Raw genomic sequence first — 459,692 nt, 5'->3', positions numbered from 1 at the left:
GGCCCGCACGGCGGCGAGAAGGCCGCCATCGCCATCAAGACCACCGACACCGTGCACAAGACGTCGGTCGTGACGCGGGGAGGCTGGACCGTCGGCGGCATGGCCAAGGGCGCCGGCATGCTCGCCCCCGGCCTCGCCACCATGCTCGTCGTGCTCACCACCGACGCGGACGTGGACAGCGAGAACCTCGACCGGGCGCTGCGCGACGCCACCCGCACCACTTTCGACCGGGTCGACTCCGACGGCTGCATGTCCACCAACGACACCGTGCTGCTGCTCGCCTCCGGAGCCAGTGAAGTCACCCCGGAGTACGCGGAGTTCGCCGAGGCCGTACGCACGGTCTGCGACGACCTCGGTCAGCAGCTGATCCGCGACGCCGAGGGCGCCAGCAAGGACATCAAGGTCGAGGTGATCAACGCCGCGACCGAGGACGACGCCGTCGAGGTGGGCCGCTCCATCGCCCGGAACAACCTCCTCAAGTGCGCCATCCACGGCGAGGACCCCAACTGGGGCCGTGTGCTGTCCGCGATCGGCACCACCGCGGCCGCCTTCGAGCCGGACCGCCTCAACGTCGCCATCAACGGCGTCTGGGTCTGCAAGAACGGCGGAGTCGGCGAGGACCGCGAACTCGTCGACATGCGCTACCGCGAGGTCCACGTCGTCGCGGACCTCGCCGCGGGCGACGCGACCGCCACCATCTGGACCAACGACCTCACCGCCGACTACGTCCACGAGAACAGCGCGTACTCCTCATGAGCAATGTGACCCGCAAGCACACCGCTCTGCCCAAGGCGCAGATCCTCATCGAGGCGCTGCCCTGGCTGACCCGGCACCGCGGCAAGACCGTCGTCGTCAAGTTCGGCGGCAACGCCATGATCGACGGCGAGCTGAAGGCCGCGTTCGCCCAGGACATCGTGTTCCTGCATCACGCCGGCCTCAAGCCGGTCGTCGTGCACGGCGGCGGACCGCAGATCAGCGCCGCCCTCGACCGGCACGGCATCGTCAGCGAGTTCAAGGCGGGCCTGCGCGTCACCACCGATGACGCGATGGACGTCGTCCGCATGGTGCTGGCCGGACAGGTCCAGCGCGAGCTGGTCGGGCTCCTCAACGAGCACGGACCGCTCGCCGTCGGCCTCACCGGCGAGGACGCGCACACCATCACCGCGACCAAGCACCGGCCCACGATCGACGGCGAGTCGATCGACATCGGGCGGGTGGGCGAGATCACCGCGATCGACACGGGCGCGATCGAGGCTCTGCTCGCCGACGGCCGGATCCCGGTCGTCTCCTCGATCGCCCGGAGCCAGGACGACGGACATGTCTACAACGTCAATGCTGATACGGCGGCTGCGGCACTCGCTGCCGCGCTGGGCGCCGAAACGCTCATGGTCCTCACGGATGTCGAGGGTCTCTACGAGGACTGGCCGAACAGCGACGAGGTGATCAGCCGCCTCACCGCCTCCCAGCTGGAGAAGCTCCTTCCCGAGCTGGCCAGCGGCATGGTGCCGAAGATGGAGGGCTGTCTGCACGCCGTGCGCAACGGGGTCACCACCGCCCGTGTCATCGACGGCCGGGTCCAGCACTCGATCCTGCTGGAGATCTTCACCGACGAAGGCATCGGCACGATGGTCGTGCCGGACGACGAGGAAGCGGGGGACGCCGAATGACCGGCAGCGCGAGCAACGCGGAGCTCACCGAGCGGTGGCAGGGCGCGCTCATGGACAACTACGGCACCCCGCGACTGCCGCTCGTCCGCGGTGCCGGAACCAGGCTGTGGGACGCCGACGGCAAGGAATACCTCGACTTCGTCGGCGGCATCGCGGTCAATGCGCTCGGACACGGCCACCCCGCGATCGTCGAGGCCGTGACCCGGCAGATCGGCTCCCTCGGCCATGTCTCGAACCTCTTCGTCGCCGAACCGCCCGTCGCGCTCGCCGAACGGCTGCTCCAGCTCTTCGGACGCGAGGGCCGGGTGTACTTCTGCAACTCGGGTGCCGAGGCCAACGAAGGCGCCTTCAAGATCGGCCGGCTGACCGGCCGGACCCATATGGTCGCCACCACCGGCGCCTTCCACGGCCGGACCATGGGCGCCCTCGCGCTCACCGGCCAGCCCGGCAAGCAGGAACCCTTCCTGCCGCTGCCCGGCGATGTCACGCATGTCCCCTACGGCGACGCGCAAGCCCTCGCCGAGGCGGTCACCCAGGACACCGCGCTGGTGATCATCGAGCCCATCCAGGGTGAGAACGGCGTGGTCGTGCCGCCCCCCGGCTACCTCAAGGCGGCCCGCGCGATCACCGCGGCCAACGGCGCCCTGCTCGTGCTGGACGAGGTGCAGACCGGGATCGGCCGTACCGGCCACTGGTTCGAGTACCAGGCCCACGAGGGCGTCCTGCCCGACGTCGTCACGCTCGCCAAGGGCCTCGGCGGCGGACTGCCGCTCGGTGCCACCGTCGCCTTCGGCCGCGCCGCCGGGCTGCTGAAGCCCGGTCACCACGGCACGACCTTCGGCGGCAACCCGGTCGTCTGCGCCGCGGGACTCGCCGTGCTCGACACGATCGAGTCCGAGGGACTCCTGGAGAACGTGAAGCGCGCGAGCGAGAGGCTGCGGGACGGAATCGAGGCCGCCGGCGGCGGTTCCGGCCATCCGTTGATCGACCATGTCCGGGGTGCCGGACTGCTCCTGGGTATCGTGCTCACCGAGCCGCTCGCGCCTCAGGTGCAGCAGGCGGCTCAGGATGCCGGTTTCCTGGTGAACGCGCCCGCCCCCGATGTCGTGCGGCTGATGCCGCCGCTGAATCTCGGCGATGACGAAGTGGACGCGTTCCTCCGGGCCCTGCCCGGCATCCTCGACGCAGCCAACGGGGACGGATGATCACGGGAAATGGGATGACGACGATGAGCCAGGCGCAGGACCACGAGCACGCAGGGCCTGCCGTGCCGCAGACCCGCACCGCACGCCACCGCCGGATCGTGGACATCCTCAACCGGCAACCGGTGCGCTCACAGAGCCAGTTGGCGAAGCTCCTCGCCGACGACGGGCTGAACGTCACCCAGGCGACGCTCTCCCGGGACCTCGACGAGCTGAACGCGGTGAAGATCCGCAACAACGACGGCGACCTCATCTACGCGGTGCCGAGCGAGGGCGGGTTCCGCACGCCGCGCGCGCCGCTGGGGGAGTCGGCGAAGGAGGAGCGGATGCGCAGGCTCTCCTCCGAGCTGCTGATCTCCGCGGAGGCCTCGGCGAATCTCGTGGTCCTGCGCACCCCGCCGGGGGCCGCTCAATTCCTCGCGTCGGCGATCGACCAGGCGGAGCTGCACGACGTCCTGGGCACGATCGCGGGGGACGACACCCTGATGCTGATCAGCCGCGAGGCGACGGGAGGCCAGGCGCTGGCCGACCATCTGCTGCGGCTGGCGCAGAACGATCACTGACAGGTACGACGGCGAGGCGCGCCCCCGGAGTGGGGTGCGCCTCGGCTCGTGTGTGCCTCTGTCTCGAGGGCGGGCACGGCCGGCCGTACGGGCGCCCGCGCTCCTGGCCCTGAGGGGACCACCTCGGTCACCCCAGGCGCTGGGCGAGCCCTCCCGTGCATCTGACCTCGTCGCCCGCCGTGATGAGCAGCGCCTCCACGTCCGGGAGCGATTCCAGCCAGTCGAGGCCCGCCCGCGAGCCCATCGCGAAGGCCGCGGTCGCCCAGGCGTCCACCCAGGTCAGGCGGGGACCCACCACGGTCACGGCCAGCAGGTCGGTGACCGCGGACTTGCCGGTGCGCGGGTCGACGATGTGGGCGCCGCGTTCGGCGGTGCCGGAGGTCGCCACGGCCAGCTCGTCGACGCCTGCCGCGGAGACCACGGCGGCGAGCGAGCCCGGGCGGAGCGGATCCGACACGCCCACCCTCCAGGGGCGGTGCGGCCCGGGGACGCCGCACAGCTGCACGTCGCCGCCGCCGTTGACGCTCACTCCGCTCGCCCCGGCCGCGACGAGGTGCAGGGCCGCGCGTTCGGCCGCCCAGCCCTTGACGATCCCCGTCGGATCGAGCTGCCCCTCGTACCGCGTGCTGAACCAGCCGTCGCTGGCCCGTTCCGCCTCGGCGCCCAGCTCGAGCACTTCGGCGACCTCCGGGTCGCACTCCTCGACGGTGAGCTCTCCGCGGACCAGCCGCGAGATCTGGCTGTCCTCGCGGTAGGTGCTGAACACCTCGTCCACGCGGTGGAGTCGGGCGATCGCCTCCTCCAACGCCGTCCGGACGGCGGCCGGTTCCCCGCCGCGCACGTCGAAGGAGAAGACGGTGCCCATCACTTCCTCGGCATGGCGCAGCGCCGGCGGTGCCTCCTCCGCGGGTTCAGCCACCGGCCTTGTCCAGGGCCGACTGAAGGGACTTCTTGTATCCGCCGCTGGTGTAGGTGGCGCCGGAGACGGCGTCGATGTCGGCGCTGCCGCCGGCCGCGACGGCCTCCTGGTTGAGCTTCGGGACCGCGTTGTCGCTGACTTCCGTGCTGCGCCCGCCGCTCGGCGCCTGGACGGCCTCGGCCTTGGTGACCTTGGTGCCGGTGAACGTGAGACGGACCTGGACAGGGCCGTACTGGGTCTGGGCGAGCTTGCCGGTGATGATGCGGGTCTCCGCGGCCGGGGCCTTCGGCGACGGGGACGCCGCCCCGGCCGCTCCCGAGGACTCCGACGAGCCGCCGGCGGTCTTCGCCTTGTCCAGGGCCGACTGAAGGGACTTCTTGTATCCGCCGCTGGTGTAGGTGGCGCCGGAGACGGCGTCGATGTCGGCGCTCTGCGCGGTGAGCGTCGCCTTGTTGAGTTCGGGTATCGCGAGAGCGGTCTTCTGGTCGCTGGTGCCGCCCGCCGGGGCCTGGACCGCGTCGGCCTTGGTGATCTTGCCGCCGCTCATGGTCAGCCGCACCTGGACCGGACCGTACTGGGTCTTCACCACGTCACCGGTGACGGTCTGGGTACCCGACTGCTGGGCGCTGCCGCCCTGCGGCGACTCCTGCCCGGCCGCGGTCTGCTGGGGCGCCGCTCCGCCCTGCGCCGACGCGGCGGCCGGATCGGACGCCGGTTTGAGCGCGAGCAGCAGCACGATTCCGGACACGGTGGCGGCCGTCGCGAGCATGAACCGCCGTATGGGGTGACTCTTCTTCATCGCTCCTGACTCCCGTCGCTCACATCTCGAACGACTCGTGATGGATGCGGCGGGCGGGGACCCCCGCGCCGCGCAGTGCGTCGTACACCTGCTGCGCGAAGCCGGGCGGCCCGCACATGAAGACGTCGTGGCTGTCGATGTCGGGCAGCTTGCGGCGCAGGGACTCCGCCGAGATGTCCGGGCGTTCGCCGTCGGGGCTGTTCACCGCGTACATCAGACGCGCCCCGCGCTCCTGGGAGATGGCGGCGAGCTCGTCCCACAGGGCCAGGTCCTGGGTGGTGTTGGCACGGTAGAGCAGCGTCAGGTCGCCGGACGCGCCGGGGAGGGTCTCGAACAGGGCCCGCATCGGGGTGATGCCGACACCGCCCGCCACCAGGAGCACCTTGCCGCGACTGCGCTTGCCGGCCGTCAGGGCGCCGTACGGGCCCTCGGCCCACACCCGGGTCCCCGGCTCCAGATCGCGCAGGGCGGCGCTGTGGTCACCGATCGCCTTCACGGTGATCCGGAGCATGTTGGGGCGGGGCGCCGCCGAGAGCGAGTACGGATGGGAGCTGAAACGCATCCCGGGTGCCAGGAAGCGCCAGCGGAAGAACTGCCCCGCCTCCGCGCCCATCCGGTGCAGCTTGCGCCCGCTGATCAGGACCGACACGATGCCGGGCGTCTCCTCGATGACCGCCTCGACCCGCATCCGGTGCTTCACGTTCAGCCGGACAGGAGAAAGGATTCGGTACCAGAGGACCAGCGCCGTCACCGACCCGTACAGCCCGTACCAGACGGTCTTGGCTACGGGTTCGACCGCGAAGTCGTTGCCGGTGGACAGCTGGTGCCAGAACGTCAGGAACACCGCGGCGTAGGTCAGCAGGTGGACGTGGTACCAGGTGTCGTACGGGATCAGCCGGCGCAGCCAGCCGATCGAGATGAACCCGATCAGCACGAGCAGGCCCGTCCCGATCGCGGCCTTGCCCATGTCGGGCAGCTGGTTGACCGAGTCGACGGTCTGCTGCACGATCCCGCCGAGCCCTTTCCCTGACTGCAGGGCATAGCCCCACATGGTCAGGAAGAGGTGGGCGAGGACCAGGCAGATCGTGTAGCGGCCGGTCATCGCGTGCCAGCGCGCCACCCTGTCGGATCCCACCCTGCGTTCCAGGGCGGGCACGCGGGCCATCTGCAGCACCACGAGTGCCATCAGGTATCCGGCGAGCAGCCCGGTGATGCGGCCCGCGTTGAGGATCCTGCCGTTGTTGTCCGCGATGGACGGGGTGTTGTTCCACCACAGCCAGATGACTCCCGCCGCGCCCGCCCAGACGGCGATCAGCAGCGGGACGGCGGGCGAGCGGCGAGGGCGGATTCGGCGCATGGTCTGGCGCCGCGCGGCGCGACCACCGGCGATCGTGGACACGGTTCCTCCGTGTTCGTCCTGGAGACGGGGCGAGGGGAGTGGCCCCCTGGCCCAGAGATACGGTCCACGACGCCCGTGCGTTCAGAGGCCGGCGGAGTCGAGTGCCGACTGGAGGGACTGCTTGTATCCGTCGCTGGTGTACGTGGCCCCGGAGACCGAGTCGATCTCCGCGCTCTGCGCGGCCAGCGCCTCACGCCTGAGCTGGGGAATCGCGTAGCTGTTGATCTCCTGGTCCCTGGGATTCTCCGAGGGGTAGGCGACCGCGGTCACCTCGGTGATCCTGCCGTTCTTCAGCGTGATCCGCACCTGGACCGGGCCCCAACGGGTCTGCACCGTGTCGCCGGTGACGGTCCTGGTGCCCGTGCTCTTCGTGCTTCCGGACGATCCGGAGGAGCCACCCGAGGCTCTTCCCGAGGAGTCACCGGACGAGCCTCCCGAGGAGGAGGACGAGGAATGACCCACGGACGACGCCTCGGCCGGTGTCGGTGGTGTGTGCGGCTTCAGCGAGAGGAGCAGGACGACACCGGTGACCGTGGTGGCGGCCGCCAGCGTCACCCGGCGCAGCGGACGGTTCTTCTTCAGCGCGTGCACGGCGGCCTCACAGCTCGAACGACTCGTGGTGGATGCGACGGTCGGGGACACCCGCTGTGCGCAGCGCCCCGTAGAGATCCCGCGCCATCGCGGGAGGCCCGCAGAGATAGACGTCGTGCTCGGCGATGTCCGGCACGCTCTCGCGGAGCGAGTCGGCGGTGAGCCGCGGGCGCGTGCCGTCGGCGGCGTTCACCGCGTACAGGACGTGGGCCCCGCGCCACCGCGCGATGGCCTCCAGCTCGCCGCCCAGCGCCAGGTCCTCGGCCGTGCGCGCCCGGTAGAGCAGCGTGACCCGGCCCGGCAGCGTCTCGAACAGGGCGCGCAGCGGTGTGATGCCGACGCCGCCCGCGATCAGCAGGGCCTTCGACGAGGTGCTCCGGTCGGCGGTGAGCGAGCCGTACGGGCCCTCGGCCCACACCCGGGTGCCGGGCCGCAGCAGTCCCACGGCCGCGCTGTGGTCGCCGAGCGCCTTCACGGTGATCCGCATCCGGTCCGGCCGGGGCGGCGCCGACAGCGAGTACGGCGTCGACGTCCACCGCATCCCGTCCGCGAGGAACCGCCAGCGGAAGAACTGGCCCGGCCGGGCGTCCAGTTCGTCCAGTCGCTCACCGCGGACCACGACGGAGAAGACGCCGGGGGACTCCCGGTGCACGGCGTCCACGCGCAGCCGGTGGCGCAGATTGAGCCGTACCGGGGCGAGCAGCCGGAACCATACGACGAGCGCGGCCGTACCGAGGTAGAGCACGTACCAGGCGGCCCGCGCGGCCTGGTTGCCGACGAAGTCGGAGCCGAGCGCGAGCTGGTGGAAGAAGGCCAGGAAGACGGCCGCGTAGGTCAGCAGGTGCACGTAGTACCAGAACTCGTGGCTGATCCGGCGGCGGGCCAGGCGCGCCGAGGTGATTCCGACGGCGAAGAGGATCACCGTGCCGATCGTCGCCTTGAGCATGTCCGGGTAGTCGAACACCACGCTCAGCGTCTCGTGCACGATGCCCGCCCCGTCCTGGGCGGCGTAGCCGAAGAGGATCAGCGTGACGTGCGCGACCAGCAGGCAGATCGTGTAGCGGCCGGCCATGGCGTGCCAGCGGGCGACCCGGTCGGAGCTGATACGCCGCTCCAGGAGAGGCACCCTGGCCATCAGCGCCACCAGGACGGCGCAGCCGTAGCCGCACAGCAGCCCGGCGATCCGCCCCGCGTCCGTCAGCCATCCGGCCATGCCCACCACCGACCCGGTGTCGGTCCACCACAGGGCGAGGACCGCGGCCGCCCCGGCCCACAACAGGGCCAGCAGGGGCCCCGCGGGCGAGGGCCGCGGTCGCCTGCGTCCTCGTGTCGGGCGCGGGTCCGCCGCCCGCTCGTGCACCGTGGTCATGTTTCCGTCCTTCGTCCGGCAGTCCGGGAGGAAACTGTGCGTCCGGAACCTCTGAGGAGGCTCTGAACGGGCGGGTTCTGCGCGGACTCACAGCAAACTGAGAGCGGGGGAGGCGGAGAACCGGGGAAACGGCGGACTGGAACGCGCGGTGACTCAGAGGAAACTCAGAGGCCACGTGGCAGGGCGCGGCCATCGGGAGGAGCGATGCTGGAAGGCGACATGAACACTCCCACCCCAGACCCCGAGGCTCCCCGCGTCCCGGACACCGGCGCCGTCCGCTCCCGGGTGGCCGCCAGGCCGCCCTCGCTGACGCGGCCCGACGGCACGCCCGTACGCGTTCTCGTCGTCGACGACGATCCGGACCTGGCCGAGGTCCTCTCCGGCGCCCTGCGCTACGAGGGCTGGGAGGTCCGTACCGCGGGCGACGGTGCCGCGGCGGCCGCCGAGGCACGTGAACTGCTGCCCGACGCCGTCGTCCTCGACGTGATGCTCCCGGACACCGACGGCTTCACCGTGCTGCGCGACCTCCACACCGTGCTGCCGGGTGTCTGCGTCCTCTTCCTCACCGCCCGGGACGCCGTGGAGGACCGCATCGCCGGTATCACGGCGGGCGGCGACGACTACGTCACCAAGCCGTTCAGCCTGGAGGAGGTCGTCGCCCGGCTGCGCGGACTGCTGCGCCGCGCGGGCATGGCCCGCCGGGTCGACGAGGGTCCACGGCTCGTGGTGGGGGACCTGGCGATGGACGAGGAGGCCCGCGAGGTCACCCGGGGCGGCGACCTGATCGAGCTGTCGCCGACCGAGTTCGAGCTGTTGCGCTTCCTGATGCGCAACCCGCGCCGCGTACTCAGCAAGGCGCAGATCCTCGACCGCGTCTGGTCCTACGACTTCGGGGGACAGGCCCATGTCGTCGAGCTCTACATCTCCTACCTGCGCAAGAAGATCGACGCGGGCCGCGAGCCCATGATCCACACGGTCCGGGGCGCCGGGTACGTCATCAAAACCGCGGCGGGCCGGTGAGAGCGAGCGTGCGGGCCCGGGTCGGGCGATGGCGGCTCCGGCTGACGGCGGCCCTGCGCGCCCTGCCGCGGCCACGCACGATGCGCGCCCGCCTCACCGCCGGGCTCGTGGTGCTGCTCGCCGTCAGCTGCGCCGCCGTCGGCGTGGCGGCGGTGTACGAACTGAACGGCTTCCTCACCGGTCGCCTCGACCAGCAGCTCCAGGAAGCCGGCGTACGGTTCCCGGCGAGTCTGGAGCACAACGCGGGGAAGCCGTCCGACCACGACGGCGACGAACACGGCGACACCCGCCGGCAGAGCGCCGGCACCTTCGGAGCGCGCCTGGTGGGCGACGACGTCACCAACGCCGCGGTCGTGCCGTCCGGCACCACCACGGCCGTCCGGAACGTGGATCCGACCGCCCACGACGAGGCGGTGCTGGCCGCGGTACCGGTGGACGGCCGTGCCCATACCGTCTGCCTCTCGGGGCTGGGGGACTACCGCGTGCTGGCGACGTCCGGCCAGGACGGCGACGTGCTGATCACCGGGTTGCCCACGGAGCCGGTCGAAGCGGCCGTCCACCGCCTGGAACTCGTCGCCTCCCTGGTCCTCGGCGTGGCCCTCGTCGTCGCCGGAGTCGCCGGGGCGCTGTGGGTGCGCTGGTCGCTCCGCCCGCTGAACCGCGTCGCCGCGACCGCCACCCGGGTCAGTGAGCTCCCGCTCGCCAGCGGAGAGGTGGCTCTGCCCCCACGTGCGCCCGAGTCCGACCCGCGCAGTGAGGTGGGCCGCGTCGCCGGTGCCTTCAACCGCATGCTCGGCCATGTCGAGGACGCGCTCACCAAGCGGCACGCGAGCGAGGAACGGCTGCGCACTTTCGCCGCCGACGCCAGCCACGAGCTGCGCACCCCGGTCGCCTCGGTGCGCGGCCACGCCGAACTCGCGCTGCTGCACCCCGGCCCGGTGCCCCCGAAGGTGACCCGCGCCCTCGAGCGGATCGCCGCCGAGTCGGCGCGCATGGGGGAGATGGTCGACGACCTGCTGCTGCTCGCCCGTCTCGACGCCGGCCGCCCCCTGGAACGGCTTCCCGTCGACCTCACCCACCTCGTTCTCGACGCGGTCACCGATGCCCGCGCCACGGGTCCCGGTCATCGCTGGGTGCTGGAACTGGCGGAGGAGCCGGTGACCGTGACGGGCGACGCCCATCGGCTCCACCAGGTGCTGGCCAACCTGTTGGCCAACGCCCGTGTGCATACGCCTGTCGGTACCCGGGTGACGGTGTCCTTGGAGGGTGCCGGCACGGAGGCCGTACTGAGGGTCCACGACGACGGACCCGGGGTTCCCGAGGACGTCCGCCCCGGTGTCTTCGAACGGTTCACCCGGGCGGACCGCCGCCGCGTCGACGGCGCCGGTACGGGCGCGGGGCTCGGTCTGTCGATCGTGGCGGCCGTGGTCGAGGCACACGGCGGCACGGTCGGCCTGGAGAGCCGCCCTGGAGCCACGACGTTCACGGTACGACTCCCCGCGGCGTGAACCTCGCGTGCGGCCGACAGGAGTGGTCCGCCCGTCGGCCGTGGCCCGAGGCGCGGTCCGGCGTTCCGTCAGTACCGGGTGAGCGCCGTCGTCCCGCTCTCCGTGCCGATGGCGATGTGAGGCTCGCGCGCGGGGTCGGCCCACGCGAGGATCCGCCGCATCGCGCCCGCCGGAACGGACACGCAGCCGGCCGTGGCCCCGCTCCCGTCGACGTGCAGGAAGATCCCCGCGCCGCGGCCGCGTACCGGCCGCTCGTAGTTGAAGCCGATGACGACGGCGTGCGCGTACTGCTTCCGGTAGGTGATCAGATGCTCGGACTCGCCGGCCCGGCAGTCCGCGGGGCGCGGCTCGGTCCACCGGTTGTACGAGCGGGACGAGTTGTCCTGGCACCACCAGGAGCCCTTACGCACCCGGCGGTACGGCATCGAGGTTCCCGACGGCGCCGCCTCGATCCCGAAGGCGTACGGCAGCTCGTACAACCCCGTGGGCGTGGTGTTCGTGCCCTGGCGCCGCGACCGGCCCTCGACCAGTCCGCCCGACCCGAACCGCGCGCGGGCGGATCCGGCCCGCACCCAGCGCCCACCGCGCCGGTCCCACCACGTCAGGGTCCCCGACGTGGCCTTCCCGCGCGGTGCCTGAGCGGTGATCAGCTGGGTCCCGCCGCCGGTGTCGGCCATCCGCGCGGGCAGGTCGCGCAGCGGCGGCGGCCCGTCCGGGGCCAGGGTGAGCAGGGACGCGGACGCGAGGGCGGCGGCTCCGAGGCGCATGGCTCAGACGGTACTGGGGGGCAACGGGAGCGGCAGCCCGGGCAGTCCGTCCAGGCTCGTCGCGATGTGCTCCTTCTTGGTGAAGTACTCGTTCAGCGAGGCGTCGTCCTCGCGCGCGAAGCGCCTGCCGTGCAGATCGCGGTCCTCGTCGTAGGACATGTACGGCACGGCGTAGCCGCAGGTGTCGCGGACCAGCTCGGCGGTCACGACGATGATCGCGCGCAGTCCGTGCGGGGTCGGGTCGACGGCGGGGAAGTGGCTGAGGAGTTCCTTGAAGCGCGGGTCGTCGCGGAAGACCGGCTCGCCGTGGCCGTGCACCCGGACGATGTTGGGCGGGCCCTGGAAGGCGCACCACATCAGGGTGATCCGGCCGTTCTCGCGCAGATGCGCGATCGTCTCGGCGTTGCTCCCGGCGAAGTCCAGATAGGCCACGGTCCGCTCGTCGAGCACGGCGAAGGAGCCGGTGAGCCCTTTGGGGGAGAGGTTGACCGTGCCGTCCCCGGACAGCGGTGCGGTCGCGGTGAAGAAGAGGGGCTGCGCCTCGATGAAGGTGCGGAGGCGGCCGTCGATGCGCTCATAGGTCTTTCCCATGTCTAACGATTATTCGGGAAAGCCTTTCGCCTGTCTAACGAATTGCGGGTTCCGGCGACGCCGTTCAGGGGCATCGCCGGAACCCCGTGGCCGCCCCGGCCCGACGCCGGCGGGGCGGCCACATGCCGTGTCACATCACTGGGCGACCGTGCAGGCGGCGAGGGAGTCCAGCCCGGTCGGCTTGGCGGCGGTGCGGCCGATGGAGATCGCTATGCGGTCGATCGTGGAGGTCCGCTTGTCCTTGAGGGGGCCGAGGATCGCGTTCTGGACGAAGTTCGGGCCGCCCTGCCCGGCGGTGTCGGCCAGTCGCTTGTTCGCCTCGGCGATCTGGGTGTTCAGCAGCGTCAGGTTGCGGTCGACCTCGGCCTTCGCGGAGGCCGGGACGGCGGGCAGCTGCGACGCGACGTCCGGGCAGGTGATGGCGCCCGCGGCGGTGGCGGCACCCGTGTCACCGGCGGCCCCGCCCGCCTGCGCTGTGGCCGGCGCGCTCGGCGCGGCGCTGCCGGTGGCGGCGCCCCCCGCACCGTTGAGCGTGCACGGCGCCAGCGCGTCCAGACCCTGCGGCTTGGCGGCCGTGCGTCCGATGGCCGTCGCGATGCGGTTGACGGTGGCGACGCGCTTGTCCTTGAGGGGGCCGAGGATCGCGTTCTGGACGAAGTTCGGGCCGCCCTGCCCGGCGGTGTCCACCAGCCGCTTGTTCGCCTCGGCGATCTGGGTGTTCAGCAGGGCGAGATTCCGGTCGACCTCGGCCTTCGCGGACGCGGGCACCGCGGGCAGGCTCGGCGCGACGGCCGGGCAGTTCACCGTGCCCGCGGCGGCGGCCTTCGTCGTGGCGTTGGTGGCGCCGTTCCCGGGGGTCTCGCCCGCCAGGGCGCTGCCGGCGATCACCGCGGCGGACAGCACGACGGCGGACGCTCCGCCGATCATCGCGACGCGCCGCTTGTTGTACTTCGGAAGAGCCCTGGACATGCGGAAGCCTCATTCGGGTCGGGGGTCGGGGACCGCCCGGTGGTCGTCCGGGCGGTCTGTTGTCCGTGGTGCTGCCGTACGCGAACGCGGCGCCTGCGTTCAGCGGGAGATACGCGAAAGCGGTTTCCCGCGTTCAAGCGCTCCGAAGATTCCGTCGCCGGGCGGGGCGAGATTGACGAACCATGCAGAGTCCTGCATACTCATGCATGTCAGCGAATGCACTGTGAGGAGAATCCCGTGACCGAGCGCGTCGTACTCGCCTATTCAGGCGGTCTGGACACCTCCGTCGCCATCGGTTGGATCGCCGAGGAGACGGGCGCCGAGGTCATCGCCGTAGCGGTCGACGTCGGCCAGGGCGGCGAGGACCTGGATGTCATCCGCAAGCGAGCCATCGCCTGCGGTGCCGTCGAGGCCGAGGTCGCGGATGCCAAGGACGAGTTCGCCGACGAGTACTGCCTCCCGGCGATCAAGGCCAACGCCCTCTACATGGACCGCTACCCGCTGGTCTCCGCCCTCTCCCGGCCGACGATCGTCAAGCACCTCGTCGCCGCCGCCCAGAAGCACGGCGCCACCACGGTCGCCCACGGCTGCACGGGCAAGGGCAACGACCAGGTGCGGTTCGAGGCCGGCATCGTCGCCCTCGCCCCCGACCTCAAGTGCATCGCGCCGGTCCGTGACTACGCGATGACCCGGGACAAGGCGATCGCGTTCTGCGAGGAGAAGCAGCTCCCGATCGCCACCACCAAGAAGTCCCCGTACTCCATCGACCAGAACGTCTTCGGACGCGCGGTCGAGACGGGCTTCCTGGAGGACATCTGGAACGCGCCGATCGAGGACATCTACGAGTACACCTCGAACCCGGCCGAGCACCGCGAGGCCGACGAGGTGATCATCACCTTCAAGCAGGGCGTCCCGGTCGCCATCGACGGCAAGCCCGTCAGCGTGCTCCAGGCCATCCAGCAGCTCAACGAGCGTGCGGGCGCCCAGGGCATCGGCCGGATCGACATGGTCGAGGACCGGCTCGTGGGCATCAAGTCCCGTGAGGTGTACGAGGCTCCGGGCGCGATCGCGCTGATCACCGCGCACCAGGAGCTGGAGAACGTCACGGTCGAGCGTGAACTCGCCCGCTACAAGCGGCAGGTCGAGCAGCGCTGGGGCGAACTGGTCTACGACGGCCAGTGGTTCTCCCCGCTCAAGCGCGCCCTGGACGGCTTCATCGACGAGGCCAGCCAGCACGTCAACGGCGACATCCGGATGACCCTGCACGGCGGCCGCGCGGTCGTCACGGGCCGGCGCTCCGACACCTCGCTCTACGACTTCGACCTCGCCACGTACGACACGGGCGACACCTTCGACCAGGCCGCGGCCAAGGGCTTCATCGACATCTACAGCCTGTCGTCGAAGATCGCCGCCAAGCGGGATCTGGGTTAAGCCGTACGGGACTTGGCGCGGCCGTGTCGTGTCCGCCGCCTCGAAGCCTCCCGAGCACTAGCCTTGCAGCCGCCTCCTCACGCACGCGTGGGGAGGCGGTGGCACATCCACACCTTCCGAGGAGTAACGCAAGTGAGCAGCAACAGCGGTGACGTCCGGCTCTGGGGCGGACGGTTCGCCGACGGTCCCGCCGAGGCCCTGGCCAAGCTGTCCGCCTCGGTCCACTTCGACTGGCGCCTCGCGCCGTACGACATCGCCGGTTCGCGTGCCCACGCGCGCGTGCTGCACAAGGCGGGCCTGCTCACCGAGGACGAGCTCACGCGCATGACCGAGGGCCTCGACCGGCTGGAGTCGGACGTCGCCGACGGCTCCTTCGTGGGCACGATCGCCGACGAGGACGTCCACACCGCCCTGGAACGCGGCCTCCTTGAGCGCCTCGGCCCCGACCTCGGCGGCAAGCTCCGCGCCGGCCGCTCCCGCAACGACCAGGTGGCCACGCTCTTCCGGATGTACCTGCGCGACCACGCGCGGATCATCGGCGGTCTGATCGCCGACCTCCAGGAGGCGCTGATCGGGCTCGCGGAGGCCCACCCGGACGTGGCGATGCCGGGGCGCACCCACCTCCAGCACGCCCAGCCCGTGCTGTTCGCGCATCACGTCCTGGCCCACGTCCAGTCCCTGTCCCGGGACGCGGAACGGCTGCGGCAGTGGGACGAGCGGACCGCCGTCTCGCCGTACGGCTCCGGCGCCCTGGCCGGCTCCTCCCTCGGCCTCGACCCGGAGGCGGTGGCGAAGGACCTCGGATTCGAGCACGGCAGCGTCGCCAACTCCATCGACGGCACGGCCTCCCGCGACTTCGTGGCGGAGTTCGCCTTCATCACCGCGATGATCGGCGTGAACCTCTCCCGGATCGCCGAGGAGGTCATCATCTGGAACACGAAGGAGTTCTCCTTCGTCACCCTCCACGACGCGTTCTCCACCGGCTCGTCGATCATGCCGCAGAAGAAGAACCCGGACATCGCCGAACTCGCGCGCGGCAAGTCGGGCCGCCTGATCGGCAATCTGACCGGGCTGATGGCCACGCTCAAGGCCCTGCCCCTCGCGTACAACCGCGACCTCCAGGAGGACAAGGAGCCGGTCTTCGACTCCTGCGACCAGCTCGAGGTCCTGCTCCCCGCCTTCACCGGCATGATGGCCACGCTGACCGTCCACCGCGAGCGCATGGAGGAGCTGGCCCCGGCCGGCTTCTCGCTCGCCACCGACATCGCCGAGTGGCTGGTCAAGCAGGGCGTGCCGTTCCGCGTCGCGCACGAGGTCGCCGGTGAGTGCGTGAAGGTCGCCGAGGCGGACGGCAAGGAACTGGACGAGCTGACCGACGAGCAGTTCGCGAAGATCTCGGCGCATCTGACGCCCGAGGTGCGGTCCGTCCTCAACGTCCCCGGCGCCCTCGCCTCCCGCGACGGCCGCGGCGGCACGGCGCCCAGTGCGGTCGCCGTCCAGCTCGCCGAGATCAAGACGGACGTCGCCGCCCAGCAGGCGTGGGCGGTGGCGAAGCACAAGAAGTAGCCTCCGCGCGGACGCCCGGGGGAAGCGGAAGCGGAAGCCGGGCCGGTCCCGGAACGTACGTGCCGTCGGACCGGATCGATGCCGAGGGGTGGCGCCTCTCCAGGGCGCGGAAGAGCGGACGCGGTTCGCGTACGGGGGCGGGTGCCGTTCGGCGGAGGGTGTCGCGGGTTACGTTGGTCGGGTGCCGTAAAGGAGCCGACCGAACGGAGCCGCGATGCCCTTCGCACGCCTCGCCTCAGCCACGACTCCCACCGCCCACATCGGACTGGGGCTCGCCGCCGTCGGCCGCCCCGGCTACATCAACCTCGGCCGCGAGGAGGACCTCCCGGCCGACCGCAGCGTCGACGCCCTGCGCGAGCGCACCCACGAACTCCTCGAAGCCGCCTACGCCCAGGGCGTGCGCTACTTCGACGTGGCCCGCTCCTACGGCCGCTCCGAGGAGTTCCTCGCCGACTGGCTGCGCGGCCGCCCGGACATCGACGACATCGTCGTCGGCAGCAAGTGGGGCTACGCGTACACCGCGGACTGGCGCACCGACGCCGAGGCGCACGAGGTCAAGGACCACGGCCTCGCCATGTACGCGCGGCAGCGCGCCGAGACCGCGGAGCTGCTCGGCGACCGGCTCGACCTCTACCAGATCCACTCGGTGACCCCGGAGAGCCCGGCCCTCACCGACAAGGAACTGCACGCGGCACTCGCCGAAGCGGCCGCTGGAGGCCTGTCGATCGGGTTCTCCACCAGCGGGCCCGCCCAGGCGGAGGCGATCCGTGCCGCGCTCGCCGTGACGGTCGACGGCGAACCGCTCTTCCGTACCGTCCAGTCCACGTACAACGTCCTGGAGACCTCGGCCGCACCGGCGCTCGCCGAGGCCCACGACGCCGGACTCACGGTGATCGTCAAGGAGGGCATGGCCAACGGCCGGCTCGCGCGGCCCCACGCGCCGGACGCGCTGCGGGCCGTCGCCGCGGAGACCTCTCTCGACTGCGACGCGGTCGCTCTCGCGCTGATCCTGCGGCAGCCCTGGGCGGGCGTCGTGCTCTCGGGGGCGGCCACCGCCAACCAGCTCGCCTCGAACCTCCACGCCGCGGTCGTCGACCTCGACGACGACCAGCTCTCCCGGCTCGCCGCCCTCGTGGAGGAGCCGGGGGCGTACTGGGAGCGGCGCGGGCAGCTGCCCTGGCACTGAGCACCGCGCGCCCCGGTCGCATCGTCCGCGGGCCACTCGGACACTCCGAGCAGCCAACCCCGGGTGAAGCGTCCGCGGCTCACGCGAGCCGTTCGAGCACCGGTAGTTGACCGGAACTGTTCGAGCACGGCTCGTTCACCCGAGCCCTTCGCGCAGGGCTCGTCGTGCCGCCTGCCACGCGAATGAGACACGCATGCCCCCAATGAGACATGACTGTCTCACATGCGGTACCGTTGTCTCATGGCTGTCGACCGTGACCACGTGCTGCGCAGCGCAGCCGCCCTGCTCACCCGGAAATCCACCGCGACCATGGACGAGGTCGCGAAGGCCGCCGGGATCAGCCGGGCCACGCTGCACCGCCAGTTCGCCGGCCGCGACGCGCTCGTACGGGCCCTGGAGTCGCTCGGCATCGAGGAGTGCGAGGCCGCGCTGGACGCGGCCCGCCTCGACGACGGCTCCGCGCAGGAGGCCGTGCGCCGCTTGGTGCGGGAGCTGGAGAAGGTGGCCGGACTGCTCGCCTTCCTCTACACGGAGAACCAGCTGTTCGAGGGCGACGGGCAGCACGAGGGCTGGGCCCGGCTCGACGCCCGGATAGCGGCGCTGTTTTGGCGCGGTCAGCAGAGCGGCGAGTTCCGCATCGACCTCAGCCCGGCCTGGCTCACCGAGGCGCTCTACGGGCTGATGGCCTCGGCGGCCTGGGCCGTGACCGAGGGCCGGGTCGCCGCCAACGACTTCCACCACATGATCGTCGAGCTGCTGCTCGGCGGCGCGCTAAGGAGAGAGGAATCATGACCAGCACCCTGCAGCCGGCGCTCGCGACGGAGGTGCAGAAGCGCCCCGGTCGTTGGCTCGCGCTCTGCGTCCTCGTCCTCGCCGTGCTGCTGGTGGCCGTGGACGCCACCGTCCTCGGCCTCGCGACCCCGTACATCAGTGAGGACCTGGGGCCGTCCGGCACCCAGCTCCTGTGGATCGGTGACGTCTACTCCTTCGTCATCGCCGGTCTGCTCGTCTCCATGGGCAGTCTCGGCGACCGCATCGGACGCAAGAAGCTGCTGCTCGTCGGCGCGACGGCGTTCGGCCTGATATCCGTGCTCAACGCCTATGCCACGACACCCGAGATGATGATCCTGGCGCGGGCGCTGCTCGGTGTCGCGGGCGCGACCCTGATGCCGGCCACCCTCGCCCTGATCCGCAACATCTTCCACGACCCGCGCGAGCGCAGCCTCGCCATCGGCATCTGGGGTGCGACGGCCTCCGCGGGCACGGCGGTCGGTCCCGTCGTCGGCGGCTTCCTGCTCGAACACTTCTGGTGGGGTTCGGTCTTCCTCATCAACCTTCCGGTGATGGTGGTGCTCGTCCTCGTCGGCAGCAGGCTGCTGCCCGAGTCGAAGAGCCCGACCCATGGACCCTGGGACCTGATCAGCGTCACGCTCTCGCTCGTCGGTGTGATCGCCGCGGTGTACGCGGTCAAGGAGGTCGCCGCGCATGGGGCGAGCGGCGAGGCACTCGCCGCGGGCCTGCTGGGCGCCGGTGCGCTCTTCTGGTTCGTGCGCCGCCAACTGACCCTTCCTACACCCCTGTTGGACGTCCGTCTGTTCCGTAACCGGGGATTCTCCGGTGCCGTGCTCGCCGACCTGTTCACCGTGCTCGGCCTGTCCGGACTCGTGTTCTTCCTCTCCCAGTACCTGCAACTCGTGCAGGGCCGGGGGCCGTTCGAGGCCGGGCTCGCCGAAGTGCCCGCCGCTGTGGGCGCGGTGGCGGCCGGTCTGGTCGCGGGAAGGTTCGCGCGGCGGTTCTCCGTGCGCACCGTCGTCTCCGCCGGGCTCGCCGCGGTGGGTCTCGCGCTCGGCACGCTCACCCTGCTCGACCGGTCCACCGGCTATCCGCTGCTCGGTGCCGCGCTGCTGGTCGTCGGCATCGGCGCGGGCTTCTCGTTCACCGTCACCGCCGACGTCATCCTCTCCGCCGTCCCCAAGGACCAGGCGGGGGCCGCGTCCGCTGTGTCCGAGACGGCGTACGAACTCGGCGCGGCCCTCGGTATCGCCCTGCTCGGCTCGATCGTGACCGGCGTCTACGCGGGCTTCGCCGGGCCCGCGGGCACGCCGGCCGAGGCGCACGACTCGCTCGGCGGAGCGGTGGAGGCGGCCGGGAGCCTGCCCGCGCACACCTCCGAGGCGCTGCTGAGCGCGGCCAGGGAGTCCTTCGTGGACGGTCTGGCACTCGCGTCCGGCGCGGGCGCGGCGGTCCTGCTCGCCACCGCGGTGGCGGCGTGGTACCTCCTGCGCGGCCAGAAGCTGGAGGTGTAGGGGGCGTCAGGGGCACCCGGGGTTCGGGCCACCCGGGGTTGGGTCTACCCGGGGTTGGGTCTACCCGGGGTTGGGGTCTCCCCGGGTTCGGGTCTACCGGGTTCGGGCCACCCGGGCCCCTGTCGCCGGGCCCCTGTCACCCGGGCCCCTGTCACCCGGGTCCGGGCCGCCAGAGTCCGGGCCACCAGGGTCCGGCCACCCGAAGTCCGGCCCCGGGGCGGGGTGCCAGGCGCGGCCCGGTCCGGTCCGGGGCCGGGGCGGCGCCGATCGGCATCCGCCGGAACCGTACAAAACGGGTGGGCCCCGACCGGCAACTGCCGGTCGGGGCCCACCCCTGTGCGATGTAGCGGGGCCCGGTGAAGGGCTAGGCGGCCTTCGCCTTGGTGGCGTACATGTCGACGTACTCCTGGCCGGACAGCCGCATGACCTCGGTCATCACGGAGTCGGTCACGGCGCGCAGCACATAACGGTCGCGGTCCATGCCCTCGTACCGCGAGAACTCCATGGCCGCGCCGAAGCGGACCGTGACCCGGCCCGGCCGCGGGATCCCCGCGCCGCCCGGCTGGAGCTTGTCCGTGCCGATCATCGCGAACGGGACGACCGGGGCGCCGGTCATCAGGGTGAGCCGGGCCATGCCGGTGCGGCCGCGGTACAGGCGGCCGTCGGGGGAGCGGGTGCCCTCGGGGTAGATCCCGAAGACCTTGCCCTCCTCCAGGATGCGGCGGCCGGTCATCAGCGCCGCCACGCCACCGTTGGCGCCGTCCCGGTCCACCGGGATCATGCCGACGCCGGTGAAGAACCACGCCATCAGGCGGCCCTTGAGGCCCTTGCCCGTGACGTACTCGTCCTTGCCGATGAAGAGCACCTGCCGGTCGCAGACCAGCGGAAGGATCATCGAGTCGATGAAGGTGAGGTGGTTGCCGGCCAGGATCACCGGGCCGTCGCCCGGGATGTGCTCCACGCCCTCCACCCGTGGGCGGAACATCAGGCGCATGATCGGTCCGAGCACTGCCTTGATGAGCGCGAAGCGGGACAACGGGCCCTCCGGTGTCAAGGGATCGGTATGGAGTCTGTGCAGGTGAGGACGATACTCGCGGTTCCCGGGTGATTGCACATCGGGTTCATCGACCGGATACGCACTGTTGACCTACGTTTACCTGCGGTGGCGCGCCTGTGGGCGCCCGACATCGGGCCGACACGATGTGACGGACATCGCGCGTCGCACCGGCGAACGGGTGACCCCGTCATGGTTCGCCGCTCGTTCGCCGCACTCCGACGCGTACCCCCGACCGCCGGACCGAAGCCGACGGACCGTCAGGTTCCGTATCCCGTACGACATCCAGGGTCACCCACGTGTTCGGTCGCAGGCCTCCCTCCCGTCACACCTGGGCACCTACGATCGTCCCGCTTCGACAGGCAGGGCACCTACGGCGGGAGGAGCGCTCATGGGAGCGCAGGAGTCGAACGGTCAGGAGCGGGGCACGGCGCGGCGGGCGCTGCTGGGAGCCGCGGTGCTCGGGGCGGGCGGAGCCGTCCTCGGCCTGCCCGGCGCGGCGGGAGCGGACGAACGGCACGGGGGCGGTGGCTACCGGAGCCTGCCCAGACCGACGGTCATCGGTCACCGCGGGGCCAGCGGCTACCGGCCGGAGCACACCTTCGGCTCGTACCAGCTGGCCCTCGACCTCGGCGCCGACGTCGTCGAGGCCGGCGACCTGGTGCCCACCAAGGACGGCCACCTCGTATGCCGTCACGAGCCGGAAATCGGCGGGACGACGGACGTCTCGGCGCACCCGGAGTTCGCCGACCGCAAGACCACCAAGACGCTCGACGGGGTCGCCACCACCGGCTGGTTCACCGAGGACTTCACCCTCGCCGAGCTGAAGACCCTGCGGGCCGTCGAGCGCATCCCCGCCAACCGCCCGCACAACACCCTCTACAACGGCCGCTGGGAGATCCCCACCTTCGAAGAGGTGCTCCGCTGGCAGGACGAGCAGACCCGCAAGCGCGGCAAGCAGGTCTGGATCTATCCCGAGACCAAGCACCCCACCTACTTCCGGAAGCTCGGCCTCGGCCTGGAGGAGCGGGTCGCCAGGCTGCTGCGCAAGTACGGCAAGGACAAGAAGGACTCGCCGGTCATCCTCCAGTCCTTCGAGCCGAGCAGCATCGAGCGGCTCGACAAGCTCGTCGGCAACCCGCTCGCCGTCCTGCTGTCGGCCGCGAACACCCGCCCCTGGGACTTCGTCGAGGCGGGAGACCCCCGCACGGTCGCCGACCTCGTCAGGCCGGAGGGCCTGAAGTGGATTGCCTCGTTCGCGCAGGGCATCGGCCCCACGCTCGACCTGATCATCCCGAAGGACGCGGCCGGCAACCTCACCCAGCCGACCACCCTCGTCGCCGACGCGCACCGGGCGGGCCTGATCCTGCACCCGTACACGATGCGCAACGAGAACCCCTTCCTGCCCGCGAGCTTCCGCAGGGGCACCGCCGCGGACGCCTACGGGGACGCCTTCGGCGCCTTCAAGGTGTACTTCGAGACGGGCATCGACGGCGTCTTCTCCGACAACGCGGACACCGCCCTGCTGGCCCGCGCGGACTTCCTCAAGGGGTGAGTCCGGCCCCCCGGGCAGTCGAGGACGCGTCCGGGCGACGAGACCGGCGCCCGGCCGTCAACGGATGACCCGGTCACCCCGGATGGGGTGACAACCGGCCGCTCCGGCAACCTCCTGCCGGGGCGGCCGCGTCGTGCCGCACATGACCCACGAGCTGGTTTCCGCCCTGCGACCGCTCCTCGCCGCCGAGGCGTCGGCGGAGGCCCACGCGACCGGCGCGGAGAGCGGCGATCTGGAACAGGCCGTCTGGCTGCGCCTCCTGGAGCGCCTGGACGCGACGGGACCGCCCGTCGACCCGCAGCGCTGGGTGCGCCGAGCCGTGCGCTCCGAGGCGCGCCTGAGCCGTCGCAGGGCCCACGCCGAGCAGCCGTACGCCGTCGAGCCCGCGGACGACAGCGACTCCGGGCCCGAGGAGCGGGCGATGACCGCCGAGCGCCGTCGCGAGCTCCACGACGCCGTGCGCCGGCTGCCCGGCCGCTGCCCCGGCCTGATGGCCGCCCTGCTCTCCCCGGACGACCTCACCTACCGGGAGATCGCAGGTGAGTTGGGTATCTCACAGGGGAGTCTTGGTCCGGAACGTTCCAGATGCCTGGGATGTCTGCGTCGTTTGCTGACGGTGGAGGTTGCGGCCCGCTGACGACGGGGATAGGAGTGAGGGACGACCGGTGGAACAGGTGAGCGGGAGGCATGCACACATGGGCATGAGCGTGACCATCTCGGCGGCGACCGAGCAGGACGCAGAACAGATCCTGAAGCTGCAGTACCTCTGCTACCAGAGCGAGGCCGAGCTGTACGGCGACTACGGCATCGAGCCGCTCACGCAGCCGCTCGACTCGCTCAGGGCGGAACTGGCGGGCGGCACCGTACTGGTGGCCCGGCTCGGCGACGAGGTGGTGGCCTCGGTACGCGGCGCCGTCGACGCCGACGGCACGGCCCGCATCAACAAACTCATCGTGCATCCGCGCATGCAGCGGCACGGCCTCGGCGGGCGCCTGCTCGCCGCGATCGAGACGCGGCTAGGCGCCGATGGGGCGGCCAAGTCCTTCCAGCTCTTCACCGGCCACCGCAGCGAGCGCAACCTGCGTCTGTACCGCAAGCACGGCTACGCGCCCGTCTCCCAGGAGCGGGTGGGCGAGCGTATGACGCTGGTGACCCTGGCCAAGGGCGCCGACACCGGCGCGTACGCCACCAGCGCCTAGCGGTCGCCGAACGCCACACCCTGCTGGTCGGCGGTCGTACGCGCCTTGCGCAGCCAGTACATCGCCGACAGCGGCAGCAGCACCGGGATGAAGAGATAGCCCATGCCGTAGTCCGACCACACCGTGGCGTCGGGGAAGGCGGACGGCTCGACCAGCGTCCAGGTCCCGACGATCAGCACGCCCGCGAGCTCGGCGGCGCAGCACACCAGCGCCGCCCTCCGCGCCGTCTCGCCGCCGCGCACGAGCGAGTACGTGATGAATCCGTAGACGAGACCGGCGACCGCGGAGAGCGAGTAGGCGAGCGGCGCCTTGTCGAACTCCGTGGAGATCTGCACGGCGGACCGCGAGACGGCGCCGACCACCATCACGCCGTACAGCCACAGCAGCAGCATGCCGGGGCCGGTGATGAGCCGCGTGCGCTTCTTCTCCGCCGGCCGCGCGGCCGGATCCCCGTTCCGTTCGTCCCGTTCGTCCCGCTCGTCCCGAGGCACGGTCGTGTTCTCCTCCGTGGCCGTCATCTCAGCCTCCCCAGATGTCGTAGAGCCGTACTTCGAGCACGGCGAGAACGACGCCGCCGGCCGCCACCGTGACCGAACCCCAGCGGGTGCGCTCCGCCAGCGACATGAACCCCGCGGCGGGAACGCACGCGAAGGCGCCGAGCAGATACGCCACGAAGATCGTCGTGCCCTGCTCCGGCTTCTCGCCGCGCGCCAGCTGGACCACGCCGATCACCAGCTGGATCACGGCGAGCAGCGACACCACGGCCATGCCGATGAAGTGCCAGTCCTTGGTCGGCTGATCACGGTAGGCGGCCCAGCCGCACCAGGCGGCGAGCGCGAGCGCGGCGACGGCCGTCGCGACCGTCAGGGCATCAAACATGCCGCGACCCTATTACGGGCCAAAAGACCCGATGCGCTCGCCCCCGGGGTGCCCCTTAGGGTCGAAGGCATGAAGATCCACGCTGAAGCCCTCCTGTTCGACAACGACGGAACCCTCGTCTCGTCCATCGAGTCGGTGAACCGCTGCTGGACGCGGTGGGCACAGGAGTACGGGATCACCCCCGAGGACTTCGCCAGGATCGGACTGCACGGCCGCCCCGCCGCCGAGATAGCCGCCGACCTGCTGCCCGCCGGCCTCGTCCCCGAGGCACTCGCCCGTATCGAGCGGCTGGAGGTCGAGGACGTGCCGGGCGGGGTCGTGCCGCTGCCCGGCACCCTCGCGCTGCTCGCCGCGCTGCCCGCCGAGCGCTGGGCCGTCGTCACCTCGGCCACCCGGCGGCTGGCCGAGGCCCGGCTCGACGAGGTCGGGATCCGCCCCAAGACGATGATCACCGCCGACGACATCACCCGGGGCAAGCCCGACCCCGAGCCCTATCTGCTCGCCGCCCGCGAACTGGGCGTCGACCCTGCCCGCTGCGTCGTCTTCGAGGACGCCCCCGCCGGGCTCCGGGCGGGCCGGGCGGCCGGCATGACCACCGTGGCGTTGGCCACAACGCACCAGGCCCACGAGCTGGACGCCGACCTCGTCGTCCAGGACCTCTCCGCCCTGTCCGTACTGGTCACGGATGCCGGTGTGGAGATCTCCGTCCGGGACTGAACCGCGTCCACCGCTGTCCGCTATTCGGACAGCGGTGGCGGGCCCCGGCCCCCGATCTGCTTTACTTCCTTCCATGACCACGACGAGCTGCCGCATCCTTGCGACCGAGGCGACCATGACGCCCGGTGCTCGTTGTATGTGTCGAATGTGCGCCTGCTAGAGGGCCCTCGCACCACCGCCTGATCCCGCGCCCCGAAGCGGGATAGCCGCGCCCTGTGTCCGTACCGCGTACGTGACCGGGCTGCCCCGCGCACACGTTCTCCTTCCGGTTCCATCGCCATCGCGAGAACCGTGCCGCGTTCCCGACCGAATGCACCCGTGCCCGGCGCACACCCACGCCCTGCACTCGACAGTGACGGAAACCCCAGTGATCACGACAACGGGCCTCACCAAGGTCTACCGCTCGCGCGGCCGTGAAGTGACCGCCCTCGACGGCGTCGATCTGCATGTCCGCGAAGGCGAGGTGTACGGCGTCATCGGCCAGTCCGGCGCCGGCAAGTCCTCGCTCATCCGCTGCGTCAACCTCCTGGAGCGTCCCACCTCCGGCACGGTCACCGTCGCCGGCCAGGACCTCACCGCCCTCGTCGGCCGCGGTCCGCGTGCGGGCCGGGAACTGCGCCGGGCGCGCAGCCGGATCGGCATGGTCTTCCAGCACTTCAACCTGCTGTCCTCGCGGACCGTCCAGGACAACGTCGAGCTGCCGCTCGAGATCCTCGGCTTCTCCGGGAAGGAGCGCAGCCGCAAGGCGCTCGAACTGCTCGACCTGGTAGGCCTGTCCGACAAGGCCCGGTCCTACCCGGCCCAGCTCTCCGGCGGTCAGAAGCAGCGCGTCGGCATCGCCCGGGCGCTCGCCGGCGACCCGAAGGTGCTGCTCTCCGACGAGGCGACCAGCGCCCTCGACCCGGAGACCACCCGCTCCATCCTCCAGCTGCTGCGCGACCTGAACCGCCAGCTGGGCCTCACCGTCCTGCTCATCACCCACGAGATGGACGTCGTCAAGACGATCTGCGACTCGGCCGCGCTGATGGAACAGGGCCGCATCGTCGAGTCCGGCACCGTCAGCGAGCTCCTCGCGACGCCCGGCTCCGAGCTGGCCTCCGCGCTCTTCCCGGTCAGCGGCGACGCCTCCGGCGACGACCGCACCGTCATCGACGTCACCTTCCACGGAGAGGCGGCGACCCAGCCCGTCATCTCGCAGCTCTCGCGCACCTACAACATCGACATCTCGATCCTCGGCGCCGCGATGGACACCGTCGCGGGCAAGCAGGTCGGCCGGATGCGCATCGAACTGCCCGGCCGCTACGAGGACAACGTCGTGCCGATCGGCTTCCTCCGCGAGCAGGGCCTGCAGATCGACATCCAGGGCCAGGAGCCCGTTCTGGTGAAGGAAGGTGCCCTGTGACCTGGTCGGAGATGCAGCCGCTGCTGTCCCAGGCGTGTTGGGACACGCTCTACATGGTCGGCTGGTCCACGCTGATCGCGATCGTCGGCGGTCTGCCGCTCGGCATCCTGCTGGTCCTCACCGACCGCGGCGGACTCCTGCAGAACGTGGTCGTGAACAAGGTCGTCGGGCAGGTCGTGAACGTCGCCCGCTCGCTGCCCTTCATCATCCTGATGGTCGCGCTGATGAGCTTCACGCGGACGATCACGGGAACGACCATCGGGCGGGACGCGGCGATCGTGCCGCTCGCCGTCGGCGCGATCCCGTTCTTCGCGCGGCTGGTCGAGACGTCGGTCCGCGAAGTGGACGGCGGACTCGTCGAGGCCGTGCAGTCGATGGGCGGCAACACCTGGACCGTCGTCCGCAGGGTCCTCGTACCCGAGTCGCTGCCGTCGCTGATCTCCTCCGCGACCACCACGATCGTCGCTCTCATCGGCTACTCGGCGATGGCCGGCACGGTCGGCGCCGGCGGTCTCGGCGACATCGCGATCCGCTACGGCTACCAGCGCTTCGAGACCGGAATGATGTGGATCACGGTCGCCATCCTGGCGGTCGTCATCTCGCTCATCCAGTTCGCCGGCGACTACGCGGCCCGCGGGCTGCACCGGCGCGGCGGGCACTCCGGCGCCGCCCCGAAGCTGCGGTTCCTGAAGTCCAGGGAGCCCGCCGCCGCGGACGTCGGCAAGGTCGCCTGAACCCTCCCGGGAGCCTGCCGCAGGCCCCGTGCTTCCCCCGCAGACTTCCCCGTTCACCCCATGACGGGGCAGCTTCACCCATAAGGAAAGGCACTTTTCGTGCGTAACACCGCCAAGATCACCACCGCCGTCCTCGCCGCCGGAGCCCTCACCCTGGGGCTCTCCGCCTGCGGCTCGGACAAGGACTCGTCCTCCTCCTCGGCCGACACGAGCGGGCCGCTCGTCGTCGCCGCCAGCCCGGTCCCGCACGCCGAGATCCTCAACTACATCAAGGACCACCTGGCGAAGAAGGCCGGCCTCGACCTTGAGGTCAAGGAGTTCCAGGACTACATCGTGCCGAACACGGCGACCGAGGACGGCTCGGTGGACGCCAACTACTTCCAGAACCAGCCGTACCTGGACGACTTCAACCAGAAGCGCGGCACGCACATAGTGCCCGTCGTCACGGTGCACCTGGAGCCGCTCGGCCTCTACTCCCACAAGGTGAAGAGCACCGACGCCCTGAAGAGCGGTGCGACCGTCGCGGTCCCGAACGACGCGGTCAACGAAGCGCGTGCCCTGAAGCTGCTCGCGTCCAAGGGGCTGATCACCCTCAAGGACGACGCCGGTAACGCGGCGACCCCGCAGGACATCTCGAAGAACCCGAAGAACCTCAAGTTCAAGGAGGTCGAGGCGGCTCAGACCCCGCGCTCCCTGGACGACGTGGACGCGGCGGTCATCAACGGCAACTACGCCATCGCCGCCGACCTCAAGCCCGCCGAGGACGCCCTCGTCCTGGAGTCGGCGACGAACAACCCGTACGGCAACTTCCTCGCCGTCAAGAAGGGCAACGAGGACGACCCGCGCGTGAAGAAGCTCGCGAAGCTCCTCACGTCGCCCGAGGTCAAGAAGTTCATCGAGGACAAGTACGCCGGCTCCGTCATCCCGTCCTTCAAGTAGGCGCGGACCGGGGGAAGAAGAGCGAGGAGGGCGGCGGCGAGGGCTCGGCCCCGGAGGCCGGCCACGGCCGGCGGCCCCCCTCGTCACCGCACGGGGTCCACTCCATTACCCGGAGTGGACCCCGTTGTGCCGTTCAGTGGTTTCATGCTGCATGCTGGGCAGTTCAGCGGACCCGACGGTATATCAGGTCCGAAGTCCCCGACGGTTACGGAGCGTCGCATGACGAGCACCTTCCCCGACATCTCCATCAGCACGGAGCGGTTGGTCCTGCGTGCGCTCCACCAGGACGACGTGCCCGCGCTGGCCGAGATGATGAACGACGAGATGGTCGCGGCCTGGACGTCGATCCCGCAGCCGTTCACGGAGGACGGTGCCCGCGGCTGGGTCGACGACTACGCGCCCACGGAGCGCGCGGAGGGCCGCGGACTCGACCTCGCCGTCACGGAGTTCCTCACCCAGCGCCTGGTCGGCGTCATCCAACTCGGCAAGACGAACTGGCGCGTTCGCTCCACGGAACTCTCCTACATCATCGCCCCCTGGGCGCGCGGCGAGGGCTACGCGTCCGAAGCCGCGCTCGCCACCGCCCGGTGGCTCTTCCGCGAGCAGAAGTTCGAGCGCATCGAGCTGCGCACGGCCGCCGACAACACCGCCTCGCAGCAGGTCGCCCAGAAGATCGGCTGCATCAGTGAGGGTGTGCTGCGCAACGCCTGCATAGCGCGCACCCGGACCGAGGACGGCACCTGGGTCGAAGTGCGCACCGACTTCATCGTGTGGAGCCTGCTGCCGGAGGACCTCGACGGCGTGGGCGAGCGCCTCGCCGACAGCGGCGGATACACATCGTTCAACGACTGGGCCTGACCCGGCCCGGCAGCCGTACGGCACTCCGCGCGCCGGTCCGTCACCGGCGTACCGGAGCGGTCGCGACGAGTCATGTGGATGGACGGGCGTTCCCCCACCGGACCCCGGGGCACGGACCGGGACCACGGTCCGGGAAGGGCGGGACCGCTCCCGCGCCACACCGCCCGGCCCGGCATCGGCCTTGCCGCACCAGGTACCCTCACGGAGCCCGCCCGGGCTGCACCTGACGACCTGCGAAGACCCTCTGGAGACTGACGACGATGGCCGACCGGGTCACGGTGATCGGCTGGGACGGCTCGCCGCTGACCGCCGCGGCGCGCTCGGCTCTCGCTGCCGCCACGCTGGTGGCCGGCGCGGCCCACCATCTCGCACTCCCCGAAGTGCCGGAGAGCGCCGAACGCATCCGTCTCGGCAGCGTCGGCCTCGCCGCCCGCCGGATCGCGGGCCACCGTGGCACCGCCGTCGTCCTGGCCGACGGGGACCCGGGATTCTTCGGCGTCGTACGCGCCCTGCGCGCACCCGAGTTCGGCCTGGAGGTCGAAGTCGTGCCCGCCGTCTCCTCGGTGGCCTCCGCCTTCGCCCGCGCCGGAATGCCCTGGGACGACGCACAAGTGGTCGTCGCACATAGCCGCACCCTGCGACGCGCGGTGAATGTATGCCGAGCCCACACCAAGGTCGCTGTCCTCACCTCACCCGGCGCCGGACCCGCCGAACTCGGGCTGCTGCTCGAAGGAGTGCACCGCACCTTCGTCATCTGCGAGGAGCTCGGCACCGCCCGCGAACAGGTCACGATCCTGACCTCGGACAAGGCGGCCGACCACACCTGGCGCGACCCGAACGTCGTGATCGTGATCGGCGGCTTCGTGGCCGCGGCCGAAGGGGGCGGCTGGATCGCCGGCCGGGAGCCCGGCGGCGGACCGCGCGGCTGGGCGCTGCCCGCCGGGGCGTACGGCGGCGCACTCGGCGAGGGCGAGACGGATCTGCTCCGGGCCGCCCAACTCGCCCGCCTGGGGCCCCGCGTCGGCGACCTCGTCTGGGACATCGGCTCCGGCAGCGGCGCGTTCGCCACCGAGGCCGCCCGCACCGGTGCCGCCGTCATCGCCGTCGACCGCAGTCCGGGCGCCTGCACCCGCACGGAACACTCCGCCCGCCGCTTCGGCGTCCAGATGCAGATCGTGCACGGCAGCGCCCCGCACGTCCTGGAAGACCTGCCCGAACCCGATGTCGTCCGCGTCGGCGGCGGGGGAGCGGCGGTCGTCTCCGCCGTCGCCGACCGCCGGCCCCAGCGCATCGTCACGCACGCCGCCACCCGAGACGCCGCCGAACTCATCGGCCGCGATCTGACCGAGCACGGCTATGAGGTCGAGTGCGCCCTCATTCAGTCCGTCGAACTCGATACAAGGGCCTGGACGGAGAAGGAGCGGAGCGTCGCGTTCCTGCTCAGCGGCCGTTTGCCGGATCGCGCCCCGTGATCCTGTTGTCGTACCGCGCGCGGTAGGCTGGCCGATCGTTGTACCGCTCCCGGGGGGTCGGCCTTTCGTGGGCCAATGTCCGGAAAACCCGCCCGTTTTGAGGCGTGTGTGGTACGGCAGAACCGGAGGACGCGCAACGTGGCGCAGTCCACAGCGGGCGCTCGCGGATCAACCTGTCGCGAGGGCGGTACGACCGGGACAATGCCAGTTAATGGCTTTGTCGTCTTTGTTGGCCGGTCGTTCGTGCCGCTGGGCACGCACGCTCGTTCTTCACTGTGGGGCGGTCGGTGCGCCGTTCCGGGCGAGCTGGACTTGGAAGCACTAACCGATGGGCGAGGGGTACGCATGACCGACACCGGCCAGGTCCCGGGCGAGGGATTGCCGGAGAACGCAGGCATGGTGGAGCAGCCGGGCGTCACCACGCCGGGCGCGTACACCTACCTCGACCCCTCCGATAGCCCCGCCGAGGACGACGACCTGCTTCTGATGCCCGGAGCGCCCGGTGCCCAGGGCGCCTGGGGCAACGAGGTGCCGCCGCCGGCCCCGATGCCCTTCACCGACGAGCCCGGCCCGCACGAGACGGCCGGACGGGACAGCGGCGCGGTCGACCTCGGCGCCGTCCGCGCGCCGAATCCCGTGCCCGTACCGCAGCCCGTGGCGCCCCGTCGCCCGCTGCACCTCGGCCCGCCCACGCCGGACGGCTCCTCCAGCCCCGTGCGCTCCCTGGCCGACCGCGGACCCGCGGGCGCGCGCCCGGGCCCCATGGCCGCCCCCGTCTCTCCCGTACGGCACGCCGGTCCGCCTACGGCCGGTCCCGAGTACCTGGACGTGGCCCAGCTCGGCGAGGCCGCTCCCCAGGGCGCTGTGCCGTGGGGGACTCCGCCGGTCGGGTTCGAGGCGACGGCTGCAGAAACGGTCGTCCCGGAGGCGGGACCGCTGCCCGCGTCCGCCCTGGACGTGGAGGCCGGACCGGTTCCCGAACCGCAGGCGGCGGAGGCCGAGCAGGTGCCGGGGTTCGTCGCGGCGCCCTTCGTCCATGACCAGGCCCTGACGCCGGACACGGCGCTGACGCCGGACGCGGCCCTGACGCCGGACGGCGCCCAGGCGCCGATGCCGCAGACCCACGAAGCGCCGCTCGACCTCCAGGACCCCGCGGACGAACAGGCTCCCGAACCCGTGCCCGCGACGGACGGCTCGCCGGCCGCCCCGCTCCCCGACGCCCCGCAGTTCGCGGACGTCGCGCAGATCCCGGACGCCCCGCACACCCTCGGCGCGCCGGCCACCACCGAAGCTGCCGAGCCGGCCGGATCCGCCGAGCCCACGGGTGGCGACGCGCAGGTGTCGGCGCACGACGCCACGCCGGTGCAGATCCCCGCGGACGTCGAGCAGGTCGCGCCCGCGCAGGACCTCGCTCCGGCCGAGGACGTCGCCGCCGCGCAGGCCCCTCAGGCGGTCCCGCCGCAGATCGCCGACCAGGAGACGCACGCAGCGGACCCGGCCGAGCCCGTGGCCGCGGACGCGGAGTTCGCCGAACCCGCTGTCCACATGCCGGAACCGGCAGTCCGATTCGCGGACGCGGTGCCTCAGCCGGAGACCGAGCAGCCCCCCGCCGCCCCGCACGTCTTCGAGGCCCCGGAGTCCGCGCTGTCGGCACTCTCCGCGCGGGCGGCGGAAGCCTCGCACGGCGGGCCGGGCATCGGCCTCGAAGGCTTCCAGGCCCAGCAGTTCACGGACCGGGCCGCGTTCGCCGAGAACGGATCCGCTCTCTCCGGGGACGCCACCGCGCTCTCGGAGAACGGCGCCTTCGCCCACAACGGCGTCGTCTTCCCCGAGCCCAGCGGCAACGAGGCCCTGCACGGCGTACCGGTGGGCGTGACCGCGCACGCGGAGGTCTCCCACGGAGAGCAGCACCACCCGGGCGCCCTGGACGCGGCGGCCGCTCCCGGACACCCCGGTGCGCCCTTCGTGCCCCAGGGTGACCAGGGCGTCGGCCGGTTCGTGCCCGTGGACGGCACCGTGCCGACCACGCCGCACCTGGCCCCGACCCCGCCGCACGCCATGACCGTGCCGCCCCTCCCCTTCGAGGAGGAGCAGCCGCCGGCCCAGGAGCCCGCGGAGGCGTCGATCGTCGTGGCGCCCGCCCCGGTCGAGGAGACCACCGAAGGGACCGAGGAGACCGTCGAAGGGATCGAGGAGACCGCCGAAGGGATCCTGGAGACCTCCGTCACGGAGGCGGAGCCGATCGCTCCGGCGCCCGTGCCCGCACCGCGGGAAGCGGAGGCCCTGCCCGAGGTCACCCCCGAGCCCGCCCCTGTACCGGAACTCGCGGTCGAGCCGGAACCCGTAGTCGCACAGCAAGCGGAGGACCTGCGCACCCAGGTCGCCGACCAGGAAGAGAGCACGGCCGTAGTGGAAGACGTACGAGAGTCCACCGGTCCGGCGGCCCCCGGCTACGACGACGCCGAGCGCGAGGCCGTGTTGCGGGTGATGCGCGAACGTCGTGACATCCGCAACGGCTTCCGCAGCGACCCGATCCCGCACGACGTGCTGCTGCGCGTCCTGGAGGCCGCGCACACCGCGCCGTCCGTCGGCCACTCCCAGCCCTGGGACTTCGTCGTCATCCGCTCCGCCGACACCCGGCGCGGCATGCACGAACTCGCCCAGCGCCAGCGCGAGGCCTACGCCAAGTCCCTGCCCAAGGGCCGCGCCAAGCAGTTCAAGGAACTGAAGATCGAGGCCATCCTCGACACCCCGGTCAACATCGTCGTCACCGCCGACCCGACCCGGGGCGGCCGCCACACCCTCGGCCGCCACACCCAGCCGCAGATGGCCCCGTACTCCTCCGCGCTCGCGGTCGAGAACCTGTGGCTCGCGGCCCGTGCCGAGGGCCTCGGCGTCGGCTGGGTCAGCTTCTTCGACGAGCGGGAGATGGTCCGCGCGCTGGGCCTGCCCGAGCACCTCGACGTGGTCGCCTACCTCTGCGTCGGATACGTCGACGAGTTCCCCGACGAGCCCGAGCTCATGCAGGCCGGCTGGTCCAAGCGCCGCCCCCTGTCGTGGGTCGTGCACGAGGAGACGTACGGCCGCCGCGCCCTGCCCGGCGAGGAGCCGCACGACCTGCTCGCCGAGACGGTCTCCAACATCCGCCCCCTGGACGCCAAGGCGCTGGGCGAGGCGTGGGAGCGCCAGAAGCGGATGACCAAGCCCGCGGGCGCCCTCGGCATGCTGGAGATCATCTCCGCGCAGCTGTCGGGCCTGTCCCGGATGTGCCCGCCGCCGATCCCGGAGCCTGCCGCCGTCGCGATCTTCGCGGGCGACCACGGCGTGCACGCCCAGGGCGTCACCCCGTGGCCGCAGGAGGTCACCGGGCAGATGGTGGCCAACTTCCTGGGCGGCGGCGCGGTCTGCAACGCGTTCGCCAACCAGGTGGGCGCCGAGGTCTGCGTCATCGACGTGGGCGTCGCCTCCGACCTGCCGGCCACACCGGGCCTGCTGCCCCGCAAGGTCCGCGCGGGCACCGCCGACATGACGACGGGTCCCGCCATGACCCGCGAAGAGGCGATCGCGGCGCTCGAGGTGGGCATCGAGACGGCCCGCGACCTGGTCGCCGCGGGCAACAAGGCGCTGCTGACCGGTGAGATGGGTATCGCCAACACGACCGCCTCGGCGGCCCTGATCTCGGTCTTCACCGGCGCCGACCCCGCCGAGGTGACGGGCCGTGGTACGGGCATCAACGACGAGACCCTGGCCCGCAAGACCGAGGTCGTCCGCCGTGCCATCGACTTCCACCAGCCGGACCCGGCCGACCCGATCGGTGTCCTCGCGGCGATCGGCGGCCTCGAGCACGCCGCCATGGTCGGCCTCCTCCTCGGCGGCGCCTCCCTGCGCACGCCGGTGATCCTGGACGGCGTCAGCGCCGGCGCCGCCGCACTGGTGGCCCGCGCCATCGCCCCCGAGGTCCTGGCCGCCTGCATCGCGGGCCACCGCAGCGCGGAGCCCGGTCACGTGGCCGCCCTGAACAAGCTGGGCCTGCGCCCCCTGATCGACCTGGACCTGCGCCTGGGCGAGGGCACCGGCGCCCTCCTGGCCCTGCCCATCGTCCAGAGCGCGGCACGGGCGATGCACGAGGTCGCGACGTTCGACTCGGCCGGGGTGACCGAGAAGTAGGCCGACGGCGCCGGGTGGGCCGGGCGAGCGTTCCGCGCTGCCCGCTCGGCCCCGCCGTAGTCTGGACCCCTACCGAAAAACCCCACGTCAGGGCCGCTCCAAAGCCGCAGCGCGCCCGCCCGCACCGCCTGCCCGTACGAGGAGCCGCACCTCCATGGCCGAACACCCCGCCTACCCCGTAGGCCTCCGCCTCGCCGGCCGTCGCGTCGTCGTCCTCGGCGGTGGCCAGGTGGCCCAGCGCCGGCTGCCCGCGCTCATCGCGGCGGGCGCGGACATCCACCTCGTGTCACCGCAGGCGACCCCGTCCGTCGAGGCGATGGCGGACGCGGGCGAGATCACCTGGACGCGGCGCCCGTACGAGGAGGGCGACCTCGCCGACGCCTGGTACGCGCTGATCGCCACGAGCGACTCCCGGGCCAATGCCGACGCCTCGGCGGAGGCCGAGCGCCACCGCGTCTGGTGCGTCCGCTCGGACGACGCCGACGCCGCGACGGCCTGGACCCCGGCCACCGGTCACAGCGAGGGCGTGACCGTCGCCGTCCTCACCACGAACTCCAAGGGCCGCGACCCCCGCCACACCGCCGCGATCCGCGACGCCGTGGTCGAGGGGCTGCGCGACGGCACCCTCGTCGCACCGCACCACCGCACCCGTACCCCCGGCGTCGCCCTGGTCGGCGGAGGTCCGGGCGACCCCGACCTGATCACGGTCCGCGGCCGCCGGCTGCTCGCCGAGGCCGACGTGGTCATCGCCGACCGCCTCGGTCCCCGAGACCTGCTCGCCGAACTCCCGCCGCACGTCGAGGTGATCGACGCGGCGAAGATCCCGTACGGCCGGTTCATGGCCCAGGAGGCCATCAACAACGCGCTCATCGAGCACGCCAGGCAGGGCAAGTCCGTCGTCCGGCTGAAGGGCGGCGACCCGTTCGTCTTCGGCCGCGGCATGGAGGAGGCCCAGGCGCTCGCCGAGGCAGGCATCGCCTGCACGATCGTGCCCGGCATCTCCAGCTCGATCTCGGTGCCGGGCGCCGCGGGCATCCCGGTCACCCACCGGGGTGTCGCACACGAGTTCACCGTGGTCAGCGGCCATGTCGCGCCCGACGACGAGCGCTCCCTCGTCGACTGGCCCGCGCTCGCCAAGCTGCGCGGCACCCTCGTCGTCCTCATGGGCGTCGACAAGATCGGCAGGATCGCCGACACGCTCGTCGCGCACGGCAAGCCGGCCGACACCCCCGTCGCCCTCGTCCAGGAGGGCACGACCGCGGCGCAGCGCCGTGTCGACGCCACCCTGGCCACCGTCGCCGAGACCGTCCGAGCCGAGGATGTGAGGCCGCCCGCGGTCATCGTCATCGGCGAGGTCGTGAACGCAGGCTCCGGACTTCCCGAGTAACCACGGGTAACCCAACCCGTTCCCAGCCGTTGGCACCGCACCCAGGACAAGGCAGTATCACCCTGTGGCCGATCTCATCACCGTCGAGAACCCCGACGACCCGCGTCTGCGCGACTACACGGGCCTGACCGACGTGGAACTGCGCCGCAAGCGCGAACCCGCCGAGGGCCTGTTCATCGCCGAGGGCGAGAAGGTCATCAGACGGGCCAAGGACGCAGGGTACGAGATGCGTTCGATGCTGCTGTCCGCCAAGTGGGTCGACGTCATGCGCGACGTCATCGACGAACTCCCGGCCCCCGTCTACGCGGTCAGCCCGGAGCTCGCCGAGCAGGTCACCGGCTATCACGTGCACCGGGGAGCGCTCGCCTCCATGCAGCGCAAGCCGCTGCCGACGGCGGACGAGCTGCTGCGGTCCGCGCGCCGGGTCGTCGTCATGGAGTCGGTCAACGACCACACCAACATCGGCGCCATCTTCCGCTCCGCCGCCGCCCTCGGCATGGACGCGGTGCTGCTCTCCCCGGACTGCGCGGACCCCCTCTACCGCCGTTCCGTGAAGGTCTCGATGGGTGCGGTCTTCTCGGTCCCCTACGCCCGTCTCGACGCCTGGCCCAAGAGCCTGGAATCGGTGCGCGACGCCGGGTTCAACCTGCTCGCCCTCACCCCGGACGAGAAGGCCAGGTCTCTCGACGAGGCCGCCCCGCACCGGATGGACCGCGTCGCCCTGATGCTCGGCGCGGAGGGCGACGGCCTGTCCACCCGGGCCCTGATGGCGGCCGACGAGTGGGTCCGCATCCCGATGGCCCACGGCGTCGACTCCCTGAACGTCGGAGCGGCGGCCGCGGTCGCCTTCTACGCGGTGGCGACGGGCCGCCCGGAGAGCTGACGTCCGCGCGGGGGCTCGGCCGCCCTCGCCACCGACGTGCGTGACCGGTCCCGCGTCCGCGGTGTGACCGACCGGACCGGGTCCTAGGCGTCCCGGTGGACCTGGCTCCGGTCCGTCCCGGCCGTCGACGCGCCGGTGGGCCGCGGCTCGTAGGACGACTGCTCCTGGCGTACGTCCTTGCGCGGGACCCCGTCGTCGAGCCCGCGGGCCGGTCCCTGGCACCCCTGGGCCGCGGCGATACCGAGCGCGACCAGCAGCGTCACCACCACGAACACGAAGAGCCGCTGGCGCAACAGCCGCGGATTGGCGGGCCGCCTGCCCGTTCCGGTGGTCCGCGGCCCGGGCCGTCCGGCGCCGCTGCGGGGCGCGGGCCTGCTCCCGGAACGGCCGGTGTTGCGGGCGGGCGCCGGCCGCGATCCCGAGCGTGATCCGCCGTTCGTCCCGCCGGTGCGCGGCGGGGGAGTGGCCCCCGGACGCCGCTGGGTGCGCTGCTCGACGTACTGCTCGGCCAGGCGTCCCGTCGGCCGGTCCGGATCCGTGCGCGGCGCGGGCGGCCGCACGTCCGCCATGCCCTGGGCCTCGCGGGCCGCGATCTCCTTGAGCCGCAACGACAGTTGGAGCGTGCTCGGCCGTTCCTCGGGGTCCTTCGCCAGACAGGCCCGGACGAGCGGGGCGAGGGCGTCCGGAACCCCCTGCAGGTGCGGCTCCTCGTGCACCACCCGGTAGAGCATCACTTCGGAACTGCCCTGTCCGAAGGGCGAGTCCTGGGTCGCCGCGTAGGCGAGCGTGGCCCCGAGCGCGAAGACGTCCGTGGCCGGGGTGACGGCGGCGCCGCGCACCTGCTCGGGCGCCAGGAATCCGGGGGACCCGACCGCCGTGCCGACGTGGGTGAGCGTGCTGGCCCCGGTCGCCCACGCGATGCCGAAGTCGATGATCCGCGGCCCCTTCGGGGACAGCAGGATGTTGGACGGCTTCAGGTCCCGGTGGACCACCCCGGCCTCGTGCACCGCGACCAGACCCTCGGAGAGGGCGGCACCGACGGCGGCCACGTCGGCGGCCGACAGCGGCCCCTCCTCGGCGACCTTGTCGTGCAGGGAGGGGCCGGGCACGTACTGCGTGGCGAACCACGGACGGTCCGCCTCCAGGTCGGCGGCGACGAGCCGGGCCGTGCAGCCGCCCCTGATCCGTCGTGCCGCCGAGACCTCGCGCGCGAACCGCGAACGGAACTCCTGATCCTCCGCCAGGTCCGGCCGGATCACCTTCAGGGCGACCCGCTGGCCGCGCCGGTCGGAGCCCAGGTAGACAACACCCATCCCGCCCGCGCCGAGCCGTCGGTGAAGCCTGAACGAGCCGACGACACGCGGGTCCTCGCGCCTCAGGCGCATCATCGCCATGTCCATCCCCGCTGCCCGGTCCGTTTGACGAGCCACAGCTTACGTTTCCGCGGCCGGGTGCGCGCAGAGGCCGCGCCCTCTCGTCCCGATCGATTGTCAGTGCCGGGTGGGAAACTTGAAAGGTGGTCAGGGAGCGTGCGAACAGGGCCTCTTTGGACTGCCTGTGATCCCAACCATCCATCGCAGAAGGGGGATTGAACCCGTGAAGGGTGACCGCGTGGAGATAGTCGTGGACGCAGGGGACACGACGCGTACGTACGAGGTGGTAGCCAGCAGGGCGGGTCGCCGGGTGGAGACGGCGGTGCGCCGAGGTGTCGTAGAAGTGAGCGAAGTCACCCGAAGCGGATCAGTGGTACGGACCGCCCGCTTCATGGCGACTCGGGTGCTGGCGCTCGTCGAGCAGCCGGTCCCCCGGGAGGACAGTTCGGAACAGTAGGGGCACATCGGGCGCCCCCTCCGGGAAGACCCTGAGACCTAGGTCCCCGTCTCCACCCAGGGGAGTACTCCGCAGGTCATCGCTCATCCTCCGGGAGGCCCGGCAATCGGTACGAGGGCATGACGACCCGCGCCCGCCGCGCCCCTAGATTTGAGGTCAAGCGGCGGGTGCAGCACTCGTCCCCCGAGGTCAGACACCCGCCGCTGCCAGACACCACAGAAGCTCGGTCAGGAGAGGGACCATGGCCCACACGGCACCGCGGACAGCGCTCCGCACGCAGGGACGCAGGGCGTACAGCGCCGCGTTCGGCACCCGCCAGGGCCGGCGCCACCCCTTGGTGGCGACAGCGATGGTCCTTCCTCTGGCGGCCCTGCTCGTAGTCGTCTTCGGCGGCTGGGAAGCGGTGGTCACACAGGCGTCGTCCGTGGGCGTGATGCTGGGGCGCTGAGCGGCGCCCCAGGCCCGGAAGAGCGGTCCGGGCGGGGACATCCGGCCATGAAACCCCGTGGGGACGGGGGTGCGGCGGACGGCACGAAGAATGCCCGCACAGCTGGGGAGCTGCGCGGGCATTCTTCATGCCTGGTGCCGGGCCTGGGGCCCGGGGGAGCCGGATTGTCGGAGTGGTGCTGTGCCGGGGTGCCGGAGGCTGTGGTGCCGGTGCCGGTGCCGGTGGGCCGGGGTGCTCTGGTGCGGAGAGCCGGTGGGCGGGGTGCTCTGGTGCCGAGAGCCGGAGAGCTGTGGTGCCGGTGCTGCGGCAGGGGATGCGGCAGGGGATGCGGGCCGAGGTGTCGGAGGTAGTGGTGCCGACGCCGACGCCGACGCCGACGCCGACGCCGACGCCGACGCCGGCGTGCCGGGGGTGCTCCGGTGCCGAGAGCCGGAGAGCGGTGGTGCCGGTGCTGCGGCAGGGGATGCGGGCCGGGGTGCCGGAGAGGTGCGGGCCCGGTCGGCGGGGGTGCGTCCCTGGCTGCGTACCCTCACCGGCAGATGTCGTACAGCCCCAGGGGGAACCGTGACCGCAGACACCCTGCTGCCCGCACTCACCGCCGCGGCGCGCCACGCGGCCCACCCGGCGACGGCCGCACCCTGCCTCTGTGACGCCGGGGACGCACTGCTCGCGGACCGCGACGACGGCACCGTCGTGCGCCACGGCGACATCGTCGCCAAGGCCCACGCCCCGGACACGGACCCCGCCGCGCTCGCCCTCCGCCTCTCCGTGGCCACGGGCCTCCCCGGCGTCCTCCTGTCGCCGCTGACTCCCGCTTCCGCCGGTCTCCTCGGACGCCGGGTGACCCTCTGGCCGTACGGCGGCCCCGTCGACCCCGACACCCCCGACGCGGCCCCCTGGGAGGCGGCCGCGACCCTCCTGGCCCGCCTGCACCGGGCCCCCGCCCCGGACGGCCTGCCGCCCATGCGGGGGCCCGCCAAGGCCGCCCGCGCGATCGCCCGCCTGCGCGCCGCCGGCCCGCACCCGGCCGCCGCCCCGGTCCTGCGTGCCTGGGGGGCGCTGCCGGGCTGGGCACGGGCAGAGGCCCCGATGCCGGACGTGACGACCCTGTGCCACGGCGACCTGCACCTCGGCCAGCTCGTTCGCCATCCCGCGCCGGACGGTCCCTGGCTCCTGATCGACGTCGACGACCTGGGCGTCGGCGACCCCACCTGGGACCTGGCCCGCCCGGCCGCCTGGTACGCCTGCGGGCTCCTCCCGACCGACGAGTGGCTCCGCTTCCTGACCGCCTACCGGGCCGCGGGCGGCCCGGCCGTTCCCGCCGACGGCGATCCCTGGTCCGCCCTGGACGTCGCGGCCCGCGCCCTCACCGTGCAGACCGCGGCCCTGGCCGTCGCCAAGTCCGCCGCCGCGGACCGCCCGTTGGACGAGGTGCAGCTGGCGGTCGTCGACGCCTGCGACCGAATGAGTTCCGCCCCGCCCGAGTTGACGCAAGGTTTCGCGACGTAGGGTGCAACCGACCGAAGCCGGGCAGAGTCTGTCCTGGCGGAAGCAGTACCTTCTGGCGAGGAGTTGAGCCGAGCATGCAGTGTCCGAAATGCCATGCGCCGATGCACACGTACAACCGCAATGGCGTCCAGATCGAGCAGTGCAGCGGCTGCCGCGGGATATTTCTCGACTACGGCGAGCTGGAGTCGCTGACCCGCGTGGAGTCGCAGTGGTCGCAGCCCGCGCCGCCGCCCCAGGGCGCTCCGCAGGCCTACCCGTCCGCACCGGCTCCGGCCTGGGGCGCCCCGCAGCACGGCGGTGGTCACTACGGCGGCCACGGCGGCCACCACCGGCACAAGAGCTTCGGCCACATGCTCTTCTCGTCCTGAACGACCGAAGGGGCCTCCTCCCGGGCGGAGGGGGCCCTTCGTCGTGCCCGGCACCCGGCCCGCCGCGGCCGGAGCACGACGAAGCCCCCGACCGTACGAGACGGCCGGGGGCTTTGCTGGTGCGCGATACTGGGATTGAACCAGTGACCTCTTCCGTGTCAGGGAAGCGCTCTCCCGCTGAGCTAATCGCGCAGGTCACGCGGCCGGAGCCACGCTTGCTGCTGGACTTGCGTGCGCGATACTGGGATTGAACCAGTGACCTCTTCCGTGTCAGGGAAGCGCTCTCCCGCTGAGCTAATCGCGCGGGGATCCTTGCGGACCAGTGGACGATACTGGGATTGAACCAGTGACCTCTTCCGTGTCAGGGAAGCGCTCTCCCGCTGAGCTAATCGTCCTTGGAGGTGGAGACGGGATTTGAACCCGTGTAGACGGCTTTGCAGGCCGTTGCCTCGCCTCTCGGCCACTCCACCAGGAGTGCGGGGGTTCGGGAAGATCCCCCTCATCCTGCGAGCGGACGACCAGGTTCGAACTGGCGACCTCAACCTTGGCAAGGTTGCGCTCTACCAACTGAGCTACGTCCGCTTGTCGTTTCCGTTGCGCTTGCGCGTCCCGGCGACGAGTTGAACTCTAGCGGATTCCCGGGCCAGCACAAAAACGCGTTTGTGCAGCGTGCTGCGGTCTGTCCCCCCGAGGACATGGTCAGGGCACCTGCCGCACACCCGCCCTAGACTCGTCTGCGTGCTCGACCTCCCTCCTCTCGCCCGTTTCGGCGGCCTCGTCGCGACCGGCCTCCTCGACGTCACCAGCGATCCCGCGGCCCTGGACTCGACCGGCTTCTGGGCCGTCTCGGCCGACTTCGAGGGGCGTCTGACCTGCGCCCGCTTCCGGGACGTACGGGAGGAGCCGGTGCCCGCGCCGGTGCCCGGACGGTGGCACGGCCCGGCGGCCGGTGACTGGAACTCGTCCCTCGACCGCGCCGCCTACACGGCCGGCGTGCGACGCATCCGCGAGCACATCGCGGCCGGCGAGGTCTACCAGGCGAACCTCTGCCGCGTGCTCAGCGCACCCGTCCCGCCCGACGCGGACGTGGACGCGCTGACCGCTCTGCTGGCCCGCGGCAACCCGGCACCGTACGCGGGAACGATCCGGCTGCCGGCCCACGGCGTCGAGATAGCCACCGCCTCCCCGGAACTCTTCCTGCGCCGCACGGGCCGCTCCGTCGAGTCGGGCCCGATCAAGGGCACCGGACGCACCGAGGCGGACCTCCTGGACAAGGACTACGCCGAGAACGTGATGATCGTGGACCTCGTCCGCAACGACATCGGCCAGGTCTGCGCCACCGGCACCGTGACCGTGCCCGACCTGTGCGTCGTCGAGAAGCACCCGGGACTCGTGCACCTCGTCTCCACCGTCCACGGTGAGCTCCGCGAGGACGTCGGCTGGCCCGGACTCCTCGCCGCCGCCTTCCCGCCCGGCTCCGTCACCGGCGCCCCGAAGTCCAGTGCCCTGCGGATCATCGACGCCCTGGAGACCGCGCCGCGCGGCCCGTACTGCGGAGGCATCGGCTGGGTCGACGCCGACCGTGGCACCGGCGAGCTGGCCGTCGGCATCCGCACCTTCTGGATCGACCGCGCCGACGGCGCCCTGCGCTTCGGCACGGGAGCGGGCATCACCTGGGGATCCGACCCCGAGGGGGAGTGGCGGGAGACCGAGCTGAAGGCGTCCCGGCTGCTCGCGGTAGCGTCGGGAGAGTACGAGGCGGGTGACGGGACTCTCCCGTCCTGAGCCGGTCCCCGGGACCACGCCCGGGACCGGGCCGAAACGTCACGCCGGACGGCTCGTCCGGCTCCGGCAGATTCATGCGAGGTAGGGACAGTGAAGCTTTGGCTCGACGGCGGGCTGCAGGACATCGAGGCCGCCCGCGTCTCCGTCTTCGACCACGGGCTGACCGTGGGTGACGGCATCTTCGAGACCGTGAAGGCGGTCGAGGGCCGGCCCTTCGCGATGACCCGCCACCTCGACCGGCTGGCCCGCTCGGCGCGCGGCCTCGGTCTGCCCGAGCCCGACGCCGACGAGGTGCGCCGCGCCTGCGCCGCCGTCCTCGACGCCAACCCGATGCCGCTCGGCCGGCTCCGCATCACCTACACCGGCGGCCACGGGCCGCTCGGCTCCGACCGTGGCGAGCACGGTCCGACCCTCGTCGTCGCGCTCGGCGCCTCCGGCCGGCGTCCCGACTCCACCGCGGTCGTCACCGTCCCCTGGACCCGCAACGAGCGCGGCGCGCTGACCGGCCTCAAGACCACCTCGTACGCCGAGAACGTCGTCGCCCTGGCCCGCGCGCGTGAACACGGCGCGTCCGAGGCGCTGTTCGCCAACACCGTGGGCCAACTCTGCGAGGGCACCGGGTCCAACGTCTTCGTCGTCCTCGACGGCGAGATCCACACCCCGCCGGTCGCCTCCGGCTGCCTCGCCGGCATCACCCGCGCCCTCACCGTCGAATGGACGGGCGCCAAGGAGACCGACCTGCCGCTGGACGTCCTCGAGCACGCCGACGAGATCTTCCTGACGTCCACACTGCGCGATGTGCAGGCCGTGCACCGGGTCGACGCCCGTGAACTGCCGGGCGCACCGGGCCCGGTGACCGCCAAGGCGATGCGCGTCTTCGACGAGCGGGCCGCGGACGACCTCGATCCCTGACCGGCGCTCGGGGCCGACGGTCCCTGATCGCACGGTAATTCAGCTGACCCCGGACGCATCAGGGGGTACAACACCCCTGATGACCACGACACTGCGGCCGACCGAGCCGCTTCAGCACGCCGCCGACGGAACGCGGTCACGCCGCTACCACGTGTGCGTGAACAGCCGTCCCGTCGGCGCCGTACACCTGGCGACGGACACCTCCTTCGGACCGTCCGTCGCCAAGATCCACGAGCTGCGCATCGAGGTGCCGGACCGCGGTCGCGGTCGCGGCACCGTGGCCGCGCTGGCCGCCGAGGAGGTGGCGCGCGGCTGGGGCTGCCGGCAGATCGAGGTGACCGTCCCCGGCGCCGCCGCCGGGGCGCTGGAGCTCACCAGGGCACTCGGTTACGTCCTGCGCAACCGCGGGATGGAGAAGGTGCTCGAAGGTTCCCCGCCCGTGCTGCCCCCGGGCAGCGCCGACCGGCCCATGACCCGGGACGAGTACGAGATCTGGGACCGGACGGGCCGGCAGGCGTACGCCGAGGACTGGATCCGGCACGGGGTGCCGGAGGCCGAGGCGCTCGCCAAGGCGAAGCGGGACTTCGGCGGTGCGCTGCCCCAGGGCCCGGACACCGCGAACATGCGGCTGAGCGTCCTGGAGCACGAGGGCGTCCCCGTGGGCGAGCTCTGGCTGGGGGACCGGGACGGGCGCACCTTCGTCTACGACGTGGGGGTCCGCGCGGACCGGCGCGGACGCGGCCACGGGCGGACGCTCATGCGGCTCGCCGAGGTACGGGCGACGGCCGTCGGGTCGAGCCGTGTCGGCCTCAACGTCTTCGCGGGGAACACCCCGGCCGAGCGGCTCTACGAGTCGCTCGGCTACGAGACGACGACGTACCACCTGTACAAGAGGCTGCTCTAGCCGGGACATGTCACCCGACCAGCTCCGCAGGTGGGTCGCGGGGCTCGGCGCGGGGCTCAGGCCTGCTCGGCCAGCAGCCGGTCTGCGATCTCCTCGATCCGCTCGCGCAGTCCGTCCTGGCTCTTGCCGCCGTCCAGACGCTCACCGCCGATGACGTACGTCGGCGTGCCGGTGACGCCGATCGCCTTGCCCTCGGCCTGGTCGGCGTCGACGATCAGGATGTGCCGGCCGTCGATCAGGGCCGTGTCGAACTCCTCGGCGTCCAGGCCGAGTTCCCCCGCGATCTCGACCAGGAAAGCCTCACCCCCGCGGTCCAGCTCCTCCACACGGCCGAGCACGGCCTCGATGTACGGCCAGGCGCTGCCCTGCTCGGCGGCCTCCTCGGCGGCCTGCGCCGCGGCGAAGGCGTGCTTGTGCTTCTCCAGGGGGAAGTGCCGCAGCCGCAGCTCGAGACGGTCGCCGTAGCGGGCACGCAGCGCGCGCAGGTCGGCGAGGGCGCCACGGCAGTCGGGGCACTGGAGTTCACACCAGACGTCCAGGACGACGGGGGCCGGACGCGCGGGGGAGGAGTCGTTCATGGGATCCAGTCTCCCAGTCCCGGCACGGGGCGGCCGAACCGGGACCTGGGGAGGACGGTGACCCGGAGATGTCCCTGAGGTCTCCCCGGACCATGGCATACCGGGCATGGGGCGGTGCAGGATGGAAGGGACGAACCACCCAGCCCCACCGAGCCCTGCCTGGAGGACCGGAATGATCGCAGAGACCGTCTGTTCCGCCGTCTCCGTCGCCGGCCTGGGCATCGCCGCGGTGACGGCCTACCGCAAGCGTTTCCTGGCGGCCGCCCGGATCGCCGCCTACTCCCTGGTGCCGATCGGCCTGGTCATGACCGGAGTGGTCGGCTGGCTGGCCGACACCGCGTTCAGTCCGACCGCGTGGGCCGGCTTCGTGGTGCTCGGCGGCGCGTGGGCGCTGTTCATGATCACCCGTGTCGTGGAGCGTCGGAGCGGGGGGACACGGAAGGAGCGCAAGGCCGCGAAGGCCGCCGCGCAGCGGGACGCGATGGCTCCCGCCGCCTCGGCCCCCTCGCTGGGCCAGGGCGCCGGCACCGTCGCCCGGCCCGCCGCGACACCGCGGGCCAAGGGTTCCGGGGACGACTTCAGCGACATCGAGGCGATCCTGAAGAAGCACGGCATCTGACCGGCTGAGCCGACCCAAGATCGCACGCGCGTCGGACGGTGAACGCGCGGAACCGTTCACGTTCGAGCGCGCCCGTCACATGATCCAGCGAACTCCCGTATATTCCGGGCGTGTTGATCGCGGAGGGGGTGCTCCCTACGTCATCATCGCCCGCGAGATGCTGGACACAACACCGAGCGACACCGCTGCCCCGCCCGAGGAGCGGCGTGGTTGTCTCTTCGCGCTCTCCCAGCCGCCGCTGATGATCTTCCTTGCGGTGATCGGCTGTCTGCTGCTCATGGCTTCGCTGCATGACCTGCTGCTGCTCTGAGCTGTACACGGAGCCCCTGGCGTCACCCGCCGAGGGCTCCGTCAGCCCGGCCCTTCCAGAGCGTCGCCCGGCCGTCCCGTCACGCGACCCGCACGGCACCGGCCTGTGAGCCTGCCAATGCGTGAGCCTGCCGCGCTCTCGGCCGTCCGTCCGTCCGTGAGCCAAGCCTGTCGGTCTCTCGGCCGTCCGTCCGTGAGCCTGCCGGTCCCTCGATCGTCCGTCCGTGGGCCTGCCGGTCTCTCGATCGTCCGTCCGTGGGCCTGCCGGTCTCTCGATCGTCCGCCTCTGAGCCTGCGGCCCTCAGCCTGCGGCTTCCTTCCGGCGCGCCCGGTAGGCGGCCACGTGGAGCCGGTTCCCGCAGGTGCGGCTGTCGCAGTAGCGGCGGGAACGGTTGCGGGAGAGATCGACGAACGCCCGTCGGCAGTCAGGGGCCTCGCAGCGGCGCAGCCGCTCCTGCTCTCCGGCGACCACGAAGAACGCCAGCGCCATCCCGCAGTCGGCCGCGAGATGATCGGCGACCGAGGCGCCCGGCGCGAAGTAGTGGACATGCCAGTCGTAGCCGTCATGGTCCGTCAGCCGAGGCGTGGTGCCGGCGGCGGCGACCAGCTCGTTGATGAGCGAGGCGGCGACACGCGGATCCTCGGCGGCGAAGATCCCCGCGAACCGGCCGCGAACGTTGCGCACGGCCGCGAGATCGTGCTCCGACAGCACGCCGACATCACTGATGTCGTTCCTTCGTACGAAATCGGCGAGGGACGGGACATCGGCGAGCCCGTCCGCCGTCTCGTCCTCCGGCGCGGTGTTCACCAGATCCACCACGGCGTCGAGCGCGCACCGGGTGTCGTGGGTGATCAGCACGATTCGCTCCCTGGCCTGGGGGTCGGGCGAGGGTGCCCGCCCCGATGCTGGCCGATGGTAGTGGCTTCCCGGCGTGGTGGAGACGGGCGGGCCGTCCGCGGGAGAGGGGATCCCGTCGCGGGAGGCGCCTGCGGGCGCGGAGCGGCCGAGCCTCCGGGGGTGCCCGGAAGGTGGCTCCCGGCAGGGAACGGTGTCCGAGGTGCGCCCGAGGCGGAGTGACAGGTGGTGACCGCGGAGCACGGAAGGAGCGTGCCCGGGGTGGGGAGGCCGGGTGGGTGCCGGCCCATGGAGCCGGCCGTGCGGGCCGGGGCGGCGGACGCGCACCGGCGCCGCCGCCGCGGACTGTCCGCGGCGCCGGCGCCGGTGTGATCCTTATGCGGTTGTCTAGGCCCGAGCCGTCTCCCCGAGTGGACGGCGCCGGGCGGCTCTGGTGACGCGTCAGCTCTCGGCCAGGATGTGTGAGAGCTCCGTGTCGAGATCGAAGTGCCGGTGTTCCGTGCCGGGAGGCACGGCTGCGTCCGTTCGCTTCAGGAATGATTCCAGGGCCCTCGCAGGGGCTTCGAGCAGGGCTTCACCCTCCGGAGAGCTCAGGGCGATGCATACGACGCCCTGGCCGTGGCTTCGGGACGGCCAGACTCGGACGTCGCCGGTACCGGTGGGCCGGTGCAGGCCCTCGGCGAGGAGGTCGCGGGCGAACACCCACTCGACGGTTTCCTCGGCTCCGGTGTGGAAGGTGGCGTGCACGGCGTAGGGATCGGCCGTGTCATACCGCAGTCCTGCGGGTACAGGCAGTGAGGACTCGCTCGACACAACGAGGCGCAGGTGCAGCTCGCAGCTGACCGTGGTGTTCATAAGCGCCAGGGCCTTTCGCTCAGTGTGCGCTCGGGGATTCGCACGTCGGCGAAATCGACATGCCACCTACGGTGCCGTTGTAAACCCCTCTGAGTGTTTTGCGTGTCTTTATGTAACTCATCCGGCCGAGGGCACCTTCGCCGGATAGGGCCATTCCGGTGACCGGTTTCTCTCGGGTAGGGTTTGGTCGTATGAATACGGGGAGTGACGAGCCGGGCGAGGTCGCCATGGCGGACGACGAGGCGAAGAATGAGCGAGCGCTCGGTTCTCGGGCGCCGGAATTCATCAAGGCGCGCCGCGCGCTGCACGTGAGCTGGCAGGTGGGTGTTTTCATCGTCGGGCTCGCGGTCGTCGGCGCGGGCGTGGTCATGCTGCCGCTGCCGGGTCCCGGCTGGCTGGTGATCTTCGGCGGCATGGCGATCTGGGCCACCGAGTTCGTCTGGGCCCAGCTGGTGCTCCGCTGGACGAAGCGCAAGGTCACGGAGGCGACGCAGCGGGCGCTCGACCCCAAGGTGCGGCGCCGCAACATCATCCTCACCACGGTCGGCCTCGTGATCGTGGCCGTCCTCGTCGGCGTGTACCTCTGGAAGTTCGGCTTCGAGATGCCGTGGAACATCAAGGAATGACGAGGCCGGCTCGGGTCGCTTCCGAGCCGACTCCGCTGGTCGAAGCCACCCCCTGACATGGGGTAATGTTCTCCCTGCGCCCGGGCGATTAGCTCAGCGGGAGAGCGCTTCGTTCACACCGAAGAGGTCACTGGTTCGAACCCAGTATCGCCCACACATCCGACAGACGGCTCCGCTCCACGGCATCGTGGACCGGGGCCGTTTTCGTCGTCGCGCGGGCGGCCAGGCCGGCCAGGAGGTCGGGGCATCCGGCATCGGGGGTACGGGCACCGCCTCGCCGTCGGTGCCGCGCGTGCCCTCGCTCAATCGCGGCCCCCGCTCGACTCATACGTGGTCCTGATGTCCGGGCTGACCGTGGCGGCCCTCCCGGTTCCGGTGTCCGCTGGAGTACGACCTCCTCCACTGCCGCCGTGTCGGTTGTCGGGGCGGGTGCCTGCGTCGATCTGCACGAGTGGGCGGGGGCCGCTGGGGCGGAGGGTGCCGTCTGGGGCGCCGAGTCGGACGCCGTGTCGTTCGGGGCCGGTTGCCGAGCCGCCTCACGGCGCACAGGTGTTGGTGTGGGGCGCAGGCGCCTCGGTACGTCACGCCGTGCCGTTGCGGGTGCGGGTGCGGGTGCGGGTGCGGGTGCGGGTGCGGGTGCGGGGCGCGGGCGCCTCCGTACGACCTGCGGGCCTCGCGATACGGCGGCCGGGCCCTCCCGCACGGAGCGGGATTCGTGATCCGGTCGGAGGTGCCTGTCCGCCGCCTGACCTGTGTCGATCCAAGAGTTCGGATGCTCGGCCGGCCCTGCTCGGCATGTACGCACTCTCGCCGATCAGCGCCGGCCGGATGGCACTTCGACGAGCGGCTCACCATCGCAAAACGGCAGCTCGGTGCCCGTCCCTTGAGGCATGTCCCGTCGGCCTGTGGCCCGCATCGGCTTCGACGGCCCTGGCGTCGGAGGACGCTGCACGGAAGGCGTCCGCGTCGAGACGCGTCGCCCGGGTGACATCCAGTCAGGCATCCTGGCGCCGAGCCGGCAGCACGGCGAACATCCCTCCAGCCCGTGCCTCTTGAGCCGGAGCGGACGGTGCCGCCGGGGGCGTACGGCAGGGCTGTGGGCGGGACGGGCTGCGTGCCGCGGGGGTGTATGGCAGGGCTGTGGGCGGGACGGACTGTGCCGTCGGCGGCGTACGGCAGGGCTGTGGGCAGGACGGACTGCCTGTCGCCAGGGGGTCTACCGCACCGCTGTGCCGACGGAACGGACTGGGCCGGCGACGGCGTACGCAGGGCTGTGTCGACCGGGCGCGGAAGGTCCGCGCCCCCTCCCGGCATCAACGCCCCGGCTTCAACGCCCCCGACATCAACCCCCCACCCATCACGCTCCGTTCCCGTGCCCGCCGCCAACACCCGCGACAGCAGTACCTTTTCGGCCGCGTGCGCGGCCCGCCTCGTCGTCGGAGAATCGTTCGACCGGTCGACCGTGCGCGTCCGACCTGCGTAGTCCTGTTCGCCTGCGCCGATGCCGCCGCGCGGCCCGGCGCGACGGGATCGAAGCGCCGCACATCAATTCCTGTCCGAATCATTGACGCGCCCGAAAGCCCTCCGTACCTTGTGCCAGCAAGCGCTTACTTGAAACGATTCATGCAGGCGGCGACGACGTTGCGGGGAGGCCCGACAGTGGGAAACAACGGGAGTGTCGAGAGGCGGACGGTCCTCAAGGCCGCCGGAGCTTCGCTGGCCACGCTGGGGCTGGCCGCGACGACCGGGTGCGGTGGGGACGGTGGTGGCGCCGGGGACGGGACGGTGACGATCCGTTATGCCTGGTGGGGTGCGGACGAGCGGGCGAAGAGGATCAACCAGTCCATCGCGCTCTTCGAGAAGAAGTACCCGAAGATCAAGGTGAAGACGGACTTCCAGGATTATGTGGCCTTCTGGGAGAAGTTCCAGACGCAGGCGGCCGGGGGAAATCCGCCGGACGTATTCCAGAACGCCGTCGGATTTCTGCGGAAGTACGACAAGCGAGGGATCCTGCTCGACCTCAAGTCCCAGATAGACGCGGGAAATCTCAGCCTGGAAAACTTCCGCGCCGGAGTCGAGAAGGTCGGTCAGGTCGACGGAAAGCAGCTCGGTATTCCCGTCGGATCCAACACCATGTCACTTGTCATCGACGAGAAGGTGTTCGAGAAGGCCGGCATCGAGCCGAAGCAGGGCTGGACCTGGGACGAGTACTTCGCCGCGCTCAAGAAGATTCACGACAGCGAGAAGACGGCGGGCGACACCGGCTACTTCAGCATCATGTACCTGTACGACCTCTATCTCCGGCAGAACGGCAAGGCGTTCTTCACGAAGGACGGACTCGGTTTCGACGAGGCCGATCTGACGGAGTGGTGGACCGACGGCTACAACCGCGTCAAGGCCGGCATCATCACCGATCCCAAGCGGGTCGAGCAGGACAAGCCCAAGTCCTCGCTCTCGGCGGGCCACGCCGCCTCCGAGTTCACCTGGGACAACTTCACCGTCCGCTACACGGCGGAGGGCGACAGCAGTTACGGACTGGCGCCGATCCCGACAACCGACGGCAAGCAGACCGGCCAGTACCTCGCCTCCCTGATGCTCAGCGCCTCCGCGCGCACGAAGCACCCCAAGGAGGTCGCCCAGTTCATCAACTTCATGGTCCACGACCCCGGGGTCGGCAAGATCATGGGTTACGACCGCGGCATCCTGGCGACCACCGAGCAGTACGACGCGTTCAAGCCGGCCGACGCTCCCAGCAAGGCCATCGCGCAGTACGAGCAGGATGTCGCCGCGGCCGGCGTGCTCGGCACGATCACTCCGCATCCGGCCGGTGCCGACACCGTCGAATCCGCCTTCCTGCGCATCGGCGGTGACATGTCGCAGGGCACCACCAAGGTCTCCGACGCGGTGAAGCAGTTCTTCTCCGAGGCGAAGACCGCCCTCGCCGTCTGATGGGAACCGCCGTGACGCTCGTCAAGGACTCTCCGCCCGACGCACCGGAGATGAGCCCCGCGGCCCCCGCCGCCGAAAGGCGGCGGGGGCGCCGGGAGAATCTCGTCGGCTATCTCTTCATGTCCCCCTGGATCGCGGGCTTCCTGCTCCTGACCGCGGGCCCGATGGCCGCCTCCCTCTACTTCGCCTTCACCGACTACAACCTCTTCAGTTCGCCGAAATGGATCGGCTTCGACAACTTCACGACGATGTTCGACGATCCCCGGTGGCAGAAGTCGGTCGAGGTGACGGCCAAGTACGTCGTCATCGGCACGCCGCTCAAGCTGTTGCTGGCGCTCGGGGTGGCCCTGCTCCTCGCGCAGAGCCGCCGTGGCCAGGGCTTCTACCGGGCGGCGTTCTACGCCCCGTCGCTGATCGGCGCGAGCGTCTCGGTCGGCTTCGTGTGGCGCGCGCTGTTCTCCGACGACGCCGCCGTGGACCGTGTCCAGTCGTTCCTCGGTCTGCACACCGGGGGCTGGGTCGGCGACCCGAACTGGGTGCTCTACAGCCTGGTCGCGCTCACCGTCTGGCAGTTCGGCGCGCCCATGGTGATCTTCCTGGCCGGGCTCAAGCAGGTGCCGAAGGAGCTGTACGAGGCGGCCGAGGTGGACGGCGCGGGACCGCTGCGGAGGTTCTGGAGCATCACGCTGCCGATGATCTCGCCGGTGCTGTTCTTCAACGTGCTCCTGGAGACCATCCACTCGTTCCAGATCTTCGGATCGGCGTACGTGGTGTCCAACACCACCTGCGGTCCGGCCGACGCCACGCTCGTCTACACCTGCTACCTCTACCAGAAGGGCTTCAAGGAGTCCCAGATGGGTTTCGCCTCCGCCATGGCCTGGATGCTGCTGCTCGCCGTCGCGCTGGTGACGGCCGTTCTCTTCTGGTCGCAGAAGCGCTGGGTGCACTACGAGGAGGACGCCCGATGAGCGGCATCACCGGCAAGGCATTCGGCTCCGGCGCCACGACCGCCCCGGGACGCCCCGGGAGGTCCGGACGCAAGCGCACCGGCTCGCTCGCCTGGCACCTCGGGGCGCTGCTGGTCCTCGCGGTCGTCCTCTACCCCGTGCTCTGGGTGCTCGGTGCCTCGTTCAAGCCGAGCCGCGAGATCATCGGGAGCCTGGACCTCTTCCCGACCAGCCCGATCCTCGCCAACTTCAAGGGGCTGGCGGACGGCATCGCCGACATCTCGATCGCCACCTTCTTCCAGAACTCGCTCTTCTACGCCCTCGGTTCCGTCGTCGGCATCCTGATCTCGTGCTCGTTGACCGCGTACGCCTTCGCCAAGATCCGGTTCGCGGGGCGGAACCTGCTCTTCTCGCTGATGATCGGCACACTCCTGCTGCCGTATCACGTGCTGCTCATCCCGCAGTACGTGATGTTCCAGAAGGTGGAGCTGGTCAACACCTACGTGCCGCTGCTGATCGGCAAGTACCTGGCCACCGAGGCGTTCTTCGTCTTCCTCATGGTGCAGTTCATGCGGAACCTGCCGCGCGAACTGGACGAGGCGGCGCGGCTCGACGGCTGCGGGCATCTGCGGATCTACTGGTCGATCGTGCTGCCGCTGTGCCGCCCGGCCCTCATCACGAGCGCGATCTTCACCTTCATCAACGCCTGGAACGACTTCATGGGCCCGCTGATCTACCTCAACGAGCCCGGCAAGTACACGGTCTCGCTCGGCATGATGATGTTCCGCGACCAGGAGGGGGTCGCCAACTACGGCGGCATGATCGCGATGTCGCTGGTGGCGCTGCTGCCGGTGCTCCTCTTCTTCCTCGCCTTCCAGCGGTACCTGATCGACGGTATGGCGACGTCGGGATTGAAGGGCTGAGATGGCCGTCACCCAGCCGAGATCGCGGGCCGGAGCCGGGGCGACCGCACGGGGCCGTGTGACGCGGAGGAACGCTGCGGCGCGGCGCGGCAGGGCGGCCGAGGCCCGCCGGGCGCCTCGGGAATCCGTCTTCGCCGAGAGGTTCGCCGTCTTCGCGGAGTGTCTGCTCACCGGAGTGTGGATCACGATGGCGGCGCTGCCCCTCGTCACACTTCCCGCCGCGTTCGCGGCCGGCGCGCGGCATCTGCGGCGGCGTACGGCTCACGAGGGCGGCGGATGGCGGGAGTTCGTGGCGGACTTCCGCGCGGCCGCCCGGGGCGGCTGGCTCGTCGGAGCCGGCGGATGGGCCCTCGCGGCGGCGGTCTGGGTGGACGTCCAGGCCGTGCGCGCCGGAATCCCCGGTGGTCCGCTCGTCGGCGCCGTCGGGCTGTTCGCCCTGCTCGGGGGAGCCGTCGCCGGACTGCGCGCGGCCGCGGTCTGGGAGCCGGGTGAGGCATGGCGCGACCTGCTCGCGGATGCCGCACGGCGTACCGTCCTCGATCCCGCCGGGTCCTTCCTGCTCGTCGGCGGGCTGGTCGTGGTGGCCTGCTCCGCCCTGCTCGTCGCGCCGTTGGCGGTCCCCGTCCTGGGGGCCGTCGCGGCGGCGGCCGTCGCCGTCGAGGAGCGCCGGCGACGCCGTTGAGTCCCCTCCCGCGGGCCGGAGCCCTGAGCTGCAGGCCTCTCTCTGTCATGCCCCTGACCATCCGTACGGAAAGGAAAGGCCATGTCCCCCATCCCCCGCAGGTCCCTTCTCAAGGCGGCCGCCGTCGCCGGAGCCGCCGCCCAGTTCAGCTGGGCCCTGGGCAGCGCGAACGCGCAGGCCGCCCCCCGATCCGAGGCCGCGGACGCGGACCCGGTGACTCTGGACTGGCTGGAGGACGGCGGCCTCGGCGCCGCACCCGGTTCCACCGTCGGCGTCCCCTGGCCGAAGGGCACCTACCAGCGGGACCAGACGTTCGCGCTCACGGACGCCGACGGCAAGGCGGTCCCCGGACAGTCCTGGCCGCTCGCCTACTGGCCGGACGGCTCTCTCAAGTGGACCGCGCACGCGGTGAGTTCGGATGCGGGAAAGCTCACCCTGACCGCGGGGGAGCCCACCGCGCCGGAGCGGAAGGTCACCGTCGACAAGAGCGGCGGCACCATCACCGTCTCGACCGGGGTCATCACCGCGAAGATCGGCAAGAGCGGCTCCACGCTGGTCAAGTCCGTGACACGCGGCTCGACCGAGATCGCCAGGAACGGCCGCCTCGTCCTCATCCGTCAGCCGGAGATCGAGGACGAGGACCAGGGCGCCGAGAAGTTCGAGCGGTTCGAGAGCGCGATATCCGCGGTCGAGGTCGAACAGGACGGCCCGGTGCGGGCCGTCGTCCGCATCGACGGCAAGCACCGCAAGGGCGAACGGAGTTGGCTGCCCTTCTCGGTCCGTCTGTACTTCTACGCCGGCGCCGACTCCTTCCGCATGGTGCACACGATCACCTTCGACGGGAAGCAGGAACCCGGGAAGAACAGCGGCGACTTCGTGCGCGGGCTCGGCGTCCGCTTCACCGTGCCGATGCGGGACGCCGCCTACGACCGGCACATCCGGATCGGCGGCGACGGCACAGGCCTGCTCCGCGAGGCCGTCAAGGGCGTCACCGGGCTGCGCCGCGACCCCGGAGCCTCCGTCCAGGCCGCCCAGTTCGCGGGGGAGACGCTGCCCGACCCGTCCACCTGGGACCAGCGGGTCACCACCCGGCTCCAGTACATCCCCGAGTGGGGTGACTACACCCTCTCCCAGCTCTCCGCCGACGGCTTCACCCTGCGCAAGCGCACCAAGAAGGGGTACGGCTGGATCGGTGCCGGCGGTGGCCGGCGCGCCTCCGGCTTCGGTTACGTCGGCGGGCCGAGCGGCGGATTCTCCTTCGGGCTGCGGGACTTCTGGGAGAAGTTCCCCGCCCAGCTCGACATCCGGGACGCCCACACCGACGAGGCCGAGGTCACCCTCTGGCTCTGGTCGCCCGAGGCGCAGCCCATGGACCTGCGCTTCTACCACGACGGCATGGGCCAGGACACGTACGCCGAACAGCTCGAAGGCCTCAACATCACCTACGAGGACTACGAGCCGGGCTTCGGCACCCCCTACGGCATCGCCCGCACCTCGGAACTCCTCTTCTGGGCCAACGAGTCGACCCCCACGCCCGAGAAGCTCGCCGAACAGGTCGACGCCGTACGCGTGTTGCCGCAGCTCGCCGCCCCGCCCAAGCAGCTGATCAAGGCGAAGGTCTTCGGTCCGGGCCTCTACTCCGAGCCCGACCGGTCCACGCCGGCCAAGGCGAAGATCGAGGACCACCTCGACTTCCTCTTCACCTATTACAAGGACCAGGTGGAGATGCGCCGTTGGTACGGCTTCTGGGACTACGGCGACATCATGCACTCGTACGACCCGGTCAGGCACCAGTGGCGCTACGACGTCGGCGGCTACGCCTGGGACAACTCCGAGCTGTCGCCCGACCTCTGGCTGTGGTTCGCGTATCTCCGCAGTGGGCGTGCGGACATCTTCCGCTTCGCCGAGGCGATGACCCGGCACACCGGCGAGGTCGACGTCTACCACCTCGGCCAGTGGGCGGGCCTCGGCACCCGGCACGGTGTCCAGCACTACGCGGACAGCGCCAAACAGCAGCGCATCGCCAACACCACCTACCGGCGCTACTACTACTTCCTCACCGCCGACGAGCGGGTCGGCGACCTCATGCACGCCAACGTCGACTCCGACGAGACCTTCCTGGTCCTCGACCCGATCCGCAAGATCCGCACCGAGCCCTACACGCCGGACCGGCACGCGCTGTCGATCGGCTTCGGCACGGACTGGAGCGGGCTCGTCTCGGCGTGGCTGACCGAGTGGGAGCGCAAGGGCCCCAAGTGGGAGAAGGCCAAGGCGCGCGTGCTGTCGACGATGGAGACCATCGCCGCGCAGCCCAACGGATTCGTCCAGGGCACCGGCCTGTACGACCTCGACACCGGCCGGTTCGCCGTCGCCGCGGAGCCCGTGGTCGGCGTCTCGCACCTCTCCGCGGTCTTCGGCCTGAACGAACTGTGCGCCGAGCTCATCGATCTCGTCGACATGCCCGCCTTCAAGGAGGCGTACCTCGACTACTGCCGCTACTTCAACGCCACCAAGACCGAGCAGGCCGCCCGCTACGGAACGAACTTCGGCACCCTGCTGCTCTTCCAGGGCCACTCACGCCTCGACGCGTACGCCGCCGTGCAGACGGGCGACGCCCAACTCGCCACGCGTGCCTGGACGAAGTTCTACAGCTCCGACGGCTACACCGAGTCCTCGCCCTGGAAGACGGAGAAGCTGAGCGGCCCGGTCACGCTGGTGCCGGGCAGCGAGGCCAACTGGGTCTACACGAACGACACAGCGCTCTACGGCCTCGCCGCCATCGAGAACCTGGCACTCCTCGGCGACAAGATGCCCTCGTGACCGCTGCCTAGTTCATCCTCCCCAGCACCTCCCGCACGCGCCGCGCGTCGCGGATCCGCTGCTCGTACGTGGCACCCAGCGCGAGCAGCACCAGACCGGCGAGTGCGGGAGGCGTCCACCGGGGGAGCGCGTCCACCACCTGCACGATGTACGGGGCGAGTTCGTGCAGGGCGTCCAGCGCGAGCACAGTGCCGCCGAGCACCAGCGGAGCCTGCAGGCGGTGCCGGGCGCCCAGCAGGGTGACGGCGAGCGCCGCCGCGCCCAGCAGCAGCGGGCGCGGCCAGTGCGCGTCGCCCCACGCCGCGAGGAGACTCGGCACGAGCGTCACGGACAGCCCCGGAGCGTACGCCGTCCACGACGACACCGCCGTGTCCCGGCGGCGCCTGAACGCGCCCACGAGCAGCGCCGGAACGGTCACCGGCAGTGTGTACGCCTCCGGGTCGCCGACCCCCCAGGCCGCCAGCCGCACCCAGGCGGCCATCACGAACAGAGCGGTGGCCGCGTAGCCGACAGGACGCCGGTCCTCCCGTACGGCCGTGCCCGCGGCGATCACCCCGCACAGGGCCAGGACCGTGGCGAGCATGGCCGGATCGGCGACCGTGAGCGCGACGGCGACCAGGCCCGCGCCGGCACCGGTGACCTCGACCGACACCCTCGTCGTCACGTCGTCGACGCGCGCCGCCGACAGAGCCGCGACGACGGGCACCACCAGCACGAGCAGCGCGATGTGCTCGGGCCGCAGGCCGAGGGAGGCACCCGCCGCGCAGGCGAGGGCCGTGGCGTACCCGAGCGAGGCGGGCGCCGCGACCGGGCCGAGGCCGGTCCGCGGGGCGGCGGCCGCGAACAGGGCGGCCAGGGCGGCGAGCACCGTCAGGGTCGCGGGCTCAGAGGCCAGCGCGAGGAACGCGAGGCTGAGTGAGGTGAGGAGCGCGAGCACCAGGGCTGTCGGCCGGGGCGGCGTCCGGCCGGCGTACACGAGCAGGGCCACCGTCGTGAGTCCGTACGCGGACAGCCCTGCCACGTAAGGGAGTTCGAAGGTGGCCGGGAGGACGAGCACCGTCGCCCACGTCAGCGTCAGCGCGCCGATCAGGGCCTGGGGACGCCACTGGGCGGCGCGGACGGCCACGATCAGGACCGCGGCGACGAGCGCCAGAACGAGCGGTGCCGTGACCGCGTCCGAGGGCCAGGGCAGATCGCCGGTCACCGCGTCGCGCGCGGTCGCCGGGGCACCCGACCAGACCGAGCCCACCAGGCCGACCGGTCCCAGCAGGGTGATCACGACCACGGGCAGCGCCCACGCCACGGCGAGGGCCTGAACACCGCCGGAGGCCAGGGCGAACCCACGGCGTACGGGCTCGGGAAGTCCCGTCCGTACGACGGCCAACAGGGCGATCCCGCACGCGAGATGACCGGGAACCGTCCACTCTCCGGGCAGGCACGTGCGCAGCACACCGCCGAACGCGACGACGGTGATCAGGCCCCCGGCCGTCGCGGTGCCCGTCGCGACGCCCGGCTTCGGGGTGCCCCACGCCGCTGTCAGGGCGATCGACGCGGCAAGGAGGAGGAGCGCCGCCGCACGGGCGGCGGCGCTCGGGCCGGCGGCCGTCCAGGACAGCCAGCCGGCGGCGAAGGTGCCCCAGCCGCCCAGGCCGTACGCCCCGACGGCGGCGACGACGCGGACGGACCTCTGGGGCATGCGCAGCGCGAGCACCGCGTCGAACGCCGCCGTGACCAGCAGGGCGGCCGTGATGGCGTGGGCACCCGCGGCGGCGGCCACGGCCCACAGGAGCAGCGGGGACTGCGCGGCGACCACGGCGGCCGGCAGGGGCAGTCGCAGCGGGACCCGCACTCCGGTGCCCGCGGCGGACGGTTCCGGGGTGCCGGTGGCGGCCGTCCGCACGTCCGTCGTCCGGTGCACGGCGCCCACCGCGAGTCCGTACGCCGCCCATACGGCGGCCAGCGCCGCCGACGCGGTCGCCGTGTAGCCGAGGCCGTCCGTGTCGGGGAGCGCGACCGCGTACAGCGCGTACGCGTCCAGGACCGTGAGCGCGAGGCCGAGCCCCGCCAGCGACTCGGCGGTCGAGCGCAGCCCGCGCCGCAACAGGAGCACGGGCGCGCCGAGCGCGGCCAGCGTCACCGCGCCGAGCACCAGCGACCGGCCCGTGATCCCCAAGTGGCCCCATCCGACCAGCGTGAACGCGACGGCGGCGATGGTCAGCAGGATGCCGCCGAGGAGCAGCAGCACGTTCTGCACACCGGGTGCCGTGGCCTCCGGCCGACGGGTCGCGGGTGCCGGGGGCGGGGTCGGTACCGGCGGCCGGAGCATGTGCACCAGCCAGGCGCGGCGGGTCAGCAACACGGTGCGGCGCGCGTCGAGTTGCCGGAGCTCGGCGTCGAGCAGCCGCAACTCCTCGGCCGGGGACGGGATCTGGGTCATACTCCGGAGTGTGGTACCGGTCACGTCGCCGGACATGAGTGCGCGTACTCACCCCGTACTCAGATCGGCGGAGGGTGCCGTCGGTACATCCGTGCGCCGCTGGGAAGGCTCGTTCCATGGACTGGACCCACTACCGTTTTCACAGCGTCTGGGACCTGCCCGCGCCTCCCGCGGACGTGTACACGGTCCTGGAGCGGGCCGAGAACTACCCGCGCTGGTGGCCCCAGGTGCGGGAGGTGACCCGCGTCGACGACGACACCGGCGTCATCCGGGTCCGCTCGGTCCTGCCGTACGACATCACCTTCACCGCCGGCACGGTCCGCCGGGACCCGGTGGCCGGCGTCCTGGAGATCGCCATGTCGGGCGACCTAGACGGCTGGGCGCGCTGGACCTTCGACGCGACCGGTTCGGGCACCCGTGCCCGGTACGACCAGGAAGTGCGCGTGACCAAGCCGCTGCTGCGGCGGCTCGCCGTGCCGGGACGCCCGTTCTTCCGCGCCAACCACGCCTTGATGATGCGCGCGGGACGGCGCGGACTCAGGGCCCGTCTCGAAGCGGTTTGAACCCCACCCGCCGGGACCTGTATTGTTCAGTCCGTTCCCGGGCGATTAGCTCAGTGGGAGAGCGCTTCGTTCACACCGAAGAGGTCACTGGTTCGAACCCAGTATCGCCCACCCGGAGAAGACCGGTCCGTCACCGACGGACCGGTTTTTCGTTTGCTCGCGGGCATCGCGCCTGGTCAGGCCGCCGCTGGCAGATCCGGGCGCAGAGGCCACGCCGGATCCACCGCCTCAGGCGCACCACTGCGCGCGAACCAGGCCTGCAGCCCGCGCGCCTGTGCCGCGTGCCACACCGCCTGGAGGGTGTGCAGCTCGGCCGGAGACAGCCGTTCCAGCCGGGCCGCGAAACGGCGCCCCACCGCGCGGACGACCTCCAGCGAGGCCAGCGCGTCGGCCGCCGCGTCGTGCGCGCCCTCCAGCGCCACGTCGTACTGCGCGCACAGATCGGTCAGGGTGCGGCGGCCCTTGCGATAGCGGTCCAGATGTTTGTCGAGGACGCGGGGATCGAGCACGCGCAGCGACGCCGACTCGAACCAGTGGTCGAGGGACGAGGCGCGATGCCTGCGCAACTCCCGGTCCAGCAGCGTCAGATCGAACGGGGCGTTCATCACCACGAGCGGGCGCCCCGCCGCGGCCTGTTCGCCCAGTTCCCGGGCTATCTCCTCCATCACGGGCGACGGCCAGCGGCCGTTGCGCTGCAGATGTTCGTCCGTGAGCCCGTGCACCGCCGTCGCACCCGCGGGCACCGGCACTCCCGGGTTCACCAGCCATCGGGTCACCCTCGGACGGGCACCCGCGGCGTCCTGGACGACGACGGCGGCCGACACGATCCTGTCGGTCTCGACGTCCACGCCCGTGGTCTCCGTGTCGAACGCGGCCAGAGGGCCTTCGTACCAGCACGTCATACGCACACAACTCCTTGTTCACCCACGGCAGCTGACGCACCGTCTTCTGCCCGTTTGGTGATACCCGGGCTGTTTGCGCCGTACGCCGGAAGGAGACAACAGAGGTACGGGTCTTTGCAGTTCAGCGGCCCGTCGCGGGGATTCACCAAGCCTGGAAGGCTGTTGGACTCATGGCACTCGCGCAGCCCGAACGGGGCGGGCTGCTGCCCCAGCGGACGGCACCTCATCGCGGATCGCTCGCCACCACCGCCTGCATGGAGACCTTGCAGGTGGGCTACTTGCACGCCGTCGCGGCGGCCGCGGGCTGTTCGCTGTCCCAGCCGTTTCCGGACAACGGCATCGACTGGCACGTCAGCCACAGCGCCCCCGGGCACACGGTCGACGACGAGGTCACCATCAAGGTGCAGCTCAAGTGCACGTACCAGATACCGCCCGACCCTCCGGGGCCCGCCTTCTCCTTCACGCTCGACAACGAGCACCTGGCGAAGCTCGCGCGCACCCCGGTATCGGTGCACAAGATCCTCGTCGTGATGCTCGTGCCCAGGTCCCAGGACGACTGGCTGCGCGCCAGCCACGACCGGCTCGACCTGCGGCACTGCTGCTACTGGATCAATCTCGCCGGGCACGCCATCACGGGCCGGCGCCGGACCACCGTCCGCATCCCGACGGCCCGGATCTTCGACGACCGGGCCCTCTGCGAGATCATGACGAGGGTCGGGACGGGAGGCAGACCATGACACACCGACCGATCGACGAGGTGCTCCGGCCGGTGAGGCCGCACCCCGCCGAGGCCTTCTGGAACGATCCGCCGAACCCCGACCAGGTCGACCCGGCCGTCCTCGGCGCGCTGCTCCGCCGGCACGGCTGGCAGCGCCGCGGGGGAGCGGCCGGACGGTACGGCCGATGGACCCCACCCGGGCCCGGGGGCGGCGGCACCAGCCTGCTGGTGCCGGAGAACCGGGCCTTCCCCGACAGTGACGACCTCCTCGGCGAGGCCCTCGTCGCGCTCGCCCGCAGCGCCTCCCCGTCCGCCCGTGACGTGCTCGTCGCCCTCGCCGTGCCCAGCGACGAGATCCGCTGGTGGCGGGATGTGCCGACCGGTCCCGTGGGCGCCGCTCCCTGGACCGTCGAGGAGCAGCTGCGCGGCGCCGCCCGCCAGATGCTGCTCGCGGGCGCCCTCGCCACGCGTGCGCGTGCCGGCTACTACGGCGCCCGCCACCGCAGATCGGCCGCGGCCTCCCTGGAGAACGTCCTGGTCGGTGCCGAACCGAGCGGCCGCCGCCTCACCGCCTTCGTGCCCGTGGCCACCGGCCGGCCGCTCGCCGTGCGCCTGCACGAGGCACTGTGCGCCGCCCGCGAGGCCATCGACTACCAGCGGGCCACCGGTGGCATGGAGGCCTTCGACGCGGCCGTCGAGGCGGGCGTCAGTCATGAGCTGATGGAAGCCCTGGTGGCCCTCGTCCGCGGCACCGAGGGCGCCCGGATCGCCGTCGAGTGGTCGCCCGCCGCGGGCGTCCCCGAGGGCGGCGCGAACCCCGCCGAGCCCGTCGAGTTCTCGCCCGGCGACCTGCCCGTGCTGCGCGAGGCGGGGGCCCGCTATCTGCTCGAGGAGCCGTCCGTGCCGGTGCGCGTCACCGGCGCCGTGGTCCGGATGCGCAGGTCGGGCCCACGGGGGGCGGGCACGGTACGGCTGCGGGTCATCGCGGGCGCCGAGGTACCGCACGTCCGGATGACCCTGGACGAGGAGGCGTACCGGATAGCGGGCCAGGCCCACCTGGTCGGACTGCCGGTGCGGGTGCACGGGCGGCTGGAGAGCCGAGGCGGCTTCCGCAGGCTCACGGACGCCTCCGGCGTCGTCCCCGTACAGGTCGACGAGGCCGAGCGGGACCGGCTGATGAAGTCGCTCCAGGAGAATCTGGACTTCTTCGAGGAGGCGTGCAGCGAGGACTGAGGGCGCACTGTCCACAACCGTTTCGCGGAGGGCACCCCGGGCTCGGTAGGATTCGGGGCATTGCCATGCCATGCCGTATGTGGTGTGGAGTCGCCTTCAGTCAGGAGAGTCCGGTGTCAGACGTCCGTGTGATCATCCAACGCGATTCCGAGCGGGAAGAGCGCGTGGTGACGACGGGCACTACGGCCGCCGACCTCTTCACCGGCGAGCGCACCATCGTCGCGGCCCGCGTCGCCGGCGAGCTGAGGGACCTCGCGTACGAGGTGCAGGACGGCGAGGAGGTCGAGCCGGTCGAGATCTCCTCCGAGGACGGCCTGAACATCCTGCGCCACTCCACCGCGCACGTCATGGCCCAGGCCGTGCAGGAGCTCTTCCCCGACGCCAAGCTGGGCATCGGCCCGCCGGTCAAGGACGGCTTCTACTACGACTTCGACGTCGAGAAGCCCTTCACGCCCGAGGACCTCAAGGCCGTCGAGAAGAAGATGCAGGAGATCCAGAAGCGCGGGCAGCGCTTCTCCCGCCGCGTCGTCACCGACGAGGGCGCCCGCGAGGAGCTCGCCGCGGAGCCGTACAAGCTGGAACTCATCGGCATCAAGGGCCCCGCTTCCTCGGACGACGGCGCGAACGTCGAGGTGGGCGGCGGCGAGCTGACCATCTACGACAACCTCGACGCCAAGACCGGCGAGCTGTGCTGGAAGGACCTGTGCCGCGGTCCCCACCTGCCGACCACCCGCAACATCCCGGCGTTCAAGCTGATGCGCAACGCCGCCGCGTACTGGCGCGGCAGCGAGAAGAACCCCATGCTCCAGCGCATCTACGGCACCGCCTGGCCCTCCAAGGAAGAGCTCAAGGCGCACCTCGAATTCCTCGCCGAGGCCGAGAAGCGCGACCACCGCAAGCTGGGCAACGAGCTGGACCTGTTCTCCATCCCGGACCAGATCGGCTCCGGCCTCGCCGTCTTCCACCCCAAGGGCGGCATCATCCGCCGGGTCATGGAGGACTACTCGCGCCGCCGGCACGAGGAGGAGGGCTACGAGTTCGTCTACACCCCGCACGCCACCAAGGGGAAGCTCTTCGAGACCTCGGGCCACCTGGACTGGTACGCCGACGGCATGTACCCGCCCATGCAGCTCGACGAGGGCGTGGACTACTACCTCAAGCCCATGAACTGCCCGATGCACAACCTGATCTTCGACGCGCGCGGCCGCTCGTACCGCGAACTGCCGCTGCGCCTCTTCGAGTTCGGCACCGTGTACCGGTACGAGAAGTCGGGCGTCGTGCACGGCCTGACCCGCGCCCGGGGCTTCACGCAGGACGACGCGCACATCTACTGCACCAAGGAGCAGATGGCGGACGAGCTCGACAAGACGCTCACCTTCGTCCTGAACCTGCTGCGCGACTACGGCCTGACCGACTTCTACCTGGAGCTGTCCACCAAGGACCCGGAGAAGTTCGTCGGCTCGGACGAGATCTGGGAAGAGGCCACCGAGACGCTGCGCCAGGTCGCCGAGAAGCAGGGCCTCCCGCTGGTCCCGGACCCGGGCGGCGCCGCCTTCTACGGCCCGAAGATCTCCGTGCAGGCCAAGGACGCCATCGGCCGCACCTGGCAGATGTCGACCGTGCAGCTCGACTTCAACCTGCCCGAGCGCTTCGACCTGGAGTACACCGGCCCCGACGGCTCCAAGCAGCGCCCGGTCATGATCCACCGCGCGCTCTTCGGCTCCATCGAGCGCTTCTTCGCCGTGCTCCTCGAGCACTACGCGGGCGCGTTCCCGGCATGGCTGGCGCCCGTCCAGGCGATCGGCATCCCGATCGGCGACGCGCACGTGGAGTACCTCCAGAAGTTCGCCGCCGAGGCCAGGAAGAAGGGCCTGCGGGTCGAGGTCGACGCGTCCTCGGACCGTATGCAGAAGAAGATCCGCAACGCGCAGAAGCAGAAGGTGCCCTTCATGGTCATCGCGGGCGACGAGGACATGACGGCCGGCGCCGTCTCCTTCCGCTACCGCGACGGCTCCCAGGAGAACGGCATCCCGCTCGACGAGGCCATCGCCAAGATCGCGAAGGTCGTCGAGGAGCGCGCGCAGGTCTGATCGGCGCCGGTCCGAACCTCCGCGTTCCGTCGTGACGAAAGGCCCCCGGGGAGCTCAGATCCCCGGGGGCCTTTCGTCGCCCTCGCGCGCGAACACCTGCAACAGCCACGACGAGAACGATCCCGTCACCGCGCCGAGCAGCGCCAGACCGCACACCATCATGGCGACCGCGATCGTGCGACCCTTCGGCGTCACCGGCGCCACGTCCCCGTACCCGACCGTCGAGAGCGTGGAGGCGGCCCACCACACCGAGTCACCAAAGGTGACGATCGTCGCGTGCGGTGCCTGGTACTCGGCCTGGTAGACGGCGAGGGAACCCGCGAAACCGAGCAGCAGGACCGCGATGCTCGCGTAGAACATCACCCGCGCGTACAGCGGGAGGCGAGGTTCTCCGCGGCGCCGCAGCACGGCGTCGTAGAGCTTGACCATGCGCAGTGGCCGCAGCAGCGGCAGGACGAGCACCACGGTGTCCAGCCCGTGGCTCGGGACGAACCGGAGGCGCTGGCCGCTCAGGCGCCAGAGCACCAGGTAGTCGACGAGGAACGCCGCCCACGTGACCGCGATCACCGCGAGGCAGGCATCCCGCCCCTCCTGGGACAGACCGTGCGCCAGCACAAGCACCGCGTAGGCGGAGAGGAACAACAGCGACGCGACCGCCAGTGGTACCTCGGTGCGCTGCTCCCAGCGGGTCATCGGCCTGTCGTCGTCCATGGCCCCAGCTTCGCCGCATGCCCCTTTGCGTGACACCCGCCGACACGCCGCGAACGGGCGAAGCAATATGCTGCAACACATGACGAGTGAGCCGGAGCAGCAGATCGGAGTGGGAACGCAGGACGCGTTCCAGCGCCTTTGGACGCCCCACCGGATGGCTTACATCCAGGGCGAGAACAAGCCCACCGGCCCGGGGGCCGACGACGGTTGTCCCTTCTGCTCGATTCCGGCCAAGTCCGACGAGGACGGGCTGATCGTCAGGCGCGGGGAGCAGGTGTACGCGGTGCTCAACCTCTACCCGTACAACGGTGGGCACCTGATGGTCGTGCCCTACCGTCACGTCGCCGACTACACGGACCTCACCGCGCCGGAGACAGCCGAACTCGGTGAGCTGACCAAGCAGGCCATGACCGCCCTGCGCACCGCCTCCGGCGCCCACGGATTCAACATCGGCATGAACCAGGGCACCGTCGCGGGCGCGGGCATCGCCGCCCATCTTCACCAGCACATCGTTCCCCGCTGGGGCGGCGACACCAACTTCATGCCGGTCGTCGGCCACACCAAGGTCCTGCCGCAACTCCTCGCGGACACCCGCGAGATGCTGGCGGAGGCCTGGCCCACCGCGTAGTCCGGCACGGGGCGCCTTCTCCGGGCGCCCCGTCCCTCGCGGGCCGCCGGAGCGCGGTCGACCCTCGGGCCCCACCGTCTCCGGTGCCGCGCGTCCACGCGTCGCCCTACGCGTCGTACAGGCGTCGCCCCACGCGTCGTACCGGCGTCGCCCCACGCGTCGTACAGGCCGGCTCCATTATTCGTACAGGCCGGCTCTACGCGTCGTACAGGTCCGCCTTGCGCGGCGAGACGTCCTGCACCGCCGTGCTGAGGAAGGCCGAGCGGTTGCCGAACTTCTCCGTGTCGACGCCGTTCTCCTCGAGGACCTTGATCGCCGCCGAGTGCACCACGCGCAGCACGGGCGTCGCGGCCCGCAGCGCGTCGTCCGCCATGAAACGGTGCCGCCACGGCTGATCGGCCCAGGCGTGCCGCAGTCCGAACGGCTCGGGCAGTTCCAGACTCCCGCCGAGCCAGTTCAGAAGGGGCGGATACCAGGTCAAGGGCGCCCGCGCCGCCAGCCTCACGACCTCGTCCGCGGTGACCAGCGGCAGGCTCACCTTGCGGGTCTCCCAGAACTTGACGGCCTTCGCGACCTCCTTGGTCGGGGCCTCCGGCTTGGTGGTGAACAGCGAGTTCACCGGTCCCAGCGCATGTCCGGTCACCTCGATGCGCAGCGTCTGGTGCAGCACGGTCACCGTGATCATCATGGTGATGATCAACTGGCCGTCCCACAGCGTCCACTGGACCCCGAGATAGTGCCGGTCGCCGCTGCCGAACTGCTGCTTGTTGCAGATGTCCTGCACGGCGTGCGTCTTGATCGTGTAGGCGTCCACGTCCGTGCCGCCCGGCCGGGACACCGCCTTCGCGTTCTCGCCGATCGGCGTGACGACCCAGTGCTTGATCGAAGGCGCCGGGAAACCACCGGTGTTGAGCGGACCGCGCTCCAGCATGCGCAACTGGTCGTGGATGTTGCGGATGACGTCCCAGCTGCGGAACGGGTGGATCTCCTTGCCCGCGTCCCGCGCCACCAGGTCCTCGGCGAGCTGCCAGCTGCCCCAGCGGGTGCCCATGCCGAGTATGCCCTTGGGGCCCGCGTAGAAGACCGAGTTGGACTGCTGCTCCGCGGTGAGCCGGGCGAGCGCCTGACGCAGGCGCTCAGCCGCCGTCTCCCCGGGGCTGCCGGGGACCGCCTCGGGGATCTTGGCGCCGATGCCGCCGCCCGACAGCAGGCTGTCCCAGCGCGCCCGCAGATCCTTGGCCGTGCGCTCGCAGATCTGCTTCGCCCACAGCCAGCCGACGACCGGGAGGACCACCGCGGCGCGCGCGTACCAGGCCCAGAAGCCCGTGAACGGCATGCGGAGGAGGAAGAGGACGGCCAGGGCGCCGACGGCGACGAGGAGCGTGGTGCCGAGCGCGGAGGCACGCTTGTCCTCGCGCTTGGCGATCTGCGTACGGATCTGGAAGACCAGCAGCCACACCAGCAGTCCGGGCAGGAACAGCAGCCCGCAGAGCACCATGACGGCGGACAGCCAGTTGTCGCGGTCCCGGCGGATGTTGGTGGACGCCAGGCAGTGCTCCACGACGACCTGCGGCTCGGTGCCGAAGGACTGGATCAGCGGTTTGCGGCCCGTGCCCAGCATGCGGGCCGCGACGGCCCCCGCGAAGGCCTCGCCGAGATTCGGTGCGAACAGCTTGATCCGGCCGGCCTTGACCGTGGACTTGTGCCATTCGTTGTCGGCCTTGAGGATCTCCTCCACCGGATTGTCGCGGTACGCCGCGGAGGCCAGGGCGAAGCTCGCCGCCGTCTGTCCCGCGGAGCCCGTGAGCGGCACTTGCGCCCCGGGAGTGAAATCGAAACCGTCGAACGCCACTTCCGCCCCCATCGCCGCCGCACCCGCTCCTGCGGCTTTCCCGACTTCGGTGTCCCGCACACCTGTTGATCAGGTCATCGTCTTGATCAGGTTCTCAGGGTAACGGCCGCGGCCGACATCCGTCGGCGGACGGCAGAAGCCGCCCGCCGACGGGCGAACCTCCCCAACCCTCAGGTACCCGGCACCTGTTCGCGCAGCCGATCGGCGATCTGCTGCGGCATGGGCTCGTGCCGCGCGTAACGCCGGTCGAACCGCGCGGTGCCGTGCGAGACGGACCGCAGATCCACGGCGTACCGCCCGATCTCGATCTCCGGCACCTCGGCCCGTACGAGCGTGCGCCCGCCGCCCGCCTGCTCGGTGCCGACGACCCGGCCGCGGCGCCCCGACAGGTCGCTCATCACCGCCCCCACGTAGTCGTCGCCGACCAGGACGCTCACCTCGGCCACCGGCTCCAGGAGATGGATCTTGGCGTCGCGGGCCGCTTCGCGCAGCGCGAGCGCGCCCGCCGTCTGGAAGGCGGCGTCGGAGGAGTCCACCGAGTGCGCCTTGCCGTCGGTCAGCGTGACCCGTACGTCGATGAGCGGATAGCCCGCGGCCACGCCCTTGGCGGCCTGGGCGCGCACGCCCTTCTCGACGGACGGGATGAACTGCCGCGGCACGGCGCCGCCGACGACCTTGTCCACGAACTCGATGCCCGAGCCGCCGGGCAGCGGTTCGACCTCGATCTCGCAGATCGCGAACTGGCCGTGCCCGCCGGACTGTTTCACATGGCGTCCGCGCCCGGCCGACGAGCCGGCGAACGTCTCCCGCAGGGAGACCTTGTGCGGGACCACGTCGACCTGCACGCCGTACCGGTTGCGCAGCCGTTCCAGGGCGACGTCGGCGTGCGCCTCGCCCAGGCACCACAGGACGACCTGGTGGGTGTTCGGGTTCTGCTCCAGCCGCATCGTGGGGTCCTCGGCGACCAGCCGCCCGAGCCCCTGGGAGAGCTTGTCCTCGTCCGCCTTGCTGTGCGCCTCGATGGCGAGCGGGAGCAGCGGGTCGGGCATCCGCCACGGCTCCATGAGCAGCGGGTCGTCCTTGGCCGACAGCGTGTCGCCCGTCTCGGCGCGGTTCAGCTTGGCCACACAGGCGAGGTCGCCCGCGATGCAGTGGGTGAGGGCGCGCTGCTGCTTGCCGAACGGCGCGGACAGGGCGCCGATCCGCTCGTCGACGTCGTGGTCCTCGTGTCCGCGGTCGGTCAGCCCGTGCCCGGAGACGTGCACCGTCGCGTCGGGGCGCAGGGTTCCGGAGAAGACCCGGATCAGGGAGACCCGTCCCACGTACGGGTCGGACGCGGTCTTCACGACCTCCGCGACCAGCGGCCCGTCCGGGTCGCAGGCCTTCACCTCGCGCGCGGCGCCGTCCGGCGTGGTCACCGTCGGCGCCGGGCGCTCCAGCGGGGTGGGGAAACCGCCCGTGACCAGTTCGAGGAGCTCGACCGTGCCGAGCCCCTGACGGGCGCCCTCGGCGGCCGGAGCGGCGGCCAGCACCGGGAAGAAGCTCCCGCGTGCGACGGCCCGTTCCAGGTCCTGCACGAGCGTCTTGAGGTCGATCTCCTCGCCGCCGAGATAGCGGTCCATGAGCGTCTCGTCCTCGCTCTCGGCGATGATCCCCTCGATCAGCCGGTTGCGGGCCTCGTCGATGAGCGGTTGCTGGTCGGGCCCCGGCTCCGCCTCCTTGCGCTCCCCCGAGGAGTAGTCGAACAGCCGCTGGGTGAGGAGCCCGATCAGGCCGGTCACTGGCGCGTGCCCGTCCGGCGCCTCGGCGCCGTGCAGCGGCAGATACAGCGGCAGTACGGCGTCGGGGTCGTCCCCGCCGAACGCCTCAGCGCAGATCCGGGTCATCTCCTCGAAGTCCGCCCGGGCCGATTCGAGGTGGGTGACCACGATGGCCCGTGGCATGCCGACGGCCGCGCACTCCTCCCACACCATCCGGGTCGAGCCGTCCACGCCGTCCGACGCCGAGACGACGAAAAGGGCCGCGTCCGCCGCTCGCAGACCGGCCCTCAACTCCCCGACGAAGTCGGCGTACCCGGGAGTGTCCAGAATGTTGATCTTGTATCCGTCCCAGTCGACGGGTACCAGGGAGAGCTGCACCGAGCGTTGCTGCCGGTGCTCGATCTCGTCGTAGTCGGAGATGGTGCCGCCGTCCTCCACGCGGCCCGCCCGGTTCACCGCTCCCGCCGTCAGCGCGAGAGCCTCCACCAATGTCGTCTTGCCCGATCCGCTGTGGCCGACCAGCACCACATTCCGTACGGACGCGGGGTGGTCGGCCGCCGTAGCCCTGCCGGCGGCTCCGGGGTGTGCATTCGACTTGTCGCCCATGGCCTTGCCTCCCGTGCACGGTGAGGTCACTGTGGGCGCGGGACATGCCGAAGCCTCCCCCCGGTAACGGGGGCACCCCCAGCGGTGGCGGCTCCGGTGACGCCCCGCGGTGTCTTCGAGCTTTGCACTCGCGTCACGGTGCGTCCATACAGGGGACGCGATCCCGCCGTGACACCGATGGCATCCCGTCGTGACACGGGGTGCGGGTGCCCGACCATCGCACAAGCGCACGCGTGACTACGATGGGCCAGCCGACGGCCAGCAGGGGCCGCCCGGCGACACCGACCCTCGGGAAGGCCATGCTGAACAAGTACGCGCGTGCATTCTTCACGCGTGTCCTCACACCGTTCGCCGCGTTTCTCATCCGCCGGGGGGTAAGCCCCGACACGGTCACCCTCCTGGGCACGGCCGGAGTCATGGCGGGCGCGCTGGTCTTCTACCCCCGGGGAGAGTTCTTCTGGGGCACGATCGTCATCACGCTCTTCGTGTTCTCCGACCTGGTCGACGGGAACATGGCGCGCCAGCTCGGCCGCTCCAGCCGCTGGGGCGCCTTCCTGGACTCCACGCTCGACCGGGTCGCCGACGGAGCGATCTTCGGCGGCTTCGCGCTCTGGTACGCGGGCAACGGCGACGACAACGCCCTGTGCGCCGTCTCGATCTTCTGTCTGGCCAGTGGCCAGGTGGTGTCCTACACCAAGGCCCGCGGTGAGTCCATCGGTCTGCCGGTCGCGGTCAACGGTCTCGTCGAGCGTGCCGAGCGACTGGTGATCTCGCTGGTCGCGGCCGGTCTGGCCGGCCTGCACACGTTCGGTGTGCCCGGCATCCAGGTGCTGCTGCCCATCGCGCTGTGGATCGTCGCCGTCGGCAGCCTCGTCACGCTGATCCAGCGCGTCGTCACCGTCCGCCGGGAGTCCGCCGAGGCGGACGCCGCGGACGCCGCCCAGAGCACTGAGGCCACCTCGTGACCAGCCTCCAGGACAGGCTGGTGGACGGTGCCTACGCCCTGGGCTGGAGCACCGTCAAGAAGCTTCCCGAGCCGGTCGCCGTGCGCCTCGGCCGCACCATCGCCGACCTCGCCTGGAAGAAGCGCGGCAAGGGCGTACAGCGTCTGGAGAGCAATTACGCGCGCGTGGTGCCGGACGCGACGCCGCAGCGGCTGGCCGAGCTCTCCAAGGCCGGCATGCGCTCGTACCTGCGCTACTGGATGGAGTCGTTCCGGCTTCCCGCGTGGAGCGAGGAGCGGGTGCGGAACGGGTTCGAGGCGAAGGACCTGCATCACCTCACCGACGCGCTCGCCTCCGACCGGGGCGTCATCCTGGCGCTCCCGCACATGGCGAACTGGGATCTCGCGGGCGCCTGGGTCACCACCAGGCTGGAGACGCCGTTCACGACCGTCGCCGAGCGCCTCAAGCCCGAGTCCCTGTACGACCGTTTCGTCGCCTATCGCGAGGGCCTCGGCATGGAGGTCCTGCCGCACAGCGGCGGTACCGCGTTCGGCACGCTGGCCCGTCGGCTGCGCGACGGCGGTCTGGTCTGCCTGGTCGCGGAACGGGACCTGTCGGCCTCGGGCGTCGAGGTGGAGTTCTTCGGCGAGGCGACGCGGATGCCCGCGGGACCGGCCCTCCTCGCCCAGCAGACCGACGCCATCCTCCTTCCCGTGACGCTCTGGTACGACGAATCGCCCGTGATGCAGGGCCGGCTGCATCCGCCCGTCGAGGTCCCCGAGTCAGGTACCCGGGCCGAGAAGACGTCTGTCATGACGCAGGCGCTGGCCGACGCCTTCGCCACAGGCATCGCCGACCACCCGGAGGACTGGCACATGTTGCAGCGTTTGTGGCTCAAGGACCTCGACCCGGGGAAGGCTCCCCAGGAGTCCACCGCGCAGGATCCCGAGAAGAGGACCCCGTGAGGATCGGCATCGTCTGCCCGTACTCCTGGGACGTTCCGGGCGGCGTCCAGTTCCACATCCGCGACCTGGCCCAGCACCTCATCGGCCTGGGGCACGAGGTCTCCGTCCTCGCCCCCGCGGACGACGACACACCCCTGCCCCCGTACGTCGTCTCGGCGGGCCGCGCGGTCCCGGTGCCGTACAACGGCTCGGTGGCGCGGCTGAACTTCGGCTTCCTGTCGGCGGCCCGGGTCCGGCGCTGGCTGCACGACGGCACCTTCGACGTGGTGCACATCCACGAGCCGTCCTCGCCGTCGCTCGGCCTGCTGACGTGCTGGGCCGCGCAGGGCCCCATCGTCGCGACCTTCCACACCTCGAACCCGCGCTCCCGGGCGATGGTCGCCGCGTACTCGATCCTCCAGGCCGCCCTGGAGAAGATCAGCGCGCGGATCGCCGTGAGCGAGTACGCCCGGCGCACCCTGGTCGAGCACCTCGGCGGTGACGCCGTCGTCATCCCGAACGGCGTCGACGTCGACTTCTTCGCACGTGCCAAGCCCAAGCCCGAGTGGCAGGGCGACACCATCGGCTTCATCGGCCGCATCGACGAGCCCCGCAAGGGTCTGCCGGTGCTCATGAAGGCTCTGCCGAAGATCCTGGCCGAGCGCCCGCAGACGCGGCTGCTGGTCGCCGGACGCGGCGACGAGAAGGAGGCCGTGGAGTCGCTGCCCGCCGAGATGCGCTCGCGCGTGGAGTTCCTCGGCATGATCAGCGACGAGGACAAGGCCCGTTTCCTGCGCAGCGTCGACCTCTACGTCGCGCCCAACACGGGCGGCGAGAGCTTCGGGATCATCCTGGTCGAGGCGATGTCCGCCGGAGCGCCCGTGCTCGCCGCGGACCTCGACGCGTTCGCGCAGGTCCTCGACCAGGGCGCGGCGGGTGAGCTGTTCGCCAACGAGGACGCGGACGCCCTGGCCACGGCCGCGGTGCGGCTGCTCGGCGACCCGGAGCGCCGGGCCCGACTGCGCGAGCGGGGGAGTGCCCACGTACGGCGCTTCGACTGGTCGACGGTGGGCGCGGACATCCTGTCCGTGTACGAGACGGTCACGGACGGCGCGGCCGCGGTCGCCACGGACGAACGCACGGGTCTGCGGGCCCGCTTCGGCCTGGCCCGGGACTGACCGCACCGGACACGCGCCGCGAACGGACCCGGCCCCGCGCCGCGAACGGACCCGGCCCCGCGCCGCGAACGGACCCGGCCCCGCGCTCGCGTGCGGGCCGACCGTCCCACCCCGGCGCCGCCCTGCCCCGCGGATTCGGCGCGGCTCGCCGTGGGGGTGTGCGCGGTGGCCGCTCCGGCCGGGGCTTCCCGCTCTCACATGCGGGTGGCCGCTCCGCCCCTGACTTCGCGCTCCCGCGCGGGCCGACCGGTCCGCCCCGGTTTCATGGCGCCGTCGTGTCGGCGGCTCGACTCCGCTTCGCGTTCGGCGTGTGTGCGGTGGCCCGGTCAGGCCGGCCCCCCCCCCGCGCTCGCGTGCGGGGCGGGGGCGGGGGAGCCGGGCCACCCGGGCTTCTGGTCGCTCCTGCGCTGGTGGCTCGTTCGCGCTCTGCCGTGCGGGGGAGCGGACGGGCCGTACAGGGAACCTCCCGTGGCCCCTGGGGTCTGAGGGAGTCGTGCTCACGCACCGGTAGCCTTGCCGCCCGTGACCGCAACCCTCATCTGGATCCTCGTCGGACTCGTCGCGATCGGCCTCTATCTGAGCTGGACCGCCGGGCGGCTCGACCGGCTGCACGCCCGCATCGACGCCACCCGCGCCGCCCTCGACGCGCAGCTGCTGCGCCGGGCCTCCGTGACCCAGGAGCTGGCCACATCCGGGGTGCTCGACCCGGCCGCCTCGATCGTGCTCTACGAAGCGGCGCACGCGGCCCGGCAGGCCGAGGAGGAGCAGCGCGAGGTGGCAGAGAGCGAGCTGAGCCAGGCCCTGCGGGCGGTGTTCGGGGAGGCGCAGCAGGTCGAGGCGGTACGCGAGGTTCCCGGAGGCGAGGAGGCGGCCGGCGAGCTGGCCCAGGCCGTACGCCGGGTGCCGATGGCACGGCGCTTCCACAACGACGCGGTACGCGCCGCCCGCGCCCTGCGCCGCCACCGCAAGGTCCGCTGGTTCCGCCTCGCGGGCCACGCCCCGTTCCCGATGGCCTTCGAGATGGACGACGAGCCCCCGACGGCCCTGGCGGACCGCCCGACGAACTGAGGCGCGGGCTGGGTGCAGGGGAAAACGATCCACCGCCTCCTCATTGGCCCTTGCAGTGGCCTGGTCGCGTCGCGTTTCCTCGAAGAGCTCAACTCCTCTTTCCCCATGTGAGGTCAACCCGTGTCCAGCACGCTCTCCAACTCCGCCCAGCCCGCTGAGAACTCCGCGATCGGCACCGCCCGCGTCAAGCGCGGCATGGCCGAGCAGCTCAAGGGCGGCGTGATCATGGACGTGGTCAACGCCGAGCAGGCGAAGATCGCCGAGGACGCCGGCGCCGTGGCCGTCATGGCCCTGGAGCGGGTGCCCGCCGACATCCGCAAGGACGGCGGCGTGGCCCGGATGTCGGACCCGAACATGATCGAGGAGATCATCGAGGCGGTCTCCATTCCGGTGATGGCCAAGTCCCGCATCGGCCACTTCGTCGAGGCCCAGGTCCTGCAGTCCCTCGGCGTCGACTACATCGACGAGTCCGAGGTCCTCACCCCGGCCGACGAGGTCAACCACTCCGACAAGTGGGCGTTCACCACCCCCTTCGTCTGCGGCGCCACCAACCTGGGCGAGGCCCTGCGCCGCATCGCCGAGGGCGCGGCCATGATCCGCTCCAAGGGCGAGGCCGGCACCGGCAACGTCGTCGAGGCCGTCCGTCACCTGCGCCAGATCAAGAACGAGATCGCCAAGCTGCGCGGCTTCGACAACAACGAGCTGTACGCCGCCGCCAAGGAGCTGCGCGCCCCGTACGAGATCGTCAAGGAGGTCGCCGAGCTCGGCAAGCTCCCGGTCGTGCTGTTCTCCGCCGGTGGTGTCGCCACCCCCGCCGACGCCGCGCTCATGCGCCAGCTCGGCGCCGAGGGCGTCTTCGTCGGCTCCGGCATCTTCAAGTCCGGCGACCCGGCCAAGCGCGCCGCCGCCATCGTGAAGGCCACCACCTTCTACGACGACCCGAAGATCATCGCGGACGCGTCCCGCAACCTCGGCGAGGCCATGGTCGGCATCAACTGCGACACCCTCCCCGAGACCGAGCGCTACGCCAACCGCGGCTGGTAGTCACCCATGAACACTCCTGTCATCGGTGTCCTGGCTCTCCAGGGCGACGTACGGGAACACCTCATCGCCCTGGCCGCGGCGGACGCCGTGGCCAGGCCGGTGCGGCGCCCCGAGGAGCTCGCCGAGATCGACGGACTGGTCATCCCCGGCGGCGAGTCCACCACCATCTCCAAGCTGGCCGTCCTCTTCGGAGTGATGGAGCCCCTCCGCGCGCGCGTGCGGGACGGCCTGCCCGTCTACGGCACCTGTGCCGGCATGATCATGCTCGCGGACAAGATCCTCGACCCGCGCTCGGGCCAGGAGACCATCGGCGGTATCGACATGATCGTGCGCCGCAACGCCTTCGGACGTCAGAACGAGTCCTTCGAGGCGGCGGTCGACGTCCAGGGTGTCGAAGGCGGTCCTGTGGAGGGCGTCTTCATCCGTGCTCCCTGGGTCGAGTCCGTGGGCGCCGAGGCCGAGGTGCTCGCCGAGCACGGCGGCCACATCGTCGCGGTACGCCAGGGCAACGCGCTCGCCACGTCGTTCCACCCGGAGCTGACCGGCGACCATCGCGTGCACGGCCTGTTCGTCGACATGGTCCGCGCGAACCGGACAGCCACCTCCTTGTAGGATCTGGGGGTCCCCCCAGGCTCGCAACGTCCGGGGGAGTTCGTACCGGTTGGGTAACGCGAAGGAGACAGGCAGATGTCCGGCCACTCTAAATGGGCTACGACGAAGCACAAGAAGGCCGTGATCGACGCCAAGCGCGGCAAGCTCTTCGCGAAGATGATCAAGAACATCGAGGTCGCGGCCCGCACTGGTGGCGCTGACCCGGCCGGAAACCCGACGCTGTTCGACGCCATCCAGAAGGCCAAGAAGAGCTCGGTCCCCAACAAGAACATCGACTCCGCGGTCAAGCGCGGCGCCGGCCTCGAGGCCGGCGGCGCGGACTACGAGACGATCATGTACGAGGGCTACGGCCCGAACGGTGTGGCCGTGCTCATCGAGTGCCTCACCGACAACCGCAACCGCGCGGCCTCGGACGTCCGCGTCGCCATGACCCGCAACGGCGGGAACATGGCCGACCCCGGCTCCGTGTCGTACCTCTTCAACCGCAAGGGCGTCGTCATCGTCCCCAAGGGCGAGCTGGCCGAGGACGACGTCCTCGGTGCCGTGCTCGACGCGGGCGCCGAAGAGGTCAACGACCTCGGAGAGTCCTTCGAGGTCCTCTCCGAGGCCACCGACCTGGTCGCGGTGCGCACCGCGCTCCAGGAGGCGGGCATCGACTACGACTCCGCCGACGCCAACTTCGTCCCGACCATGCAGGTCGAACTCGACGAGGAGGGCGCCCGGAAGATCTTCAAGCTGATCGACGCCCTGGAGGACAGCGACGACGTGCAGAACGTCTTCGCCAACTTCGACGTCAGCGACGAGGTCATGGAGAAGGTCGACGCCTGAGGGCTTGCGCAGCGCGACGGGCCGACGGGACACACCCGTCGGCCCGTCGCTTTGTCAGTGGCACCCGATAGCCTGCACGAACTGGGGAATCTCCCGGTGGTGGCCGGGGGACGTCGAAGGAGGGGCTCGGGTGCGGGTGCTGGGTGTTGACCCCGGGTTGACCCGGTGCGGTGTCGGGGTGGTCGAAGGAGTCGCCGGCCGGCCCCTGACCATGCGCGGCGTCGGCGTCGTACGCACCCCGGCGGACGCCGAGTTGGGCCTGCGGCTGGTCGCCATCGAGCAGGGCATCGAGCAGTGGCTCGACGAGTACGAGCCCGAATTCGTCGCCGTGGAGCGCGTGTTCAGCCAGCACAACGTCCGCACGGTGATGGGCACCGCCCAGGCCAGCGCTGTCGCCATGCTCTGCGCGGCCCGCCGCGGCATCCCCGTGGCCCTGCACACCCCGAGCGAGGTCAAGGCCGCGGTCACCGGCAGCGGCCGCGCGGACAAGGCCCAGGTCGGCGCCATGGTCACCCGCCTGCTCCGGCTCGCCGCGCCCCCCAAGCCCGCCGACGCGGCGGACGCCCTCGCTCTCGCCATCTGTCACATCTGGCGCGCCCCCGCCCAGAACAGACTCCAGCAGGCAGCCGCGCAGAACCGGCCCCAGCAGGCCGTCGCGCAGAACAGACTCCAGCAGGCCGCAGCCGCGCACGCCTCGCACCAAGCATCGAAAGGCCGTACCGCATGATCGCCTTCGTCAGCGGCCCGGTCGCCGCCCTCGCCCCCGACTCCGCGGTCGTCGAGGTCGGCGGTATCGGGATCGCCGTCCAGTGCTCGCCCAATACGCTCGCGGGGCTCCGCGCGGGACAGCAGGCCAAGCTCGCCACCTCCCTCGTCGTCCGCGAGGACTCGCTCACCCTCTACGGCTTCGCCGACGACGACGAACGCCAGGTCTTCGAGCTGCTCCAGACCGCGAGCGGAGTCGGCCCGCGCCTGGCCCAGGCGATGCTCGCCGTGCACAGTCCCGACGCCCTGCGCCGTGCCGTGTCCACCGGCGACGAGAAAGCGCTCATCGCCGTCCCCGGCATCGGCAAGAAGGGCGCCCAGAAGCTGCTGCTGGACCTCAAGGACCGGCTCGGCGAGCCCCTCGGCCCCGGTGGCCCGGCCATCGGCACGGCGGTCACCGCCGGCTGGCGCGACCAGCTGCACGCCGCGCTCATCGGCCTCGGGTACGCGACCCGTGAGGCCGACGAGGCGGTCTCCGCCGTCGCCCCCCAGGCCGAGGCCGCCGAGGGAACGCCGCAGATCGGCCAGCTCCTCAGGGCCGCCCTGCAGACCCTGAACCGAGCCCGCTGAACGGCCCCGGCCCCCGGGGCGGCCGCGCGCCCCGGTGCGGTCCGCGCCCGCCCACCCGCCGACCGCCCCACCACCACGAGACCGCGAGGCACCACCGATGAACTGGGACGACACGACCGACGAATCCGCCGCCGAGGGGCTCGTCGGCCCCGCCGCGGAGCGGTTGGTGGGATCGGTCGCCGACCGTGAGGACCAGGCCGTCGAGGCCGCGCTGCGCCCCAAGGACCTGGACGAGTTCATCGGCCAGGAGAAGGTCCGCGAGCAGCTCGACCTGGTCCTGCGGGCCGCTCGGGCGCGCGGAGCCACCGCCGACCACGTGCTCCTCTCCGGAGCTCCCGGCCTCGGCAAGACGACCCTCTCCATGATCATCGCGGCCGAGATGGGCGCCCCCATCCGCATCACCAGCGGCCCCGCCATCCAGCACGCCGGAGACCTCGCCGCGATCCTCTCCTCCCTCCAGGAGGGCGAGGTCCTGTTCCTCGACGAGATCCACCGCATGTCCCGGCCCGCCGAGGAGATGCTCTACATGGCGATGGAGGACTTCCGCGTCGACGTCATCGTCGGCAAGGGCCCCGGCGCCACCGCCATCCCGCTGGAGCTGCCCCCGTTCACCCTGGTCGGCGCCACCACGCGCGCGGGACTGCTGCCGCCGCCGCTGCGCGACCGCTTCGGCTTCACCGCGCACATGGAGTTCTACGAGCCCGCCGAGCTGGACCGTGTCATCCACCGCTCCGCCGGCCTCCTCGACGTCGAGATCGACGCCGAGGGCGCCGCGGAGATCGCCGGACGCTCCCGCGGCACGCCCCGTATCGCCAACCGCCTGCTGCGCCGTGTGCGCGACTACGCGCAGGTCAGAGCGGACGGGGTCATCACCCGGGAGATCGCCGGGGCGGCACTGAAGGTCTACGAGGTCGACGCGCGGGGCCTGGACCGTCTCGACCGCGGTGTCCTCGATGCCCTGATCAAGCTTTTCGGCGGCGGTCCTGTCGGATTGTCCACACTTGCTGTCGCTGTGGGGGAGGAGCGTGAGACGGTGGAAGAGGTCGCCGAGCCCTTCCTCGTACGAGAGGGACTCCTCGCCCGTACTCCCCGTGGCCGGGTGGCGACACCCGCGGCATGGACACATCTCGGCCTCACGCCGCCGAGCCGCTCAGCAGGCGGAAACGGACAACAGGACCTGTTCGGGGCGTGACGGCGCGCGTAGGTACCGGGGCAGGAACCCCGGTGCCATGCTGAGCGTTGTTCCCTGAGTGCGGACTCGCTTAGACTCCGCCGATGCCGCCCATGTCGACGGCATACATACCCCCATCCAGCAGGCCGCTCACCTTTGCGGTCGAAGAAGGAAGTTCCGACCCGTGAGTCTCGTGACCCTCCTCCCGTTCATCGTGCTCATCGGGGCCATGTTCCTGATGACCCGGTCGGCCAAGAAGAAGCAGCAGCAGGCGGCTTCCATGCGCAACGAGCTGCAGCCCGGCTCCGGCGTGCGCACGATCGGCGGTATGTACGCCACCGTCAAGGAGGTCAATGAGGACACGGTTCTCCTTGACGCCGCCCCGGGCGTGGACCTGCTCTTCGCGAAGAACGCGATCGGTGCCGTCCTCACGGACGACGAGTACAACCGCATCGTCCACGGCGTCGAGCACGACCTGAAGGCCGACGGCTCCGTCGTGCCGGACGACGCCTCCTCCCTCACCGAGACCGACGAGCCCGCCGCCGACGCCTCTTCCGACGCCTCCGACGACAAGCCCCTCGACCTCGGCAAGAAGGACGCGGCGGACAAGCCGGCCGACGAGGTCGCCGAGGCGAAGGCCGAGAAGGCCTCCGACCTCGACGCGGCAGAGGCGAAGAAGACCGACGGCGAGGCCGACGCGAAGTAGTCACGACCCGGGAGCACGGCGCGACCGACCGCGCCGGCACCTCCCGGGACGTGCTGTTCTCGCACGGAGTCCCGACACCATGGCATGGCCGTCCCGCGCTCACCCGGCGCAGGGCGGCCCGAGAGGGAGTACGAGAAGGTGGCAGCACCGAAGAAGGGCCGGAGCGCGAGCGCCCAGAGCAGGCCGGGGCGCTCGCTGGCCCTGATCCTGATCGCCATCGCGGCGCTCACCGGGGGGATGTTCGCCTCCGGGCACACCACTCCGCGTCTCGGCATCGATCTCGCCGGCGGCACGAGCATCACGCTCACGGCGACGAACGAGCCGGGCCAGCCCAACGCGATCAACAAGACCAACATGGACACCGCGGTCGACATCATGAACCGCCGTGTCAACGGTCTCGGTGTCTCCGAGGCCGAGGTTCAGACCCAGGGCCGCGACAACATCATTGTCAACATCCCCAAGGGCACGAACTCCAAGCAGGCCCGTGAGCAGGTCGGCACCACCGCCAAGCTCTACTTCCGTCCCGTGCTGACCACCGAGGTCTCCGGGGCCGACGCGTCGGCCACCCCGTCGCCGAGCGCCTCCAGCTCCAGCAAGGCCACGGACAAGGCGACCTCGTCCTCCTCGGCCTCCGCGACGCCCTCGGCCAGCGCCACCTCCCAGGGCCGTGCGGTCACCGACGCCCTGAAGGCCGACTCCACGCCGTCGGCGAGCGGCTCCCCGAGCTCCTCGGCCTCCTCCAGCGCCTCGCCCTCCGCGAGCGCCAGCGTGGACCCCGCGACCGCGAAGCTGCAGGCCGCGTACGCCGCGCTCGACTGCTCGAAGGCGGACGTCCGCGCCAAGGCCGGTGACGGCGCCAAGCCGTCCGAGCCGACCGTTGCCTGTGGCCAGAACTCCTCCGGCCAGTGGCAGAAGTACGTCCTCGGCCCGGCCGAGGTCGCCGGCACGGACATCAAGAAGGCCGGCGCCGTCTTCGACACCCAGAGCGCCGCGGGCTGGAAGGTCACCATGGACTTCACGTCCGGTGGCTCCAAGAAGTTCGCCGCCATCACCGGCAAGCTCGCCCAGCAGCAGCCCCCGCAGAACCAGTTCGCCATCGTCCTCGACGGCGAGGTCGTCTCCGACCCGTCCGTCAGCCAGTCGCTGAGCGGAAGCGCGGAGATCTCCGGCAGCTTCACCCAGACCGAGGCGCAGGACCTGGCCAACATGCTGAAGTACGGCGCGCTGCCGCTCAGCTTCAAGGAGTCCAGCGTCACCACGGTGACAGCCGCGCTCGGCGGCGAGCAGCTGCACGCCGGTCTGATCGCGGGCGCCATCGGCCTCGCCCTGGTCGTCATCTACCTGGTGATCTACTACCGGGGCCTGTCGGTCATCGCCATCGCCTCGCTGCTGGTCTCCGCCATCCTCACGTACGTGCTCATGGCACTGCTCGGCCCGGCCATCGGCTTCGCGCTGAACCTTCCGGCCGTCTGTGGAGCGATCGTCGCGATCGGAATCACAGCGGACTCGTTCATCGTGTTCTTCGAACGCATCCGGGACGAGATCCGCGAGGGACGCTCCCTGCGGCCCGCCGTCGAGCGCGCCTGGCCGCGTGCCCGGCGCACCATCCTGGTCTCCGACTTCGTGTCGTTCCTCGCCGCCGCGGTGCTCTTCATCGTCACCGTCGGCAAGGTCCAGGGCTTCGCGTTCACCCTCGGTCTGACCACGGTCCTCGACGTCGTCGTCGTGTTCTTCTTCACCAAGCCGCTGATGACGATCCTCGCCCGCAAGAAGTTCTTCGCGGAGGGTCACAGCTGGTCCGGCCTCGACCCGAAGCGACTGGGCGCCAAGCCGCCGCTGCGCCGCACCCGTCGCGCGTCCGCCCCCGTCGACACGAAGGAGGCGTGAGATGTCGAAACTCGGCACCCTCGGCGCCCGGCTCCACCGCGGCGAGATCGGCTACGACTTCGTCGGCAAGCGCAAGATCTGGTACGGCATCTCGATCCTGATCACCATCACGGCCATCCTCGGCCTGACGGTGCGCGGCCTGAACATGGGCATCGAGTTCCAGGGCGGCGCCGTCTTCACCACCGGCAAGACCGGTGTCTCGGTGAGCCAGGCGGAGACGTACGCGGAAGACGCCTCCGGCCACGACGCGGTCGTCCAGAAGCTCGGCAACGGCGGACTGCGCGTCCAGATCGCCGGCATCGACACCGACAAGTCGGACACGATCAAGGACCAGCTCGCCAAGGACCTGAAGGTCGACTCCGAGTCGATCAACGCCGACCTGGTCGGTCCCAGCTGGGGTGACCAGATCGCCAACAAGGCCTGGCAGGGTCTGGCGATCTTCATGGTCCTCGTCGTGATCTACCTGGCCATCGCCTTCGAGTGGCGCATGGCCATCGCGGCGCTGGTCGCGCTGATCCACGACATCACCATCACGGTCGGCATCTACGCCCTGGTCGGCTTCGAGGTCACCCCGGGCACCGTGATCGGTCTGCTCACGATCCTCGGCTACTCGCTCTACGACACGGTCGTCGTCTTCGACAGCCTCAAGGAGCAGACGAAGGACATCACCAAGCAGACCCGCTGGACCTACAGCGACGTCGCCGACCGCTCGATCAACAGCACCCTGGTGCGTTCCATCAACACCACCGTGGTCGCGCTGCTGCCGGTCGCGGGCCTGCTGTTCATCGGTGGCGGCGTGCTCGGGGCGGGCATGCTCAACGACATCTCGCTGTCGCTGTTCGTCGGCCTCGCGGCCGGCGCGTACTCCTCGATCTTCATCGCCACGCCGCTCGTCGCCGACCTCAAGGAGCGCGAGCCGCAGATGAAGGCCCTGCGCAAGCGGGTCCTCGCCAAGCGGGCCCAGGCCGCCGCCAAGGGCGAGTCACTGGAGCCGCAGGTCGCGGGCGCCTCGTACGAGGACGACGAGCCGGAGGAGGCCGCCCCGGCGGTCGTCGGCCCGCGCAACCAGCCCGCGTCCCGCGCCCGCGGCCGCGGCCGGCCCTCGGGGAAGCGCCGATGACCGGCATCGAAGAGCTGCTGTCCAGCCGTATCCGTGACGTGGCCGACTACCCGGAGCCGGGCGTGATGTTCAAGGACATCACCCCGCTCCTGGCCGACCCGGCCGCGTTCGGTGCGCTGACCGACGCCCTCGCGGACATCGCCGTGACCACCGAGGCCACCAAGATCGTCGGTCTCGAGGCCCGTGGCTTCATCCTCGGCGCACCGGTCGCCGTCCGTGCCGGGCTCGGTTTCATCCCCGTGCGCAAGGCGGGCAAGCTCCCCGGAGCGACCCTGTCGCAGGCCTACGACCTGGAGTACGGCTCCGCCGAGATCGAGGTGCACGCCGAGGACCTGAGCGCGGGCGACCGGGTGCTGGTCGTCGACGACGTCCTCGCCACCGGCGGCACCGCCGAGGCCTCGCTCCAGCTCATCCGCCGGGCGGGCGCCGAGGTCGCGGGCGTCGCCGTGCTGATGGAGCTCGGCTTCCTCGGCGGCCGCGGCCGTCTGGAGCCGGCCCTGGCCGGAGCTCCCCTGCGGGCGCTCCTCACGATCTGAGGACCGTCGGCGCACCACCCGGGGGACAACCCCGGGAGAGGCCCCCGAAAGGCCTGAGGCACCCGTAGGACACCGTGGAGGCGGGCCCGGAGGAATCCGGTGCCCGCCTCTGGCGTTCCCCTGGTACGAAGCGGCCCCCGGCGGCCGACAGCGAGTCCGGCGCCCGGGATCGCTACCATGGGGTTTCCGGAGCCTGACCGGGGGACCCGGATCGCGCACGAGGAGCCCTCTTGCCAGACGAGGCCCAGCCACTCGCCCCCAGTGCTGAACGCCTGGGGGGAACCGCCTCCACCAAGCCCGAGCCCGCCTCGGGCCCCGCGGAGACGCCCGCAAGGAACGCCGCGAGCGGGCCGGTGGAGCACGCCCAGTCCGCGCCCGACGACTCGGCGGCCGAGCAGCCACGTCCCAAGCCGGCCCCTCCCGAGCGCCCCGCGGCCACCCCGGCGGTCCGTCCCGCGGCGGGTCAGCCCGCGCGCTCCGGCGGCTCGTCCAACCGGGTCCGCGCCCGCCTCGCCCGTCTCGGCGTCCAGCGCTCGAACCCGTACAACCCGGTTCTGGAGCCGCTGCTGCGGATAGTGCGCAGCAACGACCCCAAGATCGAGACGGCGACGCTCCGGCAGATCGAGAAGGCGTACCAGGTCGCCGAGCGCTGGCACCGAGGCCAGAAGCGCAAGAGCGGCGACCCGTACATCACGCACCCGCTCGCCGTCACCACCATCCTCGCCGAGCTGGGTATGGATCCGGCGACGCTGATGGCCGGTCTCCTGCACGACACGGTCGAGGACACCGAGTACGGCCTCGACACCCTGCGCCGCGACTTCGGCGACCAGGTCGGACTGCTCGTCGACGGCGTCACCAAGCTGGACAAGGTCAAGTTCGGCGAGGCCGCCCAGGCCGAGACCGTGCGCAAGATGGTCGTCGCCATGGCCAAGGACCCCCGCGTCCTGGTCATCAAGCTCGCCGACCGCCTGCACAACATGCGCACCATGCGGTATCTCAAGCGCGAGAAGCAGGAGAAGAAGGCGCGCGAGACCCTGGAGATCTACGCGCCGCTCGCCCACCGCCTGGGCATGAACACCATCAAGTGGGAGCTCGAGGACCTCGCCTTCGCGATCCTCTACCCCAAGATGTACGACGAGATCGTGCGCCTGGTCGCCGAGCGCGCCCCCAAGCGCGACGAGTACCTCGCCATAGTGACCGACGAGGTCCAGTCCGACCTGCGCGCGGCCCGCATCAAGGCGACCGTCACCGGCCGCCCGAAGCACTACTACAGCGTCTACCAGAAGATGATCGTCCGCGGTCGTGACTTCGCGGAGATCTACGACCTGGTGGGCATCCGCGTCCTCGTGGACACCGTCCGCGACTGCTACGCGGCGCTCGGCACCGTCCACGCGCGATGGAACCCGGTCCCCGGCCGGTTCAAGGACTACATCGCGATGCCGAAGTTCAACATGTACCAGTCGCTGCACACGACGGTCATCGGCCCCAACGGCAAGCCCGTCGAACTCCAGATCCGTACGTTCGACATGCACCGCCGCGCCGAGTACGGCATCGCCGCGCACTGGAAGTACAAGCAGGAGACCGTCGCCGGGTCCTCCAAGATCCGCACGGACGTGCCCCGGGCGGCCAAGGGCAGCGCCGGCCAGGACACCGTCAACGACATGGCGTGGCTGCGCCAGTTGCTCGACTGGCAGAAGGAGACCGAGGACCCCAGCGAGTTCCTCGAGTCCCTGCGCTTCGACCTGTCGCGCAACGAGGTCTTCGTCTTCACGCCGAAGGGTGACGTCATAGCGCTTCCGGCCGGTGCGACGCCGGTGGACTTCGCGTACGCGGTCCACACGGAGGTCGGCCACCGGACCATAGGAGCACGGGTCAACGGCCGGCTCGTACCGCTCGAATCCACCCTGGACAACGGCGACTTGGTGGAGGTCTTCACCTCCAAGGCGGCCGGCGCGGGCCCCTCCCGCGACTGGCTCGGCTTCGTGAAGTCGCCGCGCGCCCGCAACAAGATCCGCGCCTGGTTCTCCAAGGAACGCCGCGACGAGGCCATCGAGCACGGCAAGGACGCCATCGCCCGCGCGATGCGCAAGCAGAACCTGCCGATCCAGCGCATCCTCACCGGCGACTCCCTGGTCACCCTCGCGCACGAGATGCGCTACCCCGACATCTCGTCCCTGTACGCGGCGATCGGCGAGGGCCATGTCACCGCCCAGAGCGTCGTCCAGAAGCTCGTCCAGGCGCTCGGCGGCGAGGAGGCGGCCTCCGAGGAGATCGACGAGTCGGTACCGCCCGCGCGGGGCCGCGGCCGCAAGCGGCGCAGCAACAACGACCCCGGTGTGGTCGTCAAGGGCGTCGACGACGTCTGGGTCAAGCTCGCCCGGTGCTGTACGCCGGTGCCGGGTGACCCGATCATCGGTTTCGTCACCCGCGGCAGCGGTGTGTCGGTCCACCGCAGCGACTGCGTCAACGTCGACTCGCTGTCGCGTGAACCCGAACGCATCCTCGAGGTCGAATGGGCGCCCACCCAGTCCTCGGTCTTCCTGGTCGCCATACAGGTGGAGGCCCTGGACCGGTCCCGGCTCCTGTCGGACGTCACGCGCGTCCTGTCCGACCAGCACGTCAACATCCTGTCCGCGGCCGTCCAGACCTCCCGCGACCGTGTCGCCACCTCCCGCTTCACCTTCGAGATGGGCGACCCCAAGCACCTGGGACACGTCCTGAAGGCGGTACGGGGCGTGGAGGGCGTGTACGACGTGTACCGCGTGACGTCGGCCCGCCGGCCCTCCGAGGCCTGACGCCCGCCGGTGCCCGGCCCGGTGGCCGGGCACCACGCGAAGGGGCTCCCGTACGGTCCGTACGGGAGCCCCCTTCGCGTGTCTGCGACGTGTCAGCCGCCGAACTCCTGAAGACCCTTCAGGGCCTGGTCCAGCAGCGCCTGACGGCCGTCCAGCTCCCTCTGGAGCTTGTCGGCCTTCGCGGTGTTGCCCGCGGAGCGCGCCGTCTCGATCTGGCCCTGGAGCTTGTCCACGGCGGCCTGCAGCTGACCGGTGAGACCCTCGGCACGCGCGCGTGCCTCCGGGTTCGTCCGGCGCCACTCGGTCTCCTCGGACTCCTGGAGGGCCCGCTCGACCGCGTGCATCCGGCCCTCGACCTTCGGGCGGGCGTCGCGCGGCACGTGGCCGATGGCCTCCCAGCGCTCGTTGATGGAACGGAAGGCCGCACGGGAGGCCTTCAGGTCCTGCACCGGGACGAGCTTCTCGGCCTCCTCGGCCAGCTCCTCCTTGAGCTTCAGGTTCTCCGTCTGCTCCGCGTCACGCTCGGCGAAGACCGAGCTGCGCGCCGCGAAGAACACGTCCTGGGCGCCGCGGAAGCGGTTCCACAGGTCGTCCTCGTGCTCGCGCTGGGCGCGGCCCGCGGCCTTCCAGTCCGCCATCAGCTCGCGGTAGCGGGCCGCCGTCGGACCCCAGTCCGTCGAGCCGGACAGCGACTCGGCCTCGGCGACCAGCTTCTCCTTGGTCTTGCGGGCCTCCTCGCGCTGCGCGTCCAGCGAGGCGAAGTGCGCCTTGCGCCGCTTGGAGAACGCGGAGCGGGCATGCGAGAAACGGTGCCACAGCTCGTCGTCCGACTTGCGGTCGAGTCGCGGCAGCCCCTTCCACGTGTCCACCAGGGCGCGCAGCCGCTCACCGGCCGCCCGCCACTGGTCGCTCTGCGCCAGCTCCTCGGCCTCGACGACCAGCGCCTCCTTGGCGTGCCGCGCCTCGTCGGACTGCTTGGCCCGCTGGACCTTGCGTTCCTCACGGCGTGCGTCGACCGTCTCCACGAGCTTGTCCAGCCGCACCTTCAGCGCCGCCAGATCACCGACCGCGTGGTGGGCGTCCACCTGCTCACGGATGTGATCGATCGCGGTCTGGGCGTCCTTCGCCGACAGGTCGGTGGTCTTCACTCGCTTTTCGAGGAGGCCGATCTCGACAACCAGGCCCTCGTACTTGCGCTCGAAGTAGGCCAGCGCCTCATCAGGGGTGCCGGCCTGCCAGGAACCGACGACCTGCTCGCCGTCGGCCGTACGCACGTACACGGTCCCCGTCTCGTCGACGCGGCCCCACGGGTCGCTGCTCACAGCGCCTCCTCCACATGATGCCTGTGAGGGGCGTCACGCCCCCTGGCATCGTCCACAGTTTCGTCACGGCCAACATAGGCGACCGGCGGGGCGGCTGTCCGCATCCCGCGCGACCGAAATTAAGCAGCCGGCGGTCAGGATTTCGTCACGGTCATCTTGTTGATGACGACGGTCGCGTTGGGTGCGCCGTCGCCCTGGCCCGTACTCTCGCCGGCGGCCGCGACCTTCTTGAGGACCGTCATGCCGGACTTGGAAATAGTTCCGAACGGTGTGTAGCTGGGCGGGAGCTTACTGTCCTGGTAGACGAGGAAGTACTGGCTGCCGCCCGTGTGCGCCTGGCCGGTGTTGGCCATCGCGATCGTGCCCGCCGGGTACACCCCGTCCTTCAGCGTTTTGTCCTTCAGGTTCTCGTCCGGGATCGTGTAGCCGGGACCGCCGGAGCCCTGGGCCGTCGGGTCACCGCACTGCAGCACGTAGATGCCGTTCGTGGTGAGCCGGTGGCACTTCGTGTGGTCGAAGTAGCCCTTGCCCGCGAGGAAGGCGAACGAGTTCACCGTGTGCGGGGCGGCGGACGCCTTCAGCGCGATGTCTATGTCGCCGCAGGTCGTCGCCATCTTCATCGTGTAGCCCGCGGACTTGTCGATGGTGACCGCCGGCTCCTTCTTCCAGCTCAGCGACTTCACCTTGCCCTCGGCGGGCTTCTCGCACGGGTCGGGTGCCTTGCTCGGCGTGGCGCTCGGCGTCACCTCGGCGCCCGCGTTGGTCTTCTTGTCGTCGTTCTTGAAGACCCCGGTCACGTACGACAGCGCACCGCCCGCGACGAGCACGCCGACGACCGACGCGATCACCGCGTTGCGTGTATGGGTCTTGCGTCGCGCGGCCGTGCGGCGCTGCTGCTGTCGCAAGAACTTCTCCCGGGCGAGCTGACGCCGCCGCTGTTCCTGGCTGACCACCGGGTTTCTCCTCGTGCGTCTCGTACGTCGTGTGGGACGCGTGCGTCTTGTGAGCCGACCGCCTGCGTGTGCCCCGTACCGTATATGGGTTCGCTGAGGAATCGGCAGCGCCGGTAGGCTCTGATCCACAGCCACCCGCCCCGTACGACACCAGCGCGTACGCCACCACGAAGGACGATCGTGCTCATTGCCGGGTTCCCCGCCGGGGCCTGGGGGACCAACTGTTACCTGGTCGCCCCCGCCGCGGGTGAGGAGTGCGTGATCATCGACCCGGGCCATCAGGCCGCCCAGGGAGTCGAGGAAGCACTCGCCAAGCATCGGCTCAAGCCCGTCGCGGTCATCCTCACCCATGGCCACATCGACCACGTCGCCTCGGTCGTTCCCGTATGCGGGGCGCACGACGTGCCCGCCTGGATCCACCCCGAGGACCGGTACATGATGAGCGACCCCGAGCGGGCCCTCGGCCGGTCCATCGGAATGCCGCTGATGGGTGAACTGACCGTGGGGGAGCCGGACGACGTGCGGACGCTGACCGACGGCGCGGAGCTGAAGCTGGCGGGCCTCGACCTGTCCGTCGCGCACGCGCCCGGCCATACGAAGGGGTCGGTGACCTTCCGGATGCCCGAGAGCGCGGACATCCCGTCCGTGTTCTTCTCCGGGGATCTGCTCTTCGCCGGCTCCATCGGACGCACCGACCTGCCGGGCGGCGACATGGACGAGATGCTCGGCTCGCTGGGCCGTGTGTGCCTGCCGCTCGACGACTCGACCGTGGTGCTGTCCGGCCACGGTCCCCAGACGACCATCGGCCAGGAGCGCGCCACCAACCCGTATCTGCGACAAGTGGCGGCGGGCCGCAAAGAACGCGGAGCGGACCCGACCTCCGCTCCTCGACGAGGAATGTGACGAGAGACTTCGTGAGCACCTTCAAGGCCCCCAAGGGCACGTACGACCTGATCCCGCCGGACAGCGCCAAGTACCTCGCGGTCCGCGAGGCGATCGCCGCGCCGCTGCGCAACTCCGGCTACGGCTACGTCGAGACGCCCGGCTTCGAGAGCGTCGAACTGTTCGCGCGCGGTGTCGGTGAGTCCACCGACATCGTGACCAAGGAGATGTACGCCTTCGAGACCAAGGGCGGCGACAGGCTGGCCCTGCGCCCCGAGGGCACCGCCTCCGTGCTGCGCGCGGCCCTCGAGGCCAACCTGCACAAGCTGGGCAACCTCCCCGTCAAGCTCTGGTACTCGGGCTCGTACTACCGCTACGAGCGCCCCCAGAAGGGCCGTTACCGCCACTTCTCCCAGGTGGGCGCCGAGGCGATCGGAGCCGAGGACCCGGCGCTCGACGCCGAGCTGATCATTCTGGCGGACCAGGCGTACCGCTCGCTCGGCCTGCGCGACTTCCGGATTCTGCTCAACAGCCTGGGCGACAAGGAGTGCCGTCCCGTCTACCGGGCCGCGCTGCAGGACTTCCTGCGCGGCCTGGACCTGGACGAGGACACCCTCCGCCGTGCGGAGATCAACCCGCTGCGCGTCCTCGACGACAAGCGCGAGGACGTCCAGAAGCAGCTGGGCGGGGCGCCGTTGCTGCGGGACTACCTCTGTGACGCCTGCAAGGCGTACCACGAGGAGGTGCGCGACCTGATCACGGCCGCGGGCGTCTCCTTCGAGGACGACCCGAAGCTGGTCCGCGGGCTCGACTACTACACACGGACCACGTTCGAGTTCGTGCACGACGGTCTCGGTTCGCAGTCCGCGGTGGGCGGCGGTGGCCGTTACGACGGGCTGTCCGAGATGATCGGCGGCCCCGCGCTGCCGTCCGTCGGCTGGGCGCTGGGCGTCGACCGTACGGTGCTGGCGCTGGAGGCGGAGGGTGTGGAGCTCGAACTCCCGTCGGCCACCAGTGTGTTCGCGGTGCCGCTCGGGGAGGAGGCCCGCCGGGTGCTCTTCGGTGTCGTCACGGAGCTGCGCAGGCTCGGTGTCGCCGCCGACTTCTCGTACGGCGCGAAGGGGCTCAAGGGCGCGATGAAGAACGCGAACCGCAGCGGGGCCCGCTACACGGTCGTCGCCGGCGAGCGTGATCTCGCCGAGGGTGTCGTGCAGCTCAAGGACATGGAGTCCGGGGAGCAGACGGCGGTCGCGGTCGACGCGATCGTGGCCGAACTGCGGTCGCGCCTGGGCTGAGGCGGGCCCTCCGCCTCGGCGGGCGCCCCGCCGGGGCCGGTCTCCCGGCCGACCCGGTCAGGTGTCGGGCCGCCTCTTGCGACGGGTCCTCCCGGGGAGGTGGCGGCCCCGGCCTCGGTGATGCCGACCCGCCGGTGTCGGGCGGACGCTTTCCGCTGTCCGTCCGGCCCCGGGGGCTCGACCCCGGACCCTCTCCGCGAACGCCGGTGGGGCCGGCGGATTCAGCCCCACCGGCTTACGGGGAAACGGCAGGACAGGGCGGGGAGCCTCACTCCAGCAACCCGAAGCGCATCGCGCTCGTCACCGCGGCCGTCCGGTCGTCCACTTCCAGCTTCTGGAAGATGCGCAGCAGATGGGTCTTCACGGTGGACTCGCCGATGAAGAGCCGGCGTCCGATCTCCGCGTTGGTGCAGCCCTCGGCGACCAGCCGCAGCACCGCGGTCTCCCGCTCGGAGAGGCGGGGCCGCTCCGGTCTGGTGCGGAGCTGGTCGACCAGCCGGGCGGCGACGGAGGGGGCCAGCACGGTCTCGCCCCGCGCGGCGGCCCGTACGGCGTCCGCCAGTTCGGCACGCGGCAGATCCTTCAGCAGATACCCGGCGGCCCCGGCCTCCACCGCCCGCAGGATGTCCCGGTCCGTCTCGTACGTCGTCAGCACGATGACCCGGCAGGGCAGCCCGGCCCGCGTCATCCGCACGATCGCGTCGACGCCCCCGCCCTCGGGCATCCGCAGGTCCATGAGCACGATGTCGGGCCGGAGTTCGGCGGCCAGCGCCTCCGCGCGGGGCCCGCTGGACGCGTCGGCGATCACCTCGAGATCGGGTTCGGCGCTGAGCATCGCGCGCAGCCCTTCGCGTACGACGGGATGGTCGTCGGCGAGGATGATCCGGATCACTCGTCACTCCCGGGGACGGGCAGGCACACGGTGACGGTCGTGCCGTCGCCGGGCGCGCTGCGGATCAGAGCCGTACCGCCCACCTCGGCGGCCCGCGCGCGCAGCCCGGCCAGCCCGTACCCGCCGACCGGCACGGCGGGGTCGAACCCCCGGCCGTCGTCGCGTACGGAGAGGGCCAGCGAGTCGGCGGTGTAGGCGAGGGTGACGGCGATCGCGGAGGAACTCCCGGCGTGCTTCCGGGTGTTGGCAAGGGCCTCCTGGCACGAGCGCAGGATCACCACCTCGGGGCCCGCGGGCAGCGGGCGTACCGGGCCGGTCACTTCGAGGCTCGCGGTGTGACGGGCGGCCAGCCGGCGCAACGCGTCGGGCAGCGTGGCGCCCTCCAGGTCGGCGGGCGTACCCCCGGTGACCAGGGCCCGCGCCTCGGCGAGGTTCTGCCGGGCGGTCTCGTTCATGAGGGCCAGATGGCGGCGGGCCTGCGGCAGATCGTGGTCGAGCTCGGCCTCGACGGCCTGGACCAGCATCAACAGGCTGGTGAATCCCTGCGCGAGCGTGTCGTGGATCTCCCGGGAGAACCGTTCGCGCTCGGCCAGTGCCCCGTGCGCGGCCGAGAGCCGGGCGATCTCGTGGCGGCCGGCGTCCAACTCTGTGATCAGCTCGGCCCGTTCGCGGCTCTGCTCCATGATGCGGATGATCCAGCTGCCCAGGGCCGTCGAGAACACGAGGGTGACCACGGCGAAGACCGTGTTGAAGAAGAGATCCTGCCCGTCGGGCCGCCACAGCAGGGCCCAGCCCGCCACCGGCGCGATGTTGATGAGGGTCGTGGCGGCGAACGCCCGGCGCAGCCGCAGGGCGATGAAGCACTGGGGGATGAGCGCGAAGGTCATCAGACGGGTCTCGCCCACCAGCACCCCGGGCGGCAGGAACAGCAGGAACGCGCCCGCGATGTAGCCGAGAGCGCGGCGCTCGCCGGGCTCGTCGGCCGTGAGGACGGGGCGCCCGACCAGCAGGTACCACGGGATCAGCAGCAGAAGCAGCCCGCCGGCCGCGAGACGGACGCGCAGCCCCGGGTGCGCCGTGCCGAGCACGAACACCAGGGTGGCCACCCACACGATCGCGAAGTACGAGTCCCAGAGCCGGAACGAGAGCTCCCAGGTGTTCGAAGCGCGGGCCGCGCCCGGCACCGGACCTGCCGGGGTCCCGCCCGGCACCGTACCTGCCGGGGTCCCGCCAGGTACCGGCACGGGCTGCTCCTGGCCCGGCACCGGCACGGGCTGCTCCCGGCCCGGCACCGGCCGGGCCCCGCCCGACGTGGCGCGCGCGGGAGCCCCGCTCGGCTCCGGTGCCGAACGCACCGCGTCCGGCACCGACTCGGGGCGCGCGGCCGGAGTCCTCATCCGTCGCGCCGGTTCTTCCACCGGAAGGTCAGCAGGCACAGCAGCAATCCTCCGACGCACCATGCCCCGAGCACCAGGGCGATCCGCCCGAACTCCCAGCCGCCCGCCTGTTCGAGGACCTGGGCGGACTCGGGCAGGAACACCCCGCGCAGCCCCTGGCACATCCACTTGAGGGGGAACAACGCGCCGATGTTCAGCATCCAGTCCGGGATGGTGTCGATGGCGATGTAGACGCCGGAGATGAACTGGAGGACCAGGAAGGGCAGGACGACCACCGACGTGGCGCTCTTGCCCGACTTCGGGACCGAACTGATCGCGATGCCGAGCAGGGCGCAGGCCGTGAGCCCCAGGACGAAGATCCAGGCGAAGTCCGCCCACTTGCCGGGGTCCGAGGGCAGGTCGACGTCGTAGAGCGTGGTGCCGACGACGAGCAGGATCGCCGTCTCCAGGGCGCCCGTGGCGAGAACCAGCCAGATCTTGCCGAGGAAGTACGCGGCGGGCGGCATCGGCGTCCCGCGCAGCCGGCGCAGCACCTTCTCGTCCCGCTCGATCGCGATCGAGATGCCGAGGGACTGGAAGCTGGTCGACATGATGCCCGCGGCCATCATCGCCGGGACGTACAGCTGGGAGGCGGTGATGCCCGCGCCCGCCACGTCGTCGCTGAAGATCGACGCGAACAGGAACAGGAAGACGACCGGGAAGGCGAAGGTGAACATCACCTGGTCGCGCTGCCGGAAGAACTGTCTGATCTCCAGAGCGCCGCGCCGCAGCCCCAGCCCCCAGGCGCCGGGCAGCCTGCCCGCCGTGGTCTTCGTGCGCACGCGTACGTCGGTGGTGGTCATCGCGCGTCCTCCAGGCCGGTCAGTCGCAGATAGACGTCCTCAAGGGTGGGGCGGCTCACCCGGAGCCCGGGGATCTCCCCGTCGAAGCGGTGCGTGAGGGTGGCGACGGTCCTGGTGGGGGTGTCCGTGCGTTCGCTGCGCGGGCTGCCGTCGGCCTCCGTCCACTCGACCGTGGCCCCGGTGCCGAAGCGCTCGCGGAGCGCGGCCGGTTCGCCCTCGGCGACGACGCGGCCCCGCGCGACGACCGCCAGCCGGTCCGCGAGGGCCTCCGCCTCCTCCAGGTAGTGCGTGGTCAGGAGGATCGTCGTGCCCTCGTCGGCCAGCTTGCGGATCAGGTCCCAGAACTGCCGTCGCGCCGCGGGGTCGAAGCCCGTCGTCGGCTCGTCCAGGAGGAGGAGTTCGGGGCCTCCGATCACGCCGAGGGCCACATCGAGCCGTCGCCGCTGACCGCCCGAGAGCGACTTGATCCTGCTGCCCGCCTTCTCCTCCAGACCGACCAGGCCGATGACGTCCTCCGGATCACGAGGATTCGGGTAATAGCGGGAGAAATGCCGCACCGTCTCGCCCACCGTCAACTCGGCGGGCGCGGATTCGTCCTGCCAGACGATTCCGACACGAGACCGCCACGCGCGCGTGGCGGTCGCCGGGTCCGAGCCGAGCACGGTGACCTCGCCCGCGTCCCGCCGGCGGTTGCCCTGGAGGATCTCCACGGTGGTGCTCTTGCCCGCCCCGTTCGGTCCGAGCAGGCCGAACACCTCGCCCCGCCGGATGCCGAGATCGATGCCGTCGACGGCGGTCACGTCCCCGTACTGCTTGCGCAGCCCCCGTACGTCCACCGCGAGCCGGTCCGCGTCTGTTGTCATGACGGCGAGCCTCCCGCCGAACCGAACGCTCCGGGACGACCGTACGTACCTTCTTATGTCCACCGAACGGTGGACAAGCGGGCGCGTGCGGCACAATGAGCCTGCCCCGCAGGCCCCTTCGAAGCTACGGAAACGGCGTGATGAGCAAGACGACAGTCAAGGACGCCCCGACCGACCAGGAACGCCCCGCCGCCGCGCGGACGGCCGGCGGCAGCCGTGCCCTCGCCCTGCTGCTGGTGATCACGGGCGCGGCCGGTCTCCTGGCCGCGTGGGTCATCACGATCGACAAGTTCAAGCTGCTGGAGAACCCGAACTTCGTCCCGGGATGCAGCCTGAACCCGGTCGTCTCCTGCGGCAACATCATGAAGAGCGACCAGGCCTCGGCCTTCGGGTTCCCCAACCCCATGCTGGGTCTCGTCGCCTACGGCATCGTCATCTGCGTCGGTGTGAGCCTGCTCGCCCGGGCCACCTTCCCGCGCTGGTACTGGCTGACCTTCAACGCGGGCACGCTCTTCGGCGTCGGATTCTGCACCTGGCTCCAGTTCCAGTCGCTGTACCGGATCAACTCCCTGTGCCTGTGGTGCAGCCTCGCCTGGGTCGCCACGATCATCATGTTCTGGTACGTGACCTCCTTCAACGTCCGTAACGGCTTCCTGCCCGCCCCGCGCTGGGCCAAGAGCTTCTTCGGCGAGTTCACCTGGGTCCTGCCGACGCTGCACATCGGCATCATCGGGGTGCTGATCCTGACCCGCTGGTGGGACTTCTGGACCAGCTGACGGCCCCGCGGGGATTGTCAGTCCCGTGACATAGGGTTTCGGACGTGGAGCCCGACCTGTTCACCGCCGCAGCAGAAGAACGCCAGGAGAAGGACCCGTCCAGCAGTCCCCTGGCGGTGCGGATGCGCCCGCGCACCCTCGACGAAGTCGTGGGGCAGCAGCATCTGCTGAAGCCGGGCTCGCCCCTGCGCAGACTCGTCGCCGAGGGCAGCGGCGGCCCCGCCGGACCGTCCTCGGTGATCCTCTGGGGCCCGCCGGGCACCGGCAAGACGACCCTCGCGTATGTCGTCTCCAAGGCCACCGACAAACGCTTCGTGGAGCTCTCCGCGATCACCGCGGGTGTCAAGGAAGTGCGCGCGGTGATCGACGGCGCCCGCCGCGCCACCGGCGGTTACGGCAAGGAGACCGTCCTCTTCCTGGACGAGATCCACCGCTTCAGCAAGGCCCAGCAGGACTCCCTGCTCCCGGCCGTGGAGAACCGCTGGGTGACGCTGATCGCCGCGACCACCGAGAACCCGTACTTCTCGGTGATCTCGCCGTTGCTCTCCCGCTCCCTGCTCCTCACCCTCGAACCCCTCACCGACGACGACCTGCGCGGCCTGCTGCGCCGGGCGCTCGCCGACGAGCGCGGTCTCAAGGACGCCGTCGCCCTCCCCGGGGACGCCGAGGAACACCTGCTGCGGATCGCCGGCGGCGACGCCCGCCGCGCCCTGACCGCCCTGGAGGCCGCGGCCGGCGCGGCACTCGACAAGGGCGAGCCGGAGATCACCCTCCAGACGCTGGAGGAGACGGTCGACCGCGCCGCCGTGAAGTACGACCGCGACGGCGACCAGCACTACGACGTGGCCAGCGCGCTCATCAAGTCCATCCGCGGCTCCGACGTGGACGCCGCCCTGCACTACCTGGCCCGGATGATCGAGGCGGGCGAGGACCCCCGCTTCATCGCCCGCCGCCTGATGATCTCCGCCAGCGAGGACATCGGCCTGGCCGACCCGAACGCCCTGCCCATAGCCGTCGCCGCCGCCCAGGCCGTCGCGATGATCGGCTTCCCCGAGGCGGCGCTCACCCTCAGCCACGCCACGATCGCCCTCGCCCTGGCCCCGAAGTCCAACGCGGCGACCATGGCGATCGGCGCCGCGATGGAGGACGTGCGCAAGGGCCACGCCGGTCCGGTGCCCACGCATCTGCGCGACGGGCACTACAAAGGCGCGGCCAAGCTCGGGCACGCCCAGGGGTACGTGTATCCGCACGACCTGCCGGAAGGCATCGCCGCCCAGCAGTACGCGCCGGAAGAGCTCAAGGACCGGGAGTACTACACACCGACCCGGCACGGCTCCGAGGCGCGCTACGCCGACGCGGTGGAGTGGACCAGGAAGCGCCTCGGTAGAGGACGCTCCTGAGCACCCTGTACGATGTCTCGAAGCGCTGAGTCCCGTGTCCGGCTCCGGTCGGCACCACCAGAACGGGACATCCAGCCGGAGCCCCCGCCTCCACGGGGGGATTCCAGGAGCGTCGCGCACCGTCGAAGGTGTCGCGGGCAGCCCATCACCACCCGGGTTTCCGGGACCGGTCGGTGGGCCACTCGCGTGCTGCACTTATGTGCCCAGACCCAGGAGCGGCTGCCCGCCCCGTCCACGTGGTTCTCCACGGCGGCGAGGAGGGTTTCCCGGGCTGCGGATTGCGACCTCCCCTAACCCTGGTGAAGCCGTATTCGCATCAGAAACATGAGGTGTTTGGTTCATGGCGAACCAGTCCCGCCCCAAGGTCAAGAAGTCGCGTGCGCTCGGTATCGCGCTGACCCCGAAGGCCGTCAAGTACTTCGAGGCCCGCCCCTACCCGCCGGGCGAGCACGGCCGCGGCCGCAAGCAGAACTCGGACTACAAGGTCCGTCTGCTGGAGAAGCAGCGTCTGCGCGCGCAGTACGACGTGTCCGAGCGCCAGCTCGTCCGCGCCTACGAGCGTGCCGCCAAGACGCAGGGCAAGACCGGTGAGGCTCTGGTCATCGAGCTGGAGCGTCGTCTCGACGCGCTGGTCCTTCGTTCGGGCATCGCCCGCACGATCTACCAGGCCCGCCAGATGGTCGTCCACGGCCACATCGAGGTCAACGGCGGCAAGGTCGACAAGCCGTCGTTCCGTGTCCGTCCCGACGACGTCGTGATGGTCCGCGAGCGCAGCCGCAGCAAGACGCTGTTCGAGGTTTCCCGCGCGGGCGGCTTCGCCCCCGACGGCGAGACCCCGCGCTACCTCCAGGTGAACCTCCCGGCCCTGGCGTTCCGCCTGGACCGTGAGCCGAACCGCAAGGAGATCCCGGTGATCTGCGACGAGCAGCTCGTCGTCGAGTACTACGCCCGCTGATCTTCTTCCGGCGGACGTAGCACCACCTGCGCGTCAGCGTCAGCCCGTCGTCTCCCCGCCCTTCGAGGTGGGCGAGACGGCGGGCTTTCGCATGTCCGGCGGCAGCCTGCGCGGCGATGGCACCGCCCCGAGCGGCAGAGCCCCGGCCCCGCCGAGCGCGCGGGCGACCGCAGCGTCCTGCCCGAGCAGCTCTCCCGCCCGCACGCACTCCGCGTACCGCTCGTCGCCGAGCCGCTCCCGGGCCAGCGCCGCGCAGCGGTCGTGCGGCGCGTTGTAGTACGCCGAGCCGAACAGCGGCAGGCCCACCGACGGCCACATCCGCGATGCCGCCCCCTGGAGGAGCGCGGCCTCCGCGGGATCGCCGTCCACCGCCGTGACCAGGGCGAGCAGTTCCACCGCGAGGACGGCACCGAGCAGATCGTGGAAGGTGTGCGCGATCCCGAGGCTCTGCCGCAGGAGATCGCGGGCACGGACCTGATCGCCACCGACCTGCGCCTCGTACGCCAGGACGTACAGCGCGTACGCCAGCGCCCAGCGTTCCCCGTGGTCCTCGCAGACCCGGCGGACGTCCTCGCACAGCTTCACCGCGCCCGGCAGATCGCCCTGGAAGGCGAGCGCCATCGCCAGCTCGACCTGGCCCATCAGCACATTGCTGTTGAGCTCGCCGATCTCGTGATAGCGGTCCAGCGCCGAACGCAGCAGCGTCTCGGCGCGCGTCATGTCGTCCGTGACCAGGGCCAGGCAGCCGGTGCGATGCTCGGCGTAGGCGACCGCGACGGCGTTCTCGGAGCGTTCCGCCTCCTCGCGGCACTCCTGGAGCGCGGACAGCGCGGGCACCGCGTCGCCCTGAAGGACCGCCACATAGCCGAGCACCCACAGGGCCTTCAGCCGCGACTGATCACGGTCGCCGTCGAGTTCGACACTGCGCTCCAGCCAGTGCCGGCCCTCCGAGAGCCGGCCGCAGCCGACCCAGTAGAACCACAGGGCGCCCGCCAGGTACTGGCCCAGATGCGCCTCGTCCGGCTCCGTGAGCGAGTACTCCAGCGCGCAGCGCAGATTGGGCAGCTCCGTCTCGACGCGGACCGCCACCTCGCGCTGCCGCGGCGAGAACCAGTCGAGCTCGCACCAGGTGGCCAGGCCCATGTACCAGTCGCGGTGGCGGCGGCTCAGCCGCTCGGCGTCGCCCGTCGCCGCCAGCCAGTCCGCGCCGTAGGCGCGGACCGTGTCCAGCATCCGGTAGCGCACGCCCGCCGCCGTCTCCTCGCGCGACAGCACCGACTGGGCGAGCAGGGCGCCGAGCACGTCGAGAACGTCGTCGGCGGGCAGTCCGTCCCCGCTGCACACGTACTCGGCGGCCTCCAGGTCGAACTGCCCGGCGAACACCGAGAGCCGTGACCACAGCAGCCGTTCCTCCGGCGTGCACAGTTCATGGCTCCAGCCGATCGCCGTCCGCAGCGTCTGGTGCCGGGGCGGCGTGTCACGCCCCCCACCGGTGAGCAGCCGGAACCGGTCCTCCAGCCGGGCGAGCAGCTGAGCGGGGGAGAGGGCGCTGAGACGTCCGGCCGCCAGTTCCAGTGCCAGCGGGATTCCGTCCAGGCGCCGGCACAGTTCCCGCACGTCGGACCGGTTCCCCTCGTCCAGCGTGAACCCGGGCACCCGCGCCGCCGCCCGGTCCGCGAACAGCTCCGCCGCCTCCGCCGCGGCCAGCGGAGCCAGCGGGAACACCCGTTCACCCGCGATGTCCAGCGGTCTGCGGCCGACCGCCAGCACCCGCAGTCCGGGCGACCGCCGCAGCAGCTCGCCCACCAGCGAGGCGCTCACCTCCACCAGGTGCTCGAAACCGTCCAGGACGAGGAGGAGCCGCCGTCCGGCGAGATGGTCGAGCAGCACCTGCCGCGGGGACTTCGCCGTGTGGTCCGTCAGTCCGAGCGCCTCGACCACCGCGTACTCGACGAGTTCCTGGTCGTGCACCGCGGAGAGGTCCACGCGCCACACACCGTCGCGTCCGTCCGTCCGCGCCGCCGCGTGCGCCGCGAACCGTGACTTGCCGACGCCTCCCATACCGGTCACGGTGACCAGGCGGACCGTCTTCAGCACCTCGGCCAGCCGCGCGAGTTCCGTGGAGCGCCCTACGAACGCGTCGAGTTCCAGGGGCAGATTGCCGGGTTCCGCAGGACCGGAGGACCGGGCGCGGTGAGAACGCGTCATGAAATACGGAGCGTACTGGCCTGCTAGCACTCCGTACAATCGCTTCGGGCAAGTCCACGCCCCGGCGCCGTTAATGCGGTACGGAGCGGCGGCCCCGGCGCGATAGGGTCGGGGGACGACTTTTCGATGTTCAGGCACGCAGGGAGCGGGTGCAACAGTGTCCGGTGGTGAGGTGGCCGGGATTCTGGTGGCCGTCTTCTGGGCGATCCTGGTCTCCTTCCTCGCCGTCGCGCTGGCGAGGCTGGCCCAGACGCTCAGGGCGACCACCAAGCTCGTGGCGGACGTGACCGACCAGGCCGTCCCGCTCCTGGCGGACGCCTCGGCGGCGGTGCGCTCCGCGCAGACGCAGATCGAGCGCGTCGACGCCATCGCGTCGGACGTCCAGGAGGTCACGTCGAACGCGTCCGCGCTGTCGACGACCGTCGCCTCCACGTTCGGCGGCCCGCTGGTCAAGGTCGCGGCGTTCGGCTACGGCGTGCGCCGGGCCATCGGAGGCCGTCGTGAGAATGTGCCCGACAAAGCGTCCCGGCGTACCGTGATCGTGGGCCGCACCGTCCCGTCCGCGCGGCGGGGAAAGCGGAAGAAGGACTGACGCAGCGATGTTCCGCCGTACGTTCTGGTTCACCGCAGGCGCAGCCGCGGGTGTATGGGCCACCACCAAGGTCAACCGCAAGCTCAAGAAGCTGACCCCCGAGAGCCTCGCGGCGCAGGCCGCCAACAAGGCGATCGACGCGGGCCATCGGCTCAAGGAGTTCGCGCTCGACGTCCGCGACGGGATGGCCCAGCGAGAGGCCGAACTCGGCGAGGTGCTCGGTCTGAACGAGCGCCCGGACCCCGAACTGCCGGCGCAGCGCCGTGTCGCCGTGATCGGCGACGGCAAGCAGCTCGGCAACGACAAGCAGATCAAGTACATCGAGAACACGACGTACACGTACAACCGGAATGAGGACCACTGATGGAGTCGGCTGAAATCCGCCGCCGCTGGTTGAGCTTCTACGAGGAGCGCGGTCACACCGTCGTCCCTTCGGCGTCGCTCATCGCGGACGACCCGACTCTGCTCCTGGTCCCCGCCGGCATGGTCCCCTTCAAGCCGTACTTCCTCGGTGAGGTCAAGGCTCCCTGGGCGCGCGCCACCAGCGTGCAGAAGTGTGTGCGCACGCCCGACATCGAAGAGGTCGGCAAGACCACGCGCCACGGCACGTTCTTCCAGATGTGCGGCAACTTCTCCTTCGGCGACTACTTCAAGGAAGGCGCCATCACCTACGCCTGGGAGCTGCTCACCTCGCCCCAGGACAAGGGTGGTTACGGCCTCGACCCCGAGCGCCTGTGGATCACGGTCTACCTCGACGACGACGAGGCCGAGACCATCTGGCGCGACAAGATCGGCGTCCCGGCCGAGCGCATCCAGCGCCTGGGCAAGAAGGACAACTACTGGTCCATGGGCGTCCCCGGCCCCTGCGGCCCGTGTTCCGAGATCAACTACGACCGCGGCCCCGAGTTCGGCGTCGAGGGCGGCCCGGCCGTCAACGACGAGCGGTACGTGGAGATCTGGAACCTGGTCTTCATGCAGTACGAGCGCGGCGAGGGCACCTCGAAGGACGACTTCGAGATCCTCGGCGACCTGCCCAGCAAGAACATCGACACCGGCCTCGGCATGGAACGCCTCGCCATGATTCTGCAGGGTGTGCAGAACATGTACGAGATCGACACCTCCATGGCCGTCATCAACAAGGCCACCGAGCTGACGGGCGTCGAGTACGGCGCCGCCCACGACTCCGACGTCTCGCTGCGCGTGGTCACCGACCACATGCGCACCTCCGTGATGCTCATCGGCGACGGCGTGAGCCCCGGCAACGAGGGTCGCGGCTATGTGCTGCGCCGCATCATGCGCCGCGCCATCCGCAACATGCGCCTGCTCGGCGCCACCGGTCCCGTCGTCAAGGACCTCATCGACGTCGTGATCGCGATGATGGGCCAGCAGTACCCGGAGCTCGTCAGCGACCGGCAGCGGATCGAGACCGTGGCCCTCGCCGAGGAGGCCGCCTTCCTCAAGACGCTGAAGGCCGGCACGAACATCCTCGACACGGCCATCACCGACACCAAGGAGTCCGGCGGCACGGTCCTCGCCGGCGACAAGGCCTTCCTGCTCCACGACACGTGGGGCTTCCCGATCGACCTCACCCTCGAAATGGCCGCCGAACAGGGCCTGTCGGTGGACGAGGACGGCTTCCGCCGCCTGATGAAGGAGCAGCGGGACAAGGCCAAGGCCGACGCCCGCGCCAAGAAGACCGGCCACGCCGATCTCGGCGCCTACCGTCAGATCGCCGACGCCGCCGGCGAGACCGACTTCATCGGCTACGACCGCACCGAGGCCGAGTCCACGGTCGTCGGCATCCTCGTCGACGGCGTCTCCTCCCCGGCCGCCACCGAGGGCGACGAGGTCGAGATCGTCCTCGACCGCACCCCGTTCTACGCCGAGGGCGGTGGCCAGATCGGTGACACGGGCCGCCTCCGCGTCGACACCGGTGCCGTCATCGAGATCCGCGACTGCCAGAAGCCCGTCCCGGGCGTGTACGTCCACAAGGGCGTCGTCCAGGTCGGCGAGGTCACCGTCGGCGCCAAGGCCCAGGCCACCATCGACGTACGCCGTCGTACGGCCATCGCCCGCGCCCACTCGGCCACGCACCTCACGCACCAGGCGCTGCGCGACGCTCTCGGCCCGACGGCCGCCCAGGCCGGTTCCGAGAACCAGCCCGGCCGCTTCCGCTTCGACTTCGGCTCCCCGTCCGCCGTCCCGACGGCCGTGATGACCGATGTCGAGCAGCAGATCAACGAGGTGCTCGCCCGCGACCTGGACGTGCACGCCGAGATCCTGAGCCTGGACGAGGCCAAGAAGCAGGGCGCCATCGCCGAGTTCGGCGAGAAGTACGGCGAGCGCGTCCGCGTCGTGACCATCGGCGACTTCTCCAAGGAGCTGTGCGGCGGCACCCACGTGCACAACACCTCCCAGCTCGGCCTGGTCAAGCTGCTCGGCGAATCGTCCATCGGTTCCGGGGTGCGGCGCATCGAGGCCCTGGTCGGCGTCGACGCCTACAACTTCCTCGCCCGTGAGCACACGGTCGTCGCCCAGCTCCAGGAACTGGTCAAGGGCCGCCCCGAGGAGCTTCCGGAGAAGGTCTCCGCCATGCTCGGCAAGCTGAAGGACGCCGAGAAGGAGATCGAGAAGTTCCGCGCGGAGAAGGTCCTCCAGGCCGCCGCCGGCCTCGTCGAGTCCGCCAAGGACGTCAACGGCGTCGCCCTGGTCACCGGCCAGGTCCCGGACGGCACGGGCGCCGACGACCTGCGCAAGCTGGTCCTCGACGTACGCGGCCGCATCCAGGGCGGACGTGCCGCCGTGGTGGCCCTGTTCACGGTCGCGGGCGGCAAGCCGCTGACGGTCATCGCCACCAACGAGGGCGCCCGTGAGCGCGGTCTGAAGGCCGGCGAGCTGGTCCGCGCCGCCGCCAAGACCCTCGGCGGCGGCGGTGGCGGCAAGCCGGACGTCGCCCAGGGCGGCGGCCAGAACCCCGCCGCCGTCGGCGAGGCCATCGACGCGGTCCAGCGCCTCGTCGCCGAGACGGCCAAGTAGAGGCCGCGGACATGCGCAGAGGACGTCGGCTCGCGATCGACGTCGGGGACGCCCGGATCGGGGTCGCCTCGTGCGACCCCGACGGGATCCTCGCGACACCGGTGGAGACGGTCCCGGGACGTGACATCCCGGCCGCCCACCGCCGGTTGAGGCAGCTCGTCGAGGAGTACGAGCCGATCGAGGTCGTCGTCGGGCTCCCTCGCTCCCTCAAGGGCGGCGAGGGTCCTGCCGCGGTCAAGGTCCGCGCCTTCGCCCAGGAGTTCGCGGCCGGGATCGCTCCCGTGCCGGTGCGGCTCGTGGACGAGCGGATGACCACGGTCACGGCCAGTCAGGGCCTGCGTGCCTCCGGCGTGAAATCGAAGAAGGGCCGGTCGGTGATCGACCAGGCCGCTGCTGTCATCATTCTCCAGCAGGCCCTGGAATCCGAACGGATGTCAGGCAAGTCTCCCGGCGAGGGCGTCGAAGTGGTCATGTGATCGCGATACGGTAACGTTCCGCCCGATGCGGTGGCGTTCGAACAGCCCTCGCACAGTAAAGAGGCGGACGGGAGCCGGGCCATAGGAGCCGGCCGCTGCCGGCTCGCGGCTCGTAGGGGATCGATGACTGAGTATGGCCGGGGCCCAGGCTCCGAACCGTGGCATCCGGAGGACCCGTTGTACGGGGACGTCGGATGGGGCGGACAGGCCGCCGACGGCCAGTCCGCCTACGACGGCGGCCAGCCGCAGCACTATCCGCAGCAGCAGGCGCAGCAGGGCGAATGGGGCACGGGTCAGCAGCAGCAGTACCCCGGTCAGGGCCAGCAGCAGTACAACGGTCAAGGTCAGCAGCAGTACCCCGGTCAAGGTCAGCAGCAGTACCCCGGTCAAGGTCAGCAGCAGTACCCCGGTCAAGGTCAGCAGCAGTACCCCGGTCAGGGGCAGCAGCAGTACCAGGGTCAGCAGCAGTACCCCGGCCAGGGCCGGCAGGGGTATCCGGACCAGGGCCGGCAGCAGTACCCCGGTCAAGGTCAGCAGCAGTACCCCGGTCAGGGCCAGCAGCAGTACCCGTCCCAGGGTGGGCAGCAGCAGTACGCCGACAGCGGCTGGAACACCGGGGCACAGCCTCAGGTGCCGTACGCCGCCGACCCGGCCGACCCCTACGCGGGCCAGTACGCCGGTGAGCAGCCCGACTACTACGGCACCCCCGACGCCTACCCGCCGCCCGAGCCGCCCGCCCGGCGCCGCGCCGAGCCGGAGCCGGAGCGTGAGCCCGAACCCGAGCCCAAGACGGACTGGGACCCGGGACCGGACCAGGGCGAGCACGCGTTCTTCGCCGGTGGCGACGACGATGACGACTTCGACGACGACGATGACGACCCGAAGGGCCGCCGGGGCCGCGGTGACCGCAAGGGCCGGGGCGGCGGCACGGGCAAGAAGAAACGCCGCAGCGGCTGCGCCTGCCTGGTGGTCGTCATGGTCTTCGGAGGCGGCCTCGCCGGAGCCGGCTATTTCGGATATCAGTATTACCAAAATCGTTTCGGCTCCGCTCCCGACTACTCGGGCGAGGGCACGGGGCAGGTCGCCGTCGAGATTCCCAAGGGCGCCGGCGGCTACGTGATCGGCCAGAAGCTCAAGGAACTCGGTGTCGTCAAGAGCGTGGACGCCTTCGTCTCCGCACAGGCGGAGAACCCCAAGGGCAAGTCCATTCAAGCGGGTGCCTATCTCCTCCGGAAGGAGATGTCGGCCGCGAGCGCCGTCGCGTTGATGCTCGACCCCAAGAGCCAGAACAACGTGGTCGTGCCTCCTGGTTTCCGCAATGCCCAGGTGTACGAACGGATCGACACCAAGCTCGGCCTTGCCGCCGGCACCACCGCCAAGGTGGCGAAGAAGGAATACAAGAGCCTGGGGCTCCCGAAGTGGGCGAACACCGACAAGGACATAAAGGATCCGCTGGAAGGATTCCTCTACCCGCTGACGTATCCCGCGGCCAAGGGCATGAAGCCCGAGGCCGTGCTGAAGAGCATGGTCGCGCAGGCCAACAAGAAGTACGCGGCGATGGAACTCGAGGCCAAGGCGAAGGCCCTCAAACTCGATGATCCGCTGCAGGTGGTCACGGTCGCGAGCCTTGTCCAGGCCGAAGGCAAGACGCCCGACGACTACCGGAAGATGGCCGAGGTCGTCTACAACCGGCTGAAGTCCACCAACACCGAGACCAACCAGAAGCTGCAGTTCGACTCGACCTTCAACTACCTGAACAACCAGAGCAAGATCCACATCGGCGAGTCCGAGATCAACAGCAACCCGGACCCGTACAACACGTACTTCCACAGGGGTCTGCCGCCGGGTCCGATCGGCAACCCGGGTGACGACGCGTTCCGGGCGGTGTTCAACCCGACGAAGGACGGCTGGATGTACTTCGTGGCGACCGACGGTAAGAGCAATACCGAATTCGCCAAGACGAACGCCGAATTCGAGAGGCTCAAGGAAAAGTTCAATGACAGCTCGGGCGACTGATGCCCGCCGGGCCGCCGTGCTCGGTTCCCCGATCGCTCACTCCCTCTCTCCGGTGCTGCACCGGACCGCGTACCGGGAGCTGGGCCTCGGGGACTGGACGTACGACCGCTTCGACGTCGACGAGAAGGCGCTGCCCGGGTTCTTCGAGGGCCTCGGACCGGAGTGGGCCGGGCTGTCGCTGACCATGCCGCTGAAGCGGGCCGTGATGCCGCTGGTCGACGAGATCAGCGAGACGGCCGCCTCCGTCGAGGCGGTCAACACCGTCGTGTTCACCGAGGACGGGCGGCGCGTCGGCGACAACACCGACATCCCCGGGATGGTCGCCGCGCTGCGCGAGCGCGGCATCGAGCAGGTCGACTCGGCAGCCGTACTCGGTGCCGGCGCCACCGCCTCCTCCGCGCTGGCCGCTCTCGCGCGCATCTGTACCGGCGAGGTCGTCGCGTACGTCCGCAGCAAGGAGCGGGCCGCCGAGATGCGGCAGTGGGGCGAGCGGCTCGACATCGAGGTGCGCACCGAGGACTGGGCGGACGCGGAGCGGGCCCTGCGGGCACCGCTGGTGATCGCCACGACTCCGGCGGGGACCACGGACGCCCTGGCCGCCGCCGTCCCGGAGCGCCCCGCGACCCTCTTCGACGTGCTGTACGACCCCTGGCCGACCGCTCTGGCGGCGCGCTGGTCGGCGTACGGCGGAGCCGTGGTCGGCGGACTCGACCTGCTTGTGCACCAGGCGGTGCTCCAGGTCGAGCAGATGACCGGGCGGACGCCCGCGCCGCTCGGTGCCATGCGCAAGGCGGGCGAACACGCGCTGGCGGCCCGGTAGGCGACCCCGGTCCGGCGCGGCGGCACGGGGTGACACTTCTCGTGACGACCCGGACACCTCCGCGGAGCCGGGCGCCGAGACCCCCGGACGGGCCCGGCCAGGCGTCCCTGGGGGCCTACGCGGGACGACGCGACCCGGCCCGGTGCGTCCGCCTGATGGACCTGCGGCCGGTTCCCGCCCCCGAACGTGGGAGGATCGGAGGCGGCGGGCCAGGGCCGCGCACCCGGTCGCGCCGTCGCCGTGCACGAGGACGCGTGTACGCAGCAGCAGTACCAGGGCGCGAGCATGAGGAGCACCGTTGAGCAGGTTGCGCTGGTTGACCGCGGGGGAGTCCCACGGTCCCGCACTTGTCGCGACGCTGGAGGGCCTTCCCGCCGGCGTCCCGATCACCACGGAGATGGTGGCGGACCACCTCGCCCGGCGGCGCCTGGGTTATGGACGCGGTGCCCGGATGAAGTTCGAGCGTGACGAGGTCACCTTCCTCGGCGGCGTCCGGCACGGTCTGACCCTCGGCTCCCCGGTCGCCGTCATGGTCGGCAACACCGAGTGGCCCAAGTGGGAGCAGGTCATGGCGGCCGACCCGGTCGCCCCGGAGATCCTCGCCGACCTCGCCCGCAACGCCCCGCTGACCCGCCCCCGGCCCGGCCACGCCGACCTCGCCGGCATGCAGAAGTACGGCTTCGACGAGGCCCGGCCGATCCTGGAGCGCGCCTCAGCCCGCGAGACCGCGGCCCGCGTCGCGCTCGGCGCCGTCGCCCGCTCGTACCTGAAGGAGACGGCCGGGATCGAGATCGTCTCCCACGTCGTCGAACTGGCCGCGGCCAAGGCGCCGTACGGCGTCTACCCGAAGCCTTCCGACGTGGAGAGGCTGGACGCCGACCCCGTGCGCTGCCTCGACGCCGACACCTCGAAGGCGATGGTCGCCGAGATCGACCAGGCCCACAAGGACGGCGACACGCTCGGCGGCGTCGTCGAGGTGCTCGCGTACGGCGTACCGGTGGGCCTCGGCTCGCACGTGCACTGGGACCGTCGTCTCGACGCCCGGCTCGCGGCCGCGCTCATGGGCATCCAGGCCATCAAGGGCGTCGAGGTCGGCGACGGCTTCGACCTGGCCCGGGTGCCCGGTTCCCAGGCCCACGACGAGATCGTCCACACCGAGGACGGCATCCGCCGCTCCACCGGCCGCTCCGGTGGCACCGAGGGCGGTCTGACCACCGGTGAGCTGCTGCGCGTCCGCGCCGCGATGAAGCCGATCGCCACCGTGCCGCGCGCGCTGGCCACCATCGACGTCGCCACCGGCGAGGCCGCCAAGGCCCACCACCAGCGCTCCGACGTCTGCGCGGTCCCGGCCGCGGGCATCGTCGCCGAAGCCATGGTCGCCCTCGTCCTGGCCGACGCCGTGGGCGAGAAGTTCGGTGGCGACAGCGTCCCGGAGACCCGCCGGAACGTGCAGAGCTACCTCGAGAACCTGGCCATCCGGTGACCGCGCCACGGCTGGTCCTGGTCGGCCCGATGGGGGTCGGCAAGTCCACGGTGGGCGCGCTCGTCGCCGAGCGGCTCGGCTGCGCCTACCGGGACACGGACGACGACATCGTGGCCGCGCAGGGCCGCACCATCGCCGACATCTTCGTCGACGAGGGCGAGGCCGCCTTCCGCGCCATCGAGAAGCGGGCGGTGCGCGAGGCGCTCGCCGGGCACGACGGAGTGCTGGCGCTGGGCGGCGGTTCGATCCTCGACGCGGACACCCGCGCGCTGCTCGCCGGCCACCAGGTCGTCTATCTCTCCATGGACGTGGAGGAGGCGGTCCAGCGCACCGGCCTGAACGCGGCCCGTCCGCTGCTCGCCGTCAACCCCCGTCGGCAGTGGCGCGAGTTGATGGAAGCGCGCCGCCCGCTGTACACCGAAGTCGCCCGCGCGGTCGTGGCGACCGACGGCCGTACCCCCGATGAGGTCGCCCGAGCGGTCCTCGACGCAGTGGAGTTGAAGGAAGCATGAGCGAGGCAGTGACCCGCGTCCAGGTCGGCGGCACAGCGGGCACCGACCCCTACGAGGTCCTGATCGGCCGTCAACTCCTCGGTGAACTCCGCGGGTTGATCGGCGACAAGGCACAGCGTGTCGCCATCGTCCACCCCGAGGCGCTCGCCGAGACCGGCGAGGCGCTCCGCGCCGACCTGGCGGAGCAGGGCTTCGAGGTCGTCGCCATCCAGGTGCCGAACGCCGAGGAGGCCAAGACCGCGGAGGTCGCGGCCTACTGCTGGAAGGCGCTGGGCCAGTCCGGTTTCACCCGCACCGACGTCATCGTCGGCGTCGGCGGCGGAGCCACCACCGACCTGGCCGGTTTCGTGGCGGCGACCTGGCTGCGCGGGGTGCGCTGGATCGCCGTCCCCACCACCGTGCTCGGCATGGTCGACGCGGCGGTCGGCGGCAAGACCGGCATCAACACCGCCGAGGGGAAGAACCTCGTCGGCGCCTTCCACCCGCCCGCGGGCGTGCTCTGCGACCTGGCGGCGCTCGACTCGCTCCCGGTCAACGACTTCGTCTCCGGGCTCGCGGAGATCATCAAGGCCGGATTCATCGCCGACCCGGTGATCCTGGAGCTCATCGAGTCCGACCCTCAGGCCGCCCGGACGCCCGCCGGCCCGCACACCGCCGAGCTGATCGAGCGCTCCATCAAGGTCAAGGCAGAGGTCGTCTCCGGCGACCTCAAGGAGTCGGGGCTGCGCGAGATCCTCAACTACGGCCACACGCTCGCGCACGCCATCGAGAAGAACGAGCGCTACAAGTGGCGGCACGGCGCGGCCGTCTCCGTCGGCATGCACTTCGCCGCCGAACTCGGCCGCCTCGCGGGCCGGCTGGACGACGCGACCGCCGACCGGCACCGCACGATCCTGGAGTCCGTCGGTCTCCCGCTGAGCTACCGCTACGACCAGTGGCCGAAGCTCGTGGAGAACATGAAGGTCGACAAGAAGTCCCGTGGCGACCTGCTGCGCTTCATCGTCCTCGACGGGCTGGCCAGGCCGACCGTCCTGGAGGGCCCGGACCCGGCCGTCCTGCTCGCGGCGTACGGCGAGGTCGGGGAGTAGCGGGCGGCACCCTCCGCGGACGTATCTTCCGAAGGACCCCTGCTCAACCCGTTTTGCCCCTCCGTTCCGGGCACTTCGCACCTACCCCGGCCGTTCACACAACGGCGGCCGGGGAAGGTACCGTTCGGTAGCGACGGGACCTGCGTCCCGTCCGCCAGCGCCCATTGCCTGTACGAGACGGAGTGGCACCGGATGCAGCACGCAGTGGGGGCTCCGCTGCCGCCGCCCCACCAGCCGGGGCAAGGACCGGCCGCCAGCTGGTCGCCGGCCGGACAGTATCCGGGGCAGCAGGGTCCCGCACCCGCTCCGGGGTTCGCCGGAGCGCCGGTGCCGCCCGGGGCGCCTCCCGCCCAGGCCCCGCAGCATCATCTGCCGCCGCACCAGGTGCCCCCGCAGCCTCCCCAGCACCAGCCCGTCCCGCCCGCGCCGGACACCACCGGGCATGTGCAACTGCCTCCGGGCGCCCCGGTGGCCGTGCCGAGCCCGCCGCACGCCGCGGGGGCGCCCGATCCGGCGGCCACCACGCTCGCGGTCCTGCTCATCGGCCCCGCCGGCGCCGGGAAGACCAGTGTCGCCAAGTACTGGGCGGACCACCGCCGGGTGCCCACGGCCCACATCAGCCTGGACGACGTCCGCGAATGGGTGCGCTCGGGCTTCGCCGACCCGCAATCGGGATGGAACGACCATTCCGAGGCGCAGTATCGTCTCGCCCGCCGCACCTGCGGCTTCGCGGCCCGCAACTTCCTGGCCAACGGCATCTCCTGCATCCTCGACGACGCCGTCTTCCCCGACCGTCCGGTCGTCGGACTCGGCGGCTGGAAGCGGCACGTCGGTCCCGGGCTGCTGCCGGTCGTGCTCCTGCCGGGCCTGGAGGTGGTCCTGGAGCGCAACGCCGAGCGCTCCGGGAACCGCCGGCTCAGCGACGAGGAGGTCGCGCGCATCCACGGCCGGATGGCCGGCTGGTACGGCTCCGGGCTCCCGATCATCGACAACTCGCAGCTCGACGTGGCGGCCACGGCCCGTGTCCTGGACGACGTCCTAGCCCGGTCGATCGCCAGCCCGCCGCAGTGGTGAACGGGCCCCGGGTCCGACCGTTCGGGTTCCGGCCCACCCGTCCGGCTCTCTGAACCGGCGACATCCGGCCACCGCTCGTACGCTCGGTTCATGTCAGAGGTGTACGCGACCCGCAGAGAGCGGCTCCGGGAGCGCAGTTCGGCGGGCGGCAGCGCGACCGCGCTCGTCACCCGTCCCGCCAACGTGAGGTACCTCGCCGGCGCGGCGCCGCACGGCTCCGTGCTTCTGCTCGGCGTCGGCGAGGACATACTGCTGTGCGGCGGCCCGCCGAGCGGCGAGGCCGTGGAAGGACGCCCGGACGAGGCGCTGAACGTGCGGGTGCTGCCGCGCGCCGGTGGTGATCCGGCCGTCGCGGCCGCCGGATTCGCGGCAGGACAGGGCGCCGAGTCCCTCGCGGTCGAGGAGCACCACCTGACCGTGACGCGGCACCGCGCCCTCGGCTCGGTCGCGCCGCGGCTGCGCCTGGCCGACCTGGGCGGCGCGGTGGAACAGCTGCGCGTGATCAAGGACGAGGAGGAGATCTCCTGTCTGCGGATCGGTGCCGAGATCGCCGACCAGGCGCTGGGTGAACTCCTCGAATCCATTCTGGTCGGCCGGACGGAACGCCATCTGGCCCTGGAACTGGAGCGTCGGCTCGTCGACCACGGAGCGGACGGACCGGCCTTCGCGACCTCGGTCGGTACCGGCCCGAACTCGGGACGACGGGGCCACCGGCCCACCGACCGGCGGGTCGAGGAGGGCGACTTCCTCTCCGTCTGCCTCGGCGCGACCTACCGCGGCTATCGGTGTGAGATCGGTCGTACGTTCGTGATCGGGACCTCGCCCGCCGACTGGCAGATCGAGCTGTACGACCTCGTCTTCGCCGCCCAGCGCGCCGGACGGGAGGCGCTGGCACCCGGCGCCGCCTACCGGGACGTGGACCGCGCGGCGCGTCAGGTACTGGACTCCGCGGGCCATTCCGAAGGGCTTCCGCCGCTGACGGGGCACGGTGTCGGGCTCGAAATCGACGAGGACCCGCAGCTTGCCCCCGCGGCCATGGGTAAACTGGACGCTTGCGTGCCGGTCACCGTCGAACCGGGGGTCCACATCCCGGGCCGGGGCGGTGTCAGGATCGATGACACGCTCGTCGTACGCCCTGAGGCGGACGGCGGACCCGAGCTACTCACCATCACGACCAAGGAGCTGCTCGCGCTCTAGCTTTTCGAGCTGTGCGCGTGCGCCGGGGTCGTCCACGTCAGTCCAGGAGATTCCGCAACCGTGGCTTCCACGAACGACCTCAAGAACGGCCTGGTGCTCAAGCTCGACGGAGGCCAGCTCTGGTCCGTCGTCGAGTTCCAGCACGTCAAGCCCGGCAAGGGCCCGGCCTTCGTGCGCACCAAGCTGAAGAACGTGCTCTCCGGCAAGGTCGTCGACAAGACGTTCAACGCCGGCGTCAAGGTCGAGACGGCCACGATCGACAAGCGCGACATGCAGTTCTCGTACATGGACGGCGAGTACTTCGTCTTCATGGACATGGACACGTACGACCAGCTCATGGTCGACCGCAAGTCCGTCGGCGATGCCGCCAACTTCCTGATCGAGGGCTTCACGGCCACCGTCGCCCAGCACGAGGGCGAGGTGCTCTTCGTCGAGCTGCCCGCCGCCGTCGAGCTGGTCATCCAGGAGACCGAGCCCGGCGTCCAGGGCGACCGCTCCACCGGTGGCACCAAGCCCGCCATCCTGGAGACCGGTCACCAGATCCAGGTCCCGCTCTTCATCACCACCGGTGAGAAGATCAAGGTCGACACGCGCAGCAGTGACTACCTCGGCCGGGTGAACAGCTAACCGTGGCTGCCCGCAACACGGCCCGCAAGCGCGCCTTCCAGATCCTCTTCGAGGGCGACCAGCGCGGCGTGGACGTCCTGACGGTCCTCGCGGACTGGATCCGGCACTCCCGGTCCGACACCCGGCAGCCGCCGGTGAGCGAGTACACGATGCAGCTGGTCGAGGGCTACGCCACCAAGGTGCGGCGGATCGACGACCTCATCGCGCAGTACGCCGTCGGCTGGACGCTGGACAGGATGCCGGTCGTCGACCGCAACATCCTGCGCCTCGGTGCCTACGAGCTGATCTGGGTCGACGAGACCCCGGACGCCGTGGTGCTCGACGAGGCGGTGCAGTTGGCGAAGGAGTTCTCCACGGACGAGTCGCCCTCGTTCGTGAACGGCCTGCTGGGCCGTCTGAAGGACCTGAAGCCGTCGCTCCGCCGCGACGACGCCTAGGCGGCAGGCAGAGACAGGCGTACGGCCCCGAGGGGGCGTACGGAACGCCGGAGGGCCCGCAGCGCGATCGCTGCGGGCCCTCCGGCGTTCCCGTACCTCTGAGGCCTCCGAGGCCCGCAGAAAGCCGCCGGGGTGGCCGGAACCATCAGGTTCCGGCCACCCCGGCGGCACGTTTCTGCTGAGCTGTCCTAAGGGATCAGCCCTCGTCGTGGGCGACCGCGCGGCGCGCGTCCGCGTCCAGCACGCCCCAGCTGATGAGCTGCTCGGTCAGGACCGAGGGGGACTGGTCGTAGATGACGGCGAGGGTGCGCAGGTCGTCCTGGCGGATCGACAGCACCTTGCCGTTGTAGTCGCCGCGCTGCGACTGGATCGTCGCCGCGTAGCGCTGGAGCGGGCCTGCCTTCTCGGCCGGCACGTGGGCCAGCCGCTCCAGGTCGAGGACCAGCTTCGGCGGCGGCTCGGCGGCTCCGCCCGGAGTGGTGCCGGGCAGCAGCTCCTGAACCGGAACCCCGTAGAAGTCCGCCAGCTCGGCGAGGCGCTGCACGGTGACGGCGCGGTCGCCGCGCTCGTACGAACCGACCACGACCGCCTTCCAGCGGCCCTGGGACTTCTCCTCGACGCCGTGGAGGGAAAGGCCCTGCTGGGTGCGGATCGCGCGGAGCTTGGCCCCGAGCTGTTTGGCGTATTCGCTGGACATATAGCTCCCCGGACGCTGTATCAACGTGCGGCTCCGCCGCGCGGCTGGTGACTCACTGTGAGGTTACGCAGCGTTACTCTCCCCCGTCAAGCCGAAGGATTTTCGACCGGCCCCCGCGCGGGTGTCACCGGGGGTGGCTCAAAGGTGGGTGATCAGGTCCGTTGCCGGGCTGGTAGCGTTGATGGCGCAAATCCGACGTCCTTTAATGATCCGTCCCGTGAGGCGGAGAAGGAGGTCCGTTTCTTATGGACACCGAGCACGACAAGCAGCAGTACGAAGCCGATGCGCGGCCCGTTCTGGAGGCGCCCGACATCGCGCGGGTGCTGACCCGCATCGCCCACGAGATCGTCGAACGCGCCAAGGGCGCCGACGACGTGGTGCTCCTCGGCATCCCGACCCGGGGTGTCTTCCTGGCCCGCAGGCTGGCCGACAAGCTCGAAGAGATCACCGACCGCAAGATCCCGGTCGGCTCCCTCGACATCACCATGTACCGCGACGACCTGCGCATGCACCCGCCCCGTGCGCTGGCCCGCACCGAGATCCCCGGTGACGGCATCGACGGCCGCCTCGTCGTCCTCGTCGACGACGTGCTCTTCTCCGGCCGCACCATCCGCGCCGCGCTCGACGCGCTGAACGACATCGGCCGGCCGCGCGCCGTGCAGCTCGCGGTCCTCGTCGACCGGGGTCACCGCGAACTGCCCATCCGCGCCGACTACGTCGGCAAGAACCTCCCCACGTCGTTGCGGGAGACGGTCAAGGTCCAGCTCGCCGAGGAGGACGGTCGCGACACCGTGCTGCTCGGTGCCAAGCGGACCTCCCCGGGCGAGCAGCAGTAGCACTCCGGCCCACGCCGCCGAGTGCGCTCCCGCGCGCCCGCATGCCCGAATCCTCCCTGAACTTCCTTACGGAGCCTGACAGATGCAGCGTCATCTCATCTCGGCCGCCGACCTCACCCGCGACGACGCCGTCCTGATCCTCGACACCGCCGAGGAGATGGCCCGGGTCGCCGACCGGCCGATCAAGAAACTGCCGACCCTGCGCGGCCGCACCGTCGTCAACCTCTTCTTCGAGGACTCGACCCGCACCCGGATCTCCTTCGAGGCCGCCGAGAAGCGCCTCTCCGCGGACGTCATCAACTTCACCGCCAAGGGGTCGAGCGTCTCCAAGGGCGAGTCCCTCAAGGACACCGCCCAGACCCTGGAGGCCATGGGGGTCGACGCCGTCGTCATCCGGCACGGCGCCTCCGGAGCCCCGTACCGGCTCGCCACCTCCGGCTGGATCGACGCCGTCGTCATCAACGCGGGCGACGGCACCCACCAGCACCCCACCCAGGCCCTGCTCGACGCCTTCACCATGCGCCGCCGCCTCGTCGGCCGGGACGCCGGGATCGGCCAGGACCTGTCCGGCAAGCGCATCACGCTCGTCGGCGACGTCCTGCACTCCCGCGTCGCGCGCTCCAACGTCGACCTGCTGCACACCCTCGGCGCCGAGGTCACCCTCGTCGCGCCGCCCACGCTGGTGCCGGTCGGCGTGGAGACCTGGCCCTGCGAGATCTCGTACGACCTCGACAGCACGCTCTCCAAGTCCGACGCGGTGATGATGCTGCGCGTGCAGCGCGAGCGGATGAACGCGGCGTTCTTCCCGACCGAGCGCGAGTACTCGCGTCGCTACGGGCTCGACGGCGACCGCATGGCGAAGATGCCCGAGCACGCCATCGTGATGCACCCCGGTCCGATGGTCCGCGGCATGGAGATCACCGCCGAGGTCGCCGACTCCGACCGTTGCACGGTCGTCGAGCAGGTGGCCAACGGTGTCTCCATCCGCATGGCCGTCCTGTACCTGCTCCTGGGCGGCAACGAGCCCGCCGTCACCCACACCCGTACCGAGGAGAAGTAAGACGATGAGCAAGATTCTGATCCGTGGTGCGAAGGTGCTCGGCGGCGAGCCGCAGGACGTCCTGATCGACGGCGAGGTCATCGAGGCCGTCGGCACCGGGCTGTCCGCCGAGGGCGCGGAGGTCGTCGAGGCCGACGGCAAGGTGCTGCTGCCGGGCCTGGTCGACCTGCACACCCATCTGCGCGAGCCCGGCCGCGAGGACTCCGAGACCGTGCTGACCGGCACGCGCGCCGCGGCGAGCGGCGGCTTCACGGCCGTGTTCGCCATGGCCAACACCTTCCCGGTCGCCGACACCGCCGGTGTGGTCGAGCAGGTCTACCGGCTCGGCCAGGAGCACGGCTACTGCGACGTGCAGCCGATCGGCGCCGTCACCGTCGGCCTGGAGGGCAAGAAGCTCGCCGAGCTCGGCGCCATGCACGAGTCCGCCGCCGGCGTCACGGTCTTCTCCGACGACGGCAAGTGCGTCGACGACGCGGTGATCATGCGCCGCGCGCTGGAGTACGTGAAGGCCTTCGGCGGCGTCGTCGCCCAGCACGCGCAGGAGCCCCGCCTCACCGAGGGCGCCCAGATGAACGAGGGCGTCGTCTCCGCCGAGCTCGGTCTCGGCGGCTGGCCCGCGGTGGCCGAGGAATCGATCATCGCCCGCGACGTCCTGCTCGCCGAGCACGTCGGCTCGCGCGTGCACATCTGCCACCTGTCGACCGCCGGCTCCGTCGAGATCGTCCGCTGGGCCAAGTCCCGCGGCATCGACGTGACCGCCGAGGTCACCCCGCACCACCTGCTCCTCACGGACGAGCTGGTGCGCTCCTACAACCCGGTCTACAAGGTCAACCCGCCGCTGCGCACCGAGCGGGACGTCATGGCGCTGCGCGAGGCGCTCGCCGACGGCACGATCGACATCGTCGCGACCGACCACGCGCCGCACCCGCACGAGGACAAGGACTGCGAGTGGGCCGCCGCCGCCATGGGCATGGTCGGCCTGGAGACCGCGCTGTCCGTCGTCCAGCAGACGATGGTCGAGACCGGGCTGCTCGACTGGGCCGGCGTCGCCGACCGCATGTCCGTCAAGCCCGCCGCGATCGGCCGGGCCGCGGGCCACGGACGTCCCGTCTCGGCAGGTGAGCCCGCCAACCTCACGCTGGTCGACACGGCATACCGTGGGACGGTGGACCCCGCTGGCTTCGCCTCGCGCAGCCGCAACACCCCCTACGAGGGACGTGAGCTGCCGGGCCGGGTCACCCACACCTGGCTGCGGGGCAAGGCCACCCTCGTCGACGGGAAGCTCGCGTGACACCTCTCATCTCCATGGCCGCCGAACAGAAGTCGGCGGAAGTGACCGACTGGGCCGCCCGGATCGGCTGGCTCGTCGGCCTCGCCCTCTTCATCGCGCTCGTCTACTGGCTGATGCGCGAGGGCTGGAAGTGGCGCGGCACCCTCCAGGGCGACCTGCCCGAGCTTCCCACCGCGCCGGAAGACCCGGGCCCGGTGAAACTGAGCATGAGCGGCCGCTACCACGGCTCCACCACCGCCGGACAGTGGCTCGACCGCATCGTGGCGCACGGCCTGGGCACCCGCAGCCGGGCCGAGCTCACCCTGACGGACGCGGGACTGGACGTCGTACGCCCCGGCGCGAACGACTTCTTCGTCCCGGCCGCGCAGCTGCGCGAGGCCCGGCTCGACAAGGGCATCGCGGGCAAGGTCCTCACCGAGGGCGGACTCCTCGTCGTCACCTGGGCGCACGGCGCCAGGCTCCTCGACTCCGGCTTCCGCTCGGACCGGGCGGCCGAGCACAACGAATGGGTCGACACCCTGAACGGCATGATCAACAAGACGGAAACGGAAGGCGCACGATGACGACCTCCACTCAGGGGAACGCCTCGCAGAGGGAGAAGGCGCTTCCCGCCGTACTCGTCCTGGAGGACGGCCGGGTCTTCCGCGGCCGCGCCTACGGGGCCGTGGGGGAGACCTTCGGCGAAGCGGTGTTCTCCACCGGCATGACCGGCTACCAGGAGACCCTCACCGACCCGTCGTACCACCGGCAGGTCGTCGTGATGACGGCCCCGCACGTCGGCAACACCGGCGTCAACGACGAGGACCCCGAGTCGAAGCGGATCTGGGTCGCCGGGTACGTCGTCCGCGACCCCGCGCGCGTGCCCTCCAACTGGCGCTCCCGGCGCTCGCTGGACGAGGAACTGCAGAGCCAGGGTGTCGTCGGCATCAGCGGCATCGACACCCGCGCCCTCACCCGCCACCTGCGTGAGCGCGGCGCCATGCGCGTCGGCATCTTCTCCGGCAACGCGCTGCCCGACGCGGGCACCATGCTCGCCGAGGTGCGCCAGGCGCCCGAGATGAAGGGCGCGAACCTCGCCGCCGAGGTCGCCACCAAGGAGACGTACGTCGTCCCCGCGATCGGCGAGAAGAAGTTCACGGTCGCCGCCGTCGACCTGGGTATCAAGGGCATGACCCCGCACCGGATGGCCGAACGCGGCATCGAGGTGCACGTGCTGCCCGCGACGGCCACCGCCGAGGACGTCTACGCCGTGAACCCCGACGGCGTGTTCTTCTCCAACGGCCCCGGCGACCCGGCCACGGCCGACGGGCCGGTCGCGGTGATGCAGGAAGTGCTCGCCCGCAAGACCCCGCTCTTCGGCATCTGCTTCGGCAACCAGATCCTCGGCCGCGCCCTCGGCTTCGGCACCTACAAGCTGAAGTACGGCCACCGCGGCATCAACCAGCCCGTGCAGGACCGTACGACCGGCAAGGTCGAGGTCACCGCGCACAACCACGGCTTCGCCGTCGACGCCCCGCTCGACAAGGTCTCCGAGACCCCCTACGGCCGCGCCGAGGTCTCCCACGTCTGCCTCAACGACAACGTGGTGGAGGGCCTCCAGCTGCTCGACCAGCCGGCCTTCAGCGTCCAGTACCACCCCGAAGCGGCGGCAGGACCACACGACGCCGCCTACCTGTTCGACCGCTTCACGTCTTTGATGGAAACAGTCCTGATGGAGGGCCAGCGTGCCTAAGCGCACCGATATCCAGTCCGTCCTGGTCATCGGCTCCGGCCCGATCGTCATCGGCCAGGCCGCCGAGTTCGACTACTCCGGCACCCAGGCGTGCCGCGTCCTGCGCGCCGAGGGGCTGCGGGTCATCCTCGTCAACTCCAACCCGGCGACGATCATGACCGACCCGGAGATCGCCGACGCCACGTACGTCGAGCCGATCACCCCCGAGTTCGTCGAGAAGATCATCGCCAAGGAGCGCCCCGACGTCCTGCTGCCGACGCTCGGCGGCCAGACGGCCCTCAACACCGCAATCTCCATGCACGAGCAGGGTGTGCTGGAGAAGTACGGCGTCGAGCTGATCGGCGCCAACGTCGAGGCGATCAACAAGGGCGAGGACCGCGACCTCTTCAAGGGCGTCGTCGAGGCCGTGCGCGAGAAGATCGGCCACGGCGAGTCCGCCCGGTCCGTGATCTGCCACTCCATGGACGACGTGATCGCGGGCGTCGACACGCTCGGCGGCTACCCCGTCGTCGTCCGGCCCTCCTTCACCATGGGCGGCGCCGGTTCCGGCTTCGCCCACGACGAGGAGGAGCTGCGCCGCATCGCCGGTCAGGGCCTCACGCTCTCCCCGACCACCGAGGTGCTCCTGGAGGAGTCCATCCTCGGCTGGAAGGAGTACGAGCTGGAGCTGATGCGCGACAAGAACGACAACGTCGTGGTCGTCTGCTCCATCGAGAACTTCGACCCGATGGGCGTCCACACCGGTGACTCCATCACCGTCGCCCCGGCGATGACGCTGACCGACCGCGAGTACCAGCGGCTGCGCGACATCGGCATCGCGATCATCCGCGAGGTCGGCGTCGACACCGGCGGCTGCAACATCCAGTTCGCGGTCAACCCCGTCGACGGCCGCATCATCGTCATCGAGATGAACCCGCGGGTGTCGCGCTCCTCCGCGCTCGCGTCGAAGGCCACCGGCTTCCCGATCGCCAAGATCGCCGCCAAGCTCGCCGTCGGCTACACGCTCGACGAGATCCCGAACGACATCACCGAGAAGACCCCGGCGTCCTTCGAGCCGACCCTCGACTACGTCGTCGTCAAGGCCCCGCGCTTCGCCTTCGAGAAGTTCCCGTCCGCCGACTCCACCCTCACGACCACCATGAAGTCGGTCGGCGAGGCCATGGCGATCGGCCGCAACTTCACCGAGGCGCTGCAGAAGGCGCTGCGCTCGCTGGAGAAGAAGGGCAGCCAGTTCACCTTCGTCGGCGAGCCCGGCGACAAGGCCGAGCTGCTGCGCGAGGCCGTCCGGCCCACCGACGGCCGCATCAACACCGTCATGCAGGCCATCCGCGCGGGCGCCACGCAGGAGGAGGTCTTCGAGTTCACGAAGATCGACCCGTGGTTCGTCGACCAGCTGTTCCTGATCAAGGAGATCGCGGACGAGCTGGCCGCCGCCGACAAGCTCGGCCCCGAGCTGCTCGCCGAAGCCAAGCGCCACGGCTTCTCCGACGCCCAGATCGCCGAGATCCGGGGGCTGCGCGAGGACGTCGTGCGCGAGGTGCGGCACGCGCTGGGTGTGCGCCCGGTGTACAAGACGGTCGACACCTGCGCCGCCGAGTTCGCCGCGAAGACGCCGTACTTCTACTCCTCCTACGACGAGGAGACCGAGGTCGCGCCGCGCGAGAAGCCCGCCGTGATCATCCTGGGCTCCGGCCCGAACCGCATCGGCCAGGGCATCGAGTTCGACTACTCGTGCGTCCACGCCTCCTTCGCGCTCAGCGACGCGGGCTACGAGACCGTGATGGTCAACTGCAACCCGGAGACCGTCTCCACGGACTACGACACCTCCGACCGCCTGTACTTCGAGCCGCTGACGCTGGAAGACGTGCTGGAGATCGTGCACGCGGAGTCGCTGGCCGGTCCCCTCGCCGGGGTGATCGTGCAGCTCGGCGGCCAGACCCCGCTCGGTCTGTCGCAGGCGCTCAAGGACAACGGCGTGCCGGTCGTCGGCACCCCGCCCGAGGCGATCCACGCCGCCGAGGACCGCGGAGCCTTCGGGCGGGTCCTCGCCGAGGCGGGCCTGCCGGCCCCCAAGCACGGCACCGCCACCACCTTCGCCGAGGCCAAGGCCATCGCGGACGAGATCGGCTACCCCGTCCTCGTCCGGCCCTCGTACGTCCTCGGCGGGCGCGGCATGGAGATCGTGTACGACGAGACGCGGCTGTCCTCGTACATCGCCGAGTCGACCGAGATCAGCCCCACCCGGCCGGTGCTGGTCGACCGGTTCCTCGACGACGCGATCGAGATCGACGTCGACGCGCTGTACGACGGCGAGGAGCTCTACCTCGGCGGCGTCATGGAGCACATCGAGGAGGCCGGCATCCACTCCGGCGACTCGGCGTGCGCGCTGCCGCCGATCACCCTCGGCGGGTTCGACATCAAGCGGCTGCGCGCCTCGACGGAGGCCATCGCCAAGGGCGTCGGCGTCCGCGGCCTGATCAACATCCAGTTCGCGATGGCCGGCGACATCCTCTACGTCCTGGAGGCCAACCCGCGGGCCTCGCGCACCGTCCCCTTCACCTCGAAGGCGACCGCGGTGCCGCTGGCGAAGGCCGCCGCCCGTATCTCGCTGGGCGCGACCGTCGCCGAGCTGCGCGCAGAGGGCCTGCTCCCGGCGAACGGCGACGGCGGCACCCTGCCGCTCGACGCGCCGATCTCCGTCAAGGAGGCGGTCATGCCGTGGTCGCGCTTCCGCGACATCCACGGCCGTGGCGTCGACACGGTGCTCGGCCCGGAGATGCGCTCCACCGGCGAGGTCATGGGCATCGACTCCGTGTTCGGGACGGCGTACGCCAAGTCGCAGGCGGGCGCCTACGGTCCGCTGCCCACCAAGGGCCGCGCCTTCATCTCGGTCGCCAACCGCGACAAGCGCTCGATGATCTTCCCGGCGCGGGAACTCGTCGCCCACGGCTTCGAGCTGATGGCCACCTCCGGCACGGCCGAGGTGCTCAAGCGCAACGGCATCAACGCCACGGTCGTGCGCAAGCAGAGCGAGGGCGAGGGCCCGAACGGCGAGAAGACCATCGTCCAGCTCATCCACGACGGTGAGGTCGACCTCATCGTCAACACGCCGTACGGCACCGGTGGCCGTCTCGACGGCTACGAGATCCGCACGGCGGCCGTGGCCCGGTCGGTCCCGTGTCTGACGACGGTGCAGGCGCTCGCCGCCGCCGTCCAGGGCATCGACGCGCTCAACCACGGCGACGTGGGCGTGCGGTCGCTCCAGGAACACGCCGAGCATCTGATCGCCTCGCGCGACTAGCGGCCCTGAGGGGGACACCGGAGAACGGTGTCCCCCTCTTCATGAGGCCCCCGCCCCCTGATGAGGCCCCACCGGGCTCTTTCGAGGACATGATCATGTACAAGCTCTTCTTCAACCTCGTCTTCAAGCGGATGGACCCCGAGCAGGCCCACCATCTGGCCTTCCGCTGGATCCGGCTCGTCGCCCGCGTCCCCGTCCTGCGCACCTTCGTCGCCGCCGCGCTCGCGCCCCGCTTCAAGGAGCTGCGCACCGAGGCGTTCGGGCTGCGCATGCACGGCCCCTTCGGACTCGCGGCGGGATTCGACAAGAACGCCGTCGCCATCGACGGGATGTCGATGCTCGGCTTCGACCACATCGAGATCGGCACGGTCACCGGGGAGCCACAGCCCGGCAACCCCAGGAAGCGGCTGTTCCGCCTCGTGCCGGACCGCGCGCTGATCAACCGCATGGGATTCAACAACGACGGCTCCGCGGCCGTCTCCGAGCGCCTGGCGGCCCGTACGCCCGTCTTCAGGACCGTCGTGGGCGTCAACATCGGCAAGACCAAGGTCGTCCCCGAGGCGGAGGCCGTCGGCGACTACGTGAAGTCGACCGAGCGCCTCGCCCGGCACGCCGACTACCTCGTCGTGAACGTGTCGTCCCCGAACACCCCCGGCCTGCGCAACCTCCAGGCCACCGAGGCGCTGCGCCCGCTGCTCAGCGCCGTCCGCGAGGCCGCCGACCGCGCCGTCACCGACCGGCGCGTCCCGCTCCTGGTCAAGATCGCGCCCGACCTCGCCGACGAGGACGTCGACGCGGTCGCCGACCTCGCTGTCGAACTCGGCCTGGACGGGATCATCGCCACCAACACGACCATCGCGCGCGAGGGACTCGGTCTGGCATCCGAACCCTCGCTGGTGAAGGAGACCGGCGGACTCTCGGGCGCGCCGCTCAAGGCACGCTCCCTGGAGGTGCTGCGCCGCCTCTACGCGCGCGTGGGCGACCGCATCACCCTGGTGGGCGTAGGCGGCGTCGAGAACGCCGAGGACGCCTGGCAGCGCATCCTGGCCGGCGCCACGCTGGTCCAGGGCTACAGCGCCTTCATCTACGAGGGGCCCTTCTGGGGCCGCGCCATCCACAAGGGACTCGCCGCCCGCCTGCGGACGAGCCCGTACGCCACCCTCGCCGACGCGGTCGGCGCCGACGTGAGGAAGTCCGTATGAGCCTGGAACCCTTCGGCGCACGCCTTCGCCGTGCCATGGACGAGCGCGGCCCCCTGTGCGTCGGCATCGACCCGCACGCGTCCCTGCTCGCCGACTGGGGGCTCGGCGACGACATCGCCGGTCTGGAGCGCTTCAGCCGCACGGTCGTCGAGGCGCTCGCCGAGCGGGTCGCCGTCCTGAAGCCGCAGAGCGCCTTCTTCGAGCGGTTCGGGTCGCGCGGGATCGCGGTCCTGGAGAAGTCGGTCGAGGAGGCGCGGGCGGCCGGGGCGCTGGTCGTGATGGACGCCAAGCGCGGCGACATCGGCTCGACCATGGCCGCGTACGCCGAGACCTTCCTGCGCAAGGACGCGCCGCTCTTCTCGGACGCGCTGACCGTGTCGCCGTACCTGGGCTACGGCTCCCTGAGGCCCGCGGTCGAGCTGGCCCGCGAGAGCGGGGCCGGGCTCTTCGTCCTCGCGCTCACCTCCAACCCGGAGGGCGGCGAGGTGCAGCACGCCGTACGGGCGGACGGGCGCAGCGTAGGAGCGACGATGCTCGGGCACCTGGCCGCCGAGAACGCGGACGAGACGCCGCTCGGCTCCTTCGGGGCGGTGGTCGGCGCCACCCTGGGCGATCTCTCCGCGTACGACCTGGAGATCAACGGTCCGCTCCTGGCGCCCGGAATCGGTGCCCAGGGAGCGACGGCGGCCGACCTGGCGGGTGTCTTCGGGTCCGCCGTGCGCAATGTCGTCCCGAACGTGAGCCGGGGTGTTCTGCGTCACGGCCCCGACATCGTGGCGCTGCGCGAGTCGGCGGAGGGGTTCGCGGAGGAGATCAGGGCGGCCGTGGCGGCCGCTTGAGCCCTCCGACAGCCGTTCGAGAGCCCTCCGGCGAGTGCCTTGCGGGCGCCCCGAGTCTGAATACATTCTCAAATCCGGGGAGGTATGTCGGAAATGTCGGGCTCCAGGGAGGCTGACCAGGACTTTTCCGCTGTTCTCGCTGACTCCGGCGCACTTGCCCGCTAGTCTCCGTCGAGTGGTGGCACCTCCCACGCCCTCAAGGCGTCGGGGGAGAACGGGCAGGCGTGTTGCTCGTAGCCACCCAGGTGAGGGGCGACTAGGTTCCTCACCGGTCCGTATCCGACAGTTCGACATCCGAGGTGACGTAGGCGTGGCTCTTCCGCCCCTTACCCCTGAACAGCGCGCAGCCGCGCTCGAAAAGGCCGCCGCGGCTCGCCGGGAGCGGGCCGAGGTCAAGAATCGACTCAAGCACTCCGGCGCCTCCCTCCACGAGGTCATCAAGCAGGGTCAGGAGAACGACGTCATCGGCAAGATGAAGGTCTCCGCTCTCCTGGAGTCCCTGCCGGGCGTGGGCAAGGTCCGCGCCAAGCAGATCATGGAGCGACTCGGGATCTCCGAGAGCCGCCGCGTACGCGGTCTCGGCTCGAATCAGATCGCCTCTTTGGAGCGCGAGTTCGGCGGTTCCGGCGCCTGAGTCCTGGGCACCCCAGGATTGCTGGAATAATCGCTGCATGAGTGAACGTCCGCGGCTGACCGTGCTCTCCGGCCCCTCAGGGGTCGGCAAGAGCACGGTCGTCGCTCATATGCGCAAGGAACACCCCGAGGTCTGGCTCTCGGTGTCGGCGACGACCCGCAAGCCGCGCCCCGGTGAGAAGCATGGAGTCCACTACTTCTTCGTCTCCGACGACGAGATGGACAAGCTGATCGCCAACGGCGAGCTCCTGGAGTGGGCCGAATTCGCCGGCAACCGCTACGGAACCCCGCGGGCCGCCGTCCTGGAGCACCTGGAATCGGGTGTGCCGCTCCTCCTGGAGATCGACCTCCAGGGTGCCCGGCAGGTCCGCGAGTCCATGCCCGAGGCGTTGCTCGTGTTCCTGGCTCCGCCTTCCTGGGAGGAGCTGGTGCGCAGGCTCACCGGGCGGGGCACCGAACCGCCGGAGGTGATCGAGCGCCGCCTGGCGGCGGCCAAGGTCGAACTCGCGGCCGAGCCGGAGTTCGATGTCACCCTGGTCAACACCTCCGTCGAGGACGTGGCGCGCGAGCTGCTAGCCTTGGTGGCAGTTGTTTGATCTTTCAGGTCAATTTTCCACCTTTCGGAAGGCAGAGCGTGTCCTCTTCCATCACTGCTCCCGAGGGCATCATCAACCCTCCGATCGACGAGCTCCTCGAGGCCACCGACTCGAAGTACAGCCTGGTGATCTACGCGGCCAAGCGTGCCCGCCAGATCAACGCGTACTACTCGCAGCTCGGCGAGGGCCTCCTCGAGTACGTCGGTCCGCTCGTCGACACCCACGTCCACGAGAAGCCGCTCTCGATCGCCCTGCGCGAGATCAACGCGGGTCTGCTGACGTCCGAGGCCGTCGAGGGCCCCGCTCAGTAGTCGTTCATCTGCTCATCCCAGGCCCGGCGGCGCGACTGCCGGGCCTGTGGTGTGTCATGGAGTCGTACGTTTCCGAGCTCGGGGAGAGACGGTGGACAAGCCGAAGGTCGTTCTGGGCGTCAGCGGTGGCATCGCCGCGTACAAGGCCTGTGAGCTGCTGCGACGACTGACCGAGTCGGGGCATGACGTACGTGTCGTGCCCACCGCCTCCGCGCTGAACTTCGTCGGCGCCGCCACCTGGTCGGCCCTCTCGGGCCACCCCGTGTCCACCGAGGTCTGGTCGGACGTCCACGAGGTCCCGCACGTCCGCATCGGGCAGCACGCCGACCTCGTGGTGGTGGCCCCCGCGACGGCCGACCTGCTCGCCAAGGCGGCCCACGGACTGGCCGACGACCTCCTCACCAACACCCTGCTCACCGCCCGCTGCCCGGTCGTCTTCGCGCCCGCCATGCACACCGAGATGTGGGAGCACCCGGCGACCCAGGAGAACGTGGCGACCCTGCGGCGCCGCGGTGCCGTGGTCGTCGAGCCCGCCGTGGGACGCCTCACCGGCGTCGACACCGGCAAGGGCCGACTTCCCGACCCGGGGGAGATCTTCGAGGTCTGCCGCCGCGTCCTCGCCCGGGGAGCCGCCGAGCCCGATCTCGCCGGCCGCCATGTCGTCGTCAGCGCGGGCGGCACCCGTGAGCCCCTCGACCCCGTCCGCTTCCTCGGCAACCGCTCCTCCGGCAAACAGGGCTACGCGCTCGCCCGCACCGCCGCCGCGCGCGGTGCCCGGGTCACGCTGATCGCGGCGAACACGGGCCTCGCGGACCCGGCCGGGGTCGACGTGGTCCAGGTCGGCACTGCCGTGCAGATGCGGGAAGCCGTACTGAAGGCGGCTCCGGACGCCGACGCGATCGTGATGGCGGCCGCGGTGGCGGACTTCCGCCCGGAGTCGTACGCGGCCGGGAAGATCAAGAAGAAGGACGGCAAGGAGCCGGAGCCGATCGTCCTGGTCCGCAATCCGGACATCCTCGCGGAGATCTCCGGGGACCGTCCGCGCCCCGGCCAGGTGGTCGTCGGGTTCGCCGCCGAGACGGACGACGTCCTGGCCAACGGACGGACGAAACTGGAGCGCAAGGGCTGCGATCTCCTGGTGGTGAACGAGGTGGGGGAGCGCAAGACCTTCGGTTCCGAGGAGAACGAGGCGGTGGTGCTCGGGGCCGACGGCAGCGAGACCCCGGTGCCCCACGGACCCAAGGAAGCACTGGCCGAGACGGTGTGGGACCTCGTGACACGCCGACTGGTGTGAAGTCTCATCCATCGCACCAGTCACCGCAAAGCTCGCAAAATCGGGCGTGGCGACCCTGGCGGAGAGCGACGGCCATGGCGCAGAATGCCCGTGCCGCAGGTCACAGCCCTTCCGAGAGGCGAGACAGGGGTCCCGCGGCTGAGTGCGACCGATAAACTGTTCTCGGACGACGCCGGGCGCAGCCCCCGTCCCGTCCACCAATGATCAGCCAGCAGCCGCTGCAACCACAGGGAGCGTTGTGTCCCGTCGCCTGTTCACCTCGGAGTCCGTGACCGAGGGTCACCCCGACAAGATCGCTGACCAGATCAGCGACACCATTCTCGATGCGCTCCTGCGCGAGGACCCGACATCCCGGGTCGCCGTGGAGACGCTCATCACGACCGGCCTGGTGCATGTGGCCGGAGAGGTCACGACCAAGGCGTACGCGCCGATCGCCCAGCTGGTCCGCGACAAGATCCTGGAGATCGGCTACGACTCGTCGAAGAAGGGCTTCGACGGAGCGTCCTGTGGCGTGTCGGTGTCGATCGGTTCCCAGTCCCCGGACATCGCGCAGGGCGTCGACACGGCGTACGAGTCGCGCGTCGAGGGCGACGAGGACGAGCTGGACAGGCAGGGCGCCGGCGACCAGGGTCTGATGTTCGGGTACGCGACCGACGAGACCCCGAACCTGATGCCGCTCCCGATCCACCTCGCGCACCGGCTCTCGCGCCGTCTGTCCGAGGTCCGCAAGAACGGGACCATCCCGTACCTGCGCCCCGACGGCAAGACCCAGGTCACCATCGAGTACGACGGCGACAAGGCGGTCCGTCTGGACACCGTCGTCGTCTCCTCGCAGCACGCGTCGGACATCGACCTGGACTCGCTGCTCGCTCCCGACATCCGCGAGTTCGTCGTGGAGCCGGAGCTGAAGGCCCTCCTCGACGACGGCATCAAGCTGGAGACCGAGGGCTACCGCCTGCTGGTGAACCCGACCGGCCGCTTCGAGATCGGCGGCCCGATGGGCGACGCCGGCCTCACCGGCCGCAAGATCATCATCGACACGTACGGCGGCATGGCCCGCCACGGCGGCGGCGCCTTCTCCGGCAAGGACCCGTCCAAGGTCGACCGCTCCGCCGCGTACGCCATGCGCTGGGTCGCCAAGAACGTCGTCGCCGCGGGCCTCGCCTCGCGCTGCGAGGTCCAGGTCGCCTACGCCATCGGCAAGGCCGAGCCGGTCGGCCTGTTCGTCGAGACCTTCGGCACCGCCAAGGTCGACGCCGAGAAGATCGAGACCGCCATCACGGACGTCTTCGACCTCCGCCCGGCGGCCATCATCCGCGACCTCGACCTGCTCCGCCCGATCTACGCCCAGACCGCCGCCTACGGCCACTTCGGCCGCGAGCTGCCCGACTTCACGTGGGAGCGGACGGACCGGGTGGACGCGCTGCGCAAGGCCGCGGGCCTGTAGTCCCCGGATCCTCGTCACAGCCGTGAGGCCCGGCACCCCCAGGGGTGCCGGGCCTCACGGCCGCCGTGCGGAAATCGGTGGCCCCGGAGGGCCGGAATTCGTACGCTGGCGACCTCCCGGTGCGATGGCCGCGGTTACTTCGGTGGAGTACGCCCATGGCGTGCGGTGAATCTGGAACACGTTCCGCTGCCGCTACTGATCTCGGGAGAACCGGCACCGCCCAGCCCGGTGCGATGGCCGCGGGTACTTCCGGGGGATGTCCCCTCGCGGGTTCGAATCCCGCTGCCGGTCCTGGACCGGCATGGCCGAGCGGCCCATGGCAGAAGCGCCCGCAGGGCGTTCACGATCCGCGGCCGGCCTGATCTCGGGCGCGCGGCGCTGTCAGTGCGGTCTGGTAGGAATACTGCTGTGAGCAGCGCGAACGGGCGACCCGCGGACGGTGCGGACGGTGCGGACGGTGCGCCGCCCGAGCAGCTTGCGCTGATCCGGGAGGCCGTGCGCCAGGCCAAGGCGCCGAAGGCGAAGCCGCGGACCTGGCGGGGGGCCGCGCTCGCCAAGGAGCTGCCCGTCGCGCGGGTGCTCGTCGACAAAGGCGTGCTCCACCTCGACCGCTACTTCGACTACGCCGTGCCCGAGGACCTCGACGAGGCCGCGCAGCCGGGCGTACGCGTGCGGGTGCGATTCGGCGCCGGGGGACGCACCGTGCGCGAGGGGCGACGCGAGGGCGGCGGTCTGATCGACGGCTACCTCGTCGAGCGGGTCGCCGAGTCCGACTACTCCGGGCCGCTGGCCGCCCTCGCGCAGGTCGTCTCGCCCGAGCCCGTCCTCGGGCCCGAACTGCTGGGACTCGCCCGCGCTGTCGCCGACCGGTACGCGGGATCGCTCGCCGACGTGCTGCAACTGGCCGTTCCGCCCCGGCACGCCCGCGCCGAGGCACGGGAGTCGCCGGCGCCCCCGCCTCCTCCCGCCGCACCCGACCCCGGGACCTGGCGGAGGTACGGGAGAGGGGCGGACTTCCTCGCCTCGCTGGCCTCCGGCGGGGCCCCGCGCGCCGTGTGGACCGCGCTGCCCGGTCCCGAGTGGGCCGAGGAGATCGCCCGGGCCGTGCAGGCGACGCTCGCCTCCGGGCGCGGCGCGCTCGTCGTCGTACCGGCCGGACGGCCCGCCGCCCGAGTGGACAGTGCGCTCAAGGCCCTGTTGGGGGAGGGGCAGCACGCCGTGCTGACCGCCGACGCCGGACCGGAGCGGCGCTACCGGGAGTGGCTGGCGGTACGGCGCGGGGCCGTGCGGGCCGTCGTCGGCACGCGGGCCGCCATGTTCGCGCCCGTACGGAATCTGGGACTTGTCGTCGTCTGGGACGACGGGGACGCCGGGCACAGCGATGACAACGCTCCCTTCCCGCATGTCCGGGAAGTGCTGGAGCTGCGCGCGTCACGCGACAAGTGCGGCTTCCTGCTGGGGAGTTGGACGTGCACGGTGGAGGCGGCACAGCTGGTCGAGAGCGGCTGGGCACTGCCGCTGGCCGCGGACCGGGAGCGGGTGCGCGGCGCGGCGCCGCTGGTGCGGACCGTGGGGGACGGAGATCTCGCGCGCGACGAGGCAGCCCGTGCCGCTCGGCTTCCCACGCTCGCCTGGCAGATCGTCAGGGAGGGGCTGCGGCAGGGGCCTGTCCTGGTCCAGGTGCCCCGGCGGGGATATGTGCCCAGGATGGCGTGCGCGCAGTGCCGGACGCCCGCGCGGTGCCGGCACTGCGCGGGGCCCTTGGAGGCGCAGGACGCCCAGGCACTGCACTGTGCGTGGTGCGGGCGGGACGAGAGTGCCTGGCACTGCCAGGAGTGCGGAGGCTTCCGGCTGCGGGCCCAGGTCGTCGGTGCCCGCCGGACCGCCGAGGAACTGGGGCGGGCGTTCCCTGCCGTACCGGTGCGCACATCTGGGCGGGAGCAGGTGCTGGACACGGTGTCCGAGGCGCCCGCGCTGGTGGTGAGCACCCCGGGCGCCGAACCTGTCGCCGAGGGCGGATACGCGGCCGCCTTGCTGCTCGACGGCTGGGCGATGCTCGGACGGCCCGATCTGCGGGCCGGCGAGGACGCGCTGCGCCGGTGGATAGGGGCCGCCGCGCTGGTCCGTCCGCAGGGGGAGGGCGGCACGGTCGTGGTCGTGGCCGAACCCACCCTGCGGCCCGTGCAGGCGCTCGTACGGTGGGATCCCGTCGGGCACGCGGTGCGGGAGCTCGCCGAGCGGGCCGAGCTGGGCTTTCCGCCCGTCTCCCGGATGGCGGCGGTGTCCGGGACGCCGGAGGCGCTCGCCGGGTTCCTCGCCGCCGCCGAACTGCCGCGCGACGCCGAGGTGCTGGGGCCCGTACCGCTGCCGGTCACCGAGGCCGGCCGGCCCCGGCGGGCCGGCGGGCCGCCTCCTGGTGAGGCCGGGGAACGGGTGCTCATCCGGGTGCCCCCGGGCAGCGGCGCCGCGCTGGCGACCGCTCTGAAGAGCGCGCAGGCGGCGCGCATGGCACGTGGGGGGAGCGAGCCCGTACGGATCCGGATCGATCCGCTCGACATCGGGTGAGCTGCCGACGTGGACATAGGACTGCCTCCCGGGGGCCTTGGCGCCGGGAGGCAGTTGTCGTCAGGAGGGACGGGTCAGCCGTTGCGTGGGCCCGGGAAGGCCGTGGGCCGCACCTCGTCGCGCAGCGTGGGGCTGCCGGCCGTCGGCTGGGTCGGCATGGAGCGGGCGGCGGGGACGGTCGGCACTGCGGGGAGAACGGTGTCGACGGCGACCGTGCGGGTGCTCGCCGTCTCCGTGGCGCGCTCCGCCTCCGCGGCGGCCTGGGCGGTCGCGCGGCGGGCGCCGTAACGACGGTGCACCGCCTGCTTGGTGACCCCGAGGGCCGAGCCCACCGCGTCCCACGAGAATCCGAGTGAGCGGTCGAAGTCCACGGCGGCCGTGACCAGGGTCTCGACGCTGTCCCGCAGCTCCTGGGCGAGACGGACGGTCGGGGCGGGAGCGCGTCCGTAGACGACGAAGCCCGTGGAGGGTCCGGAGCGGCGCGGACGGTAGACGTTGCCCAACTGGGCGGTCAGCGTGCGCAGTGCGTCCACCTGTCGGCGGACCCGCTCGATGTCCCGCACCAGCAAGTGCAGGCTGGCCCGAGCCTGGGCGTCGTGGGTTGCGTGGTCGGCCATGAACAAGCCTCTCGAACAGGCGTTGAAAAGGATCGGGCCGCGAATTTGCAGCCCGCTGTGGTCAACTCTTTCTTGACCAACGCGTGGACGGGTGAGTGGTCACGCTGCGGGGGCGCAAGGGCATATGCACGGGGCGCGTCCCAGGATGTACGCCCCCCGGCGTATGGTGCGCGCGCCCCACGTGCCGTGCCGGTGACCGGGCCGCACCACCCGTACCTGCCGCAGGACATGGCACCCCGGAAGAACCCCCGAGCCCCGGGGCCCGGCGCGGCATAGACTGGTGCGCTGCCCCGCGCTTCGCCTCCACCGGCACGCGCGCGGGGGATGGAAGAGCTCCCGCCCGAGAGGCCAACCGCCACCCATGAAGCTCGTCTTCGCAGGTACCCCCGAGGTCGCCGTTCCCGCCCTGGACGCCCTGATCGCCTCCGGGCGGCACGAGGTGGCCGCTGTCGTGACCCGGCCGGACGCCCCCGCCGGGCGGGGACGGCGGCTCGTCGCGAGTCCGGTCGCCGAGCGCGCGGAAGAGGCCGGGATCGAGGTGCTCAAGCCCGTGAAGCCCCGGGACGAGGAGTTCCTGGCCCGGCTGCGGGAGATCGGCCCGGACTGCTGTCCCGTCGTCGCGTACGGGGCCCTGCTGCCCCGGGTCGCCCTCGACATCCCCGCCCAGGGCTGGGTCAACCTGCACTTCTCGCTGCTGCCCGCCTGGCGTGGCGCCGCCCCCGTACAGCACGCGATCATGGCCGGCGACGAGATCACCGGCGCCTCCACCTTCCTGATCGAGGAGGGCCTCGACTCCGGGCCGGTGTACGGGACCGTCACCGAGGAGATCCGGCCCACCGACACCAGCGGGGACCTGCTGACGCGGCTCGCCTTCGCCGGGTCGGGACTGCTCGCCGCGACGATGGACGGGATCGAGGACGGCACGCTCAAGGCCGTCCCGCAGCCCGCCGACGGCATCAGCACCGCGCCGAAGATCACCGTGGAGAGCGCCCACGTCGACTGGGCCGCCCCGGCGCTGCGCGTCGACCGCGTGGTGCGCGGGTGCACGCCCGCGCCCGGCTCCTGGACCGTCTTCCGCGACGAGCGCCTCAAACTCATCCAGGTCGCGATGGTGCCCGACCGCACGGATCTCGCCCCGGGCGAGCTGTCGGTCGCCAAGAACAATGTGTACGTGGGCACCGGGTCCTTCGCCGTGGAACTGCTCTGGGTGCAGGCCCAGGGCAAGAAGCCGATGCGCGCGGCGGACTGGGCCCGCGGGGTGCGGATCGCGTCCGGGGAGCGGCTCGGAGTCTGACGCCGGACCTGCGGCGTACGCTGATAAGCGCATCTTTTTTCCTGGATCCGGAGCACCTTTTTCGTGAGTGAGCAGCCCCGTCGGCCGCAGAAGCCCGGCAAGCCCTACCGCCGCCCCCAGAAGGACCCGGTCCGCATGCTCGCCTTCGAGGCGCTGCGGGCCGTGGACGAGCGGGACGCCTACGCGAACCTCGTCCTGCCGCCCCTGCTGCGCAAGGCGAGGGAGAAGAGCGACTTCGACGCACGGGACGCCGCGCTCGCCACCGAGCTGGTGTACGGCACGCTGCGCCGGCAGGGAACGTACGACGCCGTGATCTCCGCCTGTGTCGACCGGCCGCTGCGCGAGGTCGACCCGCCGGTCCTCGACGTGCTCAGCCTCGGGGTCCACCAGCTGCTCGGCACGCGCATCCCGACGCACGCCGCCGTCTCCGCCTCCGTCGAGCTGGCCCGGGTGGTGCTCGGCGACGGGCGGGCCAAGTTCGTGAACGCCGTGCTGCGCAAGGTCGCGCGGCAGGACCTCGACGCCTGGCTGGAACAGGTCGCGCCACCCTACGACGAGGACCCCGAGGACCACCTCTCGGTCGTGCACTCGCACCCGCGCTGGGTCGTCTCCGCGCTGTGGGACTCGCTGGGCGGTGGCCGGGCCGGCATCGAGGACCTGCTGGAGGCCGACAACGAACGGCCCGAGGTGACTCTCGTCGCCCGGCCGGGACGCTCCACCTCCGAAGAACTCCTCGACGCCCTGGACGAGGACTCGGCGCTTCCCGGGCGCTGGTCGCCGTACGCCGTGCGGCTCACCGAGGGCGGCGAGCCGGGCGCCATCGACGCCGTACGGGAGGGCCGTGCGGGCGTCCAGGACGAGGGCAGTCAGCTGGTCGCGCTCGCCCTGGCCAACGCGCCGATCGACGGGCCCGACCGGGCCTGGCTGGACGGCTGCGCCGGACCCGGCGGCAAGGCCGCGATGCTGGCCGGCCTCGCCGCCCAGCGGGGCGCGACACTGCTCGCCTCCGAGAAGCTGCCGCACCGGGCCGGGCTCGTCGCCAAGGCGCTCGCCGGGAACCCCGGCCCCTACCAGGTCATCGCCGCCGACGGCACCCGCCCGCCGTGGCGGCCCGGCACCTTCGACCGGGTGCTCATGGACGTGCCCTGCACGGGCCTGGGCGCGCTGCGCCGCCGTCCCGAGGCGCGCTGGCGGCGTCGCCCCGAGGACCTCGACGGCTTCGGCCCGCTCCAGCGGGGGCTGCTGCGCACGGCGCTCGACTCGGTGCGGGTCGGCGGCGTCGTCGGGTACGCGACCTGTTCGCCGCACCTCGCCGAGACCCGCGCGGTCGTCGACGACGTCCTGAAGCACTTCGAGGGCGGCTCCGCCGAACTGCTCGACGCCCGTCCGCTGCTGCCCGGCGTCCCGGCTCTGGGGGACGGCCCAGACGTACAGCTGTGGCCGCATCTGCACGGGACGGACGCGATGTATCTGGCGCTCATCCGCAGGACCGGCTGACCGCTCCGCCCTGTCGGGCCGGACGGCGAGTCCGTCGGACCTCCGGCTGAGAACCGGTCAGCCGGGCGGCGGGGACGGTTTCGCCGGTCCTCCGGTCTCGGTGGAAGCCTCGGGTTCCTCGGACGTCCCTGGCTCGCCCGGCGCTCCGGGGGCTCCGGGCCCGCCGGGCGTTCCGGACGCCTCCGGTCGCCCCGCGTCGGCGGGTCGCGCCGTGCCGTCCTCGCGTGCGAGCCGGTTCGGCCACCACACCTTCGGGCCCACGTCGAGGAAGAGCGAGGTGACCAGCACCGAGCGCACCACGAAGGTGTCCAGGAGCACGCCGAGAGCGACCGCGAAGCCGATCTCCGCGAAGCCCACGATCGGCAGGGTGCCGAGTGCCGCGAACGTGCCCGCGAGGACGAGACCGGCCGAGGTGATCACCGCCCCGGTGGTGGCGAGACCTGTCACCACACCGGCGCGGGTGCCGTGGCGGCCCGCCTCCTCGCGGATGCGGGTGGTCAGGAAGATGTTGTAGTCGATACCCAGGGCCACCAGGAACACGAAGACGAACAGCGGGAAGGCCACGTCCTCGCCCGCGTAGTCGAAGACGTGCCGGAAGGCCAGCGCGCTCACGCCGAGGGCGGTGGCCAGCGACAGCACCACGGTCCCGATCAGCAGGAGCGGAGCGACCAGAGCGCGCAGCAGGACGCTCAGGACCAGCAGGACCACCAGCAGGACGAGCGGGATGACCAGATAGTTGTCATGCGTCTGGGCGTCCTCCATGTCCAGCAGGGCCGCCGTGCCGCCGCCCACCTTCGCGTCGGCGTCGGGTACCGCGTGCACCGCGTCGCGCACCCGGTCGACGGTCGCCTTCGCCGCCTCGCTGTCGGCCGGGGCGCGCATGGTCGCCTCGAACAGCACCCGGCCGTCGCGCTCGGGCGCGGTGCCCGGTGGCACACCGATGCTCGTCGGGACCACGCCCGGATCCGCCGCGACGGCACGGCCGACCTGCTCGGCCTGGGCGGTGTCGGAGACGATCACCAGGGGATCGCCGGCGCCCGCGGGGAAGTAGCGCGCCGACACCTCCTGGCCGACGATCGAGTCCGGTTTCCCGGTGAACGCGTCGGCGTTGGAGATACCCGCGGCCCGCAGCTGGATCAGGCCGAGGGACAGCACCGCCAGCGCCAGTGCCGTGGCGACCCAGGTCGTCCGGGGGCGGCGGGCGATCCGGTGGCCCATACGCGCCCAGACGCCGCTCCTGGTCGGATCGGGCGAGCCGAGGTGCGGAACGGAGGGCCAGAAGATCCAGCGCCCGAAGACCAGCAGCAGGGCCGGGAAGAGCGTGAGCATCGCGAGCAGGCCGACTCCCACGCCGATCGCGGCGACCGGCCCGAGGCCCCGCGTCGAGTTCATCTCGGCGACCAGCAGGACCAGCATGCTCAGCACGACCGTCGCGCCCGAGGCGAGGATCGCCGGACCCGCCCGGTTCATGGCGAGCTTCATCGCCTCGTGGCGGTCCTCGTGGCGGCGCAGCTCCTCGCGGTAGCGGGCGACAAGCAGCAGAGCGTAGTCGGTGCCCGCCCCGAACACGAGCACGGTGAGAATGCCCGCGCTCTGGCCGTTGACCGTCAGACCGGCGTGTTTCGCCAGCAGGTAGATCAGCGCCTGGGCCGTGAACAGGGCGACGACCACGCCGAGCAGCGGGACGAACAGCAGGATCGGGCTGCGGAAGGTGATCAGCAGCATCACGATGACGACGGCCATCGCGGCGAAGAGCAGCGTCGAGTCGATGCCCTCGAAGGCCTTGGAGGAGTCGGCGGCGGTACCGCCGGGCCCGGTGATGTGCACGGACAGGCCGTCGTCGCCCCTGCCCACCTGGTCACGGATGGAGTCGACGGCGGGGGCGATCCGCTGCCAGCCCGACGCGTCCATCGTGATGGGGATGTAGATCTGTGCCGCGCGCGGATCCGGCTGCCGGTCGAAGACCGGCCCACGGGTCTCCGCGCCGCGGATGCCGTGCTCCCGCAGCGTCTTCACCTGCTGGACGTCCTCGGCGATCTGCCGTCGGTCCTGCGCGGTCAGGCCGTCCGCGCGCGTGTAGACGACCACCGCGGGAATCTGCTCGGGCCGGAACTCGTTCGAGATGTCCAGGACTTGGGTGGATTCGGCCGAGCCCGGCAGCCAGGACTGCGCGTCGTTGTCCTGGGCGTCGCTGAGCTTCATGCCGAGGGGCGCCACGAAGACGAGCACCAGCAGCCACAGGGCCAGGACCAGCCACTTGGACCGCCGTCCGCACACCACCCCGATGGTCGCCCGCTTCCAGGCGTCGAGCCGCTTCATGCCCACCCCCGGGGTCGGACGCAGAGCCGCTGGGCCGCCCAGCATGGCATGCCGGACCGTCGTACGACATCCGCGGAACAACCCAGGTCCGGACCGAGGAGAGCAACCGGCCCGGGGCATGGCAGTCTTGGGGCATGGCCGTGCAGATCAACCCCAGCATCCTGTCCGCCGACTTCGCCCGTCTTGCCGAGGAGGCACAGGCGGTGCGGGGCGCGGACTGGCTCCATGTCGACGTCATGGACAACCATTTCGTACCGAACCTCACCCTCGGGGTGCCGGTCGTAGAGTCTTTGGCCCGTGCGACGGACACACCGCTGGACTGCCATCTGATGATCGAGGACGCCGATCGGTGGGCGCCCCAGTACGTGGAAGCGGGTGCCGGCTCCGTCACCTTCCACGTGGAGGCGGCTGCCGCGCCCGTCCGGCTGGCCCGGGAGATCCGGGCCAAGGGCGCCCGCGCCTCCATGGCGCTCAAGCCCGCGACCCCCATCGAGCCGTACGAGGACCTGCTGCCCGAGCTCGACATGCTGCTGATCATGACGGTCGAACCCGGATTCGGGGGTCAGGCCTTTCTTGACATCATGCTCCCGAAGATCCGCCGCACGCGCGAGTTGATCAGCAAGCACGGACTGGAACTGTGGCTCCAGGTCGACGGCGGTGTCTCGGCGTCGACCATCGAGCGGTGTGCGGAGGCGGGTGCCGACGTCTTCGTCGCCGGTTCGGCGGTCTACGGGGCGGCGGACCCGGCCCAGGCGGTACGTGCATTGCGCACCCAGGCTCAGGAGGCGACGGCCCATGCATCGTGGGCGTGCGACCACTGAGCCAAGGGAACGTGAACGCCGCCCATCAGGGCGAACCGAGTACGCCGGATCTGCAAGGATGAACGGCGAATCCAGAGTGTGAACAGAAGTGAAGGAGATCGCCGTGTCGGGTATGTCGGCGGGCCGGTCAGCCATGCGGATGGGACCCGCTGAGCTGGTGCAGGCGGCGGCCATGGCCCGCCGCTTCTACCTCGAGGGCAAATCCAAGATCCAGATCGCCGAGGAGTTCGGCGTCAGCCGCTTCAAGGTGGCCCGGGTCCTGGAGACCGCTCTCGAACGGGATCTCGTGAGGATCGAGATCCGCGTCCCCGCCGAGCTGGACGCGGAGCGCTCGGACGCGCTGCGCGCCCGCTACGGCCTGCGGCATGCCGTGGTCGTCGAGTCCCCGGCCGATGCCGAGGAGTCGCCCGACCCGGAGAACCTCGGTGAGGTGGCCGCCGACCTGCTCGGCGAACTCGTCAACGAGGGTGATGTGCTCGGACTCGCCTGGGGCCGTTCCACGATCCACATGGCGGCGGCCCTGGACCGGCTCCCGCCGTGCACCGTGGTGCAGCTGACGGGCGTGTACGACGCCGGGACCGCCGAGCGCGGCTCCGTCGAGGCAGTCCGGCGCGCCGCGCAGGTGTCGGGCGGCGACGCCCACCCCATCTACGCGCCGATGCTGCTGCCCGACGCGGCCACCGCGGCGGCGCTGCGCAACCAGACGGGGATCGCCCGCGCCTTCGAGTACTTCGACAAGGTCACGGTCGCCTGCGTCTCCATCGGCTCCTGGGAGCCGGGCATCTCCACGGTGCACGACATGCTCAGCGACGAGGAGCGCTCGCACTACGCGTCCCTCGGTGTCGCCGCCGAGATGTCCGCGCACCTCTTCGACGCCGAGGGCCGGCGGGTCGGGCGTGACCTCGGCGAACGCTGCATCACGGTCGAGGCCGACCGGCTGCGCCGTATCCCCGAGGTCGTCGCGATCGCGGGCGGGCAGCGCAAGGCGGCCGCCATCGACGCGGTCCTGCGGTCCGGGCTGGTCACCAGCCTGGTGACCGACACCTCGGCCGCGGACAGCCTGATGACGGCGGGCCCGCCCCCGCGTCCGGCGCTGAACCGGGCGGACCCGGACGGCCCCTGAGGGTTTTCCACCGCGCGCCGCGAGGGGACGGCCGTGGCAGCATCGACGTCATGCTGCCGCGGCCGTCCCCTCGCGCGTACGCGGGCCGGCTGTTCGCCGGCCTGCTGGTCTGTCTGACAGTCCTGATGGCGGGCTGCTCGTCGACAGGGACGGCCGTGCCGGAGGACTCCGCGGCCACGGCCGCGAGCCCCGCCACGGCGAGCCCGTCCTGGGCCGGCGGCCTGCCGGCCGTCGCCGCGGCCGCGCTCCCCGCACAAGCCCGGGAGACCCTCGCCCTCATCGACCGGGGCGGCCCCTACCCGTACGCCAAGGACGGCACCGTCTTCGGCAACCTCGAGCGTGAGCTGCCGAGGCACGCCAGGGGGTACTACCACGAGTACACGGTCCGGACTCCGGGCGAGAGCGACCGCGGGGCGCGGCGCATCGTCACCGGGCGCGGCGGGGAGATCTACTACACCGACGATCACTACGACTCGTTCAAGGCGGTGCTGAGATGACCCACGGTCCTCTCTCGGAGGTGTGCCGCTCCGCCGGGTGGCAGGTCACCGAGCTCGACCTCACCGGGGTTCTCGACAAGGCCGGCTTCATGGCGCGCTGTGTCCGCGCCCTCGACCTGCCGGAGTGGTTCGGGCGCAACTGGGACGCGCTGGCCGACGTCCTGGGTGATCCCGACTGGGGACCGGCCAGTCCGGGCAGGCTCCTGGTGGTGACCGGCTGGCGCCCCTACGCGAGGGCGCGTCCCGGCGAGTGGGAGACGGCTCAGGAGGTCCTGGAGTCGGCCTCCGGCCACTACCAGCAGTTCGACGCCACGCTCTGGGTCGTCCTCGTCCTTGGAGGATCCGACCAATTGCCCCCTGACCAGCCTGGATGATCTGTCCGGGGACCGCGTACCGGTTGCCATGGGACAATGAAGTACGTGCTCTTCCCCCTGGCTGACCTGTCCGGGGGCCACCTCTGATCGACTGGGATGTGCAGCACGTGCGTTTCCTCAACGACATCCAGCCCCCGTACGACCTGACGTACGACGACGTCTTCATGGTGCCCAGCCGTTCCGCGGTCGGCTCGCGTCAGGGCGTGGACCTCAGCTCTCCGGACGGGACGGGCACCACCATCCCGCTCGTCGTCGCCAACATGACGGCGATCGCGGGCCGCCGGATGGCCGAGACCGTCGCCCGCCGCGGTGGCCTTGTCGTCATTCCGCAGGACATCCCGATCGAGGTCATCACCGAGGTCGTCTCCTGGGTCAAGGGACGCCATCTGGTGCTCGACACCCCGATCGTCCTCGCGCCCCACCAGACCGTCGCCGACGCGCTGGCCCTGCTGCCCAAGCGCGCCCACAACGCCGGCGTCGTCGTGGACGAGAACGACCGTCCCGTCGGTGTGGTCACCGACGCCGACCTGACCGGCGTGGACCGCTTCACCCAGCTGTCCGAGGTCATGTCGAAGGACCTGCTGCTCCTCGACGCCGACATCGAACCCCGCGAGGCGTTCAACACGCTCGACGGCGCCAACCGCCGCTACGCCCCCGCCGTGGACGCGGACGGCAAGCTGGCCGGCATCCTCACCCGCAAGGGCGCCCTGCGCGCCACGCTGTACACCCCGGCCACCGACGCCGACGGCAGGCTGCGCATCGCCGCCGCCGTCGGCATCAACGGCGATGTGGCGGGCAAGGCCAAGCAGCTTCTCGACGCGGGCGTCGACACGCTCGTCATCGACACGGCGCACGGCCATCAGGAGTCGATGATCAGCGCCGTCAGGACGGTGCGCGCGCTCGACCCGCAGGTGCCGATCGTCGCGGGCAACATCGTCGCCGCCGAGGGCGTCAAGGACCTGATCGACGCGGGCGCCGACATCATCAAGGTCGGCGTCGGCCCCGGCGCCATGTGCACCACCCGCATGATGACCGGCGTCGGCCGGCCGCAGTTCTCGGCCGTCACGGAGTGCGCGGCCGAGGCCAAGAAGTACGGCAAGCACGTGTGGGCCGACGGCGGTGTCCGCCACCCCCGTGACGTCGCGATGGCGCTGGCCGCCGGTGCGTCCAACGTCATGATCGGCTCCTGGTTCGCCGGCACGTACGAGTCCCCGGGCGACCTCCAGCAGGACGCCAACGGACGCCTGTACAAGGAGTCGTTCGGCATGGCCTCGGCGCGAGCCGTCAAGAACCGCACCAGCGAGGAGTCGGCGTACGACCGGGCCCGCAAGGCGCTGTTCGAGGAGGGCATCTCCACCTCGCGCATGTTCCTCGACCCGACCCGTCCGGGCGTGGAGGACCTGATCGACTCGATCATCGCGGGCGTCCGTTCCTCCTGCACCTACGCGGGCGCCAACTCCCTGGACGAGTTCGCCCGGAACGCGATCGTCGGCATCCAGAGCGCGGCAGGCTACGCCGAGGGCAAGCCCCTGCACGCCAGCTGGAGCTGACCCGCCCCTGTGCCTCCCTGCGGCCCCTGTTCCCCTCGTCGGGAGCGGGGGCCGTACGCGTGTCCCGAGGGCGTGGCGGGGTGGACGGGCGCCCCCGCGAAGGGAACTGACGCCGTGTCGGACCGGTGCTCGCAGGGCTGTTCCAGCAGCGAAAAGACGCCTCGCGCAACCATCGAAAGGCCCCACGCAACGAACATGCGCCGGGATGCGATGAACGCAACGATCTTGCGGAGATGCGCAAGGTTGCTGCATTACGCCCGTGAAGCCCGGACTCATAGGGTCAAGCGCTGTACACAGGCGTGGCGGGGACCCCGCTCGGTGGGTCCCTCCTGTCAGGGGTGCCGCCGGTCCCCGCCCTTTTCGACCGGCAGCGATGAAGGAGCCAGCGCGTGCTCGACCAAGGCGCACCCCCGCAGTCCCCACCCACGTCCGCCCCACCGTCCCCGGGTGTCGGCGCGCGTCTCATGCGCCGCAAGCCCGTGGAACGCCTGGTCGCGGAGGGCGGTCAGGGCGAGGGAGGCTCCCTGCGGCGCTCCCTCGGCCTGTGGCAGCTCACCATGATCAGCATCGGTGCCACGCTCGGCACCGGCATCTTCGTGGTCCTCGGCGAGGCCGTCCCCAAGGCCGGGCCCGCGGTCACCCTGTCCTTCGTGATCGCCGGCCTCACGGCGCTCTTCTCCGCCCTCTCCTACGCCGAGCTGGCCGGCACCATCCCGGTCGCCGGATCCTCGTACTCGTACGCGTACGCAACGATGGGCGAGCTCATCGCCTGGATCTGCGGCTGGTGCCTGGTCCTGGAGTACGGCGTCTCGGTCGCGGCCGTCGCGGTCGGCTGGGGCGAGTACCTGAACGAACTGCTCGACGGCACCATCGGCGTCACCATTCCGGACGCGTTGTCCGCGCCGCCCGGTGACGGAGGCATCTTCAACCTGCCGGCGCTCATCGTCGTGCTGCTCGCGATGGCGTTCCTGCTCGGCGGAGCGAGGGAGTCGGCGCGCGCCAACACCATCATGGTGGCTGTGAAGATCGCCGCGCTGGTGCTGTTCTGCGCGATCGGCGTCCAGGGCTTCCGCTCCGGCAACTACGAGCACTTCATGCCGCTCGGCATGGCGGGCGTCAGCGCCGCCGGCGCCACCCTGTTCTTCTCCTACATCGGCTTCGACGCCGCCTCCACCGCCGGTGAGGAGGCCAAGGACCCGCAGCGCGACCTGCCGCGCGCGATCATGCTCTCGCTGGTGATCGTGACCGCCCTGTACGTCCTCGTCGCCGCCGTCGCCGTCGGCGCGAGGCCCTGGCGGGGGTTCAACGACTCGGAGGCCGCGCTCTCCGGGATCATGAAGGACGTCACCGGGCAGACCTTCTGGGGCACGCTGCTGGCGGCCTGTGCGGTCATCGCCATCGCGAGTGTCGTGCTGACCGTGCTCTACGGCCAGACCCGCATCCTGTTCGCGATGGGCCGGGACGGCCTGGTGCCCAAGGTGTTCGCCCGGGTCCACCCGAAGACCGGCACGCCCCGCGCCAACACCGTGATCGTGTCCCTGTTCTGCGGTGTCCTCGCCGCCGCGATCCCGCTCGGCCAGCTCGCCGACGCCACCAGCATCGGCACGCTCTTCGCCTTCGCGCTGGTCAATGTCGCCGTCGTCGTACTGCGCCGGACGCGCCCGGCCATGCGCCGTACTTTCCGGGTTCCGCTCGCGCCGGTGCTGCCCGCGATCGGCTTCCTGCTGTGCGTGTGGATGATGGCCAGTCTCTCCACCGTCACCTGGGTCGTCTTCGGCGTCTGGATGGCCGTCGGGCTCGTGTTCTACTTCAGTTACGGCTACCGCAGGTCCCGGATGGCGACCGCGGAACCCGTCGCCGAGCAACCGTAGAACCCCTCGCAGAAAAGTGAACCACCCGCAGTGCTGAACGATCTCGACGAACGCATCGTGCACGCCCTCGCCGAGGACGCCCGTCGCTCCTACGCGGACATCGGGCAACTGGTCGGCCTGTCCGCGCCCGCCGTGAAGCGACGGGTCGACCGGCTGCGGGCCACCGGGGCCATCACCGGGTTCACCGTACGGGTGGACCCGGCGGCGCTCGGCTGGGAGACCGAGGGCTTCGTCGAGATCTACTGCCGGCGGAACACCTCGCCGGAGACCATCCAGCGCGGTCTCGAGCGCTATCAGGAAGTCGTGGCCGCCTCCACCGTCACCGGGGAGGCGGACGCGGTGGTGCAGGTCTTCGCCTCGGACATGCGGCACTTCGAGCGGGTCCTCGAGCGGATCGCGGGGGAGCCGTTCGTGGAGCGGACGAAGTCCGTGCTGGTGCTTTCGCCGCTGTTGCGGAGGTTTTCCTCGGGGTCGCCGACATAGTCGGTGCCCCCATGAACGCTGGTGCGCCCCGGGGGGTGGGGGTCCTGCCTCTTGGCGGCTGCGGGCCTGTTGTGGCTGGGCGCGCAGTTCCCCGCGCCCCTGGCGGGCCCTCCAGAGCCCGGCGTTCTGAGGGGCCCGCCGCTCGGAGGGAGCCGGCGCTCTGCGGGAGGCGGCGCTCAGCGGGCGGCCGGTGGGCGGAGGGAGTGACTACTCCGCCGTTTTTCTCGCCAGGGCGTTGTTGTCCATCGAGTTGTGCACGCTGAAGCTCACGGCGTCCGAGCGGTAGCGGTCGTCGGACCATTCCACCGGGCGCCCCTCGCGTGTGGTGGTGACGCGGCGGACGCGCAGCAAGGGGCTGGTGCGGCGGACTCCGAGAAGGTCGGCGTCCTGCGCGCCCGCCGCGACGGCGTCGATGACGTGCTCGCCGTAGGCGAAGACCACGCCGGTGTCCTCGTAGAGCCGCTGGGTCACGGAGGGGCACTCGGGCTCGATCGCCGCCACGGCGGGGGAGATCCAGTCCGCGTACACGGTGCGCTCCAGCAGGACCGGTTCCCCGTCCAGACCGCGGACCCGCAGCACGTGCAACACGGGTGTCCTCTCCCGTAGTTGGAGACGGACGGCGTCCTCGGCCGTCGCCGGGCGGAACTCCTGCGCCACCACGTGTCCCGTCGCCTCGCGCCCCATCGCCCGCGCCCACTGGGCGAAGCTGCGCAGTTCGGCGAAACTCTGGCTGCGGCGGCCCGCGAGAACCACGCGGCGGGCGCCCTGGCGTGAACCGATGAGACCCTCGGCGGTCAGGGCCGCGACCGCTTGACGGACCGTGCCGCGCGAGACGCCGTAGTGGGCCGCGAGGTCGGTCTCCGCCGGCAGCAGACTGCCCACGGTGTACTCCTCGCGGTCGATCGCCCTCCGCAGCTCCTCGGCGATCTCCTCGTGTCGCGCCGCCATTCTTCCCCTCTGAGTCGACCACTGTGCACAGGCTGATCAGCCTAATCGACATCGGACGGTGATCCGCGGCAGCCGGGATTGTGCAGGGAACAAGGGGTCACGGTTTCGCCAAAGTTTACGAACAAGACACCATCGGCGGGCCTACTGGGGCCAACTTGTTCAGACAAGTTCTCCGTCCCACCCCACCCTCGTGCGTCACCCTGGAGAAACCGTGACCGTGTTCCTGCCGAGGACCGCCCTCCTCACCGGCGGCCTCGCCGTCGCCGCAGCACTCGCCCTGAGCGCCTGTGGCGCCGCCCCCGACGACAAGGCGACCACCGCCGACGGCAAGAGCGCGGCCACCGCGACCTCCGCCGCGGACTTCGGCGGCCTCGACGCCCTCGTCAAGGCGGCCAAGAAGGAGGGCACGCTGCACGCGATCGCCCTTCCCCGCGACTGGGCCAACTACGGCGCCCTCATCGACGGCTTCACCAAGAAGTACGGCATCAAGATCGAGGTCGAGAGCCCCGACGGTTCCAGCCAGGACGAGATCAACGCCGTCACCTCGCGCAAGGGCCAGGACCGTGCCCCCGACGTCCTCGACCTCGGCAGCTCCTTCGCGCTGAGCGCGGCCCAGCAGGGGCTGCTCGCCCCGTACAAGGTGACCGCCTTCGGTGATCTCCCCGAGGGGCAGAAGGACGCCGCGGGCCGCTGGTTCAACGACTACGGCGGCTACATATCCATCGGCTGCGACGCCAAGCGGGTCAAGGAGTGCCCGAAGACCTTCAAGGACCTGCTCAAGCCGCGGTACAAGGGCCAGGTCGCGCTCAACGGCAACCCCACCAAGTCCGGTTCGGCCTTCGGCGGTGTGTACGCGGCCTCCCTGGCGAGCGGCGGTTCCTTCGACGACATCCAGCCCGGACTCGACTTCTTCGCCAAGCTGAAGAAGAACGGCAACTACACGCCGGTGGAGTCGACCCCGGCCACGGTCGAGAAGGGCGAGACGCCCATCAGCATCGACTGGGACTACCTGAACGCCGGGTACGCTGACGAGTTCAAGTCCAAGGGCGTCGACTGGAAGGTCGCCATCCCCTCCGACGGCCAGTACGCCATGTTCTACTCCCAGGCCATCAACAAGGACGCCCCGCACCCGGCGGCCGCCCGCCTGTGGCAGGAGTACCTCTACAGCGCCGAGGGCCAGAACCTCTGGCTGAAGGGGTACGCCCGTCCGGCTCTGATGACCGCGCTGGACAAGGCCGGCACGCTCGACAAGACGGCCGCCGCGAAGCTCCCCGCGGTCTCCGGCACCCCGAGCTTCCCGACCGAGGACCAGCAGAGCAAGGCGAAGACCGTGCTCGCCGACGGCTGGGGCAAGGCCGTCTCCGGATGACCACCGCTCTCACCGAGGCCCCGGCCGACGTGGCGCCCGCCGCTGCCGACCAGCAGCGGCGGCGCCGCCGCGCTCCCGACTGGCTCGCCGTCGTCCCGCTGCTCGCCTTCGTGGCGATCGCCTTCGGCATCCCCGCCCTCGCCATGCTCAACGGTGCCTTCACCGTCAAGGACCAGGCCACCGGGGCGAGTTCGTACACCACGGCCAACCTGACCGGCTCGTTCCGGGGTGCTTATCTGACCGCCCTGATCGGCAGCGTCAAACTGTCCGCCGTCTCCGCCGGCCTCGCGACCCTCCTCGGACTGCCGCTCGCCCAGGCCGTGGTGACCTCCCGCTTCCGCGCCCTGCGCGAGGCCGTGCTCACCGCGTCCGGGGTCCTCGCCAACTTCGGCGGCGTCCCGCTGGCCTTCGCCTTCGTCGCCACCCTCGGCAACTCGGGTGTACTGACGCGGCACTTGAGCCTCACCGACAAGGGCTGGAACCTCTACAGCTTCTGGGGCCTGGTCATCGTCTACCTGTACTTCCTGATCCCGCTCATGGTGCTCACCATCACACCCGCCCTCGACGGCCTGCGCTCCCAGTGGCGCGAGGCGGCGCAGAACAACGGCGCGACCTCCGTCCAGTACTGGCGGTATGTGGCGCTGCCCGTCCTCGCGCCCTCGCTGCTCGGTGGATTCGTGCTTCTCTTCGGCAGTGCCTTCGCCGCGTACGCCACCGCCGCCGCGATGGTGGGCAGCGCGGTCCCGCTGGTCACCCTGCAGATCGCCGACGCCATCTCCGGCAACGTGCTGGTCGGCCAGGAGAACGTGGCGCTCGCCCTCAGCCTCGACATGGTCCTCATCGCGGGCCTGGTCATGGCCGTCTACCTGCCCCTGCAACGACGGAGCGCGCGATGGCTCGCCTGAACCTGTGGCGCTGGGTGGTCCTCGCCCTCGCCGCGCTGTACTTCCTGGTGCCCATGGCCGCGTCCGTGATCTTCACGGTCGATGTGCCGGGGCAGGGCGTCACCTTCGACGCCTACAGCGAGATCGTGTCCAGTGACGGGTTCGTCTCCAGCCTGGTGCTCTCACTGGAACTCGCCGCCGCCACCATCGCCGTGGTGCTGCTCCTGATGGTGCCCGCCACGGTCGCCCTGCGGCTCGGCGCGCCCCGGCTGCGACCGGTCGTCGAGGTGGTGTGCTCACTGCCTCTGGTCGTCCCGCCGATCGCGTTCGTCGCCGGGATCGCCACCGTCCTGAAGTGGGGGCCCGAACATCTCTCGCGGACCCCGCTGTTCCAGACGTTCGTCGCGATCCAGGACCCGGGATTCCCGGTCGTGCTCGTCCTCGCGTACGTCGTGATGGCGCTGCCGTTCGTGTACCGGGCCCTGGACGCGGGACTGCGCGCCGTCGACGTGCGCACCCTCGTCGAAGCCGCCCGCAGCTGCGGCGCGAGCCCCGCGCGGGCGCTCGTGCACGCGGTGCTGCCCAATCTGCGCGGCGCGCTGCTCAACGCCTCCTTCCTCACCCTGGCCCTGGTGCTCGGCGAGTTCACGGTCGCGCGGCTGCTCGGCTACCAGCCGTTCGCCGTGTGGATCTACAACGTCGGCGGCTCGCAGGCCCAGATGTCCGTCGCCGTCTCCGTGCTCAGCCTGTTCGTCACCTGGGCACTGCTTCTCGCGCTCGCCGTCTTCGGCGGCCGCTCCCGTACCGCTTCCGCCTCCCGAGGACGACCATGACCCTCGCCACGCTCGAAAAGGCCGCCACCGTCGAATTCCGGGGACTCCGGCGGGAGTTCGGCCCGACCGTCGCCCTCGACGGACTGAACCTCACCGTCCGGCCCGGTGAACTCCTCGCCCTGCTCGGCCCCTCCGGCTGCGGCAAGACCACCGCGCTGCGCATGCTCGCCGGGTTCGAGCAGCCCGATTCCGGCGAGGTGCTGGTCGACGGCGAGGACATCACCCGGGTTCCGGCGCACCGCCGCGACGCCGGGATGGTCTTCCAGTCGTACAGCCTCTTCCCGCATCTCAGCGCCCTGGACAACGTGGCCTTCGGACTGCGGATGCGCAAGGTACGTACGGCCGAACGGCGTTCCCGTGCCGCCGAGTTGCTCGATCTCGTGGGCCTCGGGGACAAGAGCGAGCGGTTCCCGCACCAGCTCTCCGGCGGTCAGCAGCAGCGCGTCGCGCTGGCCCGCGCGCTGGCCCTGCGGCCCCGCGTCCTGCTGCTCGACGAGCCGCTCTCCGCGCTGGACGCCAAGGTGAGGCTCTCGCTGCGTGAGGAGATCCGCCGGCTCCAGCTGGAACTCGGCATCACCACCCTGTTCGTGACGCACGACCAGGAAGAGGCGCTGTCCATGGCGGACCGGGTCGCGGTGATGCGGGCCGGACAGCTCGAACAGTGCGCGTCGCCCGCCGAGTTGTACGGGCGTCCCGCCACCGCGTTCGTGGCCGAGTTCGTGGGCACGATGAGCCGGATTCCGGGGAGCCTCGACGGCGACACGGTCGAGGTGCTCGGCCGGCGGCTGCCGGTGGACGGGAACGTGCCCGCCGCGGGGGAGGTGGATGTGCTGGTCCGGCCCGAGGCGGTCCGGGTGAGCGCCGACGACGCGGGTGACGCGCGGGTCGTGGCCACCGCCTTCCTCGGCGCCGCCACCCGGGTCACCGTGCGGCTCGCGGACGGCACCGAGGTCAAGGCCGACCTGCCCACGCACGAGGCCGCGACCCTCGCGTCGGGTGCCGCGGTGACGGTCGCCCTGCCGGACCGTCCGGTCCTGGTCGCCGAGCGCACGACCTGAGCCACGCCCGGTCCCACCGGTCCGAGGCCGAGCGGTTCCGAACCGTCCGGCCCGCACGGTTCGGCCCGGTCCCACCGGTCCGAGCCCGCGCGGTCCCACCGGCCCGAGGCCGAGCGGTTCCGAACCGTCCGGCCCGCACGGTTCGGCCCGGTCTCACCGGCCCGAGCCCGCCCGGTCTCACCGGTCCGAGCCCGCCCGGTCTCACCGGTCCGAGCCCGCACGGTCCCACCGGTCCGAGCCCGCACGGCTCCGAACCGGTCCGAGCCCGAGCGGTTCCGAACCGGTCCCGCATCCGGTTTCGGACCGGTCCCGCAGCCGGTACCGAATCGGTCCCGCATCCGGTACCGAAGCAGGCCGGGAATCCGGCACCGCGTCGGCCGACGTACCCGGCAGGGCGTCGGGCCGCGCTTCCGGTGCCGCGCCGTGCCGTGCCGTGCGGGGCGGGGCCGGGACGGTCGCCGAAGGTCGCCCCCCGCCGAGCGAGGCGGAGGGGCCCCGCTCGGCCTCGGACACCGGCCGCCGGCCTCCCGTCCGAGCCCCCACCCGATTCCCACACCGAGGAAAGAGAACCCCGTGACCCACCGCACCACCTCCCGACTTCCCCTCCAGGCCGTCCTGTTCGACATGGACGGGACGCTCGTGGACACCGAGCGGCTGTGGTGGGAGGCGGTGGAGCAGGTGGCCGACGGGCTCGGGCGCGTGCTGACGGGGGCCGACCAGCCGCACGTGCTCGGACGGCCCGTCGAGCACACCGCGGGCTGGCTGGCCGGAGTCACCGGCGCGTCGGCGGAGGCGGTCGCCGCCGAGCTGCACCAGCAGTTCGCGGACCGTGTCCGCACGGGCATCGTGCCCCGCCCCGGAGCGACGGAACTGCTCGACGCGCTCGCCCGTGAGGGCGTGCCCACCGCGCTGGTGACCGCGTCGCCGCGCGCGGTCGCCGACACCGTCCTGGAGGCGCTCGGCGCCGAGCGCTTCGCCGTGTCCGTCACCGCCGACGACACCGAGCGCACCAAGCCCGCACCCGACCCCTACCTCGCGGCCTGCCGCGCTCTCGGCGTCGACCCCGCCGCCTGCGTCGCCGTCGAGGACACCCAGACCGGCGTCACCTCCGCCGAGTCGGCCGGCTGCGTCGTCCTCGCGGTGCCCTCGCTGGCCCCGATCGCCCCCGCGGCCGGCCGTACCGTGCTCGGCAGCCTGGAGGAGGTGTCCCCGGCCCGGCTGCGCGCGATGGTCGCCCCGGGTGAACTGCGGGTGATGAGCTGGAACCTCTGGTACGGCGGCACCAAGGTCGACGGGTACCGCGAGAAGCAGCTCGAGATCATCGCCCGGACGGGCGCGGACGTGGTCGGCCTCCAGGAGACGTACGGGAACGCGGCGGAGGAACTCGCCGAGGCTCTCGGCTGGCACCACCACCGGGCGGGCGACAACCTCGGCGTCATCAGCCGCTACCCGATCGTCGAGCGGCTGGGCGACCCGGACGTCGGTTTCTACGGGGGGACCGGTGTCCGGATCGGACTGGACGGCGGCCGGCTGGTCGACGTCTGGAGCGTCCACCTCGACTGCGCGCCGTACGGCCCGTACGAGGCACGCTTCGACGGACTTCCGGCGGCCGGACTGATCGCGCACGAGGACGGGCGGCTCGGCCGGATGAGGGAGATCCTGCGGCGGGTCGCCGACTCCGCCGACGGGTCCGTTCCGGTCGTCCTGGTCGGGGACTTCAACGCGCCCTCGCACCTGGACTGGCCGGACGTCGCCTGGCCGGTGACGAAGGCCGCCGAGGCCGCGGGCCTGCGCGACTCCTATCGCGAGGCCCGTCCCGACCCGCTGCGGGACCCCGGGCACACCTGGTCGCCCGTCCACACCGAGCACGAGGACGGCAGCGGCCGCCCGGAACCGCAGGACCGGATCGACTTCGTCCTGCACCGGGGCCTGACGGTCCTCGACTCCCGCACCCTCGTCAGCGGCACCCCGCGCGCCTGGCCCGACGTCGCGGACAACGACTGGCCCTCGGACCACGCGGCGGTCGTCACCGTCTTCGAGGTGCCTCGCGGAGACCGAAAGGGGCAGGCCGGGCCACCTGCCGTGGGCATTGAACGGTGAGTCAGTCCCGGCCATTGCGGTCCGGGTATGTCATCCACTAGTTTGAGCCGACTCGCTACCCGCGAGTAACACCGATGGGTTACCACACGTCACCCGGCCACCCGATTCGTCCTGTCGTCCTGGGGAGTCCATGCGCTGGCCCTTCGGCCGTCCGACCACGGTCCGTACGCGGATCGTGGCCCTGGCACTCGCTCCGGTAGTCGCCCTCATGACGCTGTGGAGCTTCGCCATGGTGTCCGTCACCGGCGAACTGCGGGCGCTCGTCCGCCTGGAGGGCGTGTACAACGCCTTCGGCACGCCCGTCGACACGGCGATCGGCCAGATCCAGATCGAACGGCGGCTCGCCGCCGCCTACTTGGGCGGGGGGCGCGGGACGACGGCGGCCCTCGACCTGCTGGCGCAGGAGCGGCGCACCGACCGCGCGGTGACCGCGATGCGCACGGCGATCCGGGACGGGGACCGCGGCCGGCTCTCCGGTGGTCAGCGGCAGGTGCTCGACGCCGTGCTCGACTCCGTCGACGGGCTGGAGGGGCTGCGCGGCCGGGTGCTGTCCCACGACGTCACCTGGGACCGGGCCGTGGCCGAATACAGCGCCCTGGTGGAACCGGGTTTCGACGCCCAGTCCGCGCTCACCGCGCTCCAGGCGGGACAACTGGCACGCGAGGCACAGGTCGTCGTCGAGCTGGTGCGGGTGCGGGAGTTCGTCTCCCGTGAGGACGCGCTCGTCGCCGGGGCACGGGCCGCCGGAACGCTCACCGACCGCCAGTACGACACCCTCACCGCGACGATCGAGGACCGCCGGGTCTTCGAGCGGACCTATGTGCCCGACCTGCCGGCCGACTCGCGCGGCCTCTTCGAGGAGTTCCAGCGCGGGGACCTCCACCGGGAACTGACCCGGGGCGAGGACGCCCTGCTGCGGGCGGGTGCGGAGGGCGCGGGCGAGGCCGTCGCGGCCGGTACCTGGCGCACCACCACGGACCGTGCCGTCAAGCAGTACATGCGGCTGTGCACCCGGTCCGCGATCAACTCCGCCGAGCGCGGGCGGGCGTTCGCCTACCGCGAGATGGCCAAGGCCGCGATCGTCGGTGTGCTGGGACTGGCCGCCGTGGGGCTCTCCCTCTGGTTCGCGGTGCGCGGCGCACGGCGCATCTCGCGCCGCCTCGAGTCGCTGCGGGACGCTGCCGACCTTCTGACCAACCGTCAGCTCCCGCACGTCATGGAGCGGTTGAGCGCCGGTGAGGAGATCGACGCCGCGGCCGAGGCGCCGCCCCTGGTCGACGCGGAGGCGGTGGCCGACGAGATCGGCCAGGTCGGCCGGTCCTTCAACACCGCCCGGCTCGCGGCCGTCGAGGCCGCCGTCAAACAGGCCACCCTGCGCCGCGGGCTGTTCGCGGTGCTCCTGAACATCGCCCGCCGCAACCAGGCGCTCGTGCACCGCCAGCTCAAGCTGGTCGACACGCTGGAGCGGCGCACCGACGACCCGGACGTCCTGGACGACCTGTTCCGGATCGATCACCTGACCACACGCATGCGGCGCCACGCGGAGAGTCTGATCATCCTCTCCGGCTCGGCCCCGGGCCGCCGTTGGCGGCGGCCGGTGCCCGTCGGCGAGGTGGTTTCCTCCGCGGTGAGCGAGATCGAGCAGTACGCGCGGGTCGTGGTCCCCCCGATGCCGGATGTGGGCATCACGGCGGACGCCGTCGCCGACGTCGTCCATCTGATCGCCGAACTCGTCGAGAACGCCACGGTGTTCTCACCGCCCCACACCCAGGTCACCCTGCGTACCGGGCGGGCCGGGAGCGGGTTCGTCCTGGAGATCGACGACCGGGGCCTCGGTCTGGCGCCCGAACAGATCGAGGAGGCCCACCGCACCATCACCACGCCGGACGACTTCGACCCGACCCGGCACGACCGGCTCGGGCTGTATGTGGTGGGGCGGCTCGCCGCACGGCACGGCATCACGGTCACCCTGTGCCGTTCGCCGTACGGCGGCACGACGGCGGTGGTGCTGCTGCCGGAGGCGGTTCTCGCGCCGGTGGAACCCGCGCGCCCGGCGACGGGGACGGACCCGGACCCGCGGGCGCTGCCCTCGCGGACGGGCACCGTGGTCCTCGCGGAGCGGCGGACGGCGCGGCGCGAGCAGGAGCTCGACCCTGTACCGCGGGAAGCCCCGGTCCCGGGCGCACCCGTGCTGCCCACCCGGGTCCGCCAGAAGGCCCTCGCCCCCGAGCTGCGTACCGCGGGACCGATGGCCGACGAGACGCCGGAGCGCGAGGTCACTCCCGAGGAGATGCGCGCGGTCTTCGGATCCTTCCAGCGCGGCCTCGACCGCGGCCGCAAGGGTCTGCCCACGCAGCCGGGCGACAGGCAGTCCGGCCCCGCGCAGCGAACCGACACCGAGGAAGGGACGGACGCCGACGATGCGCCCTGACCAGCTCCCAGAGCACTCTGCCCGGACCCTCGAGGCCCGTGTCCCCGACGCCCGGACCCCGGAGCCGGCGGACGGCGCCTCCGGGTCCGGGGGTGACACAGGCCGGCCCGGTACCGATCTCGGGTGGCTGCTCGACGATCTCGTGGCCAGAACCGACCACGTCCGCCAGGCCGTGCTCCTCACCGCCGACGGCCTCCCGCTGAGCTGCTCGGACGGCATGCGCCGACGGGACATCGAGCACCTCGCCGCAGTCTGTGCCGGCTTCCACAGCCTCGCCCGTTCGGTCGGTGAACGCTTCGCCGCGGGCGGGGTGCGCCAGACCATGGTGATGCTCGACGACGCCTACCTCTTCATCACCCCGGCGGGCGACGGAAGCAGGCTGGCCGTGCTCAGCGAGGTGCAGACGGACGTCGGACAGCTCGCCCACGAGATGGAACTGCTCGTCCGCCGCGTCGGCCGCCACATGGCCGCCGCCGTACGTTCGGCGGCCGACCCCGCGGGCCCCTGATCCGCCCGTGACCGACGACCACTGGTACGAGGACGAGACCGGGCCGATGGTGCGGCCCTACACCGTCACCGGCGGCCGGACCCGGCCCTCGGACGGGCAGGTCATCGATCTGATGTCGCAGGTCACGGCCCTGGAGGCGGGCACCGGGCTGCCCGGTGTCGATCATGCGGCGGCCGCCCTGCTCGACCTGGCGCGCCTCGGCCCCCGGCCGGTCGTCGAGCTCGCCGCGGATGTCGACCTGCCGCTGACCGTCGTCCGCGTGCTCCTCGGCGACCTGGCGGAGGCCGGTCTGGTGCGCATCGACGAGCCGCGCCGTTCGCCGGACGGCGGTCCGGTGGCCGACCCGGAGCTGCTGCGCGAGATCGTGGAGCGGCTGCGCGAGCTGTGAGCGCCCGGAGGGCCGGACCCGGGCCTGAGGCGCCGCTGCCACGAGGCGTCTCCGTGCCCCCGTCCTGGTGCGGGAAACCCGCCTGTGACCTGCGTCTCCCCGGGAATCGGGGCCGCGACCGGGATGCGTGAGGGGGTGCGCAACGAATCGCCGCCGGAGGCCGGGCGCACGCAATGAATCGTTCGGTGGCGCGCAACGGGTCCTTCTTGTCCCCCCGAGCCGGCCGACCGTACCGTCTATCTGGCCCCCCGAATCACCTTCCGCACCGGTGGAGAACACGCATGCGCACAGCCCTGCTCCAGAGCTCCGGCCGCCCCGGCTCGATCGTCGAGAACCTCAAGGTGCTCGACGAGGCCGCGGGCCGTGCCGCCGCAGCGGGAGCCGGTCTGATCGTGACCTCGGAGATGTTCCTGACCGGCTACGCCATCGGTGACGACATCGCGCGCCTCGCCGAGCCCGCCGACGGCGAGTCCGCCGACGCGATCGCCGAGATCGCCACCCGGCACGGCGTGGCCGTCGCCTACGGCTACCCCGAGCGCGAAGCCGGACGTCAGGAGGGCGAGGGCTCCCCGGCCGACGGAGGGGCGCGGGTCTTCAACTCGGCGCAGCTGATCTCCGCCGACGGCACCCGGCTCGCGAACTACCGCAAGACCCACCTCTTCGGCTGCTTCGAGCACGACCACTTCACGCCCGGCGACCAGCCTGTCGTGCAGGCCGAACTGAACGGCCTCCGGGTCGGCCTCATGATCTGCTACGACGTCGAGTTCCCGGAGAACGTCCGCGCGCACGCCCTCGCCGGTACCGACCTGCTGCTCGTGCCGACCGCGCAGATGCACCCGTTCCAGTTCGTCGCCGAGTCCGTCGTCCCGGTGCGCGCCTTCGAGAACCAGATGTACATCGCCTACGTCAACCGCACCGGTCCGGAAGGGGAGTTCGAGTTCGTCGGGCTGTCCACGCTGGCCGGGCCCGACGGAGTCGCCCGTACCCGGGCCGGCCGCGGCGAGGAACTGGTCCTGGCGGACGCCGACCCCGTCCGTCTCGCGGCCTCGCGCGAGGCGAACCCGTATCTGAAGGACCGCCGCCCCGGTCTCTACGGGTCCCTCGTCTGACATCCCGCCCGGTCGAACAAGCCTCCCCCTCACCAGCATTCGCGCAAGGAGTCCGTACCCCATGACGTCCACCGTGCCCAACGCCGTCCAGCACGCCGACGTGCAGCAGCCGCCGATCACCATGTTCGGCCCGGACTTCCCCTACGCCTACGACGATTTCCTCGCGCACCCCGCGGGCCTCGGGCAGATACCCGCGACCGAGCTCGGCACCGAAGTCGCGGTCATCGGCGGCGGACTGTCCGGCATCGTGGCCGCGTACGAGCTGATGAAGATGGGCCTCAAGCCCGTCGTGTACGAGGCCGACGAGATCGGCGGCCGGCTGCGCACGGTCGGTTTCGAGGGCTGTGACCCCTCGCTCACCGCCGAGATGGGCGCGATGCGCTTCCCGCCGTCCTCCACCGCCCTCCAGCACTACATCGACCTGGTGGGTCTCGAGACCCGGCCGTTCCCCAACCCCCTCGCCGAGTCCACGCCGTCGACGGTCGTGGACCTCAAGGGCGAGTCGCACTACGCGACCTCCGTCGACGACCTGCCGCAGGTCTACCGCGACGTGATGAACGCCTGGAACGCCTGTCTCGAGGACGGCGCCGACTTCTCCGACATGAACCAGGCCATGCGGGAGCGCGATGTGCCGCGCATCCGGGAGATCTGGTCGAAGCTCGTCGAGAAGCTCGACAACCAGACCTTCTACGGCTTCCTCTGCGAGTCGGAGTCCTTCAAGTCCTTCCGGCACCGCGAGATCTTCGGCCAGGTCGGGTTCGGCACCGGCGGCTGGGACACCGACTTCCCGAACTCCATCCTGGAGATCCTGCGCGTCGTCTACACCGAGGCGGACGACCACCACCGCGGCATCGTCGGCGGCTCCCAGCAGCTCCCGATGCGCCTGTGGGAGCGCGAGCCGGAGAAGATCGTCCACTGGGCGTACGGCACCTCGCTGTCGACGCTGCACGACGGCACCCCGCGTCCGGCCGTGACCCGGCTGAACCGCACCGCGGGCAACGGCATCACGGTGACGGACGCGAACGGCGACATCCGTACGTACAAGGCGGCGATCTTCACCGCCCAGTCCTGGATGCTGCTCTCCAAGGTCGCCTGCGACGACTCGCTCTTCCCGATCGACCACTGGACGGCGATCGAGCGCACCCACTACATGGAGAGTTCGAAGCTCTTCGTCCCCGTCGACCGGCCGTTCTGGCTGGACAAGGACGAGGAGACCGGCCGTGACGTCATGTCGATGACGCTCACCGACCGGATGACGCGCGGGACCTACCTCCTCGACGACGGCCCGGACAAGCCCGCCGTCATCTGCCTCTCGTACACGTGGTGCGACGACAGCCTGAAGTGGCTGCCGCTGTCCGCGAGCGAGCGGATGGAGGTCATGCTGAAGTCGCTCGGCGAGATCTACCCGAAGGTCGACATCAGGAAGCACATCATCGGCAACCCGGTGACCGTGTCCTGGGAGAACGAGCCCTACTTCATGGGCGCGTTCAAGGCCAACCTGCCGGGCCACTACCGCTACCAGCGCCGCCTGTTCACGCACTTCATGCAGGAAGCGCTGCCAGAGGACAAGCGGGGCATCTTCCTCGCCGGCGACGACATCTCCTGGACGGCCGGCTGGGCCGAGGGTGCCGTCCAGACCGCGCTGAACGCGGTCTGGGGCGTCATGCACCAGCTCGGCGGGACGACCGACCCGACCAACCCCGGGCCCGGCGACGTCTACGACGAGATCGCGCCGGTGGAACTCCCCGAGGACTGAGTCCTCCTCGAGGCGAGCCGAGGCGAGGCGCGGCGGGTCAGACCCCGGCGGCCCGCGCCGCCTCGTACACCTCGGCGGCCACGTCCTTCAGTTCCTGGGCGTCCCGCACCGAGCTCTGGAGGTCGAGGAAGATCTCGTCGAGGCCGACCTCGGCGTGGGCCACCAGGTCGGCCACGATCTGCTCGACACCGCCCTGGAAGGGCTGGCGGTCCGCGCCCTCGTACCCCTTCGCCGTGTACCGCGGGTTGGTCCGCAGCACCGTGCGCAGCGGCTCGGTGCGGCCCCGCTCGGCGGCCAGATCCTGCAACTGACGCCACTGCGCCGCCAGTTGCTCGACCCCCATGCCGATCGGCATCCATCCGTCGGCGTGGTCGACGAGCCGGCGCCGTGCCTTTCCGGTGTTGGCGGCCAGCAGGATCGGGATCGGCCGGGCGGGCTTGGGGCCGACCACGGCCGACGCGATCTTGGTGAGCGTGCCGTCGTAGACCACCGGGTCGGGGCCCCACACCGCGCGGCACACCGCGATCACCTCGTCGAGGACCTGGCCGCGCTCCTCGAAGGGCCGGGCGGAGGCCGCCGCGTACTCGTCGAGGGACCAGCCCGTGCCGAGGCCCGCGACGACCCGGCCGCCGCTCGCCGCGTCGAGCGAGGCGAGGGCCTTGGCGAGCTGGAAGGGGCCGTGCAGCGGGGCGACGAGGACGCTGGTGCCGAGCGCCGCGCGCTCGGTGACCGCGGCCGCGAGGGTCAGGGTGACCAGGGGGTCGGCGACGCCGCGGTACCCGTCCGGCCAGGCCAGTCCCTCGATGCCGTACAGCCCCTGCGTCGGGGGATCCGGGAACAGCGCCCGCTCGAAGACCCACAGGCTGTCGTACCCGATCGCCTCCGCGGCGCGTGCCACGTCGGGCACGTCCCGTCCGAGGTCGTACTGCTTCATCTGGGGGAGGGTGAGGCCGAGTCGCGTCGCCATACCTGGGTGCTCCTTCGCATCAGGGTGTGCCGATCGTTCAACGTACAGTGATCCGAACCGAGTTCCGGCGAGGACCGCGCCGCGTGGCCGGATCAGGTCGGCAGCGGAGTGAGCAGCATCCGGCCTGCCAGGCCCACCGCGGCGTCGAGGCGTTCGGCGAACTCCTCGGCCAGGTCCGGGAGTCCGCGCAGGGCCCACAGCGCCCGCGCCGCCGCCCAGGTGGCCTGACGCGCACGCTCGAGGCTCCATGAGCCGAGCAGATGGGTGAGCGGATCGGCGATCTGGAGCAGGTCGGGGCCCGGCATCAGATCTTCGCGGATGTGTTCCTCCAGCGAGACGAGGAGATCGCCCACGCGGTCGAACTCGTCCTCCAGGTCAGCCGGTTCGCAGTCGAGCGTACGACAGGTGTCCACCAGGGCGAGCGCCAGATCGTGCCCGATGTGCGCGTTGATGCCCGCGAGCGCGAACTGCAGCGGACGTACCCCCGGATGGCGGCGGAACTGCAGCACCGGCCGCCAGCAGGCCGGTGCGCGGCCTTCTTCGGCGACCGCCAGATAGCGCTCCGCGAACCGCACGTCCAGCGTGATCGCGGCCCGGCGGTCCGGGAAGACCCCCGTGTCCAGGTGCCGGTCGAACTCCTCGGTGACGGTGAGGTAGACGCGGTTGAAGACCGCGAGACCGTCCCGCTCGGGGAGCTCCGCGTCCAGGGTGCGCATACGGGAGACGACCGCGTCTACGGGAGTGGTGAACTGTGCCGACTGCGCCATGAGGGCAGCGTCCCAGTCCTAGGGTGGCCGGAGTGCCGCCGGGCCGGAGGCTTCCCCAGAACGGGGGAACGCGGCCGGGGCGGGAGTGGGGGAGCAGTACGTGTCAGGCTTACGTGCCCATCGGTCGGCCGAGCGCAGGGCCGAGCGCAGGCGGTCCGCCGGGCGCGCCGCGATGGTCGCCGTCGCCTCGGTCGTCGTGGCGGTCGGTACCGTGACGGGGATGGTGTCCGCGCTCGACGGCGGGCGCCCGTCGGAGGAAGCGAGACCGCTGGTGACCCGTGCGCCGAGCCTCGGCCCGCTGCCGGGTGTGCCGTTGCCCTCGCGCACCTCGCCGGCGCCTTCCCCGTCGAGGCCTGCCTCCTCCGGGCCGGCTCCCGAGCCCTCGCCGGCCAGGAAGAAGCCGCGGACCGTGGCCGCCCCCGGCCTTCTCTACCGCCACACGGACTCCCAGGTCCGTGACTGGGTCGACGCCCACCCCGGCGACGCCCGGCGTGCGGTCATCGCGTCCCGGATCGCCGACCGCCCGGCCGCGGTGTGGTTCGCGGACTTCACGCCGTCCACCATCACCGGGCGGGTCAGGGCCGTGACGTCGGCCGCCGCCGCGCAGGGCCGGGTGCCCGTCGTCGTGCCGTACGCCATCCCGCAGCGCGACTGCGGCGGCGCCTCGGACGGCGGGGCGCCCGACCTCGCCGCGTACGACGGCTGGATCGACGGCTTCGCGGCCGGGCTCGGCTCGGGCGAGGTCGTCGTCGTCCTGGAGCCCGACTCGATCGCCCAGTCCGACTGCCTCGGCGAGGGTGAACGGGCCGACCGCTTCGCCTCCCTGGCCCGCGCCGGCCGCGTCCTGAAGGCGGCGAACCCCAGGGCCAGGGTCTACTTCGACGCCGGTCACTCCGACTGGAACCCGGCCGCCGAACAGGCCGCGCTGCTCGGCCGGGCGGGCGCGGCCTCGGCCGCCTCCTCGGACGGCATCTTCACCAATGTGTCCAACTTCCACCGGACGAGCGACGAGATCGCCTACGCCCGGCGGGTGCTGTCCGCGCTCGGAGGGCCCGCGCACCTCGGCGCCGTGATCGACACCAGCCGCAACGGCAACGGCGCCCCTCCCGACGGCGAGTGGTGCGATCCGGCGGGGCGCAGGATCGGCCGGGCCCCGACCTTGAACACCGCGGAGGCCGGGATCGACGCCTATCTGTGGGTGAAGCTGCCGGGTGAGTCGGACGGCTGCCGGGGCACGCCGGGGGCCTTCTCGGCCGAGTACGCCTATGAGCTGGCGCGCTGATCCCCGGGCTCGTCGTACGTCGACGTCCCCGCGTCGAGCAGGGGCTCCTGCCGCTTGAGGTGGGCCGGGGCCATCGCCCGCAGCGCGTGGTAGCCGGTGATCACGACGATGGTGCCCAGCGCGATGCCGTTCAGCGAGAAGTTGTCGGTGAACTTCAGGGTGACGCCGCCGATGCCGATGATGATGCCCGCGGCGGCCGGCACCAGGTTCAGCGGATTGCGCAGGTCCACCCGGGCGTTGAGCCAGATCTGGGCGCCGAGCAGCCCGATCATGCCGTACAGGATGACGGTGATGCCGCCGAGGACACCGCCCGGGATCGCCGCGACCACCGCGCCGAACTTGGGGCACAGGCCGAAGAGCAGGGCGAAGCAGGCGGCGGCCCAGTAGGCGGCCGTGGAGTAGACCCGGGTCGCGGCCATCACGCCGATGTTCTCGGAGTAGGTGGTGTTGGGCGGGCCGCCGACCGCCGTGGAGAGCATCGAGGCGGCGCCGTCGGCGGAGATCGCGGTGCCGAGCCTGTCGTCCAGCGAGTCGCCGGTCATCTCGCCGACCGCCTTGACGTGACCGGCGTTCTCGGCGACCAGCGCGATCACGACCGGCAGCGCGACGAGGATCGCCGACCACTGGAACGAGGGTCCGTGGAAGGACGGCAGCCCGATCCAGTCGGCTTGGCCGACACCGGAGAGGTCCAGGCGCCAGTGATCGGTCACCTTGCCGCTCGCGTCCACCGAGCGGATCCGGCCGAAGATCCGGTCGAAGGCCCAGGAGATGACGTAGCCGAAGAGAAGCCCGAGGAAGATCGCGATGCGTGACCAGAAGCCGCGCAGACACACCACGGCCGCTCCGGTGACGAGCATCGTGAGGAGCGCCGTCCACTGGTCCTGCGGCCAGTAGGTGGACGCGGTCACCGGCGCCAGGTTGAAGCCGATCAGCATGACGACCGCGCCGGTCACGATCGGCGGCATCGCGGCGTGGATGATCCTCGCCCCGAACCGCTGCACGGCGAGACCCGCCAGGAACAGCGCGACCCCGACCACGAAGCACGCGCCCGTCACCGTCGCGCTGGTGCCGCCCTGCGCGCGGATCACGGCGGCGACGCCCACGAAGGAGAGCGAACAGCCCAGGTAGCTGGGCACCCGGCCGCGGGTGGCGAGCAGGAAGATGACCGTCGCCACGCCGGACATCATGATCGCGAGGTTCGGGTCGAGTCCCATCAGGACGGGTGCCACGAAGGACGCCCCGAACATGGCCACCACATGCTGGGCGCCGAGCCCGAACGTCCGGGGCCAGGAGAGGCGTTCGTCGGGGCGGACGACCGCTCCCGGGGCGGGGGTCCGCCCGTCGCCGTGCAGTTTCCAGCGCACGCCGAGGTCCATGGTGAGGATTCGCTTTCTCTGTACGTGAATCGGTCCGGACCATTGTCAGGGTCGACCAGCCGCCCTACGCTCACACGGTCCTTACTCATGAACGTCGTTCATATGTCTGATCGGAGTGTTCTGTGAGTGCACGATCCCGACTGGGCGCGGTCGCGGCGGCCGTCGCGCTGGTGTCCGTCGTCGTTCCCGCGGCGTCCGCTCGTACCGCGGCCGTCGTCGCCCCCGCGGCGCCCGCTCACGCGGTGCCGGGCATCCCCAGGACCGTGGTCCTCGACGGCGGACGGCTCCAGCGGACCCGGGTCCGGCTGGACCACGGCGACCGCCGACTCGCCCGACCGCTGCGGGACTTGACGGCCCGCGCCGACAACTGGATGGACCAGGGCCCCTGGACGGTCGTCGACAAGCCGAGACCCGCCCCCGGCGGCGACTCTCACGACTACCTCAGCCAGGCCCCCTACTGGTGGCCCTCGCGGCCCGCCACCGCCGACAACCCCTGGGGCTGCCCCTACGTCCAGCGTGACGGGCAGCGCAACCCCGAGGTGGACACCGGCACCGACCGCCAGGACGTCGAGAAGGTCTTCGACTCGACGTACGACCTCGCGCTCGCCTGGTACTACACCGGCAGGAAGCAGTACGCCGAGAAGGCCGCCCAGGTTCTGCGCACCTGGTTCCTGGACCCGGCGACGCGGATGAACCCGAACCTGGACCACGGCCAGTTCATCCCGTGCAAGTACGACGGCCGGGCCATCGGCATCATCGACTTCTCGCAGTCCTACACGAGCGTCCTCGACGCGATCGCCCTCCTGGACACCGGCGCCCCCGGCTGGTCCCGGCACGACCGGGCCGCGATGCTCGACTGGAACACGGGCTTCCGCGACTGGCTGACGGACAGCGCCTTCGGCAAGGAGGAGGGCGCCGCCCAGAACAATCACGGCACCTTCCACGACATGCAGCTCGCCGCACTTGCGTACGCGACCGGCGACAAGGCCCTCGCCCGGAGGACCGTGCTCGCCGCGCGTGCCCTGCGCATCGACCCGCAGATCGCGGCCGACGGCAGCCAGCCCCAGGAACTGGCCCGCACCCGCAGCTGGCACTACTCGACCTTCGACCTGGTCGCCTACACCCGGCTCGCGGCCATCGGCCGGCACGTCGGCGTGGACCTCTGGTCCTACCGTGGGCCGGACGGCCAGAGCCTGTTCAAGGCGGTCGACTACCTGCTGCCCGCGGCGACCGGCGCCGAGCCGTGGACCCGTCCCGAGCTGGAGTTCCACCGGTTCGCGGCGAGCGATGTGGTGCACGCGGCGGCCGACGCCGGGGACCGGGCCGCACGGGCCGCCGTGCCGAAGCTCGAAGCGCCGCCCGGCGGCGATCTGTGGGACCTGCGGCCGGCCGCCGAACAGCTCGACTCGATCACCGGCTGATCCCGCCCGGACGGAGTTCCTGAGCGGTTGCTTAGGATGGGGGGTGTCGTTTCAGCCACGCCTGTCCGATCCGCACCCGCCCAGGAGTCCCGCCCGTGACCGCCGAAGCACCCGTCGCCCCCGCCCTCCCGTACGGACGGCTCCTGCCCGTCACCGTCCACTTCGACGACCTCGACGCGCTGGGACTGCTGCACAACGCCCGCTACCCGGTCATGGTCGAGCGCGCCTGGGCCGCGCTCTGGTACGAGCGCGGCTTGAGCTTCGAGGGCGACTGGGAGGCGGCGGGCGACTTCTGCAACGCCGTCAAGGAACTGCGCATCACGTACGAGGCCCCGGTCAGCCGCCCCGGCGCGTACGCCGTCCACCTCTGGCTGGAACGGCTCGGGAACACCGGACTGACGTACGGCTTCCGCTTCTGCTCGCTCGACGGCGCGGTGACCTACGCGCAGGGCACCCGCGTCCTCGTCCGGCTCGACCCCGGGACGCTGCGTCCGACGCCGTGGAGCGACCGCTTCAGGACCTTGGGCCGGGAACTGCTGCGCTCGGAGGGCTGACCTTCGGGCGGTCGCGGTCCCCGGCGCGCAGCACACCCGCGAGCACGGTGAGCCCGAACGCGAGGATCGTGACCAGCCCGAACGACACGACCAGACTCGTCGCCTGCGCCACCGACCCGATCAGGCTCGGCGCGATCAGCCCCGAGGTGTACGTGATGGTCGCGACGCCCGCGATCGCCTGACTGGGGTTGGGGCCGCTGCGCCCGGCCGCCGCGAAGCAGAGCGGGACGACGACCGCGATACCGAGGCCGAGCAGCGCGAAGCCGCCCATCGCCACCGCCGGATGCTCCGCCACGACGATCAGCAGCCCGCCGATCACGGCCAGCACGCCGCCTGCCCGCACGGTGCGCACGGCGCCGAATCGGTTCACCACCGTGTCGCCCACCAGTCGGGCCACCGCCATGGTCAGCATGAAACCGGTGGTCGACGCCGCGGCGAGACCCGCCGAACTGTCCAGCTGGTCGCGCAGATACACCGCCGACCAGTCCAGGCTCGCGCCCTCCGCGAAGACCGCGCAGAAGCCGACGGCGCCGATGAGCAGCGCCGACCGGGGCGGCAGCGCGAACCGTGGTGGCGGCTCCTCGTCCTCGGTGGGCTGCAGATCGAGCACCCAGCGGCAGGCGGCAAGACCCAGGAGCGTGAGGATCACCGCCGCCAGGGCGTGGTGCAGGCGCGCGTCCGAGCCCAGATGGGCGGCGAGCGTGCCGGCCGCGGCGCCGATCAGGGCGCCGGCGCTCCACATGCCGTGCAGCCCGGACATGATCGACTTGTCGAGCCGGTTCTCGACCTCGACACCCAGCGCGTTCATGGCGACGTCCGCCATGCCCGCCGTGGCGCCGTAGACGAACATGGCGAGGCAGAGGGTGAGCAGGTTCGGAGCCAGGGACGGGAGGATCAGGGCCAGCGTCCACAGGGCCATGAGCCCGCGCAGTGCCGTACGGCTCCCGAAGCGGTGGGTGATCCGGCCGGCCAGCGGCATCGAGCAGGACGCGCCGAGAGCGGTGAACGCGAGGGCGAACCCCAGTTGCCCCGCGCTGACCGACGCATGGTCCTGGATCCACGGCACCCGGGTCGCGAACGAGCCGGTGACGGCTCCGTGTACGGCGAACACCGCCGCCACGGCGTACCGGGCGCGCCTCACCTCGCGCTGGTCGTAGACCACTTCACTCATGCTCCGGCCCCTCCCCGGGTGATGGTTCCACGTTCCGCGGCCGTAAACTATCAGGAACCCTGCCTGATAGATAGGGAACTATCGGCCGCCCGCCCTCCGGACGGCCCCGCCGATCTGGGAGGATTCCCGGCATGCCCGCATCCCCGAGCACCGCCCGGGCCATCAACGACCGGCTGGCCCTGCGGCTGTTGCAGCAGGAAGGCCCTTTGACGGCAGGGCGGCTGAAGCAGCTCACCGGACTCTCCCGGCCGACGGTCGCCGACCTCGTCGAGCGCCTCACGGCCTCCGGCCTCATCACGGTCGTCGGGGAATCGGGGGAGCAGCGGCGCGGCCCGAACGCCCGGGTCTACGGGATCGTCGCGGATCGCGCCCACCTGGCGGCGCTGGACGTCCGTACGGAGGGAGTCTCCGTGGTCGTCTCCGACCTGGTCGGTGAGGTCCTGGCCGAGGCCTCCGTGCCGATCGGCGGCGACACCGGGACCGGAACGGCGGTGGAGCAGGCGGTCGCGCTGGTCGAGCGGGTGGCGAAGGAGGCGGGGGCCCTGGGGGCGGCGCCCCCGCGCGACCTCGTCCGGGGGTGGGGCAGGCTGCACACCGTCGGCATCGGCGCGCCCGGTCTGATCGACCCCGCCACCGGCGAACTGCGCGACTCCTCGGGCCTGCCCGCGTGGCACCGGCGTCTGGTCGCCGCCCTCCAGGAACGGCTGCCCGAGGCCCGCGTCCTCGTCGAGAACGAGACCAACCTCGCCGCCCTTGCCGAGCAGCGCGACGGCGTCGCCCGCGACCGTGACACGTTCGTCCTGCTGTGGCTCGGCCACGGTACCGGCGCCGCCGTCGTCCTCGACGGTGCCCTGCGCCGCGGAGCCTCGGGAGGCACCGGGGAGATCGGCTTCCTGCCCGTGCCCGGCACCGCGACCCTCCCCTCGGCGACCGACTGCGAGGGCGGCTTCCACTCGCTGGCCGGGGCCGCGGCGGTCTCGGCGCTCGCGGCGCGGCACGGCGTCTCGGCGGAGCCGGACGGCCACGAGCCGCACGCCGCGGCGCTGGTGAGACATGCGGTGGCCGCCCCCGACAGCCCGGGCGCCACCGGCTTCCTCGACGCCCTGGCCGACCGCCTCGCCATCGGGGCGGCCTCCGTCACCGCCGTGCTGGACCCCGGCTGCGTGGTTCTCGGCGGTGAGGTCGGCCGGGCGGGCGGCGCCGTGCTCGCCGCCCGGGTCGAGCGGCGGCTCGCCCGCATGTCGCCGCTCCCGACCGAGGTGCGCGCGAGCACGCTGGGCGGCGGCGCGGTGCTGCGCGGCGCCCTGCTGACCGCCCGCGACGGCGCGCAGGACGAGCTGTTCGCTCCGGCGTCCTCGCGGTAGTCCGGGGCTCGGGGAACCCCCGGGTGGTGCGCGGGCCGATCGGGTTCCAGCGGCCCCCGAGACCACCGGCGCGTCAGCGTGCGTTGCCGGAGCGGGCCTTCAGGAAGTCCTCGTACGTGCCCTTCCCCGTGGCGTGGCCCGGTGTGAGGTGGTGCCCCGCACGGAACGCCCGGTAGGTCTTGCCCGGCAGGCGCACGTCGAGCAGTGGGCGTCGCTTCCCGGTGGCGCGGAGGTGGGCGGCGGCCAGCGAGCGGAACGAGCGCACCTCGGGCCCGCCCATGTCCGTGACCCTCCCCGCGGGCGGCCCGGCCGCCAGTTCGGCCAGCCGCGCGGCGACCTCGGCCGTCTCGACCGGCTGGTCGGAGACCCCGGCCGGGAGGAGCAGCACCGGCAGCTTGGCGAGCCCGCCGAGAAACTGGGCGACGAGGTCGTGGAACTGGGTGGTGCGCAGGATCGTCCAGCCGAGCCCGGACTCCTCGATCAGCTTCTCCACGGCCAGCTTGGTCTTGTAGTAGCCCATCGGCACCGTGTCGACGCCGACGATCGAGATGTAGATCAGGTGCGGGACGGCCGCCCGGCGCGCGGCCGCGACGACCTGTGCGGCGGCCCGTTCGTCGCCTCCACGCGGTGTGGTCGCGCAGTGCACGATCGCGTCCACCCCCTCGACGGCCGCGTCCAGGCCGCTGCCGCCCTCGCGGAGATCGACGGCGTACGGCTGCGCGTGGCGGCTGAGCACCCGCACCTCGTGGCCGTCCGCCCGCAGCCGCTCGGTGACGAGCCGGCCGAGAGTGCCGGTTCCGCCGGTCACCAGGATGGTGGTCATGCTGTTCAGCCTTTCAGTGCCGGACGTTCCCGGGTGGAACGCCCCTCGTCAGCTGAGACCGGACAGCCCGCGCGGATGTGACAACGGCCCGCACGGGACGACGACCGCACCCGGCGCCGGCGGGCGTGACCCCGTCCGTCTACCCGCGAGGATCGGGCGGGGGCGGAACCTCACGAGGCCGGGACCCGGAAGAGGGGAGCCGGTCGGAGCCTTCGGGGCGGACCCGAGCCAGCTGGCGCGCCACGAACTCCAGTTTGTCGGGGTTCAGCACGACCCGCACCTCCGTGAACACCCCGTCGTGCGCCTCGAACGCGGCGACGCCGATGACCGCGGCGACCCCGTCGGCGTCCTCGGGCCCGCGGGCGATCAGCCCGGCGCTGCCGTTGACCTCGGTCACCGACAGCTCGACACCGTCCGCCAGCGCCCGGCCGAGGACGCCGGCCAGGAAGCGCAGCACCTTCTCGCGCCCCTCGACGGGCCGCCGCGCCGCGGAGACCTTGCCGCCGCCGTCGGACCACCAGGTGACCTCCGCGGCGAACAGCCGCTCCAGGCCGGCCAGATCACCGTCACGGGCGGCGGAGAGGAACGAGGCGACGAGCCGGTTCCGCTCCTCGGCGGGAGCCTCGAAGCGGGCCTCCGGCGCGGCGATCCGCCGCACCGCCCGCCGGTACAGCTGACGGCAGTTGGTCTCGCTCAGCTCCAGCACCTCGGCGATCTCCCGGTGGCTGTACGCGAAGGCCTCCCGCAGGACGTAGACCGCCCGCTCGGTCGGGGTGAGCCGCTCCAGGAGGACGAGCAGGGCGAGCGACACGGCGTCGCGCTGCTCCGCCGACTCCAGGGGGCCGAGGGCGCCGTCCGCCGTGACGAGCGGTTCGGGCAGCCAGGGCCCCACATACCGCTCGCGTCGTGCGCGGGCCGAGGTCAGCCGGTTCAGGCAGAGGTTGGTGACGACCTTGGCGAGCCAGGCGCCGGGCCGCTCGACCTCCGCGCGGTCGGTGCCGCTGAAGCGGAGATAGGCGTCCTGCACCGTGTCCTCCGCGTCGGCGGCCGAACCGAGCATGCGGTAGGCGAGCCCGAACAGGCGCGGGCGATACGTCTCGAACTCGTCGGCGAGGCTCGTCGTCACGCCTCCAGCCTCGCAGAGACGGGGTCCGGCGGACCGTACGGGTACCGGCGGCCGGGGCGGCTTTGGTGGGGGACCCGGCGGCGGGGCAAGGGCCTTCGTCACCGCCGCCGGGTCGATCGTGGGGGGACCGGCGATGAACGATCACGCAGTCTTGATCGAGGACACTAAGAGGACTAGACCATAGCGTCAATAGGTATGGACCAATATTGCGACGGCGTGGTACGGCCCAAGGCCGCGCGGCGCGAGGGGAGTTGCCTTGAGAGGCCGTCTCGCGAATGTCCATGCCGAGTCTCTGTGAGCCACCCCACAGAGGTGCGGCCGCATGGGTGTCGATCGGGCGTGGCACACTGGCCGTGTACCAGAAGCAGCGCACTCCGGGGTCGGTGTAATTCCGAACCGGCGGTTACAGTCCGCGACCCGGCCGCTTCCAGCGGCCGGTTGACCAGGTGAAATTCCTGGACCGACGGTTAAAGTCCGGATGGGAGGCAGTGCGCGGCGGGCGGGCATGTGTGCGCGCTGCCGTTTGTTGCTCCTCGTCCTGCGGGACGAGTGACCTTTCGGCTTCGCTGCCTGTATGCCGCGGTCCGCTCATTCTGTCGTCATCGACAGGCCCCGGAGTCCGTGCCCTATGAGGCAGGAGGACCCGGGAAGTGTTCACCGGAATCGTCGAAGAGCTGGGTGAGGTCACCGCCGTCGAGATGCTCGACGACGCCTCGCGTTTCCGCCTGCGTGGCCCCGTTGTCACGCAGGGCGCGCAGCACGGCGACTCCATCGCCGTCAACGGAGTCTGTCTCACCGTGGTCGAGCACGAAGGCGACGAGTTCACCGCCGACGTCATGGCGGAAACCCTGAACCGCTCCAGCCTCGGCGCCCTCACTGTCGGCTCCCGCGTCAACCTGGAACGCCCGATGGCCGTGGGGGAGCGCCTCGGCGGCCACATCGTGCAGGGGCACGTCGACGGCACCGGCGCGGTCATCGAGCGCAAGCCGTCCGACAACTGGGAGATCGTCAAGATCTCTCTCCCGGCCGACCTCTCGCGCTATGTGGTCGAGAAGGGCTCCATCACGGTCGACGGCATCAGCCTGACCGTCGTCGACGCCGGCCCCGACTACTTCACCGTGAGCCTCATCCCGACCACCCTCGACCTGACCACACTGGGCCACAAGCAGCCCGGCAACCCGGTCAACCTCGAGGTCGACGTCATCGCCAAGTACGTCGAGCGGCTGCTCGGCGCCCGCGGCGAGCGGCCCGCCGGTCTGCCCGGTGTCCAGGAGGCCGGGCAGTGAACCGGCTCAACTCCGAGGCCTTCGTCCTCCTCGACCAGCACATCATGTGGTCGGACATGATCGGCAACGTCATCGGCCTGATCGCCCTCGCGCTCGGCTGGCGGCGCTCCATCTGGAGCTGGCCGGTCCAGTTCCTTTCCGGCGTCATCCTCTTCGCGGCCTTCTTCGGCCACCTCACCGGCAGCGCCGGCAAGCAGGTCGTGGTCATGGCCGTCGCCCTGTGGGGCTGGTGGCAGTGGAACCGTGGCGAGGGCAAGGACGGGCGCGTCTCCGTACGGTTCGCCACCTGGCGCGAGCGCGCGTACATGGTGGGCGCCGCGGCCGTGGGCACCCTCGCGGTCGGCGCCCTGTTCCACGCGTACCCGACGCTGTCCTGGGACCCCTGGCCGGACGCCTACATCTTCGTCGGCACGATCGTCGCCATGTACGCGCAGGCCCGCGGCATGGTCGAGTTCTGGTTCGCCTGGCTGCTGGTCGACCTGGTGGGAGTCCCCCTCAACTTCGCCAACGGCTACGCCTTCTCCGGTTTCGTCTACGTCCTGTACGGCGCGCTCGTCCTGTGGGGACTGCGCGACTGGTGGCTGCGCTCCCGCGAGGCCGGGCAGCCCGTCCTGGAAGGAGCTCCGGCATGACAACGGCGCCGGTTTGGTACAGCACCGGGCACGATCAAGACGCCTCGGACTTCGCGCTCGATCCCGTCGAGCAGGCCATCGCCGACATCGCGGCCGGCCGCCCCATCGTGGTCGTCGACGACGAGGACCGGGAGAACGAGGGCGACCTCGTCGTCGCCGCCGAGAAGGCGACCCCCGAGATCGTCGCCTTCATGATGAGCGAGTGCCGTGGGCTGATCTGTGCCCCCATGGAGGGCGACGAACTCGACCGGCTGCGCCTTCCGCAGATGGTCGACGACAACACCGAGTCGATGAAGACGGCGTTCACGGTGTCGGTGGACGCGTCCGCCGCGCACGGTGTGACCACCGGCATCTCGGCGTCCGACCGCGCCACCACCCTGCGGCTCCTCGCGGACGGCGTGGCCGGGGCCGACGACTTCGTGCGCCCGGGCCACATCTTCCCGCTCCGTGCCCGGCCCGGCGGTGTCCTGGCGCGCAACGGCCACACCGAGGCCGCCGTCGACCTGGCCCGGCTGGCCGGCCTGCGCCCGGCCGGAGCGATCGTCGAGATCGCGGGCGAGGACGGCCGGATGCTCCGGCTGCCCGAGCTGATCCCCTTCGCCCGCAAGCACGGCCTGACGATCATCTCCATCGAGGACCTGATCGCCTACCGCCGGTCCGTCGAGCTCTCGACGACGTCCGGGGAGGGAGCGCCGCTCGCCGGACCCACCGTCCGCCGCGAGGCCGAGGTCCATCTGCCCACCGCCTTCGGTGAGTTCACGGCGTACGGCTACCGCTCCACCGCCGACGGCGTCGAGCACGTCGCCCTCGTCCACGGCGAGATCGGCGACGGCGAGGACGTCCTCGTCCGCGTGCACTCCGAGTGCCTCACCGGTGACGTGTTCCACTCGCAGCGCTGCGACTGCGGCCCCCAGCTGCAGACGTCCATGGAACGCATCCAGACCGAGGGCCGCGGCATCGTGGTCTATCTGCGCGGCCACGAGGGGCGCGGCATCGGCCTGCTCTCCAAACTCCGCGCGTACGAGCTCCAGGAGCGCGGCCGCGACACCCTCGACGCCAACCTGGAACTCGGCCTGCCCGCCGACGCCCGGGACTACGGCGCGAGCGCGCAGATCCTGGAGGACCTCGGGGTCCGGAGCCTGCGCCTGATGACCAACAACCCCGACAAGACCGACGCGCTCGTCCGGTACGGCCTGCGGGTCTCCGGACGGGAGCCCATGCCCGTGCAGGCGGGCGAGCACAATCTGACCTACCTGCGCACCAAGCGGGACCGGATGGGCCACGACCTGCCCTGGCTGGACACGACCACCGTGTCGGCCTGCGGGAGCCAGTGACACCGCACGACCGGTGGCACCGTCAAGACACAGCACTATCGGCAATACAGCACAGCGGGACTTGAGGAGAGACGTGAGCGGCAAGGGTGCACCTGAACTGTCCGTACGCAACTGCGGCGACCTGCGGGTCGCGGTCATCGCGGCACAGTGGCACGACAAGGTGATGGACGGTCTCGTCGACGGCGCACTGCGCGCCCTGCACGAGCTGGGGATCGACGAGCCGACCCTGCTGCGGGTCCCCGGGAGCTTCGAGCTGCCGGTCGTCGCCAAGGTCCTGGCGGGCCGCGGCTACGACGCGATCGTCGCGCTCGGCGTCGTCATCCGCGGCGGGACACCCCACTTCGAGTACGTGTGCCAGGGCGTCACCCAGGGCCTCACCCAGGTCTCCATCGACACCGGCGTCCCCATCGGCTTCGGCGTGCTGACCTGTGACACCGAGGAGCAGGCCCTGGACCGTGCGGGCCTCGAGGGCTCCAACGAGGACAAGGGACACGAGGCGGTGACGGCCGCCGTGGCGACGGCGGCCACCCTCCGCTCAGTATCCGAACCCTGGCACTGAGGTACGGCACCGAGCGCGTAGGGTGAGGACCACCATGTCCAATAAGACGTTCGAGGAGCTCTTCACCGAGCTCCAGCAGAAGGCCGCCACGGGCGATCCCGCCACTTCGCGCACCGCCGAGCTGGTCGGCAAGGGTGTTCATGCCATCGGCAAGAAGGTCGTCGAAGAGGCCGCAGAGGTCTGGATGGCCGCCGAGTACGAGGGCAAGGACGCCGCCGCCGAGGAGATCTCGCAGCTGCTGTACCACGTCCAGGTGATGATGGTCGCTCGCGGGATCTCCCTCGACGACGTGTACGCGCATCTGTAGGGGCCCGTCTCAGCAGCGCCCCCCACCGAGCACGTCCACCTGTCCCACCCACTCCTGAACAACCTCACGCAAAGGAAGCCGACCTCATGCTGCGCATCGCCGTCCCCAACAAGGGTTCCCTCTCAGGCCCTGCGGCGGAGATGCTGCATGAGGCCGGCTACCAGCAGCGCCGGGAGTCCAAGGAGCTCAGGATCGTCGACCCGGAGAACGAGGTCGAGTTCTTCTACCTCCGCCCCCGTGACATCGCGATCTACGTCTCCTCGGGCCGGCTCGACATCGGCATCACCGGCCGCGACCTCCTGATCGACTCCGGGGCCAACGCGGAGGAGATCCTCCCGCTCGGCTTCGCCCGCTCCACCTTCCGCTTCGCCACCAAGCCGGGCACCGCGAACGGCGTCGCGGACCTGAACGGCATGACGGTCGCCACCTCCTACGAGGGCATCGTCGCCAAGCACCTCGCCGACCACGGCATCGATGCCTCCGTCGTGCACCTCGACGGCGCCGTCGAGACCGCCATCGAACTCGGTGTCGCCGAGGTCATCGCGGATGTCGTCGAGACGGGCACCTCGCTGCGCAACGCCGGACTGGAGGTCTTCGGCGACCCGATCATGAAGTCCGAGGCCGTCGTCATCCGCCGCGTCGGAGCCGACCTCACCGAGGACGCCGAGCCCAAGGTGCAGCAGTTCCTGCGCCGTCTCCAGGGCGTCCTGGTCGCCAGGACCTACGTGATGATGGACTACGACTGCCGCGCCGAGCACCTGGAGAAGGCCGTCGCGCTCACTCCCGGCCTGGAGTCGCCGACCATCTCGCCGCTGCACAACGAGGGCTGGGTCGCCGTCCGCGCCATGGTCCCCTCCAAGGAGGCCCAGCGGATCATGGACGACCTGTACGCGCTCGGCGCGCGGGCCATCCTGACCACGGCCATCCACGCCTGCCGGCTCTGACAGGGACCTCGAACATGTCGGACCTTCCCGCCCTTCCCGTGACGTTCCGCCCGTCCCGCACCCGGGCCGTGCTGCTCACCGCGGGCGCCACGATCCTTGTGGTCATCACCACAGTCGCCATGCTTCTGGAGCAACTCGGCCCGGGGGAGCGGCTCAGCTTCATCTTCACCGCGGCCCTCCTCTTCGGAGTGCTCCTGCTGCTCGCGCGGCCCAAGGTCGTCGCCGACGAGACCGGGATCACCGTCGTGAACATCGCGAGCCGGCGGCACCTGGACTGGGCGGAGATCCTGAAGGTCAACCTGCGCCCCGGCGACCCCTGGGTGTTCCTCGACCTCAGCGACGGCACCAGCCTGCCGGCGCTCGGCATCCAGCCGGGCATCGCGAAACAGCGCGCCATCGAGGACGCCAGGACGCTGCGCGCGCTCGCCGAAGCCCACGCCATTCGCGAGCCCGGCGGGCACCGCGACGAACATCAAGGCTGACTCTCGGCCTTCCACCCTGCCCTGAGGGCCCATGTCTTGATTAATCTGTTGGCGGAGGCGTTTTCATCGCGCCTCCGCCTCCGATGTGCCCCCAGCTCTCAGAGGCTCCCTGCTACCCGAGGAGTGACTCCCTCCAGCGATGGACGGATCGTCCTGTAGTACCTGCGCCGCCCCCTTCCGACATATCGAGGCGGCGGCATGACCATCCCCCTGTTGCTCCTTGGCGCGGCGTTCCTGCTGATTCTCGCCAACGGCTTCTTCGTGGCGGCGGAGTTCGGCCTCATCACGGTCGAGCGCCCGGACGCCGAGCAGGCCGCGGCCGCCGGTGACAAGCGCGCCGGCACGGTCGTCGAGTCGCTCAAGGAACTGTCCTTCCAGCTCTCCGGCACCCAGCTCGGCATCACCATCACCTCGCTCGTCGTCGGCATGCTCGCCGAACCGGCGCTCGCCCAGCTGCTGGACGGCCCGTTCACCGCGATCGGGCTGCCCGAGGCAGCGGTGCCCGGCATCGCCGTGGTGGTCGGCATGCTGCTCGCCTCCGCCGTACAGATGGTGGTCGGTGAACTCGTGCCCAAGAACTGGGCGGTGTCCAGGCCGCTCCAGGTCGCCCGTTTCGTCGCCGGCCCGCAGCACGTCTTCTCCCGCCTCTTCCGGCCGGTGATCGCCGCGCTCAACACGGTCGCCAACCGGCTCGTCCGTGCCCTGGGCGTGGAACCCGCCGAGGAACTGGCCTCCGCCCGCACCCCCGGCGAACTCGTCTCCCTGGCCCGCCACTCGGCCCGGGCGGGCGCGCTGGAGCAGGACACCGCGGACCTCTTCGTCCGCACCATGTCGCTCGCCGACCTCACGGCCCAGCACGTCATGACGCCGCGCGTGAAGGTCAGCGCCCTCCAGTCGTCGGCGACCGCCGAGGACGTGGTCAACCTCACCCGTGCCACCGGCCTCTCCCGCTTCCCGGTCTACCGGGAGCGGATCGACGAGATCGTCGGCATGGTGCACCTCAAGGACGCCCTCGCGATCCCCTCGCACGACCGGCTGCGCACGCCCGTCGTCCGGATCGCCCAGGCCCCGTTGCTCGTCCCGGAGACGCTGCCCGTGCAGCCGCTCCTCGAACAGCTGCGCAACGAACAGCCGATCGCCGTCGTCGTCGACGAGTACGGCGGCACGGCCGGCGTGGTCACCCTGGAGGACATCGTCGAGGAACTCGTCGGTGAGGTCCGCGACGAGCACGACGACGTCCTGGGCGAACCGCCCGAGCTCGCGGCCGCTCCGCCCGAGGACGGCAGGCCCGCCTGGGACGCCGACGGCAGCTGCCGGGTGGACATCCTGCAGCGCATAGGCCTCGACGTTCCCGAGGGACCGTACGAGACCGTGGCGGGCCTCGTCGCCGACCTGCTCGGCAGGATCCCGGCCCCGGGCGACAAGGCCGAGCTCCCCGGCTGGCGCCTTTCGGTGCGCCAGGTCGGGCACTACCGTGCCGAACGTGTCCGCCTGGTGCGGACCGCGCTCGCTCCGGAGGCCGTCCGATGAGCGTGCTCCAACTCCTCTTCGCCGGCCTGCTGGTCCTCGCCAACGGTTTCTTCGTCGGCGCCGAGTTCGCCCTGGTGTCCGTGCGGCGCAGCCAGATCGAACCGCTCGGCACCGCGCGCTCCCGGCAGGTCCTGTACGGCCTGGAGCGGCTCCCGCAGATGATGGCGGCGGCCCAGTTCGGCATCACCATGTGCTCGTTGACGCTCGGCGCGGTCGCCGAGCCCACGGTCGCCCATCTCCTGGAGCCGGTCTTCGAGGCGGTCCGTCTGCCGGACGGGGTGATCCACCCCCTCGGCTATGTGATCGCGCTCGCCCTCGTCGTCTTCTTCCACCTCGTCATCGGCGAGATGGTCCCGAAGAACCTGGCGATGGCCGCGCCGGAGAAGACGGCCCTGTGGCTCAGCCCCGGACTGGTCGCCTTCGCGCGGCTCTGCCGGCCGGTCACGGTGGGTCTCGGCGCCTGCGCGCGTCTGATCCTCAAGCTGTTCCGGGTCGAGCCCAGGGACGAGGTCGAAGCGGTCTTCACCAGCGAGCAGCTCAACCGGCTCGTCGAGGACTCCGGACAGGCCGGCCTCCTCGACCCCGAGGAGCAGGAGCGCCTCGAGGACGCCCTGGAGCTCGGCTCCCGTCCGGTCACCGACGTCCTGCTCGACGGCGGCTCGCTGGTCACCGTGGACTCCTCGGTCACCCCGGGCCAGGTCGTCGCGCTCACCGCGCGTACCGGGTACTCCCGTTTCCCGGTCGTCGCCGAGAACGGCGCCTTCATGGGCTGCTATCTGCATGTGAAGGACGTCCTCGACCTGGAGGAGTCCGACCGTGCGGTCCCGCAGCAGATGTGGCGCCCCATGACCACCCTGCGGTCCGAACTCCCCCTGGACGACGCCCTCACCGTGATGCGCCGCGCCGCCACCCACCTGGCCCAGGTCGCCGACGCCTCCGGCAAGGTCCTCGGCCTCGTGGCCCTGGAGGACGTACTGGAGCTGCTGGTCGGCGAGGTGCGGGACCCGGCGCACCGGGTCGTCGCACCGGTGCGCGTCGCCGAGCCGCGCCCGAGCCCGGCCCCGGAGGAGGCGCTGGCGAGCTGATCGTGAGCGTGGGCCCCGGTTCCCCCGGCGGCCGTGCGACCGGGCCTTCCGGTCGTACGGCTCCGGCGGCGCCGGGGCCTTCTCACATGGCCGACGGATCCTGCGGGCCCCGTCCGGACAGGACCTCTCCGTAGGCCTGCATGAGGTCGGGCAGGCGCAGTGTCGACAGGTCGTCGCGCGAGGGTGTGCCGGGGTAACCCGACAGCCGCAGATCGCGATAGGCGCAGCTCTTCTCGTACAGGGTGCGCAGGAAGCGGCCGTTGCCGAGTTCGTCGATCCAGCCCTGGTCGACGACGTGGCCGGCGATCGACCGCAGCTCGTCCAGTGCCTCCTCGTCCCAGATGTCACCGTTCTCGGCGGCCAGCACCTCGCCGATGGAGGTCAGTTCGAGGGGGCGGTAGGAGGGGAAGTCCACGCGGGTGGTGAAGCGGGAGGAGAGGCCCGGGTTGGCGGCGAGAAGCCGGTCCATGCCCTCGGGGTATCCGGCGAGGATGACGACCAGGTGGTCGCGGTTGTCCTCGGCCCGCTTCAGCAGGACCTGGAGGGCTTCGTCGCCGTACGCGTCGCCCTTGCCGTAGCCGGAGTTGGACAGGGAGTACGCCTCGTCCACGAACAGAACGCCGCCGATCGCCGAGTCGATCAGCTCGTTGGCCTTCACGGCGGTCTGGCCGAGGTACTCGCCGACCAGGTCGGCTCGCTGGGCCTCGACCAGATGGTCGCCGCCGAGGAGTCCGAGCGCGTAGAAGACCCGGCCGAGGATGCGCGCCACCGTGGTCTTGCCGGTGCCGGAGGGGCCGGAGAAGACGAAGTGCCGTTTGGGCGGCTGCACCGGGAGGCCCTGCCCGGTGCGCAGCCTTGCCATGTTCAACTGCGCCGACAGCGCCTTGACCTGTCGTTTCACGGGCTCCAGGCCCACCATGCGCTCCAACTCGTCGAGCGCTTCCTCGAGTAAGGCCGGGTCCGTCGGTCCCGCGGGCAGCGGCTGCACCGGCACCAGGGCCTTCTCCCGGAAGGCGTCGGTCTGGGGCGGCAGCCCGCCGGGCGGCGAGGGATCGGGCTCCGAGAGTTTCAGGTCCCGCCCTTCGGAGCCGAACAGTGGATCCACGCCGTCCGGGCCCTCCAGCACGTCCTGCCCGATCCCGGCGAGCGTGATCGCCGCCAGATCGGCCGCGGCGTCGTCGTACCCGTCCCCCTCGGAGATGGCCGCGAGCCGCGCCGAGGTGTCCATGAAGGAGGGGTCGACCCGGTGCACCGCCCGGTACAGGGGGAGTGCCGCGGCGGACCGTCCGGTGCCCTCGTGGGCGCGGGCCAGCCAGTACCGCAGCTCCTTGCGCTGCGGCTGCTCGCTGCGGCAGCGCATCAGCGCGGACGACAGCAGGGGCTCCGCCTGGCCGAACATCTCCAGCCGTACGCGCGCCATGCCGCCGAACAGGCCGGCCTCTATGCCGAGCATCGGATCGTTGATCAGCGGATCGGTGTGCCGCACCAACTGGTCCCAGTCCTTGACCAGATAGGCGCGGCACGCGTGCAGGAACCGCACCTGGTGGTCCGCGTCGACCGGTGGCAGGCCGGCCAACGCCCGGTCCAGTTCCGGGACATGACGTCCGTCGAGCCAGTGCGAGGCGTGCGCGAGCAGCAGGTCGCGCGGGCTCTCCAGGACCGGCTGGACCCACCAGCCCAGCCAGTACCAGGAGTTGAGGGTGCGCCGGTGGCGGCCGCGCTGTTCGCCGAAGCGGTCCCGGTGCCGGAACATCCGCAGCAGCGCGGTCGTCGTGTCCACCCGTAGCGCGTGCAGTCCGAGCCAGCCGTCCGCCATACCGGGGTCCATCCGGACCGCGGCGCGGAACTCCTCCTCCGCCTGCGGGTAGGCGCCCATCGTGTAGGCGTCCACACCCCGCAGCCAGGCGAGGTCGGCCGGGGCCTCGGGGCCCTGCGTGCCGAAGTCCATCACGTCCCCCACAAACCGTGCCCCCGATGGTCGGGGAGTGTCTCGTGGATCAGGACACCCCCCTTGCCGCCGGGCCGGTGCCCGTCGGCAGCTCTGGTCGAACGACTGTGCCGCGGACGGGAGTTGCAGCGGTGCGCAGAGCAGCCGTCCGAAGGTCGCACCGAGAGGCATCGTACCTGCGGTTCATGGGCCTGCCGAAGGGTGCCGCACACCCCGTTCCACGAGGTGGGAGCAGATGGGGCGCACTTCGGACGGTGACCCAGGGTGAGCGAATCATGCCGCGCAGCGTCCGGAAAGAGAGGGTGTGGGCAGAACGAAGCCCCCGATCACGGGGGAACAACCGGGGGCTTCGCGACTGCGGGGCGGCTCCCGAAGGCCGCTCATTGAGAACGTAAGACCTGTACGGCCCCCTGGTCAAGCAGAGTTGAGGCACTGAGGAAACTTCCCGGGCGCCGCTCTTCACAAGTTCAGCACACTGCGGGTGGTCCATCACGGTGAGTGATGAACTGGTCCGGTCCAGACGTCTCAACAGGCCCCGGCAGCACCTCATATCCCTCCGGACACTGCCGCACCACATGGTCCGCGAAGGGCCGCGTGGGGTCCTCGGCGAAGTGCCGCCGCTCCGCGTGGACCCATCCGGCCCAGAAATCGCTCTGCGCCTCCCCGTCCCGCCGCCGCCCCCGCGCCCAGGCCTCCTCGTGCGGCAACTCCATCCACAGGAGCAGCGCGAGCCACGGGCGCAGCAGCCGGCGTCCCGCGCCGACGCCCTCCAGAAGCACCACGGGCGCGGCCGGCAGCTCGCGGGCCGGTCCGAACTCCCGGGCGGTCCAGTCGTAGGGGTGGTAGCGCGCCGCCTCGCCGCGCCCGAGCGGCTCGATCACCTCGCGCAGCAGGCGCAGGGTCCAGTCGAACAGCTCCTCGTGGGTGGCGATGTCGTCGAGGTGCAGTACGGGTGCGCCGCCCAGGGCGGCCGCCAACTCCCCGGCGAACGTGGTCTTTCCGGAGCCCGCGTGGCCGTCGACGCCGATCAGGCGGACGGGCCCGCAGGAGGGCGGCAGCCGGCGCAGACGCGAGGCGAGCTCGTGAATGAGGTTTCCCGGGGTGAGATGTGAGGTGGGCATAGTCCTGTGGAACATTCTATCGATGCGCCGATCATGGGGGATCCACGGGTTCGGGGTAGTGGCGTATTGAACCATTCATTGAACAATCCTCAGGAACTTCCCCCGTCGGCTCCAAAGGTTCCCGGCCCGGCGGAACCAGGTATTTCAGATATGCCGTTCCGGTACTCCGTGATGCTGAGTAGGGTTCCTGTTGCGCAAGGGCGAAGTGTCGTACGGGGATGGACAGGGGAAGATGGCCGCGGGCTTATTCGAGGGGCAGTATGTGTGGCATCCGGCGGCCGACGACCGCAGACTCGCGAGCGTCTGCGTGGATGTCCGGGCCGGCCGCTATCTGAGTGCCCACGAAGCTCTGGCGGAGACTCGCGCCGACTTCGCATTACGGGCCCACCGCTCCCTGGTCCTCGCCTCCGAGGCCGCCGACTCCGACCTCGCCGAACGCTGGCTGGGCGAGGAGCAGACCCCCGAGGCCGCGCTGATGTGGGCCCGCGTCGCCGTGCTGCGGGCGCTGCGCGCGGCGGACGCCAAGGACGACCGGGCCGAGGCCCTGGAACGCATAGCGCTGACCGCCTGCGACCGGGCCGCGACGATGGACCGGGCGGATCCCACGCCCTGGGTCGCCCGGCTCTCGATGGCCCGGCTGCACGATCTGCGCGACCCCGCACCGCAAGGGCTGCTGACCCAGCCGCCCGGTCCCTGGCGCCTGTTCTCGCACATCGTCCGCCTCGATCCCTGGAACCGGGAGGGTCATCACCGGTTCCTGGCGTTCTTCTTCACGCGGTACGGCGGTTCCGTGAACGCCGCCTGGGACGTCGCCGCCTTCCTCGGCCAGCGCGCCCCCGCCACCTCGCCGCTGCGGATGCTGCCGCTGGTGGCCCTGGTGGAGAGCTACAACCCCTCCCAGTTGCTGGTCGACCGCACCTGGGAGCAGCCGCAGTGGCGCTCCACGGCGCTCGCGATCTACCAGAACTGGCTTCCGGAGGTGTCCGGATACCGCTTCACGCCGGTGCTCGACCTGGCGTATCTGGCGCACGCCCTGTTCATGGCGCAGCGCGAGTTCGAGGCGCGCGCGGTCCTGATGGCCATGGGGCCGTACGCGTGCCGCATGCCGTGGAGCGTGTTCGGCGAACCCGAGGAGCAGCTCTCCCGCGCCCGTCGAGCCTGCGGCCTGCCCGTGCCGGGAGCCGCCTGACCGGCCACCGCCCTCCCTGACGACCTGCACCCCCCACCCAGAGAAAGGTCAGCTGTGTCAGAACGCATATCGGCCCCACGCCGGAGAGCCCGCGCCGGAGAGGATTCCGTCGCCCTCGACGACGACGCGACACTTCACGCGATGGGATATCCGCGAAAACTCACCCGCCGATTCCAGGCGTTCGACAATTTCGCGATCTCCTTCACCATCATCAACATTATCTCCGGTATTTTCTCGTCCTTCGGATTCGGAATGAACGCGGGCGGTCCGCGCATTCTCGTGTTCGGCTGGATCGGCGTCTCCGTGATGGTGCTCTTCATCGGTGCGGCGATGGCGGAGGTCGCCTCCGCCTATCCGACCAGCGGGGCGCTCTACTTCTCCGCCGGGAAGCTCGCCAAGCGGCACAAGGGTGCCTGGTCCTGGTACACCGGGTGGCTGAATTTCGTGGGCCAGGTGGGCGGCACCGCCGCCACCGGATACGCGGCCGCCACCTTCATCCAGGCGTTCATCGCCCTGCAGTGGCACTCGTACGAGCCGACCGCCCAGCAGACGGTCCTGATCACGGGTCTGATCATCGTGCTCCAGGGTTTGGCCAATACCTACACCGTCCAGCTGGTCGCCCTGCTCAACCGGATCTCCGTGTGGTGGCTGCTGATCGGGCTCGTAGTGATCGTGAGCACACTCATCGTGATGCCCGACGACCACCAGTCGGCCTCGTTCGTCACGCATTTCGCGAACAACACCGGTTTCACGAACGGGATTTACGGCGGCATGCTCGGTCTGCTGGTCACCAGCTGGACCTTCACCGGCTTCGACGGCAGCTTCCACATGTCCGAGGAAACGGTGCGTGCCACGGTCAACGCGCCGAAGGGGATCACCCGTGCGATCGGCTATTCGGCGATCACCGGACTCATCCTGATGCTCGCCCTTGTGTACAGCATCCACGATTATGACCAGGTGGCCGGTTCGTCGGCGCCGCCCGTGCAGATCCTCATCGATGGGCTTGGCATGGGCATGGCAAAGTTCATCCTGCTGATCGTGATCGGGTCCATGCTCTTCTGCGGTCTGGCCAACCTGACCAGCAACACCCGGCAGATCTTCGCCTTCTCCCGGGACGGCGCGATGCCCGGCTCCCGCTGGTGGCACTCCGTCTCGCCCCGCACCCGTACCCCCGTCAAGGCCGTCTGGCTGGCCGTCGCCTGCTCGCTGGCGCTCGTCCTGCCCGGCTGGTGGTCGCACACCGCCTTCACCGCCATCGTCAGCGTCAACGTCGTCGGACTCTTCCTGGCCTACGCCGTGCCGATCTTCCTGCGGCTGCGGCTCGGCGACGAGTTCCAGCCCGGCCCCTGGCACCTGGGCCGCTGGAGCAAGCCCGTCGGCTGGGTGGCCGTGACCTGGATCCTCGCCAGCAGCGTGCTCTTCATGCTGCCGCAGGTCTCGCCGATCACCGGGGACACCTTCAACTACGCCTCGATCGCCCTGGCCGTCGTGCTGATCATCGCCACGGTGTGGTGGTTCGCCACGGCGCGCCGCCGTTTCCAGGGCCCCGTCAGCTACGGCCGCCCCGACGAGGTCGCCGCCATGGACCTCGTCTGATCGACCGTCATCCTCGGCCCCGGCACCCGCCGGGGCCGAGGCGTCGCAGGTCATGCCAGTGGTCCCGACCAATATTGGTAGGCGCGGCACGGGCCGAAGTGCTGGCAGAAGTCGGCCTCCGGCGTCCATAGTTGGCGCACAACCGAGCATTGGGCCCGCCCGTTCCGGACACCTGGGGGTTCTCCACCCATGAGCAGAGCCGAACAGCCGTCCCGCAGAACCGTCCTGGCCGCCGCGGTCGCCGCGGCGGCGGTGGGGGCCGCCGGCCCGTCGGCCGCCGCCGCCCCGGCCCGCCGGGCCAAGGCGTCCGGCGGTCTCGTCGACAACCGCGCCTGGACCTCCTACAGCGACTGGCGCGGTGGCACCGCGCGGGGCACGCGGGCCGTGCCGGGCGCGCGTCCGGGCCTGGTGATCGTCTCCCCGGCCGGCACCACGGACTACACCGACCCGCACACCGGCAAGACCGCCACCTGGGAGTACGCGACCTGGACCACACCGGTCCACCGGCTCGCCGTCCCGTCCACGGGGGCCATCGCCTCCTGGAACGCGCACACCCCGGCCGGCACCTGGCTCCAGGTGGAGCTGACCGGGACGTACTCGGACGGCACGGACACCCCCTGGTACGTGATGGGCCGCTGGGCCGCCGGCGAACAGGACATCCGGCGCACCTCCGTGGACGATCAGACCGACGGCCGCAGCAGCATCTGGACGGACACCTTCTCCATCGACGACGCGGCCTCCGGCCTGCGTCTCGTCTCGTACCGGCTGCGCCTGACCCTCTACCGCACCCCGGGCTCCAGGATCACGCCGACCGTGTGGCGGCTCGGCGCGATGGGCTCCGACATCCCGGACCGGTTCACGGTCCCCGCCTCCACGCCGGGGCTCGCCCAGGAGCTGAAGGTCCCGCGCTACTCGCAGGAGATCCACGCCGGCCAGTACCCCGAGTACGACAACGGCGGCGAGGCCTGGTGCAGCCCCACCTCCTCGCAGATGATCATCGAGTACTGGGGGCGCAGGCCCACCGCCGAGCAACTCGCCTGGGTCGACCCGACGTACGCCGACCCGCAGGTGTGCCACGCGGCCCGCTACACCTACGACCACCAGTACGCCGGCTGCGGCAACTGGCCCTTCAACGCCGCCTACGCGGCGACGTACAAGGACCTCCAGGGCGTGGTGACCCGGCTTGCCTCGCTCACCGACCTGGAGACGCTGATCGCCGCCGGAATTCCGGCCATAACGTCCCAGTCGTTCCTCAAGTCCGAGCTGACGGGGGCGGGTTACGGCACCTCGGGCCACCTCATGACCGTCATAGGGTTCACCGCGGACGGCGATGTGATCGCCAACGATCCGGCGTCACCCGGCGACGACGCGGTGCGCAGGGTCTACAAGCGCTCCGAGTGGGAGAACATCTGGCTCCGGACCAAGCGCTACAACGCCTCCGGGAAGGTCGTCTCCGGAACCGGCGGGGTCTGCTACCTGTACTTCCCAGCGCATCCCTCGTCGCGGCAGCGCAAGGCGCTCGCGGCGGTCGGCGTCCGGTGATCCGAGGGGCGGCCCCCGGCAGTGGGGGCCGCCCGTCCGGGCTCAGCCCTGGACCGGATCCACCACCCAGTCCGGGTGGTTCGGCATCGGCGGTGTCGTCGCGCCGAACAGCCACGGCCGCAGGAAGCCGTCGAGGTCCTGGCCGGCGACCTTCGAGGCCAGGCCGATGTAGTCCTCGGTACTCGCGGTCCTGCCGCGGTACTTGGTGACCCAGGCCCGCTCGATCCTCCCGAACGTCTCCTGGCCGACCTTCTCGCGCAGCGCGTACAGCACCAGCGCCGAGCCGTCGTAGCGCATGCGCTTGAAGAGGTTCGGCTCGGTGGGCTCGGCCGGGGCGCCGTAGTCGTGGCGCCACTGGTCGTGGCTCGCGTACGCCGTCCTCATGGTGTCCTCGAAGCTCACTCCGCCGTGCGCCTCCGAGTACAGCCGCTCGTAGAAGCGGGCGTGACCCTCGCTCAGCCACAGGTCGGACCAGGTCTTGATGCCGACGCTGTCGCCGGTCCACTGGTGGGCCAGCTCGTGCACCAGATTGCGCTCGGCGCTGACCCGGTCCCCGAGCAGGTCGGCCTTGGGGACCAGGGAGAGCGTCTGCGTCTCCAGGGCGACACCCAGATCGGTGTCGCCGACGAGAACGCCGTACCGGTCGAAGGGGTACGGGCCGAGCCGCTCCTCCAGCCACGCGATGTGTTCGGTGGTCAGCTTGCGGTACTGCTCGGTCGGCGCGACCAGGTCGTCCGGGACCACGTCACGGACCGGCAGTCCGTGCGGCCCGGTGTTGTCGACGAAGGTGAACCGGCCGATCGCCAGCTGGGCGAGCTGGGTGGCGACCGGCTGCTCGGAGTCGTACGTCCACCGCACGCGCCCGTCGGCCCGCTCGGTGCGGTCGGTGAGCCTGCCGTTGGCCACGGCCGTCAGCCCGGCCGGGGTGGTGACGCGGAAGGTGATCGGGGCCCGCCGACTGGGGTGGTCGTTCGACGGGAAGATCATCTTGGCGCCGTTCGGCTGGGGATAGAGCACCGTGCCGTCCGGCGTCGGGATCCAGCCGTAGTCCTCGATCGCGTCGTCACGGTGGCGTATCCGAGTGGGATCGGCGGTGTAGGTGACCTTGACGGTGAAGGCCCTGCCCCGGGCGAGGGGCGTCTTCGGGGTGACCACCAGTTCGTCGCCGTCCCGCTCGGCGGCGGCCGTCCTGCCGTTCACGGTCACGGTGTGCAGGGTGTTGCCGGCGAAGTCCAGATCGAAGCGGGACAGGGCCTGGGTCGCGGTCGCCCTGACCGTCGTGGACGCCTCGAAGGGCGTCTTCGGTGCCTGCCAGTCGAAGTCGAGGGTGTAGCGGCTCACCTCGTAGCCGCCGTTGCCGTCCAGCGGGAAGACCGGGTCGCCGAGCCCCGGCGCGCCGGGGGACGGGACGTCGGAGGGCGAGGAGGCTGCCTGCGAGACCGGGCCCGTGAAGGCGGCCGCCACGGTGATCGCCGCCGCCAGGGCGAGGCGAGCTCTGCGGCGAGGCGTCCGGAACGTGCTCATCGGGGACCTTTCGGTTGGCTGACCGGGATCGTGTGATGAGACGCACACGCGGAGCGCACCGTTGTGGAATCCTGCGGGATTCGAAGGTGGTCGAAGCGTGGACGTGACCCAGGTCTCTACCGGTGGGAGCGGCTCCGGTGGCAAGGTGGTCGGGTCGGTGGGGAGCCGACGGGAGGCGGGGGGTTCCACCGCACCACTACGTCAGCGAGATGCCATGACCGCGAGCTCCGCCACCGCCCCTCGTCTCCGCGCGCGCACGGGCGGCCCCAAGGACGACGGCCCGAAGATCGTCGAGCACGCCGTGGGCTGGATCCTCGTGGTGGTCGTGGCGATGCTGGTGACGCAGCTCGGTCTGCTCTGAGCCGTCACACCCCCAAGAGCTCGCGGCGAGGCCCGCGGCGGTCCGCAAGCAGCGGCAGGCCCCCGCCCTGCGGCCGGGCTGCCGCTCCCGCCTCGCGGTGACCGGTTGCCGACCGCACCCGAATGAGCGGTCGGCATGGTTCTGCCATACTGCGCATGTTCCGTCGGCAGTTGGAGACCAGGGCCGAAATTGAATAATAGTCAACAGCGCGGCGTCGACCGTCCCCGGGTGCGGGGCACCGACCGCTCATTGGCGCGCCGCGCCGAACTCATCGCCATCGGACGGAAGTTGTTCGCCGACACGTCGTACGACGCGTTGTCGATGGATGACATCGCACGTCAGGCGCATGTCGCCAAGGGATTGATCTACTACTACTTCAAGTCCAAGCGCGGCTACTACCTCGCCATCGTCGAGGACTCGGTCGCGGACCTGGTCTCGCGGGCCGCCGACGGTGCGGAGCTGCCTCCGGTGGAGCGGGTGCACCGCACGATCGACGGCTATCTCCGCTATGCCGAGCACAATCAGGCCGCCTATCGCACGATCATCACCGGCGGCGTCGGCTTCGACACCGAGGTGCAGGCGATACGCGAGGGCGTGCGCGAGGTCATCGTCGAGACGATCGCCGAAGGGGCGTACGGCAGGGGCCGGACAGGGCCGCTGCCCCGGATCGCCCTGCTGGGCTGGCTGCACAGTGTGGAGGGAGCCACCCTCGACTGGATCGGCCACCAGACGCTGCCGCGCGAGACGATGCGCGAGCTGCTCGTGAAGATGCTGGGCGGCACGATGCGCGCCGTCGAGGAACTCGACCCCTCGTACGTGGCCCCACCCGGCGCCCGCAGGGACGGCTGACCGAACGGCGGACCCTCTGCGGGGGCGGGCCGGCGAAGGCGCGCCCGTCGTGGACGGTGTCCTGCCCGGCCGGCCGGCCGGCGAAGGGGCGGACACCGTGGCCGGTGCCCGCCCCGAGTCGCTTTCGCCGAAGGCTAGTTGATCGACCTGATCAGCTCGCCGTTCGAGGTGTCGCCGCTCAGCTCCCAGAAGAAGGTGCCGCCCAGGCCCTGCGCGTTCTTGTAGCTCATCTTGCCCGCGATGGTCGACGGGGTGTCGTAGCTCCACCAGTTGGTGCCGCACTTGGCGTACGCGGTGCCGGCGACCGTGCCGGTCGCGGGGCACTTCGTCTTGAGCACCTTGTAGTCGTCGATGCCCTGCTCGTACGTGCCCGCCGCCGGGCCGGTCGCCGTGCCGCCCGGCGCCGCCTGGGTCACACCGGTCCACCCGCGCCCGTAGAAGCCGATGCCGAGCAGCAGCTTCGAGGCGGGAATGCCCAGCCCCTTGAGCTTCGCGATGGTCGCCGAGGTGTAGTAACCCGCCTTCGGAATACCGGTGTAGGAGTTGAGCGGCGAGTGCGGGGCGGTCGGGCCCGCCGCGTCCCAGGCGCCGAAGAAGTCGTACGTCATCGGGTTGTACCAGTCGACGTACTGTGCCGCGCCCGCGTAGTCCGCCGCCTCGATCTTGCCGCCCGCGGTGGCGTCGGCCGTGATCGCCGCGGTGACCAGGTTGCCGCTGCCGAACTTCGCCCGCAGCGCCGACATCACGTTCTTGAACGCCGCCCTGCCGCTGGTGTCGCAGGACAGGCCGCAGGAGTTGGGGTACTCCCAGTCGATGTCGATGCCGTCGAAGACGTCCGCCCACTTGGAGTTCTCGACCAGGTCGTAGCAGGACTGGGCGAACGCGGCCGGGTTCCTGGCGGCCTCGGTGAAGCCGCCCGACCAGGTCCAACCACCGAAGGACCAGAGGACCTTGAGGTTCGGGTGCTTCTTCTTCAGCTTGCGCAGCTGATTGAAATTGCCGCGCAGGGGCTGGTCCCAGGTGTCGGCGGTGCCGTCCACGGACTGGTCGGCGGTGTACGCCTTGTCCGTGGCCGCGTAGGCGTCGCCCATGGCGCACTTGCCACCGGTGACGTTGCCGAAGGCGTAGTTGATGTGGGTCAGCTTGGCGGCGGAGCCGGACGTCTCGACGTTCTTGACGTGGTAGTTCCGGTCGTAGACGCCCCACTCGGTGAAGTAGCCGACGACCTTGGAGCCGGCCGCGGCCGCGCTCTGTGCGCCGACGGTGCTCGTGGTTCTCGCGGTTCCGGTCTCGGTGGCCGTAGCCGTTCCGGCGCCGGCCAGCAGTCCGGCTCCGAGGACGGCGCAACATGCGGCGGACACCAGTGCCCGGAGTGAAGTGCCCTTGGGGCGAACGGAGTCGAGGAGCTGAGGGAGGGCGCGGGGTCGGTGTGGTCTGAGCATCGGTTCTCCTCGTGGGGGAGGGGAGTGTGGGGGATGGTGCTGTGACCTTCCGGCGGCCGCGCGGCGGCCTGCCGATCGCCAATTGGCATGAACGCGGTGAGGCGTTGAGGGAACAGTAGGAGGACTAGACCATTGCGTCAATGGTTCGGACCAATTCGCCACCGCGTCGGCGGACGGCCGTCATCCGGTGAAGGGGTGCCTCCGTTCGGGCATACTCACCGCGCCACAGCCGCTGATCGGCGGGTTCCGCGATCCGGACCGGGAGCATCGGCTGGGCCGGGTGAGACCCGGCGGCACCGCCCCACCCGGGTGCGTGTTCGCCTTTGTGCCCGAACAGGGAGGAGCGTCACCATGCCCGACCGCGTCCCGGCGCCGGTGGACCGTCAACTGCCCACGGACGAGGCCCGGGAGCTGCTCTCGCTCGTCCGTGACATCGCGCGGCGCGAGATCGCTCCGAAGGCGGCCGAGGAGGAGGACGCCGGGCGCTTCCCGCGCGAGGTCTTCCGGCTGCTCTCGGATTCCGGACTGCTCGGACTGCCGTACGACTCCGACCACGGTGGCGGGTCCCAGCCGTACGAGGTCTACCTCCAGGTCCTCGAGGAGCTCGCCGCGGCCCGCCTCACCGTCGGCCTCGGCGTGAGCGTCCATACCCTCGCCTGCCACGCCCTCGCGAACTACGGCACCCCGGAGCAGCGGGCCGGGCATCTGCCCGCGATGCTCGGCGGCGGCCTCCTGGGGGCGTACTGCCTCTCCGAGCCGGCCTCGGGCTCGGACGCCGCCTCCCTGCGGACGAAGGCGGAGCGCCGGGGGGACGACTGGGTGATCACCGGGACCAAGGCGTGGACCACGCACGGCGGGGTGGCCGACTTCTACACCGTGTTCGCGCGCACCGGCGGCGAGGGCCCGAGCGGCATCACGGCCTTCCTGGTGCCCGGCGACGCCGAGGGGCTCAGCGCCGCACCGCCCGAGAGGAAGATGGGCATGAAGGGTTCACCGACCGCACAGGTGCACTTCGACGGCGTGCGGGTCGCCGACAGCCGACGCCTCGGCGACGAGGGGCAGGGCTTCGCGATCGCCCTGTCGGCGCTCGACTCCGGGCGGCTCGGCATCGCGGCCTGCGCGGTCGGCGTGGCCCGGGCCGCGCTGGAGGAGGCCGTCGCGTACGCCACCGGCCGGCGCCAGTTCGGGCGGAGGATCTCGGACTTCCAGGGGATCCGCTTCATGCTCGCGGACATGGCCACCCAGGTCGAGGCCGGCCGTGCGCTCTGCCTGGCCGCGGCACGGCTGCGTGACGCCGGCCGGCCCTTCTCCAAGCAGGCCGCCATGGCGAAGCTGCTGTGCACGGACGCCGCGATGAAGGTCACCACGGACGCCGTCCAGGTGCTCGGCGGGTACGGCTACACGGCCGACTTCCCCGCGGAGCGCTACATGCGCGAGGCGAAGGTCCTCCAGATCGTGGAGGGCACCAATCAGATCCAGCGCATGGTCATCGCGCGTCACCTCGTGGGTCCCGGTCCGCGCTGAGGTCACCTCGTGGGTCCTGTTGCGCGCCGAACTCCGCGCGCGGGTCCTGGCTCACGCCGAACTCGTTCCGAGGGTCGCGGGACGCGTTGAACCGTCCCTCGCCCCGCAGGTCCCGGACCGGGACGAAGCGTGCCTCGGCCCGTGGCTCCCGCACCGGTACGAAGCGCGCCTCGGCCCGCGGTTCCGCGACCGCGCCGAACTGCCCGTACCCGTACATCACGGACGGCGCCGCCAGTCGAGCCCACTCGGGGTCGTGGCGGCCCGGCAGCGTGCGGCCGCGATCGGCCCAGGCGCGCATCAGGGCACGGTAGATGGGCGGATCCTGGGCCGGCGGGGGCGGCGGCGGGAAGGGTGCCCGGTGAACCGATTCTGCCGGAGCCGGGACGAGGATCCGGCGTCGACGCCCGGTCGCGGAGGGTGTGGGGCTCATACCGGGGCAACGCCTGGGCGGGCGGACAGGTCACCGCCCACGGAATCGGGCGTGCGTTCGCGGGCGGACCCCCAGGGGGCCGCCCGCGGAGCGCGCTGTCTGGCCGGGGACCTGTATCTGACGTACCGTCAACTCTGCCGCCGGGGGCCGTACCCTCCGGGCGACGTCGACTGCCGCGCTCCCTGGGAGGCCTGACGTGACCGACGACCGCCCCGTCCCCCTCGACGAGTACCCCGTGCACCAGGTCCCGCTGTCCATGAAGCATGTCGCGAGCGGTGACCGGAACGCGTACGACCGCTGCATCTTCCACGTTCTCGACCACCGGGGCCGGGCCCTGCTGATCCTCGGCCTCGGCGTCTATCCGAACGTCGGCGTGATCGACGCGTACGCCACGCTGCGCCTCGGCGACGCACTGCACGCGGTCCGGGCGTCCGACGCGCTCGGCGACGACCGGATGAACCTGGCCGTGGGACCCCTGCGGATCACCGTCGAGGAGCCGCTGCGCCGGCTGCGGCTCCGCTCGGACGACGACACCCTCTCCTACGACATCACCTGGACCGCCGGCTTCCCCGCCCTCTGGGAGCCGCACCACGTTCAGCGCCGCGGTGGCAGGCTCACCCTGGAGGGCCGCCGATTCGTGCAGGCGGGCGGTGTCGAGGGCGTCATACGCGTCGGCGGCGAGGAGATACCCGTCGGCCCGGGGGAGTGGACCGGCACCCGGGACCGCAGCTGGGGGGTGCGCCCGATCCCGGGGGAGGAGGGCGGCCGGCTCGCCGCCGAGAACCCGACCGAGGGATTCCACTGGATCTGGTGCCCGGTGCGCTTCGAGGACCGCTTCCTGATGGTCGTCGTCCAGGAGGACGCCGACGGGTACCGCTCGCTCAACGACGCGACCCTCGTGCGCGACGGCGCGCGGGACCTCCAACTCGGCTGGCCCCAGGCCGACATCACCTACCGCTCCGGCACCCGGCAGCCCACCTCGGCCGTCCTCCACCTCACCCGCCCCCCGGACCGCAAGCCGCTCGAGCTGGGGGTGGAGGTGCTGGCCTCGTCCCCGCTCGCGGTCGGCGCGGGATATCCGCCGGCCGACGACTGGCAGCACGGCACCTGGCGAGGCCGTGCCTGGACCGACCGTCGCGTCTACGACCTCTCCGATCCGGCCGCCCAGCCCCTCGCCGGTTACGGGGTGACCGACCACGCCGCCCGCTTCACCCTCGACGGGCAGGTCGGGTACGGGATCTTCGAGCACGGCTCGTTCGGCCGCCACGACCCGAGCGGCTTCACCGGGTTCGACTCGGTCGCGCCCTGAGAGGAGTGGAGAGATGTCCACTGCGCCCCGCCCGCGCACGACCACCCGTGACCCCGAGGAGCTCGCGCGTCGGCTCACCGCCTGGCTGGGCACCCGCCTCCCGGGCGCCGAGGTGGTCGACGTGACCGTCCCGGAGTCCAACGGCATGTCCAGCGAGACCCTGCTCTTCGCCGTCGAACACCCCGAACCGCCGCTGCGGGACTGTGCGTTGAGACTCGCCGCGGACCCGGCCGCGTACAGCGTGTTCCCCGTGTACGACATGGTGCGGCAGTACCGCACGATGCGCCTCGTCGGTGAACGCAGCGATCTGCCGGTGCCGCGGGTGCTGTGGCTGGAGGAGGACCCCGGGCCGCTCGGGGCGCCGTTCTTCGTCATGGAACGCGTCGCCGGTCGCGTGCCTCCGGACGTCATGCCCTATACGTACGAGGGCAATTGGCTGCACGCGGCGAGCGACCGCGAACGCGAGCACCTGGAGGCGGCCTCGATCGGGCTCCTAGCCCGGCTGCACGACCAAGTCCCCCTGAAGGAGGCCCACTTCCTCACCCTGCCCGGAGAGGGCAGCCCGCTGCGCCGACATGTGACGGCGCAACGCGCCTACTACGCATGGGTGATCGACGGGCAGTCGCGTTCGCCTCTCATCGAGAGCGCCTTCGACCGGCTGGAGGCGCTCTGGCCGCGCGACGAGGGCGAGGCGGTGCTCAACTGGGGCGACGCGCGCATCGGGAACGTCATCTACGACGGCTTCGACCCCGTCGCGGTGCTCGACTGGGAGATGGCGGCCCCGGCCCCGCGCGAGGTCGACCTCGGCTGGACCGTCTATCTGCACCGCTTCTTCCAGGACCTGACCGTGGGCTTCGGGCAGCCGGGGCTGCCCGGCTTCCTGCGCCGCGACCGCGTCGAGGCACGCTACGCCCGCCTCACCGGCCACACCCCGCGCGACATGGACTTCTACACGCTGTACGCCGCCCTGCGGCACGCGATCGTCATGCTGCGCATCGCCTACCGCCAGGCGCACTTCGGCGAAGTGACCGTCCCCCCGGACCCGGACACACTGATCCTGCACCACGACAGCCTGCGGGCCATGGTGCAGGGCAGCTACGGCAGCTACTGGGATGAACCGGGCGTCGCCCGCTGAGCGCGCGGACCGCTCAGGCGGCCTGGCGCCGCATATCGGGAACACGCATCGGGCGCGAGCCCGGGCCGCCCACGTGGGAGAACGGCTGCGTCCGCCAGTCGAGGCCCTGAGGGAGCGTCAACAGGAGGGCCGTGTCCTGCTCCTGGAGTTCCGCGGACTCGTCCGCGGGCCGCGCCTCGGTGGCCGTGCGGCCCGTGCCCGAGCAGACCGTGAGCCCGAACGGGTTCCACGGTGAGGCGCACAGCGCGTGCTCCGGAAGGACCTCCTCGTCCGCCAGCAGCGCGATCGGCTGCGCGCAGTCCGGGCAGATCACCCGGTACATCTCGAAGGTGTCGTACGCGTCGAACTCATCGCCGTCCAGGGCGTCGGATTCGACACCCTCCGGCTCGGGCTCGAGAACGGACTGCTGCCGCTTGGGCGCGGTACGACCAGGGCGCTTAAGATTCTGCATGGGATTCTCCCCCTCGGGTGGGCCGACAAGGCGCTGCGACCTCGACCACAGCAAGCACTTCCCGTCCCGTCTCTGCGGTAATCACGTGAACATCACGGACCCGGTTGCATCCATGTGTCGTTCGTCACATGCCGACCGCAGGTGCCTGGCCCGGCGGAATTTCTCCGCCGGGTGGCGCACGACTGACTCTAGGCCACATCACAAAGCGGGTATGACCTGCGCCGCTGAGGTATCCGGGGGGATCAACGGCCCTGTAGGTTCTTGCGTCATGGAGGAGCTGGACCGACAGATTGTGCAGCTGCTCGTCGCAGACGGGCGGATGAGTTACACCGACCTGGGCAAGGCCACGGGCCTGTCCACGTCCGCCGTGCACCAGCGGGTGCGCCGGCTCGAGCAGCGCGGCGTCATCCGCGGCTACGCCGCGCAGGTGGACCCGGAGGCCGTCGGGCTGCCCCTGACCGCCTTCATCTCGGTGAAACCCTTCGACCCCAGCGCCCCCGACGACATCGCCGAACGCCTCGCCGGCGTCCCGGAGATCGAGGCCTGCCACAGTGTCGCGGGCGACGAGAACTACATCCTCAAGGTGCGAGTCTCGACCCCGCACGAACTCGAGGAGCTCCTCGGGCGGTTGCGGGCCCTCGCGGGGGTGTCGACGCGGACGACGGTCGTCCTGTCGACGCCGTACGAGGCCCGACCACCCCGCATCTGACGGATCCGCCCGTCCCGCATCCGACGGACCCGCCTGTCCCGCCTCTGACGGACTCACCCGGCCCGGTTCCGACCGGCCCGCGGGCGTTCGGGCGGATCTCCGGGCACGATCACGGGGGCCCGCACGGACGGCCCCGGGCACCGGCCGTGGGCGATCACGCGGGCCCGCCCGGACGGAGACGCCGACCGACCCAGGGCGTGGCCGCGCAGGCTCGCGAGGGGGATCGCAGGGTGATCGCCGGAACCCGCGCGGCGCACCGCGCGGACCCGTCCGTGTGACCGCGCCGACCCGCGTGGACGGCCTCGCGCACCCGTACACGCGACCGCGTCGGCCCGCCGGGACAGCCGTGCGGACCGGCCCCCGTGGCCGCGCCGGCCCGTCCGGGCGGCCGTGCCGGGACCGACCCCGGGGGCGACCCGGCGCCGGCAGGCGCGAGACTGTCCTCCATGAGTGAGAGCACCGCCCCGTCGGACACCGTGCTGCTGCGCGGTGGAGAAGTCCACAGCCCCGCCGATCCCTTCGCCACCGCCATGGTCGTGGAACGGGGACAAGTCGCCTGGGTCGGCTCGGAAGGAGCAGCCGACGCGTTCGCCGACGGGGTCGACGAGGTCGTGGACCTCGAAGGCGCCCTGGTCACCCCGGCGTTCACCGACGCCCATGTGCACACCACCGCCACCGGACTCGCGCTCACCGGCCTCGACCTGTCCGACGCGCCGTCCCTGGAGGCCGCGCTCGCCCTCGTACGCGACTTCGCGGCCGCCCGTCCGGCCGACCGGGTGCTGCTCGGGCACGGCTGGGACGCGGCCCGCTGGCCCGGCGGACGCCCCCCGGCCCGCGCCGAACTCGACGAGGCGACGGGCGGGCGCCCGCTCTACCTCTCCCGCATCGACGTGCACTCCGCGGTGGCCACCAGCGCGCTCCTGGACCTGGTCCCCGGCGTCACGGCACGCGCCGGCTACGCGCCCGACGGGCCGCTGACCCGTGACGCCCACCACGCGGTGCGCGCCGCGGCCCTCGGCGCGATCGGCGGCGGGCAGCGCACCGAGGCCCAGCGCGCCGCGCTCGCCCACGCCGCCTCGCTCGGCATCGGCTCCGTGCACGAGTGCGCGGGCCCCGAGATCTCCTCCGAGGACGACTTCACCGGCCTGCTGCGGCTCGCCGCCGAGGAGCCCGGACCGCGGGTCGTCGGCTACTGGGCCGAGCGCGACGCCGACCGGGCACGGGCCCTCGGTGCCGTCGGCGCGGCCGGTGACCTCTTCGTCGACGGCTCGCTCGGTTCGCACACCGCCTGCCTGCACCAGCCCTACCTCGACGCCGGCCACACGGGCGTCGTCCACCTCGACGCCGACGCCGTCGCCGCGCATGTGGTGGCCTGCACCGAGGCGGGCCTCCAGGCGGGCTTCCACGCCATCGGGGACGCCGCGGTGACCTCCGTGGTCGAAGGCGTCCGCGCCGCCGCCGAGAAGGTGGGCCTGGCCCGCGTGCGCGCCGCCCGGCACCGCGTCGAGCACGCCGAGATGCTCACCCCGGAGACCGTCGCTGGCTTCGCCGAATTCGGCCTCACCGCCTCGGTGCAGCCCGCCTTCGACGCGCTGTGGGGCGGCGAGGACGGTATGTACGCCCAGCGCCTGGGCGCCGAACGGGCCCGCACGCTCAACCCCTTCGCGGCCCTGCTGCGCGCCGGTGTGCCGCTGGCCTTCGGGTCCGACAGCCCGGTCACCCCGCTCGATCCCTGGGGCACCGTCCGGGCCGCCGCCTTCCACCGGACGCCCGAGCACCGGGTGTCCGTGCGCGCCGCCTTCACCGCCCATACGCGGGGCGGCTGGCGGGCCGTGGGACGGGACGACGCGGGCATCCTGGTGCCGGGCGCGCCCGCGGACTACGCCGTGTGGCGCACCGACGAGCTGGTCGTGCAGGCCCCCGACGACCGGGTCGCGCGCTGGTCCACCGACCCCCGCTCCGGCACCCCCGGACTCCCCGATCTGACCCCCGGGAACGACCTGCCCGTCTGCCTGCGCACCGTGGTCGGCGGACGGACGGTATTCGTACGGCCTAACGAGTGATGTCCCGGGGTTCCGGTGTCACGATCATGGCCCGGCACCCTGTCGCGCGACCTGCGCATCCTCCGGGCTGACCAGGGCTTTGAGGGAAAAGGTGCAGATCAAGCCAGTGTTGACAGCCGACGGCAGGTGGCCGGTAGGTTCGGCCGGGTCCACCACCGGACGGCCGACCGGGGAACTTCCGCGCGGCCTCGCAGCGCCGCTGGGTCAGGGGTGGTGTGCCGCACCGGCGCATCGCCACTGGCAGCCAGGCCCAGCGCTCGCGCCACGAGGCGAGGGAACGTTCCGACAAGTCGGCAGGTGCGACCCGGGTGGGGCCCGGACGTTCAGTAGACAACGGCTTTCGGTCGACCCGCAGCCAGCGGGTCCCTGGTCGGCCCGAAGGGCGCCGGGCCCCGATCCGCAGCACACGGTTTCCGCCCCGGAACACAGGTTGCTACCCGGCTCTCGAGGATCCGACACCCCCGTAGGGACGCCGCGACGCAGCAGCGCAGGTTGGGCGCACTATGGTGGACCCCTGCGTACGGATACGAAGGGGCAGCAGTGAACGACGGCGACGGGACCCTCGCGGCGGAAGCCCAGGGGAGGCAGTTCGGCCCGCTCGGCACGGCCTTGGTGATCATTCCGACCTACAACGAGGCGGAGAACATCAAGAAGATCGTCCGCCGGGTGCGATCCGCCGTGCCCGAGGCGCACGTTCTGGTGGCGGACGACAACAGCCCCGACGGCACGGGCAAGCTCGCCGACGAGCTGGCGGCCGATGACGAGAACGTCCAGGTGCTGCACCGCAAGGGCAAGGAAGGGCTCGGCGCCGCCTATCTCGCGGGGTTCCGCTGGGGCATGGAGCACGGCTACGGCGTGCTCATCGAGATGGACGCCGACGGCTCCCACCAGCCGGAGGAACTTCCCCGCCTGCTGACCGCCCTCAAGGGCGCCGACCTGGTGCTCGGTTCGCGCTGGGTTCCCGGCGGCCGGGTGGTGAACTGGCCCAAGTCCCGCGAGTTCATCTCGCGAGGCGGCAGCCTCTACTCCCGTGTGCTGCTCGACGTACCGATCCGGGACGTGACCGGCGGCTACCGTGCCTTCCGGGCCGAGACCCTCAAGGGCCTCGGCCTCGGTGAGGTCGCCTCCCAGGGCTACTGCTTCCAGGTGGACCTGGCCCGCCGGGCGGTGAAGGCCGGGTTCCACGTCGTCGAGGTCCCCATCACCTTCGTCGAGCGCGAGCTGGGCGACTCCAAGATGAGCCGCGACATCCTCGTGGAAGCGCTGTGGCGCGTCACCACGTGGGGTGTGGGGGAGCGGGTCGGGCGCATCACGGGCCGCAAGCGGTCCTGACCCGCGGGAGCGGCCCACGGGCCGCTCTGACGCCCGGGACGGGCCCGGTTCGCTGCGGTTCCCCGGCGGGGACTGATCATCAGCTTATCCCGTACTGAGGCGGGCCCAGGCACACTGGGAGCATGACGACAGGCGCTCCGACCCCCACCCACCCCGCCCGCCCGCGGCGCTCGCGGCTGCGTACCTTCCTGCCGCTCGGTGTCGCGGTGTGGCTGGTGCTGGAGATCTGGCTGCTGACGATGGTCGCGCGCGCCACGAGCGGCTTCACGGTGTTCCTGCTGCTGGTCGCCGGGTTCGTGCTGGGCGCCGTGGTCATCAAGCGGGCCGGCCGCCGCGCCTACAGGAACCTCAGCCAGACGCTGCAACAGGCGCAGAGCGGTGTCACGCCCACGAGCGAGGGCGGCCGGGGCAACGGCCTGATGATGCTAGGCGGTGTGCTCCTGATGATCCCGGGCCTGATCTCCGACGCGGTCGGCCTGCTCCTGCTGGTTCCGCCCGTTCAGAAGGGCCTCAGCCGCTACGCGGAGCGGACCTTCGACCGCAGGATGCGTGTGGCCGCCCCCGGAACCGTCGGCGACGCCTTCCAGCAGGCCCGTATCCACCGCCCCGACGGCAAGGTGGTCCAGGGCGAGGTCATCAGGAACGACGACCCGCGCGAGCCCGACGGCCACTATCCGCCGCTGAACGGCTAGCCCCGCCGGCGCCGGCGGGGGAAGCCCGCCGGCCGCGGGGCCCGGTCGAGCCGAGTCGCTTGACGCGGCGTGCGTCAGGCGGACGCTGCCCGGCGCGCGTCCGGCCGGCGCTGCCGCCGAAGTGCCCGACGCTGCCGCCGAAGTACGGCGAACGGCGCCCCGGAATTCACCGGAACGCACGAGACCGCGGGCCCCGTACGTGATGTACGGTGCCCGCGGTCTCGGCGTGCGTTGTGTATGCCGCTCAACCCTCGGAGGGGTTACGCGGACTTGCGGCTGTCCCGCGGATGCACCGCGATGTTCATCGCGCCGGAGCGAAGAACGGCCAGACGCTCCTCGAGGACCTCTTCGAGCTCCTCGCGAGTGCGCCGCTCCATCAGCATGTCCCAGTGCGTGCGCGCGGGCTTCGCCTTCTTCTCCTCAGGGCCGTCGCCGTCGACGAGAAGTGCCTGGGCCCCGCAGACCTTGCACTCCCACTCCGGCGGAATTTCGGCCTCCACCGAGAAGGGCATCTCAAAGCGGTGCCCCTTCTCGCATGCGTACTCCACGGCCTGGCGCGGGGCCAGGTCGATGCCGCGGTCCGTCTCATAGCTGGTCACTACGAGGCGTGTGCCGCGAAGAGCTCGCTCACTCATGAATCGTGCCTCCCGGGCTTGTCGCCCACAGGACAGGTGTCGCTGTCGTCGTCATCCGGTCAACGTCCGGTCGGCGGTAAAGATTCCCGTTACGGGTCATGCGTCGCCGTCGTAGCCGCCCCTTGTTGTACCCACCGTCGCCCGGTTTGTCACATCTGGCATCAGATGTCACCCAACGCTTCAGTATCATTGACGCGCAGTAACGGTACGCCAGGCAGGCCAAACGCGTACACTACCGCTCTTTGGCCCCGGACGCTAAATCCTCTCGGGTACGGGATTGCCCGCGTCGCGGATCGCCTCCCGGATCGGGACCCGCGCGAGCAGGACGAATCCGAGGGCGAAGAAGACCACGAGCGAGATGATGGCGTCCCGATAGCTTCCCGTCAGCTGGTAGGTCAACCCGAACAGCAGAGGGCCGAGCCAGCTCATTCCGCGGTCGCTCATCTCGTACGCCGAGAAGTACTCGGCCTCCTTGCCGCTCGGTACGAGATGCGAGAACAGGGAGCGCGACAGCGCCTGGCTGCCGCCCAGGACCAGTCCGATGCCGGCGGCGAGGACGAAGAACCACACGGGCGCGCCCGCGGGCAGGAAGTACCCGGCGCCGAGGGTGAGCGTCCAGGCGACGAGCGAACCGAGGATGGTGCGTTTCGCGCCGTACGTGCGGGCCAGCCGGCCCATGCCGAGCGCACCCCCGACCGCGAGCACCTGGACCAGGAGTACGGCCACGATCAGGGTCGACTGGCTGAGGCCCAGCTCCTCGGAGCCGTAGACCGAGGCCTGCGAGATGACCGTCTGGATGCCGTCGTTGTAGATGAGGTAGGCGAGCAGGAAGGAGAGCGTGAGCGGTTTGCCGCGCATGTCGCGCAGCGTGGCGGCCAGCTGCCGCCATCCGTGCGCGGACGCCTGTCCGGTGGAGGCCGTACGGCGGTCGCGCAGCCGCCTCAGCGGTACGAGGGTGAAGGCGCCCCACCAGACACCCGCGGAGGCGAGACAGATCCGCACGGCCGTCGCCTCGGAGACGCCGAAGCTGTCGTGGGCCGTGAACAGGATCAGGTTCGCGACCAGGACCAGCGCGCCCGCCGCGTATCCGAAGGCCCAGCCCCGGGAGGAGACGGCGTCGCGCTCGTCGGGCGGGGCGATCTGCGGCAGGTAGGAGTTGTAGAGGACCATCGAGACGGCCAGCGAGGCGTTCGCGACGATCAGCAGCAGCCCGCCCAGCAGATAGCGGTCGCCGTCCAGGAAGAACATGCCCGCCGTGGCTCCGGCGCCCAGATAGGCCGCCGCGGCGAGCAGTGGTTTCTTGCGGCCCGTGCGGTCGGCGGCCGCGCCCGCGATCGGCATCACGAAGATCGACAGGATGACGGAGGCGGAGACCGCGTACGCGAAGAAGGAACCGGCGCGGACCGGGACCCCCAGGGGATGGACGAACCCGTCCGCGTCCGCCGCGTGCTTGGCGACCGCTGTCAGATAGGGGCCGAGGAACACGGTGAGCACGCTCGTCGAATAGACGGAGCAGGCCCAGTCGTAGAAGTACCAGCCGCGTTGTTCTCGCCGGCGTTCGGCGGCATCCTCCGCCGCCCCCGCCCGCACGGTGTCCGTGCTCACCCGTGCCCTCGCTTCTCCGTGAACGGACCGCGCGAGGAGGCTCAGAACCAGGTGCCCCGGTCTTCCAGGACCTTGCGCAGCGTGTCGATGTGATCGGTCATGATGCCATCGACTCCCAGGTCCAGGAGCCGGTGCATGCGTTCCGGTTCGTTCACGGTCCACACATGCACCTGAACCCCGCGCGCGTGGGCGGCCCGTACGAAGCTGCGGTCCACCACCGGCACACCCGACTGGGTCTCGGGCACCTGGGCCGCGACGGCGGAGCGGCGGACCGCGGCCGGTACGCCCCACGAGCGCAGCCGCAGGTTGAGCACTCCGCGGGTGCCGAAGGACGTGGCCAGGCGCGGCCCGGCCCGATGCTGGGCGCGGACCACGCGCGCCTCCGAGAACGAACCGACGCAGACCCGGTCCCACGCGTCGCTGCGGCCGATCAGATCGAGCAGCGGGAGGAGGGCGGGTTCGGCCTTGACGTCGACGTTCCAGCGCACCTCGGGGAGCTCTTCGAGCAGTTCCTCGAAGAGGGGGACCGGCTCCTCGCCCGCCACGCGCGCCTGGCATACGTCGTCCCAGGGGAGGTCCGCGATCCGGCCCGCGCCGTCCGTGACCCGGTCCAGGGTCGTGTCGTGGAAGGCGACCAGCCTGCCGTCGGCCGTGGCGTGCACATCGGTCTCGACGTAGCGGTATCCGGCGTTCACCGCCCGCCGGAACTGGGTCAGTGTGTTCTCCAGACCGTCCGCCGACCCGCCGCGGTGCGCGAAGGGGATCGGGCCGGGATGGTCGAGGTACGGGTGAAGGGTGCGGGTGCTCACCCGGGCAGTATGGCGCGCTCCGGGTGACCGGTGGCAACGACCGCGCTGCCGACCGGTGCCGGACGGGCGGCGAACACGCGCAGGAAGAGCTGGGCGAGGGGTCCGATGGCGACGGCGTAGAGCACCGTGCCGACGCCGACCGTGCCGCCGAGCGCGAAGCCGCTCGCGACGACGGTCACTTCGAGGACCGTGCGCACCAGGCGGACCGAGCGGCCCGTACGCCGGTGCAGTCCCGTCATCAGGCCGTCGCGGGGACCCGGGCCGAAGCTGGCGGAGATGTAGAGGCCCGTCGCCACACCGTTCAGCACGATGCCCGCCACCAGCAGCGGAATCCGTACGGCCAGGGCGTGCGCGTCCGGGACCAGCGCGAGGGTGCCGTCCATGGCGATGCCGACCACGAAGACGTTGGAGACGGTGCCGAGGCCGGGGCGCTGACGCAGCGGGATCCACAGGAGCAGCACCGCGGCGCCGACGATGATCGACACCACGCCGATCGTCAGACCGGTCAGCTCGGCGAGACCCTGGTGCAGCACGTTCCACGGCTCCAGCCCGAGACCCGCTTCCACGAGGAGCGCCGAGCTCGCGCCGTACAGGGCGAGGCCGGCGTAGAGCTGGACGAGGCGGCGGGGGAGCCGTCCTGGTCCGGGAGCCTCGGCAGGTGCGGACTCGGAACGTGTGGACACGGGATGCCCCCCAGTGGTGGTAGTGGCCTGGCGCATGACACTCTGTGGCTTGAGAAGTGGTCGCATCCATGGCCAATTCGGGGAAGGTGGACTGGAATCATGGCGCAGTGGACTTCGGCGGTGGGGGCCGCACAGCTCGCCCGGCTCCTCAACTCCCAGCAGGAGCGCCCCGCGGGCCCGGGCACCCGTCGTCCGCCCGCGTATCGCGCGCTCGCCGACGGCGTCCGGCTGCTCGTGCTCGAAGGGCGGGTCCCGGTCGCCGCGCGGCTGCCCGCCGAGCGGGAGCTGGCGCTGGCCCTGTCCGTCAGCCGTACGACCGTCGCCGCGGCCTATGAGGCGCTGCGCGCCGAGGGCTTCCTGGAGTCCCGCCGCGGAGCAGGCAGCTGGACCGCTGTCCCCGCCGGGAATCCGCTGCCCGCGCGCGGTCTGGAGCCGCTGCCTCCCGAGACCCTCGGGTCGATGATCGATCTCGGCTGCGCGGCGCTCCCCGCGCCCGAGCCGTGGCTGACCCGCAGCGTGCGGGGTGCCCTGGAGGAGCTGCCGCCGTACGCGCACACGCACGGCGACTACCCCGCCGGACTGCCCGCGCTGCGCGCCATGCTCGCCGAGCGGTACACGGCGCGCGGGATTCCGACCATGCCCGAGCAGATCATGGTGACCACCGGAGCGATGGGCGCGATCGACGCGATCTGTCATCTCTTCGCCGGCCGTGGCGAGCGCATCGCCGTCGAGTCGCCCTCGTACGCCAACATCCTCCAGCTGATGCGTGAGGCCGGTGCCCGGCTGGTGCCCGTCGCCATGGCCGAGGGACTGGCCGGCTGGGACATGGACCGCTGGCGCCAGGTTCTGCGTGACGCGGCCCCCCGGCTCGCCTATGTCGTCGCCGACTTCCACAACCCGACCGGGGCGCTCGCCGGCGAGGACCAGCGGCGCGGCCTGGTGGACGCGGCGCGCTCGGCGGGCACCGTCCTGGTCGTCGACGAGACGATGAGCGAACTGCATCTGGACGAGGGACTGGAGATGCCGCGGCCCGTGTGCGGCTTCGACCCGTCGGGCTCGACCGTGATCACCGTGGGCTCGGCGAGCAAGGCCTTCTGGGCGGGTATGCGGATCGGCTGGGTGCGGGCCGCCCCCGACGTCATCCGCAGCCTGGTCGCCGCGCGCGCGTACGCCGACCTGGGCACGCCCGTGCTGGAGCAGCTCGCCGTGAACTGGTTGCTCAGCACGGGGGGCTGGGAGCAGGCGGTCGACATCCGGCGCGGCCAGGCCCGCGAGAACCGCGACGCCCTCGTCGCGGCCGTCCGCAGGGAGCTGCCCCGGTGGGAGTTCTCGGTGCCGCACGGAGGCCTCACCCTGTGGGTGCGCACGGGCGGTCTGTCCGGGTCGCGGCTGGCCGAGGTCGGTGAGCGCGTGGGCGTGCGTGTTCCCTCGGGGCCCCGGTTCGGGGTGGACGGCGCCTTCGAGGGGTATGTGCGGCTGCCGTTCACCGTGGGCGGGGCGGTCGCGGAGGAGGCGGCGACGCGGCTGGCCGCGGCTGCCCGGCTGGTGGAGACCGGCGCGAACGGAGGGGACGAAGGGCCGCGCACGTTCGTGGCGTAGTGGCTCGGAGGCGGGAGCGGCACGCGTGACGGACGGGCCGGAGACTCTCCAGGAGTCTCCGGCCCGTCCGTCACGCACGCGACAAGACCTCGGGGGAACCGGCCCTACCCTTCCGCCACCGCGACTTCGGCGACCCCGGCGACCTCCGAGGGGACCTGTGCCGTGTCTCCCGGAGTGGTCCGCTCCGGGAGGAGGTCGAGCACCGCACGCCGGTGCGTCTCGCTCGTCGCGTCGTCGTACGGGTCGGGGGTGGCCGGGACCTGGAGGCGCAGGACGGGCCCCGTGCCCAGGCGGGCGTAGCCGCGGCCGGGCGGGACGTCCCGGGTCGGCGTGGTGTGCGGGGGCGCTCCCAGGACCGATTCCAGCTGGGCGGCCGAGGCCGGCCCGAGCACCACGCGCGCGCGGGTGTGCTGGCGTACCGCGTCGCTGAGGAATTCGAGGTGCTCGAAGTGCTCGGCGACCACCACCGTGACGCCCGCCGCGCGGCCGTGCCGCAGCGGAATCTGGAGCAGGGCCTGCGGGTCCTCCCGTCCGTCGGCGGCGGCCAGGTGGCCGAGCGCGCTCGGCCGGTCCAGCAGGATCCACAGCGGGTTCTTGATGTCGTCGGGGGCGGGATGCCCCGCCTGACGGGCGCGGTTCGCGGCGATCAGCCGCCGCTCCGTCTCGTGCGCCGCCCATTCCAGACTGGCGAGCGCCCCGGTCGCCGAGCACTCGACGGCCAGCACGCCGTCGCGCCCGGTCAGGCACGCGTACTCGCCCGTGCCTCCGCCGTCGACGATGACGACATCGCCGTACTGGAGGGACTGCAGGGCGATGGAGCGCAGGAGGGTGGACGTGCCGGTGCCCGGTTCGCCCGCGATCAGCAGGTGCGGTTCGGTGGAACGGGCGCCCGTGCGCCAGACGACCGGAGGGACGTCGCGCTGTTCCTCGCCGTGGGTGAGGGGGAGCGTGCGCTGCACGTCGGCCGGATCGGTGAAGCCGAGGACCGTCTCGCCGGGCGCGGTCACGAAGCGCTGGGCGGCGATGTCGGTGGGGAGGGGCGGCAGGACCGTGACGGTGAGTTCGTTGCCCTCCTCGTCCCAGTCGAAGTGGTACTCACGGCCGCGGCCCGACTTGGCGTGCAGAAGCTGCTCGATACGGGCGCGGGAGTCCGGTTCGCCGTCCGTGAAGTACGCCGGGTAGCGGATGAGGAGACGGGAGACGCGGCCGTCGTCGTCGAAGTCGTACGCGTCGAAGGCCTTCTCCCAGTCGCCGCCGTGGGCGTAGAGGGGATCGGGGTCCTCGGCGGCGGAGAAGTACGGGACGAGGGCCTCGTAGAGGGACTGGAGGCGACCCGTCTGTGCCTCGTCGGGACCGGTCGGGGGCGGTGGGGTGCGGTCCCGGCCGGTCCAGGCTGCCGCCGCCATCAGGCTGATGACGGCGAGCAGCGGTCCGTACGGCACCAGGGCCACGACCAGGATCACCGAGGCCACCAGGAACAGCAGCGGACCTCGCCGGTCCTTGGGGGTGGCGGCCCACTTGCGCCGTCCGGCGGCTGCCAGCCGGCGCAGTCCACGGGTGACCGTGATCAGTGGATGGAGGACATCGGTGGCGCTGTCGGCTGCCGTCCGGGCCAGCTCCCGGCTCTTGGCGATCTGTGCGTTGCCGTTGCTGAGGATGCGGGGGAGAGGGCGCCGAGCCACTGCTGTCTCCTGAAGGTGCGTACGAGGTGGGGGACGTCGTCAGAACTTGATCCCGCCGAGGAGGCCCGCCAGGCTCTCCCCGCCGGCCTTGATGCTCGGCGCGATGGCCGTGCTCGCGAGGTAGAAGCCGAAGAGTGCGGCCACCAGGGCGTGCGACGCCTTCAGTCCGTCCTTCTTGAAGAAGAGGAAGACGATGATGCCGAGAAGGACGACGCCTGACATGGACAGAATCATTTGAGCTCTCCTGGTTCGTGGGGACAGTCACCATGAGTTGTTCCAGGATCACAGCATGTATCCATACGATAAAAGGTGCAAGTGGGTGAATTTCAGCAGATTTCACTCACGTGGTGGAGCCCACTTGGGCCGCCTGAGCTGGTCTGTTGCTCCCGATGCACCCTTTGTGATCTTTTCCGCGGGCGGTGCCTGTCATGTGCCGTCGGAGCCAGTACCCTGTCGATTCACCCGAACGGTTGCAGTGAGAGGCGGTCCGGCCGATGAGTGGAGCCCCCGACCCCGAGGTCGTGGAGCTGGCGACCAAGATCTTCGATCTGGCGCGACGCGGCGAGACGGAGACGCTCGTGGCGTATGTCGACGCGGGCGTACCGGCCAACCTCACCAACGACCGCGGCGACTCGCTCGTGATGCTCGCCGCCTACCACGGTCACGCGGAGGCGGTCGGCGCCCTGCTGGAGCGCGGGGCCGAGGCCGACCGCGTCAACGACCGGGGCCAGACCCCGCTCGCCGGAGCCGTCTTCAAGGGTGAGGAAGCCGTCATCAGGGTCCTCCTGGCGGCCGGCGCCGATCCGGCCGCGGGCACCCCCTCGGCCGTCGACACGGCGCGTATGTTCGCCAAGACGGACCTGCTCGAACTGTTCGGAGCACGCTGAACCCAACGCCTTGACCAGGCGAAACGCAGGAAAACAGGGAGGCGGAACGGGGCCGCCGGAAATACGGTCGCGGCGGGAAGAACCGCCGGGTCATCATGACGACGTGATTCACGGACGTGATGGCTGGGCAGAAGTTGCCGCACCGCGCGGGCCGTGACGCGGCCCGCATGGGCCACCGACGAGAGGCAGAGGAAGATGGTCTACAGCAAGCAAGAGACGGCGGGCGCTCCGACGTGTTGTCACGCGGCCAGGTAATGCAGGATCCCGGTTGCGTCGACGCTTGATGTGAGGCTGTTTCCCATGTTCGATCCGGTCATAGCGCCCAGCGGAACCCTGCTCGGCCTGCTCCAGAGGGGCCGCGGCGACGGCACGCTGCACGCGCTCACCGCACCGCGAGCCGAAGCGCTCGCGGCACTGAACCACTGTGTTCTGAGGGACCCCCGCCATGACTGGCAGGTGGAGAACCGCTCCCTGTACTACGCCCGTCTCTACCTCGATCTGAGCGGTGAGCTCGACGAGATCGAGCGGCACCTCTTCGATGCCGAGGACGTGCTCGACGACTGCGAGTCACGCACGGGACTCGCCCTCGCGGTCCTCGGGCACCTCGCCTCCTACGGCAGGCCGGACGCGCTCGCGCTGCTGCGCAGGTACGCCGCCGCCGGCACCAACTGGGCCTGGGCCCTCGACGAACTGGCCCTGCGCGACGACGACGCGGGCCTGCGCGCCCTCGCCGTCCCCGTGCTCGCCCGCTTCCCGGCCGACGCGGAGGGCGAGGCCGCCCTCGCCGCCGCCGTACGCGACTCCTTCGAGCCGCGGCCCTGGCGGCTGTGGGCCGACGACCCCCGCGCATCCATCGCGGCACGCGTGCGTGCCGCCCAGGAAGCCGGGTCCTTCGACCGCTGGCAGCGCCAGATGCGGCCGACAGGACCCCGCCCGGGGTGGAGTGTCCGCGCCGTCTTCGAGTGGGCCCAGCAGGGCATCGACCGCGGAGCCGCGCTGCACGTCCCGGCCGCCCGCTGTCTGACCGCCGTCGCCGGACCGGAGGACCGTCCCGAGATCGTCGAGGCCGCGCGCCAGGGCTCCGAGGGGGCCCGCTGCACGGCCCTGCGCTATCTCGCCGACGGCAATGACCCAGACGCCCTCGACCTGATCGAGGAGGCGGTCGCGGCCGGTCCGACGGCCGTCGCCGAGGCCGCCGTCGACGCCTTCGAACGGATGCGGAGCGTCGCCGCGGTCGACCGCGCGCGGGGCTGGGCGCACCGGCCCGACGCCCTCGGCGCGGCCGCCGGCCGCATGCTCGCCTGCCGGGGCGGGGCGCAGGACCGGGACCTCGTGCTGGCCGCCCTGCGCGAGGCGGTACGGGGCGAGGGCCCCGACGCGCCGACCCTGTGGACCCTCGTCGACGGCACCGGACGGCTCGGCATCGCGTGCGCCGCCCCCGTGCTGCGGCACATCTACCGGGAGACCGCGTCGTCGCATCTGCGCCAGCGCGCCGCCCGTGCCCTGGCCGTCACCGATCCCTCCTTCCCCGCCGGCTTCGCCGTCGAGTGCCTGTGGGACTGCGAGGAGACCACCCGGGAGACCGCCGCCCGGCACGCCGAGACGGGTGACGCCCGTGTGGTGGATCAGCTGCGACGACTGGCCGCTGATCCGGCCGAGGAGGCCGAGGTCCAGACAGCGGTACGGAGCCGGATCGGGCCCGACATGCCGGCCGTATGAACGTTCGGTGACCCGGGAGTCAGGGGTGCGTGGACGGCGGCTGACCTGGACGGGGGCGGAGTGCAACGCTCACGGGACGTTCATCGTTCGCAAAGATCCACGTTGACGCGGCCACGTCCGGTGCGGCGAGAACACCCGTATGCGTGTCGTCATCGTGACCGAATCCTTTCCCCCCGATGTGAACGGCGTGGCCCACTGCGCGCTCCAGACCGCCCGGCACCTCGTCGATCGCGGTCACGCTCCCCTGGTCGTCGCCCCGGCCACCTCCCCCAGGTTCTCGGCTTCCTCTGAACCGGGAGGGACCCCCGCCGGGACCGGGCCCGAAGCCCTGGCGCCGTGCCCGGTCGTCCGAGTCCCCTCCCTTCCGCTCCCGGGCTACCCCCAGGTCCGCGTCGCCCTCCCCAGCCGACGCGTCGCCGCGGCCATCACCGAACACCGCGCCGACATCGTCCACCTGGCCAGCCCCTTCATCCTCGGCGTCCGCGGCATGGCGGCCGCCTCCCGGCTCGGCATCCCCGCCGTGGCCGTCTACCAGACCGACCTCGCCGGATACGCCCGTACGTACATCAGCGCGGGCGAGGCCACCGCGTGGCGGCGCATCCGCTCCGTGCACGCGGCGGCCGACCGGACCCTCGCGCCGTCCAGCGCGGCCCTGCGCGACCTGGAGTCACACGGCGTGCCCCGGGTGCGGCTGTGGGCGCGTGGCGTCGACACGGTCCGCTTCCGCCCCGAGCACCGGGACGAGGCGCTCCGCCGCGAACTGGCGCCGAACGGCGAACTGATCGTCGGCTACGTCGGCCGGCTCGCCCCCGAGAAGCAGGTCGAACTGCTCTCCGGGGTCTGTGGACTGGACGGCGTCCGGGTCGTCGTGGTCGGCGACGGACCCAGCGAAGCCACCCTGCGGGGCGCGCTCCCCGGAGCCGTCTTCCTCGGCCGGCGCACGGGTGACGAACTCGCGCGGATCTTCGCGTCACTGGACGTCTTCGCGCACACCGGCCCCTTCGAGACCTTCTGCCAGACGGTGCAGGAGGCCATGGCCAGCGGGGTGCCCGTCGTCGCGCCCGCCGCCGGCGGACCGCTCGACCTGGTCGCCCACGGGCGCACCGGGCTGCTGGTCCCGCCGCGCGACAGCGCCGCCGTACGCGACGCGGTGCGCACACTGGCCGCCGATCCCGCGCTGCGGGCGGCCTGCGGCGCCGCCGGACATGCCATGGTCGAGGGCCGCACCTGGGCCGCGGTGGGCGACCAGCTCATCGGCCACTACGAGGACGTGCTGTCCGCGCGGAAGCTGGTGGCGGCATGAGTCTGCGCATCGTACGGCTCGCCAACTTCGTCGCCCCCGCCTCAGGAGGCCTGCGCACCGCGCTGCGGGAGCTGGGAGCCGGTTATCGGGCGGCCGGCCATGAACCGGTGCTGGTCATACCCGGTGAGCGCGCGAGCGACCGTGACACGGAGCAGGGGCGGGTGATCACGCTGCCCGGGCCACTGCTGCCCGGGACCGGCGGCTACCGCGTCCTCACGGACAAGCGGCGTGTGGCCCGCCTCCTGGAGTCGCTCGCCCCCGACCGCCTCGAGGTCTCCGACCGCACCACCCTGCGCTGGACCGGAGTCTGGGCGCGGCGGGCCCGGGTGCCCGCGGTGATGGTCTCCCACGAGACCGCCGACGGTGTGCTGCGCACCTGGGGGCTGTCCGAGGGGATGGCCCGGCGGACCGCCGACGCCCTCAACGTCCGTACCGCGCACACCTACGCGCGGGTGGTGTGCACCACGGAGTTCGCCGAGCGCGAGTTCGTGCGCATCGGCGCCCGCAACGTCGTACGCGCGCCCCTGGGCGTCGATCTGGTGAACCGGCACCCGGAACTGCGGGACCCGGCGGTGCGTGGCCGCTACGCGCGCTCCGACCAGGCCCTGCTCGTGCTGTGCTCGCGGCTCTCGGTCGAGAAGCGTCCCGGTACGGCGCTCGACGCCCTGGAGGCGCTGCTGCGGTGCGGAGAGCGCGCCGTCCTCGTCGTCGCCGGGGACGGACCGCTCAGGGCCCGGCTCGAACAACGGGCGAGGGACCGGCGGCTGCCCGTCACCTTCCTCGGGCACGTGGCCGACCGCACCCTGCTCGGTTCGCTCCAGGCCTCGGCCGACGTGTGCCTGGCACCGGGGCCCGCGGAGACCTTCGGGCTCGCCGCCCTGGAGGCGATGGCCTGCGGCACCCCCGTGGTCGCCAGCTCGCTCTCCGCCCTGCCGGAGATCGTCGGCTCCGCCGGAGCCACCGCCTCCGACGGCGGGGACTCCTTCGCGGACGCGGTACGGCTGCTCCTCGGCCGCACCGAGAGCGAGCGCAGGCAGGCCGCACGCGCGCGTGCCGAGTGCTTCGGCTGGGACGCGGCCGTGGCGGGCTTCCTCGCCGCGCACGACGCGGTGGTCCCGAACCGGCCGCGCCTCCAGGAGGGCGTGGCATGAGACCGGTGCGGTTCGTCGCCCTCGGGGACTCGCTCACGGAAGGGGTGGGCGACCCCGTCGGGGACCGGTGGCGGGGGTGGGCCGAGCTGCTCGCCCCCGGGCTCGCCCCGGCGGACGCCCCCGTGCGGTTCACCAATCTCGCGGTCAGCGGAGCACAGACACGGGACGTCCTCGAGCGGCAGGCCCCGGCGGCGCTCGCTCTGGAGCCCGACCTCGTCTCCGTCGTGATCGGCGTCAACGACACCCTGCGGTGCACGTTCGACATCCATGCCGTGGCCGAACGGCTCGACAAGGTGTATGCGGCGTTCCGCGCGCGGGACACGGTCGTGATGACGGCCTGCCTCCCGGACCCCGGCTCGATGCTCGGGCTGCCGGGAGCCCTGGCCCGCCCGCTGGCCCGGCGGCAGCGCGCGGTCAACGCGGTCGTGCACGCCCTCTCCGAGCGGCACGGGGCGCTGCATCTGCACGCGGCGGAGGAGGAATGGCTGAGAGAGCGCGCCGTGTGGAGCGCGGACCGGCTGCACCCGGGGGAGCTCGGGCACCGCCGGCTCGCCCTGCACTTCCACGCCCTCCTCGCCGAGGAGGGCGTCGCCACCGGGATCACGCCCTCGGCCGAGCCCGAGTTCCCCGCGCCGACCCGCTCCGCGAGCCTCCTGTGGCTGGCCACCGCGGGGACGGGATGGGTGGCCCGGCGCTGCACGGACCTGCTGCCCCAACTGCTCACCCTGGCGGCGTCCGAAGTGCGCCACCGGGCCCGGGGCACCAGCGCCCGCCTCGACCTGAGCGCCTCGCACGCCGTCGCGTCCGCCCTGGCCGCCCTGTCGGTGGCCGAACAGCCGGACGTGGCATGACGGGTGGGCGGAAGGGCGCGGGACGTGCGGGGCGCGCGTGACCCCGGCGCCCCGGACACCGGCGTACGGGCCCCTGACGGCCTCAGCGGCGGCGCACGGCCACGAAGCGCACCGGGGTTCCCGGGACCGCCTGAGCGGCGGCGGGGAGGTCGGTGCCGCGGACGACCGCGATCACCGGATATCCCCCGGTGGTCGGATGGTCGGCGAGGAACACGACCGGGCAGCCGTCGGGAGGCACCTGGACGGCACCCAGCACCATGCCCTCGCTGGGGAGTTCGCCGGAGACGGCTCTCTCCAGCGAGGGCCCTTCCGTCCGCAGGCCGATACGGTTGCTCGCCGACGACACCCGGTAGGCGCGGGTCGTGAGCGTCCGTACGGCCGGCTCCGTGAACCAGTCGTCACGCGGGCCGAGCGTCACGCGCAGGACCAGCTCGGCGGGCGGGGCGCTGTGGGGAACGACGTCCACGCGCGCGTGAACGGCGCCCGGACGCCCCAGGGGAAGCACCGCGCCGTCCGTGAGGGGCGCGGGGCCGAGCCCCGAGAGAAGGTCGGTCGAGCGGCTGCCGAGCACCGGCTCGACCGCCACACCGCCGGACACCGCGACATAGCTCCGCAGCCCCGCGCGCGCGGAACCCACGTCCAGGAGCGCACCGGCGAGCACCCGGACGGGAGCGCCCCACGGGGCCGGGCGGCCGTCCACCGTGACCGGGCAGGGCGCTCCGGTCACCGCCACGGTGACCGTCGAACGGGGGCGCAGGGCGCAGCCGTTGAGCGTCGTCTCCAGCACGGCCGCTTCGGGGGGATTGGCGACGAGCCGGTTGGCCAGCGCCGCCGCGGGCGCGTCCAGCGCTCCGGAGCGCGGCACGCCGAGGTGAGCGTGGCCCGGTCGCCCCTGGTCCTGGACGGTGGTCAGCGCTCCGGCCCGCACCACCGCGAGGGCCCGGTCGCTCATGGACGACCCGCAGGTACGAAGCGGACGCGCGCGCCGGGGGCCAGCAGCGCGGCCGGTATGCGCGCGTGGTCCCACAGCACCGCGTCCGTCGTGCCGATCAGCTGCCAGCCGCCCGGCGAACTGCGCGGGTACACCCCCGTGTACGGGCCCGCGAGCGCCACGGAGCCCGCGGGAACCGACGTCCGAGGGGTCGCCCGGCGCGGCACGTCGTAGCGCGCCGGCAGTCCCGTGAGGTAGCCGAAGCCGGGCGCGAACCCGCAGAAGGCGACGCGGAATTCGGCCGCCGCGTGGATCTCCGGCACGTCGCGCACCGCCACCCCCCAAAGGACCGCCACATCCGCCAGGTCGGGACCGTCGTAGCGTACGGGGATCTCGACGGCGTCGTCCGCGCGCGCGTTCAGCGGGGGGATCTCCCAGCCGGGCAGCCGCTCCGCGAGACGCGCGGGATCGTCCAGCCCGTCCAGGAGCACCGTGCGGGCGGCCGGGACGATCTCCCGTACGGAGAGCGAGCCCTCCGCGCGGCGCCGCAGCAGTTCGGCGTGCAGGGCCTGGGCGGCCTCCCCCGAGGAGACCTCGACGAGCAGCGCCCGGTCCCCGACGGGCAGGGCCTTCATGCCGGCGTCGGCGGACACCGTGTCCGCGCGGCCCCCACCGGCGCCCTCGTCGCCGTCGCCGGCCGGCCGAGCGCTCACGCGAACGCCTCCACGCGCACGCCCGAGGACTCCAGCCGGGCACGCACCCGGCGGGCCAGGTCGACCGCGCCCGGAGTGTCCCCGTGCAGGCACAGTGAGCGGGCGCGGACCGGAACGCGCTCCCCGGAGTGGGACGTGACCACCCCGAACCGGGCCAGGCCCAGGGAGCGTTCCACGACCGTCCCGGCGTCCGTGATCACCGCGCCCTCCTGGGTCCGCGGCACCAGAGTGCCCTCCTCGGTGTACGCGCGGTCCGCGAACGCCTCGGTGACGACGGGCAGTCCGGCCCGCTCGGCCACCTTCAGGAAGCGCGAGGACGGCAGCCCGAGGACCGGCAGGCGCCCCGCCCCGCTCCCGGCCCCCGCGAGCACCACGCCGTCGACGACCGCCGCCGCCTGCTCCTCGTCGTGCACGACGCGGTTGTAGAGCGCGCCGTGCGGCTTCACGTACGCCACGCGCGAGCCGGCCGCGCGCGCGAAGACCTCCAGGGCGCCGATCTGGTAGGCCACTTCGGCTGCCAGCTCGTCGGGCGGCACGTCCATCGCGCGCCGCCCGAACCCCGCCAGGTCGCGGTAGGAGACCTGGGCGCCGATCCGTACACCGCGCTCCGCCGCCAGCTCGCACACCCGCCGCATGGTGGCCGCGTCCCCGGCGTGGAAACCACAGGCCACATTGGCGCTGGTGACGACGGACAGCAGCTGCTCGTCGTCGGTCAGCCGCCAGCGGCCGAAGCCCTCGCCGAGATCCGCGTTGAGATCGATGGGGGTCATGAGCTGCCGTGTCTCCTCTTCCGGCCCGTTCAGGCCACTCGGTACTGCTCGTCGCGGGTGTCCGTGAGGAACATCTGTCCGGGCGCGTGGGTGATCGCGAACGGTGGCCGGGACGCCATCACGGCCGCCTGGGGCGTCACTCCGCACGCCCAGAACACCGGGATGTCGTCCGGGGCCGCCGTCACCGGATCACCGAAGTCGGGGCGCGAGAGATCCTCGATGCCCAGCACCGACGGTTCCCCGCAGTGCACCGGACTGCCGTGCACGGCGGGCAGCATGCTGCTCTCCCGGATCGCCGCGGCCAGGTGCTCGGGCGGCACGGGGCGCATCGACACGACCATCGGCCCGTGCAGCCGCCCCGCGGGGCGGCATTGACGCGCCGTCACGTACATGGAGACGTTGCGGCCCTGCTCGATGTGGCGCATGGGGACGCCCGCCGAGCTCAGCGCCCACTCGAAGGTGAAGCTGCACCCGATCAGGAAGGACACCAGGTCGGACCGCCAGTACGCGACGACATCCGTGGGCTCGGCCACCAACGTGCCGTGCTCCCACACCCGGTAGCGCGGCAGGTCGGTGCGCAGGTCCGCCCCCGTCGCGAGCGGAGTGGTCCAGGAACCGGCGTCGGTGACGTCGAGGACGGGGCACGGCTTCGGGTTGCGCTGGCAGAACAGCAGTGTCTCGTACGCCCAGTCGGCGGGCACGGAGATGAGGTTCGCCTGGGTGTGGCCCGCGGCGATTCCGGCCGTGGGGACCGACAGCCCCGAACGGAACCGCCGGCGCGCCTCTCCGGGGGTCCACGCGCGCGCGTGGCCGTCGATCGCCGACAGGCTCTGCGAGGGGTTCCCGGCGAGGGCGGGAGGCCGTACCTGGACGGTGTCGTTCACAGCAGCTCCTTGCCACGCGTCTCGGGGAGTCCGATCAGGGCGACCGCGGCCAGGGCGTAACCGATCGCGCCGAACACCAGCGCGCCGCCCACGCCCCAGCTGTCGGCCAGGAAGCCGACCGTGGTGGGGAAGGCGGCGCCGACGGCCCGCCCGGTGTTGTACGTGAAGCCCTGTCCCGTGCCCCGTACCGCCGCCGGGTACAGCTCGCTGAGGAACGAGCCGAAGCCGCTGAAGATCGCGGACATGCAGAAGCCGAGCGGGAAACCGAGCACGAGGAGAAGGGTGTTGGAGCCTGCGGGGATGTTCGCGTAGGCGAGGATGCACGCCGCGGAGAGGATCGCGAAGAGCAGGATGTTGCGCTTGCGGCCCAGTCTGTCGGTGAGGACACCGCCCGTGAGGTAGCCGAGGAAGGCTCCGGAGATCAGGAGCGTCAGGTAGCCGCCGGTGCCGACGACGGACAGTCCGCGCTCCGTCTTCAGATAGGTGGGCACCCAGGTGGCCAGCGTGTAGTAGCCGCCCTGGACGCCGGTCGAGAGCAGGACCGCGAAGAACGTGGTGCGCAGCAGGCCCGGGTCCTTCGCCGTACCGGGCTTGAAGATCGCGGTGAACGACCCCTTGTCCGCGCTCTGTTCGCGGACCGCGGCCGCCCCGGGGGCGTCCTGCACCCGGTGCCGGACCCAGACCACGAGCAGCGCGGGCAGCGCGCCGGTCCAGAACATCACCCGCCAGGCGATGTCGTCGTCGAGGAACTGGAAGACCAGCGTGTAGACGACCACCGCCAGGCCCCAGCCGACGGCCCAGGCGCTCTGGACCGCGCCGAGTGTGCGGCCCCGGTGCCGGGGGCTCGCGTACTCGGCGACCAGGATCGCGCCGACCGCCCACTCGCCGCCGAAACCGAGGCCCTGGAGGGCGCGGAACACCAGCAGCGTCTCGTAGTTGGGCGCGAAACCGCAGGCCACCGTGAACACGGCATAGGTGATCACGGTGATCATCAGCGCCTTGACGCGTCCGATCCGGTCCGCGACCACACCGGCGACGGCGCCGCCGACCGCGGAGACGACCAGCGTGACCGTGGTGAACAGACCGGTCTGGCCGCTGTCGAGGCCGAAGTAGGCCGCGAGGGCGACCATGCTCAGCGGCAGGGTGAAGTAGTCGTACGAGTCGAGGCCGTAGCCGCCGAACGCGCCGCCGAAGGCGCGCCGGCCCCGCGGGCCGAGTGCGCGCAGCCAGCCGAACGGGCCTTCCTGAGCGGTGGGTTCACCCGCGACGGGTGGGGTGCCGGCGGTCAGGGCCTGGGATGGAGGGGTCGTGCTCATGGGCACCTCGCAGTGAGGGACGGAGAGTGCTTGGACTGAGCCGTGCCGTGCTGTGCCGTGCGGAAGCCGTGGGCGCTTTCCTTCGGGGAGCGCCTGCCCGACAAGGTAGAGGATCGTTGAACGATCCCTCAATACCCATGTTGTTTCGTTCTTGTATCTGCGATTGAATTCCGGGCATGGCAGAGCTGACGGAACTGGCCGACGATCGCGCCCTGTTGGGGCGCACCAGCACCGCCGAGCGGGTCTCGGACATCCTCAGGAGCCGGATCGCCGAGGGCTTCTTCCCGCCCGGGACACGGCTGTCCGAGGACAGCATCGGCGGTGCGCTCGGCGTCTCTCGGAACACGCTGCGGGAGGCGTTCCGGCTGCTCACGCACGAGCGGCTGCTGGTGCACGAGCTCAACCGCGGCGTGTTCGTACGAGTGCTCACCGTCGAGGACGTCGAGGACATCTACCGCACCCGTGCCCTCGTCGAGTGCGCCGTGGTCCGGGGCCTCGGCAGGTCGCCGTACGCCGTGGACGGGCTCGCCAGGGCCGTCTCCGAAGGGCAGCGGGCGGCCCGTGAAGGTGACTGGAAAGGGGTGTCGACCGCCAACATCCACTTCCACCGCGAGCTGGTCGCCCTCGCCGGCAGCGCCCGCACCGACGAGGTGATGCGCAGCGTCTTCGCCGAGCTGCGTCTCGCCTTCCACGTGGTGGACGACCCCCAGCGGCTCCACGAGCCCTACCTCGCGCGCAACCACGAGATCCTGCGGACCCTCCAGGCGGGCGACGGGGACGGCGCGGAGCGCCTTCTCGCCGGCTACCTCGACGACTCCCTCAAGGGCCTCGTCGAGGTCTACGCACGCAGGGTGGCCGACGGGGGGCAGGGCACCGCCGACTGAGGCGGTGGGCTTCCGGTGGGGGCACCGGAGGCCGCGGCGCCGCGCCCGGTGGGTGCCGCCGCCCGTCCGGGCCGCGGCCGACGCGGGCGGGCGTCCGTCGGCCGGTGGTCCAGGTCCCGCGGTGCGAGCCCGGCGGTGCGGGCCCCGCGATGCTCCGGTCCGGGTGGTGCGGGGTCCACGGTGCTCCGGTCCGGGTGGTGCGGGGTCCACGGTGCTCCGGTCCGGGTGGTGCGGGGTCCACGGTGCTCCGGTCCCGGCGGGGCGGGGTCCACGGTGCGGGCCCCGGTGGTCCAGGTCCGGGGAGCGGGGCGGGTGGTGCGGGCGGCGCCGGGTCCGGCCTGGCGCTGCCGGCCTGGCCTGGCGCCGCGGGTCCAGCGGTGGCTGCCCGGTGGGGCGGGGCTGGTGGTGCGCGCGGCGGGCCTGGCCAGGCGCTAGGCCTGGCGGTGGCTGCCCGGCGGTGCGGGACTGGCGCTACGGGCCCTGCGGTGCAACCAGGAGGCGCGAGACCGCCGTGCAGCCCGCGGTGCAGCCCCGTGGGGCGGGCTGGGGTGCGGGTCCTGCGGTGGCTGCCCGGTGGGGCGGGGCTGGTGGTGTCGGCGGCGGCGGGCCTGGCCAGGCGCTCCCTGCCTGGTGGTGCGGGGCATGCGGGCCTTGCGGTGCAGCCGGAGGCGTGAGACCGCCGTGCAGCCGGGGTGGGGGCCCGGCCATGCGGCCAATGTGCGGTGGTGGGGCGGGTGTGGGGTGCCGGGAGTGGTGGTCTCGGGTAGGGGCCGGGGGCGGCGGTCGCTTCTGCGCCGTTTCGACCGTTGTCGGACCGAGGACCTAGTCTGTGCACCGTGACTTCGCCTGCATCGACGGACAGCGCTCCGCCCCAGCTCAGCGCGGGGCCGCGCCCGGCGCCGGGCCCGGCCGCCGACGAGGGCCTGGCGCGGCGGCTGCGCGCGCTCGCCTGCACGGCGCCGCTGCACGACCTGGACGTGCGCAAGGCGAACCTCGCGGGCGAGTACACGGTGTACGGCATGGCCGAGGTCGCCCTCGCCGCCATCGATCTCGTCACACTGAACATGGACTTCGACACGGGCGCCGACCACGACCAGATAGTGGCCAGGCTCATCCCGCGGATCGCCGCCCAGGCCCCGCGCCGCCCGGTCGTCGAGCACGAGCGCGTGGCCCGCTGGGTCCTCGAGAACCTGATCAACGTCGGCAGCGTCGACCGGGGCTTCCGCGCCGTGTACGGCACCTTCGCGCCCGACGGCACCTATGTGCGCCGCGACTACGACTTCAAGCTGATCGAGGAAGTACCGGGCTACGGGGGGAGTGTCTACCTCCGTACGACCGACGAAGCGGTCAACGTCCTCGTCGGCGCTCTCGACACCGACGTCACCAGCGCGCAGATCGCCGCCGAGGTCAAGCTGGAGGTCCTGATCAGCCGCGGGCGGCTGGCCGACGCCCAGCTCGCCGCCGAGCAGGCCCGCTACCGGACCGTGCAGTACGCGGAAACGCTGCGCAAGGCCCTCGACGCCACCCGGCGCAACGTCCGGGCCGTCGACTGGCTCCAGGCCGTGCCCGACATGATCGCCGAGGCCCTGGACCACGTGGCCGACCGGTACCGCCACGAGAACGCGATCCTCACCAACATCCGCAAGGCCCGTGACGAGTCCGAGGACCCCGAGCAGAAGCGGCGCGCGGCCGAGCTCGTCGACATAGTCAAGGACTGCATCCGCCGGCACACCCAGCTCCAGTCCCGCCTGCTCGAAGCCGGCCCGCTGTTCCGCGCCGAGCAGGACCGGCAGGCCTTCGGCACCCCCATGACCACCTCGGGGATCGACCTCTACGGCCATCTCGTCGCGCCGGTGCTGCCCCTGCCGGTGGAGCGGGCGCTGCGTGTCACCGACGCGTTCTTCGCGCGCGGGACGGGTCTGCGCACACCTGTCGCCGTACGCGTCGGGGACCTCGTCGACATCCTGCTGACGCCGCCGCTGGAGCGGGAGCACCTCGGGGCCGCGATGCCCGAGCCCGATCTGATCGCGACACCGGACGACAGCCGGTTCAGCGAGGAGCAGCTCGCCTCCGCCATGGAACTGCTGAATCTGTCCCCGGACGCGCCGCGCAGGCTGTCCGGGCTGCTCGCGGAGGCCCGCCGCCGCGATCCCGAGCTGCCGTATCTCGTGGCACTCCTGGCCGTGCACGCCGCGAGTCCGCCGGTCGGCACCGCCTACCGGCAGGGCGAGGGGCGCCTGCTCTTCTCCGTGGACGACGGGACCGAGCTGGACGATCCGGAATTCGGCGGGGCCGACCTGATCGTGGGCATGGCCCTGCTCGACGCGGCCGGGATGAAGGCGGACCGGGCATGAACGGTCTGCCGCACGAGCTCGGGGACAGCGGGGCGCTCCTGGTCCTCCCGTCCGACCCCGTCCCCGCCCCGGCGACCAGCCGGATCCCCGCGACCAGCGGGATCCTCGGGTACGGCCGGATCCTCGGGTCCGGCGTCGTCGGCCGTGCCCGCCCGACGAAGCCCCAGCCGTCCGGCCGGCCCGCCCCGCACGGGGCACCGGCCCGCACCCTCGTACGCAACTCCGTACTTCCGAACAAGGAGCCCCAGCCGTGACCGAGCACGTCGAGTGGAGTGAACCGGAGGCCACCGCCGCGCCGGCGAACGCCCCCGTCACACCGGCCGACGCCGCCGACGCGGCGCGGCTCGTGGCCTTCGGGCTGCAGCCGAAGCTGCAGCCCGCGCGCGACCAGGAGTATGCCGAGCTGCTGCGCCGCTATCGCGAGGACCCGCCCTTCGCGCGGCTCGCCGACGCGGTCGCCGCCGGTCTCGGGCTGATCGTCCTGGAGGTGTCCCCGCGCGCGGGGATGGCCGTGACCGCCGCCGAGGACTCGGTCTTCGCCGTCCGCATGGGCGACTACGCGCGTCGCGCCTCGGCCGACTCGGGGGACCGCTTCCTGCACGGACTCGCCCACCTCGCCGTGGCCGCCCTGGCTTTCCCCCGCCCCGAGGACCTCGCGGACGACGGCTACATCGGGCGCGTCTCGGTCAACGGCGTCGACGCTTTCGTACGGCAGGCCTGCCGACGCCTGGAGGAGCGGGCCGAGGAGACCGGTGAGAACACCGACCCGGCGACCGACGCGCCGGGCCTGGAGGCGGCCTGGCGGATCTGGGCGCGGCGCAGCTCCACCGGAGCGACCAAGGACGCGCGAAGACTGGCCGGCTCGACGACGGGCATCATCGCCAAGGCCGTCGCCTTCCTCACCGACTCCGGGTTCCTCCAGCGCACCGGCGACGATTCCGGCGGGACGTACCGGACGACCGCCCGGTACCAGCTCCAGGTCCGCGACATGGCGGGCAGCGCGGCCATGGCCGAACTGCTGGAGCTGGGCGTCGTCCCGGTGACCGACGGCACGGCGACGCTGGTGCCCGCGGAGGACTCCGACGACCTGGAGCTGGCGGCCGGAGCGGGACTGCCCTTCCACTCCTGACTGCCCTTCCGCTCCTGACGTCCGCCGGCCGCCCCCGGCTTCCTCCCACGACCTCACCTCCCTTTACGACTACGAGAGTCCGCCGCCATGTACGAGCTGTCCCGGGTCCGCCTCTACTCCATCGGGCCCGCCGGTGCGCGCTATGCCGACACCGTGCTGGATCTGCGCGGTGTCGGCGAGCCCGTGCCCGACCCCGCGCCCACCCAGGCGGAGTTCTTCGAGGAGGAGCCGGTCGGCCCGCCGCGCCGGCCCGCGCCCGCCGGCGTGCTCTTCCTGGAGAACGGCGGCGGCAAGTCGGTCCTGCTCAAGCTGATCTTCTCGGTGATGCTCCCGGGACACCGCAACACCCTGGGCGGCGCCAGCTCCGGCGTGCTGCGCAAGTTCCTGCTCGCCGACGACTGCGGACACGTCGCCCTGGAGTGGCAGCACACGCTGACCGGCGAGTGCGTGGTGGTCGGCAAGGCCAGCGAGTGGCGAGGGCGGCAGGTCTCCAACGACCCGCGGAAGTTCGCCGAAGCCTGGTACTCGTTCCGGCCGGGACCGGGGCTCAGCCTGGACAACCTGCCCGTCGCCGAAGCCACTTCGGTACGACCGCCCGTCGAGGGCGCCTCCGGAGCGCAGGGGCGTCGGCGCACCATGAAGGGCTTCCGCGACGCGATCACCGAGGCCGGCAAGGCCTACCCGCACCTGGAGGTGCACTGGGAGGAGATCCACGACCGCTGGAACGAACACCTCGGCGACCTGGGTCTGGACCCCGAACTCTTCCGCTACCAGCGGGAGATGAACGCCGACGAGGGCGAGGCCGCCGGCCTCTTCGCGGTCAAGAAGGACTCCGACTTCACCGATCTCCTGCTGCGCGCGGTCACCGACACCCGCGACACCGACGGGCTCGCCGACCTGGTCGGCGGCTTCGGCAACAAGCTGGGGCGCCGCGCCGAACTCATCGCCGAACGCGACTTCACCGCCGGTTCCGTGGATCTGCTCGGCCGGATCGTCGACGCCGCCGAGGCACGAGCCCGCGCGCGTGACATCCACACCGGCGCCGAGCGGCGGACCCGGACGCTGGCACGCCGGCTGTCCGCGCGGGCCGTGCGGGAGCGCGTGCGCGCCGGTGAGCTCGCCCAGCGCGTGACCGCCGCCGCGTACTCCGTCACCCATGCCGAGGGCGCCCGTGAGCGCAGCGCGCTGATCGCCGCCGAACTCGCCTACCGGCACGCCTCGCTGGCGCTCGCCGGCGCGGAGAAGTCCGCTGCCGCGCAGAAGCGCGAGCTCGCCGACGCGCGCACGCTGCACTCGGCCTGGCAGGCCGCCGAGCTCGTCCTGCGGCACCGCGCCGCCGCAGACCGCTCGACCCGCGTGGCCGACGCGATCCGCGAGGCCGAACGGGACGCCGCTCCCGCGCTCGCCGCCCGCGCCCGGGCCGCCGTCGACCTCGTCCGCGCCCTGCACCGGGCCGCCGAGGGCGCCGAATCCCTCGCCAACGAGGAGGAGGAGCGGTCCGCGGGCCTCCAGGAGGTGGGCGAGACGGCGCACGCCGACTCGACGTCCGCCGCCACCGCCGCCCAGCGCGCCCGCAGCGAGGTCGGTCATCTGCGGCAGCGCCTGTCCGAGGTCGAGCAGGAGACCGCCGAGGCGGTCCGGGCCGGCTGGCTCGACGACACTGCCCCCGACGCCGACCCCGCCCGGGCCGCCCTCGCCGCGAGCGACGCGGAGAAGTCGGCCGTCGCCGCCTGGGACACCGCCCGAGAGGCGTCGCGGCGCGCCGCGGACCACGCACGGGAGGCGGCGTCCGCCGAGTCCCGCGCCGAGCTGACGGCGGCCCGCGCGGCCGACGCGGCGACAGCCGCGGAACGGTCGTACGAAGCGGAACGGCGCACGGCGAAGGCGCTGGCGGAGGAGGAGCGGCTCGCGGAGCTGCTCAGTCTGCCGGGTGCCGGCGCCCGCGCCGGCGTTCCGCAGCCCCGCCGCGACGAGGAGTCCGACGGACCCGCCGGTTCGTCCGGGGGCGCGCCGCTGACGCCTGAAGAGCTCGACCGGTACGCCGACGAACTCCGCGAACTCCTCGACGAAGGAGTCGCCTCCGCGGAGCGGCAGCTGTTCGAACTGCGCACCGCCGCGGCCGACGACGCCCGGATTCTCGGGGCGCTCGGCGACGGCGGGCTGCTGCCGCCCGGCCCGGACGTCCTGGCCACCGTCGAATACCTGGGTGAGCACGGCATCCCCGCGCTGCCCGGCTGGCGTTACCTCGCGCAGGCCGTCGACCCCGTCGACCACGCGCGCGTGCTGGCCGCCCGGCCTGAACTCGTCGACGGCGTGATCATCACCGACCCCGACACCCACGCGCGGGCCCGCGAGGCCCTCAGCGACGCGGCGCTGCTGCCGCGCTCGGCGGTGGCCGTCGGTACGGCCGCCGCCCTGCTCGCCCCGACTCCGGCCTCCGACGCGGGAGACGGCGGCGTCTTCCTCGTACCGCCGAACCCGGCCATGCACGACGAGCACGCGGCCGACGAGGAACGCCAGACACTCCGGGCCCGCACCGGCCTGCGCGACGAGGAGATCCGTACCCTCGCCGCCCGGCTCGGCAAGGACCGGGAGCTGGCCGCGCGGCTCGCGTCCTGGCGCACCGGCTGCCCGGCCGGGCGGCTCATCGAGCTCGCCGCGACCGCCCGGGACGCGCGCGCGTTCGCGGAGGAGGCCGAGGCCGAGCTGGCCGAGGCCCGTACCGTCCGGGCGGAAGCCGACGAGACGGCGGCCGACGCCGCCCATGTACGTGACGAGCGGCAGGAGGCCGCACAGAAGGCCCGGCGCGCGGCCGACGCCCTCGCCGGACTCGCCTTCCGGCTCCGCGAGCGCGCCGGATGGCAGGTCAAGGTGCGCGAACTCGCCGACGAGGCCGCGGAGTCGGAGGCTCGGGCCCAGGTGTGCCTGGAGCGTGCCCGCGCCGCCGACGAGGACCGTCGCGCCGCCCAACGCGCCGCCGACGACGCCCGCCGCACGGCCCGCGCGCTGCGCGCCGAGCGCGCGGAGATCGCGGGCGCCCCCGACGATGTGACGCAGGACGGGACGGCGACGCCCAAGGCCTCGCTGCCCGCTCTGCGCGAGGCGTACCGAGCCGCGTCGCAGCTGTACGAGCAGGTCGGCGTCGGCGCCGATCTGCGGGCCGAACAGGCCCGGGCCGAGAGCGACGAGAGCGCGGCGCTCGCGGAACTGGACCGCCTCAGCAACAAGGTACGCACGCGCGCCGCGCAGCTCCTGGAGTCGCCGGACGGTTCCGACAGCCCCTCACGGCAGGCCGCCGCGGCGCGGGCCGACGAACTGGTGCAGCTCCTGGAGACCCGGATGTCGACCGCGAGCGAACAGCTCGGGCGGCTGCGCGGCGAGGCCGAGCGGCACGCGCCCGAGGACGGCGAGGCGCACACCGAGCTGGCCGATGACCTGGTCCCGAGCGACGCCGAGCACGCGCAGGCCCTGCTGCGCACCGCCACGACCGAACTCGCCGCCCGTACCGAGGCGTTGAACCAGGCACGCGAGTCGCACGCCGAGTTCCTCGGTGCCCACCGGTCCGCCGAGGACGCGGCCGGCGGCTTCGACGAGACGTCCGCCCTGCTCAGGGACCTGATCCGGGAGCACTCCGACGAGGAGCAGGACGAGCCCGAGCCCTACCCCGGCACCCTCGAGGAGGCGCGGAACTCCGCCGCCGAGAGCCGCCGTTCGCTGCGCGGCTGCGCCGCCGACCTCTCCGCGGCCGAGGCCGCCGTCCGCGAGGCGAGCGACATCCTCGTACGGCATGCCAACTCCACGCGCTACGAGCAGGTGCGCACGCCCGCCCGGCAGCAGATCCGCGAGCTGCCCGCCTCCTCGCTGCCCGAGCACGCGCAGAAGTGGGCGGACGCGTTCGCGCCCCGGCTGCGGGTGCTGACCGACGAACTGGAGCAGCTGGAGCGCAACCGGGACTCGATCGTGGACCGGCTGCGCGGGCTCGTGGAGTCCGCCCTCGCCACCCTGCGGTCCGCGCAGCGGCTGTCCAGGCTGCCGGAAGGGCTCGGGGAGTGGTCCGGGCAGGAGTTCCTGCGCATCCGCTTCGAGGAACCCGACCAGGCCACCCTCACCGAGCGGCTCGGCGAGGTGGTGGACGAGGCCACCCGCGCGGCGGTCAAGAAGAACTCCGACATGCGGCGCGACGGCATGTCGCTGCTGCTGCGCGGGGTCGGCGCCGCGCTCCAGCCCAAGGGCATTGCCGTGGAGATCCTCAAGCCGGACGCCGTCCTGCGCGCCGAACGGGTCCCCGTCGGCCAGATGGGCGATGTGTTCTCCGGCGGTCAGCTGCTCACCGCGGCCATCGCGCTCTACTGCACGATGGCCGCGCTGCGCAGCAACGACCGAGGCCGTGACAAGCACCGGCACGCGGGCACCCTGTTCCTCGACAACCCCATCGGGCGCGCCAACGCGACGTATCTGCTGGAGCTCCAGCGGGCCGTCTCGGACGCGCTCGGCGTCCAGCTCCTCTACACCACGGGTCTGTTCGACACGACCGCGCTCGCCGAGTTCCCCCTCGTCATCCGGTTGCGCAACGACGCCGACCTGCGTGCCGGGCTGAAGTACATCAGCGTCGAGGAGCATCTGCGACCGGGACTGCCGCGTGAGGCGCCCGCCGGGGAGACCGTGCACACCGAGATCACCGCGACGCGGATGTACAAGCGCCCGGCGCCGATCGCCCCGTAGGGACACGGCGGAGGGGCGACTGCGGGCCGTCCGTGGCCGGTCGGCCGACGCGACGGCGCCGCATGTCGCTACTGCCCCTCGCCCTCGCGGCGGCGCTCGTCTACGCGTCCTCCTTCAGCATGTCGGCGCACTTCTCGCCGATCATCATCGTGGTGATGCACGGGTTCACGGAGATCAGATCCGGCATCGCCGAACCGTCCGCGACCCGCAGACCCTCGACCCCCTTGACCCGCAGCCGTGCGTCGAGCGGGGCCGAGGTGTCGTCGTCCGCGCCCATCTTCACGGTGCAGGACGGGTGATAGACGGTGTTGTGGGTCTTGTGGATGTAGTCCAGCAGCTCCTCGTCGGAGCGGATGTCCGGCCCGGGGGCCAGTTCCGCGCCCGCCCAGCCGCTCAGCGCGGGCTGCGAGGCGATCCGCCGTGCCAGCTTCAGCCCGTACGTCATCACCCGCACGTCGTGTTCGTGGGTGAAGTACCGCGGGTCGACCATCGGTTTGTCCCGGTAGTCGCGGGTGCGCAGCCGCACGGTGCCGCGGGACTTCGCGCGCGTGACGTTCGGGGTGAGGCAGAACGCGTTCTCCGACGTGGGGAATCCGTGCCGCGCGGTGTTCATGTCGAACGGCACCGAGCCGTAGTGGAACATCAGGTCGGGCCGGTCCAGGCCCGGTTCGGTGTCGTAGAAGATGCCCGCCTCCCACCACTGGCTGGACGTGGTGGGCATGGGCCGCTTCGCCTCCCACATGATGACGCCCTCGGGGTGGTCCTGGAGGTTCTCGCCGACGCCCGCCGCGTCCACGACCACGTCGATGCCGACCTCGCGCAGGTGCCCGGCGGGCCCGATGCCGGACAGCATCAGGAGCTTCGGCGTGTCGATGGAACCGCAGGACACGATCACCTCGCGGCGGGCGCGGACCGTCCGGGTGTGGATCAGATCCGGGTCGAGGTACTCGGCGCCGACACACCTGCGGCCTTCCAGGACCAGCTTCTTCGCCCGCACCCCCGTCCGCACCGAGAGGTTCGGCCGCTTGCCCATGACCGGGTGGAGGTACGCGACCGACGAGGACTGCCGGATGTTGTTCTCGTCGGAGTTGATCTGGAACCAGTTGGCGCCCCGGACCACCGTCGTGCCGCTGTTGAACGCCGTGGTCGGGATGCCCGCCTGCGCGCACGCCTCCAGCAGGGCGGCGCCGCACGGGTCTTCGCCCTTCAGCGTGCGCAGCTTCACCGGGCCGGTGCGGCCGTGGTGGTCTCCCGGAGCGTCGTTCGACTCCAGCCGCCGGTAGAGCGGGAAGAGTTCGGCCGAACTCCAGCCCGTACAGCCCGCGGCGGCCCAGTCGTCGAGGTCCTCCGCGGGAGCCCAGAAGGCGATGCACGAGTTGTGCGAGGAGCAGCCGCCGAGCACCTTGGCGCGGGCGTGCCGCATGAAGCTGTTGCCGGTGGCCTGCGGCTCGACCGGGTAGTCCCAGTCGTAGCCGGATTCCAGCAGGCCCATCCAGCGGTCCAGTCTGAGGATGTCGTCGTCGCCGACGTCGCTGGGTCCGGCCTCCAGGACGCACACGGTGACGGACGGGTCCTCGGAGAGGCGGGCCGCGACCACATTCCCCGCGGTACCGCCGCCCACCACGACATAGTCGAACTCATCGTTGCTCATCAGCTGTTGACCCTCCTTCAGTCGGCCGCCGGAGCGGTGATCGGAGCCGTGACGGCGGGCTGCAGCCGGTGCTCGTCGAGGACGCCGGTGCGGTGGCGCTGGACGAACCAGTAGTAGGCGAAGCCGCCGCCGGCGATGACGGCGACGAACAGCACCGCGCCCCAGCGCAGATACCAGTGGAACGGCGCGGCGGCGTTGTAGACCTCGGCGCGCGGCCAGATCAGGTTGATCGTCATGACCGCGCCCCAGACGACGGCGAGGACATTGACGAGCAGACCCCAGCGGCCCAGCGAGAACTTCCCCTCGCCCGCGGGCTGCCACGTGCCGCGCAGCCGGGCCACCAGCATCGGGGCGGTCACACCGAGGTAGGCGAGATAGATCATGATGATGCCGATGCTGGTGACCACGGTGAAGATCTGCGGCTGGCGGATGTTCACGACGAGGATCGCCACGGCCAGAATGCCGATGATCACGGCGGGCAGGACCGGCGTCTTGAAGCGCGGGCTGACCCGGGCCATCAGGGCGGACGCGGGCAGGTTGTTGTCCCGGGACATCGCGAAGGCCAGCCGGATCGCCGCCGTGTGCACCGCGAGCGCGCACACCGTGACCGCGATCAGCACGCACCACAGCATCGCCTTGCCCGCCGTCGGGCCGAGCACGTCGAGCACGATGTACTGCAGGCCGTCCGTGGACAGCTTCTCCCCCTTCAGGCTGGAGACGCTCATGAGCGCGAGCAGCAGCACCAGGCCGCCCAGGACGAACGAGGCGACGATCGCGCGGATGATGGCCCGCGGGGCGTTGCGGGAGGGGTCCAGGGACTCCTCACCGAGCGAGGCCGCCGTGTCGAAGCCGTACATCACGTACGCCGACGCGAGCGAGGCGACCAGGAACGCGCCCAGATAGCCGGACGAGTGCCCGGCGCCCGTGCCCGCCGTCTCCGTCACCACCTGCGGTCCCCGGGTGATGTGGACGGCGAACAGCACGATGAGGACGACGGTGGCGATCAGCTCGATGAACACGCCCGCGCTGTTGATGGTGGCCATCAGCTTCACGCCGAAGGCGTTCACCAGGGTTGTGAAGAGGATGAGCACCGTGGCCAGGACGACCGCGTTGGTCGCGACGTCGTACTTCCCGGTCCCGTCCCCGACGAACTGGAAGGTGTCGGAGATCTGCGGGAGCGTCAGCTGATAGGCGAGTGCCACCGCCGAGATCGACACGATGGAGGCGATCAGCATCATCCAGCCGGCCAGCCAGCCGAGATGCGGATTGCCTATCTTCTTCGACCAGTTGTAGACGGAGCCCGCTACGGGATAGCGCGCGGCCAGTTCCGCGAAGCAGAGGGCGACCATGAACTGCCCGCCGAAGACCATCGGCCAGGACCACCAGTAGGCGGGACCGCCGCTGCCGTAGCCGAAGTAGAAGAGCTGGAAGGTGCCGGTGAGGATGGAGATGTAGCTGATGCCGGCGGCGAAGGTGTGGAAGTTGCCGAGGGTGCGCTTGAGTTCGGGTTTGTAGCCGAACTCGGCGAGTTCGGCGTCGTCGTGGTGCTGTGGGCCGGACGGTTGCTCGGTGGTCGTCATGAGCGGACTCCAGGTGGGCCTGGGGGCGGGGTGAGGGAGCGGCTCGTGCGGGTGCCGGGTTCCATGAGGGTGCTACGCGGGCGCCATGTCCGCGTCGGTGCGCCGGGGCGGCAGGGGTGAGCCGCCCCGGACGATCAGGATCAGGCGAACCAGCCCTGCGGGGACGGGTCGGTGTTGCGCCAGATGTGTTTGGCCTCGCGGTACTCGGCCAGTCCCGACGGCCCGAGTTCGCGCCCGAAGCCGGACTGCTTGAAGCCTCCCCACTCGGCCTGCGGGACGTAGGGGTGGTAGTCGTTGATCCATACCGTGCCGATCCGCAGACGGGCCGCGACACGCTGGGCCTTGGCCTCGTCGGTGCTGAAGACGGCGCCCGCCAGTCCGTAGATGGTGTCGTTGGCGAGGCGCACGGCCTCCGCCTCGCCGCTGAAGCGCTCCACGGTGAGCACGGGCCCGAACGACTCGTCCTGGACCACGGACATGTCGCCGCTGCACTCGTCGAGGACGGTCGGCGGATAGTAGAAGCCCGCGTCGAAGCCGGGGCCCGTCGGCCGGGTGCCACCGCAGCGCAGCACCGCTCCTTCCGCCAGGCCCTTGGCGACGTACGCCTCGACCTTGGCGCGGTGCGCCGCGGAGATGAGCGGCCCGGTCTGCGCCCGCTCGTCGAACGGTCCGCCCAGTCGGATCTCCGAGGCCCTCCGTACGACCTCGTCGACGAACCGGTCGTGCAGCGAGTCCTCGACCAGAAGTCGCGCGCCCGCCGAGCAGACCTGCCCGGAGTGCAGGAAGACCGCGGTCAGCGCCATGTCGACGGCCGTCTCGAAGTCGGCGTCGGCGAAGACGATGTTGGGGTTCTTGCCGCCGAGTTCGAGGGCGACCTTCTTCACCGTCCCGGCCGCGGCGGCCATCAGCCGGCGCCCGGTCGCCAGGCCCCCGGTGAAGGAGACCAGGTCCACGTCCGGATGGTCGGCGAGCGGGGCGCCCGCCTCGGGGCCCGCGCCCAGCACCAGGTTGGCAACGCCCGGCGGCACTCCCGCCTCTTCCAGGAGCCGCATCAGATGGATCGCCGTGTGCGGAGTCAGCTCGCTCGGCTTGAGGACGAAGGTGTTGCCCGCGGCCAGCGCCGGCGCCACCTTCCAGGCCGTCTGCAGGAGCGGGTAGTTCCACGGAGTGATCAGCGCGCAGACCCCGACGGGTTCGTACACGACGCGGCTGTCGACGCTCTCCGTGCCCGTCTCGACGACCCGGCCGGTCTCGGCGGCGGCCAGCCGGCCGAAGTAGCGGAAGCAGTTCGCGATGTCGTCGATGTCGTACTCGCTCTCGACGAGCCGCTTGCCGGTGTCGAGCGACTCGGCGCGGGCGAGGGCGTGCTTGTCGCGGACGAGGAGATCGGCGACGCGCAGCAGCAGGTCACCGCGGTCGGCCGACGGGACCGAGGGCCAGGGGCCCTCGTCGAAGGCGCGGCGCGCGGCGGCGATCGCCTCCACGGTGTCCTTGCCGCCGGCCTCGTCGACGACTCCGACCAGCGAGCCGTCGGCGGGGCAGCGGATCTCGCGGGTCCGCGCGTCGAGCGCGCCCCGCCACGATCCGTCGATGTACAGGTCAGGCACGTGGGCCTCCCAGTCGCTCGATCAACCACGCATGGAAGACCCCGATGTGATGCTCTGTCGGAACCAGCACACCACCGTTGCGATACGCACGTGACGCCATCGCCGGCTGTGTCCTTTCGCAGGCTTCGAAGTCCTGTTCGTTCACCCGGTGGAAAAGCTCCACCGACTTGGACACGTCGGCGTCCGACTCGACGACCTCCGGGGCGTAGAGCCAGTCGCACTCGACGACCGTGCGGTCCTCGGCGAGCGGGAACATGCGGTGCAGGATGACATGGTCCGGGACCAGATTGACGAAGACCGTCGGTTTCACGGTGATCGCGTAGTAGCGGCGGTCCTGGTCGTCCGCGACCTCGGGCAGCTTGGCGAAGCCCTCGCTGCCGTCGACCGTGAAGCCCTTGATCTCCTCCCCGAACTCGGCCCCGTGGCCCACGTAGTACTGGGCCGCGTACCCGTCCGCGAACTCCGGGAGCACCTCGGTCAGTTCGGGGTGGATGGTGGCGCAGTGGTAGCACTCCATGAAGTTCTCGACGATCAGCTTCCAGTTCGCCCGTACGTCGTAGGTGACGCGCCGGCCGAGCGCGAGGTTCTCGGCGCCGTAGTGCTCGATGGCCGCCGTGGTGCCGAGCCGCTCCACGGCCGCGCCCGTCACCGTCTCCTCGAAGGAGGGCGGCTCGTCGGCCAGGCACACCCAGGCGTAGCCGAGCCACTCGCGCAGGGCGACCTTGACCAGGCCGTACTCGACGCGGTCGATGTCCGGCATCTTCACCAGGTTCGGCGCCGCGACCAGCTTGCCGTCGAGGTCGTACGTCCAGGCGTGGTACGGGCATTGGAGGTTGCGCCGCACCTCGCCCGACTCCTCGGTGCACAGCCGGGCACCCCGGTGCCGGCAGATGTTGAGGAAGGCACGCAGCTCACCCGTGCGGGAACGGGTGATCAGGACGCTCTCCCGGCCGACCTGGACGGTGCGGAAGGCTCCGGGCCTCGCGAGATCCGCGGAGCGCACCGCGCAGAACCACATCGACTCGAAGAGCCGCTCCTGCTCCTGCCGGAAGATCTCCGGGTCGGTGTAGTAGTGCCCGGGGAGCGTGGCGATCAGGCTGGGGGACAGCGGGGACGGGGAGACGGGGATCGTCGTCACGTGCGGACTCCTCAGGCGGGCGCGGCGGCGAGGCGGTGGGGGTCGAACAGGCCGATGGGGTGCTCGGTGGAGCCGTCCAGGGCGAGGTCGGCGAGGATCTCACCGACGACCGGTACGAATTTGAAGCCGTGTCCGGAGAACCCGCAGGCCACGGTGACGGACTCCGGGTGCGCGGGATGTCGGGCGATGACGAAGTGCTCGTCGGGCGTGTTGGAGTACATGCAGGTGGCGGCCTTGAGGAAGGCGCCGGGCAGATCGGGGATGCGGTGGGACATGTGTTCCGCCATGGCCCGGATCTCGTCCTCGTGCACGGTCCGGTCGATGTCCTCCGGGGTGCACTCGACGCCCTTGCGGAAGAAGGCGACCTTCGCGCCCAGTTCGGGTCCGTCGATGGAGGGGAAGCCGTAGACCTGGACTCCGGCCGGGTCCTCCCAGATGTAGATCGGATGCCTCTCGGGCACGAACGGCCCGACCCCGCCGGTCGGCTGGAACCAGTACATGACCTGCCGCTCGATCCGGAAGGGCACCCCCAGATCGGTGAGCAGCTGCGGCGCCCAGGCCCCCGGGCAGATCACCAGCTGAGCGGCGGTATAGGTGTTCTCGGCCGTGTGCACCCGCACGCCGTCCCGGTAGGGCTCCCAGCGGGTCATCGGCTCGTCGAACTGCAGGTCGGCGCCCTGCCGGGTGGCGAGCTGGAGGTGCGCGGCGACGGTGTTCTCGGGGCGGAGCAGCCCCGCCCGCGCCTCGAACAGTGCGACCTCGTCGTCGTGCGGATTCAAGGTCGGGAAGCGGCGCCGGATCTCCGTCGCGTCCAGCATCTCGTGGGGCAGGTCCCACCGCTGCGCCGAGAGCAGCGAACCGGAGACGGTCCGCGAGTCCGGGTGCCCGACCATCACGCCGCCGCACAGGGTGGCGATGTCACGGCCCGTCGCCCGCTCCAGCTCGTCGTACAGCTCGTAGGCGCGCAGCAGCAGCGGGACGTACGCCGGGTCCTCGAAGTAGGACTGCCGTGTGATGCGCGAGCCGCCGTGGCTGGAGCCGCGGTTGTGCACCGGGCCGAACTTCTCCAGCCCGAGCACACGGGCGCCTCGGGCGGACAGATGGTGGGCGGCGGCGCTGCCCATGCCGCCGAGACCGATCACGATGACGTCATACGTGGGGGACACAGGGCCTCCTCCAGCCTTTTTGTCCGGCTCTTGCCTCTTCATCGGATTCAACGGCGGATTCGGTTCATCTTCGGATCGAAGAGTGGTTCCTCGGAGACGGTCGCGGGGATCCTCTCGCCGAAGTAGTCGATGTGCACGCCCGTGCCGGTGGCGAGCGCCGGCAGCCAGGCGTAGGCGACGCAGCGCCCGAGCGTGTAGCCGTACGAGGCGCTGGTGACGTAGCCCGCGGGTGCGCCGTCGACGTGGACGGGCTCCTTGCCGAGGACGACGGCGGAGGGATCGTCGAGGAGGAGCGGGGTGAGCCTGCGCGCGGGCTCCCGCGCCGCGCGGCCCTGCAGGGCCTCCTGGCCGACGAAGCCGTCCTTGTCCATGCGGACGGCGAAGCCGACACCGGCCTCGTACGGATCGTGCTCGTCGGTCATGTCGGTGCCCCAGGCCCGGTACCCCTTCTCCAGGCGGAGGGAATTGAAGGCCGAGCGCCCGGCCGCGATCACCCCGTGCCGGCGGCCCGCCTCCCAGAGCGTGTCCCAGAGCCTGAGTCCCAGGTCGGCCGTGGTGTACAGCTCCCAGCCGAGCTCCCCGACGTAGCTCAACCGCATGGCGGTGACGGGGACATGCCCGAGGTATGTCTCCTTCGCGCGGAAGTAGCCGAAGCCCTCGTGCGAGAAGTCGTCGCGGGTCAGCGGCTGGACGAGGTCCCTGGCGAGCGGACCCCACACGCCGATGCAGCAGGTGCCGGAGGTGACGTCCCTGAGGTGCACGTCCTGTGGTGCGTGCCGCAGGAGCCAGTCCAGGTCGGCGGGGGAGTTGGCGCCGACCTGGAAGCGGTCGGGGGCCAGCCGGGCGACGGTGAGGTCGGAGCGTACGCCGCCGGTCTCGTCGAGGAGCAGCGTGTAGGTGACCGCGCCGGGCTTCTTGCGGAGGTTGTTGGTCGTCATGCGCTGGAGGAAGGCGAGGGCGCCGGGGCCGGTGACCTCGAGCCGGCGCAGCGGGGTCATGTCGTAGAGGGCGACCTTCTCGCGGGTCGCCCGCGCCTCGGCCGCGGCGATGGGGGACCAGTAGCGGGCCGACCAGGCGTCGCGTTCGGGGAGGGGACCGAGTGTGTCGACGAGCGGGGCGTTCGCCTCGTACCAGTGCGGCCGCTCCCAGCCGCCGCCCTCCAGGAAGCGCGCGCCGAGTTGCTCCTGCCGGACATGGAAGGGGCTGACGCGCAGGGGGCGCGGCTGTTCCATCGGCTGGAGGGGGTGCAGGATGTCGTAGACCTCGACGAACTGCTGTGAGCCGCGCTCGCGGATGTACGACGGTGAGCACTGTGCGTCCTCGAAGCGGGCGAGGTCGCATTCGTGCAGGTCGATGGAGGCACGCCCGTCGACCATCCACTCGGCGACCGCCTTCGCCACACCGGCGGAGTGGGTGACCCAGACGGCCTCGGCCAGCCAGAAGCCGCGGAGCTGCCGGGACTCCCCGAGCAGCGGCATGCCGTCCGGGGTGAAGGAGAAGACGCCGTTGAAGCCCTCCTCGATCTCCGTGTCACGCAGGGCGGGAAGCAGTCGGCGGCAGTCGTCCCAGCTCGGCGCCCAGTCCTCTTCGGTGAACGGATACGACGACGGCATCTCCATGTCGTTCGCGCGTGCCTCGTCGTAGGGGAGGATCCCGAACGGGTCGACCGGCAGGGGCCGGTGGGCGTAGCTGCCGATGCCGATGCGGTCGTGGTGCTCACGGAAGTAGAGGTCGCGGTCCTGGAAGCGGAGGATGGGCTTCGAGGCTTCGGACGCCGCTCCGGCGAGTTCGGGGAGCGGCTGTGTCCTCGCGTACTGATGTGCGAGCGGTTGCAGGGGTACGTCGACTCCGGCCATGCGCCCGATGACGGGACCCCAGAAGCCGGCGGCGGAGACCACGTGATCGGCGGGGAACGTGCCCCGGTCGGTGACGACGCCGGTGACCCTGCCGTCCGCCTTCTCGATGCCGGTGACCGTGTGGCGGTCGAGGAAACGGGCGCCCCGCTCGGTCGCGCGCTCCATCTGGGCCCGGGCCGCGAGCAGGGCGCGGGCCAGGCCGTCGTCCGGGGTGTGGAAGCCGCCGAGGACGGCCGAACGGTCGAGGAGCGGCCAGAGCTCCTTGCACCGGTCGGTGCTGACGATCTCGCCGCGGACCCCCCAGGCGGCCGCGTATCCGGCCCTGCGGTGCAGGTCGGCGAGGCGTTCGGGGGTGGTCGCGAGCTCCAGCCCGCCGACCTGGTCGAAGCAGGAGACGCCGTCCACCGTGAGGGAGGAGAACTTCTCGACCGTGTAGCGAGCGAACGCGGTCAGTGTCCTGGAGGGACTCGTCTGGAAGACCAGGCCCGGTGCGTGCGAGGTGGAGCCGCCCGGGGCGGGCAGCGGACCCTGTTCGAGAACGGTGACGTCGGTCCAGCCGCGGGCGGTCAGCTCGTCGGCGAGGGAACAGCCGACGATGCCGGCGCCGATGACGACCACGCGGGGACGGGTTGCGGGCGTGCTGGACATGCCCCTCCTTGCCGGGGTGGGGGAGTGAACGCGCTCAGGTGGCCGGGACGCGGGGCCGCTGGGCGGCGACCGTGCGGTCCGAGCCGTGTCCGCTGGGGACGACCGTGTTGCCGGGAAGGAGGAGCGGGTCGCGGACGGCGGTCTCGCCGGCCGGCCGGTCCGCGTGTGTACGGCCGAACGTGCCGGCTGAGACGACGCGTCCGGCCCGTAAGGTGCCCGAGGCGCTCACAGGACCACGACCGACCGGAGCACCTCGCCCCGGTGCATCTTCGTGAACGCCTCCTCGACCTGATCGAGGGAGATCGTCTCGCTGACGAAGGCGTTGAGGTCCAGCAGCCCGTACAGGTACTGGTCGATGAGGAACGGGAAGTCGCGGCTCGGCAGACAGTCGCCGTACCAGGAGGACTTCAGGGCGCCGCCGTGCGAGAACAGGTCGATCAGCGGGAGGTCGATCCTCATCTCGGGGTCGGGCACTCCGACCTGGACGAGCACACCCGCGTGGTCGCGCATGTAGAAGGCCTGCTTGTACGTCTCGGGCCGGCCCACCGCGTCGATGGCGATGTCGACTCCGAAGCCGTCGGTCAGCGCGCGGACTGCTTCGACCGGGTCCGTTCCCCGCGAGTTGACGGTGTGCGTGGCGCCGAACCTCTCCGCCAGGTCGAGCTTCTTGTCGTCGATGTCGACGGCGATGACCTTCATCGCGCCGTTCAGACAGGCGCCCGCGATGGCGGCGTTGCCCACGCCGCCGCAGCCGATGACGGCGACGGTGTCGCCGCGTCCGACGTTGCCGGTGTTGACCGCGGCGCCGTATCCGGCCATCACGCCGCAGCCGATCAGCCCCGCGGCCTCCGGCCGCGCCGCCGGGTCGATCTTCACCGCCTGCCCGGCCGCGACCAGGGTCTTCTCGGCGAAGGCGCCGATTCCGAGGGCGTTGCTCAGGGGGGTGCCGTCGAGGAGCGTCATCGGCTGTGTGGCGTTGCGCGAGTCGAAGCAGTACCAGGGCCGGCCGCGGCGACAGGAGCGGCAGGTGCCGCAGGGGGCGCGCCAGGCGAGGACCACGTAGTCGCCGGGGACCAGGTCCGTGACGCCGTCGCCGACCGCCGCGACGGTACCGGCCGCCTCATGACCCAGCAGGAAGGGGAATTCGTCGTTGATCGCGCCTTCCCGGTAGTGCAGATCCGTGTGGCAGACCCCGCAGGCCTGGACGTCGACGAGCACCTCACCGGGGCCCGGGTCGGGAACGAGGATCGTCTGCACCTCGACGGGTGCGCCCTTTTTGACGGCGACTACGGCACGGACCTCGTGGGGCACGACAAGCTCCTCTGCTGTTGCGCAATGCACGATGGGTTGCGTGATGAGGAACATATTGAGAACGCCGTCAGGCGGCCGTCAAGGGGTGGGAGTTAACCCTTGGCAAAAGGAACGGGAGGCCCGAAACGTGGCCGACACACGACGGCGCGGGGCCGGTGGAATCCCGGCCCTGCGCCGTGGAGCGGGTGTGCGCCCGAGGGGGCGCCGATGCCGGCGAACAAGCGCCGTCTCAGAAGCCGTAGCCCATCCGGCGGGACAACTCGGCCCCCGCCGCCACCGTCCGCTTGGCCAGCTCAGGCAAGCGGTCCGCGTTCAGTCGGTACACCGGCCCCGACACGCTGATCGCGGCGATCACCTTGCCGTCGTGCGCCCGCACCGGAGCGGCCACGGCGGCGAGCCCCAGCTCCAACTCCTCGAGGGTGATGCCGTACCCCTGCTCGATCACGGCCTCCAGCTCGCCGCGCAGCGTGGACGGCCCGGTGATCGTGCGCTCCGTGAAACGCGGCAGAGGGCGTGCCAGCAGACCCTCCCGCAGCGTGGGCGGCATGTGCGCGAGCAGCACTTTCCCGCTGGACGTGGCATGCAGCGGCGTGCGTCTGCCCAGCCAGTTCTGCGCCGTGACCGACGCCGTGCCGCGGGCCTGCATGATGTTGACCGCGGCGTCGTCGTCCAGGACCGCGATGTTGACGGTCTCGCCCAGCTCGTCGGCGAGTTCGCGGCAGACCGGGACGCCCTCCTGGGAGATGTCGAGGCGTACCGCCGCCGCCCCGGCGAGGCGCAGCATGGCTGCTCCCAGGTAGTACTTGCCGCGGTCCTTGGCCTGGGCGACCAGGCCACGGTTCTCCAGGACGCCGAGCAGCCGGAACGCGGTGGACTTGTGCACGTCCAGTTCCTCGGCGATCTCGGTGACGCCCGCCTCGCCGAGCCGGGCGAGGATCTCCAGCACGCTCACGGCGCGGTCCACCGACTGGACGGCGCTGCCCGTGCCTCTGCCGCTCTGCTTCTCGAGGGTCTCCTCGGTGCGCTCAGCCTGCTTCTGCGTGCGGGTCATAGGTCAACTCTCACCACCTGACGGCCGTGTTCGGGCCGCATCTGCGGGAAGCCCTTGACGTGACGGGATCCCCGCGCGGATTCTGTTGCGCATAGCGCTCCCTCGTGCGCCATGCGAAACATCATGTTACCGAAGCGTCCGGAACCCGGAAGGTTCCCGACGACCTGGACCTGAGGTCGCGGACGAGACGTCCGGACCGAGAGGGGGGCCCATGATTCCCGTCTGCCGCCTTGAAGACCTCCCCGAGGGCGAATCCGTCCGTGTGGAGACCACGCCACCGGTCGCCGTGTTCAACGCCGACGGTGAGCTGTACGCCATCGACGACACCTGCACCCACCAGGACGCCTCCCTCTCGGAGGGCTGGCTGGAGGGCTGCCTGATCGAATGCCCGCTGCACGCGGCCTCATTCGATCTCCGCACCGGCCGGCCGACGTGCCTGCCCGCGCGCCGTCCCGTCCGTACCCACCGCGTCACCGTCGACGACGGAATCATCCACGTCCACCTCGCCGTGGAGGAGGGCACCGCCGCATGACCGCTGTGACCCTCGCACCCGGAGGCCGCGTCACCGCTCTCGCCGCCGACGAAGGGCGGGCCGTATGAGGACCGTGACCGTCGTCGGTGCCTCACTCTCCGGTCTGTACGCGGCCCGAGAACTGCGCACCCAGGGCTTCGACGGACGCCTGGTGATCGTCGGTGACGAACCCCACCGCCCGTACGACCGGCCTCCTCTCTCCAAGGACTTCCTCACCGGTCGCGCCGGCGAGGACCAACTCGCCCTGACCGACACCGAGGAGAGCGAGGAACTCGACGCCGAGTGGCTCCTCGGTGTACGCGCCCGCGGTCTCGACGCCCGGGGCCGCACCGTCCTCCTGGACGACGGCCGCACCGTCTCCACGGACGGAGTGGTCATCGCCACCGGCGCCTCCGCTCGCCGTCTGCCCGGCGACGAGCTCGTCGGCGTGCACACGCTGCGCACCCTCGACGACGCCCGTGCCCTGCGCGCGGAACTCACCGCGGGACAGCGCCGCGTGGTCGTGATCGGCGGAGGCTTCATCGGCGCCGAGACCGCGTCCTCGTGCGCCGCCCTCGGCCATGACGTCACCGTCGTCGAGGCTGCCCCGCTGCCCCTCCTTCCTCAACTCGGCCCGGACATGGCCGCCGTGTGCGCCGCACTGCACCGGCGCGCAGGCACCGTCCTCGTCACCGGAACCGGCGTCGCCGGGATCCGGGGGAGTGGTGGCGCGTCGCCCGGCGCGGTCATCGGAGTGGAACTGTCCGACGGGCGCTTCCTGCCCGCTGATGTCGTGATAATGGGGATCGGTGCGTCCCCGAACACCGGCTGGCTCGCGGGATCGACGCTCGCCCTGAACGACGGTGTGCTGTGCGACGACGGCTGTGCGACCGGACTCGCGCAGGTGGTCGCCGTCGGTGACGTCGCCCGGGTCGGCGGCACCCGCGCCGAACACTGGACCTCCGCCACCGAGCAACCCCGCGTCGCGGTGGGCAACTTGCTCGCCGGGCGCACCGTGACGGCCTTTCGGTCCCTGCCCTACTTCTGGTCCGACCAGTACGGTGCGCGGCTCCAGTTCGCGGGGCGGAGGCGGGATTCGGACACGGTCCGGATCGTCGAGGGAGCCCTTGATGAGGGCGGACCGGCCGAGGGCGGCTTCCTCGCCCTCTACGAGCGCGCCGACCGCACGACGGCGGTGCTCGGCATCGACCGCCCCCGCCCCTTCATGCGCGTCCGCCGTGAACTGGCGCGCAACGAGGACCCGGTGGAGCCGGCCGCCCTGTGAGGATGCGCCCTGGGATCACGCCGGAGGCGGCCGACGCGAGGCCAGGAGATCCGTTCCGTTCCTCCTGGGTCGGCCCGGCCGCGTGAGCAGCGATCCACCTCAGGCTCCGTCGCAACGCGTCGGAACGCGTCGCTCCGCGCACTCGGGGCCCGAGGTGGACGCGGCTGCCGCTCCGCTACGAGTGCGACAACTGCCCGGCCCCGCCCCGCCTGCGTATCCGCTCCTGGGCCCGCGCCGCGATCCGTGCCTGACGCCGGGCCTTGCGGCGCTCGCGCCGCAGTGCCCTCGCGGTGCTGCTCGGTACCGACACCACGCCGTTCCGCTGGTTCCACACCTGCCGTGTCACCCAGACGTCCAGGGCACCCCACGTGGCCACAACCGTGCTGGCCACGCTGCTCAGGACCATCGGGAAGGCCAGCCAGGACCCCGCCATCGTGCAGAGGAAGGCCACCACGGCCTGCGTCAGCGTCACCGCGATGATGAGCACCGCGCGCACGGCCGACGTGCGCACCGGATCGGGCAGCCGGCGCCTGCGCGCGGGCTCCTCGATCCACAGCGGCCGGTAGTACGCCTGCTCGTCGTGGCTCTCGTGTCCGTCCGTGGCGGCGCCCATCTCATCGGCTCGGCCGCGTATGTCCGTGGCAGTGTCCCCGACGTCCGCGACGACGCGCCCGTTTGTCGCGGTCCGCCGCCTGTCCGGCTGACCCTGCTCGGTCGCCGGAATGTCGTGATCCCGGGCCTGAGTGGCCAGTTCTGCCGCCTCGCGTGTCGCATCCCGTGTCCCGGGTGCCCCGCTCCGCTCCGCCGTGCCCATCAACTCGTCACTCCCCACCGCCCAGCAACCCTCTCGCACGGGTGTCTCGCGACTCCCGCTCCCCAGTGGCTGCCCGGCTTGCGCTCTTTTACGCCGCCTGAGCGCGGCATGCGGCACCTGTGGCCGATTCCGCCCTCAATTCCCGTACAGAAAGACGAACGACCTGCCCCGAAGATTCCCAACGAGCGAAGAATTTCGGCCAACTGACGAAGTTCCCCGCTCCGATGTGATCCGGCACCAAGTGCCGGATTCAGGGAGGCAATCTCACCCAATGAACGGACAACTCCCCATGTCCCGTTCCCCGTCGAGCGGCTGCGCGACCGGACGGGTCTTCGAGTTACCTATGAGTCAGTAGTAGGCTCACGCCGTTTGTTGACGCACCTGTGTACCCCCGGACGGAGGGGGTCGAGCTGGGGGAGGCCATGCGCTTTCGCGGGAAGTCCATCCGCCGGAAGATTGTGGCGCTGCTCCTCGTGCCCCTTGTGTCCCTGACCGCGATCTGGGCGTTTGCGACCGTACTCACGGGGCGTGAGGCCAGTCAGCTCTTCAGCGTGTCGGACATCGTGGAGAAGATCGCCTATCCGACCGAGGACACCGTCAGGGTCCTCCAGCGGGAACGCCGCCAGACGCTCGTCTATCTGGCCGATCCCCGCGCCTCCGACGGACTCGCGGCCCTCCAGCGCAGCCGGAGCGCCACGGACCGGATCGTCGCGAAGGTCCGCAGGAACGCCAAGGACACGGACGTACGCAAGGAGCTGAGCGGGGGCACCTCGGAGCGCCTCACCTCCCTCCTCGAAGCGATCGACGGGATCGACTCGCTGCGCGCCGGTGTCGAGGAGGGCACCGTCGACCGGGCCGGGGCCCTCGGCCTCTACAACCGTCTGATCGACCCCTGCTACGTCCTGCTGGCCAACCTGCACGTGGTCGACAACGTGGAGCTGGACAAGCAGGGCCGTGCTCTCGTGAACGTGTCCCGTGCCCGCGAACTGCTCTCCCGCGAGGACGCCCTGCTCGGCTCCGCGCTGGTAACCGGTCGCATCACGCGCGACGAACTCCGTGACATCTCCGACCTCGTGGCCCAGCGCGCACTCCTGTACGACGTGAGCCTGCCGTTGCTGCCCGCCTCGGAACGCGAACGCTTCGAGCGCTACGAGAAGAACGCCGCCATGGTGTCCCTGCACGTGGCGGAGCAGGCCGTCGCCGATTCCACCACCGGCTCGCCACGCGGCGTCACCGCGAAGAGCTGGGACGCCGCGGCCGGACCGGTGCTCGACGAACTCGGCACCCTCGAGGACCGGGCCGGCGACCACTACCAGGACAGGGTCAGGCCCGTGGCCATGGCCGTCATCCTCAAGGCCGTCGTCGCCGGAGTGATCGGCCTGATCGCCCTGTTGATCTCGCTCGTCATGTCCGTGCGCATCGGCCGGAGCCTCATCCGCGACCTGCGACGGCTGCGCCTGGAGGCCCATGAGGCGTCCGGTGTACGGCTGCCCAGCGTCATGCGCCGTCTCTCCGCCGGCGAGCAGGTCGACGTCGAGACCGAAGTGCCGCGCCTGGAGTACGACAGAAACGAGATAGGCGACGTCGGCCAGGCCCTCAACACCCTTCAGCGCGCCGCCGTCGAGGCGGCCGTCAAGCAGTCCGAACTGCGCGAGGGAGTCTCCGAGGTCTTCGTCAACCTCGCGCGCCGCAGCCAGGTACTGCTCCACAAGCAGCTCACCCTGCTCGACACCATGGAGCGCAGGACCGAGGACACCGACGAACTGGCCGACCTGTTCCGCCTCGACCACCTGACCACCCGTATGCGCCGCCATGCCGAGGGCCTGGTCATCCTGTCCGGCGCCGCGCCGTCCCGGCAGTGGCGCAAGCCGGTCCAGCTCATGGACATCGTCCGCGCCGCCGTCGCCGAGGTCGAGGACTACGAGCGCATCGAGGTACGCCGCCTGCCGCGAGTGGCCGTCACCGGTCCCGCCGTCGCCGACCTGACGCATCTCGTGGCCGAACTCCTGGAGAACGCCACGGTGTTCTCGCCCCCGCACACGGCAGTTCACGTGGTCGGCGAACGAGTCGCCAACGGCTTCACCCTGGAGATCCACGACCGCGGCCTCGGTATGGCGGCCGAGGCGCTGCTCGACGCCAACCTGCGGCTCGCCGAGACTCCCGAGTTCGAACTCTCCGACACCGACCGGCTCGGTCTCTTCGTGGTCAGCCGGCTCGCCCAGCGGCAGAACGTCCGCGTCTCGCTCCAGCCGTCCCCGTACGGCGGCACCACCGCGGTCGTCTTCATGCCGGACTCCCTGCTCACCGACGACGTGCCGGACACCAACGGCATCGGATTCCGCCTCGACCGCACCCTGCCGGCCAAGGAGGCCGAGTCGGAGGAGGGCCGCAGGGCGGCACTCACCCAGGCGCCGGTGCGTCTGCCGGGACTGCCCGCCTCGATCCTGGACGGCCCCGTCGAGCTGGACGCGCCCGTCGACCTGGACACGCTCACCGGATTCCCCGGCGCCCTCGGCGACGACGACAGCGAACGCGGAGGACTGTTCCGTCCGCGGCGCTCCATAGCCGGCGTCCCCGCGAGGCAGCACCAGCAGACCGATGAGAGCGGCGACGAGCCCGCCCGCTCCGGTGACGACGACCGCTCGGGCACCGCTCCTGTCGGGCTGCCGCGACGCCGGACACCGAAGCTCGTCAGCTCCCACGGCCGTCCTGTCGGCCAGGCCAGGTCGCGGCGCGACCACGCGGACGGCGACCCGGGGCAGGACCTGGAGCCGGTGCAGAGCCTCGGCACCCCGTCCGACCCGGAGCCGATGAAGGAAGCGGACCGCCCGGAACGTCGTGGGGCGGAGCTCGAAGGCATGAAGCCACTGCCCCAGCGGCGCGGCGAGCGGTCCACGCCGTCGGGCCGGCGCGGCGGCGAGCGTCCCGGTGTCCCCGGTCCGCGCGGACCTTCCGGCACACCCGAGAGGTCCGGCCTCCATGAGGCACCCGAGCTCCGCCCGGCGCCCGGCCTCCACGACGCCCCGGCCCTGCCCCGCCGCACCCGCGGTACCGCCGCTGACGCGGGCCCGGACGACACCGCCCCCCGCCGTGACACCGCGGCGGGCCCGGCGGAATCGGAGACGAACCCGCTGCCACGGCGCGTCCGGCAGGCCAGTCTGGCCCCGCAGTTGAAGGACGGACCGGCGCGGCTCGCCGAGCGTGACAAGGCCCGCGGCGGCACGGGGGCGGACCCCGCCGAGCGGGACGCCGGCGAAGTACGCAGCCGGATGGCCTCGCTCCAGCGGGGCTGGCAGCGCGGCCGCGACGAGAACGCCGTGGGCGACCAGGCCCAGGACGGCTCAGCACGACGAACGACAAAGGGGGACGGTCGATGACCGCACCGAAGGCCGCAGGGCCCGCGACCAGCAACGTGTCCGGCGAGCTGAACTGGCTCCTCGACGAACTGGTGGACCGCGTCGCCAGCATCCGCAAGGCGATCGTGCTCTCCGGCGACGGCCTTCCGACCGGGGCCTCGAAGGACCTCAGCCGGGAGGACAGCGAGCACCTGGCCGCCGTCGCCTCCGGTTTCCACAGCCTCGCCAAGGGCGTCGGCCGGCACTTCGAGGCGGGCAGCGTCCGGCAGACCGTCGTCGAACTCGACGAGGCCTTCCTGTTCGTCACGGCCGCCGGTGACGGCAGTTGCCTCGCGGTGCTGTCGGACGCCGACTCGGACGTGGGTCAGGTCGCGTACGAGATGACGCTCCTCGTCAAGCGGGTCGGCGTACATCTGGCCGCCAGTCCGCGCACCGATCTGCCTTCGGGCGGGTAGTGGGATGACATGAGCGGAGACGGTCAGGGAACACGCCACTGGTTCGACGACGAGGCCGGACCGGTGGTCCGTCCGTACGCCATGACACGCGGCCGCACCACCAGCGCGGCCCAGCACCGCCTCGATCTGATCGCGGTAGTGGTCACGGAACAGCACGCCGAGGACCCCGAGGCCGACCACACACTGTCCCCGGAACACGTGGACATCGTCGAACTCTGCCGTGACGCTCCCCAGTCGGTCGCCGAACTCGCGGCGGAACTCGATCTGCCCATCGGAGTGGTGCGGGTCCTCATCGGGGACCTGGTGGACGACGAAATGGTCCATGTGACACGTCCCGTACCCCCTGCCGAGCTGCCGGACGAGAGTATTCTGCGCGACGTGATCAGTGGCCTCCGGGCACTCTGAGCTGGGCGGAAACGGGGAACAGACGTGACAGGCTGGCAGTTCTGGGTCGACCGCGGCGGTACTTTCACGGACATCGTCGCGCGGCGCCCCGACGGTCGCCTGCTCACGCACAAACTTCTGTCCGACAATCCGGCCCGCTACGCCGACGCCGCCGTCGCGGGCGTCCGTGAACTCCTCGGTGACGCGGGGGACGCCGCGGGCGCCCCGGTCGACGTCGTCCGGATGGGCACCACCGTCGCCACCAACGCCCTGCTGGAACGCAAGGGCGAGCGCACGCTCCTGGTGACCACCCGGGGCTTCCGCGACGCCCTGCGCATCGCCTACCAGAACCGCCCCCGCATCTTCGCCCGCGCGATCGAGCTCCCCGAGCTGCTCCACGAGCGGGTCGTCGAGGTCGACGAACGGATCGCCGCCGACGGCACCGTCCTGCGCGCCCCCGACCTGGACGCCCTCGCCGTACTTCTCCAGGAGGCGTACGACGACGGGATCCGCGCGGTCGCCGTGGTCTGTATGCACAGCCACCTCCACCCCGCCCACGAACAAGCCGTGGGTGAGCTGGCGGCCCGCGTCGGCTTCCCGCAGATCTCCCTCTCCAGCGAGGTCAGCCCGCTGATGAAGCTGGTGCCCCGCGGTGACACGGCCGTCGTCGACGCCTACCTGTCGCCCGTGCTGCGCCGCTACGTCCGACGCGTCGCCGATGAACTCCGGGGCGTACGGCTGATGTTCATGCAGTCCAACGGAGGCCTCGCCGAGGCCGGCCAGTTCCGCGGCAAGGACGCCATCCTGTCCGGACCCGCGGGTGGCATCGTCGGCATGGCCCGGATGTCGCAGCTCGCCGGTTTCGACCGCGTCATCGGCTTCGACATGGGAGGCACGTCCACGGACGTCTCCCACTTCGCCGGAGAGTACGAGCGGGTCTTCACCACGCAGATCGCCGGGGTCCGGCTGCGCGCCCCCATGCTGGACATCCACACCGTCGCCGCGGGCGGCGGATCGGTGCTCCACTTCGACGGCTCCCGCTACCGCGTCGGCCCCGACTCGGCCGGCGCCGACCCCGGACCCGCCTGCTACCGGAACGGCGGCCCACTGACGGTCACCGACGCCAATGTGGCACTCGGCCGCATCCAGCCCGGCCACTTCCCGAAGGTGTTCGGCCCAGGCGGGGACCAGCCTCTCGACGGCGCCCTGGTCCGCGACCGGTTCACCGCCCTCGCGCGTGAGATCCGCGAGAGGACCGGCGACGACCGCACCCCGGAACAGGTCGCCGAGGGCTACCTCCAGATCGCCGTGGCCAACATCGCCAACGCCGTCAAGCGCATCTCCGTACAGAAGGGCCACGACGTCACCCGCTACGCGCTGACCACCTTCGGCGGCGCCGGTGGACAGCACGCGTGCATGGTCGCCGACTCGCTCGGCATCCGCACCGTCCTCGTCCCGCCGATGGCAGGCGTCCTGTCCGCCCTCGGCATCGGACTCGCCGACACGACAGCCATGCGCGAACAGTCCGTCGAGGCGCCTCTGGAACCGTCCTCGATGCCGGGCATCCTCAAGACGGCCGACGACCTGGAAGGCGCCACCCGCGCCGAACTCCTCGCCGAGGACGTCCCCGAGCACCGCATCCGGATCACCCGCCGGGCCCAGCTCCGCTATGACGGCACGGACACGGCGCTGACCGTCGAGCTCACCGAGCCCGACACCATGACCCACGCCTTCGAAGAACGCCATCGCTCCACCTACTCCTTCACCCTCGACCGCCCGGTCGTCGTCGAAGCCCTCTCCGTGGAAGCCACCGGTCTCACCGAACCCCCCGATCTGTCCGCCCTCGCCCCCCACGGGGCCGCACCCGCGTCCGCCTCGGCCACCCGGGAGACGGTCAGGCTCCACACGGGCGGCACCTGGCGCGACGTGCCCCTGCACCGCCGTGAGGAACTCCCGCCCGGCGAGAGGGTGACCGGACCCGCGATCATCGCCGAATCGGGCTCGACGACCGTCGTCGACGACGGCTGGCGGGCCGCGACGACGGACGACGGGCATCTGGTCATGGAACGCGCGGCGATCACGGAGAGTTCCGATCTCGCTACGGAAACGGATCCGGTTCTGCTCGAGGTCTTCAACAACCTCTTCATGTCCATCGCGGAACAGATGGGCGCCCGCCTGGAGTCGACCGCCCAGTCCGTCAACATCAAGGAACGCCTGGACTTCTCCTGCGCCCTCTTCGACCCCGACGGCAACCTGGTCGCCAACGCCCCGCACATCCCGGTCCACCTGGGCTCGATGGGGACGAGCGTCCAGGAGGTCGTCCGGCGGCGCGGCGGCAGCATGCGGCCGGGCGACACGTACGCCGTCAACGATCCCTACCACGGCGGCACCCACCTCCCCGATGTCACCGTGATCACCCCGGTCTTCGACACGGAGGGTGACCGGATCCTGTTCTACGTCGCCTCGCGCGGCCACCACGCCGAGATCGGCGGCATCGCCCCGGGCTCGATGCCCGCGAACAGCCGCACCATCGACGAGGAGGGCATCCTCTTCGACAACTGGCTGCTCGCCGAGAACGGCCGCTTCCGCGAGGCGGAGACACTGGCCCTGCTCACCGAGCCGCCCCACCCCTCGCGCAACCCGAGGACGAACCTCGCCGACCTGCGTGCCCAGATCGCCGCCAACCGGAAGGGCGTCGACGAAGTCGGACGCATGATCGAGGACTTCGGGCTCGATGTCGTGCAGGCGTACATGAAGCACGTCCAGGACAACGCGGAGGAAGCGGTACGCCGCGTAATCGACACGCTCGAAGGCGGCGAGTGCGCCTACGAGACCGACTCGGGGGCGGTCATCCGCGTCCGTGTCACCGTGGACCGTGAAGCACGCGCCGCCACTGTCGACTTCACGGGTACATCCGCGCAGCTCACCACCAACTTCAACGCACCCTTCGCCGTTGTCAACGCCGCCGTCCTGTACGTCTTCCGCACCCTGGTGGACGACGACATCCCGCTCAACGACGGCTGTCTGCGCCCCCTGCGCATCGTGGTGCCGCCGGGATCGATGCTCGCCCCCGAGCCCCCGGCCGCCGTCGTCGCCGGCAACGTGGAGACGTCCCAGGCCATCACCGGCGCCCTCTACGCGGCCCTGGCCGTGCAGGCCGAGGGCTCCGGCACCATGAACAACGTCACCTTCGGCAACGAGCGCCACCAGTACTACGAGACCGTGGCCTCCGGATCGGGTGCGGGCGACGGGTTCCCCGGCGCCCCCGTCGTCCAGACCCACATGACCAACTCGCGGCTCACCGACCCCGAGGTCCTCGAGTGGCGACTGCCCGTCCGACTCGACGAGTTCGCGATCAGACACGGCAGCGGCGGCCCCGGACACTGGCGTGGCGGCGACGGCGCCGTGCGCCGCATCACGTTCCACGAACCGATGACCGTCTCGACGCTCTCCCAGCACCGCAGAGTGCCGCCGTACGGCATGGCGGGCGGCGAGCCCGGTGCCCTCGGCTCCAACCGGGTGGAGCACGCCGACGGCACCGTCACGGAACTCGGCGGAAGCGGCGCGGCGGACGTCGGCCCCGGCGACGTACTCGTCATCGAAACCCCCGGCGGCGGAGGCTACGGCCCACCGCCGCGCGACCCCCATCAAGCAGGAGAAGAGATCGATGATCTTCGGGCGTTCTGAGCGCGGCAAGCCTCCGGTCGAGCCCGTCACGCTCAAGATCCTGGTGGCCGGAGGCTTCGGCGTGGGCAAGACGACCCTCGTCGGCGCGGTCAGCGAGATCAAGCCGCTGCGCACGGAGGAACTCCTCACCGAGGCGGGCCGGCCCATCGACGACACCAGCGGCGTGGAGGGTAAGCACACCACCACCGTCGCCATGGACTTCGGCCGGATCACCCTCCGCGAGGACCTGGTGCTCTACCTGTTCGGCACCCCCGGCCAGGACCGCTTCTGGTTCCTCTGGGACGAGCTCGCCACCGGCGCCCTGGGCGCCGTCGTACTGGCGGACACCCGCCGCCTGGAGGACTGCTTCGCCGCGGTCGACTACTTCGAACGGCGGTCCATACCCTTCGTCGTCGGGGTCAACTGTTTCGAGGAATCCGCCCGTTACCCCGCGGAATCCGTGCGCCAGGCCCTCGACCTCGACCCGGGTGTGCCCGTCGTCCTCTGCGACGCGCGGGACCGGGAGTCCGTCAAGGAGGTCCTCATCCGCGTCGTCCAGCACGCGATGGCCTACGCCGCCGCCCTCCGGGAGACCGTCGCCACCTGACGCGCGACCCGACGCCCCCGCGGCCCCGAGGCCGTCACGCGGACGCCCCCGCGGCCCCGAGGCCGTCATGCGGGACAGGTGCGGCCCGTACCCCCGCCGACCGGGGTACGGGCCGCGGTCGCGCACGCGCGCGTGGATCACGCGGGACGCACGCGCGCGTGGACACCCGTTCCGCGCCGACGCTCCGTCGGCGCGGACGCGGGAGTCAGCCGATGGCGTCGTCGTGCCAGCCGAAGCTCTTCTCCACCGCCTTGCGCCAGTTCTGGTACTCGCGGTCGCGCACCGAGCTCTCCATGGACGGTGTCCATTCGACGTCCTTCTGCCAGTGCGTCTTCAGCTCGTCGAGGTCGTTCCACACGCCGGTCGCGAGCCCCGCCGCGTACGCGGCGCCCAGACAGGTCGTCTCGGAGACCTTCGGACGGATCACCGGCACTCCGAGGACATCCGCCTGGTGCTGCATCAGCAGATTGTTCTTGGTCATGCCGCCGTCCACCTTCAGGGTGGTGATCTGCACCCCGGAGTCCTGGTACATGGCGTCGACGACCTCGCGCGTCTGCCAGCTCGTCGCCTCCAGGACCGCGCGCGCGAGGTGCGCCTTCGTGACGTACCGCGTGAGACCGGTGACCACTCCGCGGGCGTCCGAGCGCCAGTAGGGGGCGAACAGACCAGAGAAGGCGGGCACGATGTAGGCGCCGCCGTTGTCCTCGACGCTCGCCGCGAGCGTTTCGATCTCGTCGGCGGAACGGATGATGCCCAGCTGGTCGCGGAACCACTGCACCAGCGCGCCCGTGATCGCGATCGACCCCTCCAGGCAATAGACCGGCGCTTCCGTGCCGATCTTGTACCCCATGGTCGTCAGCAGTCCGTTCTTCGAGGGAACGGGGCGGTTACCGGTGTTCAGCAGCAGGAAGCTGCCCGTGCCGTAGGTGTTCTTGGCCGTGCCGACGTCGTAGCAGGCCTGTCCGAAGATCGCCGCCTGCTGGTCGCCGAGCGCCGACGCCACCGGGACACCACCGAGTTGGCCCACGGCGGTGCCGTACACCTCGGCGGAGGACCTGATCTCGGGGAGCACCGCTTCGGGGATGTTCATCGCGGAGAGGATGGACGGGTCCCACTGGAGGGTTTCCAGGTTCATCAGCATGGTGCGGCCGGCGTTGGTCACGTCGGTGACGTGCCGCCCGCCGTCCGTGCCGCCGGTCAGGTTCCAGATGAGCCACGAGTCGATGGTGCCGAAGGCGATCTCACCGCGTTCGGCGCGCGTGCGCAGGCCCGGGACGTTGTCGAGCAGCCAGGCCGCCTTGGGCCCGGAGAAGTAGCTGGCCAGGGGCAGTCCGGTCTGCTCGCGGAAGCGGTCCTGGCCGTCCGAGCCGCCCAGTTCGTTGCAGAGCGCCGACGTACGGGTGTCCTGCCAGACGATCGCGTTGTGGACGGGCTTGCCGGTGGCGCGGTCCCACAGGACCGTCGTCTCGCGCTGGTTGGTGATGCCGAGCGCGCTCAGCTGGTCGGCGCGCAGCCCGGCCTTGGCGATCGCTCCCGCGACCACGGCCTGCACCTTGGACCAGATCTCGGTGGCGTCGTGCTCCACCCAGCCGGGCTTGGGGAAGATCTGGCGGTGTTCGCGCTGGTCGACGGCGACGATCGCGCCGTCCTGGTCGAAGATGATGCAGCGGCTGGAAGTGGTGCCCTGGTCGATTGCGGCGACGTATTTCTCGGCGTTGTCCGTCATGACGTCCCCTTACGTGTTCTTCGTCAGGAGGCTGCGTTCTCGTCAGGAGCGTGCGTTCTTGTCAGGAGGCTGCGTTTTCGGGGGAGGCGGCGATCGGTCAGAAGGCCACGTTGTAGATCCCGGCGCCGATGGCGGCGCCCACGATCGGGCCGACCACCGGAATCCAGGAGTAGCTCCACTCCGAGGTGCCCTTGTTGGGAATGGGCAGCAGCGCGTGGGTGAGGCGCGGTCCGAGGTCGCGGGCCGGGTTGATCGCGTATCCCGTGGGACCGCCCAGCGAGAGGCCGATGCCCACGACGAGGAAGGAGATCAGCAGGACCGGCAGGCCCGCGTTGCCGATGCCCGCGACGTGTTTGCTACCACCGACCAGCCCGAGGATGGGCAGCATCAGGGCGGCGGTGGCGATGATCTCGGTGATCAGGTTCTGCACCGGGTTGTCGATCTCTGGGCGCGTCGAGAAGATCCCCAGCGTCTCGATGGCCTTGTCCTCCTCGGCGTTGAGGTTGAACTGGCCGAGGTAGAGCAGCCAGCACAGGGCGGCCCCGATGATGGCTCCGGCGAACTGTCCGAGGATGTAGAAGGGCACGTCCTCCCACTTCGTGGAGCCCTCGATCGCGAATCCGATCGTGACCGCCGGGTTGATCTGCCCTCCCGACAGCGGTGCCGAGGTGTAGGCGCCGGCGAGGACGCCGAAGCCCCACCCGAAGGCGATGACGACCCAGCCGGCCCCCTGGGCCTTCGACTTGTTCAGGGTCACGGCGGCGCACACACCCGCGCCGAAAAGAATCAGAATCGCGGTGCCGATCAACTCGCCGACAAAGATGTCTCCGTTGCTCATGGCGGCTCCTAGGCCTTCGCCCGGGGCGATCCGCTCCGGGCCACCGTGCAGGGTGCGTTTCCCATGGCTACTTCAGCCGAAGGCAGGGAGATCCCGCGCCCCGCCCGGCGTCCGTGACGAGCGTGCCGTCGCAGCGGAATCGCCCGTGGGGACGGCCCTGGGTACAGGTCGGAGACTCGAGCGGTGCGGTGCATGAGGACGCTCGAATGCGGCGATGCCGACTGACACCCGGAAGTGTTCACCGGCACCCAGGGGGCGTCAAGGTCGCGGACCGCAACGGTTCGAAGGGCACAAAGAGGTCGGCGACCGGCCGCGAGCCGCCTGCGGTCGGCGGTCAGATGCGAGCGAATCGGTGAGCGAGTGAGTCGGCCGGTCAGCCGGTCAGTGTCTGCCCGTACGGCTCCATCGGCGCGGCCCCCGTGCCGCGGCGGACCTCGTGCCCGGGAAGCCCCGCTCGTCCCAGCACCCAACTCGCCCCGTTCAGGGCCTTGGCCGCCTGCTTGAGGGGTGCCAGACAGGCGGCCGCCTGCCGGTGATCGCTCACGCTGCCGGGGGCGCACACCACCGTGGCCAGCGACATCGTGACGGCGCGCCCGCCCGCCGTCCAGGGCGCGTCGAGCACCGAGGCCGCCAGCGGAACGAGGTTGTCCGGGTCGGCGAGGACCAGGAAGTCGTCGCCGCCGATGTGACCGACGCGCGTCGCCTCGGACGCCGAGACCTGCAACACCCGCCCCACCGCCCGGATCAGCTCGTCGCCGGCCGCGAACCCCGCGCCGTCGTTGACCTGCTTGAAGTGGTCGACGTCCAGCCAGCTCAGCGCGAACATCCTGCGGTCCGCGATCCGCCGGTCCACCTCCCCGGTGATCGCGTCCGAACCGGGCAGCCGGGTCAGCGGGTTGAGCCCCGCCGCCTCTTCGACCCGGCTCTCGGACAGCGCCCGTACGAGGTCCGCGAGGCGTACGACGCCCACGCACCGCCCGTACCGGTCGACGACCGCGACGTCGTCGGACGTACGGTCCCGATCCCCGTCCGCGACGACGTCGAGAACCTCCCAGGCCGTGGCGTCGACGCCGACCGTACGCGGAGGATCGCCCAGTCTGGCGGCTGGCCGATCGGCGTACAGCGCGTGCCCGTAGCGCCCGGACATCGACAACAGGAACCGTGACCGGTGCACCGACCGGACCGGAATCCCGGAAGGGTTCACGAGCACCACGCCGGACACGTCGGGCGACCCGGTGAGCAGCGCCCTGACCTGCCCTGCCGATGCGGTGGTGGGCAGCAGCGCGGCCGGGCGTACGAACTGTCGTACGGACGGCCCGGACCGGGGCGTGGTGACGGCGCCGGGCGACAGCGCCGGAACGTATACGTCTGCCGAGGGCAGCCGGGCGGGCGGTGCGAACAGCTCGCCCTGCGCCAGTTGCGCGCCCGCCGACACCGCGGCGGCGCACTGCAGTTCCGTCTCGACGCCTTCGACGGAGAGCAGTGCGCCCAGCTGTTCGCACAGGGTCCGCATGGCACGCACGGCGGCGGGGCGCGACAGCAGGGACACGTCGAGCTTCATCAACTCCGGCGCGAGGTCCGTCAGCAGTCGTAGTGGTACGTCGCCGTCGCCGATCCCGTCCGCGCAGATCCGGAAGCCCTCTTCGCGCACCACGGCCACCGCCTCCAGCAGGGCGTGCTGCGGCACGTGCGTGTACGGCGGGCCGATGTCGACGGTGACCTCCCAGGGCAGCCGCTCGGCCTCCCGCACCGCGTTCCGCAGCGCCGAGAGCCTGCCGAGGTCGGCCAGGGTTCCGGCGAACACGTTGACGTGCAGCGGCAGCAGCGTCTCCTTGCGGGCGGCGGCCCGGATGGCCAACGCGGCCAGCCGCCCGTCGAGTTCGGGATCGCGGCGGGCCTGCGCCAGGATGTCGCCGGACTCCGGACGGGCGAGTATCTCCAGCGCCGCGACCCCTCCGGTGGTCAGATTGACGACCGGCTGGAAGGCGAAGCGGACAGTATCCGTCCTGGAGGGCACGGCAGCAGCATGCCGCCGCCGATGTGCGCCGGTGCCCGATTCATAAGGTGTTCACGCAGGATTCCGAAGTCGTCACAATGCGTGCGTACGGGCATCCGGACGCGCCGCTCAGACCTTCTGCGGAGACTGGTTCGAGCGCGGGCCGGTCCAGGTCGGGAACCCCCGGTCACGGGTGCTTGTCGCGGCCCGGCGGGGTCCAGGCCGGTCGCCCCCTGACCGTGCCCCCGGCCGGGCCACGCGGGGCTACCGCAGCGCCACGACCGAGGAGCCGTGGCCGAACAGACCCTGATTCGCGGTGATCCCGACGCGGGCCCCGGCGACCTGTCGGTCACCCGCGCCGTCCCGCAACTGCCAGGTCAGCTCGCACACTTGGGCGATGGCCTGTGCCGGGACGGCCTCTCCGAAGGAAGCGAGCCCGCCGCTGACGTTCACCGGTACGCGTCCACCGAGCGCCGTCTCGCCCTCGCGCAGCAGCTTCGCGGCCTCGCCCTCCCCGCAGAGCCCGAGATCCTCGTACCACTGCAGCTCCAGGGCGGTCGACAGGTCGTACACCTCGGCGAACGAGAGGTCCTCGGGCCCGATACCCGCCTCCTCGTATGCCGCTCGGGCGATCGACGCCCGGAAGGTGCCGCCCGCGGCCTCCACCGCGACCGCGGAGTCCGTGGCGATGTCCGGCAGGTCCAGCACGGTGTTGGGATAGCGCGGCGTCACCGTCGACACAGCGCGGATCCGCACCGGCTCCGACGCCCCGTGCCGGCGCGCGAACTCCATGCTGGCCAGCACCACGGCCGCACCGCCGTCGGAGGTCGCGCAGATGTCGAGCAGCCGCAGCGGGTCGGCGACCACGGCCGACCCGGCGACCTCCTCCGCGGTGACCCTCTTGCGGTAGCGCGCGTTCGGGTTGAGTGCGCCCAGCGCCGCGTTCTTCACCTTGACCTGGGCGAAGTCCTCCGGGGTGTCGCCGTACAGAGCCATCCGGCGGCGCGCGTACAACCCGAAGTACGTCGGATTCGTCGCCCCGAGGACACGGAAGCGCAGCCAGTCCGGATCGTCCTGCCGGTCCCCGCCCGCGGGACGGAAGAAGCCCTTGGGCGCCGCGTCCGCGCCCACCACGAGGACCACGTCCGCGAGTCCCGAAAGGATCTGCGCGCGCGCCGTGCCGAGGGCCTGGGCCCCGGACGCGCACGCCGCGTACACGCTCGCGACGCGCGCCCCCTGCCATCCGAGCGCCTTCGCGAACGTCGCCCCCGCCACATATCCCGGATAGCCTCCGCGCACGGTGTCGGCGCCCACGATCGAGCCGACGTCCCGCCAGTCGATCCCCGCGTCCGTCAGTGCCGTGCGCGCCGCCACGACGCCGTACTCGACGAAACGCCGCCCCCACTTGCCCCATGGGTGCATCCCCACCCCGAGCACCGCCACGTCGCCGGTCATCCCGCCACCCCCGTCCGCCGTGCGCCCTTCATGCCGTCACCCCTGTCGGCCGCCAGTGCCAGGTCGTCCAGGTCGTCTCCGTGTCCTCGTGCAGCACACCGGGGACGACCTCCACCTCCATGCCCACGGCCAGATCGGCGACGGTGATCCCGGGAGCCGCCTGGCCGAGGACCACGAGGCGCTCGGATTCCAGCTCCACAGCGATCAACGCGTAGGGCTCCCAGGAGAGTTCCGGATCGGTCACATAGGGTGACGGAGGTCGGTAGCGGCTGTCGGTGTACGACCAGACGCGGCCCCGGGGCGACAGCGGCACCTCGGTCAGCTCGCCGCCCCCACACCCCGGATTGCGGCAGAAGGCGTCCTCGCGGGGGAAGAAGACCGACGTGCACGCCGAGCAACGGGTGCCCAGCAGGCGGAAGTCGTTCCCGTCCCCGGTGAACCACCCGGCGACGACAGGTGTGCGTGAGCGCGACAAGATCCCTCCACGACGCTGGATCTGACGGAACGTCAGAAGTCTGCCACGGGCAACGGGAATTGGGCAGGGCACGGGCGAACCACTGGTGCCGCTCGGGCGTCGAAGTACCTGTGGGGGTGGCCGGGGCCCACGGGGGTGGTTCCGGCCACCCGATCCTGACCGCCCTGAAGACGCCCGATCCGTGATCGGCTACAGTCCGCGGCGTGTCAGCATCCCCGCACCCACCCGCCGACTTCGCGCCCGATTCGCACTGTTCCAGCTGCGGCGCCCCCTACGGAGAGGGCATCTCCGGCTGGCCCCGCACCTGCGCCGCCTGCGGCACGGTGGCCTACCGCAATCCCCTGCCGGTCGCGGTGGCCCTGCAGCCCGTCTACGACGACAGGGGGTCCTGCTTGGTCGTCATCACCCGGACCATCTCTCCCGCGCGCGGGGGCGTCGCCCTGCCCGGGGGATTCATCGACCACCGCGAGGACTGGCGCCACGCCGTCGTGCGTGAACTCAAGGAGGAGACGGGCATCGACGCGGCGAGCAGGGATGTGCGGCTCGCCGACGCGATGAGCTCTCCCGCGGGCCATCTGCTGCTCTTCGGGCTCCTCCCGGAACGTCCGGCCGCCGAACTGCCGCAGTCCGCGGCCACGGACGAGACGGAAGGCTGGCATCTGCTCCGCAGGCCGGCCGAACTCGCCTTCCCGCTCCACACCCTGGCGGCCCGGGCCTGGTTCGACGGACGATACATCTGAGGGTCAGCGTGCCCCCAGCACCCGCACGGGATACGGCGGCTCGCCGGGACCCTCCCCGGCCCGCCGTACCACCACCTCGTCACCTTCCCAGCGGGTCACGTAACGCTCGATCTCCGGCTCCTCCCAGCCGTCACCCGCGTCCGGCACGACGAGCCCGCCTCCGGTGCGCCCTCGGGCGGGCGCCCACGCCTCCAGCTCCAGACCGCCGTCGGCTCCGCGGACGGGCACGACGGCACCGGCCCGCGCAAGCACCGGAATCCGCGACAAGGGGGCGTCGACCAGCACCTGCGCCGGTCCCTCGTACGCCGCCCCGGTGACCGTGTCGTACCAGCGTCCCCGGGGCAGTTGCACCGCCCGCCGCTCCGTCCCGTGATCCAGTACGGGGGCCACGAGGAGGCTGTCGCCGAGCAGGAAGGCGTCCTCGCAGTCGCGCAACGCCCGGTCCTCCGGCGCGCCCCACCACAGAGGCCGGACGTACGGGGCACCCGTGCGGCGCGCCAGGTGCGCCAACGTCATGAAGTACGGGAGCAGCCGCCGTCGTTCGACGAGAGCCACGCGCGCGTGCTTCAGAACCTCGTCACCGAACTCCCAGGGCTCCCTTCGCCCGGCTCGCAGGCTCGCGTGCGTACGGAACAACGGCAGATACGCGCCGAGCTGGAACCACCGCAGATAGAGCTCGGGCGACGGGCTGCCGTCGAAGCCGCCCACGTCGGGTCCCGAGTAGGGCACCCCGCACAGCCCGAGCCCCATCACCAGGGACAACGACGCCCGCAACCCCGGCCAGCCCGTCGCCACATCGCCGGACCAGGTCCCTCCGTAGCGCTGCAGGCCCGCCCACCCCGAGCGCGAGAAGAGGAACGGCCGCTCCTGGGGCGCGAGTTCCCGCAGCCCCTCATAGGCGGCCCGGGCCATGCCGAGCGCGTACACGTTGTGCGCCTCGCGGTGGTCACCGCCGCGGCCCTCCAGGGAGTGCCGGGCCGAGCGCGGCAGCGTCGGCTCCCCGAAGGCCGTGAACGACGTCGGCTCGTTCATGTCGTGCCAGAACCCCGCGAACCCCTGCGCGAGGCGCTCCTTGTAGAGCCCGCCCCACCACGCACGCGCCCGCGCGTGCGTGAAGTCCGGATAGACGGACTCCCCGGGCCACACGACCCCCTTCACGAGCTGTCCCGAGACATCCCGCACGAAGGCGTCCTCCGCGAGACCGCTGTCGTACACGGCGTTGCCCGGCTCGGCCTTGACCGCCGGGTCGACGATCGACACCAGACGGATTCCGTCGCGCCGCAGCTCGTCGGCGAGAACGGGAAGTTTCGGGAAGTTGTCGCGATCGACCGTGAACACCTGATGGGCGTCGTAGTGGTCGATGTCCAGGTGCACGGCGTCCAGTGGCAGGCCGCGCTCCTGATAGCCCGCGACGATCCGCCGCACCTCCTGCTCGCTGCCGAAGCCCCAGCGCGCGTGCTGATGCCCCAGGGCCCAGGCGGGTGGCAGCGCGGCCGCGCCGGTCAGCGACGCCCAGGCGTGCAGCACGCGCGCGGGAGTCCCCACCATCACCCAGCAGCGCAGCGGGCCGCCGTCCATGCGCAGCTCGCACGATCCGGCGCGGTCGTGCCCGGAGCCGGCGCCCTCCTCACCCTCGCGCAGGGTCACGGTGCCGTCCCACGACGTGTCGTGGAACACGAGGTGCGTGGCCGCGTCGGCGACCACCATCTGCACGGGCATCGTGAGGTACAGCGGATCGTCGCCCGGCCCGAAAGCCTGCCCGGGGTCCGTGTTCCACAGCCGGTACGTCCCGTCGCGCAGCCGGGAACCCGAGGCCCTCCCACCCAGACCGAAGAAACGGGCGTCTGCCGCGACTTCGGAACGCTGCATCCAGCGGGCCGCGCCGCCCGCGACGGGTTCCCACCACCGGGGCGGAAGGTCGCGGCGCAGGATCACCCCACCGGGGGTGAGCACCTCGACCGCGCCGTGCCGGGAGATCACGACCGTGACCCGCTCGGCCACGACCCGCCAGCCGCCGTCCTTGTCCGGCTCCAGGACGGCTCGCGGGTCCGGCTCCGGGCAGCGGCCGGCGAGCGCGTACGACGGCTCCGGCGCGACCGCGTCCCAGCCCCAGAACACCGCTCCGTTCACCGCGACCGTGATCCGCAGCTCCGACCGGGTGAACCGGACGACCCCGCCGCCGGGGCCCGGCTCCACACCGAGCACCGGCCCGGGCACCCGGGCCCGCTCGGCGCCCCGCCGCGGCAACCCGGCGGCGTCGGCACGCCTCCTGCGCCATGCGGCACGCACCGTCAGCAGCCCTTGAGCAGCACCCCCCGAGCCGACCGCTTTCACCGAACGCACCAGGTCACGACCGTCCATGGTGCTCACCCTGCCACTACCGGAACCCTACGAGTGAGCCGTTCAGCTGCCGTTCACCTGTAGCGACACCACATCTTCATGTCGCCGACTATGTGTGGCGTGCCCTGGTGCTGAAGTCGATCACATGGCATCGTCCGTGTCAGCCGCGTGACGCGCACACCCCCGCTCGTGCGCGACCGACGCACACGACGCGCACAGTCCGGGAGCCGCTCCATGTCCACTCCGAACCCCTCACCGCTCTGGCAGCCCACCGACGAGGTCATCGCCCAGGCACAGATCACGAAGTTCCAGGCTTGGGCGGCCGAACGGCACGGAGCCCCGTCCGACGGCGGCTACCCGGCCTTGCACCGCTGGTCGGTGGATGAGCTGGACACCTTCTGGAAAGCCGTCACCGAGTGGTTCGACGTACGGTTCTCGACCCCCTACGCGCGCGTGCTCGGCGACCGGTCCATGCCCGGCGCCGCGTGGTTCCCCGGAGCGTCCCTCAACTACGCGGAGCACGCCCTGCGCGCCGCGGAGACCCGCGCGGACGAACCGGCCCTCCTGTATGTCGACGAGACCCATGAGTCCGTGCCCGTGACGTGGTCCGACCTGCGCCGCCAGGTGGGCTCCCTCGCCGCCGAGCTGCGCGCCCTCGGCGTACGTCCCGGAGACCGTGTCAGTGGTTATCTCCCGAACATTCCCCAGGCCGTGGTCGCCCTGCTCGCCACAGCCGCCGTGGGCGGCGTCTGGACGTCCTGTGCCCCCGATTTCGGTGCCCGCAGCGTCCTCGACCGCTTCCAGCAGGTCGAGCCCGTGGTCCTCTTCAGCGTCGACGGCTACCGCTACGGCGGCAAGGAGCACGACCGCCGCGACGAGGTCGCCGAACTGCGCCGTGAACTGCCCACCCTGCGTGCCGTCGTGCACATCCCGCTGCTGGGCACCGAGGCACCCGAGGGCGCCCTGGACTGGGCGGCCCTGACCTCCGCCGACGTGGAGCCCGTCTTCGAGCAGGTCCCCTTCGACCACCCGCTGTGGGTGCTCTACTCCTCCGGCACGACAGGCCTCCCCAAGGCCATCGTCCAGTCCCAGGGCGGCATCCTCGTCGAGCACCTCAAGCAGCTCGGCCTGCACTGCGACCTGGGCCCCGAGGACCGCTTCTTCTGGTACACGTCCACCGGCTGGATGATGTGGAACTTCCTCGTCTCCGGTCTGCTCACGGGCACCACGATCGTCCTGTACGACGGCAGCCCCGGGTACCCGGACACGGGCGCCCAGTGGCGCATCGCCGAACGCACGGGAGCGACCCTCTACGGCACGTCCGCCGCGTACGTCATGGCCTGTCGCAAGGCCGGCGTCCACCCCTCGCGCGACTTCGACCTCACGCGCGTGCGGTGCGTCGCCACCACCGGCTCGCCCCTGCCGCCCGACGGATTCCGCTGGCTGCACGACGAGGTCCGCGACGACCTGTGGATCGCCTCCGTCAGCGGCGGCACCGACGTGTGCTCCTGCTTCGCGGGAGCGGTACCGACGCTCCCGGTGCACATCGGCGAACTCCAGGCCGCCGGCCTGGGCACCGATCTCCAGTCCTGGGACCCCAGCGGAAAGCCCCTGACCGACGAGGTCGGCGAGCTCGTCGTCACCAACCCGATGCCGTCGATGCCCATCCGCTTCTGGAACGACCCCGACGGCAGCCGCTACCACGACAGTTACTTCGACACGTATCCCGGAGTGTGGCGCCACGGCGACTGGATCACCGTCACCTCACGAGGCTCCGTCGTCATCCACGGCCGCTCCGACTCGACGCTCAACCGGCAGGGCGTGCGCATGGGCTCGGCCGACATCTACGAAGCCGTCGAGCGACTCCCCGAGATCAGGGAATCGCTCGTCATCGGCATCGAAGAACCCGACGGCGGCTACTGGATGCCGCTGTTCGTCCACCTCGCCCCGGGAGCCGTGCTGGACGAGGACCTGCTGAACCGCATCAAGCGGACCATCCGAGAGCAGCTCTCGCCCCGCCACGTCCCCGACGAGGTCATCGAAGTACCCGGAGTGCCCCACACCCTGACCGGCAAGCGCATCGAGGTGCCCGTCAAGCGTCTCCTCCAGGGCGCCCCCATGGAGAAGGCGGTCAACATCGGCTCCGTGGACAACGTCGAGCTCCTGCGCTTCTACGAAGAGCTGGCCCGCAAGCGCGGCTGATCAGCCTCCGTACGTGGCCTCGGACTCGCCGAGCACAGCGGCGAAGTCCGAGGCCAGGCGCACGGCGTCGGCGGGTGCGAGTTCCGCGACCGAGATGCGTACGCCGGGTGCGGCGGAGGTGCGGAAGCGCGCACCCGCCGCGACCCACCATCCGTACGAGCGCAGCCCGTTCACGACGGCCGACTCGTCCCGCACCGGTACCCAGACGTTCAGCCCGCTCACGCCGTGGGCCGCCATGCCCCGGTCGGCGAGCTCACGGACGAGTGCGTTCCGACGCAGCGCGTACGTCTCCTGAGCGCGCGCCACCAACGCGCGCGTGCTCTCGTCCGTCATCAGTCCGTGCACCGTCTCCTGCAACAGATGGCTGACCCAGCCCGACGTCAGCAGCAGGCGGCCGTCGTGCCGGGCCAAGGTCGTCGGATCGCACGCCGCGGCCGCCCATCGGAGATCGGTCCCCAGGAACTTGCTCACCGTCCGCACATGGACCCAGCGGGACAGGCCGCCCGTGGTCAGGGTGTGCAGCGGCGCGTCGGCGACCGACGACGCGTGGTCGTTCTCCACGACCAGCACATCGGGCTCCGCCTGAAGGACGTCGACCAGTGCGTCCCGCCGTGCCTCCGAGAAGCCGCCGCCGTAGGGGTTCTGCGCCCGCGGACTGCACACCACCGCGCGTACCCCCGCCCGTAGTGCCGCACGCAGGGCCTCGGGACGGATGCCCTGGTCGTCCACCGCGACCGGAACCGTGCGCAGTCCCAGCGCCGTGACCAGATCCAGCAGATGGTGATAGCCGGGATCCTCCATCGCGACAGCGTCCCCGGGACGCAACTCCACCGACAGCAGTCGCCCGATCAGATCCAGCGCGCCATGAGCGAACGTCACGTGTTCCGTCGGTACTCCGTCGGGCCCCAGCCAGTCGCGCACCACGTCCTCCAGCCGTGCCAGACGCGGCGTACTCCGATGCGATCGCGCACCGGGGGAGAGCCGCGACGGCGGCACCAGATGGGGGAGGAGTTCGGGGTCCGGATGCCCGCCGGCCACGTCGCGCAGCCCGTCAGGCACACGCGGCGGCCGCCGTGACGCCACGGCGGGCGCGGCGGCGACCACGGTTCCGCCGCGCCCACGAGTCACCACGATCGCGCGCCGCCGCAACTCCTTGTACGCCGTCGCGACCGTCCCCGGGCTCACGCCGAGCCGATCGGCCAGGGCGCGCACCGGAGGCAGTGCGGTGCCCGGCTCCAAAGAGCCTTCGGCCACGCCCCGTTCGACGGACGCGGCAATTCCCTTGGCCGTCGTACCACTGATCCCATATTGTGTTGCCACGTTATTGAGTATGTATCAATACATAATCCATGGCAAGGGGGAACAGTGAGTCCGATGCGCCGCGCAGCCGCATGGTCGACCCGCATTCCAGGAGGCCCCGACGGCCGCAGAATGCTCTGGATCGCCCTGATGGACCGCATCGGCAGCGGACTGTGGGCATCCGTCTCCGTCCTGTACTTCACCTACGTCACCGGTCTCTCGGTCGCGCAGATCGGCACCCTCGTGGCCGCGGCCGGAGCCGTCGGCATCGCGGGCGCGCCCCTGGGCTGCCGGATCGCCGACCGACTGCCGCTCACCCGCGTCCTGATCGCGCTCCAGCTCCTGCGCGCCCTCGCCTCCTTCGCGCTGCTGACCACCGACAACTACGCCCTCCTCCTGGCGTTCTCCGCCGCGGGCAGCTTCGGCGACCGCGCCGCGAACGTCCTCACCAAGCTCTACGCCACCCGCGTCGCGGGACCCGACCGTGTCCGCTACCAAGCGGTCAACCGGACCGTCGCCAACGCCGGTTGGGCCCTGGGAGGCCTCGTCGCGGCGGCGGCGCTCACCATCGGCACCACCGCCGCGTACCAATGGCTGCTCGCGGGTGACGCCGTCTCGTTCGTGGCCGTCGCCCTCGCGACCGCCCGCTGCGGCGAATCGCCCTCGGCCACCCGCACGATCGCCACATCGAAGGACCCCGTCCCCGCGACGCGGCCGGTCAGTCCGTGGCGCGACCGCACCTACCTCGCCTACGTGGCCACCGAGACCGTCCTCTTCCTCGACGACGCCGTGTTCAAGGTCGGGCTGCCCCTGTGGATCGCCCACTCCGACCACGCACCGCACGGGCTCGCACCACTGCTGATGGTCCTCAACAACGTGATGGTCGTGACCCTCCAGGTCCCCCTGGCCCGCTTCGGCGCCACGACGGCCGCGGCCCGGGCCCTGCTCATGCCGCTCTCCGCCGTCTTCGCCCTCGGCGGTGCCGCCATGGCGCTCTCCGCAACCGGCGGAGTCGTGGCCGTGACCCTCTTCCTGACCGTCGCGGCCGCCGCCTTCACCGTGGCCGAGATGCTGCACGCCACCGTCTCCTGGGAACTCTCGGTGGCCCTCGCCCCCGAAACCGCGCAGGGCACCTATCTCGGTGTCCACGGACTGGCCCAGGCCGCACAGCGCAGCGTCGGGCCACTCGCCGTCACCGCGGCCATCGCCGCAGGCCCACCCGGCTGGACCCTCTTCGGTACAGTCATAGCCCTGACCTGCATGTTTCAGCATCGCATCGTGCGTGACCGGCTCACCCGCCCGGCATTGTCAGTGCCGCCCGTTACCGTGAGTGAGCATTGATCGACTGCGCACAGGGGGAAAAAATGGCGCACACCCAGCACCTCACCATGCGACGCGTCCTGCGCCGCGAAATCGCCGGCACCATCGGCCTGCTGACCGACGAACAGGACTTCCGGGCGATGCGGCGCTACCGCACCTTCGCCTTCGACGACCACACGACCTATCTCCAACAGGTCGAAGCCCTGCTCAGGACCCTCGCCGCCCAGGGCAGCCACACCACGGTGGTGCTCTTCGACCCCGACGAGTACGCCGAATACTGCGCGGAAAGCGGCCTGGAACCCGACGCCCCGACCAGCCGCACCCGCTTCACCGCGCAACTCGCGGCGACCGGCCCCACCGTTCCCTACGACGGACAACCCCTCGACCAGCTGGTCCCGGACCTCGTCGACGAAGCGGTCCGCCGGGCCACCTGGGAATACGCGACCACACTCCTGGCCCGCATCGGCACCTGCGCGACCTGCGGAGAGGACATCGGCCGCACCTCCTTCGTCCGCGCCGCTCACCTGCTCACCCGAGTCGTCGACACCGCGAGCCCAGGAGACCTCCACCTCGTGTGCAGCGTCTCGGCGGCACCGGACACACTCGTCGCCGTGCTCCGAGCGGAGGAACGCACCGAAGGCGCAACGCGCCTCGACGAAGCCGAGGCCCTCGAATTCACCACCGTCCTGGCTCTCGGCATCGCCACGGCAAGCGCCGGCGGACTCGTCATGCGCACCACCGCACCCGACACCACCGACCGCGTCTACGGATGGCGTCTGCGCGGAGACACCCTCGAGCCCCTCACCGCCGCGGAGGTCTTCGACGCCTACTGCACCGACATCGAATCCGGCGACCTGGTCTCCCCGGAATCGGGCGTCGACTACTGCGTACCGCCCGACCTCGGTGACGAGGTGAAGGGGACGGGCCACACGCACTGAACGCGAAAGGGTCGCCCCATCCGCAGATGGAGCGACCCTCCGTACCCACCGCATGTCGCTCGTCGACGACGCGGCCCGGCTACTCGCCGGACAGCACCGCCTGCGCCGCGGTGCGCGCCTCTTCCGCCGTGTCCGCGGCACGTGCGGCCGAGGCGGCGCGCTCGCACTGGGCCAGCGTGTACTTGGCCAGCGTGGCCCGCACATAGGGAATCGACGCGGCACCCATCGAAAGGGAGGTGACGCCCAGACCGGTCAGCACACAGGCGAGCAGCGGGTCCGACGCGGCCTCACCGCAGACACCGCAGCTCTTGCCCTCGGCCTTCGCCGCCTCGGCGGACATTGCGACCAGGTCGAGCAGCGCCGGCTGCCACGGGTCCTGCAGACGGGACACCGCACCCACCTGCCGGTCGGCGGCGAACGTGTACTGCGCGAGGTCGTTCGTCCCCAAAGAGAGGAACTCGACCTCCTGCAGGATCGACCGCGCCCGCAGCGCGGCCGACGGGATCTCCACCATCGCGCCGAACTTCGCCTGCAGCCCGGCCGCACGGCACGCGTCCGCGAATGCCTTGGCATCCGTACGGTCCGCGACCATCGGAGCCATGACCTCGAGATAGACGGGCAGCCCCTCCGAAGCCTTCGCGAGGGCGGTGAGCTGCGTACGCAGCACATCGGGGTGGTCCAGCAGCGATCGCAGCCCCCGCACACCGAGCGCGGGGTTCGGCTCGTCGGCCGGAGTCAGGAAGTCCAGCGGCTTGTCCGCGCCCGCGTCCAGCACGCGCACCACGACACGGCCCTCCGGGAAGGCCTCGAGCACCTGGCGGTAAGCCTCGACCTGCTTCTCCTCCGACGGCGCCTGCTTGCTGTCGTCGAGGAAGAGGAACTCGGTACGGAACAGACCGACGCCCTCGGCACCCGCCTCGACAGCCGCCGGTACGTCGGCAGGGCCGCCGACGTTGGCCAGCAGCGGCACCTTGTGCCCGTCAGAGGTGGCACCGGGACCCGTCGATGCGGAGAGTGCCGCCTTGCGCTGGGCCGCCGCGGACTCCAGCTGCGCCTTCTTGTCCGCGCTCGGCTCCACGAAGATCTCACCCGTGCTGCCGTCGACGGCGATCACGGTGCCTTCTGCGATCTCACCGGCGCCGGGGAGCGCCACGACCGCCGGTACACCGAGCGCACGCGCCAGGATCGCGCTGTGGCTGGTCGGCCCGCCCTCCTCGGTGACGAAGCCGAGAACCAGCGTCGGGTCGAGCAGCGCCGTGTCGGCGGGAGCCAGGTCACGTGCAATAAGGACGTAGGGCTCGTCACTGTCCGGGACTCCCGGCATGGGCACGCCGAGCAGCCGCGCGACGATACGGTTCCGCACGTCGTCGAGGTCGGCCACGCGTCCGGCGAGGTACTCACCGGCGCCGGCCAGCAGCGCCCGGTAGGCGGCGAGCGCGTCGTAGACCGCACGCTCGGCCGTGCTGCCGACGGCGATCCGCCGGTTCACGTCAGCCGTCAGCTCCGGGTCCTGGGCCATCATGGCCTGGGCTTCGAGCACCGCCTGGGCTTCGCCCCCCGCCAGATTGCCGCGCGCAATCAGGTCGGCTGCCACAGCTTCCACGGCCTTGCGGGCACGCCCCTGTTCGCGCTCCGCGTCCTCCGCGGGAATCTGCTTGGCCGGCGGTTCGAGAACCGCCGTTCCCATGTGCCGAACCTCGCCGATCGCCACACCGTGGCTCACGCCGACGCCTCGCAGCGTTGTCTCCATCTCACCCGTCTCCGATAGTGCGGCAGGTCTCGCCGCCGTGATGGTTGTCGAACGCGCCGTCTGAGACAGCGTTGATGTCACTGCCAGCCGAAGAGCTCGTCGCCGGCCTTCACATCGCCGTCCTCGCGGACGTCGGAGAGGGAGTCCGCCGTGGCTTCGAGAGCCACGACCGGGCACACCGGGGACTTACCGGCGGCCTCGACCGAAGCCGGGTTCCACCGCACGATGCTCTGACCGCGCGTCACGGTGTCCCCCTTGTTGACGAGCAGCTCGAAGCCCTCGCCATTGAGCTGCACGGTGTCGATGCCCAGGTGCGTGAGGAGACCGTGGCCCTCGCTGTCGACGACGACGAACGCGTGCGGGTGAAGAGAGACGATCACTCCGTCCACGGGGGCGACAGCCTCCGAGGGTTCACGCACCGGGTCGATCGCCGTGCCGGGACCGACCATGGCCCCGGAGAACACGGGGTCCGGTACCGCGGCAAGGCCGATGGCGCGTCCTGCAAGAGGGGACGTCACTGTGGTCATGGGAAGCCTCCCAGGGGTGGAGATCTATATGGGCCGTCACTGCCTGTCCCGGACGGCACACTGCTGAGCAGGGTATGTCATATGAAGTGCCGGTTCCGTGCGAGAGGTCCCGGTTGGCGCCGTAGAGCACAGGGCAAACGATTTGCGCCCGCTCCCGGCCCCGATGTAGAGTCGTACTCCTGCTTGAGGATGAGCGGCGTGACCAAGCGTCGTTGCCCGGCAGCACCCAACTTGTCAGATCCTATCTCGGGGTCCCCTTCCGTATGTCTACGGGACGGTGGTCAGAGAGACGGAAAACCACTGATAGAGTCGGACTCGCCGGAAAGGGAAACGCGAAAGCGAGAACCTGGAAAGCACCGAGGAAATCGGATACGGAAACGGTCTGATAGAGTCGAAAACGCAAGACCGAAGGGAAGCGCCCGGAGGAAAGCCCGAGAGGGTGAGTACAAAGGAAGCGTCCGTTCCTTGAGAACTCAACAGCGTGCCAAAAATCAACGCCAGATATGTTGATACCCCGTCTCCGGCCGATCGGTCGGGACGAGGTTCCTTTGAAAAAGTCCTGCCGGGCACTGCCTGGTAGGCGCATCAGCGAGGACGCTGTGAACGCCGGTCCTATTCCGACCGGTTGTTCCGCTCTCATGATGTTTCACCGGATTACCGGTAAACATTCACGGAGAGTTTGATCCTGGCTCAGGACGAACGCTGGCGGCGTGCTTAACACATGCAAGTCGAACGATGAAGCCCTTCGGGGTGGATTAGTGGCGAACGGGTGAGTAACACGTGGGCAATCTGCCCTTCACTCTGGGACAAGCCCTGGAAACGGGGTCTAATACCGGATAACACTCCTGCCTGCATGGGTGGGGGTTAAAAGCTCCGGCGGTGAAGGATGAGCCCGCGGCCTATCAGCTTGTTGGTGAGGTAGTGGCTCACCAAGGCGACGACGGGTAGCCGGCCTGAGAGGGCGACCGGCCACACTGGGACTGAGACACGGCCCAGACTCCTACGGGAGGCAGCAGTGGGGAATATTGCACAATGGGCGAAAGCCTGATGCAGCGACGCCGCGTGAGGGATGACGGCCTTCGGGTTGTAAACCTCTTTCAGCAGGGAAGAAGCGAAAGTGACGGTACCTGCAGAAGAAGCGCCGGCTAACTACGTGCCAGCAGCCGCGGTAATACGTAGGGCGCAAGCGTTGTCCGGAATTATTGGGCGTAAAGAGCTCGTAGGCGGCTTGTCACGTCGGTTGTGAAAGCCCGGGGCTTAACCCCGGGTCTGCAGTCGATACGGGCAGGCTAGAGTGTGGTAGGGGAGATCGGAATTCCTGGTGTAGCGGTGAAATGCGCAGATATCAGGAGGAACACCGGTGGCGAAGGCGGATCTCTGGGCCATTACTGACGCTGAGGAGCGAAAGCGTGGGGAGCGAACAGGATTAGATACCCTGGTAGTCCACGCCGTAAACGGTGGGAACTAGGTGTTGGCGACATTCCACGTCGTCGGTGCCGCAGCTAACGCATTAAGTTCCCCGCCTGGGGAGTACGGCCGCAAGGCTAAAACTCAAAGGAATTGACGGGGGCCCGCACAAGCAGCGGAGCATGTGGCTTAATTCGACGCAACGCGAAGAACCTTACCAAGGCTTGACATACACCGGAAAGCATTAGAGATAGTGCCCCCCTTGTGGTCGGTGTACAGGTGGTGCATGGCTGTCGTCAGCTCGTGTCGTGAGATGTTGGGTTAAGTCCCGCAACGAGCGCAACCCTTGTTCTGTGTTGCCAGCATGCCCTTCGGGGTGATGGGGACTCACAGGAGACTGCCGGGGTCAACTCGGAGGAAGGTGGGGACGACGTCAAGTCATCATGCCCCTTATGTCTTGGGCTGCACACGTGCTACAATGGCAGGTACAAAGAGCTGCGAAGCCGCGAGGCGGAGCGAATCTCAAAAAGCCTGTCTCAGTTCGGATTGGGGTCTGCAACTCGACCCCATGAAGTCGGAGTTGCTAGTAATCGCAGATCAGCATTGCTGCGGTGAATACGTTCCCGGGCCTTGTACACACCGCCCGTCACGTCACGAAAGTCGGTAACACCCGAAGCCGGTGGCCCAACCCCTTGTGGGAGGGAGCTGTCGAAGGTGGGACTGGCGATTGGGACGAAGTCGTAACAAGGTAGCCGTACCGGAAGGTGCGGCTGGATCACCTCCTTTCTAAGGAGCATCTAGGCCGCCGAGTTCGCTTGGTGGTCCAGGGCCATTACGTCGGCACACGTTCGACGGTGGTTGCTCATGGGTGGAACGTTGATTATTCGGCACTCTCAGTCGTCTCGGGCTGCAAGTACTGTTCTTCGGAGCGTGGAAAGCTGATCATGAGTGGCGAGGGTGTCGGGCACGCTGTTGGGTGTCTGAAGGTACGGCCGAATGTTGGCTGCCTTCAGTGCCGGCCCCAGTGCACTCCGGTGGAAACCGGGGGTGATGGGTGGTTGGTCGTTGTTTGAGAACTGCACAGTGGACGCGAGCATCTGTGGCCAAGTTTTTAAGGGCGCACGGTGGATGCCTTGGCACCAGGAACCGATGAAGGACGTGGGAGGCCACGATAGTCCCCGGGGAGCCGTCAACCAGGCTTTGATCCGGGGGTTTCCGAATGGGGAAACCCGGCAGTCGTCATGGGCTGTCACCCACTGCTGAACACATAGGCAGTGTGGAGGGAACGCGGGGAAGTGAAACATCTCAGTACCCGCAGGAAGAGAAAACAACCGTGATTCCGGGAGTAGTGGCGAGCGAAACCGGATGAGGCCAAACCTTGTATGTGTGAGACCCGGCAGGGGTTGCATGCAAGGGGTTGTGGGATCTCTCTTTCACAGTCTGCCGGCTGTGAGGCGAGTCAGAAACCGTTGATGTAGGCGAAGGACATGCGAAAGGTCCGGCGTAGAGGGTAAGACCCCCGTAGTCGAAACATCAACGGCTCGTTTGAGAGACACCCAAGTAGCACGGGGCCCGAGAAATCCCGTGTGAATCTGGCGGGACCACCCGCTAAGCCTAAATATTCCCTGGTGACCGATAGCGGATAGTACCGTGAGGGAATGGTGAAAAGTACCGCGGGAGCGGAGTGAAATAGTACCTGAAACCGTGTGCCTACAAGCCGTGGGAGCGTCGCGCATTGAGTTTACTCAATGCGTCGTGACTGCGTGCCTTTTGAAGAATGAGCCTGCGAGTTTGCGGTGCGTTGCGAGGTTAACCCGTGTGGGGAAGCCGTAGCGAAAGCGAGTCCGAATAGGGCGATTCAGTAGCGCGCTCAAGACCCGAAGCGGAGTGATCTAGCCATGGGCAGGTTGAAGCGGCTGTAAGAGGTCGTGGAGGACCGAACCCACCAGGGTTGAAAACCTGGGGGATGACCTGTGGTTAGGGGTGAAAGGCCAATCAAACTCCGTGATAGCTGGTTCTCCCCGAAATGCATTTAGGTGCAGCGTCGTGTGTTTCTTGCCGGAGGTAGAGCACTGGATAGGCGATGGGCCCTACCGGGTTACTGACCTTAGCCAAACTCCGAATGCCGGTAAGTGAGAGCGCGGCAGTGAGACTGTGGGGGATAAGCTCCATGGTCGAGAGGGAAACAGCCCAGAGCATCGACTAAGGCCCCTAAGCGTACGCTAAGTGGGAAAGGATGTGGAGTCGCACAGACAACCAGGAGGTTGGCTTAGAAGCAGCCACCCTTGAAAGAGTGCGTAATAGCTCACTGGTCTAGTGATTCCGCGCCGACAATGTAGCGGGGCTCAAGCGTACCGCCGAAGTCGTGTCATTGCAGCAATAGGGCCAACGCCCGCTGTGATGGGTAGGGGAGCGTCGTGTGCCGGGTGAAGCCGCGCCGGAAGGCAGTGGTGGACGGTTCACGAGTGAGAATGCAGGCATGAGTAGCGATACACACGTGAGAAACGTGTGCGCCGATTGACTAAGGGTTCCTGGGTCAAGCTGATCTGCCCAGGGTAAGTCGGGACCTAAGGCGAGGCCGACAGGCGTAGTCGATGGATAACCGGTTGATATTCCGGTACCCGCTGTGAAGCGTCAAACATTGAACCAGGCGATGCTAAGTCCGTGAAGCCGCCCCGGAGCCTTCGGGCAAAGGGGAGTGGTGGAGCCGACGGACCAGACCTGCAGTAGGTGAGTGATGGGGTGACGCAGGAAGGTAGTCCATCCCGGGCGGTGGTTGTCCCGGGGTAAGGGTGTAGGCCGTGTGATAGGCAAATCCGTCATACATTAAGGCTGAGACCTGATGCCGAGCCGATTGTGGTGAAGTGGATGATCCTATGCTGTCGAGAAAAGCCTCTAGCGAGTTTCATGGCGGCCCGTACCCTAAACCGACTCAGGTGGTCAGGTAGAGAATACCGAGGCGTTCGGGTGAACTATGGTTAAGGAACTCGGCAAAATGCCCCCGTAACTTCGGGAGAAGGGGGGCCATCACTGGTGATCCGATTTACTCGGTGAGCTGGGGGTGGCCGCAGAGACCAGCGAGAAGCGACTGTTTACTAAAAACACAGGTCCGTGCGAAGCCGTAAGGCGATGTATACGGACTGACGCCTGCCCGGTGCTGGAACGTTAAGGGGACCGGTTAGTCACTCTTCGGGGTGGCGAAGCTGAGAACTTAAGCGCCAGTAAACGGCGGTGGTAACTATAACCATCCTAAGGTAGCGAAATTCCTTGTCGGGTAAGTTCCGACCTGCACGAATGGCGTAACGACTTCTCGACTGTCTCAACCATAGGCCCGGTGAAATTGCACTACGAGTAAAGATGCTCGTTTCGCGCAGCAGGACGGAAAGACCCCGGGACCTTTACTACAGTTTGATATTGGTGTTCGGTTCGGCTTGTGTAGGATAGGTGGGAGACTGTGAAGTCATGGCGCCAGCCATGGTGGAGTCGCCGTTGAAATACCACTCTGGTCGTGCTGGATGTCTAACCTGGGTCCGTGATCCGGATCAGGGACAGTGTCTGATGGGTAGTTTAACTGGGGCGGTTGCCTCCTAAAGAGTAACGGAGGCGCCCAAAGGTTCCCTCAGCCTGGTTGGTAATCAGGTGTTGAGTGTAAGTGCACAAGGGAGCTTGACTGTGAGACCGACGGGTCGAGCAGGGACGAAAGTCGGGACTAGTGATCCGGCGGTGGCTTGTGGAAGCGCCGTCGCTCAACGGATAAAAGGTACCCCGGGGATAACAGGCTGATCTTCCCCAAGAGTCCATATCGACGGGATGGTTTGGCACCTCGATGTCGGCTCGTCGCATCCTGGGGCTGGAGTCGGTCCCAAGGGTTGGGCTGTTCGCCCATTAAAGCGGTACGCGAGCTGGGTTTAGAACGTCGTGAGACAGTTCGGTCCCTATCCGCTGTGCGCGTAGGAATATTGAGAAGGGCTGTCCCTAGTACGAGAGGACCGGGACGGACGAACCTCTGGTGTGCCAGTTGTCCTGCCAAGGGCATGGCTGGTTGGCTACGTTCGGGAGGGATAACCGCTGAAAGCATCTAAGCGGGAAGCCTGCTTCGAGATGAGTATTCCCACCCCCTTGAGGGGTTAAGGCTCCCAGTAGACGACTGGGTTGATAGGCCAGATCTGGAAGGCGGGCAACCGCTGGAGGTGACTGGTACTAATAGGCCGAGGGCTTGTCCTCAGTTGCTCGCGTCCACTGTGTTGGTTCTGAAACCACGAACAACCGTCGTAGCTATGCCACGGCTCCGGTTGACAGTTTCATAGTGTTTCGGTGGTCATAGCGTGAGGGAAACGCCCGGTTACATTCCGAACCCGGAAGCTAAGCCTCACAGCGCCGATGGTACTGCAGGGGGGACCCTGTGGGAGAGTAGGACGCCGCCGAACTAAAATTAGAGCTCCGGCTCTCGGGATTCATCCCGAGAGCCGGAGCTTTTTTGTTTTCCGGCAGGTTTTCCCCGTGACGTTTTACCGTGACGCCTCCCCCTCTGCGCTGCGGCGTCGGGGCTGCGGGTAAGGTCAGGGGGCATCGTTGGCTCATTTCCCACAGGAGGCCCCCGGGTGGAGGTCCAGGAGACCCGCGTTCAGACGGACCGGGTCCTCACCATCCCGAACATCCTCAGCATGGCGCGCCTCGTCGGCGTACCCGTCTTCCTGTGGTTGATCCTCAGGCCGGAGTTCGGCGGCCCCAACAGCGACGGCTGGGCGCTGCTCATCCTCATGCTGAGCGGTATCACCGACTATCTGGACGGGAAGCTCGCCCGGCGCTGGAACCAGATCAGCAGCCTCGGCCGGCTGCTGGATCCCGCGGCGGACCGGCTCTACATTCTGTCGACGCTCGTCGGCCTCACCTGGCGCGAGATTCTTCCGATCTGGCTGACGGCCGCGCTTCTGGCACGCGAGCTGGTTCTGCTGGTGATGGTGTGGATCCTCCGGCGTCACGGCTATCCGCCCCCGCAGGTGAACTTCCTCGGGAAGGCGGCCACCTTCAACCTGATGTACGCCTTCCCGTTGCTGCTGCTCAGTGACGCGAACGGTTGGATCGCGTCAGTCGGCGCTATTTTCGGATGGGCGTTCGCAGGATGGGGTACAACCCTCTACTGGTGGGCAGGAGTCCTCTACGTGGTGCAGGTCCGCCGGTTGGTCCGGGCGGACACCATGGCCGATTGAGCTCGGCCCGATTGGGCGGCTGTAGTGCCCCGATGGCCCGCGCTCGAAAACTGCGGGACAATCAGGACGGGTGAAGTCGGCTGTACCGTCGTCTCTTCAAGGAGGACGCTTCCGACATGAAGGCCGTCGTGATGGCCGGAGGCGAAGGCACACGCCTTCGCCCTATGACCTCAAGCATGCCCAAGCCGCTCCTGCCGGTGGTGAACCGGCCGATCATGGAGCATGTGCTCAGGCTGCTCAAAAGGCATGGGCTCAACGAGACCGTCGTTACTGTTCAGTTCCTGGCCTCGCTGGTCAAGAACTACTTCGGTGACGGTGAAGAGCTCGGCATGGAGCTCACTTATGCCAATGAGGAGAAGCCCCTCGGCACTGCCGGGAGCGTCAAGAACGCCGAGGACGCGTTGAAGGACGACGCGTTTCTCGTCATCTCCGGTGATGCGCTCACCGACTTCGATCTCACCGAACTCATCAATTTCCACAAGGAGAAGGGCGCGCTCGTCACCGTCTGTCTGACGCGCGTCCCCAACCCGTTGGAATTCGGTATCACCATCGTGGACGAGGAAGGCAAGGTCGAACGCTTCCTGGAGAAGCCGACCTGGGGCCAGGTCTTCTCGGACACCGTGAACACCGGCATCTATGTCATGGAGCCCGAGGTCTTCGACTACGTCGAGGCCGACGTATCCGTCGACTGGTCCGGAGACGTTTTTCCCCAGCTCATGAAGGAAGGCAAGCCGATCTACGGCTATATCGCCGAGGGCTACTGGGAGGACGTCGGTACTCACGAGAGCTACGTGAAGGCGCAGGCCGACGTCCTGGAGGGCAAGGTCGACGTCGAGCTCGACGGGTTCGAGATCTCTCCGGGCGTATGGGTCGCCGAGGGTGCCGAGGTGCATCCGGACGCGGTGCTGCGTGGGCCCCTGTACATCGGTGACTACGCCAAGGTCGAGGCGAACGCCGAAATCCGCGAGCACACCGTCATCGGTTCCAACGTCGTCGTCAAGACCGGTGCCTTCCTGCACAGAGCTGTCGTGCACGACAACGTGTACGTCGGTCAGCACTGCAATCTGCGCGGCTGCGTGATCGGAAAGAACACCGACATCATGCGAGCCGCGCGGATCGAGGACGGCGCTGTCATCGGCGACGAGTGCCTCGTCGGTGAAGAATCGATCATTCAGGGCAACGTCCGCGTCTACCCGTTCAAGACCATCGAGGCCGGCGCCTTCGTCAACACCTCGGTGATCTGGGAGTCGCGGGGGCAGGCACAGCTCTTCGGTGCCCGCGGTGTGTCCGGGATCCTGAACGTGGAGATCACCCCGGAACTCGCCGTGCGCCTCGCGGGGGCTTACGCGACGACCCTCAAGAAGGGCTCCACCGTCACCACGGCCCGTGACCACTCCCGAGGTGCTCGCGCGCTGAAACGGGCCGTGATCTCGGCGTTGCAGGCCAGCGCCATCGACGTACGCGACCTGGAGAACGTACCGCTGCCGGTGGCCCGGCAGCAGACGGCCCGGGGCAGTGCGGGCGGAATCATGATCCGGACGACACCCGGAGTGCCGGACTCCGTCGACATCATGTTCTTCGACGGGCAGGGTGCCGACCTGTCGCAGGGCGGGCAGCGGAAGCTCGACCGGGTGTTCGCGCGGCAGGAGTACCGGCGCGCGTTCCCCGGCGAGATCGGGGATCTGCACTTCCCGGCCAGTGTCTTCGACTCCTACACGGGATCGCTCCTGCGGAACGTCGACACCACCGGTATCGCGGATTCCGGGCTGAAGGTGGTCGTCGACGCCTCCAACGGGAGCGCCGGACTGGTGCTGCCCAGTCTGCTGGGCAAGCTCGGCGTCGACTCCCTGACGATCAATCCCGGTCTCGACGAGTCCAGGCCGACCGAGACGGCGGACACACGGCGGGCCGGCCTGGTGCGGCTGGGCGAGATCGTCGCGTCGGCGCGAGCCGCGTTCGGAGTGCGCTTCGACCCGGTGGGCGAGCGGCTGTCGCTCGTCGACGAGAAGGGACGGATCGTCGAGGACGACCGGGCCCTGCTCGTCATGCTCGACCTGGTGGCCGCGGAGCGGCGCAGTGGGCGGGTGGCGCTGCCGGTCACCACCACACGGATCGCCGAGCAGGTGGCGGCCTACCACGGCACGCAGGTGGAGTGGACGACCACGTCGCCGGACGACCTGACGCGGGTGGGCCGCGAGGAGACGACGATCTTCGGGGGCGACGGCCGCGGCGGCTTCATCATTCCCGAGTTCAGCGGCGTCTTCGACGGCGCGGCCGCGTTCGTCCGGCTCATCGGTCTTGTGGCGCGGACACAGCTCACGCTCAGCCAGATCGACGCACGGATTCCGCGGGCGCATGTCCTCAAGCGGGACCTCGCGACGCCGTGGGCCGTGAAGGGGCTGGTGATGCGCCGGGTCGTGGAGGAGGCGGGAGACCGCTTCGTGGACACGACGGACGGCGTGCGGGTCGTGGAGACCGACGGGCGCTGGGTGATGGTGCTGCCCGACCCGGCCGAGGCGGTCACCCACCTGTGGGCGGAGGGTCCGGACGACGCTTCCGCGGAGGCTCTGCTCGACGAGTGGTCGGCTGTTGTGGACAGCGCCGGCCGCTGAAACGATCTTCACTCGTGCGTGTCGGACAAGTGTCCCCAAGGGGGCCTGTCCGGCACGCTGGTGGGGCCATTCGGAGGTAGCACCCGCGACGTGCGACGATGTGCGGCATGCCGCAGCAGCCCCCCGTTCGGAGCAGCGCTCCGCGCCCCCCGCGCCCGGACGCCTCCATGTCGCTGCTCACCAACGTCATGGATCACAGCCTCGACGACGGGTACGCCGAGGCGGCCGCCCGCAGGGAGGCCGAGGGCGCCGGCGGCATGCCGAAGACGCTCCGGTCCAAGCTGGGTCTTGCCGCAGGTCTGGTGCTCGCGGCGCTCGTGGTCACCGTGGGGGCGGCGAACGCGCGGATCGCGGCTCCTGTCGTCGCCAAGGAGCGCCAGGAGCTGATCGACCGCATCGAGCGGGAGACGTCGGCCGCGGACAAGCTGGAGAACAACGTCGACACCTTGCGTGCCGATGTGAGTGCCCGCCAGCGCGAGGCGCTCAAGAAGGACGGCGGCGGTGAGCAGGCCGACCTCGTGAGCATCCTGTCGGGTGCCACCGATGTGCACGGCCCGGGTGTGAAGCTCGTCGTGAACGACGCCAAGGAAGCCAGCACGGGCGGTGACGGCAGCAATCCGAGGGAGACCTCGGGGTTCTCGGACACCGGACGCGTGCGGGACCGTGACATGCAGCGCGTGGTCAACGGTCTGTGGGAGTCGGGCGCCGAGGCCATCGCGATCAACGGACAGCGGCTGACCGCCCTCTCGGCGATCAGGGCCGCGGGTGACGCGATACTGGTCGACAACAAGCCGCTCGTGCCGCCGTACACGGTGCTCGCGGTGGGGGACGGCCAGCGGCTCAGCACCAGGTTCCAGAACAGCGCCGACGGGCTGTATCTGCATGCCCTGCAGGAGAACTACGGCATCCGGACCAGCATTTCCACCGAGGGCGACGTCCGGTTGTCCGCCGCACCGAGTGTGATCGTACGTACAGCAGAGCCGAGCACAGAGAAGGGCACATCGTGATCGCCGTACTGGGCCTCGTCGTGGGAGTCGTGGCTGGATTGTTGGTCCGGCCCGAGGTTCCGGCGGTTGTCGAGCCTTACCTTCCGATCGCCGTCGTGGCGGCGCTCGACGCCGTGTTCGGCGGTCTGCGCGCGATGCTCGACGGCATCTTCGACGACAAGGTCTTCGTGGTCTCGTTCCTGTCGAACGTGGTCGTCGCCGCGCTGATCGTCTTCCTGGGCGACAAGTTGGGTGTGGGTGCCCAGCTCTCCACCGGTGTCGTGGTCGTCCTCGGCATCCGTATCTTCTCCAACGCCGCGGCGATCCGTCGCCACGTGTTCCGGGCGTGAGGGCGATGAGCAAGAGCAACGAGGACGAAGCCCCCGAGAACCCGCTGCGCAGAGAGCTGCCTGAAGAGGTCTCCGCGGCCGCGGAGGAGCCCGAGCCGGATACGGCAGAGGAGAGCGGCGAGCCGTCGCTCTCCGGCCGTCAGAGGCTGGGCAAGGGGTTGTGGCCGCCGCGTGTGTCGCGCGCCCAACTCATCGTCGCGGTGCTGCTGTTCGGCCTCGGTTTCGGCCTGGCCGTCCAGGTGGCGTCCAACAGCGACGGGGACAGCGCCCTGCGCGGAGCGCGCCAAGAGGATCTCGTGCGCATTCTCGATGAACTCGACAACCGAACTCAGCGTCTTGAGGACGAGAAGCAGGGTCTCGAGGATCAGCGCACCGAGCTGGAGAACAGCTCGGACCAGGCCGAGGAGGCCCGCAAGCAGACGGTCGAGAAGGAGAAGCAACTCGGCATTCTGGCGGGCACCGTAGCCGCTCAGGGACCCGGCATCACCCTGACGATCGACGACACGAAGGGGACGGTCAAGGCGGACATGCTGCTCGACGCGATCCAGGAACTGCGCGCGGCCGGCGCGGAGGCGATCCAGGTGAACGGTGTACGCGTGGTCGCCGGTACCTATCTCGCCGATTCCGGCAGCGGAGTGAAGGTCGACGGGAACAAGATCACCCAGCCCTATCGTTTCAAGGTCATCGGCAAGCCTCAGGACCTTGAGCCGGCGCTGAACATCCCGGGAGGCGTGGTGCAGACACTGGAGAAGGAGCAGGCCACCGTCACGGTGGACCGCTCGACGAAGATCGTCGTGGACGCCTTGCGACCGGCGGAGCGGCCTGACTACGCTCGGTCGTCCTCCCGGTGAACCGGGGTCGCATGGGGACCGCCGGGCGAGGGCATGAGGTTGCGGGGGGTCGGCGCACCGAATGGGTGGTGCGTGGTGGAAACTGTCTGGTGGATACGGACGTTGTGAGGATGTCCGGGTCGACCGGTGTGTTCAATCAGGGTTCGTCCTGCCCCACGGGCGGGTCTGTTTCGGTCAAGGGGAATCGCCCGTGAAGTTGTTTGCGAAGTTGTTCGGCAAGAGCGCGCGAGAGGGCAGCGGTGACAACGCGACTGCCCGGCACCGCGCACCGCGCCAGGGAGACGCGGAGGCCCAGGGCGGCGACCGCCCGCTGTTCCGGGACCAGGTCACCGGTCCCGGTGGTCAGGGCGCGTCGTCTGTTGACCCTGCCCAGCCTGGCCGCATAGGTTTCGGGGACCCGTCAGCCTCAAGCACGGGTGGAGGGTTCGCCCCCGATCCGTATGCGTCCCATGCCCCTGGTGGGCAGCCGCGGCAGGAGGATCCGTCCATGTCGGCCCAGGTGTGTACGAGGTGCGGTAACCGCAACGCGGAGAACAGCCGGTTCTGCTCCAACTGCGGTGCGCCGCTGCGGGGCGCCGCGGAGCGTCCGTCGGAGACGACGTCCACGATCTCCATCTCCGGCATCGAAGCCTACGACGCCGAGGTGACGGGCCAGACGCCGTCGCCGATGCTCTCCCCGGAGGCCCAGGCGGCGGTCGACGCGCTGCCGGTCGGCTCGGCGCTGCTGGTCGTGCGGCGTGGCCCGAACTCGGGCAGCCGCTTCCTGCTGGACGGTGAGCTGACCACGGCCGGGCGCCATCCGCAGAGCGACATCTTCCTCGACGACGTGACGGTGTCGCGCCGGCATGTGGAGTTCCGTCGCGTGGCGGACGGTTCGTTCACGGTCGCCGACGTCGGCAGCCTGAACGGCACCTACGTCAACCGGGAGCGGATCGACCAGGTCCCGCTGTCGAACGGTGACGAGGTGCAGATCGGCAAGTACCGGCTGGTGTTCTACGCGAGCCAGCGGGGCATCTGACCCTCCCCCAACTCCGTCCGGGGGGACACCGAGGGAATGTCCATGCTTCAAACACCGAGCGGCGGTGCCGGCAGCGGTACCGCCGCGGCGGACAATGGGCTGATGAGCATCGGCGCGGTGCTGAACGTGCTGCGCGACGAGTTCCCCGAAGTCACCATCTCCAAGATCAGGTTCCTGGAGTCGGAGGGGCTCGTCGAGCCGCGGCGTACCCCTTCGGGGTACCGCAAGTTCAGCCCGAACGATGTCGAGCGCCTCGGCCACGTCCTGAGGATGCAGCGTGACCACTACCTGCCGTTGAAGGTGATCCGCGAGCACCTGGACGCCCTGGAGCGCGGTGAGCAGGTGCGTCTGCCCTCCGTGGGGCGCCAGCGCGACTCGGCCGAGGGAGAAGCCCCGGGAGGGCTCTACGGCGAGCCCGAGGGGCCCACGGCGGCCCGGGTGGGCCGTGAGGAGCTGCTGGCCGCCGCGGAGATCGGCGAGCAGGAGCTCCAGGAGTGGGAGTCGTACGGGCTGATCGGCCCGTTGCCCGACGGTGTCTACGACGCCGAGGCGGTGACCGTCGCAGCGCTCGTCGTCGAGCTGGGACGCTTCGGGATCGAGCCGCGCCATCTGCGGGCGATGAAGGCGGCGGCGGAGCGCGACGCGGGCCTCGTGGATCAGGTGGTCGCGCCCCTGCGGCGGCACCGCAATCCGCAGACCCGGGCGCATGCGGAGGCCCGTACGAAGGAGCTCGCGGGCCTCACGGTGAAGCTGCACGCGGCGCTCGTGCAGACCGCGCTGGGCGTGCGACTGCGCTGATCCGGGGCACCGGCGCAGGCGGTGGATCGTCCACCCGTTCTGTGCCCGACTACCCAAACGTCCCGGGCACGGCCTAGGGTTGCTGTGTGAACGAGCTCGATGTCGTAGGTGTCCGGGTCGAAATGCCCTCCAACCAACCGATCGTGCTTCTGCGTGAAGTGGGAGGCGACCGCTACCTCCCCATCTGGATCGGACCGGGGGAGGCGACGGCGATCGCCTTCGCTCAGCAGGGCATGGCCCCGGCCCGACCGCTGACCCACGACCTGTTCAAGGACGTGCTGGAGGCCGTCGGCCAGGAGCTCACCGAAGTACGCATCACGGACCTGCGCGAGGGCGTCTTCTACGCCGAGCTCGTGTTCGCCAGCGGGGTCGAGGTGAGCGCCCGTCCGTCCGACGCCATAGCGCTTGCCCTGCGCACGGGGACGCCGATCTACGGCAGCGACGGCGTGCTCGACGACGCGGGCATCGCGATCCCGGACGAGCAGGAGGACGAGGTGGAGAAGTTCCGCGAGTTCCTCGACCAGATCTCGCCCGAGGACTTCGGCACCAACAGTCAGTGACGCCGGGGAACGGAGGGAAGCTCCGGGCGGCATTTGCCCGCGGCGAGTGTGGTGTGCCGCGGCCCGTGCCGGGAGCATTCGGCTAGCCTTTCCCCGCGGTAGGGCACGGGAAACCACTCTTAGGGTGATTATCACTCGGCGTGCCGAGTGTGGCGATCGTTGACGCGCCCCTGGTGACTGCCTACCGTCGAGAAGGCAGGTCAAGGACGGAGGTCGGCGTGAGAAGCAGCGGCGACGGTACGGCTGGGGGTGCCCCCGGACGCGGTCTGGGGGAGAGCGGCCCGTACCCTCCCCCAAGCTCTCGGCTCGACTCGAGCAGGGGGCACCCTCATCATGGCGGCGCGGCCGATCAGGTTCCGCGGCGGCCGACGGCAGTGCCCGGCGAGGGAGAGGTTGTTCCCGAGGAGGTCGGCTACCGGGGACCCACGGCGTGCGCAGCCGCGGGCATCACCTACCGGCAGCTGGACTACTGGGCGCGGACCGGGCTGGTCGAGCCGAGTGTGCGTCCCGCCTACGGGTCGGGGACGCAGCGTCTCTACAGCTTCCGGGACGTGGTGGTCCTGAAGATCGTCAAGCGGTTCCTCGACACCGGGGTGTCGCTGCAGAACATCCGCACCACGGTCCAGCACCTGAGGGAGCGCGGCTTCCAGGACCTGGAGCGCATGACGTTGATGAGCGACGGCGCGACGGTCTACGAGTGCACCTCGCCCGACGAGGTCCACGCGTTGTTGCAGGGCGGCCAGGGGGTCTTCGGGATTGCCGTGGGCGTCGTGTGGCGGGACGTCGAGAGTGCCCTGTCGCAGCTGCACGGAGAGCGCGTGGACACCGGTGAGACGCTCCTCGGGCACAATCCCGCCGACGAGCTGGCGCGCAGACGCAACCGCGCGGTGTGACGCGTGGGACCTTCGATGACGTGATGCCCCGGCGTGCCGGGGCATTGTCAGTGGCGTAGGGCAGCATCGGACATGTGAGAACCGCGCCCACGATCCTGCATCTCGACATGGATGCCTTCTTCGCCTCGGCGGAGCAGGCGTCCAAGCCGAGCCTGCGCGGGAAAGCCGTCGTCGTGGGCGGACTCGGACCCCGTGGAGTCGTCGCCACGGCCTCGTACGAGGCACGCGTCTTCGGGGTGAATTCGGCGATGCCCATGGCCCAGGCACGCCGGCGCGCTCCGAACGCCGCCTATCTCGTGCCGCGCTTCGGCCTCTACCGGGAGATCAGCGAGCAGGTGATGGGGCTGCTGCGGGCCCTGTCGCCGCTGGTGGAGCCGCTGAGTCTGGACGAGGCGTTCGTGGATCTGGAGGCGGGCGGGACGGCCTGGGACGACGCCTCGGCGCGGCTGGCCGGTGCGAAGCTGCGCGCGGACATCCGGGCGGTCACGGGGCTCACGGGGTCGGTGGGGCTGGCCGCCTCCAAGATGCTGGCGAAGATCGCCTCGGAGCAGGCCAAGCCCGACGGTCTCGTGCTGATCGAGCCGGGCACCGAGCGGGCGCTGCTCGGGCCGATGCCGGTGCGGACGCTGCCGGGTGTCGGGCCGGCGACCGGCGACCATCTGCGGCGGGCGGGCATCGCCACCGTCGAGGAACTCGCCGAGGCGGGCGAGGACGAGCTCGTGCGCCTGCTGGGGAAGGCTCACGGGCACGCGCTGTTCGCGATGGCGCTGGCCCACGACGACCGGCCGGTGGTGGCCGAGCGGGAGACCAAGTCGGTGTCGGTCGAGGACACGTACGACGTGGACATCCACGACCGGGTCCGGGTGGGCCTGGAGGTGGCGCGGCTCGCGGACCGGTGTGTGCGGCGGCTGCGCGGGGCCGGACTGTCGGGGCGGACGATCGTGCTGAAGGTGCGCAGGTACGACTTCTCGACGCTGACCCGGTCCGAGACGCTGCGGGGGCCCACGGACGACACCGGAGTCGTGCGGGAGGCCGCCGCGCGGCTGCTGGAGGGCGTGGACACCACCGGAGGCGTACGCCTGCTGGGGGTCGGCGTCTCCGGGCTCGCCGACTACACGCAGGAGGACCTGTTCGCGCAGGCCCAGGCCTCCGTCGAGCCGACGGCCGAGGATCATCCGGCGGACGAGCCCGCGGAAGGGGCCGTCGCGGAGGAGGAGGCGCCGGCCGAGCGGCGGTGGCCCTCGGGGCACGACGTGCGGCACGCCGAGCACGGGCATGGATGGGTGCAGGGGAGCGGCCTGGGGCGGGTCACGGTCCGGTTCGAGACGCCCTACTCCGGGCCCGGGCGGGTGCGGACGTTCCGGACGGACGATCCGCAGCTGGAACCGGCGGATCCGCTGCCCCTGGTGGAGCGAAGACCCGAGACGACCCCCGAGACGGCCGATGGGCTGCCGGCGGGTTCCGGGCCGTGGGCGGAGGAAGCCGGGACGCAGGATCCGGACCCGGGGTCTCAGGCGTCCTCCGTGCCCGCGAGCCGGCCGAAGTCCCGGTCCGGCGGCGGAGGAGGGGCCGCCACGTCGAGACCGTAGTGGTGGTAGAGCTGGAGTTCCTGTTCGGGGGAGAGGTGACGTCCGACACCGAAGTCGGGGGCGTCCTTGATCAGGGCTCGTTCGAAGGGAATGCGCAGGGTCCCCTCGACGACTTCGCTCGGCTCCAGGGGAACGAAGGCGTCTCTGCTGAACAGGCCGGTGCGTATGGCCGCCCACTCAGGGACACCGGTCGCGTCGTCGAGGTAGACCTCGTCGATCGTGCCGATCTTGGTGCCATTGCTGTCGAACGCCTTGCGGCCGATCAGGTTGCGCGGATCGATGTCGGTCTGCACGGTCCCTCCACGTGGTCGCAAACTCATCCGTAAGTACTACAAAAGAGCAGATTCGGGAAGGCGGCCACTCGAAGGCTGGCGGCTTGTCCCCGCTGGTAGGCTGGCAGCTGGCTGCTGATCCCGTGCGGGAGAGTCCTCCAGACTTCACCGGAGGCGCCGAAGGAGCAACTCCTCCCCGGAATCTCTCAGGCTCACGTACCGCACGGACGAGGTCACTCTGGAAAGCAGGGCGGGTGTCGATGGCCTCCGCTCTCACCGACGGTGAAAGCCGGGTCGCCCACGGGCGGTCCGGTGAAACTCTCAGGTTGAGATGACAGAGGGGGAGGCCGTCGGGGTACCCGTGCCGGGGTGCCCCTCGAAGGTCGCGTCAGACCAGGAGGCCTCCGCCATGACCGCCCCTCGCATTTCGCTCTCCGAGCTCGAACAGGGAATCCCCTTCGAGCAGCGCCACATCGGACCCGACTCCGAAGCGCGCGCCAAGATGCTCGCGCACGTCGGATACGGCTCGCTCGACGAGCTGACGGCCGCCGCGGTGCCGGACGTGATCAAGAACGTCGAGGCCCTGAAGCTGCCGGCCGCGCGCACCGAGGCCGAGGTACTGGCCGAGCTCCGCTCCCTCGCGGACCGCAACCAGGTGCTCGGCTCCATGATCGGCCTCGGTTACTACGGCACGTTCACCCCGCCGGTGATCCTGCGCAACGTCATGGAGAACCCGGCCTGGTACACCGCGTACACGCCCTACCAGCCGGAGATCTCGCAGGGCCGTCTCGAGGCGCTGCTGAACTTCCAGACCGTCGTCGCCGAGCTGACCGGACTGCCGACGTCCGGTGCCTCGCTGCTCGACGAGGGCACCGCCGCCGCCGAGGCGATGGCGCTGTCCCGCCGTATGGGCAAGAACAAGAAGGGCCTCTTCCTGGTCGACGCGGACGCTCTGCCGCAGACCATCGCCGTCATCGAGACGCGTGCCGAGCCGACCGGTGTCGAGGTCGTCGTCGCCGACCTCGGCGAGGGCATCCCGGCCGACCTGGCCGGGCGTGAGATCAACGGCGTGCTGATCCAGTACCCGGGCGCCTCCGGTGTCGTACGCGACATCAAGCCGATCATCGGGCAGGCGCACGAGCTGGGCGCGGTCGTCACCGTCGCCGCCGATCTGCTCGCCCTGACCCTGCTGACCTCGCCCGGCGAGCTCGACGCGGACATCGCGGTCGGCACGACGCAGCGCTTCGGTGTGCCGATGGGCTTCGGCGGCCCGCACGCCGGTTACATGGCGGTGCGCGAGAAGTTCGCGCGCAGCCTCCCCGGCCGGCTGGTCGGTGTCTCCGTGGACGCCGACGGGCACAAGGCGTACCGCCTCGCCCTGCAGACGCGTGAGCAGCACATCCGCCGTGAGAAGGCGACCAGCAACATCTGTACGGCTCAGGTGCTGCTCGCCGTGATGGCCGGCATGTATGCCGTCTACCACGGTCCCGACGGTCTGCGGACCATCGCGCGGCGTACCCACCGCTACGCCACCCTCCTGGCCGCGGGTCTCACCGCCGGCGGCGTCGAGGTCGTGCACGGCGCGTACTTCGACACGATCACCGTGCGGGTCCCGGGCCGCGCCGCCGGCATAGTGGCCGCCGCCCGCGACAACGGCGTCAACCTCCACCCCGTCGACGCCGACCACGTGTCGATCTCGTGCGACGAGACGACCACGCGCGCCCAGCTGGCCGCCGTGTGGACCGCCTTCGGCGTCGACGCCGACGTCGAGGCTCTGGACGCGAGCGCGGAGGACACCCTGCCGGCCGCGCTGCTTCGCACCGACGAGTACCTCACGCACCCCGTCTTCCACGAGCACCGCTCCGAGACCGCGATGCTGCGCTACCTGCGCAGGCTCTCCGACCGCGACTACGCGCTGGACCGCGGCATGATCCCGCTGGGCTCCTGCACGATGAAGCTCAACGCGACCACCGAGATGGAGCCGGTCACCTGGCCCGAGTTCGGGCAGCTGCACCCCTTCGTGCCCGCCGAGCAGGCGCGCGGTTACCTGACGCTCATCCACGAGCTGGAGGACCAGCTCGCCGAGGTCACCGGCTACGACAAGGTGTCGCTCCAGCCCAACGCCGGATCGCAGGGCGAGCTGGCCGGTCTGCTGGCCGTCCGCGGCTACCACCGCGCCAACGGTGACGACCAGCGCACCGTCTGCCTCATCCCGTCCTCCGCGCACGGCACCAACGCCGCCAGCGCCGTGATGGCCGGCATGAAGGTCGTCGTCGTGAAGACCGCGGACGACGGTGAGATCGACGTCGAGGACCTGCGCGCCAAGATCGAGCAGTACCGCGACGAGCTGTCGGTCCTGATGATCACGTACCCCTCGACGCACGGGGTGTTCGAGGAGCACGTCGCCGACATCTGCGCCCAGGTGCACGAGGCCGGCGGCCAGGTCTACGTCGACGGCGCCAACCTCAACGCCCTGGTGGGCCTCGCCAAGCCGGGTCACTTCGGCGGCGACGTCTCGCACCTGAACCTGCACAAGACCTTCTGCATCCCGCACGGCGGCGGCGGTCCGGGCGTCGGCCCGGTCGGTGTGCGCGCGCACCTCGCGCCGTACCTGCCGAACCACCCGCTCCAGCCGGAGGCCGGTCCGGAGACCGGTGTCGGCCCGATCTCGGCCGCTCCCTGGGGCTCCGCGGGCATCCTGCCCATCTCCTGGTCGTACGTCCGGCTGATGGGCGGCGAGGGCCTCAAGCGTGCCACGCAGGTGGCCGTGCTCTCCGCCAACTACATCGCCAAGCGCCTGGAGCCGCACTACCCGGTGCTGTACACCGGTCCCGGCGGTCTGGTCGCGCACGAGTGCATCATCGACCTGCGTCCGCTCACCAAGGCGACCGGTGTGAGCGTCGACGACATCGCCAAGCGTCTGATCGACTACGGCTTCCACGCGCCGACGATGTCGTTCCCGGTGGCCGGCACGCTGATGATCGAGCCGACCGAGTCCGAGGACCTGGGCGAGCTCGACCGGTTCTGCGAGGCGATGATCGCGATCCGCGCGGAGATCGAGAAGGTCGGCTCCGGCGAGTGGACCGTGGACGACAACCCGCTGCGTGGGGCCCCGCACACCGCCGCCGCGCTCGGCGGCGACTGGGAGCGCCCCTACAGCCGCGAGGAGGCCGTCTTCCCGGCCGGTGTCTCGGCCGCCGACAAGTACTGGCCGCCGGTGCGCCGCATCGACCAGGCGTACGGCGACCGGAACCTCGTCTGCTCCTGCCCGCCGCTGGACGCCTACGAGGACTGATCAGCGCTCGGCACGTGGACGCCTACGGGGAGTGATCACCCTCGGACATGCGTCGGGGCCGGTTCGGAGAGTACGTCTCCGGGCCGGCCCCTCGTGTGTCTGGGCGGCCTGTCACGGCCGCCCGGGTCGTGCGGCTCAGGCGGCCGTCATCACCGGTGCGCCGCCCAGCGGGCGGTGCGGGGCGATGATCTGGCCGTCCGGCAGGAGCTCACCGGTGTCCTCGAAGAGCAGAACGCCGTTGCACAGCAGGCTCCATCCCTGCTCCGGGTGGTGCGCCGCAAGGCGGGCGGACTCCCGGTCGGCTGATTCGGCTGAGGGACACGGCGGCTGGTGCTGGCACATGGATGGGATCTTTCGCTGGGTCGAGTCGTGAGTGATGGCAGTGGTGTCTGTCGCGCGGCTTGAAGTGCTCATGGCCGCCCCCCGTTGGTTGTGGTCCGGAACCCAGTGTTGCCCCACGGGCGTGAATCCGCAGGGATTTGCGGGCACCGCTTCTCACAGGTTCATGACGCGTCACCCGTGCGGAGGGTTCACCTCAACTGCATTGCCTTTTTGGGTGGTTCGAGATGGCCGAATAGGGCTAGTCAGGTCGGACCCGGGGCGCGTTCTCCCTCGTACGAGCGCTGTGGAGCCCTAACGAGCGAGCGGCATTCCTGGTCGGAGACAGCGACGTGCCCCGCGACCGGGTGACGGCGGCGGGGCACGGACGTCGGGGCTCAGGCGGGTGAGCTGAGCAGGGGTGCGGGGGTGACCCGATGGGTGAGGACCGGCAGCAGTTCGGCGACGCGGTGCGGACGGTGTGCGGCGATGCCGGGCGGGGCGGGTGCGAGCGGGACCAGGAGGTCGGTGGCGGCCGGATGGCCGGTGGCGCCGTCCGCCGTGCAGTCGCCGTGCAGCCACAGGGTGAGCATGTACAGCTCGGGTACGGACAACAGGCGTGCCTGGTAGGGCTGTTGCATGGTCTCGGCCTGCCGCACGGCGTGTTCCGTCGCGGCGATGTAGGGGCCCTCGAAGAAGCGTGAGAACGCCCAGCCGTCCGGAGTGAGCATGGTGTCGGCCGCGGCCACCGCGCGCTCGCCGCAGCGGATGAGGAAGCGCCACCCGGCGAGCCGGGTGGTGGAGGCGCCCTCGGGAGTGATGCGGTCCAGGACGTGGACGGGCAGCGGGAGTTCGGGAGTGGCGGGTCCCTGTGCCAGGCGCAGGGACGGGGTACGGGCTTCGCGGACAGCGGTGGGGGAACCGAGTGCCGTGAGAACGGTGCGCAGGGCGGGCGCGGGAGCCGGGGGTACGTGCAGCGGCATGGTGGGTCGCCTCTCATTCGACAGGCACAGTGGCGCGAGGGCGGGGGCGGACGGCGCTGTCAGCTCTCGGGTCAGAGGGGCGAGGGGTCTGGATCTGCCGACAGGTTGTCGCCTGTCGCCGTCACCGAGACGACAGGACCTAGGACCGCGAGCGCCAACTCTCTGCCTCGGTAGCGGAGTTTATACGACGCGTGTTCAGGCGATGTTTCGTCTAGTCGTCCCGAATATGAAGAACAAGTCGCTATTCGGTCGATGAAATGAGGAGTTCATCCCGATTCTGCGCGCTCGAACCGCGATGACCTCGGAATACCTCGCCGGAGCGGTCGGCCGATTCTCGTCGGCGTTTTTCACGAGATCATGTCGGGCGGTAAACTTGCGTATTGCTTCATGCCTGGTGAATGTGCCCGGGGGAACGGAGCCCAGCCTAGCGGTCGAAGAGCGAGCGCGGGACGTTATGGATCGCGTTGCCTGGGCATCATCCCCCGTGACCCGGGACGCCAGGGCCGGAGCGTCGGCCTGCCCATCCGAGGAGGGACACTTCGATGGGGGAGAAGGTCGTGGCAGGGACGTTCGGCCTGTCCGATCGGCAGCGCTACCGCGACAAGCTCCGACAGTGTCTGACGGGGCTGGAGCGACTGCTGGAGGAGAAGCGGTTCGATCGCCCGAAGAATCTGATGGGGCTGGAGATCGAATTGAATCTCGCAGGCCCGGACGGCATGCCGAGGATGATGAATGCGCAAGTACTCGAAAGGATTGCGAGCCGCGACTTCCAAACAGAACTCGCCATGTTCAACCTGGAAGTCAACATAGCCCCACACCGTCTGGGCGGCCGGGTTTTCGACCGGCTCGCCGAGGAGATCCGCACTTCGCTCGCGTATGCCCATCGGAAAGCCAGCGAGGTCGACGCCGGAATCGTGATGATCGGCATCCTGCCGACGCTCGGCCGGGAAGACCTGGTGTCCTCGAACCTCTCGGACGTCGACCGTTACACGCTGCTCAACGACCAGATCGTGGCCGCGCGCGGAGAGGACTTCGAGCTCGACATCGACGGTGTCGAGCGCCTGGTCTGCAGGTCGGCATCCATCGCGCCCGAGGCCGCCTGCACCTCGGTGCAGTTGCATCTCCAGGTCACACCGGGCCGTTTCGCGGATGTGTGGAACGCCGCGCAGGCGGTCGCCGCCCCGCAGGTCGCGGTCGGAGCCAACTCGCCGTTCCTGTTCGGGCACGAGCTGTGGCGGGAGTCGAGGCCCCCGCTCTTCCAGCAGTCCACCGACACCCGGCCGCCCGAGCTGCAGGCGCAGGGCGTCAGACCGCGCACCTGGTTCGGCGAGCGGTGGGTCACCTCGGCGTACGACCTCTTCGAGGAGAATCTGCGGTTCTTCCCGCCACTGCTGCCCATCTGCGACGAGGAGGATCCGCTCGGTGTCCTCGACGCCGGGGGTGTACCCAAGCTCGCCGAGCTGGTGCTGCACAACGGCACGGTGTACCGCTGGAACAGGCCCGTGTACGGCATCGCCGACGGCGTCCCGCATCTGCGCGTCGAGAACCGGGTGCTGCCCGCCGGCCCGACCGTCACCGACGTCATCGCCAACGCGGCGTTCTACTACGGGCTGGTGCGCGCGCTCGCCGAGGAGCCGCGACCGGTGTGGACACGACTGTCCTTCGAGGCGGCCGCCGCGAACTTCGACGCGGCCTGCCGGCACGGCATCGACGCGCGCCTGGAGTGGCCGCGGCGCGGCCGTTACGGCGGAACCACGCAGGTGGACGCCGCGAACCTGATCCGCGACGAGCTGCTGCCGCTGGCGGCAGCCGGGCTCGACGCCTGGGGTGTCGAACCCGCCGACCGGGACTTCTACCTGGGCGTGATCGAGGGCCGGTGCCGGCTGCGCGTCAACGGCGCGACCTGGCAGGCGGCCACCTTCCACCGGGCCCTCGAGAAGGGGCTCGGGCGGGATGCCGCACTGGCCGCCACGACGCGGCGGTACGGCGAGCTGATGCACCTCGGGGAGCCGGTGCACACCTGGCCGGTGGGCCTGCCGGAGCCGGTTCCGCTGGGGTGACGCGGGGCGGGGCGACGGTGCCCTCCGGCTGACGCGGGGACGCCGGAGCCGGTACCGAGGGCGGACCGGGCCCGGCGCCCTGGGCGGCCGTCGCGTGCCGGCGACTCTGCCGACGGGGCCGGGTGGAGGCCGAGGGGGGGCGTCAGGTCGCGTTGTTCGCGCCTGCCGCCACGATCGCCTTGAGCATCGCCGAGTGGATCTGCGAGGGCTCGTTGACCCGCTGGCCGGAGCCGCCGGTCGCCTTGGCGATCTGATCGACCTCCCGCTTGTCGGTGTCGGGGCCCACCGCGATCGCGATCAGCGCCACCGGGCGTTCCGGGTCGGCCAGTTTCTGCAGCTCGGAGACGAGCTCGGACCGCGAGATGCTGCCGGGGTCCTTGTTGACCCCGTCCGTGAGGATGACCAGCGCGTTGAACCGGCCCTCGGCGTAGGAGGCGACGGCCGCCTTGTACGCGGCGAGTGTGGTGTCGTACAGACCGGTGTCCCCCTCCGGGACCGGCTTGAGGGACCTGAAGGCCGCCGACAGCTTCGCGTGCTGGGTGCCGGCGCCCTTGCCGTCGCCGAGCCGCTCGGTCGGCACGAGCACGCGGTAGTCCTTGTCGCCGTCGAGCTTCGTGGAGAACTTCCACAGCCCGATCTCGTCCTCGGGGGTGAATGTGGCGAGCGCCTGGAGCAGGGCCGTCCTGGTGACCTCCATGCGGGACCGGTCGCTGCCCGGTACCAGCTCGGACATGGAGGCGGAGGCGTCGACGACCGTGGTCATCCGGGCGTTCTCCACCGTTATCGTCCACATGCCGAGGGCCTCCTGCACGGCCTCCGCCGACGACGGTCCGGTCAGGACGCGCGCGTACGGCTGCGGAGACCTCCCGCCCGCCTCGGTGACCAGGGTGTCCGACGGATTCTCCGCGTCCGTGCGGAAACCGAACATCCGCAGGAACTGCCGAGGTGCCGGCTCCTCGAGCAGCGTCATGAACCGCAGGGCCGCACGGCTCTCGTCCGTGCTCAGCCGTGGGTTGTCGACCAGCGTGTACGGGTAGTCGAGCAGCGGCGCGCCGTCCTCGGGGTAGAAGAGGTCGAGGCCGGCGCCGGCGTTCTGCGAGGTGTTGTGGGTGAACGCCGCCTGCTCGGAGAGGATCAGCGCCTGATTGCGCCCGGCATCGCTCCGACCGGTGCCGGAGGAGTCGTGGAGCAGGGTGTCCAGGACCTGGGTATCGCTGTCGGACGTGCGCCGCGAGAGCGTCTTCGCCGTGGCGGCAGCCTGGGTGTCCCCGCCCTTGCCCCGGGCGGCGGCCGCGCTGAGACGGGTGAGCGCGAGCAGTCCCGTCGAGCTGTGGGCGGGATCGGCCGTGCCCAGCCTGAGTCCCTCGCCCGCCGTAGTCGCCCCGGCCAGCTCGGTCCAGGTGTACGTCTTCCTCGGCCAGCCCAGCGTCTTGGCGGCCGAGGGGACCATGGCGACGCCGATCGGTGAGGAGGCGACGTTGCCCGCGCCGGTGACCTGCGTCGCGGTGCTGGTCTCGGCGACGCGCTGCACCCACACGTCGGAGTCCGGGACCCAGACCTGGGCGTCGGTCTTCTTGCCCGACCGGAGTTCGTCGGCGACCTTGTAGGACTCGCGCGCCTTCACCCTGACGTCGAGGCAGCGGCCGTCGGAGGTGATGTTCTTCTCGCGGGCGTCCTCGGCGGTGGCCCTGAGCGCCGGCGCGATGTCCGGCGAGGCGACCACCTCGATGTGCACGGCGTCGTCCTGGCAGGAGCTCTCGAAGGAGAGCAGGCCCCCACGGACAGCGGCGGCCGTGCCTCCGGCGACGGTGAGGACGAGCGCCGTCGCGACGGCCACATTGCGGCGGCGGGCGCGGGTCCGGGGGTCGGCGGTGCCCGCCCGGTACGCGTCGGGCAAGCTGTGTCGTCCCATGACGGTGATGTTCCTCCCAGGTGAGGCCTGAGCCGTGAGAGAGCCGTAGAACAGGCAGGGGGGAAGTGTGCCCCGTACGGCGCCCGCCCCCCAACGGCCTGTCGCGCACGATCTTCGCAACTTCTTTCGAGACCCTAGCGGGGCGAAGATGGGGATGAGGCGGGATTACCCAACTGGAGGCGGGAGTGCAGGTGGAGGCTGGGGCGGTGGGGGATTCCATTCCGGGGACGGAGGGGCTGACACGACGGATTCTCCGGGACGAGACGCTGCTCGTCCTGGCGTTGTCGCTCGGCGCGAGCGGAGTGTCCGCGCTGATCAGTTTCGTCGGATCGGTCACCAAACCGGGGGGCCTCAAGGACCAGGCGGCCACCCTCAACGCCTCGGCGGCGCCGGGCCGTCCCTGGCTCGATCTGGCCTGGCAGCTCTTCGGCATCGCTTCGGCTCTGGTGCCGGTCGCGCTCGTCGCGCACCTGCTGATGCGCGAGGGCAAGGGGATGCGGGTGATCGGCTTCGACCGGACGCGTCCCTGGCCGGACCTCGGTCGCGGTGCCGTGGTCGCGGCCGTGATCGGCAGTACGGGGATCGCCTTCTATCTGGCGGCACGCGGGTTCGGCGCCAACCTCACGGTGGTGCCCGAGGCGTTGCCGGACGTGTGGTGGAAGTTCCCGGTGCTGATCCTCTCGGCGGTGCAGAACGCCGTGCTGGAGGAGGTCATCGTCGTCGGGTATCTGCTGCGCCGGCTAGGGCAGTTGGGCTGGACGCCGGGGACCGCGCTGATGGCGAGCGCGGTGCTGCGCGGCTCGTACCACCTCTACCAGGGCATCGGCGGTTTCGTCGGCAACATGGCGATGGGCGTGGTCTTCGTCTGGCTGTACCGGCGTTGGGGCCGGGTCGGGCCGCTGGTGGTCGCACACTCGCTGCTCGACATCGGGGCCTTCGTGGGCTACGCGCTGCTCGCGGGCAAGGTGGGGTGGCTCCCGACGGCGTGAGCCGAGCGGCGGGACCTGATCTCGACGGATCTCTAAGGGGCGTACGACCATCTCGTACGCCCCTTTCGTGTGCTGTCGCGCGAGGCCCGGGGGTTGCTACGCGAGCAGCTCACCCTCGATGACGGTGACCGCGTGCCCGGTCAGGAGGGTGCGGTCGCCACGCACTTCGGTGCGGACCAGGCCGGAGCGCGGGGAGGCCTGCAGGCCGGTGAGACCGGGGCGGCCGAGACGCTCGGACCAGAACGGGGCGAGCGCCGTGTGGGCGCTGCCGGTGACCGGGTCCTCGTCGATGCCGACGTTCGGGAAGAAGCAGCGGGAGACGAAGTCGTAGCCCCGGGAGGGGTCTTCGGCGCGGGCGGTCGCGATGATGCCACGCTCGGAGTAGCGGGCGAGCGCCTTGTGGTCCGGGGCGAGACCGAGGACCGTCTTCTCGTCGGCGACCTCGACCAGCAGGTCACCGGTGTTCGGGCCGGTGTCGAGGGTGGCGAGCGGCTCGGCGCCCAGTGCCTCGGCCACGCCTTCGGGGATCTCGACCGGGGTGAGCGGGGCGGTCGGGAAGTCCAGGGTGATCGAGCCGTCGGCGTCGGGCGTGGCGATGAGAACACCGCTGCGCGTGGCGAAACGCACGGGACCTTCGTGGGCGCCCGTGCTGGACAGGACGTGCGCCGCCGCCAGGGTCGCGTGCCCGCACAGGGCGACCTCGGTGGTGGGGGTGAACCAGCGCAGCGCCCAGTCGGCCTCGCCGCCGTCGGGAAGACGGTGCGCGAACGCCGTCTCCGCGTGGTTGACCTCCTTGGCCACGTTCTGGAGCCAGGCGTCGTCCGGGAAGGAGTCGAGGAGGAGGACCCCGGCCGGGTTGCCGGCGAAGGGACGGTCGGTGAAGGCGTCGACGATACGAATGCGCATGTCCCGAAGCTAGCGCTCGCGGGAAGCCGCGGGCCAAGGCCAATCCGGGGGATCTGGACTCATGTCGGCCCGGGCGGGCGGTGAGGGCGGAGGGGGAGGCACGGAGGGCGAGGGCGGGATGGTGGCACGGGTGGCACGGGTGACCGGGGCACCGTGGCGAGGCCGGGACCGCGGGACGGCGGAACAGCCGGACGGCGGAAACGGCCGGACGGCGGGACGACCGGCACCCGTGGCACGGGTGTCGGACGTGGTGGTGAGGGCGGGTGTCACATCCGTTGGCCCGGTGGTGTCTTCATGCCGAGGAAGCAGACGTCCGAGGAGGACACCATGGTGATACGCGTTCCGAAGGCCGAACTCCCCACCGAACTCCGCGCAGACATGATCGCGCGGCTCGGTGCGGTGCCCGAGCCGGTGGAGGTGGTGTGGCACAGCCCGAAGGTCGCCACATCCAACTTGGAGTTCTCGGCCAGGCTGGCCGAGTGGGACGAGGCCGACGCGAGCCTCAAGTCGTTCGCGCACATCGCGGTCGCGGCGCAGGTGGGCTGCGACTGGTGCCTCGATGTGGGCTATTTCCAGGCTCAGAACCAGAACCTGGACCTGGCCAGGGCGAGCCAGGTGCCGCGCTGGCGGGAGTCGGAGGTGTTCACCCCGCTGGAGCGGGACGTACTGGAATACGCCGAGGCCATGACGAACACGCCGCCGACCGTCACCGACGAACTGCATGCGGGCCTGCTCGGCCGGCTCGGCCCGGCGGCGATGGTCGAACTCACGGCGTACATCGCCTTCGTCAACATGGCGACCAGGAACAACAACGCGAACGGGATCTCCTCGCAGGGCTTCTCCGACGCCTGCGAGATTCCACCGGCCGCGCGTCCCGGGACGTCGTCCGCCGTGGTGTCGCCGACGTGACGGAGAACCCGTTCGTGACGCATCGCAGCCTGCTGTTCACCGTCGCCTACGAGATGCTCGGCTCGGCGGCCGACGCCGAGGACGTGGTGCAGGAGTCCTGGCTGAGGTGGGCCGACGTGGACCCCGCACGGGTGCGTGACCCGCGGGCGTACCTCGTCCGGATCGTCACCCGGCAAGCGCTCAACCGGCTGCGGTCGTTGTCCCGCAGCCGCGAGGACTACGTCGGCGAATGGCTGCCGGAACCGCTCTTGACCAGCCCCGATGTCGCCGAGGACGTCGAACTCGCGGAGAGCGTCTCGATCGCGGTGCTGACCGTGCTGGAAACCCTCGGTCCGACGGAGCGGGCGGTCTTCGTGCTCCGCGAGGTCTTCGACATGCCGTACGGGGAGATCGCCGAAGCCGTCGGGAAGTCCGCGGCCGCGGTGCGGCAGATCGCGCGGCGGGCGCGCGAGCACGTCGCGGCCCGGCGGCCTCGGACGCGGGTGAGCAGGTCGGAGCAGCAGGCCGTGGTGGAGCGGTTCCTGGCGGCGTTGCGCACCGGGAGGTTGCAGGAGCTGGTGGACGTCATGTCGCCCGACGTGGTCCTGATCGCCGACGGTGGCGGGCTCGCGGCCGCCGCCCTCGCTCCGATCCACGGGGCCGGGCCGGTGGCGACGGTGCTCACGCGCGCGAGCCGGGCGGGAGCGACCGCGATCGAGACGACGCTCGTGTGGCTCAACGGCGCGCCCGCGGGCCGGATCGAGATCGACGGCGAACTGGCCACGGCGCTCAGTGTCCTGGTGGAGAACGGGCAGGTCACCCGGGTCTACCTGGTGAGGAACCCACGGAAACTGACGAGCCTCGACGAGCCGGCGGGACTCGCCAGGTAGGCCGCGGCCGATCCGGGCGTCGTGCGTGTGTCCCGGGCGAGGGCGGTCGGATCCGCCCGGGACACACGCACGCGCGCGTCGGCCGGGTCGAGGACCCGAGGAGTGCCCGCGCCTCTGCCCTGTCGCTCGCAGGGGGTTGTCATAAGAACAGTCCCGATATATCGTTGACGCATCGCGACCGATCAACGATGGAATGGAGTGATTGCGATGCGTTCCCGTGGAGAAGACTTCGGATACGAACAAGGACACGGACACCACGGTGGACCCGGCCATCGAGGCCGGGGCGGCTTCGATGGCCGGCGGGGGGCTTTCGGGCCCTTCGGACCGGGTGGTCCCGGTGGCGGCCCCGGCTTCGGTGGACCCGGCTTCGGCCCCGGTCCCTGGGGCGGGCGCGGCGGCCGGGGCGGACTGCGGGGGAGGGCACGGCGCGGTGACGTACGAGCGTCGATCCTCGCCCTGCTCAAGGACCGGCCCATGCATGGTTACGAGATGATCCAGGAGATCGCCGAGCGCAGCGGCGGGGCATGGAAGCCCAGCCCGGGTTCGGTGTACCCGACCCTTCAGTTGCTCGAGGACGAGGGCCTCATCGTCAGTGAGGCCGAGGGCGGCAAGAAGCTGTTCGCCCTCACCGAGTCCGGCCGCAGCGCGGCCGACGAGGGTCCCGACGCGCCTTGGGAAGAAGCCGGGCGCGGGGTCGACTGGGAGACGCTGCACGAGATCCGGCAGGCCGGGTTCGGCCTCATGGAGGCCTTCGGCCAGGTCTGGAAGACCGGCAGCAAGGGCCAGCGCGACAAGGCGCTGGCGGTCATCAACGACGCCCGCAAGAAGCTGTACCTGATCCTCGCCGACGAGGACTGACGGCGTGCTGTGGTACCTGCCGGCGCCCCGTGGAAGTGTTTCCGCGGGGCGCCTTTCCGCGTATGGAGAGCCCGGCGCCGCTTCGAGCGACGCGCGGCCGAGCGAGGCTCAGGCCACCAGCCCGGCCAGTTTGCGCAGCGACTCGTCGAGGGCGGCCGTCGCCGAGTCCTTGAGCTTGCCGGCCATCAGCGAGACGGCCGCACCCGTGAACTCCCCGTCTATGCGCACGGACGTGGCGTCGCCGTCGGGGGTGAGCGTGTAGCGCGTGGTGACGTTCACCGACATCGGGCCCTTGCCGCGGATGGCCAGCGTGCGGCCGGGCTCCAGTTCGTCGATGGTCCAGGTGACCTCGGCCGGGAAGCCCATGAGCTTCATGTTCTCCGTGAAGGTGCCGCCCACTTCGAGCTTTTCCGGGCCGCCCTTCGGGAAGTTGGTGTGCGTCGCGTTCCACTCGCCGTACGCGGACCAGTCCGTGAGCTGGGCCCAGATCTTCTCGGCGGGCGCCTCGATACGTGCTTCCGCGCTGACTTCGGCCATGCGACCACCCCTTCGTGTCGGGCGCTGCGCCCGGCGCAGCTACGGTGTCGCGGAACGTAGTCGCAGGTCGTGGAACATTCAATACTGATGAACCGTCAGAAATTGTGGAGGGCCCCGGAGGACGAGCCTCGGTGCGGCCCGGTTGTCTGTGGGGCGCGGGGCAAGGCGGCGCGCGCCCTTGAGGGGAAATCGGCGCGAAGTCATCCGTAGGGAGGAGAACCCGCACAGGGTTGCCCAACCTGCGTGGGACGTGAAGATGCTGCCCGCCGCGGATGACCCGGCTCCCCGGGACTGATGAGGTGGGGGTTGTGTCGTCCCGTATCCCCCGGCAGTCCGCCCGCGAGAGCGGCCGGAACCACCCCGGCATCGAGGCCGGACTCAGCGCGGAGCTGGCCTCGGTGGTCTCCGGCGCGCGCAGAAGAGCGCTGCGGGACGGGGACCGGCAGATCGACACGGCCCACCTGCTGCACTCGCTGCTGGAGTCCGACGCCGAGGTGCGCGCCGTCTTCGACGGCGGGGCGCAGGTCGCCCGGCTGCTCGGCTACCTGGTGCAGCGCAGCATCGGTTACGGACTGCGCTGGCAGAGCACCGTCGAGGACTTCGGCGCCGGGCCTGTGGTGGTCGATGCGGGCTGGTCCCCGGTGGCGGCGGGGGCCATGGAGGAGGCGTACGCGCGCGCTGTTCTGCGGGGCGACGAGCGGGCCCGCGGTCTCGACCTGCTCGCGGCACTCGTCGCCGACCGCCGGTCGCGGGCCGCCGAGGTCCTCGGGCGTGCGGGGGTCGATCTCCCGCCGCTGCTGGAGCGGATCGAGAGCGGCTGCGAGGAGCGTGTGAGCCGGGGAGAAGGGGGCTGGTGAGTCCCGGCGGGCGCGGAGCAAGCGGAGGCGGGCGCGGAGGCAAGCGGAGAGGTGGGTGCGGAGCAGGCATGGAGGCGGGCGGTGCGGCGGGCCGGCGCCCGGTCGCCGCGTCCGCGCGTGCGGTCCGGATGGTCCGGGCGGTGGTCGGCGGGAGCGGCGCCGGAGTCCAGTCATCGAGACAGGTGTCATCCGGGGTGACGGTCATGTCGTCGCCTGTCATCATGTGGTTGTGCATACGTCTCAGGGGAGTCAGGGGAACCGCGGGAGGGGCGTCGGCCTGAGCCTGGCGCTCGTGTCGGCGGTCGCTTTCGGTGGTTCGGGTGTCGCGGCGAAGCCGCTGATCGAGGCCGGGCTCGACCCGCTCCACGTGGTGTGGCTGCGGGTCGCGGGCGCCGCCCTCGTCATGCTGCCGCTGGCCGTGCGGCACCGGGCCCTGGTCAAGCGGCGCCCCGCGCTGCTCGCCGGGTTCGGACTGCTCGGCGTGGCCGGAGTCCAGGCCTTCTACTTCGCCGCGATCTCCCGCATCCCCGTCGGTGTCGCCCTGCTCGTGGAGTACCTCGCCCCCGCGCTGGTGCTCGGCTGGGTGCGCTTCGTGCAGCGCCGGCCGGTGACGCGTGCCGCGGCCCTCGGCGTCGTCCTCGCCGTCGGCGGACTCGCCTGCGTGGTGGAGGTGTGGTCGGGCCTGAGTTTCGACCTCGTCGGACTCCTGCTCGCGCTGGGCGCCGCCTGCTGCCAGGTCGGCTACTTCGTCCTGTCCGACCAGGGCAGCGACGCGGGGGACGAGGCACCCGACCCGCTCGGCGTGATCGCGTACGGGCTGCTCGTCGGCACCCTCGTGCTGACCGCGGTCGCGCGCCCCTGGAGCATGGACTGGTCCGTCCTCGGCGGCAGCGCGGACATGAACGGGACATCCGTGCTCGCCTCGCTGCTCCTCGGCTGGATCGTGCTCATCGCGACCGTCGTCGCGTACGTCACCGGAGTCCTCTCCGTGCGCAGGCTCTCCCCGCAGGTCGCGGGCGTCGTGGCCTGTCTCGAAGCGGTGATCGCCACCGTTCTGGCCTGGGTGCTGCTGGGCGAGCACCTCTCGGCGCCGCAGATCGTGGGTGGCGGAGTGGTCCTGCTCGGCGCGTTCATCGCGCAGTCGTCGGCCCCGGCGAAGCCCTCGCAGGAGCCGGTCGCGAGTGGGCCGGGCGACGCCGAAAGGGAGTTGGCGGCCCACGGAACGGCCGTCTAAGGTGCTGATCATGCCGACGACGCTCGTTCTTCCGCCTCCGGCCGCCTGAGGCGGGCACACCGGAATCCCGGCCCGGCCCCGTGCCGGGCGGAACGGCGCTGCCCGCAGAAGAAGTCCGAGGACCTTCCCGTACGTTCCTGCCCTCGCGGCACGGGCTGCGACGTGGTCCCTTCCTGAACTTCTGCGGATCTGCGGAGAGAACACGTGTCGAACCATGCTGTCGGCCTGCCCGTCGGGCGAGGCCTGCTCTATCTGATCGTCGCCGGTGCCGCCTGGGGCACCGCGGGCGCCGCCGCGTCACTGGTCTACCGGGCCAGTGACATGGGGCCGATCGCCCTGTCCTTCTGGCGCTGCGCGGGCGGACTCGCCCTGCTGCTCGCCGTACGCCTGCGCCCGGGCCGGACCGCCGTCCGCCCCGCTGTGCGGGAGCCGATCCGCCGCAAGGCGCTGCGGATCGGTCTGACCGGCCTCGGGCTGGCTGTCTTCCAGACCGCCTACTTCGCCGCCGTCGAGGCGACCGGCCTGGCGGTGGCGACCGTCGTGACGCTGGGCGCCGGGCCCGTGCTCATCGCGCTGGGCGCCCGGCTGGCCCTGGCGGAACGCCTCGGCCGCGGCGGGAGCATCGCCGTCGTCGGAGCGCTGACCGGGCTCGGCGTGCTGGTCCTGGGCGGCGAGGGTGCCACGGTGCGCCCCTGGGGTGTCGCGCTCGCGGTCCTCTCCGCGGCCGGATACTCCGCGATGACGCTGCTCACCCGCTGGTGGGGGCGCGACGGTCGCGTCGACGAATCCGGTACGACGGTGTGGACCTTCGCCGTCACCACCGTCTGCCTGCTGCCGCTCGGGCTCGCCGAGGGGCTGGTCCCGCATGCCGCGCAGCCTGCGGAGGTGCTGGCCCTGCTGGCGTACATCGCGGCCGTCCCCACGGCGCTGGCCTACGCCCTCTTCTTCGCCGGCGCCGCCGTCGTCCGCTCCGCGACCGTGTCCGTGATCATGCTCCTGGAGCCGGTCAGCGCGGCCGCGCTCGCCGTCGGTCTGCTCGGTGAGCGGCTCACCCTGCCGACACTCGCCGGCACCCTGCTGATGCTCGGCTCGGTCGCGGGACTCGCGGTGGCCGAGACGCGCGCCGCGGGGGCCGATCGGCGCACGGCACCCGAGAAGGAGGCGGCGCTCGTGTGAGGACGGACGGGCACCGGTCCGGGCGGGGCGGCCCGGCGCCCGTTCGGGGCCCGGTGCCGTCCGGAGTGTGGGGCGCGGTCCCGGGAGAGCCGGTGTCCCTGCGAGGCTCCGGGCACACGCAGCGGCCGTTGCCCTCCTAGGTGTCGGCCGGGGCAAGCGCCGGTGTGCTCTCGTGAGGGGCGGGTGCGGGACCGTGCGGTCCCGCACCCGCCCCTCACAGGTTCATGTCGCGGACGGCTCGCATGCTCACAGGGCGGTCAGGTAGCCGGGCACTTCGATGCCCGGCGCCAGGTCGTCCGCCGGGACCGGGGCGCCGTACCCCTTCGTCAGCGGGAGCACGCCGGTCCAGTGGGGGAGGGAGAGGTCCTCGGGCTCGTCGTTCGGGCCGCCGCTGCGCAGCTTGGCGGAGACCTCGTCCAGATCCAGGCGGATCACGGCGGTGGCCGCGAGTTCCTTGGCGTTGGCGGGACGGGAGTCGCCCGAGCGGCCGGGGACGACGTGATCGACCAGCGCGTCCAGCGCCACGCGCCGCTCGTCGGGGTCCGTCACCTGGTGGGCGATGCCGTGCACCACCACGGAGCGGTAGTTGATCGAGTGGTGGAAGGCCGAGCGGGCCAGCACCAGCCCGTCGACGTGGGTCACGGTCAGGCACACGGCCAGCCCGGGATCGGCCTGGCCGGTCATCCTCAGCGGGCGCGAACCCGTCGAGCCGTGCACGTAGAGCCGCTCGCCGACCCGTGCGTACAGCGTGGGCAGGACGACCGGCGCGCCGTCGCGGACGAAGCCGAGGTGGCAGACGTACCCCTCGTCGAGTATCGCGTGCACCAGCTCGTGGTCGTACGCGGCGCGCTCCTTGGAACGGGTGGGGACGGTGCGGTCGGTCGGGGTGTAGGCAGCGGACTGCGTCGTCCTCGGCTGGGTGCTCGTCTCCGGCATTGCCTTCTCCATTGCGCTAGTGCATAATCTTGTTTGTGCTAGGAGAGTATCGGATCGAAGGCCGTCGCGCAGCCGACATCGCCGCCAGCGTCGAGCGGGCGGTGGGGTCGGGTGAGCTGGAGCCGGGGCAAACGCTGCCGCCGATGCGGGAGTTGGCCGAAGAGCTCGGGGTCAACGCGAATACGGTCGCGGCCGCCTATCGCACGCTGCGCGAGCGCGGGGTCATCGAGACCGCCGGCCGGCGGGGCAGCAGGGTGCGCCCGAAGCCGGCCACCACGGGGCGCGAGTACCTTCGCGTCGACGTCCCCGAGGGTGTGCGGGACGTGGCCGACGGCAATCCCGACCCCGCCCTGCTGCCCACCCTCGCCGAGGCGTTCGCGGCGGCGGCCCGGCAGTCCGACCGCCATCCCGTGCAGTACGGGGAGGACGCCGTCGAACCGGAGCTGGGGCGACTCGCGCGCTCCGGTCTCGACGCCGACGGCGTGCCCGCGGGGCCCGTGGTCGTCACCTCCGGATCGCTCGACGCCATCGAGCGCGTGCTGATGGCGCACCTCAAACCCGGCGACGCGGTGGCCGTCGAGGATCCCGGGTGGGGCAGCCTGCTCGACCTCGCCCCGGCGCTCGGGCTGCGCACGGTCGGTGTCGGCGTCGACGACGAGGGTCCGCTTCCCGACGACGTACGACGTGCGCTGACCGCCGGGGCACGGGCCCTGATCGTCACGGACCGGGCGCAGAATCCCACCGGGGCCGCGATCACCGCCCCGCGTGCGCGTGCCCTGCGTTCCGTGCTCGGGGAGCACCCGGAGACGCTGCTCATCGAGGACGACCACGGCCACCGGATCGTCGACCTGCCCCTGCACTCCCTCGCCGGGGTCACGCACAGCTGGGCCTTCGTGCGCTCCGTCGCCAAGGCGTACGGGCCCGACCTGCGGCTCGCCGTGCTCACCGGCGACCCCGTCACCGTCGACCGCGTGCACGGGCGGCAGCGGCTCGGGCCCGGCTGGGTGAGCCGCCTGCTGCAGAAGGCCGTGGTCCATCTGTGGACGTCCGGCACGGTCGACGCCGGGGCCGTGGCGGCCTCGTACGGGCGGCGACGCGACGATCTGATCGGCTCCCTGAAGGCGCGTGGCGTTAAGGCGCACGGGCGCAGCGGGATGAACGTCTGGATCCCCGTCCCGGACGAGACCGGGGCGGTCGCCCGCCTGTTGCACGCGGGCTGGGCGGTCGCGCCCGGGGCCCGCTTCCGGATGGGCTCGCCGCCGGGCATCCGGATCACCGTCTCGACGCTCCGGTCCGAGGACATCGAGCCGCTCGCGTCCGCCGTCGCGTCCGCCGTGGGACCGGCACCCGCACGCCGGTACGTCTGAGGTGCCGGTGCCGCAGGGGCCGGGACGGGACGGCGGGTGCCCGGGGAGCGCGGACGGCCCCTGTCGTGAAGCCCGTACAGCCCGTACGGCCGGTGTCGTAAGACCCGTGCGCACGGGTGCCGTGGAGGCGCCGACGGCCGGCCCCGCGGGCGTCAGCGGCGCGGCTTCGCCTGGGTGAGGGCCGCGCCCGCGAGGACGATCACCGCGCCGACCGGTGTCGACCAGGCCAGCGACTCGCCGAGGATCGCGACACCGGCCGCGGTGGCGATCACCGGGATGAAGTACGTGACCATCTGGGCCGTCGTCGGGCCGACCTCGGCGACGATGCCGTACTGGAGGAGCATGGCCAGACCGGTGCCGAGGGCTCCCAGGGCCACGACCGCGAGCAGCGGCACCACCGCGAAGTGGCGGGGCAGGGTGGTGAACAGCGGGGTGACGAGGGCCAGTTGGGCGGTGGCCAGGAGCAGCTGGGCGCCGGTCATGGACAGGTGCGAGTTGCCGGTGCCGGCCAGTGTCCGGCGGACGTAGATCCACCCGATCGGATAGCTGAGCGAGGCGAGCAGGGCCATCGCCGTGCCCGTGGCGTCCAGGCCGTGGAAGCCCTGCCAGACTCCGAGGACCGTCAGTACGCCGAGGAAGCCGATGCCGAGACCGGCGACTCTGCGCCGGGTCGGCCGGTCCTCGGAGAGGGCGACCAGGGAGAGGGCCATTCCCCACAGGGGCGACGTCGCGTTGCAGATGCCCGCGAGCGTGGAGGGGATGGTCAGCTCGGAGTAGGCGAAGAGGGAGAACGGCAGCGCGTTCAGCAGGAGGGCCGCGACCGTGAGGTGTCCCCACGTCCGCGCCCCGCGCGGCAGCCGCTCCCGCTTCACCGCCATCGCCGCCGCGAGCACCGCGGTCCCGAACAGCAGCCGCCCGAAGGTGACCTGGAACGGCGCGTAGCCCTCCGTGCCGACCTTGATGAGCAGAAAACTGAAGCCCCAGATCAGCGAGAGGACGCCGAAGCGGATACGCCAGTCGAGGGCGGTGCGGCGGCGGGGTGCGACGCCGGTCGGTGTGACGGGTCGAGGAGTGGCGACGGTGCTCATGGGGCCAACAATGAAGCAGAACAATCTCGTAGCACAAGCGAGAATTACCAAGCGTTATCTCGTAGCATTGCTTATATGTTGAACCTGGAGCGCCTGCGCACTCTCGACGCCCTCGCCCGGCACGGCTCGGTGAGCGGCGCGGCCGAGGGGCTGCACGTGACCACCTCGGCCGTCTCCCAGCAGATGGCGAAGCTGGAGCGCGAGGTGGGGCAGCAGTTGCTCGCCAAGAACGGCCGGGGGGTGCGCCTGACCGACGCCGGGCGGCTGCTCGCCGAGCACGCGGCGCGCATCCTGTCCCAGGTCGAGCTCGCGCAGTCCGACCTGGAGGCGCAGCGCGGTCAGGTGGTCGGCGAGCTGCGGCTCTCCGCGTTCCCGACCGCGGCGCGCGGACTGTTCCCGGCGGCGCTCGCCGAGCTGCGCGCCGACCACCCGGGACTGCGGGTGCGCTCCAGCGAGCTGGAACCGGAGGCCGGGGTCGCGGGGGTGGTGCGCGGGGACCTGGACCTGGCGGTCGTGCTCGACTGGCACAACAAGCCGATGCCGCTGCCCGACGGCCTGGTGAAGGCGTCGATCCTCGACGACCCGGCCGATGTGGCCATGCCCGTCGGCCATCGGCTCGCGGGCCGCGACGAGGTGGACCTCGGGGACTTCGCCGACGACGAGTGGATCACCTGGGCCGAGGGCGAGTTCTGCCACGAGTGGCTGATGTTCACGCTGCGCTCCAAGGGCGTCGAACCGCGCATCGCGCACCGCGCCGCGGAGACACACACCCAGCTCGGACTGGTCGCCGCCGGCCTCGGCGTGTGCGTGGCCCCGCTCCTCGGGCGCCATCCGATGCCCGAGGGGGTCGTCACGGTGCCGGTGCGTCAGCGCGTGCGCCGCCATGTGTACGTCGTGTGGCGGGCCGACGCCGACCGCCGACCCTCGATCAGGGCGGCGGTGGACGCCTTGCGCAGAGCCGGTGAGGCCGTCAAGTAGAGCCCGTCGAAGGGTGGTTCGGCTACATCGGAGGGAGCTTGCGGAAGTCCCACGAGGCGATCGCGTCCGGTGTCAGTCGCATCCAGGCGTGCCGGCCGTCGTGCGGCATCTCCTCCAGGCCGAAGTTCTTGCGGGCGAACAGCGTCTCCGGTACGTCGAGTTCGGCGCACAGTTCGCCCGTGCGCGGGAACTCGCCCACGAACTCCACGGTGCCGGACAGCTCGACGCCCCGCAGCTCCCCGTACTCCTCGCCGGAGTCGATCACCACCGCGACCCGCGGATCGTTGCGCAGCTGCACCCAGCGCTTGCTGCGCACCACGGAGTACAGCCACAGCGAGGTGCCGTCCCAGGTGAACCAGAGGGCACTCACATGCGGGACTCCGTCCTTCGACACGGAGGCGACACGGCAGGTGCGCTGAGTGGTGAGGAACTCGTCCAGTTCACCGGGAGTCATCATGATCTTCCGGCCTCTGCGCTGAGTGACGGCCATACGGTCCCCTCTTCTTCTGTGTGTCGGCCCTGTCCGTGCCGAGCTCTGCCGGCGGGCCGCCCGGGCCCACCGAAGTATTCTGACGTTCCGTCAGAAAAGCATGAGGCGTCTTCCGTCCTCACGCAATGGTCGTTACGCTCGCCCGCCCCGACCCGCGACGACAAGGAGAGTCATGCCGTCGTTCGAACAACTCAGTGAACTCCTCGACCCCGTCGGCACGGTGCTGCTCACCGTGGAATGCCAACAGGGTGTCGTGGGCCTGGACAGTGCGCTACCGGAACTGGCCAAGGAGGCACGGTCGTCCGGAGCGCTCACCCGTGTCGCCCGGCTGGTCGACGCCGCGCACGAGAGCGGGGTGCAGGTGATCCACGCGGTCGCCGAGCGCCGCCCCGACGGTCGCGGCGCGAACCGCAACGCCCGGCTGTTCCGGGCCGCCGAGCGGTTGCCCGTGCAGCAGTTGACCGGCTCGACAGCGGTCCGGATCGCGCCGCCCGTCGAGGTCGCCGAGGAGGACTTCGTCGTACGCCGGCTGCACGGTCTGTCGCCGATCGCGGGCACCGACGTCGACCCGCTGCTGCGCAACCTGGGCTGTCGCACCCTCGTCGTGACCGGAGTCTCGGCCAACATCGCCATCCCCAACGCCGTGTTCGACGCCGTGAACCGTGGTTACACCGTCGTCGTGCCCGCGGACGCCATCGCGGGGGTCCCTTCCGAGTACACGCCCGCCATGATCAGGAACACGCTCGCGCTGGTCGCCACGATCACGACCACCGACGACGTGCTCGCCTGCTTCAAGCGCCGCCGCCCCTGACCTCGCGGGCGGTCAGGCGAGCATGATCGAGTCACCTTCGACGGTGATGGTCTTCGCGGCCAGCGCGCTCGTCGCCGGCCCCTTCTTCACACTGCCGTCGGTGGCGGAGAACTCGCTGTGGTGGCAAGGGCAGTTGATGACACCGTTCGCGATGCCCTTGACCGCACAGCCCATATGGGTGCACTTGGACGAGAAGGCCTTGAAGGTGCCCGCCGTCGGCTGGGTCACCACGACACCCTGGTCGGAGAAGACCTTGCCGCCGCCCTCCGGGATGTCGGAGGTCTTGGCGAGTTCGGTGCCGGCCGCGTTCCCGGCCGCGCCGTTGTCGGAGCCCACGGTGTCGGAGGCATTGTCGTCCGCCCCGCACGCGCTCAGCGCGACGGCGAGCCCCGCCGCGCCGACCGCCGCCACGACGGTGCGCCGGGCCGGTGCCGGTGCGGGGTGAAGCGATTCGCTGGTCATGCTGGCTTTCCCTTCAACGGACGTGATGTGGATCTGCTCAGAAGTACGGTCCCGCTCCGCGCGCTGTTCAGGGGATGGAGACTTCTTGACCGGATCGACAGCGTCTCGACAGGAGAGCCGCCGCCCTCCGCGGTCCGCCCCCGGCCGCCGCTCCCCGGCAGAGTCCACCGGGCGGGACGCCGCCGCTCCCCGGCAGCGTCCACCGGGCGGGACCACCCCAGTAACCTGGGGCGATGCTCAAGGAAGTGAACGCCACCCGCTACATCACGCCGCTGCGTGAGGGCGGCTCGCTGCCGGGACTCGTCGAGGCCGACGACCTCGGGACGTATGTCATGAAGTTCACCGGCGCGGGACAGGGGCGCAAGACGCTCGTCGCGGAGGTCGTCTGCGGCGAACTCGCCCGGCGGCTCGGTCTGCGGGTGCCCGGCCTGGTGACGATCGGCCTCGACCCGGTCCTCGGGCTCGCCGAACCGGACCAGGAGGTCCAGGGGCTGCTGAAATCGAGTGGTGGCCCCAACCTCGGGATGGACTTCCTCTCCCGCGCCATCGGCTTCGACCCGCTCGCCTTCGAGGTGAGCGCCGAGGAAGCCGGCCGGATCGTCTGGTTCGACGCCCTGGTGAACAATGTCGACCGGTCCTGGCGCAACCCCAACCTGCTGATGTGGCACGGCGACCTGTGGCTCATCGACCACGGCGCCACGATGATCTGGCATCACCACTGGCCCGGCGCCGAAGCCTCCGCGGCCAAGCCGTACGACGTCTCCGACCACGCGCTCACGCCCTTCGGCCCGGACATCGCCTCGGCCGCCGCCGAGCTGGCCCCGCGGGTCACCGAGGACCTGCTCGCCGAGGTCACCGCCGAGATCCCCGAGGCATGGCTGGCGGACGAGCCCGGCTTCGACTCGCCGGAATCGCTGCGGCGCGCCTACGCACGGCCGCTCCTGGCACGCGCCGGCGTCGTCCACGAGCGGATCAAGGGCCTCGACGGCATCGACGGCAGCAAGGGGGACAAGTGAGCGAGCGGGACGTCTTCGAGTACGCGCTGCTGCGCGTGGTGCCGCGGGTCGAGCGCGGCGAGTGCTTCAACGCGGGAGTGCTGGTGTACTGCCGGGCCCATTCCTTCGTCGCGGCGCGCACCCATCTGGACGAGAACAAGCTGTTCGCGCTCGACCCGGACGCGGACGTGGTGGGCGTACGGGCCGCGCTGCGCGCGGTCGAAGGTGTCTGCGGCGGAGGAAAAGCCGCTGGTCAAGCGGCAGGCGACGACGCCGGACGGCGATTTCGCTGGCTGATCGCGCCGCGTTCGACCGTGGTTCAGCCGGGTCCCGTGCACACCGGCCTGACCGCCGATCCGCGCGCCGAGGCCGACCGGTTGCTCCAATTGCTGGTCAGGTAATGGATCACACCAGCGCGGTGTGCCGTTGACACCGAGTGCCAGGGCTTCTAGCGTCACGTCTGCTGAAGGTACTAAGCGGTCGCTCACTCGATGGGCGTACCGTATGAGCCGCAGGTCTTTCGGGACCACCGAAGGCGCCGCAAGGTTGTCGAGACAGCTTGGCCGGGCTTGGGCCGGCTTTTCCAAGGGCGAGGAGAACCAGCAATGTCCACCACTGAGCAGCGCGTCGCCGTAGTCACCGGTGCCGCGCGCGGCATCGGCGCCGCGACCGCCGTACGTCTGGCCGCGGAGGGCCGCGCCGTCGCGGTGATCGACCTCGACGAGGCCGCGTGCAAGGACACCGTGGAGAAGATCACCTCCGCCGGTGGCAAGGCCATCGCCGTCGGCTGCGACGTCTCCGACGAGGCCCAGGTGGAGGCCGCCGTCGCGCGGATCGCCGAGGAGCTCGGCGCGCCAACCATCCTGGTGAACAACGCGGGCGTCCTGCGCGACAACCTCCTGTTCAAGATGAGCGCGTCCGACTGGGACACCGTCATGAACGTGCACCTGCGCGGTGCCTTCCTGATGGCGAAGGCCTGCCAGAAGCACATGGTCGACGCCAAGTTCGGCCGCATCGTCAACCTGTCCTCCTCCTCGGCGCTGGGCAACCGCGGCCAGGCCAACTACTCCACCGCCAAGGCCGGTCTCCAGGGACTCACCAAGACCCTCGCCATCGAGCTCGGCAAGTTCGGCGTCACCGCGAACGCCGTCGCGCCCGGCTTCATCGTCACCGACATGACCGCCGCCACCGCCGCCCGCGTCGGTATGGACTTCCAGGACTTCCAGGCCGCGGCGGCCACCCAGATCCCCGTGCAGCGCGTCGGCAACCCCGACGACATCGCCAACGCCATCGCCTTCTTCACCGGCGAGGCCGCCGGATTCGTCTCCGGCCAGGTGCTGTACGTCGCCGGCGGACCGCTCAACTAGGGCCGGGGGAAAGACACATGACCACACTCCCCGAACTCTCGGGCAAGGTCGCGCTCATCACGGGCGCGAGTCGCGGCATCGGCTACGGCGTCGCGGAGGCCCTGGTCGCCCGCGGCGACCGGGTCTGCATCACCGGCCGCAACGAGGACGCGCTCAAGGAGGCCGTCGAGACGCTCGGCGCCGACCGCGTCATCGGCGTCGCGGGCAAGGCCCACGACGAGGCCCACCAGGCCGTCGCCGTGGAGCGCACCATGGAGGCCTTCGGGCGCGTCGACTTCCTGGTCAACAACGCCGGTACGAACCCGGTGTTCGGGCCGATGGCCGAGCTGGACCTCAACGTGGCGCGCAAGGTCTTCGAGACCAACGTCATCTCCGCGCTCGGCTTCGCCCAGCAGACCTGGAAGGCCTGGCAGAGCGAGAACGGCGGCGCGATCGTCAACATCGCCTCCGTCGCCGGCCTCGCCCCCTCGCCGTTCATCGGCGCGTACGGCGTCAGCAAGGCCGCGATGATCAACCTGACCGTGCAGCTGGCGCACGAGTTCGCGCCCAAGGTGCGGGTCAACGCGATCGCGCCCGCCGTGGTGAAGACGAAGTTCGCGGCCGCACTGTACGAGGGCCGTGAGGCGGAGGCCGCCGCGGCCTACCCGCTCGGCCGGCTCGGCGTGCCCTCCGACATCGGCGGCGCCGCCGCGTTCCTCACCTCGCAGCAGTCGGACTGGGTCACCGGTCAGACGCTCGTGGTCGACGGCGGGATCTTCCTCAACGCCGGAGTCGAGTGACACGACGTCCGTGCGGATGCCGTCCGCGCGCCGGGGCCCCGCGCCCCGCGCGCGCGGACGACCGACCGGCATCTTGTCGGGAGTTGACGGAGCCGGTGTCCGTTTCGAGCCACCAGGAGTCCGATATCCGGTGCGTCGGCGGGTGCACAGAGCCCTGACAACGTAGTCACAAATGTGCTGATCAAGTGCCCTGCCGGGAACACGGTTCCCCCGGCGGGGCACTGCGGTATGGTCTGCCGACCCTTGGTACGGCAGATCGAGGAGCGTGCGCGTGTTCAACCGGAACCGATGTCTTCGACAGCTTGCGGCGATCACGTCCATAACCTTGGTGGCCGGGTGCGGCGTTCTCTCCTCGGGGTCGTCCGACGACGAGGGACCGATCGTGGTGGGCACCACCAGTGCCCCCAGCACGCTGGACCCGGCCGCCTCGTGGGACGGCTCGTGGGAACTGTTCCGCAACATCTACCAGACGCTGCTCGGCTATCCCACCGGCTCGGTCACCCCGAAGCCGGACGCCGCCAAGAGCTGCGCGTTCACGGACGGTTCCAATCGCACCTACCGCTGTGTGCTGCGTCCGAACATGAAGTTCTCCGACGGCGACCCGCTCGACGCCCGGGCGGTCAAGTACTCCATCGACCGGATCAGGAAGATCGGTGTACGCGGAGGCCCAGCCGGCCTGCTCGGCAGCCTCGACCGGGTCCAGGCGCTGAGCGAGCGCGAAGTCGTCTTCCACCTCAACAAGCCGGACGCCACCTTCCCGTTCGTCCTGGCCACGCCGGCGATGTCGATCGTCGACCCCGACGACTACCCCGCCGACGCCCTGCGCAAGGACAACAAGGTCTTCGGCTCCGGGCCCTACAGTCTGCGGTCCTACAAGGAGGGCCAGCAGGCCGAACTCGTCAGGAACGATCACTACGACGGCTTCGCCGAACGCAAGAACAACGCGGTCACGATCCGTTACTTCCCGAGTTCGGCCCAGATGGTCAAGGCCCTGAGGGACAAGAAGATCGACGTCACCTACCGCGGCCTCGCCGCCGCGGACATCGTCGCGCTCCGGGGGCGGGACTCCAAGTCGGACATCCAGCTCATCGACGGCACGGGCACCGAGATCAGCTATCTGGTCTTCAACCCGAAGGACCCGTGGGCCGGGAAGCTCGCGGTCCGCCAGGCGATCGCCCAGGTCGTCGACCGGCCGGCCATCACGCACAAGGTCTACAAGGGCACCGTCGACCCGCTCTACTCGATGGTCCCCGCCGGCCTGATCGGGCACACCACCGTCTACTTCGACGACTACGGCAGCCCGAGCGTGCCCAAGGCCCGCAAGATCCTGCGGGACGCGGGCATCGACGAGCGTGTCCCGCTCACCCTCTGGTACACCACGGACCGCTACGGCTCCGAGACGGCCCCGGAGTTCCGCGAACTCAAGAGCCAGCTCGAAGGCTCCGGCCTGTTCACCGTCACGCTCAAGAGCCGCCCCTGGAAGACCTACGAAGCGGGCTACCGCGACGGCGAGTACCCGGTGTTCGGCCGGGGCTGGTTCCCCGACTTCCCGGACGCCGAGAACTTCATCGCGCCCTTCGTCGGCCGGCAGAACGCGCTCGGTACTCCCTATCCGGCCCCGCGGATCACCGACGACCTGCTGCCCGAGTCGCGCAGCGTCAGCGACCGGGCGGCGGTGGTCAAGGAGTTCGAGCAGGCCCAGCAGATCCTCGTGGACGACGCCCGGCTGCTGCCCCTGTGGCAGGGCAGGCAGTACGTGGCCGCGAACGAGGAGATCTCGGGTGCCGAGAAGGCGCTCGATCCGTCGACGATCATGACGGTGTGGGAGCTGGACCGTAAGACCAGCTGGTAGCGGACCCGGGGACCGGTTGCCCGGAGAACAGGGCAACCGGTCGGTGACGCGGGGGACGGGAACCGATTGTCAGTGGGCGACGGTAGGTTCTGTGGTCTGGAAGTCACCGCACATCGAAGGAAGTTGACGTGACCGATATCGCCATGCTGCCCGAGTCCTGGCGCGGCGTCCTGGGTGAGGAACTGCAGCAGCCCTACTTCAAGGAACTCACCGAGTTCGTCGAGGAGGAGCGAGCGAAGGGTCCCGTCTATCCGCCGCGGGAGGAGGTCTTCGCCGCGCTCGACGCCACCCCGTACGAGCGGGTGAAGGTGCTCGTCCTCGGTCAGGACCCGTACCACGGCGAGGGCCAGGGACACGGCCTGTGCTTCTCGGTCCGCCCGGGCGTGAAGACCCCGCCGTCGCTGCGGAACATCTACAAGGAGATGAAGGAGGAGCTGGGCACCCCGATCCCGGACAACGGCTATCTGATGCCGTGGGCCGAGCAGGGCGTGCTGCTGCTCAACGCGGTGCTGACCGTCCGCTCCGGCGAGGCGAACTCGCACAAGGGCAAGGGCTGGGAGAAGTTCACGGACGCGGTCATCCGCGCGGTGGCCGACCGCCCCGACCCCGCGGTCTTCGTGCTCTGGGGCAACTACGCGCAGAAGAAGCTCCCGCTGATCGACGAGGAGCGGCATGTGGTGGTGAAGGGGGCACACCCCTCACCGCTGTCCGCGAAGAAGTTCTTCGGCTCGCGTCCCTTCACGCAGATCGATGAGGCCGTGGCCGCCCAGGGCCATGAGCCGATCGACTGGCGCATCCCGGACCTGGGCTGACCGCCGAGCCGCTGGCCAGGACCGTCACCGGCCTGGCCCAGCGGCGTACGGGGGCGCCTGAGCGGGATTGTCAGCGGCTCCGGCTAGCGTCGTGAGGGACAGTGACGAGCCTGGAGGACGCGGTGGCGGAGCAGCAGGAGCAGGCGGCGCCGGACGCCATGATGACCCGGATCGGACAGGCCGTCATGCTGCACCACGCCGGTGACCGCGAGGAGGCCCGCGGCCGTTTCCTGGACCTGTGGGGCGAGATCGGCGAAGGCGGCGACGCCCTCCACCGCTGCACGCTGGCGCACTACATGGCCGACACCCAGGACGACCCCGCGGACGAACTCGCCTGGGATCTGCGGGCCCTGTCGGCGGCCGAGGAGCTCACCGACGACCGGATCGCCGCACGCCACCAGTCCCTCGCCGTCCGCGCGATCTACCCCTCACTTCATCTGAACCTCGCCGCCGACTATGTGAAGCTCGGCCGGGGGGAGGCCGCCCGTACGCATCTGCGCCGGGCCCGTGGCGCGGTCGGCGTCCTCGGGGACGACCGGTACGGGGACGGCGTCCGCGCGGCGATCGGCCGCCTGGAGCTTCGGCTCAAGGACACCGGCACCCCGGCGGAGACCGCCGGACCCGACCGCTTCGGCGGCCCCGGCGGCGAGACGCTGGGGCCACCCAGACAGCGGCCCTGAACCCGGTCCCGCCCTGGCCCGTGGCCTCGAACGCCGCCTTTCCGGGGTGGATGACCGACCGGCTGGCTTGGCTGGCCCGCGGCCCGGTCCGGGTGCAGCGGGCTGCCTCAGTGTCCGTACGTCTTCGCGCAGATGACCGCCTCCGGGCTGTCCGCCGTCCAGCCTCCGTACTTCCTGCCGAGGGCGCAGAGGTCGGACCTCTTCGGCAGGTCGGAGGTACCGGGCGGGCGGGCGACGCGGGGTTTCGGATGCCGTGGCTCGGCATGCGGGGCCGGGCGGGAGCGCTGCGGAGGGGGTACGGGTGCCACGGCCTGCGGTCCCTGGGGCGGGGGAGTCGACCGGTGCCGGGCCGCCTCGTCGGGTGAAGGCTTCCGTGGAGGGCCGACGCGCTCCAGTGCCTCCCGGGCCGGCGCCTGCACGATCTGAGGCTTCGCCTTGCTGTCCGGGTGGGGCACGCCGGCCCCGGACGGGGCGGAAGGGGAGCCGGAGGCGGGCACCGGCTGGACGGTCATACAGCCGGAGAGGGCGGTGACTGCCACGGTGACCAGGAGCGTTGCGGTCGTCGTCGTTCGATACACCCCCACAACTCTGCTGGTTCCGGGCCGCTTTGGGGAGCGGAGAGGCCCAGGATGCCCCGCACGAGTGATCCTTCCGCTCCTCCGGCGGGCACGGAGACCGGCAAACTGACCGCTTCCGGGGTACACGCCCTTCGGTTGGGGCGGGGCCGGAGACTCCGGACAGCTCGGCGACGCCGCGCACGTCGGGGCGCCGGCCCTCGGGAGGGCGGGAAGCAGGCCGCCGATCGTGCAGGCCCACCACGCCGAAGCGGCGCGGGGCGCCGACCTGGCCGTCACCTCGGCGGACAGGGCCCCGCACGGCCGCCGTCGCCCGAAAGGCCCTCCAGGTGGCCCGGACGAACACGATGGACAACCGCGCCGGAATCGCCCCGCGCAACACGGCGATCACGGCCTTGTCCACGGCGGGGCCGGCGCTGTTCCTGCGGGGCTTCGACGGAATCGCCGACCGGCGCCCGCCGCAGCGGCCGTATGCTTCCGACGGGACCCGCGTCGGCAACTGAAGGAGATCTCCGTGAAGGTCGGCTGCATCGGACTCGGCGACATCGCGCAGAAGGCGTATCTGCCGGTGCTCGGCGTGCAGCCCGGGGTCGAACTGCATCTGCAGACCCGGACGCCCGCCACGCTCGACCGGGTCGCCGACAGCCTTCATCTGCCGCCGACGCAGCGCCACACCGACCTGGCGGACCTGCTGGCACAGGACCTCGACGCGGCGTTCGTGCACGCGGCCACCGTCGCCCACCCCGAGATCGTCACCCGCCTGCTCGAGGCGGGCGTACCGACGTACGTAGACAAGCCGCTCGCGTACGAGCTGGCCGAATCGGAGCGGCTGGTACGCCTGGCGGAGGAGCGGAACGTCAGTCTCGCGGTCGGATTCAACCGGCGTCACGCGCCCGGATACGCGCAGTGCGTCGAACACCCGCGCGAGCTGATCCTGATGCAGAAGAACCGCATAGGGCTGCCCGAGGAACCCCGCACGATGGTCCTCGACGACTTCATCCACGTCGTCGACACCCTGCGCTTCCTGGTGCCCGGTCCGGTCGACGACGTGACGGTGCGCGCCCGTACCGAGGACGGGCTGCTGCACCATGTCGTGCTCCAGCTCGCCGGAGAGGGTTTCACGGCACTCGGTGTGATGAACCGGCTGAGCGGGTCGAACGAGGAGATCCTCGAGGTCTCGGGCCAGGACACCAAGCGGCAGGTGGTCAACCTCGCCGAGGTGATCGACCACAAGGGGCAGCCGACCGTGCGACGGCGCGGGGACTGGGTGCCGGTGGCCAGACAACGCGGCATCGAGCAGGTGGTCCTCGCGTTCCTCGACGCCGTGCGCGCGGGAAAGGTGCTCAGCGCCCGGGACGCGCTGGCGACTCATGAGCTGTGCGAGCGGGTGGTACGAGCGGTTCAGGAGCAGTCCGCCGCAGCCTGAACGCCCGCGCGCCCTCCGTCACGCACAGCGCCGCGAGCACCAGCAGGGCCGCGTGCACCGGCCAGTCGCCGAACCGGACGTACGGCGTGACGCCCCGGGCCACCGGCACCTCGTACACCGTCGCTCTGCTCGCACCGGTGCCGAGCCAGGAGCCGATGCGCTCACCGCTCGGGCCGTAGACGGCGGAGACGCCGGTGAGCGTCGCGTGCACCATGGGGCGGCCGGTCTCGGCGGCGCGCAGCGCGGCGAGCGAGGCATGCTGCTCGGGCGCCCAGCTGTGCTGGAAACTCGAGGTCGAGGACTGGGCCAGCAGCACCTCGGCGCCGTCCTGGGCGAGGTGGCGGCTCATGTCGGGGAACGCCGTCTCGAAGCAGACCATCGGCCCGACGCGCAGCCCGTGGCCGACGTTCATCACCACCTGCTCGGTGCCCCGCATACGGTCCTCGCCGGCCGCCTTGCCCACGGAGGTGGCCCAGCCCAGCAGGGAACGCGCGGGAACGTACTCGCCGAACGGGACCAGCCGCATCTTGTCGTAGCGGTCGCCGGTCGGACCCTGCGGACCCACCAGGACCGAGCTCTTGTAGATGCCGGGCCGGTCGGAGCGGCGCGCGTCGACGTTCACCAGGATGTCGGCGCCGACATCCTGTGACAACGCCGCGACGCGGTGCGCCAGATCGGGCCGGTCGGCCAGGTCGAATCCGACGCTGCTCTCTCCCCAGACGACCAGGTCGGCACCCCGGCCCGCGAGTTCTCGGGTGAGCGCCTCCTCGCGCGCGAACCGCCTGTCGCCACTCGTGCTGCCGTCCACGACACCGGGCTGCACGACGGCGATCCGTACCCGGCCGTCGACATCCGGGCGCGGCGACCACACCCAGGCCGCCGAGGTCGCGGCGGCCGTCGCGACCAGTCCGGCCACGGCGGGCATACGGGACTCACGCACGGAGACCAGCACGGCGACCGCGACGTTGACCGCCACCACCAGGAAGCTGAGCAGCCACACCCCGCCGACCGAGGCCAGCCGCAGCGCGGGCTCCACCTGCCACTGGCTCGATCCCAGCAGACCCCACGGACCGCCCAGGCCCTGCCAGGACCGGGCGAGTTCCACCATCAGCCACCCCGACGGCAGGACGAGGAGGGCGGCGCCGACCTGGCCCGGTGACGGCACGCCCGCCAGGAACCGCCGGACGAGCCAGCCCCAGGGGGCCCACAGAGCGCCGAGCAGCGCCGCTATGACCACCGTGAAGACATGCAGGCTCGGCAGCAGCCAATGGTGCACGGCCAGCATGAAACCGAGTCCGCCGAGCCAGCCGTCGTACGCGGCACGCCGGCTCGTGGGAGCCGAGCGGGCCAGCAGGATCCAGGGCACGAGCGCGACGTACGCGAACCACCACCAGGACGGCGCGGGGAAGGCGAGCATGGGCAGCGCACCCGCCAGCGCGGCGACGACACCGCGCCGCCAAGGGGAGACCAGCCATCGGCCGAATCCAGCGTCGGGCCTCTTCATCCTTCGCCTCCCTCCCCGGTGGTCCCTCCAGTGTGCGCGTCGGCGGCGATCTCCGACAGGGGGCAAGAAGACCGGGAGGGGGCGCGTCGACGGGGGAGCGCCCCAGGTCGCGAAGGCGGGGCGAGCACGCGTCGACGCGAGGCCGCCGCGTGGTGAGGGAGCCGGACGGTGACTCAGGCGCTCGCGGGTGCGTGCCGGGGCTGTGGCATCCGGCGCCACTTCTCCTGGACGACCACCTGGCGCAGCCGCCAGCCGTCGTCGGTGCGCAGCAGACCGAAGACGTACCGCCCGCCGCACACGAAGTCGGGCGCGGTGGATTCGCCGTCCTGGCCCGCGAACCTCATCGGATTGATGTAGTCCGCCTGGACCCGGGCCGTGTCGCCGGTGTCCTGATCCAGCACGCCGAATCGCAGGCGCCGGTTGACGATCAGATGCTGGCGCATCGCGAACAGGTCCATGCTCCGCGACAGCCACCCGGTGACCTCGGTGGCGTCGCCCTCGATGCCGCCGGCCGAACGGTAGTCGGCGCGTCCGTCCGGCGTGAACAGCCCTCGGTACGCCTCCCAGTCGCCGTCGTCCACTGCCACCGCGTAGGCGGTGACGATCTCGTCCACGGCGAACCGGTCCAGCACGGTCGCGAGCTCCACACGCTGCGTCATCGGCTCAGTGTTGGCCACCGGGCCTGCCACGCCAAGAGGCTGGGCGGGGATATTCGATGTCCGGTGGATTCGGTTCCGCATCCGCCACCCCCGTCCGGCTGGGGTACGGGGGTGCCGTGGCGCCCGTACACCCGCTTGCCGATCCTGAACCGCGAGACGGCACGCCGAGGGCGGCGCGGATCTGCGATCGTTGGTGATCCACTGTCCACGGTCCACGGTCGGCGATCCGGCCAGGGCGATCCGGTCCGGGGTGCCTCCCACTCCGTCGACCACCCCTGCCGATTCACCGGTGACTTCTGTTCTGCCGCACCAGGAGGCTCTTATGGCACGTCCGGTCACGATCGTCACGGGTGGTAGCCGGGGGATCGGAGCCGCGGCCTGTGTCCGGCTCGCGGCTGACGGGCATGACGTGGTGGTCGGCTATGTGAGCGACGCCGAGGCCGCTGCCCGGACCGCGACCGCCGTCCGCGCGGCAGGGGCGCGCTGTGTCACGGTGCGGGTGGACACCTCCGACGAGGCCGACGTCGAGCGGCTCTTCGACACGGCCGCTGACCGGGTGGGTCAGGTGACCGGACTGGTGAACAACGCCGGGGTGACCGGACCGCTCGGACGGCTCGCGGACGCGGACCCCGCCGACCTGCGGCGCGTGATCGAGGTCAACCTGCTGGGCACGCTGCTGTGTTCGCGTCGCGCGGCCCGGTCCATGGCCGCCCTCGGAGGCGGCGCCATCGTGAATGTGTCCTCGGCGGCCGCCACGCTCGGCAGTCCCGGCGAGTTCGTGCACTACGCGGCGAGCAAGGCCGCCGTCGACGCGCTGACCACGGGACTCGCCAAGGAACTCGGTCCCGACGGGATCCGTGTCAACGCGGTCGCTCCCGGCATGATCGACACCGAGATGCACGCGACCATGGGCGACCCGGGTCGCGCCGAGCGGGCCGCCTCGTCGATTCCGCTGCGCCGCGTCGGCCGGGCCGAGGAAATCGCCGCCGCCGTCGCGTGGTTGATGTCGCCCGACGCGTCGTACACGACGGGGGCGGTGTTGCGGGTGTCCGGCGGGCGGTGAGCCCGGCTGCTCTCCCGGCGTCCGAGCCGACGTATCGGCCGTGCGGTCGCACCGGCATGCGGGGACGGTCCTACGCCGCCTCGATGATCTCGCCGCGGATCGCCTCGGCCCACTTCACGACCAACAGCTCGTACTCCGCTCGCTCCTGTGCGGACAGGGAGCCGCCCGCTCGCGTCCACAGGGCGCGGATCTGTTCGTTTAACGCGGCGGCAGAGCGCATGGAACCAGACGGAGTGAAATCGGGGGACATGCGCACCAGCCTAGGGGCAAGGACTGACACTGCGCTACCGGACGGCTACGCAAGCCGTATGCCCTTCGTCACGGCGCACGCGAGCGACACCGCGTCGTTCGTCCGGCTCCGCGTACAGAGGCCTCGGTTCGTCGTGCGGCGGCCGGGGGGCGCTCGACGAACCGACGGGGGATCGACGGTCGAGTTCTCGCCGCCCGGGCGACGCGCTCACGTTCTACGAGTTCGTCGCCGGGCGTGCGCGCCCGCCGCCATCGTCCGGGCAGGCGGCGCGTGGACGCTCGTATGCCGGCGTCGGGATCGGATGCCGCCGTCCGGAGCGATCCGGGGCTCCCGCTGCGGGCTCAGCCCTTCGGCAGGCCCGCTTCCGGCCGTTCCGCCCACACCTGCGCGGCGAGCGCATCCGCCTCGTCCTGAGGGATCCCGGCCTTCACGAGGATGATCCCGCGGCTGCCGTCCGGAAACTTCACACTGCGCGCTTCCATGCCCAACCGGCCCAGCGTTGGTTCCTTCGGCATGCTCCACCTCCAGTCGTGGAGACCACGCTAAGGCGGCTCCACCGCAGTCGGCAGAAAATGTACGGCCAGACGGCCTATTGCCCCCCTCACCTGGTACATCGCCCGTGGCATGCCGGGCGGAACCGGGCTCGGGGCCCGGGCATCGCCCGCCCGGCCAGGGCCGGCCCAGCGGCACGGAAAGGAGCGGACTGCCGCCCTGGCGCCGCACCGTCCGGGGCGGAACCGGGAGCGGTGGCCGAGCGTTTCGGGAGCCCACGTCCACGGAAGCCGTGCCGTTGTGCGCGGTCCTGGGCGGCCGCCGACGACGGTGGCGAGCGAAGCCGTCCTTCCGCGACGGCCAGCGCCTAACGTTCCTTGTGCGGGACTTCGGCCGAGGTCGCGATGGTGCGTGACGAGGAATCATTGGGGGGCGAGTGATCACTCCAGCACCGCCGAGGCGGGCCTGTGTCCGCTACGGCGCAGATGGGGGCAAGTGCGGCAACGCCACGAACAGGGCCGACGGCTGGTGCGGACAGTGCGAGGGGTACACGACACCCGAGCCGCCGGGCACCGACGCCGAGGCCAAGCCGCGCCGCTCCGCCTGGCGTTGGGGACCCGGGGACTGGAAGCCCGCCCCCTTGGGGATGGACTCCGACGAGGCGTACGAGATCGACGTCACGCCACGGGCCGTGGCCACCTACGCCAGGGTCCACGCGGTCGAGCCGCGGAACGCGGAGACAGAGATCAGATCGCTGTTCGAGGACCTCATAGCCGACCACGCGGCCACGGAGCGGAACGAGACCGGCGCCTGGCGCGTCTTTTTCCCGAAGCACGGCTACGGCCTGCTCATCAGCGAGGACCGCAGCCACATCCTCCGGTACTGCACCCGGCACATGGAACGGACCTGGGCCCAGTACCGGACCGGCGTCGCCTCCCGCATCGCCGGACCGAACCGCATGCCCGCCTGGAAGCGCGAGGGAGTGGCGAGGCACATCGGCCTCCCGGTCGGGGGGAAGGTCGTGGACCTCTACGCCCGGCACAAGCTGGGCCTCAAGGTCACGTCGGAGAACATCGACGAAGTGGCGCGGAGGCTCGCCGCCCATGTGAACGAGAACGTCCTGCCTCAGTGGCGACGCGGTGACGACGAGTCGATCGACGACGGAGGCGGCAACACCTGGCGCCTCGTCCGCGACGAAGAGCACCCCGGCGGACTGATCCTGGCCACCTACGCGACCGGCGACACCTCCCCGCGGGACCGCGGTCAGAAGCCATGAGCACGGTCTCCGTTCCGGACGAGCCGGCGGACACCGCACCGGCGGAGGACGACGAGGTCCGGCAGTAGACGACGTCGGGCCCCGCCATCAGGCCCTGGCCGGTTCGTCCGTGCCCCGGGGCCCGCTCGGCGCGTGGCTCATCGGGCCTGCTCGTGTCCGGTGAACATGTCGATCAGGCCTTGGGGCGCGCTGTCGCCGAAGAGGAGCTCGTGGAGGTCGGCACCGTCGGTGGCGGCCGCGGCGCTGCGGGGGAACAGGGCCTGCTCGTACGCGGTGAGCGCGGCCTCGAGGTCGTCGGGGTGCGCGGCGATGGCCTCGCCGAGTTCGGCACCGTCGAACATGGCCAGGTTGGCGCCTTCGCCGTTCGGGGCCGAGAGGTGGGCGGCATCGCCGAGCAGGGTCACCCCCGGCACGCGGTCCCACCGGTGCTCGTCGGGCAGGGCGTTGAGAGTGCGCAGGACCGGCGGGGTCTCACCGTCGGTGATCAGCGCGGTGAGCTCCGGGGCCCAGCCGTCGAACTCCTGCGCGATCCGCGCGGCGGCCGCGGCGGAATCGGTGAAATCGATGCCGGCGAACCAGTCCTGCGGCTCGGAGAGCGCCACATAGGTGTGGAGGGTCCCGCCGCTCTCCCGGTGGGCCTGGATCCCCTTCCCGGGCGCGAGCGCGAACAGTGCTCCGCCGCCGACCGCCTTCGCGCTTGCGGGGTGCCGGGTGTCGGCGTCGAACAGGTAGGTCTCGACGAACGACCGGCCGATGTACTCGGGTGCCGCGTCGGAAAGCAGCGGCCGGACCCGTGACCACGCCCCGTCCGCGCCGACCAGCAGGTCCGTGGCGGTGGTGCCGCCGTCGGCGAAGGTCACCTCGTGGCGCCCCTGGCCGAGGGCGCGAACGCCGCTGACCTTGTGGCCCCACCGGACGGTGCCGGCCGGGAGTGAGTCGAGCAGGATCCGCCGCAGCTCGCCGCGCAGCACCTCGGGGCGCCCACGCGTGCTGTCGTCGTCGTACAGGACCGTTCCGTCCGAGGCGAGAACCCGTGTCGCCTCGCGGCCCTCCAGGATGATGCCGCGGAACTCGTCCATCAGATCCGCCGCCTGGAGAGCCGGTTGGCCGGTGTCGTCGTGGATGTCGAGCATGCCGCCCTGTGACCGCTGGTCCGGAGAGGTCTCCGCCTCGTAGACCGTGGCCGGGATTCCGTGGACATGCAGGACGCGGGCGAGCGTGAGGCCGCCGAGTCCGGCGCCGATGATCGTGACGGGAGTGGTCATGGTGCTTCCTTCCTGATCGCGGACCGACGGGCGAACATCTCCACCCGGCGGTCACCCGCTGGAACACCGTTCCAGCACCGCCAGGATGGAACGGTGTTCCATTCCCTGTCAAGCTGGAACGGTGTTCCACGGTGTCTAGGATGGAGGCATGGCAACACGAACGCGCCGGTCACAGCGGCGCACGGAGGCGCTCTCGCGGGCGGGCATCGTCGAGGCCGCCGTCGAGCTGCTCGACGGCGCGGGTGAGGGCGGGCTGACGTTCCGGGCGCTGGCCGAGCGCCTCGCCACCGGGCCCGGGGCGATCTATTGGCATGTGGCGAACAAGGGTGAGCTGCTCGACGCCGCGACCGACGCGGTCGTCGCCGCCGCTCTGGCCGGCGAGCCCGCCGAGTCTCCGGGCTCGCCGCGGGACGAGATCCGCGTCGTCGCGCTCGGCCTGTTCGACGCCATCGAGGAACACCCGTGGCTGGCCGCACAGCTCTCGACGCATCTCTCCCGCAGCCCCTGGGGCTCGGTCACGCCGCGGATCTTCGAAAGCGTCGGTCGGCAGGTTCCCGCGCTGGGTGTGCCCCAGGACGGCTGGTTCACGGCGACCTCGGCGTTGGTGCACTACATCCTCGGCGCCGCCGGCCAGAACGCCGCGAACTCCGCGAGTGCCCGCGCTCTCGGGGCCGGGGTGGGCCGCAGCGAGTTCCTCGACTCCGTATCGAAGGCGTGGGAAGCATTCGACCCCGACGACTACCCGTTCACCCGGGCCGTCGCGGACCAGCTGCGCGACCACGACGACCGCGAGCAGTTCCTCGCCGGCATCGACCTCGTCCTCGCCGGCGTCACCGCTCACCCGCCGTCCGGTGACTAGGCGTGCCCCAGCCGCCGTCCGGGCCGGGGCGATGTCGGAAGGCGGCGGCCCGTGACGACCTCGCTGTCAGTGGCGGCTCGTAGGCTGGTGCCAACATCCCAGCGATCCAGTCGGGTTGTTGCTGCTGGGGCCCCGCCGGAGTGATGCCCGCGCGGGGCACTCGACCTGCCCGCCCGGCCGTCGACCGCTGGGATCGAGTCCGACGGCGGAGCGGCCGGCGGTTGCCCTATCCGTTCTCGGCGAGGTGGTCCGCCGCATCCTCGCTCTCGCTGAGCCATGGCTCGCAGACCCGGTGGCGCTGAACGGCACCCGTGGTCCGAAGCTCGGCGACGGCGACGGCGACGGCGACGGCGACGGCGACGACGACGGTGACGACTTCGCGGTCGCATGCGGCGCGGCCGTGCGGCGTGCGGATCCGGTCACCGGCCTGCGGTACGGGCCGGTCGAGCCGGACGAGGCTGATGATCCGCGACTTCCTGCGGGCCATGGGTAGAGGCCGGCCCAGCCGGCCCTTGGGGCAGTTGCCGTCTCCGGCTTGGCTGCCTGCTGGTGCGTCGTCCCCGCTCGGCACGGAGCATGCTCCGCTCGGCGGCCGACACGGTCGTCGTGGCGAGTGGGAGACGGCTGGGAGACAGGCCCCCAAGTCGTTCCATCCCTCTCCCTGAGGGTGCGACCGGCGCGAGTTCAGGCGCGTGACGCGGTCCTGGAGGGGAGGCGCTGCCTCAGCCGGCGGATTCGGCGGCGTGAGGGCTGAGAACATCCGTGCTGACCAGCGCGATGATGACGACGCCGAGCGCGATCCGGTACCAGACGAACGGCATGAAGCTCTTGTGCGAGATGAACTTCATGAACCAGGCGATCACCGCGTAACCGACGGCGAACGCGATGATCGTCGCGAAGATGGTGGGGCCCCAGGACACGTGGCCCTCCTCGGCCGCGTCCTTGAGCTCGAAGGTGCCGGAGGCGAGGACGGCCGGCATGGCCAGGAGGAAGGAGTAACGGGCGGCCGCCGCGCGGCTGTAGCCCATGAAGAGGCCGCCGCTGATGGTCGCGCCGGACCGGGAGACGCCGGGGATCAGGGCCATCGCCTGGCAGACGCCGTACAGCAGGCCGTCCCGGGTGTTCAGGTCCTCAAGTACCTTGCGCTGCTTGGCTGCCCGGTGCTTTCCGCCCGACTCGTCGCGTGCCGCGAGCCGGTCGGCGATGCCTATGACGATGCCCATCACGATCAACATCGTGGCGGTGACCCGCAGATCGCGGAACGGTCCCTCGATCTGGTCCTTGAGCGTGATCCCGAGCACGCCGATCGGAATCGAGCCGACGATCACCAGCCAGCCCATCTGGGCGTCGTGGTTGCCGCGCATCGCCTTGTTCGTGAGCGAGCGGAACCACGCCGACAGGATCCTTCCCACGTCCTTGCGGAAGTAGATCAGCACCGCGGCCTCCGTGCCGAGCTGCGTGATGGCGGTGAAGGCGGCACCGGGATCCTCCCAGCCCGCGAACGCCGCGGTCAGCCGCAGATGCGCGCTGGAGGAGACGGGAAGAAATTCGGTCAGCCCCTGGACGAGTCCGAGGATGAGGGATTCAAACCAAGACATGAAGTTACGTGGTCCAAGTGCTGGTCGTGGAAGGGGCGACGGGCACGCCGTATCGCGGTGCGGGGTGATCACGGGTGTAGGGGGCAGCGTAGCGTCCGCGTGCGACAGCCCGGTCAGAGGGGTTTCGCTGCCGGACGGCCGCCCGCCGCCGTCCAGGTGCAGGGCGTCGTCGTCCCTGGTGGCGGGCCCTGGGTGGTCCGTCGCCAGGCAGGTCCGGTTCGGGTCCCGCCGAGGTCGGGCCCAGGTCCCGGCCCGGGCCGGTTCAGCTCCGGCCCAGGTCCGAGCTGGGGCCGGGTGGGGTCCGGGCCCGCGGTGTGATGGGGAGTGACCGTGCGGTGGCCGGGGGTGTTGACCGGCCGCCGGGCCGCCGCTTACGTTGCTGCGGCAGGGAAAGCGCTTGCTGTCGCCGGGGGCCATGCGTTCGGTGGCTCCACGCGTTGGCCCACGTCTGATATCACGTCCGCCGATGGAGCGCTGATCAGGTAGATGACCTCATCCCGTACCGCAATCGATCCCCAGGCCCCTCCGAGCCGCACCGCGGACACCGTGAACACCCCGAGCAGCGCGGGCACCCCGCTCGACGGCCGCCGTATCAGGGCCGCGGTCGTCGGCGCGGGAGCCATCGCGCGCGGGAGCCACCACCCCGCACTCGCCCGGCTCGCCGAGGAGGGCGAGACGGAGATCGTCGCGGCGGTGGACATCGCCGAAGGCGCGGTCCGGGCGTTCTGCGCCGAGGCGGGCATCCCGCACGCGTACACCGATCTGGACCGGATGATCGAGGAACAGCGGCCCGATCTCGTCGCCGTCTGCACCCCGCCGACCCTGCACCGCGAGCAGACCGTCGCCGCGCTGCGGGCGGGCGCGTGGGTGTGGTGCGAGAAACCGCCCGTGCCGACGCTCGCCGACTTCGACGCCGTCGAGGCGGCGGAGGGCGCGGACGGCGGGCCGTACGCCGCGATCGTCTTCCAGCACCGCTTCGGCTCGGGTGCCCGGCACGTACGGCGCCTGATCGCGGAGCGGGCCATGGGCCGGCCGCTCGTCGCGCACTGCCAGACCACCTGGTACCGCGACGCCGACTACTACGCCGTCCCCTGGCGCGGCCGCTGGGCGACGGAGGGCGGCGGGCCCGCGATGGGGCACGGTATCCATCAGATGGATCTGCTCCTCGATCTGCTGGGGCCGTGGACCGAGGTGCGCGCGATGACCGGTCGTCTGGTGCACGACGTGGAGACGGAGGACGTCTCGACCGCCCTGGTCCGCTTCGCGAACGGCGCCATGGCGACCGTCGTCAACAGCGTCCTGAGCCCCGACGAGGTCAGCCGTATCCGCGTCGACTGCGAGCGCGCGACCGTCGAGCTCACCCACCTCTACGGTCACAGCAACGACAACTGGCGGATCACTCCGGCCCCTGACGTGCCGGAGGCGGACGTCGCGGCCTGGCGGGATTTCGGCGAGGACGTGCCCAGTTCGCACCTCGCGCAGCTGCGGGACCTCGTCGCGAGCATGCGGGCGGGCGAACGGCCGCGCAGCAGTGGTGCCGACGGGCGCAACAGCCTGGAGCTGATCACCGCGCTCTACAAGTCGGCGTTCACGGACACGACCGTCCGTGCGGGGGAGATCGGTCCGGGAGACCCGTACTACACGGCGCTGCACGGCGGCGCCCCCGGCTGGGCGCCCACCGCGACCGAGGCGCCGGACGGGACGGGGCCGTCGGAGGCGGCGGACGCCGGCGGCCGGCCGGCCGCGCCGGGCGGGGCCGGACCGTCCGGGGTCGAGGCGTCCGGGGTCGAGGCGTCCGGGGTCGAGGCGTCCGGGGCGGTCGGCGCGGAGGTCCGGGCATGAGCGGGCCGTCCGAGCGGGGGCTGCGGCTCGTCCACGCGCACGGGGAGCGCATCGCGATCAGCGAGGTCTCCACCGGCGTCGAGCTGTTGAACTATGTCTACCGGCCCGAGGCGGCCTGGGAGTCCCCGAAGCCCTATCTCCATCCCCTGCGGACGCTGGCCGGCAACGTCGTCACGGACTACCGCCCGAACGACCACCGCTGGCACAAGGGCCTCCAGATGACGGCCTCGCACCTCTCCGGTCAGAACCTGTGGGGCGGCAACACATACGTCCACGGAAAGGGGTATCTCGAACTCCCGGAGCGTGTCGGGTCGATGGCGCATGTGGCCTTCGACGAGGTCACCGCGGAGGGCGGTGGCGCGGTCATCGCCGAGCGGCTCACCTGGCATCCGTACGACGGTGAGCTGTGGGCCGAGGAGGAGCGCCGCGTCGAGGTGCACGACGTCGACGCGGGGGCGGGTTCCTGGGCGCTGACCTGGAGCTCCGCGGTCACCAACCGCCGCGAGGTGCCGCTGCGCTTCGGCAGTCCGACCACCGCGGGGCGTGAGATGGCCGGCTACACGGGCCTGTTCTGGCGCGGACCGCGCTCCTTCCGGGACGGGCGGGTCATCGGTCCGGAATCCGAAGGGCCCGACCTGATGGGGCGGCAGGCGCCCTGGCTCGCGTACTCGGCCGAGCACGACGGCACCGACGGTCACGCGACCCTCGTCTTCGCGCACGCCCCCGAGAACGACCACTCCGGGTCGCGGGGCACCCACCCGGCCCACTGGTTCGTGCGCAACGAACCCTTCGCGGCGGTCGCCCCGTCCCCGGCCTTCTTCGAAGAACTGGAACTCGCCCCTGGTGACACCCTCGCCCGCCGCTACCGGGTGGTCGTCGCCGAGGGTGCCTGGGAGCGCGAGGACATCGTCAAGTACCTGGCGGAGCATCCCTGGTGAGCGCCGTGACGCGCGGCTTCCCTGGGCTCCCGGGGGCCGTCGCCGTGTCGCACCTGCGGGTGTACGACTGGCCCGCGGCCGACGGCGTGTGCGGTGGAACCCCCCCATCTCCACCTGACCTGTTCGGAGGCGTACGTCGTCACCGGCGGGCGGGGTTCGGTCCAGACGCTGACGACATCGGCGTACGAGGTGACACCGCTCGTGCCCGGCACGGTCGCCTGGTTCACCCCGGGCACGATCCACCGGCTCGTCAACGAGGACGACCTGCGCATCACCGTGCTCATGCAGAACAACGGGCTGCCAGAAGCGGGCGACGCGGTCATGACCCTGCCCCCGGAGTACCTCGCCGATCCCGGGACCTACGCGGCGGCGACCGTCATTCCGGCGGACGCCCCGGAGGGGGAGCAGGCGCGTTTCGCCCGCGCCCGGCGTGATCTCGCCCTGGAGGGCTATCGCGCGTTGCGCGACGCGGACGGACCCGCGCCGCTCGCGGCGTTCCACCGGGCCGCCGCGGCCCTGGTGCGCCCACGCCTGGCGGAGTGGCGGGCGCGGTGGCGACGAGGCGCCGAGGCCGCCGCCACGGCCACGAAGGACCAGCTCGACCGGCTGGAGCGGGGCGACGCCTCGCATCTCGCCGGTGCCGTCGTGCGGGCCGAACGGCCTTCCGCGCGAGGCCGGTTCGGCATGTGCGGGCGGCTCGACGTCTACGAGGGGGCCGAGTAGGGAGTACGGCCACGCACGGCCCCACCCCCGGGACAGGGTCGCATCGCTCACTGCCCCTCTCCGCGTCCCCGGTGCCGGGCCGGCGGTCACGCCACCGCGGGCCCCGTCACCGTCCAGCCCGGGGCCTGGGGGTGGGCCGTGAGGGCGTCGTGTTCGACCTGCTCCCCGCACTCCCGGCAGACCAGCTGGGGGACCAGCTCGTGGCCGCAGGTGTGCTCCAGCACCATGGGACGGAAGCCGCCCTCCTGGAGGTGCCGGTCGCCCCATGCCATGAGGGTGAGCAGGACGGGTTCCAGTTCGAGCCCCGCCCGGGTGGGCCGGTACTCGTAGCGCCTGGGGCGGTCGCTGTACTCCGCCTTCTCCAGCAGCCCGGCGTCGACGAGGCGCTTCAGCCGGGTCGTCAGCACGTCTCGAGGGGCGCCGGTGTTGCGCACCAGCTGGTCGAAGCGCGTGGCGCCGAGCGACACCTCGCGCAGGACCAGCAAGGAGTACTTCTCGCCGACGAGGGCGAGCGTCGCGGCGATCGAGCAGGGGCGGGCGTCCTTCATGCCATCAGTCTACCGAGTGGGTTGGAACTTCCAACCCGCTCGGTTACTCTTGGGTCACTTGGAGAGTTGGAAAATCAAACTCACCGAGTTCGAAGACCGGACCCGCCCGGTCGCCGGTTCCCGACCTCAGAGACCTGAGAGGCATCCCATGCGCGACGCCGTGATCGTCGAAGCCGTACGCACCCCGGTGGGCAAGGGCAAGCCGAACGGCTCCCTCGCCCACGTCCACCCCGTGGAACTCCTCGCCCACACCCTCCGTACGCTCGTCGAGCGCTCGCGGATCGACCCGGCGCTGATCGACGACGTCATCGGTGGCACCGTCGACCAGGTCGGCGAGCAGGCCATGAACACCACCCGGTACGCCGTGCTCTCCGCGGGATTCCCCGAGTCGGTGCCCGCGACCACGGTGGACCGTCAGTGCGGCTCGTCGCAGCAGGCCGTGCACTTCGCCGCGCAGGGCGTCATGTCGGGGGCGTACGACATGGTCGTGGCCTGCGGTGTGGAATCGATGAGCCGTGTGCCGATGTGGTCCAACGTGCCGGCCGGCGCGGACCCCTTCGGGCCCGGAGTCGCCGAGCGCTACCCCGAGGGGCTGGTGCCGCAGGGGATCAGCGCCGAACTCATCGCCGCCAAGTGGGGCATCACCCGCGAGCGGATGGACGCCTTCGCCGTGGACTCGCACCGGAAGGCCGCCGAGGCCTGGAGCGCCGGTCTGTTCGACGCCGAGGTCGCGCCCCTGGAAGGTGTCACCCGGGACGAGAGCGTCCGGCCCGGCAGCACCCCGGACATACTCGCCGGGCTGAAGCCCGCCTACTACGACCCCGCCTTCGGCGAGCGCTTCCCGCAGATCGACTGGTCGGTCACGGCCGGGAACGCGAGCCCGGTCAACGACGGCGCGTCCGCCGTGCTCATCACGTCGAGCGAGACCGCGGCTCGCCTCGGCCTGCGGCCCCTTGCCCGTCTGCACAGCTTCGCCGTCACCGGTTCGGACCCGCTCCTGATGCTCACCGGCGTCGTCCCGGCCACCGAGAAGGTGCTGCGCAAGGCCGGGCTGGACCTCGGCGACATCGACCTCTTCGAGGTGAACGAGGCCTTCGCCGCCGTCGTCCTCGCCTGGCAGCAGGAGACCGGCGCGGACCTGTCCAAGGTCAACGTGCACGGCGGGGCGATCGCGATCGGCCACCCGCTCGGCGCGAGCGGCACCCGCCTCACCACGACCCTCGTCCACGCGATGCGCGCCCGCGGCGCCCGCTACGCGCTCCAGACGATGTGCGAGGCGGGCGGACTGGCCAACGCGATGATCCTGGAAGCCGTGCGCCCGTAGGGCCGTCGTGTCTCAGTGACCGCGCAGGTGGTGGCGCTTGCGCCAGGCCACCACCGCTCCGGCCAGGGCCGGGAGCGCGATGAAGGCCATCGCGATCAGGAAGGCCGGGGAGGTCGGTGCCGACGCGCGGGCGCCGGCGACGGCGTAAGCGGCGGTGTTGGGGATGGAGCCGAGCGCCGTCGCGAGCAGGAAGGGCAGCCAGCCCATGCGGGAGACGGCCGCGCAGTAGTTGGCGGCCCAGAACGGCACACCCGGGAACAGCCGGGCCGCCATCATCGAGCGGAAGCCGTGCCGGCTGAGCTGACCGTCCGCCGCCTTCAGCAAGCGGGCCCGCAGCAGCGGCCGCAGCGCGTCCTGTCCGAGGATCCGGCCCAGCCCGAAGGCGACACCGGCGCCGAGCACCGTGCCCACCAGGGCTGTGCCCAGGCCCAGTTGCGAGCCGAACACAGCGCCGGCCGCCAGATTGAGCAGAGGGCGGGGCACGAACGCGACCGTGCACAGCCCGTACGCCACCGCGAACGCGACGGCCGCCGCGGCGCCGCCGAGCTGGGGCGGCCAGCCGTCGGCGAGCAGCCGCTGCGGTTCGAAGAGCAGCACGCTCGACGCGGCCGCCGCGAGCAGCACGACCAGCAGGGAGAGCCGAGACCACGGCGAGAGCAGCGCTCTCAGGCAGCGTCCGGCCGGGCCGGTGCGTGCGGCGGTCGGGTCTACGGGGGCGGCGACGGCGATCTCCGAGGCGACGACCAGGTCGGCGACGACGGTGAGCTCCGTGGCGGCGGCCTGGGGAGTGGCCGTGGCGGTGCCCCCAGAGCGGGTGGTGGCATCGAGCATCCGGTGACACTAACCGACACACGTGTGTGATCGCCGTATGGTTCGTCTCATGGGCGTCACAGCTTCCGGAACGTCAGGTGCCCGGTTCGAGGTGCCGGACAGCCCCCTCGCGGACACCGTGCTGGACCGGCTCACGGCTGTCTACGCGGCCGCCGCAGACCCCCGTCGGGCCGCGTCGATGCGCGCGTACATGAAGGACATCGCCCCCTTCCTCGGGCTGACGACGCCCGAGCGCCGCGCCCTGTCCCGCACCGTGCTCGTGGACACCGCCCGCCCCGGCGAGGCGGACTGCACGGCGATCGCGCTGCGCTGCTGGGAGCTGCCGGAACGCGAGTACCAGTACTTCGCCGTCGACTATCTGCGCCGCCATGTGGCGCGCCTGTCGCCGGGCTTCCTGCCGGTGGCCCGGCACCTCGTCACCACCGTCTCCTGGTGGGACACGGTCGACGCGCTCGCCGCGCACGTGGTGGGAGGCCTGGTGGCAGCCGACCCGGAACTGCGGACCGACATGGACGCCTGGATCGAGGACGACGATCTATGGACCGCCCGTACCGCGCTGCTCCATCAGCTCCGCTACAAGGAGGCCACCGACACCGGGCGCCTCTTCGCGTACTGCGTCCGCCGGTCCGGCCATCCCGATTTCTTCATCCGTAAAGCGATCGGCTGGTGTCTGCGCGAGTACGCCAAGACCGACCCGCGGGCGGTACGGGACTTCGTCGCCGCGGAGCGGGACAGACTCGCGCCGCTGTCCGTGCGCGAGGCGCTCAAGAACATCGGTCCCTGAGACCGCCGACGCCCTGCCTGGGGACCCCTCGGCCCCCTGAGACACCGTCCGCACCACGCCGGCCGCAGGGGCCCGGAAAACCATTCGACGTGGGCAGACGCGTCGGCAATGATCTCCTCATGTTCCGGTACGCCTTCCTCCTCGCAGCATCCGCAGTCGCGGACGCGCCGAAGGCTGCCGTCCAGATCATCACGGCAGCCGTCGACGGCGCCCGAAGCTGACCCTTCCCGGATTGTCCGGCGGACCCCGCAGGGGGAGGGTCGGGAAGTCCTCGGGGTCCCCGTCCCGGCCCTTACGCGCCGGGGCCATCACTCAGCTCAGCTGACACCGAAGAGGCTTCGAGGTACAGCCATGCCCAAGACGGCTTACGTGCGCACCAAGCCGCACCTGAACATCGGCACCATGGGTCACGTCGACCACGGCAAGACCACCCTGACCGCCGCCATCACCAAGGTTCTCGCCGAGCGCGGCTCCGGCGGCTCCACCCGCTACGTCCCGTTCGACCGGATCGACCGGGCGCCGGAGGAGGCCGCGCGCGGCATCACCATCAACATCGCGCACGTCGAGTACGAGACCGACACCCGGCACTACGCGCACGTGGACATGCCGGGCCACGCCGACTACGTCAAGAACATGGTCACGGGCGCGGCCCAGCTGGACGGGGCGATCCTCGTCGTGTCCGCGCTGGACGGGATCATGCCCCAGACCGCCGAGCACGTGCTGCTCGCCCGGCAGGTGGGTGTCGACCACATCGTCGTCGCCCTCAACAAGGCCGACGCGGGTGACGAGGAGCTCACCGACCTCGTGGAGCTGGAGGTCCGCGAACTGCTCTCCTCGCAGGGCTACGGGGGCGACTCGGTACCCGTCGTACGCGTGTCCGGCCTCAAGGCCCTCGAGGGGGACCCGCGATGGACGGCGGCGATCGACGCGCTGCTCGACGCGGTGGACACCTATGTGCCGATGCCCGAGCGCTATCTCGACGCGCCGTTCCTGATGCCGGTCGAGAACGTGCTCACCATCACCGGACGCGGAACGGTCGTCACCGGTGCCGTGGAGCGCGGCACGATCCACGTCGGCGACCGCGTCGAGGTGCTCGGCGCCGAGGTCGACACCGTGGTCACCGGCCTGGAGACGTTCGGCAGGCCCATGGAGGAGGCGCAGGCCGGCGACAACGTGGCGCTGCTGCTGCGCGGTGTGCCCCGCGACGCGGTCCGCCGCGGGCACATCGTCGCCGCGCCCGGCAGCGTCGTACCCAGCAGCCGCTTCACGGCGCAGGTGTACGTCCTGTCGACGCGCGAGGGCGGCCGTACGACAGCCGTCTCCACCGGGTACCGGCCGCAGTTCTACATCCGCACCGCGGACGTGGTCGGCGACGTCGACCTCGGCGAGCGGGCCGTCGCCCGGCCCGGCGACACCGTCACCATGACGGTCGAGCTCGGGCGCGAGGTGCCGCTCGAGCCGGGCCTCGGCTTCGCGATCCGCGAGGGCGGCCGGACGGTCGGCGCGGGGACGGTGACGTCGGTCGGCTGACGCCCGCCCCGGTACGGCGATGCGGGTGCCCGCCCCGAGAGGGCGGGCACCCGTTCGAGCCGTCGTCGGTGCCGCACAGGCGTGCCGTTGTCCGTGCCGCACAATGGACCCGTGGACGAGCCGATACCCGTGATGCGGGCCGTGGATCACGGGACCGCCAAGCTGATGCCCGACGTGGACCGCGGGCGGGCGTGGCTGCTGACGGTGGACGGCGCACCCCAGTCGTACGTCGATCTGGACGAGCCGACGCATCTCGAGTTCGAGTACACGCGGCGTCTCGGGCACGTGCTGGACACGGTGGCGGAACCGGGACGCGCCCTGGACGTGCTCCATCTCGGCGGCGGGGCGCTCACCCTGCCCCGCTATGTCGCGGCCACCCGGCCCGGTTCGCGCCAGCACGTGGTGGAGGCGGACGAGGGCCTGCTGGCCCTGATCGGCGAGTATCTGCCGGTGCCCGGCGGGACGGGTATCGAGGTGCACGGCGCCGACGCCCGCAGCTGGATCGAAGCCGCCGCCCCCGCCTCCGCCGACATCCTGATCGCGGACGTCTTCGGCGGCTCGCGCGTACCGGCGCACCTGACGTCCACCACCTACGCGAGCGCCGCCGAACGGGTGCTGCGCCCCGACGGGGTCTACCTCGCCAATCTCGCGGACGCGGCGCCGTTCGCGTTCCTCCGCTCCCAACTCGCCACGTTCTCGACCGTGTTCGAGGAGATCGCCCTCATCGCCGAACCCGGCGTGCTGCGCGGACGGCGGTTCGGGAACGCGGTGCTCGTGGCCTCCCACCGCCCGCTCGACACGGCCGCCCTGGCCCGCCGTACCGCGGCCGACGCCTTTCCCGCACGCGTCGAACACGGACCCGGGCTGCGGGACTTCATCGGCGGTGCCGCTCCGGTGCGCGACGAGAACGCCGTTGCGTCACCCGAGCCGCCCGACGGAGCCTTCGGCATCGGCTGACGCGGGCTCCGCATCGGCCGATGCCGGGATGCCCTGCGCCACCGGACGGGTCCGACGCGTCAGATTCCGGACGTCCGGGACGCACAGCACCGCCGCCGTGACCACCACGACCAGCGTCGCGCAGCCCCACAGCGCGGGCGTACGGCCGAAGGCCTGCTCCGCGGGGCCCGCCAGCGCCGTGGCCAGCGGGACCATGGCGATCGAGCCGAACCAGTCGTACGCCGACACCCGCGAGAGCTTGTCCTCGGGGATCTCCTGGTGGAGCGCCGTCATCCAGGACACGCCGAACACCTCGATCGCCAGACCGCTGACGAACATCACGGCGTACAACGGCCCCACCGGCACGGGGACCGCGAGTGCCGCGGCCGGCGCCGCGAGCGGGAAGACGCACAGGGTGCCCGCGAACAGCAGGCGACGGGGCTTCCAGCGGGTCATGAGCAGCGCGCCGCCGACGGTCCCGGCGCCGAACGCGCCGAGTGCCAGCCCCCAGGGTCCCGCACCGCCGAGACTGTCCCGGGCGACCAGCGGACCGTAGACCGCGTCGGCGGCTCCGACGACCGCGACCACCACGGAGAACTGCGCGACGATCGTCCACAGCCAGGGCCGCCCGACGAACTCGCGCCAGCCGTCGCGCAGATCGGCGAACAGACCGCCGCCGGGCTCACGCGGCGGTATGTGGCTGACGTCGAGGAACGAACGCAGCGCCCCGGCGACCGCGAACGCCACCGCGTCCACGGCGAGCACCCAGCCCGGCCCGATCACGGCCACCATCACGCCGCCGAGGGCCGCGCCGCCGAGGCCCGCGCCCTGCATCGCCATCCGGAACATCGCGAACGCGCGGCTCGCCTGCTCACCGCGGACCGAGGACATCAGCATGCCCTCGGCGGCCGGGTTGAAGAACGCCTGCCCGGTGCCGCCGAGCGCGGACAGCAGCATCATCTGCCACAGTCGTGCGTCCCCGGAGATGACCAGGACGGCGAACACCGCCTGCGACACACAGTTGAGGGCGTTCGCCGCGACCATCACCCGATGGCGCGGCAGCCGGTCCGCGACCGCCCCGCCGATCAGCAGGAACAGCACCAGCGGCAGGGTGCGCGCCGCGGCCACCAGGCCGACGTCGCCGCCGTCGCCGCCCGTCTCGAGAACCGCGAACGCCGCCGCGATGAGGGCGCCCTGGCTGCCCAGGTTGGTGACGACCGCGGCGGCGGTCAGCAGGGTGTAGTTCCGGCCCGCCCAGGAAGGACGGCGGGAGGGTCGGCGCAGGTCGGCGGCTGAGGTCACCGGGAGACTATCGCCGCCCGGTGCTCGACTTGCCAAACCGATTGCGCACGCACCGGGCCCGAACTCCGCCCGGCCGGGGCTCCGCGCCCCTTCTCACCGGGCCGGGGAGGCTCGGCGGGAGGCCGGGAAGCCCGGGCGTCCACGCGTGCGCCCAGGTCCCGGCACGATCAGGAACCCGTCGGCTCGCCGTGCAGCCGTACGGTGCTGAGGATCTTCTGGACGGTCGCGTCCGAGACCTCCTCCGACACGCCCTTGGCGCCGTAGAACGACCAGGACACGAAGTCGCCCGAGGAGTTCTTGAAGGCGAACGTGGTCGCCTTGCCGTCGGAGTCGCACTTGCCCTTCTTGACGACACCCGAGGAGTACGTCGTCGCGACACTGCCCTTGATGCCCGAGGCCGTGGTGTACGCCTTGGGCTTGCCGATCTTCAGCAGCTTCTTCGAGGCGTTCTTCTGGTCGGTGTAGCCGCCGAAGACCCACCAGGCGGAGTCGTTGCGTGCCACGTCGTCGGTGTTCTTCGCACCGCTCTGGCCCTTGGTGCCCGCGGCGGCCAGCGACGAGTCGCTCGAGTAGCCGTCCTTGTCGTCGTCGGACGTGCACCACTTCTCCTTGAGGAACGCGGGCGCGGACATGCCGATGAGCACGGAGCCGTCACCCTTCTTGTCGTCCTCGAAGCCGATGAAGGTGCCGGGCGTCTCGACCTTCCAGTCCGCCGGTACGTCGAAGGCGGTGCCCCACTTCGGGTTCACCACGACCTTCCAGCCGGCGATCGTCGCCTTCTCCTCGTCGCCGCCGCGCGGGTTGTCGTCGCTCCCGTTCGCGCTCGGCGACGTCGAGGCCGACGCCTTCGGGGACTTGGACGTGTCACCGCCCGCGTTGTCGTCCTTGCCGCCACCGCCCAGGACGATCGCTCCGGTCACCCCGGCGGCGATCACGACGGCCGAGGCCGCGATGATCGCGGTGATCTTGGTCTTGTTGCCGCCGCCACCGCCACCGCCACCGCCTCCGGGCGCCTGGGGCGCGCCGAGGGGATCCGACGGTGCACCCCACTGCTGCTGCCCCGGCTGCGGTCCGTACGGATTCGGCTGCTGGTACCCCGGCTGCTGGTATCCCGGCTGCTGGTACGGATTCGGCTGCTGGTACCCCGGCTGCTGGTACGGGTTCTGGTCCTGCGGGTTCTGCTCGCCCCCGGGCGGCTGCTGTCCTGGCCACATGGCCGGTAACGATAGAGGGGCGCGGGACCCGAGTGCCACGGCGGTACCCGAAAGGGCCGGGCCGCCAGGGCACTTGTCCGTTTGATCCCGGCTCAGGACTCCGTCGGATCGCCGTGCAGGCGTACGGTGCTCAGGATCTTCAGGATCGTGGCGTCGGGGATCTCGTTCTTCACGCCGGTGGCTCCGTAGAGGTTCCACGCCACATAGTCGCCCGCGGAGTTCTTGAACCCGAACGTGACGGCTTTGCCGTCGCTCGCGCACTTCCCCTTCTGGGGCGTGTTCTTCGACCTGGCCCACGCGACGCTGCCCGTGACGCCCGATTCCGTGGTGTAGGGCTTGGCCTTCTTGTCGAAGGTGATGCTCTTCTTGTCCGGCTGGGTGTAGCCGCCGAACACCCACCAGGGCACCTGGTTCACGGCGACCTCATCGGTGTTCTTCGCGCCGCTCGCGCCCTTGGTGCCCACGGCGCCCAGCGCGGTGTCCTCCGTACGGCCGTCCTTGTCGTCGTCGTACGAGCACCACTTGGACTTGAAGTAGGCGGGCGCCGACATCACGATGATGGGCTTGTCGCCGGCCTTCGCGTTGTCCTTCTCGAAACCGATCGAGGTGCCCGGCGACTCGACCTCCCAGTCCGCGGGGACGTCGAAGGCCGTGCCCCACTTGGGATTGACGACGACCTTCCAGCCGGCGACCGTCGGCTGCTCGCCCTCACCGCCGCGCGGGTCGTCGTCGGAGGGCGACGCGCTCGGGTCCTTCGGAGCGCTCGTGGTGGGCTTCCTGTCCTTGTCCGTGTCGCCGCCGACGGCCTTGTCGTCCTTGTCGCCGCCGAGCACGAGCACGCCGGTCACTCCGGCGGCCACGACCACGGCGGTGGCCGCCACGATCGCGATCACCTTCGTCCGGTTCCCGTTCCCGCGCGGCGGCTCGGGCGCGCCCCCGGGAGAGGGCGTACCCCACTGCTGCTGTCCGGGCTGCGGTCCGTACGGGCCCGGCTGCTGGTGCCCGGTCTGCTGGTATCCGGGCTGCTGATACGGGTTGGGCTGCTGGTACCCCGGCTGCTGGTACGGGTTCTGGTCCTGCGGGTTCTGCTCGCCCCCGGGCGGCTGCTGTCCTGGCCACATGGCCGTCACCTTAGGGGCGCCTGTGAAACATTTCGGTCACCGCGTCTCGTCAGGCGTGTACCGGAGTGCCGCCCCGTCCGCGCCCTTGATCGACTTCGGCGCCGGGCCGTGGGGCTGGCCAAGGGTTGCTACTCATGGGTAACATCGCGGCATGAGCGCAGACCAGATGACGATCGGCGAGATGCTCGCCGCGACCGTGCCGATGGCCCGGACCCTGAACCTCGAGTTCGTGGAGACCACTCCGGAGAAGGCCGTCGTGGCGCTCCCGGACCAGGGTGACTTCCACAACCACGTCGGCGGACCGCACGCCGGAGCCATGTTCACCCTGGGGGAGTCGGCGAGCGGAGCGATCGTCCTCGCCGCCTTCGGGGACCAGCTCTCCCGGGCCGTGCCGCTCGCGGTCAGCGCCGAGATCGCCTACAAGAAGCTCGCGATGGGTCCCGTGACGGCCACCGCGACGCTCGGCCGCCCCGCTGCCGACGTCGTCGCCGAACTCGACGCCGGCCTGCGACCCGAGTTCCCCGTCGCCATCGCCATCCAGCGCGCCGACGGCGCTGTCACCGGCGAGATGACGGTCGTGTGGACGCTCCGCCCGAACGGCTGAGCCCCACCTCCCACGAAGGGCCCTGATCGGGGAGTGCGACCTGATCGGGGCCCTCGGCCGTTGCGCCGGGGCCCGCCCCGGGGGCCGCGGCCGGTCAGCCGCGCGGCGCTCGTACGGTGACCGTCTGCGTGACGCGGGTGCAGAGCTGTCGCCGGTCGTCCTCGATGTCGCACTCGACGACCGCCGTGTCGCGTCCCACCCGCAGCACGCGAGCCTTCGCGTACGCGGCCCCCTCGCGCACGGGCCGCAGGAAGTGGGTGGTGGAGGTGGTGGTCGCGGGAACGGCGCCCGCGGGGCCGTTCAGCGCCGCGCACACCGCCGAGGCGACATCGGCGAGGCCCATCAGCGCACCCCCGTGCAACCCGCCGCCCGCGGTGGACAGTTCGCGCACGAAGTCGAGTTCGGCGTCGACGCCCTCGGCCGACAGGGCGGTGAAGCGCACGCCGAGGGTCCTGGCATAGGGGGCCATGGCGTAGATGTCTTCGGCGGTGACGGTCACAGCAAGCTCCTTGTGGGAGGGGGCGGGACGGAAGTCGGTGATCCTTTCTATCAACTCCCTTGCGGGCTGGGAGAGTTCCAGGACGGCTTCTCCGTCTGGATCGGCGACACGCGGGTCGTCGACCGCGCCCTTCCCGCGCGGACGTCCTCGCGCCCTTCGCCCGGACGACAGCGGCTGATCAGCGCCCTTCGTCAAGGGGCCCGGCCGGTCCGGCGGTTCGGGCCGACCGGGCGGGCGCCCGGGGGAGTGCTCGGCCGGCAGGAGGAACGCCTCGCCCTTGGCGAGTGCCGGGCCCGGCGGTCAGTACTTGAGCTTGAGGAGGATGCGGGCCAGCTCTTCCAGCTCGGCCGGCTCCAGTTTCTCCGTCAGGGCGGGGGCCAGGGCCTCGCGGCGGGCGCGGTCCGCGCGCTCGAAGAGGTCGCGGCCCTCCTCGGTGATGGTCACCTCGACGGACCGGGCGTCGGCGGCCGAGGGGGCGCGGGTGACCAGGCCCCGGGACTGAAGCGCGTCGATGACCCGGGAGACCTGGCTGCGGCTGATCAGCGCGCAGGAACCCAGATCGGTCGCCGACAGGGGGCCGCCCTGGTGGTAGAGCCAGAGGAGCACCTCGAACCAGGACGCGGGCAGCCGGAAATCGTGCTCCAGGCGGGCGTTCGCCCGCGCCGTGAGGGCGGCACCCACGCCGACGATGCGGTAGTACGCCTGGTCCTCGACCGTCAGCTCCGCCTGCTTCAGCTTGATCTCCGTCACGACACGAGTCTACCCAGTTGCGTGCGTGTGCACGCAACTCTAATATGTGTGTGTACACGCAACCATGGAGGACCGTCATGAAGATCGCCCTTGTCACCGGTACGTCCACCGGCATCGGTCTGGAGGCCGCCGTCCTCGCCGGGGAAGCGGGCTACAAGGTCGTCGCGACCATGCGGGACACCGGCAAGGCCGGGCCCCTGCGCGAGCGGCTGCCCGGCGTCGACGTCCGGCAGCTCGACGTCACGGACCCCGGCTCGGTCGCCGCCTGCGTCGAGTCGGTGATCGCGGACCACGGGCGGCTGGACGCCCTGATCAACAACGCGGGCGCCGGGCACCTCGGCACCATCGAGCTGGAGAGCGTCGACGACGTCCGCGAGGTGATGGAGGTCAACTTCTTCGGTGTCGTCCAGGTGACCAAGGCGGCGCTCCCGCATCTGCGCGCTTCCAAGGGGCGTCTGATCACGGTCACGAGCGTCGGCGGTGTGGTCGGCCAGCCGTTCAACGAGGCCTACTGCGCCGCCAAGTTCGCCGTCGAGGGCTGGATGGAGAGCCTCGCCCCGGTCGTGGGCAGGCTCGGCGTCGCGGTCAGTGTCATCGAGCCCGGCGCGGTGGCCACCGAGTTCGTCGCCAACGTCCGCGCCGACCGTGACATCGAGGCCCTCGTCGCCGGGGCGGGTGTCTACCGACCGGTGATCGGTGCCTATCTCGACCGCACCACGAAGTCGTTCTCCACGGCGCAGAGCGCACGCGAGTGCGCGGAGGTCGTCGTCGGCGCGCTGACGGCCGACGAACCCCGGTTCCGCTACCAGAGCTCCGATTGGGCGGCCGGCTTCACGGGGGTCAAGCTCGCCGACGCCGACGGCTCGGCCGTGCAGGACCTGACCGCGTCCTGGCTGGCGGAGTGAGCCCGGGGGAGTGAACGGGGAGTGAGCCCGGGGAGCGGGCGGTGCCCCTCCGGTCGCGTTCTGCCGCGGCCGGAGCGCACGGCTCGTACGGGCGCGAGACGGCGTCCTGGACCGGCCGGCTCACGTGCCTCCTTCGGTTCTTGTCGGGCGACAGGCTGTTTCCGTTCATTTCATTGACACGAGTCACCTGCGGTCGTAGCTTTCGCGCCGTACCCGTGGTTCCTGACAGTCGGTCAAGTCGCCTCCGGCGCCCAGCGAGTTCAAGGGCCGAACGCGACGGCCGCCGACAGGTGTCCACGCGGTACACGACGGCGTGCCCGCGCACCGAAGGAGTGACGGCCCATGTCCCCGACCTTTTCCCGGCGATCGGCTCTGCGCCTCGTGGGGGGTGCCATCGCGGTCGCCGCGGCGGCCACCTCCGCGGGCCCCGCCCCGCTCGCCCACGCGGAGTCAGGGTCCGGCGCGGGCCCTCGCGTGGAAGGGCTGATCGGCAGACTCACGCTCGACGAGAAGATCTCGCTCCTGCACGGCGCGACCGACCCGGACTCGCTCGGCCAGGCCGGCTACGTCCCCGGTGTCCCACGCCTCGGCATCCCCGCCCTGCGCCTCGCCGACGGCCCCGCCGGCGTCCGCGTCACCCGGCACGCGACCGCCCTGCCCGCCCCCGTCCTGCTGGCCTCCGCCTTCGACCCGGCCCTGGCCCGCCGCTACGGCCAGGTCATCGGACGTGAGGGCCGCGCCCTCGGCCAGGACGTCCTGCTCTCCCCGATGGTCAACCTCATCCGCACCCCGTACGCGGGCCGCAACTTCGAGACCTTCAGCGAGGACCCGCTGCTCGCGGGCGACCTGGTCGCCGCCGAGATCCGCGGCATCCAGGGCGAGGGTCTCATCGCCACCGTCAAGCACTTCGCGCTGAACAACCAGGAGAAGGACCGCCAGTCCGTCGACGTGGTCGTGGACGAGCAGACCCTGCACGAGGTCGAACTGCGCGGCTTCGAGGCGGCGGTCGAGGCCGGTACCGGCGCGGTCATGGGCGCCTACAACAAGGTCGGCGGCACCTACGCCTGCGAGAACCCGATGCTGCTGACCGACATCCTGCGCGAGCGGTGGGGCTTCGGCGGCTGGGTCATGACGGACTGGTTCGCCGCCCACAGCACCGCCGCCGCGATCGCCGCGGGTCTCGACATGGAGATGCCCGACGGCACCTACTTCGGCGCCGCCCTGAAGTCCGCGGTCCGGAGCGGAAGCGTGCCCGAGGCGTATGTGGACCGGGCCGTGCGCCGCGTCCTCGCGGTGATGGACCGCTTCGGCCTGCTCGACGGGAGTGTCCCGGCCCGTCCCGCCCGCGACGCGAAGGCAGGCGCCGCCGTGGCCCTGGAGGTGGCCAAGGCGGGGGCCACCCTGCTCCGCAACGAGCACCGGGCGCTGCCCCTGACCGGCGCGGCGGCCCGCAGCATCGCCGTCGTCGGGCCCACCGGGTCACTCCCCTTCGTCAGCGGCGGAGGCAGCGCGCATGTCGTCCCCGACCGCGCCGACAGCCCTCTCGACGCCATCGGATCCCGCGCGGGCAGGGGCGCACACGTCTCCTACTCCCTGGGCGAGGACCTGTTCGGCAAGCCCGTCCCCGCGAGCGCGCTGAGCCCGGCCCTCTCCACCGAGGGCCAGGGCATCGCCGCGGGGCAGACCTGGACGTACGAAGGGACCCTCACCGTCGCCGACGCCGACGAGTGGACCCTGGTCATCCACTACTCGGGCGAACGCCCCAAGGTCCTCCTCGACGGTGAGGACCTCTTCCCCGTGGCGCCCGGCTACGGCGAGTACTTCTCCGGCGGACTCGTCTCCGCCGCACCCGACGGCCTGTCGGTGCGGCGCAGGACACTGGACCTCGCCAAGGGCGCGCACAAGGTGGAGATCACCGCGAAGGGCGGCACCGGGGGACAGCTGTTCCGGCTGCGGCGCATCACCGGCGCCACCCGCGCCCAGGACGTCGCCGAGGCGGTCGCGGCGGCGCGGGCCGCGCACAGCGTCGTCCTGTTCGCCTTCGAGGACGCCACCGAGGGACTGGACCGCACGACCATCGCGCTCCCCGGCCATCAGGAGCGGCTCATCGAGGCGGTGTCGGCGGCGAACCCCCGGACCACCGTCGTCCTCAACACCTCCTCGTCGACCTCCATGCCGTGGCTGCGGAGGACGGCCGCCGTGCTCCAGATGTACTACCCGGGCCAGGAGGGCGCGTCCGCCACCGCCGCCGTCCTGTTCGGCGACTGCGACCCCGGCGGACGGCTCACCCAGTCCTTCGCCGTCGACGACGCCCATCACCCGGTCGCCGGGGACCCGCGGCGCTACCCGGGCCTCGACGGCACCGAGGAGTACTCCGAGGGCATCCACGCCGGCTACCGCTGGTACGACGCCGGAGGCGTGCGGCCCCTGTTCCCCTTCGGCCACGGACTCTCGTACACCTCCTTCGTGTACGACGGCCTGCGGGTCCGCCGGGACCACCACGGGCTGCGGGCGAGTTTCACCGTGCGCAACACCGGGCGCCGGGCCGGGATCGAGGTCGCGCAGGTCTACGTCGGTCCGTCGCCCGATCTCGGACTCGACCAGGCGGTGAGGGTGCTCGGCGGCTACGAGCGGCTCGCGCTGCGGGCGGGGGAGCGGCGGCGGGTCACCGTCCGCGTCGCGTCGCGCACGCTCTCCTCCTGGGACGCGAGGAAGCACGCCTGGGTGCTCGGCACCGGGCGCCGAACCCTGTGGGTGGGGGCCTCCTCGGGTGACCTGCGGCTCAGTACGGCGGCGGAGGTACGGGCCTGACACCGATGGCGAGGGAGGCGGCCTGACACCGACGGCGAAGGAGGCGTCCGCGAGGACAGTGACCCGGCTGCTCATGCATCCGCGGCGCCCCGCCTCGACGGTGGTCCGCCGGTGACGACCGGGACCGCCCGAGGCGAGAGCGCGAGGGTCCGAGAGCGCGAGGGCCGGTGCGCCGCAGTCGCCCGGGACGCACGCCTGTTCCCTTCCGGCCGTCCATGCCCGACGCTGGCCCGTGGGCGGTGCGTGCGCACTCGCCCGTGGGCCGGGGCGCCGGTCCCCGGACCGGCGAGGAGTGCGGGCGTGGGCGTACGCGGGCGGACGGCCGTCCTGGTGACCGGTGGCAGCGGATTCGTCGGGAGCCATCTGGTCCGGCGGCTGCTGGAGCGGGGCTACACGGTCCGCACCACCGTGCGCGGGACCGCGAGCGCGGCGAAGACACGGCCGCTGAGGGAGATGCAGGAGGCCTTTCCCGGCCGGCTGGCGCTGTTCGAGGCGGACCTGCTGGCCGAGGGGTCCTTCGACGCGGCGATGAGCGGCTGCGGCGTGGTCTTCCATGTGGCGTCGCCGTTCCTGATGCCGGAGAGGATCAAGGACGGCCGCAGGGACATGGTCGACCCGGCCCTGCTCGGCACGCGCAACGTGCTGGCGGGTGTGGAACGGACGGCGACGGTCGAGAAGGTCGTCCTCACCTCCACCGTCGGCGCGGTCTTCGGCGACTACATCGACGTCCGGAGCATGGACGGCGGAGTCCTGTCGGAGCGGTACTTCAACACCACGAGCACGGTCGAGAACAACCCGTACCACTACGCGAAGACGCTCGCGGAGCGTGCGGCGTGGACGGCGGAGGCGGCCCAGGACCGCTGGCGCCTGGTGTCCGTCAACCCGGGCCTGATCCTCGGCCCGTCCCTCACCCCCACATCGGAATCCGGCAGCCTGTTCCTCCTGGAGGAACTGTTCAAGGGCTACTTCTTCTACGGCGCACCCGATTTCAGCTTCACCACGGCGGACGTCCGTGAGGTCGCCGACGCGCACATCGCGGCGGCGGAGCGCCCGGACGCCAGGGGCCGCTACATCGTCGCGGCCGAGACCATGACGTCCTTCCACGACATGGCGCGCATCGTCCGGAGCCGGTATCCCCGCGGTCTCCGGCTGCCCCGCACCGCGCTCCCGCACTGGCCGGTCCGCATCCTGGGTCCGGCCTTCGGACTGACGCAGGACTACATCCGCAAACACCTCGGTATCCGGTTCCGCGTGGACAACAGCCGGAGCGTGCGGGAACTGGGGATCACCTACCGCCCGGTCGAGGAGACGCTCCTCGACCACTACGAGTCCTGGCGGCGGCAGCGCGAGGCCGCCGACGGAGAGGAACGCACGCGTGCCGACCGAGTCGGCGCGTCCTGATCGAGGACACCCGGAGCGCGGACGCCGTACCGGCTCCGACCGGCAGGGCGAGTCCCGCGTCCGGAGGGCCGTTCAGAGCGACCAGGTAGGCTTCCCGGCGGGCGCTCCGGGGAAGCGCACCCCGGGTGATCACGCGAAACGCGGTCGCCCGGGTCACGTACAGCCAAACGGGAGGAACCGGCGTTGCACGTCCAGGACTGGCTCGAGACGGTGCCCGCGGTCAGTATCTACGCGCTCGTGGGCCTGGTCATCGGCCTGGAGAGCCTGGGCATTCCGTTGCCCGGAGAGATCGTCCTGGTCTCGGCGGCGCTGCTCTCCTCACAGCACGAGGGCATCAACCCGTTCATCCTCGGCGCGTGTGCCAGCGTCGGGGCGATCGTCGGCGACTCCATCGGCTACGCCATCGGCCGCAAGGGCGGACGCCCGCTGCTGGCCTGGCTCGGCGCGAAGTTCCCCAGACACTTCAGCGAAGGCCATGTCGCCACGGCCGAGCGTTCCTTCCAGAAGTGGGGCATGTGGGCCGTCTTCTTCGGCCGCTTCATCGCGCTGCTGCGGATCTTCGCGGGCCCGCTCGCCGGTGTGCTGCGGATGCCCTACTGGAAGTTCCTGATCGCCAACGTCCTCGGCGGCATCATCTGGGCCGGCGGCACCACCGCGGTCATCTACTACGTCGGTGTCGTCGCCGAGTCCTGGCTGAAGCGCTTCTCGTGGCTCGGCCTGGTCGCCGCGGTGCTCATCGGACTCGCCTCGATGCTGATCGTCCGCCGCAAGGCGAAGAAGGCGGCGACGGACCACGCCGCGGCGGAGCCGGAGCCGGTCCCCGCCGCCGAGTAGAGCGGCTACTCGTGGATCTCGCGGTGCGCCTTCGCCAGTTCCACGTAGAAGGTGCCGTTAAGCGAGAGGCCCTCGCGCTCCTCGTCGGTCAGCGGGCGCCTGACCTTCGCGGGGACACCCGCGACGAGTGAGCCCGGCGGGACCCGCATCCCCTGGGGCACCAGCGCCTGGGCCGCCACGAGCGAGCCGGTCCCGATCACGGCCCCGTTGAGCACCGTGGCGCCCATGCCGATCAGGCAGTCGTCCTCGACGGTGGCACCGTGCACCACGGCGTTGTGCCCGATCGAGACCCGCTCCCCGATGCTGATGGGGAAACCGGGGTCCACGTGCAGACTGCAGTTGTCCTGCACGTTGCTGTCGGCGCCGATGACGATCGGGCCGCAGTCGGCGCGCAGCACCGCGCCGTACCAGACACTCGCGCCCGCGTGCAGCGTGACGTCTCCGATGACCACGGAGGTGGGCGCCACGAACGCCTCCTCGTCCACCTGCGGCTCCTTGCCGCCGATCCCCTTGATCAGCGCCTGCTGCGTCGTCACCGTGTCACCGTCTCGTCGTCTCGTTGTCCGGTCCCGCTGGGTACACCGGCACCGTATGTCATCACCCCCACCCCCGGTGGGGCGAAGATCACAGCCGTGCGGCCTCATCGGCACGGCCGCTCTGAGTACCGTGAGCGGGTGTCCAGGAGCAAGAACACGTTCTCATCATGGCGGCGACGCCTCGCGCAGCGCGCCGTCCACGCGGGCTGGGCCTGGGCGCAGCGCAAGGGCGCGGTCACGGCCGAGCACCCGGGGCGGTTCCGCTTCGGTGCCATGGGAGCCAACACCCGACTGGCCTTCCCGCTCGGCACGGTCTTCGGTGAACCCTGGATCCACGTCGGCTCGTACTGCATCGTCGCCGAACAGGTCACGCTGACCGCGGGCCTGATGCCCGATCTCGACCTCGGTCCCGAGCCGATCCTGCGCATCGGGAACGGCGTCGTGCTCGGCCGCGGCAGCCACGTCATCGCCGACACGACGGTCACGATCGGCGACGACTGCTACTTCGGGCCCTACGTGTACGTGACGTCCACGAACCACTCGTACGACGATCCGCACGAGCCCATCGGCAAGCAGTGGCCGCGCATGGAGCCCGTGGAGATCGGGCCGGGCTGCTGGATCGGGACCAACGCGGTGATCCTGCCGGGTGCGCGGATCGGGCGGAACGTCGTGGTCGCGGCCGGTGCGGTGGTGCGGGGCGTGGTGCCGGACCACTCCGTGGTCGCCGGAGCCCCCGCACGTGTCGTCCGGCGCTGGGACCCCGTGGCCGGATGGCAGCCGCCGCTGCGCACACCGCCGCCGGTGCCGATTCCCGACGGGGTGACCCCGGACCAGTTGCTGGCGCTCTCGGAACTGGACGAGGAGACGGTCGCGCGACTCGCGGAACTGGACCTCGACGCCCGGGACGCCTCAGGTGACGTCCACGCGCCGCCCGCGGACATCCGCGCCGAGTCCTGATCCGACGGCCGGTCCGCGCCGAGTCCTGAACCGATCGCCGGTCCGCGCCGAGTCCTGAACCGATCGCCGGTCCGCGCCGAGTTCTGGACCGATCGCCGGTCCGCGCCGAGTTCTGGACGGGCAGCCGGTGGACGCCGAGTCCTTGATCCGCGGCTGGTCGAGGCGAGGGCGGGCCGATGTGCCGAGCCGCCCCCTGAGCCGCGGCCGGTGCGAGCCGAGACCTCGACCCGCGGCCACTCGATGTCGACCGCCCGGACCGGGGTGGATCCGAGTCGGCTCCTGGATCTGAGCTCCGGGCTCAGCCTGTCGCCAGCAGCACCGTGCCGACCAGCGCCAGCCCCGCTCCGGCGGCCTGCACCGCGCGCAGCCGCTCCCTCAGGACGCCACGTGCGGCCAGGGCCGTGACCACCGGGTAGAGCGAGGCGAGGACGGCGGCGACGGTGACCGGGCCGTGCTGGGCGGCGATCGAGTACGTGCCGTTGGCCGCGACATCGGCGAGGCCGACGAAGGCGAGCGCGGGCAGCGACGCCCAGGGGAAACCGCCCTCGGGGAGGGCGGGCGCGCCGCGCCGGACGGAGACGGCCAGGGCCGCGCCACCGGTGACGACGTTGGTCACGCGCTGGACGAACAGCGCCAGGAAGAGCCCGGTGACCGAGGACGACGCCTCCGCGATCAGCGCGAACACGGTGCCGAAGCCGGCCGCCGCGATCAGCGTGAGGAGGATCGCCTGCCGCTGCACGGGCGCGCCCCGCAGCTGAGGCCCGCCCGCGAGGACGACTCCCCCCACGGCGACCGCGATGCCCGCGATCTGCAGCAGCCCGGGGCGCTCCCCGAGGAACAGGCCAACGCCGATGGGGACGGCCACGGCCAGCGATCCGAGCGGCGAGACCACGCCCATCGGTCCGAGCGCGAGCGCCTTGTAGAACGAGAGCAGCGCGATCGGACCCACCAGTCCCGCGGCGACCGCGAACCACAGCTGCGGCCCCGCCGCGTTCCAGCCGCCGGTGGCCACCACGATCGCGCCGAGGACCACCGCCGCGATCGACTGGGAGGCGACGACCACCGTGAGGGCGGGCGTGCGCCGGGTCAGCAGACCTCCGCCGAAGTCGGCCAGGCCCCACAGGAGGCTGGTGGCCAGGGCGAAGAGTGCTGTCACGGGGTGCCTCGCAGTACAGTTCGGTGAACGATCAGGTGCACCACACGATAGTTCATCTGATTGAACTCTGTCATTCAAAATATTGGACGGAATGTGTCGGATCTCGACCTGCTGACTCAGTCCCTGGCGCGCAACGTGAAGCGCTGGCGCACCGAGCGCGGCTTCACCCTGGAAGCGCTCGCCGCCCGCGCCGGAGTCAGCCGCGGCATGCTCATCCAGATCGAGCAGGCCAGGACCAACCCCAGCCTGGGTACCGTCGTCAAGATCGGCGACGCCCTCGGCGTCAGCATCACCACCCTCCTCGACTACGAGCAGGGGCCCAAGGTCCGGATCGTCCCCGCCGAACAGGCCGTACGTCTGTGGCACACCGACGCGGGCAGCTACAACCGGCTGCTGGCCGGCACCGAGGCGCCCGGCCCGCTGGAGATGTGGGACTGGCGGCTGATGCCCGGCGAGGGCAGCCCGTCCGACCCGCACCCCTCCGGCACCGTCGAACTCGTGCACGTCATCGCGGGCGACATGACGCTCACCGTCGACGGCGTCGAGCACCACGTCCCCGAGGGGGCGAGCGTGTCCTTCGAGGCCAACACCCCCCACACGTACGCCAACAAGGGCGAGGTCCCGGTCGAGATGGTCATGGCCGTGTCCGTCCCGCTCGTGCACTGACGGCCTCCGGCCGGCCCGGTCCGCGCGGCTGTTAGCGTGCCGTCATGCGCGCTCCCATCGGACACTTCGACCACGCCGTCCCCGCCCCCGACTGCCTGGACGAGCTCGTCCGCCCCGTCGCCGACGCAGTGCGGGACTGGCGCGGCACCACCCCCGCCGAGCGGATCGTCTACGTCGACACCGACCCCGAGTGGGCCGACACCGCCACCTTCGTCGAGCACTACGGCAAGGAGCTGCTCGACCTGTCCGCCAACTGTGTGGTCGTCGCGGGCAGGCGTGGTGGCGAGACCACGCTCGCCGCGTGCCTCGTCCTGTCCACCGCCCGTGTCGACGTCAACGGCGCCGTACGGCGTCAACTGGGTGCCCGTAAGGCCTCGTTCGCTCCGATGGACACCGCGACCGGTGAGACCGGCATGGAGTACGGCGGCATCACGCCCGTCGGACTCCCGGGCGACTGGCCGGTGTTGGTGGACTCCGCCGTGGTCGACCTGCCGTACGTGCTCGTGGGCAGCGGCCGCCGGCGCGGCAAACTCCTGGTACCGGGCAAGGCGTTCGCGGAGCTGCCGAACGCGGTCGTGCTGGAGGGGCTGGGGATCGCCTGATCCCGCACGCAGGGGCGTGATGGGTCGGTGCGGGACGGGGCTTCGCCCCCCCCGCCAGGCGTGGGCGCACTGGGTCGCGCTGAAGCGTGACGGATCGACGTCCTCTGAAGTTCCGTGCTCGCCGTGCTCGCCGTGCTCGCCGTGCTCGCCGTGCTCGCCGTGCTCGCCGTGCTCGCCGTGCTCGCCGTGCTCGCCGTGCTCGCCGTGCTCGGCGCCAGGTGCGGGCTTGCCAGCGGCTCCCCGATGACCGACGGCGGTTTCACGCCGGGGTGTGATGTGCCAGCGTCCGATGCGGATCGGCCTCCCCGGGCACCGGTGCCGGATCGGCGTGGACCAGCGCTGCGGTCAGCTTCGGGACGGCGTGCAGCAGGGCGTGTTCGGCCTCGACGGCGATGTCGTGGGCCCGGCGCACGGTCGCCTCGCCGTCCACCACGACCGCCACCTCGGCGCGCAGCCGGTGCCCGATCCAGCGCAGCCGCAGTTCGCCCACGTCACGCACCCCCGCGACCTCCCGCAGCGCCCGCTCGGCGCGGTCCACCAACTCCGGTTCCACGGCGTCCATCACGCGCCGGAAGACCTCCCGGGCGGCGTCGCGCAGCACCAGGAGGATCGCGGCGGTGATCGCCAACCCCACCAGTGGGTCGGCGAGTTGCCATCCCAGTGCCGCGCCGCCCGCGCCCACCAGCACCGCGAGCGACGTGAATCCGTCGGTACGGGCGTGGAGTCCGTCCGCGACCAGTGCGGCGGAGCCGATCTCGCGACCGACCCGGATGCGGTGCCGGGCCACCCACTCGTTTCCGGCGAAGCCGATGAGCGCGGCGACCGCGACCACGGGGATGTGCCGCACGGGGTGCGGGTCGAGCAGCCGGCCCACCGCCGCGAAGGCCGCGAAGGCGGCGGACGCGGCGATCGTCAGCACGATCACGATGCCCGCCAGGTCCTCCGCCCGCCCGTAGCCGTAGGTGAAGCGCCGCGTCGCGGCGCGGCGGCCCAGCACGAAGGCGACCCCGAGCGGCAGCGCCGTCAGCGCGTCGGCCGCGTTGTGCACGGTGTCGCCGAGCAGCGCGACCGACCCCGACATCACGACAACGACCCCCTGTGCCAGGGCCGTTGCGCCGAGGACGGCCAAGGAGACCCACAGGGCCCGCATGCCCCGGGCCGACGACTCCAGTGCCGAGTCGAGTTTGTCGGCGGTTTCGTGGGAGTGAGGGGTGAGGAGGTGGCGCAGCCGGCTCGTGAGCCCGCGCGGATGGCCTTGCCCTCGGGGCATCGTGTGGGCGTGGCCGTGGCCGTGACCGTGGGCGTGGCCGTGACCGTGGCCGTGTTTGTGTTCGTGGCCGTGTTCGTGATGGTGCGGGTCGTTCACGTCCGTCCCCTTCCGGTGCGCGGGAGTGGACGTACGGGCGCCCACGACGCCATTATGTGCGTATGAGCGCACGCATGCACCTATCACCTGCGAACGATGCGCACCCGCGCACCCCCGGCGAGGAACAGTTCGCGCTCGCCGCCGAGCTTCTCGCCCTCCTCGGTGATCGCACCCGCCTCGCGCTGCTGCACGCCCTGACCGGCGGCGAGGCCGATGTCTCGACGCTGACCGAGACATGCGGGGCGGCCCGTCCGGCCGTGAGCCAGCACCTGGCCCGGCTCCGTCTCGCCGGGCTGGTGAACACGAGGAAGGAGGGGCGCCGGGTGATCTACTCGCTCGGGGACGGGCATCTGCGCCGGGTGGTCGACGAGGCGTTGAGCCTCGCCGACCACCGGCTCTCCGACCGGCCGGCACACGACTGAGAGCACGTGCGGAGACTCGGGCCCGCGCCGGAGCCGGCCTGGGGGTGAGGCCGCGGCGAGTCCGCCCACGGCCGGGCTGACGTGCGGGCCGGTCCGTGTGCGGAGGCGGCTGATGTGAGGGTGAGTCCGGGTGCGGAGGCTGATGTCAGGGTGGCGCCGCGTGACCGCCCGGGGGCGCCACGTGGTCCTCGCCCTCCTCGCCCTCCTCCAGCAGGTTCGCCGCCGCGCCCACGATGCTCGGGTCGGGGCTGCCGACGACCTCCTCGTCCTTGTTGTCGTAGGCGAAGCGGGCCAGGACGCTGCGCATGGCCTCGACGCGGGCCCGCTTCTTGTCGTTGCTCTTCACCACCGTCCAGGGCGCCTGCTCGGTGTCCGTCTCGCGGAACATGGCGACCTTGGCCGCCGTGTAGTCGTCCCAGCGGTCCAGCGAGGCCAGATCCATGGGGCTCAGCTTCCACTGCCGTACCGGGTCGACGTGGCGGATCGTGAAGCGGGTGCGCTGCTCACTCTGGGAGACCGAGAACCAGAACTTGATCAGGTCCACACCGTCGTCGACGAGCATCCGCTCGAAGGCGGGCGCCTGCCGCATGAAGCGCCGGTACTCGTCCTCGGTGCAGAAACCCATCACGCGCTCCACACCCGACCGGTTGTACCAGGACCGGTCGAACATCACGATCTCGCCCTCGGTCGGCAGATGCTCCACGTACCGCTGGAAGTACCACTGCCCGCGCTCCCGCTCGGTCGGCTTCACCAGCGCGACCACGCGCGCCCCGCGCGGGTTGAGGTGCTCGGTGAAGCGCTTGATGGTGCCGCCCTTGCCGGCCGCGTCGCGCCCTTCGAAGACGATGACGAGCCGCCGGCCGGTCTCCTTGATCCAGCTCTGCAGCTTCAGCAGCTCGATCTGCTGGAGCCGCTTGTGCCACTCGTACTCCTTGCGCTCCATACGCTGCTCGTACGGGTAGTTCTCCCGCCAGGTGTCCACCGGACTGCCGTCCGGCCGGATCAGTACGGGGTCGTCGTGGTCGGTGTAGTCGACCCGCATGTCTGCCAGCAGTTCCGTCATCCGGCCCTCCTCGTCCCCTGCTCCGATTGTCCGCCGATCGGCTCCTTCCCGCCGTGTCGGTGGACCTGCGGCACGATCAGGTAGATGCCGCACGCCACCACTGCCGCGCACCCCGGTCGGTCGCCTGCCCGGCCCGGCGCCGGGGATGCCGCCGGAGCAGACCTGCGGGGTGGGAGAGGGTCAACCCCAGGTGGGCGGAGGTACGGATCACGGCCGTGGAGGCCGCCTCGACCGCGAAACCCTGCGGGAGCTGGATGCCGGGGAGCCCCTTGCCCGTCGTCCGGACGATCCGTGAGCCGCCGTGTTGTGGTCCATCCCCCAAGGGAAGCAATCGGAGGCGTACGTAAGGAGAACCCGAGGCAAACCCTCGCACGGGCGAGGCGTGGTGAACGTGTGGTTGCGGGCTCAGCGGGCAACTCGGCTTCAGCCCACCGTCACTGATGTCTCATCAAAATGCTTGCCCGCAAGGCGAAGTGCTGAAGATGATGACGGCCATGCCGCTCTTCACCGCCCCCGACGGAACCCGACTCGCCCATCACGCAAGGGGCGAGGGACCACCGCTGCTCTGTCTGCCCGGCGGACCGATGCGCGCCTCCGTCTACCTCGGTGACCTCGGCGGACTGACGCTGCACCGTCGGCTGCATGTGCTCGATCTGCGAGGCACCGGCGGCTCCGCGCTTCCGGACGACCCGGCGACGTACCGCTGCGACCGGCAGGTCGACGACGTCGAGGCGTTCCGCGCGCACCTCGGGCTCGACCGGGTCGATCTGCTCGCCCACTCGGCGGGCGGCGACCTCGCGCTCCTCTACGCCCTTCGTCACCCGGGGCGGGTGCGCTCCCTCACCCTGGTCACCGCACGGGCGCGGGCCCTCGGCGTCGACTTCACCGCGGAGCACCGCGCGGAGGGCGCGGCGCGGCGCGCGGAGGAGCCGTGGTTCGCGAGCGCGCACGAGGCGTACGGGCGGATCTGGGCGGGCACCGCGACCGATGCCGACTGGGACGCGGCCACCCCGTTCTCCTACGGTCGGTGGGACGCGGCGGCGCGGGCGCATGCCGCGACCGAGGTCGACGAGACCAACGAGGAGGCCGCCGATCGCTACGCGGCTCCCGGTGCCTTTCGGCCCGCCGACGCGCGCGAGGCCGTGGCCACCTGGGACGCGCGCGTACTGATCGTCGCGGGCGCGCTGGACAGCGGTCCGCTGCCGCGCGTCGCCGCCGCCGTCGCGGATCTCTTCCCCCGCGCCGAACTGACCGTTCTGCCGGGCGCCGGCCACTTCCCGTGGCTCGACGACCCGCGGGGCTTCCGTGAGGCGGTCGCGGGGTTCCTCGACCGGGAGGCCAACGGGAGAGACAGCCGGTAGGGCAGCCGGACGGGACGGCCGGTGGGGCAGTCGGACGGGAGGGCCGGTGGGACTGACGGGCGGGGGTGTCTCGTAGGTGTGCGCCGGCCACCGGACCGGCGGCGGGAACGGCCCGCCCGGGCCTGCCGCCAGTGCCTCCGCCGCCTCAGGCCAGCCGCAGGTCGATCCATTCGGCGGTCTCGCCCGGCAGGACATAGCGCTCGATCTCGACGAAGCCGTGTCGCTCCGCGAAGCGCAGCCCGTCCTCGTTGGCCGCGAGGACGACCGTCTCGATCTTCTCCGCGCCCAACGCCCGCGCCTGCTCCAGACCGCGTGCGTACAACTCCTCGCCGAAGCCCCGCCCGCGGTACTCGGCGAGCACGCGGGCGATCACGGTCGCCGTCGCGCTGTCGTCGGTGGGCGGACGCACCGTCGTGCAGCCCACCAGGGCGTCGCCGAGGTACGCGACCTCCAGACGGTTGCGCCTGACCCGCTCCCGCACGTCGTCGAGCGACATGGCGGCGGGCGGGACGATCACGTTGTGGACGTGCTGCCAGTCCGCGAGACGGGCTTCGTCGTCCGGCTGTTCGATGCGAAGGATGGGCACCGCAGCAGGAAACCGGTGCGGGCCGCGCGGCGTCAACAGCATTTGCGCACGGGAGCGACGGGAGCGACAGGTGCGATGGAGGCGGCGCTGCCCGGCGGGGGGTCAGCCGAGGCGCGGGATCTCGATGGCCGGGCAGCGGTCCATCACCATGTCGAGCCCGGCGGCACGCGCCCGGTCGTACGCGGCCTCGTCGATCACGTCGAGCTGGAACCAGACGGCCTTGGCGCCGATGGCGACGGCCTCGTCCGCGACCGGCCCGGCGAGGTCGCTGTTCACGAAGACGTCGACGACGTCGACATCGAAGGGGATGTCCGCGAGGGACGCGTACCCCTTCTGCCCGTGCACGGTCTCGGCCTTGGGGTGCACGGGCACGATCCGCTTGCCGTACCGCTGGAGGACGTCGGCGACGCCGTGGGCCGCGCGGCGCTGGTTCGACGAGAGTCCGACGATGGCCCAGGTGTCGCCGAGCTCGGTGAGGATCTTGCGGATCGTTGCCTGGTCGCCGTACACGGTCGGCCTCCCTGTGGTTCCCGTCATGGCTGCTCAGCGGGGAGAACAGCGCGCGTCACGCGGTGATTCCCGGCAACGCGGGTCGCGGTCGCCCGGGCCCGCCGCCCACTCCTCCTGGACGCCGGACCGCATGCCCTCGGCGAGCCCGGGCGCGTGGTGGGCCGGCTCCCGGAACAGGGAGGCGAGGCCGGTCGTGGACGGGTCGGAGAGGTCGGCGCCTGTCCGGAACGGCCCGCTCCTCCCTACGTCCGACCGCTCGCCCGCCTAGGCTCACCTCGTGCTCCGTATCCTCGACGCCCGCACGGGCGAACCCATCGACGCAGCCCGCGCCCGCCGAGGCCTGGTCCGTGTCCACGCGCACCTGCCCGGGTTCGGCGCGACAGGTCTGCGCGTGCTCCTCTTCGCCGATGTCCTGGTGCGGGCCCTGGAGATCGGGGGCAGTCCTGTCTGGGCGACCCTGACGTCGACGGCTGACCCGGCCGATCCCGCGCATGCCGCGCGCCTCCGGGCGAGCGCGGCGGACCTCGGTATCCGGCCCTTCGAGGACCACCACGACGCCGGACCCGGACCGGCCGCGACACAGACCATCGACGTCCTCGTCCCCGAGGGCACCGCGACGGGCGGCGTACGGTTCGAGGTGGCGCCCGTCGACTCCGACGGCTCTCCAGGAACGGACATCGGCGCCGGTCCCGCTCCGGCGGATCCCACCGTGCTGCGTCTGGCGCTGCTCGCCCGCAGAGACCTGCCCCTGCACCTCGACGCGGGCGCCCTGTCGGAGGCCGAGGGCACGCTCAGGCGCTGGCGCGCCGCCGTCGCCGGATGGGCCACCCGGCCGTCCAAGCCCGTCCCCGACGACGTACGCGCACGGTTGCGCGCCGCCTGGGAGGACGACCTGGACGTGCCCGGCGTACTGGATGTACTGCGGTGGGTGGAGACGTCGGACCTCGCGGAGGGCGCCCGCTTCGAGACGTACGCCTACGCCGACCGGCTGCTCGGCCTCGAACTCACCCGCGAGATCGGGGCGTCGCTGTGAACGCGCGCGTCGCGTCGGGTCCGAGGCGAAGGCTGGTCGTGCTGCGGCACGCCAAGTCCGCCTGGCCCGACGGAGTGCCGGACCACGAGCGGCCGCTCGCGACGCGGGGCCGCCGCGACGCCCCCGCCGTCGGACGCGCCGTGGCGGACGCCGACCTGCTGCCGGACCTCGCGTTGTGCTCGACCGCCGTACGGGCCAGGGAGACCTGGGAGTTGGCCGCCGAACAGTGGGGCACTCCGCCGCCCGTACGCCACGATGGACGGCTGTACGGCGCGGACGTACCGGAGTTGCTGGAAGCCGTGCGCGAAGTCCCGGAACACGTCCACACCTTGCTGCTGGTGGGGCACAACCCGGGACTTGAGGAGCTGGTCCTCGAACTGGCCGTGGACGGCCTCGACGACACGCTGGCCCTGGTCCGGACGAAGTTCCCGACCTCGGCCGTCGCCGTCCTCGTCTGGCACGGCAGCTCCTGGCACGAACTCGGCCCCGGTGCGGCGCTGTTGACGGATGTGGTCGTCCCGAGGGGCAAGAAGGAGTGATTCCCGGCCGACGTGCACCCGCCGACCTCGGTCCGGGCCGGACGCGGCGTGGCGGAGCACCTCGCGGGTGACAGGCTCGGTCGCCGTCGCCGTCGCCGTCGCCGTCGCCGTCGCCGTCGTCGCCTCGTCGTCGCCGCCGTCGAGGACGGGGACGCGCGCCGGGCTGCCGGGCCGGAGGTCACGGTGGTCCGGCGGGGACCGGGGTCGCGTCCGGGTCGTGACCGAGCGTGGAGCGGGTGTGACCGGCCCCGCGGGGCGGGGGGCGAGACCTGCCGTCGGCCATGCGCGCGTGCAGCGCATACGCTGGCGTGATGCAGGACGAGTACCGCACAGTGGCCCGCCCGGGCGTGCACGAGACCGAGGTCAACCGCTCCCGTTTCCTGTGCGCCCTCGCCCCGGCCGCCACCGAGCGGGAGGCCCAGGACTTCATCGCCGCCGTCCGCAAGGACCACGCGGACGCCACGCACAACTGCTTCGCGTACGTCATCGGAGCCGACGCCGCCGTGCAGAAGGCGAGCGACGACGGCGAACCGGGCGGCACCGCGGGCGTCCCCATGCTCCAGATGCTGCTGCGCCGCGACATGCGGTACGTCGTCGCCGTCGTCACCCGCTACTACGGCGGGGTCAAGCTGGGGGCCGGCGGACTGATCAGGGCGTACGGCGGCTCGGTGGGCGAGGCGCTCGACGCGCTGGGCTCCATCACCCGGCGCCGGTTCCGGCTGGCCACGGTGACGGTCGACCACCAGCGGGCCGGCAAGGTGCAGAACGATCTTCGGTCCACCGGGCGCGAGGTACGTGATGTGCGTTACGGCGAGGCCGTCACCATCGAGATCGGGCTGCCGGACGCCGATGTGGAGGCCTTCCGGGCGTGGTTGGCCGACGCGACGGCGGGGACGGCCGGGCTGGAGCTGGGCGGCGAGGCCTACGGAGACGCATGACAGTCCGGGCAATAAGGGTGAATCGGTCAACTCCCGTGTCGGTCATGACGGGCCGATACGGGAGTAACCGCCCGTGATGTCAGACCCGGCCGTTACCCTTCGGGGATCATGAGGCTCCTGCACACTTCCGACTGGCATCTGGGCCGGGCGTTCCACCGGGTGAACATGCTCGGCGCCCAGTCCGACTTCATCGGCCATCTCGTCACGACCGCGCGCGAGCGCGAGGTGGACGCGGTGGTCGTCTCGGGAGACGTGTACGACCGTGCCGTCCCGCCGCTGGCCGCCGTCCAGCTCTTCGACGAGGCCCTGCACCGGCTCGCCGACCTCGGCGTGCCCACCGTGATGATCTCCGGTAACCACGACTCGGCCCGAAGGCTCGGCGTCGGAGCCGGGCTCATCGGGCGCGCGGGCATCCATCTGCGGACCGACCCCGCGGGGTGCGGCACACCCGTGGTCCTGGCCGACGCCCACGGCGACGTCGCCTTCTACGGCCTGCCCTATCTCGAACCCGCCCTGGTGAAGGATGAGTTCGGGGTGGAGAAGACGGGCCACGAAGCCGTGCTGGCCGCCGCCATGGAGCGGGTCCGCGCCGACCTCGCCACCCGTGCGACGGGAACCCGCTCCGTCGTCCTCGCCCACGCCTTCGTCACCGGCGGCGAGGTGAGCGACAGCGAGCGGGACATCACCGTCGGCGGCGTCGCCTCCGTGCCCGCCGGAGTCTTCGACGGCGTCGACTACACCGCCCTCGGCCACCTGCACGGCAGCCAGATCATCGGCGAGCGCGTGCGCTACTCGGGCTCCCCGCTGCCGTACTCGTTCTCGGAGGCCGGCCACCGCAAGACCATGTGGCTCGTGGACCTCGGCCCCGACGGCTCCCTGGCCACGGAGCGGATCGACTGCCCCGTGCCCCGCCCGCTCGCCCGCGTCCGCGGACACCTGGACGACCTGCTCGCCGACCCGGAGCTGGAGCGCCACACCGGCGCCTGGGTCGAGGCGACCCTCACCGACCCCGTGCGGCCCGCCGACCCCATGGCGCGGCTCGCCGAGCGCTTCCCGCACACGCTCAGCCTCGTCTTCGACCCCGAGCGCTCCCCGCAGGCCCCGGACATCTCCTACGCCCGCAGGCTGGCCGGCCGCAGCGAGCAGCAGATCGCCGAGGACTTCGTGGCCCATGTGCGCGGCGCGGGCCCCGACACCCACGAACAGGCCGTGCTCCGGGACGCGTTCGACGCCGTCCGCGCCGACGAGACCGTACGGGAGGTGGCCCGGTGACCCCACGTCCGCCGTACACCCAGGGGGCCACCCGCCCGGAGAGCGAGAGGACCCGATGAGGCTGCACCGCCTGGACATCACCGCCTTCGGCCCCTTCGGCGGCGCCCAGCGGGTCGACTTCGACGAACTGTCCACCGCCGGGCTCTTCCTGCTGCACGGACCGACCGGCGCGGGCAAGACATCCGTCCTCGACGCCGTCTGCTACGCGCTGTACGGAGCCGTCCCCGGCGCCCGGCAGAGCGGTCAGGGCCTCGGCCTGCGCAGTGACCACGCGGAACCCGCCACCCGTACCGAGATCCGCCTCGAACTCACCGTCGCCGGCCGCCGGCTGGAAGTCACCCGGCAGCCGCCCTGGGAGCGCCCCAAGAAGGGCAACCGGCCCGGTACGACCGTCGACAAGGCCCAGACCTGGTTGCGCGAGTACGACGCGACCGCCGCCTCCTGGAAGGACCTCAGCCGCTCCCACCAGGAGATCGGCGAAGAGATCACCCAGCTGCTCGGTATGAGCCGCGAGCAGTTCTGCCAGGTCGTGCTGCTGCCCCAGGGCGACTTCGCGCGCTTCCTGCGGGCCGACGCCGAAGCCCGCGGCAAGCTGCTCGGCCGGCTCTTCGACACCCACCGCTTCGCCGAGGTCGAGAAGCGCCTCGCCGAGCGGCGTCGCGCGGCCGAGGCCGAGGTGCGCGCCGGTGACGCCGCGTTGCTGGCCGACGCGCACCGGATGCACCAGGAGGCCGGGCCCACCACCGAGGAACCGCTGCCCGACCTCGCGCCCGGCGATCCGGGCCTCGCCGAGTCCGTGCTCTCCTGGGCCGCGATGGCCCGCAGCACCGCTCGCGAAGAGCTGACCATCGCCCGTTGCGCCCGCGCGGCTGCCGAATCGGCGCAGGCCGCGGCGGACCGCGAGCTCGACGACGTACGCGAAGTGGACCGGTTGCAGCGCCGGTTCACCGAGGCACGGGAGCGCGCCGCGCGTCTCGAAGGACGCGCCGACGCCCACCGGGACACCCAGGCGCGGATGGAGCGCGGGCGCAAGGCCGAGGCAGTGGCCCCCGCACTCGACCTGCGGGAATCCGCCGAAGCGGAGCACCGGCGGGCGGCCGCCGCGGAGACCCGTGCGCGCGCCGCCCTGCCGGAGACGTTCGCAGGCGCCGGAGCACCCGGGCTCACGGCAGCCGCACGCAAGGCCACCGAGGAACTGGGCGGCCTGGAGTCGGCACGGCGCGCGGAGCTGCGCCTCTCCGAACTGGGCACGGAGCGTGCCTCCTTGGACCGCCAGGAGCGCGCCGACGAGGATGTCCTCCAGGACGCCGAGAGCTGGCTGGCAGGCTGGGAGGACACCCGCGCGGGCGTCGAGGCGCGGATCGAGTCCGCCCAGGAGGGTGCCGCCCGCGCCGAACAGCTCGCCGTCCAGCGCGAACCGGCCCTGAAGCGGCTCGACGCGGCCCGCCTGCGTGACGCGTTGGCCAAGGACACCGAAGGCGCCCACGCGCGCAGCCTCACCGCACGCGAGCACGCGACAGCGGCCCACGCCCACTGGCTGGAACTGAAGGAACAGCGGCTCCAGGGCATCGCCGCAGAACTCGCCGCCGGTCTTGTCGACGGCGTGCCCTGCGCCGTGTGCGGCGCCACCGAACACCCCGCGCCCGCCCGGAAGATCGCCGGTCATGTCGACCGCGAGACGGAGGAGAAGGCCCTCGCCGCCTACCGGCGCGCCGACGAGGAGCGCACCGAGGCCGAGCGCCGGCTCGGCGTCGTCCGCGAGGCGCTGGCCGCCGCGACCGCCGAGGCGGGGGACACCCCGACCGGGCAACTCGCTGAACAGGCAGAGGTGTTGGAGCGACTGCACGGCGAGGCCCGCGCGGCGGCCTCCGGGCTGCACGCCGCGCGCGAGGGCCGCGAACAGGCCGAGCGGGAACACGAGCGGCGGCTGACCGCCCAGCACGAGGCCGCCCGCCGGGTCGCCTCACGGGCCTCGCTCAGGGATGCCCTCGACCGCGAAAAGACCTCGCTGGCAGGAGAGTTGGAGCAGGCTCGGGGCGCCGCCGGGAGCGTGTCCGAGCGGGCCGAGCAGCTGGAGCGCCGGGTCGCGCTGCTCACCGAGGCCGCGGACCGCGTTCGCGCGGCCGAGGACACCGCGCAGCGCCTCAAGGAAGCCGACGCCCGCCTCGCCGACGCGGCCTTCCGCGCCGGGTTCGAGACCCCGCAGGCCGCGGCCGCCGCGCTGCTCGGTGACGCGGCCCACCGTGATCTGCAACGACAGCTCGACGCCTGGCAGTTGGAGGAGTCCGCGATTCGGGCCGTACTCGCCGAGGCCGACACCACGGCCGCGGCGCGGCGCCCGCCCGCCGACCTGCGGGCCGCCGAGCTCACGGCGGAGTCCGCCGCCCGCCGCCTGCGGGACGCCGCCTCGGCGCAGGACGCGGCTGTGCGGCGCTGTGCGGAGCTGGACGCGCTCTCCACCCGTGCGACCCGGGGAGTCCACCGGCTCGCCCCGCTGCGCGAGGAGTACGACCGTGTGGCCCGGCTGGCCGGTCTGGCCGCCGGCACGTCGGCGGACAACGAACGCAAGATGCGCCTCGAGTCGTACGTCCTCGCCGCACGTCTGGAGCAGGTGGCCGCCGCCGCGACGGTCCGTCTCCAGCGGATGTCCTCGGGGCGCTACACCCTCGTGCACTCCGACGACCGGGCGGGCCGCGGTCGCAGCGGGCTCGGGCTGCACGTCGTGGACGCCTGGACCGGCCGGGAGCGCGACACGGCGACGCTCTCCGGAGGCGAGACCTTCTTCGCCTCCCTCGCCCTGGCCCTCGGACTCGCCGACGTGGTCACCGACGAGGCCGGCGGGGTCCGCCTCGACACGCTCTTCATCGACGAGGGCTTCGGCAGCCTCGACGACCAGACCCTGGACGAGGTGCTCGACGTCCTCGACTCGCTGCGGGAACGCGACCGCAGCGTCGGCATCGTCAGCCATGTCGCCGACCTGCGGCGCCGCATCCACGCCCAGCTGGAAGTGGTGAAGGGGAGAACGGGGTCGGTCGTACGGCAGCGGGGTGCGGAGGCGTGAGGTGTGAGGCGAGCGGCCGGGGCCGGACCGAAGCGGTCTCAGTGGCCCAGCGGGCGGCGCGGCAGCGGTGAGGAGTAGACGACGCTCGTCGTCACCGAGCCCAGTGTGCCGATCTTGCCGGAGACCGTCTCCAGGTGACTCATCGAGCGCGCCGCGACCTTGATGACGAAGCAGTCGTCGCCCGTGACGTGGTGCGCCTCCAGGATCTCGGGCGTCGCCTCGATGAGGTCGTGGAACGGCTTGTAGTTGCCGTTCGGATACCGGAGCCGTACGAACGCCAGGATCGGCAGGCCGAGGCTCTCGGGGGCGACGACAGCGGCGTATCCCTGTATGACGCCCGCTTCCTCCAGGCGGCGCACGCGTTCGGTGACCGCGCTCGCGGACATGGAGACGGCACGGGCCAGCTCGGCGAAGCTGGACCGGCCCTCGCGCTGGAGGACATCGAGGATGCGCCAGTCGGTGGCGTCCGGGGAATACGCGGTCATCCGTGATGGATACCAGGTGAATCACCGGCCGATCAAGAGTGATGCCGTGGATCGTCACTTCAGCACGGAGATCGGCCGACGTAGATTTCTGGTCAGGAAGTCCCGCGAGATCGGTGCGGACCAGGCACCGGGGTGGCGAAGGCGGCACCGGTTCGGCGGGGCTCGGGAGAAAGGCCAGATCATGACTGCGACTGCCGACGCCACCGGGAACGGCACGGTGACCGTTTCCGCGCCGACCACCACCACGGAGAGCAAGGTGACCGGTTCCGTGGCACGATCCGTGACGGTGGTGAACCCCGTTCTGCGGGTGGCGCCCGCCTCGCCGGCCGCCGCGGCCGCCCACTTCGGGGCGAGCCTCGCGTTCCACGCGGACGTGTCCGACGTGGCCTCCGTCCTCGCCGCCGGTGGCGACCCAGGATTCGTCGTCCTCGACTCCCGCTCCACCGAGTCGTGGGACCAGGGACACATTCCCGGCGCGGTCCACCTGCCCACCGCACTCATCGCCGAGCAGGCGGAGCAGCTCCTGGACAAGTCGGTGCCGGTCGTGACCTATTGCTGGGGCCCCGGCTGCAACGGCGCGACCCGAGCGGCTCTCGCCCTCGCCGAACTCGGCTTCCAGGTCAAGGAGATGCTCGGCGGCTTCGAGTACTGGGCGCGCGAGGGCTTCGAGTTCGAGACGTGGGAGGGGCGTGAGCGCCGTACCGCGGACTCGCTGACGGCGCCCGTGGACGCGGAGGACTGCGGCTGCTGACTCCGAGAGGGGTCCTGCTCCGTCGGCCTCGACACACGCGCCCCCGCCGATGTCCGACTCCGGCCTTCCGCGGACGCCTGCGCTACCGGGGTGAATCCCAGCCGTGTAACTTCTGCGCATGGCCAGATACGCGGACCCCGGTGCGGTCCAGTGGGTGGAGTCGGGCGGCGGGCCGCTGATAGCGATCCCGGAAGTGGTGCTCCCGTTCTGGTCGGGGGCCGACGGCGACGACATGTCCTGCGACTACGACCGGGCTTGTGACGTCGACGGGTTCGTCGGGCTCCTGCCCGTCGGCGACACCAGGGCTCTGGTCCTCGGCGACGAACCCGCCTCGACCGCCTACCTTCCCGAGCACGGCACCTTCGTCCGCTGGTGCGCCGCCGAGTCCGAGGACGAACTGCTCGCCGTCGTCCCGGCGGCGCTGGCGGCGGCCGTGTGGGAACCCGAGGTGCAGTGGAACGTGCCCGGCCCCGTCGTCCTGTTCGACGCGGCCTGGCCGGGAACCGCCTCGGAGCGCACGGACCACGTGAAGGTGGCCCTCGAACCGGGACGGTACGGGGTGCGCGCGGCCCGTGTGGCGCCGGGACCCGAGACATGGGTGGGCCTCGTACAGCTGCGTCGGCTGACGTACTGACCCCGCACCGAACCAGGGCGCGACGGCCGGAACTCCACCCGGAGTGCGACGGCCGGCTCTCCTCGGCGTGCGACGGCCGGACTCCCCGGACTGCGGCCGTCGGCGCCCGTTCCCCGTGTCGGCCGGGGAGCCCTAGGCGCCGTACCGGGCCGTGCCGTCGGGTGCCCGTGCCGTGGGACACCGGCACCCGACGGTCCGAAGCCGGCCGCCGCGCGCGGCCGTCAGAGCCGGGACAGCTCGTCCACCAGGTCGTCCAGGCCCAGGGAGCCCTGGGACAGAGCCGCCATGTGCCAGGCCTTGGCGTCGAAGGCGTCACCGTGACGCTTCTTCGCGTTCTCGCGGCCCAGCAGCCAGGCACGCTCGCCGAGCTTGTACCCGATGGCCTGGCCGGGCATCGTGAGATAGCGGGTCAGCTCGCTCTCCACGAAATCGGCCGGGCGGCTGCTGTGCGCGCCGAAGAATTCCTGCGCCAGCTCGGGGGTCCAGCGCTCGCCCGGGTGGAACGGCGAGTCGGCCGGGATCTCCAGCTCCAGATGCATGCCGATGTCGACGATGACCCGGGCGGCCCGCATCATCTGCGCGTCGAGGTAGCCGAGCCGCTGCTCCGCGTCCGCGAGGAAACCCAGCTCGTCCATCAGCCGCTCCGCGTACAGCGCCCAGCCCTCGCAGTTGGCGCTGACCTGGCCGACGGTGGCCTGGTAGCGGGACAGGTCGTCGACGACGTACACCCACTGCGCGAGCTGGAGGTGATGGCCGGGCACACCCTCGTGATACCAGGTAGAGACGAGGTCGTAGACGGGGAAGCGGGTCTGTCCCATGGTGGGCAGCCAGGTACGGCCCGGACGGGAGAAGTCCTGCGAGGGGGCGGTGTAATAGGGGGCCGCGGCGCCGCCGGGCGGGGCGATGCGCGACTCGACCTTCCGTACCGGCTCGGCGAGTTCGAAGTGCGTGCCGTCCAGGGCCGCGATCGCCTCGTCCATCAGCTCCTGGAGCCACGTCCGGACTTCCTCGACGCCCTCGATGTGGCGGCCGTGCTCATCGAGATGGGCGAGCGCGACCCAGGGAGTCGCGGCGCCGGGCAGGATCTTCTCGGCCTCGGTCCTCATCTCGGCGAGGAGACGGTGGTACTCGGCCCAGCCGTACGCGTACGCCTCGCCGAGATCGAGATCCGTGCCGTTGAAGTAGCGCGCCAAGCGGGCGTACCGCTCATGGCCCACCGTGTTCGGCGCGCCCTCGATCGTGGGCGCGTACACCTCGCGCATCCAGTCCCGGAGGGAGACCACGGCCTCCGTGGCGGCACGCGCCGCCGCGTCCAGCTCCGCTCGCGCGGAGTCGGGGCCCGCCGAGACGAAGTCCTCGAACCAGCCACGGCCCTGCCCGTCCGTGTCCGACCACTGCGCGAGCTGCTCGATGAACGTCGCGGTCGGGCGCGGGCCCGCGTACAGCTTGCGGTCCAGGCCCAGCGCCAGGGATTCCCGGTAGCCCGCGAGCGCGGCCGGTACCGCGCGCAGCCGCTCGGCGACGGTGGCCCAGTCCTCGTCGGTCTCCGTCGGCGTCAGGGTGAAGACCTCCCGCACACTGTGCGCCGCCGTGTGCAGGTTGCCGACCGACCGCAGGCCCTCGCCCGCGTCGTGGACCGCGAGGGCGGCGGTGAGCCGCTCACGCAGCAGCCGGCCGCAACGGCGCTCGATGTCACGGTCCGCGCCGGGCCGGCGCTCCGCCTCGTCCAGCCGCGCGAGCGTCACCCGCGCCAGCTCGGCGACGGCCTCCTGGCCGGCGGGCGAGGTGTCGGGGAGCCTGCCGTGACTCTCCTGCACACCGAGGTAGGTACCGAGAACCGGGTCGAGGGCGATGAGCTCGTCGACATAGGCGTCGGCGACCTCGCGGGGCAACGGGCTCTTCGTCTGTGACATGCGCACATCCTCATACGGGGACGGGCGCCACGTCAGCCCGGTCAGCCGGGCTCTTCACCGCATCAGCCGGATTTCGCCGGAGACGAAGCGCCCGGCGCGACGGGCGGCAGCAGGGGGCCGCAGTCCCACTGCTGGAAGATCAACCGCGTCTCGACCCGCGCCACTTCACGCTGCGAGGTGAACTCGTCGAGCACCAGCCGCTGCAGATCCGCCATGTCCGCGACGGCGACATGGACGAGGTAGTCGTCGGGACCGGTGAGGTGGAAGACCGTCCGGGACTCCGGCAGCACCCTGATCCGGTCCACGAAGGGCCCCACCAGTTCCCGGCGGTGCGGCCGGACCTGTACGGACAACAGTGCCTCGAGACCCCGGCCCAGCTTCGAGGGGTCCAGCCGCAGCTGATGGCCGAGAATCACCCCTGCGCGCCGGAGTCTGGTCACCCGGTCCAGGCAGGTCGAGGGCGCGACCCCGACCTGGGCCGCGAGATCGCGGTACGTCGTCCGTGCGTCGTTCTGCAAGAGCCGCAACAGATGAAGATCCACCGGATCGAGTACGACAGAATCGGCCATGGCGCGAACGTAACACGGGATGTGGCGCCCGAACCCCGCCCAGTGTTCAGGCTTCGGCCCATGGACTCCGTTGTGTACGACACCCACGGCGCGTACGACGCGCAGGACGACCTGAACGGCAACGGCCAGGTCTTCGCCGCTCCCACGGCCCGGGCACTCGCCACCGAAGCCGTGCACGCCGGCCGGGAGGACCTGGCGGCTCTGGGACTGCACGCGGCCCCGATCGACCTGTCGACCACGTACCCCTCGTACGACAGCCGCGGGGAGGCCGCCCGGATCGACGCCTTCGCGGCCGACGGTGCCGAGCCCGAGGGCCCGCCTGTCTACGCCCGCCTCGGGAATCCGACCGTCGCCCGCTTCGAGACCGCCCTCGCGCGCCTCGAAGGCACCGAGAGCGCGGTCGCCTTCGCGAGCGGCATGGCCGCGCTGAGCGCCGTCCTCCTCGTACGGAACGCGATGGGACTGCGGCACGTCGTCGCCGTACGTCCCCTGTACGGCTGCAGCGACCACCTCCTCACGGCCGGGCTGCTCGGCAGCGAGGTCACCTGGGTCGACCCGGCCGGCATCGCCGACGCGCTGCGTCCGGACACGGGCCTGGTGATGGTCGAGTCCCCGGCCAACCCGACGCTCGCCGAGCTCGACCTCCGGGCCGTGGCGCACGCCTGCGGTTCCGTGCCCCTCCTCGCCGACAACACCTTCGCCACGCCCGTGCTGCAACGCCCCGCCGAACACGGCGCTCGCCTGATCCTGCACAGCGCCACCAAGTACCTGGGCGGACACGGGGACGTGATGGCCGGAGTGGTCGCGTGCGACGAGGCGTTCGCCCGGAAGCTGCGCCAGGTGCGGTTCGCGACGGGAGGTGTCCTGCATCCGCTGGCCGGCTATCTGCTGCTGCGCGGCCTCTCGACCCTGCCCGTCCGGGTGCGGGCCGCGTCCGCGAACGCCGCGGAACTCGTCCGCCGGCTCGCCGCCGATCCGCGCGTCGCCCGCGTCCACTATCCGCGCATCGGTGGCGCCATGATCGCCTTCGAGGTCCACGGCGATCCGCACGACGTCATCGCCGGAGTCCGGCTGATCACCCCCGCCGTGAGCCTCGGCAGCGTCGACAGCCTCATCCAGCACCCGGCCTCCATAAGCCACCGCATAGTCCCCACGGAGGACCGCCACGACGCGGGCGTCAGCGACCGCCTGCTGCGCCTCTCGGTCGGCCTGGAAGACGTGGACGACCTGTGGTCCGACCTGGACGGCGCACTGGGGTTCACCAGCGGGCGCTGAGGATCCAGGCGAGGAGCTGGGGCACGGGGCGCCGGGCCGGGGGCCGGGGGAGAGGGCTGGGCGGAGTCTGCCGCCCGGTGACCTTCCGGATGCCGGGTTCGGGGCGGCCGACACCGGCCAGCAGCGCCGCGGCCGCGGACCGCCCTGCGCCGGGCGACGGAGGGCACCGGCCACGCCCCGGCCCGGCGAGCCACCGGATGCCCCGTTGCGGATACCGCCCCGGAGGACCGTCGCCCGCCGCCCGGAGCAGCGCCGCCCGCCGGGCGACGGGTCGGTGGCGGCCGGGCCCGGTGGGCCGGTGGCGGATGGAGCGGCCGACCGTCGCCGCAGCACCGGCATCCGGTGTTCCCGCGTCGGGCGGAGCGGCTGGCGGCCGGTCCCTGCCGGGCGTTTTCAGGTGGGCCGATGGACCTGTGGCCTGTGGGGCGAGGGGTCCATCGGCCCGGCCGGGCCCGGCGGGCCGGTGGCGGATGGAGCGGCCGACCGTCGCCGCATCACCGGCACCCGGTGTTCCCGTATCGGGCGGAGCGGCTGGCGGCCGGCTCCTGCCCGGCTTCCTCCGGCGGGTCGATGGACCGGTTGCGTCCAGGGCGACGGGTCGGCGGCGGCCGGGCCCGGCCGGTCGGCCGCGGCTGGAGTGGGCGGGTCGGGGCCGGAGCCTCGGGCTAGTCTCGCCCGGCCCGCGTGCCGGCTCCCGGCTGCACATGTGCCTGGACCTGGTCGTACGGCAGCCTTGAGGTCACCGGTGTCGCCTCCAGGCGGGCGGTGATGACCAGGGTGCCTTCCTCGATCTGGTAGTCGAGCGGGAGGCCGAGGCTGCGCATGGCGGACACCATGCCGGTGTTGGACGCCTGCGTCACGGCGTACACGCTCTCGCACCCGGCCTCGACGGCCATCGCCACCAGTCGGCCGATCAGTTCGCCGCCGATTCCGCGCCGCTGCCAGTCGTCCTCGACGAGCAGCGCCACCTCCGTCTCGTCGCCGTCCCAGAGGAGATGACCGAGCCCGACGATCCTGCCGGATGCGGTCTGCACGGCCAGGGTGCGCCCGAAACTGGGGCTGAGCAGGTGGTTGAGGTAGCGGTCCGCGTCCCCGACGGGACCGTGGTACCGCATGCTCAGCGTGCGCGGCGAGCAGCGCTCGTGCATCGCCTTGGCGGCCTCGAGGTCGGAGACGTCGGCACGCCGTACGGTGATCGCGTTGCCCTCGGGCAGCGTCAGCAGGTCCTGTCCGCGCGGAATGCGCGGACCGAGCCGCGCGTCCAGCTCGACCAGGGCCCGGGCCCGCGCGAACTCGGTCGGCGTGAACGGCAGATACGGCCGCTCCACCGTGATCACCCCGCCCTCGGGCGCCCGCAGCCGCATCACCGTGTCCTCGAGTGCCCCCTCCACGGGAGCCCCCTCCGCCGCCCGGCCGGAGCCGGGAGACTTGGCGGGCAGCGAGCGGATCGTGCACCGGCCGAGCAACTGCCTCAGTGCGAGCGGCAGTTCGGACGCGTCGAGGGCCGTACGGGTGGCCAGGCCCAGCACCCGGGTCGGCGCGTCCACCAGATCGTGGGCGTCGGCCCGCTCGATCCAGGTCTCGGTGCCGCCCGCCTGAGCCACGTTCCGGGTGATCTCGGTGGTGGCCAGCTCCGCGGGGGCGCGCAGCAGGAACTCGTCGACGGTCCCCTCGGCCAGCGGGTGCGTCTGGAGGCTCAGGATGTCGACCTGGTGCCGCGCGAGCGCCATGCACAGTGCGGCCAGCGAACCCGGGGCGTCCTTGACCGTCGTACGCATCCGCCACAGCACGGTCGTCTCCGCGACGGTCACCGGTGCGGAGGCGCCTCCCTCTTCGCCGGACGGCCCGGCCGCTCGCTCGTCCGCGAGGGGCGGGGCGCCGGTATCGCTCGTCGGCGGCGCGTGACCGTGGCGCCGTGCCCACCATGTGTGGAACCCGGCCGTGGCGGCCAGGATCACGGCGGACGTCACCAGCAGCGCGGGACCGTCCGGCCCGTGCCCGATCAGGTTGGCCACTCCGTCCGCGACCGCCACAGCCGTGAACAGCGCGGCGAGTTCGACGACATCGCGCCGCCAGTGGTGTACGGGGCGGCCGTGCTTCGCACGCGTCACATCAGACATGTCTGGAGTCATACAGCCACTGTGAAGGAATGGTGTTGCGTGATCACGAACGGCTTGTGACTGATCGGTTAAGTGTCGTTCTGCACCTTTTGCAGTTCTTTTTACGGGTCTTTTGCCTCGAACGCGCGATCGGTCCACCCGCCCTGGTCAGGGCCGCGCGGCTCGGGTCGCCAGACCGCCGGCGTGGAGGCCCTTACGTCAGGCGGCGGCCTCCTGCGTCAGCGCCGTCCGTAGCCGGCGGGCCTGCACCGCCACCTTGGACGAGCCGCGCCGTCCGGCGGCCCCGGCGAGATGCGTGAGATCACCGCGCGCCCCGGACCGCTCGGCGCAGTCGGCGGCGACGGTCAGCAACTCGCCCAGCCCCCGTACGGGACTGCCGCTCGCCCCGTCCGCCGCGAGATCGGCGAGCAGGGCCGGCAACAGATCGCGCAGGACCGACCAGACAGTGGCGTACGCACCCGTGGCCGCCGCCGTGCGGATCGACTCCGCCAGCCTGGACGGCTTCACCGCTCCCCGGCGCACCAACTCCCCGACGTCCGCGCCGAGCAGCCCGGCGTCGAGCTGACCTCGCGCGGCAAGGATCAACAGGGCGTCCACCGCGGCGAGTCGATCCTCGGGATGCCGGGCTCCCAGTCCGTACGCCAGGCACAGGTGCAGTGCTTCGCCCGCCGTGCCGTCGGCCTCCGCGAGGAGCGGCAGAATTGCTGCGTCGGCGCGGCTGTCGTCCACCGCGACCATGCTGATGTCGCGCAGCAGACGTGCCGCCACCAGCTCCCGTCGGCCCGGTACGACCGCCTGCCAGTGCTGCCTCTCGGCAACGGCCCAGTGGCGGCAGTACTGGCGGTCCTTGAACACGGTGAAGGGGCGTCCCAGCTGCCGGAACTCCGGGGGGAACGAGCCTTGTATCTCTTCGAGTTCACCGAGTTCCAGCAGGATGCGGACGCCCGCCGTCCGCCGGCGGCTCGCGGGCAGTGCCGGTGCGTCGGCGGTGAGCCACTGGGCCAGCCGGTACCCCTCGGGACTGCCCAGGGCCCGGGCCCGCGCCGCCGCCGGCTCCGCCGTAGCACGGTCGTCGCGCCGTACCCGCAGGAGTGCCTGGGCGAAGTCGGCGGCTCCCGGACGGGCGTCGAGCCGCCGGTACTCGGTCAGGCGTGCCACCAGCTCGTCCGGCTCCAGCGATCCGGTGGCCCAGGTGGGAGTGGCCAGCAGGAACGGCATCGGCTCGGCGCGGAGCCGGTACGCCACCTCCCACAGGCGCGCGTCCACAGCGCGCGACAGGGCGCTGTGCCGGCAGTTCCCGTTCGTCGTGCCCTGCTGCACCGCCGCATGCAGCGTGTCCATGCTGACCTGCTCGAACAGGGCCGCCAGGACCACTTCGAGACCGTGCGGCGCCTCTCGGAAGCGCACGCTCGTGGTCGAGTGCCGCGGATCGAGATCCTTCCACCAGCAGCGCGCGACCACGGGCCCGAGGGCCTCCACCAGAGCGGCCCGATCGCGGTGGGCGTGGCGGACCAGGCCGTCCAAGGTGCGCTCGAACGCGGCAACCCCACCGTCGGAGGCCAGCAACGCGCTGACTTCCTCGGCCAGTTCGGCCGCCGAATCCGGTGGGGCCGCCAGTCGTGCCCGCTCCGGCACGAGTGGCAGCACCTCCTCGTGGGCGGCCGAATCGGAGTCGAGGGCCTCGATGCCGAGGCTTCGCCGAGCCCGGATCCGCAGCCCCGGGCTCAACTCGGCCGCGCATCCGCCGAGTCGATCGCGCGTGTCTCCAGAGTCGTCCAGTGCGCTGACATGGCGCTCCACCAGCTTCAGCGCGCGCTCCTGCACCTCCGTGTCCTCATGTCCGAAGGCCTGCGCCACCGCGGGCAGCAGCACATCGGCCGTGGACGGATCGCGTTTGAGGACCTTGCCGAGCAGGATGAGCTGAGCCCGTACCAGCTTCTTCTCCGTACGGAAGAGCACGCCCGAGGACATCTCGGCCAGCTGTCGGGGCGTCAATTCACCGTCCAGTGCGAGAGAGCCGAGCACCGACTGCGCGTGCCAGGCGACGGGCGCCACGGCCTCGCAGGCGAGCGCCGTCCAGTCGGCCGAGCGCTCGCGTTCCTCGTCACGTGTCGGGGCGAGGCACGACAACAGACGCAGGAACAAACGCTGGTCGGCGGGGGCACCGCCGCGCAGCAGCCGGGCCACGCAGGCGTCCACCAGGACCTTGCGGTCCAGAGTGCCTTCCTCGGCCAGTTCGGCGAGGGCGTTGTACCAGCTGCCCGGCCCGTCGCCGAAGAGCCAGGCGATGCGCCCCGTGACGTCCAGTGACTCGAAGAGCGCGGCGATCATCCGGGGCAGGTGCGGCTCCTGGCGCAGTCGCTGCGCCACGGTGCCCCCGCTGTGCCACGAAGCACCGATGTGCTCGAACCAGCCCTGCACATAGGCATCGGTCGTCGGCACCTCGCAGCCGGACAGCCCCACCAGTCCCGACAGCAGGGCGAACGGGATCCGGGAAGTGTCCGGCCGAGCGGCCAGCCGATGCGTCAGGTCGGCCAGCCAGTCGGTCTCGCGGTCGCCCAGCACATGGAGGAGGACTCCGGGGGAGGCCTGGGACCAGCGCATGTCGGCCGCGGCGATCCAGGTCGCCGCACCGGCGGCGCCGGTGTGGCAGGCGGCGCCCGCCGCGTGCAGCGCGGGATGGGCCACCCGGGATGCCGCGTTCCACGGCGCGGCCCGCAGTTCCTTGCGCAGTTCCTTCAAGTCGGGCAGACAGGAACGGCGTTCGCCGTCCGTCATCCCGTCCAGGAGGCCGGCGGCCTCGACCGTGTGCCCCGCCCGTACCGCCTTCAACAGCGCTTCGCCGCTCATCACACATCGCCCCCGTCGACCGGAACTTCCACATCTGCGCGTCGTCCGCCGGCCGGAGCCGGAGCCGGAGCCGGAGCCGGAGCCGGAGCCGGAGCCGGACCGACCCCGTGCCCGGGCCGCGCGTCCCGCCGGACCATCCGCACCGCGAGGGCGTGCTTGCAGGGCCCGCGTCCGCCCCGGTACTTCGCCCACCACAGGCAGGAGCAGCTCAGCGTTCCCCCGTCGTCGCGGACCCGGTGCACATGACCGTCGTCGGCGGTCACCGTGCCGATGGCACCGTCCAGGGCGACCGCCCCCGCCGCGACCAGGGCACGGGCCGATCGAAGCCGCGGATTGTGCCGCTCGACCCGGCCCGCGTCATAGGGCAGTTCGCGGTGGAAGTACGCGGCCTCCGCGGTGTCGTACCCCACGCGCCCCGACGTGCCGAGCCGGACCAGGGCCGCCCTCACCCGCTCGGCCGGAAGACCCGAGGCGGCGGCCAGGTCAGCCACGTCGACGCGCGGCTCCCAGGCCAGGAGGACCGCGATCAGCTCCGCGTCCTCGGCGGCCTCGTCGGTGGAGAGGGCGTCCAGTACCCCGCCCTCCCCGGAGAAGCCACGGGAGGCGTCCGGCGACAGGGTGAGGGTGAGCCGCATGCCGGGCAGGACGGCCTCCCAGGCGCCGGCCGCGACGGCGTCGCCGGTGACCGGTGGGCCGTACACCCGAAGGGCCGTCGCATGGCGCAGCACCCGCTGGAGCGCGATCAGCCGCTCAGGGCCCGGCAGGCACACGGCCCCCGGGACCGGTCGGGTCGTCGGACGCAGCCCGCGGCCCGCGGGCACCACCCATCGCGCACCGCCCGACGCCCCCCGTGTGGTGCCCCGCGGGAGCGAGCGCAGGAACCGCACGGCCTCCGCCGCGGGCAGCTCGGCCCGCAGATCGAACCCGGCCGCTATGACCTGCGCGTCGGCGAATCCCCGCAGCCAGCGATCGGGCAGCGGCACCTTCTTCTCCACCACCGGCCCGTCCAGCGTCGTCACGGCCATCTCGTCGGGGCCTACCCGAAGGTGCAGCGGGTCGTCCGTGCCGATGCGTGAAAGGGCTTCGCGGAGCGGGTTGTTGACGTCGACATTGGTCGTCCCGTGACCGATCTCGCCGCTGTCGAGGCCCGCTGTCAGCACGTCCAGGCGCGCGTACACCCCGCCGCAGCCGGAGAAGGACTCGAACCGCAGCCGGTCGCCGTTGCCCGTGACCACCGGGTCCAGGGAGGCGCGCAGCTGCCGCTGGTAGTAGCGTGCCGCCGCGACGTCGGCCACCGCCAGAAGCCCGGCGGCCGCCACCTGAGGTGACCTCAGAAAGCCCGCGAAGAACCGCGGATGGTCCTCGATCCCGCTGGGCGTCGCGCCCCGCGAGGTCTCAAGTCCCAGGCGCCGTCCGCCCGGCGCGGACTCCAGCGCGGAGGGTCGGGTGTAGGCCACGGCCTGCAAAGATCGCGTCATGGAAAAACCGTAGAGGCAGCCACTGACAAGCGGCCCTGACCTGCGACGACTTGCCCTTCGGTCGGCTCCTGCGGTGGGCACGCGATGCCGCGCACCGGGGGATGACTCCGGTGCGCGGCGCATGGTTCGAGGGTACGGGAGCCGGACGTGCCGCACAGCCGACCGGGTGCGTGCGACGACCGTCCGCCCTCCGCTCACGAGTCAGTCGCCTCGGCCGGCTCCGGAGTGGCGGCGTCGGCCGCCCGCCTGCCACGCCGACGCCGTCGGCAAGTCCCGTCTACTGCCCGACGCGCCCCGGCTGGAGCACCTGGGTGAACAGCACGGACCCGTCCTGTTCCCGGAGCCGTACCGTCAACTCGCCGCTGTCGCCGTCGATGTCGACCTCGCCGAAGAACTGGTAGCCGCCGGCGGGTGAGACGTTCGAGGCGACGGGCGCCTTCACGAACACCCGCTCCGGACCGAACGTGTTGTCCAGCGCGCTCGCCGGGAAGGCGCCGGCGTTGAGCGGCCCGGACACGAACTCCCAGAACGGCTCGAAGTCGGTGAACGCGGCCCGCGACGGCTGATAGTGCTGTGCCGAGGTGTGGTGCACATCGGCGGTGAGCCACACGGTGCCGGTGATCCTCCGGTGCTTGATGAACCGCAGCAGCTCGGCGATCTGCAGCTCACGTCCGAGCGGCACGCCCGGGTCCCCCTGCGCCACGGCCTCGATGTTGCGCTTCCCTTCGGTCGTGTCCGGCACGACGAGGCCGATAGGCATGTCCGCGGCGATCACCTTCCACACGGCACGCGAACGCGACAGCTCGCGCTTCAGCCACTCCAGCTGTTCGGCGCCGAGGATGCCCTGCGGATCCGTGGTCTGGTCGCCCGGCGAGTTGGCGTTGCGGTAGGTGCGCATGTCGAGGACGAAAACGTCCAGGAGCGGACCGTGGCGCACGACGCGGTGCACACGCCCGTCCCGGTCGCCGGACCGCAGGGTCGAGATGGGGAAGTACTCGCCGAACGCGCGCCGGGCGCGGGCGGCCAGTACGTCGACGCTCTTCTCGGTGTACCGCGTGTCCGTGGCCGCGATCACCTCGCCCGGGTACCAGTTGTTGCGCACCTCGTGGTCGTCCCACTGGACGATGGAGGGCACCTGGGCGTTGAACCGCTTGAGGTTCTCGTCGAGCAGGTTGTAGCGGAAGTTTCCGCGGAACTCCGCCAGCGACTCGGCGACCTTGGACTTCTCCTCGGTCGTGACGTTCCGCCATGTGCTGCCGTCGGGGAGCGCGGCGGTCGCGGCGATCGGGCCGTCCGCGTAGATGTTGTCGCCGCTGCACAGGAAGAAGTCCGGGTCGAGCCGGCCCATCGCGTCGTAGATGCGGTAGCCGCCGATGTCCGGGTTGATGCCCCAGCCCTGCCCCGCCAGGTCACCCGACCACAGGAAGCGCACGCCGCCGCGCCGCCCGTGCGGGGTCGTGCGGAACGTTCCGGTCACCGGCTCTCCGGTGCGCCGAGGGTCGTCGGGGTCGGCGAGCAGGACGCGGTAGTGGATCTGTTCGCCGGAGGGCAGTCCGCGCAGCCGGGTGGTCCCCGTGAAATCCGTGTCCGTGCCGAGCAACGGGCCGTGCCATCTGCGCGGGTTGCGGAACGACTCGGTCGCCGAGGTCTCGACGATCATCCGGGCCCGGCGGTCGGACCGGACCCAGACCAGACCGGAATCGGCGGTCACGTCGCCGGCCTGGACGCCCCAGCCCGCCTTCGGCCGGCCGGACAGGGCGAACGCGGGTGCCGAGCCGAGCGCGGCGGGCAGAGCCAGTGCCCCCGACGCGGCGAGGGAGCCGCGCAGCACGCTGCGGCGGCCTGGGAGGGAGCTGGGCGGACGGTGCGACATGAATGCGCCTCCGGGGACGGATTCGGCCAGTGTGCAGTGCCACAACTACTGGTGCGCCGCAGCGCACACGGAAACCGTAGGTGAACAACTGACCCTGGAAGACGGGGAATTGCCGACAAACGCGAGATCTGGCGGGTGGATGCGGAAGACCGGCCCGCGGTTTTGCCCCGCGGCGGACCGGGTGCGAGGTGCCGGTGGCGGCCGGCGCGGGCGCTGACGGAGTCCGGGGGGTCCGCCTCCGGTGCTCCTCAGGCGGCAGGAACCGACAGGGGCCGCCTCACGGGGCACTCCTGCCGGCTCGATGTCGCCCGGTGCCCGGCGCCGGGCCTGAGAAGCCGTCATTGGGCCCCCTCAGGTAGGCCGGGGCCCCTCATCGACCCCCCTCGCCCCGCACAGCGTCCGCCATCAGCCGTACACCGTCGCGTATCCGCGCGGGCGACAGATGCGCGTACCCCAGCACCAGTCGTACGCCGTCCACGGCCGTCTCTCCGTAGTGTGCCGTGAGCCGGACCACCGCTCCGGCCGCCGCGGCCCGTTCCCGGAACCGGTCCTGCGGGCCGTACCGGGCCGGCAAGGTGACGACGACGTGCAGGCCCGCCGCGATCCCGGACACCTCCGCGCCGGGAAAGTGCTCCTCCAGGGCCGCCACCAAGGAATCACGCCGCTCCCGGTAGGCACGCTGGCAGCGGCGCAACTGCCGGTCGTAGTCGCCCCGCTCCACGAAGCGGGCCAGGAGCGCCTGGTCGAGGACGGGGTTGCCGAGGTCCATGGTGCGTTTGCGCTCGACGACCTCCTCGACATGGGCCGCGGGGACGAGCAGCCAGCCGAGCCGCAGCCCCGGGGCGAGCGATTTGCTGACCGAGCCCGTGTACGCGACATGCTCGGGGTCGAGCCCCTGCAGGGCGCCCACCGGGGCACGGTCGTAGCGGAAATCGCCGTCGTAGTCGTCCTCGACGACCAGCCCGTCCACGGATCGGGCCCAGTCGAGGAGTTCCGTTCGTCGCCGCGCCGAGTACGCGATGCCCGTGGGGAACTGGTGGGCGGGCGTCGTCACCACGGCGCGTACGCCGGAGGCCCTGAGCGGAGCGATGGCGAGGCCTTCGCCGTCCAGGGGCAGCGGTACGGTGCCGACGCCGGCCGAGGCGAACAGGGAAACGTGTTCCGGACTGCCCGGATTCTCGACACCCACGCCGGTCGCCCCGCGCGCGTGGAGCACGAATCCGAGCAGCGTCATCGCCTGCGCGACCCCGGAGACCACGATGACGCGTTCCGGGTCCGCGACCACGCCCCGGCGGCGAACGAGCAGTTCCGCCAGGGCGGTCCGCAGCCTCGGCAGGCCCCGTGGATCCGGGTAGCCCAGTGCCTGGTGGGGCAGTTCGGCCAGCACTCCGCGGTGCGCCGCGGCCCACGCGGCGCGCGGGAAGAGGGACAGGTCGGGGGTTCCCGCGACGAAATCGGCCCGCACCCCGGCCGGCCGCGGCGCGTGGTCACGCGCGCGTGGACCCACCGCACGGACCGCGCCGCCGACCCAGGTACCGGCACCGCGGTCGCTGCGCAGATACCCCTCCGCCGTCAACTGCTCGTACGCCTCCGTGACCAGTCCCCGCGACACGCCGAGATCACCGGCCAGCTCACGGCTGGACGGCAGCCGGGTGCCGGGTGCGAGCCGCCCGGAACGGACCGCCTCGCGCAGCGCGGCCTGCAGTGTGCGGCCACGCGCGCGTGCCGGAGCGGCCGCGGCCGGCAGGAGCAGCTCCCAGGCGGCCGACCAGGGTGCCGCGCCGGGGAGAGCGTGGTGAGGCGGCCCGTCGCGATTGGTCCCCGATGACTTCATGGAAGTGGACCTTAAACCGGACCACGTCCCTTCATAGCGTCACGGTCATGAACGCCACCACCATTCGGGGCGCCCTGCTCGCCGCCCTCGCCTGTGTCCTCGTCGGAGGTTCCTTCACCGCCAACAGCGTCCTCGGCCACTATCCGTACGCGGGAGGTCAGTTCCTGCGCTACGGCCTCGCCTGTGTCCTTCTGCTGCCCCTGGTCGGCCGGGGCGGTGCCGCCCCGCTGCGGCGGCTCGCGGCCCGCCAGTGGGGGCGCCTCGCCCTGCTCGCGGCCGTCGGGATGGTCGGCTTCAACCTCGCGGTGATCGCCGCAGAGCGCACGGCCGAACCGGCGGTCCCGGGCGTCTTCGTGGGCTGCGCCCCGGTCCTCGTGGCGGTTCTCGTCCCTCTCCAGGAAGGCCGTCGGCCACAACGCCGCGTCCTGTACGGGGCGTCGCTCGTCGCCCTGGGCGCCTTCGCCGTTCAGGGGTGGGGCCGCACGGACGGGACCGGGATCGGGTACTCCGTGGGCGCGCTGGCGGGGGAGGTCGGCTTCGCCGTGCTGGCCGTGCCCGTCCTGCGCCCCCTCGGGCCACGGCTTCTGTCGGCCACCGTGTGCGGGATCGCCGCGGCCGAGTCGGCGGTGGCGGGGGTGATCACCGACCGTGGAGCGTGGCTGCGCGTGCCGGACGCCACCGAGGCGACGGCACTGTTGTGGCAGGCGGCGGTCGTCACGGTCGTCGGCTTCGTCTGCTGGTACATGGGCATGCAGCGCATCGGCGCGGAGCGCGCCACCCTCTTCTCCGGCCTCATCCCCGTGGCCGCCGCCTGTACCGCGCCGCTCGTGGGCACGGGCGCCTACGGGGTCCCCCAGGCCGCGGGAAGTGCCCTCGTGGGTGCCGGAGTCGCCCTCGGATCAGGCGCGTTGGGTCTCGTCGTCGGGCGTGGCTCACGGGCTGTGTCCGAGGGTGACGGTGGTCGGGGCTCGAAGGCCGCCGCCGAGGGCGGCGGGCGGCGCGGCGCCCGCACGGGCTTGGCCGGGGCGGCGCGCCGCCGCTCAGCGGCTGCCGTCGAGGATGACGCGGGCCACGAGCGCCGGGTCGTCGTTCATCGGGACGTGGCCGCAGCCGGGCAGCCGCACCAGCCGGGCCCGCGGAATGATCTGCTTGGCCCGGACGCCCTGGCGGCGCACCAGCAGCCGGTCACGGGTGCCCCAGGCCACGGTGACGGGAAGCGTCGGGATGTCGTCCGTGAACTGGACGGTCGTGCCCGCCCGGAGGGTCTCGGTGAAACCCTCGGCGTGGGCCAGCGCGAGTGTCTCGGCGACGACGGCGTCCGGTGAACGGCGGCCGGGCCGGGCGTAGATGGTGCTGGTCAGCACCGTCCGCCCGGCCGCCGAGCGGGAGAGCCGTTCGATGACCGGCAGCGGCATGCGCCGGGCGGCCTGTCGCATGGCGAGCAGCACCCCGAAGGCGTAGCGCCGTTCCACCGGTGACCAGAAACCGGCGGGCGACAGCGCTGTGACGGACCGTACGAGCTTCTCGCGGCCCAGTTCCAGGGCCAGCAGCCCGCCCAGCGAGTTGCCGGCGACGTGGGGCCGCTCGATCTCCAGCGCCTCGCACAGCGCGCCGAGCACGGGTACCACGGTCGCCAGGTCGTGGGTGAGCCCCTCGGGCAGCGCCGGGGACGCGCCGAAACCGGGGAGGTCGACGGCGATGACGTCGCGTTCGGCCGCGAGGATGGGAATGACCGGGTCCCAGGCCTGCCGATGGTGGCCGATCCCGTGCAGCAGGAGCAGCGGTTCCCCGGCGCCCACGCGCGCGTAGGAGAGGGTGACCGCCCTCGGGCCGCGCGAGGAAGGAAGACTGACGGAGACCGTGTCGGACATGGGACTGCTCCTCGTCTGGGACGCCGTGACGAACCATCTTGTAGACAGCTTGTCAGCAATTGCTACCGACGGGTAGCCCCAGGCCGCCATGAACCCTACGCCGTGGGGCCGGGCAGCCAGGAGCCGACTGCCCGTGTCCCCGCCGCTGTCCTACGGGTCGCGCACCGGCGCGCTCCTCGCGTCCGGCGCTAGCGCGCCCTGCGCACCTCCACGTTGAAGTCCGGGTGCCCGACGCCCTGGAACAGGCCCAGCCACAGGGGCAGATACATCTCCACGGCCCGTGCCGTCCGGATGCCCCCGAGGTCGAGAACGCGGTGCGCGGGCCAGCCGAACTCGCCCAGCAGTGCCGTCACCTGCTCCTTGGCACTCGCGTCGTCACCGGAGACGAAGATCTGGTGCTCGCCCGGCACCCTGGCGGGGTCGACCATCACAAGGCAGTTGACGGTGTTGAGGCTCTTGACCACGCGCGCCCGTGGGAACGCGCGCTGGATCTGCTCGCCCACACTGTCCGACTCGACGGGAGAGAGCCGCAGCTCGCCCTCCTCGAACTCCATCGGGTTGGAGACGTCGAGCAGCACCTTGCCGTCCAGGTGTTCCTCGCCGGCCGCCCTCAGCACCGTGAGCGCCACCCGCCCGCCCACGGCGTTCACGATCACCTCGCCGAAGGCCGCGGCCTCCGCGAACGTGCCGTGCGACGCGCCCGGACCCGAGCTGTCGGCCCACTCGACGGCCGCCGCGTTGTCCTTCGTGCGCGAACCCAGCGTCACCTCGTGACCCAGCTCGACCAGCTTCCCGGCCAGTGTGCGCCCGACGTCGCCCGTGCCCAGAACCGCGTACCGCATCGTCGTTCCTCCCGTGTCGACCGCGTGGGCCACCGGCGGCCCGCGGTCATTGTGCTCCGGGGGCGGCGGTTTCGCCTGGACACGGAGGAATGTGTCGGGTGGGATGGTGCGGTGGCCACCGACACCGCGACCGACGTCTTCGAAGAACATCGCCCCGTACTGATGGGCGTGGCGTACCGCATGCTCGGCCGGGTGGCCGACGCGGAGGACATCGTCCAGGAGGCGTGGCTGCGCTGGTCGGCCGACGACCGGTCGGACGTGCGGGAACCGCGCGGCTATCTGGTCCGCGTCGCCACCCGGCTCGCCATCGACCGGCTCCGCCAGGTCCAGTCGCGCCATGAGGCGTACGTCGGGCCATGGCTCCCGGAGCCTTACGTCACCGACTTCGGCGACAGCGTCCCGGACAGCGCCGAACGAGCGGTCCTCGCCGACTCCGTCTCCCTCGCCGTCCTCGTCGTCCTGGAGTCCCTGTCACCGCTGGAGCGCGCGGTGTTCGTCCTGAGGGAGGCGTTCGGCTATCCGTACGCGGACATCGCCGCCGTCCTCGACCGGGGCGAACCGGCGGTGCGTCAGCTCGCCGGACGGGCGCGCAAGCACGTCGAGGAACGGCGGCCGCGCTACGAGGTCGACCCGGCCGAACGCCGTGACCTGACCGAGCGGTTCCTCGCCGCGGCGGGCGAGGGCGATCTGGAGGGACTCATGTCCCTGCTGGCGCCGGACGCGCGCCTGATCGGCGACAGCGGAGGTCTGGCCCAGGCGCCCCTGCGGGTCCTCGACTCCGCCGACAAGGTCGGCCGCTTCGTCATCGGCGTCACCAGGAAGGGCGTACCAGGCCTGTCGTTGCGCTTCCTCGAGGTCAACGGCGGTTTCGCGGTGCTCGCGCTGTCCGAGGGCAAGCCGGACAGCGTCATCCAGCTGGACGTCGCGGACGGCCGCATCCAGTGCGTCTACATCGTGCGCAACCCGGAGAAGCTGGTGGCCCTTTCCGCCGACTAGCCCCGCACGACTCTCCTCCCGAAGGGCTCCGCCGGAGTCACGGGACACCGCGAAAGCCCTCGTCTCGCAGACGGGGGCTTTCGGCGTTGTGACGCGAACATCGCCCAGCGAGAACACCCCGTGAACGCTCCGCGGCCGGGCACCTGTGCAAACCGCAAGGGATCGAGGATTGGTCTTGACCAAGGGTGGGGGCGGCCCTATGGTCGCAGGGATAGTGCAGGAACCTTTAATAAACAAGGGCGTTAAAACGCCGCCGGGCCACGGCGATTGCGGAGGACAGGGTGGGGACCACGCAGTTGGAATCGGTGCCGGAACCTAAGTACTGGCATCTCAAGACCGTGCTCAGTGAGGCACTGGACTCCGAGTTCACCGTGGGCGAGATCCTGCCCAACGAACGTGATCTGGCGGCCCGTTTCGGTGTCGCCCGGGCCACCCTGCGCCAGGCGCTCGAACAGCTCGAACTGGAAGGCCGCCTGCAGCGCCGTCGCGGCGTGGGCACCACCGTCGCCCCGCCGCGCGTGGGTGTGGCCGTGGGAACCGAACAGCAGGTGTGGCCCGGGGCGGTCGGCGACGCCTGGCACGCCGCGGACTGCACCCTGGGGGCGCCGCCCGCGTCCGTGGCCGCCGTCCTGAAAACAGCCGCCGGCGAGCAGGTGCACGTGGTGCGGCGTTCCCGGGTGACGCACGGTCAGCCCGTCGCCGCCGAACTCCTCTACGTCCCGGCGTCCTCGGTGCCGGACCTGTCGGCGATCGACGCCCCCTCGGGTGCCGCACGCGCGCGTGCTGTGCTGCGGGAGCTTCAGCGGCTGGAGCTGGAGGGCCAGGACAGCGCCGTCGAGCTCGGCTCGGCCCGCGCGGACGACGCCAAGGAGCTCGACCGCCTTCCCGGAGCGCCCGTTCTCGTCGTCACGACCCGCTTCTTCACCGAGGGGCGCACCGCCGCGGTCTCGGTGGCCACGTACCGCGCGGACACCTGCCGGCTCACGTTCGGCGACTCCGGCGGTGTGGAGATCCACCACGACCCCGAGCGTCGCGCTTCCTGAGCAGTCCCGCCCGGACCCGCCGCGCTCTTCGAGCCGCCCCCGGATCACAACCGCCGCCGCGCCCCGGAGACACTCCGGGGCGCGCCGCTTTCCGCCATGGCCGTGTCGCCCTTGCCGTGTGGCCGGCCATGGCCGCGTCGGCACAGTCGTGCCGCCACGGAGCGGGAACCCGCTACTCAAGATCACCGTTGCGGGGAGCGGCGCTGGCAGCGGCCATGCCCGCCAGGGCCGTGCCGCCGCAGCCTCAGCGGCGCGCCGTCACGGTTCCCTCCACCGCGAACAGCTGCTCCTCCACATGGTCGAGGGCCAGTCGCAGCGCCCCGGTCGCCACCGCCGCTTCGCCCAGCAGGGAGAGGGCCACCTTGGGCGGACGCAGGCAGTAGCGCGCCAACTCCCGCCGCAGCGGCTCCAGTACGCCGTCCAGACCGGCCGCCCAGCCGCCGATGACGACCAGCTCCGGGTCCAGGGCGAGGACCAGGGCCGCCACGTCGTGCACCAGCCGCTGGATGAAACGGTCGACCGCCGCACGCGCCCGCTGGTCACCGCCCTTGGCCAGCGCGAACACCTTGGCGACCGCCTGCTCGTCGAGCGGGTGCAACGGTTCGCCCGTGGTCGACAGCAGTGTCTCGGGGGTGACGTCACGGCCCAGCAGATGGAGCGCGCCGATCTCACCGGCCGCCCCTCCGTACCCCCGGTGCAGCCGCCCGCCGATCAGCGAGCCCGCGCCCGGACTCAGGCCCGCCAGGACGAACACGACGTCGTCGGACTCGGTCGCCGCACCCTTCCAGTGCTCGGCGACCGCCGCCGCGTTGGCGTCGTTCTCCACGAGCACCGGGCACTTGAAGGAACGGCTCAGCCGCTCGCCCAGGGGCAGACCCGTCCACTCCGGCAGCGCCGTGCCCAGGCGCACCGTGCCGTCCGCCTCCACGATGCCGGGGCTTCCCACCCCCACCGCCCGCAGGGAGCTGCGGGCGACACCGGCCCTGCGCAGCAGTTCGGCGACCGCCACCCGCAGCCGTTCCAGCCGCTCGTCGGCGGATGCCGTCTCGTCCACGTCCTTGGCCATCGCGCCCATCACGCGCCCGTCCAGGTCGGCGAGAAGCGCCGCGACACGGTGCGGGCCGATCTCCAGGCCCAGCAGATGCCCCGCCTCGGCCCGGAACCGGAACCTGCGCGCCGGACGCCCCTGGCGCCGCGTGGCGCCCTCCTCGGCCGCCTTCTCGACGACGAGCCCGTTCTCGATCAGCCCCTCGACGACGCCCTCGACCGTCGGCCGTGACAATCCGGTCACCCGGGTGATCTCGGTGAGGGTCGCGCAGTCCGTCGCACGCAAGGCGTGCAGCACCACCGCGGAATTGATCCGTCGCAGCAGAGAGGGATCCCCGCCGGTCAACTGCCCCAACGTCCGTCCTCCCAGCTCGTACGCGTGTTGGCCGGATCGTACTCGGCGCGGGGGACACCGGCGAGGGCCGGGGACCCTTTGCCTCTCACGGGGTGTCGCCGGGCCCGTCCCCCGGGCGCCGTCAGCCCGGCGCCACGAACCCCGACTCGTAGGCCGCGATGACCGCCTGAGTACGGTCCCGGGCCCCCAGCTTCGCCAGTACGGCGCTGACGTGCGACTTGACCGTCTCCGTCCCGACCACCAGCCGTGCGGCGATCTCGGCGTTCGACATCCCCCGGGCCATCAGCCGCAGCACGTCCGCCTCGCGCTCGGTCAGCGCGGCCCGCTCCATGGCCGCCCGCGCCGCCGGATTCCCGCCGTTGTCCCCGTACTCGGCCGCCAACTGCCGTACGGAGGCGGGGAACAGCAGGGACTCACCCTCGGCGACCAGCCGCACCGCGTGCACGATCTCGGCCGGCCGCGCCCGCTTGAGGAGGAATCCGTCGGCACCCGCGCGCAGCGCCTCGTAGACGTATTCGTCGTTCTCGAACGTCGTGACCACGAGGATCTTGGGCGGATCGGTGACGGTGCGCAGCACCGCGCGTGTGGCCTCGATGCCGTCCATCAGGGGCATCCGGACATCCATGGCGACGACGTCCGGCCGCAGCTGCCGGACCAGCGGGATCACCGCGGCGCCGTCGGCCGCCTCACCGACGACCTCGATGTCGGGCTGCGCCTCCAGAACGGCGCGCAGCCCCGCGCGTACGAGAGGTTCGTCGTCGACGAGCAGAACGGTGACCGGCATCCGGCCAGCCTAGATCAGCGCAACGGCAGCTCTGCATGCACCTGCCAGTCGCCCTCGTGCGGACCCGTCCGGGCGCTGCCGCCGAGCAGCGCGGCCCGCTCCCGTATGCCGCGCAGGCCGCTGCCCCGCCCGGGCCCCGATATGCCGGCCGGCAGCGGATTGCGGACTTCCAGGGCGAGTGCGCCGTCCTTGACCTCGATACGGACCCGCACCGGGACGCTCCCGGCGTGCCGCAGCACATTGGTGAGCGACTCCTGGAGGATGCGGTACCCCTCTCTGGACACCGGACCGGGCACGGTCTCGAGCGGCCCCGCCACCTCGGCGTCCACCTTGGCTCCCGACGTGCGCGCCGACTCCAGCAGCCGGTCGGCGTCGGTCAGCGTAGGGCGGCCGCTCACGGGACGCTGTGCCTCGCGGAGCACGCCCAGCACCCGCTCCAGGTCCTCCAGGGCGGCCCGACCGGTCTCCTCGATGGCGACCAGGGCGCGGTCGGTGAAAGCCGGGTCGCCCGCCGCCCGTGCGGCGCCGGCCTGCACCACGGCGACCGTCAGCGCGTGGCCGATGGAGTCGTGGAGCTCACGGGCGATGCGGTTGCGCTCCAGAAGCTGCTCGGTGCGCTCCTCCAGTGCGGCGAGCCGCTCGGTCGGGGAGGGGCCGAGGAGCCGCCGAGCGAGCGCCGTGGTCAGCTCGCCGAGGCCGACCACCACGCCGTACAGCACGAGCAGGGGCAGCGGGATGAGCAGCGCGCAGCTCCAGTGCGGGTCGAGGAGCATCACCACGGGGTCGTCTGTCGGCCGGTACCCGGTGGCCGCCCTGCCGAGGTCGACGGCGAACAGGGGCATCCAGACGGTGACGCCACAGGCCACCCATCCCAGCAGGATGCGCGCCTCCAGCCAGAGCACGGTCCGCCACCGGTCCCGCCAGGTGATCGAAGGAGCGACCGAGAACACCTGGTCCTCGCCTCTTCGCTCGTCCGGGGACAGCATGAACCGCGCCTGCACCCCCTCGCCCCGCCGCACGGCGGGGATCAGCCCCAGCGGAATCACCAGCAACGCGGGCATCCACGGCTTCGTCAGGTCGACGAACAGCCACACGCTGGTGAACAGCATCGGCACCCACAGGTGCAGCAAACGCGTGTACGTCGTCCCCCACAACAGCGGGCGCAGAAACCGGGCCATTGCGTCATCGTGCCAGCCGGCACTGACAACGGACCTCCCCCGGGCGGGGGAGAGGATCTCCACCCGCGGGGGAGGTGAGGGCCGGCCGACGACGGCCACGCTGGGGCCATGACCAGCATCGACGTCCAAGACCTGACCAAGGAGTACGGCAGCAAGCGCGCCGTGGACCGCCTGACCTTCAGCGTTCTCCCGGGCCGCGTCACCGGATTCCTCGGCCCGAACGGCGCCGGAAAGTCCACCACCATGCGGCTCGTGCTGGGCCTGGACCGGCCCACGTCCGGCACCGCCACCGTCGGGGGCCGTGCCTACGCCACCCTCGACGAACCGCTCCGGAAGGTGGGCGCCCTGCTCGACGCAGGGGCGGCGCACGGATCGCGGACCGCCCGGGACCATCTGCGGGCGCTCGCCGCCACCAACCGCATCCCCGAACGCCGGGTGGACGAGGTACTGGAGGAGGCGGGGCTCGCCTCGGTGGCGGGGCGCCGGGTGAAGACGTACTCCCTGGGCATGCGTCAGCGTCTGGGCATCGCGGCGGCGCTCCTCGGCGACCCGCCCGTGGTGCTCCTCGACGAACCGTCGAACGGGCTCGATCCGGAAGGGATCATCTGGATCCGGGAACTGCTGCGCAGGCTGGCCCGTGAGGGGCGCACCGTCCTCGTCTCCAGCCACCTCATGAACGAGACCGCGTCCTTCGCCGACCAGCTCGTCGTCCTGGGCCGCGGCCGTCTTCTCGCCGACATGCCCATGCGCGAGTTCATCCACGCACGTGTGCAGCCTCGGGTCCGGGTGCGCAGCACGGACAGCGGCGCGTTGGCGGTCCTGTTCGCGGAGCACGGCATCGAGGCCGTCGAGGGCGAGGACGGCCGCTGGACCGCCCTCGACGCGCGGCTGGAGGACATCGGGCGCCTCACCTCGGCCGCCGCTCTGCCGATTCTCGAACTCGCCGCGGAGGAAGGCACGTTGGAGCAGGCCTATCTGGATCTGACAGCCAACGAGACCGAGTTCGCCGCCGCCCCGACCCAGCCTCAGGAGGTCTGACCGTGTCCTTCGCACCCGTACTCCGCGCGGAATGGATCAAGATCCGAACCCTGCGCTCGCTCCTGTGGGGCCTGTTCGCCGTCCTCGCGGCCACGGTGGCGTTCTCGGCACTCGCCGGGCTCGACGACTCCGACGGCCAGGAGTTCGACCCGCTCTTCTCGACCTTCTTCGGTGTCAGTTTCGGCCAGATCGCGGCCATCACCTTCGGGGCGCAGGCGGTCTCGGCCGAGTACCAGGGCGGTGCCTTGCGTGTCTCGCTGTCGGCGGTTCCCGACCGGGGCCGCTGGTTCCTGGCGAAGACGGTGGCGATCGGCGGACCGGTCCTGGTCGTCGGCCTGGTCACGGGAGTGGCCAGTCTGGTCGTCGGGACGTCCGTGCTCGGTTCCCGGGCGAACGGGCTGACCTGGGCGGAGGAACTCCGGGGAGTGGTCGGCTGCGCGATCTACCTGACCCTGATGGCCCTGTTCGCGGCGGGCCTGGCAGCCGTCCTGCGGAGCGGGGTCGCCACGCTGAGCATCCTGATCCCCTTCCTCCTGATCGTGTCCTTCGTCGTCGGGGGAGCGTCGGGGAGCATCGCCGACTTCCTGCCGGACAAGGCCGGGCAGACGGCTCTGCACGAGACGTCGGACGGTGCCCTGGGCCCCTGGAGCGGGCTCGCCGTGACCGCGGTGTGGACCGTCGCGGCACTCGGTGCGGGCGCGTGGAGCGTCCGGCGCCGGGACGCATGACCTCAACGGCCTCCTGACGCCTCACCAATTGTCAGTGGTGGCGGCTTTACTGGACGGCATGACCATCGCGCAGCAGCTCGCCACGATCGACCGGCTGTGCTCCGAGGAGTTTCCCCCGGAGCCCGGCCGGTCGGATGTCGGCTTCGCCGGACCCGGTTACCACATAGCCGAGTTAGCGACGAGTGGGGACTTCTGGGAAGCCGACGGCGCGGCACGTGAGGAGACCGAAGAGCAGTACGAGGCCGACCGGGAGGGTCTCTCGGAGCTGCTCACCGGACGCTGGGGTCGTCCGGACCTCCTGAGTCTGTCGAGCGCCTTCGAGCGGGCGACTGACGGCGAGGAGATACCGGAGCCCTGGGGGCTCCTGAGTTCGCACGTGCCCGACGTGCACCTCTGGAAGCCGGAGGGGCAGGACCGCTGGGTCGCCCTCGGTATCTCGCAGTGGGACAGCGAACTGCCGTTCCAGCTGCTGGCCGTGGTCACGGAGGTCGACCCGCCGTGACTCAGGGAGTCTGCGCCGCCGTCCGCAGGCGGCCGAACTCCTCGGCCATCGTCGCCGCCGTCCAGTGCGCGTTGAGCCCGCTCGGGTTGGGCAGCACCCACACCCGGCTCGACCCGACCGTCCGCTCCTGAGGGCCGACGCGGGCCTTGCGGTCGTCGAAGGCCGCCCGGTAAGCGGTCACCCCCACCACCGCCAGCCACCTCGGGCGCAGCCGCTCGACCTTCTCGGCGAGCAGCCGTCCGCCCTCGCGGTACTCCTCGGCGCTCAGCTCGTCGGCCCGCGCGGTCGCCCGGGCCACCACGTTGGTGATCCCGAGTCCGAAGGAGAGCAACTCGTCCTGCTCGGACGGCTTCATGAGCCGGGGGGTGAACCCGGACAGGTGGAGTACCGGCCAGAACCGATTGCCGGGCCGGGCGAAGTGATGGCCGGTGGCCGCCGTCATCAGGCCCGGGTTGATGCCGCAGAAGAGCACCGAGAGGCCGTCCGCGACGACATCCGGCACGAGCCGGTCGCGGGCGGCCTCCAGGTCCGCGGGGGTGAGCCGTGTCAGAGGATCGCTCCGGGCGTGTAGGCGGCGGCCTCCGGGTGCTGCTTGAGGATCTCCTCGACGCGACCGACGACGACGGCCACCTGGTCGGCGGCCGCGCCCGTGAAGGACAGCTTGTCGGCCATCAGCTCGTCGAGCTGCGCGCGGTCCAGCGGGATCCGCTCGTCCGCGGCGAGCTTGTCGAGGAGCTCGTTGCGCTCGGCGCCCTGCTCACGCATGGCGAGGGCGGAGGCGACCGCGTTCTCCTTGATCGCCTCGTGGGCCACCTCGCGGCCGACGCCGGCGCGCACCGCGCCCATCAGGACCTTGGTCGTCGCGAGGAACGGCAGGTAGCGGTCCAGCTCGCGGGCGACGACGGCCGGGAAGGCGCCGAACTCGTCGAGGACGGTCAGGAAGGTCTCCAGCAGACCGTCCAGTGCGAAGAACGCGTCCGGCAGCGCGACGCGGCGCACGACCGAGCACGACACGTCGCCCTCGTTCCACTGGTCGCCGGCCAGCTCGCCGGTCATCGACGCGTAGCCGCGCAGGATGACCATCAGACCGTTGACGCGCTCGCAGGAGCGGGTGTTCATCTTGTGCGGCATCGCGGACGAGCCGACCTGGCCGGGCTTGAAGCCCTCGGTGACCAGCTCGTGCCCGGCCATCAGCCGGATCGTCTTGGCCGTCGAGGACGGGGCGGCCGCCAGCTGCACCAGGGCGGTCACGACGTCGTAGTCCAGGGAGCGCGGGTAGACCTGGCCGACGGAGGTGAAGGCCTGCGAGAAGCCGAGGTGCCCGGCGATCCGCTGCTCCAGGTCCGCGAGCTTGGCCGCGTCCCCGCCCAGCAGGTCGAGCATGTCCTGCGCCGTGCCGACCGGGCCCTTGATACCGCGCAACGGGTAGCGGCCGAGCAGCTCCTCGAGACGGCCGTACGCGACGAGCAGCTCGTCGGCGGCGGTCGCGAAGCGCTTGCCCAGCGTGGTGGCCTGTGCGGCGACGTTGTGCGAGCGGCCGGCCATGACCAGCTCGGCGTACTCGCCGGCGAGCTTGCCCAGCCGGGCGAGGACCGCCACCGTACGGTCGCGCATCAGTTCCAGCGAGAGCCGGATCTGCAGCTGCTCGACGTTCTCGGTGAGGTCGCGGGACGTCATGCCCTTGTGCACGTGCTCGTGCCCGGCGAGGTCGTTGAACTCCTCGATCCGCGCCTTCACGTCGTGCCGGGTGACCTTCTCGCGCTCGGCGATGGAGGCGAGGTCCACCTGGTCGAGGACGCGCTCGTAGTCGGCGATGGCCGCGTCCGGCACCTCGATCCCGAGGTCTTTCTGGGCACGCAGCACGGCGATCCAGAGCTGACGCTCCAGTTTCACCTTCTGCTCGGGGGACCAGAGCGTGGCGAGCTCGGCGGAGGCGTAGCGTCCGGCGAGGACGTTGGGGATACGGGGCTTTGCAGGCGCGGCAGTCACGTGTGTGGAGTTTACCGGCTGTCCGGCACGGGGCCTGTTACGTCCGCCGCGTCCCGAATGCGCAGGTCGGGGCGGAGCGGCACCCCCCGGCGGACCGGGGTGTGCGTGAGAGGTGCGGGGACGGGACGGAGGTACCGCGCGGGGGCGGGCACCACAGACCGCGTCGTCGCTCCTGCCGTCCGCCGGTGGTCCCGGCGGAATGACGCTCAACTTCCTTTGAGTAAAAGAGAGTTGTTCATCGTATTGAGTAGGGAGATGTCTTGGAGGATCGATTTCGCAGTGCCGTACTCAGGACCCTGAACGCGGGGGGCGGCTTCCGTAGCCCGCCTGCGCGTGGGGATCGGGGTGGGACTGCTCGCTGCCGACCACAGCGCGCAGGCCCCCGTACGTCTTCGAGGTGAACCGGTCGTGGGCGAGGGTGAGCTCGGCCGTGATCAGCTGGTTGCGCTCGTCATTGACTTCCTCGATCTCCTGCATGAGTGAGGAGTTCTTGGCGCGGAGTGCCGTGTTCGCGTTCCGCGCCTCGTCGAGGGCTCGGGCGTGGCTGCCGAGTCTGATGGCTGTGATGGTGGCCCTGCGGGCCATGGCCTTCTCTCGCTGGGACAGCTCCAGCTCGCGTTTGTGCATGTCCAGCTCGAGGCGTCTTCGGTGCTCCGCCAGGACGCTCAGATCATGCCGTGTGCGGACGTCGACCTGGTTGACCGTGTGACGGAGCAGGGCTGCGAGCACCCCTGCCACTCCCATGGTCAACAGGCCGACCCCGACTGCCGCCGACTCCCATGCATGGTGCCAGACGCCTTCGCCCACGAATGTCCAGCCGGCTGTGCAGCTGGCGGTGGACGCGAATGCCAGTCTGTACGCCACGTTTTTTTACCCCCTTGCAGTGGCCCCCCGGTTGTCGTCGGCATCGAGGTCCTTCTGGAGCTCGATCGCTTGGACGATGTTCCCGCTGAGCATTGTGCGGATTCTGAGATCAGTGATGCCCCATGCGTCCATGGCCTCCTCCGGGGTGAGTGTGACTGAGGCTACCCTCCGTACCGCAGGCTGAGGCCCGTGTTCCGGAGGAAGCATTCCGCTGTTGACCAACATCTCCCGCTGGTCGAGGCCAAGCACTGACGCCCATGTCGTCAGCTGCGAGGGGAGGGGGAGGGTCTTGCCTTCGAGTGTTCTGCTGATCGTCGTCAGGCTCACTCCAATCGCGATGGCCAGCTGAGCCCGGCCACCGGCTCGTGGGCGGACGTCGTACCCGGCCGCTGTCGCGGCGTTCGTGAGGTACTCGCCAACCCTCCTTGCGAGAGCTTGTCGCTCACCGCGGGACTCGTGGGGGGACTCTTCCATGCTCCGCATGTCCCGGAGAGTAGCGCGCATGTATGCAACTTGCACGCGACTTGCATGCGTGCATCTTCGCAGGTCAACGGCTGTTTGGGCGTCATGCCAGGCCAAGGGGGACGGTTCGCACTCCAGTTCCCAACAAAAAGTCCCGTCGTCATACCGGCGAAGCAACTTGCGTACGTGTACGCAAGTTGCATATGTTGCATGACTGTGAGTTAGTCGCACGTATGCAAGTCCCTTTGAGGGGACCCTATTTGCACCGCCTCGGCATCAGCTCGACCACGTTGCGGAGCTGCGAGGCATCTGCGGGGGACGCCTCGAAACCTTCGGACACGACGACCCGGTCATCCGGCGCCCGAGGCCGGCCATGCCGGAGCGGACCGTCGCAGCACCTGCCCACCACAGTTCATCCACTCATGAACGGAGTAGGCCTTGATCGCCGAGGCTAACGCCGCAACACCGCGGTTCGACACTAGAGAACCGGCCCTTATCGCCCGCGCACTCGCGGGCGACCGGGACGCGTTCGGGGAGCTCTACGCTCTGCACCACCCCGCGGTGCTGGCCTACGTACAGCGCCGTGTACGCAATCGGCAGGTCGCCGAGGACATCACCGGCGAGACCTTTCTCAACGCCTGGATGAAACGTGGCACCTTTACCTATCGCGGCGTCGGCTTCGTCGGGTGGCTGATCACCATCGCCCGGAACAAGGTCATCGACCATTGCAAGAGCGCGCAGCGCCGTGAGTTCGTCGTCGAGGACATGCTCGGCTTCGACGAGGACCTCACCGTCAGTACGGAGGACACCGTACTGATCGGTCTGGACGAGGAATTGTTGCGTCAGGCGCTGGAACAGCTGCGGCCGCCACAACGCGAAGTCCTCACGCGTCGCTTCCTGATGGAGTTCTCGGTGCTCGAGACGGCGCGCCAGATGGAGCGGAGCGAAGGCGCTGTGAAGACCCTCCAGTTCCGGGCTCTGGCCAAGCTGCGCAGCGAGTACCTGGGGGTGGCGGCATGACCACCGTGCCCGGGATCCGTACGGCCGTCGAAGCGCATCTCGCCGAGCAACTCGGCACGTTCGCCCGGGAGTTCGTCGCCGAACTGGAGGCGCAGGGGAGGCTGGTCGAGGTGGGCGGTGCCGGTGTCCTCGAACGGCTGCGGACACAGGTCGAGACGTGGCAGAACTGCCCGGAGGCCTATCACGCGGCCGTCGACACGATCGTCGAGGACTGCGGCTACCCGAGCGAGGTCGCGATGAGGATCGCCACCGCACTGAACCGCAAGGGGCTGATCCCCGGCGGTGAGGACCGCGCGCCGGAGTCCGAGCCCGAGCCGGAGTCCGAGCAGGAGTCCGAGCCTGAGAGGCAGCGTGCTTCCGTCCCCTCGCCGAACCGCACGGGGCTCAAGCCCGTCGGCGAGGACCCCGAGCCGCGGCACGACCGTGCCCCGGCGTCCTCGCCGCTGGTGCCGGCCGCACGCGGCGCGATCGTGCTGCACCTCGCCGACCGCGGCGCCGGACGGGCCGCGGTGGAGCACGGGGCGGCGCCGGTGCCCCGGCGCGTCGACGGCCAGGTCCCGCGGGTGCGGCCGGCCTCCGCGCGGACGCGCGCCGTCGGATGGGGCAGCGCCTCCGCCCGCGCGGTCTCCGTCGCCGCGGCCCTCCAGTCCGACCACCTCGCGCGGCTCGAAGCCATGCAGATCAGCGCGGACGGCGAGCGGGTCACCGTGGCCATCAAGGCCACGTGCCTGGCCGACTGGGAGTACTGGCTCGACGCGATCGGGGCTCCCCGCAACGTCCGGACCAGGACGGCGGGGCACGCCCAGGTGGCCGCGGGGACCCTGGACGGAGTGGCTGTCCACCTCACCGCGCACGGCGTCCCCGAACTCCTCCAGGAAGCGAGCGACGCCGCCGCCGACCCCTTCTACCTCTGGGGACGGATCTACGACCTCGGAATGGGGCAGGTCGACCGGGCCGACCGCATCTGGCTGTCCCTCGGCCGGCGGCAGGACGAGCGCGGGATGCCTCTGCTGATCCTGCGCGGAACGGACGGTCCTCCGTATCCGCTGGCTTCGATCGTCATGGCGCACGGCCCGCTGACGGCCACCCCGCCCCCATCCGAGCTCCCCACCGAAGGAATGGCCGGGGACAGTGCGTGACGACCACCGGGCACCGCTGCTTCGGCTGGCTGTTTCTCACCCGTGGCGCCCCGCACCTCTGCACGAGGCGACCCGAGGCCATGCGTCCACGCCGGTTCCGGGGACGTGTACTGCACCTGGCCCAGAACATCCCTGATCTGTAGTAGGCGCGGCTGCTCGATGTGGCTGGTTTCCCACCCTCCCGGTGACTCGCCGAGGTGGTGCCGATGGGGCACATCGGCCCTGATCCGTCCACCGATGGCGTGACGGTGCGAAAAGGTACGCACACGCTTTTGCCCCGGCCACGCCCGCGAGCCGTTACCGGGAGTTCCTTCGGCGGTGGTCAGGGGCGTACTTCTCAGGCCCACGCATGAGTGCTTTGATGTTGATTCCGGCTGGGTTTCCCGGCTGGCCTGTTACTTGCCATCCGTCCCAGGGTGGCGAGACGGCTCCTCTCCATGCTCCGCAAAGCTGGAGGGGCCGTCGGCCGGGTCCGGCGTACGCTGCCGGACCCGGCCGTAGTTCCGGGGCGCGTGAGTGAGCGCATCAACAGCACTCCCGCGCTGTCAAGCGCCCCCTGTGCGCCCTGTGGCGGTCGAGGGGCGAACCGGTAGCGTCCTCTTCATGCGGAGCATGGGCCGCCGTGTCACTCGAGAGAGGGGCACGGCGGAAGCCGCCGGATCGGCGCTCCCTTCAGCCCTCGTGGCCACCGCGCTCGGCCTCCCCGGAACACGGACGTGACCCGGGATTTCTGGAATCACCCTCGCTGGAGCACGCGGTCAGCCGCCGTGCCCGCCCGTGACCGGACCCTCGTAGGGAAGCAGCTCCGGCCGTTTCGCCGGAAGTCCGTCGCCGGACGAGCGCCCCGTCAGCCGTCGCCCGATCCACGGCAGCAGATGCTGCCGGGCGAAGCGGGCGTCGGCGCCGCGGCGGGCGACCCAGCCGGGCGGTGCCGTGGGTGCCATCGGGGTGCGCCACTCCGCGTCCTCCGCCGCGTACCCGAGGGTCTGCCACACGGCCTCCGCCACCCGGCGGTGCCCCTCGGCGGACAGGTGCAGCCGGTCCACGTCCCACACACGGGGGTCGGCGAGCGAGGGCGCTCCGTAGAGGTCGACGACCAGCGCGTCGTGCCGCTTCGCGAGATCGTCGACGACGGTGAAGAGCTCCTCCATGCGGGGCCGGAAGCGTTCGAGCACCGGACCGGTGCGGCCGGGGCTGCGCATCAGGACGAGCCGCTCGCAGGCGGGGGCGAGCCGCTCCACTGCCTCCTCCAGGAGGCCGCGGACCCGTCCCATGTCGACCTTGGGCCGCAGGGTGTCGTTGAGGCCGCCCACCAACGTGATCACATCGGGCCGCATGGCGGCGGCCACGTCCACCTGCTCGGCGACGATCTGGCCGATCAGTTTGCCGCGCACCGCGAGGTTGGCGTAGCGGAAACCGGGTGTCCGGGCGGCCATCCGGCCGGCGAGGAGGTCGGCCCATCCTCGGTAGGAGCCGTCGGGCAACAGGTCCGACATGCCCTCGGTGAAGGAGTCGCCGACCGCGACAAGGCTGGTGTAGGTGGCATTCGTCTGCATGGCGGGAAAGATGGTAACCCGAACACATACTCATCGGTCGGTCGGGCTCACGGGCCGGTCGGCCCGCGGGCCGTTGGCGCAGCCCCCCGCCCGGCGCCACCGACGAAACCCACCTCCGTCCCGCGTCCGGACGGCCGAGGTTCGGGCGACCTCCGTCCGGACGACCCACGGCCGGCCGGCCTCCGCCCGGGGACCCCGCCCGGACGATCTCCGCCCGGCGACCCCGCTCGGGTGACCCCGACCCGGCAGCGGTCGCCCGGCCGGGGCCGCCCCCGGCCGGGACCGCCTCGGACTGGGACCCCCGGCCGGGATCGCCCAAGGGCTTGGATCGCCCCGGACGGGGGGATCGGTCCGGGCCGGGATCGTCGTTCGACGGGTTCCTATGCCGGCTGACCGAAGAGTTCTCTCAGGACGTCCTCCATCGTCACCAGTCCCGTGAGCCGTCCGTCGCTGCCCATGACGGCCGCGAGATGCGTACGACTGCGGCGCATCGCCGTCAGGACATCGTCCAGCGGGGTGCTCTCCCGGACGCGAGCGATGGGCCGCATGTCCTCGACACGGAAAGGCACCTCGCGCGGAATGGCGTCCAGCGCGTCCTTGACGTGCAGATAGCCGACGATGCGGCGGCCGTCGTCGACGACCGGGAAGCGGGAGAAGCCCGACTCGGCCGACAGCCGCTCCAGCTCCTCCGGAGTGACGCCCACGCGTGCGTAGACGACGCGTTCCACCGGGAGCACCACGTCGTGCACCGGGCGGCGGCCCAGCTCCAACGCGTCGTGCAGCCGCTCCTGGGCGCGATGGTCGATGAGCCCCGCGGCACTGGAGTCCTGGACGAGGCGGGCCAGCTCGTCGTCGGAGAAGGTCGCCGCGACCTCGTCCTTGGTCTCGACCCGCATCAGCCTCAGCAGCCCGTTGGCGAAGGCGTTGACCGTGAAGATCACCGGGCGCAGCGCGCGCGACAGCGCGACGAGCGGCGGCCCCAGCACCAGCGCCGTACGCACGGGTTCCGCGAGGGAGATGTTCTTGGGAACCATCTCGCCGAGCAGCATGTGCAGATACGTCGCCAGGGCGAGCGCGATGACGAAGGAGACCACGTGCCCCGCACCGGAGGGGACACCCATCGCGTGGAACACCGGCTCCAGCAGGTGCGCGATCGCGGGCTCGGCCACGATGCCGAGCACCAGGGTGCAGAGCGTGATGCCCAGCTGCGCTGTCGCGAGCAGCGCCGAGACGTGTTCGAGGCCCCAGATCACACTGCGCGCCCGCCGGTCGCCCCGCTCGGCGTGCGGCTCGATCTGGCTGCGGCGCACCGAGATCAGTGCGAACTCGGCGCTCACGAAGAAGGCGTTCACGACGAGCGTCGCGAGCCCGATCAGCAGTTGTACGGCGGTCATCGCGCGCCCTCCTCGGCGTCGTTCGGCGCGTGCAGCAGCACGCGTGCGGCCCGCCGCCCCGAGGCGTCCACCACGTCGAGCCGCCACCCGGCGACCTCGACGGTGTCTCCCTCGGCGGGGATGCGGCCGAGCTCGGCCGCGACGAAGCCGGCCAGCGTCTCGTACGGCCCGTCGGGCACACGCAGTCCGACGCGGGCGAGCTGGTCGGTGCGGGCGGAGCCGTCCGCCGAGTACAGCGCCCTGCCCTCGTCGTCCGTGCCGACCGGGGCGAGGTCGGGTGTCTCGTGCGGGTCGTGCTCGTCGCGTACCTCGCCGACGACCTCCTCGACGATGTCCTCCAGCGTGGCGACGCCTGCCGTACCGCCGTACTCGTCGATGATCACGGCCATCGTGCGCTTGCCGACGAGCCGGTCCAGCAGCCGGTCGACGGTCAGTGACTCCGGCACGAGCAGCGGCTCACGCATGATCTGTGAGACGGCGGTCTGTGTCCTGCTGCCGGCCCGCACGGTCAGCACGTCCTTGATGTGCGCGACGCCGACGACCTCGTCGAGACTGCCGTGGTAGACGGGGAAGCGGGACAGGCCGGTCGCCCGGGTCGCGTTCGCCACGTCCTCGCAGGTCGCCTGGACGTCCAGCGCGATGACCTGGACGCGGGGCGTCATCACGTTTTCCGCGGTCAGGTCGGCGAGGTTCAGAGTGCGCACGAACAGCTCGGCGGTGTCCGCCTCCAGCGCGCCCTCCTTGGCGGAGTGGCGGGCGAGCGCCACCAGTTCCTGGGGGCCGCGGGCGGAGGCCAGCTCCTCGGCGGGCTCGAGGCCGAAGCGGCGTACCACGTGGTTCGCGGTGTTGTTGAGATGCGCGATGAACGGCCGGAACGCGGCGCTGAACCAGCGCTGCGGAGTGGCCACCCGCTTGGCCACGGCCAGCGGTGAGGAGATCGCCCAGTTCTTGGGGACCAGTTCACCGACGACCATCAGGAAGATCGTCGAGAGTGCCGTACCGATGACCAGGGCCACCGAGCGCGAGGCGGAGGCCGGGACGCCGATCGACTCCAGGGGACCCGCGATCAGCTTGGCGATCGAGGACTCGGAGAGCATGCCGACGACCAGATTCGTCACGGTGATGCCCAGCTGGGCGCCGGACAACTGGAAGGTGAGGTTCCGTACGGCCTTGAGCGCGCCCGAGGCGCCCCGCTCGCCGCGCTCCACGGCACGTTCCAGCTCGCTGCGCTCGACCGTGGTCAGCGAGAACTCCGCCGCCACGAAGCCGCCGCAGGCCAGCGACAGCAGAACCGCCACCAGCAGCAGGAACACTTCCGTCATCGGGTCACCTCCGTTCCATGATCGGCCAGGGACGGGGGGATCGCGCGATGTCCGGGGCAGCCGTGGGGAACACGGCTCCGGCTACTGGGAGGCTCGCCCATGGGCGGACGCTCACACCTTTCGTTGGAGGGCCGATGGTCCACCAATGGTAAAGGACGGGCAAAGGGGCCTCCTCGGCGGCCTCCGCCCGGCGCAGCGGAGCCTCTAGTCGGTCAGCGGCTTCACCCAGCGCCGCCAGTGCTCCTCGGGCGCATACCCGGCGGCCCGCCAGGCATGGTGGGCGCTTTCGTTCCGGCGCAGCACCATGGCGTCGCCGCGCCGCCCTCCGAGCCGTACGAAACGCTCCTCCGCGGCGGCGAGCAGGGCCGAGCCGATGCCGAGGCGCCGCCGTCCGGGATGAACGGCCAGCCGGTACAGATGGCAGCGCCAGCCGTCGAAGCCGGCGATCACGGTGCCGACCAGCTCGCCGTCGCGCTCCGCCAGGAGCAGGGCCTCGGGGTCGCGGGCGACCAGCCGCTCCACGCCGTTCCGGTCGTCACTGATGCTCGTGCCCTCGGCGGCCACTTTCCAGAAGGCGAGCACGGCATCGAGGTCATCGGGCCGCGCGGCCCGTATCCGCAAGTCGGTCATGGGCCGATCCCATCACGGAGGCCGGACGCGGGCCCCGTATTCCGTCATGCGGACGGTCACCGGCCGCGCAGCTCACGGACCACGGGAGCGAAGGCCTCGAGGTTCGGCTCCAGCACGGTCAGATACGAGAATCCGAAGCGCTCGCGCCGGGCCCGCACCTGCTCGACGATCTGCTCGACCGTGCCCACCAGGACGACCGGCAGATCCAGGACCTCCCGCTCGGTCAGATGCGGGATCCGGGGCAGCCAGGGCCGGATGGCGGCGCCACGGTCCTCGCTGACGCCGACGATCTGGATCAGCAGGTTGAGCTCGGCGGGTTCCTTGCGGGAGGCGGCCGCCTCCCGGTAGAGCGCGACGCGTTCGTCGAGTTCACCGGCCGTGACCGGCTCCAGAGTGCCGTTCTGCCGGGTGCGCGCGCCCGTGAACGCCGCGATGTCGGCGTGCTCCGCGGCGATGCGGAGCATCCGGTCGCCGTTGGCTCCGATCAGCAACGGCACCCGCGGCTCCGGTGCGGTCGGCGGCTCGGGTGTCCCCGCGCCGGGCCGAGGCGGCACGTGCGGGAGCAGGCCGGGGCCGAGGATCCGCCCCAACTCCTCGACCGTGTGGCGAAGACGGTCGACGCGTTCGCGCGCGGTCCCCCAGGGCAGACCCGCCGTCTCGTGCTCCGCCGGTACGTATCCGGTGCCGAGGCCGAGTTCGAGACGGCCGCCCGTCAGCGCGTTCGTAGTGGCCACCTCACGGGCCAGCAGCGTGGGGTTCCAGAAGCCCGTGTTGAGCACGAACGTGCCCAGCCGCGGCCGCTCGGTCGCCTCGGCGGCGGCGACCAGCGAGGGGAACGGGGCGGGCATGCCCAGATGGTCCGCCACGGTGATCACGTCGTAGCCGAGCTCCTCGGCGCGGCGGCACTTGGCGCGCCACTCGGCGGCGGGCGCCGCGGTGAGCAGGCTGACGCCGAAACGGAACGGGCGCGACATGAACGTTCCCTCCCTGTCGGTGACATGCCCCGGTCCGGTCGGACCGGGGCGAGCCGGTCACTCGTGCGCGATGGCCTCGAGCACGTTCATGCGCGACGCGCGCAGTGCCGGGAGCAGCGCCGCGACGATACCGACGACGGCCGAACCGACCACGACCGCGACGATCGTCGTCCAGGGGATCGCGAGCGCTTTCATGCCCTGCAGCGCGAGCACCTGCTGGACACAGACGCCCCAGATGATCCCCAGCGCCAGTCCGAGGACGGCGCCGAACACGGCGATCACCACCGACTCCAGCCGGATCATCCGGCGCAGCTGGCGCCGGCCGAGCCCGATGGCGCGCAGCAGCCCGATCTCGCGGGTGCGCTCCACGACGGACAGCGCGAGCGTGTTCACCACGCCGAGCACCGCGATGACGATCGCCAGCCCGAGCAGCGCGTACACGAGGTAGAGCAGCACGGCGATCTGGTCGTGGATGAGCTTCTTGTAGTCGGCCTGGTCGCGGACCTGCACCTGTGGGTAGGGCTCGAGGGTCTTCTCCAGGCGGGGGCGCAGCTGGTCCGGGGTGGTGCCCGAGGCCGCGTTCACGTAGAGCGCTGAGTCCTGGCCGCCGGGCACGAACTTCTCGATCGTGCCGAAGCCGATGACGAGCCCGCCCTGCATCCCGAACCCGTCGCTGCCGTCCTGGTCGGTGAGCGCGCCCACCGTCAGCTCGGTCTTGCGGCCTGCGGGGAACTCGACGGGGATCGTGCTGCCGATCCGCGCGTCGTGGTCCTTCGCGAACTCCGCGTCCATGGCGATGCGACCGTCGCCGAGCGCCGCCGCCGTGTCGCCCTGCGCGTACGTGATGTGGGCGACGTCGTCGAGCCGCTCGTCGTAGGCGGAGGCGGCCGTCTCGATCCTCTTGCCGTCCGGCATCCGCACCGCGACCGGAGTGAACCGCTGGCGGACGACGAGCCCGACGCCCTCGGTGGCGCGGACCTTGTCCGTGAGCTCCTTGGAGAACGGGACGAAGTTGTCGTTCTGGATCACGAAGTCGGCGCCGAGCGTCTTGTCGATCTGGTCGTCGAAGGACTTGCTCATGGACGCGCTGGCCACGGACATGCCGCCGACCAGGGCGAGTCCCACCATGAGCGCGGCGGCGGTGGCGCCCGTGCGCCGCGGATTGCGCAGCGCGTTGCGCTGACTCATCCGGCCCACCGGGCCGAAGATCGCCGGGAAGGCGCCTCCCAGCACCCGGATCACCGGCCGGACGAGCAGGGGCCCGGCGATCACCGTCGCGATCAGCGTCAGGACGACACCGAGTCCGAGCAGGGAGGCGGACGTCGATGTCTTCGACGAGGCCGCGCATCCGGCGAGTGCCGCGGCCCCGGCCGCCCCGATGACACCGCCCACCACGGCCCGTACCCGCAACGACCTGCCCACACCCGCGATCTCGGCGTCCGCGAGGGCCGCCATGGGGGAGACGCCCGCCGCGCGCCTGGCCGGGAGATACGCCGCGACGTAGGTGACGCCGACCCCGACGACGTACGCCGCCACGGGAGTTCCCCAGCCGATCACCATCTCGGTGGACTTGAGGTTCATGCCGAATGTGCTCATCAGCTTGATCAGCCCGATCGCCAGCCCGATCCCCGCCGCGAGGCCGAGGGTCGAACCGACCAGACCGAGGAGCAGCGCCTCGGTGAGCACCGACCGGCGCACCTGACGGCGGTCGGCGCCGAGCGCGCGCAACAGGCCGAGTTCCCGGGTGCGTTGGGCGATCAGCATGGAGAAGGTGTTGACGATGAGGAATATCCCGACGAGCACGGCGATCCCCGCGAAGCCGAGCATCACGTACTTGATGACGTCGAGGAATCCGCCGAGTTGGGCGGCTGCCGACTCGGCCTGCTCATCGGCGGTCTTCAAGTCGTACGTCTTGGTGTCGAGTTCGGCGGCGATGCGCTGCTTGAGCTGATCGTCACCGACACCCGGCGCGGCGTCCACGGAGATGCTCGTGGCGACGTCGGGGGCGCCGAGCAGCTTGGTCTGCGCGGTCGGGGTGTCCAGGAAGATCAGCGCGGCACCGGGGTTGGTGGTGGTGAAGGTGGCGATCCCGACGATCCGCACCTGGAACGAGCCGGGCTGTGCCTGCACCGTCAGGGTGTCACCGATACCGAGGTGCTTCTTGTCGGCGGTGTCGGCGTCGAGCAGTGCCTCTCCGTCGCCCTTCGGCTCGTGCCCGGAGGTCAGCTTCACCGGACTGCGTTCGGTGATCTCCCAGTTGGTGACGATGGTGGGAGCGCCTGTCGTCGGTCCGACCGACTTGTTCTCGCTGTCGACGACCGGGGCGTTCTCCACCGACGCGTCCACATGGGTGGAGGCGACTCCGTCGACCTTGGCGATCCGGTCCGCGAGCGAGGCCGGCACCGTCTCCGTGGCGCCGGTCGGAAGCTGTGAGTTCAGGTCGTTCTTCGGTTCCACGGTCACATCGGCCGAGGTGGAGGCGAAGAGCCGGTCGAACGTGCGCGTCACCGTGTCCGAGAAGATGAGACTGCCCGCGACGAAGGCCACGGACAGCACGATGGCCAGTGCCGAGAGCAGCAGCCGGCCCTTGTGCGCGAGAAAGCTTCGCAGTGTCGCCTTGAGCACGCCCGCCTCAGTCCTTGTCGAGGGTTACGTCGCCGGAGCCGCTGTCGGGAGCGGTGCCGCCGGAGCTGCCGGGGGCGGTGCCGCCCTTGCCGGTGACGGGAGCCGGTTCCCCCGTGTCGCCGGAGCGGGCGCCGCCGTCGGAGTCTGTGCCGGGGACGGGGTCACCGGCCGCGCCGCGCCCGCCGTCGTAGGTCACCCGGACCGTGTCGAAACGCTTCATCCGCTCCAGTACGGCCTCCGCGGTGGGGCGCTCCATCTCGTCCACGATGCGCCCGTCCGCGAGGAAGAGGACCAGGTCGGAGTGGGCGGCCGCGCCGGGATCGTGCGTGACCATGACGACGGTCTGGCCCAGCTCGTCGACGGCCTCGCGCAGGAAGCCGAGGACTTCGAGGCCCGCGCGGGAGTCCAGGTTGCCGGTCGGCTCGTCCGCGAAGATCAGCTCGGGGCGGGAGGCGAGCGCCCGCGCACAGGCGACGCGCTGCTGCTGCCCCCCGGACAGCTGGGCGGGCCGGTGCTTCAGCCGGTCGCGCAGCCCGAGGGTGTCGATGACCTGGTCCAGCCACTGCTGATCGGGCTTCTGGCCCGCGATGTCCATGGGCAGCGTGATGTTCTCCGCCGCGTTCAGGGTGGGGATCAGGTTGAACGACTGGAACATGAAGCCGATCCGGTCCCGTCGCAGCCGGGTCAGTTCGCGGTCCTTCAGCCCGGTGATCTCGGTGTCGCCCAGCCACACCTGTCCGGCCGAGACGGTGTCGAGGCCCGCCAGGCAGTGCATGAGGGTGGACTTCCCGGAGCCCGAGGGGCCCATGACGGCGGTGAACCGGCCGCGCGCGATGTCCACGTCGACCGAGTCGAGGGCCAGGACCGCGGTCTCGCCGGAACCGTACGCCTTGGTCAGGCCGCGGGCGCGGGCGGCGATCCCGTCCCCTTCCGCGCGGCCGGGAGAATGCTCGGCAGCAGCTGTGGACAAGACCGCCTCCTCTGTGATGGGTGTCCGGACTCCGCGTCCGGCCCGAGCGTAGTGTGATCGGAGGCACACTCGGTATCCCTCTTGAGTGCCGGATGGTCTCCGCCCCAGGGTGTGGCCCTGATACCGATGTAAGGGGCACTTTCCACCGGAGTTCTCCACCCCCCGGTCCCGGCGGCCCTCTTGCCGGTGCTAGTGATTCCGCGCTAGCTTCGAAGGATGGCGAAGACTCAGCTGAACGTCCGGGTGGACGAGGGCACAGCACGGGCCGCCCGGGAGCGAGCCCTGGAACGGGGGATGAGCGTGAACCGCTACATCGAAGAACTCGTCCGGCAGGACACCGGGGAAGTGGGCCACACCTTCGTGGAGGCCGCCGCGGATTTCATGAAGCAGTACGAGTCCGTCTTCGCCGAGGAGTTCGGCGCGGACCGTGAAGGCACCCGCGAAGGTCGTCGTTGATCCCTTGAGCAGTCTCAGAGTCGATCTTGCCTGGCTCCTCATGATCGCCGAACAGAAAACGCCCGGAGATCCCCAGGTCACCGACTGGGGAGCCCTCGTCGCCGCGGTCAGCCGGCACGAGGCGGAGATCTTCGGCATCCCCGTCTACGACAGCCCGCACGCCCGCGCCGCCGCGCTGCTCCAGCTCCTGCTGCACGTCCCGGCGCTCGAACGCTCCAACGCGATGTTCGCCTCGGCCGTCGCGTACGCCTATCTCGTCGCCAGCGGCCTCAAGGTCGTCACCTCGCCCGAGCAGGTGCGGGAGCTGGCCCGCCTCGTGAAGAACGGCGAGGCCACGGTGCACGACATCACGGACGAACTGCGCCGCTGGAGCCTGTGACGCCGTCCGTGCCCCGCGGCCCGATCCTGCCCGACCGCCTCTAGCCGAGCGGCCGGCGGGCGGTGCCCAGGACGCAGTACGAGGTGGGCAGGCGCGGGCCCTTCTCGGGCATCAGCAGCCGCCGGTAGGGACCCAGTTCGAAGCCCGCCGCACGCAGGGCGGCGATCGGGTCGCGGGAGAGATGGCAGCCGCCGTTCAGCCGCGGCCACACCGTGCGGTCCAGGCCCCGCTGGGCGGACGCCATCACCCGCCCGCCACCGCTGCCGTGCTCGAAGAACCGCACCGTGCCGCCGGGGCGCAGCACCCGCCGGACCTCGGCGAGCGCCCTCGGCACGTCCCGCACGCTGCACAGCACCAGGGAGAGCACGGCGGCGTCGTACGCCTCGCTCTTGACCGGCAGGGCCTCCGCGGCGCCCGGCGCCACATCGACCGGCACCTCGCAGCGCAGCGCCGCCTCCACGGCCAGCTGCCGGAGCAGCCGCTCGGGTTCGATGGCGACGACTTCCGAGACGGTGCCCGGATAGTGCGCGAAGTTCAGGCCGTTGCCCGCGCCGATCTCGATGGCCCGCCCCGACAGCCCGGTGAGCAGCCGGTCGCGTACCCGGCCCATCCCCATCCGGGTCTCGGCGGCGACGCTGACGCGGGCGTAGTAGCGGGCGAACACCGGATGGTGCACGGCCTCCGGAGAGACCTTGCCGGAGCCGGCCGGCCGACGCGACATGAACGGCATGACGGACCTCCCGGGAGGACGGGTCGTACCGGGATTCTCCCCTCAGGAGGTCCGGCGCACGCGCGGGGCATGCCGGCGCCCTCTCCACGAAGGGGCCGCGGCAAGGGGCGCCGACGCCGACGCGCACGCCGACGGGCAGGCGTGCGGCCCTGGTGGCCACGTCCGGGTACACCGGGATGGGGAGACGAACCTCCTCGCTCCCGCCGTGTCACGGGAGCGAGGTGCCCGTCAGATCCTGTGCGCCGCGGCGAAGGCGTCGGCGTTCCAGCGTCCGCCCAACCGATGGTCCAGCCAACTCGGCGCCCCCGTACGGAATTCGGCGGGCGAACGGGCCCCCGCGCCCGCCGGTACCGCGCCCAGCAGGGGCGCCCCGGACACCGCCGGGAGGTCCGCGAGATTGCACCGCATCGCCAGATCGGGGGAGTCCGGCCAGCTGCCGATCACCACGCCCGCGAAGTCCAGCTCCCGGCGCCGCAGTTCACGGGCCGTCAGCTCCGTCGTGTTGAGCGTGCCCAGTCCCGCCGACGCGACGACCAGCACGGGTGCGTCGAGCAGTCGGGCCACGTCCGCCAGCGTCCCGTCCTCGTCGTCGAACCGGACGAGCAGACCGCCCGCGCCCTCGACCAGCACCAGATCGTGCTCGGTGGCCAGCTTGGCCGCGGCCTCCGCGGCCTCCTGCGGAGACACCGGCGCGAGGCCGGCCCGCCGGGCGGCGGTCGCGGGCGCCAACGGCTCCGGATAACGGCCCAGTTCGAGCGTCGTTACGCCACCCGCGAGCCGGGCCACCTCGTCGGCGTCGCCGCGCTCGTGCGGACCTACACCCGTCTGCGCGGGCTTCAGGACGGCCACGGACCGCCCCGCCGCGAGAGCCGTGGCGGCGACGGCGGCCGTGACGACCGTCTTGCCGACCTCCGTGCCCGTCCCCGTGATCACCAGTACCGGCATCTCAACCCTCCCGCGCCGCCGCGCACACCGCGCGGGCGATCCGTGCCAGATCCGTGTCGCCCGTGACGTACGGCGGCATCGTGTAGACGAGGTCGCGGAACGGCCGCAGCCACACGCCCTCGCGCACCGCGGCGGCCGTCGCCGCCCTCATGTCCACCTCGTGGTCGAGCTGGACGACCCCGATCGCGCCGAGCACCCGCACGTCCCGGACACCCGGCAGGGACGCCGCTTCCTCGAGGCCGTCCCGCAGGCCCGTCTCGATCCGCTTCACCTCGGTCCGCCAGTCCTGGCCGAGCAGCAGGTCGACGGACGCGCACGCCACCGCCGCGGCGAGCGGGTTGCCCATGAAAGTGGGGCCGTGCGCGAGCACCGGGACCTCGCCGCGCGAGATGCCGTCGGCCACCCGCGCGGTGCACAGCGTCGCCGCCATCGTCAGATAGCCGCCGGTCAGCGCCTTGCCGACGCACATCACGTCCGGGGTGACGCCCGCGTGGTCCGCCGCGAAGAGCTCACCCGTACGGCCGAAGCCGGTGGCGATCTCGTCGAAGACCAGCAGGACGTCGTGCTCGTCGCAGGCCTCGCGCAGCACCCGCAGATACGCGGGGGAGTGGAAACGCATCCCGCCCGCGCCCTGCACCACCGGCTCCACGATGACGGCGGCGAGCTCGTCCGCGTGCCGCCCGATGAGCTCACGCAGTTGCTCGGCGTACGTCTCCTCGTAGGCGGCAGGCGGCGCCTCGGCGAACACCTGACGCTGGAGCACGCCCTGCCACAGCTCGTGCATCCCGCCCTCGGGGTCGCACACCGACATGGGCTGCCAGGTGTCCCCGTGATAGCCGCCCCGCCAGGTCAGCAGCCGCTGCTTGCCCGGCCGGCCGAGCGAGCGCCAGTGCTGGAGGCACATCTTGACGGCGACCTCGACGGCGACCGAGCCGGAGTCGGCGAGGAAGACGTGCTCCAGCCCCTCCGGCGAGATGTCGACCAGTTGCTTCGCCAGCCGTACGGCGGGCTCGTGGGTGAGCCCGCCGAACATCACGTGGCTCATGCGCTCCAGCTGGCCGCGAGCCGCGTCGTTCAGGACCGGGTGGTTGTAGCCGTGGATCGCCGACCACCAGGACGACATGCCGTCGATCAGCTCGCCGGTACCGTCGGCCAGGCGCAGCCGGACCCCGCTCGCCGACTCCACGACCAGCGGCTCCTGGCGGCCGGGCATCGGCCCGTACGGATGCCAGACGTGCCGCCGGTCGAGGTCGAGCAGTTCCCGTACGGACAGGTCAGGCATTGGGCGCGAGGTCCGTCCCGGCACCGCGGCGGCGCACGGAGACTAGATCCGTGCGGGCCTCGGCGGGTGCCGCTGCCGCTGCCGGAACCGCGGCCGTGGAACCACACACCCCGCCGTCCGCGTGGGACCCGCAGCCGGACTCCGCCTGCGACCCGCACCCGGCGCTGTCGTGGGATCCGCATCCGGCGTCCGCGTGCGATCCGCAGCCTCCGGCGACCGACGCCCGGTGCTCCGGCAGCGTCACCTCGCCCGCGTTCTCCACCTCGAATCCGGCGTCCGCGATCATCTCCAGGTCGGCCTTGCCCGCCTGGCCCTCGCTGGTGAGGTAGTCACCGAGGAAGATCGAGTTGGCGAGGTTCAGGGCGAGCGGCTGGAGGGTGCGCAGATGGACCTCGCGGCCGCCGGCGATGCGGACCTCGACGTCCGGGCAGACGAACCGGACCATGGCGAGGATGCGCAGACAGCGCTGCGGGGTGAGGTTCCACTCCTTGGCGAGCGGGGTGCCCTCGAAGGGGATCAGGAAGTTCACCGGAACGGAGTCAGGGTCGAGCTCGCGCAGCGCGTACACGACGTCCACGAGGTCCTCGTCCGACTCGCCCATGCCCGCGATCAGACCCGAGCAGGCGGACAGCCCCGCGGCGTGCGCCTTCTGGACCGTGTCGACCCGGTCGGCGTACGTGTGGGTGGTCGTGATCTCCCCGTACGTCCCCTCGGACGTGTTCAGGTTGTGGTTGTAGGCGTCCGCGCCCGCCTCGCGCAGCCGTTCGGCCTGGCCGTCGGAGAGCAGGCCGAGGCAGGCGCACACCTCGACGTTCTCGTTCTGGTCCTTGATCGCCTTGATCGTGTCGGAGACCCGGTCCACGTCACGCTCCGTGGGGCCGCGGCCGCTGGCCACCAGGCAGACCCGCTTGGCGCCCCCGGCGAGCCCGGCCGCCGCGGCCCGGGAGGCCTCGTCGGGCTTGAGCCAGGTGTACTTGAGAATGCCCGCCTTGGAGCCGAGGCGCTGCGAGCAGTACGAGCAGTCCTCCGGGCACAGGCCCGACTTCAGGTTGACGAGATAGTTCAGTTTCACCCGTCGGCCGAACCAGTGCCGGCGTACCTTGCCGGCCGCGGCCACCACGTCGAGCACGTCGTCGTCGGAGGTGGCCAGTACGGCCAGCGCCTCGTCGCGGGTCGGCAGCTCGCGCCGAAGCCCCTTGTCCACCAGCGTGTTCAGCAGGTCCATGAGGTCCGATCCTGGACCATGCGACCGCTCTCGGCCAAGGAGAGTTTGCACAACAGAGATGGTTCGACGTGTGGGTATTGCCACATCCTGGGCCGAAGGAGCGACCGCTAGGGTCTGTGCACTGCCTACAAAGCACCCGCCACCGCACTGGCCACGAGCCCCGGAGGACACATGGCGTTCGGCTGGATCGACGAGCAGGCCGAGGCGCGCCGCCGGGCCGGACTCGTGCGTACGTTGCGCGCGCGCCCCGCCGACTCGCCGCTTCTCGATCTCGCGAGCAACGACTATCTCGGGCTCGCCCGCCATCCGGAGGTCACCGAGGGCGCCGCACGGGCCGCTCGCACGTGGGGCGGCGGTGCGACGGGCTCCCGGCTCGTCACCGGCACCACCGAACTGCACGGTGAGCTGGAACGCGAGCTGGCCGACTTCTGCGGCTTCGAATCCGCCCTCGTCTTCTCCTCCGGATACGCGGCCAACCTCGCCGCCGTCACGGCGCTCGCGCCGCACGGCTCGCTGGTCGTCTCGGACGCGGGCAACCACGCCTCACTGATCGACGGCTGCCGGCTGGCCCGCGGCACCACCCAGGTCGTGGGGCACGCCGACCCCGACGGTGTGCGCAAGGCGCTCGGCACCCACGAGGGACCCGCCGTCATGGTCTCCGACACGGTCTTCTCGGTGGACGGCGACGCGGCGCCGCTCGCCGGACTCGCCCTCGCCTGCCGGGAGTACGGCGCCGGACTGGTCGTCGACGACGCGCACGGACTCGGTGTCCTGGGCGATGGCGGCAGGGGCGCCGCGTACGCGGCGGGGCTCGCGGGAGACCCGGACGTCGTCGTGACCGTCACGCTCTCCAAGTCCCTCGGCAGCCAGGGCGGCGCCGTCCTCGGCCCGGCGGCGGTCATCGACCACCTGATCAACGCGGCGCGCACCTTCATCTTCGACACCGGTCTGGCGCCGGCGGCGGCGGGCGCGGCCCTGGCGGCGCTGCGGTTGCTGCGCCGCGAACCAGGGAGGGCGGCACGCGCGCGCGAGGTGGCCACGGCACTGCACACCCGTCTGACGGCGGAGGGCCTCGCCGCGGTACGACCGGACGCCGCCGTCGTCTCCGTGCGGGCACCGTCCCCCGAACGAGCGGTGCGATGGGCGGCCGACTGCCGCGAGGCGGGCCTCGCCGTCGGCTGTTTCCGTCCCCCGTCGGTGCCCGACGGTATTTCGCGGCTGCGGCTGACGGCCCGCGCGGACCTCACCGAGGAGCAGATCGAGCACGCGGTGGACGTGATCAGCCGGAACCGGTGAAGCCGTGAAGCGGTGAACCGGTGAAGCGGTGTGCTGTGCGGGTCAGCTCAGTCCGGTGATGAACCCCTCCCAGACGCCAGGGGCGAACAGCAGGGCGGGTCCGGCCGGGTTCTTGGAATCGCGTACCGCGACCATTCCGGACCAGGGCCCGGAGCCCGGGCGTGCCGTCTCGACGCAGTTGTTCATTCCCGTGCTGCGGCTGCTGCGCAGCCATCGCACGCCGTGCAGTGAGGTACTGGAGGGTACGTACCGAGGCATTGCGGACATGGGGGTGCCTCCTTACGCGCCGTCAGCTATCCCGGCGATGTAGTCCAACGAGTCCTCGGGCGAAAGGGCGTGGAACTGAAGGGCGTTGAAGGCCTCGGTGTAGGCCTGGAGGTCTTCTTTCCGCTCGAGGTAGAGGCTACTCGTCAAGTGGTCGAGAACAACCACATCCAGATCAGTTGTGTTCGGAAATGAGAAAATAACGAAAGGCCCAGTGACTCCGATGTGGGCTCCGGCGGCGAACGGCAGTACCTGCAGCCGTACTTGAGACAGGGTGGCGGCCTCGCGCAGCCGGCACAGCTGGCGTGCCATGACCTCGGGACCGCCGACCTCCCGCCGTAACACCGCTTCGTCCAGCACCGCGGACAGCCTCAGCGGCGGGTCCGAACGCAGCACGTCCTGCCGGGCCAGACGCACCTCGACCAGGGCGTCGAGCTTGCTCTCCTCCAGTCCGTCCACGGCGGCCCGCGTCACCGCTCGGGCGTAGTCAGGCGTCTGCAGCAGCCCGGGTACGACGGAGGTCTCCAGGGTGCGCATGCCGCTGGCCCCCGACTCCAGGCTGATGAAGTCGCGGTACGCGGGCGGGAGCACCCCGCGATACGCGTGCCACCAGTGATGACGGCCGTTGCCCTCGGACCCCGCCAACACGACGAGGAGCTGGCGCAGTTCCTGATCCTCGACGCCGTACGCGTCCAACAGGCGTTCCACATCGGCCGGCTTCACCCCGCTGGTGCCGGTCTCGATGCGGCTCACCTTCGACTGGTGCCAGCCGAGCTGGCGGGCCGCCTGGCCGCTCGTGAGGCCCGAGCCCGCGCGCAGCGCGCGCAGTTCGGCGCCGAGCTTGCGGCGGCGCACCGCGGGACCGTGCTGCATGGCGGTTCTCCTTACCCCCTCCAAGTCGCCCGAATACGCTCTGCCGACGCAGAGTTCACCGCATCGAGCGACAGATATATGCATTACCCGGTGGATCGCACCCGTGACCCGCCCGGTAATGGCAGTCTGGCGCAAGCACCAGTCCGGGACCGTACTCGAACCGTCCGCTCGGTGTCGGGCTCCGGTCCCGTGGGAAAGGGACGACGTCGCCATGGCAGATCACCAGGAAGCATCCGTCACGCTGCGGAGCGAACCCGTCTCGGTTTCCACGGCCCGTAAATTCGTCGCCGAGGTGTTGGCCGAATGGGGCCTGCCGTGCGACTCCGAAGTCGCCGACACAGTACGGCTGATCGTGTCCGAACTGGCTACCAACGCCGTCCAGCACACGTTCGGGCAGTCGCCCACCTTCACGGTCGACGTACGTCTCGACCGGGAGGAGCACCTGAGCATCGGAGTCACCGACAGTCATCCGCGCTTTCCGAAGCGGCTGCCCGCGGCTGTTCAGCAGGACAACGGCCGTGGCATGGTGATCATCCGCTGGCTGGCCGCCGAATGCGGTGGCAGACTCACCGTCCGGCCGACCCGGGAGGGCGGCAAGACGGTCTCCATCGAACTCCCGTGGACGGTACCGGTCCAGCCGGTGACGGCCGGGGGCCCGCAAGAGCCATAGCGCCCGCGTTCGGAGAGGCCGTTTCGGAGCGGGTCGGTGGACCGGCCTTTCGGACAGGCCTTTCGGACAAGGCCTTTCGGACAAGGCCTTTCGGACAAGGCCCTTCGGAGAGGCGATTCCGACCGGGCCTTCGGGCAGGCCCTAGCCTTCCGCGCGATGGCCGAGCCGGTGCTGTCCGGCCCGTCCGAAGGCACCGCGCAGCAGGGCACGGAACGCGTCGGCCGCGGGGGCCGTCACATCCGTCCGGTGGACGACCGAGATCGTACGGCGCAGATCTCCCGGCTCCAGCGACCGCGTCCCCACCGGCGTCGCCGCGGTCGCCGCCACCATCTCCGGCACGACCGCGATCCCGAGCCCGGCGCTGACCAGCGCGCACACCAGCGCGTACCCCGGAGTCGCGACGAGCACCGCAGGCGTGGCACCCGCCCGGGCCAGCGCGGCCTCCACGCCCTGCCGGGGCGGATGGTCCGGGGCCATGCTGATCAGCGGCTGCCCGGCGAGCTCGGCGAGCGGCAGCCGCGCCGATCCGCCCGCGAGGATGTGACCGGGAGCGGTCACCAGCACCAGTTCCTCGACCAGGACCGGCTCGACGCCCACGGACGACGGAAGCGGAACCGGTGCGGCGGGCTGGTAGGTGTGGGTGAGGGCCAGGTCCACCTCGCCGGCCGCCACCGCCGCGATGCCGTGCGGAGGTTCGTAGTCGGCGACCGTGAGCTCCACGTCCGGGTGGGCCCGGCGGAAGGCGCTGAGCACGGGCGGCAGCAGATGGATGCCCGCCGTCTGGAAGGTGCCGAGCCGCAGTGTGCCGCCCGACAGTCCCGCCAGCCGGGCCAGTTCGTGCCGGGCCAGCTCCATCTCGTCGAGGACCCGGCGGGCCCGTGCCACCAGCAGTTCGCCCGCCCCGGTGAGCCGTGTCCCGCGATGGGAGCGCACCAGCAGCGTCGCCCCCGCCTCCCGCTCCAGCTTCGCCACCTGCTGGGACAGCGCCGGCGGGGTGTACCCGAGGCGTTCGGCGGCCCTAGTGATCGACCCCGCCTCGGCGACCGCCACCAGCGCCGCGAGTCGCGTCGGGTCGTACATCGGTTCCTCCCGGGTCCGGCGGCACCGCGCCGGACGCGAAGGACCGTCCGGTCTATACGAATGCTTAAGACCTGCCCAGGATATTCGACATACCTGCTGAAGGCCCGGACCGGGCAGCCTGGGGGCATGGACGCACAGCTGGTCACCTTCACGGGCGTCGCCGCGGGCATGGTCGCCATGCCGGGCGCGGACTTCACCGTCGTCGTACGCAACGCCCTCGTCTCGCGCCGGGCCGGGGTCGCGTGCGCCCTCGGCATCGCGGGCGGGCTGCTGCTCCACACCGCGCTGGCCGTCGCCGGGGTCGCCGCGGTCCTCACCGCCGTACCGGCGCTGTTCCGGACGCTCCAGCTGCTCGGCGGCGCCTATGTGCTGTACCTGGGCCTGCGCACGCTGCGCTCACTGGGGCGTCCGCGTCAGGCGGCGTCCGACGGGGTGGACCCGCGTCCGGGAGAGGCTGTGGCGGGGGAGGAGGGCCCGCGCGCGAGGGCGGTGGGGGAGGCGGACCCGGGCACGCGTCCGCTGCGGCAGGGCTTCGTCACCAACGCGCTCAACCCGAAGGCGCCCATCACGTTTCTCAGCCTGCTGCCGCAGTTCGTTCCGGCGGGCAGCCCGGCGATGCCGCGGACGCTGCTCCTGGCGCTCATCGTGGTCGTTCTGGCCCTGCTGTGGTTCCCGGCGGTCGCGCTGCTCGTGGACCGGCTCGGACGGTGGCTGCGCGGGCCGCGGGCCGCGCGCGCCGTGGAGGCGGTCACCGGCGGCGCCCTCACCGTTCTGGGCCTCGTCCTGGTGCTGGAGCCGTTGAGGAGCTGACCCGGACGTCTCGTCGCGAGGCGGGCGTGCGGGCCTGGTCGGTGGCCGGTGGTCATGGGGAATCAGAAACCGGTCGGGGCCGGGTCGCACACGGTTCACGCGGCAGGTGGCCCCGGGGCGGCGGCGTGGGCCGCCGCCCCGGGGGCAGAGTCAGCTGACCCTGCCGTACCAGACGCTTCTCGTCCAGATCTTCTGGAGCTTCACCACTTCCCCGGTCTTCGGGGAGTGCCAGATCTTTCCCTTCCCGGCGTAGATGCCGACGTGGTACACGTTCCGGCCCGAGTGGAAGAACACGAGGTCACCGGCCTTGCGGTGCGAGGCCGAGACATGGTGCGTCTTGTTGTACTGCGCCGCGGCCGTACGAGGCAGCTTCTTGCCCGCCTTCTTGTACGAGTAGAGCGTGAGCCCGGAGCAGTCGAAGCGGTGCGGTCCCGTGGCGCCCCACTTGTACGGGGAGCCGTGCTTGGACGCCGCGACCTGGAGTGCCTTCGTCGCAGGCGTGGCCGCCTGGGCGTCGGGTGCGACGCCGGGGACCACGAGGCTGCCGCCCACGGCGGCGATGGTGAGCGCCGAGGCCGTACCGGCCCGGGTCCACAGCGACGGGACACGATTGAGCGCAGTCATGCGCAACCCTTCGTCAGCCGCCTGTGAAGGATGACCTGTCGGATTCGGGCTGGCGAAGTTGCCCGGCCGCTGACGCGGCTTCACCCCAAGGTCCGCCCGGATCGCTCCGGCGGACCGTCGTGCTGGGTCCTCCACTCCTGCCGATGCACATCTGTCGACCGGTCATCCGGGCGGCGGCAGGACTCGGCGTCCGCCCGGACCGCCCCGCCGCTGTGGCGGGGGCTTGTCGTCGGAAGGGATCTTCACTCATCAGTGTCGGAAAATCCGAGCGGAACCGGTGTTTTGTGGGCTTACTCACCACTCACCCGTTCGGGTGGACACCCCTCCGTTCGAGGGGGTGTTGGGGACACCGACCATGCCCGCACCTGCGACGAAGGGCTCATCCCGCCTTTCTGCTCCGCGTGTTGCGCAACTTGAAGGGGTCGCAGAAAGGATCGTTCTCTACGCCATCGGGGGGTACACCATCCGGTCCGTTTGAGTCCCGGGCCGGACGGCGCGGAGTCGTGGCGCGTGTCGGCTCCGATGTGGGTGCGTCAACTTCCGGAATCGGGCGGCACGGTGACCCGGGCCGCTCGCCGCTCCCCGTCGAGAACCCGCAGGGCCTGCGCCAGGGTCGGGGCGTGCACCTCGCTCTCGCCCCGCTGGTGCATCAGTGTCAGGGCGTCCCGCAGGGCCACCGCCTTGCCGACCAGCGCCTGAGCCGCCCTCAGGCCGCGATAGGTGTCTCCGGGGCGGGCCGGGTTGATACGGCCGACCAGGTCGACCACGTCGAGGTAGCGGTCGATCAGCTCGGCCTCGGCGCGGGTCAGCGCGGGCAGCGGCGGGAGGTCCGGGATCATCGGCCGCTCACCTCGCGCCGGGAGTGTCGCGCGCGACCTTGCGGCTCGGGACGATCCGGTCGATCAGCCCGTAGGCCAGCGCCGCCGGCGCGTCGAGGATCTTGTCCCGCTCGATGTCCGCCGCGACCCGTTCCGGGCTCTGTCCCGTGTGCCGTACGAGCATCTCCTCCAGTGTCTCGCGGGTGCGCACCAACTCGTCGGCCTGAATGGCCAGATCGCTCGCCTGCCCCTGGATCGGCTCCGGGACCGACGGCTGGTGGATGAGGACGCGGGCTCCCGGCAGGGCGAGCCGCTTGCCCGGAGTGCCGCCGGCCAGCAGGACGGCGGCGGCCGAGGCCGCCTGACCGAGGCAGATCGTCTCGACGTCGCAGGTCACGAACTGCATCGTGTCGTAGATCGCGGTCATCGCGCTGAAGGAGCCGCCGGGGGAGTTGATGTAGAGCGAGATGTCCTGCTCGGGCGCCTGGTGTTCGAGGTACATGAACTGGGCCATCACATCGTTCGCCGAGATGTCGTCGATCGGCGTCCCGAGGAACACGATCCGCTCGCTGAGCAGCTTCGAGTACGGATCCTGCGTCCGGTGCCCCGTGCTGGTGCGTTCGGTGAACTCGGGCAGGACATGGCGGGCGGACGGGCTGGTCATGTCGAGCGCCTCCTCTGGTTCGGCGTATGTAAAAAATGTACAGGACGTACGTCACTGGGGAAGGGGGCCATGCTGAGAGCGAAACGGCGGCCCGCCGGACCGGGAGGCCGTCCGGCGGCGCCCTCTCCCGCCGGGCGGCGGGATCTTGCGCACCCCGTGGTGCCGCCGGGCCCGGTCTAAGCTGGACGTCATGGCCTACGAGATTCCGGTGACGCAAGCCAGGGCTGAGCTCGCCGAACTGATCAATCGCGTCGTGTACGGCGGGGAGCGCGTCGTCGTCACGCGGCACGGCAAGCCGCTCGTCGCCCTGGTCTCCGCCGCCGACCTGGAGCGCCTCGAAGAACTTCAGGAGCCCGCGGACGAGCAGGTGATCAGCGCGCTGTCCAGCGTGCGCGAGGTCGCGTCCGCGCCCCGCGAACGTCAGCGGTTCGGCATCGCCGCGGAGCACCGGGGGCCCAGCGCTTCCTAGCCGCCGGCGGCTCGGCTCGGCTCCCGGCGTGGCCCGTGGGGTGTCCGCCGACGATTCGGCCCGGCACGCGTCCGCGGCAGCGGCACTTCGACCGTGACCGGAAACGCCACCACGACCGGGACGGCAACCACGACCGTGACCGGTATCGCGACCGTCACCGTGACCAGGATCGCGGCCACGGCCATGACCGCGACCCGGACCGTGACCGTGGACCACGACCACGACCACGACCACGACCACGGCCATGACCGCGACCCGGACCGTGACCGTGGACCACGACCACGACCACGACCACGGCCATGACCGCGACCCGGACCGTGACTGTGGACCACGACTGCGCCCTCGCCCTCGCCCCTGCGGTATCCCGTATACGGTCCGGTCCGCTCCGGGGCCGTGGCTCTCCGGGGTGTCGGCGCGGGCGGGCGAGGCGGAACCGGGGAAGCGGGGCGGTCGCTCGTGGGTGGCGGTGTCCGGCCGATCGGCCCCGGAAGGATCACAGGCTGGTTAACGTCCTCGAAACTCCGGCCAACTAGCGTGCGCATCCACGCCACCAGGGGTTTTGGTGGCTGCGGCCACCGGGCCCCGCACGGTCCGGAGCGAGGATGTGAGGTGGGACGCCGTGCAATTGACCCCGCACGAGCAGGAGAGGCTGCTGATCCATGTGGCCGCCGACGTCGCCGAGAAGCGCCGGGCCCGCGGGCTGAAACTGAACCACCCCGAGGCCGTCGCCCTGATCACGTCGCACATCCTCGAGGGCGCCCGCGACGGCCGTACCGTCGCCGAGCTGATGTCCTCCGGGCGCAAGATCCTCACCCGGGACGACGTCATGTCGGGCATCCCCGAGATGATCCACGACGTCCAGGTCGAGGCGACCTTCCCGGACGGCACCAAGCTCGTCACCGTCCACGACCCGATCGTCTGACGGGAGAGCGAGCGCCATGATTCCCGGAGAGATCCTCTTCGCCGATGAGCCCGTCGTCTTCAACGAGGGCCGTGAGGTCACCCGCATGACCGTGCTCAACGCCGCCGACCGCCCCGTCCAGGTCGGCTCCCACTACCACTTCGCCGAGGCCAACCCCGGGCTGGACTTCGATCGCGCCGCCGCGCGCGGCAAGCGGCTCAACGTCGCCGCCGGCACGGCCGTGCGCTTCGAGCCCGGGATCCCCGTCGACGTCGAACTCGTCCCGCTCGCCGGCGCCCGTGTGGTGCCCGGCCTGCGCGGTGAGACCGGAGGTCCCCTCGATGCCTGAGATCTCGCGTGCCGTGTACGCCGACCTGTTCGGCCCGACCACCGGCGACCGCATCCGCCTCGCGGACACCGACCTGCTGATCGAGATCGAGGAGGACCGCTCCGGCGGTCCCGGACTCGCCGGTGACGAAGCGGTGTTCGGCGGCGGCAAGGTCATCCGGGAATCCATGGGCCAGGCGCGCGCTACGCGCGCAGACGGCACCCCGGACACGGTCGTCACCGGTGTCGTGATCATCGACCACTGGGGGATCGTCAAGGCCGACGTCGGCATCCGTGACGGCCGGATCTCCGGTATCGGCAAGGCCGGTAACCCGGACACCATGGACGGTGTCCACCCCGACCTGGTGATCGGCCCCGAGACCGAGATCATCGCGGGCAACGGGCGGATCCTGACGGCGGGCGCCATCGACGCGCACGTGCATCTGATCTGTCCGCAGATCGCCGACGAGGCGCTCGCCTCCGGCATCACGACGCTCGTCGGCGGCGGTACCGGCCCCGCCGAGGGCTCCAAGGCGACCACCGTCACACCCGGCCCCTGGCATCTGGCCCGGATGCTGGAGGCGATGGAGGGGTATCCGCTCAACTTCGGTCTGCTCGGCAAGGGCAACACCGTCTCGCACGAGGCGATGCTGTCGCAGATCCGGGGCGGCGCGCTCGGCCTGAAGATCCATGAGGACTGGGGCTCGACGCCCGCCGCGATCGACGCGGCGCTCACCGTCGCCGACCGCACCGGCATCCAGGTCGCCATCCACACCGACACGCTCAACGAGGCCGGGTTCGTCGCCGACACCCTCGCGGCGATCGGCGGACGCGGCATTCACGCGTACCACACCGAGGGTGCGGGCGGCGGGCACGCGCCGGACATCATGTCCGTGGTCTCCGAGTCGTACGTGCTCCCCAGCTCGACCAACCCGACGCGGCCCTACACCGTCAACACCGCCGAGGAACACCTCGACATGCTGATGGTGTGCCACCACCTGAACCCGGCGGTGCCCGAGGACCTGGCCTTCGCCGAGTCCCGGATCCGGCCGTCGACCATCGGCGCCGAGGACATATTGCACGACCTCGGTGCCATCTCGATCATCTCGTCCGACTCCCAGGCCATGGGCCGGGTCGGAGAGGTGATCATGCGGACCTGGCAGACGGCCCACGTGATGAAGCGGCGCCGGGGCGCGCTGCCCGGTGACGGCCGCGCGGACAATCACCGGGTCCGTCGCTATGTCGCCAAATACACCATCAATCCGGCGCTCGCCCAGGGCCTCGCGCGGGAGATCGGCTCCGTCGAGACCGGCAAGCTCGCCGACCTCGTGCTGTGGGAGCCCGCGTTCTTCGGGGTCAAGCCGCACCTCGTCATCAAGGGCGGAATGATCGCGTACGCGCAGATGGGCGACGCCAACGCGTCGATCCCGACGCCTCAGCCGATCCTGCCCCGGCCGATGTTCGGAGCGATCGGGCGGGCCCCGGCAGCGAACTCGTTCAACTTCGTCGCGCCGCTCGCCATCGAGGACGGGCTCCCGGAACGGCTCTCGCTCGGCAAGCGGTTCGTGGCCATCGACTCGACGCGGGCGGTCACCAAGGCCGACATGCGGGAGAACGACGCACGGCCCCAGGTGCGGATCGACCCCGACAGCTTCGCCGTGCACATCGACGGCGAACTCGTCGAGGCGACTCCGGCCGCCGAACTGCCCATGGCCCAGCGTTACTTCCTCTTCTGATGTCCCGGGCAGCGCTTCTCGTCCTGGCCGACGGCCGCTTTCCCGCCGGAGGGCACGCGCACTCCGGCGGGGCCGAGGCGGCCGTCAAGGCCGGGCGGATCACCGGAGCGGCGACCCTGGAGGACTTCTGCAGGGGCCGGCTGCACACGACCGGACTCGTCGCGGCCGCACTGGCCGCGGCGGGTGCGCTCGGGATCGATCCGTCGGCCCTGGACGCGGCCGCCGACGCCCGCACGCCCTCGCCGGCGCTGCGGGCCGCCGCGCGTCGGCTCGGACGGCAGCTCATGCGGGCGGCCAGGGCGACCTGGCCCTCCGCCGAACTGGACGCGCTGGCACGGGAGTTCCCCAAGGGCTCCCATCAGCCGGTGGTACTGGGTGTGGCGGCGCGCGCTGCCGGACTGGGGCCCGAGGACGCCGCGTACTGCTCCGCGTACGAGTGCGTCAGCGGGCCGGCGTCGGCGACGGTGCGGTTGCTGAGTCTCGATCCGTTCGACGCGACGGCCGTACTGGCCCGCCTCGCACCGGAACTCGACGTCGTCGCCCACGCCGCGGCCGGTGCGGCGCGGCGGGCTCTCGACGACGGGGTCGAGGCGCTGCCCGCGGCGTCGGCACCGCTGCTGGAGATCAGCGCGGAGGCACACGCGGCCTGGCCGGTACGCCTCTTCGCGTCGTAGGAGTCCTCGCTTCCGGGGCAGCCGCCCCCACACCCCCGCCGTCGGCCCGAACGGCCCGGTCCGTGAACGCCGGACAGGCCGCCTCGCGTCGGCGCGGACCGAATGAAGTTGGAGCCGTACCGTGCACCTCGACCACACGCACCACGGGCCGTCCGCGATCAGCGCCGACGCCCACCGCCCCGACGGCTCGCGCCGTGCCCTGCGGATAGGGCTCGGTGGCCCCGTCGGTTCGGGGAAGACCGCCACCGTCGCCGCGCTCTGCCGGGCGTTGCGCGACGAGCTGTCCCTCGCCGTCGTCACCAATGACATCTACACCCGCGAGGACGCCGAGTTCCTGCTGCGGGAAGCGGTGCTGCCGCCCGAGCGGATCACGGCCGTGGAGACGGGCGCCTGTCCGCACACGGCGATCCGGGACGACATCTCCGCGAACCTCGAGGCGGTCGAGGACCTGGAGGACGAGATCGGGCCGCTGGATCTGATCCTCGTGGAGTCCGGGGGCGACAACCTCACCGCGACCTTCTCCAAGGGGCTGGTCGACGCGCAGATCTTCGTGATCGACGTCGCGGGCGGGGACGACATCCCGCGCAAGGGCGGGCCGGGTGTCACGACGGCCGACCTGCTCGTCGTGAACAAGACCGACCTGGCACCGTACGTCGGGTCCGACCTGGGCCGGATGGCGGCCGACGCCAAGGCGCAGCGGGCCGAACTCCCCGTGGTCTTCCAGTCGTTGCGGACCGAGGGCGGGGTCACGGCGGTCGCCGGCTGGGTGCGGGAACGGCTCAGCGCGTGGACGGCATGACGACGGCGGGGGTGCGCGCCACCGCGCGGATCGAGGCGCGGGACGACGGGCGGGGCGGGACGTCGCTGCCCGTACTGGACGGGGAGGGGCCGCTCGCCCTGCGCCGGGTGCGGAGCAGCGGGTCCGAGGCGACCGTGATGCTGGTCGGGGCGATGAGCGGACCGCTCGGCGGCGATCACCTCACCGTCGAGGCGCGGGTCGGTCCGGGCGCGCGACTGCGGGTCGGCTCGGCGGCGGCCACCATCGCCCTGCCGGGTCAGGCCAAGGGCGAGGCCCGCTACGACGTGCGCCTCGATGTCGCCGACGGAGGCGAACTGGTGTGGCTGCCGGAGCAGTTGATCTCCGCCGGTGGCAGTGAACTGTCCGTCTCCTCGTGCGTCGACCTCGGGCTCGGGGCCCGGCTCGTCTTCCGGGAGGAGCAGGTTCTCGGGCGGGTGGGTGAGGAACCCGGGCGGCTCACCAGCCGTCTCACCGTGCGACGCGACGGCCGGGCCCTGCTCGACCAGGAGTTGGCGTGCGGTCCCGGCGCACCCGGTGGCTGGGACGGGCCCGCCGTCCTGGCGGGCCATCGGGCCATCGGGCAACTCGTCGTCGTACGACCGGAGTTCGAAAAGGAGATGCCGTCGGCGCGACTGCTGGGAGAGTATGCCGCGCTGACCCCGCTGGCCGGGCCCGCCGTGCTGGTGACGGCACTCGCCCCCGACGCGCTGTTGCTGCGCCGGGTGCTGGACGGGGCGCTGCGTGAACTCGCTGAGACCGGCAGTCCGCGCGCGCCTGAAGTCAACAGCCGTTGAACGAAGGCTGGTTCGCGGTACATTCACCGCTCAACGGAACAAGGCGTACCGGCTATCGGATTAGTAAAGAACCCCGGTCACATCTGTTCTCAGGGACCTCACAGCGGCAAGGATCCCCGTATCAATCGCAACGATGTACGGGGAGGTACCCACTTGAGGTCCAAGAGACCGACAAGACGGGTGACAGCGCTCGGTTCGGCCGGAGCACTCGTCACGGCGACCCTGATAGCCGGAGCCGTCGCGGCCCCGTCGGCCACCGCCGACTCGCGCCACGGTCAGGGCTACGGTCAGAGCCGCGAGCAGCGCGGCGCGGCCGTCGCCGCCGAGCGGGCCGCCAAGGCCGGGATCGACTGGCAGGACTGCCCGGCGGACTGGGGCTTCGAGAAGCCGATCCAGTGCGGCTGGGTCAGCGTGCCGCTGGACTACGCCCGCCCCTACGGCAAGCAGATCAAGCTGGCCGTGGACCGCATCGGGAACACCGGTACCAAGGAGGAGCGCCAGGGCGCGCTCGTCTACAACCCGGGCGGCCCCGGCGGTTCGGGCATGCGCTTCCCGCGCCGTGTCACCACCAAGAGCCCGCTGTGGGCGAACACCGCCAAGGCCTACGACTTCGTGGGCTTCGACCCGCGTGGTGTCGGCCACTCGGCGCCCATCTCCTGCATCGACCCGCAGGAGTTCGTCAAGGCGCCCAAGGCGGACCCGGTCCCGGACTCCGAGGCCGACAAGCGAGCCCAGCGCAAGCTGGCCGCGGCGTACGCGGACGGCTGTGCCGAGCGCAGCGGCAAGGCCGTGCTGGCGCAGATGACCACGCCCAACACGGCACGCGACCTCGATGTCATCCGGGCCGCGCTCGGTGAGAAGAAGCTCAACTACCTGGGCGTCTCGTACGGCACGTACCTCGGCGCCGTCTACGGCACGCTGTTCCCGGGCCACGTGCGCCGCATGGTCGTCGACAGCGTCGTCAACCCGGCGCGCGACAACATCTGGTACCAGGCCAACCTGGAGCAGGACATCGCCTTCGAGGGCCGCTGGAAGGACTGGGAGGACTGGGTCGCCAAGAACGACGCCACGTTCCACCTCGGCGACACCCGCGCCAAGGTGCAGGACCAGTGGCTGAAGCTGCGCGCCACCGCGAAGAAGAGCCCGCTGGGCGGCGTCGTCGGCCCCGCCGAGCTGATCTCCTTCTTCCAGAGCGCCCCGTACTACGACTCGTCGTGGGTGCCGGTCGCCTCGGTGTTCAGCAAGTACGTCGCGGGTGACACCCAGGCGCTCGTCGACGCCGCGTCCCCCGACCTGTCCGACACGGCCGGCAACATCTCCTCGGAGAACGGCAACGCCGTGTACACGGCCGTCGAGTGCACCGACGCCCAGTGGCCCACCAGTTGGAAGAAGTGGGACCGGGACAACACACGGCTCCACGCGCAGTATCCCTTCATGACCTGGGCGAACGCGTGGATGAACCTGCCGTGCGCCACGTGGCCGGTCAAGCAGCAGACCCCGGTGAACGTGAGGACCGGCAAGGGTCTGCCGGCCGTCCTGATCGTGCAGTCCACGAATGACGCCGCCACGCCGTACGTCGGCGCCGTCGAACTGCACAAGCGGTTCAAGGGCTCCCGCCTGATCACCGAGCAGGGCGCGGGCTCGCACGGTGTGACCGGTCTGGTCAACCCGTGCATCAACGGGCGGGTGGACTCCTACCTGCTCACCGGCAAGACGGACGCCGCCGACGTGACGTGCGCGCCGCACGCCACTCCGCAGCCGTAGTCCCGCTGCGCGAGGGGGCGGCCGGTCCGACCGGCCGCCCCCTCGGTCGTACGTGTCACATCGCCGCCTCAGGACGCGAGCCAGGCGTCCTCGGCCGCGTAGTCGAACAGATCCCCGTAGTTCCTGAACATCGCGGGATACGCCTCACGCCAGTCCCGTCCCGCGAGCTGCCGCTCGATCGAGGCGATCGTCTCCGGGAGCGTGTCGGCGTACCGGATCACGGGGCGATGCCCCAACTCCCGCTCGGCGGCGCTCATGTCGCAGATCACGGGCTGGGGGACCGACCAAGGGGTGTCGCCCACGGTGGGGGACGGGGGAGGCCCGTCGACGAGGACGTCCTCCGTCCGGGCGCCCATCACCGTGTCGATGGCCCGCGCGATCTCCGCGACGGTCGGCGCCTCGGGGTCGCACGCGTTGAGGACGCGCGAGCCCGGTCGCGCGGCGGCCAGGCGGATCAGCTCGGCGAGGGTGTGGACGCTCACCGGATGGAAACGGCTCGCGCCGCCGAACGCGAGGATCCGCCTGCGGCGGCCGTCGAGATTGCGCTTGACGACATACAGCTCGCGGGGTGTGCGGCCGTACGGGCCGTGGACGGCGCCCGCCCGCAGCAGCGTCGTCGGCAACCGGTCGCCCGCCGCGAGGAGTTCACTCTCCAGGGCCACTTTGCGCGTGCTGTACGTGGACTCGCCGGGCGGGACGGTCCGTTGGCTCTCCGGGATCGGCACCGGATACGCGGGGAAGCCGTCCGGCTCGGACTGGGTGTCGAAACCGCGCCCCTTGCCGTCCTCGTACACCGACACGCTGGAGATGACGACCGCCGAGCCGATCCGGCCGGCGAGCGCCGTCAACTGCCGTGCGTGGCCGGCTCCGTACGCCACGATGTCGACCAGCGCGTCGCAGCCGTCACCGACCGCCGTGGCCAGTGCGGTGGCGTCGTCCCGGTCCAGCGCGGCCGTGCGCACCTCGGCGGGCCAGCCGCCGTCGCGGCCGCCGCCGCGCGACGCGGCCGTCACGTCCCAGCCGTCCCGTGCGAGCGCGTCCACGGCCGCGCGCCCGATCTGCCCTGTCGCTCCGATCACCACAGCACGTCTCATACGTAAGAAACGTACAGGACGTACGTATGAGTTCCCCGTTGGGTCAACTTAGCGGCATACGAGGAAACTTGCGCCCTGCCTCGGCCTTCTCCGCCGCCTTCTCCGCGGCCTCCTCCGCCTTGACGACGGCCGCGTACCGGTCGACGTACTCCTGCTCGGAGAGGGTCAGGATCGCGTACATGATCTCGTCGGTGATGGCGCGCAGGATGGCCTTCTCGTTCTCCATCCCGGCGTAGCGAGAGAAGTCGAGCGGCTTGCCGAAGCGGATCACCACGGGGTGGATCCGCGGGAGCTTCCTGCCCGGGGGCTGCGCCTCGAACGTGCCGATCATCGCGCAGGGGATGACCGGGGCCTGGGCCCGCAGGGCCATCACCGCGACGCCGACCTTGCCCTTGTAGAGCCGTCCGTCGTGCGAGCGGGTGCCCTCGGGGTAGATGCCGAGCAGCTCGTCCTTGCGCAGTACGCCGAGCCCCTCGCGGATCGCGGCCTGCCCCGCCTCCTTGCCGGAGCGGTCCACCGGAATCTGGCCGACGGCGCGGAAGAAGGCGGCCGTCAGCCGCCCCTTGATACCGGGCCCGGTGAAGTACTCGGCCTTCGCGAGGAAGGTGATCCGGCGCTTCAGGATCGCCGGCATCAGGAAGTGGTCCGCGAAGGACAGGTGGTTGCCGGCCACGATGGCCGGGCCCGACGACGGAATGTGCTCAAGGCCCTCGATCCGAGGCCGGAAGACCAGTCTCAACAGTGGACCCAGAAGCACATATTTGAGCACGTAATAAAACACTGGGGCGCTCCTCATTTCCCCCGGGGAGCGATCAGTGTAGGCGCGGCCGTCGCCGGGCGTAACCAGTGCGGTGTCACCCTCTGTGGCCTCTTGGCCGGTATCAGACCCCTTGCGTCAGCACTTTCTCAAGGGCCCCTAGAGCCGACTGGAGTTCCTCGGCCGTGATGGTGAGCGGCGGCGCCAGCCGGATGGTCGAACCGTGCGTGTCCTTGACCAGAATCCCCTCGTCCATCAGGCCCTGGCTGATCTCGCGGCCCGTGCCGATGGAGGGGTCGATGTCGACGCCCGCCCACAGCCCGCGCGAGCGGAAGCCCTCGACACCCCGGCCCACCAGGGCCGTCAGCCCGTCCCGCAGGAGGACGCCCAGCTCGGCCGCCCTGCGCTGGTACTCACCGGTCTCCAGCAGCCCGACGACCGCCGAGCCGACCGCCGCGGCCAGCGGGTTGCCGCCGAAGGTGGAGCCGTGCTCACCCGGGCGCAGCACCTCCATCACGTCCCGGCGTCCGACGACCGCGGAGACCGGCACGATGCCGCCGCCGAGCGCCTTGCCGAGCAGCAGGAGGTCGGGGACGACCGACTCGTGTTCCACCGCCAGGGTGGTGCCGGTACGCCCGAGGCCGGACTGGATCTCGTCCGCGACGAACAGACAGCCGGTGCGGCGGGTGAGCTCGCGGACGCCGGCGAGATAGCCGTCGTCCGGGATGACCACGCCCGCCTCGCCCTGGATGGGCTCGAGCAGCACCGCGGCCGTCGTCTCGTCGATCGCCGCTTCGAGGGCGGCCAGGTCGTTGTACGGCACGACCCGGAAACCGGGCGTGAAGGGGCCGAAGCCGGTACGGGCCGTCTCGTCCGTGGAGAAGCTGACGATCGTGGTCGTACGGCCGTGGAAGTTGTCCGCCGCCACCACGATGGTGGCCCGGTCGGGTTCGACGCCCTTCACCTCGTACGCCCATTTGCGGGCCACCTTGATGGCGCTCTCCACCGCCTCCGCGCCCGTGTTCATCGGCAGGACCATGTCCAGGCCGGTCAGCTCGGCCAGGGACTCGGCGAATCCGGCCAGCCTGTCGTTGTGGAAGGCCCGCGAGGTGAGGGTGAGACGGTCGAGCTGGCGGTGCGCGGCCTCGATCAGCACCGGGTTGCGGTGGCCGAAGTTGAGGGCCGAGTAGCCCGCCAGCATGTCGAGGTAGCGGCCGCCCTCGACGTCCTCGACCCAGCTGCCCTCGGCGTGCGCGACGACCACGGGCAGCGGGTGGTAGTTGTGCGCCAGGACGGGAGCCTCGGCCCGGATCAGTTCGTCGGAGCTGCGCGTACCGGCGACGGCGGACGCAGTCGTACGGGCGGGAGCGGTCATGAACGGATCTCCTGAGTGCAGCACTTGATGCCTCCGCCGGCCTTCTGGAACTCCGAGAGGTCGACGGGGACGGGGACGTAGCCGTGGCGGACGAGCTGATCGGCGAGGGCCTCGGCGCGCGGCGCGATGAAGACATGACGCCCGTCGGAGACCGAGTTGAGGCCGAAGGCGAAGGCGTCGTCGCGGGTCGCGTGAACCGCGTCCGGGAACAGCCGGGCCAGCACCTCGCGGCTGCCCGGCGAGAAGGCCTCCGGGTAGTAGGCGATGTTGTCGTCGTCGAGGACGAAGAGCGCGGTGTCCAGGTGGTAGAAGAGCGGGTCCACCAGCTGAAGGCTGATCACGGGGACGCCGAAGAACTCCTGGACCTCGCGATGGGCCTCGGGCGTCGTGCGGAATCCGGTCCCCGCGAGGACGTACCGGCGCGTCGGGACGAGATCCCCCTCGCCCTCGCACACCGACTCGGGGCGGTAGACGTCGAAACCGGCCGCCTTGAACCAGGTCTCGTACGCGGTGGACTCGGGGCGGCGCTCCGGCGCGTGGAAGGACGAGCCGAAGACACGGCCCTCAAGGACGAGCGCGCAGTTCGCGGCGAAGACCATGTCGGGAAGACCGGCGACCGGTTCGACGGAGTCGACGGTGTGGCCGTGCGCGCGATAGGCGCTGATCAGCGCGTGCCACTGATCGCGCGCGAGATCGACGTCCACGGGGGTGTCGGGACGCATCCAGGGGTTGATCGCGTACTGCACGGCGAAGTGTCTGGGTTCGCAGACGAGAAAGCGCCGAGGGCGCGGCACACGGCTGTCGGGCACAGAGAGGTTCCTCCGCTTCCTGCGGTGTCGGCTGGTGGGATGCCTCCACGGTAAGAAACGGGGGATACGGGCGACAAGCGTCGAGAGCTGCGCGTATACGCAGTACTGCTGCGTGATCGGCTGGGTCAGCGCACGTTTCCTGCGTCGTCCGGGGCTGCGTATGTCGCCCCGGCCTCCGGAGCCTCGGGCAGCAGATGGGACAGCACCATGTAGCTGATCGTCTTCCGGATGAACGGCTCCACCCGGATGCGCTCCAGGATCTCCTCGAAGTGCTCCACATCGACGGCCCGCACATGCAGCAGCGCGTCCGCGCCCCCGGTCACCGTCATCGCCGCGGTGATCTCCGGATGGTTGCGCACCACCTCCGCGAGCCGCCGGGGCGGCGCCGCACCCTCGCAGTACACCTCGACGTACGCCTCCGTGCGCCAGCCGAGCGCCACGGGCTTCACCGTGGCCGTGAACCCGGTGATCACGCCCGTCTCGCGCAGCCGGTCGACCCGGCGCTTGACCGCCGTCGCGGACAGCCCGATCGCCGCGCCGATCTCCGCGAAGCTCGTCCGGGCATTGGCCATCAGAGCCGTGATGATCTTGCGGTCGAGCTCGTCGAACATCGCGGGCTTGCTGTTCATGGCCGCACTGTATCCAGCGACAGCCTCCACCCGGCCGGGGACGACGCCGGGGACGACGTCCATGTCCCGCACATGTCCAGCCGTGGCAATCGCTCTTACACTCCACTCTCATGCTGCGCGCGCTCGCCGTCGACGACGAACAACCGTCCCTCGAGGAACTCCTGTATCTGCTGAACGCCGATCCCCGGGTCGGCAGCGCCGAGGGAGCGAGCGACGCGACCGAGGCGCTGCGCCGGATCAACCGGGCCCTGGAGTCCGGACCCGGCGGGCCCGAGGCGATCGACGTCGTCTTCCTCGACATCCACATGCCCGGCCTGGACGGGCTCGACCTGGCCCGGCTGCTCGGCGGGTTCGCCCAGCCGCCGCTCGTCGTGTTCGTGACCGCCCACGAGGGCTTCGCCGTGCAGGCCTTCGACCTCAAGGCCGTGGACTACGTCCTCAAGCCCGTACGCCGCGAACGGCTCGCCGAGGCGGTACGGCGGGCCGTCCAGCTGCGGGGCACCGCACCCCTGATCCCCGTCCACGAGCCCGACCCCGACCACATATCCGTCGAACTCGGCGGAGTGACCCGCTTCGTGGCCGTCGAGGACATCACCCATGTCGAGGCGCACGGCGACTATGCCCGGCTGCACACCGCGCAGGGCAGCCACCTGGTGCGCATCCCGCTGTCCACCCTCGAGGAACGCTGGCGTCCCCGCGGCTTCGTCCGTATCCACCGGCGCCACCTCGTCGCGCTGCGCCACATCGGCGAACTCCGCCTGGACGCGGGCGCGGTGAGCGTCCTCGTCGACTCCGTCGAACTCCAGGTCAGCCGCCGTCACGCCCGCCAGCTGCGCGATCTGCTGCTGCGCCGGACCACGAGCTGAGGAGGACGGCGTGCCGCAGGACCCCACCGAACGCCGCGTGACCGTCACCGGAGCACCCCGGCGCACCCTCCCTCACGCTCGGCTTCGCTCGCGCGGGCGCTACCCCCAGGCGTCCGGCTCCTACCGGCCGAGGACCGAGATCGACGAACAGACCACCCTCGGCCACACCTATGTCCGGTCCCTGATGCGCAGTCAACTCCGCGTGGCGCTGACGGTGTTCGCCGTCCTGGTGCTGCTCGTCGGCCCGCTCCCGCTGGTCTTCGCCGCGATGCCGGACGGCGCGACCCTGGAATGGGCCGTCCTCGGTTTCTGCGTGTACCCGCCGCTGGTGCTGCTCGCCCGCTGGTACGTACGGCGGGCGGAGCGCAACGAGAAGGACTTCGTGCGCCTGGTCGAGGACCGCTGAACCGTGAACGAGAACTACTCCGTTCCCGCGGTCGCCCTCGTCGTCGTCGCGACCGTCCTGGTCGGCGCGTTCGGGCTGCGCATCTCCCGGACCACCTCCGACTTCTACGTCGCCTCGCGCACCGTCGGCCCCCGGCTCAACGCGGCCGCGATCAGCGGCGAATACCTCTCCGCCGCCTCCTTCCTGGGCATCGCCGGCCTGGTTCTCGTCCAGGGCCCCGACATGCTCTGGTACCCCGTCGGGTACACCGCCGGCTATCTCGTCCTGCTCCTCTTCGTCGCGGCTCCGCTGCGCCGCTCCGGCGCCTACACGCTGCCGGACTTCGCGGAGGCCCGGCTCGGCTCCCAGGCGGTCAGGAGGCTCGCCGGGGCCTTCGTCGTCGGTGTCGGCTGGCTCTATCTGCTGCCCCAACTACAGGGCGCGGGGCTGACGCTGGCGGTGCTGACCGACGCGCCCGACTGGTTCGGCGGGGTGCTCGTCGCCGTCGTCGTGGTGGCCACGGTCGCCGCCGGCGGCATGCGCAGCATCACCTTCGTCCAGGCCTTCCAGTACTGGCTCAAGCTCACCGCCCTCCTGGTCCCCGCGCTCTTCCTGATCCTCGCCTGGCAGTCCCACGGCACCCCCCGCGACGCCTTCGACGAACCCCCGACCTTCCGCGAGCGGCGCCTCGTCCAGGTCGACGCCACGCTCGACCTGAAGCTGTCCCGGCCGCTGACCGTCACCGCGACGGGCACCGTCGACGGCCGCCGGTACGAGGACACACGCGTCCGGCTCCCGCCGGGCTCCCACCACATCGAGCGCGGTACCCGGCTGACTTTCGCGCAGGGCGACCCGGTCCCGGCGGCCGACCGCGGCAGCAACGGCGCCATGTCGACATCGCTGGCCGCCGGACGGGAGGAACGCCCGCTGTACGCCACCTACGGGCTGATCCTCGCCACCTTCCTCGGCACCATGGGGCTGCCCCACGTCGTCGTCCGCTTCTACACCAGCCCGCACGGTGTCGCCGCCCGCCGCACCACCGTCGCCGTCCTCGGCCTGATCGGCGCCTTCTACCTCCTCCCGCCCGTCTACGGAGCGCTGGGCCGCCTGTACGCCCCCGAACTCAGCCTCACCGGCGACGCGGACGCCGCCGTACTCCTGCTGCCCGACCGGATGATCGGCGGAGTCGGCGCGGACCTCCTCGGGGCGCTCGTCGCGGGCGGCGCCTTCGCCGCGTTCCTGTCGACCGCGTCCGGACTGACCATGGCGGTCGCGGGCGTGCTCACCCAGGACGTGCTGCCCTCCCGCGGCGTACGGCACTTCCGGCTCGGCACCGTGCTGGCGATGGCCGTGCCGCTCGCCGCGAGCGTGCTGGTGGGCGGGCTGCCCGTCGCCGACGCGGTGGGGCTCGCGTTCGCCGTGTCCGCCTCCTCCTTCTGCCCGCTGCTGGTGCTGGGCATCTGGTGGCGGCGGCTCACCCCGCCGGGGGCGGCCGCCGGAATGCTCGTCGGCGGCGGTGCGGCACTCGTCGCCGTCGGCGCGACCATGGCCGGCTATCCGGGCACGGGGCCCTTGCACGCGCTGCTCGCCTGGCCTGCGCTCTGGTCGGTGCCGCTCGGCTTCGTGACCATGGTGCTGGTGTCCCTGGCCACCGCCACCCGGGTACCCCCCGGGACGGCGGCGATCCTGGCCCGCTTCCACCTCCCGGAGGAACTCACGGACGGCCAGATCCGCGCGGCCGTGAGCGGGACAGCGAGCGCGGCCGCGGGCGCGAAGGAGTCCGGTGCATGAGGGATTCGGCCAACGGGATACGAGGTGAGGGGTGTTCGCCGGGCGTGTGGCAGGGCGGCGGCCTCCGAGAGGGCTGCGCGGCTACGGCCACGGCTACGGCTGTGCGGGTGGGCCGGAGGCCGGGCCGCGGTGTGAGGGCCCCTGCGGGGGTGCGACAGGTCGGCGGTCGCCGAGGCGGTCGCATGGGCGCGGATTCGCGAGCGGGGGTGACCGGAGTGCGAGGTGAGTCTCTTGCCCGGGGCAGGGCGGGACCGACGGTGGTACGGGCGTGGCTCCGCGGCCGCGGTGGTGACCGACGCTCGCCGGGGCGGACGTTCGCGCGCGGTCTCGCGGGCGGGGCGGTGACCGGGTGAGTGGATTCCTCGCCGGGCTCTGTGTCGCCGTGCTCCCCTTGCTGACAGCCGGGTTCTGGCTCGGCAGGCGCACCGCGCGGCCCGAGAGCCTCGGCGGGCTCGGCACGCCGGTCGAGCACGCCACCTTCCAGACCCTGCACACCGCCTCGCTGGCCGCGCCCCCGCTCCGCGCGGGACTCACCGAGGAGACGGCCCGCCGGTCGGCCCGGCGGCTGCGCACCCTGCTCGGCACGGACGCGCTGTGCCTCACGGACCAGGAGACGGTCCTCGTCTGGGACGGTGTCGGGGCCCACCACCGCACCGAGATCATGGAACGGCTCGGTGCCCCGCTGGAAACCGGCCGGGGCGAGGCCTTCCGGCTGACCTGCGACGAGCCCGACTGTCCGCTGCGCTGGGCCGTCGTCGCACCGCTCACCGTCGACGAACGGGTGCACGGAGCGCTCGTCGCCTGCGCGCCCCGTGAGTCGGCCGTCCTCGTACGCGCCGCGGGCGAGGTCGCGCGCTGGGTCTCCGTCCAGTTGGAGCTCGCTGACCTCGATCAGTCACGGACCCGGCTGATCGAGGCCGAGATCAAGGCACTTCGCGCCCAGATATCCCCGCACTTCATCTTCAACTCGCTCGCCGTGATCGCCTCGTTCGTCCGCACCGACCCGGAGCGCGCCCGCGAACTCCTGCTGGAGTTCGCCGACTTCACCCGCTACTCGTTCCGCAGGCACGGCGACTTCACCACCCTCGCCGACGAACTCCACGCCATCGATCACTACTTGGCGCTCGTCCGGGCCCGCTTCGGCGAGCGGCTGTCCGTCACCCTGCAGATCGCGCCTGAGGTATTGCCGGTCGCGCTGCCCTTCCTCTGCCTTCAGCCCCTGGTGGAGAACGCCGTCAAACACGGCCTCGAGGGCAAGACCGACAAGAGCCACATCAGCATCACCGCGCGCGACGCGGGCGCCGAGGCACTGGTCGTCATCGAGGACAACGGCGCCGGCATGGACCCCGAACGGCTGCGCCGCATCCTGTCCGGAGAGGGCAGCCCCTCCGGGGGGATCGGGCTCTCCAACGTCGACGAACGGCTGCGCCAGGTGTACGGGGACGATCACGGCCTCGTCATCGAGACCGCGGTGGGGGCGGGAATGAAGATCACCGCCCGGCTCCCCAAATACCAGCCGGGCGTGCACTCGGCGGCACGCCGACCATGACCGGCGCGGACGGCGGTCCGGGGCCGGGGAGTGGCCGAGGCGGTGGGCCGGGGCCCTGCGGACTCCCGGCCGAGGCCGCGGGCGCGACCCCGGGAACTGCGCGGCCGGAGCGGTAGCGGGGCTCAGGCGCTGCGTGAGGCCACCATCCCCAACGTGATCAGGCCGAGTACGACCCAGCCGAACCACAGCCAGCCGTTACTGCCCAGCGCCACCGTGTAGGCCGTCACCATGACGAGCCCGCCCACGGTGAGCACCCCCATCGTCTTCGTCGTACCGGGCATCGCAACACCCTCCTCCAGGCGGGTCCGCGACGCGGGCCGTGGCCTTTGGGGCCATTTTCACCCGGAGGGACGAGGTTCGCCAGGGCCCCGGGGACTACTACGCTCCCTGCGGCGGTCGTTGGCCTTCCTCGATCGAGCAGATCACCAGGTAGTACGGCCGGGCCCACACACCCGTACTGCGCAGGCCATGACTCCAGTGCGTGGCGGAGTCGTAGCCGTAGCGCTCCGGTGGCGCGTCGACCGCGCACTGGTCGTTCGCCTGCTCCAGCGCGTCCGTCCCGGACCGGTACACGCTCAGGTGGGTGATCTCGACGACTTTTCCCTGATGCTCCTTGTCGCAGGCGACCAGCTCGAAGTGCGTACTGACCCGCGCCTCGCCGCTCACATGGCCCAGACAGTCGTCCCGCTGCATCTGCGTCGCGTCCGTGAACGTCATCCCGTAGGGACGGAGGTCCCCGAGCGGCCCGAACACCGGCCCGTGCCGGCCCGCGAGCAGGCAGGCGACGGTGCCGCCCGTGGCGGCGAAGCCCTCCCGGGTGGGCACGACGGCCATGCTCCCCACGTTCCAGGCGAGTTTGCGGGCCGTGCCCTTGGTCTTCTCCTCGCACCGGCGCGAGCCGTAGTGGTGGGCCGCCTCGAAGGAGGACGCCTTGATCACCGCCATGACCTGCGCGTCGGGGCTCTCGTCGTGGCAGCTGGCGTCCAGCCGCAGGCGTGGCACGGAGGCCGACTTCGAGAGGGACGGATCACCGTAGACACAGTCGCCCCGGTGGAGCGGTTCGGTGAGCCCGACCGCCTCGCCGTACGGCAGCGGTGGCGTCTGGTGCGCGCCCGCGTACCAGACCACCCCGGCCGCCAGGCCGAGCGCGAGCAGCCCCGCGGCCACGGCCTGCAGCGCGCGTCGCCGCTTTCGCCGTCGCCGCCCCGGGGGTCCGGGGACCGGGGCGGGCGGCGCCCCGTTCCAGGGCGGTCCGAAGCCCTGGCCGTACCCCGGCAGAGGCCCACCGGGCTCAGAACGGTCGAACCCGTGCCGCGGCGGCGGTGTGTACGAGTCATGGGCCCGGCCGGTGGGTGCGTACGGGCCGTGAGCATGGTTTGTGGGTGTGTACGAGCCGTGACCATGGCGCGTGGGTGTGTACGAGCCCGGCTCCTGGGCCCGGTTCCGGTCTCGCGCCGGGCCGGACACCCCTGGGGACCCGTCGGACGTGACGAGTCCCGACCACGGTGGCTGCGAGCCCGTGTCGAGACGGGTCGGCGGATGGGGCTGGGGGGTGAGGATCCGGGCCAGCGCCGACGCCGTGTCCTCCGCGGAGAGCCGCAGGGCCGGATCCTTGACCAGCAGCGCCTCGACGACCGGGCGCAGGGCACCGGCCCGCCGCGGTGGTGGGGCCTCTTCCAGAACCACGGCGGTGATCGCCTCGAGGTCGGTGTCCCGGTCGAACGGTCCGTGGCCCTCCACCCCGAAGTACAGGGTGCAGCCCAGCGAGAAGAGGTCGGCCGCGGTGGTCGGCGGACCGCCCGTGGCCCGCTCCGGAGCCAGATAGCCGGCGGTGCCCACCAGTACGGACGTCTGGGTCCAGCGGGTCTCCAGGGAGTCGGGCTGGACCGATATCCCGTAGTCGGTGAGGAGGATGCGGGCCGCCGGACTCCCGGTGCGGTCCGGGGCCAGCAGGATGTTGGCGGGCTTCACGTCCCGGTGCATGATCCCGCGCTCGTGTCCGGCGGTCAGGGCGTCAAGGACGGCGAGACCGACACGGGCACATGCGTCGGGGGCCAGCGGACCGCGCCGGGCGAGCCAGTCGCGCAGATCCTCGGCGCCCGCCACGTACTCCATCACGATCCATGGCAGACCCTCGTGCTCCAGGACGTCGTGGACCGTGACGACGTGCGGGTGTCCGCGCAGCACCGCCGCGTGCCGGGCCTCTGCGCGGGCCCGCGCCGTGCGGGACTCGTGCTCCGCGCCGCTCTCCGGGATGTCACGGAACCTGATCTCCTTGAGCGCGACGTCGCAGTCGAGCCGCTGGTCGTGCGCGAGCCACACATGACCCATCCCGCCCGATCCGACCCGGTCCACGAGCAGATACCGGCCGGCGATGATCCGGCCCACGCCGGACTGAGGTGCTCCCGTCATCAGGTCGCTCCCTCGTCGGGGGAGGACGGTCCGGCGGAGTCGCCGGCCCCACCGGAATCGGCCGAACCGGACTCACCGGCGCCGGTGTCGCCGGTCCCTGGGGTGGTGGGGCCGACGGGACCGGTGGTGGTCCGGCCGGTGGTGGTCGCTCCGGCGTCGGTTTCGCCCGCGGTGGCCGCGCCGCCGGTGTTGGTTTCGCCCGCGTTGGTCGCGCCGCCGGTGTTGGTTTCGCCCGCGGTGGCCGCGCCGCTGGTGCTGGTGCCTGTGCTGGTCTCACCTGTGATGCCGGCACCCGCACCGGCTTCGCCCGCACTCGTTCCGCCCGTGCCGCTCTCGCCCCCGGTGGAGGTGGGACCTGTGCTTGTCTCGCCCGCGCTGGTTTCGCCCGCGCTGGTCTGGCCTGTGGATCTCTCGCCCGCGGTGGTACCTGTCGTGGTCTCGCCCGCGCTCGTCTCGCCCGTGGTGGTACCTGTCGTGGCCCCCGTGGTGCTTTCACCCGGTCCCGTGCCGGACCCGTCCCGGCTCGGAGTCGGCCCACCGGTGTCCTTGGGTGTGTCCGGGGCCTCGACGTGGTCCGTGTCGGACACGACGAACAGCGTCACGGAGTCGCCCCACTCCAGCGTGCTGCCCTCGACAGGGCGGGAGGACGTGACCCGGACATCGTCCCGGGGCAGGGAGCCGCCGTCGTAGGCCAGGGCCAGTCCCGCCTGCGCCAGCCGTCCGCTCGCCTCGGCGAACGTCAGGCCCGTCACCCGCGGCACCGTCTTCTCCGCGTGCGGGTCGAAGGGTGTGTCGTCCTCGCCCGCCGTGCCGAGCGGGCGGGTGATCCCCCGGTCGGGGTTCTCGACGTCCACGAGCCGGAGCCGGTCGATCCGCGCTTTCCCCGGTGGCGGCTCGACGACGACGATCCGGTCCGGACGGTATCCGGACCATTTCCTGTTTCCGCCCTTGAACTGCACCGAGGTCTTTTCGATGTTCGCCTGGGACGGGCGCAGTGGATTACCGCAGGAGCACTTCACCGCGGGAAGCCCCTGACGGTCGACCAGAATGGCGATTCCGGTCTGGAGCAAGGCGTCGAATGGGACGGCCTTGCCGTGCGTGTACTCGTGATTCGTCACGAGGGTGTCGTGGCGGATCACCACGGGTGTGAGTCGATCGACATATCCGGGGATCTCGGCCGGCCGGATATTCAGCACGCGTGCCCATTCCCGCGCCTTGGCGGAGTTCTTGGGGGCGGTGAGGAATTTCTTGAGCTTCCCGACGGCGCAGGTGCCGGGCCGCGCCGAGCCGCCGAAGTCCGGGGCGGGCGCACCGGACCCGTCCGGTCGGGGTGTGCCGCCGCTCCCGCCCTGCCCGCCGGTGTCCTGGTGGCCGCCGGGTGTACCTCCGTACAACCCCGGGCTGTTGCTGGCCTGCACCCCGCCGATCGGCCGGGCCCGCTGTCCGTCGGTGGCGTCCCTGCCGAGTGCGCCGTCCTCCTGGAAGAAGGGATGGGCCTGGGAAACCCCTGCGGCCACGGCGCGTATGGCGAACAATTGATCGGATTTACTGCACCCGCTGATTACCAGTAAGGAAACCAGCAGTAGGGCCGTCCTGCGGGCCGCCGATAACCCGGCCCTTCGCATGGACACGTTGAATGTCATGACCGCTCCCCCTCGCGGTTTCCCCCTGGACCCCGCGAACCGGAGACCGGGCGCGGAGCTTCGTCTCCATGCTACTGAAGGGAAAAGCCTTTCAGGCAAGCGCGAATGACGCGGTTGAATCAGTTGCCGCGTGCGTTGAGGGAGGCCAGATAGGCGTTGTAGGCCTCGAGTTCCTTGTCGCCGTCGCGGTCCGCGGCCCGGTCCTGGCGCTTGGCCTGCCGCTGCTCGGAGCCGTACCACTGGAAGAGCAGCGCGAGCAGGACGAGGACCGAGGGGATCTCACTGAACGCCCAGGCGATGCCGCCCGCGGCGGTCTGGTCGGCGAGCGCGTCGATGCCGAGGGAGGCCGACGGATTCTTGTACGCCTCCACCATCGGCTCCGAGGCCATCATCAGCGCGATGCCGAAGAACGCGTGGAACGGCATGCCCGCGAACAGCTCCAGCATCCGCATCAGGTAACCCGGGCGGTGCGGGCCCGGGTCCACGCCCATGATCGGCCAGAAGAAGACCAGCCCGACGGCGAGGAAGTGGCACATCATCACGATGTGACCGGCCGTGGAGCCCATCAGGAAGTCGAAGATGGGGGAGAAGTACAGCGCGTACAGGCTCGCGATGAACATCGGGATGGTGAACGCGGGGTGCGTGACGATCCGCATGTACCGGCTGTGCAGGAACATCAGCAGCAGCTCGCGCGGCCCCTTGTTGCCCCGCTTCGCCGCGACCGGCAGTGCCCGCAGCGCCAGCGTGATCGGCGCCCCGAGCAGGATCAGGATCGGCGACAGCATGCTGATCACCATGTGCTGCACCATGTGCACGCTGAACATGACCATGCCGTAGTCGTTCAGCCGGGTGCACATGACGAGCATCACGGTCAGCACGCCGATGACGAAGGAGGCCGTACGGCCCCACGACCACGCGTCGCCGCGCCGTGCGAGTCGCGCGACACCCCAGCCGTACAGCCCGAGCCCGAGCAGGCACGCGACGAGGAAGAACGGGTCCGCGGACCACACGAGCCCCCGCCCCAGCGTGAACGGCGGCAGATCCATGGTCATGCCGTGCCCGCTGTGATCCATCCGCCGGCTCCTGTTTCTGGGGTACCTCCCACGCCCTTTTAAGGCACTGGGGGAGGGTTGTGTGCTGTCTGTCCGCACCAGAGTAGAACCGCCCCCGGCCGCTGCTGCGACCGGGGGCGGTTCGGGCTACCTGCGTCTCAGAGCACGCACTCCGCCTCGGCGTACCGCTCGTCCGGAACCGTCTTCAGGGTCTCGACCGCCTCCGCGAGCGACACCATCACGATGTCCGTCCCGCGCAGTGCGGTCATCTTCCCGAACTCCCCCCGGTGCACGGCCTCCACGGCGTGCCACCCGAACCGGGTCGCGAGCACACGGTCGTAGGCCGTCGGCGTACCGCCGCGCTGCACGTGCCCGAGGATGACCGGCCGGGCCTCCTTGCCGAGGCGCTCCTCCAGCTCGATGGAGAGCTGCCGGGCGATGCCCGCGAAGCGCTCGTGGCCGTAGATGTCCTTGCCGCCCTCGTCGTACTCCATCGAGCCCTCGCGGGGCTTCGCGCCCTCGGCGGCGACCACGATGGCGAACCGCTTGCCCGCCTCGAAGCGCTCGCCGACCCGCGCGGCCAGCTCCTCGATGTCGAAGGGGCGCTCCGGTACGACGATGGCGTGGGCGCCCGCGGCCATGCCGGAGTGCAGCGCGATCCAGCCGGTGTGGCGGCCCATGACCTCGACGATCAGCACACGCTGGTGGGACTCGGCGGTGGTCTTCAGCCGGTCGAGGGCCTCGGTGGCGACACCGACGGCCGTGTCGAAGCCGAAGGTGACGTCCGTGACCGCGATGTCGTTGTCGATGGTCTTCGGCACGCCGACGATCGGCAGGCCGCCGTCCGACAGCAGGCGGGCCGCCTTCAGCGTGCCCTCTCCGCCGATCGGGATGATCGCGTCGAGCCCGAGGTCCGCGACGTGGCCCTTGGCCCGCTCCACGCCGTCACGCAGATGCGCGGGCTGGACCCGGGAGGAGCCGAGCATGGTGCCGCCGCGAGCCAGGATTCCGCTCACCGCGTCGAGGTCGAGCTTGAGGTAGTCGCACTCCAGGAGACCCTTCCAGCCGTCCCGGAAGCCGATGACCTCGTCGCCGTGGTCGACGACGGCGCGGTGTACGACCGACCGGATGACGGCGTTCAGGCCGGGGCAGTCGCCGCCGGACGTGAGGACACCAATGCGCATAGCCCGAAATACCTTCTCAACGTGGTCCGGGGACCGGACCACGTTGTCCGGCGAGGATCCCGGCCACCCTACCGGCGGGAGGGGGCCCGGCCGTACCGTGCGTCCGCCTGCTGGACGCACCCGCTCACCTGTGCGGATGCGCTGTCAGACGGGCTCCGGAAGGGGCTGCGCGGAACCCCCCTCGAGCGGAAACGGTCCTCCCGGGAAACGCTGAGAGGTCCTCCCGGGAAACGGAGAGGTCCTCCCGGGAAACGGAGAGGTCCTCCCGGGAAACGGAGAGGTCCTCCCGGGAAACGCGAGGAGGTCCTCCGGGGAAGCGCGGAGAGGTCTTCCCCGGGAAACGCGAAGAGGAACCGTTCCTCCTTGAGGAACGGTTCCTCCGGCCCGCCGGGCGGGCGGGTGCTACGCGGGCTGCTGGGCGGACGCGATGCGCTCCGTGCGCAGCGCCTCGTACCAGCGGTCGTCGATCGGCGGCAGCGCGTTGACGTCGAGGGCCAGCTTCAGCAGCAGGTCCGCGATCTGCGGATTGCGGGCGAGGACGGGCCCGTGCATGTATGTACCGAACACGGTGTCGTTGTACGCGCCCTCGGTGCCGTCACCCGTGCCGTTGCCCTTGCCGAGCCGCACGTTCGCGAACGGGCGGGCGGTGGGCCCGAGGTGGGTCACGCCCTGGTGGTTCTCGAAGCCGGTCAGCTGGGGCAGACCGAGCCGCGGGTCGATGTCCGCGAGGACGTCGCCGACGCACCGCTCGCCCTCGCCACGCGTGGAGACCACGTCGAGCAGGCCGAGGCCCGGCTCGCGCTGGCCGAGGTCGTTGATGAACTCGTGCCCGAGGATCTGGTAGCCGGCGCAGACGGAGAAGACGATCGCGCCGTTGCCGACCGCGCGGTGCAGACCGCCGTCGCGGCGCAGCCGCTCCGCGGCGAGCCGCTGGGGCCGGTCCTCGCCGCCCCCGATGAGGTAGATGTCGCCGGAGGTGGGGATCGGCTGGTCGCTGCGCACGTCCACGCGGGCCACGTCGAGGCCGCGCTGACGGGCCCGGCGCTCCACGACGAGGGCGTTGCCCTGGTCGCCGTAGGTGCTCAGCAGGTCCGGATAGATCCACACCAGACGCAGGCTGTTGTCACTCATTCTCTTCGTCCTCCGTGGCTCAGTTGCCGACACGACGCCTCAAGTCCTGGAACGCGGTGTAATTCGCGATGACCTCGATGCGTCCGGGCGGTGCCAGCTGCACGGCCTGGTCGAGGGTCTCGCAGACCTGGAACTGCTGGTTGGCGACTTCGAGGCGCACGGCGAGGTCCAGCTTGCGGTCGCCGAGAACGAAGATCGGGTGCCCGGTCAGGCGGGTGTAGTCGACGTCCCACAGCCAGGAGGTGTCGGTGCCGTCGGCGCCGCGCGCGTTCACCGACAGGATGACCGGGGTCGGCGGCGGGTCGATCAGGGAGAAGGTCTCCAGCCAGCCGGCGGGGTTCTTGGCGAGCAGCAGACGCAGGTCGCGCTGCATGAACTGCACCACGTCGTAGCGTCCGGCCACGGCCTGCACCTGGTACATGCGCTCCAGGGCGACCTGCGGCGGCACCCCGAAGACGGCGGCCACGGCCGCCGACGAGGCGGCGTTCGCCTTGTTGGCGCGGCCCGGCAGCTGGAGGTGGATCGGCCAGGCGGAACCGTGCGGGTCGAGGACGTGGTCCCCGGACAGGGCCCAGGTCGGCGTCGGACGGCGGAAGCCGCAGTCGCCGCAGAACCAGTCGTCGCCGGGGCGCTGCATCACACCGCCGCAGGACGGGCAGGACCAGGCGTCGTCCTTCCACATCTGACCGGCCGCCACCCACATGACGTTCGGCGAGGAGGACGCGGCCCAGACCACCAGCGGGTCGTCCGCGTTGGCGACGACGACGGCCTTGGAACCGGCCAGCCCCTCACGCCAGTGCTCGGCCATCATCCGCGTCTCGGCGGCCCGGTCGAGCTGGTCGCGGGAGAGGTTCAGCAGCGCGATGCACTTCGGGTCGGTGTCACGTGCGACACCGGCGAGGTACTTCTCGTCGACCTCGATGACCGCGAACTTGGCGTCCGACCCCCCGGCGAGCGCCGAGGTGATGCCCGCGGGCATGTTGGCGCCGAGCGCGTTGGACACGACCGGGCCCGCGGCGCCGAGCGCCTCCGCGATCAGCCGGGTGGTCGTGGTCTTGCCGTTGGTCGCCGACACCAGGATCACGTCCAGGTGTGTGGCCAGCCTCGCCAGCAGGTCGGGGTCGAGCTTGAGCGCCACCCGGCCGCCGATCACCGATCCGCTGCCGCGTCCGGCGGCTCGCGAGACGGCTGCCGCCGCCTTGCCCGCCGTCACGGCCAGCTTGGCCCGCGGCGACAGCGGGTCCGAGTTGCCTGACATCGTTTCTCGATCCTCCTTGCGTACGCGCCGCGCCCCTGCCCCCGGCACCGTTGGGGGCTCAGCCTATCGAGATCCACTCACGGGCCCGAATCGCGGCACCACCTCGGTGCCGGCGCGACATGCGCGCGCCTCCCAGGACCGTACCCTTGCCGCCATGCGACACGGTTCCATCCCGGGCACCCACGGGCGCGTCCGGCCCCTCACCCTGCTCGGCGACCCCGTCCTGCGCACGGCCTGCGCGGACGTCACCGACTTCGGCCCTCAACTCGCCGAGCTCGTCGAGGACATGTTCGCGACGATGTACGCGGCCGAGGGCGTCGGCCTCGCCGCGAACCAGGTCGGCGTCGGGCTCAGGGTCTTCGTGTACGACTGCCCGGACGACGATGATGTCCGCCATGTCGGACATGTGGTGAATCCGCGTCTCGTCGAGGCGGACGGTGTGGTCCTGCGCGGACCGGAAGGCTGTCTCTCGCTGCCCGGTCTGGAGGCCGGTACGGAGCGGTACGACCACGCGGTCGTCGAGGGCCGCACGGTCACCGGCGAGCCGCTGACCGTGCACGGCACCGGCTGGTTCGCCCGGTGCCTCCAGCACGAGTGCGATCACCTCGACGGCGGGGTGTACGCGGACCGCCTCACCGGGTGGCGTCGGCGGCGGCTGCTGCGCCAGGTGGCACGGGCTTCCTGGAACGGCTGAGAACAGTCTTGTGCCGTGGGCCGTGTCCGGCGCGCGGCGGCCTGTCCCGTGGGCCGTGTCCCGCCCCCGCGGGCGGTGCCACGTGCCCCTGACGGGGTGTCCGCCTGAGTCCGGGTCAGAATCCCGGTCCGCCGACGCGGTCGCCCGCCGCCGCGAGGCGGCCCCACAGCAGGTCGGCCAGGCTTCGCACCAACTCGGCTCGTGTGCACGGCCGTTCGCCGAGCCACCAGTCCCCGGCGGCGTGCATCATGCCGACGATCCCGTGGCCCCAGACCCGCGCCAACTGCTGGCTGCCCGGACCGAGATCCACCCGCTCCTCGATGACCTCGGCCAGTTCCTCGCCCATGCGGCGCAGCACCGGCGCGGAGTACTTGCCCACGTCGAAGCCGGGGTCGCCCGGCTGGCCGCCCTCCGCCGGATGCATCAGGAACCGGTAGACCTGCGGGCGGGCCTCGATGGCGGCCAAATACGTATCGAGCGTCGCTTCGACGCGCTCACGGCGCTCGGCCGGGGCGTCCAGTGCCGCCCGCAGCGCTCCGAGGAGTGCGTCAGTGTGCCGCTTGGCGAGGGCGGCGTAGAGCCCGCCCTTGTCGCCGAAGTGGCGGTAAAGGATCGGCTTCGTGATACCCGCCTCGGCGGCGATGGCGTTCATGGAGGCCCCGGGGCCGTCGCGGAGCACCACTCTGTCGGCGGCTTCCAGCAGCTCGCGCCGGCGGCGGTCGGCGGACCTCTGCTGATCGGTCCGCTGTGTGGTGTCCATGTGCTCTCCCCACCCGTGGTGATTCGGTGACGCCTGCGCAAACTAACACTGATCGCCGTATGGGTATCGAACGGGCTGCCGAGCGGAGCTCGGGAGTTGACTTTTTCTACTAGCCGGTAACACACTCCAGTTACCGCAAGTAACAGTTTAGTGCAGCGCTGGAGGGGACATGGCCGAGTTCACCATGGAGCTCAACGACGAACAGAAGGAGGTCCGGGACTGGCTGCACGGCTTCGCCGCCGATGTCATCCGCCCCGCGGCCGCCGAATGGGACGAGCGCGAAGAGACTCCCTGGCCGGTCATCCAGGAAGCCGCGAAGGTCGGCATCTACTCCCTGGACTTCTATGCCCAGCAGTACTTCGACCCCACCGGTCTCGGTATCCCGATGGCCATGGAGGAGCTGTTCTGGGGCGACGCGGGCATCGCACTCTCCATCGTCGGCACCGGCCTCGCGGCCGTGGGCGTCCTCGCCAACGGCACCGAGGAGCAGATCGGCACCTGGATCCCGCAGATGTACGGCGATGCCAACGATGTCAAGGTCGCCGCCTTCTGCTCCTCCGAGCCGGACGCCGGCTCCGACGTCGCCTCCATGCGCACGCGTGCCGTCTACGACGAGGCCAAGGACGAGTGGGTCCTCAACGGCACGAAGACCTGGGCGACCAACGGCGGCATCGCCAATGTCCACGTCGTCGTCGCGGTCGTCGACGCGGACCTCGGCTCCAAGGGCCACGCCTCCTTCATCGTGCCGCCGAACACGCCCGGACTGTCCCAGGGCCAGAAGTTCAAGAAGCACGGCATCCGCGCCTCGCACACCGCCGAGGTCGTCCTGGAGAACGTCCGTATCCCCGGCTCCTGCCTGCTCGGCGGCAAGGAGAAGCTCGACGAGCGCCTGGCCCGAGCCCGTGAGCGCGTCAGGGCGGGGGGCGGCGAGCGGGTGAAGAACGCCGCGATGGCGACGTTCGAGGCGTCCCGTCCGGCCGTCGGCGCCATGGCGGTGGGCACCGCACGGGCCGCGTACGAGGTCGCCCTCGACTACGCGAAGACGCGTGAGCAGTTCGGCCGCCCGATCATCGACAACCAGGGTGTCGCCTTCCAGCTCGCCGACATGCGCACCTCGATCGACGCCGCGCGGCTGCTGGTGTGGCGGGCGTCCTGGATGGCGGTCAACGGCAAGCAGTTCACGGCGGCCGAGGGATCGATGTCGAAGCTGTTCGCCAGCGAGACGGCGAAGAAGGTCACAGGTCAGGCGATCCAGATCCTCGGCGGCAACGGCTACACGCGGGAGTACCCGGTGGAGCGAATGCACCGTGACGCCGCCATTTATACGATCTTCGAAGGCACCAGCGAGATCCAGCGGCTGGTGATCGCCCGGACGCTGTCCGGGATGCCGATCCGGTAGAGGGTCCGCGCGGGCGGGGCGGTCGCGGCCCCTCGCGCGTTCCCCGCAGCCCCGCGCCCGTCACCGGGCGCCGCGGGGATCGCGGGCACCGCGGGGATCGCGGGGATCGCGGGCACCGTGGGGATCGCGGGGGTCCCGGCGTCGGGGGGAGTTCGCACGCGCGGCCCGAAGGTGAGCGGTCCGGCTCGCCTCCGGGGCGACGATCACCGGCCGGACCTACGGCATCGCGCCGGACCGCGCTCGACCGGGGGCACCTGGTCCCGGCATGGCACCCTGGTCGAAGGGGCTCGGAGTCAGCCGGACCGAAGGAGCACGCGATGACGCCGACGGCCAGGGAACTGCTGGAGAGCACCACCGCGAAACTCGCCCCGGATCCCCATGCCAACCGGCTGCTGCCCGTGATCGCCCGGGGCGCCGCCCAGCGCACCACGCTCGCGGCCCTCGCCCTCGAACAGCGTCATGTGATCGCCGCGGACCACCGCGCGTTCCTGCATCTGGCCGAACGGTCGGTGATCGGCACCGGGACGTCCGCCGCCGACCCCGCGTGCGGGGCCTTCTTCGAGATGCTCGCGGAGGGTGAGGCGCTGGCCCAGGACCGGCTCGCCGCGTTCGCCGACGCCGTGGGGGCCGACGCATCGCGGGCGGCCGCCTACGAACCGCTCGCCGACTGCCAGGCCTATCCCGCGTACGTCGCCTGGCTCGCCCTGAACGGGGAGCCGGCCGACGTGGTCCTGGCCCTCGGCGCCAACTTCGCGGCGTGGGGTGGCTATTGCGAGACGATCGCCGAAGCCCTGCGCCACCACTACGGCTTCGGCGACGAGGCCTGCGGCTTCTTCGACTTCTTCGCCGCGCCCGCCCCCGAGCTGGAGCGCAGGGCACTGGGCGCCGTACAGGCCGGGCTCGACGCCGGACGGGTCTCGCTGGACGACGTCCATCGCTACGGACGGCTGCTCCAGGCCTATGAGACGAAGTTCTGGCACGCCCTGTGGGAGCTGGACCAGCGGGTCGCCTGACGCGGCCCTGCGAGGCGTCAGGAGCGGGTCCCGCGGGGTGCCGGGCGTGGGTCCCGCGGGGTGCCGGGCGGCCGCCGACCAGCGGGCCGCCCATCGCCCGCACGGGCCCGAGCCCGCCATCGAGCCCGTCGCTCAGCCGCCGCTCGTCCCGCTGCTGTGCGCGATGCAGGCGACGTCGATCCGGTCGGCCAGCTTGGCCAGTTCGATCGTGAGCGCGGCCACCGTGTCCTCGTCGAGGCCGTCCTGGCCGGCCTCCACCAGATGCAGCCAGCGGCCGCCCACCGTGCGGAGCAGCTTGCTGACGTCGGCGGCCGACACCTGCAACGTGCCGCGGTCGTCGACGATCAGAGGGAGGGTCACTTCGCGGTTCACAGGGGGGATCGTAACTGCGGAACGCTCACGCTCCGTGCCATACGGTGGTGATGTTGCAGAACTCTCGGATTCCGTGCCCCGACAGCTCACGCCCGTAGCCCGACCGCTTCTCCCCGCCGAAGGGGAACGCGGGGTGCGAGGCCGTCATTCCGTTGAAGAACACCCCGCCCGCGTCCAGATCGCGGACGAACCGCTCCACCTCGGCCTCGTCGCGCGTCCACACGTTCGAGCTGAGCCCGAACGGGGTGTCGTTGGCGATGGCGACCGCCTCGTCGAGGTCGGCGGCCCGGTACAGCGTGGCGACCGGCCCGAAGGTCTCCTCCTGGTGGACGCGCATCTCGGGCGTGATGTCGGTGAGCACCGTCGGCGCGTAGTACCAGCCGTCGCCGAACCCGTCGGGGCGTTCACCGCCGCACAGCACCGTCGCGCCGTTCTCCACCGCGTCGTCGACGAGTTCCTCCAGGTCGGCGCGGCCCTGCTCGGTGGAGAGCGGCCCGATGTCGGTGTCCTCCTCGAGCGGGTCGCCGACCTTCAGGGCCCGCATGCCCGCCGCGAACCGCTCCGCGAAGGCGTCGAACACGTCGGTGTGCACGATGAACCGCTTGGCGGCGATGCACGACTGACCGTTGTTCTGCGCACGCGCCGTCACGGCGATCTTCGCGGCGCGCTCGACGTCGGCGGACGGCATCACGACGTACGGGTCGCTGCCGCCCAGTTCCAGGACCGTCTTCTTCACCTCGTCCCCGGCGACCGAGGCGACCGCCCGGCCGGCCGGTTCGCTGCCGGTGAGGGTGGCCGCCTTGACGCGCGGGTCGCGCAGGATGCCCTCGACCGCCGCCGAGCCGATCAGCAGCGTCTGGAAGCAGCCCTCGGGGAAGCCCCCCCGACGGAACAGGTCCTCCAGGTAGAGGGCGGTCTGCGGCACGTTCGAAGCGTGCTTGAGCAGGCCCACATTGCCCGCCATCAGCGCGGGCGCGGCGAACCGGACCACCTGCCAGAGCGGGAAGTTCCACGGCATCACGGCGAGCACGGGTCCGATCGGCCGGTAGCGCACGAGGACCCGGGAGGCGCCGGAGTCCGCGGCGTCGGCGGGGGCGGCCAGTTCGTCGGCGAGCAGGTCCTCGGCGTGGTCGGCGTACCAGCGCATGGCCTTGGCGCACTTGGCGGCCTCCGCCCGGGCCTGCTTCACCGGCTTGCCCATCTCGGTGGTCATCACCCGCCCGATGTCCTCGAGGTCCTCGTCCAGGAGGCCGGCCGCGCGGTGCATGAGCCGGGCCCGCTCGGCGAACGAGGTGGTGCGATACGTACGGAACGCGGACTCGGCGGCAGCGAGCCTGCGCTCGATCTCCTCGGCGCCGAGCGCGTCGTACGTCTTGAGCGTCTCGCCGTTCGCCGGGTTCACCGTCGCGATGGGCATGGCCGACCTCCTGAAAGCGGGCTGTTCCTCGACCCTCCCGCGCGGCGCGGTGCGGCGCAACGCGGAGGGCGCATCGGGGAGCCGGTGCACGTGGCCGGACACCGGCTCTCAGTCCGAGTGCTCCGCCAGCCGGTCGAGAAACACGGCCTGTGCCTTCACGATCAGCGTCCGGGCCCGGTCCGGGGTCATCCACTCCACCCGGTCCAGCTCGGGGAACTCCTGCCGCTGTCCCGACCTCGGCGGCCACTCCATGGTGAACGTGCCGGGGACCACGGCCGCCGGATCGAGATCCGCCTCGATCGCCCAGGCCGTGACGACCTTGCCGTTCGTCTGCGTGACCTCGCCGAGCGGGACCGCCTCCCCGTCGGGCGGCGGCAGCCCGAGCTCCTCCCTGAACTCGCGACGGGCCGCGTCCCAGGCCGTCTCGTCGGGCTCGTACTCGCCCTTGGGAACGGACCAGGCGCCGGCGTCCCGCCGTGCGAAGAAGGGGCCGCCCATATGGCCCAGCAATACCTCCAGGCCGTCGTCGGTGTGCCGGAACAACAGCAGTCCGGCGCTCCTCTTTCCGTGTTGCTTCCCGCTCATCGCGTCACCTCCGGGTGTGCGGCGAGCAGCGTGTCGACCGTGTCGGCCTCGGCCGGCGGCTTGTCCTCCCGATAGCGCACGACCCGGGCGAAGCGGAGGGTGACGCCGGCGGGGTAGCGGGTGGACCTCTGCAGGCCGTCGTACGCGATCTCGACGACGAGTTCGGGCCGTACGGTCACCACGTGGCCGTCGTCCTCGACGGCCAGCTCCCGGAGCCGGTCGGTCTGCCAGGTGAGCATCGCGTCGGTCATGCCCTTGAACGTCTTGCCGAGCATGGCGAAGGAGCCGTCGCCGGTGCGGGCGCCCAGGTGCAGGTTGGAGAGCTTGCCGGTACGCCGCCCGTGGCCCCACTCGGCCGCGAGGACCACCAGGTCGAGGGTGTGCACGGGCTTGACCTTCAGCCAGGAGGCCCCGCGCCGCCCAGCGCTGTACGGGGCGTCCAGGGCCTTCACGACGACACCCTCGTGGCCCCGGGCGAGCGTGTCGGCGAGGAACGTCTCGGCCTCGGCGGCCTCGTCGGTCCCCCGCACGAGCGTCCGCCGGACCCGCATCGGCTCGGGCACCAGCCGTGCCAGTTCCGTGTGCCGCTCGGTGAACGGCAGGTCGAGCAGCTCCCGCCCGTCGACGGACAGGGCGTCGAAGAAGACAGGGGAGACGGGCACCGTCCGCGCGGCCGTCGCCACGTCCACGCGGGACCCGACCCGGGCGGCCGTCTCCTGGAAGGAACGGGGCCGTCCCTGGTCGTCCAGCGCGATCACCTCGCCGTCCAGGATGAACCGCTCGCCCCGCAACTCCAGTGCCGCGTCGGTGAGTTCGGGCAGCCGGTCGGTGATGTCGTCGAGGGTGCGGGTGTACACGCGGACGTCCTCGCCGTCGCGGTGCAGCTGTACGCGGATGCCGTCGAGCTTCTCCTCGACCGCGCAGGCGCCGAGCTTGCCGACCGCCTCGGACACGGAGGCGGCGGTGTGCGCCAGCATCGGGAGCACCGGGCGGCCGACGGTGAGCCGGAAGCCCTCCAGGGCCTCCGGGCCGTCCGCGAGGAGGGCCCGTGCCACCGCCTGGAGCGAACCGGCGAGCATCACCGCCCGGCGTACGTCCCCGGCGGGCGCGCCGGTCGCCTCGGCGAGCCCCTCGACCGCGACGGCGTCCAGCGCGCCCTGACGCACCTCACCGGTGAGCAGCCCGAACAGGAAACGTTGTTCGTCCTCGGTGGCCGCTGCCATCAACTCGCCCACCAGGCGAGCCCGTTCGGCCTGCGAGCCGGTGCCGGAGACCTGGCCGAGCGCGGTGAGCCGGGCGTCCACCTCGCGCACGGTGAGGGTGGGCCCGGCGGCCGGTTCGACCTGCCTGCTCAGCACCTTCCAGCCGATGCCGAGCCGGCCCTGCGGCAGCCGGCCCGCCAGATACGGGATCACGATCGGCACGTCGTCCGCTTCGGCGTCCCGGAACAGCTCCGCGAGCAGCGCGGTCTTCCGGGACCGCGCCGAGGTGGCGGCGACCTCCTGGGACACATGGGCGAGCCGGCTCAGCAGCATGCAGCCATGGTGCAACGCCGACGCCGGGTTCACACCCGTAAGCGGCGGGACCCGGAGGGCAGGACCTGGCCCAGGGCCCCGCTCCTGACGATCTAGGCCTGCCCCCGCGCGACAGCCGCGTCGATGTCGGTGAAGAGGAGTTCGCCGTTGAGGGTGGCCGCCGCGCGGTAGCCGCCGCTCGCCGCGTTCACGACCTGCTCCGCGAAACCGGCGGCGTTGCCGGCAGCCCAGACACCGGGCACGCTCGTCAGCCCTGTCGGGTCGACCACGGGATACGCGCCGAACGGCGTCTCGTGCATCTCCGCGCCCAGCCGGTCGAGCAGACCGGTCTGCGGCACGGGCCGCGGCGCCACGAACAGCACCGAGCGGTCGTGCGTGGACCCGTCCGTGAGCCGCACACCGGTGAGCCGGTCGGCGGCGACCACGAGTTCCGCGACCTCGCCCGGCACCACGGCGACCCCCGCCGCGGCGAGCCGGCGCAGGTCCTCGTCGGAGAGCTCGTCCTCGCCGACCGTGTGCAGGAACAGCGTCACGTCCTTCGACCACTGGCTGACCATCAGCGCCTGGTGCACGCCCATCGGCGTGCTGGCCAGCACGCCGAAGGCCTGGTCGCGGACCTCCCAGCCGTGGCAGTAGGGGCAGTGCAGCACATCGCGCCCGAAGCGCTCGGCGACGCCCGGCACCGACGGCATCTCGTCGACCAGCCCCGTGGTGACGATCAGGCGGCGCGCGTGGACGGTGCGCCCTGCTCCGACGGTGACGTCGAACTCCCCGGCGCCGTCCCGGACCACGTCCGCCACCCGGTCCCGGACGATCTCCACCCCGTACCCCTCGACCTCCCGCCGGCCCGCGGCGAGGAACTCGGCGGGCGGCATCCCGTCCCGGGTCAGATAGCCCTGCAGGTGCGCGGCGGGCGCGTTGCGCGGCTCGCCCGCGTCGACGACGAGCGTGCGGCGCCGCGCCCGGCCGAGGACCAGCGCCGCGGAGAGTCCTGCCGTGCCGCCGCCGACGACGACCACTTCGTATGTCCCGGTCATGGTGACCACCTCCACGGAGACGGTCGCCCGATACCGGCCGGATTGACAAATGGCTTTGCCGATTCTGCAATATGGGCATGAGTGACGCGGCCCATGCGGGTGTGAGTGACGGAGTCCGGCACACAGCGGGCGGCGACGCGGCGACGGACGAGGTCCTCGCCGAGGTGGGTCCGCGCCTGCGCCGGATCAGGAAGGACCGCGGCGCGACGCTGGCCGGACTGTCCGAGGCCACCGGTATCTCCGTGAGCACGCTGTCGCGCCTGGAGTCCGGGCTCCGCAAGCCCAGCCTGGAGCTGCTGCTGCCCATCGCGCGGGCCCATCAGGTCCCGCTGGACGAACTGGTCGGCGCCCCGCCGGTCGGCGACCCCCGGGTGCGCGCCGAGCCGATCGTGCGGTACGGCCGTACGCACTGGCCGCTCACCCGCCAGCCCGGCGGACTCCAGGCCTACAAGGTGCTCGAACCGCAGCGGACGATGGCACCCGATCCGCGCACCCACGAGGGCTACGAGTGGCTGTACGTGCTGTCCGGGCGGCTGCGGCTGGTGCTCGGCGAGCACGACGTCGTGCTGGGGGCGGGGGAGGCGGCGGAGTTCGACACCCGGGTTCCGCACTGGTTCGGGTCGACGGGGGAGGGGCCCGTGGAGTTCCTGAGCCTCTTCGGGCCGCAGGGTGAGCGGATGCATGTACGGGCGCGGCCCAAGGTGCGGGGCAAGGAGCTGTGAGAACGGGCGGCGGGGCCGCTCGCGAGGGTCGTGGCGAAGACGACTGGCGTCTCCTGTTCCCAGGTGGGCAAGCGACCGCTTAGTATGCCTTCGACCCCGGTCAGACGACGCAGTCCCCTGGAGGCCCCGCATGCAGGCATGGCAAGTGCATCAGACCGGCGAGCCCGCAGAGGCGATGCGCCTCCAGGAGGTGGATCGGCCGACGCCCGGTGCCGGCCAGGTCCTGCTCAAGGTGCGCGCCGCGAACATCAACTTCCCGGACGCGCTGATGTGCCGCGGCCAGTACCAGGTCAGGCCGCCGCTGCCGTTCACGCCCGGTGTGGAGATCTGCGGCGAGACCGAGGACGGACGCCGGGTGATCGCCAATCCCGCGCTGCCCCACGGCGGATTCGCGGAGTACGCGGTCGCGGACGCCGCCGCCCTGCTGCCCGCGCCCGACGCCCTCGACGACGCCGAGGCCGCGGCCCTGCACATCGGCTACCAGACCGGCTGGTTCGGCCTCCACCGCCGAGCCCGCCTCGAAGCCGGCGAGACCCTGCTCGTCCACGCCGCCGCCGGCGGGGTCGGCAGCGCGGCCGTGCAGCTCGGAAAGGCGGCGGGCGCCCGCGTCATCGGTGTCGTGGGCGGCGCAGACAAGGCCGCCGTGGCGCGCGAGCTGGGCTGTGACGTCGTCATCGACCGGCGCGCCGAGGACGTCATCGGCGCCGTCAAGGAGGCGACCGGCGGACGCGGCGCGGACGTGATCTACGACCCCGTCGGCGGCGAGGCCTACACCCAGTCCACCAAGGTCGTCGCCTTCGAGGGCCGGATCGTGGTCGTCGGCTTCGCGAGCGGCTCGATCCCGAGCCCCGCCCTGAACCACGCCCTCGTCAAGAACTACGCGATCCTCGGCCTGCACTGGGGCCTGTACAACACCAAGAACCCGAAGCTGGTCCTGCACTGCCACGAGCAGCTCACCGAGCTGGCCGCGCGGGGCGCGATCAAGCCGCTGGTGAGCGAACGGGTGCCGCTGAGCGGGGCAGCCGCCGCCGTGCAGCGGGTCGCCGACGGAGTCACCACCGGACGGATCGCCGTGGTGCCCGCACTTCAGAACGGAGCCGCCGCATGACCGACGCAGCCGAACTGCGCCGCCGCACACATGAGTTGCTGGCCGCGCATCCTCCCCTGGAAACCGATCGCCTGGACTTCCTGAGGGCGCGCTTCGACGCCGGACTCGCCTGGGTGCACTACCCGGAGGGCCTCGGCGGCCTCGGCGCCCCGCGCAGCCTCCAGGCCGTCGTGGACGCCGAGCTGGCGGCCGCAGGTGCGCCCGACAACGACCCGCGGCGGATCGGCATCGGCCTCGGCATGGCCGCCCCGACCATCCTCGGCTTCGGTACGGAGGAGCAGAAGCGGCGCTTCCTGCGGCCCCTGTGGGTCGGCGAGGAGGTGTGGTGCCAGCTCTTCAGCGAGCCCGGCGCGGGTTCCGACCTCGCCGCCCTCGGCACCCGCGCGGTCCGCGCGGACGGCGATGAGGCGGGCAGCGGGGGAGAGTGGGTGGTCAACGGGCAGAAGGTGTGGACCTCCAGCGCCCACGTCGCCCGCTGGGCCATCCTCATCGCCCGCACCGACCCGGACGTGCCCAAGCACCGCGGCATCACCTACTTCATCTGCGACATGACCGACCCGGGCGTCGAGGTACGGCCGCTGCGCCAGATCACCGGCGAGGCCGAGTTCAACGAGGTCTTCCTCACCGACGTCCGCATCCCCGACGCGCACCGCCTCGGCGAGGTCGGCGACGGCTGGCGGGTCGCCCAGACCACGCTGATGAACGAGCGCGTCTCCATCGGCGGGATGCGCATCCCGCGTGAGGGCGGCATGATCGGCCCGGTCTCGAAGACCTGGCGCGAGCGGCCCGAACTGCGCACCCACGACGCGCACCAGCGGCTCCTGAAGCTGTGGGTCGAGGCCGAGGTCGCCCGGCTCTCGGGCGAGCGGCTGCGCCAGCAGCTCGTCGCCGGCCAGCCCGGCCACGACGGTGCCGGCATGAAGCTCGGATTCGCCAGGCTCAACCAGGAGATCAGCGGACTGGAGGTCGAACTCCTCCGCGAGGAAGGCCTGTTGTACGAGGACTGGACGATGCGTCGGCCGGAAATGGTCGACTTCACCGGCCGGGACGCCGGATACCGCTATCTGCGCTCCAAGGGCAACAGCATCGAGGGCGGGACCAGCGAGGTCCTGCTGAACATCGTCGCCGAACGCGTCCTGGGCCTGCCGTCCGAGCCGCGCACCGACAAGGACGTCGCATGGAAGGACCTCGCCCGATGAGCCAGGAGAGCACCCAGCCCGACCTCCTCTACACCGAGGAGGAAGAGGCGCTGCGGTCGGCGGTCCGTGACCTGCTGACCGACCGCTGCGACCCGGCCGCGGTGATCGCGCGCACCGAGTCGGACGCCCCGCACGACATCGCGCTGTGGAAGGCACTGACCGACGGAATGGGCCTGGCCGGCCTACTGGTGCCGGAGGAGCTGGACGGCCAGGGCGCCACGCACCGCGAAGCCGCCGTGGTCCTCGAGGAACTCGGGCGGGCGGTCGCGCCCGTGCCGTATCTGACGAGCGCCGTGGTCGCCACGGAGGCACTGCTGGAGTGCCGCGCCGACGACCTGCTCACGCGCCTGGCGTCCGCCACGTCGATCGGTGCGCTGGCCGTCGGGCTGCACACCGCTCCGGGCGCCACCTTCGCGACCGTACGGCTCGAGAACGGCTCCCTGCACGGTGAGCTGACGGGCATCGCCGATGCGGCGGGCGCCGACCTGCTGCTCGTGCCCGCGGACGACGGCGGCCTGTACGCGGTGGACGCCTCCGCCGCGACCATCACCCCGCAGGTGTCCTTGGACCTCACCCGCCCGCTCGCCACCGTCACGCTCACCGGCGCCCCCGGCCGTCGGCTCGGCGACGCCGAACCGGCCGTACGGCGCGCGCTGCGGGCCGGCGCCGGGCTGCTCGCCTCCGAGCAGCTCGGGCTCGCCGACTGGTCGTTGACGGAGACCGTCCGCTACCTCAAGGAGCGCAAGCAGTTCAACCGGCCGGTCGGCGGATTCCAGGCGCTCAAGCACCGGCTGGCCCAGGTGTGGCTGGAGGTCGTCAACACGCGTGCCGCTGCGCGGAACGCCGCCGACGCGCTGGCCACCGGCAGCGCGGACAGCGACGTGGCGGTCGCCGTCGCCCAGGCGTACGCGGCACCCGTCGCCGTGCACGCCGCCGAGGAGGCAGTGCAGCTGCACGGCGGCATCGGCATGACGTGGGAGCACCCGGCGCACCTGTATCTGAAGCGCGCCAAGGCCGACTCGATCGCGTACGGCACGGCCGGCGCGCATCGCGCGGCACTGGCCGGACTGGTCGATCTCCAAGCGCCCTGACGCCCTTTCGAGTGAAGCCCGCCCCACCTGGGGCGGGCTTTCCCGTGTGCCCGCGGGGGGCGGGCGAACGCCGTGTCCCGCCCGGATCCGGTGAAGTGAACGCATGGCGTCGGTCCGGCCAACTCCCTTCACGGCAGGGTTCCTTGGGCCCTTCCGACCGCATACTCCCTGAGGTCCCGTACGGCACCCTCAAGGGAGGCGGAACATGGCCCCAACCACCCGTCGCAGAGCCCTCACCACCCTCGGCGCCGCCCTCGCGGGCTCGATCGCCCTGCCCGCCTCGCGGGCCCTGGCCGGCGAGGCGAAGCCCCGCAAGCGACCCCTGTGGCGCGCCCACGCGCACAACGACTACGACCATCCACGCCCCCTCTTCGACGCCCTCGACCACCGGTTCGGCAGCGTCGAGGCGGACATCTACCTCGTCGGCGACCAACTCCTCGTCGCCCACGACCCGGTGGACCTCGACCCCACCCGCACACTCGAATCCCTCTACCTCGACCCGCTGGCCGCTCGCGTCCGGGCGAACCACGGCTCGGTGTACCGGGGTTGCCGCAGGCCGCTGCAACTCCTCATCGACATCAAGACCGAGGGCTCCTCGACGTACCTCGAACTCGACCGTCATCTGCGCTGCTACCGGCACCTGTTCACGACGTACGCGCAGGGGCGGGTGCACCCCGGCCCGGTCACGGCCGTGATCTCCGGGGACCGCGCCGCGCGGGCGCCCATGGAGGCACAGACCGTGCGCCGCGCCTTCTACGACGGCCGCCTCACCGACCTCGGCAGCGCCGCCCCCGCCTCTTTCATCCCGCTGATCAGCGACAACTGGACACTCAACTTCAGCTGGCTGGGCGCGGGCCCGTTCCCGGACGCCGAGCGCGAGAAGCTGCGGGGCATCATGGCGGCCGCGCACGCGCGCCGGCAGAGGGTCCGCTTCTGGGCGACACCCGATCTGGCGGGTCCGACACGCGAGGCGCTCTGGCGCGAACTGCTCGCCGCCGACGTCGACCACCTCAACACCGATGACCTGGGCGGTCTCGAAGAGTTCCTCGACGCCCACGACCGGCGGTAGAACACCACTCGTTCGGAGGACACGTCAACCGCCCGGGCGAACCCTCCGCTACGCCACACTTACGGCCGAACGCCGCGAAGTGGACGTGGCGGAGGAGGTTGACGATGGCCATTTCCATCTCTGTGGTGCTGCTGCTCCTGGTGCTGGCGGTGATCTTCCTCCGCAACGGCGGGCTGAAGATCTCCCACGCCCTGGTCTGCGCCCTGCTCGGGTTCCTGCTGGCCAGCACGAGCATGGCCCCGACCATCCACAGCGGCCTCACCGCGACGGCGGACATCGTGGGCAGTCTGACGCCATGATCTGCCGCCGCGTCACGGGCGCGCGAACACCCCGATGCCGTTCGGGACCGGACGCTCGGCGCCGCCGCTCGGGTGGTTGAGGACGGTGACGGCGTCCGCTCCTGCCTGTCGGGCGACCATCGTGGTGGATCCGCCGCCGTCCAGGCTGAAGGCGTCCCGAGCACCCAACTGCCGCATCGCCGCCGTCACTTCGGCGATGGTGAGCCCGCCGCGGAACTCGGGGGCGCCGTCCAGGGCGAGGAGCTGCATGCGGCGCCCGTGGTCGGAGAAGCCCACCGCGGTCCGTACGGCGGAGGCCTGGTCGTCCAGACCCGGCAGCGGCACGCCGTCGGTCATCAACGGGTAGCCCCCGACCGCGAAGCGGTACGGCACCCGGGAGGACTCCGCCACCAGCCGGTGCCGCACCCCGACCCGCTCGCCCACGGACAGTTTCCGCAACTGCTGGGCACCCCCCTCGCGCCCCACCAGCACGGTGGTGTCCGGCGCGATGGGGCCGCTGCCCGGAGTGCCGGCGGCGGACACGACCCGCCCGCGGCGGACGGTCACCTCGTAGGTGTCGCCGCTGCACGGCGCGGCCCTGTCGCTGTCCGTGCCGCATGTCGCCCGCATCCGCGAGACGCTGCCCCAGTCCGCGGTGAACGCGCCGACGGAGCCGACCGGGAGCGCGTACTGATTGAACCCGCCGAGCGGCCAGGTGCCGTCGGAGCTGCGGACGGAGCCGTCGAGAGCCACGCTGTCCAGCCGGGCCCGGCGGTCGACGCCCACACCGAACACGTCCTCGGTGGTCGTGCCGGGCGGCAGCTCCGGTCCGAAACGCTGGCCTTCGGGAACCGCGGCCTTGAGCCCGTGGCCGCTCGCGATCGCCGGGCCGACGGTCGCGCCCGTCGCCTCGACGCCCGGATGCTGGGTCTCCGTGATGTTGAAGAAGTCGCCGTTGACTCCGGCGACGGCGCCCCGGGAGTCGGCCAGCTGGGAGACGGGCGCCCGGGACGCCACGGCTCCCGGGTACAAGAGGTCGACGCGCACATGGGGATTGCGCAGGTCGACGCTCAACACATGTGCGTGCGCCATTCCCTTGGCCGCCGGGATGTCCAACTGCGTGTACTCGACGCCGGGCGCGATGTCCGTCGCGCTCTCCGCGCCGCTGGCCGGTGCCGCCCCGATCAGGGCGACACCGGCCAGCGCTCCGCATGCCGTGAAGACCGTCAGTGCCGTTCTGAACCGTCCGTCGCGACGCGTCACAGTGCCCCCTGATGTCTCGTCAACTTTCGCAGGACTCAGGGGAATTGCACCAGAGGCCGGTGCCCGGGCCGGTGGCTAGGCGCCGACGACGCGGGAACGGATCAGAAAACGCACTCCTTCGGGTGCCTCGAGAGAGAAGCCGCTGCCCCGGCCCGCCACGACGTCCACGATCAGACGCGTGTGGCTCCACAGTTCGTACTGGCTCTTCGACATCCAGAAGGTCACCGGCTCGTCGACGCCCTCGACCTCCAGCTCGGCCAGCAGGACGTCGGAGCCTCCGGTACGGAACTCGCCCTCCGGGTAGCACATGGGCGCGCTGCCGTCGCAGCAGCCGCCCGACTGATGGAACATCAGCGGTCCGTGCAGCGTGCGCAGTCGCCGCAGCAGTTCGGAGGCGGCGGGGGTCAGCTCCACACGGGGGACGACGTCCATCGGCACTCCCTCTCGGGTCTCACGGCTCGCACACGCGGTCCGCGGCCCGCCGCGGACGAACCGCCGGCGCAGGGCAGGACTCAGCCGACCATCCGGGAGGTTGCGAGAGGGTTGCACGCCGCGGACCCGGAAAGAGGCCGGTCCCCGGTGACGCCCGCTCGATGCGGGTCGTCACCGGGGACCGGCCTCGGGAAAGGCGGGTGCCGGGGGCCGGCGGACGGGTGCCGGCCGGTGCGGTGGGTCAGCAGATGCGCGGCAGTTGCTCTCCGAGCGGCATGTCCACCACGCGGGTGCCGCCCAGACCGGTGGCCGCGACGACCATGCCGGGGTGGTCGGCGACGCAGTGGCCGATCGCCACCGACTCCTTGCCGAGCGGGTGGGCGCGCATCGCCGCGAGCACGGCGTCGGCGTGCTCCGGCGCCACGAACGCCACCAGCTTGCCCTCGTTGGCCACGTACAGCGGGTCGAGGCCGAGGAAGGCGCAGGCGTTGGCGACCGTCTCCGGGATGGGCAGGGAGCGCTCGTCGAGCGTGATGCCGACTCCCGCGGCCGAGGCGATCTCGTTCAGGGAGGTGGCCAGGCCGCCACGGGTCGGATCGCGCAGCACATGGAGGTCGGTGCAGACGGCCAGCATGTCCGCGACCAGACCGGCCAGCGACGCGGTGTCGCTCTGGATCTCGACGCCGAACTCCAGCCCCTCCCGCACGCTCATGATCGCCACGCCGTGCACGCCGATCGGTCCGCTGACCAGCACCACGTCTCCGGGTGCCGCGCGCTGCGGGCGGATGTCGACGCCGTCCGGGATCAGGCCGATCCCGGCGGTGTTGATGAAGATGCCGTCGCCGTGGCCCGCGTCGACGACCTTGGTGTCGCCGGTCGCGACCACGACCCCGGCCGTCCGGGCCGCCTCGCCCAGCGCCTCGGCCACGCGTCCCACGACGGAGAGCTCGACGCCCTCTTCGAGGATGAACCCGCAGGAGAGGTAGGCCGGTACGGCCCCCGCCATGGCCAGGTCGTTGACCGTGCCGTTGACGGCGAGGTCCCCGATGCTGCCGCCGGGGAAGAACAGCGGGCGGACGACGAAGGAGTCGGTGGAGAAGGCGAGCCGGGCGCCGCCCAGGCGCAGGTGCGCGGAGTCGCCGAGCTCGGCGAGCACGTCGCTGCCGAACGCCGGCGCGAACAGGTGCTCCACCAGTTCGGCGGAGAGCGTGCCGCCACCGCCGTGCCCCATCACGATCCTGTCGTGGTCGCGCAGCGGCGCGGGGCAGGTCCAGGAGGAGAAGTCGACGGGAGCCGAAGCGGAGTCACCCAACGGAGCTCGCCTCCTTGTTCGGGGCCTCCAGCCGCCGGTAGAGGTAGTAGGCGGCACACGCGCCCTCGCTGGAGACCATCGTCGCGCCCAGCGGATTGCGCGGGGTGCACTCCTTGCCGAACGCGGCGCACTCGTGCGGCTTGATGAGGCCCTGGAGCACCTCGCCGCTGCGGCAGACGGTCGACTCCTGGGTGTCGATGCCGGTCACCGAGAAGCGGTGCTCGGCGTCGTACTCGCGGTACTTGGGCGACAGCCGCCAGCCGCTCTGCGGAATCATGCCGATCCCGCGCCAGGCCCGGTCGGTCACCTCGAAGACGTCGGACAGCATGGCCCGGGCCGCCGGGCTCCCTTCCGGCTGCACCGCCCGCGGATAGGCGTTCTCCACGGTGTGCTGCCCGGCCTCCAGCTGCCGTACGGCGCGGCGGATGCCCTCCAGGATGTCCAGCGGCTCGAACCCGGTCACCACGATCGGCACCCGGTGCCGCTCGGCCAGTTCGGGATACTCGCCCATGCCCATCACCGTGCAGACGTGCCCGGCGGCGAGGAACGCCTGCACCCGGCAGTCCGGCGAGTTCATGATCGCGTCGATGGCCGGAGGCACCTTGACGTGCGAGACCAGCAGGCTGAAGTTGGGGATGTCCAGCTTCTTGGCCTGGTAGACGGTCATCGCGTTGGGCGGCGCGGTGGTCTCGAAGCCGATGCCGAAGAAGACGACCTGCCGGTCGGGGTTCTCCTGCGCGATCTTCAGCGCGTCCAGCGGCGAGTACACGACACGTACGTCCGCGCCCTCGCTCTTGACCTTGAACAGGTCGCGTCCGCTGCCGGGCACGCGCAGCATGTCGCCGAAGGAACAGAAGATCACGTCCGGGCGGGAGGCGATCTCCAGTGCCTTGTCGATGATCTCCAGCGGGGTCACACAGACCGGACAGCCCGGCCCGTGGATCAGCTGGATCTCCTCGGGCAGGAGCTGGTCGATGCCGTGGCGGATGATCGAGTGCGTCTGACCGCCGCAGACCTCCATGATCGACCAGGGCCGGGTGGTGGTCGCCCTGATGTCGTCGAAGAGCCGCTTGGCAAGGACAGGATCGCTGAACTCGTCCAGGTACTTCATGACCGTGCCTCCTTCTCGACGCCATCCACGGGTGTGGGTCCGGTTCCGGCGGGGCGTTCGGCGCCCGCGTCCCGGGCGGCCTTGCCCCAGGCGTCGCCGAACTCCTCCTCCAGCACTCCGAGGTTCTCGAAGAGCTCCAGGGTCTGTTTCGCCGACTCCTCGTCCAGCCGCTGCAACGCGAATCCCACATGGACGATGGCGTAGTCACCGACCTGCATGTCCGGCACGTATTCCAGACACACGTCCTTGACGACACCGCCGAAGTCCACCTTGGCCATCCGCGTCGCGTCGCGTTCCTCGATCTCCAGCACTCGGCCGGGTACGGCCAGACACATGACTCGCTCCTGACTCGCTCTGCGCTTCCGCCGCGTTAGTCCCGCATCCGTGCGGCGACGATCAGCTGCCCGAGGGCAAGACCGCCGTCATTGGGGGGAACCCTGTGGTGCCTCAGTACGGTGAAGCCGTCCCGTTCCAGAACGGCGCCGCAGCCCTCGGTGAGCAGGGCGTTGCAGAACACCCCGCCGCTGAGGGCCACCGTGCGGATGCCGGTCCGCTCTCGCGCCACCGTGCACACCTCCTGGACCAGGGCGACCACGGCCCGATGGAACCGACGTGCCACCGGACCGGCCGTGACGCCGGCACGGACGTCCGCGACGGCGGCGGCCAGGACCGGCGCCGGATCGGCGATCAGTGGCGCCTCGGGGTCCTGACGGACCGTTCTCAGCATGAACCGGTACCCGTCGTTCCGCTCGTCGTCGCCGAGCGGCCCCGTCAGGTCGTCCAGTGCCGCGTTCTCCAGCTCCATCGCCGCCTGCGCCTCGTACTCCACCCGGTGGCAGACCCCCGCGAGCGAGGACACCGCGTCGAAGAGGCGGCCCATGCTCGACGTGGGAACGCAGTTGAACCCCCGCTCCAGCTGCCGTTCGAGCAGCCGCCGCTCCTCCGGGGTGGCGGCCGCGGCGCACGGCAGCTCGTCGGACCACGGCAGTCCCGCCGTCCGCAGGTGCGACAGCGCCATCCGGTAGGGGTTGCGTACGGCCGCGTCTCCGCCCGGCAGCGCCGCATAGCCCAGATGAGCGAACCGCCGGTATCCGTCGTAGTCGGCGAGCAGCACCTCGCCGCCCCACACGGCACCGTCGTCGCCGTATCCGGTCCCGTCGAAGGCGACCCCGATCACCGGGGCCGAGCCGTCGAGACCGTGCTCGGCCATGGCGGAGGCGACATGGGCGTGGTGGTGCTGCACCTGGCGCAGCGGCAGGCCGCGCGCCTCGGCGGCCCGCCGCGCCCACTGGGTGGAGCGGTAGCCGGGGTGCCGGTCGGCGATCAGCAGGCGCGGCGCGACGGCGGTGAGGTCCGTCAGATGGCCCGTGGCCCGCTCGAAGGCGGTCAGGGTGGCCAGGTCGTCCATGTCCCCGACGTGCGCGGACAGCCAGGCGTAGCGGCCGTCCCCGGCGCAGAAGGTGTTCTTCAGGTCGCCGCCCACGGCCAGCGCGGGGACCACCGGGACCGGGAGCGCGATCGGGAAGGGGGCGTAGCCGCGCGAACGGCGCACCGGGAGCTCGGCTCCCGCGCATACCCGGACCACCGAGTCGTCGCAGGGCACATGGATGGGACGGTCGTGGGCGAGCCAGGCGTCGGCCAGCCCCGCCAGCCGGGTCAGCGCCTCCGCGTCGTCGGTGACGATGGGCTCGCCCGAGCGGTTTCCGCTGGTCATGACGAGGACGGCCGGGCCAGGGGGATCACCGGGCAGGCCGAGCAGCAGCCGGTGCACCGGCGTGTACGGGAGCATGAAGCCGAGGTCGGGGCTGCCGGGGGCGACCCCCGCCGCGATCTCGCCGGAGGCCGCCCGTCGCCGCAGCAGGACCACCGGCTTGCGCGGCCCGAGCAGCAACTCCCGCTCCGCCGGTCCGACGTGGGCCAGCCGGCGCACGGTCTCCAGCGAGTCCGCCAGCACGGCGAAGGGCTTGCCGCCACGGTTCTTGCGCTTGCGCAGGGTGCGGACGGCCGCGGGGTCGCCCGCGTCGCACGCCAGGTGGTAGCCGCCGATCCCCTTGATCGCCACCACGGCACCCTCGGCCAGCAGCCGGCGGGCCTCGGTGATCGCCTGCGCGTCCCGCAGCTCGCCCGGATCACCGGGCCCGGTGCGCAGGGTGAGCCGGGGGCCGCAGGCGGGGCAGGCGATCGGCTGGGCGTGGAAGCGCCGGTCGGCCGGGTCGGCGTACTCGCGGGCGCAGTCCGCGCACATGGGGAAGTCCGCCATGGTGGTGCGGTCCCGGTCGTACGGCAACGAGGTCACGATGGTGAACCGGGGGCCGCAGTGCGTGCAGGTGATGAACGGATGCCGGTACCGCCGGTCGGCGGGGTCCGCGAGCTCGCCCAGACAGGCGTCGCAGGTGGCGGTGTCCGGGGAGACCAGCGTGCGGCCGGGGCCGCCGGAGGAGGGGCGGATGGTGAACACCGATCCGTCGTTCTCCAGGGGCACGGCACGGTGCTCGACCGACTCGACCACCGCGAGCGGCGGCGGACGCGTCCCGACCCGGACGCAGAACGTCTCGACGTCGGCGGCCGGGCCTTCGACCTCGGCCTCGACGCCCCGCGCGTTGTTGGTGACCCAGCCGGTCAGCCCCAGTTCCTCGGCGAGGGTGTACACGAAGGGTCGGAATCCCACTCCCTGGACGACGCCCGTGACGGTGACGTGCCTGCGCTCGCGCCCCGGGTTCCGTGTCACCGCGCGTGCTCCTGAGCGGGCGTCCGGCTCCGGCCGGCCCCGTCCTGCCGCTCGTGCGGGTGCCGGTGTCCGTCGGCGGGCGAGGAGCCGTCCGCGGGCGGGTGCCCCTCCGTTCGGTGGCCGTCGCCGTTCTCGTGGCTGTGCAGGTACCGCTCGTGCTGCCGCGCCAGGACGGGGACATGGGTCTCGTCGCCGGCCGCGCAGCGCAGGATGTGGGCCAGCAGCGCGTCGACCCCCTGGCCGGTGCGGGCCGAGGTCTCCAGGACCGGCACTCCGGGGTTGACCTGCTGAACACCGGCCAGGAACGCCTCCCGGTCGAAGCCGACGGCGTCCGCGATGTCGGTCTTGGTGATCACGACCAGGTGCGCGAGTCCGAAGGCCGCCGGGTACTTGACCGGCTTGTCCTCGCCCTCCGTCACCGACGCGAGCGCGATGCGCAGGGTCTCTCCCAGGTCGTAGGAGGCGGGGCAGACGAGATTGCCGACGTTCTCGACGAACAGCAGGCGCGTGCCCTCGGGCATCCAGTCCTCGAGCCGGCGCTGGAGCATGCCCGCCTCCAGATGGCAGAGCCCGTCGGTCAGGATCTGCTTCACGGGGGCGCCGGAGCGGGCCAGCCGTGTCGCGTCGTTCTCCGTCGCCAGGTCGGCGGTGACGGCGGCGGCCGGGGTGCCGCCCGCGACGGCGCGGGCGAGCAGCTGTTCGAGCAGGGCCGTCTTGCCGCTGCCCGGACTGGACAGCAGATTCACCGCCACCGTGCCGCGGTCGCCCAGATAGCTCCGCAGGGCCAGGGCGTTCTCGTCGTTCTTGGCGAGGACGGCCTGATGCAGGTCAACCGTGCGGCACATGGCTCGTCTCCTCGTCGTGTGTCGGCAGCCCGGCCGGCGCGGCCCGTGGCCCGCCGTCCGCGCTCTTCCCGTCCGGGGGCCCGTCGGC

General features: G+C 71.3%; 412 protein-coding genes, 8 tRNA genes, 3 rRNA genes, 2 pseudogenes and 3 riboswitches (2 of these 428 only partly in view). Of the genes and pseudogenes, 256 read left to right on the top strand and 169 right to left on the bottom strand.

The window, feature by feature from the left end; genetic code table 11:
- The 4 genes in view from argJ to OG788_RS10860 are tightly spaced (at most 23 nt apart) and all read left to right on the top strand, a layout consistent with a single transcriptional unit that may run on beyond the window.
- Positions 1–756, top strand: the 3' portion of a protein-coding gene (argJ, locus tag OG788_RS10875) for a bifunctional glutamate N-acetyltransferase/amino-acid acetyltransferase ArgJ (protein WP_406370404.1). It extends 399 nt beyond the left edge of the window; 756 of the gene's 1,155 nt are visible here — the last part of the coding sequence; its start codon lies off the left edge, out of view; it ends in the stop codon at positions 754–756.
- Positions 753–1,667, top strand: coding sequence for an acetylglutamate kinase (gene argB / locus OG788_RS10870; RefSeq protein WP_351541683.1), 915 nt, complete (start codon positions 753–755; stop codon positions 1,665–1,667). The genes argJ and argB overlap by 4 nt, the downstream gene beginning before the upstream one ends.
- Positions 1,664–2,872, top strand: a complete 1,209-nt coding sequence (locus OG788_RS10865) for an acetylornithine transaminase (RefSeq protein WP_351541682.1) — start codon at positions 1,664–1,666, stop codon at positions 2,870–2,872. Before argB ends, OG788_RS10865 begins: the two co-directional genes overlap by 4 nt.
- A 23-nt stretch (positions 2,873–2,895) precedes the next feature.
- Complete coding sequence (locus tag OG788_RS10860; protein WP_351541681.1) at positions 2,896–3,432, top strand: arginine repressor; 537 nt, start codon at positions 2,896–2,898, stop codon at positions 3,430–3,432.
- 127 nt (positions 3,433–3,559) lie between these two features.
- Here OG788_RS10860 and OG788_RS10855 read toward each other — a convergent pair whose 3' ends face one another.
- The 5 genes from OG788_RS10855 to OG788_RS10835 form a co-directional block, all read right to left on the bottom strand.
- On the bottom strand, positions 3,560–4,351 hold the full coding sequence (locus OG788_RS10855) for an FAD:protein FMN transferase (protein ID WP_356749091.1): 792 nt from the start codon (positions 4,349–4,351) through the stop codon (positions 3,560–3,562).
- Positions 4,344–5,150: an FMN-binding protein gene (locus tag OG788_RS10850; RefSeq protein ID WP_351541679.1), complete on the bottom strand. Its 807-nt coding sequence runs from the start codon at positions 5,148–5,150 to the stop codon at positions 4,344–4,346. The genes OG788_RS10855 and OG788_RS10850 overlap by 8 nt, the downstream gene beginning before the upstream one ends.
- Positions 5,151–5,169: 19 nt before the next feature.
- Positions 5,170–6,507, bottom strand: coding sequence for a ferredoxin reductase family protein (locus OG788_RS10845; protein ID WP_351541726.1), 1,338 nt, complete (start codon positions 6,505–6,507; stop codon positions 5,170–5,172).
- 123 nt (positions 6,508–6,630) lie between these two features.
- Positions 6,631–7,140 carry an FMN-binding protein gene (locus tag OG788_RS10840; RefSeq protein WP_406370401.1) on the bottom strand — a complete coding sequence of 170 codons (510 nt, stop codon included), beginning with the start codon at positions 7,138–7,140 and terminating at the stop codon, positions 6,631–6,633.
- A 7-nt stretch (positions 7,141–7,147) separates the two neighbouring features.
- Positions 7,148–8,509, bottom strand: a complete 1,362-nt coding sequence (locus OG788_RS10835; protein ID WP_406370399.1) for a ferric reductase-like transmembrane domain-containing protein — start codon at positions 8,507–8,509, stop codon at positions 7,148–7,150.
- Positions 8,510–8,728: 219 nt separating this feature from the next.
- On the opposite strand from OG788_RS10835, the gene OG788_RS10830 reads away from it, so the two are divergent.
- Both OG788_RS10830 and OG788_RS10825 read left to right on the top strand, forming a co-directional pair.
- On the top strand, positions 8,729–9,529 hold the full coding sequence (locus OG788_RS10830) for a response regulator transcription factor (RefSeq protein WP_406370398.1): 801 nt from the start codon (positions 8,729–8,731) through the stop codon (positions 9,527–9,529).
- Positions 9,530–9,609: 80 nt separating this feature from the next.
- Positions 9,610–11,037, top strand: a complete 1,428-nt coding sequence (locus OG788_RS10825; protein WP_406376722.1) for a sensor histidine kinase — start codon at positions 9,610–9,612, stop codon at positions 11,035–11,037.
- A 68-nt stretch (positions 11,038–11,105) separates the two neighbouring features.
- Here the strand turns inward: OG788_RS10825 and OG788_RS10820 are convergent, their stop codons facing one another.
- From OG788_RS10820 to OG788_RS10810, 3 genes are all read right to left on the bottom strand, one after another.
- On the bottom strand, positions 11,106–11,804 hold the full coding sequence (locus OG788_RS10820; protein ID WP_406370396.1) for a L,D-transpeptidase: 699 nt from the start codon (positions 11,802–11,804) through the stop codon (positions 11,106–11,108).
- Between the two features lie 3 nt (positions 11,805–11,807).
- Complete coding sequence (locus OG788_RS10815; protein WP_356749101.1) at positions 11,808–12,395, bottom strand: pyridoxamine 5'-phosphate oxidase family protein; 588 nt, start codon at positions 12,393–12,395, stop codon at positions 11,808–11,810.
- 135 nt (positions 12,396–12,530) lie between these two features.
- Positions 12,531–13,364, bottom strand: a complete 834-nt coding sequence (locus tag OG788_RS10810) for a hypothetical protein (protein WP_406370394.1) — start codon at positions 13,362–13,364, stop codon at positions 12,531–12,533.
- 237 nt (positions 13,365–13,601) lie between these two features.
- Between OG788_RS10810 and OG788_RS10805 the strand changes: the two genes are divergently transcribed.
- The 5 genes from OG788_RS10805 to OG788_RS10785 all read left to right on the top strand — a co-directional run bounded on the left by OG788_RS10805 (position 13,602) and on the right by OG788_RS10785 (position 19,853).
- Positions 13,602–14,795 (top strand): argininosuccinate synthase, encoded by a 1,194-nt coding sequence (locus OG788_RS10805; RefSeq protein WP_406370393.1) that lies wholly within the window; start codon positions 13,602–13,604, stop codon positions 14,793–14,795.
- A gap of 132 nt (positions 14,796–14,927) precedes the next feature.
- A complete protein-coding gene (gene argH, locus OG788_RS10800) occupies positions 14,928–16,361 on the top strand; it encodes an argininosuccinate lyase (protein WP_406370391.1) in 1,434 nt (477 codons plus the stop codon).
- Between the two features lie 214 nt (positions 16,362–16,575).
- On the top strand, positions 16,576–17,547 hold the full coding sequence (locus OG788_RS10795; protein ID WP_406370389.1) for an aldo/keto reductase: 972 nt from the start codon (positions 16,576–16,578) through the stop codon (positions 17,545–17,547).
- A gap of 240 nt (positions 17,548–17,787) precedes the next feature.
- Positions 17,788–18,339 carry a TetR/AcrR family transcriptional regulator gene (locus OG788_RS10790; RefSeq protein WP_406370388.1) on the top strand — a complete coding sequence of 184 codons (552 nt, stop codon included), beginning with the start codon at positions 17,788–17,790 and terminating at the stop codon, positions 18,337–18,339.
- Positions 18,336–19,853, top strand: a complete 1,518-nt coding sequence (locus tag OG788_RS10785) for an MFS transporter (RefSeq protein WP_351541668.1) — start codon at positions 18,336–18,338, stop codon at positions 19,851–19,853. Before OG788_RS10790 ends, OG788_RS10785 begins: the two co-directional genes overlap by 4 nt.
- Positions 19,854–20,217: 364 nt before the next feature.
- Here OG788_RS10785 and OG788_RS10780 read toward each other — a convergent pair whose 3' ends face one another.
- Positions 20,218–20,889, bottom strand: a complete 672-nt coding sequence (locus OG788_RS10780) for a lysophospholipid acyltransferase family protein (RefSeq protein WP_351130230.1) — start codon at positions 20,887–20,889, stop codon at positions 20,218–20,220.
- 409 nt (positions 20,890–21,298) lie between these two features.
- On the opposite strand from OG788_RS10780, the gene OG788_RS10775 reads away from it, so the two are divergent.
- The 3 genes from OG788_RS10775 (at position 21,299) to OG788_RS10765 (ending at position 23,661) form a co-directional block, all read left to right on the top strand.
- Complete coding sequence (locus OG788_RS10775) at positions 21,299–22,462, top strand: glycerophosphodiester phosphodiesterase (RefSeq protein WP_406370385.1); 1,164 nt, start codon at positions 21,299–21,301, stop codon at positions 22,460–22,462.
- 142 nt (positions 22,463–22,604) lie between these two features.
- Positions 22,605–23,099, top strand: a complete 495-nt coding sequence (locus OG788_RS10770; protein WP_406370384.1) for a sigma-70 family RNA polymerase sigma factor — start codon at positions 22,605–22,607, stop codon at positions 23,097–23,099.
- Positions 23,100–23,157: 58 nt separating this feature from the next.
- Positions 23,158–23,661: a GNAT family N-acetyltransferase gene (locus tag OG788_RS10765; protein WP_356463849.1), complete on the top strand. Its 504-nt coding sequence runs from the start codon at positions 23,158–23,160 to the stop codon at positions 23,659–23,661.
- Here OG788_RS10765 and OG788_RS10760 read toward each other — a convergent pair.
- Positions 23,658–24,053, bottom strand: a complete 396-nt coding sequence (locus OG788_RS10760) for a hypothetical protein (protein ID WP_406376721.1) — start codon at positions 24,051–24,053, stop codon at positions 23,658–23,660. The two genes, OG788_RS10765 and OG788_RS10760, sit on opposite strands and share 4 nt — an antisense overlap.
- 127 nt (positions 24,054–24,180) lie before the next feature.
- Positions 24,181–24,540 (bottom strand): hypothetical protein, encoded by a 360-nt coding sequence (locus OG788_RS10755; protein WP_351130241.1) that lies wholly within the window; start codon positions 24,538–24,540, stop codon positions 24,181–24,183.
- 69 nt (positions 24,541–24,609) lie between these two features.
- Here OG788_RS10755 and OG788_RS10750 point away from each other — a divergent pair, with 69 nt between their 5' ends.
- The 9 genes from OG788_RS10750 to OG788_RS10710 all read left to right on the top strand — a co-directional run bounded on the left by OG788_RS10750 (position 24,610) and on the right by OG788_RS10710 (position 37,099).
- Complete coding sequence (locus OG788_RS10750; protein ID WP_406370381.1) at positions 24,610–25,257, top strand: HAD family hydrolase; 648 nt, start codon at positions 24,610–24,612, stop codon at positions 25,255–25,257.
- A 310-nt stretch (positions 25,258–25,567) separates the two neighbouring features.
- Complete coding sequence (locus OG788_RS10745) at positions 25,568–26,659, top strand: ATP-binding cassette domain-containing protein (protein WP_351541663.1); 1,092 nt, start codon at positions 25,568–25,570, stop codon at positions 26,657–26,659.
- A complete protein-coding gene (locus tag OG788_RS10740; protein WP_351541662.1) occupies positions 26,656–27,393 on the top strand; it encodes a methionine ABC transporter permease in 738 nt (245 codons plus the stop codon). The genes OG788_RS10745 and OG788_RS10740 overlap by 4 nt, the downstream gene beginning before the upstream one ends.
- Positions 27,394–27,492: 99 nt before the next feature.
- On the top strand, positions 27,493–28,332 hold the full coding sequence (locus OG788_RS10735) for a MetQ/NlpA family ABC transporter substrate-binding protein (RefSeq protein WP_406370379.1): 840 nt from the start codon (positions 27,493–27,495) through the stop codon (positions 28,330–28,332).
- 219 nt (positions 28,333–28,551) lie between these two features.
- Positions 28,552–29,190 carry a GNAT family N-acetyltransferase gene (locus OG788_RS10730; protein WP_406370377.1) on the top strand — a complete coding sequence of 213 codons (639 nt, stop codon included), beginning with the start codon at positions 28,552–28,554 and terminating at the stop codon, positions 29,188–29,190.
- Positions 29,191–29,450: 260 nt separating this feature from the next.
- Complete coding sequence (gene cbiE, locus OG788_RS10725; RefSeq protein ID WP_351541659.1) at positions 29,451–30,662, top strand: precorrin-6y C5,15-methyltransferase (decarboxylating) subunit CbiE; 1,212 nt, start codon at positions 29,451–29,453, stop codon at positions 30,660–30,662.
- Positions 30,663–31,007: 345 nt separating this feature from the next.
- Complete coding sequence (gene cobT, locus OG788_RS10720) at positions 31,008–34,829, top strand: nicotinate-nucleotide--dimethylbenzimidazole phosphoribosyltransferase (protein WP_406370375.1); 3,822 nt, start codon at positions 31,008–31,010, stop codon at positions 34,827–34,829.
- A 154-nt stretch (positions 34,830–34,983) separates the two neighbouring features.
- Positions 34,984–36,216, top strand: a complete 1,233-nt coding sequence (gene cobA, locus OG788_RS10715) for a uroporphyrinogen-III C-methyltransferase (RefSeq protein ID WP_406370373.1) — start codon at positions 34,984–34,986, stop codon at positions 36,214–36,216.
- Between the two features lie 64 nt (positions 36,217–36,280).
- Positions 36,281–37,099 (top strand): TrmH family RNA methyltransferase, encoded by an 819-nt coding sequence (locus tag OG788_RS10710; protein WP_385698793.1) that lies wholly within the window; start codon positions 36,281–36,283, stop codon positions 37,097–37,099.
- Between the two features lie 83 nt (positions 37,100–37,182).
- Here the strand turns inward: OG788_RS10710 and OG788_RS10705 are convergent, their stop codons facing one another.
- The gene (locus tag OG788_RS10705) at positions 37,183–38,499 is read right to left on the bottom strand and encodes a serine/threonine-protein kinase (RefSeq protein WP_406370370.1); all 1,317 of its coding nucleotides are present in this window, start codon (positions 38,497–38,499) and stop codon (positions 37,183–37,185) included.
- 196 nt (positions 38,500–38,695) lie between these two features.
- Between OG788_RS10705 and OG788_RS10700 the strand changes: the two genes are divergently transcribed.
- From OG788_RS10700 to OG788_RS10685, 4 genes are all read left to right on the top strand, one after another.
- Complete coding sequence (locus OG788_RS10700; RefSeq protein ID WP_081223398.1) at positions 38,696–38,929, top strand: hypothetical protein; 234 nt, start codon at positions 38,696–38,698, stop codon at positions 38,927–38,929.
- A gap of 241 nt (positions 38,930–39,170) precedes the next feature.
- On the top strand, positions 39,171–39,377 hold the full coding sequence (locus OG788_RS10695; RefSeq protein WP_351541654.1) for a hypothetical protein: 207 nt from the start codon (positions 39,171–39,173) through the stop codon (positions 39,375–39,377).
- A gap of 564 nt (positions 39,378–39,941) precedes the next feature.
- The gene (locus OG788_RS10690) at positions 39,942–40,886 is read left to right on the top strand and encodes an aminoglycoside phosphotransferase family protein (RefSeq protein ID WP_406370369.1); all 945 of its coding nucleotides are present in this window, start codon (positions 39,942–39,944) and stop codon (positions 40,884–40,886) included.
- Between the two features lie 74 nt (positions 40,887–40,960).
- On the top strand, positions 40,961–41,254 hold the full coding sequence (locus tag OG788_RS10685) for a zf-TFIIB domain-containing protein (RefSeq protein ID WP_266756603.1): 294 nt from the start codon (positions 40,961–40,963) through the stop codon (positions 41,252–41,254).
- Between the two features lie 117 nt (positions 41,255–41,371).
- Here the strand turns inward: OG788_RS10685 and OG788_RS10680 are convergent.
- The 5 genes from OG788_RS10680 to OG788_RS10660 form a co-directional block, all read right to left on the bottom strand.
- Positions 41,372–41,446: transfer RNA gene (locus tag OG788_RS10680), tRNA-Val, on the bottom strand.
- A 40-nt stretch (positions 41,447–41,486) separates the two neighbouring features.
- A tRNA-Val gene (locus OG788_RS10675) sits at positions 41,487–41,558 on the bottom strand.
- Positions 41,559–41,577: 19 nt separating this feature from the next.
- Positions 41,578–41,649 (bottom strand) — tRNA-Val (locus OG788_RS10670).
- Position 41,650: 1 nt separating this feature from the next.
- Positions 41,651–41,724, bottom strand: a tRNA-Cys gene (locus OG788_RS10665).
- 39 nt (positions 41,725–41,763) lie between these two features.
- A tRNA-Gly gene (locus OG788_RS10660) sits at positions 41,764–41,836 on the bottom strand.
- Positions 41,837–41,992: 156 nt separating this feature from the next.
- On the opposite strand from OG788_RS10660, the gene OG788_RS10655 reads away from it, so the two are divergent.
- The 3 genes from OG788_RS10655 (at position 41,993) to OG788_RS10645 (ending at position 44,855) form a co-directional block, all read left to right on the top strand.
- Positions 41,993–43,039, top strand: coding sequence for a chorismate-binding protein (locus tag OG788_RS10655; RefSeq protein WP_406370367.1), 1,047 nt, complete (start codon positions 41,993–41,995; stop codon positions 43,037–43,039).
- Positions 43,040–43,129: 90 nt separating this feature from the next.
- On the top strand, positions 43,130–43,951 hold the full coding sequence (locus OG788_RS10650) for an aminodeoxychorismate lyase (protein ID WP_356757166.1): 822 nt from the start codon (positions 43,130–43,132) through the stop codon (positions 43,949–43,951).
- Between the two features lie 79 nt (positions 43,952–44,030).
- Positions 44,031–44,855 (top strand): GNAT family N-acetyltransferase, encoded by an 825-nt coding sequence (locus OG788_RS10645; RefSeq protein WP_406370365.1) that lies wholly within the window; start codon positions 44,031–44,033, stop codon positions 44,853–44,855.
- A 56-nt stretch (positions 44,856–44,911) separates the two neighbouring features.
- On the opposite strand, the gene OG788_RS10640 is transcribed toward OG788_RS10645, so the two are convergent.
- Positions 44,912–45,433, bottom strand: coding sequence for a DsbA family protein (locus OG788_RS10640; protein WP_406370363.1), 522 nt, complete (start codon positions 45,431–45,433; stop codon positions 44,912–44,914).
- A gap of 172 nt (positions 45,434–45,605) precedes the next feature.
- Here OG788_RS10640 and OG788_RS10635 point away from each other — a divergent pair, with 172 nt between their 5' ends.
- Both OG788_RS10635 and OG788_RS10630 read left to right on the top strand, forming a co-directional pair.
- Complete coding sequence (locus tag OG788_RS10635) at positions 45,606–46,052, top strand: hypothetical protein (RefSeq protein WP_351541643.1); 447 nt, start codon at positions 45,606–45,608, stop codon at positions 46,050–46,052.
- 157 nt (positions 46,053–46,209) lie between these two features.
- Positions 46,210–46,362: a hypothetical protein gene (locus OG788_RS10630; RefSeq protein ID WP_266756592.1), complete on the top strand. Its 153-nt coding sequence runs from the start codon at positions 46,210–46,212 to the stop codon at positions 46,360–46,362.
- A 300-nt stretch (positions 46,363–46,662) separates the two neighbouring features.
- Here the strand turns inward: OG788_RS10630 and OG788_RS10625 are convergent, their stop codons facing one another.
- Positions 46,663–47,220, bottom strand: coding sequence for a CGNR zinc finger domain-containing protein (locus OG788_RS10625; RefSeq protein WP_406370361.1), 558 nt, complete (start codon positions 47,218–47,220; stop codon positions 46,663–46,665).
- A gap of 438 nt (positions 47,221–47,658) precedes the next feature.
- The gene (locus tag OG788_RS10620; protein ID WP_003959770.1) at positions 47,659–48,072 is read right to left on the bottom strand and encodes an SsgA family sporulation/cell division regulator; all 414 of its coding nucleotides are present in this window, start codon (positions 48,070–48,072) and stop codon (positions 47,659–47,661) included.
- 191 nt (positions 48,073–48,263) lie between these two features.
- Here OG788_RS10620 and OG788_RS10615 point away from each other — a divergent pair, with 191 nt between their 5' ends.
- The 7 genes from OG788_RS10615 (at position 48,264) to OG788_RS10585 (ending at position 57,019) form a co-directional block, all read left to right on the top strand.
- Positions 48,264–48,698 carry a TIGR02611 family protein gene (locus OG788_RS10615; protein ID WP_351541639.1) on the top strand — a complete coding sequence of 145 codons (435 nt, stop codon included), beginning with the start codon at positions 48,264–48,266 and terminating at the stop codon, positions 48,696–48,698.
- An 82-nt stretch (positions 48,699–48,780) separates the two neighbouring features.
- Positions 48,781–48,852 (top strand) — tRNA-Val (locus OG788_RS10610).
- Positions 48,853–50,357: 1,505 nt separating this feature from the next.
- On the top strand, positions 50,358–51,647 hold the full coding sequence (locus tag OG788_RS10605; RefSeq protein WP_406370359.1) for an ABC transporter substrate-binding protein: 1,290 nt from the start codon (positions 50,358–50,360) through the stop codon (positions 51,645–51,647).
- Positions 51,648–51,658: 11 nt separating this feature from the next.
- Positions 51,659–52,615 (top strand): carbohydrate ABC transporter permease, encoded by a 957-nt coding sequence (locus OG788_RS10600; protein WP_406370357.1) that lies wholly within the window; start codon positions 51,659–51,661, stop codon positions 52,613–52,615.
- Complete coding sequence (locus OG788_RS10595; protein ID WP_406370355.1) at positions 52,612–53,517, top strand: carbohydrate ABC transporter permease; 906 nt, start codon at positions 52,612–52,614, stop codon at positions 53,515–53,517. Before OG788_RS10600 ends, OG788_RS10595 begins: the two co-directional genes overlap by 4 nt.
- 58 nt (positions 53,518–53,575) lie before the next feature.
- A complete protein-coding gene (locus tag OG788_RS10590; RefSeq protein ID WP_406370354.1) occupies positions 53,576–54,199 on the top strand; it encodes a hypothetical protein in 624 nt (207 codons plus the stop codon).
- A gap of 81 nt (positions 54,200–54,280) precedes the next feature.
- Positions 54,281–57,019 (top strand): Tat pathway signal sequence domain protein, encoded by a 2,739-nt coding sequence (locus OG788_RS10585; protein WP_406370352.1) that lies wholly within the window; start codon positions 54,281–54,283, stop codon positions 57,017–57,019.
- A 7-nt stretch (positions 57,020–57,026) separates the two neighbouring features.
- Here OG788_RS10585 and OG788_RS10580 read toward each other — a convergent pair whose 3' ends face one another.
- Positions 57,027–59,456 carry an SCO7613 C-terminal domain-containing membrane protein gene (locus OG788_RS10580; protein ID WP_406370350.1) on the bottom strand — a complete coding sequence of 810 codons (2,430 nt, stop codon included), beginning with the start codon at positions 59,454–59,456 and terminating at the stop codon, positions 57,027–57,029.
- Positions 59,457–59,572: 116 nt separating this feature from the next.
- Between OG788_RS10580 and OG788_RS10575 the strand changes: the two genes are divergently transcribed.
- Together OG788_RS10575 and OG788_RS10570 are read left to right on the top strand one after the other, a co-directional pair.
- Positions 59,573–60,019 carry an SRPBCC family protein gene (locus OG788_RS10575; protein ID WP_406370348.1) on the top strand — a complete coding sequence of 149 codons (447 nt, stop codon included), beginning with the start codon at positions 59,573–59,575 and terminating at the stop codon, positions 60,017–60,019.
- A 39-nt stretch (positions 60,020–60,058) separates the two neighbouring features.
- Positions 60,059–60,130, top strand: a tRNA-Val gene (locus tag OG788_RS10570).
- Between the two features lie 65 nt (positions 60,131–60,195).
- Here OG788_RS10570 and OG788_RS10565 read toward each other — a convergent pair.
- A complete protein-coding gene (locus OG788_RS10565; protein WP_351541619.1) occupies positions 60,196–60,921 on the bottom strand; it encodes a 3'-5' exonuclease in 726 nt (241 codons plus the stop codon).
- A gap of 170 nt (positions 60,922–61,091) precedes the next feature.
- Between OG788_RS10565 and OG788_RS10560 the strand changes: the two genes are divergently transcribed.
- From OG788_RS10560 to thrS, 3 genes are all read left to right on the top strand, one after another.
- The gene (locus tag OG788_RS10560) at positions 61,092–61,658 is read left to right on the top strand and encodes a DUF4365 domain-containing protein (protein ID WP_351541617.1); all 567 of its coding nucleotides are present in this window, start codon (positions 61,092–61,094) and stop codon (positions 61,656–61,658) included.
- Positions 61,655–62,872, top strand: coding sequence for a hypothetical protein (locus OG788_RS10555; protein ID WP_351541615.1), 1,218 nt, complete (start codon positions 61,655–61,657; stop codon positions 62,870–62,872). The genes OG788_RS10560 and OG788_RS10555 overlap by 4 nt, the downstream gene beginning before the upstream one ends.
- Before the next feature lie 113 nt (positions 62,873–62,985).
- Positions 62,986–64,962 carry a threonine--tRNA ligase gene (gene thrS / locus OG788_RS10550; protein ID WP_356757150.1) on the top strand — a complete coding sequence of 659 codons (1,977 nt, stop codon included), beginning with the start codon at positions 62,986–62,988 and terminating at the stop codon, positions 64,960–64,962.
- A 54-nt stretch (positions 64,963–65,016) separates the two neighbouring features.
- On the opposite strand, the gene OG788_RS10545 is transcribed toward thrS, so the two are convergent.
- Entirely contained in the window at positions 65,017–65,673 is a 657-nt protein-coding gene (locus tag OG788_RS10545) for a potassium channel family protein (RefSeq protein WP_406370346.1), read from the bottom strand.
- 67 nt (positions 65,674–65,740) lie between these two features.
- On the opposite strand from OG788_RS10545, the gene OG788_RS10540 reads away from it, so the two are divergent.
- A complete protein-coding gene (locus tag OG788_RS10540; protein ID WP_406370344.1) occupies positions 65,741–66,301 on the top strand; it encodes an HIT family protein in 561 nt (186 codons plus the stop codon).
- 196 nt (positions 66,302–66,497) lie between these two features.
- On the opposite strand, the gene OG788_RS10535 is transcribed toward OG788_RS10540, so the two are convergent.
- Positions 66,498–68,165 (bottom strand): hypothetical protein, encoded by a 1,668-nt coding sequence (locus OG788_RS10535; protein ID WP_351541609.1) that lies wholly within the window; start codon positions 68,163–68,165, stop codon positions 66,498–66,500.
- A gap of 158 nt (positions 68,166–68,323) precedes the next feature.
- Complete coding sequence (locus OG788_RS10530) at positions 68,324–70,519, bottom strand: elongation factor G-like protein EF-G2 (RefSeq protein WP_406370343.1); 2,196 nt, start codon at positions 70,517–70,519, stop codon at positions 68,324–68,326.
- A 242-nt stretch (positions 70,520–70,761) separates the two neighbouring features.
- Between OG788_RS10530 and pgsA the strand changes: the two genes are divergently transcribed.
- From pgsA to OG788_RS10455, 15 genes are all read left to right on the top strand, one after another.
- Positions 70,762–71,484 (top strand): phosphatidylinositol phosphate synthase, encoded by a 723-nt coding sequence (pgsA, locus tag OG788_RS10525; RefSeq protein WP_406376720.1) that lies wholly within the window; start codon positions 70,762–70,764, stop codon positions 71,482–71,484.
- Positions 71,481–72,428: a phosphatidylinositol mannoside acyltransferase gene (locus OG788_RS10520; RefSeq protein WP_406370342.1), complete on the top strand. Its 948-nt coding sequence runs from the start codon at positions 71,481–71,483 to the stop codon at positions 72,426–72,428. Before pgsA ends, OG788_RS10520 begins: the two co-directional genes overlap by 4 nt.
- Positions 72,425–73,585 carry a glycosyltransferase family 4 protein gene (locus OG788_RS10515; RefSeq protein WP_406370340.1) on the top strand — a complete coding sequence of 387 codons (1,161 nt, stop codon included), beginning with the start codon at positions 72,425–72,427 and terminating at the stop codon, positions 73,583–73,585. The genes OG788_RS10520 and OG788_RS10515 overlap by 4 nt, the downstream gene beginning before the upstream one ends.
- A 522-nt stretch (positions 73,586–74,107) precedes the next feature.
- Positions 74,108–74,653, top strand: coding sequence for a hypothetical protein (locus OG788_RS10510; protein ID WP_351541601.1), 546 nt, complete (start codon positions 74,108–74,110; stop codon positions 74,651–74,653).
- A 195-nt stretch (positions 74,654–74,848) separates the two neighbouring features.
- Positions 74,849–75,697 (top strand): pyridoxal 5'-phosphate synthase lyase subunit PdxS, encoded by an 849-nt coding sequence (gene pdxS / locus OG788_RS10505; RefSeq protein WP_266765590.1) that lies wholly within the window; start codon positions 74,849–74,851, stop codon positions 75,695–75,697.
- Positions 75,698–75,703: 6 nt separating this feature from the next.
- Positions 75,704–76,309 (top strand): pyridoxal 5'-phosphate synthase glutaminase subunit PdxT, encoded by a 606-nt coding sequence (gene pdxT, locus OG788_RS10500; RefSeq protein ID WP_351541599.1) that lies wholly within the window; start codon positions 75,704–75,706, stop codon positions 76,307–76,309.
- Between the two features lie 75 nt (positions 76,310–76,384).
- Positions 76,385–77,137: a YebC/PmpR family DNA-binding transcriptional regulator gene (locus OG788_RS10495; RefSeq protein ID WP_266756552.1), complete on the top strand. Its 753-nt coding sequence runs from the start codon at positions 76,385–76,387 to the stop codon at positions 77,135–77,137.
- A 130-nt stretch (positions 77,138–77,267) separates the two neighbouring features.
- Positions 77,268–77,864 (top strand): crossover junction endodeoxyribonuclease RuvC, encoded by a 597-nt coding sequence (gene ruvC / locus OG788_RS10490; protein WP_266756551.1) that lies wholly within the window; start codon positions 77,268–77,270, stop codon positions 77,862–77,864.
- Positions 77,861–78,472, top strand: a complete 612-nt coding sequence (gene ruvA / locus OG788_RS10485; RefSeq protein WP_351541596.1) for a Holliday junction branch migration protein RuvA — start codon at positions 77,861–77,863, stop codon at positions 78,470–78,472. Before ruvC ends, ruvA begins: the two co-directional genes overlap by 4 nt.
- 97 nt (positions 78,473–78,569) lie before the next feature.
- The gene (gene ruvB / locus OG788_RS10480; RefSeq protein ID WP_356757141.1) at positions 78,570–79,664 is read left to right on the top strand and encodes a Holliday junction branch migration DNA helicase RuvB; all 1,095 of its coding nucleotides are present in this window, start codon (positions 78,570–78,572) and stop codon (positions 79,662–79,664) included.
- Positions 79,665–79,827: 163 nt separating this feature from the next.
- Positions 79,828–80,349 carry a preprotein translocase subunit YajC gene (gene yajC, locus OG788_RS10475; RefSeq protein ID WP_406370339.1) on the top strand — a complete coding sequence of 174 codons (522 nt, stop codon included), beginning with the start codon at positions 79,828–79,830 and terminating at the stop codon, positions 80,347–80,349.
- Between the two features lie 138 nt (positions 80,350–80,487).
- Entirely contained in the window at positions 80,488–82,236 is a 1,749-nt protein-coding gene (gene secD, locus OG788_RS10470) for a protein translocase subunit SecD (RefSeq protein WP_406370337.1), read from the top strand.
- 1 nt (position 82,237) lies between these two features.
- A complete protein-coding gene (secF, locus tag OG788_RS10465; protein ID WP_351541589.1) occupies positions 82,238–83,356 on the top strand; it encodes a protein translocase subunit SecF in 1,119 nt (372 codons plus the stop codon).
- The gene (locus OG788_RS10460; RefSeq protein WP_351541587.1) at positions 83,353–83,892 is read left to right on the top strand and encodes an adenine phosphoribosyltransferase; all 540 of its coding nucleotides are present in this window, start codon (positions 83,353–83,355) and stop codon (positions 83,890–83,892) included. The genes secF and OG788_RS10460 overlap by 4 nt, the downstream gene beginning before the upstream one ends.
- A gap of 230 nt (positions 83,893–84,122) precedes the next feature.
- The gene (locus OG788_RS10455) at positions 84,123–86,687 is read left to right on the top strand and encodes a RelA/SpoT family protein (protein WP_406370335.1); all 2,565 of its coding nucleotides are present in this window, start codon (positions 84,123–84,125) and stop codon (positions 86,685–86,687) included.
- Between the two features lie 92 nt (positions 86,688–86,779).
- On the opposite strand, the gene OG788_RS10450 is transcribed toward OG788_RS10455, so the two are convergent.
- Positions 86,780–88,009, bottom strand: a complete 1,230-nt coding sequence (locus OG788_RS10450) for a DUF349 domain-containing protein (RefSeq protein WP_351557293.1) — start codon at positions 88,007–88,009, stop codon at positions 86,780–86,782.
- Between the two features lie 134 nt (positions 88,010–88,143).
- A complete protein-coding gene (locus tag OG788_RS10445) occupies positions 88,144–88,962 on the bottom strand; it encodes a peptidylprolyl isomerase (protein ID WP_351557290.1) in 819 nt (272 codons plus the stop codon).
- A 180-nt stretch (positions 88,963–89,142) separates the two neighbouring features.
- Here OG788_RS10445 and OG788_RS10440 point away from each other — a divergent pair, with 180 nt between their 5' ends.
- On the top strand, positions 89,143–89,865 hold the full coding sequence (locus tag OG788_RS10440) for an MBL fold metallo-hydrolase (RefSeq protein WP_406370333.1): 723 nt from the start codon (positions 89,143–89,145) through the stop codon (positions 89,863–89,865).
- Between the two features lie 11 nt (positions 89,866–89,876).
- Complete coding sequence (hisS, locus tag OG788_RS10435; RefSeq protein WP_406370331.1) at positions 89,877–91,139, top strand: histidine--tRNA ligase; 1,263 nt, start codon at positions 89,877–89,879, stop codon at positions 91,137–91,139.
- 268 nt (positions 91,140–91,407) lie between these two features.
- Here the strand turns inward: hisS and OG788_RS10430 are convergent, their stop codons facing one another.
- From OG788_RS10430 to OG788_RS10415, 4 genes are read right to left on the bottom strand one after another with little or no spacing between them, the layout of a single operon-like run.
- Positions 91,408–92,031, bottom strand: coding sequence for a response regulator (locus OG788_RS10430; protein WP_406370329.1), 624 nt, complete (start codon positions 92,029–92,031; stop codon positions 91,408–91,410).
- On the bottom strand, positions 92,028–93,428 hold the full coding sequence (locus tag OG788_RS10425; RefSeq protein WP_406370327.1) for a histidine kinase: 1,401 nt from the start codon (positions 93,426–93,428) through the stop codon (positions 92,028–92,030). The genes OG788_RS10430 and OG788_RS10425 overlap by 4 nt, the downstream gene beginning before the upstream one ends.
- Positions 93,425–94,270 (bottom strand): ABC transporter permease, encoded by an 846-nt coding sequence (locus tag OG788_RS10420; RefSeq protein ID WP_351557278.1) that lies wholly within the window; start codon positions 94,268–94,270, stop codon positions 93,425–93,427. Before OG788_RS10420 ends, OG788_RS10425 begins: the two co-directional genes overlap by 4 nt.
- Entirely contained in the window at positions 94,267–95,133 is an 867-nt protein-coding gene (locus OG788_RS10415) for an ABC transporter ATP-binding protein (RefSeq protein WP_406370326.1), read from the bottom strand. Before OG788_RS10415 ends, OG788_RS10420 begins: the two co-directional genes overlap by 4 nt.
- A gap of 140 nt (positions 95,134–95,273) precedes the next feature.
- On the opposite strand from OG788_RS10415, the gene OG788_RS10410 reads away from it, so the two are divergent.
- From OG788_RS10410 to rpsD, 3 genes are all read left to right on the top strand, one after another.
- Positions 95,274–95,909 (top strand): vitamin K epoxide reductase family protein, encoded by a 636-nt coding sequence (locus OG788_RS10410; protein ID WP_406370325.1) that lies wholly within the window; start codon positions 95,274–95,276, stop codon positions 95,907–95,909.
- A gap of 44 nt (positions 95,910–95,953) precedes the next feature.
- Positions 95,954–97,309, top strand: coding sequence for a replication-associated recombination protein A (locus OG788_RS10405; protein WP_351539115.1), 1,356 nt, complete (start codon positions 95,954–95,956; stop codon positions 97,307–97,309).
- Positions 97,310–97,649: 340 nt separating this feature from the next.
- Positions 97,650–98,264, top strand: a complete 615-nt coding sequence (gene rpsD / locus OG788_RS10400; protein WP_326788915.1) for a 30S ribosomal protein S4 — start codon at positions 97,650–97,652, stop codon at positions 98,262–98,264.
- 39 nt (positions 98,265–98,303) lie between these two features.
- Here the strand turns inward: rpsD and OG788_RS10395 are convergent, their stop codons facing one another.
- Positions 98,304–100,472: an ATP-binding protein gene (locus tag OG788_RS10395; protein ID WP_406370323.1), complete on the bottom strand. Its 2,169-nt coding sequence runs from the start codon at positions 100,470–100,472 to the stop codon at positions 98,304–98,306.
- A 157-nt stretch (positions 100,473–100,629) separates the two neighbouring features.
- On the opposite strand from OG788_RS10395, the gene OG788_RS10390 reads away from it, so the two are divergent.
- From OG788_RS10390 to nusB, 13 genes are all read left to right on the top strand, one after another.
- Positions 100,630–101,064: a DUF948 domain-containing protein gene (locus OG788_RS10390; protein ID WP_266756517.1), complete on the top strand. Its 435-nt coding sequence runs from the start codon at positions 100,630–100,632 to the stop codon at positions 101,062–101,064.
- Positions 101,065–101,071: 7 nt separating this feature from the next.
- On the top strand, positions 101,072–101,428 hold the full coding sequence (locus OG788_RS10385) for a DUF6167 family protein (protein WP_406370321.1): 357 nt from the start codon (positions 101,072–101,074) through the stop codon (positions 101,426–101,428).
- Positions 101,428–104,100 (top strand): alanine--tRNA ligase, encoded by a 2,673-nt coding sequence (gene alaS, locus OG788_RS10380; protein WP_406370320.1) that lies wholly within the window; start codon positions 101,428–101,430, stop codon positions 104,098–104,100. Before OG788_RS10385 ends, alaS begins: the two co-directional genes overlap by 1 nt.
- Before the next feature lie 11 nt (positions 104,101–104,111).
- On the top strand, positions 104,112–104,576 hold the full coding sequence (gene ruvX, locus OG788_RS10375) for a Holliday junction resolvase RuvX (protein WP_406370318.1): 465 nt from the start codon (positions 104,112–104,114) through the stop codon (positions 104,574–104,576).
- A gap of 123 nt (positions 104,577–104,699) precedes the next feature.
- Positions 104,700–106,592 (top strand): endolytic transglycosylase MltG, encoded by a 1,893-nt coding sequence (gene mltG, locus OG788_RS10370; protein WP_406370317.1) that lies wholly within the window; start codon positions 104,700–104,702, stop codon positions 106,590–106,592.
- Positions 106,573–107,412: a shikimate dehydrogenase gene (locus OG788_RS10365; RefSeq protein ID WP_406370315.1), complete on the top strand. Its 840-nt coding sequence runs from the start codon at positions 106,573–106,575 to the stop codon at positions 107,410–107,412. The genes mltG and OG788_RS10365 overlap by 20 nt, the downstream gene beginning before the upstream one ends.
- A 298-nt stretch (positions 107,413–107,710) precedes the next feature.
- A complete protein-coding gene (gene aroC, locus OG788_RS10360; RefSeq protein ID WP_351539137.1) occupies positions 107,711–108,895 on the top strand; it encodes a chorismate synthase in 1,185 nt (394 codons plus the stop codon).
- Positions 108,896–108,924: 29 nt separating this feature from the next.
- Positions 108,925–109,407 (top strand): shikimate kinase, encoded by a 483-nt coding sequence (locus OG788_RS10355; RefSeq protein WP_356757169.1) that lies wholly within the window; start codon positions 108,925–108,927, stop codon positions 109,405–109,407.
- Positions 109,404–110,495, top strand: a complete 1,092-nt coding sequence (gene aroB, locus OG788_RS10350; RefSeq protein WP_351539140.1) for a 3-dehydroquinate synthase — start codon at positions 109,404–109,406, stop codon at positions 110,493–110,495. Before OG788_RS10355 ends, aroB begins: the two co-directional genes overlap by 4 nt.
- Positions 110,496–110,687: 192 nt before the next feature.
- Entirely contained in the window at positions 110,688–111,569 is an 882-nt protein-coding gene (locus OG788_RS10345; RefSeq protein ID WP_406370313.1) for a Pro-rich N-terminal domain-containing protein, read from the top strand.
- Positions 111,570–111,659: 90 nt separating this feature from the next.
- Positions 111,660–112,766 carry an aminopeptidase P family protein gene (locus OG788_RS10340; protein WP_406370311.1) on the top strand — a complete coding sequence of 369 codons (1,107 nt, stop codon included), beginning with the start codon at positions 111,660–111,662 and terminating at the stop codon, positions 112,764–112,766.
- 60 nt (positions 112,767–112,826) lie between these two features.
- Complete coding sequence (gene efp / locus OG788_RS10335; RefSeq protein WP_266756500.1) at positions 112,827–113,393, top strand: elongation factor P; 567 nt, start codon at positions 112,827–112,829, stop codon at positions 113,391–113,393.
- A gap of 2 nt (positions 113,394–113,395) precedes the next feature.
- Positions 113,396–113,830, top strand: coding sequence for a transcription antitermination factor NusB (gene nusB, locus OG788_RS10330; protein WP_266756498.1), 435 nt, complete (start codon positions 113,396–113,398; stop codon positions 113,828–113,830).
- Between the two features lie 196 nt (positions 113,831–114,026).
- Here nusB and bldD read toward each other — a convergent pair whose 3' ends face one another.
- A complete protein-coding gene (gene bldD, locus OG788_RS10325; protein WP_037621142.1) occupies positions 114,027–114,527 on the bottom strand; it encodes a transcriptional regulator BldD in 501 nt (166 codons plus the stop codon).
- Between the two features lie 245 nt (positions 114,528–114,772).
- Here bldD and pyrR point away from each other — a divergent pair, with 245 nt between their 5' ends.
- From pyrR to OG788_RS10250, 15 genes are all read left to right on the top strand, one after another.
- Complete coding sequence (gene pyrR / locus OG788_RS10320; RefSeq protein ID WP_351539154.1) at positions 114,773–115,363, top strand: bifunctional pyr operon transcriptional regulator/uracil phosphoribosyltransferase PyrR; 591 nt, start codon at positions 114,773–114,775, stop codon at positions 115,361–115,363.
- Positions 115,364–115,445: 82 nt separating this feature from the next.
- Complete coding sequence (locus OG788_RS10315; protein WP_351539157.1) at positions 115,446–116,423, top strand: aspartate carbamoyltransferase catalytic subunit; 978 nt, start codon at positions 115,446–115,448, stop codon at positions 116,421–116,423.
- A gap of 4 nt (positions 116,424–116,427) precedes the next feature.
- Positions 116,428–117,714, top strand: coding sequence for a dihydroorotase (locus OG788_RS10310; protein ID WP_406370308.1), 1,287 nt, complete (start codon positions 116,428–116,430; stop codon positions 117,712–117,714).
- A gap of 14 nt (positions 117,715–117,728) precedes the next feature.
- The gene (locus OG788_RS10305; protein WP_406376719.1) at positions 117,729–118,277 is read left to right on the top strand and encodes a hypothetical protein; all 549 of its coding nucleotides are present in this window, start codon (positions 117,729–117,731) and stop codon (positions 118,275–118,277) included.
- The gene (gene carA / locus OG788_RS10300) at positions 118,274–119,446 is read left to right on the top strand and encodes a glutamine-hydrolyzing carbamoyl-phosphate synthase small subunit (protein WP_406370307.1); all 1,173 of its coding nucleotides are present in this window, start codon (positions 118,274–118,276) and stop codon (positions 119,444–119,446) included. Before OG788_RS10305 ends, carA begins: the two co-directional genes overlap by 4 nt.
- On the top strand, positions 119,439–122,747 hold the full coding sequence (carB, locus tag OG788_RS10295) for a carbamoyl-phosphate synthase large subunit (RefSeq protein WP_406370305.1): 3,309 nt from the start codon (positions 119,439–119,441) through the stop codon (positions 122,745–122,747). The genes carA and carB overlap by 8 nt, the downstream gene beginning before the upstream one ends.
- Before the next feature lie 95 nt (positions 122,748–122,842).
- Entirely contained in the window at positions 122,843–123,949 is a 1,107-nt protein-coding gene (locus OG788_RS10290) for a quinone-dependent dihydroorotate dehydrogenase (RefSeq protein WP_406370303.1), read from the top strand.
- Positions 123,946–124,788 carry an orotidine-5'-phosphate decarboxylase gene (pyrF, locus tag OG788_RS10285; protein WP_406370301.1) on the top strand — a complete coding sequence of 281 codons (843 nt, stop codon included), beginning with the start codon at positions 123,946–123,948 and terminating at the stop codon, positions 124,786–124,788. Before OG788_RS10290 ends, pyrF begins: the two co-directional genes overlap by 4 nt.
- A 310-nt stretch (positions 124,789–125,098) precedes the next feature.
- Positions 125,099–125,422, top strand: a complete 324-nt coding sequence (locus OG788_RS10280) for an integration host factor (RefSeq protein WP_016638838.1) — start codon at positions 125,099–125,101, stop codon at positions 125,420–125,422.
- Positions 125,423–125,459: 37 nt separating this feature from the next.
- Positions 125,460–126,017, top strand: a complete 558-nt coding sequence (gene gmk, locus OG788_RS10275; RefSeq protein WP_351539176.1) for a guanylate kinase — start codon at positions 125,460–125,462, stop codon at positions 126,015–126,017.
- 38 nt (positions 126,018–126,055) lie between these two features.
- Positions 126,056–126,328: a DNA-directed RNA polymerase subunit omega gene (gene rpoZ / locus OG788_RS10270; protein WP_003982715.1), complete on the top strand. Its 273-nt coding sequence runs from the start codon at positions 126,056–126,058 to the stop codon at positions 126,326–126,328.
- A gap of 91 nt (positions 126,329–126,419) precedes the next feature.
- The gene (gene coaBC / locus OG788_RS10265; RefSeq protein WP_351539179.1) at positions 126,420–127,622 is read left to right on the top strand and encodes a bifunctional phosphopantothenoylcysteine decarboxylase/phosphopantothenate--cysteine ligase CoaBC; all 1,203 of its coding nucleotides are present in this window, start codon (positions 126,420–126,422) and stop codon (positions 127,620–127,622) included.
- A gap of 238 nt (positions 127,623–127,860) precedes the next feature.
- On the top strand, positions 127,861–129,069 hold the full coding sequence (gene metK / locus OG788_RS10260) for a methionine adenosyltransferase (protein ID WP_356759336.1): 1,209 nt from the start codon (positions 127,861–127,863) through the stop codon (positions 129,067–129,069).
- Positions 129,070–129,278: 209 nt separating this feature from the next.
- Positions 129,279–129,360 (top strand) — tRNA-OTHER (locus OG788_RS10255).
- A gap of 117 nt (positions 129,361–129,477) precedes the next feature.
- On the top strand, positions 129,478–131,634 hold the full coding sequence (locus OG788_RS10250) for a primosomal protein N' (protein ID WP_356757693.1): 2,157 nt from the start codon (positions 129,478–129,480) through the stop codon (positions 131,632–131,634).
- Positions 131,635–131,708: 74 nt separating this feature from the next.
- Here OG788_RS10250 and OG788_RS10245 read toward each other — a convergent pair whose 3' ends face one another.
- Positions 131,709–132,251, bottom strand: coding sequence for a hypothetical protein (locus tag OG788_RS10245; RefSeq protein WP_351539193.1), 543 nt, complete (start codon positions 132,249–132,251; stop codon positions 131,709–131,711).
- Between the two features lie 361 nt (positions 132,252–132,612).
- Here OG788_RS10245 and fmt point away from each other — a divergent pair, with 361 nt between their 5' ends.
- Both fmt and OG788_RS10235 read left to right on the top strand, forming a co-directional pair.
- A complete protein-coding gene (fmt, locus tag OG788_RS10240) occupies positions 132,613–133,545 on the top strand; it encodes a methionyl-tRNA formyltransferase (protein WP_351539196.1) in 933 nt (310 codons plus the stop codon).
- A 63-nt stretch (positions 133,546–133,608) separates the two neighbouring features.
- Positions 133,609–135,042 carry an RsmB/NOP family class I SAM-dependent RNA methyltransferase gene (locus OG788_RS10235; RefSeq protein ID WP_406370297.1) on the top strand — a complete coding sequence of 478 codons (1,434 nt, stop codon included), beginning with the start codon at positions 133,609–133,611 and terminating at the stop codon, positions 135,040–135,042.
- Positions 135,043–135,099: 57 nt separating this feature from the next.
- Here the strand turns inward: OG788_RS10235 and OG788_RS10230 are convergent, their stop codons facing one another.
- The gene (locus OG788_RS10230; RefSeq protein WP_406370295.1) at positions 135,100–137,361 is read right to left on the bottom strand and encodes an MMPL family transporter; all 2,262 of its coding nucleotides are present in this window, start codon (positions 137,359–137,361) and stop codon (positions 135,100–135,102) included.
- A 134-nt stretch (positions 137,362–137,495) separates the two neighbouring features.
- Here OG788_RS10230 and rpe point away from each other — a divergent pair, with 134 nt between their 5' ends.
- The 7 genes from rpe (at position 137,496) to OG788_RS10195 (ending at position 144,080) form a co-directional block, all read left to right on the top strand.
- Complete coding sequence (gene rpe / locus OG788_RS10225; protein WP_351539205.1) at positions 137,496–138,182, top strand: ribulose-phosphate 3-epimerase; 687 nt, start codon at positions 137,496–137,498, stop codon at positions 138,180–138,182.
- 112 nt (positions 138,183–138,294) lie between these two features.
- The gene (locus tag OG788_RS10220; RefSeq protein ID WP_266765587.1) at positions 138,295–139,305 is read left to right on the top strand and encodes a sugar-binding transcriptional regulator; all 1,011 of its coding nucleotides are present in this window, start codon (positions 138,295–138,297) and stop codon (positions 139,303–139,305) included.
- Positions 139,306–139,355: 50 nt separating this feature from the next.
- On the top strand, positions 139,356–139,802 hold the full coding sequence (locus OG788_RS10215; protein ID WP_406370293.1) for a ribonuclease domain-containing protein: 447 nt from the start codon (positions 139,356–139,358) through the stop codon (positions 139,800–139,802).
- Positions 139,799–140,176, top strand: coding sequence for a barstar family protein (locus tag OG788_RS10210; protein WP_406370291.1), 378 nt, complete (start codon positions 139,799–139,801; stop codon positions 140,174–140,176). The genes OG788_RS10215 and OG788_RS10210 overlap by 4 nt, the downstream gene beginning before the upstream one ends.
- Before the next feature lie 107 nt (positions 140,177–140,283).
- Positions 140,284–141,726 carry a GuaB1 family IMP dehydrogenase-related protein gene (locus tag OG788_RS10205; RefSeq protein ID WP_406376718.1) on the top strand — a complete coding sequence of 481 codons (1,443 nt, stop codon included), beginning with the start codon at positions 140,284–140,286 and terminating at the stop codon, positions 141,724–141,726.
- Between the two features lie 389 nt (positions 141,727–142,115).
- Positions 142,116–143,597: an amino acid permease gene (locus OG788_RS10200; protein ID WP_406370289.1), complete on the top strand. Its 1,482-nt coding sequence runs from the start codon at positions 142,116–142,118 to the stop codon at positions 143,595–143,597.
- A gap of 30 nt (positions 143,598–143,627) precedes the next feature.
- Complete coding sequence (locus OG788_RS10195; RefSeq protein WP_015661832.1) at positions 143,628–144,080, top strand: Lrp/AsnC family transcriptional regulator; 453 nt, start codon at positions 143,628–143,630, stop codon at positions 144,078–144,080.
- Positions 144,081–144,287: 207 nt separating this feature from the next.
- Here the strand turns inward: OG788_RS10195 and OG788_RS10190 are convergent, their stop codons facing one another.
- The gene (locus tag OG788_RS10190) at positions 144,288–145,028 is read right to left on the bottom strand and encodes a GntR family transcriptional regulator (protein ID WP_351539217.1); all 741 of its coding nucleotides are present in this window, start codon (positions 145,026–145,028) and stop codon (positions 144,288–144,290) included.
- A gap of 211 nt (positions 145,029–145,239) precedes the next feature.
- On the opposite strand from OG788_RS10190, the gene OG788_RS10185 reads away from it, so the two are divergent.
- The 10 genes from OG788_RS10185 to OG788_RS10140 all read left to right on the top strand — a co-directional run bounded on the left by OG788_RS10185 (position 145,240) and on the right by OG788_RS10140 (position 157,464).
- Entirely contained in the window at positions 145,240–146,397 is a 1,158-nt protein-coding gene (locus OG788_RS10185) for an ABC transporter substrate-binding protein (protein ID WP_406370287.1), read from the top strand.
- Entirely contained in the window at positions 146,394–147,302 is a 909-nt protein-coding gene (locus OG788_RS10180; protein WP_406370285.1) for an ABC transporter permease, read from the top strand. Before OG788_RS10185 ends, OG788_RS10180 begins: the two co-directional genes overlap by 4 nt.
- Entirely contained in the window at positions 147,290–148,114 is an 825-nt protein-coding gene (locus tag OG788_RS10175) for an ABC transporter permease (RefSeq protein ID WP_406370283.1), read from the top strand. Before OG788_RS10180 ends, OG788_RS10175 begins: the two co-directional genes overlap by 13 nt.
- Positions 148,111–149,172, top strand: a complete 1,062-nt coding sequence (locus OG788_RS10170; protein ID WP_406370282.1) for an ABC transporter ATP-binding protein — start codon at positions 148,111–148,113, stop codon at positions 149,170–149,172. Before OG788_RS10175 ends, OG788_RS10170 begins: the two co-directional genes overlap by 4 nt.
- Before the next feature lie 573 nt (positions 149,173–149,745).
- Positions 149,746–151,272 (top strand): HAD-IA family hydrolase, encoded by a 1,527-nt coding sequence (locus OG788_RS10165; protein ID WP_406370280.1) that lies wholly within the window; start codon positions 149,746–149,748, stop codon positions 151,270–151,272.
- A gap of 130 nt (positions 151,273–151,402) precedes the next feature.
- On the top strand, positions 151,403–153,703 hold the full coding sequence (locus OG788_RS10160; protein ID WP_406370278.1) for a nitrate- and nitrite sensing domain-containing protein: 2,301 nt from the start codon (positions 151,403–151,405) through the stop codon (positions 153,701–153,703).
- Positions 153,693–154,211, top strand: a complete 519-nt coding sequence (locus OG788_RS10155; RefSeq protein WP_406370276.1) for a roadblock/LC7 domain-containing protein — start codon at positions 153,693–153,695, stop codon at positions 154,209–154,211. The genes OG788_RS10160 and OG788_RS10155 overlap by 11 nt, the downstream gene beginning before the upstream one ends.
- 7 nt (positions 154,212–154,218) lie before the next feature.
- Positions 154,219–154,599, top strand: coding sequence for a DUF742 domain-containing protein (locus tag OG788_RS10150; RefSeq protein ID WP_351539241.1), 381 nt, complete (start codon positions 154,219–154,221; stop codon positions 154,597–154,599).
- Positions 154,600–154,880: 281 nt separating this feature from the next.
- Positions 154,881–155,708: a carbon-nitrogen hydrolase family protein gene (locus tag OG788_RS10145; RefSeq protein WP_351539243.1), complete on the top strand. Its 828-nt coding sequence runs from the start codon at positions 154,881–154,883 to the stop codon at positions 155,706–155,708.
- Positions 155,709–155,769: 61 nt separating this feature from the next.
- Positions 155,770–157,464 carry an NAD(P)/FAD-dependent oxidoreductase gene (locus OG788_RS10140; RefSeq protein WP_351539246.1) on the top strand — a complete coding sequence of 565 codons (1,695 nt, stop codon included), beginning with the start codon at positions 155,770–155,772 and terminating at the stop codon, positions 157,462–157,464.
- A 37-nt stretch (positions 157,465–157,501) separates the two neighbouring features.
- On the opposite strand, the gene OG788_RS10135 is transcribed toward OG788_RS10140, so the two are convergent.
- On the bottom strand, positions 157,502–158,431 hold the full coding sequence (locus OG788_RS10135; RefSeq protein ID WP_406370273.1) for an LLM class F420-dependent oxidoreductase: 930 nt from the start codon (positions 158,429–158,431) through the stop codon (positions 157,502–157,504).
- Between the two features lie 92 nt (positions 158,432–158,523).
- Positions 158,524–159,198, bottom strand: a complete 675-nt coding sequence (locus OG788_RS10130) for a DUF5995 family protein (RefSeq protein ID WP_351539252.1) — start codon at positions 159,196–159,198, stop codon at positions 158,524–158,526.
- Positions 159,199–159,370: 172 nt separating this feature from the next.
- Here OG788_RS10130 and OG788_RS10125 point away from each other — a divergent pair, with 172 nt between their 5' ends.
- Positions 159,371–160,480, top strand: a complete 1,110-nt coding sequence (locus tag OG788_RS10125; protein ID WP_406376717.1) for a glycoside hydrolase family 6 protein — start codon at positions 159,371–159,373, stop codon at positions 160,478–160,480.
- Here OG788_RS10125 and OG788_RS10120 read toward each other — a convergent pair.
- Positions 160,462–161,856 (bottom strand): uracil-xanthine permease family protein, encoded by a 1,395-nt coding sequence (locus OG788_RS10120; RefSeq protein WP_406370270.1) that lies wholly within the window; start codon positions 161,854–161,856, stop codon positions 160,462–160,464. The genes OG788_RS10125 and OG788_RS10120 overlap by 19 nt on opposite strands.
- 122 nt (positions 161,857–161,978) lie before the next feature.
- Here OG788_RS10120 and OG788_RS10115 point away from each other — a divergent pair, with 122 nt between their 5' ends.
- Both OG788_RS10115 and OG788_RS10110 read left to right on the top strand, forming a co-directional pair.
- A complete protein-coding gene (locus tag OG788_RS10115; protein WP_406370269.1) occupies positions 161,979–163,277 on the top strand; it encodes an alginate lyase family protein in 1,299 nt (432 codons plus the stop codon).
- A 95-nt stretch (positions 163,278–163,372) separates the two neighbouring features.
- Positions 163,373–163,831 carry an acyl-CoA thioesterase gene (locus tag OG788_RS10110; RefSeq protein ID WP_406370267.1) on the top strand — a complete coding sequence of 153 codons (459 nt, stop codon included), beginning with the start codon at positions 163,373–163,375 and terminating at the stop codon, positions 163,829–163,831.
- Here the strand turns inward: OG788_RS10110 and OG788_RS10105 are convergent.
- Positions 163,791–165,002 (bottom strand): MFS transporter, encoded by a 1,212-nt coding sequence (locus OG788_RS10105; RefSeq protein WP_406370265.1) that lies wholly within the window; start codon positions 165,000–165,002, stop codon positions 163,791–163,793. The genes OG788_RS10110 and OG788_RS10105 overlap by 41 nt on opposite strands.
- A 131-nt stretch (positions 165,003–165,133) precedes the next feature.
- Here OG788_RS10105 and OG788_RS10100 point away from each other — a divergent pair, with 131 nt between their 5' ends.
- A complete protein-coding gene (locus OG788_RS10100) occupies positions 165,134–166,366 on the top strand; it encodes an ROK family transcriptional regulator (protein ID WP_406370263.1) in 1,233 nt (410 codons plus the stop codon).
- A gap of 73 nt (positions 166,367–166,439) precedes the next feature.
- Here the strand turns inward: OG788_RS10100 and OG788_RS10095 are convergent, their stop codons facing one another.
- Both OG788_RS10095 and OG788_RS10090 read right to left on the bottom strand, forming a co-directional pair.
- Positions 166,440–167,189, bottom strand: a complete 750-nt coding sequence (locus OG788_RS10095) for an NAD(P)H-binding protein (RefSeq protein WP_406370261.1) — start codon at positions 167,187–167,189, stop codon at positions 166,440–166,442.
- Positions 167,190–167,328: 139 nt separating this feature from the next.
- Positions 167,329–168,315, bottom strand: a complete 987-nt coding sequence (locus OG788_RS10090; RefSeq protein WP_406370259.1) for an RNA polymerase sigma-70 factor — start codon at positions 168,313–168,315, stop codon at positions 167,329–167,331.
- 365 nt (positions 168,316–168,680) lie between these two features.
- A riboswitch (FMN riboswitch) is annotated at positions 168,681–168,811 on the top strand.
- 154 nt (positions 168,812–168,965) lie between these two features.
- Here OG788_RS10090 and OG788_RS10085 point away from each other — a divergent pair.
- The 9 genes from OG788_RS10085 (at position 168,966) to OG788_RS10045 (ending at position 176,474) form a co-directional block, all read left to right on the top strand.
- The gene (locus tag OG788_RS10085) at positions 168,966–169,601 is read left to right on the top strand and encodes a riboflavin synthase (RefSeq protein WP_406370257.1); all 636 of its coding nucleotides are present in this window, start codon (positions 168,966–168,968) and stop codon (positions 169,599–169,601) included.
- Complete coding sequence (locus tag OG788_RS10080; RefSeq protein WP_406370255.1) at positions 169,598–170,233, top strand: nicotinamide riboside transporter PnuC; 636 nt, start codon at positions 169,598–169,600, stop codon at positions 170,231–170,233. The genes OG788_RS10085 and OG788_RS10080 overlap by 4 nt, the downstream gene beginning before the upstream one ends.
- Positions 170,230–171,567, top strand: a complete 1,338-nt coding sequence (locus tag OG788_RS10075; RefSeq protein ID WP_406370253.1) for a bifunctional 3,4-dihydroxy-2-butanone-4-phosphate synthase/GTP cyclohydrolase II — start codon at positions 170,230–170,232, stop codon at positions 171,565–171,567. Before OG788_RS10080 ends, OG788_RS10075 begins: the two co-directional genes overlap by 4 nt.
- 73 nt (positions 171,568–171,640) lie before the next feature.
- Positions 171,641–172,126: a 6,7-dimethyl-8-ribityllumazine synthase gene (ribH, locus tag OG788_RS10070; protein WP_266756416.1), complete on the top strand. Its 486-nt coding sequence runs from the start codon at positions 171,641–171,643 to the stop codon at positions 172,124–172,126.
- A gap of 34 nt (positions 172,127–172,160) precedes the next feature.
- Entirely contained in the window at positions 172,161–172,433 is a 273-nt protein-coding gene (locus OG788_RS10065) for a phosphoribosyl-ATP diphosphatase (protein WP_111665608.1), read from the top strand.
- An 86-nt stretch (positions 172,434–172,519) separates the two neighbouring features.
- Positions 172,520–173,377, top strand: a complete 858-nt coding sequence (gene hisG, locus OG788_RS10060; RefSeq protein WP_351539285.1) for an ATP phosphoribosyltransferase — start codon at positions 172,520–172,522, stop codon at positions 173,375–173,377.
- Positions 173,378–173,391: 14 nt separating this feature from the next.
- Entirely contained in the window at positions 173,392–173,859 is a 468-nt protein-coding gene (locus tag OG788_RS10055) for a PH domain-containing protein (RefSeq protein WP_406370251.1), read from the top strand.
- A gap of 198 nt (positions 173,860–174,057) precedes the next feature.
- A complete protein-coding gene (locus OG788_RS10050; protein ID WP_351539290.1) occupies positions 174,058–175,389 on the top strand; it encodes a hemolysin family protein in 1,332 nt (443 codons plus the stop codon).
- Positions 175,386–176,474 (top strand): hemolysin family protein, encoded by a 1,089-nt coding sequence (locus OG788_RS10045; RefSeq protein WP_351539293.1) that lies wholly within the window; start codon positions 175,386–175,388, stop codon positions 176,472–176,474. Before OG788_RS10050 ends, OG788_RS10045 begins: the two co-directional genes overlap by 4 nt.
- 82 nt (positions 176,475–176,556) lie before the next feature.
- Here OG788_RS10045 and OG788_RS10040 read toward each other — a convergent pair whose 3' ends face one another.
- Together OG788_RS10040 and OG788_RS10035 are read right to left on the bottom strand one after the other, a co-directional pair.
- Complete coding sequence (locus OG788_RS10040; protein WP_356757721.1) at positions 176,557–178,422, bottom strand: AAA family ATPase; 1,866 nt, start codon at positions 178,420–178,422, stop codon at positions 176,557–176,559.
- A 467-nt stretch (positions 178,423–178,889) separates the two neighbouring features.
- On the bottom strand, positions 178,890–179,543 hold the full coding sequence (locus OG788_RS10035; RefSeq protein ID WP_406370249.1) for a uridine kinase: 654 nt from the start codon (positions 179,541–179,543) through the stop codon (positions 178,890–178,892).
- A 232-nt stretch (positions 179,544–179,775) separates the two neighbouring features.
- On the opposite strand from OG788_RS10035, the gene OG788_RS10030 reads away from it, so the two are divergent.
- The 3 genes from OG788_RS10030 (at position 179,776) to OG788_RS10020 (ending at position 183,870) form a co-directional block, all read left to right on the top strand.
- Positions 179,776–180,732: a hypothetical protein gene (locus OG788_RS10030; RefSeq protein ID WP_356757723.1), complete on the top strand. Its 957-nt coding sequence runs from the start codon at positions 179,776–179,778 to the stop codon at positions 180,730–180,732.
- A gap of 54 nt (positions 180,733–180,786) precedes the next feature.
- The gene (locus OG788_RS10025) at positions 180,787–182,328 is read left to right on the top strand and encodes an amino acid permease (protein ID WP_351539309.1); all 1,542 of its coding nucleotides are present in this window, start codon (positions 180,787–180,789) and stop codon (positions 182,326–182,328) included.
- Between the two features lie 189 nt (positions 182,329–182,517).
- Positions 182,518–183,870 carry a peptidase C39 family protein gene (locus tag OG788_RS10020; RefSeq protein WP_406370246.1) on the top strand — a complete coding sequence of 451 codons (1,353 nt, stop codon included), beginning with the start codon at positions 182,518–182,520 and terminating at the stop codon, positions 183,868–183,870.
- 42 nt (positions 183,871–183,912) lie between these two features.
- Here OG788_RS10020 and OG788_RS10015 read toward each other — a convergent pair whose 3' ends face one another.
- On the bottom strand, positions 183,913–185,394 hold the full coding sequence (locus OG788_RS10015) for a M1 family metallopeptidase (protein WP_406370245.1): 1,482 nt from the start codon (positions 185,392–185,394) through the stop codon (positions 183,913–183,915).
- Between the two features lie 214 nt (positions 185,395–185,608).
- Here OG788_RS10015 and OG788_RS10010 point away from each other — a divergent pair, with 214 nt between their 5' ends.
- Entirely contained in the window at positions 185,609–185,755 is a 147-nt protein-coding gene (locus OG788_RS10010) for an SCO1431 family membrane protein (RefSeq protein ID WP_351539318.1), read from the top strand.
- A gap of 189 nt (positions 185,756–185,944) precedes the next feature.
- Complete coding sequence (locus OG788_RS10005) at positions 185,945–186,604, top strand: TetR/AcrR family transcriptional regulator (protein ID WP_406370243.1); 660 nt, start codon at positions 185,945–185,947, stop codon at positions 186,602–186,604.
- 134 nt (positions 186,605–186,738) lie between these two features.
- Here OG788_RS10005 and OG788_RS10000 read toward each other — a convergent pair whose 3' ends face one another.
- Positions 186,739–188,046, bottom strand: coding sequence for a glycoside hydrolase family 18 protein (locus OG788_RS10000; protein ID WP_406370242.1), 1,308 nt, complete (start codon positions 188,044–188,046; stop codon positions 186,739–186,741).
- A gap of 351 nt (positions 188,047–188,397) precedes the next feature.
- On the opposite strand from OG788_RS10000, the gene OG788_RS09995 reads away from it, so the two are divergent.
- Positions 188,398–189,570, top strand: a complete 1,173-nt coding sequence (locus OG788_RS09995) for an acyl-CoA dehydrogenase family protein (RefSeq protein ID WP_406370240.1) — start codon at positions 188,398–188,400, stop codon at positions 189,568–189,570.
- Here the strand turns inward: OG788_RS09995 and OG788_RS09990 are convergent.
- Positions 189,533–189,868: a hypothetical protein gene (locus OG788_RS09990; protein ID WP_406370238.1), complete on the bottom strand. Its 336-nt coding sequence runs from the start codon at positions 189,866–189,868 to the stop codon at positions 189,533–189,535. The two genes, OG788_RS09995 and OG788_RS09990, sit on opposite strands and share 38 nt — an antisense overlap.
- 328 nt (positions 189,869–190,196) lie before the next feature.
- Here OG788_RS09990 and OG788_RS09985 point away from each other — a divergent pair, with 328 nt between their 5' ends.
- Positions 190,197–191,309 carry a hypothetical protein gene (locus tag OG788_RS09985; RefSeq protein WP_406370236.1) on the top strand — a complete coding sequence of 371 codons (1,113 nt, stop codon included), beginning with the start codon at positions 190,197–190,199 and terminating at the stop codon, positions 191,307–191,309.
- A gap of 13 nt (positions 191,310–191,322) precedes the next feature.
- Entirely contained in the window at positions 191,323–192,444 is a 1,122-nt protein-coding gene (locus OG788_RS09980) for a phosphotransferase family protein (RefSeq protein WP_406370234.1), read from the top strand.
- 13 nt (positions 192,445–192,457) lie between these two features.
- Here the strand turns inward: OG788_RS09980 and OG788_RS09975 are convergent, their stop codons facing one another.
- Positions 192,458–192,895, bottom strand: a complete 438-nt coding sequence (locus tag OG788_RS09975) for a hypothetical protein (protein WP_356759401.1) — start codon at positions 192,893–192,895, stop codon at positions 192,458–192,460.
- A gap of 268 nt (positions 192,896–193,163) precedes the next feature.
- On the opposite strand from OG788_RS09975, the gene OG788_RS09970 reads away from it, so the two are divergent.
- The 4 genes from OG788_RS09970 to fxsA all read left to right on the top strand — a co-directional run bounded on the left by OG788_RS09970 (position 193,164) and on the right by fxsA (position 197,691).
- Positions 193,164–193,604 (top strand): Lrp/AsnC family transcriptional regulator, encoded by a 441-nt coding sequence (locus tag OG788_RS09970; RefSeq protein WP_351539338.1) that lies wholly within the window; start codon positions 193,164–193,166, stop codon positions 193,602–193,604.
- A 446-nt stretch (positions 193,605–194,050) separates the two neighbouring features.
- Positions 194,051–195,667, top strand: coding sequence for an amidohydrolase (locus OG788_RS09965; RefSeq protein ID WP_351539341.1), 1,617 nt, complete (start codon positions 194,051–194,053; stop codon positions 195,665–195,667).
- Positions 195,668–196,207: 540 nt separating this feature from the next.
- Positions 196,208–196,999 (top strand): polyprenol monophosphomannose synthase, encoded by a 792-nt coding sequence (locus OG788_RS09960; RefSeq protein WP_406370231.1) that lies wholly within the window; start codon positions 196,208–196,210, stop codon positions 196,997–196,999.
- A gap of 122 nt (positions 197,000–197,121) precedes the next feature.
- Positions 197,122–197,691 carry an FxsA family membrane protein gene (gene fxsA / locus OG788_RS09955; protein ID WP_351539345.1) on the top strand — a complete coding sequence of 190 codons (570 nt, stop codon included), beginning with the start codon at positions 197,122–197,124 and terminating at the stop codon, positions 197,689–197,691.
- A gap of 260 nt (positions 197,692–197,951) precedes the next feature.
- On the opposite strand, the gene OG788_RS09950 is transcribed toward fxsA, so the two are convergent.
- The 4 genes from OG788_RS09950 to OG788_RS09935 all read right to left on the bottom strand — a co-directional run bounded on the left by OG788_RS09950 (position 197,952) and on the right by OG788_RS09935 (position 201,459).
- Positions 197,952–198,326, bottom strand: a complete 375-nt coding sequence (locus OG788_RS09950) for an RNA polymerase-binding protein RbpA (RefSeq protein WP_003977404.1) — start codon at positions 198,324–198,326, stop codon at positions 197,952–197,954.
- Between the two features lie 255 nt (positions 198,327–198,581).
- A complete protein-coding gene (locus OG788_RS09945; protein WP_406370229.1) occupies positions 198,582–199,931 on the bottom strand; it encodes an MFS transporter in 1,350 nt (449 codons plus the stop codon).
- Positions 199,932–199,972: 41 nt separating this feature from the next.
- Positions 199,973–200,740, bottom strand: coding sequence for a glycerophosphodiester phosphodiesterase (locus tag OG788_RS09940; protein ID WP_406370227.1), 768 nt, complete (start codon positions 200,738–200,740; stop codon positions 199,973–199,975).
- Positions 200,737–201,459 (bottom strand): YitT family protein, encoded by a 723-nt coding sequence (locus tag OG788_RS09935; protein WP_406370226.1) that lies wholly within the window; start codon positions 201,457–201,459, stop codon positions 200,737–200,739. Before OG788_RS09935 ends, OG788_RS09940 begins: the two co-directional genes overlap by 4 nt.
- Before the next feature lie 63 nt (positions 201,460–201,522).
- Here OG788_RS09935 and OG788_RS09930 point away from each other — a divergent pair, with 63 nt between their 5' ends.
- A complete protein-coding gene (locus OG788_RS09930; protein WP_356757224.1) occupies positions 201,523–203,022 on the top strand; it encodes a PLP-dependent aminotransferase family protein in 1,500 nt (499 codons plus the stop codon).
- Between the two features lie 104 nt (positions 203,023–203,126).
- Here OG788_RS09930 and OG788_RS09925 read toward each other — a convergent pair whose 3' ends face one another.
- Together OG788_RS09925 and OG788_RS09920 are read right to left on the bottom strand one after the other, a co-directional pair.
- Positions 203,127–204,704 carry an ATP-binding protein gene (locus OG788_RS09925; protein WP_406370224.1) on the bottom strand — a complete coding sequence of 526 codons (1,578 nt, stop codon included), beginning with the start codon at positions 204,702–204,704 and terminating at the stop codon, positions 203,127–203,129.
- Positions 204,705–204,743: 39 nt separating this feature from the next.
- The gene (locus tag OG788_RS09920; RefSeq protein WP_037621052.1) at positions 204,744–204,938 is read right to left on the bottom strand and encodes a hypothetical protein; all 195 of its coding nucleotides are present in this window, start codon (positions 204,936–204,938) and stop codon (positions 204,744–204,746) included.
- A 260-nt stretch (positions 204,939–205,198) separates the two neighbouring features.
- On the opposite strand from OG788_RS09920, the gene OG788_RS09915 reads away from it, so the two are divergent.
- The 5 genes from OG788_RS09915 to OG788_RS09895 all read left to right on the top strand — a co-directional run bounded on the left by OG788_RS09915 (position 205,199) and on the right by OG788_RS09895 (position 210,615).
- Positions 205,199–205,591 (top strand): ankyrin repeat domain-containing protein, encoded by a 393-nt coding sequence (locus OG788_RS09915; RefSeq protein WP_406370222.1) that lies wholly within the window; start codon positions 205,199–205,201, stop codon positions 205,589–205,591.
- A gap of 300 nt (positions 205,592–205,891) precedes the next feature.
- Complete coding sequence (locus tag OG788_RS09910) at positions 205,892–207,310, top strand: HEAT repeat domain-containing protein (RefSeq protein ID WP_406370220.1); 1,419 nt, start codon at positions 205,892–205,894, stop codon at positions 207,308–207,310.
- A 139-nt stretch (positions 207,311–207,449) separates the two neighbouring features.
- Positions 207,450–208,613 carry a glycosyltransferase family 4 protein gene (locus OG788_RS09905; protein WP_406370219.1) on the top strand — a complete coding sequence of 388 codons (1,164 nt, stop codon included), beginning with the start codon at positions 207,450–207,452 and terminating at the stop codon, positions 208,611–208,613.
- Positions 208,610–209,764 (top strand): glycosyltransferase, encoded by a 1,155-nt coding sequence (locus OG788_RS09900; protein ID WP_406370217.1) that lies wholly within the window; start codon positions 208,610–208,612, stop codon positions 209,762–209,764. Before OG788_RS09905 ends, OG788_RS09900 begins: the two co-directional genes overlap by 4 nt.
- Positions 209,761–210,615 (top strand): SGNH/GDSL hydrolase family protein, encoded by an 855-nt coding sequence (locus OG788_RS09895; RefSeq protein ID WP_406370215.1) that lies wholly within the window; start codon positions 209,761–209,763, stop codon positions 210,613–210,615. Before OG788_RS09900 ends, OG788_RS09895 begins: the two co-directional genes overlap by 4 nt.
- An 82-nt stretch (positions 210,616–210,697) precedes the next feature.
- Here OG788_RS09895 and OG788_RS09890 read toward each other — a convergent pair whose 3' ends face one another.
- The 5 genes from OG788_RS09890 to OG788_RS09870 form a co-directional block, all read right to left on the bottom strand.
- Positions 210,698–211,567, bottom strand: a complete 870-nt coding sequence (locus tag OG788_RS09890; RefSeq protein ID WP_406370213.1) for a biotin-dependent carboxyltransferase family protein — start codon at positions 211,565–211,567, stop codon at positions 210,698–210,700.
- A complete protein-coding gene (locus OG788_RS09885; RefSeq protein WP_406376716.1) occupies positions 211,564–212,181 on the bottom strand; it encodes an allophanate hydrolase subunit 1 in 618 nt (205 codons plus the stop codon). The genes OG788_RS09890 and OG788_RS09885 overlap by 4 nt, the downstream gene beginning before the upstream one ends.
- 74 nt (positions 212,182–212,255) lie before the next feature.
- Positions 212,256–213,029 (bottom strand): LamB/YcsF family protein, encoded by a 774-nt coding sequence (locus OG788_RS09880; RefSeq protein WP_406370212.1) that lies wholly within the window; start codon positions 213,027–213,029, stop codon positions 212,256–212,258.
- A 29-nt stretch (positions 213,030–213,058) separates the two neighbouring features.
- Positions 213,059–213,856, bottom strand: a complete 798-nt coding sequence (locus OG788_RS09875) for a putative hydro-lyase (protein ID WP_406376715.1) — start codon at positions 213,854–213,856, stop codon at positions 213,059–213,061.
- Between the two features lie 53 nt (positions 213,857–213,909).
- Positions 213,910–215,229, bottom strand: coding sequence for an MFS transporter (locus OG788_RS09870; RefSeq protein WP_351539384.1), 1,320 nt, complete (start codon positions 215,227–215,229; stop codon positions 213,910–213,912).
- Between the two features lie 176 nt (positions 215,230–215,405).
- On the opposite strand from OG788_RS09870, the gene OG788_RS09865 reads away from it, so the two are divergent.
- The 5 genes from OG788_RS09865 to OG788_RS09845 all read left to right on the top strand — a co-directional run bounded on the left by OG788_RS09865 (position 215,406) and on the right by OG788_RS09845 (position 224,318).
- The gene (locus tag OG788_RS09865; RefSeq protein WP_406370210.1) at positions 215,406–216,113 is read left to right on the top strand and encodes a GntR family transcriptional regulator; all 708 of its coding nucleotides are present in this window, start codon (positions 215,406–215,408) and stop codon (positions 216,111–216,113) included.
- An 836-nt stretch (positions 216,114–216,949) separates the two neighbouring features.
- Positions 216,950–218,467, top strand: coding sequence for a hypothetical protein (locus OG788_RS09860; protein WP_406370209.1), 1,518 nt, complete (start codon positions 216,950–216,952; stop codon positions 218,465–218,467).
- The gene (locus OG788_RS09855; protein ID WP_406370207.1) at positions 218,464–218,721 is read left to right on the top strand and encodes a hypothetical protein; all 258 of its coding nucleotides are present in this window, start codon (positions 218,464–218,466) and stop codon (positions 218,719–218,721) included. The genes OG788_RS09860 and OG788_RS09855 overlap by 4 nt, the downstream gene beginning before the upstream one ends.
- On the top strand, positions 218,718–219,596 hold the full coding sequence (locus OG788_RS09850) for a hypothetical protein (protein ID WP_406370205.1): 879 nt from the start codon (positions 218,718–218,720) through the stop codon (positions 219,594–219,596). The genes OG788_RS09855 and OG788_RS09850 overlap by 4 nt, the downstream gene beginning before the upstream one ends.
- Positions 219,597–219,683: 87 nt before the next feature.
- Positions 219,684–224,318 carry a hypothetical protein gene (locus OG788_RS09845; RefSeq protein ID WP_406370203.1) on the top strand — a complete coding sequence of 1,545 codons (4,635 nt, stop codon included), beginning with the start codon at positions 219,684–219,686 and terminating at the stop codon, positions 224,316–224,318.
- 100 nt (positions 224,319–224,418) lie between these two features.
- Here OG788_RS09845 and OG788_RS09840 read toward each other — a convergent pair whose 3' ends face one another.
- The 9 genes from OG788_RS09840 to OG788_RS09800 form a co-directional block, all read right to left on the bottom strand.
- On the bottom strand, positions 224,419–225,969 hold the full coding sequence (locus tag OG788_RS09840) for a GMC family oxidoreductase N-terminal domain-containing protein (protein ID WP_356757238.1): 1,551 nt from the start codon (positions 225,967–225,969) through the stop codon (positions 224,419–224,421).
- 17 nt (positions 225,970–225,986) lie between these two features.
- Complete coding sequence (locus OG788_RS09835; protein WP_406370201.1) at positions 225,987–227,549, bottom strand: APC family permease; 1,563 nt, start codon at positions 227,547–227,549, stop codon at positions 225,987–225,989.
- Between the two features lie 140 nt (positions 227,550–227,689).
- Positions 227,690–229,156 carry an aldehyde dehydrogenase family protein gene (locus OG788_RS09830; protein ID WP_406370199.1) on the bottom strand — a complete coding sequence of 489 codons (1,467 nt, stop codon included), beginning with the start codon at positions 229,154–229,156 and terminating at the stop codon, positions 227,690–227,692.
- The gene (locus OG788_RS09825; protein ID WP_406370198.1) at positions 229,149–230,294 is read right to left on the bottom strand and encodes an aromatic ring-hydroxylating dioxygenase subunit alpha; all 1,146 of its coding nucleotides are present in this window, start codon (positions 230,292–230,294) and stop codon (positions 229,149–229,151) included. The genes OG788_RS09830 and OG788_RS09825 overlap by 8 nt, the downstream gene beginning before the upstream one ends.
- A gap of 11 nt (positions 230,295–230,305) precedes the next feature.
- A complete protein-coding gene (solA, locus tag OG788_RS09820) occupies positions 230,306–231,460 on the bottom strand; it encodes an N-methyl-L-tryptophan oxidase (RefSeq protein WP_406370196.1) in 1,155 nt (384 codons plus the stop codon).
- A gap of 47 nt (positions 231,461–231,507) precedes the next feature.
- On the bottom strand, positions 231,508–233,964 hold the full coding sequence (locus tag OG788_RS09815; protein ID WP_406370194.1) for an FAD-dependent oxidoreductase: 2,457 nt from the start codon (positions 233,962–233,964) through the stop codon (positions 231,508–231,510).
- Between the two features lie 34 nt (positions 233,965–233,998).
- Positions 233,999–234,193, bottom strand: a complete 195-nt coding sequence (locus tag OG788_RS09810; protein ID WP_406370192.1) for a hypothetical protein — start codon at positions 234,191–234,193, stop codon at positions 233,999–234,001.
- Positions 234,190–235,275, bottom strand: coding sequence for an S-(hydroxymethyl)mycothiol dehydrogenase (locus tag OG788_RS09805; RefSeq protein ID WP_406370190.1), 1,086 nt, complete (start codon positions 235,273–235,275; stop codon positions 234,190–234,192). The genes OG788_RS09810 and OG788_RS09805 overlap by 4 nt, the downstream gene beginning before the upstream one ends.
- A 229-nt stretch (positions 235,276–235,504) precedes the next feature.
- Positions 235,505–236,326: an IclR family transcriptional regulator gene (locus tag OG788_RS09800; RefSeq protein WP_356757245.1), complete on the bottom strand. Its 822-nt coding sequence runs from the start codon at positions 236,324–236,326 to the stop codon at positions 235,505–235,507.
- Between the two features lie 211 nt (positions 236,327–236,537).
- On the opposite strand from OG788_RS09800, the gene OG788_RS09795 reads away from it, so the two are divergent.
- Positions 236,538–236,858: a bifunctional 3-phenylpropionate/cinnamic acid dioxygenase ferredoxin subunit gene (locus tag OG788_RS09795; protein WP_406370188.1), complete on the top strand. Its 321-nt coding sequence runs from the start codon at positions 236,538–236,540 to the stop codon at positions 236,856–236,858.
- A 64-nt stretch (positions 236,859–236,922) separates the two neighbouring features.
- Positions 236,923–238,122 (top strand): NAD(P)/FAD-dependent oxidoreductase, encoded by a 1,200-nt coding sequence (locus OG788_RS09790; RefSeq protein WP_406370186.1) that lies wholly within the window; start codon positions 236,923–236,925, stop codon positions 238,120–238,122.
- 175 nt (positions 238,123–238,297) lie between these two features.
- Here OG788_RS09790 and OG788_RS09785 read toward each other — a convergent pair whose 3' ends face one another.
- Positions 238,298–238,936, bottom strand: a complete 639-nt coding sequence (locus OG788_RS09785) for a hypothetical protein (RefSeq protein WP_406370184.1) — start codon at positions 238,934–238,936, stop codon at positions 238,298–238,300.
- A 422-nt stretch (positions 238,937–239,358) separates the two neighbouring features.
- Here OG788_RS09785 and OG788_RS09780 point away from each other — a divergent pair, with 422 nt between their 5' ends.
- Genes OG788_RS09780 through OG788_RS09760 form a run of 5 tightly spaced genes read left to right on the top strand, consistent with a single transcriptional unit; the run spans position 239,359 to position 247,404 of the window.
- Positions 239,359–242,313, top strand: coding sequence for a nitrate- and nitrite sensing domain-containing protein (locus tag OG788_RS09780; RefSeq protein ID WP_406370182.1), 2,955 nt, complete (start codon positions 239,359–239,361; stop codon positions 242,311–242,313).
- A complete protein-coding gene (locus tag OG788_RS09775; protein WP_406370181.1) occupies positions 242,310–242,747 on the top strand; it encodes a roadblock/LC7 domain-containing protein in 438 nt (145 codons plus the stop codon). Before OG788_RS09780 ends, OG788_RS09775 begins: the two co-directional genes overlap by 4 nt.
- A 9-nt stretch (positions 242,748–242,756) precedes the next feature.
- The gene (locus OG788_RS09770; RefSeq protein WP_266756317.1) at positions 242,757–243,152 is read left to right on the top strand and encodes a DUF742 domain-containing protein; all 396 of its coding nucleotides are present in this window, start codon (positions 242,757–242,759) and stop codon (positions 243,150–243,152) included.
- Positions 243,153–243,176: 24 nt separating this feature from the next.
- Positions 243,177–246,818: a hydantoinase B/oxoprolinase family protein gene (locus OG788_RS09765; protein ID WP_406370179.1), complete on the top strand. Its 3,642-nt coding sequence runs from the start codon at positions 243,177–243,179 to the stop codon at positions 246,816–246,818.
- On the top strand, positions 246,799–247,404 hold the full coding sequence (locus OG788_RS09760) for a GTP-binding protein (protein ID WP_406370177.1): 606 nt from the start codon (positions 246,799–246,801) through the stop codon (positions 247,402–247,404). Before OG788_RS09765 ends, OG788_RS09760 begins: the two co-directional genes overlap by 20 nt.
- A gap of 205 nt (positions 247,405–247,609) precedes the next feature.
- Here the strand turns inward: OG788_RS09760 and glpK are convergent, their stop codons facing one another.
- The 5 genes from glpK to OG788_RS09735 all read right to left on the bottom strand — a co-directional run bounded on the left by glpK (position 247,610) and on the right by OG788_RS09735 (position 253,894).
- Positions 247,610–249,130 carry a glycerol kinase GlpK gene (gene glpK / locus OG788_RS09755; RefSeq protein ID WP_266756311.1) on the bottom strand — a complete coding sequence of 507 codons (1,521 nt, stop codon included), beginning with the start codon at positions 249,128–249,130 and terminating at the stop codon, positions 247,610–247,612.
- Positions 249,131–249,227: 97 nt separating this feature from the next.
- The gene (locus tag OG788_RS09750; protein ID WP_406370175.1) at positions 249,228–249,968 is read right to left on the bottom strand and encodes an MIP/aquaporin family protein; all 741 of its coding nucleotides are present in this window, start codon (positions 249,966–249,968) and stop codon (positions 249,228–249,230) included.
- Positions 249,969–250,341: 373 nt separating this feature from the next.
- Positions 250,342–251,985, bottom strand: a complete 1,644-nt coding sequence (locus OG788_RS09745) for an EAL domain-containing protein (protein WP_406370173.1) — start codon at positions 251,983–251,985, stop codon at positions 250,342–250,344.
- A gap of 243 nt (positions 251,986–252,228) precedes the next feature.
- Positions 252,229–253,419 carry a lipid-transfer protein gene (locus tag OG788_RS09740; protein WP_406370171.1) on the bottom strand — a complete coding sequence of 397 codons (1,191 nt, stop codon included), beginning with the start codon at positions 253,417–253,419 and terminating at the stop codon, positions 252,229–252,231.
- A gap of 28 nt (positions 253,420–253,447) precedes the next feature.
- Complete coding sequence (locus OG788_RS09735; RefSeq protein ID WP_406370170.1) at positions 253,448–253,894, bottom strand: Zn-ribbon domain-containing OB-fold protein; 447 nt, start codon at positions 253,892–253,894, stop codon at positions 253,448–253,450.
- Positions 253,895–254,097: 203 nt separating this feature from the next.
- Here OG788_RS09735 and OG788_RS09730 point away from each other — a divergent pair, with 203 nt between their 5' ends.
- Positions 254,098–254,634 carry an NUDIX domain-containing protein gene (locus tag OG788_RS09730; RefSeq protein ID WP_351539464.1) on the top strand — a complete coding sequence of 179 codons (537 nt, stop codon included), beginning with the start codon at positions 254,098–254,100 and terminating at the stop codon, positions 254,632–254,634.
- Between the two features lie 3 nt (positions 254,635–254,637).
- Here the strand turns inward: OG788_RS09730 and OG788_RS09725 are convergent, their stop codons facing one another.
- Entirely contained in the window at positions 254,638–256,995 is a 2,358-nt protein-coding gene (locus tag OG788_RS09725) for a TIM-barrel domain-containing protein (protein WP_406370168.1), read from the bottom strand.
- Between the two features lie 213 nt (positions 256,996–257,208).
- On the opposite strand from OG788_RS09725, the gene OG788_RS09720 reads away from it, so the two are divergent.
- Positions 257,209–259,176 (top strand): acetoacetate--CoA ligase, encoded by a 1,968-nt coding sequence (locus tag OG788_RS09720; RefSeq protein ID WP_406370166.1) that lies wholly within the window; start codon positions 257,209–257,211, stop codon positions 259,174–259,176.
- On the opposite strand, the gene OG788_RS09715 is transcribed toward OG788_RS09720, so the two are convergent.
- The gene (locus OG788_RS09715; protein WP_406370164.1) at positions 259,177–260,496 is read right to left on the bottom strand and encodes an aminotransferase class I/II-fold pyridoxal phosphate-dependent enzyme; all 1,320 of its coding nucleotides are present in this window, start codon (positions 260,494–260,496) and stop codon (positions 259,177–259,179) included.
- Between the two features lie 111 nt (positions 260,497–260,607).
- On the opposite strand from OG788_RS09715, the gene OG788_RS09710 reads away from it, so the two are divergent.
- Together OG788_RS09710 and OG788_RS09705 are read left to right on the top strand one after the other, a co-directional pair.
- Entirely contained in the window at positions 260,608–261,816 is a 1,209-nt protein-coding gene (locus tag OG788_RS09710; protein WP_406370162.1) for an MFS transporter, read from the top strand.
- 23 nt (positions 261,817–261,839) lie between these two features.
- Positions 261,840–262,733 (top strand): hypothetical protein, encoded by an 894-nt coding sequence (locus tag OG788_RS09705; protein WP_406370161.1) that lies wholly within the window; start codon positions 261,840–261,842, stop codon positions 262,731–262,733.
- 79 nt (positions 262,734–262,812) lie between these two features.
- Here OG788_RS09705 and ptsP read toward each other — a convergent pair whose 3' ends face one another.
- Both ptsP and OG788_RS09695 read right to left on the bottom strand, forming a co-directional pair.
- A complete protein-coding gene (ptsP, locus tag OG788_RS09700; RefSeq protein ID WP_406370159.1) occupies positions 262,813–264,483 on the bottom strand; it encodes a phosphoenolpyruvate--protein phosphotransferase in 1,671 nt (556 codons plus the stop codon).
- A gap of 77 nt (positions 264,484–264,560) precedes the next feature.
- Entirely contained in the window at positions 264,561–265,010 is a 450-nt protein-coding gene (locus OG788_RS09695) for a PTS glucose transporter subunit IIA (protein ID WP_406370157.1), read from the bottom strand.
- Positions 265,011–265,677: 667 nt separating this feature from the next.
- Here OG788_RS09695 and OG788_RS09690 point away from each other — a divergent pair.
- From OG788_RS09690 to OG788_RS09630, 13 genes are all read left to right on the top strand, one after another.
- Positions 265,678–267,203 (top strand): 16S ribosomal RNA (locus OG788_RS09690).
- 315 nt (positions 267,204–267,518) lie between these two features.
- A 23S ribosomal RNA gene (locus OG788_RS09685) occupies positions 267,519–270,641 on the top strand.
- 86 nt (positions 270,642–270,727) lie between these two features.
- Positions 270,728–270,844 (top strand): 5S ribosomal RNA (gene rrf, locus OG788_RS09680).
- The 16S, 23S and 5S rRNA genes sit together here, the layout of an rRNA operon.
- Positions 270,845–271,018: 174 nt before the next feature.
- A complete protein-coding gene (locus tag OG788_RS09675; protein ID WP_406370156.1) occupies positions 271,019–271,627 on the top strand; it encodes a CDP-alcohol phosphatidyltransferase family protein in 609 nt (202 codons plus the stop codon).
- 116 nt (positions 271,628–271,743) lie between these two features.
- Positions 271,744–274,239: a sugar phosphate nucleotidyltransferase gene (locus OG788_RS09670; RefSeq protein WP_406370154.1), complete on the top strand. Its 2,496-nt coding sequence runs from the start codon at positions 271,744–271,746 to the stop codon at positions 274,237–274,239.
- 98 nt (positions 274,240–274,337) lie between these two features.
- A complete protein-coding gene (locus OG788_RS09665) occupies positions 274,338–275,246 on the top strand; it encodes a DUF881 domain-containing protein (protein ID WP_356758881.1) in 909 nt (302 codons plus the stop codon).
- The gene (locus tag OG788_RS09660) at positions 275,243–275,575 is read left to right on the top strand and encodes a small basic family protein (RefSeq protein ID WP_003988855.1); all 333 of its coding nucleotides are present in this window, start codon (positions 275,243–275,245) and stop codon (positions 275,573–275,575) included. Before OG788_RS09665 ends, OG788_RS09660 begins: the two co-directional genes overlap by 4 nt.
- A 5-nt stretch (positions 275,576–275,580) precedes the next feature.
- The gene (locus OG788_RS09655) at positions 275,581–276,426 is read left to right on the top strand and encodes a DUF881 domain-containing protein (RefSeq protein WP_406370152.1); all 846 of its coding nucleotides are present in this window, start codon (positions 275,581–275,583) and stop codon (positions 276,424–276,426) included.
- A 61-nt stretch (positions 276,427–276,487) separates the two neighbouring features.
- On the top strand, positions 276,488–277,444 hold the full coding sequence (locus OG788_RS09650; RefSeq protein ID WP_266756280.1) for an FHA domain-containing protein: 957 nt from the start codon (positions 276,488–276,490) through the stop codon (positions 277,442–277,444).
- Positions 277,445–277,486: 42 nt separating this feature from the next.
- On the top strand, positions 277,487–278,242 hold the full coding sequence (locus tag OG788_RS09645) for a MerR family transcriptional regulator (protein WP_406370150.1): 756 nt from the start codon (positions 277,487–277,489) through the stop codon (positions 278,240–278,242).
- Positions 278,243–278,328: 86 nt separating this feature from the next.
- The gene (locus OG788_RS09640) at positions 278,329–278,802 is read left to right on the top strand and encodes a bifunctional nuclease family protein (RefSeq protein ID WP_006123076.1); all 474 of its coding nucleotides are present in this window, start codon (positions 278,329–278,331) and stop codon (positions 278,800–278,802) included.
- Between the two features lie 218 nt (positions 278,803–279,020).
- On the top strand, positions 279,021–279,695 hold the full coding sequence (locus OG788_RS09635) for a MerR family transcriptional regulator (RefSeq protein ID WP_351554182.1): 675 nt from the start codon (positions 279,021–279,023) through the stop codon (positions 279,693–279,695).
- Between the two features lie 74 nt (positions 279,696–279,769).
- Positions 279,770–281,284, top strand: coding sequence for a DNA polymerase IV (locus OG788_RS09630; RefSeq protein WP_406370148.1), 1,515 nt, complete (start codon positions 279,770–279,772; stop codon positions 281,282–281,284).
- Here OG788_RS09630 and OG788_RS09625 read toward each other — a convergent pair.
- Complete coding sequence (locus OG788_RS09625) at positions 281,206–281,577, bottom strand: PRC-barrel domain-containing protein (RefSeq protein WP_351554188.1); 372 nt, start codon at positions 281,575–281,577, stop codon at positions 281,206–281,208. The two genes, OG788_RS09630 and OG788_RS09625, sit on opposite strands and share 79 nt — an antisense overlap.
- 115 nt (positions 281,578–281,692) lie before the next feature.
- Positions 281,693–281,788, top strand: a riboswitch (glycine riboswitch).
- Between the two features lie 177 nt (positions 281,789–281,965).
- On the opposite strand from OG788_RS09625, the gene gcvP reads away from it, so the two are divergent.
- Positions 281,966–284,851 carry an aminomethyl-transferring glycine dehydrogenase gene (gene gcvP, locus OG788_RS09620; RefSeq protein WP_406370145.1) on the top strand — a complete coding sequence of 962 codons (2,886 nt, stop codon included), beginning with the start codon at positions 281,966–281,968 and terminating at the stop codon, positions 284,849–284,851.
- Between the two features lie 135 nt (positions 284,852–284,986).
- Here the strand turns inward: gcvP and OG788_RS09615 are convergent, their stop codons facing one another.
- Both OG788_RS09615 and OG788_RS09610 read right to left on the bottom strand, forming a co-directional pair.
- The gene (locus tag OG788_RS09615; protein WP_261704097.1) at positions 284,987–285,193 is read right to left on the bottom strand and encodes a DUF5999 family protein; all 207 of its coding nucleotides are present in this window, start codon (positions 285,191–285,193) and stop codon (positions 284,987–284,989) included.
- Positions 285,194–285,567: 374 nt separating this feature from the next.
- A complete protein-coding gene (locus OG788_RS09610) occupies positions 285,568–286,152 on the bottom strand; it encodes a hypothetical protein (protein ID WP_356758871.1) in 585 nt (194 codons plus the stop codon).
- 542 nt (positions 286,153–286,694) lie between these two features.
- Between OG788_RS09610 and OG788_RS09605 the strand changes: the two genes are divergently transcribed.
- Positions 286,695–288,212 (top strand): glutamate--cysteine ligase, encoded by a 1,518-nt coding sequence (locus OG788_RS09605; protein WP_406370143.1) that lies wholly within the window; start codon positions 286,695–286,697, stop codon positions 288,210–288,212.
- A gap of 142 nt (positions 288,213–288,354) precedes the next feature.
- Here the strand turns inward: OG788_RS09605 and OG788_RS09600 are convergent, their stop codons facing one another.
- A complete protein-coding gene (locus tag OG788_RS09600; RefSeq protein ID WP_406370141.1) occupies positions 288,355–290,124 on the bottom strand; it encodes a substrate-binding and VWA domain-containing protein in 1,770 nt (589 codons plus the stop codon).
- 185 nt (positions 290,125–290,309) lie between these two features.
- Here OG788_RS09600 and OG788_RS09595 point away from each other — a divergent pair, with 185 nt between their 5' ends.
- Entirely contained in the window at positions 290,310–291,113 is an 804-nt protein-coding gene (locus tag OG788_RS09595) for a type II CAAX endopeptidase family protein (protein ID WP_351554203.1), read from the top strand.
- Positions 291,114–291,209: 96 nt separating this feature from the next.
- On the opposite strand, the gene OG788_RS09590 is transcribed toward OG788_RS09595, so the two are convergent.
- On the bottom strand, positions 291,210–292,019 hold the full coding sequence (locus OG788_RS09590) for a PhzF family phenazine biosynthesis protein (protein WP_406370140.1): 810 nt from the start codon (positions 292,017–292,019) through the stop codon (positions 291,210–291,212).
- A 327-nt stretch (positions 292,020–292,346) separates the two neighbouring features.
- Between OG788_RS09590 and OG788_RS09585 the strand changes: the two genes are divergently transcribed.
- From OG788_RS09585 to OG788_RS09575, 3 genes are all read left to right on the top strand, one after another.
- The gene (locus OG788_RS09585; RefSeq protein WP_406370138.1) at positions 292,347–292,928 is read left to right on the top strand and encodes a carboxymuconolactone decarboxylase family protein; all 582 of its coding nucleotides are present in this window, start codon (positions 292,347–292,349) and stop codon (positions 292,926–292,928) included.
- A complete protein-coding gene (locus OG788_RS09580; RefSeq protein ID WP_356758860.1) occupies positions 292,925–293,797 on the top strand; it encodes an RNA polymerase sigma-70 factor in 873 nt (290 codons plus the stop codon). The genes OG788_RS09585 and OG788_RS09580 overlap by 4 nt, the downstream gene beginning before the upstream one ends.
- Before the next feature lie 207 nt (positions 293,798–294,004).
- Positions 294,005–294,655 carry a PadR family transcriptional regulator gene (locus tag OG788_RS09575; protein WP_406370136.1) on the top strand — a complete coding sequence of 217 codons (651 nt, stop codon included), beginning with the start codon at positions 294,005–294,007 and terminating at the stop codon, positions 294,653–294,655.
- Between the two features lie 108 nt (positions 294,656–294,763).
- Here OG788_RS09575 and OG788_RS09570 read toward each other — a convergent pair whose 3' ends face one another.
- Positions 294,764–295,192: an SRPBCC family protein gene (locus OG788_RS09570; protein WP_351554222.1), complete on the bottom strand. Its 429-nt coding sequence runs from the start codon at positions 295,190–295,192 to the stop codon at positions 294,764–294,766.
- Between the two features lie 308 nt (positions 295,193–295,500).
- Between OG788_RS09570 and OG788_RS09565 the strand changes: the two genes are divergently transcribed.
- The 3 genes from OG788_RS09565 to OG788_RS09555 all read left to right on the top strand — a co-directional run bounded on the left by OG788_RS09565 (position 295,501) and on the right by OG788_RS09555 (position 298,459).
- Positions 295,501–296,049, top strand: a complete 549-nt coding sequence (locus tag OG788_RS09565) for a Clp protease N-terminal domain-containing protein (RefSeq protein WP_406370134.1) — start codon at positions 295,501–295,503, stop codon at positions 296,047–296,049.
- 223 nt (positions 296,050–296,272) lie between these two features.
- Positions 296,273–297,283 carry an EamA family transporter gene (locus OG788_RS09560; RefSeq protein WP_351554228.1) on the top strand — a complete coding sequence of 337 codons (1,011 nt, stop codon included), beginning with the start codon at positions 296,273–296,275 and terminating at the stop codon, positions 297,281–297,283.
- 204 nt (positions 297,284–297,487) lie between these two features.
- Positions 297,488–298,459, top strand: coding sequence for a DMT family transporter (locus OG788_RS09555; RefSeq protein ID WP_406370132.1), 972 nt, complete (start codon positions 297,488–297,490; stop codon positions 298,457–298,459).
- Between the two features lie 246 nt (positions 298,460–298,705).
- Here OG788_RS09555 and OG788_RS09550 read toward each other — a convergent pair whose 3' ends face one another.
- The gene (locus tag OG788_RS09550; protein WP_266756245.1) at positions 298,706–299,395 is read right to left on the bottom strand and encodes a pyridoxamine 5'-phosphate oxidase family protein; all 690 of its coding nucleotides are present in this window, start codon (positions 299,393–299,395) and stop codon (positions 298,706–298,708) included.
- A gap of 35 nt (positions 299,396–299,430) precedes the next feature.
- Between OG788_RS09550 and OG788_RS09545 the strand changes: the two genes are divergently transcribed.
- A complete protein-coding gene (locus OG788_RS09545; RefSeq protein WP_406370129.1) occupies positions 299,431–300,762 on the top strand; it encodes an aminotransferase class I/II-fold pyridoxal phosphate-dependent enzyme in 1,332 nt (443 codons plus the stop codon).
- A gap of 152 nt (positions 300,763–300,914) precedes the next feature.
- On the opposite strand, the gene OG788_RS09540 is transcribed toward OG788_RS09545, so the two are convergent.
- Positions 300,915–301,850: a DMT family transporter gene (locus OG788_RS09540; RefSeq protein WP_406370127.1), complete on the bottom strand. Its 936-nt coding sequence runs from the start codon at positions 301,848–301,850 to the stop codon at positions 300,915–300,917.
- A gap of 75 nt (positions 301,851–301,925) precedes the next feature.
- On the opposite strand from OG788_RS09540, the gene OG788_RS09535 reads away from it, so the two are divergent.
- Complete coding sequence (locus tag OG788_RS09535; RefSeq protein ID WP_406370126.1) at positions 301,926–302,828, top strand: LysR family transcriptional regulator; 903 nt, start codon at positions 301,926–301,928, stop codon at positions 302,826–302,828.
- Between the two features lie 22 nt (positions 302,829–302,850).
- On the opposite strand, the gene OG788_RS09530 is transcribed toward OG788_RS09535, so the two are convergent.
- Positions 302,851–303,318 (bottom strand): pyridoxamine 5'-phosphate oxidase family protein, encoded by a 468-nt coding sequence (locus OG788_RS09530; RefSeq protein WP_081223215.1) that lies wholly within the window; start codon positions 303,316–303,318, stop codon positions 302,851–302,853.
- 172 nt (positions 303,319–303,490) lie between these two features.
- On the opposite strand from OG788_RS09530, the gene OG788_RS09525 reads away from it, so the two are divergent.
- Positions 303,491–304,129 (top strand): cysteine hydrolase, encoded by a 639-nt coding sequence (locus OG788_RS09525; RefSeq protein WP_406370124.1) that lies wholly within the window; start codon positions 303,491–303,493, stop codon positions 304,127–304,129.
- Between the two features lie 12 nt (positions 304,130–304,141).
- On the opposite strand, the gene OG788_RS09520 is transcribed toward OG788_RS09525, so the two are convergent.
- Entirely contained in the window at positions 304,142–304,591 is a 450-nt protein-coding gene (locus tag OG788_RS09520) for a Rieske (2Fe-2S) protein (protein ID WP_351534742.1), read from the bottom strand.
- A gap of 233 nt (positions 304,592–304,824) precedes the next feature.
- On the opposite strand from OG788_RS09520, the gene OG788_RS09515 reads away from it, so the two are divergent.
- The 7 genes from OG788_RS09515 to OG788_RS09485 all read left to right on the top strand — a co-directional run bounded on the left by OG788_RS09515 (position 304,825) and on the right by OG788_RS09485 (position 311,076).
- Complete coding sequence (locus OG788_RS09515) at positions 304,825–305,607, top strand: HipA family kinase (protein ID WP_351534745.1); 783 nt, start codon at positions 304,825–304,827, stop codon at positions 305,605–305,607.
- Positions 305,604–305,987, top strand: coding sequence for a DUF3037 domain-containing protein (locus tag OG788_RS09510; RefSeq protein WP_351534748.1), 384 nt, complete (start codon positions 305,604–305,606; stop codon positions 305,985–305,987). Before OG788_RS09515 ends, OG788_RS09510 begins: the two co-directional genes overlap by 4 nt.
- A 204-nt stretch (positions 305,988–306,191) precedes the next feature.
- Positions 306,192–306,953, top strand: coding sequence for a 3-oxoacyl-ACP reductase FabG (gene fabG, locus OG788_RS09505; protein WP_351534751.1), 762 nt, complete (start codon positions 306,192–306,194; stop codon positions 306,951–306,953).
- Between the two features lie 17 nt (positions 306,954–306,970).
- Entirely contained in the window at positions 306,971–307,732 is a 762-nt protein-coding gene (locus tag OG788_RS09500) for an SDR family oxidoreductase (RefSeq protein WP_351534754.1), read from the top strand.
- A 271-nt stretch (positions 307,733–308,003) separates the two neighbouring features.
- On the top strand, positions 308,004–309,584 hold the full coding sequence (locus tag OG788_RS09495) for an ABC transporter substrate-binding protein (protein WP_406370122.1): 1,581 nt from the start codon (positions 308,004–308,006) through the stop codon (positions 309,582–309,584).
- Between the two features lie 128 nt (positions 309,585–309,712).
- Positions 309,713–310,396 carry a uracil-DNA glycosylase gene (gene ung, locus OG788_RS09490; protein ID WP_351534760.1) on the top strand — a complete coding sequence of 228 codons (684 nt, stop codon included), beginning with the start codon at positions 309,713–309,715 and terminating at the stop codon, positions 310,394–310,396.
- Between the two features lie 122 nt (positions 310,397–310,518).
- On the top strand, positions 310,519–311,076 hold the full coding sequence (locus tag OG788_RS09485; protein WP_406376714.1) for a hypothetical protein: 558 nt from the start codon (positions 310,519–310,521) through the stop codon (positions 311,074–311,076).
- Between the two features lie 107 nt (positions 311,077–311,183).
- Here OG788_RS09485 and OG788_RS09480 read toward each other — a convergent pair whose 3' ends face one another.
- The gene (locus OG788_RS09480) at positions 311,184–311,654 is read right to left on the bottom strand and encodes a hypothetical protein (RefSeq protein ID WP_406370120.1); all 471 of its coding nucleotides are present in this window, start codon (positions 311,652–311,654) and stop codon (positions 311,184–311,186) included.
- Between the two features lie 326 nt (positions 311,655–311,980).
- Between OG788_RS09480 and OG788_RS09475 the strand changes: the two genes are divergently transcribed.
- Together OG788_RS09475 and OG788_RS09470 are read left to right on the top strand one after the other, a co-directional pair.
- Positions 311,981–312,154 carry a hypothetical protein gene (locus OG788_RS09475; RefSeq protein WP_406370118.1) on the top strand — a complete coding sequence of 58 codons (174 nt, stop codon included), beginning with the start codon at positions 311,981–311,983 and terminating at the stop codon, positions 312,152–312,154.
- 11 nt (positions 312,155–312,165) lie between these two features.
- Entirely contained in the window at positions 312,166–313,077 is a 912-nt protein-coding gene (locus tag OG788_RS09470; protein WP_406370117.1) for a Gfo/Idh/MocA family protein, read from the top strand.
- Here the strand turns inward: OG788_RS09470 and lnt are convergent.
- Together lnt and OG788_RS09460 are read right to left on the bottom strand one after the other, a co-directional pair.
- On the bottom strand, positions 312,995–314,581 hold the full coding sequence (lnt, locus tag OG788_RS09465; RefSeq protein WP_406370115.1) for an apolipoprotein N-acyltransferase: 1,587 nt from the start codon (positions 314,579–314,581) through the stop codon (positions 312,995–312,997). The genes OG788_RS09470 and lnt overlap by 83 nt on opposite strands.
- 173 nt (positions 314,582–314,754) lie before the next feature.
- A complete protein-coding gene (locus OG788_RS09460; RefSeq protein ID WP_406370113.1) occupies positions 314,755–315,240 on the bottom strand; it encodes a nuclear transport factor 2 family protein in 486 nt (161 codons plus the stop codon).
- 322 nt (positions 315,241–315,562) lie between these two features.
- Between OG788_RS09460 and OG788_RS09455 the strand changes: the two genes are divergently transcribed.
- Positions 315,563–316,303, top strand: coding sequence for an SDR family NAD(P)-dependent oxidoreductase (locus OG788_RS09455; RefSeq protein ID WP_406370111.1), 741 nt, complete (start codon positions 315,563–315,565; stop codon positions 316,301–316,303).
- A 70-nt stretch (positions 316,304–316,373) separates the two neighbouring features.
- Here OG788_RS09455 and OG788_RS09450 read toward each other — a convergent pair whose 3' ends face one another.
- Positions 316,374–316,553 carry a hypothetical protein gene (locus tag OG788_RS09450; protein ID WP_351534774.1) on the bottom strand — a complete coding sequence of 60 codons (180 nt, stop codon included), beginning with the start codon at positions 316,551–316,553 and terminating at the stop codon, positions 316,374–316,376.
- Positions 316,554–316,894: 341 nt separating this feature from the next.
- On the bottom strand, positions 316,895–317,068 hold the full coding sequence (locus OG788_RS09445; protein ID WP_351534777.1) for a hypothetical protein: 174 nt from the start codon (positions 317,066–317,068) through the stop codon (positions 316,895–316,897).
- Between the two features lie 413 nt (positions 317,069–317,481).
- Between OG788_RS09445 and OG788_RS09440 the strand changes: the two genes are divergently transcribed.
- The gene (locus tag OG788_RS09440; RefSeq protein ID WP_406370109.1) at positions 317,482–318,321 is read left to right on the top strand and encodes a hypothetical protein; all 840 of its coding nucleotides are present in this window, start codon (positions 317,482–317,484) and stop codon (positions 318,319–318,321) included.
- A gap of 137 nt (positions 318,322–318,458) precedes the next feature.
- Here the strand turns inward: OG788_RS09440 and OG788_RS09435 are convergent, their stop codons facing one another.
- Positions 318,459–319,586, bottom strand: coding sequence for an FAD-dependent oxidoreductase (locus OG788_RS09435; RefSeq protein ID WP_406370107.1), 1,128 nt, complete (start codon positions 319,584–319,586; stop codon positions 318,459–318,461).
- A gap of 148 nt (positions 319,587–319,734) precedes the next feature.
- Between OG788_RS09435 and OG788_RS09430 the strand changes: the two genes are divergently transcribed.
- Positions 319,735–320,445 carry a TetR/AcrR family transcriptional regulator gene (locus OG788_RS09430; protein ID WP_406370105.1) on the top strand — a complete coding sequence of 237 codons (711 nt, stop codon included), beginning with the start codon at positions 319,735–319,737 and terminating at the stop codon, positions 320,443–320,445.
- 226 nt (positions 320,446–320,671) lie between these two features.
- On the opposite strand, the gene OG788_RS09425 is transcribed toward OG788_RS09430, so the two are convergent.
- Together OG788_RS09425 and OG788_RS09420 are read right to left on the bottom strand one after the other, a co-directional pair.
- Positions 320,672–320,932, bottom strand: coding sequence for a hypothetical protein (locus OG788_RS09425; RefSeq protein ID WP_406370103.1), 261 nt, complete (start codon positions 320,930–320,932; stop codon positions 320,672–320,674).
- A gap of 235 nt (positions 320,933–321,167) precedes the next feature.
- Entirely contained in the window at positions 321,168–322,043 is an 876-nt protein-coding gene (locus OG788_RS09420) for an undecaprenyl-diphosphate phosphatase (RefSeq protein WP_351535366.1), read from the bottom strand.
- A gap of 546 nt (positions 322,044–322,589) precedes the next feature.
- Between OG788_RS09420 and OG788_RS09415 the strand changes: the two genes are divergently transcribed.
- From OG788_RS09415 to OG788_RS09405, 3 genes and pseudogenes are all read left to right on the top strand, one after another.
- Positions 322,590–323,885, top strand: a complete 1,296-nt coding sequence (locus tag OG788_RS09415; protein WP_406370101.1) for a Gfo/Idh/MocA family protein — start codon at positions 322,590–322,592, stop codon at positions 323,883–323,885.
- Positions 323,882–324,823 (top strand): PmoA family protein, encoded by a 942-nt coding sequence (locus OG788_RS09410; RefSeq protein WP_406370099.1) that lies wholly within the window; start codon positions 323,882–323,884, stop codon positions 324,821–324,823. Before OG788_RS09415 ends, OG788_RS09410 begins: the two co-directional genes overlap by 4 nt.
- A pseudogene (locus tag OG788_RS09405) lies at positions 324,817–325,546 on the top strand (cupin domain-containing protein). The gene OG788_RS09410 and the pseudogene OG788_RS09405 overlap by 7 nt, the downstream one beginning before the upstream one ends.
- An 86-nt stretch (positions 325,547–325,632) precedes the next feature.
- On the opposite strand, the gene OG788_RS09400 reads toward OG788_RS09405, so the two are convergent.
- Entirely contained in the window at positions 325,633–326,094 is a 462-nt protein-coding gene (locus tag OG788_RS09400) for a helix-turn-helix domain-containing protein (RefSeq protein WP_351534793.1), read from the bottom strand.
- Positions 326,095–326,242: 148 nt separating this feature from the next.
- Between OG788_RS09400 and OG788_RS09395 the strand changes: the two genes are divergently transcribed.
- Positions 326,243–327,418 carry a thiolase family protein gene (locus OG788_RS09395; protein WP_406370097.1) on the top strand — a complete coding sequence of 392 codons (1,176 nt, stop codon included), beginning with the start codon at positions 326,243–326,245 and terminating at the stop codon, positions 327,416–327,418.
- A gap of 12 nt (positions 327,419–327,430) precedes the next feature.
- Here the strand turns inward: OG788_RS09395 and OG788_RS09390 are convergent, their stop codons facing one another.
- Positions 327,431–328,249 (bottom strand): TVP38/TMEM64 family protein, encoded by an 819-nt coding sequence (locus OG788_RS09390; protein ID WP_406370095.1) that lies wholly within the window; start codon positions 328,247–328,249, stop codon positions 327,431–327,433.
- A gap of 49 nt (positions 328,250–328,298) precedes the next feature.
- Between OG788_RS09390 and OG788_RS09385 the strand changes: the two genes are divergently transcribed.
- From OG788_RS09385 to OG788_RS09375, 3 genes are all read left to right on the top strand, one after another.
- Complete coding sequence (locus OG788_RS09385; protein ID WP_406370093.1) at positions 328,299–329,033, top strand: DNA alkylation repair protein; 735 nt, start codon at positions 328,299–328,301, stop codon at positions 329,031–329,033.
- A 351-nt stretch (positions 329,034–329,384) separates the two neighbouring features.
- Entirely contained in the window at positions 329,385–330,563 is a 1,179-nt protein-coding gene (gene tuf / locus OG788_RS09380) for an elongation factor Tu (protein WP_351534805.1), read from the top strand.
- A gap of 111 nt (positions 330,564–330,674) precedes the next feature.
- Complete coding sequence (locus OG788_RS09375) at positions 330,675–331,520, top strand: spermidine synthase (RefSeq protein WP_406370092.1); 846 nt, start codon at positions 330,675–330,677, stop codon at positions 331,518–331,520.
- Here the strand turns inward: OG788_RS09375 and OG788_RS09370 are convergent.
- From OG788_RS09370 to OG788_RS09360, 3 genes are all read right to left on the bottom strand, one after another.
- On the bottom strand, positions 331,482–332,801 hold the full coding sequence (locus OG788_RS09370; RefSeq protein ID WP_351534811.1) for an MFS transporter: 1,320 nt from the start codon (positions 332,799–332,801) through the stop codon (positions 331,482–331,484). The genes OG788_RS09375 and OG788_RS09370 overlap by 39 nt on opposite strands.
- A gap of 167 nt (positions 332,802–332,968) precedes the next feature.
- Positions 332,969–334,015, bottom strand: coding sequence for a hypothetical protein (locus tag OG788_RS09365; protein WP_406370090.1), 1,047 nt, complete (start codon positions 334,013–334,015; stop codon positions 332,969–332,971).
- Positions 334,016–334,107: 92 nt separating this feature from the next.
- Complete coding sequence (locus OG788_RS09360; RefSeq protein WP_406370088.1) at positions 334,108–335,136, bottom strand: hypothetical protein; 1,029 nt, start codon at positions 335,134–335,136, stop codon at positions 334,108–334,110.
- Between the two features lie 151 nt (positions 335,137–335,287).
- Between OG788_RS09360 and OG788_RS09355 the strand changes: the two genes are divergently transcribed.
- The gene (locus tag OG788_RS09355; RefSeq protein ID WP_356748714.1) at positions 335,288–335,740 is read left to right on the top strand and encodes a DUF4442 domain-containing protein; all 453 of its coding nucleotides are present in this window, start codon (positions 335,288–335,290) and stop codon (positions 335,738–335,740) included.
- Between the two features lie 94 nt (positions 335,741–335,834).
- On the opposite strand, the gene OG788_RS09350 is transcribed toward OG788_RS09355, so the two are convergent.
- Both OG788_RS09350 and OG788_RS09345 read right to left on the bottom strand, forming a co-directional pair.
- A complete protein-coding gene (locus OG788_RS09350) occupies positions 335,835–336,239 on the bottom strand; it encodes a PaaI family thioesterase (protein WP_406370086.1) in 405 nt (134 codons plus the stop codon).
- 300 nt (positions 336,240–336,539) lie between these two features.
- The gene (locus OG788_RS09345) at positions 336,540–336,989 is read right to left on the bottom strand and encodes a MarR family transcriptional regulator (protein ID WP_356748710.1); all 450 of its coding nucleotides are present in this window, start codon (positions 336,987–336,989) and stop codon (positions 336,540–336,542) included.
- A gap of 77 nt (positions 336,990–337,066) precedes the next feature.
- On the opposite strand from OG788_RS09345, the gene OG788_RS09340 reads away from it, so the two are divergent.
- From OG788_RS09340 to OG788_RS09325, 4 genes are all read left to right on the top strand, one after another.
- Positions 337,067–337,894, top strand: coding sequence for an SDR family oxidoreductase (locus OG788_RS09340; RefSeq protein WP_406370084.1), 828 nt, complete (start codon positions 337,067–337,069; stop codon positions 337,892–337,894).
- 342 nt (positions 337,895–338,236) lie between these two features.
- Complete coding sequence (locus OG788_RS09335) at positions 338,237–340,705, top strand: beta-glucosidase (RefSeq protein ID WP_406370083.1); 2,469 nt, start codon at positions 338,237–338,239, stop codon at positions 340,703–340,705.
- Between the two features lie 300 nt (positions 340,706–341,005).
- Positions 341,006–342,106, top strand: a complete 1,101-nt coding sequence (locus tag OG788_RS09330; protein WP_406370082.1) for an NAD-dependent epimerase/dehydratase family protein — start codon at positions 341,006–341,008, stop codon at positions 342,104–342,106.
- A 183-nt stretch (positions 342,107–342,289) separates the two neighbouring features.
- Positions 342,290–342,940, top strand: a complete 651-nt coding sequence (locus OG788_RS09325) for a DedA family protein (protein ID WP_406370080.1) — start codon at positions 342,290–342,292, stop codon at positions 342,938–342,940.
- 5 nt (positions 342,941–342,945) lie between these two features.
- Here OG788_RS09325 and OG788_RS09320 read toward each other — a convergent pair whose 3' ends face one another.
- Positions 342,946–343,476, bottom strand: coding sequence for a gamma carbonic anhydrase family protein (locus tag OG788_RS09320; RefSeq protein WP_406370078.1), 531 nt, complete (start codon positions 343,474–343,476; stop codon positions 342,946–342,948).
- Between the two features lie 138 nt (positions 343,477–343,614).
- Here OG788_RS09320 and OG788_RS09315 point away from each other — a divergent pair, with 138 nt between their 5' ends.
- Complete coding sequence (locus OG788_RS09315) at positions 343,615–344,433, top strand: acyltransferase (protein WP_351534836.1); 819 nt, start codon at positions 343,615–343,617, stop codon at positions 344,431–344,433.
- Between the two features lie 298 nt (positions 344,434–344,731).
- On the opposite strand, the gene OG788_RS09310 is transcribed toward OG788_RS09315, so the two are convergent.
- Positions 344,732–345,589: a DMT family transporter gene (locus tag OG788_RS09310; RefSeq protein ID WP_406370075.1), complete on the bottom strand. Its 858-nt coding sequence runs from the start codon at positions 345,587–345,589 to the stop codon at positions 344,732–344,734.
- Between the two features lie 93 nt (positions 345,590–345,682).
- On the opposite strand from OG788_RS09310, the gene OG788_RS09305 reads away from it, so the two are divergent.
- Both OG788_RS09305 and OG788_RS09300 read left to right on the top strand, forming a co-directional pair.
- Complete coding sequence (locus OG788_RS09305; protein WP_356748696.1) at positions 345,683–346,255, top strand: XRE family transcriptional regulator; 573 nt, start codon at positions 345,683–345,685, stop codon at positions 346,253–346,255.
- A 44-nt stretch (positions 346,256–346,299) separates the two neighbouring features.
- Positions 346,300–346,857 carry a YbaK/EbsC family protein gene (locus OG788_RS09300; protein WP_406370073.1) on the top strand — a complete coding sequence of 186 codons (558 nt, stop codon included), beginning with the start codon at positions 346,300–346,302 and terminating at the stop codon, positions 346,855–346,857.
- Positions 346,858–347,116: 259 nt separating this feature from the next.
- Here the strand turns inward: OG788_RS09300 and OG788_RS09295 are convergent, their stop codons facing one another.
- On the bottom strand, positions 347,117–348,223 hold the full coding sequence (locus OG788_RS09295; protein WP_406376713.1) for a cation diffusion facilitator family transporter: 1,107 nt from the start codon (positions 348,221–348,223) through the stop codon (positions 347,117–347,119).
- Positions 348,224–348,285: 62 nt separating this feature from the next.
- Here OG788_RS09295 and OG788_RS09290 point away from each other — a divergent pair, with 62 nt between their 5' ends.
- Complete coding sequence (locus OG788_RS09290) at positions 348,286–348,645, top strand: ArsR/SmtB family transcription factor (protein ID WP_406370071.1); 360 nt, start codon at positions 348,286–348,288, stop codon at positions 348,643–348,645.
- A 145-nt stretch (positions 348,646–348,790) separates the two neighbouring features.
- On the opposite strand, the gene ppk2 is transcribed toward OG788_RS09290, so the two are convergent.
- Positions 348,791–349,708: a polyphosphate kinase 2 gene (gene ppk2, locus OG788_RS09285; RefSeq protein WP_406370069.1), complete on the bottom strand. Its 918-nt coding sequence runs from the start codon at positions 349,706–349,708 to the stop codon at positions 348,791–348,793.
- Positions 349,709–350,202: 494 nt separating this feature from the next.
- Between ppk2 and OG788_RS09280 the strand changes: the two genes are divergently transcribed.
- Complete coding sequence (locus tag OG788_RS09280) at positions 350,203–351,069, top strand: alpha/beta fold hydrolase (protein ID WP_406370067.1); 867 nt, start codon at positions 350,203–350,205, stop codon at positions 351,067–351,069.
- A 145-nt stretch (positions 351,070–351,214) separates the two neighbouring features.
- Here OG788_RS09280 and OG788_RS09275 read toward each other — a convergent pair whose 3' ends face one another.
- Positions 351,215–351,655, bottom strand: a complete 441-nt coding sequence (locus OG788_RS09275; RefSeq protein ID WP_406370065.1) for a GNAT family N-acetyltransferase — start codon at positions 351,653–351,655, stop codon at positions 351,215–351,217.
- A gap of 102 nt (positions 351,656–351,757) precedes the next feature.
- Positions 351,758–352,165, bottom strand: a complete 408-nt coding sequence (locus tag OG788_RS09270; RefSeq protein ID WP_406370063.1) for a CoA-binding protein — start codon at positions 352,163–352,165, stop codon at positions 351,758–351,760.
- A gap of 277 nt (positions 352,166–352,442) precedes the next feature.
- Between OG788_RS09270 and OG788_RS09265 the strand changes: the two genes are divergently transcribed.
- From OG788_RS09265 to OG788_RS09245, 5 genes are all read left to right on the top strand, one after another.
- Positions 352,443–353,198 carry a hypothetical protein gene (locus OG788_RS09265; protein ID WP_406370062.1) on the top strand — a complete coding sequence of 252 codons (756 nt, stop codon included), beginning with the start codon at positions 352,443–352,445 and terminating at the stop codon, positions 353,196–353,198.
- Positions 353,195–353,737, top strand: a complete 543-nt coding sequence (locus OG788_RS09260; protein ID WP_406370060.1) for a SixA phosphatase family protein — start codon at positions 353,195–353,197, stop codon at positions 353,735–353,737. The genes OG788_RS09265 and OG788_RS09260 overlap by 4 nt, the downstream gene beginning before the upstream one ends.
- Before the next feature lie 311 nt (positions 353,738–354,048).
- Positions 354,049–354,675: a YigZ family protein gene (locus OG788_RS09255; protein WP_351534867.1), complete on the top strand. Its 627-nt coding sequence runs from the start codon at positions 354,049–354,051 to the stop codon at positions 354,673–354,675.
- A gap of 108 nt (positions 354,676–354,783) precedes the next feature.
- A complete protein-coding gene (locus OG788_RS09250; protein ID WP_406370059.1) occupies positions 354,784–355,947 on the top strand; it encodes an exonuclease SbcCD subunit D in 1,164 nt (387 codons plus the stop codon).
- 55 nt (positions 355,948–356,002) lie between these two features.
- Complete coding sequence (locus OG788_RS09245) at positions 356,003–359,008, top strand: AAA family ATPase (protein ID WP_406370057.1); 3,006 nt, start codon at positions 356,003–356,005, stop codon at positions 359,006–359,008.
- A gap of 38 nt (positions 359,009–359,046) precedes the next feature.
- On the opposite strand, the gene OG788_RS09240 is transcribed toward OG788_RS09245, so the two are convergent.
- Positions 359,047–359,493, bottom strand: a complete 447-nt coding sequence (locus OG788_RS09240) for an Lrp/AsnC family transcriptional regulator (RefSeq protein ID WP_406370055.1) — start codon at positions 359,491–359,493, stop codon at positions 359,047–359,049.
- A 181-nt stretch (positions 359,494–359,674) separates the two neighbouring features.
- Here OG788_RS09240 and OG788_RS09235 point away from each other — a divergent pair, with 181 nt between their 5' ends.
- Together OG788_RS09235 and OG788_RS09230 are read left to right on the top strand one after the other, a co-directional pair.
- On the top strand, positions 359,675–360,244 hold the full coding sequence (locus tag OG788_RS09235; protein WP_351534877.1) for a rhodanese-like domain-containing protein: 570 nt from the start codon (positions 359,675–359,677) through the stop codon (positions 360,242–360,244).
- A gap of 118 nt (positions 360,245–360,362) precedes the next feature.
- Positions 360,363–360,878: an immunity 21 family protein gene (locus tag OG788_RS09230; RefSeq protein ID WP_406370053.1), complete on the top strand. Its 516-nt coding sequence runs from the start codon at positions 360,363–360,365 to the stop codon at positions 360,876–360,878.
- Between the two features lie 221 nt (positions 360,879–361,099).
- Here the strand turns inward: OG788_RS09230 and OG788_RS09225 are convergent, their stop codons facing one another.
- Together OG788_RS09225 and OG788_RS09220 are read right to left on the bottom strand one after the other, a co-directional pair.
- Positions 361,100–362,791, bottom strand: coding sequence for a DUF885 domain-containing protein (locus OG788_RS09225; RefSeq protein WP_406370052.1), 1,692 nt, complete (start codon positions 362,789–362,791; stop codon positions 361,100–361,102).
- Between the two features lie 62 nt (positions 362,792–362,853).
- On the bottom strand, positions 362,854–363,360 hold the full coding sequence (locus OG788_RS09220) for an Lrp/AsnC family transcriptional regulator (RefSeq protein WP_351534889.1): 507 nt from the start codon (positions 363,358–363,360) through the stop codon (positions 362,854–362,856).
- 42 nt (positions 363,361–363,402) lie between these two features.
- On the opposite strand from OG788_RS09220, the gene OG788_RS09215 reads away from it, so the two are divergent.
- Positions 363,403–364,635, top strand: a complete 1,233-nt coding sequence (locus OG788_RS09215; RefSeq protein ID WP_406370050.1) for a trans-sulfuration enzyme family protein — start codon at positions 363,403–363,405, stop codon at positions 364,633–364,635.
- Between the two features lie 665 nt (positions 364,636–365,300).
- Here the strand turns inward: OG788_RS09215 and OG788_RS09210 are convergent.
- The 5 genes from OG788_RS09210 to OG788_RS09190 form a co-directional block, all read right to left on the bottom strand.
- Positions 365,301–366,755 (bottom strand): GNAT family N-acetyltransferase, encoded by a 1,455-nt coding sequence (locus OG788_RS09210; RefSeq protein WP_406370048.1) that lies wholly within the window; start codon positions 366,753–366,755, stop codon positions 365,301–365,303.
- Positions 366,756–366,953: 198 nt separating this feature from the next.
- Complete coding sequence (locus tag OG788_RS09205; protein WP_406370047.1) at positions 366,954–369,605, bottom strand: DUF6493 family protein; 2,652 nt, start codon at positions 369,603–369,605, stop codon at positions 366,954–366,956.
- On the bottom strand, positions 369,605–371,083 hold the full coding sequence (locus OG788_RS09200; protein WP_406370045.1) for an SWIM zinc finger family protein: 1,479 nt from the start codon (positions 371,081–371,083) through the stop codon (positions 369,605–369,607). The genes OG788_RS09205 and OG788_RS09200 overlap by 1 nt, the downstream gene beginning before the upstream one ends.
- A gap of 277 nt (positions 371,084–371,360) precedes the next feature.
- On the bottom strand, positions 371,361–372,956 hold the full coding sequence (locus tag OG788_RS09195) for an alkaline phosphatase D family protein (protein WP_406370043.1): 1,596 nt from the start codon (positions 372,954–372,956) through the stop codon (positions 371,361–371,363).
- Between the two features lie 370 nt (positions 372,957–373,326).
- Positions 373,327–374,790, bottom strand: a complete 1,464-nt coding sequence (locus OG788_RS09190; protein WP_406370041.1) for a PLP-dependent aminotransferase family protein — start codon at positions 374,788–374,790, stop codon at positions 373,327–373,329.
- Between OG788_RS09190 and OG788_RS09185 the strand changes: the two are divergent.
- A pseudogene (locus OG788_RS09185) lies at positions 374,781–375,674 on the top strand (DMT family transporter); the annotation flags it as partial. The gene OG788_RS09190 and the pseudogene OG788_RS09185 sit on opposite strands and share 10 nt — an antisense overlap.
- Positions 375,675–375,830: 156 nt before the next feature.
- On the opposite strand, the gene OG788_RS09180 reads toward OG788_RS09185, so the two are convergent.
- Complete coding sequence (locus OG788_RS09180) at positions 375,831–376,661, bottom strand: alpha/beta fold hydrolase (protein ID WP_351534912.1); 831 nt, start codon at positions 376,659–376,661, stop codon at positions 375,831–375,833.
- Between the two features lie 188 nt (positions 376,662–376,849).
- Positions 376,850–377,503, bottom strand: a complete 654-nt coding sequence (locus OG788_RS09175) for an NADPH-dependent F420 reductase (protein WP_406370039.1) — start codon at positions 377,501–377,503, stop codon at positions 376,850–376,852.
- Between the two features lie 111 nt (positions 377,504–377,614).
- Between OG788_RS09175 and OG788_RS09170 the strand changes: the two genes are divergently transcribed.
- Both OG788_RS09170 and OG788_RS09165 read left to right on the top strand, forming a co-directional pair.
- Positions 377,615–378,499: an RNA polymerase sigma-70 factor gene (locus OG788_RS09170; RefSeq protein WP_406370038.1), complete on the top strand. Its 885-nt coding sequence runs from the start codon at positions 377,615–377,617 to the stop codon at positions 378,497–378,499.
- Positions 378,500–378,780: 281 nt separating this feature from the next.
- Positions 378,781–379,542: a GntR family transcriptional regulator gene (locus OG788_RS09165; RefSeq protein WP_406370036.1), complete on the top strand. Its 762-nt coding sequence runs from the start codon at positions 378,781–378,783 to the stop codon at positions 379,540–379,542.
- A 244-nt stretch (positions 379,543–379,786) separates the two neighbouring features.
- Here the strand turns inward: OG788_RS09165 and OG788_RS09160 are convergent, their stop codons facing one another.
- From OG788_RS09160 to OG788_RS09150, 3 genes are all read right to left on the bottom strand, one after another.
- Positions 379,787–380,944 carry an ROK family transcriptional regulator gene (locus tag OG788_RS09160; protein WP_406370035.1) on the bottom strand — a complete coding sequence of 386 codons (1,158 nt, stop codon included), beginning with the start codon at positions 380,942–380,944 and terminating at the stop codon, positions 379,787–379,789.
- Positions 380,945–381,065: 121 nt separating this feature from the next.
- Entirely contained in the window at positions 381,066–381,728 is a 663-nt protein-coding gene (locus tag OG788_RS09155) for a response regulator (protein WP_406370033.1), read from the bottom strand.
- Positions 381,729–381,742: 14 nt separating this feature from the next.
- Complete coding sequence (locus OG788_RS09150; protein WP_406370031.1) at positions 381,743–382,906, bottom strand: sensor histidine kinase; 1,164 nt, start codon at positions 382,904–382,906, stop codon at positions 381,743–381,745.
- 108 nt (positions 382,907–383,014) lie between these two features.
- Between OG788_RS09150 and OG788_RS09145 the strand changes: the two genes are divergently transcribed.
- Genes OG788_RS09145 through OG788_RS09135 form a run of 3 tightly spaced genes read left to right on the top strand, consistent with a single transcriptional unit; the run spans position 383,015 to position 385,174 of the window.
- On the top strand, positions 383,015–383,944 hold the full coding sequence (locus tag OG788_RS09145) for an ATP-binding cassette domain-containing protein (protein ID WP_406370029.1): 930 nt from the start codon (positions 383,015–383,017) through the stop codon (positions 383,942–383,944).
- 2 nt (positions 383,945–383,946) lie between these two features.
- On the top strand, positions 383,947–384,672 hold the full coding sequence (locus tag OG788_RS09140) for an ABC transporter permease subunit (RefSeq protein WP_406370027.1): 726 nt from the start codon (positions 383,947–383,949) through the stop codon (positions 384,670–384,672).
- A 58-nt stretch (positions 384,673–384,730) separates the two neighbouring features.
- Positions 384,731–385,174, top strand: a complete 444-nt coding sequence (locus OG788_RS09135) for a hypothetical protein (RefSeq protein WP_406370026.1) — start codon at positions 384,731–384,733, stop codon at positions 385,172–385,174.
- 1 nt (position 385,175) lies between these two features.
- Here OG788_RS09135 and mug read toward each other — a convergent pair whose 3' ends face one another.
- The 4 genes from mug to OG788_RS09115 all read right to left on the bottom strand — a co-directional run bounded on the left by mug (position 385,176) and on the right by OG788_RS09115 (position 388,510).
- Complete coding sequence (gene mug / locus OG788_RS09130; RefSeq protein ID WP_406370024.1) at positions 385,176–385,676, bottom strand: G/U mismatch-specific DNA glycosylase; 501 nt, start codon at positions 385,674–385,676, stop codon at positions 385,176–385,178.
- 44 nt (positions 385,677–385,720) lie between these two features.
- On the bottom strand, positions 385,721–387,163 hold the full coding sequence (gene purB / locus OG788_RS09125; RefSeq protein WP_356748639.1) for an adenylosuccinate lyase: 1,443 nt from the start codon (positions 387,161–387,163) through the stop codon (positions 385,721–385,723).
- A gap of 288 nt (positions 387,164–387,451) precedes the next feature.
- Positions 387,452–388,027, bottom strand: coding sequence for a hypothetical protein (locus OG788_RS09120; RefSeq protein ID WP_406370021.1), 576 nt, complete (start codon positions 388,025–388,027; stop codon positions 387,452–387,454).
- A gap of 6 nt (positions 388,028–388,033) precedes the next feature.
- The gene (locus OG788_RS09115) at positions 388,034–388,510 is read right to left on the bottom strand and encodes a transcriptional regulator (protein ID WP_266756094.1); all 477 of its coding nucleotides are present in this window, start codon (positions 388,508–388,510) and stop codon (positions 388,034–388,036) included.
- A 417-nt stretch (positions 388,511–388,927) separates the two neighbouring features.
- On the opposite strand from OG788_RS09115, the gene OG788_RS09110 reads away from it, so the two are divergent.
- Both OG788_RS09110 and OG788_RS09105 read left to right on the top strand, forming a co-directional pair.
- Positions 388,928–389,509, top strand: coding sequence for a sigma-70 family RNA polymerase sigma factor (locus tag OG788_RS09110; RefSeq protein ID WP_351534947.1), 582 nt, complete (start codon positions 388,928–388,930; stop codon positions 389,507–389,509).
- Positions 389,506–390,648 carry a BN159_2729 family protein gene (locus tag OG788_RS09105; protein ID WP_406370019.1) on the top strand — a complete coding sequence of 381 codons (1,143 nt, stop codon included), beginning with the start codon at positions 389,506–389,508 and terminating at the stop codon, positions 390,646–390,648. Before OG788_RS09110 ends, OG788_RS09105 begins: the two co-directional genes overlap by 4 nt.
- Before the next feature lie 758 nt (positions 390,649–391,406).
- On the opposite strand, the gene OG788_RS09100 is transcribed toward OG788_RS09105, so the two are convergent.
- The 7 genes from OG788_RS09100 to OG788_RS09070 form a co-directional block, all read right to left on the bottom strand.
- Entirely contained in the window at positions 391,407–392,204 is a 798-nt protein-coding gene (locus OG788_RS09100) for an SGNH/GDSL hydrolase family protein (protein WP_406370018.1), read from the bottom strand.
- 380 nt (positions 392,205–392,584) lie between these two features.
- Positions 392,585–393,598, bottom strand: a complete 1,014-nt coding sequence (locus OG788_RS09095; RefSeq protein WP_406370017.1) for a hemolysin family protein — start codon at positions 393,596–393,598, stop codon at positions 392,585–392,587.
- Positions 393,595–394,920: a hemolysin family protein gene (locus OG788_RS09090; RefSeq protein ID WP_406370016.1), complete on the bottom strand. Its 1,326-nt coding sequence runs from the start codon at positions 394,918–394,920 to the stop codon at positions 393,595–393,597. The genes OG788_RS09095 and OG788_RS09090 overlap by 4 nt, the downstream gene beginning before the upstream one ends.
- A gap of 204 nt (positions 394,921–395,124) precedes the next feature.
- Positions 395,125–395,550, bottom strand: coding sequence for a GNAT family N-acetyltransferase (locus tag OG788_RS09085; protein WP_406370014.1), 426 nt, complete (start codon positions 395,548–395,550; stop codon positions 395,125–395,127).
- A gap of 56 nt (positions 395,551–395,606) precedes the next feature.
- Positions 395,607–396,524, bottom strand: a complete 918-nt coding sequence (locus OG788_RS09080) for an LLM class F420-dependent oxidoreductase (protein ID WP_406370013.1) — start codon at positions 396,522–396,524, stop codon at positions 395,607–395,609.
- Between the two features lie 57 nt (positions 396,525–396,581).
- Positions 396,582–399,149, bottom strand: coding sequence for an ABC transporter permease (locus OG788_RS09075; protein WP_406370011.1), 2,568 nt, complete (start codon positions 399,147–399,149; stop codon positions 396,582–396,584).
- A 7-nt stretch (positions 399,150–399,156) separates the two neighbouring features.
- Positions 399,157–400,119 (bottom strand): ABC transporter ATP-binding protein, encoded by a 963-nt coding sequence (locus tag OG788_RS09070; protein ID WP_406370010.1) that lies wholly within the window; start codon positions 400,117–400,119, stop codon positions 399,157–399,159.
- Positions 400,120–400,335: 216 nt separating this feature from the next.
- On the opposite strand from OG788_RS09070, the gene OG788_RS09065 reads away from it, so the two are divergent.
- A complete protein-coding gene (locus tag OG788_RS09065; protein WP_028800409.1) occupies positions 400,336–400,575 on the top strand; it encodes a toxin-antitoxin system antitoxin component in 240 nt (79 codons plus the stop codon).
- 4 nt (positions 400,576–400,579) lie between these two features.
- Positions 400,580–400,954: a fic family toxin-antitoxin system, toxin component gene (locus OG788_RS09060; RefSeq protein ID WP_351534974.1), complete on the top strand. Its 375-nt coding sequence runs from the start codon at positions 400,580–400,582 to the stop codon at positions 400,952–400,954.
- Positions 400,955–400,994: 40 nt separating this feature from the next.
- Here the strand turns inward: OG788_RS09060 and OG788_RS09055 are convergent, their stop codons facing one another.
- The 4 genes from OG788_RS09055 to bioB all read right to left on the bottom strand — a co-directional run bounded on the left by OG788_RS09055 (position 400,995) and on the right by bioB (position 405,136).
- Positions 400,995–401,675, bottom strand: a complete 681-nt coding sequence (locus OG788_RS09055) for a class I SAM-dependent methyltransferase (RefSeq protein WP_406376712.1) — start codon at positions 401,673–401,675, stop codon at positions 400,995–400,997.
- A gap of 237 nt (positions 401,676–401,912) precedes the next feature.
- Complete coding sequence (gene bioD, locus OG788_RS09050; RefSeq protein WP_406370008.1) at positions 401,913–402,629, bottom strand: dethiobiotin synthase; 717 nt, start codon at positions 402,627–402,629, stop codon at positions 401,913–401,915.
- Position 402,630: 1 nt separating this feature from the next.
- The gene (locus OG788_RS09045; RefSeq protein ID WP_351534980.1) at positions 402,631–403,911 is read right to left on the bottom strand and encodes an adenosylmethionine--8-amino-7-oxononanoate transaminase; all 1,281 of its coding nucleotides are present in this window, start codon (positions 403,909–403,911) and stop codon (positions 402,631–402,633) included.
- Complete coding sequence (gene bioB / locus OG788_RS09040; protein WP_406370007.1) at positions 403,904–405,136, bottom strand: biotin synthase BioB; 1,233 nt, start codon at positions 405,134–405,136, stop codon at positions 403,904–403,906. Before bioB ends, OG788_RS09045 begins: the two co-directional genes overlap by 8 nt.
- A gap of 171 nt (positions 405,137–405,307) precedes the next feature.
- On the opposite strand from bioB, the gene OG788_RS09035 reads away from it, so the two are divergent.
- Positions 405,308–406,432 carry an 8-amino-7-oxononanoate synthase gene (locus OG788_RS09035; protein ID WP_406370005.1) on the top strand — a complete coding sequence of 375 codons (1,125 nt, stop codon included), beginning with the start codon at positions 405,308–405,310 and terminating at the stop codon, positions 406,430–406,432.
- A gap of 42 nt (positions 406,433–406,474) precedes the next feature.
- Here the strand turns inward: OG788_RS09035 and OG788_RS09030 are convergent, their stop codons facing one another.
- Positions 406,475–406,699, bottom strand: a complete 225-nt coding sequence (locus tag OG788_RS09030) for a DUF397 domain-containing protein (protein WP_406370004.1) — start codon at positions 406,697–406,699, stop codon at positions 406,475–406,477.
- 12 nt (positions 406,700–406,711) lie between these two features.
- Positions 406,712–407,569, bottom strand: a complete 858-nt coding sequence (locus tag OG788_RS09025) for a helix-turn-helix domain-containing protein (RefSeq protein WP_406370002.1) — start codon at positions 407,567–407,569, stop codon at positions 406,712–406,714.
- A 211-nt stretch (positions 407,570–407,780) separates the two neighbouring features.
- On the opposite strand from OG788_RS09025, the gene OG788_RS09020 reads away from it, so the two are divergent.
- Positions 407,781–408,239, top strand: a complete 459-nt coding sequence (locus OG788_RS09020) for an ATP-binding protein (protein ID WP_351534998.1) — start codon at positions 407,781–407,783, stop codon at positions 408,237–408,239.
- A gap of 141 nt (positions 408,240–408,380) precedes the next feature.
- Here OG788_RS09020 and OG788_RS09015 read toward each other — a convergent pair whose 3' ends face one another.
- A complete protein-coding gene (locus OG788_RS09015) occupies positions 408,381–409,319 on the bottom strand; it encodes a LysR family transcriptional regulator (RefSeq protein ID WP_406370000.1) in 939 nt (312 codons plus the stop codon).
- 126 nt (positions 409,320–409,445) lie between these two features.
- Between OG788_RS09015 and OG788_RS09010 the strand changes: the two genes are divergently transcribed.
- Positions 409,446–410,129 carry a LysE family translocator gene (locus tag OG788_RS09010; protein WP_406369998.1) on the top strand — a complete coding sequence of 228 codons (684 nt, stop codon included), beginning with the start codon at positions 409,446–409,448 and terminating at the stop codon, positions 410,127–410,129.
- 150 nt (positions 410,130–410,279) lie between these two features.
- Here OG788_RS09010 and OG788_RS09005 read toward each other — a convergent pair whose 3' ends face one another.
- From OG788_RS09005 to OG788_RS08995, 3 genes are all read right to left on the bottom strand, one after another.
- Positions 410,280–410,753, bottom strand: coding sequence for a C40 family peptidase (locus OG788_RS09005; RefSeq protein WP_266756057.1), 474 nt, complete (start codon positions 410,751–410,753; stop codon positions 410,280–410,282).
- Between the two features lie 3 nt (positions 410,754–410,756).
- Positions 410,757–410,920: riboswitch (cyclic di-AMP (ydaO/yuaA leader) on the bottom strand.
- Positions 410,921–411,286: 366 nt separating this feature from the next.
- Entirely contained in the window at positions 411,287–411,592 is a 306-nt protein-coding gene (locus OG788_RS09000; protein ID WP_351535007.1) for a hypothetical protein, read from the bottom strand.
- 7 nt (positions 411,593–411,599) lie between these two features.
- Complete coding sequence (locus OG788_RS08995; protein ID WP_406369996.1) at positions 411,600–412,235, bottom strand: ATP-dependent Clp protease proteolytic subunit; 636 nt, start codon at positions 412,233–412,235, stop codon at positions 411,600–411,602.
- A 190-nt stretch (positions 412,236–412,425) separates the two neighbouring features.
- On the opposite strand from OG788_RS08995, the gene OG788_RS08990 reads away from it, so the two are divergent.
- The 9 genes from OG788_RS08990 (at position 412,426) to OG788_RS08950 (ending at position 419,699) form a co-directional block, all read left to right on the top strand.
- The gene (locus OG788_RS08990) at positions 412,426–412,704 is read left to right on the top strand and encodes a type II toxin-antitoxin system Phd/YefM family antitoxin (protein WP_266756051.1); all 279 of its coding nucleotides are present in this window, start codon (positions 412,426–412,428) and stop codon (positions 412,702–412,704) included.
- Positions 412,705–412,797: 93 nt separating this feature from the next.
- On the top strand, positions 412,798–413,007 hold the full coding sequence (locus OG788_RS08985) for a hypothetical protein (protein WP_406369995.1): 210 nt from the start codon (positions 412,798–412,800) through the stop codon (positions 413,005–413,007).
- 316 nt (positions 413,008–413,323) lie between these two features.
- Positions 413,324–413,626 carry an urease subunit gamma gene (locus tag OG788_RS08980; RefSeq protein ID WP_351535013.1) on the top strand — a complete coding sequence of 101 codons (303 nt, stop codon included), beginning with the start codon at positions 413,324–413,326 and terminating at the stop codon, positions 413,624–413,626.
- Positions 413,627–413,642: 16 nt separating this feature from the next.
- Positions 413,643–413,954: an urease subunit beta gene (locus OG788_RS08975; protein WP_351535015.1), complete on the top strand. Its 312-nt coding sequence runs from the start codon at positions 413,643–413,645 to the stop codon at positions 413,952–413,954.
- Positions 413,947–415,668, top strand: coding sequence for an urease subunit alpha (locus OG788_RS08970; RefSeq protein WP_406369992.1), 1,722 nt, complete (start codon positions 413,947–413,949; stop codon positions 415,666–415,668). Before OG788_RS08975 ends, OG788_RS08970 begins: the two co-directional genes overlap by 8 nt.
- Positions 415,668–416,342, top strand: coding sequence for an urease accessory protein UreF (locus tag OG788_RS08965; protein WP_406369990.1), 675 nt, complete (start codon positions 415,668–415,670; stop codon positions 416,340–416,342). Before OG788_RS08970 ends, OG788_RS08965 begins: the two co-directional genes overlap by 1 nt.
- A 121-nt stretch (positions 416,343–416,463) precedes the next feature.
- Positions 416,464–417,141 (top strand): urease accessory protein UreG, encoded by a 678-nt coding sequence (gene ureG / locus OG788_RS08960; protein ID WP_351535023.1) that lies wholly within the window; start codon positions 416,464–416,466, stop codon positions 417,139–417,141.
- The gene (locus tag OG788_RS08955) at positions 417,138–417,935 is read left to right on the top strand and encodes an urease accessory protein UreD (RefSeq protein WP_406376711.1); all 798 of its coding nucleotides are present in this window, start codon (positions 417,138–417,140) and stop codon (positions 417,933–417,935) included. Before ureG ends, OG788_RS08955 begins: the two co-directional genes overlap by 4 nt.
- Positions 417,936–418,088: 153 nt before the next feature.
- Positions 418,089–419,699: an alpha/beta hydrolase gene (locus OG788_RS08950; protein ID WP_406369988.1), complete on the top strand. Its 1,611-nt coding sequence runs from the start codon at positions 418,089–418,091 to the stop codon at positions 419,697–419,699.
- A 68-nt stretch (positions 419,700–419,767) separates the two neighbouring features.
- Here the strand turns inward: OG788_RS08950 and OG788_RS08945 are convergent, their stop codons facing one another.
- The 5 genes from OG788_RS08945 to OG788_RS08925 all read right to left on the bottom strand — a co-directional run bounded on the left by OG788_RS08945 (position 419,768) and on the right by OG788_RS08925 (position 424,363).
- Positions 419,768–420,781, bottom strand: a complete 1,014-nt coding sequence (locus tag OG788_RS08945; protein ID WP_406376710.1) for an NAD-dependent epimerase/dehydratase family protein — start codon at positions 420,779–420,781, stop codon at positions 419,768–419,770.
- A 55-nt stretch (positions 420,782–420,836) separates the two neighbouring features.
- Positions 420,837–421,574, bottom strand: a complete 738-nt coding sequence (locus OG788_RS08940; RefSeq protein WP_351535029.1) for a lysophospholipid acyltransferase family protein — start codon at positions 421,572–421,574, stop codon at positions 420,837–420,839.
- A 100-nt stretch (positions 421,575–421,674) separates the two neighbouring features.
- Positions 421,675–422,925: an ornithine--oxo-acid transaminase gene (gene rocD, locus OG788_RS08935; RefSeq protein WP_406369986.1), complete on the bottom strand. Its 1,251-nt coding sequence runs from the start codon at positions 422,923–422,925 to the stop codon at positions 421,675–421,677.
- Positions 422,922–423,734 (bottom strand): dimethylargininase, encoded by an 813-nt coding sequence (gene ddaH / locus OG788_RS08930; protein WP_406369985.1) that lies wholly within the window; start codon positions 423,732–423,734, stop codon positions 422,922–422,924. The genes rocD and ddaH overlap by 4 nt, the downstream gene beginning before the upstream one ends.
- A 125-nt stretch (positions 423,735–423,859) precedes the next feature.
- Positions 423,860–424,363, bottom strand: a complete 504-nt coding sequence (locus OG788_RS08925) for an Lrp/AsnC family transcriptional regulator (protein WP_266756029.1) — start codon at positions 424,361–424,363, stop codon at positions 423,860–423,862.
- 110 nt (positions 424,364–424,473) lie between these two features.
- Here OG788_RS08925 and OG788_RS08920 point away from each other — a divergent pair, with 110 nt between their 5' ends.
- From OG788_RS08920 to OG788_RS08905, 4 genes are all read left to right on the top strand, one after another.
- Positions 424,474–425,229, top strand: coding sequence for a LytTR family DNA-binding domain-containing protein (locus OG788_RS08920; RefSeq protein ID WP_351535042.1), 756 nt, complete (start codon positions 424,474–424,476; stop codon positions 425,227–425,229).
- A 10-nt stretch (positions 425,230–425,239) separates the two neighbouring features.
- On the top strand, positions 425,240–425,635 hold the full coding sequence (locus tag OG788_RS08915) for a hypothetical protein (protein ID WP_351535045.1): 396 nt from the start codon (positions 425,240–425,242) through the stop codon (positions 425,633–425,635).
- Positions 425,636–425,638: 3 nt separating this feature from the next.
- On the top strand, positions 425,639–427,405 hold the full coding sequence (locus OG788_RS08910; RefSeq protein ID WP_351535048.1) for a cation acetate symporter: 1,767 nt from the start codon (positions 425,639–425,641) through the stop codon (positions 427,403–427,405).
- A 349-nt stretch (positions 427,406–427,754) separates the two neighbouring features.
- The gene (locus OG788_RS08905) at positions 427,755–428,954 is read left to right on the top strand and encodes a sensor histidine kinase (RefSeq protein WP_406369982.1); all 1,200 of its coding nucleotides are present in this window, start codon (positions 427,755–427,757) and stop codon (positions 428,952–428,954) included.
- Positions 428,955–429,076: 122 nt separating this feature from the next.
- Here the strand turns inward: OG788_RS08905 and OG788_RS08900 are convergent, their stop codons facing one another.
- The 7 genes from OG788_RS08900 to OG788_RS08870 form a co-directional block, all read right to left on the bottom strand.
- Positions 429,077–429,235, bottom strand: coding sequence for a hypothetical protein (locus OG788_RS08900; protein ID WP_351535053.1), 159 nt, complete (start codon positions 429,233–429,235; stop codon positions 429,077–429,079).
- 97 nt (positions 429,236–429,332) lie between these two features.
- Positions 429,333–431,366, bottom strand: a complete 2,034-nt coding sequence (locus OG788_RS08895) for a serine/threonine-protein kinase (protein ID WP_406369981.1) — start codon at positions 431,364–431,366, stop codon at positions 429,333–429,335.
- Entirely contained in the window at positions 431,366–432,883 is a 1,518-nt protein-coding gene (locus OG788_RS08890) for a DUF6777 domain-containing protein (RefSeq protein WP_406369979.1), read from the bottom strand. The genes OG788_RS08895 and OG788_RS08890 overlap by 1 nt, the downstream gene beginning before the upstream one ends.
- Before the next feature lie 245 nt (positions 432,884–433,128).
- On the bottom strand, positions 433,129–434,082 hold the full coding sequence (locus OG788_RS08885; protein ID WP_406369977.1) for a cytochrome c oxidase assembly protein: 954 nt from the start codon (positions 434,080–434,082) through the stop codon (positions 433,129–433,131).
- 137 nt (positions 434,083–434,219) lie between these two features.
- Entirely contained in the window at positions 434,220–435,245 is a 1,026-nt protein-coding gene (locus OG788_RS08880) for a 6-phosphofructokinase (RefSeq protein WP_266756011.1), read from the bottom strand.
- Between the two features lie 402 nt (positions 435,246–435,647).
- Positions 435,648–436,376, bottom strand: a complete 729-nt coding sequence (locus OG788_RS08875) for a type 1 glutamine amidotransferase (protein WP_266756009.1) — start codon at positions 436,374–436,376, stop codon at positions 435,648–435,650.
- 19 nt (positions 436,377–436,395) lie between these two features.
- Entirely contained in the window at positions 436,396–437,634 is a 1,239-nt protein-coding gene (locus OG788_RS08870) for a MurT ligase domain-containing protein (RefSeq protein ID WP_406369975.1), read from the bottom strand.
- Between the two features lie 154 nt (positions 437,635–437,788).
- Here OG788_RS08870 and def point away from each other — a divergent pair, with 154 nt between their 5' ends.
- Positions 437,789–438,328: a peptide deformylase gene (def, locus tag OG788_RS08865; protein WP_406369974.1), complete on the top strand. Its 540-nt coding sequence runs from the start codon at positions 437,789–437,791 to the stop codon at positions 438,326–438,328.
- 115 nt (positions 438,329–438,443) lie between these two features.
- Here def and OG788_RS08860 read toward each other — a convergent pair whose 3' ends face one another.
- The gene (locus tag OG788_RS08860) at positions 438,444–439,088 is read right to left on the bottom strand and encodes a TetR family transcriptional regulator (RefSeq protein ID WP_266756003.1); all 645 of its coding nucleotides are present in this window, start codon (positions 439,086–439,088) and stop codon (positions 438,444–438,446) included.
- Between the two features lie 169 nt (positions 439,089–439,257).
- On the opposite strand from OG788_RS08860, the gene OG788_RS08855 reads away from it, so the two are divergent.
- Together OG788_RS08855 and OG788_RS08850 are read left to right on the top strand one after the other, a co-directional pair.
- A complete protein-coding gene (locus tag OG788_RS08855; protein ID WP_351535070.1) occupies positions 439,258–440,487 on the top strand; it encodes an acyl-CoA dehydrogenase family protein in 1,230 nt (409 codons plus the stop codon).
- Between the two features lie 317 nt (positions 440,488–440,804).
- Complete coding sequence (locus OG788_RS08850) at positions 440,805–441,500, top strand: transcriptional regulator (protein WP_406369972.1); 696 nt, start codon at positions 440,805–440,807, stop codon at positions 441,498–441,500.
- 132 nt (positions 441,501–441,632) lie between these two features.
- Here the strand turns inward: OG788_RS08850 and OG788_RS08845 are convergent, their stop codons facing one another.
- From OG788_RS08845 to OG788_RS08825, 5 genes are all read right to left on the bottom strand, one after another.
- On the bottom strand, positions 441,633–441,872 hold the full coding sequence (locus OG788_RS08845) for a DUF6213 family protein (RefSeq protein WP_266755997.1): 240 nt from the start codon (positions 441,870–441,872) through the stop codon (positions 441,633–441,635).
- 25 nt (positions 441,873–441,897) lie between these two features.
- Positions 441,898–443,289, bottom strand: coding sequence for an NADP-dependent succinic semialdehyde dehydrogenase (locus OG788_RS08840; RefSeq protein ID WP_406369970.1), 1,392 nt, complete (start codon positions 443,287–443,289; stop codon positions 441,898–441,900).
- A 108-nt stretch (positions 443,290–443,397) separates the two neighbouring features.
- Positions 443,398–443,874, bottom strand: coding sequence for an NUDIX domain-containing protein (locus tag OG788_RS08835; RefSeq protein WP_406369969.1), 477 nt, complete (start codon positions 443,872–443,874; stop codon positions 443,398–443,400).
- A complete protein-coding gene (locus OG788_RS08830; protein WP_406369967.1) occupies positions 443,871–445,409 on the bottom strand; it encodes an ATP-dependent DNA ligase in 1,539 nt (512 codons plus the stop codon). The genes OG788_RS08835 and OG788_RS08830 overlap by 4 nt, the downstream gene beginning before the upstream one ends.
- A gap of 92 nt (positions 445,410–445,501) precedes the next feature.
- Positions 445,502–446,446, bottom strand: a complete 945-nt coding sequence (locus OG788_RS08825) for an NAD(P)/FAD-dependent oxidoreductase (protein ID WP_406369965.1) — start codon at positions 446,444–446,446, stop codon at positions 445,502–445,504.
- Positions 446,447–446,523: 77 nt separating this feature from the next.
- Here OG788_RS08825 and OG788_RS08820 point away from each other — a divergent pair, with 77 nt between their 5' ends.
- The 6 genes from OG788_RS08820 (at position 446,524) to OG788_RS08795 (ending at position 451,934) form a co-directional block, all read left to right on the top strand.
- Positions 446,524–447,168: an XRE family transcriptional regulator gene (locus OG788_RS08820; protein ID WP_351535088.1), complete on the top strand. Its 645-nt coding sequence runs from the start codon at positions 446,524–446,526 to the stop codon at positions 447,166–447,168.
- Positions 447,169–447,298: 130 nt separating this feature from the next.
- Positions 447,299–448,276, top strand: a complete 978-nt coding sequence (locus OG788_RS08815) for an NADPH:quinone oxidoreductase family protein (protein WP_406369963.1) — start codon at positions 447,299–447,301, stop codon at positions 448,274–448,276.
- Complete coding sequence (locus tag OG788_RS08810) at positions 448,273–449,475, top strand: acyl-CoA dehydrogenase family protein (RefSeq protein WP_406369962.1); 1,203 nt, start codon at positions 448,273–448,275, stop codon at positions 449,473–449,475. Before OG788_RS08815 ends, OG788_RS08810 begins: the two co-directional genes overlap by 4 nt.
- Positions 449,454–450,566 carry an acyl-CoA dehydrogenase family protein gene (locus OG788_RS08805; protein WP_356748555.1) on the top strand — a complete coding sequence of 371 codons (1,113 nt, stop codon included), beginning with the start codon at positions 449,454–449,456 and terminating at the stop codon, positions 450,564–450,566. Before OG788_RS08810 ends, OG788_RS08805 begins: the two co-directional genes overlap by 22 nt.
- 205 nt (positions 450,567–450,771) lie before the next feature.
- Positions 450,772–451,635 carry a phosphatidylinositol-specific phospholipase C/glycerophosphodiester phosphodiesterase family protein gene (locus OG788_RS08800; RefSeq protein WP_406369960.1) on the top strand — a complete coding sequence of 288 codons (864 nt, stop codon included), beginning with the start codon at positions 450,772–450,774 and terminating at the stop codon, positions 451,633–451,635.
- A gap of 104 nt (positions 451,636–451,739) precedes the next feature.
- On the top strand, positions 451,740–451,934 hold the full coding sequence (locus tag OG788_RS08795; RefSeq protein WP_261704269.1) for a hypothetical protein: 195 nt from the start codon (positions 451,740–451,742) through the stop codon (positions 451,932–451,934).
- 12 nt (positions 451,935–451,946) lie between these two features.
- Here the strand turns inward: OG788_RS08795 and OG788_RS08790 are convergent, their stop codons facing one another.
- The 8 genes from OG788_RS08790 to OG788_RS08755 form a co-directional block, all read right to left on the bottom strand.
- On the bottom strand, positions 451,947–453,176 hold the full coding sequence (locus OG788_RS08790; protein WP_406369959.1) for a phosphodiester glycosidase family protein: 1,230 nt from the start codon (positions 453,174–453,176) through the stop codon (positions 451,947–451,949).
- 75 nt (positions 453,177–453,251) lie between these two features.
- Positions 453,252–453,608: a DUF779 domain-containing protein gene (locus tag OG788_RS08785; RefSeq protein ID WP_356748549.1), complete on the bottom strand. Its 357-nt coding sequence runs from the start codon at positions 453,606–453,608 to the stop codon at positions 453,252–453,254.
- Between the two features lie 241 nt (positions 453,609–453,849).
- Positions 453,850–454,839, bottom strand: a complete 990-nt coding sequence (gene hypE / locus OG788_RS08780) for a hydrogenase expression/formation protein HypE (protein ID WP_406376709.1) — start codon at positions 454,837–454,839, stop codon at positions 453,850–453,852.
- A 73-nt stretch (positions 454,840–454,912) separates the two neighbouring features.
- Entirely contained in the window at positions 454,913–456,031 is a 1,119-nt protein-coding gene (hypD, locus tag OG788_RS08775) for a hydrogenase formation protein HypD (RefSeq protein ID WP_406369958.1), read from the bottom strand.
- Positions 456,028–456,366 carry a HypC/HybG/HupF family hydrogenase formation chaperone gene (locus tag OG788_RS08770; RefSeq protein ID WP_351535112.1) on the bottom strand — a complete coding sequence of 113 codons (339 nt, stop codon included), beginning with the start codon at positions 456,364–456,366 and terminating at the stop codon, positions 456,028–456,030. The genes hypD and OG788_RS08770 overlap by 4 nt, the downstream gene beginning before the upstream one ends.
- 35 nt (positions 456,367–456,401) lie before the next feature.
- Positions 456,402–458,759 carry a carbamoyltransferase HypF gene (gene hypF / locus OG788_RS08765; protein WP_406369957.1) on the bottom strand — a complete coding sequence of 786 codons (2,358 nt, stop codon included), beginning with the start codon at positions 458,757–458,759 and terminating at the stop codon, positions 456,402–456,404.
- Positions 458,756–459,604 carry a hydrogenase nickel incorporation protein HypB gene (hypB, locus tag OG788_RS08760; RefSeq protein WP_406369955.1) on the bottom strand — a complete coding sequence of 283 codons (849 nt, stop codon included), beginning with the start codon at positions 459,602–459,604 and terminating at the stop codon, positions 458,756–458,758. The genes hypF and hypB overlap by 4 nt, the downstream gene beginning before the upstream one ends.
- Positions 459,588–459,692 carry the end of a hydrogenase maturation nickel metallochaperone HypA gene (locus OG788_RS08755; RefSeq protein ID WP_406369953.1) on the bottom strand. Its footprint extends 333 nt past the window's final position, so the window shows 105 of its 438 coding nt (coding positions 334–438); its start codon lies beyond the right edge, outside the window; its stop codon occupies positions 459,588–459,590. The genes hypB and OG788_RS08755 overlap by 17 nt, the downstream gene beginning before the upstream one ends.

The organism is Streptomyces sp. NBC_00647 (assembly GCF_045207245.1).
Lineage (GTDB): Bacteria > Actinomycetota > Actinomycetes > Streptomycetales > Streptomycetaceae > Streptomyces.
The sequence above is the reverse complement of the archived record's forward strand: the minus strand, read 5'-3'. Positions and strand labels throughout refer to the sequence as shown.

Excerpts from the sequence above, each read along its gene's own strand:
- argB (WP_351541683.1), top strand. The coding sequence starts at position 753 with ATGAGCAATGTGACCCGCAAGCACACCGCTCTGCCCAAGGCGCAGATC.
- OG788_RS10865 (WP_351541682.1), top strand. The coding sequence starts at position 1,664 with ATGACCGGCAGCGCGAGCAACGCGGAGCTCACCGAGCGGTGGCAGGGC.
- OG788_RS10860 (WP_351541681.1), top strand. The coding sequence starts at position 2,896 with ATGAGCCAGGCGCAGGACCACGAGCACGCAGGGCCTGCCGTGCCGCAG.
- OG788_RS10850 (WP_351541679.1), bottom strand. The coding sequence starts at position 5,150 with ATGAAGAAGAGTCACCCCATACGGCGGTTCATGCTCGCGACGGCCGCC.
- OG788_RS10845 (WP_351541726.1), bottom strand. The coding sequence starts at position 6,507 with ATGCGCCGAATCCGCCCTCGCCGCTCGCCCGCCGTCCCGCTGCTGATC.
- OG788_RS10835 (WP_406370399.1), bottom strand. The coding sequence starts at position 8,509 with ATGACCACGGTGCACGAGCGGGCGGCGGACCCGCGCCCGACACGAGGA.
- OG788_RS10830 (WP_406370398.1), top strand. The coding sequence starts at position 8,729 with ATGAACACTCCCACCCCAGACCCCGAGGCTCCCCGCGTCCCGGACACC.
- OG788_RS10825 (WP_406376722.1), top strand. The coding sequence starts at position 9,610 with ATGCGCGCCCGCCTCACCGCCGGGCTCGTGGTGCTGCTCGCCGTCAGC.
- OG788_RS10820 (WP_406370396.1), bottom strand. The coding sequence starts at position 11,804 with ATGCGCCTCGGAGCCGCCGCCCTCGCGTCCGCGTCCCTGCTCACCCTG.
- OG788_RS10815 (WP_356749101.1), bottom strand. The coding sequence starts at position 12,395 with ATGGGAAAGACCTATGAGCGCATCGACGGCCGCCTCCGCACCTTCATC.
- OG788_RS10810 (WP_406370394.1), bottom strand. The coding sequence starts at position 13,364 with ATGTCCAGGGCTCTTCCGAAGTACAACAAGCGGCGCGTCGCGATGATC.
- OG788_RS10795 (WP_406370389.1), top strand. The coding sequence starts at position 16,576 with ATGCCCTTCGCACGCCTCGCCTCAGCCACGACTCCCACCGCCCACATC.
- OG788_RS10790 (WP_406370388.1), top strand. The coding sequence starts at position 17,788 with ATGGCTGTCGACCGTGACCACGTGCTGCGCAGCGCAGCCGCCCTGCTC.
- OG788_RS10785 (WP_351541668.1), top strand. The coding sequence starts at position 18,336 with ATGACCAGCACCCTGCAGCCGGCGCTCGCGACGGAGGTGCAGAAGCGC.
- OG788_RS10775 (WP_406370385.1), top strand. The coding sequence starts at position 21,299 with ATGGGAGCGCAGGAGTCGAACGGTCAGGAGCGGGGCACGGCGCGGCGG.
- OG788_RS10770 (WP_406370384.1), top strand. The coding sequence starts at position 22,605 with ATGACCCACGAGCTGGTTTCCGCCCTGCGACCGCTCCTCGCCGCCGAG.
- OG788_RS10765 (WP_356463849.1), top strand. The coding sequence starts at position 23,158 with ATGGGCATGAGCGTGACCATCTCGGCGGCGACCGAGCAGGACGCAGAA.
- OG788_RS10760 (WP_406376721.1), bottom strand. The coding sequence starts at position 24,053 with ATGCTGCTGCTGTGGCTGTACGGCGTGATGGTGGTCGGCGCCGTCTCG.
- OG788_RS10755 (WP_351130241.1), bottom strand. The coding sequence starts at position 24,540 with ATGTTTGATGCCCTGACGGTCGCGACGGCCGTCGCCGCGCTCGCGCTC.
- OG788_RS10750 (WP_406370381.1), top strand. The coding sequence starts at position 24,610 with ATGAAGATCCACGCTGAAGCCCTCCTGTTCGACAACGACGGAACCCTC.
- OG788_RS10745 (WP_351541663.1), top strand. The coding sequence starts at position 25,568 with ATGCACCCGTGCCCGGCGCACACCCACGCCCTGCACTCGACAGTGACG.
- OG788_RS10730 (WP_406370377.1), top strand. The coding sequence starts at position 28,552 with ATGACGAGCACCTTCCCCGACATCTCCATCAGCACGGAGCGGTTGGTC.
- cbiE (WP_351541659.1), top strand. The coding sequence starts at position 29,451 with ATGGCCGACCGGGTCACGGTGATCGGCTGGGACGGCTCGCCGCTGACC.
- cobT (WP_406370375.1), top strand. The coding sequence starts at position 31,008 with ATGACCGACACCGGCCAGGTCCCGGGCGAGGGATTGCCGGAGAACGCA.
- cobA (WP_406370373.1), top strand. The coding sequence starts at position 34,984 with ATGGCCGAACACCCCGCCTACCCCGTAGGCCTCCGCCTCGCCGGCCGT.
- OG788_RS10705 (WP_406370370.1), bottom strand. The coding sequence starts at position 38,499 with ATGGACATGGCGATGATGCGCCTGAGGCGCGAGGACCCGCGTGTCGTC.
- OG788_RS10695 (WP_351541654.1), top strand. The coding sequence starts at position 39,171 with ATGGCCCACACGGCACCGCGGACAGCGCTCCGCACGCAGGGACGCAGG.
- OG788_RS10685 (WP_266756603.1), top strand. The coding sequence starts at position 40,961 with ATGCAGTGTCCGAAATGCCATGCGCCGATGCACACGTACAACCGCAAT.
- OG788_RS10645 (WP_406370365.1), top strand. The coding sequence starts at position 44,031 with ATGACCACGACACTGCGGCCGACCGAGCCGCTTCAGCACGCCGCCGAC.
- OG788_RS10640 (WP_406370363.1), bottom strand. The coding sequence starts at position 45,433 with ATGAACGACTCCTCCCCCGCGCGTCCGGCCCCCGTCGTCCTGGACGTC.
- OG788_RS10635 (WP_351541643.1), top strand. The coding sequence starts at position 45,606 with ATGATCGCAGAGACCGTCTGTTCCGCCGTCTCCGTCGCCGGCCTGGGC.
- OG788_RS10630 (WP_266756592.1), top strand. The coding sequence starts at position 46,210 with ATGCTGGACACAACACCGAGCGACACCGCTGCCCCGCCCGAGGAGCGG.
- OG788_RS10620 (WP_003959770.1), bottom strand. The coding sequence starts at position 48,072 with ATGAACACCACGGTCAGCTGCGAGCTGCACCTGCGCCTCGTTGTGTCG.
- OG788_RS10615 (WP_351541639.1), top strand. The coding sequence starts at position 48,264 with ATGAATACGGGGAGTGACGAGCCGGGCGAGGTCGCCATGGCGGACGAC.
- OG788_RS10595 (WP_406370355.1), top strand. The coding sequence starts at position 52,612 with ATGAGCGGCATCACCGGCAAGGCATTCGGCTCCGGCGCCACGACCGCC.
- OG788_RS10585 (WP_406370352.1), top strand. The coding sequence starts at position 54,281 with ATGTCCCCCATCCCCCGCAGGTCCCTTCTCAAGGCGGCCGCCGTCGCC.
- OG788_RS10580 (WP_406370350.1), bottom strand. The coding sequence starts at position 59,456 with ATGACCCAGATCCCGTCCCCGGCCGAGGAGTTGCGGCTGCTCGACGCC.
- OG788_RS10575 (WP_406370348.1), top strand. The coding sequence starts at position 59,573 with ATGGACTGGACCCACTACCGTTTTCACAGCGTCTGGGACCTGCCCGCG.
- OG788_RS10565 (WP_351541619.1), bottom strand. The coding sequence starts at position 60,921 with ATGACGTGCTGGTACGAAGGCCCTCTGGCCGCGTTCGACACGGAGACC.
- OG788_RS10560 (WP_351541617.1), top strand. The coding sequence starts at position 61,092 with ATGGCACTCGCGCAGCCCGAACGGGGCGGGCTGCTGCCCCAGCGGACG.
- OG788_RS10555 (WP_351541615.1), top strand. The coding sequence starts at position 61,655 with ATGACACACCGACCGATCGACGAGGTGCTCCGGCCGGTGAGGCCGCAC.
- OG788_RS10545 (WP_406370346.1), bottom strand. The coding sequence starts at position 65,673 with ATGGACGACGACAGGCCGATGACCCGCTGGGAGCAGCGCACCGAGGTA.
- OG788_RS10540 (WP_406370344.1), top strand. The coding sequence starts at position 65,741 with ATGCTGCAACACATGACGAGTGAGCCGGAGCAGCAGATCGGAGTGGGA.
- OG788_RS10535 (WP_351541609.1), bottom strand. The coding sequence starts at position 68,165 with ATGGGGGCGGAAGTGGCGTTCGACGGTTTCGATTTCACTCCCGGGGCG.
- OG788_RS10530 (WP_406370343.1), bottom strand. The coding sequence starts at position 70,519 with ATGGGCGACAAGTCGAATGCACACCCCGGAGCCGCCGGCAGGGCTACG.
- pgsA (WP_406376720.1), top strand. The coding sequence starts at position 70,762 with ATGGGCCAGCCGACGGCCAGCAGGGGCCGCCCGGCGACACCGACCCTC.
- pdxS (WP_266765590.1), top strand. The coding sequence starts at position 74,849 with ATGGCCGAGCAGCTCAAGGGCGGCGTGATCATGGACGTGGTCAACGCC.
- pdxT (WP_351541599.1), top strand. The coding sequence starts at position 75,704 with ATGAACACTCCTGTCATCGGTGTCCTGGCTCTCCAGGGCGACGTACGG.
- OG788_RS10495 (WP_266756552.1), top strand. The coding sequence starts at position 76,385 with ATGTCCGGCCACTCTAAATGGGCTACGACGAAGCACAAGAAGGCCGTG.
- ruvA (WP_351541596.1), top strand. The coding sequence starts at position 77,861 with ATGATCGCCTTCGTCAGCGGCCCGGTCGCCGCCCTCGCCCCCGACTCC.
- ruvB (WP_356757141.1), top strand. The coding sequence starts at position 78,570 with ATGAACTGGGACGACACGACCGACGAATCCGCCGCCGAGGGGCTCGTC.
- secF (WP_351541589.1), top strand. The coding sequence starts at position 82,238 with ATGTCGAAACTCGGCACCCTCGGCGCCCGGCTCCACCGCGGCGAGATC.
- OG788_RS10460 (WP_351541587.1), top strand. The coding sequence starts at position 83,353 with ATGACCGGCATCGAAGAGCTGCTGTCCAGCCGTATCCGTGACGTGGCC.
- OG788_RS10425 (WP_406370327.1), bottom strand. The coding sequence starts at position 93,428 with ATGAGGACTCCGGCCGCGCGCCCCGAGTCGGTGCCGGACGCGGTGCGT.
- OG788_RS10420 (WP_351557278.1), bottom strand. The coding sequence starts at position 94,270 with ATGACCACCACCGACGTACGCGTGCGCACGAAGACCACGGCGGGCAGG.
- OG788_RS10415 (WP_406370326.1), bottom strand. The coding sequence starts at position 95,133 with ATGACAACAGACGCGGACCGGCTCGCGGTGGACGTACGGGGGCTGCGC.
- OG788_RS10410 (WP_406370325.1), top strand. The coding sequence starts at position 95,274 with ATGAGCAAGACGACAGTCAAGGACGCCCCGACCGACCAGGAACGCCCC.
- rpsD (WP_326788915.1), top strand. The coding sequence starts at position 97,650 with ATGGCGAACCAGTCCCGCCCCAAGGTCAAGAAGTCGCGTGCGCTCGGT.
- OG788_RS10395 (WP_406370323.1), bottom strand. The coding sequence starts at position 100,472 with ATGACGCGTTCTCACCGCGCCCGGTCCTCCGGTCCTGCGGAACCCGGC.
- OG788_RS10385 (WP_406370321.1), top strand. The coding sequence starts at position 101,072 with ATGTTCCGCCGTACGTTCTGGTTCACCGCAGGCGCAGCCGCGGGTGTA.
- alaS (WP_406370320.1), top strand. The coding sequence starts at position 101,428 with ATGGAGTCGGCTGAAATCCGCCGCCGCTGGTTGAGCTTCTACGAGGAG.
- ruvX (WP_406370318.1), top strand. The coding sequence starts at position 104,112 with ATGCGCAGAGGACGTCGGCTCGCGATCGACGTCGGGGACGCCCGGATC.
- mltG (WP_406370317.1), top strand. The coding sequence starts at position 104,700 with ATGACTGAGTATGGCCGGGGCCCAGGCTCCGAACCGTGGCATCCGGAG.
- OG788_RS10365 (WP_406370315.1), top strand. The coding sequence starts at position 106,573 with ATGACAGCTCGGGCGACTGATGCCCGCCGGGCCGCCGTGCTCGGTTCC.
- OG788_RS10355 (WP_356757169.1), top strand. The coding sequence starts at position 108,925 with ATGGGGGTCGGCAAGTCCACGGTGGGCGCGCTCGTCGCCGAGCGGCTC.
- aroB (WP_351539140.1), top strand. The coding sequence starts at position 109,404 with ATGAGCGAGGCAGTGACCCGCGTCCAGGTCGGCGGCACAGCGGGCACC.
- OG788_RS10345 (WP_406370313.1), top strand. The coding sequence starts at position 110,688 with ATGCAGCACGCAGTGGGGGCTCCGCTGCCGCCGCCCCACCAGCCGGGG.
- OG788_RS10340 (WP_406370311.1), top strand. The coding sequence starts at position 111,660 with ATGTCAGAGGTGTACGCGACCCGCAGAGAGCGGCTCCGGGAGCGCAGT.
- bldD (WP_037621142.1), bottom strand. The coding sequence starts at position 114,527 with ATGTCCAGCGAATACGCCAAACAGCTCGGGGCCAAGCTCCGCGCGATC.
- pyrR (WP_351539154.1), top strand. The coding sequence starts at position 114,773 with ATGGACACCGAGCACGACAAGCAGCAGTACGAAGCCGATGCGCGGCCC.
- OG788_RS10315 (WP_351539157.1), top strand. The coding sequence starts at position 115,446 with ATGCAGCGTCATCTCATCTCGGCCGCCGACCTCACCCGCGACGACGCC.
- OG788_RS10310 (WP_406370308.1), top strand. The coding sequence starts at position 116,428 with ATGAGCAAGATTCTGATCCGTGGTGCGAAGGTGCTCGGCGGCGAGCCG.
- OG788_RS10305 (WP_406376719.1), top strand. The coding sequence starts at position 117,729 with ATGGCCGCCGAACAGAAGTCGGCGGAAGTGACCGACTGGGCCGCCCGG.
- carA (WP_406370307.1), top strand. The coding sequence starts at position 118,274 with ATGACGACCTCCACTCAGGGGAACGCCTCGCAGAGGGAGAAGGCGCTT.
- OG788_RS10290 (WP_406370303.1), top strand. The coding sequence starts at position 122,843 with ATGTACAAGCTCTTCTTCAACCTCGTCTTCAAGCGGATGGACCCCGAG.
- pyrF (WP_406370301.1), top strand. The coding sequence starts at position 123,946 with ATGAGCCTGGAACCCTTCGGCGCACGCCTTCGCCGTGCCATGGACGAG.
- gmk (WP_351539176.1), top strand. The coding sequence starts at position 125,460 with ATGAGTGAACGTCCGCGGCTGACCGTGCTCTCCGGCCCCTCAGGGGTC.
- OG788_RS10245 (WP_351539193.1), bottom strand. The coding sequence starts at position 132,251 with ATGGCCGACCACGCAACCCACGACGCCCAGGCTCGGGCCAGCCTGCAC.
- fmt (WP_351539196.1), top strand. The coding sequence starts at position 132,613 with ATGAAGCTCGTCTTCGCAGGTACCCCCGAGGTCGCCGTTCCCGCCCTG.
- OG788_RS10230 (WP_406370295.1), bottom strand. The coding sequence starts at position 137,361 with ATGAAGCGGCTCGACGCCTGGAAGCGGGCGACCATCGGGGTGGTGTGC.
- rpe (WP_351539205.1), top strand. The coding sequence starts at position 137,496 with ATGGCCGTGCAGATCAACCCCAGCATCCTGTCCGCCGACTTCGCCCGT.
- OG788_RS10220 (WP_266765587.1), top strand. The coding sequence starts at position 138,295 with ATGTCGGCGGGCCGGTCAGCCATGCGGATGGGACCCGCTGAGCTGGTG.
- OG788_RS10215 (WP_406370293.1), top strand. The coding sequence starts at position 139,356 with ATGCTGCCGCGGCCGTCCCCTCGCGCGTACGCGGGCCGGCTGTTCGCC.
- OG788_RS10210 (WP_406370291.1), top strand. The coding sequence starts at position 139,799 with ATGACCCACGGTCCTCTCTCGGAGGTGTGCCGCTCCGCCGGGTGGCAG.
- OG788_RS10190 (WP_351539217.1), bottom strand. The coding sequence starts at position 145,028 with ATGGCGGCGCGACACGAGGAGATCGCCGAGGAGCTGCGGAGGGCGATC.
- OG788_RS10180 (WP_406370285.1), top strand. The coding sequence starts at position 146,394 with ATGACCACCGCTCTCACCGAGGCCCCGGCCGACGTGGCGCCCGCCGCT.
- OG788_RS10175 (WP_406370283.1), top strand. The coding sequence starts at position 147,290 with ATGGCTCGCCTGAACCTGTGGCGCTGGGTGGTCCTCGCCCTCGCCGCG.
- OG788_RS10170 (WP_406370282.1), top strand. The coding sequence starts at position 148,111 with ATGACCCTCGCCACGCTCGAAAAGGCCGCCACCGTCGAATTCCGGGGA.
- OG788_RS10160 (WP_406370278.1), top strand. The coding sequence starts at position 151,403 with ATGCGCTGGCCCTTCGGCCGTCCGACCACGGTCCGTACGCGGATCGTG.
- OG788_RS10155 (WP_406370276.1), top strand. The coding sequence starts at position 153,693 with ATGCGCCCTGACCAGCTCCCAGAGCACTCTGCCCGGACCCTCGAGGCC.
- OG788_RS10145 (WP_351539243.1), top strand. The coding sequence starts at position 154,881 with ATGCGCACAGCCCTGCTCCAGAGCTCCGGCCGCCCCGGCTCGATCGTC.
- OG788_RS10140 (WP_351539246.1), top strand. The coding sequence starts at position 155,770 with ATGACGTCCACCGTGCCCAACGCCGTCCAGCACGCCGACGTGCAGCAG.
- OG788_RS10135 (WP_406370273.1), bottom strand. The coding sequence starts at position 158,431 with ATGGCGACGCGACTCGGCCTCACCCTCCCCCAGATGAAGCAGTACGAC.
- OG788_RS10130 (WP_351539252.1), bottom strand. The coding sequence starts at position 159,198 with ATGGCGCAGTCGGCACAGTTCACCACTCCCGTAGACGCGGTCGTCTCC.
- OG788_RS10125 (WP_406376717.1), top strand. The coding sequence starts at position 159,371 with ATGGTCGCCGTCGCCTCGGTCGTCGTGGCGGTCGGTACCGTGACGGGG.
- OG788_RS10120 (WP_406370270.1), bottom strand. The coding sequence starts at position 161,856 with ATGGACCTCGGCGTGCGCTGGAAACTGCACGGCGACGGGCGGACCCCC.
- OG788_RS10105 (WP_406370265.1), bottom strand. The coding sequence starts at position 165,002 with ATGAGTGAAGTGGTCTACGACCAGCGCGAGGTGAGGCGCGCCCGGTAC.
- OG788_RS10100 (WP_406370263.1), top strand. The coding sequence starts at position 165,134 with ATGCCCGCATCCCCGAGCACCGCCCGGGCCATCAACGACCGGCTGGCC.
- OG788_RS10095 (WP_406370261.1), bottom strand. The coding sequence starts at position 167,189 with ATGACCACCATCCTGGTGACCGGCGGAACCGGCACTCTCGGCCGGCTC.
- OG788_RS10075 (WP_406370253.1), top strand. The coding sequence starts at position 170,230 with ATGACAACGGCGCCGGTTTGGTACAGCACCGGGCACGATCAAGACGCC.
- OG788_RS10065 (WP_111665608.1), top strand. The coding sequence starts at position 172,161 with ATGTCCAATAAGACGTTCGAGGAGCTCTTCACCGAGCTCCAGCAGAAG.
- hisG (WP_351539285.1), top strand. The coding sequence starts at position 172,520 with ATGCTGCGCATCGCCGTCCCCAACAAGGGTTCCCTCTCAGGCCCTGCG.
- OG788_RS10055 (WP_406370251.1), top strand. The coding sequence starts at position 173,392 with ATGTCGGACCTTCCCGCCCTTCCCGTGACGTTCCGCCCGTCCCGCACC.
- OG788_RS10050 (WP_351539290.1), top strand. The coding sequence starts at position 174,058 with ATGACCATCCCCCTGTTGCTCCTTGGCGCGGCGTTCCTGCTGATTCTC.
- OG788_RS10045 (WP_351539293.1), top strand. The coding sequence starts at position 175,386 with ATGAGCGTGCTCCAACTCCTCTTCGCCGGCCTGCTGGTCCTCGCCAAC.
- OG788_RS10040 (WP_356757721.1), bottom strand. The coding sequence starts at position 178,422 with ATGGACTTCGGCACGCAGGGCCCCGAGGCCCCGGCCGACCTCGCCTGG.
- OG788_RS10035 (WP_406370249.1), bottom strand. The coding sequence starts at position 179,543 with ATGCCCACCTCACATCTCACCCCGGGAAACCTCATTCACGAGCTCGCC.
- OG788_RS10030 (WP_356757723.1), top strand. The coding sequence starts at position 179,776 with ATGGCCGCGGGCTTATTCGAGGGGCAGTATGTGTGGCATCCGGCGGCC.
- OG788_RS10020 (WP_406370246.1), top strand. The coding sequence starts at position 182,518 with ATGAGCAGAGCCGAACAGCCGTCCCGCAGAACCGTCCTGGCCGCCGCG.
- OG788_RS10015 (WP_406370245.1), bottom strand. The coding sequence starts at position 185,394 with ATGAGCACGTTCCGGACGCCTCGCCGCAGAGCTCGCCTCGCCCTGGCG.
- OG788_RS10010 (WP_351539318.1), top strand. The coding sequence starts at position 185,609 with ATGACCGCGAGCTCCGCCACCGCCCCTCGTCTCCGCGCGCGCACGGGC.
- OG788_RS10000 (WP_406370242.1), bottom strand. The coding sequence starts at position 188,046 with ATGCTCAGACCACACCGACCCCGCGCCCTCCCTCAGCTCCTCGACTCC.
- OG788_RS09995 (WP_406370240.1), top strand. The coding sequence starts at position 188,398 with ATGCCCGACCGCGTCCCGGCGCCGGTGGACCGTCAACTGCCCACGGAC.
- OG788_RS09990 (WP_406370238.1), bottom strand. The coding sequence starts at position 189,868 with ATGCGCGCCTGGGCCGATCGCGGCCGCACGCTGCCGGGCCGCCACGAC.
- OG788_RS09980 (WP_406370234.1), top strand. The coding sequence starts at position 191,323 with ATGTCCACTGCGCCCCGCCCGCGCACGACCACCCGTGACCCCGAGGAG.
- OG788_RS09975 (WP_356759401.1), bottom strand. The coding sequence starts at position 192,895 with ATGCAGAATCTTAAGCGCCCTGGTCGTACCGCGCCCAAGCGGCAGCAG.
- OG788_RS09970 (WP_351539338.1), top strand. The coding sequence starts at position 193,164 with ATGGAGGAGCTGGACCGACAGATTGTGCAGCTGCTCGTCGCAGACGGG.
- OG788_RS09965 (WP_351539341.1), top strand. The coding sequence starts at position 194,051 with ATGAGTGAGAGCACCGCCCCGTCGGACACCGTGCTGCTGCGCGGTGGA.
- fxsA (WP_351539345.1), top strand. The coding sequence starts at position 197,122 with ATGACGACAGGCGCTCCGACCCCCACCCACCCCGCCCGCCCGCGGCGC.
- OG788_RS09950 (WP_003977404.1), bottom strand. The coding sequence starts at position 198,326 with ATGAGTGAGCGAGCTCTTCGCGGCACACGCCTCGTAGTGACCAGCTAT.
- OG788_RS09935 (WP_406370226.1), bottom strand. The coding sequence starts at position 201,459 with ATGCGCCAGGCCACTACCACCACTGGGGGGCATCCCGTGTCCACACGT.
- OG788_RS09930 (WP_356757224.1), top strand. The coding sequence starts at position 201,523 with ATGGCGCAGTGGACTTCGGCGGTGGGGGCCGCACAGCTCGCCCGGCTC.
- OG788_RS09920 (WP_037621052.1), bottom strand. The coding sequence starts at position 204,938 with ATGATTCTGTCCATGTCAGGCGTCGTCCTTCTCGGCATCATCGTCTTC.
- OG788_RS09915 (WP_406370222.1), top strand. The coding sequence starts at position 205,199 with ATGAGTGGAGCCCCCGACCCCGAGGTCGTGGAGCTGGCGACCAAGATC.
- OG788_RS09910 (WP_406370220.1), top strand. The coding sequence starts at position 205,892 with ATGTTCGATCCGGTCATAGCGCCCAGCGGAACCCTGCTCGGCCTGCTC.
- OG788_RS09905 (WP_406370219.1), top strand. The coding sequence starts at position 207,450 with ATGCGTGTCGTCATCGTGACCGAATCCTTTCCCCCCGATGTGAACGGC.
- OG788_RS09900 (WP_406370217.1), top strand. The coding sequence starts at position 208,610 with ATGAGTCTGCGCATCGTACGGCTCGCCAACTTCGTCGCCCCCGCCTCA.
- OG788_RS09895 (WP_406370215.1), top strand. The coding sequence starts at position 209,761 with ATGAGACCGGTGCGGTTCGTCGCCCTCGGGGACTCGCTCACGGAAGGG.
- OG788_RS09890 (WP_406370213.1), bottom strand. The coding sequence starts at position 211,567 with ATGAGCGACCGGGCCCTCGCGGTGGTGCGGGCCGGAGCGCTGACCACC.
- OG788_RS09885 (WP_406376716.1), bottom strand. The coding sequence starts at position 212,181 with ATGAAGGCCCTGCCCGTCGGGGACCGGGCGCTGCTCGTCGAGGTCTCC.
- OG788_RS09880 (WP_406370212.1), bottom strand. The coding sequence starts at position 213,029 with ATGACCCCCATCGATCTCAACGCGGATCTCGGCGAGGGCTTCGGCCGC.
- OG788_RS09870 (WP_351539384.1), bottom strand. The coding sequence starts at position 215,229 with ATGAGCACGACCCCTCCATCCCAGGCCCTGACCGCCGGCACCCCACCC.
- OG788_RS09865 (WP_406370210.1), top strand. The coding sequence starts at position 215,406 with ATGGCAGAGCTGACGGAACTGGCCGACGATCGCGCCCTGTTGGGGCGC.
- OG788_RS09855 (WP_406370207.1), top strand. The coding sequence starts at position 218,464 with ATGAACGGTCTGCCGCACGAGCTCGGGGACAGCGGGGCGCTCCTGGTC.
- OG788_RS09845 (WP_406370203.1), top strand. The coding sequence starts at position 219,684 with ATGTACGAGCTGTCCCGGGTCCGCCTCTACTCCATCGGGCCCGCCGGT.
- OG788_RS09840 (WP_356757238.1), bottom strand. The coding sequence starts at position 225,969 with ATGAGCAACGATGAGTTCGACTATGTCGTGGTGGGCGGCGGTACCGCG.
- OG788_RS09835 (WP_406370201.1), bottom strand. The coding sequence starts at position 227,549 with ATGACGACCACCGAGCAACCGTCCGGCCCACAGCACCACGACGACGCC.
- OG788_RS09815 (WP_406370194.1), bottom strand. The coding sequence starts at position 233,964 with ATGTCCAGCACGCCCGCAACCCGTCCCCGCGTGGTCGTCATCGGCGCC.
- OG788_RS09800 (WP_356757245.1), bottom strand. The coding sequence starts at position 236,326 with ATGACCCGCACGCAGAAGCAGGCTGAGCGCACCGAGGAGACCCTCGAG.
- OG788_RS09795 (WP_406370188.1), top strand. The coding sequence starts at position 236,538 with ATGATTCCCGTCTGCCGCCTTGAAGACCTCCCCGAGGGCGAATCCGTC.
- OG788_RS09790 (WP_406370186.1), top strand. The coding sequence starts at position 236,923 with ATGAGGACCGTGACCGTCGTCGGTGCCTCACTCTCCGGTCTGTACGCG.
- OG788_RS09785 (WP_406370184.1), bottom strand. The coding sequence starts at position 238,936 with ATGGGCACGGCGGAGCGGAGCGGGGCACCCGGGACACGGGATGCGACA.
- OG788_RS09780 (WP_406370182.1), top strand. The coding sequence starts at position 239,359 with ATGCGCTTTCGCGGGAAGTCCATCCGCCGGAAGATTGTGGCGCTGCTC.
- OG788_RS09775 (WP_406370181.1), top strand. The coding sequence starts at position 242,310 with ATGACCGCACCGAAGGCCGCAGGGCCCGCGACCAGCAACGTGTCCGGC.
- OG788_RS09770 (WP_266756317.1), top strand. The coding sequence starts at position 242,757 with ATGAGCGGAGACGGTCAGGGAACACGCCACTGGTTCGACGACGAGGCC.
- OG788_RS09760 (WP_406370177.1), top strand. The coding sequence starts at position 246,799 with ATGATCTTCGGGCGTTCTGAGCGCGGCAAGCCTCCGGTCGAGCCCGTC.
- glpK (WP_266756311.1), bottom strand. The coding sequence starts at position 249,130 with ATGACGGACAACGCCGAGAAATACGTCGCCGCAATCGACCAGGGCACC.
- OG788_RS09750 (WP_406370175.1), bottom strand. The coding sequence starts at position 249,968 with ATGAGCAACGGAGACATCTTTGTCGGCGAGTTGATCGGCACCGCGATT.
- OG788_RS09740 (WP_406370171.1), bottom strand. The coding sequence starts at position 253,419 with ATGACCGGCGACGTGGCGGTGCTCGGGGTGGGGATGCACCCATGGGGC.
- OG788_RS09725 (WP_406370168.1), bottom strand. The coding sequence starts at position 256,995 with ATGGACGGTCGTGACCTGGTGCGTTCGGTGAAAGCGGTCGGCTCGGGG.
- OG788_RS09720 (WP_406370166.1), top strand. The coding sequence starts at position 257,209 with ATGTCCACTCCGAACCCCTCACCGCTCTGGCAGCCCACCGACGAGGTC.
- OG788_RS09710 (WP_406370162.1), top strand. The coding sequence starts at position 260,608 with ATGCTCTGGATCGCCCTGATGGACCGCATCGGCAGCGGACTGTGGGCA.
- OG788_RS09705 (WP_406370161.1), top strand. The coding sequence starts at position 261,840 with ATGGCGCACACCCAGCACCTCACCATGCGACGCGTCCTGCGCCGCGAA.
- ptsP (WP_406370159.1), bottom strand. The coding sequence starts at position 264,483 with ATGGAGACAACGCTGCGAGGCGTCGGCGTGAGCCACGGTGTGGCGATC.
- OG788_RS09695 (WP_406370157.1), bottom strand. The coding sequence starts at position 265,010 with ATGACCACAGTGACGTCCCCTCTTGCAGGACGCGCCATCGGCCTTGCC.
- OG788_RS09670 (WP_406370154.1), top strand. The coding sequence starts at position 271,744 with ATGAAGGCCGTCGTGATGGCCGGAGGCGAAGGCACACGCCTTCGCCCT.
- OG788_RS09665 (WP_356758881.1), top strand. The coding sequence starts at position 274,338 with ATGTGCGGCATGCCGCAGCAGCCCCCCGTTCGGAGCAGCGCTCCGCGC.
- OG788_RS09655 (WP_406370152.1), top strand. The coding sequence starts at position 275,581 with ATGAGCAAGAGCAACGAGGACGAAGCCCCCGAGAACCCGCTGCGCAGA.
- OG788_RS09650 (WP_266756280.1), top strand. The coding sequence starts at position 276,488 with ATGGGTGGTGCGTGGTGGAAACTGTCTGGTGGATACGGACGTTGTGAG.
- OG788_RS09645 (WP_406370150.1), top strand. The coding sequence starts at position 277,487 with ATGCTTCAAACACCGAGCGGCGGTGCCGGCAGCGGTACCGCCGCGGCG.
- gcvP (WP_406370145.1), top strand. The coding sequence starts at position 281,966 with ATGACCGCCCCTCGCATTTCGCTCTCCGAGCTCGAACAGGGAATCCCC.
- OG788_RS09615 (WP_261704097.1), bottom strand. The coding sequence starts at position 285,193 with ATGTGCCAGCACCAGCCGCCGTGTCCCTCAGCCGAATCAGCCGACCGG.
- OG788_RS09610 (WP_356758871.1), bottom strand. The coding sequence starts at position 286,152 with ATGCCGCTGCACGTACCCCCGGCTCCCGCGCCCGCCCTGCGCACCGTT.
- OG788_RS09605 (WP_406370143.1), top strand. The coding sequence starts at position 286,695 with ATGGGGGAGAAGGTCGTGGCAGGGACGTTCGGCCTGTCCGATCGGCAG.
- OG788_RS09600 (WP_406370141.1), bottom strand. The coding sequence starts at position 290,124 with ATGGGACGACACAGCTTGCCCGACGCGTACCGGGCGGGCACCGCCGAC.
- OG788_RS09590 (WP_406370140.1), bottom strand. The coding sequence starts at position 292,019 with ATGCGCATTCGTATCGTCGACGCCTTCACCGACCGTCCCTTCGCCGGC.
- OG788_RS09585 (WP_406370138.1), top strand. The coding sequence starts at position 292,347 with ATGGTGATACGCGTTCCGAAGGCCGAACTCCCCACCGAACTCCGCGCA.
- OG788_RS09575 (WP_406370136.1), top strand. The coding sequence starts at position 294,005 with ATGCGTTCCCGTGGAGAAGACTTCGGATACGAACAAGGACACGGACAC.
- OG788_RS09570 (WP_351554222.1), bottom strand. The coding sequence starts at position 295,192 with ATGGCCGAAGTCAGCGCGGAAGCACGTATCGAGGCGCCCGCCGAGAAG.
- OG788_RS09550 (WP_266756245.1), bottom strand. The coding sequence starts at position 299,395 with ATGCCGGAGACGAGCACCCAGCCGAGGACGACGCAGTCCGCTGCCTAC.
- OG788_RS09540 (WP_406370127.1), bottom strand. The coding sequence starts at position 301,850 with ATGAGCACCGTCGCCACTCCTCGACCCGTCACACCGACCGGCGTCGCA.
- OG788_RS09535 (WP_406370126.1), top strand. The coding sequence starts at position 301,926 with ATGTTGAACCTGGAGCGCCTGCGCACTCTCGACGCCCTCGCCCGGCAC.
- OG788_RS09530 (WP_081223215.1), bottom strand. The coding sequence starts at position 303,318 with ATGGCCGTCACTCAGCGCAGAGGCCGGAAGATCATGATGACTCCCGGT.
- OG788_RS09525 (WP_406370124.1), top strand. The coding sequence starts at position 303,491 with ATGCCGTCGTTCGAACAACTCAGTGAACTCCTCGACCCCGTCGGCACG.
- OG788_RS09520 (WP_351534742.1), bottom strand. The coding sequence starts at position 304,591 with ATGACCAGCGAATCGCTTCACCCCGCACCGGCACCGGCCCGGCGCACC.
- OG788_RS09515 (WP_351534745.1), top strand. The coding sequence starts at position 304,825 with ATGCTCAAGGAAGTGAACGCCACCCGCTACATCACGCCGCTGCGTGAG.
- fabG (WP_351534751.1), top strand. The coding sequence starts at position 306,192 with ATGTCCACCACTGAGCAGCGCGTCGCCGTAGTCACCGGTGCCGCGCGC.
- OG788_RS09500 (WP_351534754.1), top strand. The coding sequence starts at position 306,971 with ATGACCACACTCCCCGAACTCTCGGGCAAGGTCGCGCTCATCACGGGC.
- lnt (WP_406370115.1), bottom strand. The coding sequence starts at position 314,581 with ATGAAGAGGCCCGACGCTGGATTCGGCCGATGGCTGGTCTCCCCTTGG.
- OG788_RS09460 (WP_406370113.1), bottom strand. The coding sequence starts at position 315,240 with ATGACGCAGCGTGTGGAGCTCGCGACCGTGCTGGACCGGTTCGCCGTG.
- OG788_RS09455 (WP_406370111.1), top strand. The coding sequence starts at position 315,563 with ATGGCACGTCCGGTCACGATCGTCACGGGTGGTAGCCGGGGGATCGGA.
- OG788_RS09450 (WP_351534774.1), bottom strand. The coding sequence starts at position 316,553 with ATGTCCCCCGATTTCACTCCGTCTGGTTCCATGCGCTCTGCCGCCGCG.
- OG788_RS09445 (WP_351534777.1), bottom strand. The coding sequence starts at position 317,068 with ATGCCGAAGGAACCAACGCTGGGCCGGTTGGGCATGGAAGCGCGCAGT.
- OG788_RS09435 (WP_406370107.1), bottom strand. The coding sequence starts at position 319,586 with ATGACCACTCCCGTCACGATCATCGGCGCCGGACTCGGCGGCCTCACG.
- OG788_RS09430 (WP_406370105.1), top strand. The coding sequence starts at position 319,735 with ATGGCAACACGAACGCGCCGGTCACAGCGGCGCACGGAGGCGCTCTCG.
- OG788_RS09425 (WP_406370103.1), bottom strand. The coding sequence starts at position 320,932 with ATGGCCCGCAGGAAGTCGCGGATCATCAGCCTCGTCCGGCTCGACCGG.
- OG788_RS09420 (WP_351535366.1), bottom strand. The coding sequence starts at position 322,043 with ATGTCTTGGTTTGAATCCCTCATCCTCGGACTCGTCCAGGGGCTGACC.
- OG788_RS09410 (WP_406370099.1), top strand. The coding sequence starts at position 323,882 with ATGAGCGGGCCGTCCGAGCGGGGGCTGCGGCTCGTCCACGCGCACGGG.
- OG788_RS09400 (WP_351534793.1), bottom strand. The coding sequence starts at position 326,094 with ATGAAGGACGCCCGCCCCTGCTCGATCGCCGCGACGCTCGCCCTCGTC.
- OG788_RS09395 (WP_406370097.1), top strand. The coding sequence starts at position 326,243 with ATGCGCGACGCCGTGATCGTCGAAGCCGTACGCACCCCGGTGGGCAAG.
- OG788_RS09390 (WP_406370095.1), bottom strand. The coding sequence starts at position 328,249 with ATGCTCGATGCCACCACCCGCTCTGGGGGCACCGCCACGGCCACTCCC.
- OG788_RS09385 (WP_406370093.1), top strand. The coding sequence starts at position 328,299 with ATGGGCGTCACAGCTTCCGGAACGTCAGGTGCCCGGTTCGAGGTGCCG.
- tuf (WP_351534805.1), top strand. The coding sequence starts at position 329,385 with ATGCCCAAGACGGCTTACGTGCGCACCAAGCCGCACCTGAACATCGGC.
- OG788_RS09365 (WP_406370090.1), bottom strand. The coding sequence starts at position 334,015 with ATGTGGCCAGGACAGCAGCCGCCCGGGGGCGAGCAGAACCCGCAGGAC.
- OG788_RS09360 (WP_406370088.1), bottom strand. The coding sequence starts at position 335,136 with ATGTGGCCAGGACAGCAGCCGCCCGGGGGCGAGCAGAACCCGCAGGAC.
- OG788_RS09355 (WP_356748714.1), top strand. The coding sequence starts at position 335,288 with ATGAGCGCAGACCAGATGACGATCGGCGAGATGCTCGCCGCGACCGTG.
- OG788_RS09340 (WP_406370084.1), top strand. The coding sequence starts at position 337,067 with ATGAAGATCGCCCTTGTCACCGGTACGTCCACCGGCATCGGTCTGGAG.
- OG788_RS09335 (WP_406370083.1), top strand. The coding sequence starts at position 338,237 with ATGTCCCCGACCTTTTCCCGGCGATCGGCTCTGCGCCTCGTGGGGGGT.
- OG788_RS09300 (WP_406370073.1), top strand. The coding sequence starts at position 346,300 with ATGCGCGCTCCCATCGGACACTTCGACCACGCCGTCCCCGCCCCCGAC.
- OG788_RS09290 (WP_406370071.1), top strand. The coding sequence starts at position 348,286 with ATGAGCGCACGCATGCACCTATCACCTGCGAACGATGCGCACCCGCGC.
- ppk2 (WP_406370069.1), bottom strand. The coding sequence starts at position 349,708 with ATGACGGAACTGCTGGCAGACATGCGGGTCGACTACACCGACCACGAC.
- OG788_RS09280 (WP_406370067.1), top strand. The coding sequence starts at position 350,203 with ATGCCGCTCTTCACCGCCCCCGACGGAACCCGACTCGCCCATCACGCA.
- OG788_RS09255 (WP_351534867.1), top strand. The coding sequence starts at position 354,049 with ATGCAGGACGAGTACCGCACAGTGGCCCGCCCGGGCGTGCACGAGACC.
- OG788_RS09250 (WP_406370059.1), top strand. The coding sequence starts at position 354,784 with ATGAGGCTCCTGCACACTTCCGACTGGCATCTGGGCCGGGCGTTCCAC.
- OG788_RS09245 (WP_406370057.1), top strand. The coding sequence starts at position 356,003 with ATGAGGCTGCACCGCCTGGACATCACCGCCTTCGGCCCCTTCGGCGGC.
- OG788_RS09240 (WP_406370055.1), bottom strand. The coding sequence starts at position 359,493 with ATGACCGCGTATTCCCCGGACGCCACCGACTGGCGCATCCTCGATGTC.
- OG788_RS09235 (WP_351534877.1), top strand. The coding sequence starts at position 359,675 with ATGACTGCGACTGCCGACGCCACCGGGAACGGCACGGTGACCGTTTCC.
- OG788_RS09230 (WP_406370053.1), top strand. The coding sequence starts at position 360,363 with ATGGCCAGATACGCGGACCCCGGTGCGGTCCAGTGGGTGGAGTCGGGC.
- OG788_RS09225 (WP_406370052.1), bottom strand. The coding sequence starts at position 362,791 with ATGTCACAGACGAAGAGCCCGTTGCCCCGCGAGGTCGCCGACGCCTAT.
- OG788_RS09220 (WP_351534889.1), bottom strand. The coding sequence starts at position 363,360 with ATGGCCGATTCTGTCGTACTCGATCCGGTGGATCTTCATCTGTTGCGG.
- OG788_RS09210 (WP_406370048.1), bottom strand. The coding sequence starts at position 366,755 with ATGTCTGATGTGACGCGTGCGAAGCACGGCCGCCCCGTACACCACTGG.
- OG788_RS09205 (WP_406370047.1), bottom strand. The coding sequence starts at position 369,605 with ATGAGCGGCGAAGCGCTGTTGAAGGCGGTACGGGCGGGGCACACGGTC.
- OG788_RS09200 (WP_406370045.1), bottom strand. The coding sequence starts at position 371,083 with ATGACGCGATCTTTGCAGGCCGTGGCCTACACCCGACCCTCCGCGCTG.
- OG788_RS09195 (WP_406370043.1), bottom strand. The coding sequence starts at position 372,956 with ATGTCGCACCGTCCGCCCAGCTCCCTCCCAGGCCGCCGCAGCGTGCTG.
- OG788_RS09190 (WP_406370041.1), bottom strand. The coding sequence starts at position 374,790 with ATGAAGTCATCGGGGACCAATCGCGACGGGCCGCCTCACCACGCTCTC.
- OG788_RS09180 (WP_351534912.1), bottom strand. The coding sequence starts at position 376,661 with ATGTCCGACACGGTCTCCGTCAGTCTTCCTTCCTCGCGCGGCCCGAGG.
- OG788_RS09175 (WP_406370039.1), bottom strand. The coding sequence starts at position 377,503 with ATGCGGTACGCGGTTCTGGGCACGGGCGACGTCGGGCGCACACTGGCC.
- OG788_RS09155 (WP_406370033.1), bottom strand. The coding sequence starts at position 381,728 with ATGCCGGTCACCGTTCTGCTCGTCGACGACGAACCTCTCGTACGCGCG.
- OG788_RS09150 (WP_406370031.1), bottom strand. The coding sequence starts at position 382,906 with ATGGCCCGGTTTCTGCGCCCGCTGTTGTGGGGGACGACGTACACGCGT.
- OG788_RS09145 (WP_406370029.1), top strand. The coding sequence starts at position 383,015 with ATGACCAGCATCGACGTCCAAGACCTGACCAAGGAGTACGGCAGCAAG.
- OG788_RS09135 (WP_406370026.1), top strand. The coding sequence starts at position 384,731 with ATGACCATCGCGCAGCAGCTCGCCACGATCGACCGGCTGTGCTCCGAG.
- OG788_RS09115 (WP_266756094.1), bottom strand. The coding sequence starts at position 388,510 with ATGCGGAGCATGGAAGAGTCCCCCCACGAGTCCCGCGGTGAGCGACAA.
- OG788_RS09105 (WP_406370019.1), top strand. The coding sequence starts at position 389,506 with ATGACCACCGTGCCCGGGATCCGTACGGCCGTCGAAGCGCATCTCGCC.
- OG788_RS09100 (WP_406370018.1), bottom strand. The coding sequence starts at position 392,204 with ATGCAGACGAATGCCACCTACACCAGCCTTGTCGCGGTCGGCGACTCC.
- OG788_RS09095 (WP_406370017.1), bottom strand. The coding sequence starts at position 393,598 with ATGACCGCCGTACAACTGCTGATCGGGCTCGCGACGCTCGTCGTGAAC.
- OG788_RS09090 (WP_406370016.1), bottom strand. The coding sequence starts at position 394,920 with ATGACGGAAGTGTTCCTGCTGCTGGTGGCGGTTCTGCTGTCGCTGGCC.
- OG788_RS09085 (WP_406370014.1), bottom strand. The coding sequence starts at position 395,550 with ATGACCGACTTGCGGATACGGGCCGCGCGGCCCGATGACCTCGATGCC.
- OG788_RS09080 (WP_406370013.1), bottom strand. The coding sequence starts at position 396,524 with ATGTCGCGCCCGTTCCGTTTCGGCGTCAGCCTGCTCACCGCGGCGCCC.
- OG788_RS09065 (WP_028800409.1), top strand. The coding sequence starts at position 400,336 with ATGGCGAAGACTCAGCTGAACGTCCGGGTGGACGAGGGCACAGCACGG.
- OG788_RS09055 (WP_406376712.1), bottom strand. The coding sequence starts at position 401,675 with ATGTCGCGTCGGCCGGCCGGCTCCGGCAAGGTCTCTCCGGAGGCCGTG.
- bioD (WP_406370008.1), bottom strand. The coding sequence starts at position 402,629 with ATGCCGGTACTGGTGATCACGGGGACGGGCACGGAGGTCGGCAAGACG.
- OG788_RS09045 (WP_351534980.1), bottom strand. The coding sequence starts at position 403,911 with ATGCCTGACCTGTCCGTACGGGAACTGCTCGACCTCGACCGGCGGCAC.
- bioB (WP_406370007.1), bottom strand. The coding sequence starts at position 405,136 with ATGGACCTGCTGAACACGCTGGTGGACAAGGGGCTTCGGCGCGAGCTG.
- OG788_RS09035 (WP_406370005.1), top strand. The coding sequence starts at position 405,308 with ATGGCGTTCGGCTGGATCGACGAGCAGGCCGAGGCGCGCCGCCGGGCC.
- OG788_RS09030 (WP_406370004.1), bottom strand. The coding sequence starts at position 406,699 with ATGTCCGCAATGCCTCGGTACGTACCCTCCAGTACCTCACTGCACGGC.
- OG788_RS09025 (WP_406370002.1), bottom strand. The coding sequence starts at position 407,569 with ATGCAGCACGGTCCCGCGGTGCGCCGCCGCAAGCTCGGCGCCGAACTG.
- OG788_RS09020 (WP_351534998.1), top strand. The coding sequence starts at position 407,781 with ATGGCAGATCACCAGGAAGCATCCGTCACGCTGCGGAGCGAACCCGTC.
- OG788_RS09015 (WP_406370000.1), bottom strand. The coding sequence starts at position 409,319 with ATGTACGACCCGACGCGACTCGCGGCGCTGGTGGCGGTCGCCGAGGCG.
- OG788_RS09010 (WP_406369998.1), top strand. The coding sequence starts at position 409,446 with ATGGACGCACAGCTGGTCACCTTCACGGGCGTCGCCGCGGGCATGGTC.
- OG788_RS09005 (WP_266756057.1), bottom strand. The coding sequence starts at position 410,753 with ATGACTGCGCTCAATCGTGTCCCGTCGCTGTGGACCCGGGCCGGTACG.
- OG788_RS09000 (WP_351535007.1), bottom strand. The coding sequence starts at position 411,592 with ATGATCCCGGACCTCCCGCCGCTGCCCGCGCTGACCCGCGCCGAGGCC.
- OG788_RS08995 (WP_406369996.1), bottom strand. The coding sequence starts at position 412,235 with ATGACCAGCCCGTCCGCCCGCCATGTCCTGCCCGAGTTCACCGAACGC.
- OG788_RS08990 (WP_266756051.1), top strand. The coding sequence starts at position 412,426 with ATGGCCTACGAGATTCCGGTGACGCAAGCCAGGGCTGAGCTCGCCGAA.
- OG788_RS08975 (WP_351535015.1), top strand. The coding sequence starts at position 413,643 with ATGATTCCCGGAGAGATCCTCTTCGCCGATGAGCCCGTCGTCTTCAAC.
- OG788_RS08970 (WP_406369992.1), top strand. The coding sequence starts at position 413,947 with ATGCCTGAGATCTCGCGTGCCGTGTACGCCGACCTGTTCGGCCCGACC.
- OG788_RS08965 (WP_406369990.1), top strand. The coding sequence starts at position 415,668 with ATGTCCCGGGCAGCGCTTCTCGTCCTGGCCGACGGCCGCTTTCCCGCC.
- OG788_RS08955 (WP_406376711.1), top strand. The coding sequence starts at position 417,138 with ATGACGACGGCGGGGGTGCGCGCCACCGCGCGGATCGAGGCGCGGGAC.
- rocD (WP_406369986.1), bottom strand. The coding sequence starts at position 422,925 with ATGACCGCTCCCGCCCGTACGACTGCGTCCGCCGTCGCCGGTACGCGC.
- OG788_RS08925 (WP_266756029.1), bottom strand. The coding sequence starts at position 424,363 with ATGAACAGCAAGCCCGCGATGTTCGACGAGCTCGACCGCAAGATCATC.
- OG788_RS08920 (WP_351535042.1), top strand. The coding sequence starts at position 424,474 with ATGCTGCGCGCGCTCGCCGTCGACGACGAACAACCGTCCCTCGAGGAA.
- OG788_RS08900 (WP_351535053.1), bottom strand. The coding sequence starts at position 429,235 with ATGCCCGGTACGACGAAGACGATGGGGGTGCTCACCGTGGGCGGGCTC.
- OG788_RS08895 (WP_406369981.1), bottom strand. The coding sequence starts at position 431,366 with ATGACGGGAGCACCTCAGTCCGGCGTGGGCCGGATCATCGCCGGCCGG.
- OG788_RS08885 (WP_406369977.1), bottom strand. The coding sequence starts at position 434,082 with ATGGATCACAGCGGGCACGGCATGACCATGGATCTGCCGCCGTTCACG.
- OG788_RS08880 (WP_266756011.1), bottom strand. The coding sequence starts at position 435,245 with ATGCGCATTGGTGTCCTCACGTCCGGCGGCGACTGCCCCGGCCTGAAC.
- OG788_RS08875 (WP_266756009.1), bottom strand. The coding sequence starts at position 436,376 with ATGAGTGACAACAGCCTGCGTCTGGTGTGGATCTATCCGGACCTGCTG.
- OG788_RS08870 (WP_406369975.1), bottom strand. The coding sequence starts at position 437,634 with ATGTCAGGCAACTCGGACCCGCTGTCGCCGCGGGCCAAGCTGGCCGTG.
- def (WP_406369974.1), top strand. The coding sequence starts at position 437,789 with ATGCGACACGGTTCCATCCCGGGCACCCACGGGCGCGTCCGGCCCCTC.
- OG788_RS08860 (WP_266756003.1), bottom strand. The coding sequence starts at position 439,088 with ATGGACACCACACAGCGGACCGATCAGCAGAGGTCCGCCGACCGCCGC.
- OG788_RS08855 (WP_351535070.1), top strand. The coding sequence starts at position 439,258 with ATGGCCGAGTTCACCATGGAGCTCAACGACGAACAGAAGGAGGTCCGG.
- OG788_RS08850 (WP_406369972.1), top strand. The coding sequence starts at position 440,805 with ATGACGCCGACGGCCAGGGAACTGCTGGAGAGCACCACCGCGAAACTC.
- OG788_RS08840 (WP_406369970.1), bottom strand. The coding sequence starts at position 443,289 with ATGCCCATCGCGACGGTGAACCCGGCGAACGGCGAGACGCTCAAGACG.
- OG788_RS08835 (WP_406369969.1), bottom strand. The coding sequence starts at position 443,874 with ATGAGCGGGAAGCAACACGGAAAGAGGAGCGCCGGACTGCTGTTGTTC.
- OG788_RS08830 (WP_406369967.1), bottom strand. The coding sequence starts at position 445,409 with ATGCTGCTGAGCCGGCTCGCCCATGTGTCCCAGGAGGTCGCCGCCACC.
- OG788_RS08825 (WP_406369965.1), bottom strand. The coding sequence starts at position 446,446 with ATGACCGGGACATACGAAGTGGTCGTCGTCGGCGGCGGCACGGCAGGA.
- OG788_RS08820 (WP_351535088.1), top strand. The coding sequence starts at position 446,524 with ATGAGTGACGCGGCCCATGCGGGTGTGAGTGACGGAGTCCGGCACACA.
- OG788_RS08815 (WP_406369963.1), top strand. The coding sequence starts at position 447,299 with ATGCAGGCATGGCAAGTGCATCAGACCGGCGAGCCCGCAGAGGCGATG.
- OG788_RS08810 (WP_406369962.1), top strand. The coding sequence starts at position 448,273 with ATGACCGACGCAGCCGAACTGCGCCGCCGCACACATGAGTTGCTGGCC.
- OG788_RS08805 (WP_356748555.1), top strand. The coding sequence starts at position 449,454 with ATGGAAGGACCTCGCCCGATGAGCCAGGAGAGCACCCAGCCCGACCTC.
- OG788_RS08800 (WP_406369960.1), top strand. The coding sequence starts at position 450,772 with ATGGCCCCAACCACCCGTCGCAGAGCCCTCACCACCCTCGGCGCCGCC.
- OG788_RS08795 (WP_261704269.1), top strand. The coding sequence starts at position 451,740 with ATGGCCATTTCCATCTCTGTGGTGCTGCTGCTCCTGGTGCTGGCGGTG.
- OG788_RS08785 (WP_356748549.1), bottom strand. The coding sequence starts at position 453,608 with ATGGACGTCGTCCCCCGTGTGGAGCTGACCCCCGCCGCCTCCGAACTG.
- hypE (WP_406376709.1), bottom strand. The coding sequence starts at position 454,839 with ATGGGGCACGGCGGTGGCGGCACGCTCTCCGCCGAACTGGTGGAGCAC.
- hypD (WP_406369958.1), bottom strand. The coding sequence starts at position 456,031 with ATGAAGTACCTGGACGAGTTCAGCGATCCTGTCCTTGCCAAGCGGCTC.
- OG788_RS08770 (WP_351535112.1), bottom strand. The coding sequence starts at position 456,366 with ATGTGTCTGGCCGTACCCGGCCGAGTGCTGGAGATCGAGGAACGCGAC.
- hypB (WP_406369955.1), bottom strand. The coding sequence starts at position 459,604 with ATGTGCCGCACGGTTGACCTGCATCAGGCCGTCCTCGCCAAGAACGAC.